General features: G+C 34.1%; 374 protein-coding genes and 4 tRNA genes (1 of these 378 running past the window's edge). 186 read left to right on the top strand and 192 right to left on the bottom strand.

Features of this window, described 5'->3' with window-relative positions:
• Positions 1-106 precede the first annotated feature (106 nt).
• From RM538_RS06805 to RM538_RS06795, 3 genes are read right to left on the bottom strand one after another with little or no spacing between them, the layout of a single operon-like run.
• On the bottom strand, positions 107-502 hold the full coding sequence (locus tag RM538_RS06805) for a hypothetical protein (RefSeq protein WP_311332656.1): 396 nt from the start codon (positions 500-502) through the stop codon (positions 107-109).
• A gap of 30 nt (positions 503-532) precedes the next feature.
• Positions 533-1,552: a phenylalanine--tRNA ligase subunit alpha gene (pheS, locus tag RM538_RS06800; protein WP_311332655.1), complete on the bottom strand. Its 1,020-nt coding sequence runs from the start codon at positions 1,550-1,552 to the stop codon at positions 533-535.
• 43 nt (positions 1,553-1,595) lie between these two features.
• The gene (locus tag RM538_RS06795; RefSeq protein WP_311332654.1) at positions 1,596-1,952 is read right to left on the bottom strand and encodes a hypothetical protein; all 357 of its coding nucleotides are present in this window, start codon (positions 1,950-1,952) and stop codon (positions 1,596-1,598) included.
• 80 nt (positions 1,953-2,032) lie between these two features.
• Between RM538_RS06795 and RM538_RS06790 the strand changes: the two genes are divergently transcribed.
• A complete protein-coding gene (locus RM538_RS06790; RefSeq protein ID WP_311332653.1) occupies positions 2,033-2,566 on the top strand; it encodes a CvpA family protein in 534 nt (177 codons plus the stop codon).
• Between the two features lie 51 nt (positions 2,567-2,617).
• On the opposite strand, the gene RM538_RS06785 is transcribed toward RM538_RS06790, so the two are convergent.
• The 13 genes from RM538_RS06785 to RM538_RS06725 all read right to left on the bottom strand — a co-directional run bounded on the left by RM538_RS06785 (position 2,618) and on the right by RM538_RS06725 (position 17,161).
• Entirely contained in the window at positions 2,618-4,465 is a 1,848-nt protein-coding gene (locus RM538_RS06785) for a SulP family inorganic anion transporter (RefSeq protein ID WP_311332652.1), read from the bottom strand.
• Between the two features lie 108 nt (positions 4,466-4,573).
• Positions 4,574-5,203 (bottom strand): carbonic anhydrase family protein, encoded by a 630-nt coding sequence (locus RM538_RS06780; protein WP_311332651.1) that lies wholly within the window; start codon positions 5,201-5,203, stop codon positions 4,574-4,576.
• Between the two features lie 41 nt (positions 5,204-5,244).
• Positions 5,245-6,018 (bottom strand): universal stress protein, encoded by a 774-nt coding sequence (locus RM538_RS06775; RefSeq protein ID WP_311332650.1) that lies wholly within the window; start codon positions 6,016-6,018, stop codon positions 5,245-5,247.
• 2 nt (positions 6,019-6,020) lie between these two features.
• Positions 6,021-7,613 (bottom strand): SulP family inorganic anion transporter, encoded by a 1,593-nt coding sequence (locus RM538_RS06770; protein ID WP_311332649.1) that lies wholly within the window; start codon positions 7,611-7,613, stop codon positions 6,021-6,023.
• Positions 7,614-7,698: 85 nt separating this feature from the next.
• Positions 7,699-7,995 carry a hypothetical protein gene (locus tag RM538_RS06765; protein ID WP_311332648.1) on the bottom strand — a complete coding sequence of 99 codons (297 nt, stop codon included), beginning with the start codon at positions 7,993-7,995 and terminating at the stop codon, positions 7,699-7,701.
• 67 nt (positions 7,996-8,062) lie between these two features.
• Positions 8,063-8,812 (bottom strand): tetratricopeptide repeat protein, encoded by a 750-nt coding sequence (locus RM538_RS06760; RefSeq protein WP_311332647.1) that lies wholly within the window; start codon positions 8,810-8,812, stop codon positions 8,063-8,065.
• Between the two features lie 5 nt (positions 8,813-8,817).
• Positions 8,818-10,590, bottom strand: coding sequence for a BatD family protein (locus RM538_RS06755; protein ID WP_311332646.1), 1,773 nt, complete (start codon positions 10,588-10,590; stop codon positions 8,818-8,820).
• Positions 10,591-10,592: 2 nt separating this feature from the next.
• Positions 10,593-11,438, bottom strand: coding sequence for a tetratricopeptide repeat protein (locus tag RM538_RS06750; protein WP_311332645.1), 846 nt, complete (start codon positions 11,436-11,438; stop codon positions 10,593-10,595).
• A complete protein-coding gene (locus tag RM538_RS06745) occupies positions 11,438-12,481 on the bottom strand; it encodes a vWA domain-containing protein (protein ID WP_311332644.1) in 1,044 nt (347 codons plus the stop codon). Before RM538_RS06745 ends, RM538_RS06750 begins: the two co-directional genes overlap by 1 nt.
• A gap of 2 nt (positions 12,482-12,483) precedes the next feature.
• Positions 12,484-13,488, bottom strand: a complete 1,005-nt coding sequence (locus RM538_RS06740) for a vWA domain-containing protein (RefSeq protein ID WP_311332643.1) — start codon at positions 13,486-13,488, stop codon at positions 12,484-12,486.
• Positions 13,488-15,173 carry a DUF4381 family protein gene (locus RM538_RS06735; RefSeq protein WP_311332642.1) on the bottom strand — a complete coding sequence of 562 codons (1,686 nt, stop codon included), beginning with the start codon at positions 15,171-15,173 and terminating at the stop codon, positions 13,488-13,490. Before RM538_RS06735 ends, RM538_RS06740 begins: the two co-directional genes overlap by 1 nt.
• An 18-nt stretch (positions 15,174-15,191) precedes the next feature.
• Positions 15,192-16,058 (bottom strand): DUF58 domain-containing protein, encoded by an 867-nt coding sequence (locus RM538_RS06730; RefSeq protein ID WP_311332641.1) that lies wholly within the window; start codon positions 16,056-16,058, stop codon positions 15,192-15,194.
• A gap of 98 nt (positions 16,059-16,156) precedes the next feature.
• Positions 16,157-17,161 (bottom strand): AAA family ATPase, encoded by a 1,005-nt coding sequence (locus RM538_RS06725; protein WP_311332640.1) that lies wholly within the window; start codon positions 17,159-17,161, stop codon positions 16,157-16,159.
• Positions 17,162-17,318: 157 nt separating this feature from the next.
• Between RM538_RS06725 and RM538_RS06720 the strand changes: the two genes are divergently transcribed.
• The 5 genes from RM538_RS06720 to RM538_RS06700 all read left to right on the top strand — a co-directional run bounded on the left by RM538_RS06720 (position 17,319) and on the right by RM538_RS06700 (position 22,348).
• Complete coding sequence (locus RM538_RS06720) at positions 17,319-18,077, top strand: SDR family NAD(P)-dependent oxidoreductase (RefSeq protein ID WP_311332639.1); 759 nt, start codon at positions 17,319-17,321, stop codon at positions 18,075-18,077.
• A 111-nt stretch (positions 18,078-18,188) separates the two neighbouring features.
• Entirely contained in the window at positions 18,189-19,325 is a 1,137-nt protein-coding gene (locus RM538_RS06715) for an ATP-binding protein (RefSeq protein ID WP_311332638.1), read from the top strand.
• A gap of 66 nt (positions 19,326-19,391) precedes the next feature.
• Positions 19,392-20,525 (top strand): SPFH domain-containing protein, encoded by a 1,134-nt coding sequence (locus RM538_RS06710; protein WP_311332637.1) that lies wholly within the window; start codon positions 19,392-19,394, stop codon positions 20,523-20,525.
• 3 nt (positions 20,526-20,528) lie between these two features.
• Entirely contained in the window at positions 20,529-21,626 is a 1,098-nt protein-coding gene (locus RM538_RS06705) for a TFIIB-type zinc ribbon-containing protein (RefSeq protein WP_311332636.1), read from the top strand.
• Positions 21,623-22,348: a metallophosphoesterase family protein gene (locus RM538_RS06700; RefSeq protein WP_311332635.1), complete on the top strand. Its 726-nt coding sequence runs from the start codon at positions 21,623-21,625 to the stop codon at positions 22,346-22,348. Before RM538_RS06705 ends, RM538_RS06700 begins: the two co-directional genes overlap by 4 nt.
• Positions 22,349-22,400: 52 nt before the next feature.
• Here RM538_RS06700 and amaB read toward each other — a convergent pair whose 3' ends face one another.
• The 3 genes from amaB to RM538_RS06685 form a co-directional block, all read right to left on the bottom strand.
• Positions 22,401-23,954, bottom strand: a complete 1,554-nt coding sequence (amaB, locus tag RM538_RS06695) for an L-piperidine-6-carboxylate dehydrogenase (protein ID WP_311332634.1) — start codon at positions 23,952-23,954, stop codon at positions 22,401-22,403.
• Positions 23,955-24,053: 99 nt separating this feature from the next.
• Positions 24,054-24,587, bottom strand: a complete 534-nt coding sequence (locus tag RM538_RS06690; RefSeq protein ID WP_311332633.1) for a 3-hydroxyanthranilate 3,4-dioxygenase — start codon at positions 24,585-24,587, stop codon at positions 24,054-24,056.
• Between the two features lie 69 nt (positions 24,588-24,656).
• Entirely contained in the window at positions 24,657-25,160 is a 504-nt protein-coding gene (locus RM538_RS06685; protein WP_311332632.1) for a CAP domain-containing protein, read from the bottom strand.
• Between the two features lie 199 nt (positions 25,161-25,359).
• Here RM538_RS06685 and RM538_RS06680 point away from each other — a divergent pair, with 199 nt between their 5' ends.
• From RM538_RS06680 to RM538_RS06650, 7 genes are all read left to right on the top strand, one after another.
• Positions 25,360-26,433 carry an isoaspartyl peptidase/L-asparaginase family protein gene (locus tag RM538_RS06680; protein WP_311332631.1) on the top strand — a complete coding sequence of 358 codons (1,074 nt, stop codon included), beginning with the start codon at positions 25,360-25,362 and terminating at the stop codon, positions 26,431-26,433.
• A 1-nt stretch (position 26,434) separates the two neighbouring features.
• On the top strand, positions 26,435-26,737 hold the full coding sequence (locus RM538_RS06675; RefSeq protein WP_311332630.1) for an antibiotic biosynthesis monooxygenase family protein: 303 nt from the start codon (positions 26,435-26,437) through the stop codon (positions 26,735-26,737).
• A 218-nt stretch (positions 26,738-26,955) separates the two neighbouring features.
• Positions 26,956-32,523 (top strand): alpha-2-macroglobulin family protein, encoded by a 5,568-nt coding sequence (locus RM538_RS06670; protein ID WP_311332629.1) that lies wholly within the window; start codon positions 26,956-26,958, stop codon positions 32,521-32,523.
• Positions 32,520-34,880 (top strand): penicillin-binding protein 1C, encoded by a 2,361-nt coding sequence (gene pbpC, locus RM538_RS06665; protein WP_311332628.1) that lies wholly within the window; start codon positions 32,520-32,522, stop codon positions 34,878-34,880. The genes RM538_RS06670 and pbpC overlap by 4 nt, the downstream gene beginning before the upstream one ends.
• 99 nt (positions 34,881-34,979) lie before the next feature.
• Entirely contained in the window at positions 34,980-37,415 is a 2,436-nt protein-coding gene (locus RM538_RS06660) for a glycoside hydrolase family 2 protein (RefSeq protein WP_311332627.1), read from the top strand.
• 6 nt (positions 37,416-37,421) lie between these two features.
• Positions 37,422-39,725: a beta-N-acetylhexosaminidase gene (locus tag RM538_RS06655; RefSeq protein WP_311332626.1), complete on the top strand. Its 2,304-nt coding sequence runs from the start codon at positions 37,422-37,424 to the stop codon at positions 39,723-39,725.
• A gap of 2 nt (positions 39,726-39,727) precedes the next feature.
• Positions 39,728-40,426: a copper homeostasis protein CutC gene (locus RM538_RS06650; protein WP_311332625.1), complete on the top strand. Its 699-nt coding sequence runs from the start codon at positions 39,728-39,730 to the stop codon at positions 40,424-40,426.
• Here RM538_RS06650 and RM538_RS06645 read toward each other — a convergent pair.
• Genes RM538_RS06645 through RM538_RS06630 form a run of 4 tightly spaced genes read right to left on the bottom strand, consistent with a single transcriptional unit; the run spans position 40,423 to position 42,445 of the window.
• Positions 40,423-40,959, bottom strand: coding sequence for a YciI family protein (locus RM538_RS06645; protein ID WP_311332624.1), 537 nt, complete (start codon positions 40,957-40,959; stop codon positions 40,423-40,425). The genes RM538_RS06650 and RM538_RS06645 overlap by 4 nt on opposite strands.
• Position 40,960: 1 nt before the next feature.
• Positions 40,961-41,428: a CYTH domain-containing protein gene (locus tag RM538_RS06640; RefSeq protein WP_311332623.1), complete on the bottom strand. Its 468-nt coding sequence runs from the start codon at positions 41,426-41,428 to the stop codon at positions 40,961-40,963.
• Positions 41,421-42,083: an NAD(P)H-binding protein gene (locus RM538_RS06635; RefSeq protein WP_311332622.1), complete on the bottom strand. Its 663-nt coding sequence runs from the start codon at positions 42,081-42,083 to the stop codon at positions 41,421-41,423. The genes RM538_RS06640 and RM538_RS06635 overlap by 8 nt, the downstream gene beginning before the upstream one ends.
• Positions 42,068-42,445, bottom strand: a complete 378-nt coding sequence (locus RM538_RS06630; RefSeq protein WP_311332621.1) for a VOC family protein — start codon at positions 42,443-42,445, stop codon at positions 42,068-42,070. The genes RM538_RS06635 and RM538_RS06630 overlap by 16 nt, the downstream gene beginning before the upstream one ends.
• Positions 42,446-42,494: 49 nt before the next feature.
• On the opposite strand from RM538_RS06630, the gene dinB reads away from it, so the two are divergent.
• Together dinB and RM538_RS06620 are read left to right on the top strand one after the other, a co-directional pair.
• Positions 42,495-43,601, top strand: coding sequence for a DNA polymerase IV (gene dinB / locus RM538_RS06625; protein WP_311332620.1), 1,107 nt, complete (start codon positions 42,495-42,497; stop codon positions 43,599-43,601).
• A 51-nt stretch (positions 43,602-43,652) separates the two neighbouring features.
• Complete coding sequence (locus tag RM538_RS06620; RefSeq protein WP_311332619.1) at positions 43,653-44,423, top strand: SH3 domain-containing protein; 771 nt, start codon at positions 43,653-43,655, stop codon at positions 44,421-44,423.
• A gap of 145 nt (positions 44,424-44,568) precedes the next feature.
• Here RM538_RS06620 and pyk read toward each other — a convergent pair whose 3' ends face one another.
• From pyk to RM538_RS06595, 5 genes are all read right to left on the bottom strand, one after another.
• Complete coding sequence (pyk, locus tag RM538_RS06615; RefSeq protein ID WP_311332618.1) at positions 44,569-45,996, bottom strand: pyruvate kinase; 1,428 nt, start codon at positions 45,994-45,996, stop codon at positions 44,569-44,571.
• Positions 45,996-46,487, bottom strand: a complete 492-nt coding sequence (locus tag RM538_RS06610; RefSeq protein ID WP_311332617.1) for an IPExxxVDY family protein — start codon at positions 46,485-46,487, stop codon at positions 45,996-45,998. The genes pyk and RM538_RS06610 overlap by 1 nt, the downstream gene beginning before the upstream one ends.
• Positions 46,488-46,606: 119 nt before the next feature.
• Positions 46,607-47,350, bottom strand: a complete 744-nt coding sequence (gene rnc / locus RM538_RS06605) for a ribonuclease III (protein ID WP_311332616.1) — start codon at positions 47,348-47,350, stop codon at positions 46,607-46,609.
• A 7-nt stretch (positions 47,351-47,357) separates the two neighbouring features.
• Positions 47,358-48,611 (bottom strand): beta-ketoacyl-ACP synthase II, encoded by a 1,254-nt coding sequence (gene fabF, locus RM538_RS06600; protein WP_311332615.1) that lies wholly within the window; start codon positions 48,609-48,611, stop codon positions 47,358-47,360.
• A gap of 13 nt (positions 48,612-48,624) precedes the next feature.
• Positions 48,625-48,858, bottom strand: a complete 234-nt coding sequence (locus RM538_RS06595) for an acyl carrier protein (protein ID WP_008269813.1) — start codon at positions 48,856-48,858, stop codon at positions 48,625-48,627.
• 177 nt (positions 48,859-49,035) lie between these two features.
• Between RM538_RS06595 and purN the strand changes: the two genes are divergently transcribed.
• From purN to RM538_RS06575, 4 genes are all read left to right on the top strand, one after another.
• The gene (purN, locus tag RM538_RS06590) at positions 49,036-49,608 is read left to right on the top strand and encodes a phosphoribosylglycinamide formyltransferase (protein WP_311332614.1); all 573 of its coding nucleotides are present in this window, start codon (positions 49,036-49,038) and stop codon (positions 49,606-49,608) included.
• Positions 49,609-49,674: 66 nt separating this feature from the next.
• Positions 49,675-50,316 carry a ribonuclease H1 domain-containing protein gene (locus RM538_RS06585; protein ID WP_311332613.1) on the top strand — a complete coding sequence of 214 codons (642 nt, stop codon included), beginning with the start codon at positions 49,675-49,677 and terminating at the stop codon, positions 50,314-50,316.
• A gap of 69 nt (positions 50,317-50,385) precedes the next feature.
• Positions 50,386-51,309, top strand: a complete 924-nt coding sequence (locus RM538_RS06580) for a PfkB family carbohydrate kinase (protein ID WP_311332612.1) — start codon at positions 50,386-50,388, stop codon at positions 51,307-51,309.
• Between the two features lie 102 nt (positions 51,310-51,411).
• Complete coding sequence (locus RM538_RS06575; RefSeq protein ID WP_311332611.1) at positions 51,412-53,310, top strand: amidophosphoribosyltransferase; 1,899 nt, start codon at positions 51,412-51,414, stop codon at positions 53,308-53,310.
• A 411-nt stretch (positions 53,311-53,721) separates the two neighbouring features.
• Here RM538_RS06575 and RM538_RS06570 read toward each other — a convergent pair whose 3' ends face one another.
• Positions 53,722-54,330 (bottom strand): superoxide dismutase, encoded by a 609-nt coding sequence (locus RM538_RS06570; RefSeq protein ID WP_311332610.1) that lies wholly within the window; start codon positions 54,328-54,330, stop codon positions 53,722-53,724.
• 216 nt (positions 54,331-54,546) lie between these two features.
• Between RM538_RS06570 and RM538_RS06565 the strand changes: the two genes are divergently transcribed.
• From RM538_RS06565 to RM538_RS06545, 5 genes are all read left to right on the top strand, one after another.
• Positions 54,547-57,687, top strand: coding sequence for a UvrD-helicase domain-containing protein (locus RM538_RS06565; protein WP_311332609.1), 3,141 nt, complete (start codon positions 54,547-54,549; stop codon positions 57,685-57,687).
• 25 nt (positions 57,688-57,712) lie between these two features.
• Positions 57,713-58,912 (top strand): glycine C-acetyltransferase, encoded by a 1,200-nt coding sequence (gene kbl / locus RM538_RS06560; RefSeq protein ID WP_311332608.1) that lies wholly within the window; start codon positions 57,713-57,715, stop codon positions 58,910-58,912.
• Between the two features lie 122 nt (positions 58,913-59,034).
• Entirely contained in the window at positions 59,035-60,423 is a 1,389-nt protein-coding gene (locus RM538_RS06555) for an OmpA family protein (protein WP_311332607.1), read from the top strand.
• Positions 60,424-60,494: 71 nt separating this feature from the next.
• Positions 60,495-63,218, top strand: a complete 2,724-nt coding sequence (locus tag RM538_RS06550) for a PD-(D/E)XK nuclease family protein (protein WP_311332606.1) — start codon at positions 60,495-60,497, stop codon at positions 63,216-63,218.
• The gene (locus RM538_RS06545) at positions 63,218-64,066 is read left to right on the top strand and encodes an alpha/beta hydrolase family protein (protein ID WP_311332605.1); all 849 of its coding nucleotides are present in this window, start codon (positions 63,218-63,220) and stop codon (positions 64,064-64,066) included. The genes RM538_RS06550 and RM538_RS06545 overlap by 1 nt, the downstream gene beginning before the upstream one ends.
• Before the next feature lie 8 nt (positions 64,067-64,074).
• Here RM538_RS06545 and RM538_RS06540 read toward each other — a convergent pair whose 3' ends face one another.
• On the bottom strand, positions 64,075-64,869 hold the full coding sequence (locus RM538_RS06540; protein ID WP_311332604.1) for a universal stress protein: 795 nt from the start codon (positions 64,867-64,869) through the stop codon (positions 64,075-64,077).
• Between the two features lie 41 nt (positions 64,870-64,910).
• Here RM538_RS06540 and RM538_RS06535 point away from each other — a divergent pair, with 41 nt between their 5' ends.
• From RM538_RS06535 to RM538_RS06520, 4 genes are all read left to right on the top strand, one after another.
• Positions 64,911-65,417 carry a GNAT family N-acetyltransferase gene (locus tag RM538_RS06535; protein ID WP_311332603.1) on the top strand — a complete coding sequence of 169 codons (507 nt, stop codon included), beginning with the start codon at positions 64,911-64,913 and terminating at the stop codon, positions 65,415-65,417.
• Positions 65,418-65,426: 9 nt separating this feature from the next.
• A complete protein-coding gene (locus RM538_RS06530) occupies positions 65,427-66,782 on the top strand; it encodes an MATE family efflux transporter (RefSeq protein ID WP_311332602.1) in 1,356 nt (451 codons plus the stop codon).
• A gap of 245 nt (positions 66,783-67,027) precedes the next feature.
• Positions 67,028-67,477, top strand: a complete 450-nt coding sequence (locus RM538_RS06525) for a 6-pyruvoyl trahydropterin synthase family protein (protein WP_311332601.1) — start codon at positions 67,028-67,030, stop codon at positions 67,475-67,477.
• A 53-nt stretch (positions 67,478-67,530) separates the two neighbouring features.
• Positions 67,531-68,283 (top strand): UDP-2,3-diacylglucosamine diphosphatase, encoded by a 753-nt coding sequence (locus tag RM538_RS06520; protein WP_311332600.1) that lies wholly within the window; start codon positions 67,531-67,533, stop codon positions 68,281-68,283.
• Here RM538_RS06520 and recJ read toward each other — a convergent pair.
• Positions 68,280-69,971: a single-stranded-DNA-specific exonuclease RecJ gene (recJ, locus tag RM538_RS06515; RefSeq protein WP_311332599.1), complete on the bottom strand. Its 1,692-nt coding sequence runs from the start codon at positions 69,969-69,971 to the stop codon at positions 68,280-68,282. The two genes, RM538_RS06520 and recJ, sit on opposite strands and share 4 nt — an antisense overlap.
• A gap of 130 nt (positions 69,972-70,101) precedes the next feature.
• Between recJ and RM538_RS06510 the strand changes: the two genes are divergently transcribed.
• Entirely contained in the window at positions 70,102-70,704 is a 603-nt protein-coding gene (locus RM538_RS06510) for a carboxymuconolactone decarboxylase family protein (protein WP_311332598.1), read from the top strand.
• On the opposite strand, the gene RM538_RS06505 is transcribed toward RM538_RS06510, so the two are convergent.
• The 3 genes from RM538_RS06505 to RM538_RS06495 all read right to left on the bottom strand — a co-directional run bounded on the left by RM538_RS06505 (position 70,705) and on the right by RM538_RS06495 (position 72,826).
• Complete coding sequence (locus tag RM538_RS06505; RefSeq protein WP_311332597.1) at positions 70,705-71,277, bottom strand: uracil-DNA glycosylase family protein; 573 nt, start codon at positions 71,275-71,277, stop codon at positions 70,705-70,707. It lies immediately after the preceding gene.
• A complete protein-coding gene (gene rsmI, locus RM538_RS06500; protein WP_311332596.1) occupies positions 71,277-71,948 on the bottom strand; it encodes a 16S rRNA (cytidine(1402)-2'-O)-methyltransferase in 672 nt (223 codons plus the stop codon). The genes RM538_RS06505 and rsmI overlap by 1 nt, the downstream gene beginning before the upstream one ends.
• 80 nt (positions 71,949-72,028) lie before the next feature.
• Positions 72,029-72,826, bottom strand: a complete 798-nt coding sequence (locus tag RM538_RS06495; protein ID WP_311332595.1) for a DUF8457 domain-containing protein — start codon at positions 72,824-72,826, stop codon at positions 72,029-72,031.
• A 102-nt stretch (positions 72,827-72,928) separates the two neighbouring features.
• Between RM538_RS06495 and RM538_RS06490 the strand changes: the two genes are divergently transcribed.
• From RM538_RS06490 to RM538_RS06435, 12 genes are all read left to right on the top strand, one after another.
• The gene (locus RM538_RS06490; RefSeq protein ID WP_311332594.1) at positions 72,929-73,567 is read left to right on the top strand and encodes a thymidine kinase; all 639 of its coding nucleotides are present in this window, start codon (positions 72,929-72,931) and stop codon (positions 73,565-73,567) included.
• Between the two features lie 3 nt (positions 73,568-73,570).
• The gene (gene alr, locus RM538_RS06485; protein WP_311332593.1) at positions 73,571-74,683 is read left to right on the top strand and encodes an alanine racemase; all 1,113 of its coding nucleotides are present in this window, start codon (positions 73,571-73,573) and stop codon (positions 74,681-74,683) included.
• Between the two features lie 79 nt (positions 74,684-74,762).
• Positions 74,763-75,170, top strand: a complete 408-nt coding sequence (mscL, locus tag RM538_RS06480; RefSeq protein WP_311332592.1) for a large conductance mechanosensitive channel protein MscL — start codon at positions 74,763-74,765, stop codon at positions 75,168-75,170.
• Between the two features lie 166 nt (positions 75,171-75,336).
• On the top strand, positions 75,337-76,326 hold the full coding sequence (locus RM538_RS06475) for an aspartate-semialdehyde dehydrogenase (protein ID WP_311332591.1): 990 nt from the start codon (positions 75,337-75,339) through the stop codon (positions 76,324-76,326).
• A 67-nt stretch (positions 76,327-76,393) separates the two neighbouring features.
• Entirely contained in the window at positions 76,394-76,798 is a 405-nt protein-coding gene (locus RM538_RS06470; protein WP_311332590.1) for a DoxX family protein, read from the top strand.
• Between the two features lie 129 nt (positions 76,799-76,927).
• Positions 76,928-78,298: an Ig-like domain-containing protein gene (locus tag RM538_RS06465; protein ID WP_311332589.1), complete on the top strand. Its 1,371-nt coding sequence runs from the start codon at positions 76,928-76,930 to the stop codon at positions 78,296-78,298.
• 20 nt (positions 78,299-78,318) lie between these two features.
• Positions 78,319-79,917: an FG-GAP-like repeat-containing protein gene (locus RM538_RS06460; protein WP_311332588.1), complete on the top strand. Its 1,599-nt coding sequence runs from the start codon at positions 78,319-78,321 to the stop codon at positions 79,915-79,917.
• A gap of 90 nt (positions 79,918-80,007) precedes the next feature.
• Positions 80,008-80,382, top strand: coding sequence for a DoxX family membrane protein (locus RM538_RS06455; protein WP_311332587.1), 375 nt, complete (start codon positions 80,008-80,010; stop codon positions 80,380-80,382).
• Positions 80,383-80,463: 81 nt separating this feature from the next.
• Positions 80,464-82,626, top strand: a complete 2,163-nt coding sequence (locus RM538_RS06450; RefSeq protein ID WP_311332586.1) for a prolyl oligopeptidase family serine peptidase — start codon at positions 80,464-80,466, stop codon at positions 82,624-82,626.
• 74 nt (positions 82,627-82,700) lie between these two features.
• Positions 82,701-83,660, top strand: a complete 960-nt coding sequence (locus RM538_RS06445; protein ID WP_311332585.1) for an ABC transporter ATP-binding protein — start codon at positions 82,701-82,703, stop codon at positions 83,658-83,660.
• A complete protein-coding gene (locus RM538_RS06440) occupies positions 83,650-84,174 on the top strand; it encodes a hypothetical protein (RefSeq protein ID WP_311332584.1) in 525 nt (174 codons plus the stop codon). The genes RM538_RS06445 and RM538_RS06440 overlap by 11 nt, the downstream gene beginning before the upstream one ends.
• A gap of 3 nt (positions 84,175-84,177) precedes the next feature.
• Positions 84,178-84,654, top strand: coding sequence for a hypothetical protein (locus RM538_RS06435; protein WP_311332583.1), 477 nt, complete (start codon positions 84,178-84,180; stop codon positions 84,652-84,654).
• Here the strand turns inward: RM538_RS06435 and RM538_RS06430 are convergent, their stop codons facing one another.
• From RM538_RS06430 to pdxA, 9 genes are all read right to left on the bottom strand, one after another.
• Positions 84,655-85,113: a GreA/GreB family elongation factor gene (locus RM538_RS06430; RefSeq protein ID WP_311332582.1), complete on the bottom strand. Its 459-nt coding sequence runs from the start codon at positions 85,111-85,113 to the stop codon at positions 84,655-84,657.
• On the bottom strand, positions 85,110-85,802 hold the full coding sequence (mtgA, locus tag RM538_RS06425; RefSeq protein ID WP_311332581.1) for a monofunctional biosynthetic peptidoglycan transglycosylase: 693 nt from the start codon (positions 85,800-85,802) through the stop codon (positions 85,110-85,112). The genes RM538_RS06430 and mtgA overlap by 4 nt, the downstream gene beginning before the upstream one ends.
• A gap of 9 nt (positions 85,803-85,811) precedes the next feature.
• Positions 85,812-86,933 carry an NAD(P)/FAD-dependent oxidoreductase gene (locus RM538_RS06420; protein ID WP_311332580.1) on the bottom strand — a complete coding sequence of 374 codons (1,122 nt, stop codon included), beginning with the start codon at positions 86,931-86,933 and terminating at the stop codon, positions 85,812-85,814.
• 93 nt (positions 86,934-87,026) lie between these two features.
• Positions 87,027-88,382, bottom strand: coding sequence for an acetyl-CoA carboxylase biotin carboxylase subunit (gene accC / locus RM538_RS06415; protein WP_311332579.1), 1,356 nt, complete (start codon positions 88,380-88,382; stop codon positions 87,027-87,029).
• An 80-nt stretch (positions 88,383-88,462) separates the two neighbouring features.
• On the bottom strand, positions 88,463-88,945 hold the full coding sequence (gene accB, locus RM538_RS06410) for an acetyl-CoA carboxylase biotin carboxyl carrier protein (RefSeq protein ID WP_311332578.1): 483 nt from the start codon (positions 88,943-88,945) through the stop codon (positions 88,463-88,465).
• Positions 88,946-88,983: 38 nt separating this feature from the next.
• Complete coding sequence (locus RM538_RS06405) at positions 88,984-89,982, bottom strand: beta-ketoacyl-ACP synthase III (protein ID WP_311332577.1); 999 nt, start codon at positions 89,980-89,982, stop codon at positions 88,984-88,986.
• 172 nt (positions 89,983-90,154) lie between these two features.
• Positions 90,155-90,352, bottom strand: a complete 198-nt coding sequence (rpmF, locus tag RM538_RS06400; protein ID WP_311332576.1) for a 50S ribosomal protein L32 — start codon at positions 90,350-90,352, stop codon at positions 90,155-90,157.
• Between the two features lie 9 nt (positions 90,353-90,361).
• The gene (locus tag RM538_RS06395) at positions 90,362-90,907 is read right to left on the bottom strand and encodes a YceD family protein (RefSeq protein ID WP_311332575.1); all 546 of its coding nucleotides are present in this window, start codon (positions 90,905-90,907) and stop codon (positions 90,362-90,364) included.
• Between the two features lie 80 nt (positions 90,908-90,987).
• Positions 90,988-92,049, bottom strand: a complete 1,062-nt coding sequence (gene pdxA / locus RM538_RS06390) for a 4-hydroxythreonine-4-phosphate dehydrogenase PdxA (protein WP_311332574.1) — start codon at positions 92,047-92,049, stop codon at positions 90,988-90,990.
• Positions 92,050-92,101: 52 nt separating this feature from the next.
• On the opposite strand from pdxA, the gene RM538_RS06385 reads away from it, so the two are divergent.
• The gene (locus tag RM538_RS06385) at positions 92,102-92,692 is read left to right on the top strand and encodes a riboflavin synthase (protein ID WP_311332573.1); all 591 of its coding nucleotides are present in this window, start codon (positions 92,102-92,104) and stop codon (positions 92,690-92,692) included.
• Here RM538_RS06385 and RM538_RS06380 read toward each other — a convergent pair.
• The 3 genes from RM538_RS06380 to mce all read right to left on the bottom strand — a co-directional run bounded on the left by RM538_RS06380 (position 92,673) and on the right by mce (position 93,555).
• Positions 92,673-92,897, bottom strand: a complete 225-nt coding sequence (locus RM538_RS06380; RefSeq protein ID WP_311332572.1) for a hypothetical protein — start codon at positions 92,895-92,897, stop codon at positions 92,673-92,675. The two genes, RM538_RS06385 and RM538_RS06380, sit on opposite strands and share 20 nt — an antisense overlap.
• A gap of 119 nt (positions 92,898-93,016) precedes the next feature.
• Positions 93,017-93,090, bottom strand: a tRNA-Ile gene (locus tag RM538_RS06375).
• A 63-nt stretch (positions 93,091-93,153) separates the two neighbouring features.
• Entirely contained in the window at positions 93,154-93,555 is a 402-nt protein-coding gene (gene mce / locus RM538_RS06370; RefSeq protein ID WP_311332571.1) for a methylmalonyl-CoA epimerase, read from the bottom strand.
• A gap of 59 nt (positions 93,556-93,614) precedes the next feature.
• On the opposite strand from mce, the gene rbfA reads away from it, so the two are divergent.
• Together rbfA and RM538_RS06360 are read left to right on the top strand one after the other, a co-directional pair.
• Positions 93,615-94,010 carry a 30S ribosome-binding factor RbfA gene (gene rbfA / locus RM538_RS06365; protein ID WP_311332570.1) on the top strand — a complete coding sequence of 132 codons (396 nt, stop codon included), beginning with the start codon at positions 93,615-93,617 and terminating at the stop codon, positions 94,008-94,010.
• Between the two features lies 1 nt (position 94,011).
• Positions 94,012-95,217, top strand: coding sequence for an ABC transporter permease (locus tag RM538_RS06360; RefSeq protein ID WP_311332569.1), 1,206 nt, complete (start codon positions 94,012-94,014; stop codon positions 95,215-95,217).
• Positions 95,218-95,226: 9 nt separating this feature from the next.
• Here RM538_RS06360 and dusB read toward each other — a convergent pair whose 3' ends face one another.
• Together dusB and RM538_RS06350 are read right to left on the bottom strand one after the other, a co-directional pair.
• On the bottom strand, positions 95,227-96,222 hold the full coding sequence (gene dusB / locus RM538_RS06355) for a tRNA dihydrouridine synthase DusB (RefSeq protein WP_311332568.1): 996 nt from the start codon (positions 96,220-96,222) through the stop codon (positions 95,227-95,229).
• A 45-nt stretch (positions 96,223-96,267) separates the two neighbouring features.
• Positions 96,268-98,679: an outer membrane beta-barrel family protein gene (locus RM538_RS06350; RefSeq protein ID WP_311332567.1), complete on the bottom strand. Its 2,412-nt coding sequence runs from the start codon at positions 98,677-98,679 to the stop codon at positions 96,268-96,270.
• Between the two features lie 207 nt (positions 98,680-98,886).
• On the opposite strand from RM538_RS06350, the gene lepA reads away from it, so the two are divergent.
• From lepA to RM538_RS06335, 3 genes are all read left to right on the top strand, one after another.
• Positions 98,887-100,683, top strand: a complete 1,797-nt coding sequence (gene lepA, locus RM538_RS06345) for a translation elongation factor 4 (RefSeq protein WP_311332566.1) — start codon at positions 98,887-98,889, stop codon at positions 100,681-100,683.
• 182 nt (positions 100,684-100,865) lie between these two features.
• Positions 100,866-102,212, top strand: coding sequence for a hypothetical protein (locus RM538_RS06340; protein WP_311332565.1), 1,347 nt, complete (start codon positions 100,866-100,868; stop codon positions 102,210-102,212).
• Positions 102,213-102,235: 23 nt separating this feature from the next.
• Positions 102,236-103,543: a hypothetical protein gene (locus RM538_RS06335; protein ID WP_311332564.1), complete on the top strand. Its 1,308-nt coding sequence runs from the start codon at positions 102,236-102,238 to the stop codon at positions 103,541-103,543.
• 43 nt (positions 103,544-103,586) lie between these two features.
• Here RM538_RS06335 and RM538_RS06330 read toward each other — a convergent pair whose 3' ends face one another.
• Entirely contained in the window at positions 103,587-103,811 is a 225-nt protein-coding gene (locus RM538_RS06330) for a hypothetical protein (protein WP_311332563.1), read from the bottom strand.
• 39 nt (positions 103,812-103,850) lie between these two features.
• Positions 103,851-105,719, bottom strand: coding sequence for a cation:proton antiporter (locus RM538_RS06325; RefSeq protein ID WP_311332562.1), 1,869 nt, complete (start codon positions 105,717-105,719; stop codon positions 103,851-103,853).
• Positions 105,720-105,878: 159 nt separating this feature from the next.
• Here RM538_RS06325 and RM538_RS06320 point away from each other — a divergent pair, with 159 nt between their 5' ends.
• From RM538_RS06320 to RM538_RS06285, 8 genes are all read left to right on the top strand, one after another.
• A complete protein-coding gene (locus RM538_RS06320; protein ID WP_311332561.1) occupies positions 105,879-106,757 on the top strand; it encodes an MBL fold metallo-hydrolase in 879 nt (292 codons plus the stop codon).
• 14 nt (positions 106,758-106,771) lie between these two features.
• Positions 106,772-108,448: a S8 family peptidase gene (locus tag RM538_RS06315; protein ID WP_311332560.1), complete on the top strand. Its 1,677-nt coding sequence runs from the start codon at positions 106,772-106,774 to the stop codon at positions 108,446-108,448.
• Positions 108,449-108,466: 18 nt separating this feature from the next.
• Entirely contained in the window at positions 108,467-110,290 is a 1,824-nt protein-coding gene (locus tag RM538_RS06310; RefSeq protein WP_311332559.1) for a M1 family metallopeptidase, read from the top strand.
• Between the two features lie 75 nt (positions 110,291-110,365).
• Positions 110,366-110,731, top strand: a complete 366-nt coding sequence (gene rnpA, locus RM538_RS06305) for a ribonuclease P protein component (RefSeq protein WP_311332558.1) — start codon at positions 110,366-110,368, stop codon at positions 110,729-110,731.
• Positions 110,718-111,536, top strand: coding sequence for a DUF4349 domain-containing protein (locus tag RM538_RS06300; RefSeq protein WP_311332557.1), 819 nt, complete (start codon positions 110,718-110,720; stop codon positions 111,534-111,536). The genes rnpA and RM538_RS06300 overlap by 14 nt, the downstream gene beginning before the upstream one ends.
• Before the next feature lie 76 nt (positions 111,537-111,612).
• Positions 111,613-113,235 carry a S41 family peptidase gene (locus RM538_RS06295; RefSeq protein ID WP_311332556.1) on the top strand — a complete coding sequence of 541 codons (1,623 nt, stop codon included), beginning with the start codon at positions 111,613-111,615 and terminating at the stop codon, positions 113,233-113,235.
• A gap of 34 nt (positions 113,236-113,269) precedes the next feature.
• On the top strand, positions 113,270-114,055 hold the full coding sequence (locus tag RM538_RS06290) for a sterol desaturase family protein (protein ID WP_311332555.1): 786 nt from the start codon (positions 113,270-113,272) through the stop codon (positions 114,053-114,055).
• 156 nt (positions 114,056-114,211) lie between these two features.
• Complete coding sequence (locus tag RM538_RS06285; RefSeq protein ID WP_311332554.1) at positions 114,212-114,583, top strand: hypothetical protein; 372 nt, start codon at positions 114,212-114,214, stop codon at positions 114,581-114,583.
• Here the strand turns inward: RM538_RS06285 and RM538_RS06280 are convergent.
• The 3 genes from RM538_RS06280 to RM538_RS06270 all read right to left on the bottom strand — a co-directional run bounded on the left by RM538_RS06280 (position 114,573) and on the right by RM538_RS06270 (position 116,277).
• Positions 114,573-115,013, bottom strand: coding sequence for a GNAT family N-acetyltransferase (locus tag RM538_RS06280; RefSeq protein WP_311332553.1), 441 nt, complete (start codon positions 115,011-115,013; stop codon positions 114,573-114,575). The genes RM538_RS06285 and RM538_RS06280 overlap by 11 nt on opposite strands.
• Before the next feature lie 9 nt (positions 115,014-115,022).
• On the bottom strand, positions 115,023-115,454 hold the full coding sequence (gene rpiB / locus RM538_RS06275) for a ribose 5-phosphate isomerase B (protein WP_311332552.1): 432 nt from the start codon (positions 115,452-115,454) through the stop codon (positions 115,023-115,025).
• A gap of 583 nt (positions 115,455-116,037) precedes the next feature.
• On the bottom strand, positions 116,038-116,277 hold the full coding sequence (locus tag RM538_RS06270; RefSeq protein ID WP_311332551.1) for a putative signal transducing protein: 240 nt from the start codon (positions 116,275-116,277) through the stop codon (positions 116,038-116,040).
• 153 nt (positions 116,278-116,430) lie between these two features.
• Between RM538_RS06270 and rnr the strand changes: the two genes are divergently transcribed.
• Positions 116,431-118,647 carry a ribonuclease R gene (gene rnr / locus RM538_RS06265; RefSeq protein ID WP_311332550.1) on the top strand — a complete coding sequence of 739 codons (2,217 nt, stop codon included), beginning with the start codon at positions 116,431-116,433 and terminating at the stop codon, positions 118,645-118,647.
• A gap of 3 nt (positions 118,648-118,650) precedes the next feature.
• Here the strand turns inward: rnr and RM538_RS06260 are convergent, their stop codons facing one another.
• The gene (locus RM538_RS06260; protein WP_311332549.1) at positions 118,651-119,643 is read right to left on the bottom strand and encodes a phage tail-like protein; all 993 of its coding nucleotides are present in this window, start codon (positions 119,641-119,643) and stop codon (positions 118,651-118,653) included.
• A 270-nt stretch (positions 119,644-119,913) separates the two neighbouring features.
• On the opposite strand from RM538_RS06260, the gene RM538_RS06255 reads away from it, so the two are divergent.
• Together RM538_RS06255 and RM538_RS06250 are read left to right on the top strand one after the other, a co-directional pair.
• Complete coding sequence (locus tag RM538_RS06255; protein ID WP_311332548.1) at positions 119,914-120,591, top strand: head GIN domain-containing protein; 678 nt, start codon at positions 119,914-119,916, stop codon at positions 120,589-120,591.
• 61 nt (positions 120,592-120,652) lie between these two features.
• Positions 120,653-121,387 (top strand): LysE family translocator, encoded by a 735-nt coding sequence (locus RM538_RS06250; protein ID WP_311332547.1) that lies wholly within the window; start codon positions 120,653-120,655, stop codon positions 121,385-121,387.
• A 32-nt stretch (positions 121,388-121,419) separates the two neighbouring features.
• Here the strand turns inward: RM538_RS06250 and RM538_RS06245 are convergent.
• Both RM538_RS06245 and folB read right to left on the bottom strand, forming a co-directional pair.
• Positions 121,420-121,490: transfer RNA gene (locus RM538_RS06245), tRNA-Cys, on the bottom strand.
• An 89-nt stretch (positions 121,491-121,579) separates the two neighbouring features.
• Entirely contained in the window at positions 121,580-121,939 is a 360-nt protein-coding gene (folB, locus tag RM538_RS06240) for a dihydroneopterin aldolase (protein WP_311332546.1), read from the bottom strand.
• 204 nt (positions 121,940-122,143) lie between these two features.
• Here folB and RM538_RS06235 point away from each other — a divergent pair, with 204 nt between their 5' ends.
• The 4 genes from RM538_RS06235 (at position 122,144) to RM538_RS06220 (ending at position 124,923) form a co-directional block, all read left to right on the top strand.
• Entirely contained in the window at positions 122,144-123,823 is a 1,680-nt protein-coding gene (locus tag RM538_RS06235) for a glutamine--tRNA ligase/YqeY domain fusion protein (RefSeq protein ID WP_311332545.1), read from the top strand.
• Positions 123,824-123,970: 147 nt separating this feature from the next.
• On the top strand, positions 123,971-124,324 hold the full coding sequence (locus RM538_RS06230) for a YtxH domain-containing protein (protein ID WP_311332544.1): 354 nt from the start codon (positions 123,971-123,973) through the stop codon (positions 124,322-124,324).
• Position 124,325: 1 nt separating this feature from the next.
• Positions 124,326-124,679 (top strand): phage holin family protein, encoded by a 354-nt coding sequence (locus tag RM538_RS06225; protein ID WP_311332543.1) that lies wholly within the window; start codon positions 124,326-124,328, stop codon positions 124,677-124,679.
• A gap of 13 nt (positions 124,680-124,692) precedes the next feature.
• Positions 124,693-124,923, top strand: coding sequence for a hypothetical protein (locus tag RM538_RS06220; protein ID WP_311332542.1), 231 nt, complete (start codon positions 124,693-124,695; stop codon positions 124,921-124,923).
• Positions 124,924-124,953: 30 nt separating this feature from the next.
• On the opposite strand, the gene RM538_RS06215 is transcribed toward RM538_RS06220, so the two are convergent.
• Positions 124,954-125,964, bottom strand: coding sequence for an SPFH domain-containing protein (locus RM538_RS06215; protein WP_311332541.1), 1,011 nt, complete (start codon positions 125,962-125,964; stop codon positions 124,954-124,956).
• Between the two features lie 75 nt (positions 125,965-126,039).
• Here RM538_RS06215 and RM538_RS06210 point away from each other — a divergent pair, with 75 nt between their 5' ends.
• Positions 126,040-126,702 (top strand): outer membrane beta-barrel protein, encoded by a 663-nt coding sequence (locus RM538_RS06210; RefSeq protein WP_311332540.1) that lies wholly within the window; start codon positions 126,040-126,042, stop codon positions 126,700-126,702.
• On the opposite strand, the gene gltX is transcribed toward RM538_RS06210, so the two are convergent.
• Both gltX and RM538_RS06200 read right to left on the bottom strand, forming a co-directional pair.
• Complete coding sequence (gene gltX / locus RM538_RS06205; RefSeq protein ID WP_311332539.1) at positions 126,699-128,264, bottom strand: glutamate--tRNA ligase; 1,566 nt, start codon at positions 128,262-128,264, stop codon at positions 126,699-126,701. The genes RM538_RS06210 and gltX overlap by 4 nt on opposite strands.
• A gap of 30 nt (positions 128,265-128,294) precedes the next feature.
• Entirely contained in the window at positions 128,295-129,335 is a 1,041-nt protein-coding gene (locus RM538_RS06200) for an alkane 1-monooxygenase (protein WP_311332538.1), read from the bottom strand.
• A gap of 73 nt (positions 129,336-129,408) precedes the next feature.
• Between RM538_RS06200 and RM538_RS06195 the strand changes: the two genes are divergently transcribed.
• The 4 genes from RM538_RS06195 (at position 129,409) to RM538_RS06180 (ending at position 136,082) form a co-directional block, all read left to right on the top strand.
• Complete coding sequence (locus RM538_RS06195) at positions 129,409-132,810, top strand: DNA topoisomerase VI subunit B family protein (RefSeq protein ID WP_311332537.1); 3,402 nt, start codon at positions 129,409-129,411, stop codon at positions 132,808-132,810.
• Positions 132,803-133,237, top strand: coding sequence for an rRNA maturation RNase YbeY (ybeY, locus tag RM538_RS06190; RefSeq protein WP_311332536.1), 435 nt, complete (start codon positions 132,803-132,805; stop codon positions 133,235-133,237). Before RM538_RS06195 ends, ybeY begins: the two co-directional genes overlap by 8 nt.
• 95 nt (positions 133,238-133,332) lie before the next feature.
• On the top strand, positions 133,333-135,204 hold the full coding sequence (gene mnmG, locus RM538_RS06185) for a tRNA uridine-5-carboxymethylaminomethyl(34) synthesis enzyme MnmG (protein WP_311332535.1): 1,872 nt from the start codon (positions 133,333-133,335) through the stop codon (positions 135,202-135,204).
• A 29-nt stretch (positions 135,205-135,233) separates the two neighbouring features.
• Positions 135,234-136,082, top strand: a complete 849-nt coding sequence (locus RM538_RS06180; RefSeq protein WP_311332534.1) for a class I SAM-dependent methyltransferase — start codon at positions 135,234-135,236, stop codon at positions 136,080-136,082.
• Between the two features lie 331 nt (positions 136,083-136,413).
• On the opposite strand, the gene RM538_RS06175 is transcribed toward RM538_RS06180, so the two are convergent.
• On the bottom strand, positions 136,414-137,568 hold the full coding sequence (locus RM538_RS06175) for a DNA polymerase III subunit (RefSeq protein WP_311332533.1): 1,155 nt from the start codon (positions 137,566-137,568) through the stop codon (positions 136,414-136,416).
• A gap of 74 nt (positions 137,569-137,642) precedes the next feature.
• Between RM538_RS06175 and RM538_RS06170 the strand changes: the two genes are divergently transcribed.
• The 3 genes from RM538_RS06170 to RM538_RS06160 all read left to right on the top strand — a co-directional run bounded on the left by RM538_RS06170 (position 137,643) and on the right by RM538_RS06160 (position 141,467).
• Positions 137,643-138,830 (top strand): phosphoglycerate kinase, encoded by a 1,188-nt coding sequence (locus tag RM538_RS06170; protein ID WP_311332532.1) that lies wholly within the window; start codon positions 137,643-137,645, stop codon positions 138,828-138,830.
• 105 nt (positions 138,831-138,935) lie between these two features.
• On the top strand, positions 138,936-140,492 hold the full coding sequence (locus RM538_RS06165) for a LysM peptidoglycan-binding domain-containing protein (RefSeq protein ID WP_311332531.1): 1,557 nt from the start codon (positions 138,936-138,938) through the stop codon (positions 140,490-140,492).
• Between the two features lie 3 nt (positions 140,493-140,495).
• Complete coding sequence (locus tag RM538_RS06160) at positions 140,496-141,467, top strand: DUF4837 family protein (protein ID WP_311332530.1); 972 nt, start codon at positions 140,496-140,498, stop codon at positions 141,465-141,467.
• 119 nt (positions 141,468-141,586) lie between these two features.
• Here the strand turns inward: RM538_RS06160 and tatA are convergent, their stop codons facing one another.
• Complete coding sequence (gene tatA, locus RM538_RS06155) at positions 141,587-141,769, bottom strand: twin-arginine translocase TatA/TatE family subunit (protein ID WP_311332529.1); 183 nt, start codon at positions 141,767-141,769, stop codon at positions 141,587-141,589.
• 117 nt (positions 141,770-141,886) lie between these two features.
• On the opposite strand from tatA, the gene RM538_RS06150 reads away from it, so the two are divergent.
• From RM538_RS06150 to RM538_RS06055, 20 genes are all read left to right on the top strand, one after another.
• On the top strand, positions 141,887-142,753 hold the full coding sequence (locus tag RM538_RS06150; protein ID WP_311332528.1) for a M23 family metallopeptidase: 867 nt from the start codon (positions 141,887-141,889) through the stop codon (positions 142,751-142,753).
• A 9-nt stretch (positions 142,754-142,762) separates the two neighbouring features.
• The gene (locus tag RM538_RS06145) at positions 142,763-144,250 is read left to right on the top strand and encodes a GH3 auxin-responsive promoter family protein (RefSeq protein ID WP_311332527.1); all 1,488 of its coding nucleotides are present in this window, start codon (positions 142,763-142,765) and stop codon (positions 144,248-144,250) included.
• Positions 144,251-144,284: 34 nt separating this feature from the next.
• The gene (locus RM538_RS06140) at positions 144,285-145,973 is read left to right on the top strand and encodes a DUF6909 family protein (protein WP_311332526.1); all 1,689 of its coding nucleotides are present in this window, start codon (positions 144,285-144,287) and stop codon (positions 145,971-145,973) included.
• 14 nt (positions 145,974-145,987) lie between these two features.
• Positions 145,988-147,004, top strand: a complete 1,017-nt coding sequence (gene rfbB / locus RM538_RS06135) for a dTDP-glucose 4,6-dehydratase (protein ID WP_311332525.1) — start codon at positions 145,988-145,990, stop codon at positions 147,002-147,004.
• A 12-nt stretch (positions 147,005-147,016) separates the two neighbouring features.
• Complete coding sequence (gene rfbA / locus RM538_RS06130; protein ID WP_311332524.1) at positions 147,017-147,874, top strand: glucose-1-phosphate thymidylyltransferase RfbA; 858 nt, start codon at positions 147,017-147,019, stop codon at positions 147,872-147,874.
• A gap of 3 nt (positions 147,875-147,877) precedes the next feature.
• Complete coding sequence (rfbC, locus tag RM538_RS06125; protein WP_311332523.1) at positions 147,878-148,423, top strand: dTDP-4-dehydrorhamnose 3,5-epimerase; 546 nt, start codon at positions 147,878-147,880, stop codon at positions 148,421-148,423.
• Positions 148,420-149,286, top strand: coding sequence for a dTDP-4-dehydrorhamnose reductase (gene rfbD, locus RM538_RS06120; RefSeq protein WP_311332522.1), 867 nt, complete (start codon positions 148,420-148,422; stop codon positions 149,284-149,286). The genes rfbC and rfbD overlap by 4 nt, the downstream gene beginning before the upstream one ends.
• An 11-nt stretch (positions 149,287-149,297) precedes the next feature.
• Positions 149,298-150,272 carry a hypothetical protein gene (locus RM538_RS06115; RefSeq protein ID WP_311332521.1) on the top strand — a complete coding sequence of 325 codons (975 nt, stop codon included), beginning with the start codon at positions 149,298-149,300 and terminating at the stop codon, positions 150,270-150,272.
• 74 nt (positions 150,273-150,346) lie between these two features.
• A complete protein-coding gene (locus RM538_RS06110; protein ID WP_311332520.1) occupies positions 150,347-151,621 on the top strand; it encodes a flippase in 1,275 nt (424 codons plus the stop codon).
• Positions 151,621-152,526, top strand: a complete 906-nt coding sequence (locus tag RM538_RS06105) for a sulfotransferase family protein (RefSeq protein WP_311332519.1) — start codon at positions 151,621-151,623, stop codon at positions 152,524-152,526. Before RM538_RS06110 ends, RM538_RS06105 begins: the two co-directional genes overlap by 1 nt.
• Before the next feature lie 3 nt (positions 152,527-152,529).
• On the top strand, positions 152,530-153,222 hold the full coding sequence (locus tag RM538_RS06100) for a sulfotransferase family 2 domain-containing protein (protein ID WP_311332518.1): 693 nt from the start codon (positions 152,530-152,532) through the stop codon (positions 153,220-153,222).
• A gap of 21 nt (positions 153,223-153,243) precedes the next feature.
• On the top strand, positions 153,244-154,473 hold the full coding sequence (locus RM538_RS06095) for a hypothetical protein (protein WP_311332517.1): 1,230 nt from the start codon (positions 153,244-153,246) through the stop codon (positions 154,471-154,473).
• Positions 154,470-155,570 carry a DUF1972 domain-containing protein gene (locus RM538_RS06090; protein ID WP_311332516.1) on the top strand — a complete coding sequence of 367 codons (1,101 nt, stop codon included), beginning with the start codon at positions 154,470-154,472 and terminating at the stop codon, positions 155,568-155,570. The genes RM538_RS06095 and RM538_RS06090 overlap by 4 nt, the downstream gene beginning before the upstream one ends.
• A complete protein-coding gene (locus tag RM538_RS06085; RefSeq protein WP_311332515.1) occupies positions 155,557-156,771 on the top strand; it encodes an O-antigen ligase family protein in 1,215 nt (404 codons plus the stop codon). Before RM538_RS06090 ends, RM538_RS06085 begins: the two co-directional genes overlap by 14 nt.
• Positions 156,768-157,868, top strand: coding sequence for a glycosyltransferase family 4 protein (locus tag RM538_RS06080; protein ID WP_311332514.1), 1,101 nt, complete (start codon positions 156,768-156,770; stop codon positions 157,866-157,868). The genes RM538_RS06085 and RM538_RS06080 overlap by 4 nt, the downstream gene beginning before the upstream one ends.
• Positions 157,869-157,899: 31 nt before the next feature.
• Positions 157,900-158,070: a hypothetical protein gene (locus RM538_RS06075; protein WP_311332513.1), complete on the top strand. Its 171-nt coding sequence runs from the start codon at positions 157,900-157,902 to the stop codon at positions 158,068-158,070.
• A gap of 91 nt (positions 158,071-158,161) precedes the next feature.
• Positions 158,162-159,379 (top strand): O-antigen ligase family protein, encoded by a 1,218-nt coding sequence (locus RM538_RS06070; RefSeq protein ID WP_311332512.1) that lies wholly within the window; start codon positions 158,162-158,164, stop codon positions 159,377-159,379.
• A gap of 33 nt (positions 159,380-159,412) precedes the next feature.
• Positions 159,413-160,723 carry a UDP-glucose dehydrogenase family protein gene (locus tag RM538_RS06065; protein WP_311332511.1) on the top strand — a complete coding sequence of 437 codons (1,311 nt, stop codon included), beginning with the start codon at positions 159,413-159,415 and terminating at the stop codon, positions 160,721-160,723.
• Positions 160,723-161,712 (top strand): UDP-glucuronic acid decarboxylase family protein, encoded by a 990-nt coding sequence (locus tag RM538_RS06060; RefSeq protein ID WP_311332510.1) that lies wholly within the window; start codon positions 160,723-160,725, stop codon positions 161,710-161,712. Before RM538_RS06065 ends, RM538_RS06060 begins: the two co-directional genes overlap by 1 nt.
• Positions 161,713-163,068 carry an exopolysaccharide biosynthesis polyprenyl glycosylphosphotransferase gene (locus RM538_RS06055; RefSeq protein WP_311332509.1) on the top strand — a complete coding sequence of 452 codons (1,356 nt, stop codon included), beginning with the start codon at positions 161,713-161,715 and terminating at the stop codon, positions 163,066-163,068.
• On the opposite strand, the gene RM538_RS06050 is transcribed toward RM538_RS06055, so the two are convergent.
• Genes RM538_RS06050 through RM538_RS06040 form a run of 3 tightly spaced genes read right to left on the bottom strand, consistent with a single transcriptional unit; the run spans position 163,065 to position 166,681 of the window.
• The gene (locus RM538_RS06050; RefSeq protein WP_311332508.1) at positions 163,065-164,234 is read right to left on the bottom strand and encodes a glycosyltransferase family 4 protein; all 1,170 of its coding nucleotides are present in this window, start codon (positions 164,232-164,234) and stop codon (positions 163,065-163,067) included. The genes RM538_RS06055 and RM538_RS06050 overlap by 4 nt on opposite strands.
• Positions 164,224-165,318: a non-hydrolyzing UDP-N-acetylglucosamine 2-epimerase gene (gene wecB, locus RM538_RS06045; protein WP_311332507.1), complete on the bottom strand. Its 1,095-nt coding sequence runs from the start codon at positions 165,316-165,318 to the stop codon at positions 164,224-164,226. Before wecB ends, RM538_RS06050 begins: the two co-directional genes overlap by 11 nt.
• 40 nt (positions 165,319-165,358) lie before the next feature.
• Positions 165,359-166,681, bottom strand: a complete 1,323-nt coding sequence (locus RM538_RS06040) for a phenylacetate--CoA ligase family protein (protein WP_311332506.1) — start codon at positions 166,679-166,681, stop codon at positions 165,359-165,361.
• 121 nt (positions 166,682-166,802) lie between these two features.
• Here RM538_RS06040 and purD point away from each other — a divergent pair, with 121 nt between their 5' ends.
• Positions 166,803-168,071 (top strand): phosphoribosylamine--glycine ligase, encoded by a 1,269-nt coding sequence (purD, locus tag RM538_RS06035; protein WP_311332505.1) that lies wholly within the window; start codon positions 166,803-166,805, stop codon positions 168,069-168,071.
• On the opposite strand, the gene RM538_RS06030 is transcribed toward purD, so the two are convergent.
• Positions 168,066-168,320 (bottom strand): DUF6341 family protein, encoded by a 255-nt coding sequence (locus tag RM538_RS06030; protein ID WP_311332504.1) that lies wholly within the window; start codon positions 168,318-168,320, stop codon positions 168,066-168,068. The genes purD and RM538_RS06030 overlap by 6 nt on opposite strands.
• A gap of 41 nt (positions 168,321-168,361) precedes the next feature.
• On the opposite strand from RM538_RS06030, the gene RM538_RS06025 reads away from it, so the two are divergent.
• From RM538_RS06025 to RM538_RS06015, 3 genes are all read left to right on the top strand, one after another.
• Positions 168,362-169,288, top strand: coding sequence for a DUF6427 family protein (locus RM538_RS06025; RefSeq protein WP_311332503.1), 927 nt, complete (start codon positions 168,362-168,364; stop codon positions 169,286-169,288).
• A gap of 67 nt (positions 169,289-169,355) precedes the next feature.
• Positions 169,356-169,961, top strand: coding sequence for a DUF4254 domain-containing protein (locus RM538_RS06020; protein WP_311332502.1), 606 nt, complete (start codon positions 169,356-169,358; stop codon positions 169,959-169,961).
• A gap of 42 nt (positions 169,962-170,003) precedes the next feature.
• Positions 170,004-171,035, top strand: coding sequence for a glycosyltransferase family 9 protein (locus tag RM538_RS06015; protein ID WP_311332501.1), 1,032 nt, complete (start codon positions 170,004-170,006; stop codon positions 171,033-171,035).
• Between the two features lie 59 nt (positions 171,036-171,094).
• Here the strand turns inward: RM538_RS06015 and RM538_RS06010 are convergent, their stop codons facing one another.
• Positions 171,095-172,138 (bottom strand): 2Fe-2S iron-sulfur cluster-binding protein, encoded by a 1,044-nt coding sequence (locus RM538_RS06010; protein WP_311332500.1) that lies wholly within the window; start codon positions 172,136-172,138, stop codon positions 171,095-171,097.
• A gap of 129 nt (positions 172,139-172,267) precedes the next feature.
• Here RM538_RS06010 and porW point away from each other — a divergent pair, with 129 nt between their 5' ends.
• From porW to RM538_RS05925, 17 genes are all read left to right on the top strand, one after another.
• Entirely contained in the window at positions 172,268-174,907 is a 2,640-nt protein-coding gene (porW, locus tag RM538_RS06005) for a type IX secretion system periplasmic lipoprotein PorW/SprE (protein WP_489753166.1), read from the top strand.
• A gap of 6 nt (positions 174,908-174,913) precedes the next feature.
• Positions 174,914-175,369: a bactofilin family protein gene (locus RM538_RS06000; RefSeq protein ID WP_311332498.1), complete on the top strand. Its 456-nt coding sequence runs from the start codon at positions 174,914-174,916 to the stop codon at positions 175,367-175,369.
• 6 nt (positions 175,370-175,375) lie between these two features.
• Positions 175,376-175,594, top strand: a complete 219-nt coding sequence (locus RM538_RS05995; protein WP_311332497.1) for an AtpZ/AtpI family protein — start codon at positions 175,376-175,378, stop codon at positions 175,592-175,594.
• Positions 175,595-175,596: 2 nt separating this feature from the next.
• Positions 175,597-176,019, top strand: coding sequence for a DUF6168 family protein (locus RM538_RS05990; protein ID WP_311332496.1), 423 nt, complete (start codon positions 175,597-175,599; stop codon positions 176,017-176,019).
• 66 nt (positions 176,020-176,085) lie between these two features.
• On the top strand, positions 176,086-177,231 hold the full coding sequence (atpB, locus tag RM538_RS05985) for a F0F1 ATP synthase subunit A (protein WP_311332495.1): 1,146 nt from the start codon (positions 176,086-176,088) through the stop codon (positions 177,229-177,231).
• 40 nt (positions 177,232-177,271) lie between these two features.
• Complete coding sequence (gene atpE, locus RM538_RS05980) at positions 177,272-177,463, top strand: ATP synthase F0 subunit C (RefSeq protein ID WP_311332494.1); 192 nt, start codon at positions 177,272-177,274, stop codon at positions 177,461-177,463.
• A gap of 111 nt (positions 177,464-177,574) precedes the next feature.
• On the top strand, positions 177,575-178,075 hold the full coding sequence (locus tag RM538_RS05975; RefSeq protein WP_311332493.1) for a F0F1 ATP synthase subunit B: 501 nt from the start codon (positions 177,575-177,577) through the stop codon (positions 178,073-178,075).
• Position 178,076: 1 nt separating this feature from the next.
• Complete coding sequence (atpH, locus tag RM538_RS05970; protein WP_311332492.1) at positions 178,077-178,616, top strand: ATP synthase F1 subunit delta; 540 nt, start codon at positions 178,077-178,079, stop codon at positions 178,614-178,616.
• A 1-nt stretch (position 178,617) separates the two neighbouring features.
• Positions 178,618-180,198: a F0F1 ATP synthase subunit alpha gene (gene atpA, locus RM538_RS05965; RefSeq protein WP_311332491.1), complete on the top strand. Its 1,581-nt coding sequence runs from the start codon at positions 178,618-178,620 to the stop codon at positions 180,196-180,198.
• A gap of 91 nt (positions 180,199-180,289) precedes the next feature.
• Positions 180,290-181,153, top strand: coding sequence for an ATP synthase F1 subunit gamma (gene atpG, locus RM538_RS05960; RefSeq protein ID WP_311332490.1), 864 nt, complete (start codon positions 180,290-180,292; stop codon positions 181,151-181,153).
• 178 nt (positions 181,154-181,331) lie between these two features.
• Positions 181,332-181,871: a hypothetical protein gene (locus RM538_RS05955; protein WP_311332489.1), complete on the top strand. Its 540-nt coding sequence runs from the start codon at positions 181,332-181,334 to the stop codon at positions 181,869-181,871.
• A gap of 31 nt (positions 181,872-181,902) precedes the next feature.
• On the top strand, positions 181,903-183,363 hold the full coding sequence (locus RM538_RS05950; protein WP_311332488.1) for a lipopolysaccharide biosynthesis protein: 1,461 nt from the start codon (positions 181,903-181,905) through the stop codon (positions 183,361-183,363).
• Between the two features lie 31 nt (positions 183,364-183,394).
• A complete protein-coding gene (gene dut / locus RM538_RS05945) occupies positions 183,395-183,832 on the top strand; it encodes a dUTP diphosphatase (RefSeq protein WP_311332487.1) in 438 nt (145 codons plus the stop codon).
• A gap of 47 nt (positions 183,833-183,879) precedes the next feature.
• Positions 183,880-184,896, top strand: a complete 1,017-nt coding sequence (locus RM538_RS05940; protein ID WP_311332486.1) for a sugar nucleotidyltransferase — start codon at positions 183,880-183,882, stop codon at positions 184,894-184,896.
• 46 nt (positions 184,897-184,942) lie between these two features.
• A complete protein-coding gene (locus tag RM538_RS05935) occupies positions 184,943-186,316 on the top strand; it encodes a tetratricopeptide repeat protein (protein WP_311332485.1) in 1,374 nt (457 codons plus the stop codon).
• A complete protein-coding gene (lolB1, locus tag RM538_RS05930) occupies positions 186,317-187,084 on the top strand; it encodes a lipoprotein insertase outer membrane protein LolB1 (RefSeq protein WP_311332484.1) in 768 nt (255 codons plus the stop codon). It begins immediately after the preceding gene.
• Between the two features lies 1 nt (position 187,085).
• Positions 187,086-188,321 carry a murein hydrolase activator EnvC family protein gene (locus RM538_RS05925; protein WP_311332483.1) on the top strand — a complete coding sequence of 412 codons (1,236 nt, stop codon included), beginning with the start codon at positions 187,086-187,088 and terminating at the stop codon, positions 188,319-188,321.
• Positions 188,322-188,377: 56 nt separating this feature from the next.
• Here RM538_RS05925 and RM538_RS05920 read toward each other — a convergent pair whose 3' ends face one another.
• The 3 genes from RM538_RS05920 to RM538_RS05910 form a co-directional block, all read right to left on the bottom strand.
• Positions 188,378-191,980: a S8 family serine peptidase gene (locus RM538_RS05920; protein ID WP_311332482.1), complete on the bottom strand. Its 3,603-nt coding sequence runs from the start codon at positions 191,978-191,980 to the stop codon at positions 188,378-188,380.
• A 132-nt stretch (positions 191,981-192,112) separates the two neighbouring features.
• A complete protein-coding gene (locus RM538_RS05915) occupies positions 192,113-192,622 on the bottom strand; it encodes an acyl-CoA thioesterase (protein WP_311332481.1) in 510 nt (169 codons plus the stop codon).
• Positions 192,623-192,690: 68 nt separating this feature from the next.
• Entirely contained in the window at positions 192,691-193,629 is a 939-nt protein-coding gene (locus RM538_RS05910) for an HU domain-containing protein (protein WP_311332480.1), read from the bottom strand.
• 107 nt (positions 193,630-193,736) lie between these two features.
• Between RM538_RS05910 and dprA the strand changes: the two genes are divergently transcribed.
• Complete coding sequence (gene dprA / locus RM538_RS05905; RefSeq protein WP_311332479.1) at positions 193,737-194,843, top strand: DNA-processing protein DprA; 1,107 nt, start codon at positions 193,737-193,739, stop codon at positions 194,841-194,843.
• Here dprA and trpS read toward each other — a convergent pair.
• Complete coding sequence (gene trpS / locus RM538_RS05900; RefSeq protein WP_311332478.1) at positions 194,840-195,808, bottom strand: tryptophan--tRNA ligase; 969 nt, start codon at positions 195,806-195,808, stop codon at positions 194,840-194,842. The genes dprA and trpS overlap by 4 nt on opposite strands.
• Before the next feature lie 139 nt (positions 195,809-195,947).
• On the opposite strand from trpS, the gene RM538_RS05895 reads away from it, so the two are divergent.
• Positions 195,948-196,697: a lysophospholipid acyltransferase family protein gene (locus RM538_RS05895; RefSeq protein ID WP_311332477.1), complete on the top strand. Its 750-nt coding sequence runs from the start codon at positions 195,948-195,950 to the stop codon at positions 196,695-196,697.
• An 88-nt stretch (positions 196,698-196,785) separates the two neighbouring features.
• On the opposite strand, the gene RM538_RS05890 is transcribed toward RM538_RS05895, so the two are convergent.
• The 3 genes from RM538_RS05890 to recA form a co-directional block, all read right to left on the bottom strand.
• Positions 196,786-198,324 (bottom strand): outer membrane beta-barrel protein, encoded by a 1,539-nt coding sequence (locus RM538_RS05890; RefSeq protein ID WP_311332476.1) that lies wholly within the window; start codon positions 198,322-198,324, stop codon positions 196,786-196,788.
• Between the two features lie 65 nt (positions 198,325-198,389).
• Positions 198,390-198,923: an RNA polymerase sigma factor gene (locus RM538_RS05885; RefSeq protein ID WP_311332475.1), complete on the bottom strand. Its 534-nt coding sequence runs from the start codon at positions 198,921-198,923 to the stop codon at positions 198,390-198,392.
• 121 nt (positions 198,924-199,044) lie between these two features.
• Complete coding sequence (gene recA, locus RM538_RS05880) at positions 199,045-200,052, bottom strand: recombinase RecA (RefSeq protein ID WP_311332474.1); 1,008 nt, start codon at positions 200,050-200,052, stop codon at positions 199,045-199,047.
• 170 nt (positions 200,053-200,222) lie between these two features.
• Between recA and trhO the strand changes: the two genes are divergently transcribed.
• The 6 genes from trhO (at position 200,223) to RM538_RS05850 (ending at position 206,897) form a co-directional block, all read left to right on the top strand.
• Positions 200,223-201,254: an oxygen-dependent tRNA uridine(34) hydroxylase TrhO gene (gene trhO, locus RM538_RS05875; RefSeq protein WP_311332473.1), complete on the top strand. Its 1,032-nt coding sequence runs from the start codon at positions 200,223-200,225 to the stop codon at positions 201,252-201,254.
• A 131-nt stretch (positions 201,255-201,385) separates the two neighbouring features.
• Complete coding sequence (locus RM538_RS05870; RefSeq protein WP_311332472.1) at positions 201,386-202,570, top strand: PSP1 domain-containing protein; 1,185 nt, start codon at positions 201,386-201,388, stop codon at positions 202,568-202,570.
• Complete coding sequence (locus RM538_RS05865) at positions 202,563-203,048, top strand: gliding motility lipoprotein GldH (RefSeq protein WP_311332471.1); 486 nt, start codon at positions 202,563-202,565, stop codon at positions 203,046-203,048. The genes RM538_RS05870 and RM538_RS05865 overlap by 8 nt, the downstream gene beginning before the upstream one ends.
• 2 nt (positions 203,049-203,050) lie before the next feature.
• Positions 203,051-205,360, top strand: coding sequence for a penicillin-binding protein 1A (locus RM538_RS05860; protein WP_311332470.1), 2,310 nt, complete (start codon positions 203,051-203,053; stop codon positions 205,358-205,360).
• Positions 205,361-205,540: 180 nt separating this feature from the next.
• Positions 205,541-206,239, top strand: coding sequence for a CoA transferase subunit A (locus RM538_RS05855; RefSeq protein WP_311332469.1), 699 nt, complete (start codon positions 205,541-205,543; stop codon positions 206,237-206,239).
• 1 nt (position 206,240) lies between these two features.
• A complete protein-coding gene (locus RM538_RS05850; RefSeq protein WP_311332468.1) occupies positions 206,241-206,897 on the top strand; it encodes a CoA transferase subunit B in 657 nt (218 codons plus the stop codon).
• 368 nt (positions 206,898-207,265) lie between these two features.
• Here the strand turns inward: RM538_RS05850 and RM538_RS05845 are convergent, their stop codons facing one another.
• Positions 207,266-208,954 (bottom strand): ABC transporter ATP-binding protein, encoded by a 1,689-nt coding sequence (locus RM538_RS05845; RefSeq protein WP_311332467.1) that lies wholly within the window; start codon positions 208,952-208,954, stop codon positions 207,266-207,268.
• Between the two features lie 387 nt (positions 208,955-209,341).
• Here RM538_RS05845 and RM538_RS05840 point away from each other — a divergent pair, with 387 nt between their 5' ends.
• On the top strand, positions 209,342-213,280 hold the full coding sequence (locus RM538_RS05840) for a M36 family metallopeptidase (protein WP_311332466.1): 3,939 nt from the start codon (positions 209,342-209,344) through the stop codon (positions 213,278-213,280).
• A gap of 76 nt (positions 213,281-213,356) precedes the next feature.
• Here the strand turns inward: RM538_RS05840 and RM538_RS05835 are convergent, their stop codons facing one another.
• A complete protein-coding gene (locus RM538_RS05835; protein ID WP_311332465.1) occupies positions 213,357-214,070 on the bottom strand; it encodes a 3'-5' exonuclease in 714 nt (237 codons plus the stop codon).
• Between the two features lie 59 nt (positions 214,071-214,129).
• The gene (locus RM538_RS05830) at positions 214,130-214,801 is read right to left on the bottom strand and encodes a sulfotransferase family protein (protein ID WP_311332464.1); all 672 of its coding nucleotides are present in this window, start codon (positions 214,799-214,801) and stop codon (positions 214,130-214,132) included.
• Between the two features lie 68 nt (positions 214,802-214,869).
• Between RM538_RS05830 and RM538_RS05825 the strand changes: the two genes are divergently transcribed.
• Entirely contained in the window at positions 214,870-216,408 is a 1,539-nt protein-coding gene (locus RM538_RS05825; RefSeq protein WP_311332463.1) for an aryl-sulfate sulfotransferase, read from the top strand.
• On the opposite strand, the gene RM538_RS05820 is transcribed toward RM538_RS05825, so the two are convergent.
• The 4 genes from RM538_RS05820 to RM538_RS05805 all read right to left on the bottom strand — a co-directional run bounded on the left by RM538_RS05820 (position 216,405) and on the right by RM538_RS05805 (position 219,721).
• Positions 216,405-217,547: a serine hydrolase domain-containing protein gene (locus RM538_RS05820; protein WP_311332462.1), complete on the bottom strand. Its 1,143-nt coding sequence runs from the start codon at positions 217,545-217,547 to the stop codon at positions 216,405-216,407. The genes RM538_RS05825 and RM538_RS05820 overlap by 4 nt on opposite strands.
• Positions 217,548-217,550: 3 nt before the next feature.
• Positions 217,551-218,051 carry a methylated-DNA--[protein]-cysteine S-methyltransferase gene (locus tag RM538_RS05815; protein WP_311332461.1) on the bottom strand — a complete coding sequence of 167 codons (501 nt, stop codon included), beginning with the start codon at positions 218,049-218,051 and terminating at the stop codon, positions 217,551-217,553.
• On the bottom strand, positions 218,044-219,141 hold the full coding sequence (locus tag RM538_RS05810) for a CNNM domain-containing protein (protein ID WP_311332460.1): 1,098 nt from the start codon (positions 219,139-219,141) through the stop codon (positions 218,044-218,046). Before RM538_RS05810 ends, RM538_RS05815 begins: the two co-directional genes overlap by 8 nt.
• A 61-nt stretch (positions 219,142-219,202) precedes the next feature.
• Positions 219,203-219,721 (bottom strand): DinB family protein, encoded by a 519-nt coding sequence (locus tag RM538_RS05805; RefSeq protein ID WP_311332459.1) that lies wholly within the window; start codon positions 219,719-219,721, stop codon positions 219,203-219,205.
• 128 nt (positions 219,722-219,849) lie between these two features.
• Here RM538_RS05805 and RM538_RS05800 point away from each other — a divergent pair, with 128 nt between their 5' ends.
• Positions 219,850-220,275, top strand: coding sequence for a hypothetical protein (locus tag RM538_RS05800; protein WP_311332458.1), 426 nt, complete (start codon positions 219,850-219,852; stop codon positions 220,273-220,275).
• A gap of 10 nt (positions 220,276-220,285) precedes the next feature.
• Complete coding sequence (locus tag RM538_RS05795) at positions 220,286-221,500, top strand: hypothetical protein (protein ID WP_311332457.1); 1,215 nt, start codon at positions 220,286-220,288, stop codon at positions 221,498-221,500.
• A 1-nt stretch (position 221,501) separates the two neighbouring features.
• On the opposite strand, the gene hemB is transcribed toward RM538_RS05795, so the two are convergent.
• From hemB to hemA, 9 genes are read right to left on the bottom strand one after another with little or no spacing between them, the layout of a single operon-like run.
• Positions 221,502-222,488 carry a porphobilinogen synthase gene (gene hemB, locus RM538_RS05790; protein ID WP_311332456.1) on the bottom strand — a complete coding sequence of 329 codons (987 nt, stop codon included), beginning with the start codon at positions 222,486-222,488 and terminating at the stop codon, positions 221,502-221,504.
• An 11-nt stretch (positions 222,489-222,499) separates the two neighbouring features.
• Positions 222,500-223,402 (bottom strand): oxygen-dependent coproporphyrinogen oxidase, encoded by a 903-nt coding sequence (hemF, locus tag RM538_RS05785; RefSeq protein ID WP_311332455.1) that lies wholly within the window; start codon positions 223,400-223,402, stop codon positions 222,500-222,502.
• Positions 223,402-223,932, bottom strand: coding sequence for a GNAT family N-acetyltransferase (locus tag RM538_RS05780; RefSeq protein WP_311332454.1), 531 nt, complete (start codon positions 223,930-223,932; stop codon positions 223,402-223,404). The genes hemF and RM538_RS05780 overlap by 1 nt, the downstream gene beginning before the upstream one ends.
• Positions 223,925-224,704 carry an EI24 domain-containing protein gene (locus tag RM538_RS05775; protein ID WP_311332453.1) on the bottom strand — a complete coding sequence of 260 codons (780 nt, stop codon included), beginning with the start codon at positions 224,702-224,704 and terminating at the stop codon, positions 223,925-223,927. Before RM538_RS05775 ends, RM538_RS05780 begins: the two co-directional genes overlap by 8 nt.
• A complete protein-coding gene (locus tag RM538_RS05770) occupies positions 224,701-225,186 on the bottom strand; it encodes a DUF6973 domain-containing protein (RefSeq protein WP_311332452.1) in 486 nt (161 codons plus the stop codon). The genes RM538_RS05775 and RM538_RS05770 overlap by 4 nt, the downstream gene beginning before the upstream one ends.
• Positions 225,186-226,214 (bottom strand): uroporphyrinogen decarboxylase, encoded by a 1,029-nt coding sequence (gene hemE / locus RM538_RS05765; protein ID WP_311332451.1) that lies wholly within the window; start codon positions 226,212-226,214, stop codon positions 225,186-225,188. The genes RM538_RS05770 and hemE overlap by 1 nt, the downstream gene beginning before the upstream one ends.
• Positions 226,215-226,233: 19 nt before the next feature.
• On the bottom strand, positions 226,234-226,884 hold the full coding sequence (locus RM538_RS05760) for a uroporphyrinogen-III synthase (RefSeq protein WP_311332450.1): 651 nt from the start codon (positions 226,882-226,884) through the stop codon (positions 226,234-226,236).
• Entirely contained in the window at positions 226,884-227,792 is a 909-nt protein-coding gene (hemC, locus tag RM538_RS05755) for a hydroxymethylbilane synthase (RefSeq protein WP_311332449.1), read from the bottom strand. Before hemC ends, RM538_RS05760 begins: the two co-directional genes overlap by 1 nt.
• A complete protein-coding gene (gene hemA / locus RM538_RS05750; protein ID WP_311332448.1) occupies positions 227,789-229,069 on the bottom strand; it encodes a glutamyl-tRNA reductase in 1,281 nt (426 codons plus the stop codon). Before hemA ends, hemC begins: the two co-directional genes overlap by 4 nt.
• Before the next feature lie 194 nt (positions 229,070-229,263).
• On the opposite strand from hemA, the gene RM538_RS05745 reads away from it, so the two are divergent.
• The 8 genes from RM538_RS05745 to RM538_RS05710 all read left to right on the top strand — a co-directional run bounded on the left by RM538_RS05745 (position 229,264) and on the right by RM538_RS05710 (position 240,034).
• Positions 229,264-230,151, top strand: a complete 888-nt coding sequence (locus RM538_RS05745) for an AraC family transcriptional regulator (protein ID WP_311332447.1) — start codon at positions 229,264-229,266, stop codon at positions 230,149-230,151.
• A gap of 170 nt (positions 230,152-230,321) precedes the next feature.
• Complete coding sequence (gene hemH / locus RM538_RS05740; RefSeq protein WP_311332446.1) at positions 230,322-231,365, top strand: ferrochelatase; 1,044 nt, start codon at positions 230,322-230,324, stop codon at positions 231,363-231,365.
• A gap of 19 nt (positions 231,366-231,384) precedes the next feature.
• Positions 231,385-232,758 carry an MATE family efflux transporter gene (locus tag RM538_RS05735; protein ID WP_311332445.1) on the top strand — a complete coding sequence of 458 codons (1,374 nt, stop codon included), beginning with the start codon at positions 231,385-231,387 and terminating at the stop codon, positions 232,756-232,758.
• Between the two features lie 72 nt (positions 232,759-232,830).
• Positions 232,831-235,956, top strand: a complete 3,126-nt coding sequence (locus RM538_RS05730) for a VPS10 domain-containing protein (RefSeq protein WP_311332444.1) — start codon at positions 232,831-232,833, stop codon at positions 235,954-235,956.
• Between the two features lie 30 nt (positions 235,957-235,986).
• On the top strand, positions 235,987-236,520 hold the full coding sequence (locus RM538_RS05725; RefSeq protein WP_311332443.1) for a CopD family protein: 534 nt from the start codon (positions 235,987-235,989) through the stop codon (positions 236,518-236,520).
• Between the two features lie 99 nt (positions 236,521-236,619).
• A complete protein-coding gene (locus tag RM538_RS05720; protein ID WP_311332442.1) occupies positions 236,620-238,035 on the top strand; it encodes a sensor histidine kinase in 1,416 nt (471 codons plus the stop codon).
• Positions 238,036-238,091: 56 nt separating this feature from the next.
• The gene (locus RM538_RS05715) at positions 238,092-238,874 is read left to right on the top strand and encodes an enoyl-CoA hydratase/isomerase family protein (protein ID WP_311332441.1); all 783 of its coding nucleotides are present in this window, start codon (positions 238,092-238,094) and stop codon (positions 238,872-238,874) included.
• An 89-nt stretch (positions 238,875-238,963) separates the two neighbouring features.
• Positions 238,964-240,034: a PA0069 family radical SAM protein gene (locus RM538_RS05710; RefSeq protein WP_311332440.1), complete on the top strand. Its 1,071-nt coding sequence runs from the start codon at positions 238,964-238,966 to the stop codon at positions 240,032-240,034.
• A gap of 26 nt (positions 240,035-240,060) precedes the next feature.
• Here the strand turns inward: RM538_RS05710 and RM538_RS05705 are convergent, their stop codons facing one another.
• On the bottom strand, positions 240,061-240,804 hold the full coding sequence (locus tag RM538_RS05705) for a lysophospholipid acyltransferase family protein (protein ID WP_311332439.1): 744 nt from the start codon (positions 240,802-240,804) through the stop codon (positions 240,061-240,063).
• A gap of 73 nt (positions 240,805-240,877) precedes the next feature.
• Positions 240,878-241,288 (bottom strand): BrxA/BrxB family bacilliredoxin, encoded by a 411-nt coding sequence (locus RM538_RS05700; protein WP_311332438.1) that lies wholly within the window; start codon positions 241,286-241,288, stop codon positions 240,878-240,880.
• Between the two features lie 224 nt (positions 241,289-241,512).
• Between RM538_RS05700 and RM538_RS05695 the strand changes: the two genes are divergently transcribed.
• The 10 genes from RM538_RS05695 (at position 241,513) to RM538_RS05650 (ending at position 251,797) form a co-directional block, all read left to right on the top strand.
• Entirely contained in the window at positions 241,513-242,253 is a 741-nt protein-coding gene (locus RM538_RS05695; protein ID WP_311332437.1) for a TerB family tellurite resistance protein, read from the top strand.
• 228 nt (positions 242,254-242,481) lie between these two features.
• Positions 242,482-243,138: a metal-dependent transcriptional regulator gene (locus RM538_RS05690; RefSeq protein ID WP_311332436.1), complete on the top strand. Its 657-nt coding sequence runs from the start codon at positions 242,482-242,484 to the stop codon at positions 243,136-243,138.
• Complete coding sequence (locus RM538_RS05685) at positions 243,122-243,922, top strand: transporter (RefSeq protein ID WP_311332435.1); 801 nt, start codon at positions 243,122-243,124, stop codon at positions 243,920-243,922. Before RM538_RS05690 ends, RM538_RS05685 begins: the two co-directional genes overlap by 17 nt.
• A 7-nt stretch (positions 243,923-243,929) precedes the next feature.
• The gene (locus tag RM538_RS05680) at positions 243,930-244,838 is read left to right on the top strand and encodes a metal ABC transporter solute-binding protein, Zn/Mn family (protein WP_311332434.1); all 909 of its coding nucleotides are present in this window, start codon (positions 243,930-243,932) and stop codon (positions 244,836-244,838) included.
• Between the two features lie 9 nt (positions 244,839-244,847).
• Positions 244,848-245,585, top strand: a complete 738-nt coding sequence (locus RM538_RS05675) for a metal ABC transporter ATP-binding protein (RefSeq protein WP_311332433.1) — start codon at positions 244,848-244,850, stop codon at positions 245,583-245,585.
• A gap of 76 nt (positions 245,586-245,661) precedes the next feature.
• A complete protein-coding gene (locus RM538_RS05670) occupies positions 245,662-246,786 on the top strand; it encodes a metal ABC transporter permease (protein WP_311332432.1) in 1,125 nt (374 codons plus the stop codon).
• A complete protein-coding gene (locus RM538_RS05665; RefSeq protein WP_311332431.1) occupies positions 246,779-247,939 on the top strand; it encodes a metal ABC transporter permease in 1,161 nt (386 codons plus the stop codon). Before RM538_RS05670 ends, RM538_RS05665 begins: the two co-directional genes overlap by 8 nt.
• A gap of 56 nt (positions 247,940-247,995) precedes the next feature.
• Complete coding sequence (locus RM538_RS05660; protein WP_311332430.1) at positions 247,996-248,427, top strand: hypothetical protein; 432 nt, start codon at positions 247,996-247,998, stop codon at positions 248,425-248,427.
• A 44-nt stretch (positions 248,428-248,471) separates the two neighbouring features.
• Positions 248,472-249,200 carry an acetolactate decarboxylase gene (locus RM538_RS05655; protein ID WP_311332429.1) on the top strand — a complete coding sequence of 243 codons (729 nt, stop codon included), beginning with the start codon at positions 248,472-248,474 and terminating at the stop codon, positions 249,198-249,200.
• Positions 249,201-249,316: 116 nt separating this feature from the next.
• Positions 249,317-251,797 carry a zinc-dependent metalloprotease gene (locus RM538_RS05650; protein ID WP_311332428.1) on the top strand — a complete coding sequence of 827 codons (2,481 nt, stop codon included), beginning with the start codon at positions 249,317-249,319 and terminating at the stop codon, positions 251,795-251,797.
• A gap of 46 nt (positions 251,798-251,843) precedes the next feature.
• Here RM538_RS05650 and RM538_RS05645 read toward each other — a convergent pair whose 3' ends face one another.
• The 4 genes from RM538_RS05645 to RM538_RS05630 all read right to left on the bottom strand — a co-directional run bounded on the left by RM538_RS05645 (position 251,844) and on the right by RM538_RS05630 (position 255,088).
• Positions 251,844-252,005 carry an ATP synthase subunit B family protein gene (locus tag RM538_RS05645; protein ID WP_311332427.1) on the bottom strand — a complete coding sequence of 54 codons (162 nt, stop codon included), beginning with the start codon at positions 252,003-252,005 and terminating at the stop codon, positions 251,844-251,846.
• A 13-nt stretch (positions 252,006-252,018) separates the two neighbouring features.
• Positions 252,019-254,118 carry a ferrous iron transport protein B gene (gene feoB / locus RM538_RS05640; RefSeq protein ID WP_311332426.1) on the bottom strand — a complete coding sequence of 700 codons (2,100 nt, stop codon included), beginning with the start codon at positions 254,116-254,118 and terminating at the stop codon, positions 252,019-252,021.
• Between the two features lie 3 nt (positions 254,119-254,121).
• A complete protein-coding gene (locus RM538_RS05635; RefSeq protein WP_311332425.1) occupies positions 254,122-254,349 on the bottom strand; it encodes a FeoA family protein in 228 nt (75 codons plus the stop codon).
• A 67-nt stretch (positions 254,350-254,416) separates the two neighbouring features.
• On the bottom strand, positions 254,417-255,088 hold the full coding sequence (locus RM538_RS05630) for an SCO family protein (RefSeq protein WP_311332424.1): 672 nt from the start codon (positions 255,086-255,088) through the stop codon (positions 254,417-254,419).
• Positions 255,089-255,252: 164 nt separating this feature from the next.
• Between RM538_RS05630 and rseP the strand changes: the two genes are divergently transcribed.
• Positions 255,253-256,575: an RIP metalloprotease RseP gene (rseP, locus tag RM538_RS05625; RefSeq protein ID WP_311332423.1), complete on the top strand. Its 1,323-nt coding sequence runs from the start codon at positions 255,253-255,255 to the stop codon at positions 256,573-256,575.
• 89 nt (positions 256,576-256,664) lie between these two features.
• Positions 256,665-256,738: transfer RNA gene (locus tag RM538_RS05620), tRNA-Asn, on the top strand.
• A gap of 83 nt (positions 256,739-256,821) precedes the next feature.
• Here the strand turns inward: RM538_RS05620 and RM538_RS05615 are convergent.
• The gene (locus RM538_RS05615) at positions 256,822-257,763 is read right to left on the bottom strand and encodes an NAD-dependent epimerase/dehydratase family protein (protein ID WP_311332422.1); all 942 of its coding nucleotides are present in this window, start codon (positions 257,761-257,763) and stop codon (positions 256,822-256,824) included.
• 102 nt (positions 257,764-257,865) lie between these two features.
• Between RM538_RS05615 and RM538_RS05610 the strand changes: the two genes are divergently transcribed.
• A complete protein-coding gene (locus tag RM538_RS05610; protein WP_311332421.1) occupies positions 257,866-258,450 on the top strand; it encodes a hypothetical protein in 585 nt (194 codons plus the stop codon).
• On the opposite strand, the gene RM538_RS05605 is transcribed toward RM538_RS05610, so the two are convergent.
• Entirely contained in the window at positions 258,447-259,253 is an 807-nt protein-coding gene (locus RM538_RS05605; protein WP_311332420.1) for a Rossmann-fold NAD(P)-binding domain-containing protein, read from the bottom strand. The genes RM538_RS05610 and RM538_RS05605 overlap by 4 nt on opposite strands.
• Entirely contained in the window at positions 259,250-261,661 is a 2,412-nt protein-coding gene (locus RM538_RS05600) for a M20/M25/M40 family metallo-hydrolase (protein ID WP_311332419.1), read from the bottom strand. The genes RM538_RS05605 and RM538_RS05600 overlap by 4 nt, the downstream gene beginning before the upstream one ends.
• A gap of 120 nt (positions 261,662-261,781) precedes the next feature.
• Between RM538_RS05600 and RM538_RS05595 the strand changes: the two genes are divergently transcribed.
• Complete coding sequence (locus RM538_RS05595; RefSeq protein ID WP_311332418.1) at positions 261,782-262,246, top strand: CBS domain-containing protein; 465 nt, start codon at positions 261,782-261,784, stop codon at positions 262,244-262,246.
• Position 262,247: 1 nt separating this feature from the next.
• On the opposite strand, the gene RM538_RS05590 is transcribed toward RM538_RS05595, so the two are convergent.
• Positions 262,248-262,607, bottom strand: coding sequence for a hypothetical protein (locus RM538_RS05590; protein ID WP_311332417.1), 360 nt, complete (start codon positions 262,605-262,607; stop codon positions 262,248-262,250).
• Positions 262,608-262,610: 3 nt separating this feature from the next.
• Positions 262,611-263,534, bottom strand: a complete 924-nt coding sequence (locus RM538_RS05585) for a DUF6268 family outer membrane beta-barrel protein (RefSeq protein ID WP_311332416.1) — start codon at positions 263,532-263,534, stop codon at positions 262,611-262,613.
• 215 nt (positions 263,535-263,749) lie between these two features.
• Between RM538_RS05585 and ileS the strand changes: the two genes are divergently transcribed.
• The 4 genes from ileS (at position 263,750) to RM538_RS05565 (ending at position 269,017) form a co-directional block, all read left to right on the top strand.
• On the top strand, positions 263,750-267,151 hold the full coding sequence (ileS, locus tag RM538_RS05580; protein ID WP_311332415.1) for an isoleucine--tRNA ligase: 3,402 nt from the start codon (positions 263,750-263,752) through the stop codon (positions 267,149-267,151).
• 11 nt (positions 267,152-267,162) lie between these two features.
• Positions 267,163-267,546, top strand: a complete 384-nt coding sequence (locus RM538_RS05575) for a TraR/DksA family transcriptional regulator (protein WP_311332414.1) — start codon at positions 267,163-267,165, stop codon at positions 267,544-267,546.
• 131 nt (positions 267,547-267,677) lie between these two features.
• Positions 267,678-268,307 carry a hypothetical protein gene (locus tag RM538_RS05570; protein ID WP_311332413.1) on the top strand — a complete coding sequence of 210 codons (630 nt, stop codon included), beginning with the start codon at positions 267,678-267,680 and terminating at the stop codon, positions 268,305-268,307.
• Positions 268,308-268,363: 56 nt separating this feature from the next.
• Positions 268,364-269,017 carry a lipoprotein signal peptidase gene (locus RM538_RS05565; protein WP_311332412.1) on the top strand — a complete coding sequence of 218 codons (654 nt, stop codon included), beginning with the start codon at positions 268,364-268,366 and terminating at the stop codon, positions 269,015-269,017.
• Here RM538_RS05565 and RM538_RS05560 read toward each other — a convergent pair.
• The 11 genes from RM538_RS05560 to RM538_RS05510 all read right to left on the bottom strand — a co-directional run bounded on the left by RM538_RS05560 (position 269,009) and on the right by RM538_RS05510 (position 277,915).
• A complete protein-coding gene (locus RM538_RS05560) occupies positions 269,009-270,145 on the bottom strand; it encodes an ATP-binding protein (RefSeq protein ID WP_311332411.1) in 1,137 nt (378 codons plus the stop codon). The two genes, RM538_RS05565 and RM538_RS05560, sit on opposite strands and share 9 nt — an antisense overlap.
• Positions 270,146-270,212: 67 nt before the next feature.
• Positions 270,213-270,626, bottom strand: a complete 414-nt coding sequence (locus RM538_RS05555) for a DUF2752 domain-containing protein (protein WP_311332410.1) — start codon at positions 270,624-270,626, stop codon at positions 270,213-270,215.
• The gene (locus tag RM538_RS05550; RefSeq protein ID WP_311332409.1) at positions 270,616-270,894 is read right to left on the bottom strand and encodes a CD225/dispanin family protein; all 279 of its coding nucleotides are present in this window, start codon (positions 270,892-270,894) and stop codon (positions 270,616-270,618) included. The genes RM538_RS05555 and RM538_RS05550 overlap by 11 nt, the downstream gene beginning before the upstream one ends.
• A gap of 74 nt (positions 270,895-270,968) precedes the next feature.
• On the bottom strand, positions 270,969-271,247 hold the full coding sequence (locus RM538_RS05545) for a CD225/dispanin family protein (protein ID WP_311332408.1): 279 nt from the start codon (positions 271,245-271,247) through the stop codon (positions 270,969-270,971).
• A gap of 56 nt (positions 271,248-271,303) precedes the next feature.
• Positions 271,304-271,864 (bottom strand): 5-formyltetrahydrofolate cyclo-ligase, encoded by a 561-nt coding sequence (locus RM538_RS05540; RefSeq protein ID WP_311332407.1) that lies wholly within the window; start codon positions 271,862-271,864, stop codon positions 271,304-271,306.
• Entirely contained in the window at positions 271,845-272,837 is a 993-nt protein-coding gene (locus RM538_RS05535; RefSeq protein ID WP_311332406.1) for a succinylglutamate desuccinylase/aspartoacylase family protein, read from the bottom strand. Before RM538_RS05535 ends, RM538_RS05540 begins: the two co-directional genes overlap by 20 nt.
• A gap of 3 nt (positions 272,838-272,840) precedes the next feature.
• Positions 272,841-273,713, bottom strand: coding sequence for a 30S ribosomal protein S6--L-glutamate ligase (rimK, locus tag RM538_RS05530; protein ID WP_311332405.1), 873 nt, complete (start codon positions 273,711-273,713; stop codon positions 272,841-272,843).
• Complete coding sequence (locus tag RM538_RS05525; RefSeq protein ID WP_311332404.1) at positions 273,710-274,186, bottom strand: ATP-dependent zinc protease family protein; 477 nt, start codon at positions 274,184-274,186, stop codon at positions 273,710-273,712. The genes rimK and RM538_RS05525 overlap by 4 nt, the downstream gene beginning before the upstream one ends.
• A 77-nt stretch (positions 274,187-274,263) precedes the next feature.
• Positions 274,264-275,136, bottom strand: coding sequence for an ATP-grasp domain-containing protein (locus RM538_RS05520; protein ID WP_311332403.1), 873 nt, complete (start codon positions 275,134-275,136; stop codon positions 274,264-274,266).
• 57 nt (positions 275,137-275,193) lie between these two features.
• Positions 275,194-277,419 carry a TonB-dependent receptor gene (locus tag RM538_RS05515; protein WP_311332402.1) on the bottom strand — a complete coding sequence of 742 codons (2,226 nt, stop codon included), beginning with the start codon at positions 277,417-277,419 and terminating at the stop codon, positions 275,194-275,196.
• A 67-nt stretch (positions 277,420-277,486) separates the two neighbouring features.
• Positions 277,487-277,915, bottom strand: coding sequence for a hypothetical protein (locus tag RM538_RS05510; protein WP_311332401.1), 429 nt, complete (start codon positions 277,913-277,915; stop codon positions 277,487-277,489).
• 138 nt (positions 277,916-278,053) lie between these two features.
• Between RM538_RS05510 and uvrC the strand changes: the two genes are divergently transcribed.
• The 9 genes from uvrC to RM538_RS05465 all read left to right on the top strand — a co-directional run bounded on the left by uvrC (position 278,054) and on the right by RM538_RS05465 (position 291,783).
• Entirely contained in the window at positions 278,054-279,844 is a 1,791-nt protein-coding gene (uvrC, locus tag RM538_RS05505) for an excinuclease ABC subunit UvrC (RefSeq protein ID WP_311332400.1), read from the top strand.
• Positions 279,845-279,850: 6 nt separating this feature from the next.
• The gene (locus tag RM538_RS05500; RefSeq protein WP_311332399.1) at positions 279,851-282,094 is read left to right on the top strand and encodes a patatin-like phospholipase family protein; all 2,244 of its coding nucleotides are present in this window, start codon (positions 279,851-279,853) and stop codon (positions 282,092-282,094) included.
• Between the two features lie 197 nt (positions 282,095-282,291).
• Positions 282,292-283,458 carry a homogentisate 1,2-dioxygenase gene (locus RM538_RS05495; RefSeq protein ID WP_311332398.1) on the top strand — a complete coding sequence of 389 codons (1,167 nt, stop codon included), beginning with the start codon at positions 282,292-282,294 and terminating at the stop codon, positions 283,456-283,458.
• A gap of 124 nt (positions 283,459-283,582) precedes the next feature.
• Positions 283,583-284,746: a 4-hydroxyphenylpyruvate dioxygenase gene (hppD, locus tag RM538_RS05490; protein ID WP_311332397.1), complete on the top strand. Its 1,164-nt coding sequence runs from the start codon at positions 283,583-283,585 to the stop codon at positions 284,744-284,746.
• An 84-nt stretch (positions 284,747-284,830) separates the two neighbouring features.
• Positions 284,831-285,604 (top strand): DUF3108 domain-containing protein, encoded by a 774-nt coding sequence (locus RM538_RS05485; protein WP_311332396.1) that lies wholly within the window; start codon positions 284,831-284,833, stop codon positions 285,602-285,604.
• 29 nt (positions 285,605-285,633) lie between these two features.
• Positions 285,634-286,593, top strand: coding sequence for a tryptophan 2,3-dioxygenase family protein (locus RM538_RS05480; protein WP_311332395.1), 960 nt, complete (start codon positions 285,634-285,636; stop codon positions 286,591-286,593).
• 12 nt (positions 286,594-286,605) lie between these two features.
• Positions 286,606-287,829: a peptidoglycan DD-metalloendopeptidase family protein gene (locus RM538_RS05475; RefSeq protein ID WP_311332394.1), complete on the top strand. Its 1,224-nt coding sequence runs from the start codon at positions 286,606-286,608 to the stop codon at positions 287,827-287,829.
• 177 nt (positions 287,830-288,006) lie between these two features.
• Positions 288,007-291,243 carry a TonB-dependent receptor gene (locus RM538_RS05470; protein WP_311332393.1) on the top strand — a complete coding sequence of 1,079 codons (3,237 nt, stop codon included), beginning with the start codon at positions 288,007-288,009 and terminating at the stop codon, positions 291,241-291,243.
• A gap of 96 nt (positions 291,244-291,339) precedes the next feature.
• Positions 291,340-291,783, top strand: coding sequence for a hypothetical protein (locus RM538_RS05465; protein ID WP_311332392.1), 444 nt, complete (start codon positions 291,340-291,342; stop codon positions 291,781-291,783).
• A gap of 74 nt (positions 291,784-291,857) precedes the next feature.
• Here the strand turns inward: RM538_RS05465 and RM538_RS05460 are convergent, their stop codons facing one another.
• Positions 291,858-292,910: an endonuclease/exonuclease/phosphatase family protein gene (locus tag RM538_RS05460; RefSeq protein WP_311332664.1), complete on the bottom strand. Its 1,053-nt coding sequence runs from the start codon at positions 292,908-292,910 to the stop codon at positions 291,858-291,860.
• Between the two features lie 133 nt (positions 292,911-293,043).
• On the opposite strand from RM538_RS05460, the gene RM538_RS05455 reads away from it, so the two are divergent.
• The 4 genes from RM538_RS05455 (at position 293,044) to RM538_RS05440 (ending at position 299,079) form a co-directional block, all read left to right on the top strand.
• A complete protein-coding gene (locus tag RM538_RS05455) occupies positions 293,044-295,848 on the top strand; it encodes a TonB-dependent receptor (RefSeq protein WP_311332391.1) in 2,805 nt (934 codons plus the stop codon).
• A gap of 29 nt (positions 295,849-295,877) precedes the next feature.
• A complete protein-coding gene (locus RM538_RS05450) occupies positions 295,878-297,323 on the top strand; it encodes a DUF5689 domain-containing protein (RefSeq protein WP_311332390.1) in 1,446 nt (481 codons plus the stop codon).
• A 92-nt stretch (positions 297,324-297,415) separates the two neighbouring features.
• Positions 297,416-298,564 (top strand): DNA cytosine methyltransferase, encoded by a 1,149-nt coding sequence (locus RM538_RS05445; protein WP_311332389.1) that lies wholly within the window; start codon positions 297,416-297,418, stop codon positions 298,562-298,564.
• The gene (locus RM538_RS05440; RefSeq protein WP_311332388.1) at positions 298,564-299,079 is read left to right on the top strand and encodes a hypothetical protein; all 516 of its coding nucleotides are present in this window, start codon (positions 298,564-298,566) and stop codon (positions 299,077-299,079) included. Before RM538_RS05445 ends, RM538_RS05440 begins: the two co-directional genes overlap by 1 nt.
• Before the next feature lie 51 nt (positions 299,080-299,130).
• Here RM538_RS05440 and RM538_RS05435 read toward each other — a convergent pair whose 3' ends face one another.
• The 4 genes from RM538_RS05435 to RM538_RS05420 form a co-directional block, all read right to left on the bottom strand.
• Positions 299,131-301,020: an OmpA family protein gene (locus RM538_RS05435; protein ID WP_311332387.1), complete on the bottom strand. Its 1,890-nt coding sequence runs from the start codon at positions 301,018-301,020 to the stop codon at positions 299,131-299,133.
• 25 nt (positions 301,021-301,045) lie between these two features.
• Positions 301,046-301,960 carry a PorP/SprF family type IX secretion system membrane protein gene (locus RM538_RS05430; protein ID WP_311332386.1) on the bottom strand — a complete coding sequence of 305 codons (915 nt, stop codon included), beginning with the start codon at positions 301,958-301,960 and terminating at the stop codon, positions 301,046-301,048.
• Between the two features lie 42 nt (positions 301,961-302,002).
• Positions 302,003-305,143 (bottom strand): T9SS type B sorting domain-containing protein, encoded by a 3,141-nt coding sequence (locus RM538_RS05425; RefSeq protein ID WP_311332385.1) that lies wholly within the window; start codon positions 305,141-305,143, stop codon positions 302,003-302,005.
• A 117-nt stretch (positions 305,144-305,260) separates the two neighbouring features.
• A complete protein-coding gene (locus tag RM538_RS05420) occupies positions 305,261-306,220 on the bottom strand; it encodes an endonuclease/exonuclease/phosphatase family protein (RefSeq protein ID WP_311332384.1) in 960 nt (319 codons plus the stop codon).
• Positions 306,221-306,293: 73 nt separating this feature from the next.
• Between RM538_RS05420 and hflX the strand changes: the two genes are divergently transcribed.
• Positions 306,294-307,499, top strand: a complete 1,206-nt coding sequence (gene hflX / locus RM538_RS05415; RefSeq protein WP_311332383.1) for a GTPase HflX — start codon at positions 306,294-306,296, stop codon at positions 307,497-307,499.
• Positions 307,500-307,665: 166 nt separating this feature from the next.
• Here the strand turns inward: hflX and RM538_RS05410 are convergent, their stop codons facing one another.
• The 19 genes from RM538_RS05410 to RM538_RS05315 all read right to left on the bottom strand — a co-directional run bounded on the left by RM538_RS05410 (position 307,666) and on the right by RM538_RS05315 (position 324,982).
• A complete protein-coding gene (locus RM538_RS05410; protein ID WP_311332382.1) occupies positions 307,666-308,580 on the bottom strand; it encodes a DUF3078 domain-containing protein in 915 nt (304 codons plus the stop codon).
• A gap of 110 nt (positions 308,581-308,690) precedes the next feature.
• A complete protein-coding gene (locus RM538_RS05405; protein WP_311332381.1) occupies positions 308,691-309,200 on the bottom strand; it encodes a DUF2480 family protein in 510 nt (169 codons plus the stop codon).
• Position 309,201: 1 nt separating this feature from the next.
• On the bottom strand, positions 309,202-309,579 hold the full coding sequence (locus tag RM538_RS05400; protein WP_311332380.1) for a hypothetical protein: 378 nt from the start codon (positions 309,577-309,579) through the stop codon (positions 309,202-309,204).
• 223 nt (positions 309,580-309,802) lie between these two features.
• A complete protein-coding gene (locus RM538_RS05395) occupies positions 309,803-310,129 on the bottom strand; it encodes a DUF59 domain-containing protein (RefSeq protein ID WP_311332379.1) in 327 nt (108 codons plus the stop codon).
• A 2-nt stretch (positions 310,130-310,131) separates the two neighbouring features.
• Positions 310,132-310,557: a SufE family protein gene (locus RM538_RS05390; protein WP_311332378.1), complete on the bottom strand. Its 426-nt coding sequence runs from the start codon at positions 310,555-310,557 to the stop codon at positions 310,132-310,134.
• Positions 310,557-310,997 carry an META domain-containing protein gene (locus tag RM538_RS05385; RefSeq protein WP_311332377.1) on the bottom strand — a complete coding sequence of 147 codons (441 nt, stop codon included), beginning with the start codon at positions 310,995-310,997 and terminating at the stop codon, positions 310,557-310,559. Before RM538_RS05385 ends, RM538_RS05390 begins: the two co-directional genes overlap by 1 nt.
• 10 nt (positions 310,998-311,007) lie before the next feature.
• Positions 311,008-312,225, bottom strand: coding sequence for an aminotransferase class V-fold PLP-dependent enzyme (locus tag RM538_RS05380; RefSeq protein ID WP_311332376.1), 1,218 nt, complete (start codon positions 312,223-312,225; stop codon positions 311,008-311,010).
• Positions 312,226-312,248: 23 nt separating this feature from the next.
• Positions 312,249-313,565: a Fe-S cluster assembly protein SufD gene (sufD, locus tag RM538_RS05375; RefSeq protein WP_311332375.1), complete on the bottom strand. Its 1,317-nt coding sequence runs from the start codon at positions 313,563-313,565 to the stop codon at positions 312,249-312,251.
• Positions 313,566-313,620: 55 nt separating this feature from the next.
• Positions 313,621-314,370 carry a Fe-S cluster assembly ATPase SufC gene (gene sufC, locus RM538_RS05370; RefSeq protein ID WP_311332374.1) on the bottom strand — a complete coding sequence of 250 codons (750 nt, stop codon included), beginning with the start codon at positions 314,368-314,370 and terminating at the stop codon, positions 313,621-313,623.
• Between the two features lie 27 nt (positions 314,371-314,397).
• Positions 314,398-314,814: a hypothetical protein gene (locus RM538_RS05365; protein ID WP_311332373.1), complete on the bottom strand. Its 417-nt coding sequence runs from the start codon at positions 314,812-314,814 to the stop codon at positions 314,398-314,400.
• Positions 314,804-315,160, bottom strand: a complete 357-nt coding sequence (locus tag RM538_RS05360) for a hypothetical protein (RefSeq protein ID WP_311332372.1) — start codon at positions 315,158-315,160, stop codon at positions 314,804-314,806. Before RM538_RS05360 ends, RM538_RS05365 begins: the two co-directional genes overlap by 11 nt.
• A gap of 15 nt (positions 315,161-315,175) precedes the next feature.
• Entirely contained in the window at positions 315,176-316,624 is a 1,449-nt protein-coding gene (sufB, locus tag RM538_RS05355) for a Fe-S cluster assembly protein SufB (protein ID WP_311332371.1), read from the bottom strand.
• A 16-nt stretch (positions 316,625-316,640) separates the two neighbouring features.
• Positions 316,641-316,970, bottom strand: a complete 330-nt coding sequence (locus RM538_RS05350; protein ID WP_311332370.1) for a HesB/IscA family protein — start codon at positions 316,968-316,970, stop codon at positions 316,641-316,643.
• A 127-nt stretch (positions 316,971-317,097) separates the two neighbouring features.
• Complete coding sequence (locus tag RM538_RS05345) at positions 317,098-318,168, bottom strand: cytochrome-c peroxidase (RefSeq protein WP_311332369.1); 1,071 nt, start codon at positions 318,166-318,168, stop codon at positions 317,098-317,100.
• A gap of 2 nt (positions 318,169-318,170) precedes the next feature.
• A complete protein-coding gene (locus tag RM538_RS05340; RefSeq protein WP_311332368.1) occupies positions 318,171-318,968 on the bottom strand; it encodes an MbnP family protein in 798 nt (265 codons plus the stop codon).
• A gap of 24 nt (positions 318,969-318,992) precedes the next feature.
• The gene (locus RM538_RS05335) at positions 318,993-320,348 is read right to left on the bottom strand and encodes a hypothetical protein (RefSeq protein WP_311332367.1); all 1,356 of its coding nucleotides are present in this window, start codon (positions 320,346-320,348) and stop codon (positions 318,993-318,995) included.
• 6 nt (positions 320,349-320,354) lie between these two features.
• Positions 320,355-321,782, bottom strand: coding sequence for a choice-of-anchor B family protein (locus RM538_RS05330; RefSeq protein WP_311332366.1), 1,428 nt, complete (start codon positions 321,780-321,782; stop codon positions 320,355-320,357).
• 35 nt (positions 321,783-321,817) lie between these two features.
• On the bottom strand, positions 321,818-323,734 hold the full coding sequence (locus RM538_RS13445; RefSeq protein ID WP_432279795.1) for a choice-of-anchor B family protein: 1,917 nt from the start codon (positions 323,732-323,734) through the stop codon (positions 321,818-321,820).
• Between the two features lie 9 nt (positions 323,735-323,743).
• The gene (locus tag RM538_RS05315; protein WP_311332365.1) at positions 323,744-324,982 is read right to left on the bottom strand and encodes a choice-of-anchor B family protein; all 1,239 of its coding nucleotides are present in this window, start codon (positions 324,980-324,982) and stop codon (positions 323,744-323,746) included.
• Positions 324,983-325,142: 160 nt separating this feature from the next.
• Here RM538_RS05315 and thiL point away from each other — a divergent pair, with 160 nt between their 5' ends.
• A complete protein-coding gene (thiL, locus tag RM538_RS05310) occupies positions 325,143-326,195 on the top strand; it encodes a thiamine-phosphate kinase (RefSeq protein ID WP_311332364.1) in 1,053 nt (350 codons plus the stop codon).
• A gap of 6 nt (positions 326,196-326,201) precedes the next feature.
• Here thiL and RM538_RS05305 read toward each other — a convergent pair whose 3' ends face one another.
• Positions 326,202-326,405, bottom strand: a complete 204-nt coding sequence (locus tag RM538_RS05305; protein WP_311332363.1) for a hypothetical protein — start codon at positions 326,403-326,405, stop codon at positions 326,202-326,204.
• Between the two features lie 157 nt (positions 326,406-326,562).
• Positions 326,563-327,330: an alpha/beta fold hydrolase gene (locus RM538_RS05300; protein WP_311332362.1), complete on the bottom strand. Its 768-nt coding sequence runs from the start codon at positions 327,328-327,330 to the stop codon at positions 326,563-326,565.
• A 30-nt stretch (positions 327,331-327,360) separates the two neighbouring features.
• Here RM538_RS05300 and brnQ point away from each other — a divergent pair, with 30 nt between their 5' ends.
• Positions 327,361-328,641: a branched-chain amino acid transport system II carrier protein gene (gene brnQ / locus RM538_RS05295; protein WP_311332361.1), complete on the top strand. Its 1,281-nt coding sequence runs from the start codon at positions 327,361-327,363 to the stop codon at positions 328,639-328,641.
• Here the strand turns inward: brnQ and RM538_RS05290 are convergent.
• Together RM538_RS05290 and RM538_RS05285 are read right to left on the bottom strand one after the other, a co-directional pair.
• On the bottom strand, positions 328,633-329,034 hold the full coding sequence (locus RM538_RS05290) for an RDD family protein (protein WP_311332662.1): 402 nt from the start codon (positions 329,032-329,034) through the stop codon (positions 328,633-328,635). The two genes, brnQ and RM538_RS05290, sit on opposite strands and share 9 nt — an antisense overlap.
• 30 nt (positions 329,035-329,064) lie before the next feature.
• Positions 329,065-330,357, bottom strand: a complete 1,293-nt coding sequence (locus RM538_RS05285) for an aminopeptidase P family protein (protein ID WP_311332360.1) — start codon at positions 330,355-330,357, stop codon at positions 329,065-329,067.
• Between the two features lie 195 nt (positions 330,358-330,552).
• Between RM538_RS05285 and RM538_RS05280 the strand changes: the two genes are divergently transcribed.
• From RM538_RS05280 to RM538_RS05265, 4 genes are all read left to right on the top strand, one after another.
• Positions 330,553-333,396, top strand: a complete 2,844-nt coding sequence (locus RM538_RS05280; RefSeq protein WP_311332359.1) for a WD40/YVTN/BNR-like repeat-containing protein — start codon at positions 330,553-330,555, stop codon at positions 333,394-333,396.
• A gap of 107 nt (positions 333,397-333,503) precedes the next feature.
• Entirely contained in the window at positions 333,504-334,169 is a 666-nt protein-coding gene (locus RM538_RS05275) for a succinate dehydrogenase cytochrome b subunit (RefSeq protein WP_432279794.1), read from the top strand.
• Positions 334,170-334,179: 10 nt separating this feature from the next.
• Positions 334,180-336,195: a fumarate reductase/succinate dehydrogenase flavoprotein subunit gene (locus RM538_RS05270; RefSeq protein ID WP_311332358.1), complete on the top strand. Its 2,016-nt coding sequence runs from the start codon at positions 334,180-334,182 to the stop codon at positions 336,193-336,195.
• 6 nt (positions 336,196-336,201) lie between these two features.
• Positions 336,202-336,948, top strand: coding sequence for a succinate dehydrogenase/fumarate reductase iron-sulfur subunit (locus RM538_RS05265; RefSeq protein WP_311332357.1), 747 nt, complete (start codon positions 336,202-336,204; stop codon positions 336,946-336,948).
• A 54-nt stretch (positions 336,949-337,002) separates the two neighbouring features.
• Here RM538_RS05265 and RM538_RS05260 read toward each other — a convergent pair whose 3' ends face one another.
• The 4 genes from RM538_RS05260 to RM538_RS05245 form a co-directional block, all read right to left on the bottom strand.
• Positions 337,003-337,371, bottom strand: a complete 369-nt coding sequence (locus RM538_RS05260) for a DUF2200 domain-containing protein (protein ID WP_311332356.1) — start codon at positions 337,369-337,371, stop codon at positions 337,003-337,005.
• 412 nt (positions 337,372-337,783) lie between these two features.
• Positions 337,784-338,917 (bottom strand): PepSY-associated TM helix domain-containing protein, encoded by a 1,134-nt coding sequence (locus RM538_RS05255; protein ID WP_311332355.1) that lies wholly within the window; start codon positions 338,915-338,917, stop codon positions 337,784-337,786.
• 60 nt (positions 338,918-338,977) lie between these two features.
• A complete protein-coding gene (locus RM538_RS05250; protein WP_311332354.1) occupies positions 338,978-341,401 on the bottom strand; it encodes a TonB-dependent siderophore receptor in 2,424 nt (807 codons plus the stop codon).
• A 282-nt stretch (positions 341,402-341,683) separates the two neighbouring features.
• Complete coding sequence (locus RM538_RS05245) at positions 341,684-342,316, bottom strand: hypothetical protein (RefSeq protein ID WP_311332353.1); 633 nt, start codon at positions 342,314-342,316, stop codon at positions 341,684-341,686.
• 320 nt (positions 342,317-342,636) lie between these two features.
• Between RM538_RS05245 and RM538_RS05240 the strand changes: the two genes are divergently transcribed.
• The gene (locus RM538_RS05240; RefSeq protein ID WP_311332352.1) at positions 342,637-342,969 is read left to right on the top strand and encodes a single-stranded DNA-binding protein; all 333 of its coding nucleotides are present in this window, start codon (positions 342,637-342,639) and stop codon (positions 342,967-342,969) included.
• Positions 342,970-343,045: 76 nt separating this feature from the next.
• Here the strand turns inward: RM538_RS05240 and RM538_RS05235 are convergent, their stop codons facing one another.
• From RM538_RS05235 to RM538_RS05215, 5 genes are all read right to left on the bottom strand, one after another.
• On the bottom strand, positions 343,046-343,444 hold the full coding sequence (locus RM538_RS05235; RefSeq protein WP_311332351.1) for a cupredoxin domain-containing protein: 399 nt from the start codon (positions 343,442-343,444) through the stop codon (positions 343,046-343,048).
• A gap of 115 nt (positions 343,445-343,559) precedes the next feature.
• Positions 343,560-344,108 carry a carboxymuconolactone decarboxylase family protein gene (locus tag RM538_RS05230; RefSeq protein WP_311332350.1) on the bottom strand — a complete coding sequence of 183 codons (549 nt, stop codon included), beginning with the start codon at positions 344,106-344,108 and terminating at the stop codon, positions 343,560-343,562.
• 127 nt (positions 344,109-344,235) lie between these two features.
• Positions 344,236-344,397, bottom strand: coding sequence for a hypothetical protein (locus RM538_RS05225; RefSeq protein ID WP_311332349.1), 162 nt, complete (start codon positions 344,395-344,397; stop codon positions 344,236-344,238).
• Positions 344,398-344,488: 91 nt separating this feature from the next.
• The gene (locus RM538_RS05220) at positions 344,489-345,328 is read right to left on the bottom strand and encodes a helix-turn-helix domain-containing protein (protein WP_311332348.1); all 840 of its coding nucleotides are present in this window, start codon (positions 345,326-345,328) and stop codon (positions 344,489-344,491) included.
• Positions 345,329-345,435: 107 nt separating this feature from the next.
• The gene (locus tag RM538_RS05215) at positions 345,436-346,836 is read right to left on the bottom strand and encodes a DUF4412 domain-containing protein (protein WP_311332347.1); all 1,401 of its coding nucleotides are present in this window, start codon (positions 346,834-346,836) and stop codon (positions 345,436-345,438) included.
• A gap of 120 nt (positions 346,837-346,956) precedes the next feature.
• Here RM538_RS05215 and RM538_RS05210 point away from each other — a divergent pair, with 120 nt between their 5' ends.
• Positions 346,957-347,496: an RNA polymerase sigma factor gene (locus tag RM538_RS05210; RefSeq protein WP_311332346.1), complete on the top strand. Its 540-nt coding sequence runs from the start codon at positions 346,957-346,959 to the stop codon at positions 347,494-347,496.
• On the top strand, positions 347,497-348,204 hold the full coding sequence (locus RM538_RS05205) for a hypothetical protein (RefSeq protein WP_311332345.1): 708 nt from the start codon (positions 347,497-347,499) through the stop codon (positions 348,202-348,204). It abuts the gene before it with no gap.
• On the opposite strand, the gene RM538_RS05200 is transcribed toward RM538_RS05205, so the two are convergent.
• Positions 348,201-351,281, bottom strand: a complete 3,081-nt coding sequence (locus tag RM538_RS05200) for a CHAT domain-containing protein (protein WP_311332344.1) — start codon at positions 351,279-351,281, stop codon at positions 348,201-348,203. The genes RM538_RS05205 and RM538_RS05200 overlap by 4 nt on opposite strands.
• Before the next feature lie 317 nt (positions 351,282-351,598).
• Here RM538_RS05200 and RM538_RS05195 point away from each other — a divergent pair, with 317 nt between their 5' ends.
• On the top strand, positions 351,599-353,536 hold the full coding sequence (locus tag RM538_RS05195) for a tetratricopeptide repeat protein (RefSeq protein ID WP_311332343.1): 1,938 nt from the start codon (positions 351,599-351,601) through the stop codon (positions 353,534-353,536).
• Positions 353,537-353,624: 88 nt separating this feature from the next.
• Here the strand turns inward: RM538_RS05195 and RM538_RS05190 are convergent, their stop codons facing one another.
• The 4 genes from RM538_RS05190 to RM538_RS05175 all read right to left on the bottom strand — a co-directional run bounded on the left by RM538_RS05190 (position 353,625) and on the right by RM538_RS05175 (position 359,852).
• Positions 353,625-354,575 (bottom strand): histone deacetylase family protein, encoded by a 951-nt coding sequence (locus RM538_RS05190; RefSeq protein WP_311332342.1) that lies wholly within the window; start codon positions 354,573-354,575, stop codon positions 353,625-353,627.
• Positions 354,576-354,579: 4 nt separating this feature from the next.
• Positions 354,580-356,649, bottom strand: coding sequence for a methionine--tRNA ligase (gene metG, locus RM538_RS05185; RefSeq protein ID WP_311332341.1), 2,070 nt, complete (start codon positions 356,647-356,649; stop codon positions 354,580-354,582).
• Between the two features lie 99 nt (positions 356,650-356,748).
• Positions 356,749-358,374 carry a DUF1501 domain-containing protein gene (locus tag RM538_RS05180; RefSeq protein ID WP_311332340.1) on the bottom strand — a complete coding sequence of 542 codons (1,626 nt, stop codon included), beginning with the start codon at positions 358,372-358,374 and terminating at the stop codon, positions 356,749-356,751.
• A gap of 8 nt (positions 358,375-358,382) precedes the next feature.
• Complete coding sequence (locus RM538_RS05175; RefSeq protein WP_311332339.1) at positions 358,383-359,852, bottom strand: DUF1800 domain-containing protein; 1,470 nt, start codon at positions 359,850-359,852, stop codon at positions 358,383-358,385.
• Positions 359,853-359,974: 122 nt separating this feature from the next.
• On the opposite strand from RM538_RS05175, the gene RM538_RS05170 reads away from it, so the two are divergent.
• The 3 genes from RM538_RS05170 (at position 359,975) to RM538_RS05160 (ending at position 361,714) form a co-directional block, all read left to right on the top strand.
• The gene (locus tag RM538_RS05170; RefSeq protein WP_311332338.1) at positions 359,975-360,877 is read left to right on the top strand and encodes a S66 peptidase family protein; all 903 of its coding nucleotides are present in this window, start codon (positions 359,975-359,977) and stop codon (positions 360,875-360,877) included.
• Positions 360,878-360,895: 18 nt separating this feature from the next.
• Positions 360,896-361,255 carry a YraN family protein gene (locus RM538_RS05165; protein WP_311332337.1) on the top strand — a complete coding sequence of 120 codons (360 nt, stop codon included), beginning with the start codon at positions 360,896-360,898 and terminating at the stop codon, positions 361,253-361,255.
• Positions 361,256-361,351: 96 nt separating this feature from the next.
• Positions 361,352-361,714, top strand: coding sequence for a VOC family protein (locus RM538_RS05160; protein ID WP_311332336.1), 363 nt, complete (start codon positions 361,352-361,354; stop codon positions 361,712-361,714).
• A gap of 7 nt (positions 361,715-361,721) precedes the next feature.
• Here RM538_RS05160 and RM538_RS05155 read toward each other — a convergent pair whose 3' ends face one another.
• From RM538_RS05155 to RM538_RS05135, 5 genes are all read right to left on the bottom strand, one after another.
• Entirely contained in the window at positions 361,722-363,014 is a 1,293-nt protein-coding gene (locus tag RM538_RS05155; protein ID WP_311332335.1) for a TlpA family protein disulfide reductase, read from the bottom strand.
• 95 nt (positions 363,015-363,109) lie between these two features.
• Entirely contained in the window at positions 363,110-366,457 is a 3,348-nt protein-coding gene (mfd, locus tag RM538_RS05150; protein ID WP_311332334.1) for a transcription-repair coupling factor, read from the bottom strand.
• Between the two features lie 58 nt (positions 366,458-366,515).
• Positions 366,516-367,595, bottom strand: a complete 1,080-nt coding sequence (locus RM538_RS05145) for an aminotransferase class V-fold PLP-dependent enzyme (protein ID WP_311332333.1) — start codon at positions 367,593-367,595, stop codon at positions 366,516-366,518.
• Between the two features lie 65 nt (positions 367,596-367,660).
• Entirely contained in the window at positions 367,661-369,121 is a 1,461-nt protein-coding gene (locus RM538_RS05140) for a T9SS type A sorting domain-containing protein (protein ID WP_311332332.1), read from the bottom strand.
• 65 nt (positions 369,122-369,186) lie between these two features.
• The gene (locus RM538_RS05135; RefSeq protein WP_311332331.1) at positions 369,187-369,990 is read right to left on the bottom strand and encodes a TspO-related membrane protein; all 804 of its coding nucleotides are present in this window, start codon (positions 369,988-369,990) and stop codon (positions 369,187-369,189) included.
• A 140-nt stretch (positions 369,991-370,130) separates the two neighbouring features.
• On the opposite strand from RM538_RS05135, the gene RM538_RS05130 reads away from it, so the two are divergent.
• Entirely contained in the window at positions 370,131-370,553 is a 423-nt protein-coding gene (locus RM538_RS05130; protein WP_311332330.1) for a tellurite resistance TerB family protein, read from the top strand.
• 5 nt (positions 370,554-370,558) lie between these two features.
• On the opposite strand, the gene RM538_RS05125 is transcribed toward RM538_RS05130, so the two are convergent.
• Genes RM538_RS05125 through fbp form a run of 5 tightly spaced genes read right to left on the bottom strand, consistent with a single transcriptional unit; the run spans position 370,559 to position 374,835 of the window.
• A complete protein-coding gene (locus RM538_RS05125; protein WP_311332329.1) occupies positions 370,559-372,079 on the bottom strand; it encodes an ATP-binding response regulator in 1,521 nt (506 codons plus the stop codon).
• A gap of 2 nt (positions 372,080-372,081) precedes the next feature.
• A complete protein-coding gene (locus RM538_RS05120; protein ID WP_311332328.1) occupies positions 372,082-372,570 on the bottom strand; it encodes a Rab family GTPase in 489 nt (162 codons plus the stop codon).
• Between the two features lie 51 nt (positions 372,571-372,621).
• Complete coding sequence (locus RM538_RS05115) at positions 372,622-373,431, bottom strand: cell envelope biogenesis protein OmpA (RefSeq protein WP_311332327.1); 810 nt, start codon at positions 373,429-373,431, stop codon at positions 372,622-372,624.
• A gap of 9 nt (positions 373,432-373,440) precedes the next feature.
• On the bottom strand, positions 373,441-373,782 hold the full coding sequence (locus RM538_RS05110) for a fructose 1,6-bisphosphatase (RefSeq protein ID WP_311332326.1): 342 nt from the start codon (positions 373,780-373,782) through the stop codon (positions 373,441-373,443).
• A 48-nt stretch (positions 373,783-373,830) separates the two neighbouring features.
• Entirely contained in the window at positions 373,831-374,835 is a 1,005-nt protein-coding gene (gene fbp / locus RM538_RS05105) for a class 1 fructose-bisphosphatase (protein WP_311332325.1), read from the bottom strand.
• Between the two features lie 74 nt (positions 374,836-374,909).
• On the opposite strand from fbp, the gene RM538_RS05100 reads away from it, so the two are divergent.
• Genes RM538_RS05100 through RM538_RS05090 form a run of 3 tightly spaced genes read left to right on the top strand, consistent with a single transcriptional unit; the run spans position 374,910 to position 378,562 of the window.
• The gene (locus tag RM538_RS05100; RefSeq protein ID WP_311332324.1) at positions 374,910-375,395 is read left to right on the top strand and encodes a GNAT family N-acetyltransferase; all 486 of its coding nucleotides are present in this window, start codon (positions 374,910-374,912) and stop codon (positions 375,393-375,395) included.
• Between the two features lie 42 nt (positions 375,396-375,437).
• On the top strand, positions 375,438-376,694 hold the full coding sequence (locus tag RM538_RS05095; RefSeq protein WP_311332323.1) for an aspartate kinase: 1,257 nt from the start codon (positions 375,438-375,440) through the stop codon (positions 376,692-376,694).
• Positions 376,695-376,741: 47 nt separating this feature from the next.
• Positions 376,742-378,562, top strand: coding sequence for a lysophospholipid acyltransferase family protein (locus RM538_RS05090; RefSeq protein ID WP_311332322.1), 1,821 nt, complete (start codon positions 376,742-376,744; stop codon positions 378,560-378,562).
• A gap of 25 nt (positions 378,563-378,587) precedes the next feature.
• Here RM538_RS05090 and RM538_RS05085 read toward each other — a convergent pair whose 3' ends face one another.
• The 23 genes from RM538_RS05085 to RM538_RS04975 all read right to left on the bottom strand — a co-directional run bounded on the left by RM538_RS05085 (position 378,588) and on the right by RM538_RS04975 (position 396,956).
• A complete protein-coding gene (locus RM538_RS05085; RefSeq protein ID WP_311332321.1) occupies positions 378,588-379,028 on the bottom strand; it encodes a glycine zipper domain-containing protein in 441 nt (146 codons plus the stop codon).
• Positions 379,029-379,154: 126 nt separating this feature from the next.
• A complete protein-coding gene (locus tag RM538_RS05080) occupies positions 379,155-379,862 on the bottom strand; it encodes a flavodoxin family protein (protein WP_311332320.1) in 708 nt (235 codons plus the stop codon).
• Between the two features lie 191 nt (positions 379,863-380,053).
• Positions 380,054-380,461 carry a response regulator gene (locus RM538_RS05075; RefSeq protein WP_311332319.1) on the bottom strand — a complete coding sequence of 136 codons (408 nt, stop codon included), beginning with the start codon at positions 380,459-380,461 and terminating at the stop codon, positions 380,054-380,056.
• The gene (locus tag RM538_RS05070; RefSeq protein WP_311332318.1) at positions 380,448-381,953 is read right to left on the bottom strand and encodes a sensor histidine kinase; all 1,506 of its coding nucleotides are present in this window, start codon (positions 381,951-381,953) and stop codon (positions 380,448-380,450) included. Before RM538_RS05070 ends, RM538_RS05075 begins: the two co-directional genes overlap by 14 nt.
• Before the next feature lie 113 nt (positions 381,954-382,066).
• Entirely contained in the window at positions 382,067-382,492 is a 426-nt protein-coding gene (locus RM538_RS05065) for an arsenate reductase ArsC (RefSeq protein ID WP_311332317.1), read from the bottom strand.
• Positions 382,493-382,502: 10 nt separating this feature from the next.
• Positions 382,503-382,991, bottom strand: coding sequence for a DUF6428 family protein (locus tag RM538_RS05060; RefSeq protein ID WP_311332316.1), 489 nt, complete (start codon positions 382,989-382,991; stop codon positions 382,503-382,505).
• Positions 382,992-383,001: 10 nt separating this feature from the next.
• A complete protein-coding gene (locus RM538_RS05055; protein WP_311332315.1) occupies positions 383,002-383,325 on the bottom strand; it encodes an ArsR/SmtB family transcription factor in 324 nt (107 codons plus the stop codon).
• A gap of 76 nt (positions 383,326-383,401) precedes the next feature.
• Complete coding sequence (locus RM538_RS05050) at positions 383,402-383,818, bottom strand: NINE protein (RefSeq protein ID WP_311332314.1); 417 nt, start codon at positions 383,816-383,818, stop codon at positions 383,402-383,404.
• A gap of 79 nt (positions 383,819-383,897) precedes the next feature.
• Positions 383,898-384,281 (bottom strand): VOC family protein, encoded by a 384-nt coding sequence (locus RM538_RS05045; protein WP_311332313.1) that lies wholly within the window; start codon positions 384,279-384,281, stop codon positions 383,898-383,900.
• 59 nt (positions 384,282-384,340) lie between these two features.
• Positions 384,341-385,276 (bottom strand): 2-hydroxyacid dehydrogenase, encoded by a 936-nt coding sequence (locus RM538_RS05040; RefSeq protein WP_311332312.1) that lies wholly within the window; start codon positions 385,274-385,276, stop codon positions 384,341-384,343.
• A 3-nt stretch (positions 385,277-385,279) separates the two neighbouring features.
• On the bottom strand, positions 385,280-385,675 hold the full coding sequence (locus RM538_RS05035) for a cupin domain-containing protein (RefSeq protein ID WP_311332311.1): 396 nt from the start codon (positions 385,673-385,675) through the stop codon (positions 385,280-385,282).
• 42 nt (positions 385,676-385,717) lie between these two features.
• Positions 385,718-387,067, bottom strand: coding sequence for a magnesium transporter (gene mgtE / locus RM538_RS05030; RefSeq protein WP_311332310.1), 1,350 nt, complete (start codon positions 387,065-387,067; stop codon positions 385,718-385,720).
• Positions 387,045-387,839, bottom strand: coding sequence for a 16S rRNA (adenine(1518)-N(6)/adenine(1519)-N(6))-dimethyltransferase RsmA (rsmA, locus tag RM538_RS05025; RefSeq protein ID WP_311332309.1), 795 nt, complete (start codon positions 387,837-387,839; stop codon positions 387,045-387,047). The genes mgtE and rsmA overlap by 23 nt, the downstream gene beginning before the upstream one ends.
• Entirely contained in the window at positions 387,836-388,144 is a 309-nt protein-coding gene (locus tag RM538_RS05020) for a DUF4286 family protein (protein WP_311332308.1), read from the bottom strand. The genes rsmA and RM538_RS05020 overlap by 4 nt, the downstream gene beginning before the upstream one ends.
• A 92-nt stretch (positions 388,145-388,236) precedes the next feature.
• Positions 388,237-390,021: a tetratricopeptide repeat protein gene (locus RM538_RS05015; RefSeq protein WP_311332307.1), complete on the bottom strand. Its 1,785-nt coding sequence runs from the start codon at positions 390,019-390,021 to the stop codon at positions 388,237-388,239.
• A 48-nt stretch (positions 390,022-390,069) separates the two neighbouring features.
• A complete protein-coding gene (locus RM538_RS05010) occupies positions 390,070-390,492 on the bottom strand; it encodes a hypothetical protein (RefSeq protein ID WP_311332306.1) in 423 nt (140 codons plus the stop codon).
• 68 nt (positions 390,493-390,560) lie between these two features.
• Entirely contained in the window at positions 390,561-391,832 is a 1,272-nt protein-coding gene (gene serS, locus RM538_RS05005; protein WP_311332305.1) for a serine--tRNA ligase, read from the bottom strand.
• 92 nt (positions 391,833-391,924) lie between these two features.
• The gene (locus tag RM538_RS05000; RefSeq protein ID WP_311332304.1) at positions 391,925-392,197 is read right to left on the bottom strand and encodes a hypothetical protein; all 273 of its coding nucleotides are present in this window, start codon (positions 392,195-392,197) and stop codon (positions 391,925-391,927) included.
• A 14-nt stretch (positions 392,198-392,211) separates the two neighbouring features.
• Positions 392,212-393,537, bottom strand: a complete 1,326-nt coding sequence (locus RM538_RS04995; RefSeq protein WP_311332303.1) for an HTTM domain-containing protein — start codon at positions 393,535-393,537, stop codon at positions 392,212-392,214.
• On the bottom strand, positions 393,530-394,471 hold the full coding sequence (locus RM538_RS04990) for a bifunctional riboflavin kinase/FAD synthetase (RefSeq protein WP_311332302.1): 942 nt from the start codon (positions 394,469-394,471) through the stop codon (positions 393,530-393,532). Before RM538_RS04990 ends, RM538_RS04995 begins: the two co-directional genes overlap by 8 nt.
• 1 nt (position 394,472) lies before the next feature.
• On the bottom strand, positions 394,473-395,168 hold the full coding sequence (gene pth / locus RM538_RS04985; protein ID WP_432279796.1) for an aminoacyl-tRNA hydrolase: 696 nt from the start codon (positions 395,166-395,168) through the stop codon (positions 394,473-394,475).
• 81 nt (positions 395,169-395,249) lie between these two features.
• Entirely contained in the window at positions 395,250-395,909 is a 660-nt protein-coding gene (locus RM538_RS04980) for a 50S ribosomal protein L25/general stress protein Ctc (protein ID WP_311332301.1), read from the bottom strand.
• A gap of 105 nt (positions 395,910-396,014) precedes the next feature.
• Entirely contained in the window at positions 396,015-396,956 is a 942-nt protein-coding gene (locus RM538_RS04975) for a ribose-phosphate pyrophosphokinase (protein ID WP_311332300.1), read from the bottom strand.
• Positions 396,957-397,074: 118 nt separating this feature from the next.
• Here RM538_RS04975 and RM538_RS04970 point away from each other — a divergent pair.
• Positions 397,075-397,156: transfer RNA gene (locus RM538_RS04970), tRNA-Leu, on the top strand.
• A 57-nt stretch (positions 397,157-397,213) separates the two neighbouring features.
• Here RM538_RS04970 and RM538_RS04965 read toward each other — a convergent pair.
• The 3 genes from RM538_RS04965 to RM538_RS04955 are packed head-to-tail and all read right to left on the bottom strand — an operon-like array spanning position 397,214 to position 401,021.
• The gene (locus tag RM538_RS04965) at positions 397,214-398,929 is read right to left on the bottom strand and encodes a T9SS type A sorting domain-containing protein (RefSeq protein ID WP_311332299.1); all 1,716 of its coding nucleotides are present in this window, start codon (positions 398,927-398,929) and stop codon (positions 397,214-397,216) included.
• A gap of 23 nt (positions 398,930-398,952) precedes the next feature.
• Positions 398,953-399,651, bottom strand: a complete 699-nt coding sequence (locus RM538_RS04960; RefSeq protein WP_311332298.1) for a response regulator transcription factor — start codon at positions 399,649-399,651, stop codon at positions 398,953-398,955.
• Positions 399,648-401,021 (bottom strand): sensor histidine kinase, encoded by a 1,374-nt coding sequence (locus RM538_RS04955; protein WP_311332297.1) that lies wholly within the window; start codon positions 401,019-401,021, stop codon positions 399,648-399,650. Before RM538_RS04955 ends, RM538_RS04960 begins: the two co-directional genes overlap by 4 nt.
• A gap of 204 nt (positions 401,022-401,225) precedes the next feature.
• Here RM538_RS04955 and RM538_RS04950 point away from each other — a divergent pair, with 204 nt between their 5' ends.
• The 4 genes from RM538_RS04950 to RM538_RS04935 all read left to right on the top strand — a co-directional run bounded on the left by RM538_RS04950 (position 401,226) and on the right by RM538_RS04935 (position 404,679).
• Positions 401,226-401,855: a HupE/UreJ family protein gene (locus RM538_RS04950; RefSeq protein WP_489753167.1), complete on the top strand. Its 630-nt coding sequence runs from the start codon at positions 401,226-401,228 to the stop codon at positions 401,853-401,855.
• Positions 401,856-401,926: 71 nt separating this feature from the next.
• Entirely contained in the window at positions 401,927-402,358 is a 432-nt protein-coding gene (locus RM538_RS04945) for a deoxycytidylate deaminase (RefSeq protein WP_311332295.1), read from the top strand.
• Positions 402,358-403,968 (top strand): S41 family peptidase, encoded by a 1,611-nt coding sequence (locus tag RM538_RS04940; protein WP_311332294.1) that lies wholly within the window; start codon positions 402,358-402,360, stop codon positions 403,966-403,968. The genes RM538_RS04945 and RM538_RS04940 overlap by 1 nt, the downstream gene beginning before the upstream one ends.
• Positions 403,969-404,076: 108 nt before the next feature.
• Complete coding sequence (locus tag RM538_RS04935; RefSeq protein WP_311332293.1) at positions 404,077-404,679, top strand: hypothetical protein; 603 nt, start codon at positions 404,077-404,079, stop codon at positions 404,677-404,679.
• On the opposite strand, the gene RM538_RS04930 is transcribed toward RM538_RS04935, so the two are convergent.
• Together RM538_RS04930 and RM538_RS04925 are read right to left on the bottom strand one after the other, a co-directional pair.
• Positions 404,676-404,876: a hypothetical protein gene (locus RM538_RS04930; protein WP_311332292.1), complete on the bottom strand. Its 201-nt coding sequence runs from the start codon at positions 404,874-404,876 to the stop codon at positions 404,676-404,678. The genes RM538_RS04935 and RM538_RS04930 overlap by 4 nt on opposite strands.
• A 4-nt stretch (positions 404,877-404,880) precedes the next feature.
• Positions 404,881-405,462: a MarC family protein gene (locus tag RM538_RS04925; RefSeq protein ID WP_311332291.1), complete on the bottom strand. Its 582-nt coding sequence runs from the start codon at positions 405,460-405,462 to the stop codon at positions 404,881-404,883.
• Positions 405,463-405,609: 147 nt separating this feature from the next.
• Between RM538_RS04925 and RM538_RS04920 the strand changes: the two genes are divergently transcribed.
• Positions 405,610-406,176, top strand: a complete 567-nt coding sequence (locus RM538_RS04920) for a DUF3109 family protein (protein WP_311332290.1) — start codon at positions 405,610-405,612, stop codon at positions 406,174-406,176.
• A gap of 92 nt (positions 406,177-406,268) precedes the next feature.
• Here the strand turns inward: RM538_RS04920 and RM538_RS04915 are convergent, their stop codons facing one another.
• Positions 406,269-409,236 carry the 3' portion of a beta strand repeat-containing protein gene (locus RM538_RS04915; protein ID WP_311332289.1) on the bottom strand. It continues 665 nt past the right edge of the window, so 2,968 of the gene's 3,633 nt are visible here — the last part of the coding sequence; the start codon falls outside the window, past its right edge; its stop codon occupies positions 406,269-406,271.

Below are 409,236 nucleotides of genomic sequence, written 5' to 3'. Positions count from 1 at the left end.
ATTCTTTTAGAAATTATTCAATATATAAGAGAGCCGCTAATTAGCGGCTCTCTTTTTGTTTAGTATATTATTAAATTATAATAATTAGAAGAGTAAAAACTGCAAGTTACTTTGCTACTATTACTTCTACATTAAGTGATTTAAATTCTACTAAATTTTCTTCTGAAATTGAATGAGGAGTGAATGTAAATTGTTTGTCATACAGTTTACCGTCCAGAAAGAAAGTTACTAAATACTCATTAGTAAAGCTTAATACATCATTAGCTATAAATTCTATTTTCTTCATGGTGTTAGACTCAACATTACCAAGATTGTGCCTTAGGGTTGATGTCTTTAAAGTAGAAGAATTCCCTCTAGAAACAACTAAAACAGTTTCTAACGAGCTCTTTTTGGTGTTAACAAAGTAAATATTCCAATTTTGAGAAAGAAAATCTTTATCCCATTCTTTCATTGCAACGATATAAACGTCTTCAGCAACATGAAAGGTAATGTCCTTTTTCATAAATAGGTTACAATTTATTCAGAATAAAAATTATAATGAGTTTTTAAATTGCTCAAGGAAACGAATGTCATTCTCACTAAACATTCTAATATCTGGGATTTGATGTAGTAGTAATGCGATACGGTCTATCCCCATACCAAATGCGAAACCAGAATATTCTTCAGAGTCAATTCCACAATTTTCAAGTACATTAGGGTCTACCATACCACAACCCATAATTTCTAACCAACCTGTTCCTTTGGTCATTTTATAGTCTGTTTCGGTTTCTAAACCCCAGTAAACATCTACTTCTGCACTAGGTTCTGTAAATGGAAAATAAGAAGGTCTAAGTCTAATTTTTGATTTCCCGAAAAGTTCTGTAGTAAAATATTGTAAGGTTTGTTTTAAATCTGCGAAACTTACTCCTTTATCTACATACAAACCTTCTACTTGGTGGAAAAAACAATGAGAACGAGCTGAAATAGCTTCGTTTCTATACACTCTCCCGGGCGAAATTGTTCTAATAGGAGGTTTGTTTTCTTCCATATATCTAACCTGTACTGTAGAAGTATGCGTCCGTAAAAGAACATCAGGATTAGTTTGAATAAAAAAAGTATCCTGCATATCTCTAGCTGGGTGGTATTCCGGCAGATTTAAAGCTGTAAAATTATGCCAGTCGTCTTCAATTTCTGGTCCTTCAGAAACATTAAAGCCTATCCTAGAAAAAATATCAATTATTTTGTTTTTTACAATAGAAATAGGGTGTCTAGAACCTAAGGTTATTGGTTCTCCAGGACGTGATAAATCTCCATAAACACCTGTTTCTTCTTCGTTATTTTCAATTGCTTCTTTAAGGTGATTTACTTTATCTTGAGCTTTATTTTTTAAGGTATTTACAACTTGACCAAATTCCTTTTTATCTTCCTTTGCAACATTTTTAAACTCAGCAAAAAAGTCATTAAGCAGTCCATTTCTTCCCAAGTATTTAATTCGGAAAGTTTCTACTTCATCTTTAGTTGAAGCAGTAAAAGCATCAACTATTGCAATATGTTCTTTTATCTTTTTTATCATAATTCAGAAATATTGTAAAGGGCAAAATTACGGATTTTATTTGCTATTCTATTACTTCTTTTTCTAAGAAATACTGTACAATAGCTTCTTTCATTAATATACTTTGTTCTCCAGCTTTAAGTGCTGGGAGTTGTTCTAAAACCTTATAGTGTGGCCAGCCATCATCATCAAAAAAATCGAATTCATAGTACCCAAAAGGTTCTAGAAGTCTACAAATTGCAATATGCATAAGATTTAATTTTTCGTCCTTTTTAAATCTTCTATGCACCTGACCGAGCTCTTGTAACCCAACCAAATAAATAATTGCGTCCAAATCTAACTTCTCGCCATCTGCAAAACGATTGCTTAATAACGTGATTAGGCTTTCCCAACGTTCTTTTAAAAGTATATCTCTACTCATAATTAGTTTGACAAAGATACTGTTCTTGTATCTTATTTAAGATAGAAACGGAAATACTATCTTTACTTAAAATTAAATGTATGAGTGCTCTAGATATAATTATAGGAGTTATTTTTTTGCTAGGCTTTTATGGAGGTTTTAAAAAAGGGCTATTTGTTGCTTTAACATCACTTATTGGACTAATTGCTGGAGTATATGGAGCTATCCACTTTTCTGACTACGCAGCATCTTATATATCAAATTGGTTTAATTGGGGAGAACAAATTACCAATCTTGCTGCTTTTGCTGTAACATTTTCAGGGATTGTATTTATTATTTCAATAGCCGGGAAATTTTTAACAAAGATAGCGGACTTTGCTATGTTGGGAATTATTAACAAGCTATTAGGAGGGGTTTTTAGTGGATTGATGTACGCTTTTATTTTAAGTGTCGTATTTATGTTTCTGGAGTCTTCTTCTTCACTTAGCGGATATGTAATTTCTGAAGAGAAAAAAGAAAGCTCTATTTTATACACGCCAGTTTCAGTACTGGCTCCATCTGTACTTCCACAGATATTAAAAGAGGTGGAAAGCTTTAAAAATAAAAATACTGAAAACGAAGAAGAGCTAGAATAGAAAAAGACTGCCTTTAAAGACAGTCTTTTGTAAGTAATCTAAACATTTTGTTTAATGGGTATCCTCTATATTTTCTTTTACCCAAACCATTGCATCTTTAAATGATGAAAAGATTTGATCTTTAGGTATTAAATCTGGAATAATATCTATCTCTTCCATTAATACTCTAGGCTGTTCTGGAAGTTTTGTAAGTAATACTTTAATTCCTCTCTGGCTAAATCTCAAAATAGCCTCTTCCATTGCATACAATCCAGATTGGTCTATGTAATCTGTTTTTCCCATCCGTATAATCACACAAGCAGCAGTATCTGGGACATCACCTGCTAGTTGTTGGAAATCACTTGTGTTTCCAAAGAAAAGAGGACCTTCTAGTCTTTTAATAAACACTTCTTCTTTTAGATTAATAGGGAAGTTAATTTCATCTTTCCATGGTAGTTGAAGTTCATCTGCATTTCCTAATGGAACTACTTTAGACCTAGCTGCTGTAGAATCTCCAATCTTTTTCATAAAAATTAAAGAAGCTAATACAAGTCCAATTCCAACGGCATAAACTAAATTCCAAAATACTGAAAGAAGTAAAACCACAATCATTACAATAACTTCACTTCTTGGCATATTAGGGATTGCCTTTAAACCTTTATAGTCCATTACTCCAATTCCTACTGTAATTAAGATTCCTGCAAGAACAGCTGCTGGAATTTGAGACGCTACTGGTCCTAAAGCTAGTAGAATAATAAGTAACAAAATGGCCGCAATCATACCAGATAGTTTTGTTGTACCTCCACTATTAATATTAACTACCGTTCTAATTGTTGCACCAGCACCTGGAATACCTCCAAAAATTGCAGCAATACTATTACCAATACCTTGACCTACCAACTCTCTATTGGGTTTGTGTCTAGTTTTTGTCATATTATCTGCCACTACGGAAGTTAACAAGGAGTCAATAGCACCTAAAAATGCTAGCGTAAGAGCCGTAAAAATATAGGGTGTTATTGCTGCTAAACTAAAACTAGTAAACATTTCTAGATTAGGAATAGGCAGCCCTGTTGGGATTTCTTCAATTGGTCTATAATCTAGTTTTGCAAAAATGGCAACACAGGAGACGACCAAAAGGGCTACTAATGTACTAGGTATTTTGGTGGTTATTTTCTTAAATCCAAAAATAATTATTACCGTAGCCATGGCTAAAATAAATTCTAACCAATCGATGGCTTTTAAAGCTCTTGGTAATGTTTTAATAGCTCCTAATACTCCCGAACTTTCTTTTTTTGCAAGGACCAAGGCTTCTTTCATAATATCATCTTCACTAATAGTCTTTGCTCTTTTTATAGTTTCTTCAAAGTCTTCTAGTACAAGAATATCTTCTCCTGCTTCTTCCTTTAAAATTTTATCGAGCAAGACCTCTTCTGCTTCGGGTTTAAATTCGTTTATAAAGGCTGTATCGTCTTTAGTATAATATCCTAACATAGGTAGGAGTTGAGTTATTAAAATAATAACACCAATAGCTGTCATAAAACCTGAAACTACAGGGTAAGGAATATATTTAATGTACTTACCAAGACCCACAAGGCCCAGTACAATTTGCATAAGCCCTGCTAATAAAAAAACTAATAAAATATAGGGTAGTGCCTTTTCTACATCTCCATCATTAGCTACAATAATACTAGCAATAATCACCATTGAAACTGCCGTCATAGGAGCTGTAGGGCCAGAAATTTGAGTATTTGTACCACCAAAAAGCGATGCGAAAAAACCGATAAATATGGCTCCGTAAAGACCCGCATCAGGCCCTAATCCAGATTGAACCCCGAAAGCTAATGCCAATGGTAGTGCTACAATACCAGCTGTTATGCCACCAAAAAGATTTCCTCTAATATTTGTAAATATTCCTTTCATAAATGATTATTTTCATTAAATGTAAAGAATTAAAACTAATAAAGGCCAGAAGAAACCCCTGACCTTTTTTTTTAACAAAATTTTTAGAACTCTCTAAATCATTTGATTTTAGTCTAAAAATTCAACTTTTCCAGATGCTACGTCATAGACAGCACCAACTATTTTAATTTCGTTATTACCTTCCATCTCATTAAGAACCTCACTATCGTTCCTCATATTATCAATAGTCATTCTAACATTTTTGTAAACTACATCATTTACAAATGTCTTGTTTGAACTATTTCGTTCGTCTTGATTTGAAGGCTCTGTTACTGCATTTACAGCTGGTTTAATCTTAGACAGTAAAGGAGTAATGTTACCTAATTGTACATCATCACAAGCTCCTTTAACAGCTCCACAAGCTGTATGCCCTAAAACCACAACTGCCTTACTACCAGCAACCTTGCAGCCGTATTCAATACTTCCTAAAATGTCTTCGTTAACTATATTTCCAGCAACACGTGCGCTAAAAATATCTCCAATACCTTGGTCAAAAACTATCTCGGCAGGAACTCTTGAATCTATACAACTTAATACAACTGCAAAAGGATATTGCCCTCCAGAGGTATCTGTTACTTGTTCTAATAAATCTCTATTAGCTTGTTTGGTTGCCAAGAACCTTTGGTTTCCCTCTTTTAATGCATCTATTGCAGATTGAGGACTGTATGAATTTTGTGTTTCTTTTGTTTGTGCTTTCATCTTTAAATTTTGTTTATAAATTACAAAAAAATTATTACAACTTAGTTGTTTGTAACCAATAGTGGTACATTAAGTTGGTTAACTGAGTGTGTCTTTAGAGTTTTTCGATCTACACAAAGTAGGTTTACTCCTTTTTTAACAAGGTAGTTTGAAATGTTTTTTAGACCTGATACTCCCTTTTCAAAAATAAACTCTTCTACTTCATCGCTTAAGTTTGTTCTTGTTGGAGCTTCCTTTTTATCTCTTATTTTAAATAATGGAACAGGTCCTTTTCTGTGTTGCAATAATACCTTGTTAAAATCTACATCAAGCTTAGGCTCTAAAGAGTCAAAAAGACCTAATGACAGCTTTTCATTAGGGTTTAATAAAAATTTAGGCTGCATAATCATAACAACTCCATTATATTGTTTTAAAATAAAGGAGGCTAAATCTATGTTTATTGACTGTAACCCAATTCTTTTCTTTTTTTCAATAACTACCATATCTGGAGTTGCCTCATCTAGGTACTTTTTAATTTCTACCTTAGGGTTCCCAAAAGCAAAAGAGTGTTTAATTTTAATGTTATACTCTTCTGCAATTGGTTTTATTATGTCTCTAATTCTAGTATCCGTAGCAATATAGTTTTCTTCTATAGACTTTAGTGCCGAAAATTGATTTTCATATCCTATGACATCCAGCGGACTTTTTACATAGAATACCTCTATTTCTGCTCCAATCATTTTAGCTAAACTAATACTACTTTTAAGCTCATTATTTAATGCCCCCTTTCTAAGATTTGAAAGCACCGAGATTTTATATTTTTTTTGCGTTTTCATAATTATGCAGTTTTTGGTCTAAGTTGAAAAAATTCAATAAAACTCTCAGGGTTTTCTATAATTCCGCGTTCAGAGATTAATTTAATGTCAATGTTTCTCTCCTTTGCTTTAAAAGCAAAATCATCTAGAATCTCAACAATATCATTATCAAGATATCTAGTTTTACGAACATCAAATTCAAGTTGAGTATCTCTTGGAAGGCTATCCAATTCTTTTAAAATTGCTCCTTTATTAAAGAAAGTAACCTCCTCTGCTAGTGTCATTTTAATTTTATGCTTTCCATTACTTTTATCTTCAATATGAAGAAAATGAGAGTTTTGGTAACTCTTAATTAAAATTACTACTATCCCTACTAGAAGACCTAAACCAATACCCCATAATAAATCAATAAAGACAATTCCTAAAATTGTTATTATAAATGGAACAAACTGCTTCCAACCTAAACTATACATTTTTTTAAATGTTGATGGTTTTGCAAGCTTATACCCTACTATAAATAAGATAGCTGCTAAAACCGAAAGAGGAATATAGTTTAGTATTTGTGGTATTGTAACTACAGATATCAATAGGAAAAATCCATGTATAATAGCACTTGCCTTAGATTTTCCGCCAGATTGAATATTTGCAGAACTTCTTACAATTACTTGTGTAATTGGAAGTCCTCCTACAAGACCAGATATCATATTACCTGTACCTTGCGCTAATAACTCACGATTTGTTGGAGTAACTCTTTTTTGAGGATCTAATTTATCTGTAGCTTCTACACACAATAATGTTTCTAAAGATGCTACTAGAGCTATAGTAAATGCCGTAATTATAACATCTGTTCTCGTTATTGCTTCAAAATTTGGAAACGAAAGCTGAGCTTTTAAATCTGAAATACTTTCTGGAACTGGAACCGAAACTAAGTGTTCTTGAGTTAGCATTAAACCAGTATCTCGAGTAACAAAGTAATAAACAATACCTGCAACTACAGCTACAAGAGGCCCCTGTATTAATTGAAAGATTTTACCTTTCTTACTCAAAACAGCACTCCATAAAATTAAAATACCTATGGCAATTAATGCAATTATAGCTGCTCCTTTATCAAAGTTTCCACTAAATAATGCATTTAAGGTTTTTAGTAACTCGGTTAATGTGTTCTCGCCATCTATTTGAAGAAATGCAAAATCTCCTTCTGGATTTTTATCTATACCAAAGAAATACGGAATTTGCTTTAAAATAATAATAATACCTATTCCTGTTAGCATTCCCTTGATTACAGATGATGGAAAATAATATCCAATTATTCCAAGGCGTAACACTCCAAATAGAAGTTGTATAGCTCCTCCCAATACTACTGCTACAAGGAAATTTTCCCAACCACCTAGTGCAGTTATTGCAGTTAATACTATTGCTGCTAATCCAGCCGCAGGACCACTTACTCCTATCTGGGATCCACTTAAAATCCCTACTACAATACCTCCTACAATACCTGCAATTAATCCTGAAAATAATGGTGCTCCACTTGCTAATGCAATACCTAAACATAATGGTAGTGCGACAAAAAATACGACAATACTCGCCGGTATGTCATTCTTTAAATTTTTAAACATAATAAATAATTGATTTGAGTCTAAGCTAAAGTATTGCTTGACTCTTATTAGAAAATAGCCTGAAAAGGCTTACTCAAAAAACTGGTTATATTATGTTTAAATCGGGAGGTGGACTTAAAATATTAAGGTAAGGAATATTATAATTCTTGAAAAAATACTCCATAGAATTACCTTTCTTGTAAAAAAACAACGATAATTCTGGGTTAGGGTTTTTTGAAATTAAGAACTCTAACTGAATATTCTTTTTATTAGATTTCTCTTCTTCTTCAGTTACTGAAAAAAAAGCAGAAACATCTTCATTTATATCAACCAATGTTACTGTAATTGGTGTTACAATGAATAGTAAAAATAACGATAAAAAGAAAAATCCTTTAATTCTCATAGCCCGTTTTGTCGAACAGCAAAATTAAATAATTAAACAAAAAATAGTGTTAAAAGTTTTTTAAAAATTACAGTTCTTTGAGGTCATTATTTGGCAACCATCCATCTTTTCCATCGGCGAGTTTTATTCTATACCACTCGTTATCTTGATCTATAATTTGAACTTTGGTGCCTTCATAAAGTATAAAAACAGATGGCCCTCCTACAGAAGGGGCACTTTTTACTTCAGCACTTTCTGCAAATATGATGGCTGGCTTATCATTTATAAAATCTGTATAGGTTTGGTAGGCCATCGTTAGAGAAACCAATCCTAAAAAAACTGACAGTAATGAGCTTACAAATAAGAAGCGTTTAGTTCTTTCTGAAGATGAAAAGTAGTAGCCCAAAAACAAAATAACAAACATAATAACTAATGCAATTGCTGTTTTTGCCCATCCATCAAAAGTAAAAAGTGTTGCGATGCTATTATACCATTTACTAAAAACACTTTGTGGCAAAGGTTCAATTGCATCTATTCTAGCATTTTCGGCAAATGCCAAATTATTTTTTATATCACTATCGTTGGGAGCTAATTGTAAAGCTTTCTCGTAATAATAAACACTTGGACCAATACTATTAAGCTTATAATAGGCATTACCCAAATTAAAGTATAGACTTGCACTATGACTCCCATGCTGTTCAATCTGCTTCCAGGCATCAATTGCTTCAGTATATTTTTTTTCTTTATAAAATGAAATTCCTTTATTAAATAAGGCGTCGTTTTGCCCTACAGAGATGCTAACAAAAAGCAATATTATCAAAGTGATATACCATTTCATCGACTTCATAATACAATTTGTTTATCAATGTTTGAAATTACTTCTACAGCACTATTATAGTCCTCTTGCATTGCTGTTGTAGATGCAGGTGTATATCTAGCAAACTCACAACTTTTTAAAATGGTTAAAAATGAATCTATTGTGCTTTTAGACACTTCTCTTTGTGCTAGTAAGTTTGAAATTGTATCCTTATCCATTTCTGAAGTTTCTATATGGAGCTTGGCTTTTAAGTAATTATGTAGTGCTCGTTCTAGTGCATCATAAAAGGTCGCCTTGTTAGAGAGGTTTTTCTTTGCCTCTGAAAGATACTTTCTTGCCAACCTGTTTGCCTTTCTGGTTTTATTTCCAGCAACATCTGCCAGACGTTCTTTGCGTTTTCTACCTACAAAAATAAATATTGGTATAAGTAACAAAGGAGTTCCTAATAGCGTCCAGAAAGTAGTAGATTTAAAAAATGGAACTGTTTCAACAGGTGTTAAGTTTGCTGATAGCTTTATATACTTAAACTGGTCTTGAGACAATACTACAGGTTGTTTCCCATTAGTTTCGGAAGTGGTGTTAGCTTCTGAAGTCAACGGCCCATTTTCTACATTTATCACAATTTCTTCAGAAGAAAGTGTTGTATATTTTTCAGTTTTTGGGTCAAAATAGGAAAATGTAATAGGCCTTATAGGATAGTTCCCTTTGTACTGCGGAACAATAGTATAGGTTTCTTCTATTTGCCCACCCATACCTGAAGCATTTGTCCTTACATTTTCATTTCGTTCAGGCTCATATACCTCTAATGCAATTGGTAGTTTTATAGAGGGTGGATCAAAAAGTTTTAAATTACCATTACCATTTACTTTTACTTTTAACTCTAAAGATTGGTTTGCATCTAATGTAGTTTTGTTGGTTGAAACATCAAAACTAAAGCTACCTACAGCTCCTGCAAAGTCATCGGGGCGTCCTTCAAGAGGTAAGGGTTTTACCTTTATCGTCCTTTTTCCCGCAGACACAACTTTATTTACTCTTTTTTGAAGGTATCCTCCAAATATGGTTCTTCTATTGGTTGGTACTACCATAGGCACATCCAAAGTAAGTGGTTCTATTTCTAGCTTACCCGTTTTTTGAGGGTACAACACCGTAGTGCGTAAGATTACATATCTATAATCTTCTCCTTTATACTTACCATCATATACTTTGTAATTTCCTCTGCTGTCTATATTCTGACTCCAAAAATCTGCATACTTAGGAGTGTCTATTTCTCGCCAATTACTATTTACAGTAACATCTCTTGACACATACATTTTATAAACAACTGTAATAGCTTCATTAAGGTATGGACTAGTCTTAGAAACCTCAGCCACAAGATGTACTTTGTCGCTTGCAAGCTCCTGAAGGTTATCTCCATCTTTATCCAGCTTTACAGCATCTGTTACTTGTACTTTAATTGGAGCTGTCGTGTAAGAAGTTCCATCAATTTCTATACTCGCTTCACCAATGGAATAGGAGCCTTTTGATAGTGGAGTTAAAAAATAGGAGTAGGTTTTAGAGTAACTACGCTTTCCATTTATATAAGAATTACTTATTGCTTGGTTAGGACCTCCAATAACTCTAAATCCTTCAAAAGAAGGCGGTCTAAAGTTATCTCCATCTTGATTCATTTCAAAATCAATACGAAGGCGCTCATTAAGTCCTAGCTTGTTTTTACTTACTTTAGCCTCAAAAGAAACCTGTGCCTGCACAGAGCTGGCTATCATAAAAAATAGTACGTATATAAAGTTTTTTAGCTTCATTACTACCAATCTTTATTAGATTTTACTTTCGCTCCTTTGGTTTTTTTAGCATTTATTTTTTCCTGTACTTTCTTTTCTTGATTGTTCATTGCTTCCAGCAAACTTTTTACTTGCTGTGGGGAAAGCTTACCTGGCTGGGGTTGTTGTTGCGGCTTTTTATCTCCTTGTTCTTCTTTCTCTTCTGGCTTTCCTTTATCTTCTTGATTATCTCCTTCTTTTTTGTCTTCTTTCTTTTCTCCTTGATCTTGCTCTTTGTCCTTTTCTTTATCTCCTTTATCTCCTTCGTTTTGTTGGTCTTGGTTATCCTTATTCTGTTGATCTTCTTTATTTTCGTCTTGCTTCTTCTGCTCTTTATCACCTTCATCACCACCTCCATTTTTATTTTCCTCTTCAAGCATTTTTTTTGCTAAAGCTAGATTATATCGAGTTTCATCATCGGTTGGATTATTTCTAAGTGCATTTTTATAAGCTTCTACGGCCTCCTTATACTTTTTTTCATTCATAAAAGTATTACCAAGATTATGAAATGCTTTGTGTTTTTCTGGTTTGTTAGTAGCAACTGCTGCAGCTTGTTTAAAACGTAGCATTGCCTCTCCATTTTTTTCTTTTTCGTAATAGGCGTTTCCTAAATTGTATTTGCCTGTGTCGTTGGCAGGGTTAATTGCAATAGATTTTCTATACTCTGCCTCTGCCTGTGGAAAATTGTTTTCTTCTAATGCATCAGTAGCATCACTAAGGTATTGTTGTGCCTCTCTTAATTCCTTTTGCTTTTCTTTATCTTCTTGTGCGTTTAACGTATTTCCAAAGAAAACAAAAGTGACAATTAATATGTATTCTAATACTTTCATTATTCTATCTCTTTTTCATTGAACAAGTTAAGTTTTTGTACCCAAGCTGTTTTTCTTTCTAATAAAAACACATCTAATAATAACAAAAATAATGCCCCGCCAAGAAACCATTGAAACTGATCTTTAAAATCTGTAAACTGTTTTGCTTCAAATTCTTTTTTATTCATACCACTTAAGATGGCTTTTACAGTTTCTACCACTTCTTTTGTGTTAGTGCCGTCTATGTATTCTCCGTTGGCTTCTTCAGCAATTTCTTTGAGGGTTTCTTCTCCAAGACGGGTGATTACTTGTTCGTTATTTTGATCTCTTTTGTAATACTGAAGAACTCCATTTCTTTTAATTGGAATAGGGCCTCCAGCAAGAGTACCTACTCCTATGGTATAAATTTTAATCCCTTTTTCTGCTGCAGCTTCTGCCATTTCTGCAACATTACCTTCATGGTCTTCCCCGTCTGAAATTATAATGAGCACTCTATTTACTTGGTTTTCGTCGTCGTAATAGGTTTCTGCTAACTGAATTGCCTCAGTAATGGCTGTTCCTTGTGAGGATACCATGTCTGTATTCATACTGTTTAAAAACAGCTTGGCCGACGAAAAATCTGTTGTAATTGGCACCTGTGGAAAAGCACTTCCTGCATACCCAATAATTCCAATTCGGTCACCTGCTAGGCTATTAATAATTTGGGTTATTAGTTGTTTTGACTTTTCTATACGGTTAGGAGCAATATCTTCGGCCACCATACTTTTTGAAACGTCCAAGGCAAATACTAAATCTACTCCTTCTCTCTTTACTGTTTCAAGCTTGGTTCCAATTTTTGGGTTTACTAATCCAAAACTTAAACAAGCAACAGCAAGACATAAAACGACTACTTTAAGAATAGGCTTAAAAACAGATTTGTTAGGTGCTAACTTTGAAAATAAAGAGGTGTCTGCAAATTTACGTTGTACGTTTTTACGCCACAATAAGACCCCTATAAATAGAACAAGTATCACCGGAATGGCGAATAAAACATAAAAGTATATGGGTTGTTCTAGTTGATACATAATTATATAAAACTCCTAAACACCGTATAACGCAATAAAAATTCCAATCCTAAAAGTCCTAATGCTAATAGCACCCAAGGACGAAATTTTTCGTCATAATTAGTGTATTTAAACTCTTCTATATCTGTTTTTTCTAGTTTATTGATTTCGTCATAAATCTCAACCAGTTTTGTATTACTGGTTGCTCTAAAGTATTTCCCGTTTGTAGTTTTTGCAATTTCTTTAAGTAACTCTTCATCAATATTTACTTGTTGATTTCCGTATTGAAAGCTACCATCGGGTCTAATTCCAATAGGCGATAATGCCATACCATTAGTTCCTAATCCAATAGTGTAGACCTTAATCCCAAACTCTACAGCTAATTCACTTGCAATTTTGGGGTCTATAAAACCCGCGTTATTTACTCCATCTGTCAACAAAATAATTACCTTACTCTTAGCAATACTCTCTTTTAATCTATTTACTGAAGTTGCTAAACCCATTCCAATTGCCGTACCTCCTTCTATTACTGTATTGTATTCTATCTTTTTTAAAGACGATAGTACAATGCTTTTGTCACTTGTTAAAGGGGTTCTTGTATAGCTTTCTCCAGCGTATTCTACCAGGCCAATTCTATCATTAGGACGTGCGTTAATAAAACGAGCAGCAACAGTTTTTAAGGCCTCTAATCTGTTAGGTTTTAAATCTCTAGCTAACATACTTGCAGAAACATCTATTGCGATTACAATATCAATCCCTTTGGTAGTTTTAGTTCTGGTAGACTCGTCCACAGTTCTAGGTCTTGCCATTGCTACTATTAAAGCCGAAAGCGCTAGCAATCGCAAAATAAAAAGCGCAGGTTTAAAACGAGATAGCCAATTTTTTTGTGTCTTAAATCCTTTGGTACTCGAAATTTTTAAAGTTGGTGTTTGTTGCTTTCGTTTCCATAAATACCAAGCTATTGCTACTGGAAGTAGTAAAAACAACCAGAACAAATTAGGATTCACAAATTCAAAATTTTCAAACATTATTTTTCGCCTTGATTTTCTTGGATTTCTAGTTCTACAGAGGCTATTACTCTATCTATAACTTCTTCAGCATAACGCTCATCAAATTGATAGGTTATTACTACTTGTTGTAGGCCTGTTTTTTGAGCAAATAACAATAACTGGTAATTACTTTCTTCTTTTAAGACTTTATTTTTTGCTACTTTAACATTAAATGTACCACTAGCCTTAATACCTTTAATTCCTTTTTCAGTTTCAAAATCATCTCGCTTAACCAATAGGTTGGTTGCTCCATTATCTTCAAACTGGACTAACGCTTGGTCTAAAGCTAATTCTAAGGTCTGGTCTTGTGGCTCAATGTAATTAACAGTACTTATACTCACATATAATGGCTCCTGAATATCTCCAAAACTAAATACATTTTGGTCTTTTACCATTAAACTCGTCAACGAATCATTTATAACTTCTTGGCGAACTAATACTTCTGGTGTTTCTATAATAATGGCTGGGCTACCATACTCACTTTTTATCCATCGCCCCTCTGCATAGTCTCGCATCTGGTTGCCTAAAACTTTATCTTTTAAGTTGTCAAAGCCAGTAACAACTCCATATCCCACTCCAAAAAGAAGTATCGCAGCAAGTGCTCCAATAGCAAAAGTAATTCTCTTTTTGCGCTGTCTTTTCTTTTGTAACTCTTCTAGATACAGTTCATTCTCAAGCAACTCCTCTTCGGTAGGTTCTGGAACAGCTTCATGAGTTTCATTAATAATTTCTTCAATGGTTCCTCTATCTGCATTTGCTTGTCCTGCATCTTGCTGCATTTTGGCAAACTTTACTAAATCGGCACGCTTTAAAATTTGTTCTAGCTCTTTAAGGTTTTCGATATCAAAATCAAAACTACCTGCGTCTTTGTGTAACCTTAGCCTTTCAATAAGCTCATCTGTTGTGCTTTCTAGAGCGGTATCATCCACCTCTCTATCCAAGTATCTTTTTACAATTTCGGTTAACTGCGAATAGTATTCTTTAGACTTATTTTCACGTAAATAATTAGATTGATCTAGCTCTTGTAAAGCAGCTACCGCTTCTTCATACGGCGGTAGTTGTACTTCTTTAGCTTCGGCAATTTTTTTTCTTCTGAAGAAAATAAAAAGTACCAACCCTACCAATAGTAGGATAGGAATAATCCAATATAGTAATTTTAAAAAATTGAAAGGTGGTGACTCTACATCTTGTGCTTGCTTAATGTCAAACATTTTTTGCTGTGTCGTATCTACTGGCACATCTCTAACCTCTACTCGCAAAGAGTCTAATTGGTATGGTTTCTCATTGATATATACCTTTTGCGGTGGTATAAGGTAACTCCCAGAATCAAATTCTGTAAGGCCATACTTTTTAAACAACTTCATTTTTGCTTGTTCGTAGGTAGTATCTACTTTATAACTCTCTATTACTTCTAGTGGTAAAAAGGTTTGTCCTTCAGGAAAAACAATAAGGTCTGTAGTATCTGCCGTAACTTCAATGGTGTACTTTATTTCTTCACCTATTCGTATTTGAGTAGTGTCTGTGGAAGAGGTTACTTGTGAGTAAGACGTAAAAGAATTAAGAAAAAGAGCACATAATAGCATGCATCTCGATATAGTTTTTCTTGTTTCAAGAAAAACCACTCGATGTAACATGTCTCTATTATTTGGTTCGTACTTTTTCATTCGTATGTCTAACTTCTTTTACCCTCTTCTTTTAAAATAGCCCAAAAGTTTTTTCACATAACTTTCATCTACTCTACAACTTAATGCTCCAGCACCACTTTTTAAGAAAGCATCTTCAAAATAATCTACACGCTCTCTGTGATAGCTGTAATATTGATTTCTAACTCCTTTTGATGATGTATTTACTAAAAAAGATTCTCCCGTTTCTTCATCATACATTTGTACCATTCCAAGATTTGGTATCTCCTCTTCGTGTCTATCATAAATGCGTATTCCTGTTACATCGTGCTTATTAGAAACTATTTTAAGTGTGTCTTTGTATCCTTCTGTAATAAAATCTGAAAGCACAAAAACAATAGCTTTTTTCTTCATTACATTGGTTAAATACTTTAACGCCATACCCACATCTGTTTTTTTACTCTGTGGTTTGTGTTCTAATAGTTCTCTAATTATTCTTAATACGTGTGACTTTCCTTTTTTTGGTGGAATAAACAACTCTATCTGGTCTGTGAATAGAATAAGCCCAATCTTATCATTGTTTTGCATTGCAGAAAATGCTAGTGTTGCAGCGATTTCAGTTACAATTTCGTTTTTAAATTGCGTCTCTGTTCCAAAAAACTCTGACCCACTAATATCTGCCATAAGCATCATGGTGAGTTCTCGTTCTTCTTCAAAAACTTTTACAAAAGGTTCGTTATAACGTGCCGTAACATTCCAGTCTATATTTCTAACATCATCACCAAATTGGTACTGCCTAACTTCACTAAAAGTCATACCGCGACCTTTAAAGGTACTGTGGTACTCGCCACCAAATACGTGGTCGCTTAAGCGCCTCGTTTTGATTTCGATTTTCCGTACTTTTTTTAGAAGTTCTTTAGTATCCATTTTCCTAGTAAACAGTTTTTAGTTGCAGTTGGCAGTAGTTAAAAGTTGCGGTTTTAGTGTCACAATATCTATAGTAAATACTGGAGACTGCCTCTAGCCTATGGTACTTCTATCTCGTTTACTATTTTGTTTATTATATCCTCAGAAGTTATATTTTCTGCTTCGGCTTCATAGGTAATTCCAACTCTATGACGCAATACATCATGGACTACAGCCCTAACATCTTCAGGAATTACGTATCCCCTTCTTTTTATAAATGCATAACATTTTGATGCCATGGCCAAGTTAATACTTCCTCTTGGAGAAGCCCCAAAACTTACTAACGGTTTTAAGTCTGCCAGACGATAATTTTCTGGTGTACGCGTTGCAAAAATGATATCGAGAATGTATTTTTCAATTTTCTCATCCATATACACTTCTCGTACAGCACTTTGAGCGCGTAGTATTTGATCTATGGAAACTACAGGGTTTACAGTATCATACGCACCTGTAAGGTTTTGACGCATGATAAGTTGTTCCTCATTAATAAGCGGGTATTTAATTACCGTTTTAAGCATAAAACGATCCACTTGTGCTTCTGGCAACGGGTACGTTCCTTCTTGTTCAATTGGGTTTTGAGTTGCCATTACTAAAAAAGGCTTGTCTAAAGTAAAAGTAGTTTCCCCAATTGTCACTTGTTTTTCCTGCATAGCTTCTAATAATGCAGATTGAACTTTTGCTGGTGCTCGGTTAATCTCATCTGCAAGTACAAAATTTGCAAAAATAGGCCCTTTCTTTATGCTGAAGTCATTCAGCTTCATGTTATAAATCAAGGTACCCACAACATCTGCTGGTAATAAATCTGGTGTAAATTGAATACGACTAAAGCTTCCTTGTACAGCTTTTGAAAGTGTATTGATAGCTAAGGTCTTTGCTAATCCAGGGACACCTTCAAGTAGAATATGTCCTTGCCCTAGCAAACCTATAAGTAATCGTTCTACCATGTGTTTTTGTCCAACAATTACTTTGTTCATTTCCAAAGTAAGTAAATCTACAAAAGCACTTTCCTTCTCTATTTTTTCATTTAATGCTCCAATATCAAGTGTCGTATTTGCTTGTTCCATAAAGATTATATTTTCTTTTGCTTGTGCGGGTTAACTAACCCGCAATTTCTTTTTTTATTTTAAAAATACCTGTTAATGATTGGTTAAAAATACTGATGATAAAGACGACGACTTTTTTTAGTTGTTGCAGCCTTTTTGCTACCTTTAAAAATAAAATATGATTACAAATAAAACGGTTTTTATAACTGGCGCAACTTCTGGAATTGGTGAAGCAACAGCACGTTTGTTCGCCTCTGAAAACGCAAAGCTTATTATATGCGGTAGAAGGCAGGACCGTCTTGACTCGCTTAAAAAAGAACTTTCTGAAACAACAGAAGTCCACACACTCACTTTTGATGTTAGAAATAAAGAAGAAGTGTTTTCGAAAATAGCGTCACTACCTTCAGCATTTTCAAAAATTGATATTCTTATTAATAACGCAGGGAACGCACACGGTTTAGACCCTATACAAAAGGGCAATATTGAAGATTGGGACGCAATGCTAGACATTAATGTTAAAGGCTTGCTCTATGTAAGTAAAGCTATTATCCCAAAATTGGTGGCTCAAAAAAACGGACATATTATTAATATTGGCTCTACTGCTGGAAAAGAAGTGTATCCTAACGGAAATGTGTATTGTGCCAGTAAACATGCGGTAGATGCTATTAATGAAGGAATGCGGCTAGACCTTAATGGAAAGGGTATAAAAGTGGGAGCTATAAACCCAGGCTTAGTAGAAACAGAATTTAGCGAGGTGCGTTTTAAGGGTGATTCGCAAAGAGCTTCAAAAGTATATCAAGGATATACACCCTTATATCCAGAGGATATAGCAGATATTATATTATTTGCAGTAACAAGGCCGCCGCATGTGAACATTGCAGACTTAACTGTTATGTGCCTAGCGCAGGCGAGTAGTACTATTGTGGATAAAAAATGAAATGTCTCCTCGAACATTATTTGAAAAATTAATTAATTTAATTTTGAGAATACCGCGCAGAGCGTTCGAGAGGTTTAATAAAAAAGGTTCCCTCCTTCGCGGAAAACATATATGATTAACAAACGTCTTTTAATTAAAAACTTACTTGCTCACAATGATGAGAGTAGCTTTTATGATAAAAAACGAAAAATTGATCTTGGCAGTAAAGAGGGTAAAGCTAAATTTCTTAAACATATTTGCGCCCTTAGCAATAGTAATCCAGCTAATAACAGCTATATAGTAATTGGTGTAGAAGACGAGACCAATGAAATAAGAGGAGTCGATTTTTTTGATGATAGTAAAATACAAAACCTCGTAAATGCCTATTTAACAAACGCTCCTATAATTGTATATGAAAATGTTGCCTTCCCTCATTTACAGCAAGACAAAGTAGTAGGCTTGGTCACAATTAGACCCAACGGAAAGATAACTTCACTTCGTAAAAACATTTGGAAATATTGGGGAGGCTCCATATTTCTAAGAGACGGAAGCATTTCTATGCCTAAGGATTTTGACATTGAAATAAAAGATGTCAACTCAGAGATTGTAAAAGCCATAGAGAATAAAGCAAAAAACAACATCGAGCATACACTAGATGGCGTTATTGATTTTATGAATCACCGTCATAATGACTTAACATCTCACTACAAAGTATTTAAAGAGTTATTTGTTGTCTGTTGGTCTGGCAATATAAAAGAAGTAAAAGGAAAAACTTATTATTCCAGAGTAGATATAGAATTGATAAACGAGCAAGTACGTCTTTTTTATTCAACATTAGATGAAGTCACTATCGCTTATACAGATGACGAATTTAAAATAACCGAATATGTCCACCTTGGACTCAATGACAAGTATAAATATTATCCCTTAGAAGAGGTTTGCATCACCTTTAGCGATAATGGATCGTACCAAATAGATACTACGCTAATTTTTGAGCCACCACGGTTCAATAAAAAAACATTGCATCATATTTATAACTCTAACAATTCATTAATTGAAAAACTTAAAAATAAGATTGCTTTAAACCCTTCAGAAGAAAAAGATTTACAGCACCTTCCAGCCACCTATCTTATTTGTTTCTTAAATGATTTTACTGAAGCAAAAACAAAATTATTAGAGGCTAAACCCTATTTAAAGGCTACTAATCAAAGCGTATATAAAAGCTATAAAGAATCTGTTAGGATACTTAGAAAGGTAAAGTATAATTGATTTCCCTGTAACATTAACTGCAAATATTTTACTTATATTTAGAATTCAATAATAAAACACTACCTCATGGGAATTTTTGACAAAATAAAAGAAAAGTTAAGCAACGAATTTATTGATATTATTGAGTGGCTTGACTACACAGATGACACCATTGTTCACCGCTTTGAACGCTATCAAAACGAAATTAAAAACGAAGCAAAATTAATTGTTCGAGAAGGACAAACAGCCGTTTTTATTAATGAAGGACAACTTGCAGATGTGTTCACTCCTGGCACTTACACATTAAACACACAAAACTTACCTATTCTGGCAACCCTCAAAGGGTGGAAATATGGTTTTAATAGCCCATTCAAGGCTGAAGTTTATTTTGTAAACACACATCTTTTTACAGACGAAAAATGGGGGACAAAAAACCCAATTACTTTAAACGATGAGCGATTTGGTCTTGTTGAAATTAGAGCCTTTGGAACCTATGCTTTTAAAATTAATGACGCTGGAAAATTTATAATAGATATTGTAGGTACAGATAATAATTTTACCAACTTCGAAATTAATGAACACCTAAAAAGTCTAATTGCCACACGATTTACAGATACAGTTGGAGAAGCTAACTTGCCTATAGAATTATATGCTGCAAATACTACTGAATTGTCTGAAACCTGTAAGGAAGTAATGCAACCAGAGTTTAATAGCGTTGGTATCTCTCTTGAGAAATTTTTTATTGAAAATGTCTCAATGCCAGAAGACCTTAAAAAAGAAATCTTTGAGTATAGCCGTATTGACAAACTAGATCTTGATAAACTTACTAAGTTTAAAACTGCAAAAGCTATTGAAGCCGCTGCTACAAATGAAGGAGGAACAGCTGGCGCAGGAATGGGAATGGGAATGGGCTTTGTCCTTGCACAACAAATGGGAGGCACAATGATGTCAGGTCAACAGCAACAGCCCCAAATGGGAGTCTCGCAAGGTACGACACCGCCTCCAATGCCAGTAGCTATACAATATTTTTATGCAGCTAATGGACAACAAGCAGGACCTGTTTCTTTTGAGCAATTAAAAGCACTTTTTGCTAATAGAACCGTAAACAAGGATACACTTGTCTGGAAACAAGGCATGCAAAATTGGATAGCTTTACAAAAAGTAGAAGAATTAAAAGCATTTTTAGGAGGAAGCACACCACCACCACTTCCTGCATCATAACCAATGCAAGAAACACCTACTCAAAAATCTGAATTAAAAAAGTCCTGCGTCAATTGTGGCGCAGAACTTACCTATGCTCCTGGGACAACTTCGCTTACCTGTGATTATTGTAGTTACAAGCAAGAGATTCTTGTTTCAGAAAACACCTTTGAGGAGTTAGAGCTTTTTAAATATTTAAATGAAATGGGCGCGCAATCACATAGTGAGCAAATCACTATGTTACAATGTAAAAATTGTGGTGCCAACCAACATATTGAAGAAAATTACAAGTCTTTACATTGTGTCTATTGCAGTACACCTCTTATTATAGAAGATGCATATAAAGAAGATTGGATTTTGCCGGGAGCTGTTGTTCCTTTTCAATTATCACAAGAAAAAGCACATCAGATTTTTAAAAAATGGGTAAATGGGCTTTGGTTTGCACCAAACGATTTAAAAAAAGCATCGCTAGACCCACAACATACTAAGGGACTTTATTCACCTTACTGGACTTTTGACGCACAGCTATTTGCTACCTATACTGGACAAAGAGGAGAATACTATTATGTGACAAGAACAGTAGGCTCTGGTAAAAATAGACGTACTGTAAGAGAACGAAGAACCCGCTGGTATCCAGCCTCTGGTAACGTAAGTGGTTTTGTAGATGACACACTTATTAAAGCCTCCAAACAAAAATCTGGGATTATCCCTTCAAAGGTATCACGATGGAACTTAAAAGAATTAAAACCCTTTGACAGCGGTTTTCTAGCTGGTTTTGTTACCGAAAAATATACTATCCCTTTAAAAGATGGGCATTTAGACGCCAAAAAAGAAGCTAAAGTTATTGCAACTAGATGGGCAAGAAATGACATTGGAGGTGATACACAAAGAGTATCTTCTATAAATATGCATCTAAGCGAAGAAACTTTCAAGCATATTTTATTACCTGTATATATTAGTGCTTATAAGTTTAAAGGAAAGCGCTATAACTTTTTCGTGAATGGGCAAACAGGAGTGCTCTCTGGACAACGCCCATATTCTTTCTGGAAAATTTTCTTTTTAGTTTTGGGTATTCTTATCGTGATTGGAGTAATTGTTTATTTTGCGAATCAAAATCAATGAGTACGTACGTAGTTGGTGATATACATGGAGGGTTAAAAGGACTATTACAAGTATTAGACAAAGTACCCTATGTGGTAAATGATACATTTATCTTTGTAGGCGACTATGTTGATGGATGGAGTGAAAATGCCGAAACCATTCGTTTTTTACTTTCTTTTTCTGAAAAACAACCCTGCATTTTTATACGAGGCAATCATGATGAATTACTCTATAATTATCTAGTTGGAAAAGGAGAGCCAACCATGTGGCTCAATCATGGTGGGCAAGCAAGTAAAGATAGCTATGCTAAAATTTCTGAAGAAGAAAAACAGCAACACATTCAATTTTTAGAATCGTTGCACAACTACTATATTGACGATGAAAACAAACTGTATTTACATGCAGGATTTACTAATTTACACGGGCCACAGAATGAATATTTCCCTAATGTAGTTTATTGGGATAGAACGTTATGGGAAATGGTATGTGCTTTAAACCCAAATCTATCACCAGAAGATAAAAATTACCCTAAAAGACTAAAGCTCTTTTCTGAAATTTACATAGGCCACACACCAGTTACAAGAATTGGAAAAACTACACCCACTAATTTTGCCAACGTATGGAATATAGATACTGGCGCTGCTTTTAAAGGCCCTGTTTCTATTATAAATACAGAAACTAAAGAGTTTTGGCAAAGTGACCCTGTTTGGGAGTTATATCCTGATGAAAAGGGACGGAATTAAAAAAGGCTCACTTATAATGTGAGCCTTTTTTGTATATAGATATACTTTAATACTATAAATCAAACTTGATTCCTTGTGCTAAAGGTAGCTCTGTAGTATAATTAATGGTATTGGTTTGTCTTCTCATATAAACTTTCCAAGCATCACTACCAGACTCACGTCCTCCACCTGTTTCTTTTTCACCTCCAAAAGCTCCACCAATTTCTGCTCCAGAGGTTCCAATATTTACATTAGCTATTCCGCAATCACTTCCAGCATGACTTAAAAAGCGTTCCGCTTCTCTTAAATTATTTGTCATGATAGCCGAAGACAGTCCTTGTGCTACATTGTTTTGTATATCGATGGCGTTTTCTACGTCGCCGCTATACTTTAATAAATATAAAACAGGTGCAAACGTTTCGTGTTGTACAATTTTATATTCTGGTTGCGCTTCAGCAATTGCAGGTTTTACATAACAACCACTCTCATAACCTTCCCCAGATAATACACCGCCTTCTACAATAATATTTCCACCTTCTTCTACAACTTGCGATAATGCTTTTTGGTACATATCAACAGCATCTGTATCAATAAGAGGTCCAACATGGTTGTTCTCGTCCAATGGGTTTCCTATTCTTAATTGTTTGTATGCATCTACAATTGCATTCTTAACTTTGTCGTACATACTTTCGTGAATAATAAGACGGCGTGTAGAAGTACAACGTTGCCCAGCTGTTCCTACTGCACCAAATACAGCACCAATCACCGTCATTTTTACATCGGCATCTGGAGTCACTATAATGGCATTATTTCCTCCTAATTCTAAAAGAGACTTTCCTAATCTCGCACCTACTTCTTGAGCAACAATTTTACCCATTCTTGTAGAACCTGTAGCAGAGATCAAAGGAACTCTTTTATCCTTTGTCATATATTCACCTACTTTATAGTCTCCATTAATTAGACATGAGATACCTTCTGGTAAATTGTTTGCAGCAAAAACTTCTGCTGCAATATTCTGGCAAGCAACCCCACATAGAGGTGTTTTTTCACTAGGTTTCCAAACACAAACATCTCCACAAACCCAAGCCAATGCAGTATTCCAAGCCCAAACTGCAACTGGGAAGTTAAAAGCAGAAATTATCCCTACTACACCTAGCGGGTGGTATTGCTCATACATTCTATGTCCAGGACGCTCACTATGCATAGTAAGTCCATGCAATTGTCTAGATAAACCAACTGCAAAATCACAGATGTCTATCATTTCTTGTACTTCACCTAATCCTTCTTGATAACTTTTTCCCATCTCATAAGAAACTAGCTTACCAAGTGGTTCTTTCTTCTCTCTTAATTTATCACCAAACTGTCTTACAATTTCTCCTCTTTGCGGTGCTGGCATCGTTCTCCATGTTTTAAATGCAGAAGTAGCAGCACTCATCACTTTTTCATAATCTTCTTTTGAAGTAGAAGTAACTCTGGCAATAAGTTCGCCATTTACAGGGGACTTTGAGGCTATTTCATCTCCATCAGAAAACCAATTACTTCCCGTTGAAGTTCCCTTATTTAATTCTTTAATACCAAGTTCTTGAAGCGCTTCTTCTATTCCAAAGCTAGTTGCTACCGTTGACATATTATGTATGTTTTTTTAATTTAAAATTAATTGTTGCGAAGGTACTGAAAGCTATGAAGACTGTAAAAGTTTAGAGTAGTAAAGTAAGCGTCATTATTCTTATTCAGTAAAACGACTATCTACTTCCATTATCGTCCCACAATTTGAACAGGTGCGTAAATCTTCACTTCCATAAAAATGCTTAAAATGCTTTAAAAAATCTTTTTCAATATCGGTAAGCGAAAAATACACCTCGTGGAGTTTATTGTTACAAGAGTCACAAAACCATAATAATCCATCTTTTGCTTCTAGATCGTTTCGTTTTCTTTCAATAACTAATCCAATTGAGTTTTCCTGACGCACAGGAGAATGTGGCACCTTAGCTGGGTGTAAGTACATATCTCCAGGACCTAATTTCATAGTTTTCTTTTCTCCGTCTTCTTGAATATGCACTTCTATATTACCTTCTAATTGATAAAAAAGCTCTTCTGTTTCGTTGTAATGATAATCTTTGCGAGCATTAGGGCCTGCAACAATCATAACAATATAGTCATCTGCTTCTTTATATAGATTTTTATTTCCAACAGGTGGTTTTAGTAAATCTCTATTTTCTTCTACCCATTGGGTTAAATTAAAAGGTTTTAAAATAGCCATTGCCGTAACTTTTAAAGATGTGACTTTAAAAATACGGCAATAGATTAAGTTATAAAAGTTAAAGTAATTTTACTTCTTATAGAAAAGTTGTGTGTGATAATATCTGCCTCCATCATCAGGTACAATTCCAAAACCAGAATGTGTATAATTTCCTTCAATTACAGCTCTGTGGCTAGGGCTGCTCAACCATGCATGTACAAGGGTTTCAGCATCTGTATATCCAAAGGCAACATTTTCTCCAACAGTTTTAGCACCTTGACTTCTTAATGCAGCAGAACGAACTCCAAAGTTATCATGACTAATCTTACTTTGATCAATCATATATTTAGTATGATCTACGGCATAAGCACTTGCGTGTTGCTTGTCTTTTTTAATAGTAGAAAGTCCTTGAGATACTCTATGCTCATTTACAAGTCTTAATACTTCGTTTGCTAATTCCCAATCTGTTTCGTTAACAAGGGACAGGTCTATTGTGTAGTTAATTTCTTCTTGAACTACTTCTTCATCTTTTTGGCATGATGTAGTAAATGCAATCATTACCAAAGCCAGTAGGCTAAGTTTTAATGTTTTCATAAGTCGGGGGCATCAAATTTGGGGCATGATGCTGACTCAAATGTAAGAAAAAAATGACATATAAATACATTTAAACTGATTTATTGTGCATTTAATCGAAAAAATATCATTTATTTGAACTTTATGTAAGAAATTTCATCGTCATTCATCGCCCGTCATTACTAGGAAAATTCCTATATTTATTGTTCAAACTTGAAATATGAAAAAAATTCAAATTTTAACACTTTTAATCGTGATTTTTGTGTCTTTCAGCTGTAAAAATGATACGGAAAGTGTTAAAAAGGTAACGAAAGTTGCTTCAGAAACAGAACAAAAGTTAGAAAATTTTGGAATTGTAATTCATGGAGGTGCAGGTACAATTCTTAAAAAAAATATGAGTGACTCTTTAGAAGCTGCTTACAAATCTAAACTAGAAGAGGCCATTAAAGTAGGGCACAACATTCTTAAAAATGGTGGTACTGCAATGGAGGCTGTTACCAAAACGATTAACATAATGGAAGACTCACCTCTTTTTAATGCAGGAAAAGGAGCTGTTTTTACTCATGAAGAAACAAACGAGTTAGATGCCTCTGTAATGGATGGCGCAACCTTAAATGCAGGAGCAGTAAGCGGTGTGACTCAAATTAAAAACCCAATAGACCTTGCCCTAGAGGTAATGAACAATTCTCCCCATGTAATGTTAAGTGGCAAAGGCGCTGAGGTTTTTGCTAAAGAAAAAGGTTTTGAGTTAGTAGATCCGTCTTATTTCTACACAGAGAAAAGGTTTAAGTCTTTACAGCGCATCAAGGATAGAGAAAAAGCAGAACTAGATCATGATGGAACAACTGCATTTATAGACCCATTTATAAAAGATTCAAAATTTGGAACCGTAGGCTGTGCTGCCTTAGATAAAAATGGAAATCTTGCTGCAGGTACTTCAACTGGAGGTATGACCAACAAACGATGGAATAGAATTGGAGATGCACCTATTATTGGTGCTGGAACCTATGCTAACAATGCAACCTGCGCAGTTTCATCAACAGGCTGGGGTGAATATTTTATACGTGCTATGGTAGCACATGATATTTCTGCACTAATGGAATATAAAGGTCTTAGCTTACAAGAAGCAGCAAAAGAAGTAATACAAGAAAAAGTGCCTGCATTAGGAGGAGATGGTGGTATTGTCTCGATAGATAAAGATGGAAATGTTGCTATGGAGTTTAATACAGCAGGTATGTATCGCGCCCACATGAACGCAGAAGGGGAATTGGTAATTGGAATTTATAAAGAATAAGATGACCCAACCTTATTACGCTGTTATTTTTACAAACACCCTAACTGAAAAAACAGAGGGGTATGAAAAAATGGCAAAACAAATGGAAACCTTGGCTAGACAACAGCCAGGGTTTTTAGGTTTTGAAAGTGCAAGAGACACCATAGGCATCTCCATTAGTTATTGGGATTCCTTAAAAGCAATCTCTAATTGGAAAGAAGATATTGAGCATAAAAAAGCACAACATTTAGGCATAACTAACTGGTACAAAAACTATACGCTACGTATTTGTAAAGTAGAGCGAGAGTATAGTTTTGAAAGATAGTTAGTAATGTTAAACTCTTCACAAATACGATAGCTATCTATACTATTAAAAAGAAGTATCACGTTACAAGAATATCCACAACCACTTTCCTAATAATTACTGCTATTTTCTATTTTCTTCTTGTAATTGAAGTAAATAGCTACATAAAGTTTACACAACTTTCTTAATAAATAGCACCCCTTTTAGTAATTTTAGTAATCTATTTAAACCATCGCTTTATGAAAACGTTGTGCCGTATCCTTCTATGTACCACTCTACTTATTACTTCCTGTTCTAAGAAAAACCAACAAGCCGAAACCGATAATCTCTTTAAATTTAAAGAGTATATCTCATACAACACCAATGGTAGCCAATCTATCGCTTCTCCCATTACGATAGAGCTTTCTAAAACCTTAGACCAAATTGAGGTTACACAGGAAATACCTTCAGAATATGTAAAAATTTCTCCCAAAATAGAAGGTACATTAACTGTTGAAAATAGTAGAACACTTATTTATCAGCCTAGCGAATACCTTCAACCCGATACTGAATATACCATTACTGTAAAGCTTTCAGAATTATATGAAGATGTACCCTCAGATTTTAAATCGTACACTTTTAGTTTTAAAACTATTACACCAAACTTTAAAATGGACGTAAACAACCTCCAGTCCTACAGTAAAAAATGGCAGTATCTAAATGGGACCATTGAAGCCTCTGATCTCATTACAACAAAAAAAGCAAAGGAATTAGTGTCTGCAACACAAGGTGATAAAAAAATAGCCATAAAATGGCCTAGTGAAGAAGGGCATTCTAAGTTTTTTAATTTTACAATTGATAGTATTCAACGAGCTATTGATGATAGTAATATCATTATAAAATGGGATGGAAAAGCTATTGGAGCAGATAACGAAGGGAAAATCACTTTTCCCATTCCTGGTCAAAACAATTTCACTATTGTGGATGCAAAAGCAAGCTCAGCTCCACAAGCTGCTCTAACTCTCAATTTTTCGGACCCTTTAGACCCAAATCAAAACTTCTCTGGTTTAGTTGCAATTGAAAAAGCTCAGTCTCTTCGTTTTGAAGTAGATGGAAACATACTTACAGTATATCCCTCAAATAACATTATTGGCAATGTTAGAGTAACTGCATTTAACGGGATTAAAAACACAGAAGGGTTTACACTTAAAAAAGAATTTAGCGAACTCCTTTCCTTTGAGCAATTAAAACCGGCAGTACGTTTATTATCACAAGGAGTTATATTGCCTAATGCGGCCTCTACCCCTATTTATTTTGAAGCTGTAAACCTTACTGCTGTAGATGTTCGAGTTATAAAAATTTATGAAGCAAATATGCTTCAGTTTTTACAAACATCTAATCTAAACGACAACAACAGTTATGAAATAAGAAGAGTAGGAAGGCGCATAGTAAAAAAGACAATCACTTTACAAGAAAAAGGACTTACCAATAATGGTTTGTGGAAAGCACATGCAATTAATCTTTCAGAAATTTTTAGCGCAGATCCTGGCTCATTATACCGGATAGAATTAAGCTTTAAAAAAGAATATAGCACTTATAGTTGTGCTATGGCGTCACAAGAAAGCACTACAGAAACGTATGATGAATACGAAGAGGACTATTATGATACTGCTATAGTTGAAGAAGTTGAAGAAGCCCGAGAAGAAAGGTATTGGGACAACGAGTTGTACAATTGGAGAAACAATAGCTATAATTGGAGAGAACGTGACAACCCTTGTCATGAAGCTTATTATAATGGAAATCGTGTAGTTTCAACTAATGTTCTTGGAAGCGATTTAGGGCTTATAGTTAAAAAAGGAAACAACAAATCGTATCACTTTGCAGTATCAAATTTACTTACTACAAACCCTGAAGGTGCTGTAAAGATTGACCTATTTAACTTTCAGCAGCAAAAAATTGAAACCATTACTACAGATGCAGATGGGATGACATTATATGACAGTAAAAAAACCATTGCTTTTGCAGTAGCAAGGAAAGGAAGCAATTATGCCTACGCAAAGCTTGAAGATGGTAATGCATTGTCGCTTAGTAATTTTGATGTGTCAGGGAAACGACTTCAAAAAGGACTTAAAGGTTTTATATATACAGAAAGAGGCGTACATCGCCCTGGAGATAGTATTCACTTAACCTTTGTGTTAAATGATGTTGCAAATCCGCTGCCAAAAAACCACCCTGTGAGTTTAGAACTAACAGATGCAAGAGGTAAGTTGGTTCAACGAACTGTACTAAATAGTAAAACAAACTCTCAAAATGGCGTTGTGCAAAAAGGCTTCTACTATTTACCAATAAAAACAGAAGCTTCTGCTCCTACTGGAAATTGGAATGCAACTGTAAAAGTGGGAAGTGCTGCTTTCACAAAATCCTTAAAAGTAGCTACTGTAAAGCCCAACCGCTTAAAAATAAAATTAGATTTTAAAGACGAAGTGCTGGATGCTAGCAAACCAATAGAAGGAGACATTGCTGCAACTTGGCTACATGGTGCACCTGCGAGAAATTTAAAAGTAGAAATGAACGCAACTCTTAGAGCAACCAATACTGCTTTTAAAAAGTTTCCAACCTATAAGTTTAATGATCCCATCCGAAGTTTTTCAGAAATTGAGATTCCGGTTCTTTCAAAAAACCTAACACAAGAAGGCCTTGCAGCCTTTTCAAAAAAGGTGTCTTTAAGTAATAAAGCACCAGGAATGTTACAAGCTACTTTTTTAACTAAGGTTTTTGAAGGTGGTGGAGATTTTTCGATTGATGTTTTCAGTAAAAATCTTGCTCCTTATTCACATTTTGTTGGTTTACAATCTCCAGATCCGCATAGGTATGGTTCTTATTTTACAGATGAGAACGTGAAGTTTAAAGTAGCGAGCGTAGATGCACAAGGCAATCCAAGTGGAAGCCGAAAGCTTGAAGTTAAGGTCTTTAAAATAGAATGGCGTTGGTGGTGGAATCGTGGGTATGATAACCTTTCACGCTATGAAAATAGTGTGGTTCACAAACCTGTAAAAGAATTTACTGTAACTACAAATAGTAAGGGAACTGGAGATTTTACAGTAAACATTCCTGAGAAAAGCGGTGGACGTTATTTAATTCGTGTCATAGATACAGAGAGTGGTCACGCAACTGGGCGTGTTACCTATTTCTACAGAAACTGGTGGAGCGCACCTATGGATTCTGAAAGTGCAAAAATGCTTGTTTTTTCTGCTGAAAAAGAAAAGTATACTGTTGGAGAAACAGCTCAAATTACATTTCCTTCAGGAAGTAAAGGGCGTGCATTATTAACTGTTGAAAATGGAACTGAAGTTCTTACCAAACAATGGATTGAAACTACTAAAGGAGAGACTAAAGCTTCGATAAAAATTACCAAAGAAATGGCGCCTAATGTGTATGTAAACATTTCTTTGCTACAACCTCATGAGCAAACCAAAAACGATTTACCTATTAGACTTTACGGAGTAATTCCGTTATTAGTTGAAAATCCTTCTACAATTCTAGAACCCCAACTAGCAATGCCAGAAGTGCTTAAACCAGAAGAAACGTTTATAGTTTCTGTTTCTGAAAAGTCTAAAAAAGCAATGACGTATACCATTGCTTTGGTAGATGAAGGATTATTAGACCTCACCCGTTTTCAAACTCCAAAAATTCATGACGCATTTTACACTAGAGAAGCACTAGGTGTAAAAACTTTTGATATTTACGATTATGTTATTGGTGCATATTCTGGTAGTGTAAATAACATCTATGCTATTGGAGGTGGCGGTGCAGCAGCTGGCGCCAAGAACAGGAAAGCAGATAGGTTTAAACCTGTTGTGAAATATTTAGGTCCTTTTGAGTTAAAAGCTGGGCAAACTGCAAATCACAAAATTACTATGCCTAATTATGTTGGGTCTGTAAAAACTATGATTATTGCAGGAAATAATGACAAAAGTGCTTACGGAAGTAATGAAAAAGTAACTCCTGTGCGTAAACCACTAATGGTATTAGCCTCCTTACCTAGAGTGTTGTCGCCAGGTGAAATGGTTACACTTCCGGTAACTGTATTTGCAATGGAAAAAAAGGTAAAAAGTGCCACTATAAATTTAAAAGTTAGTGATGCTTTAAAACCATTAAATGGTACTTCAAAAACAATTTCTTTCCCAGAAATTGGAGAGCAGATTGTAAATTTTGAATTTGAAGTATTGCCTTCAAATACCTTTCAAACTGTTGAAGTATCTGCTTCTGGAAGTGGTGAAAAAGCTAGTCATAAAATTGAAGTAGATGTAGAAAACCCGAATCCAATTTTTCAGAAAACAACACCATATAATCTAACTAAAGATGGCTCAAAGACTATCACTTTTGAAACCTATGGAGTTGCAGGAACTAACGCTGCTACCATTGAGTTTTCTACACTCCCTCCAATGGATTTCAATAAGCGCTTACAATACTTAATTAGTTATCCGCATGGCTGTATAGAGCAAACTACTTCAGGTGTATTTCCACAATTGTACCTGGCAGATGTTTTTGATATTACATTCAATAAGAAAATGGAAATTGAAGAAAATATAAAGGCAGCTATCCAACGGCTTGATAATTTTCAAACTACAAGCGGGGGTCTTAGTTATTGGCCAGGTGAAGGGTATGAAAACGAATGGGGGACTAATTATGCAGGTCATTTTATGTTAGAAGCAGAGAAAAAAGGATACGCCTTACCTATAACATTTAAAAGTAATTGGCTGCGCTACCAACAAACCCAAGCAAGACAATGGCGTAATAAAGATAGTCGTTACAATGCTAGCTTAACACAAGCGTATAGGCTATATACACTAGCACTTGCTGGAAAACCAGAATTAGCCGCAATGAATCGATTAAGAGAAGCAAATTACATTAGTAATAATGCCAAATGGCGATTAGCAGCTGCGTATGCACTAGCTGGCAAGGAAAATGTCGCACAACAAATTGCACAAACGGCAAATATTGATTTTGTTCCTCATAAATATGACTACTACACTTACGGTTCTCCTTTTAGAAACAAGGCAATGGCACTTGAAACAATGGTGTTGTTGGATGATTCTAAAAAAAGGGAAATAGCCGTTTCTCTAGCAAAAGCATTAAGTTCTTCGAGGTGGTATAGTACTCAAGAAACTGCCTATGGCTTACTTGCTATGGCAAAGATGGTTGAAAAAGCTGGTGGTAAAGCAATAGAAATTGATTTTGTTCAAAACGGAAAAACTATAAATATTAAAACAGAAAAAGCTGTTGCTCAAAGAGAACTTGCAACAACCATGGGAGTAAACACGGTATCTATCACTAATAAAAAAGGAAATGACATTTACGTATCTATTGCTCAAAAAGGAAAACTTCCTTTAGGAGAGGAACTTTCTGAAACACGTGGATTCAAATTACAAACTAGGTTTGTAGATAGCAATGGCAAGGCAATTAGCATAGATAATATAAAACAAGGAGATGAAATTACAGCTAAGATTACTGTTATTAATAACACAAGTGATTATGTAGATAATATAGCACTTTCACAAATATTTCCTGGAGGATGGGAAATAGTAAATACAAGTTTTACTAGTCTTGGGGGAGGAGCAACTGGAGATGCTAGATATACAGATATTCGTGATGATAGGGTAAATTTCTATTTTGATTTAGGTAGTAGAAAATCTAAAACGTTTACAGTAAAAATAAATGCCTCATACCTAGGAAAATACTATTTGCCAGGCACACAAGTAGAAGCTATGTATGACAATAATTATTATGCAAGAAATAAAGGAACTTGGATTGAAATAAAGCAATGAAACAATTCATAACACATAAAATAAAAAAACACAAGTTTAAACTTGCTAGTATAGGCTTGTGTTTTATTCTATGGTTTTTTTGCTTGCCATCTACTCTTTTTGACGTGCCAACAGCTACCGTTGTAGAAAGTAAAGGTGGGAATATGATTGGGGCTAGAATTGCCGACGATGGCCAATGGCGTTTTCCAAAAGTAGATAGCATACCTTACAGGTTTGAGCAATCCATTCTTCATTTTGAAGACGAATACTTTTACAAACACCCAGGTTTTAATCCTATTTCAATTTCAAAAGCATTATGGGGTAATATAACTACTAATAAACGTCGTGGCGGGAGTACATTAACACAACAAGTAATTAGACTTTCTCGTAAAAATAAAAAAAGAAGTTATGGCGAGAAATTAATTGAAATTATTCAAGCTACTCGATTAGAAGCAGGTTATTCTAAAAAAGAAATTTTAAATCTTTATGCTAGTCATGCTCCTTTTGGCGGAAATGTAGTTGGTCTTGAAACAGCTTCGTGGCGTTATTTTGGGGTTCGTTCAAGACAATTAAGTTGGGGGCAATCTGCAGCACTAGCTGTACTGCCCAATGCACCTTCTTTAATATTTCCAGGAAAAAATGAGACTATTTTTAAAAAGAAAAGGGACAGATTGCTTTTAAAGTTGTTTCAAAATGAAATAATAGATAAAACCACCTATGAGTTAGCTATTTTAGAGCCACTCCCTGGAAAACCTTTTCCCTTACCTGAAGTTGCTCCTCATTTTACCGAAAAGATTAAGCAACAATACAAAGGGCAACGCATTCAATCTACAATAGACTTCTCCTTACAAAAACAAATAAACAGAATTACTAAGGAGCATCATTACTTGTTATCCCAAAACGAAATTAACAATCTATCTATACTTGTTTTAGATGTAACTACTAGAGAAGTAGTTGCTTATGTTGGTAATGCGCCTACAACTTTGGCGCATAACAATTATGTAGATATCATTGATAAACCCAGGAGTACTGGGAGTATTCTAAAACCGTTTTTATATACTGCTTTATTAGACGCAGGAGAGTTATTACCTAATACACTAGTGGCAGATATTCCTACTAATGTTAACGGTTACAACCCACAAAATTTTGATAAAGAATTTAATGGTGCTGTACCAGCAAGTACTGCTCTTGCACGTTCTCTAAATGTCCCAGCTGTGCGAATGCTAAAAAAATATGGGTTAGAGCGATTTTACAACTCTTTAAAAAAACTGAATCAAAAATCTATAAATAAAAATGCCAATCACTATGGTTTATCGCTAATTTTAGGTGGTGCCGAAAGTTCACTTTGGGAAGTTACTGCTGCATATGCTGGCTTAGCGTCTACACTAAATTACTATACAAATTCCTCAAGCGAATATAGAGCGAATGAGTTTAGTAAACCGATTTTTAACTCAAAGAGAAAGTATGATTTTGGAAAGGTAAAATCACAACCAACTGTTTTTAATGCTGGGGCTATTTATAATGCTTTTGATGCAATGCGAAAAGTAAATAGACCACAAGGAGAAGAAAACTGGGACTTTTTTAATGACGCACAACCCATCGCTTGGAAAACAGGAACAAGTTTTGGATTTAAAGATGCCTGGGCGGTTGGAGTAACTCCAAAATATGCTATTGGGGTTTGGGTAGGCAACGCAGATGGTGAAGGAAGGCCTGGATTAACGGGAATTCAAGCAGCAGCACCTTTACTATTTAATGTGGTAGATGTTTTACCAAAAACTGAATGGTTTGCTGTACCATATGATGAGCTAATAGAATCTGAAATTTGTCATCAAAGCGGACACCTCGCAAGTGTCTATTGCAATGAAGTTATAACAGAATTTATTCCTAAAAACGGAATTAAAACAGCAGCATGCCAGTATCATCAACGCACATTTTTAGACGCTACAGAAACATATCGAGTAAATACGTCTTGTTATCTGCTAGCTAATATGCAGCAAAGAAACTGGTTCTCGTTACCTCCGGTTATGGAGTATTATTACGCCCCACTCCATCCCGAGTACAAACCCTTACCTCCTTTTAAAAATGATTGTTTACAAGAAGGTGAGCGCACTATGGATTTTATTTTTCCTAAGAAAAACGAAACGATACTCCTAGCTAAGAACTTTGAAGAAAACACTAACGAAGTCATTTTTAAACTCGCTCACCGAGACCCAGAAACTAAAGTTTACTGGTATCTAGATGATACCTTTGTAGGTACTACCGAAACCTTTCACGAGTTAGCTATTGTACCTAAACTAGGAGAGTATGTTCTTAGTGCTACAGACCAGGAAGGGAATGAAGTCTCTCAAAAGATTGCAATTGATTTTGCTTCTAAGTGATAATCAAATATGTATTTTAGAAGGATGAAAAATGGGCTATATTATTTTCTAATCTTCCTTACTTGCCTAGGTTGCTCTCAAAGTAAAAACAAAACTCTCTTGCTTAATGGAGACGATTGGAAATTTGCTGAATATAATAAACTCATTCCAGAAGAGGTTATCCAATGGGAAACAGCAACAGTCCCGGGAAGTGTGCAGACAGATTTATTAAAATTGGGTAAAATTCCTGATCCATTTTTATTGAAAAATGAGGATAGTATTCAATGGGTTTCAGAAAGAGATTGGATGTATAAAAAAGAGGTTTCAATACCTTCTGAAATGTTAGAAAAGAAATCCCACTTGCTGAAATTTGAAGGACTCGACACCTATGCCGAAATTAGGTTGAACGACTCTTTGATTCTGAAAACGGATAACGCCTTTAGAACTTATGAGGTAGATGTTTCAGAAATAATAAAACAAAACAATAAACTTGTAATAGGTTTCAGTCCAACAGGGAGAATCGAAAATTTTAAAGCCGCAAAACTTGATTACAAACTCCCTGAAGCACCTCGTGTGTTTACGCGCAAACCACAATTTCAATATGGGTGGGATTGGGGGCCTACAATTAAAACCATGGGAGCTTGGCGTGATATCTCGTTAGTTTCTTATGACATTGCTAGACTTAATGATGTATATATAGAAACCAAAGAAGTTTCAGAAGAAAAGGCTACGCTAGTCGCACATATTGAGATTGAATCCCAAGAATATGATAACGGCTTTGAAATTGAAGTAATCAATAACACTTCAGAAAAATTAGTTACACAACCTGTAGAATTATATGGCGGTCTAGGCTCTTATAATATTCCAATAACTATTGACAACCCTAAACTTTGGTGGACGCATAATCTTGGAGAACCTTTTTTGTATGACTTCAACATTAGACTTAAAAATGGAGGTACTATTGTTGACGAAGTTTCAAAAAAAGTAGGTGTTAGAACCATTGAATTAATTACAGAAAAAGACAGCATAGGCGAAAGCTTTTATTTTAAACTGAATGACAAACCAGTCTATATGAAAGGTGCTAATTACATTCCTCAGAATATATTTTTGAGTAAGGTGACTCCTTCAGAAAGAGAAAAATTACTCAATGATGTGGTAGACGCCAATATGAACATGCTACGTGTTTGGGGTGGCGGCGTGTATGAAGATGACTTATTTTATGATTTGTGTGATGAAAAAGGGATATTGATTTGGCAAGACTTTATGTTTGCTTGCGCTATGTATCCGGGCGATACAAGCTTTCTAGAAAATGTAAAACAAGAAGCTATAGATAATGTAAAGAGGCTACGCCAACATCCAAGTATTGCATTATGGTGTGGTAACAACGAAAATAGTGAAGGCTGGCATCGTTGGGGTTGGCAAGAGGGTAAAACCGAAGACCAAAAAATCGAAATATGGGGCAATTACCAAAAAGTATTTAATGACATTTTACCCAAGGTAGTAGATAGTTTATCTCCAAGTATTTCATATTGGGAAAGTTCGCCAAAGTACGGTCGTGGAGACAAACGCTATCAATTTGAAGGCGACGCACACGACTGGTGGGTGTGGCATGACGGCTATCCTTTTGAACATTTTGAGGAAGAAGTCCCTCGTTTTATGAGCGAGTTTGGATTTCAAAGTTTTCCTAGTTATGAAGCCATAAGCTATTTTACTCAACAAGACAGTATTGATACTTCACATCCAAGTTTTGCTTCTCATCAAAAACATAGCAGAGGGTTTCAATTAATAAAAGAATATATGGCTCGTGATTTCCCCGTGCCTACAACCAGCGAAGATTATGTGTATGTAAGTCAATTAGTACAAGCCTACGGAATTACAAAAGGGATTACAGCACACAGAAGAGCAAAACCCTATAACATGGGAACACTATACTGGCAATTAAACGATTGCTGGCCAGTAGTTTCTTGGTCTAGCATTGATGGATTAGACAACTGGAAAGCCTTACACTACAAAGCAAAAAGAGCCTTTGAGAATAGAAAAATTATTGCTTGGGAAGAAGATGAGGCACTACAAGTTACTATTGTTGACGATTCTAAAAACGTCATTAAAGATTCGCTACACATTTCAATAAAAGATTTTGAAGGTAATCTAATAAAAGAACAGACTATACATAATGTACAGACTAACCTCCAAAAAAATGAAGTAGTTACTACAATGAAGTTATCTAATTTTGAATTTGACCCTGCTTACAGCTATGTAGAACTTACTTTTGGAGCAAGTAAAACACTTTATTTTTTTGAAAGACCTAAAGATTTAAAGTTGCCAATTGAAGATGTCAAAATTTCAAATCCCTATATTACTGAAGATGGTTGGAAGATTAGCATAACATCAAACTCGCTACAAAAAGATGTGTTTTTACATAGTGATATATTTGGGCATTTTAGTGACAACTTTTTTGACTTGCTACCAGGAGAATCGAAAACCGTTTACTATTTTCCAAAGACAGAAAAACCAATAAACATAAAATTTAAAACACTCAACAAACTAAATAACTAGACTCTTTTGAAAACGCACTATATTATTTTTTCAATATTTATTTCTGTTTTGCTTAGCTGCACTTCAGAAAAGGAAATTCAAGTTTCAAAAATAAGTATCATTCCTAAACCTCAACAGCTGGAAATTGGTAATGATGTGTTTGAACTAACCTCAAAAACAACTTTTTCTGCTCCAAAAGAGTTTGAAGTTGCAACTAACTTTTTAAATACTTTCCTAAGTAATGGAGCAGGAATTGAGTTAGAAGCAACTTCAGAAAATTCAACAATTGTCTTTAAAAAAGACTCTTTAATTGTTTCTGAAGGGTATAGCCTTTCTGTTTCAAAAGAAGGGATAGAAATAAATTCGAGTGATGCTAGCGGTGCTTTTTATGCCGTACAATCATTACGTCAATTACTACCTCCAGATTTAGAGCAAATAAACTTACTACCTAAAAAGTCAATTAAAATACCTGTTGTTAAAATTACAGATGCCCCTAAGTTTAAATACCGCGGCATGCATCTAGATGTGTCGCGTCATTTTTTTCCGAAGGAATTTATAAAACAATATATCTCCCATCTTTCTATGTTAAAAATGAACACCTTTCATTGGCACTTAACCGATGACCAAGGCTGGCGTATAGAGATTAAAAAACATCCTCGTTTAACTCAACATGCAGCTTATAGAGACAGTACCTTAATTGGGCATTATAATGATATTCCACAACACTACAAGAAAGAACGCTATGGTGGTTTTTACACTCAAGAAGATATTAAAGAAATTGTTACATATGCAGCCCAACTTAACATTACTATTATCCCAGAAATAGAAATGCCAGGGCATGCGCAAGCTGCAGTAAGTGCATATCCGGAACTAGGATGTACAGGTAACCAAGTTCCTGTTGCTTCTAAGTGGGGCGTATTTGAGAATATTTATTGCCCTAACCAAAAAACAATGACATTTCTTAAAGATGTACTTACCGAAACAATGGAGCTTTTTCCAAGTGAGTACATCCATATTGGTGGAGACGAAGCTCCCAAAAAACAATGGAAAAACTGTGCACATTGCCAGCAACTTATAAAAAAACATAACTTAAAAGATGAAGCGGGACTACAGAGTTGGTTTATTAAAGAGATTGAAACATTTGTAAATAGTAAAGGAAAAAAGATAATTGGCTGGGATGAAATTCTGGAAGGAGGGTTAGCTCCCAATGCTACTGTAATGTCATGGCGAGGAACCGAAGGTGCTGTTACTGCTGCAAAACAAGGAAATGATGTCATCCTCACTCCAACTTCGCATGCCTATTTTGACTACTACCAAGATGATAGCTACGAAGAACCATTAGCTATTGGAGGCTTTTTACCTCTTAAAAAAGTTTATAGCTTTAATCCTATTCCTCATGAATTATCTAAAGAAGAAGCTACACATGTTCTTGGGGCACAAGGAAATATATGGACAGAGTATATGCCTACAACAGACCAAGTAGAATATATGCTATTCCCTAGAGTATTGGCTATGAGTGAAGTGGTTTGGAGTGGTCCAACAAAAAATGTAGAGAAAGACTATCCTAACTTTTTGGCTAGGGTAGAGTCTTTTATTCAAAGACTAGATGTTCTCCATGTTAACTATGCAAATCATTTATATGATTTAGAAAGTGCTATTGTAAAGAAGAATGATAGTCTTCTATATAAATTAAAAACACATACAGAAGGGAAAGAAATCAGATACACCTTAAATAAACAAGAAGAAAAAGTATATGATACGCCCATTCTAATAATTGAAGATGCCACCATAAAAGCTCAGGTTTATAAGGACAATAAACCCGTTGGCAGGGTTTTGAATGATACCATTACTTATCATAAAGGGCTTAAAGCAAATATTCAACTTAATGTTGAACCACATCCTGCTTATAGTGCTGGTGGTAAAGATGCATTAATAAATGGTATTTCTGGCAGCAATACACGTTATGGAGATAAAGAGTGGTTGGGCTTTTGGGGAGACGACTTGGAAATTGTAATTACATTTCCAGAGCCCACAAAAGTTAGTGGAATAAGTACTCGTTTTTATAATGCAAATGGACAATGGATTTATAGTCCTTATAAAGGACAGATAAAATTAGTTTCAAAAGGAAATAATGAGTTTAAAGCTGATATTGAGTATGAAATAAATCCTGATTCTGATAAAGTTTCTTTTGAGTTTGATGTTTCTGAAGAAAACCTAACTGAAGCCTACAAGATTATTCTTACAATCCCAAACTACGGTATAATCCCAGAAGGATTGCAAGGATCTGGAAATCCAGCTTGGACGTTTATTGATGAAATTGTGATACGTTAATTATGGTATTAGAAGTCTGTGCTAATAGTTTTACAAGTGCTGAAATTGCTCAAAAAGCAGGAGCCAATCGTATTGAGTTATGTGAAGAATTGTCTATCGGTGGAGTAACGCCAGACCATGCTACCATTTTAAAAGTAAAAGAACAGCTCACCATACCTACCCATGTATTAATTAGACCGCGAGGGGGAAATTTTGTATACACTTCACAAGAAATTGACCAAATGCTAGAAGACATTCAGTATTGTAGAAACCTGGGCTGTGAAGGAATTGTGAGTGGTGCACTCACTAAAGAGGGAAGGTTAGCTATTAAAACTACCCAATTACTAATAGAAGCCTCTAAAGGAATGGAGTTTACCTTTCATAGAGCTTTTGATATATGTACAAATCCAGCAACTACTATCTATCATCTTTTAGATATGGGAGTAACCCGCCTATTGTCGTCAGGGCAAAAAAACAAAGCAGTTTATGGTATAGCCTATCTAAAATCATTACAAGAACTAACAAAAGATAGTTTACAAATTATGCCTGGTGGAGGTATAACTAGCGAAAATATTCTTTCATTTAAAAAAGCTGGTTTTACAATGGCTCACTTTTCAGCAATTAAAAAAGAAAGTGATTCTAATACTATGTTTAATAGTGCCATTTCTGGTTTTTCAGATAGTAAGGAAATACAAAAAATTAAACATCTTGTAGCTTCCTAACGAAGTGGAAATCCTTTTCCTGCCCACCACGGACGAACTTCAATTTCTAACCATCCTGCTTGGACCATTGGATCCATATTTGCCAAACTATCGGCCATTTTTAATGTAGGCACGTTATAAATTGTAATTCCTCTTACATCTTGGTCATCTCCAAAAGGTCCTGAAATATCTGCATACCCTTTCTCGTACATCGCTCCAAGATGAGCCATATGTAATGCTTGTAAGCTATCAGCTTCTTTTTTATCCTCAGTTCTATTAGGGCCTCGCTTTAAAAATGCAATATAGTACTCCTGCATAATAATGGTATCTCCTGTTTCCTCATCCACATAATCAAAGGTTTGGAATCCATCTTCTTGTAATTGTTTTTTTAAAGTAGCAACAGATTGTTTTTCATCCTCAGGACATGGTTCCATAATATATTCACGATGGATTTCGGGTTTGCAGCTAGTTAAAAAAATAATTGATACTAATAAGAAACTTAACACACCCCTTAGTCCCCTCTCAAGGGAAGGATTACTTCTATTTATTTTCATTTTACCAGTTTTTATATGGGTTTGTACTTAATTGTGAGTTGTAATAGCGTACCTCACCTGTCACTTCTTTTCCAAGCCAAGAAGGTTTTGTGAAAATTTCGGTTTCATGGTTGAGCTCTATTTCTGCCATGATTAGACCTTCATTATCACCATAAAATTCGTCTACTTCAAATATATGGCTTCCTTGTTTTATTTCATATCGGGTTTTTTCAATTACACATTTTTCGCATAGTTTTAGTAAGGCTTCAGCTTCTGTGGTTGATATCTCTTTTTCCCATTCAAAGCGAGTTGTTCCCTTTATATTACTTTTTCCTTTTACAGTTATAAATCCTTTTTGACCTTTAATTCTAATACGAACAATACGTTCTGGATCTGAATTTAAAAAGCCTTGTACAATTCGATTTTCTGAAATCGCTTCGGCTTTAAAGCTTTTGTTTTTAACTAAAAATTTGCGTTCTATTTCAAGCATTTGCTATTTCCTTTATTTTATCTGAAGGTATAATATTCTCATTATATCCTTTTTTTGAAACAACAATCATTGCTTTAGCAACGGTTTCTGGTTCAATTATCTTGTACTTCTTTGGTATTAAGAAGTCAACTATTTTCATGGTTATTTGAGCTAGACGCTCACCAATTCGTTTTTCGTCTCTAGAGCCACCTATCAATGAAGGTTGAAGAATAAAGGTGTCTTTTATGTTTTTTGAAAGTACCTCTCGTTCCATTTCGCCTTTTACCTTACTATAAAAATTACTGCTTTTTGCATTCGCTCCCAACGAAGAAATTACAACAAAAGTTGAAATGTTATTTCTCTTTGCAAGGTGGGCTGCTGTAGTTGGAATTCCGTAGTCAATTTTTTTATAGGTGTCCTTGTCTGGAGTTTTTGCTTTTGTAGTACCAATGCAACAAAAAACAACATCACCCTTAAATTCTTCGGCAATATCTTGTAACTTAAATAAGTCTACTAAATGTTCTTCGATTTTTTGATCATTTATATTCACAGAACTTCGACCAAAGATTTTAATTTTTGAATAGGCATTATCTTTCAGTAAAAAATTTAATAGTATTCCTCCTGTTAAACCTGTAGCTCCTAAAAGTATTGCTGTTTTATTTATTGAATTCTCCACGGCGGATTTTTTCGATTCTCTCCAGCATGATAAATAATAAGTGTATTACCATCAAGGTCTTTTAGCTTTGCTTCAGTCCAAGCCCAAGATTGTGCTGTAGTTTCAGTCATAAATGTAATACCTTTTTCTTTTAATTGTTTTACTTTTTTAGCAACATCTGGAACTTCAAAGTAAATAATAGCTCCACCTTCAGTATTTAATTGTTCTCTGTAATGTATAGAGAATGTAGCGTCTCCTGTTGGGCATAAAAATCTGGCGTAGTGATCGTGCGTGTGTACAATAAGTTCTAAACCTAATTTTTGGTAAAACCCTATCGCCTTTTTTACATCTTTAGAGGGTATGGTAACTTGGTTGAGATTCATAATAGTTAAAGATAGACAGAAATTATATTTTAGGTAGTATTTTTAATCTATGGAAACTGTGCTTCCTATTCGTAAAATAATACACGTGGACATGGATGCCTTTTATGCCTCAGTAGAGCAATTGGACAATCCTGACTTACGAGGCAAGCCCATTGCTGTTGGTGGAAGTTCGGCTCGAGGTGTTGTAAGCGCTGCTAGTTATGAAGCGCGTAAATATGGTGTTCGCTCTGCTATGAGCGGTGTATTAGCTAGAAAGTTATGCCCTGAGCTTATTTTTGTTAGAACAAATTTTGAACGTTATAAAGAAGTTTCGGCCATCATTAGAAAGGTGTTTTTTGAATATACAGATCTTGTAGAGCCACTCTCTCTTGATGAAGCGTATCTAGACGTAACTGAAAATAAAAAAGGAAATCCAAGCGCTACTCTTATAGCAAAAGAAATTCGTGAGAAAATAAAAGAAAAAACAGGGCTTAATGCTTCTGCTGGGATTAGCATTAATAAATTTATCGCCAAAGTTGCTAGTGATATTAATAAGCCTAACGGGCAAAAAACAGTCCCTCCAGAAGAGGTACTAGATTTTTTAGAGTCACTTGATATTAAAAAGTTTTATGGAGTTGGTAAAGTGATGAAAGAAAAAATGTACCGTCATGGTATTTACACCGGCAAAGATTTAAAAAGTAAATCTTTTGAGTACCTTCAAGAAAACTTTGGCAAGAGTGGAAGTTATTATTACAGTATTGTTAGAGGAATACATACTAGTAAAGTAAAGCCAGAACGAACTAGAAAATCACTCGCTGCAGAACGAACTTTTAGTAAAAACATTTCTAGTGAGTTGTTTATGCTGGAACGCTTAGAAGATATTGCAACTGAAGTAGAAAAAAGACTCAAAAAAAGTAAAGTTGCAGGAAAAACAATTACACTTAAAATTAAATACAGCGATTTTACGTTAAAAACTAGAAGCAAAACACTCCCACTATATATATCAAGTAAAGAATTAATCCTTGATAACGTTAAAGATTTGTTATTTCAGGAGAAAATGAAAAACTCGGTACGCTTGTTGGGAATTAGTTTATCAAACCTCAACAACGAGGATAAAAAAAGGCCTAAGCCCAAAGAAGACACCTCAATAGACGTTCAATTAAAGCTAGATTTTTAACTATGTAAGCAAACTACTTTGAATCATTTTATTAACTAAAATCAATACGTTATGAAAAAAGTAGTTTTTCTAAGTTTACTTGCAGCAAGTGTTGCATTTGTTTCTTGCAAAGAAACGTCACAAGACCCTCAAACAACTCCAGAAGTTAAAGACCTAGCCATTGCAGAAACGGCTATAAACACTCCAAACGAAACCTATCTCTATGTTACTGCAGCTACAGGTTTAAGTTTACGCGAATACAACAATCTTTCTAGTGAAAAGTTAGCCATTATGCCTTACGGCACTAAGGTACAAGTGATAACTGCTGAAGAGAAACCAACAATGACTGTGGGTGGTATTAAGGGAGGAATGCATGAAGTATCTTACAATCACAAAAAAGGATATGCTTTTAATGGCTATTTGTCTCGTTTTTTTCCTCCTGAAGAAGATATAAAACCTGCGATTTATGCCGAAGATTTAAAAGGGCAATTCCCAAAAGTAATTTTTACCGAAACTACAGGTGGAACGGCCAGTAAACCAAGCAATACTGAAACTTTAATACTTCCCAATGCAACCTGGCATGAAGGTTATTTTATTTCGCAAAAACTTTTTAAAATCCCTAGAGAGTTTACTTTTCCATCACATAAAGGAAAAACGATACAGAAAATTAAAAACCCAAAGCCTTCTTCTCGTGTATGGAAAAGTGAATTAGACATTGAAAGAAAGGATAAAGAACTTCAAAAAATTGAATACAGTCATGCCTCTGAAGGTTTTGGTTATACCGTAACCATCACTCAAGATGGAGATAATATAAAATTAGAACGTACTGAGATTGTGGAATAAGAATTAAATTTAAAAAAGGAAGCGGTGCAAATTGCTTTAGTATGTCATCTTGAGCTTGTCGAAGTTTTAAATAGTTGGTTTTCAATTATCTTTCGATAGGCTCAAGATGACATAGTTATAGCCATTATTGTCTAGACATCCTTTTTTATACCTGACTTACTCGTAATGTATTCACCATACCTTTATCAACAATAGGCATCGCAGCAAGATTAATTAAATAATCCCCTTTTTTTACAAAACCACTTTTACAGGCAATGCGGTTTACGTCTTCAACCGTTTCATCGGTGCTTACAAATTTGTCATAGTAAAAAGATTTTACACCCCATAAAAGATTTAATCTAGATAGGATTCTCTTGTTTGAAGTATATACTAAAATATGGGCGTCTGGTCTCCAAGCCGAAATTTGAAATGCCGTATACCCGCTATTAGTTAACGTACATATCGCCCTTGCTTCTATCTCATTTGCCATGTTTGCTGCATGATAACAAATAGATTTTGTAATGTATCTATTGGTGCGTACGTGAGGTGGTTCTTGAGGAACATTTATTAGCGGTGAATTTTCTACGTTTATACAAATGTTTGCCATTGTTCTAATCACCTCAACCGGGTACTTCCCTACTGAAGTTTCACCACTTAGCATCACAGCATCTGCTCCATCCATTACAGAGTTAGCCACATCATTAACTTCTGCTCTAGTTGGCGTTAGCGAAGTAATCATAGTCTCCATCATTTGAGTAGCAATGATTACAGGTATTCTTGCTTTTTTTGCTGTAAGTACAAGTTCTTTTTGAATAAGCGGTACCTCTGCCGCAGGGATTTCAACACCAAGGTCACCACGAGCTACCATTAATCCATCACAATACGCAACTATTTTATCTATGTTTTTTACTGCTTCTGGTTTTTCAATTTTAGCGATGATTGGAATTTTGTATTCACTATGTGCTTCAATTAATGCTTGTAGTTCTTTTAAATCCTCAGCATGACGCACAAAAGATAAGGCAATCCAATCTACCTCTTGTGAAATTGCAAATACCGCATCTTCTTTATCTTTTATGGTAAGTGCTGGTAAAGAAATATTAGTATTAGGAAGGTTTACTCCTTTTCTTGAGCGTAAAGGTCCTCCTTGTATTACTTTTGTTTCAACCTCATCTTTTCCATTGGTGGCAATAATTTCAAAAATAAGTTTTCCGTCATCTAATAATACACGCTCTCCTGCTTTTACATCTTTAGGAAAGTTATCGTAGTTCATATAGACCCTTTTACTGGTGCCTTCAAACTCCTTTCCTGTACAAAACAGGATAGTATCTCCCGGCTCTACAACTACCTCTTCTTTCATTAATCCAACGCGTAGTTTTGGTCCTTGTAAGTCTGCTAAAATTGCAGTAGAAGTGTCAAGAGCGTCACTAATCTCTCGAATCATTTTTATATTCTTTTTTACACCTTCATAGTTTGCATGTGAAAAGTTAACACGAAATACATCGGCGCCTTCTAAAATCATCTTTTTTATAATGTCAGGATCTGAGGTAGAAGGTCCTAAAGTAGCTACTATTTTGGTTCTTTTTTTGTTCGGCATTAGTCAAATATTAAATTATTTTTAGACTTCAATGTTTGTATATCAACACTATAGGCTGAAATTACTTGTTTTATTTCATTGATGGATGAAAGTATCTTTTTAAGTGGGATTGTTTCAAAATCTGAAACAATCTTAATAAAAAAGTCAACTTGTTTCATCTCTGGTACTAGGTAACTAGTTATACTACTTTCAGTAGGTTCATTTTCAAAAAGTCCCCCTGAACTAGTGGTAAGAGGAATTGGGTTTTTGCAAATATTTGCAATTAAATTATAGCTCGTATATTTCATTTCATCTTCATAATCATACAATGGAAATGTTATTTCCAGTCCATCTTCAGAATACTCTAAATCTGTTTTGGAGCGATGTAATCGTACTTGTAAAAACTGGTTTAGAAGATAGGCTACTTTATAACAATCTTCACTACAATGAATAGCAATTAGAGTAAAGTCTTCTTCAAAAGTATCTTCTAAAATTAACTTATAATTACTCATAACTTTTTACGAACAAGTTTAAAAGTAACAATTGTTTTGCGATTGTTATACTGTTTGCTAATTAAATCTATGTAAATATTAAACGAAATCGTTTTCGTCTGTGTGGCGTGCGTGATTTACTAGTGGAAATCTTTATCAATCACAATTTGAAGCTTGTAATAAGCTCTTTTTGCAGCACGTTCTTCGGCTTTTTTCTTAGAAGTTGCTCTGGCTTTCCCAACTAGTTCATCATCTAATAAAAGTTTTACGCCAAAATGTTTTAGGCTATCGTTTCCGGTGTCTTCATACACAGAAAATTTGAAGTGCTTTTTGTGTTTTTGACACCATTCTATGAAAAGACTTTTATAGCTTATAACTTTACCTTCTAGTCGTTCTATATCTACATAGGGTTTAATAACACGCTTGTAGATAAACTTTTCGCAATATTTATATCCTTTATCTAGATAAATTGCTCCAATAAGTGCTTCAAAAATATTACCATGTATATTTCCTCCAAACTGATCTGTAGGCACAGATGTTTTTAATAGGTTAATAAGCCCTAGGTCTCTTCCTAACTCATTTAAGTGCTCTCTGCTTACCACCTTGGAGCGCATCTTAGTAAGATACCCCTCATCTCCAGTAGGCACTTCGTTAAACAAATGCGAGGCAATGACGGCACTAAGCATAGCATCTCCAAGAAACTCTAATCGCTCATAGCTTTGTGCACTTCCATCAATATTGGTATTATTCATAGACCTATGGGTAAATGCTTCATGGTAGATTGCAATATCTTTTGGTGCAAACCCTAGGATATTTTTTATGACAACAAAAAAATTCTCGTCATGTGAAGGACGAGAAGTAAATATGTTTTTTAGGATTGCCATTAAAAATTTATGCGTCTAATTTTTTAAACAATACGCAAGCATTGTGACCTCCAAAACCAAATGTATTACTCATGGCAACTTTAATATCTCTAGGTTGCGCTTTGTTAAGAGTAAGGTTTAGTTTAGGATCAATGTTTTCATCTACTGTAGTATGGTTTATAGTAGGTGGCACTAAGTTATTTTGCATTGCTAAGATTGAAGCAATTGCCTCTATAGCTCCTGCCGCTCCTAATAAGTGTCCAGTCATGGACTTAGTAGAGTTAATGTTGATTTTGTGAGTATGATCTCCAAAAATACTTGAAATTGCCTTTAGTTCTGCTACATCTCCAAGTGGTGTTGAGGTACCATGTGTATTAATGGCATCTACTTCACTAGCATCAATACCGGCATCACGTAAGCAATTAAGCATTACGCGTTCTACACCTATTCCATCTGGATGTGGTGCCGTCATGTGGTAGGCGTCGCTAGACATCCCTCCACCAATAACTTCGGCATATATTTTTGCACCTCGTTTCTTAGCATGCTCGTACTCTTCTAAGATAAGCGCTCCTGCTCCTTCTCCAAGTACAAATCCGTCACGTGTAGCATCAAAGGGTCTCGATGCTGTTTCTGGACTTTCGTTACGTGTAGAGAGTGCATGCATTGCATTAAAACCTCCCATACCCGCTTTTGTTACTGCTGCTTCACTCCCCCCAGTTACAATAATATCACAATGTCCTAACCTAATATAGTTTAGAGCATCTATCATTGCATTTGCTGAAGAGGCACAAGCTGAGACCGTTGTATAGTTAGGCCCCATAAATCCATGTTTAATAGAAATATTACCTGGGGCAATATCTGCTATCATTTTTGGAATAAAGAAGGGGTTGAAACGTGGCGTTCCATCCCCTTCTGCAAAGTTTATAACTTCATCCTGAAAAGTTTCTAGTCCGCCAATACCTGCTCCCCATATAACCCCAACTCGAAATTTATCGACTTCATCAAGGTTAATCATGGCATCTTCAATAGCTTCTGAAGAAGATACTAAAGCATATTGAGCAAATTTATCTAGCTTTCTAGCTTCTTTTCTGTCAAAGTGATCTTGTGGATTGTAATCCTTTATTTCACAAGCGAATTTTGTTTTGAACTTTTCGGTATCAAAGTAGGTGATTGGTGCGCATCCGCTTTTCCCATTTTTAAGACCCTCCCAATAATTAGGGATTGTATTTCCAATGGGTGTAAGGGCACCAAGACCAGTAACTACAACTCGCTTTAATTCCATAAAGAAGTATTTTTTATTTTGCTTCTTCTATATATGATATTGCTTGACCTACTGTTGCAATATTTTCAGCTTGATCGTCTGGAATTTGGATATCAAATTCTTTTTCAAATTCCATAATTAGTTCAACCGTATCTAAGGAGTCTGCTCCTAGGTCGTTAGTGAAGCTTGCTTCTGTTACAACTTCGTTTTCGTCTACACCTAATTTATCTACGATAATAGCTTTAACTCTTGATGCAATGTCTGACATAATTCTTGTTTTTAAATTTTAATTAAGTGGCAAAAATAAAATATTTTAAATTAAAACACTATTTAATACCTAAAATGTGTTACCAATTTAAACATTTTAGAGCGAAGTGAAACCCTATTGCCTTACTTTTGTTATTATTTTTATGTTTACTTCTATAAACACCCAAAGAAACCATTGATGAAGAAACGCATTGTTATATTTGCTTCGGGTAGCGGTACCAATACTCAAAACGTGATAAAATACTTTCAGCAATCTCAAGTTGCTGAGGTTGTTCTTGTCCTCACAAACAAGAAGGATGCCAAAGTGTTAGAACGCGCAAAACACCTAGAAACAAAAGCGTTACGTTTTTCAAAAGAAGCGTTATATAATGAAGATGGAGTATTACAACTACTCAAAAAAGCACAACCAGATTTAATTGTCCTGGCTGGTTTTTTACTAAAATTTCCAGTTCACATTATAAATGAATACCCAAACAAAGTAATTAACATTCATCCAGCCTTATTGCCAAAATATGGAGGAAAAGGAATGTATGGAAAGTATGTTCATGAAGCTGTAGTGGCTAATAATGAAAAAGAAAGTGGTATTACTATTCATTATGTAAATGAAGCGTATGATGAGGGAGCTATTATTTTTCAGAAAAGCGTGGAAATTTCAGAAAGTGATACCTCAGAAGATGTTGCTCAAAAAATACATTTATTGGAATATAAATACTTACCTAAAGTAATTGAAGAACTGCTTTTGGACAAATAGAAAAATTAATTCAATAATTAAACAAAAAGATTAACCTTAATAAGATACCGCCAACGCGGGCACAGTATGGCTAAAAAAAAGAAAAAATATTATGTAGTCTGGTTTGGGAACCCTACTGGGATATTTCACTCTTGGAATGAATGCAAAAAAGCAATCACAGGAGTTACAGGTGCACAGTATATGTCTTTTGAAACCTTAAAAGAAGCCAAAATTGCATATGATAAAGAATATGCAGATTATAAAGGGAAAAACACAAAGAAGAAAAAAACACTCTCTAAAGAACAACTCCAAAAAATAGGAGAGCCTAATTTATATTCCATTGCAGTAGATGCTGCCTCAAGTGGAAATCCTGGAAAAATGGAATATAGAGGAGTAGATACCCAAACTTACAAGCAGTTATTTCATCAAGGCCCTTTTGAGCAAGGCACTAACAATGTAGGAGAGTTTTTAGCATTAGTACATGGATTGGCATATTTAAAAAAACAAAAAAGCGACCGCATTATTTATAGTGACTCTCGTATTGCCATAGGTTGGGTAAAAAAGAAAAAATGCAATTCTAAGTTAAAGCCTTCTCATAAAAATAAAGCACTTTTTGAGTTAATTACTCGAGCAGAAACGTGGTTAAAAACTAATAGCTACACAACTACAATTGTAAAATGGGAAACCAAAGCTTGGGGAGAAATTCCTGCTGATTTTGGTAGAAAATAGTTGAGTTTTAACATTAGTGTATGTTTTAACAATCTCATATCTTTGCACTTTAATTTTTCAAGCTTATTTATGTCCAAACTAGTTATTGTAGGTACTGTTGCTTTTGACGCGATTGAAACCCCTTTTGGTAAAACAGATAAAATACTAGGAGGTGCCGCCACTTATATTGGTTTATCGGCCTCTCAACTTAATGTAGATTCCGCAATTGTATCGGTTGTTGGTGGTGATTTTCCGCAAGAATATATCACGATGCTTCAAGATAAAAACATGGATATTGAGGGCTTAGAAGTTATTAAAGATGGTAAAACATTTTTTTGGAGCGGGAAATATCATAACGACATGAACTCTCGCGATACTTTGGTAACAGAATTAAATGTATTAGAAAATTTTTCGCCAAAAGTACCTCAAGACCACAAAGGTGCCGAAGTGGTAATGCTTGGTAATCTTCATCCATTGGTGCAATTAAGTGTGGTTGACCAAATGGACAATCCTAAAATGATTGTACTAGATACTATGAACTTTTGGATGGATTGTGCACTAGAAGAGCTTAAGCAAGTAATTGCTAAGGTTAATGTAATTACCATTAACGATGAAGAAGCCAGACAACTTTCAGGAGAATATTCACTAGTTAATGCGGCCAAAAAAATTATGAAAATGGGGCCAGAATATGTTGTTATTAAAAAAGGAGAACATGGCGCTCTACTTTTTTATAAAGACGAAATGTTTTTTGCACCAGCACTTCCATTAGCTGAAGTTTTTGATCCTACCGGAGCTGGAGATACATTTGCAGGTGGATTTACAGGATATTTAGCAAAAACTGAAGATTATAGCTTTGAAAATATGAAGACTGCAATTGTATATGGCTCGGCATTAGCTTCTTTCTGTGTAGAAAAATTTGGAACAGAGCGAATGCAAAGCCTAACAAAAAAAGAGTTGCAGCATCGCTTACAACAGTTTAAGAATTTAACTCAGTTTGAGATAACGTTAGTATAAATATGCGCCCCAGTTTTTGGGGCGTTTTTATTTAATTTATTTTTAGATTTATAGTATCCTTCTACAAGGAAAAAAAGTTACCCGACTATTAGGGCAATAAATATGAGTGACGCTTTAAAACATGAATGTGGTATTGCAATGGTTAGATTATTAAAACCATTAGAGTACTATAAGAAGAAATATGGAACAGCATTTTATGGTGTAAATAAAATGTATTTAATGATGGAAAAACAGCACAATCGTGGACAAGACGGTGCTGGTTTTGCTAGTATTAAGTTAGATGTTAATCCAGGAGAGAGATATATAAGTAGGGTACGTTCTAACAAATCGCAACCCATCCAAGATATTTTTGCACAAATAAATGAGCGTATTAATTCTGAATTTAAAGCAAACCCAGAATTAAAAGATGATGTTGAAGCACAAAAAAAAGACATCCCCTACATTGGAGAATTATTTTTAGGACATGTACGTTATGGAACTTTTGGAATTAACAGTGTAGAAAACGTGCACCCATTTTTAAGAACCAATAACTGGATGCACCGTAATCTTATTATTGCGGGTAATTTTAATATGACTAATACTACGGAGCTTTTTGACAACCTCATCAAGCTAGGAATGCACCCTAAAGAAAAAGCAGACACCATTACTGTAATGGAAAAAATAGGTCATTTCTTAGACGATGCGGTTAGGAAGCTTTACAAAAAAGCCAAGGCAAAAGGCTTGAGTAAAATTGAAGCTTCTCCCTACATTGCTGAAAAGCTTAACCTAACAAAAATACTTAAAAAGTCTTCCAAAGATTGGGATGGTGGTTATGCCATGGCTGGAATGCTTGGACATGGAGATGCATTTGTGTTAAGAGACCCTGCGGGAATTCGCCCAGCATATTACTATAAAGACGATGAAGTAATTGTAATTGCCTCAGAAAGGCCAGCTATACAAACTGTTTTTAATGTTCCTTTTGAATCTATTAATGAAATTGATCCAGGCTGTGCTGTTATTATGAAAAAAGATGGTACTATGGATATTTCTCAAATTATAGAACCACTAGAAAGAAAATCTTGTTCTTTTGAGCGTATTTATTTCTCTAGAGGAAGTGATGCAGAAATCTACCAAGAGCGCAAAGAACTAGGTAAATTAGTTATGCCAAAGGTGTTAAAAGCAATTAATCATGATACCGAAAATAGTGTCTTTTCTTTTATACCCAATACTGCAGAGACGTCTTTCTACGGAATGGTCGAAGCAGCACAGGACGAACTAAACAAACAGAAAAACGAGGCAATTTTAAAAGAAGAAGGGAACTTAACAAATGAGAGACTGCTTCAAATTCAATCTCATAAAATTAGAACTGAAAAAATAGCTATTAAAGATGTTAAGCTACGAACCTTTATTACAGAAGATAGTAGCAGGGATGATCTAGTAGCTCATGTCTATGATGTAACATATGGTGTTGTAAAGCCAGAAGATAACTTAGTTATTATTGATGATAGTATTGTAAGAGGGACAACACTTAAAAAGAGTATTTTAAAAATGCTAGATCGCTTGCATCCTAAGCAAATTATTGTGGTTTCATCAGCACCTCAAATACGTTATCCAGATTGCTATGGAATTGATATGGCACGACTAGAAAATCTTATCGCTTTTCAAGCAGCTTTAGAATTACATAAAGACAGAGGAACATATGGCATTGTAGAAGACATCTATAAACGCTGTAAAAAACAACTTCAATTAAAAGATAATGAAGTTGTAAATCATGTAAAAGAGTTGTACGCGCCTTTTACAGACGAAGAAATTTCAGACAAAATAGCCGTTTTACTAAGTAATACTGAAATTAACAGCAAGGTGAAGTTAATCTTCCAATCAGTAGAAGATTTACACAAAGCCTGTCCAAAAAACCTGGGAGACTGGTACTTTACTGGAGATTACCCTACTCATGGAGGTAATAGAGTAGTTAATAAAGCTTACATTAACTTTTATGAAGGAAATCCAGAGCGGGCTTATTAAATGTTAAAAAAATCTTAATTTTATTTAAAAATAGGTTTTTTATCGGGTATTATTTTCTCTTAATCCAAAAGTAAGAAAACTCTTATTTTTTATATTGATATATGTACTATATTAGCAGTCTACCATAGCATAAGTAGGTTAAGTTCATGGTAAGATTTGGGGCAAAAAAGGTAAACAACTTGTTTACCTTTTTTATTTTGCCCAAATCTTAAATGGGGTAGGCGAAGGAACAAAGTGAGCGAGGCCTATTCTACTACTACATGTCTTGTTTATTTACTAAAAAAATAAACATCCGACTAAAAGAAGCGAGCATATAAGTTTTGATCTGAAAATTGACCCAATTCCTGTGATAAACAAAAAAACGCAACTTTCTCAAGCTGCGTTCTAATTTATATTACAGTAAAAAGCTTACTATTTTTTCTTAGCGTATAAAGCTGCTACTTCTTCCCAATCTATAACATTAAAAAATGCTTCAACATAATCTGGTCTTCTGTTTTGGTAGTTTAAATAATAAGCGTGTTCCCAAACATCAAGTCCTAAGATTGGAGTTCCTCCACAGCCAACATTTGGCATTAGCGGATTATCTTGATTTGGTGTACTACACACTTCTACTTTTCCTCCTTTGTGAACGCATAACCAAGCCCATCCAGAGCCAAACTGAGTTTTTGCAGCCGTAGAGAACGCATCTTTAAATGCTTCAAAACTTCCATAAGCATCTTTTATTGCATCGGATAGCTCTCCAGTAGGTTCTCCACCACCATTAGGAGACATTACCTCCCAAAATAAACGATGGTTGTAAAAACCTCCTCCATTATTTCTAACAGCTTTGTTAGACATATCTAGATTGATGAGTATGTTCTCAATTGTTTTACCTTCGTGTTCGGTTCCTTCAATTGCTGCGTTTAACTTATTTGTATATCCTTGATGATGCTTTCCGTGGTGGATTTGCATAGTTTTTTCATCAATGTGTGGCGCAAGTGCATCATGCGCATATTTTAGTTTTGGTAACTCAAAAGCCATTGTAATCTATTTTTTGTGTTAGTAAATCAATTTATCCCAAAAATACACAATACTAGCGTTTTATACTGTTATAGAATTGATAAGATTTTTATAATAGTATAAAGAATTATAATAGTCAGCCAATTTTAATAATTTGGATTAAAAAAGAAGAACCTTATAGATTACTACTTCCTCAGGAGTGCTATTTTAATTACTTTAGTACCAAAGCTATATTAATTGGATACAGAAACTACTTTTAAAATTTACAATGCTTCTGCTGGAAGTGGAAAAACCTACACACTTGTAAAAGAATACTTAAAAAGAGTATTAGCCTCATCAAGTGTTTCAGGATACAAAAACCTACTAGCCATCACATTTACAAATAAAGCGGTTGCTGAAATGAAACAGCGAATTGTGACTGCCTTGATAACATTTTCAGAAGAAAAAGCAGCAGAAAACCCAAATGATATGATGCTGGCTATTGCTGAAGAAATTGAAATGCCTATTGCAACTATACAGAACAAAGCAAAGCACATATTAAAGCATTTACTTCATCACTACGCTAGCTTTAGTGTAGAGACTATAGACAGGTTTAACCATCAACTTATACGAACGTTCTCTAGAGACCTTCAGTTATCGTCCAATTTTGATGTTACCCTAGACACAAACCAATTGCTAAAAGAAGCTGTAGAAGAACTTATAGGCAAAGCAGGAGAAAATAAAGAAGTAACCCGAGTATTGCTTGATTTTGTATTAGAAAAAATTGACGATGATCGATCTTGGGACATTAGTAGGGATATTACTAAAGCAGCCTCTATACTCTATCAAGAAAACGAACTGCAAGCGCTAGAAACATTAAAAAATAAAAAACTAAGTGATTTTATTATCCTTAAAAAAGAACTGCAAGAAAAAAAGAAACAGTTAGAAAAAAAGCTAGTAAAAATCGCTAATGATGTATTGACACTTATTGCTGAAAGTGGACTGGAACATTCTGATTTTTCTGGAGGATACTTCCCTAAATACCTTTTAAAAGTAAGTGCGCTAGATACCAATGTAAGTTTTGGAACAGCCTGGCAAGAATCCATGGGAGAAAAGCCAATGTACCCAGGAAGGGTTTTAAAAGAAACTCCCGATACAGCTGAAACTATAGAAGAGCTTACTCCTCATTTTAAAGAACAATTTCTTAAAACAAAGGAGGTTATACAGCAGCTTTTGTTACACGAAAATATTATTAAAAACTTAACACCCCTTTCGGTTATTAATCTCGTTAAAAATGAAATTGAAACAATTAAAGAAGAACAAAATATCTTGCCAATTTCAGAGTTTAATACGCTTATTAATCGTGAGATAAAAAACCAACCCGCCCCTTTTATTTATGAGCGTTTAGGAGAGCGCTACCGTCATTACTTTATAGACGAATTTCAGGACACCTCTTTATACCAATGGGAAAATTTGAAACCGCTTATTGAAAACGTCCTGACGCAACAGTTTGAAAATGAAGAACTGGGCTCTTTATTACTAGTTGGAGATACCAAACAGTCAATTTACAGATGGCGGGGTGGTCTACCAGAACAATTTTTAGACTTATGCGCAAATACAAATCCGTTTCCAGTCCCTAAGAAGGTTGAAAACCTACCTAAAAATTTCCGTAGTTGTAAAGAGATTGTACATTTTAATAATGATTTTTTTAATCATATTGCTCAACTTCTTGCTAATGAAGCACACCAAAATCTGTATATAGGTGGTAGCAAACAACAATTAGAAAAAGATAGTGATGGTTATGTAAATATTTCATTTATATCTTTTGATGATGCTTCTCAAAAAAATGAAATTTATGGTAAAAAAGTGCTAGAAACCATTAAGAAACTAAAGAAATCTAATTTTAGTTATAAAGACATTTGCATACTTACCAGGAGGAAAAAAGACGGTATTGAACTTAGTACTCTTTTAATGGAGCAAAATATCCCTGTGGTCTCGCAAGAAACATTGCTCTTAGCTTCTTCACAAAAAATAAATTGTATTATTTCATTATTACAATTAATACAAAATGTGCCTAGCAATACTATTAAGGTTTCTATTGCTTCTTTTCTTTTTAAGTATCTTGATATTAAGACGGATAAACACTTTTTTATAACTTCATTTTTAAATACATCTCTTCTTGGTTTTTCTGAAAAGCTGGCCGCTTACAATATTAATTTAGATTTTACTCAACTTGCAAGTTTAACCACCTACGAAGCATGCGAATATATAATTGAAAAGCTCCATTTTAAAAAAGACGCAGACGCATACATTTTTGGGTTTATGGATTTTGTTTTTGAATATGAACAACAACCCAATAAAAAAACAGAGTTTTTGGAACATTGGGAAACCAAAAAAGATTCTGCAGCTATTGCAACTAGCACAGCGATTGATGCGGTACAATTAATGACTATCCATAAATCTAAAGGACTCGAATTTCCTGTTGTAATTTTTCCATATGCAGATGTTAGTATTTATGAAGATAAAGATGCTAAAATTTGGTATCCTTTAGAAAGCCCAACAGCTGGTTTTAATCAAGTTAGAATTAATTTCAAAAAAGAAGTAGCCGAGTATAGCCAAAAAGGAAAAAATCTGTATGAGGAACGAAGAAAAATCCTTGAGTTAGACAATTACAATATGTTATATGTTGCCTTAACTAGAGCTGTAGAACAACTTTACATATTTGCCGAAGAAGCAAAGCCTTCAAAGACAGAATTACTTAAAGATTATAATAATCTTTTTCTTTCTTTCCTACAGCAGCAAAACATCTGGGAAGAAGGAAAAGATGTATATGAGTTTGGTGTTTTTCAGAATAAAACAGGGTCAAATATCACAAAAGCCATTACGCAAATCACCCCTTTCTACAGTACTTCTTCTCCAGAAAGCCATCAACTATATTACAGTACTTCTAAAGGTTCCCTTTGGGATACAGAAGCTTCAGAAGCTATAGAATTAGGTAATAGTATTCATGATATTATGGCACTAATTGTATCGCATCAAGATGTTGATGATGCCTTAGAAAAATATTCAGAGAAAAACAATGTCAGTAATTCAGTTATTCAATCTATTAAAAAAATTGTAAGTCATTCAGAATTAAAACATTTATTTGAGAATGGAGTAGAAATTGCTATTGAAAAGGACATCTTAACTACAAATGGTGTAATACTAAGGCCAGATAGAATTAATTTCCTTGAAGACAATAAAGCTACCATTGTAGACTACAAAACAGGAGCTCCTAACGAAAAAAACAACCAGCAAATTAATGAATATGCTTCTGTCTTAAACCAGATGGGGTTTAACGTTATAAATAAGACGTTAGTTTACATTTCTGAAGGTGAAATTTTGATAAATAACCTGTAACTTTGAAATCCAAAAAAATAAAACTATGTACGGAAAGATTAAAGAACACCTCCAAGCAGAATTAGAAGAAATAAAAGAAAACGGTCTATATAAAAAAGAGCGTATAATTACAGGGCCTCAAGACGCAGTAATTAAAATTTCTACTGGGGAAGAGGTAATTAATTTTTGTGCTAATAATTATCTGGGTTTATCATCTAATAAAGAAGTAATACAAGCTGCAAAAGATACGATGGACACTCATGGTTTTGGGATGTCTTCAGTACGCTTTATATGCGGTACTCAGGATATTCACAAAACACTTGAGAGAAAAATTGCAGAGTATTACCAAACAGAAGATACCATTTTATATGCAGCAGCTTTTGATGCTAATGGGGGTGTTTTTGAACCTCTTTTAGGGCCAGAAGATGCTATTATTTCAGATTCATTAAACCACGCCTCAATTATAGATGGTGTTCGCTTATGTAAAGCCGCAAGATATAGATATGCTAATAATGATATGGCAGATCTAGAAAAACAATTACTAGCTGCTAACGAAAACGGAGCGCGTTTTAAAATTATAGTAACCGATGGCGTTTTTTCTATGGATGGATTAGTAGCTCCTCTGGATCAAATTTGTGACCTAGCAGAAAAACACGATGCATTAGTTATGATAGATGAATGCCACGCTACCGGTTTTATTGGTGAAACAGGAAGGGGTACTCTAGAAGAAAAAGGTGTAATGGGACGTATTGATATTATTACCGGAACTCTTGGAAAAGCAATGGGAGGAGCAATGGGAGGATATACCACAGGCAAAAAGGAGATTATTGAAATACTTCGCCAACGTTCACGACCTTATTTGTTTTCAAACTCTCTTGCGCCGGCAATCGTAGGGGCCTCTATTAAGGTATTTGATATGCTTTCTAATGACACAAAATTAAGAGATAAACTTGAAAGCAATACAAAATATTTTAAACAGGGTATGAAAGATGCAGGTTTCGATATTATTGATGGTGACTCTGCTATTGTACCAGTAATGCTATATGATGCAAAACTATCCCAACAAATGGCAGACATGCTTCTTGAAGAGGGGATTTATGTAATTGGTTTCTTTTATCCCGTAGTTCCTAAAGAAAAGGCAAGGATTCGAGTACAATTATCTGCAGCTCACACAAAAAAACACTTAGACAAAGCAATTGAAGCATTCATTAAAGTAGGAAAAAAACTAGCAGTTATTACCGGTTAAACACTTATATTTCTATATAAATAGCTTTAAGTTTATAAAATTTTTAATAGATTTGCTTTTGTTAGTAAGTTTTAACAACTTACTTTTGCTCTATTAACACTTAAAAAATTAAACAATCGAATATGAAACATCTAAACAGTATTTTAGTTGCTGCCCTTTTACTAATTGGTGTAGGCGTAGCTAATGCTCAGGACGAAAACAATCCATGGGCAATCGAAATTGGTGTAAACGCAGTAGACGTTTATCCTGTTGGAATTAATGATGACGGTAGATTACCTGCTGCCACTAAAGGAGAAATTTTTGACGAATTCTTCAATGTAAATGATCACTGGAACATTTTACCTTCTGTATCTAAAGTTGCAGTAAGTAGATATATTGGTAGTGGTTTTGTTTTTACAGCTGCAGGAACTCTTAATAGAATTGATAAGCTTGGTGAAGTAAGAATAGATGAAGTAACTTATTACGCAGTTGATGGAGAAATTGAGTATAGTTTTAGAGACCTTATCGGAGGTCCTGGTGGATGGTTTGATCCTTCATTAGGAATTGGTGGAGGTTATACTTGGGTTGATGACATAGGTTTTGGTACTGCAAACGGTATCGCTGGTGTTAAAATTTGGTTAGCCGAAAACTTTGCACTTAGCCTTCAGTCTCAATACAAGTATGCTTTTGAAGATACTTATGGTATTACACACTTCCAACACTCTGCTGGTATAGCATTTAAGTTTGGTGGAAAAGATACGGATGGTGATGGTATATATGACCAAGATGATGAGTGTCCAGAAACTCCAGGCCTTCCTGAGTTCAATGGATGTCCAGACTCAGATGGTGATGGTATTGAAGACAGAAACGATGCATGTCCTAACACTCCTGGTTTAGCAGAGTTTAATGGATGCCCTGATACTGATGGTGACGGAATTGCAGACCCACAAGATGCATGTCCTACTGTTGCTGGTCTCGCAGCTTTAAATGGTTGTCCTGATGCGGACGGTGATGGAATTACAGATGCTGATGACCAATGTCCTAACGAAGCAGGTCCTGCTGCAAACAACGGTTGTCCTTTTGAAGATAGAGATGGTGACGGAGTATTAGATAAAGATGACCAATGTCCAGACGTACCTGGTACAGTTGCAAATAACGGTTGTCCTGAAGTAACTGTTGAAATTATTGAAGAGTTAAACAACTACTCTAAAACAATTCTTTTCGACTACGACAAAGCAACTATCCGTCAGGAGTCTTACTCAGCATTACAGAGTATTGCTGATATTATGAAAGAATATCCAAATGCTAACTTCCACGTAGAAGGTCACACAGATAGTAGAGGTAGTGATAATTACAACTTAAACCTTTCTAACGAAAGAGCTGCGTCTGTAAGATCTTACTTAACTACAATCGGAATCTCAGGAGCTAGATTAACTTCTGAAGGTTATGGTGAAACAAGACCAGTAGAGTCAAACAAAACTGCTGCTGGAAGACAAGCAAACAGACGTGTTGAAATTTCTTTAAAGAAATAATATTTAGAACACATCTCAAATAAATTTTTTGAAACGCCTCCATAATTGGAGGCGTTTCTTATTTTTATACAATGCAAACATTTCTTGAGGAAGTAGTAAAAAAGCTAAAAAGCAATTATAAAGACCTTTCAGCTTTAACTATTATTCTACCTAGTAAAAGAGCTGGTGGGTTTTTAAAAAAAAAATTGCTGCATAGCATCGATAAAACTATATTTTCTCCAAAAATTATTAGTATTGAAGAGTTTATAGAAGAACTTTCAGCACTTACTATTGCAGACAATACTTTACTGCTTTTTAAAAGTTACGAAGTTTATAAAACTGTAAACCCATCCCATGAAAAAGAAGATTTTGAAACATACATATCATGGGTAAACACACTTCTTAATGACTTCAACGAAATAGATAGGTACCTCCTAGATCCTAAGAAATTCTTTACTTATTTAAGTGGGATAAAAACACTTGAGAGATGGAATGTTACTCATGAGAAAACAACACTTATTGAAAACTACTTAAAGTTCTGGGAGAGTTTGTTGGGCTTCTACAAAGCATTAACACAAAACCTCATTAACAATCAAACTGGGTATCAAGGTTTAGTCTACAGAGTTGCTGCTCAAAATATTGAACACTATATAAGCTATAATAATACACCTCATGTTTTTATAGGTTTTAATGCTTTAAATAAAGCTGAACAAACCATAATCCAAGAGCTTTTAGAAGCTGGGAATACTGAAGTATTTTGGGATTTGGACAAAACTTTATACGACGATAAAAAACACGCTGCATCTTATTTTTTAAGAAATTATGTTTCAACTTGGAAATATTATAAAACACTTAGAGATATTGGGTTGTCAAATTCCTTTTCTGAAAATAAAAATTTTCAGTTTATAGAAACGCAAAAAAATGCTGCTCAAGTAAAATATGTTTCAGAAATCCTTTCAAAACTTTCAAAAGAACAACTTAATAGTACAGCGGTTGTTTTAGCAGATGAAAGTTTATTAATTCCCTTACTTTACTCACTTCCAGAAAACATTCTTGAGGTAAATGTTACAATGGGAGTTTCTTTACAAAATTTTCAAATAACTCATTTTTTTGACAAACTACTCACACTTCAAGTTAAGAATAAAGAACAATTGTTTTATAAGGACGTTCTAACTCTTTTAAAACATCCAATAGCCGCAACATTGGTAAATGATGCTCCTAAAATTGTTGAGGCTATTATTGTGAATAATGCAACCCATTTTAATCTTGACTATATTCTAAGTATTGCAAAAAAAGATTCGCACAACACCTTAACTACACTTTTTTCTTCTTTTAAAAAGAATCCTAGTCTGTGCATTTCAAATTGTTTACATCTATTGTTGCAATTAAAAGAGAAGGCCACAAGCTCACTTGATAAAACAGTTATTTACCAACTTTACGAGCTATTTAAAAACTTAGAATCTTACAACACACAATTTGATGCCATACAGTCTATAAAAACAGTACATCAATTATTTAAAGAAGCTATAGCGACCCTATCATTAGATTATAAAGGAAATGCTTACCAAGGTTTACAAATTATGGGAGTACTTGAGACAAGAGTGCTAGACTTTGAAACGGTAATTATGACTTCAGTAAACGAAGGTATTTTACCTTCTGGGAAGTCTAATGCATCTTTTATTACTTACGATCTGAAAAAGGAATTTAAGCTTCCGCTCTATACTGAAAAAGACGCCGTTTACACCTATCATTTTTATAGGTTATTACAACGAGCAAAGAATGTTTATTTGCTATATAACAATCATTCTGAAGGCATTCAGACGGGAGAAAAAAGCAGGTTTATATTGCAACTCGAAGTAGAAAAACAACAAAACCATACAATTGAAAAAGTTGTAGTTTCACCAAAAATAAATCTAGCGACTAAACAACTTGAGTCTATTGAAAAAACCGAAGCAATACTTCTTGAAATACAAAAAATTGCAAAAAAAGGGTTCTCTCCCTCTTCATTAACTAACTATATTCGAAACCCCATAGATTTCTATTACGATTCAATCTTGCGAGTTGAAGAAGATGATACGGTTGAAGAAATTGTAGCAGCCAATACACTTGGAACAATAGTACACGAGAGTCTAGAAATTTTATATAAAGGCAGCATTGGTAAAGAACTAACAATAGCTTTGCTAGAAAACATCCTTAAAGAAGTTGACTCCGAAGTAAAGTATCAGTTTAAAAAAATATTTAAGAAAGGAAATACTGCTAAAGGGAAAAACCTTCTCATTTTTGAAGTTGCAAAACGTTACATAGAAAATTTTATACATTATGAAATAAGTGAGATAAAAAATGGGGCAAGTATTATTATTAAGTCGTTAGAACAAAAGTTAACTATTCCTTTTTCTATTAAGGGTATTTCTTACCCTGTTAATATAAAAGGAACAGTAGATAGAGTAGACACTTATAATGGCCAATTACGTATTATAGACTATAAAACAGGAAGTGTACAACAAAGAGACTTAGAAATTGTTGATTGGGAAACAATTACAGAAGATTACTCTTACAGTAAAGCTTTTCAGGTACTTACTTATTGTTACATTATTGCGCAAAAAGAAAAACACTCTAAATATGAAGCCGGAATCTTTTCTTTTAAAAATCTAAACAATGGTTTTCTAAGATTTGCTACTAAACCAGCGCCTAGAAGCTCAAAAAAAGACTTTACAATATCGCATGATATTTTGCAAAACTTTGCTATAATGCTAACAAAGCTTATTCAAGAAATTTGTGAGCCCAATATTCCATTTACTGAAAAAGAAATAGACTAATGCATATTTCAAAAAATAACATTCTATATAGAGATTCTAAAAAACCCATCTTATATGATATATTTCATGATGAGAAAAACACTAAAAAGCCTATTATTATTTTTTGTCATGGCTACAAAGGTTTTAAGGATTGGGGAGCATGGGACCTTGTAGCAAAGACTTTTGCTAAAGCAGGTTTCTTTTTTGTAAAATTTAATTTTTCTCACAATGGAGGAACAATAGAGAACCCTATCGATTTTCCAGATTTAGAAGCATTTGGTCTTAATAATTACAGTTTAGAATTAGAAGATCTAGAGGCAATAATTACGCATATAACCACAAGTTTAAACTACAAAGAAGTAATTAACTCAAATCAAATAAGCCTTATTGGGCATAGTCGAGGTGGAGGTATTGTTTGTATTAAAGCAGAGGAAGACAAAAGAGTAAATAATGTACTAACATGGGCTGGTGTAAGTGATTATAAAACTAGGTTTTTTATAGGTTCTCCAGAATGGGAGCTATGGAAAAAGACAGGTGTTACGTACGTAGAAAATGGAAGAACAAAACAACAAATGCCACATTACTGGCAATTTTTTGAAGACTTTATGGCTAATGAGGAGCGCCTTACTATAAAAAGAGCTGTGAGTAGTCTTACCATCCCACACTTAATTCTTCATGGAGATGCAGACCCAACCGTTACATTAGATGAAGCTAAAGCATTACATAGATGGAACTCTAATAGTGAGCTCATAGTTATTAATAATGGTGACCACGTTTTTGGAGCTAGCCATCCATGGAATAATAATTATATGCCCGAAGACTTACAAAATAGTGTAGCTGAAAGTATTCGTTTTATAAGAGGCAACTAAAAGAAGCCCTAATCCTGTACTTGTAACACCAGTAAAGGTTTACTAGTATGAAACTCTTTCTTAAGCACGACATTTTTTTCCCAAAGCTTTTTAAAGAACCCTCTTTTACGGCGAACCACACATAGTATATCTGGGTTATGACTTTGAAAGTGTTCTAAGACAGCCTGAAAGGTAGTTGCATTCTCCGAGGTGATATACTTGTTCTGTATCTTTTTAACTTTCCCGCTTACATTTCGCATCTTGTCTGTACTTTCTGGAGTCTCAACATGAAGCAGGTTCACCTTTGTACCAAAATGTTTTATAAACTGGCGTACTGGTTTTAAAGTTCTATTTTTTCTAAATGTTCCATTCTTAAATGCCATAAGCATAGTGCTAGGTTTTTTAAACACAGAGCCCTCCGGAACAATTAAAATTGGAATGTTTGTTCCTTTCATTATTTTACCAGACATGTTACCAAGGTATACTTCTTCTCGTATAGAATTACTTCTAGGGGATAATACCATTAGATCCACAGGGACATGTTTGTTAAACCGCTCTATACTTTCTACAATTCCTCCTTTAATTGGGTGTGAAATAACTGTAACATCTTTAACATCAACCTCAGCAAGTACTTCATTTAGTCTATTTTGGGTATCTTCTTTAATAATAGTATTTACTTTTGTAAGCCCCCCTACTTTAGAAACTTCTTGAAAAACAGAAATTACATACACATACGCATCTACTTCTTGAGCTAAATCTATTGCATATTGTAGGTTGCTTGCTGAATTTTTTGAAGCTCCAATAGGTACTAGTATATTTTTCATTGGTATTATCTTTAATTTTGATACAAAATTAATTTATAATAATGATTACCAAAGCGAAACATTCAGAAATTGATAAAATTATAACAATTACAAGAGCTTGTGCTGCAAAAATGATTTCTGAAGGTATCTTCCAATGGAATGAACACTATCCCAATAAAGAAGCTTTTATTAACGATTGTAATCGAGGCGAACTCTACGTCCTACTAGTTGCTGAAAAAATTATTGGTTCCATTACAGTTTCAACATTTAAAGACAAAGAATATCAAACTGTCACTTGGCTTACTCCAGATCATAATAATTACTACATCCACAGGTTAGCCATACAACCAAAATACCAAGGTCAAGGATATGCAAAAAAACTAATGGATTTTGCCGAAGAAATAGCAAAACAAAATAATGCTGCATCTGTCCGGTTAGACACTTTTAGTAAAAACAAAAGAAATCAAAAATTTTATGAAGCAAGAGGCTATACCAAACTAGAGAACATCTATTTTCCAAAGCAAAGTAAACACCCTTTTTATTGTTATGAATTGGCGTTTAATCGCTAATTTTGTAGCTTGGCAACTACAGATATTTCCTTTAAACGCATTCAACAACTTGCATTACCCGCTATAGTAGCTGGAATTGCAGAGCCTGTACTTTCTAGTACAGATGCTGCTATTGTAGGTAATATTCCGGAGTATGGAACAGAGTCGTTAGCTGCAGTAGGAATAGTAGGTACATTTCTTTCGGCTTTAATATGGATTTTAGGGCAAACCCGAAGTGCTATTTCTGCCATTGTTTCTCAAAATCTAGGCGCGGGGAATATTCAAAATCTTAAAAATTTTCCTGCTCAAGCAGTTTACTTTAATGTTGGGCTTAGTATTATTGTTTTAGTGTCAACATACTTTTTTGTAGAAGAAATTTTCACTTTTTTAAACGCTGAAGGTATTATTCTTGACTTTAGTATTGATTACTATAATATTAGAGTATGGGGTTTTCCGCTAACACTTTTCACTTTTGCAGTTTTTGGACTCTTCCGAGGTTTGCAAAACACCTTTTGGCCTATGATAATTGCTGCAATAGGCGCCGCCATAAACATCTTTTTAGATTTTGTTTTAGTGTATGGTGTTGTGGGGCTTATTGAGCCACTAGGAGTTGTTGGAGCAGCTTGGGCAAGCTTAATTGCGCAAATAATAATGGCATTATTGGCTATGTTTTTTCTTTTTAAGAAAACAGAAGTTTCACTACGCTTACAGTTTCCTTTGCATCCAGAAATTAATCGTTTAGTTTTTATGAGTTTAAACTTGTTTGTTCGTTCCCTAGCATTAAATGGGGCTCTAATACTAGCTACTCGAGAAGCTGCTGCTTTGGGTAAAGAATATATTGCAGCGCATACAATTGCCTTTAATGTCTGGATATTTACTGCCTTTTTCTTGGATGGATATGGGGCTGCAGGAAATATACTAGGCGGAAGATTACTAGGTGAAAAAAACTATACTAGCTTATGGAAATTAACCAAGAAAGTAAACCTATATAATTTAGGAATTGCTGTTTTATTAACAGCAATTGGCTTGCTATTATACAAACCCATTGGAGTAATGTTTAATAAAGACCCACAAGTCCTTCAAATTTTCTACGGAATGTTTTTCATGGTACTGCTATGCTTGCCTTTTAATGCTGGTGCGTTTACACTAGATTCTATTTTTAAGGGACTAGGAGAAATGAAATACTTAAGAAATGTACTTTTAGGTTCTACCCTATTTGCATTTATTCCTATTCTATATTTTTCTAAATATATGGATTGGGGACTTATAGGTATTTGGGCAGCACTTATTGCGTGGGTTGCTTACAGAGGTCTCGCGCTTATTATAAAATTTAAAAGAAAATATATTCCATTAATTTCTAGTGATAAAAATGAAAGAGATATTTAATTACCTAAATGGACAAGGAGGATTCTTAATTCTTTTATTCGTTGTTGTTATAGTTTTATTAATAAGAAAAGTTAGAAATAATAATAAGTATAAACGCTAATAAAATAAGGGTTCTAAGTAATTCGTTATTTTTGAAAAAAACTGCCAATGGACATTTTACAATTTTTAAGTGGAAACGGATTGTTTTTGCTTTTAGGATTACTTTTAATCATCCTGTTTTTTTATAACAGATTCAAAAAAAGAAGATGAGCAACATTCGTATTACCAAACAATTTTCTTTTGAAACCGGTCATGCTCTTTATGGGTATGATGGTAAGTGTCGTAACGTGCATGGGCATAGTTATAAACTTTCAGTAACTGTAATTGGGACTCCTATAAATGATTCTGATAATGTAAAATTTGGAATGGTAATAGACTTTGGTGACCTAAAAAAAATTGTAAAAGAAGAAATTGTAGATGTGTTTGACCATGCAACCGTTTTTAATAAGAATACACCTCATGTAGAACTTGCAAAGGAGTTAAGTGATAGGGGGCATAGTGTTTTGTTGGTAGATTATCAACCAACAAGCGAAATGATGGTAATAGATTTTGCTGAAAAAATTAAACAAAGATTACCTCAAAACATAGCATTACATTCATTAAAATTGCAGGAGACAGCTACCAGTTATGCTGAGTGGTATGCCGAAGAAAACTAATAAAAGATACTACCCTAAATATAATTAAAGGGTGTTTACATAGAATTGCCTTTATGGATATTCCTTCAGGAAAAAAAATATACTTCTCTAGCGACAATCATCTTGGCGCCCCTACTCCAGAAGCCAGCCTTCCTCGGGAAAAAAAATTTGTACAATGGCTGGACGAAATTAAAGAAGATGCCGCTGCTATATTTTTATTAGGCGATTTGTTTGATTTTTGGTTTGAATATAAAACTGTAGTACCTAAGGGATTTGTAAGAGTGTTAGGTAAACTAGCAGAAATTAGTGATAGTGGAATTCCTATTTATTTTTTTGTTGGAAATCACGATTTGTGGATGCATGACTATTTTGAAAAAGAATTAAACATCCCCACCTACAGAGAACCAAAAGAATTTAAATTAGGCGATAAAACCTTTTTTATTGGACATGGAGACGGGAAAGGGCCAGGAGACAAAGGCTATAAACGAATGAAAAAGGTATTTGAAAATAGTGTCTTTAAATGGCTGTTTAGATGGTTTCATCCAGAGCTAGGAATGCGTCTAGCACAATATCTTTCAGTAAAAAATAAGTTGATTTCTGGAGAAGAGGATAAAAAGTTCCTTGGTGAGGAAAATGAATGGTTAGCACTTTATGCTAAACGAAAACTAGAAACCAAGCACTACGATTATTTTATCTTTGGACATCGCCATTTACCTATGCAAATTGAAGTTGGTAAAAATAGCACTTATTATAATTTAGGCGACTGGATTACCCATTTTACCTACGGAGTTTTTGACGGAACTTCTTTTGAATTAAAAGAGTATTAAGGTTTAATATCCTTTAGCCTTAATTGTAAACTTATTGTGCCATTCCATTCGTTTTCATCAATTACATAGGCAGCTTTAAAAGGTGCTCCTTTACATGCAATAGGTTCCTTATCTCCCATTCCGAATCCAATACACGTAAATTGATTAGAGTTTCCTTGTTTCACTACTAATCGTAAATGGCTTTTATCTTCTCCTACACATTTTCCAAAACCAACATCTTTTAACTGTTGTGTCATAAAAACAGGGGTCCTATTCTCCGGCCCAAAAGGTGCCAGTTGTTTTAAAATTCTATAAAACTTTGGAGTAATATCCTTTAAGTTTATTTCGGCATCAATTTTAACCTCTGGAGTAAGTAACTTCGGGTCTATGGTTTTGGCAACCACTTCTTCAAATTTAGTCTTAAAATTTTCAAAGTCTTTTTCGTGTAAAGTAAGCCCTGCAGCATATTTGTGCCCGCCAAATTGTTCTATATATTCACTACAAGCCTCTAGCGCATTATATACGTCAAAGCCTTTTACAGAGCGTGCCGAAGCGGCCAATTTGTCTCCACTTTTGGTAAAGACAAGGGTAGGTCTATAATAGGTTTCAGTAAGGCGAGAAGCTACAATTCCTATGACACCTTTATGCCAATTTTCATTGTACACAACCGTTGTTTTTTTATCTTCTTCAGCGTTATCTAAAATTTGCTTAAGTGCCTCTTTGGTTATTTGCTTATCTGCCTCTCTTCTATCGGTATTGAACGTTTCTATTTCGGCAGCCCAAACAGCCGCTTTATTCATATCGGTTTCAGTAAGTAGTGTAACTGCGTGGTTTCCATGTTTCATTCTACCAGCCGCATTAATACGAGGCGCAATAATAAACACCACATCTGTGATGGTAAGTGTTTCTTTTTTAATCTGCTTTAAGATAGACTTAAAACCTGTTCTAGGGTTACTATTAATTACTTTAAGCCCGTAATAAGCAAGCACTCTATTTTCTCCAGTAATGGGCACTATATCTGCACCAATAGCTGTAGCAACTAGGTCTAAGTATAGCAGTAAGTTCTCAATAGTCCCTCCTCTTTTTTCTGTAAGTGCTTGTATTAACTTAAAGCCAACCCCGCAGCCACATAACTCCTTATAAGGATAATTACAATCCTCTCTTTTTGGGTCTAAAACCGCAATTGCATTTGGTAATTCTGCTCCAGGACGATGATGGTCACAAATAATAAAATCGACCCCCTTTTCACTCGCATACTCAACTTTATCAATGGCTTTTACTCCACAATCCAATGCAATAATTAATGAAAAGTCATTATCGTGAGCAAAATCTATCCCTTTATAGGAAATACCATATCCTTCATCATAGCGGTCTGGAATATAGGTGGCAACATTGGGGTAATACGTTTTAAGATAAGAAGAAACCAAAGCCACACTTGTTGTGCCGTCTACATCATAGTCCCCATAGACCAAGATATTTTCATCATTGGCAATTGCAGCTTCTATTCTTGTAACTGCTTTGTCCATATCTTTCATAAGAAATGGATTATGAAGGTCTTCTAAGGCTGGTCTAAAGAATTTTTTTGCGTCCTCAAAAGTTTCAACACCTCGCTGAATAAGTAATGTCGCAACTAAATTGGACACGTCTAATGCTTTTGATAGTACTTCAACTTTATGTGTTTCTGGTTTGGGTTGTAAGGTCCAGCGCATAGGTATATAACAAAGTTTACGGGGAGTTTATAAATGTACGATATGAATGAGAAACTAAAAAATAAGAGAGAAATTCGTTTTCTAAATCTAAGAGCATATTTGTACCTTCGAGAAAAAATAACAAGTAGATATGCCATTAGTTACTCCACTTTCACCAGATCATGATGAAACAACCAAAGAGTTAGCAGACTTTTTTAATGAAACCCTTGGGTTTTGTCCCAATAGTGTACTAACCATGCAGCGCAGACCTGCGATAAGTCGTGCTTTTATTAATCTTAACAAAGCCGTTATGGCAAATGAAGGTCGAGTAACCTCTGCCCTTAAACGAATGATTGCTTGGGTAAGTAGTAATGCTACTGGTTGTAGATACTGCCAAGCACATGCTATAAGAGCTGCAGAACGTTATGGCGCAGAGCAAGAACAACTTGATAATATTTGGGAATACCGTACCCATCCTGCTTTTTCTGAAGCAGAACGCGCAGCATTGGATTTCTCGCTACAAGCCTCTCAAGTACCTAATGGTGTGGATGCCGAAATAAAAGAACGTTTATACATATATTGGAACGAAGGCGAAATAGTTGAGATGCTAGGTGTTATCTCTTTATTTGGTTACCTAAACCGTTGGAATGACTCAATGGGAACTTCCATTGAGGATGGTGCTGTTGAAAGTGGTGAACAATACTTAGGAAAACATGGTTGGGAAGAAGGAAAACACAACGGTTCTCAATATTAACTATTTTAAAACCTCTTTTACTTTTTGTTGAAGTACGGGTACTATTTCTTTTTCAAACCATGGGTTTTTTGCACGCCAAAAACGATTGGTAGGTGAGGGATGCGGAATAGGAAAGTATCTTGGCAAGTACTGTTTATATTCGCTTACGGTATCAGTTAAAGTTCGTTTGGCTTTTTCTGCTAAATAATACTTTTGAGCGTAGCTTCCTATTAGAATAGTTAATTGCACATTGGGCATTTTGTCGAGCAGTTTAGTGTGCCATTGTGGGGCACATTCCGGCCTTGGAGGTAAATCTCCTGTTTTTGCTTTTCCAGGATAGCAGAAGCCCATAGGCACTATGGCAAAATTCTCAGTTGTATAAAACTGCTCATCGGTAACATTGAGCCATTGTCGTAATTTTTTACCGCTTTGGTCATCCCACGGAATCCCAGATGCGTGCACTTTTGTACCAGGCGCTTGCCCAACTATCACAATTTTAGAACTTTTATGCGCTGTTACTACAGGACGAGGCCCTAATGGTAAGTGCTCTTTGCAAATCGTGCAGTTTTTTATTTCTGAAAGAAGGTGTTGCATTACTTTTTTCCCTCTACAACAACAACCAATTCTCCCTTTGGAGCTTTATTAGTAAAATGTTCTAATACATCTGTTAAGCTTCCTCTAATGGTTTCTTCATGGAGTTTGGTTAATTCTCTAGAAACTGAAATTTTTCTCTCGCCTCCAAAGTATTCCACAAACTGCCTAAGGGTCTTTAGTAGTTTGTGAGGAGATTCATAAAAAACAAGTGTGCGGGTTTCTTCTGCAAGGAGTTGTAGGCGGGTTTGTCTTCCTTTTTTAACAGGCAAAAAGCCTTCAAAAACAAACTTGTCATTTGGCAATCCACTATTTACCAAGGCAGGTACAAAAGCTGTAGCGCCCGGTAAACAATCTACTTCAATCCCTTCAGCAAGACAAGCACGTGTAAGTAAAAACCCTGGGTCGCTAATGGCAGGAGTTCCAGCATCACTAATCAAAGCAATGGTTTCTCCATTTTTAATACGGTTTACAATGGTCTCGGTAGTTTTGTGCTCGTTATGCATATGGTGGCTATGCATTTGAGTGGTAATATTAAAATGCTTGAGCAGCTTCCCGCTAGTTCTAGTATCTTCAGCAAGTATTAAATCTACTGCTTCTAACACTTCAATAGCACGAAGCGTGATGTCTTTAAGGTTCCCTATAGGTGTTGGTACTAAGTAGAGTTTGCTCATGGTTATTTTTATTGCAACCTATTTTAATACGTATTTCAAAAGGTTGATATCAAGATTAGAATTACTTTAATTATTGAACCTTAATTAAAGCTCTTCTCAATAATTGCCATAAACCTATTGGCAAATTCCTCTTTATCTAACCAATAGTTGTAATCTGGTTTTACTTTCCCCTTTATAAATGTTGCAGCCTCCTCATAATTTGACATAGTGCTAACTTGAGAAAGCACTCTATTATAATCTTCGTTTTTACCATCAAAAAGGTGTTTAATAAACGCTAATCTATCATTAAGCCCAATAGAAAGTCCATTGTTTACAGCGTCATTAATAGACTTTGGTTTACCGCCCATTTCCTTTTTTTCTTCAATGAGAGAGCTTGAGGGTTTTGGCACTTCTCCTCCTTTTGTAGGCTCTTTCTCTTTTAGTGTGTACCTTTTGGGTTCTTCGGTTTTGCGAGTGAATGTTGGTGTTTGTTGATAGTTTGAAGCAAACTCTTCAAGGTCATTTTTAACGTATTTTTTCTTGGGCAAAACCTCTTCCAATAGCTCATCCACACGGCGTGATTCTTCTGGCATTTGGGCTACAATGTCCTTTATTTTTTCCATTAATGGCTCTATGAGGTCTTCTTTATGCTCAGGTTGCGGCACAGGTTCTGGCTCTTTAAACCAATTTTCTTCTCTAAAACTCTTAGAGTCTAAAGAAGCTTGTTGGGATAATTGCTCTGGAGAGTCTTCAATTTGTGATTCTAAATATGCTAGCACACTAAGTTTTTCAAACAAAATAGCGACAGCATTTTTTACTTTTTTAGTGTCAAAATTGGTGTCAAGTTCAATTATTTTCTGGGCAGTTTGAGTGATATCTTCTCTCAGTTTCTTCTTCATAACTTTTATAAATTATACGCTAGGTACTCTATTTTGTTTTGTTAAATTTACGCATCCTTACTTAAAACGTCAAGGAAATAGGTTTTAGTTTAATACTTCTTTATGTTTTTAGAAAATACAGTAAATCAAAAAGAGCAGTTTGGATGGATTGAGGTCATCTGTGGCTCTATGTTTTCTGGAAAAACAGAAGAACTTATTCGCAGACTTAAACGCGCTCAATTTGCTAGACAAAAGGTAGAAATCTTTAAGCCTACTGTAGATGTACGTTATGATGAAGACAAGGTGATTTCTCATGATAGTAACGAAATACGCTCTACACCTGTACCTGCTGCAGCAAATATCCCAATGCTTGCAGATGGGTGTGATGTTGTGGGTATTGACGAAGCTCAGTTTTTTGATGATGAAATTGTGAAGGTGTGTAATGATCTTGCCAATAGAGGGGTTAGAGTAATTGTAGCTGGACTTGACATGGATTACAAAGGAAACCCCTTTGGACCTATGCCAGCATTAATGGCTACAGCAGAGTACGTGACTAAAGTTCATGCCGTGTGTACTCGCACAGGAAATTTAGCAAATTATAGCTACCGAAAAGCTCAAAGCGACGACCTAGTCTTGCTTGGTGAAACCGAAGAATATGAACCCCTTAGTAGAGCTGCCTATTACAAAGTAATGCTTCGAGAAAAGGTAAGCAAAATAAAGGTGAAAGATGCTGAGCAAATCCCTCCAAAAAAGCAAGCTTAGTTTATGCCAAAAGCCAAAGAAACTGTTCTAGAGATAAACCTAAATGCACTTGAGCATAATTACAGGTATATCACTTCAAGAATAAATAATAGCACTAATGTACTTGGGGTTGTAAAAGCTTTTGGTTATGGAAGTGATGCTGTAAGTGTAGCAAACTCTTTAGCACAACTTGGAGTGGCTTATTTTGGAGTGGCCTATACTAGTGAAGGTGAAGAACTGCGCAATGGTGGTATACAAACCCCTATTTTAGTTTTACATCCACAGTCCATTAACTTTAATAAAATAGTTAATAGATGCCTAGAGCCCAGTATTTACTCTTTTAATATGCTTACTAAGTTTATTGAATTTGCCGAAAGTAAGAATCAAAAGAGCTACCCCATTCATTTAAAATTTAACACGGGGTTAAACAGACTTGGTTTTACTGAATTTGATATTGACGAGATTATTAAAAAACTAGCAAAAACTGAAAGTGTAAAAGTAAAATCTGTTTTTTCGCATTTGGCAGCTAGTGAAGACCTTAATGAAAAAGTATTTACCGAGAAACAATTACAGCGGTTTAATCGTATTGCTTTAGAGCTGGAAGAGAGTCTACAGTATTCTTTTACACGACACACACTTAATACTTCAGGGGTGCTAAATTATCCAAACTCTCAGTATGAAATGGTACGTACAGGAATAGGTTTATATGGTTTTGGTAATAATGCAAAAGAAAACAAAAACCTACAGCCAGTAGCTACATTAAAAACTATTATTTCTCAAATTCATATACTTAACGAAGGGGATACCATTGGTTACAATCGAGCAATGACAGCTACACAAAATATGAAAACAGCTACATTACCCATTGGACACACAGATGGTATAAATAGAGCTTATGGAAATACTATAGGGTGGGTTACAATCAATGGTAAAAAAGCACCTATTGTTGGGAATGTTTGCATGGATATGATTATGGTGGATGTTTCTAAAATTGACTGTAACGAAGGTGATGAAGTTATAATTTTTGGTGATAAGGGAAGTACTGCAGAAGAGCTTTCTGCTGCAATTAACTCTATACCTTATGAGTTGCTTACTGCTATTTCACAACGGGTAAAACGAGTAATCTGTCGAAAATAAATACTTTAAGGCTTATTTTTTTCGGTAAAGGGCACATTTTTTCTATTTTAGAACCCTATTAACCTTAAACCCATCAAAAATGTTAAAAGAATTTAAAGAATTTATTATGACTGGCAACGTCATAGACTTGGCTGTTGCAGTATTACTTGCAGGCGCAATGGGGCTTGTAGTAAGTGGATTTACAAATGATATCATGATGCCAATTGTTGGGCATTTTACAGGAGGCGTTGATTTTTCTGAGTTAAAAGTAGTTTTATCTGAAGCAGTTGTAGCAGCAGATGGAACCGTTACTACTCCAGAAAACGCAATCCTTTGGGGTAAATGGGTAAATGCAATTATTAACTTGATTATAGTTGGATTTGTATTGTTTATGATTGTAAAAGCATACAACAAAACAAAAAAGCCAAAAGAAGAAGCTCCTGCTCCAGACCCAGGACCAAGCGAAGTGGATTTATTAAAAGAAATAAGAGACGCTTTAAAAAAATAATAAACGTTAGCGAATCACCGCTACATTACTTTATAATAATTAAACCCTTTTTAGCTTGGCTAAAAAGGGTTCTTTTTTTGCATAATATTATGAAAGGTTTATCATCTAAGTCCTACTTTTGAAAAAAGTTTAATTTAAAAAATTGGCTCAAAAAAGAGTTTAAAAAATGAAAATAACAGTTGTAGGAGCTACTGGTATGGTAGGTACAGTAGTCTTAAAAGTATTAAAAGAGCAAAATATTCCTTTAACAGATTTAATCCCTGTTGCTTCTCAAAAATCTATTGGAAAAGAGGTTATATTTAATAATACTCCCTACAAAATTGTTGGTATGCAAGATGCCATTAATGCAAAACCAGATATTGCAATATTTTCAGCAGGAGGGGATACTTCCCTAGAATGGGCTCCTAAGTTTGTAGAAGTTGGCACAACTGTAATAGATAACTCCTCAGCCTGGAGGATGGAACCAAGTAAAAAACTAATTGTCCCAGAAATAAATGCACACCTCCTTACAAAAACAGACAAAATTATTGCTAACCCAAACTGTTCTACAATACAACTTGTATTGGCTTTAGCACCACTTCATAAAGAATATGAGATGAAACGCGTTGTTATCTCTACTTATCAATCTGTTTCAGGAACAGGTCTAAAAGCAGTACAGCAATTAGAAAATGAAATAGCTGGTGTTAAAGGTGAAATGGCATACCCGTATCCTATTCATAAAAATGCATTGCCTCATTGTGATGTTTTTGAAGAAAACGGCTATACCAAAGAAGAGCTTAAGTTAGCTCGGGAACCACAAAAAATACTTGATGATCGTACTTTTTCTGTTTCGGCTACAGCAGTTAGGATTCCAACTGCAGGTGGGCATAGTGAAGCTGTTAATGTAGAGTTTAGAAATGATTTTGAACTTAATAAGGTACGCCAACTCTTACATGAAACACCTGGTATTACAGTACAAGACAATCCAGACACAAACACATATCCAATGCCTGTATATGCCAATGATAAAGATGATGTGTTTGTGGGACGTATTCGCAGAGACATGACACAACCTAATACACTAAACTTATGGATTGTAAGTGACAACTTGCGTAAAGGAGCAGCTACTAATGCCGTACAAATTGTAAAATATCTTATTGATAACGATTTAGTATAAGCCTACTTTGTAAGCAAGGATATTATACAGCGTCTAAAAAGCAAGAAACAACCAAAAATCATATAAAATGAAAATTGTAAATCTTGTAATTCAAATTGGGTTAGGCATCATGCTACTTGCTTTTGGACTTAATAAGTTTTTCTGGTTTATGCCAGATTTTGATTTTACTGGCTACCCAGAAGCAGAGCACCTTTTTAACGCCTTGCGCTTCTCTGGAGATGATCCAGAAGCTGGAAAAGGATATATTATGAACCTTGTAGGGCTTACTGAAGCAGTAGTTGGGCTTTTACTTATTTTTAGAAAATGGGTTCCTTTTGCATTAGTTATGCTAGTTCCTATATCTATTAATATAGTCTTATTTCACGCTTTCGTAAACTTACCTAACATAGGCCCTGCTATTTTAGTGGCAGTTCTTAATGGGTATCTTATGTACAAAAATTGGGAGGCATATAAACCGTTATTTGCTAAATAAGAGATTAGCCCAATACACAATCTAAACAATCACTACTTCATAATTTTCTCATCTATTGTTAAATTGTAAGTACTTGCTATACAATGTAAAACAGATTTCTCTATATTTACAATAAAAACAAAAGGTGTTGTGAATTTTAAGAATCTGTTTTTTGGGCTTCTTTCATTCTCTGTAATAGTTTTAAGTTGTAAGTCTGATGACTCAGACTATACCTCCTTGGATATAGAAACAGAGGCAGACTTTGTTCAAGTACTCCAAAATAATACAATAGAAATTAATGTTTTTTCAAATGACACTAATGTTCCATTAGAAGGAGTATTAACTACTAGTGCGCCTCAAGAAGGAACTGTTGAAATTACAGACCCCAATAACACCCCTAATAATCCTAGTGACGACCTTGTAGTTTACAGGACGACACCAAACTTTACTGGAGAAGATATTTTTGAGTACACAGTTTGTACTGCAGATAACTCCGTTTGTGAAACAAATACAGTTACCGTTACTGTTTTAAGTTCTTCAGAAGTTGTTTTTAATCTTTCTGAAATGCCCTACCCAAAACTTTCAGATTATAACTTTTTTGATGGGGATATTGCAGAGCAAATTCCTAATACGGGTATTATTCCATATAAACCTATTAGCTCACTTTTTTCAGATTATGCTTTAAAGAAACGTTTCATTTGGATGCCTAATAATACCATTGCAACCTACAATGGTGACCATAGCGTACTAGAGTTACCTGTTGGTGCAATTATTATAAAAGCTTTTTATTATGATAATGTACAACCCTCTAATAATAGAAGAAATATTGAAACCCGTTTAATGGTTAGAAAAGAAACAGGATGGGTTTTTGCAACATACGTCTGGAACGAGCCTCAAACAGACGCCTTTTTTGACCTTAGTGGCTCTTTTACAGAGGTAGAATGGCTACAAGAAGGACAATTAAAAACGGTAAATTATAGAATCCCTGCAGAAAGCCAATGCTTAACGTGCCATGAAGCTGCTGAAAGCTCAATCCCAATAGGCATTAAACCACAAAATTTAAATACTGTATATTCGTATTCTGAAGGTGTTAGTAATCAACTAGATAAATTGGTTGAGGTAGGATATTTAGAAGATGCTGTTCCTTCAAATATAAATACTGTTGTAGATTGGGAGGATGTATCACAATCACTCGAAATGAGAATGCGATCCTATGTAGATATTAACTGTGCACATTGCCATGCAGATGAGCGTTACTGTGATTATAGACCAATGCGTTTTCAATTTGATTTAACTAATGATGTTACCAATCTAGGTGTATGCGTTGACCCTGATACTAACATCCCACCAAATACAAAAATTGTTGTTCCTGGCAATAAAGATGAGTCCGTTCTGTACTTTAGAGTAAATACAGATTTAGAACAATATAGAATGCCTCTATTAGGCAGAACAATTATACATGAAGAATATGTCGCTCTTGTAGAAGAATGGATTAACTCACTTTCTGAAACTTGTGACTAAATAACCTTAAACAAAAAATTATGAAAAAAATTAGTACCCTTTTATTTTTCTGTATGCTGGCAGTAGTTGCTGGTGCACAATCTGTGACTTTCACGACACAGACCCTTCCCACTTCAGGCTCTAATAGAGCAGTTGTAGACATGAATGGCGATTACCTTGATGATATTGTATCAATATCTCAAACAAATGTCAATATTTTTTATCAACAACCCAATGGAGATCTTATAGAAGAAAACATTACAACCACAAATGCAGACTTTACACCTTCTTGGAGTTTGGCAGCTGCAGATTACGATAGAAACGGGTTTACAGATTTACTTTATGGTAATGGAAGCGGTGTAACATTTATGCGAGCAAATAACACAGGAACAGGTTTTACTGAAATTTCTGGAGATGAATATGTTTTCTCACAGCGGTCTAATTTTATTGACATTAATAATGACGGTAACTTAGATGCGTTTGTATGCCATGATGTTGAGCCAAATGTGTACTATATTAACGACGGCGATGGAAATTTAGGGTTTATACAAGGTGGTCTTGGCGATTTTCCAAGTGGAGGTAATTATGGATCTGTTTGGATAGATTATGACAATGACCGTGATATGGATATGTTTATAGCAAAATGTGGAGGTAGTGTAGAAAGAAGAACCAATCAAATGTTTAGAAATAATGGAGATGGTACTTATACAGAGGTAGGTGAAGATACTGGCCTTGCAGACCCTATGCAAACATGGTCCTCAGCTTGGGGAGATTATGACAACGATGGAGATATGGATGTATTTGTAGGAGCAAGTTCCGGTACTCATAAGTACATGCAAAATAATGGTGATGGTACATTTGAGGATAAAACAGCTTCCTCTGGAGTGTTAGCTTTAAGCGCTACGGGTATTGAAAACACTCCTGTTGACTTTAACAATGATGGGTTCCTTGATATTGCTTCTAATGGAAATATTTTAATTGGTAATGGAGATGGTACATTTACTGAGATACTAGAAAACGTTATTTCGTTTGATAATGGATCTATTGGTGATTTAAATAATGATGGTTATATGGATCTTTTTGCTAACGGAATTATCTATTATAATGATGGCGGATCAAACAACTGGATTACTATAAATACAGTAGGGACAGAAAGTAATATTAATGGTATTGGCGCAAGAATTGAGATCGAAACACCCTCTGGAACACAAATTAGAGATGTAAGAAGTGGTGAAGGGTTTAGGTTTATGAGCACATTAAATACACACTTTGGTATTGGTACAGATACAGAAATTAGTTCTATTACCGTGTACTGGCCATCTGGAGTTATTGATGTAGTAAACGACCCAAATATTAATGAAGTTATAACTATAATTGAAAGCCCTATCCTAGGAGTTGATGACAACTCAATAGGTAATTTAATAGTGTACCCTAATCCTACAGAAGAAACATTAAACTTGAAAAACACTCTAGGTTTAGAAAATGCTATTTATACAGTATTTGATGTTACAGGTAAAAGAGTTTTAAACGCAAAGCTTACTGCTGAAACTATAGATGTCTCAGCATTAGATAGTGGAGCATATGTATTAAGGGTTTTCAGTAATGGAAACTTTTTAACTCAAAAATTTATTAAAAAGTAAAAAGGTTATTTTTTATATCTAAAGCCTGATTGAAAACCAATCAGGCTTTTTTTGTATATTTAAGTATCTAAACACTTAATCAACAACACAATGAATTCAACTTTTACTAAAATCCTAAGACTTCTCTTAGGACTAAGCTTACTTATCTTCGGAATTAATAAATTTATCGGCTTTATCCCTATGTTTGAAATGCCTGTTGCGGCAGCAAACTTTATGGAGTCGCTAGAAAGTACAGGCTATGTTTTATATGTAGTTGCAATCCTAGAAATTATTATTGGTATCTTACTTCTCTTAAATAAGTGGGTGCCTTTCGCGCTCATTTTACTAGCTCCTATTTCAGCTAATATTTTATTGTTTCACCTATTTCTAGATGTTTCAGATATATTGGTTGCAATAATTATAGCATCGCTTAATATTATATTGATTTATAAGTATTGGAAATCGTATAGGCCTCTTTTTCAGTAAAGCATGTAATTTCTAACAAATTTATAACATCTTACAAAGCTCTTTATAACTACATTTACAAGCGTTTAAAACAATTAACTAATGAAAAACATACTATTTCCAATTGCAGTACTTTTACTAATTGTAGGCTGTAAAGAAGAATCAAAAAAAGAAGTAATTACATTGGAGTATCACAAAACTAAAAAAGTGGATACTGTAGACACCTATTTTGGTGTTGATGTACCAGACCCGTATCGTTGGCTAGAAGATGATATGAGTGAAGAAACCGGAAACTGGGTAAAATCTCAAAACGAAGTCACTTTTGGCTACTTAGACAACATTCCTTTTAGATCAGAATTAAAAGAGCGTTTGTCCAAACTTTGGAACTATGAAAAAGTAGGAGCCCCTTTTAAAGAAGGAGAGTATACTTATTTCTATAAAAATGATGGGTTACAAAACCAATACGTAATCTATCGATATAAAACAGGAGAAGACCCAAGTACAGCAACAGTATTTTTAGACCCCAACACCTTTAATGAAGAAGGAACAATTTCTTTAGGAGGATTAAGTTTTTCTGAAGATGGCTCAAAAGCAGCCTATAGTATTAGCGAAGGAGGAAGTGATTGGAGAAAAGTATTAATAATGAATGCTGAAACCAAAGAAATTATTGAAGATACTCTAGTTGATATTAAGTTTAGTGGTCTTTCATGGAAAGCTAATGATGGTATTTTCTACTCGAGTTATGATAAGCCTAAGGGAAGTGAGCTTTCTGCAAAAACAGATCAACACAAACTGTATTATCACAAACTAGGAACCAAGCAAGCCGAGGATAAAATTATTTTTGGAGGTACCGAAGCTGAAAAGCATAGATATGTTGGTGGTAATGTAACTGATGATAATAAATATTTACAAATAACTGCCTCTGTTTCAACATCAGGAAACAAACTGTTTATAAAAGATTTAGAAAATCCAGATGCACCATTAAAAGTAATGGCTAATCATACAGATAATGATTCTTATATTATTGAAAATGTTGGGTCAAAACTTTATGTAGTTACAAACAAAAATGCTCCAAATGGAAAAATTGTAACTGTTGATGCATCAAACCCTTCCGAAGAAAATTGGAAAGATTTTATTCCTGAAACAGATAACGTTTTAAGTCCATCAACTGGTGGTGGGTATTTCTTTGCAGAATATATGGTAGATGCTGTAAGTAAGGTGCTACAATATGATTATGATGGTAATCTAGTTCGCGAAGTAGAATTACCAGGTGTTGGTAGCGCAGGTGGTTTTGGAGCTAAAAAAGAGGATGCAGAGCTATACTATTCATTTACAAATTATGTTACTCCAGGAAGTATTTATAAATATGATATTAAAAAGGGTACTTCTGAGTTATACCGAAAACCTGAAATTGACTTTAACCCAGAAGACTACGAAAGTAATCAAGTGTTTTATACATCAAAAGATGGTACAAAAGTTCCAATGATTATAACTCACAAAAAGGGATTAGAACTAAACGGGGGAAATCCAACTATTTTATATGGATATGGTGGATTTAACATAAGCCTTACCCCTAGTTTTAGTATTGCAAATGCAGTTTGGATGGAGCAAGGTGGTATATATGCTGTGCCTAATTTAAGAGGTGGTGGAGAATATGGTAAAGAGTGGCACGATGCTGGAACTCAAATGAAAAAGCAAAACGTGTTTGACGACTTTATCGCTGCGGCAGAGTATTTAATAGAAAAGAACTACACATCTAGCGACTATCTAGCCGTTAGAGGTGGCTCAAATGGAGGCTTACTAGTTGGAGCAACTATGACACAGCGACCAGACTTAATGAAAGTTGCATTACCTGCTGTGGGTGTATTAGATATGCTTCGCTATCACACTTTTACGGCTGGAGCTGGTTGGGCGTACGATTACGGTACGGCAGAAGATAGCCCAGAAATGTTTGAATATCTCAAAGGATACTCACCAGTACATAATGTAAAAGCTGGAACAAAGTATCCCGCAACTTTGGTTACAACTGGAGATCATGATGATCGTGTAGTACCAGCACATAGCTTTAAATTTGCTGCAGAACTACAAGAAAAACAAGCTGGAAACAATCCTGTATTAATACGCATTGAAACTGATGCAGGTCATGGAGCTGGAACACCCGTAAGCAAAACCATAGAACAATATGCAGACATTTATGGTTTTACCCTCTACAATATGGGTTATGAAGTACTTCCTGAAAAAGTAAACCAAGAAGTTAAAGAATAAAATCTTTTTATAAATTCATTTATAAAGGTTGTCACATTTTTTAGATATTGTGGCAACCTTTTTATATACAAATAATGTTAAACGCTACTATTTCTTCCTTTTCCTATCCAGATAGCAAAACTGTTTTAAAAGAGGTCTCTTTTAAATTAGAAAAGGGTGAACATTTGGCTATTCTTGGAGAAAGTGGTTGTGGCAAATCAACACTTTTACACCTGCTATATGGTTTATTACAATTAGAAGAAGGTGAAATTATATGGAATGGTAAGCCTTTGCTTGGTCCTGCTAGTAACCTTGTTCCAGGAGAATCGTTTATGAAACTAGTGGCTCAAGAATTTAATATAATGCCTTTTACTAGTGTTGCAGAAAATGTTGCAGAGTATCTAAATAGAGTAAACCCAGAAAAAGACAACCAAAGAGTAAATGAGCTACTAGATGCTTTAGAACTTAAAGACTTTAGAAATACAAAAGTAAAGTTATTAAGTGGCGGACAGAAACAGCGTGTTGCACTTGCTAAGGCATTAGCAAAAACCCCTGATGTCTTATTACTTGACGAGCCTTTTAGTAATATTGACACTTTTAAAAAAAGAAACTTAAGAAGAAAGCTTTTTAAATATTTAAAAGAAAGTAATTGCACCATTATAACAGCAACTCACGATGCCGAAGAAGCTTTGCAGTTCTCAGACAAATTACTGGTTCTTAAGGAAGGAGGTGTAAAAGCCTATGGAAAAACTAAAGATGTATATAAAAATAGTAACACTCCATACTTAGCCGGTTTTTTTGGAGACTTTTCAGTTTTGCCCAATGCTGTTATAGGAATAAGTAATAGTTTAGAAACTAAAATTGTATTCGCACACCAACTAGTAATTTCTAATGAAAAAACTCCGCTTAAAGTTATCATTAAAAACAGCTATTTTAAAGGAGCAAATTATTTAATAGAAGCATCCTATAAAGACAGTATTGTTTACTTTAATTCTCCTTCAATATTGAAAAAAGAAACTGTATATTTAAGATATATAAATGATTATGAAAGCTAAAATAACTCTATACCTGTTTTTTCTTGGTGTTTTTTCCTCTGTAATTGCTCAAGATAAAGACCCTTATTTACAAAAAGTACAAACGCTGGATAGCACACTAGAAACCTTGTATAGTGTTATTTCTGGAGAAAAAGGCGAAGCTAGAAACTGGGATCTTTTCAGGTACTTATTTTCTAAAGACGCTAAGCTTATTCCTTCTGGTAAAGGAAAAGATGGTATATATAAAGTACGCTATCTTTCTTCAGACGATTATATAGCATCATCAGGCAAATGGCTTGTGGAAAACGGATTTTTTGAAAAAGAAATTGGTAGAAAAGTAGATTCCTTTGGTGCTATTACACAGGTATTTAGTGCGTATGAATCTTTTAAATCACAAAAAGACACAAAGCCCTTTATGAGAGGTATTAATAGTGTCCAATTGCTAAATGATGGTTCGCGTTGGTGGATAGTAAACATCTATTGGATGCAAGAGAGTGATGAGTTTCCTATTCCAGAAAAGTATTTGAGGAACTAAAAAATGACATTAAAACATATTCAACCTACTCCTTCTGTAAAGATTGTTTTCTCAATAGTTATATCCTTATTTTCTTTTTATGCGTTAATACAAGGAAATCTATTTGGGCTGGTACTTCTCGCAGTTGGTCTAAGATTAGGAGTTAGAGAAGGAATTGAAATGGAAGTTGAGGGGGTTAAATACAGAAAAATATATTCAATCTTTGGAATAAATTTAGGGTTTTGGAGAGACTTGCCTGAAATTGAATACATTTCGCTTTTTAAAACCACAAGAAAAACAAGATCGAGAGTAATTACTGCAGAGGCAACATTAGGCTTTGTAGTCTATAGAGTAAATCTTTTTTATGAAAAAAATAAACATATTCAAGTTTACGAAAGTGATGATAGAGCAAACTCACTAGAGATAGCAAAGCATATTGCTACCGTATTAGACGTTGATATCTGGGATGCTTCAAAAGAGGAGCAAGAATGGCTTACTTAATCAATTTACACTTTTAATGCCAATAACTTTTCCATTAAAAATTAAACTATCTCCTTCTTTTTTTCCAAATAATAATTGCCCTATGGGTGCTTGTAGTGCCACACAGCAATATTGAGTTTTATTTAAAGTCACATTCCCCGCTGAAATACTAATGAAATAAGTGACCATGTCTGTTTCAACAAGGCTTCCTAGGCTTATGTTTTTTGAGCTTTTTGTTACATCTACTTTTTTTAAAATCTCTTGCAACTTCTCTATTTCATGTAATTGTCTTCCGGCATTTTCTCTATCTATTTGAAGCATTGCTCTCCCCGTTTCGTGTTTGTCACCTGCGGAGCTTTTAGATTGATCAAATAAAGACTCTTCAATACTAGTAATTGTGTTCTTTACTTTTTCAAACCTATTTTCTGTAAATGCTTTACAATGCTCAAGCAGTATTGTTTTTAATTGGGACGTATTCATTTACTAGTAGTTTCTTGTAAAGTAAAAGTACCATAATTTTGCATCTGCCTTACAATCCATGATTTCCTACTTTCAATATAACTTGATGCTGGTGAAGCATTGTATTTTCTTGGATTGGGTAAAATAGCTGCTATGGCTGCAGCTTGGGATTGAGAAAGGTTTTTTGCAGAAGTGTTAAACCAATAATTAGCTGCGGCTTCAGCACCATAAATACCATTTCCCATTTCTATGCTGTTAAGATATACCTCTAGTATTCTTTCTTTACTCCAAAGTGTTTCTATTAAAAAAGTAAAATAAACTTCAAAGCCTTTTCTAAGCCAGCTTCTTTCTGGCCATAAAAACACATTTTTTGCTGTTTGTTGAGAAATTGTACTAGCACCTTTTACTCGACTGCCTCTCTTATTATCTTTGTAAGCTTTTTCTATAGCTTTATAATCAAACCCGCTATGATTCATAAAATTTTGATCTTCAGAACAAATAACAGCTAGTTGTAAATAAGGAGAAATTTCTGAAATAGACACCCAGTCATGCTTTGTTTCAAAAGTGTTTTCTGTATTTTCAAAATAGCGTATTGCCATTAATGGAGTGTACTTCACAGGCACAAACTTATAAAGTAGAACCCATAACAAAGAAAGCGTAAAAAACCAAAGGATTCCTTTAAATAGAAGTTTAAAAAATCGTTTAAACATAGCTGTTTATTATCCAAAGCTGGCAAGTTTTCCCCCTATACTACTTCCAATTGCAACTCCCATGCCTCCTAGTCTAATACCACAATATACATTGGGTGAAATCTCTTTAATAATTGGTTTTTTTTGAGAACCAACTCCCATAATACCACTCCAGCGTTGGTCAATACTAAACGACGTATTAGGTAAAATTGTTGTGGATAACAATTCTTCTAAGCGATTTTGAATAAGCTCTGTAAGCCCAAAATTTGATGTCTCTTCAGTTTTAAAATCAAGATTTCTACCTCCGCCCAAAAGAATTCTGTTTCCAATATTTCTAAAATAATAATACCCTCTATCTAGATGAAAAGTACCTTTAATTTTTAAATTAGTAATTGGTTTTGTAATTAAAACTTGTGCTCTTGCAGGAACAATTTCTTCATTTAAAATTTGGTTTGCAAAGCCATTCGTAGCTATAAATAGTTTTTTTACTGAAATTTCTTCGAAATTGCGAAAAATCAATGAAATTGAACCATTTTTTGATAAAAATGAGCTTATTTCGGCATTATTTAGCACTAAAACATCATTTTCTGAAGCTTTCTTAATAAGGGCATGCATCATCTTGCCTGTATCAATCTGACCCTCAAAATGATTAAAAATGAGTGCTTTTTGAGTGTTTTTGAAAGAAAACAGGTCATTTTTAATTGAAAAAACCTCTTTTTCTTTAAAAATAGCTTTTTTAAGTAAGGTGTTTAAATATGGGACGTTTTCAATACATTCTTTGTACAGCGTAGCGTCTTTTTTTGTAAAAACCTCATACCCTCCATATGGTTTGTAATCTATTATTTTATCACCAAGTAAGCTCCGTAAAACTTCTAAGCCTTTAACCCTTTGTTCCACTAGTTGAAGCACTTCATCTTCGCTGTGTGATTTTAAATCCTCTAGTAGTTCTGAAGCACTCCCAAAACATGCAAATCCAGCATTCTTTGTACTCGCTCCACTTGGAAGCATTCCTTTTTCAAAAACTACTATCTTACTTTTTGGATGCTTTTCACGTAAGTGTAATGCACATGATAGTCCAACAATACCACTACCTATAATTGCAAAATCTATATCGCTAAGCCATGTGGTTTGTTCCCAATAGGAGAGGTTCATCTTAAAAAATTTAGCTTAAATATACACATAAAAAAATCCCAAAACCCAATTGTGTTTATTGGGGTTTGGGATGTGGTTATGCTTATGTAAATTTTATTCTTCCTCTTCTGGTTCCTGCATTTGCCATGTATTCATAAAGGCAGTTGTATAGTTTCCAGCTACATAATCTGGATGATCCATTAACTGTCTATGAAAAGGAATTGTTGTTTTTATACCTTCGATTACAAACTCATCAAGAGCACGCTTCATCTTATTAATCGCTTCATCTCTAGTTTGCGCTGTAGTTATAAGTTTCGCAATCATTGAGTCATAATTAGGCGGGATCATATACCCTGCATATACATGTGTGTCTAAGCGAACTCCATGACCTCCTGGAGCGTGTAATACTTCTATTCTTCCTGGAGAAGGTCTAAAATCATTATACGGGTCCTCTGCATTAATTCTACACTCAATAGAATGTAAATTAGGTGTGTAGTTTTTTCCAGAAATTGGAACCCCAGCGGCAACCAAAATTTGTTCTCTAATTAAATCGAAATCGATTACTTGCTCTGTAATTGGGTGTTCTACTTGGATACGGGTATTCATCTCCATAAAGTAGAAATTTCTGTGCTTATCTACTAAAAACTCTACTGTTCCTGCTCCTTCGTATTTAATATATTCTGCTGCTTTTACTGCTGCTTTACCCATATCATCACGAAGTTTCTTCGTCATAAAAGGGCTTGGAGTTTCTTCGGTAAGCTTTTGGTGTCTTCTTTGTACAGAGCAATCACGCTCACTTAAGTGACACGCTTTTCCGTTACTATCCCCAACTATTTGTATTTCGATATGGCGAGGCTCTTCAATAAGCTTCTCCATATACATATCGTCATTTCCAAATGCTGCTTTACTTTCTTGTCTTGCAGAATTCCAAGCATCTTCTAGTTCTTCTTCTTTCCAAACGGCACGCATTCCTTTTCCGCCACCCCCTGCGCTTGCTTTAAGCATTACAGGATATCCGGTTTCTACTGCTACTTTTTTACAGGTTTCAAAATCTGGAATAACGCCTTCACTTCCTGGAACACAAGGCACGCCTGCTGCAATCATAGTAGATTTTGCAGTCGCTTTATCTCCCATTTTTTCAATCATTTCTGGAGATGCACCAATAAATTTAATATTGTGCTCTTCACAAATTTTAGAAAATTTAGCGTTTTCTGAAAGGAATCCATATCCTGGGTGTATTGCATCTGCATTGGTAATTTCTGCTGCTGCAATAATATTTGACATTTTTAAGTAACTCTCACTACTTGGAGCGGGACCAATACAAACAGCTTCATCAGCAAAGCGAACATGTAAGCTTTCTTCATCTGCTTTAGAATATACTGCAACTGTTTTAATGCCCATCTCCTTGCAGGTTCTAATAACACGAAGTGCTATTTCACCTCTATTGGCTATCAATATCTTTTTAAACATAGTTTTAAAGTTTCAAATCTCAAGTTTCAAACTCCAAGGTAAGTTGGATTTGTATTATTGGATTTGTATTTGAAAATTTATTAAGATGGGTCCACTAAAAATAATGGTTGGTCAAACTCTACTGGAGAAGCATCATCCACAAGGATTTTTACTATTTTACCAGAGACTTCGCTTTCAATTTCATTAAATAGTTTCATTGCTTCAATCACACAAAGTGTATCTCCAACACCAACACTACTTCCAACCTCAACAAACATAGGTTTATCTGGAGCAGGTTTACGGTAAAAAGTTCCGATAATTGGCGATTTAATTGTTACATATTTCGAGTCATCTGCATCATTACTTGCTGGTGCAGCAGGAGCAGCTTCTGAAGCTGGTGCAGCAGGTGCGGCAGGTTGAGGAGCAGCAGCCATTGCAGGCATTTGCTGAATTACTGTTGTCTCTCCTTTATCATGCTTTCCTGTTCTTATGGTAATTTTTATGTCTTCCATCTCAAGCTTAACTTCGCTAGCACCGGACTTAGCGACGAACTTGATTAAATTTTGAATGTCTTTTATTTCCATAGTTATTTGGTTTTAATATCGTGTTGGTTTTGTTTTAATTATTTTGAATTATACGCCCATTTAAGGTAAATGGCTCCCCATGTAAATCCGCCTCCAAATGAAGCAAATACAAGATTATCTCCTTTTTTAAGTTGATTTTCATAATCTACTAAGCATAAGGGCAATGTAGCTGATGTTGTATTTCCATATTTATGGATATTCATCATCACTTTTTCTGAAGGTAAGTTCATTCGCTTCGCTGTAGCATCAATGATTCGTTTATTGGCTTGATGGGGTACTAAAAATGAAACATCTTCTCCAGTAAGGTTATTGCGATTCATAATTTTTTCACTTACATCTGCCATATTAGAAACTGCAAATTTAAAAACCGTTTTTCCGTCTTGAAAAACATAGTGTTGTTTTTTTGCTACCGTTTCTGCAGAAGCAGGAAGAATAGATCCTCCAGCATCTATTTTGAGGCTTTGTCTACCAATACCGTCTGTTCTTAGGTACTCATCTTGAACACCGAGTCCTTCAGAATCAGGCTCAAAAAGAACTGCTCCTCCTCCATCTCCAAAAATGATACATGTAGCTCTATCTTCATAGTCTATTATAGATGACATCTTATCTGCACCTATTAGTAGTACTTTTTTATATCTACCAGACTCAATATATTTTGCAGCAGTTGACATTCCGAAAAGAAAACTAGAGCATGCTGCAACTAGATCATACGAAAAAGCGTTTACGGCACCTATCTGGGTTGCTACGTAAACGCCTGTTGTTGCTACTGGCATATCTGGCGTTGCGGTCGCCATGATAACCATGTCTATATCTTTAGGGTCTGTGTTGCTTTTTTCTAGAAGGTCTTTTGCGGCTTTTATTGCCAAAAATGATGTTCCTTTTCCTTCTTCTTTTAAAATTCTACGCTCTTTTATTCCTGTTCTAGTGGTTATCCATTCATCATTGGTGTCGACCATGGTCTCCAATATTTTATTGGTAAGTACATAGTCTGGAACATAGCCTCCAACAGCAGTTATTGCAGCTGAGATTTTACTCATAGATTCATGTGTTTTTCCAAAAAGCGCAAAATTGCTCTAAAAGGAGTGAAAAATACTAAATTTTAATTAAAAGTAAACCAAATTTAACCAAATTTGGCCTTTTAGTAAGTTAAAACAAAAAAACTCTCAACAAAAGTTTGTGAGAGTCTATACAATCTAAAAATGCGTGTTGTTATGCTTCTACTTCTTCAGTTGCATCTATTACCACTTGTCCTCTGTAATACAGCTTTCCTTCATGCCAATGTGCTCTGTGGTATAAGTGAGATTCTCCTGTAGTAGGATCTGTTGCAATCTGCGGAGCAGTTGCTTTGTAATGCGTTCTTCTTTTATCTCTTCTTGTTTTTGAGATTTTTCTTTTAGGATGTGCCATTACTTTATATTATTTATCCGTTAATAATTTTTTTAATTTATCCCATCTTGGGTCAGTTTCAGGTTTTGCGCTAGCATTTTCCTGTTCTTTTCCATTAGGGCTTAACTCCTCTAGCTTTTTAAGTATATCACTATCTAGAGTTCCATCTTCAACACCAGGGTGTATTCTCCTAGTAGGCATGGCTAAAACAATAGACTCGTATATATATTGCTGGATATTTACTTCGTGACTTCCGTGAGGAATAATTAAAAGGTCTTCATTTTCATCATTAAATTCGTCTCCAAATTTTACAACAAAATGATAGTCTCCAACAACTTCTTGATTGTAGGGTTCATTAGTAATATCACAATGGACATTAACGTAACCTTTAAAATCAAGCGTAAACTCAAGAAGTGTAGTCTTTTTTTCTAATACTACATCCAGCTTGACGTTCACGTCATTAAACTCTTCATACTCAAAATGCTCAAAGAACGTTTTTGTAATTTCAAAATCAAAATTGTGTTTTCCAATTTTCAGCCCAACAAAAGGGATTGTAAATTCTTTCAGTTCCTTCATTATCACACCAATTTTGTATTCTACACCTTGCAATAAGGCGGGTGCAAAGATAAAAAATTATTTGAATTGAAAAGGATTAATCACTTCTTTTTTGAAAAGGTTTTTCTAGGCTGAATCTCTAAAGGATTTTTCGAAAACGCAGCATAGTCATTTCTCTTTTTAAAAATGTTTACAGCTGTAAAAACTGCCTCTCTAAAAGACTCATGATTAGCTATCCCTTTTCCAGCAATATCGTAAGCAGTTCCGTGATCTGGAGAGGTTCTTATCTTTCTCAATCCAGCAGTATAGTTTACTCCATTACCAAAAGAAAGCGTTTTAAAAGGTACCAGCCCTTGGTCATGATAAGAGGCTATTATAACATCAAAGTTTTTGTAATTACCAGAACCAAAAAAACTATCTGCTGCATAGGGTCCTAGTACTACCTTTCCATTATTTCTCAAGTTATCAATAGTAGGTTTTAATACTTCGTCATCTTCTTTGCCAATAACACCATTGTCTCCGTTATGCGGATTAATCCCTAAGACTGCAATTTTTGGCCTTACAATACCAAAGTCTTTTATTAATGTTTTATGAATGGTGTTAATTTTCTTTTCTATTAATTCTCTTGTTATGTTTTCTGAAACTTCTTTTACAGCAACATGATCTGTAAGTAGACCAACTCGAAGCGAATTTGTAACCATAAGCATTAGGCTATCTCCTTCAAGCTCTTTTGCTAAATAATCTGTGTGCCCCGGAAAGTTAAATGTTTCAGATTGTATGTTAGATTTGTTTATTGGAGCCGTAACTAACACATCTATTTTGTCATCTTTTAACGCCTTTACAGAAGCCTCTAGTGATTTTAGAGCATATTCGCCCGCTTGTTTTTCTTCTTTACCCAAATTAACTGGAACTTGCTCTTTCCAGACATTATATACGTTTAACTTTTTGTGTAAGATTTTGTCCAAAGAATCTATTCCGTGTACACTTACATTAAGGTTTAAGGCTTTTTTGTAAAAAGACATCAACTTTACAGAGGCAAAAATCACAGGCGTACAAAACTCTAACATCCTGGCATCTTGAAAAGTTTTTAGTATAATCTCACTCCCAATACCATTAAGGTCTCCTATTGATATTCCTAAAACAACTTTATCTTTTTCGCGCATAGAGTGAATACTATTAATGTTATTTTTGTATCACAAAGGTAATTAATAAAAGATGTTTACAGGAATAATAGAAACAATAGGAAAAATAAAAACTCTTGAGAGAGACAACTCCAATCTACATATTGAAATTGACTCACCTCTAGCCTCTAGCCTCAAAATAGACCAAAGTGTTTCACACAATGGTGTTTGTCTTACAGTTGTTGCGCTTCATGAACAATCTTATACTGTTACAGCTATCCAAGAAACTCTCGATAAAAGTGCTATTGGGAATTTAAAAGTTGGTGATGACGTTAATCTTGAAAGAGCTATGAAACTTGGTGATAGACTAGATGGTCACATTGTACAAGGGCATGTTGATCAAACGGCCGTTTGTACATCTATTGAAGAGTTAAATGGAAGTTGGGTTTTTACTTTTAAGTATGATGCTTCCTTTGGAAATGTTACAATAGAAAAAGGCTCTATAACAGTAAATGGTGTAAGCTTGACTGTAGTAAATTCTAAAAAAGCTTCTTTTAGTGTTGCAATTATTCCGTATACTTTTAACCACACAAACTTTAACTCCTTAAACTTAGGAGATAAGGTTAATCTCGAATTTGATGTTGTAGGAAAATACTTAAAGAGACTTAGTGAGCCTTACGTTTAGCCCTAGATTTTTTATAAGATATATATATACCATAAATAAGTCCTAAAGCAATAAGGACATAAATACTAGTGTCAAGAGGCAATTCTGGTGGCGGCGGAGTTCGATTTGGTGCAGGAGGACCTGAACCTAAATCTTGGCCGTAGGCAGTTATTGCATTAAACATAGTTAGTATTACAACTAATATGGTTACGATTTGGGGTCGCATAGTGGGGACTAATGTAATAATTTTTTTTTAATAAGGTTTTAATTAATTAATTAACTCTGTATTAATAAAAAAATTGTTCTATTAGGCTTTTAAGTTTTGCAATCGTTAAAATAAAAAAGTGGTCCCACATGGGCTCGAACCATGGACCCCCTGATTATGAGTCAGGTGCTCTAACCAGCTGAGCTATGGGACCTTTTTCAGTTTGCAAATATAAACACTTTATCAATTTATCAAACTATTAACCGCTTAATATTAACTATTCTCTTTCTTGACACAGTTCTACCAAAACTCCATTACTGCTTTTGGGGTGCAAAAAAACAACCCATTTATTATCTGCTCCTTTTTTTGGTTCTTCATTTAAAACAACAAATCCTTCCTTTTTCAGACGCCTTACCTCAGCTCTAATATCACTTACCGAAAATGCAATATGGTGTACTCCTTCTCCCTTTTTATCAATAAACTTAGCAATAGGGCTGTCTTTGGTTGAGGCCTCTAAAAGTTCAATTTTACTTTCACCACAAGTAAAAAAAGAGGTTTTTACTCCTTCAGAAGCTACCTCTTCTGTTTTATAATGCTCGTACCCTAAAAGCTTTTGGTATATTTTATTAGCGGCATTAATGTCTTTTACAGCAATTCCTATATGTTCAATTTTATTCATTAGATTGTTTTGCAATTAATTTAGTAAATATGATGCTTTAAATGTAGTATTTTTGCACTATGACAGAAAGTAATAGACAAAAAAAAATCGCTGGAGTTTTACAAAATGACTTAGCAAATGTATTGCAAAAATTAGTTAGAGATGCCGGACAAACGGGAATCATTATTTCGGTTTCTAAAGTTTCAGTAACTGTAGACTTATCTATCGCTAAGGTATATGTAAGTGTTTTCCCTTCTGAAAAAGCTACATCTTTGGTTGCTGAGCTATCCGCTATGCAGCCTCAGATAAAACACGAAATTGCCCAGCTGACTAAAAATCAGTTGCGTAAAATGCCAGATTTACAATTTTATAACGATGACTCTTTAGAGTATATAGAAAAAATTGAAAAAGCAGTTAAGGGAGAAGAGAACCCTTTAGAGAACCCAGACCTGCTTCCAAAAAGAAAAAAATCTTAATTTGAATTTCTCTCTATACATTGCATCCCGCTACTTAAAAAGTAAAAGCAGCAAGAATGCGGTAAATATTATTACCCGTATTGCTATAACAGCTGTGGTGGTAGGTGCTATGGCATTATTTATTGTATTGTCTGGGTTTGCTGGGCTTCGAGACTTTAGTCTTCAATTCACAAATGTTTTTGATAGTGATTTAAAAATAATTCCTGCAAGCGGTAAAACGCTTACACTTTCAGGAACTTCAGAAAAAGAATTAAACACTATAGAAGGTATCGCTGCTTATTCAAAAATTATTGAGGAGCGTGTTTTTCTTCAATATAAAGGAAAGCAGCACATTGCTACTATAAAAGGAGTAGACGCTAATTATGGAGAAGTTGTGGTGTTAGACAGCATCATGTACATAAGTAATTGGCTTACGCAAGGGCAAAGCGAAGCTGTGTTGGGACTAGGAACTTCGGCCAAGTTGTCTATTGGGCCCAATGACTATACCAATCTATTAGAGGCTTATGTTCCTAAACCAGGAACAGGGCAGATAAACCCGCTGGACCCCACCGAAGCTTTTACCAAGAGAAGCCTTGTGGTCTCAGGTATATATTATGTGAATGAGGAGCTTGACAGTAAATACGTCTTTACAGATTTTAATTTTGCCAGAGGTTTGTTGAGCCTTGATAGCACTAAAGTTTCATCGATTGAATTTAAACTAAAAGATGTTGCTAATGAGGAGGCTATTAGAAATAAATTAAAAGGAGTTTTTACGGAAGAAATCCAGATAAAAAACAGAATTCAGCAAAATGATGCTTTGTATAAAATGCTAAATGCCGAAAATCTTTTTGTATATGTCTTTGTTAGCCTAATAGCCGCTATTGCTATTTTTAATATTGCCGGAACCATAATTATGATGATTCTTGAAAAGAAAGGAAATATTAAAACCTTAGTCTCTTTAGGGCTTACCATTAAAGAAGTGAGAAGAATTTTCTTTTATGAAGGATTGCTACTAACTTTTATTGGAGCGGTTATTGGCCTTTTTCTAGGAATAACTGCAGTCCTCTTACAAAAGCAGTTTGGCTTCATTCCTATAACACCTAACCTACCCTATCCTGTAGAGTTTCAATTTATAAATGTGTTGTTAGTATTTATAACAATTAGTTTGCTGGGGGCGCTTGCGTCTAAAGTTGCTTCTAGAAGAATTACTGAAAAACTAATTGCTTAGAAGTTAGTTTTATTTAGCAAATTCAAAATCTCCAAATTTCTCTAGCACTTCGTCAAAAGCGGCAAAAACCGAAGCAGAGTCATCACTTGTAACCATTTTCATTCTATATTCTTTAAAGTGTGGAATCCCTCTAAAGTAATTGGTGTAATGCCTTCTAGTTTCAAAAACACCTAATCTTTCTCCTTTCCAGTCTATTGACATTTGCAGGTGCCTTCTAGCAGCTTCTACACGTTCTTGCATGGTAGGTGGCGCACAATGTGTTCCTGTTTCAAAATAGTGTTTTACTTCTTTAAAAAACCATGGGTAGCCAATACTAGCACGACCTATCATTGCACCATCAAGTCCGTATTTATCTCGCATCTCCATTGCGCGTTCTGGAGAATTCACATCTCCATTTCCAAATACAGGAATGTGCATTCTTGGATTATTTTTTACTTCGGCAATAGGAATCCAATTGGCATCTCCTTTATACATTTGTGCCCGAGTACGACCATGAATTGAAATTGCTTTACAGCCAACGTCTTGTAATCTTTCGGCGACCTCAACAATTTTTATGGAGTTGTCATCCCAACCTAATCTAGTTTTTACTGTTACTGGTAGTTTTGTGTGTTTTACCATAGCTTCAGTAAGCTTCACCATAAGGTCAATATCCTTTAAGATACCTGCTCCTGCACCCTTGGAGACCACCTTCTTTACAGGGCAACCAAAATTAATGTCTATAATATCTGGACCACTTGCCTCAACAATCTCTACACTTTTAAGCATGGAATCTAAAACGGCACCAAAAATTTGAATCCCCACAGGGCGTTCTTTTTCATAAATATCTAGCTTCATTACGCTTTTTGCAGCATGCCGAATTAAGCCTTCGCTAGAAATAAACTCTGTGTATACAACATCTGCCCCTTGTTCTTTGCAAAGTGCACGAAAAGGAGGGTCACTCACATCTTCCATAGGTGCGAGCAACAAAGGAAACTCTCCAACATCAATGTCGCCAATTTTTGCCATGGTGCAAAAGTATGAAATCTAAAAAAGAAAGTAGTGATCCCGTTTTTAGTTTAATCTGTCTTTTTCTGAAGCATCAATATTTCGGTTATTATCACGTAAACGAGCATTTCCAAAGTTGTATTGAAAACCAAGTCTAAAAAGTCTAGACTCCGGACGTGCAAAATAACTATTATCTTGATTAAAGTAGTGCGAATTTACTTCTACATTATTGGTGTTGAAAACATCATCTACACCAACAGTAAGACTAGCTCTGTTATTCCAAAAACTCTTTCTAAAAGATACTGAAAGATTAAACTGGTTTTCATAATCTGAAGAACCTATAAAAAAGTCTGATAGGTAAAATAAAGTGACATCACTTGTAATGTTCTTTTCTTTTGAAAGTGTAAGTCTGCTAAACATCTGCGAGAAAAACCCAAATGTATCGTTAGAAAATATATCCTGTGAGCTTTCTTCAGCAAAAAAAGAATTCTCTAAATAAAAGCTTGATGTAGCAACAGTTAAGTACCACCAGTTATTTAGGTAACTCGCAAAGGTAGCATCAAAACTATATTGAAACCCCTCAATTAAGTTGGCTTCGCTATTTCTAAGTGTAAAATTTTCATTGTCTTGAAAAACTAAAGTATTTAGCTCATCATCAATGATTTCATAATACACATCAAAAAACCATTTTCTTTTATGAGCAAGACTTACTTGATACCTATTTGTAATTGCAGGAATGAGGTTTGGGTTTCCTGTGTTAAAATTATTTTCATTTATAAAATACCTAAAAGGATTAAGGCTCTGGTAGCGGGGTCTTGTAATGGAGCGTGCATAGCTTATGCTTAATATATTATTGCTGTTAATGAAATAATCAACTCCTACATTAGGGAAAAGCTCAAAATATTCTTGTGTATTAACTACTCCTTGCGACCTAGAGTCTCCTGTTACATCTGTATATTCTCCTCTAAGGCCAAGATGAACCCCTAATTTTTCCCAATCTTTAGCATAATTAAAGTATCCAGCATAAATAACCTCCTCATACAAAAACAAATCTGACAGCATATTATTAAACTGGTTAGCGCCCATATCAGTATCAAAAAAATCTAACCCGCTTTCTGTATCAATATTAGAATATTTTAAACCTGTTTCTAAGGTTCCTTTTCCAAAAGGAGTTGTTACATCTAACTGTCCAGAAAATATATTCGTGTTTTGTGTTGCATTTGTAAAAAAGCTATTGTTTCTGCTAACCATTCCATCTGGTAAAAAATACGTAGTTGCTACATTTTGTATCTGGTCATAATCGTATGTAATATAATTTGCCGTTGTTATGACATTAGCGCCTTTTTCTCCTATAGTTGCTTGGTGGGAAGCACTAAGTGAGAGGTTTGAGGTGTCATTCTCTAAATCACTAAGTGTAGAAAATGTAGAATCTATTTGTCTAGCAGCATCAAAAATGGTGGCGTCAACTGTATTGACAAATGTTTTGTTAGGTGAAATAAGACCGTTTGCTGTAAGAGAAAGTTCATTTTTCTCATTAAGCGTTATATCTGCTGCTAAATTTATTTGATGTGCTTGAGAACGAGTGGTTCTTGTAAAATCACTTTCCCAAATACTCTGGGTGCTTGTCCCGTTTTGGTTAAAAAAGCGTATAAAATTATCGTCTTGCTTAAATTCTTTTCTAGGGCTAATGCCGTAGCTTCCATAAAAATTAAGCCAATTGTTTTTATAAAAGTGTGATGTGGTGGCATTATATTTTGCAAACACAGCCTGTTCATATGTTCCAGAAACTGACCCTTTGTATCCAACAGAAATTGCTTTGGAAGTAATAATATTTAGTACCGTGCCAGCTTCGGCATCATATTTTGCAGAGGGGTTAGTGTTTACCTCCACACTTTTAATAATAGATGCGTCTGTGTTTTGAAGTAATGAAACTACCTCAGAAGAAGATAGATACACTCTTTTGTTATTAATATAAATAGTTGGATTCCCAAGCTTTACTTTTATTTCATTACCAATTACCAATACTCCCGGAGTTCTTTTTAATAAGTCAAAAGTACTCCCTGTAGAAAGTGAGGTGTTTTCCACATTAAAAATTAGCTTTCCTGCTGTTTTTTCTATAGTGGGGTTCTTTGCTGTTACAACGGTCTCTTCTAGATCTACAATAGTCTCCAATAGATTAATAACACCAAGGTTTTTGTTTTCTGAAAGTGTAAAGGTTTGTTCAAAGTTTTTAAAACCAACGTAGCTAATAATTAGTTTATAAGTATTGGCAGGTACATCATCAATAATAAAAGAACCGTCCTCATTACTTGAAGTCCCTTTTAATGGTGTATCATTATCTGCTTCGTAAAGTAATATGGTAGCAAAATAAATAGGATTTTTTCCATCTTTTATTGAGCCAGAAACAGAAAAGTTTTGGCCAAAAGTTACAGTAACAATAACTATAAACGTTAATGTAAGGAAGCATTTACGTTTCATTTAAATAGGTTTGTTTTTTTGTTAATGAAAGTTTCTAAGGGGAGATGAAATAATTTCATTTAAAAACACAACATAACAAATATCTTAATTATTTGATAACAATAACTTAAAAGCGCATTTTTTTTCGATGAAGTGTATATATCCCTAAAAATCACAACCTAATTACCTTATATTTGCAACTTGAATCCCAAACAAGGGAATTGTTGTATGAAAAACATTAGGAATTTTTGCATTATTGCGCATATTGATCACGGAAAAAGTACGCTTGCCGATAGGCTTCTAAGTGCTACAGGTGCTGTAACGGCTAGAGAGGAACAAGCGCAATTGCTTGATAATATGGACTTGGAAAGAGAGCGTGGTATTACCATTAAAAGTCACGCAATCCAAATGGAGTATACATATAAAGGTGAACAATTTATTTTAAACTTAATTGACACTCCTGGTCACGTAGATTTTTCTTATGAAGTTTCTAGAAGTATCGCTGCATGTGAAGGCGCGTTGCTTGTAGTGGATGCTGCGCAAAGTATTCAAGCACAAACTATTTCTAATTTATATTTAGCACTAGAAAATGACTTAGAAATTATTCCTGTGTTAAACAAAGTAGATTTGCCCTCTGCTAATCCCGAAGAAGTGACGGATGATATTGTTGATTTACTGGGTTGTGATGCAGAAGAGGTCATTCCTGCAAGTGCTAAAACGGGTATTGGTATTGAAGAAATACTACAAGCCATTATAGAGCGGGTACCAGCTCCAAAGGGTATTGCAGATGAATCTCTACAAGCCCTAATATTTGATTCGGTTTATAATCCGTTTCGAGGGGTTGAGACTTATTTTAGAGTTTTAAATGGCGAAATAAGGAAGGGGCAACACATTAAGTTTATGGCAACCGGTAAAACTTATTATGCAGATGAAGTTGGAACTTTAAAGCTAAAACAACAACCCAAACAAGTTATTAAAACTGGCGATGTAGGATACCTTATTACAGGAATTAAAGAGGCGGTTGAGGTAAAAGTGGGAGATACTATTACAGATGCTAAATCTCCTACCACTAATATGATTGAAGGTTTTGAAGACGTAAAGCCCATGGTATTTGCAGGGATTTATCCTGTAGATACAGAGGACTATGAAGAACTCAGGGCCTCTATGGAAAAGCTGCAATTAAATGATGCTTCACTTGTATTTCAACCTGAAAGTTCTGCTGCATTAGGCTTTGGTTTTAGGTGTGGTTTCTTAGGAATGTTACATCTTGAGATTATTCAAGAACGTCTAGAGCGAGAATTTGACATGACTGTTATTACAACAGTCCCTAACGTGTCTTATCATGCATACACAAACAGAGAGCCTGATGAAGTGATTTTGGTTAATAACCCAAGTGACTTGCCGGATCCTTCTAAACTGAATCGTATGGAAGAACCATACATCAAGGCTACCATTATTACAAAGTCTGACTTTGTAGGCTCTGTAATGTCTTTATGTATTGAAAAGCGCGGGCAAATTACCAATCAAACCTACCTTACTACTGAAAGAGTAGAGCTTACCTTTGATATGCCCTTGGCTGAAATTGTTTTTGATTTTTATGATAGGTTAAAAACTGTTTCTAAAGGATATGCTTCTTTTGATTATACCCCAATTGGAATGCGAGAATCTAAACTCGTTAAAGTTGATGTATTACTAAACGGAAATGTTGTAGATGCGCTTTCTGCATTATTACACCAAGACAACGCATACGATATTGGTAAGAAAATGTGCGAAAAATTACGACAGTTAATCCCAAGGCAACAATTTGATATTCCTATACAGGCTGCTATTGGAGCAAAAATAATCTCAAGAGAGACTGTAAAAGCACTTAGAAAAGACGTAACAGCAAAATGTTATGGAGGTGACATATCACGTAAAAGAAAGCTTTTAGAGAAACAAAAGAAAGGAAAGAAACGTATGCGTCAAGTGGGTAATGTAGAAATACCTCAAGAAGCATTTATGGCAGTATTAAAACTGAATGAGTAGTTTTAAAAGCCTAATATGATAGAAACAAAATCCGAAGTCTAGTAGCTTCGGATTTTTTTATGCTATCTAAAGGCAACTTGAAGTGTGTTATTCATCACACTTTTTTGGTAACTCGTCACATTAATTTGTAACTGTCTGGTTTTCAGCACATATTTGAATACAACTTTTAAAATCCAAAAACAATGAAAACTAGACATCTATGGGCTTTTCTTGCCCTTTCTATTACATTTCAAGTAGTAGCCCAAAACCAAAAAAACAAGTATTCAGAAGCTGGCAAAGCATTACAAAAAAACTTTTTGGAAATGCTTCAAGACGCTAGTGTTCTTGCAGCAGGCAAAGAAAAAGATACTACTCCTTGTGAACCTTTTTTAATCTTACAACAATTTACAAAGTCCGATTTGCTCCCAAATACAAAGCCTTTTGAAGCTTACTTTAAAAATGTTTTAGAAGACTATAATAAAAAGCTTAATGCATTACAAGACAATATTATTTTAACAACTTCATCAAACCCAAATGAAAGTTACTTCGCTGCCATAAGTAGAAGCAGAAGGTTTAAAGACTTTGCAGAAGATATAACTGGAATTAAAATTCTTGATATAAATAAAAAAGATAAGGATATACTTCTGGACTTTTATGTAAACCATCCTTTAAAAAAAAGGAAAACCATAACGACCAAAGGTGAGAAAATAGCATCTGCAAAATTTGCAGAGTGCTATGCTACAACAAACCACACATTAAAAGCTAATAAGTGGAAATACCCTAAGGTAACATGGTTTATAAAGACTACTGTAACAATAACTTGTGATTGCGCTAATGACTCTAATCGAGATGAAGTTAATGAAGCTATTTTTGAGTATGACGCATTTGTAAATGGCACATTAACAACCTCCAATATTGACTTTGAAAAAACAAAAGGGTCTAGCTTTAGTTTAGAAAAAGTAAGCTGCTGTCCAGGTGAGGAAGACCCTAACGAAGATACTTCTATTGATCTACCAGAAGACATGTTGGTTTCTCTTCCAGAACAGACACTCGGAGTTAGCGGCGGGATTGGGTTTGAGCAAGACTTAGAAGAAGTTAGTATATGCCTTGGTGCCGAATATCTATTTAATATTACAGAGCTAGGAAACAGCCCACTATATATTGGTGGTGTTGCAAAATTAGCAACGGCTAGCTTTATGGACTTTAACAGCACCACAATAAGTGTTGGGCCAACAGCACAATTATTTACGCCTATTTCAACTAATGGTGACACACAAATGACTAATGGATTAACGGCTGTTTATCTCTTTGGAACAAATGATAATAATGGATTTAAAGATGATATTTCTGGTTATCAAATTGGATTAAATACTGGGCTAAATGTTCAAATATCGAGCAATGCTTCCATTAGCCTAATAATTCCAATAGTGTCATTCCAAAACCTAACTTTCGAATCACAAGAAGGCGGAGGGTCTCTTGATGTAAGCAATACTTCTATTCTCCTAAACAAGAACAATCCTGTTACTCTTGGAGTGCGTATTGGGCTTTAATAAAACTAATTAAACACTTTATTATGAAAACAACTATTAAGAAACTAAAAATATTCGTACTTATCTTTTTAAGTAATACGTTACTCTATAGCCAAGGTCTCAGCAAGGCTGATATTCAAGCAACTAAAGAACTTGATGCTGCTATCGTAAAAATGCATACAGAAGGTCAACTACAAATTCCAAAAGTAATCTGTGCAGAACCTATAAAAAGTTTGCTTTACCCATCAACAAACCATTTTAGTTTTAATTATTTAATTGGCGGTATTAGAAATTATGAAAAGCAAGTAAATGCATTTGAAAAAATAGACAAAGGGAATTTTGCATCTTCTTTTGATAAACTAATTCAAAAATATGAACCGGGCTCATCCTATCTCAATTTTTTAAAAAATACCGCTGAAGTTAACTTAGGTGCTTTAAACGAAAATGAAAAAAAAGAGCTTCGAGAAATTTATAGCACTTTACATAGTTTCTCTAGAGGAATACCAATTGTTTTTGTAGAAGAAAACATGGGGGCTTGTTATGTTGAACTTAGAATTATTATGAAATTAACCAAAGTAGATTCTCCATTTGTTTATTGGAGTTTTGCTTCAAGAGTTGTAGAAAATTGTAACTGTAAAAAAGACCCTGATAGAAAAATAAAAAGCTTAAAGTATGAGTACACATCGAATGCAAAAGGAGTTTTGACTTCTAAAAAGATTTCTTTTGAAGAACCAAAAAATATAAAGTTTGAGTTACTTCAAGAGGTGTGTTGTCCAAGTAAAACTGAAACACCAAAAGAAACTGCGCTTGAGATAAACCCAACCGAAAACATCTCACTCCCTAATCAAACTATTGGGGGAAGTATAGGGGCTGGTTTTGAACAAGATTTTGAAGAAACAAGCTTCTGTCTGGGGGCCGAATACCTTTACAATGCTACTGATGTTGGTGACGGGGCACTATTTATTGGTGGAAATATTGGAGTTGAAACCACAAGTTTTATGGACTTCAACAACACTCAGTTTAATATTGGTCCAACAGTACAGTTGTTTTCACCTATCACTCCAAGTGGAGAAACACATATGACTAATGGTATTAACGGAAACTACATTTTTGGAACTAATGACAACAACGGGTCTAAGGACGACTTCTCAGGCTTTAACATTGGGCTTAACACCGGCCTGAATGTGCCTCTTAGTGATAATGTGTCGATTAGTTTGATAGTGCCTATTGTTACACACACCAGTCTAACTTTCACCTCCCAAGATGGCCCAGGTGAATTTAAAGCCGATGAGACTTCAATTCTCATCAATAAAAACAATCCAGCAAAATTAGGCTTGAGAATTGGATTTTAAAAGTGTTTTCTTAAGCTGTATAAGGCCGCCGAAAGGCGGCTTTTTAATTTCCACAGGTAGCTCCAGCCTCTTCTAAACCTGCAATATATACATCGTAATTTGTGTCTGTATTCTCCCCATTTACAGAGGCGTTTCCATTGCTTTCTCTACACACCTCAAATACTGCTGTTTGCTCAGACGAGCAAGTAGTGCATGTGCGACTATCATCATCTTTACAACTATAAAAAAAAGCAGTTGATATGAATATTAAAAATAAGGCTTTTTGCATAAGTAGTTCTTTGTTAAAAACAACGAGGTAAATTACAATTTATTCTTTACTAATTTCTTCAGCGTCCTCTTGTTTGGTAGCTGTCATAACATCTTCCAAGTCCATAGGTTTGCCCAAGTAAGCTAAATAGCTTCCTTTGGTTATAGTTATGTTCTCGGGCTCATTAATAATTGAAATAGCATTGCTGGCATCCTTTAAGAATACAGGAATCGCATTTTCTTCTTCCTCTATGATTTTAAAAACCTTTAAAAACTGCTCTTCAGTATTTATCTCAATTTCTTGAATAGATGGAAATTTTCTGGCAATGTTTGTAAATTTTAGGTAATCGTGTGTTCTAGAAAAAACGCCTTCTGGAAGATTTTTGGCACTACGCATTTCTTCAGAAGAAATAAGTCTAAAAGTTCCATTCTCGCCAAACTCTTCTCCATAACGATTAGTTGCTTGTTTATTAATTTCATCATTTCCGGTCATAGCTATTAAAAACCCTACATCATTCAATTCTATATTATCCGTTAGATCATCTGAGTAAATGTTGGCATTAAGTGCGTCTATACCTAATTCTTTGGCCTTGTTTATATTAATTCGGTTAGAATCTACCAAAACTACATGCCTATCATTTTTTTGAAGATAAGAGGCTATTAGCCTTGAAACCTTAGAGGCTCCAACAATCATAATACCATCAGAACTTTTTAAGAAAACCCCTACTATTCTTGCAAAAAACCTTGCTGTTGTTGCATTAAGAAGAACAGTAATTAAAACTACCGCAAATACTAATGGCGTAATATATTCTGCTCCAGGAACTCCTTTTGCTACTAATTTTGTTCCGAATAAAGATGCAATTCCAGCTGCAACTATACCCCTGGGGCCTACCCAGCTTATAAATAGCTTTTCATTAGTTTTTAATGTTGAGTTTGTTGTGCTTAAAAAAACGCTTATAGGCCGCAAAATAAAGATTACAACAGCAATTAATATCGCTGTGTTCCAATTGTAAATTAGCATTAAGTCATCAAGACTAATATTTGCTGCTAATAGTATAAACAGAATAGAAATTAAAAGGACACTTAAAGATTCTTTAAAGTAAAGCAACTCTTTTAGGTTAGGTAAGTCGCTATTCCCTAAAAACATTCCCATAACTACAACCGAAAGTAACCCAGACTCATGCGCAAATAAATCGCTTTCTACAAATATTAAAAGCACCACAGATAATGACACTACATTAAGTAAGTAATGTGGGATAAATTTTTTCTTAATAGCGATATAAAGCGCATACCCTCCAGAGATTCCAAAAGCAAAGCCAACTACTACAATTTTTCCGAATTCTAGTAAAGCTTGTTTTGTAAAACCACTATCGCCTTCTACGCTTATAAACTCAAAAACTAAAACGGCAACCAGGGCGCCAATTGGGTCAATTAATATTCCTTCCCACTTTAAAACTGCTGAAACATCCTTCTTAAGCGGAATATTTCGTAAAATAGGAGTAATTACCGTTGGCCCTGTCACAATTATAAGTCCTGCAAATAAGAAAGAAATGCGCCAGTCTAACCCATATACATAATGAGCTGCAACTCCAGCCCCAATAAAAGTAATGGCAGCTCCCAAGCTTATTAATTTTCCAATAACAGATCCAACTTTTTTTATCTCACCACGTTTAAGTGTTAATCCGCCTTCAAATAAAATTATACCAATAGCAAGAGAAACAAAATAAAACAAGTTTTCGCCTGGAAATAGTCCATTACCCCCTTCATAAATAGGCTGTATCCATTGCCCTCCACTTTCAGAAAACAAAGTAGAGATTGGACCCACTAGGAGACCTATTAAAATTAAGGGTAATATTGCTGGAATTTTAAATTTCCAAGCAACCCATTGTGCTAATATTCCTAAAATTATAATGCCAGCTAACTCTACCATTTTTTATTTCTAATAGTTAAAACAACAAAATACTGCAAAAAGATTAAATAAGGGTATTATTTAAGTTCATTTTTTTTGTTTGAAAATTGATTTTTTATTTCTTAATAAACACTTAACGAACAAGGTGATTAGCTCACTTTTTTATATTTTGCGACTTCTATGAAATTATTCCCTATAGAAGCAGGAAATTTTAAACTGGACGGTGGAGCTATGTTTGGAGTAGTCCCAAAATCTTTGTGGACAAGGACCAATCCTGCAGATGCTAACAACATGATTGATATTGCGGCACGTTGCCTTTTAATTGAAGAGGGCAATAGGCTCACTCTTATTGATACGGGAATGGGTAATAAACAAAGTGATAAATTTTTTGGATATTACTATCCTTGGGGAGATCATTCTCTTGATGCTTCCCTTAAAAAACACGGATTTCATCGCGACGACATTACAGATGTTTTTATGACGCACCTACATTTTGACCATTGTGGTGGTAGTGTAATTTGGAATAAAGACAGAACAGGGTATCAGCCTGCTTTTAAAAATGCTACTTTTTGGAGTAATCAAAACCATTGGGAATGGGCAACAAAACCCAACAGAAGAGAAAGAGCTTCTTTTCTTTCTGAAAATATTTTGCCAATGCAAGAAAGTGGTCAGCTTCAGTTTGTAAAAGGCCCTCAAAAAGGACTTGCTGATGAAACAACAAATTTTTCTGAAGCTAACGAGTTAGATTTCGGCATTTTCTTTGCAGATGGCCATACCGATAAACAAATGATCCCTCTTATTAAATATAAAAATAAGACCATTGCTTTTATGGCAGATCTATTACCTACAGCAGGACACCTACCTCTACCCTTTGTAATGGGGTACGATACACGCCCTTTGTTGACATTACCAGAAAAAGAATTATTTTTAAACGCTGCAGCAGATAATGGTTTTTATCTGTTTTTAGAGCATGATGCACACAATCAAATTATTACTGTAAAGCACACCGAAAAAGGAGTGCGATTAGACAAAACATACACTTGTAAAGAACTCTTTTAAAATTGAATATGAATATGAAAAATTTAAAATTTCCATTAGTTGTAATCACAGCTACTATGCTATTATCTAGTTGTGGTGGAGGCTCTGCTCCAATTGTCGCAACTCCAATTGAAAACATTGATACAACCCCATTAAAAATAACACCTCTTACTGAAGCTCAGTTAAAAACTTGGGGAGCAGCAGATTTAGTTGCAGACACTATTCCGGGAATGAGTGTAGACAAGACATATAATGAGCTTATTAAAAATAAAAAGGGACAAAAGACTATTGTCGCTGTTATTGATAGTGGCATTGACATTGAGCACGAAGATTTAAAAAATGTAATCTGGACCAATGAAGATGAAATTCCAGGCAATGGTAAAGACGATGATAATAATGGTTACATAGACGACGTACACGGCTGGAACTTTCTAGGAGATATAGTTGGTGAGAATATGGAGTATGTTAGAATAATAAAAAAACTAGAGCCTAAGTTTAAAGGTAAAACCGAGGCTTCAATTAGTGCTGCAGACAGAGCTTCTTTTGCGTTGTATAAAAAAGCAAAAGCTGAGTTTGAAAAAGAAAGCCAAGAAACTATGGCTGGTAAAGCACAATATGAGCAAATATTATCTCAAGTAAAGCCTGCACACCAAGCTATAAGCAAAAAGCTAGGCAAAGAAGATTATACAGCAAAAGACCTTGCGAGTATCTCTAGTCCTTCAGCAACAGAGCAACAACAAATTGGCATGTTAACTCAAATGCTGTCTTTTGGGGAATCTGTACCTGCAGTTATTAAAGAATTGCAAGGAGGTATCGATTACTTTTCAGGAAGGTTAGAAACTCATTTTAATACAGAAAAAGACTTTAGGTCTGTTTTAGGGGACAATCCAAATGATATTACAGATACTGCTTATGGTAACAATGATGTAGATGGTCCAGACCCTAAAAAAGAAGATGCAAGACATGGAACGCATGTAGCTGGAATTATCGCAGCAGAACGTGATAATGGTCTAGGTATGCAAGGAGTTGCAAAAAATGTTGAAATTATGGTGTGCCGTGCTGTTCCAGACGGAGATGAGTATGACAAGGATATTGCATTAGCAATTAGGTACGCAGTTGATAATGGAGCAAAAGTGATTAACACAAGCTTTGGGAAGTACTATTCTCCACACCCAGAATGGGTTTGGGATGCTATCAAATATGCTGCTTCTAAAGATGTATTAATTGTTAATGCTGCAGGAAACGAAGCCTTTGACCTTGACGGAATCCAAGTATATCCAAATGACCAAGAAGGAACAGATTCAGAAATTAGCTCTACTTTCTTAACGGTAGGTGCACTAAACTATAAATATGGAAGTGAAATGGTTGCAAACTTTTCTAACTATGGAAAATCTAATGTAGATGTATTTGCACCAGGAGTAAAAATATGGGCTACCACACCTTTAAATACCTATGAAAATTTACAAGGTACTTCTATGGCGTCTCCAGCGGTTGCAGGTGTTGCTGCGATGATACGTTCATATTACCCTAATCTTTCAGCAAAACAAGTAAAAGCTATCTTAATGGATAGTGGCCTTACTTCAAACACGCAAGTAATTTTAGGTGGTGACCAATCTAGAAAAGATAATTTTAATAATTTATCAACTTCTGGAAAAATGGTTAATATGTATAATGCATTTATCATGGCAGATAAAATTTCAAGACAACTTTAAAAATATAATAATTTATATATGAAACTTTTTACAAATTTAATCTGGGCGTTTGCCTTTGTAGCAACAGTAACAGCGCAAAATAATTCTAGCTATTGGCAACAAAAAGTCGATTACAAAATGGACATCGATGTAGATGTTGATAAATGGCAATACAAAGGGAAACAAACACTAGTATATACTAACAATTCACCAGACGTATTGGACAAAGTGTTTTACCACCTATACTTTAATGCTTTTCAGCCGGGAAGTGAAATGGATGTTCGCTCAAGAACTATTGCTGATGCTGACGGAAGAGTAAAAGATCGTATTTCTAAACTAGCACCTAATGAAATTGGTTATATAAAACCAACCTCGCTAACGCAAGACGGAAAACCTCTTGAGCACGAAGTTGTAGGAACTGTTTTAGAGGTTCAGTTAAATACACCTATACAGCCAGGAGCTAGCACAACATTTATGATGGAGTGGGATGCACAAGTGCCGGTACAAATTAGACGAAGTGGAAGAAACAACGCCGAGGGAGTTGCGCTTTCTATGACGCAATGGTATCCTAAATTAGCCGAGTATGATTTTCAAGGTTGGCATGCAGACCCATACATTGCAAGAGAGTTTCATGGTGTTTGGGGTGACTTTGATGTAACTATTCATATAGATGAAGATTATGTTGTAGGTGGTTCTGGGTATAATACTGAAAACGTAAAAAACGGAAAGGATATGCCATCTCTTAAAAAGGGTAAAAAAGGCAAACGTTCTTGGCGTTTTCTTGCGCCTAATGTTCACGATTTTACATGGGCGGCAGATGACGAGTATATCCATGACCAATATGACGGCCCTAATGGGGTTACCTTAAATTTCTATTACAAAAACAATCCTGAAATTTTAGAAAACTGGAAAAACCTTCAGCCTAAAACGGCTGCGTTAATGGAATTCTTCAACGAAAATATTGGAGAGTACCCATACAAACAGTATTCTGTAATTCAAGGCGGAGATGGTGGTATGGAGTATGCTATGTGTACGTTAATTACTGGTGAACGTAAATTTGGAAGCCTTGTGGGGGTTACTTCGCACGAGTTAGCACATACTTGGTTTCAGTTTTTACTAGCAACTAACGAGGGTAAACATGAGTGGATGGATGAGGGCTTTACTGTTTACATTTCTAATGAGGCTATGAATGTTGTGATGGACCAAAAAAGTAATAATCCACATTCTGGTTCGTATAGAGGATATCAGTTTTTAGCAACTAGTGGAGAAGAGCAGCCTGCTACTACCCACGCAGATCGTTATGCTACCAATCGTTCTTACGGTATTACAGCCTACAGCAAAGGAGCTGTTTTTATGGCGCAGTTAGGCTATGTTATAGGTGAGGATAAATTACAAGAAGCCATTAAAAAGTATTACAAGGACTGGGCGTTTAAGCACCCTACTCCTAACGACTTTATTCGTTGTGCAGAACAAGTTTCTGGATTAGAGCTAGACTGGTATTTAATGGACTTCATGCAAACAACTAATGTGATTGATTATAGCATTAAAAATGTAGAAACCAGAAAAGACGCTACGGTGGTTACCCTTGAACGTTTAGGGCTAATGCCAATGCCAATAGACTTGTTTGTAACTTATGTAGATGGTACACAAGAATTGTTTTATATCCCCTTGCAAATGATGCGTGGCGAGAAAAACAAGCAAGTTCCTACTAGAAAAAGAACAATTGCAAAAGATTGGGCTTGGGCATATCCTACGTATGAATTGTCAATTCCAAGTGACAAAAAAGTACAAAGTATGGTAATAGACCCATCACAACGTATGGCAGATATTAACCAAGACAATAATACTTGGAAAGCAGAATAAGTTTTTAAAAAAAGAAAATAAAAAGACCTTTTGGGAAGCTATTTTTTCTGAAAGGTCTTTTTTTATATTTACAACATGAACCAATCCTTCCCAAAAACACAAAAACTTAAAAGTCGCAAGGCAATTGCGCAGCTATTTGATGAAGGAAAAACAGTCACGAAATTTCCAATAAAGGTATTTTATTTACCACAGCAAGACTATTTAGAAAATAAAGCCGCTTTTGCGATTCCTAAGCGAAATTTTAAGCTTGCAGTAAGCCGAAACAGATTAAAAAGACAGCTTCGAGAAGCCTACCGTCTTAAAAAAGAAACACTTGAAGGCAATACTAGCACGAAATTTGCGCTATTGTTTTTGTATCTTGGTAAAACAAATGTTCCGTATGACCAAATTGAAAAAGCGGTAACGGTACTTTTAAAAAAGCTAACAGATGAAAACAATTAGCACACTCCTATTTTTATTTATTGCAGCCTGTAGTAGTAACCCTAGTTATGAGTCAGAATCTTCGGGAATTAATGGTATACTAAATAGTGAAGATGCTTCCATTGAAGAATCTATGATTCAATCTAAGCAAAGTCCAGAAATTCAGGAAGAGGCAGAGCAGAAAATTATTAAAACAGCAAACCTCAGCTTTGAGGCAAAAGACTTAGATAAGACACATGCTCGCATCCTTCAGTTGGTTAAAAACCATAAAGGCATTATACAACAAGATAATGCAGATAAAGGATATAACAGACTAAGTAGATACCTCACAGTTAGAGTGCCTTCAGAAAACTTTCAAGACTTTATAAATGGGGTTTCAGAAGGAGTCGCTTATTTTGACCAACGCAATATTTCAAGACAAGATGTTACCGAAGAATTTGTAGATCTCGAAGCACGATTAAAAGCAAAAAGAGAGTTAGAAAGAAGGTATTTAGAGTTATTAAATCAAGCCAAAAATGTAAAAGAAATCCTAGATATAGAAAGAGAGCTTTCAAAAATAAGAGAAGAAATAGAAGCTAGACAAGGGCGTTTAGAATACCTTAAAAGTAAGGTTTCTATGAGTACGGTTACTATTAATTTTTATAAAATCACTTCAGAAACCGGGGTTACACAATCCTACGGACAAAAAATGATTAATGCCCTTAAAGGTGGTTGGGATGGTATCTCAATGTTTTTTATTGGATTACTATACATCTGGCCTATTTTTATATTTGGACTAGTGTTGTTTATAGTTGTTCGCTGGCTTATAAAAAGAAAGAAGAAATAATTTTATCCTGCCTTGATCTCGATATTTTTTCTCTTAGAAAAAACTCGAATTTACGGCAAATTTAAAATAAGAGATTATGAAAAAAAGAATTTTAGTTCCCATACTAGCTATTGGGGTGTTATTTACGACGGTAAGCTTTAAAAGTGATTTTTTTGAAATTGCAAAACAGATTGAAATATTTACAACACTCTTTAAGGAGTTGAACATGAATTATGTAGATGAGACCACTCCCGCTACTCTTATGGACAAAGCTATTACGGGAATGTTAGAGGATTTAGACCCCTATACCGTTTATTGGAATGAACAAGAAGTAGAAGATGCGCGCATTAATAACTCTGGTGTTTATACTGGTGTAGGTGCTAGTGTAAAAACTAAAAAAGACCGCATTGTTGTTGTGGAACCTTTTAAAGACTACCCAGCAGATAAAGCTGGTTTAAAAGCTGGTGATGAGATTATAAAAATTGGAAATACTGACCTTGCAGATTTTGATGGTGATACAGGAGAACTTTTAAAGGGGGCTCCAGATTCTGAAATTAAAATCACCTATGTACGTCAAGGTAAAGAAAATAAAACAACACTAACTAGAGCTGCAGTAGAGGTAAATGCGGTTCCTTTTTATAAGTTAATTAATAACGATATTGGATATATTGTTCTTAGGGCTTTTAACCGAAAAACAACTAAAGAAACCAAAGCTGCCTTAGTAGACTTGAAGGAGCAGGGCGCAAAAAAAATCATTTTAGATTTACGTGGCAATCCTGGAGGACTGCTTAACGAGGCTATTAGCGTGGTTAATTTGTTTGTCCCTAAAGGCGAAGTGATAACAACTACAAAGTCTGTTATAAAAAGATACAACAAGGTATATAAAACAACCAAAGAGCCTGTAGATACAGAGATTCCTTTAGTAGTTTTGGTAAATGGTCGAAGCGCTTCAGCAAGTGAGATTGTTTCAGGTGGATTACAAGATCTTGACAGAGCTGTAATAGTAGGAGCACGTAGTTTTGGAAAAGGGCTGGTACAACGTCCTAAGAAATTAACCTACGGAACACAACTTAAAGTTACTATTTCAAGATACTATACCCCAAGCGGAAGATGTATCCAAGCATTAGATTATTGGAATCGCGATGAGAACGGAGACCCCATTCGTCTAGACCCAAAGGAATACAATTCTTTTAAAACCAAAGGAGGTAGAACTGTTTACGACGGTGGTGGTATTTTACCAGATATAGAAGTAGAAACTGCTGTGTTTAGCCCTATCACAACTGCATTATTAAAAGATGATGCTATCTTTAATTATGCAACAGAATATTACTATAAAAACCAGTTAACAGATTGGTCTAATTTTACTTTTTCTGAAAGTGATTTTCAAGATTTTAGACAATACCTAAACAAAAATGGTTTTGAGTATGAAACGGAAACAGAAAAAGAATTTGCCGAAGCCCTTCGTAGAGCTGAAGATGATGATCTTGACGGGGAAATTAAATCTTCTTACAATCAATTAATGAAAAGCATTGATGCTGCAAAAGAAAAAGCTATTGTAGCAAAAGGCGCCGAAATAAAGTCTCTATTAACCGATGAAATTTTAAAGCGTTATTTCTACAGAGAAGGTTTGTATAACTACCAGGTAAATAATAATCCTGAAATAAAAGAAGCTATATCGGTTTTAAATGACAGCAACAAATACAACCGAATTTTAAAGTAATAATTTGGATTCTTTTTTATCCTTTTTTGAAACAATGCCCATTTGGCTAAAGGCCGGATGGGTATTTTTTGTTCTCGCAGTTTTCTGGGTTTTAGAGGGTAACTATTCATTAATAAAATTTAGGTACAAGAAATGGAAACATGCTAAAACCAACATTGCTTTACTCTTTTTTGTTATGGTTATTAATGCTGTTTTTGGAGTTATAACACTTCTTGTTGTTGAGTATGGTTCAATAAAAAATTTAGGGCTTTTATATATAATAGATTTTCCGGTTTGGGTTGAGCTATTATTTTCCATTCTTGTGCTAGACCTCATTGCGCAATATGGCGTGCATTATTTGCTTCATAAAGTAAAATGGATGTGGCGATTACATATAGTACACCATAGCGATAAACATGTAGATGCTTCCACAGGCACCAGACACCATCCTTTCGATTTTGTACTTAGAGAAACCTTTGCTTTAGTAGCAGTTTTTATTATGGGAATGCCGCTTAGCTTTTATCTTTTTTATAGAATACTAAGTGTGTTATTTACTTATTTTACACATGCAAATATTTCACTTCCTTTAGCTGTAGATAAAGGGTTAAGCTATCTTATTGTTACACCTAACATGCATAAATTTCATCATCATTTTGAACTCCCTTGGACAGATAGTAATTACGGAAATATGTTTTCAATATGGGACCGAATGTTTGGCACATTTATTTATGAAGACGTTTCAAAAATAGAATACGGGTTAGATATTTCTAACCATACAAATGATGAAAGTTTAGCAACCCAATTAAGGATTCCTTTCAACAAGAAAGTAGTTTCGAAATAAGTGGGTTTGTGCATAATTAATTTGGGGTTATTATGTCCTATTCATTGATAAATCTTACTAAAAAGAGTTAAAAGAGGTTCCTGCTTTCTTATGAATTTTTAAACCTTAACAGCCTATTAACAGGGTTTTTCGTTCTTTTTTGGTATAATATGGGTTATGATACAGATAGATAAAGAGGAAAACACAGAAACATTAAAGGAGTCCATAACCTATTTAGAGAATAGAGGGTTCGAAAACATTAAGGCCGACATAGAAGGGTATGAAACCCCAAAATCGTACAATAAAAAAGGAAGTGACATTACCATCACTCCAGATATTGTAGCAGAGCGCGCAGGAATAAAGCATTACTTTGAGGTAAGTTTAAAATCGCAAAAACCAAAGTTATTAAAGTCAAAATGGCGATTTTTAGACGTTGTTTCTAGAATGAAAAACGAGCGTTTTAAAATTATAACCAAAAGAGGACATTATAAGTTTACTAACGAGATGCTTAAAGACTTAAATCTAGAAAAAAACTTGATTAAGTTATAATCATAGCAATATGAGGAATGCCGTCTTCTAGGTATTCTTCACCAACAGGGATAAATCCATGTGATTTATAGAAATCTATTAAATAGGTTTGCGCTGAAAGTTTAATCTTTTGTGTTGTAAACCTATTTTTTATAGCAGTTACTGATGCTTTCATAACATCATGCCCATAGCCAAATTTTCGTAAATCCATAGGAACTACAACACGCCCAATAGCAGCTTCTTCAAAATAATCACCTGGTTTAAAACAGCGAGTATAAGCAGCAATTCGTCCCGATTTTTTTAAGAAAACATGAAGCGCCTTCCTGTCTTTTCCATCAATATCTTGATATATACAATCTTGCTCTACTACAAAAACTTCACTTCGTAATTGTAAAATATCATGAAGTTCGTCTAGCGTAAGTTCATTAAATGTCTTGACAAATAAAGCCATTGCTACAAATTAAGAACAAGCAATTTTATCAACTCTATTTTGATGGCGTCCTCCTTCAAATTCAGTATTTAGAAAAATATCTACTAACCCTTTTGCCTGCGGAATTGCAGTAAACCTTGCGGGAATACAAATAATATTAGCATTGTTATGTTGGCGCGTAAGACTTGTTATTTCTTTATTCCAGCAGATACCTGCTCGTACGTTTTGGTACTTGTTTGCTGTCATCGCTACACCATTAGCACTTCCACATATTAATATTCCAAAATCAGCTTCATTAGTATCTACTGCTTTTGCAACGGGATGCACATAATCTGGATAATCAACACTATCTAAGGTGTCTGTACCATAATTAATTACTTCTATTCCCTTTTCTTTAAGCATCTTAACAATGGCAAATTTATAATCGGGTCCTGCGTGGTCATTTCCTATAACTACTTTCATAATCATGCCCACGAAAGTGGGTAACTTTTAATTAAACTTCCTCTAAGCAAAGATAATGTATTCATAAAACTAAAAATGGTAGTTATTGTTTAAAATTGAAAATCAAAAGATTACGTTTTATTAAAAATAAGGTAACATAGTAGTCAACAACATTGTTGATATTTGTAGTGGTAAAATGCATAAATTAATTTGGTTTTTAAAAACCAAACGCTCTATGTATAAATTTTTGAAATAATAGGAAAAAGTTAGCTTCAGTTACTAGCTACTTATCTTCATTTTTTTTCTTGTTTCAAACAAAAATTATTCAAAAACTTTTCAAAATTAGGTTGTCAACATAGGTTATAAACAGCTGTTTATTTAAAGCTGTAATTTGTTATTTTTCAGAAGTTATAACTCTTAAAATAATGTTAATAACCTACTCACAAAAGGTAAAAACTTAATATAAAAGTAGATTGTGAAAAAGTTATACCTATTATCAACACCCCATCATCATCATCATTTTATTTTAAAATTTTTAGAAAAAGAAAAAAGATGATTATATAGTTGTTGAAAACTTTGGAAAATGGAATTTTGAAATTGTATTCTAAACTATATTTAACTTTGAAGCATTATTTAAACGCTTTATTATTTCTTCTGCTTTAGGAATATCTTCTTCATGCACCTTAAGACGTATACCGCCAAAAGCATTGCTATGAAAAGGAAGTACGCTAATCATGGTTTCATTTTGAAAAATAAAACGCACTTGTTCTTGCTCCAGTAAATGCTGAAGTATAGCATATTCACTAGGAAAGGTATATATAGCAATAGTTTTGTAGTCTTTCATTAAAATAAAAACATAATGTATTGATTGTTACTAAAGTACTAAATCTTTGTTAGTTATTCTCTTACCAAACTTATAAAGAGTACTTTTACGTGATAATTTAAGATTTATATAAACCAAGACTTACCTTGGTTTACAGAATACCAAGAAATAACTATGCCGAAAAGGAATAATAGAAGAAAAAGAAAACAAAAAATAGAAGGACTTACACAAACCATCCTCACAATACTAAGAAAAGACCACGCCAAAACCTATAACTACAAGCAGCTAGCTGCAAAACTAGGAGTGGACGATCCAAGTAGCAGAAATCAAATTATAAAAAAACTTAAAGCATTACAAGCAAAAGGAACTATAGAAGAAATTGAACGAGGTAAATACAAGATTACCCCTTCTCAAAATTACCATACTGGAAAGCTAGATATGGCTGGGAGAGGCCAAGGATATGTAATTGTCGAAGACCTTGAAGATGATATTTTAGTTAAAAATAAAAACTTAAACAAAGCGCTTCATGGAGATATTGTAGAGGTTTATGTGTTTAATAGAAGACGAGGAGGAAAAACCGAAGGTGAAATTACAAATATTATAAAAAGGAAGACACTTGAGTTTGTTGGAGTTATTGATATACAAGAGAAGTTTGCTTTTGTAGAAATGAGTGATCCTAAAATGTACACAGATATTTTTGTTCCAAAAAAGAACTTAAATAATGCTAAGCAAGGTGAAAAAGTACTAGTAGCTATAGAAGATTGGCCAGCAAACGCAGATTCTCCTTTTGGGAACGTTATAAAATCGCTGGGTATGCCAGGAGAGCATAACACAGAAATACACTCCATATTAGCACAATATGGATTACCATATGAATTTCCAGCCGAAGTTGAAAACTATGCTAATAAACTAGATACAAAAATCCATGATTCAGAGGTGAAAAAACGTAGAGATATGAGAGATATCTTAACGTTTACCATAGATCCAAAGGATGCAAAAGACTTTGATGATGCGTTATCATTTCAAGTATTAGAAAATGGAAATTATGAAATAGGAATTCATATTGCAGATGTATCACACTATTTAATTCCAGGAACGGTTTTAGATGATGAAGCGTATGAGCGTGCAACTTCTGTTTATTTAGTAGATAGAGTGGTGCCTATGCTTCCTGAAATTTTATCAAATGGAGCGTGTTCCTTACGTCCTAATGAAGAAAAATATACCTTTTCGGCAGTTTTTGAAATTAATGATAAAGCCGAAGTTATTAATAAATGGTTTGGTAGAACAGTAACCTATAGTGATGCACGATTTGCGTATGAAGAAGCCCAACATGTTATTGAAAGTAATACATCCTTAAACAAAGTTGAGAAGTTTAACTTAAGAATCCCTTCAGAAATAGCAATAACAGGTAAAGAATACTCAGTTCCAGAACCTATAGCACAAGCAATTTTAGAATTAGACAGATTAGCAAAAATTCTTCGGAAGAAAAGAATGCATAATGGTGCTATTTCATTTGATAAAGTTGAAGTAAAATTCAAGTTAGATGAAAAAAATAACCCAGACGGAGTTTATTTTAAAGAAAGTAAAGATGCTAATAAACTAATTGAAGAATTTATGTTATTAGCTAACAGAAGTGTTGCAGAGTTTATTGGAAAACAAGCTGATAAAAAAACATTTGTGTACAGAGTACACGATGAACCAGATGACGAAAAAATAGCAGCTTTAGAAAATATTATTAAACGTTTTGGATATAAACTAAATACAAGAGACAAAAAATCCACTTCTCAATCTTTAAATAAATTATTAAAGGATGTACAAGGTCAAAAAGAACAAAACTTAATAGACACCCTTGCTATTAGAAGTATGAGCAAAGCGGTTTATACAACTAATAATATTGGTCATTATGGTTTAGCGTTTGATTATTATACGCATTTTACTTCTCCTATTCGTAGGTATCCAGATGTAATGGTACATCGTTTACTACAGCATTATTTGGATGGAAAACCATCAGCAAAGCAAGAGGCTTTTGAAGAAAAGTGCCAGCATTCAAGCGACATGGAAGGTTTGGCAGCAAATGCAGAACGCGATAGTATAAAGTATATGCAAGTTAAGTTTATGCAAGATCATAAAGACGAAGAGTTTTTAGGTGTTATTTCTGGAGTGACAGAATGGGGAATCTATGTTGAAATAGTTTCTAATAAGTGCGAAGGGATGGTTAGACTACAAGATTTAAGAGATGACCATTATGTTTTTGATAAAGATGAGTTTGCTGTTATTGGTCAAAAAACAAAAAACGTGTATCAACTTGGTGACGAAGTATATGTAAAAGTTAAGAATGCAGACTTAGTAAAAAAACATCTAGACTTCACAATGCTAGGTCACGATAATTAAAAACTATCTTTTAATTTGCACAACAATTAGATCTCTTTGGTAAACTTCAAAATTTCCACTATTAATACCTTGACTGTTTGGAACAAAAGTAAGCCTATAATAATATGTAACACCTGCAGTTAAGTTTGAATCTAAATATGAAATATGCCCACCGCCACCGTAAGCAATAGATGAACTACTTCCTCCATTAGGAGTTTCTATATAACAAGTACCAGAAGTATAGGTTAAAATAATTGCTGAAGAAAATGTTGGGTCTGTATCTCTTTCTAATACCATAAAATAACCACCTAATGAACTATTTGATCCGTTTAAATTTCCTCCAAAAACACGGGCAAATCCAGTAATAAAAACACCGGAATTAGCAACTCCATTTCCATCAGGTATTGTTATACTATTAGTTGTGCCAGTTAAAGGAGTAAAAGCTAAATTTGTAAATGGAATGCTTTGAGTTGTTGATGAGTGAGTCCCAATGAGTTGTTGATTTATAAAATCTCCTCGAACTCTAAAATCTCCTTGAACATCTAATGTATGTTCAGGATCTGTAATGCCAACACCAACATCGCCACCAGATTCGACACGTATTTTTTCTGTGTCATTTGTTCTAATTACTAGATCTTGTGCATCTGTTGTGCCTATAAAGTCTGTAGCTGGGTTCGTTCCAGAATTTCCTTCGAGTTTCCAATCATCAACTGTTGTTGCTGTAATTAATTTACTCCATTGAGTACCATTCCAATAATAATAACCTGTACCACTACCCCCAGTAACAGAAGAATTGGTATTATAAACTAAAAGACCTTCTACAGGTGTATCAATTGGAGCAGTTGAATCTGTAACATCTGTTAAAGAAACACGAGGAGCGATAAAGCCCTTATCTGTTGCAGTTACATCTAAAGCAGAACTACTTTCTGGTGTTATGGTTCCTATCCCTACTTGAGCAATAGAATTTGAAAGGCATGATAAGAAAACAATAGTGATAATTATTTTTAAAAATTTCATGATTTAAAAAATTTGGGGTTTATTAAATCCTTTTCTAAAAAAAGGATTAATAATATAAGGAAAATACTTACAAATTTAAAACTTTTAATAGTAAGATAGTTTTATCAAAACCCAATAACATCTGTACACCTACTATAAATTGGTCAAATTTTATTGTATTATAAATTATATTTAGAATAAAAGAATGAATAGGCAAGTATTAATATTAGTTTAGTGTAACAATTTCATTAATCACTACTCTTTAAGATGTAATAACTATAAAAATTAATAATGAAAAAAATAGCAACACTACTACTACTTGCATTAATAACAATCTCAAGTTTTGCACAACGAACAATCGACAAAGAGGTGGGTAATTTTAATGAAATTAAAGTCTTTGATTTAATTGAAGTAAACCTAATTAACAGCACAGAAAACAAGGTTGTTGTTAAGGGAAGAAATACCGAAAGTGTAAAAATTGTAAATGATAATGGGACTTTAAAACTAAGAATGCAACTAGAAGAGCGTTTTGATGGAAACCAAACCTTTATAGAAGTATATTACACAAGTATAGATGTTATTGACGCAAATGAAGGAGCCGAAATAGTTTCTGCTGAAGCCATTGAACAAAACAAAATAGAATTACGTGCTCAAGAAGGAGGGAGAATAAAAGTAGGGTTACAGGTAAATTTTGCTGAAATGAAATCGGTTACTGGAGGCATAATTGAAGCTTCTGGATTAGCAAAATCTCAAGAGGTAACTTTAAACACAGGAGGAATTTTTGAAGGCGCTTCCCTTAAAACACAAGATACTAAAGTAAGAATCACAGCTGCTGGAGAAGCCGAAGTATATGCTGCACAAAAAGTAGATATTAAAGTTACAGCTGGTGGTGATGTAATAGTTTATGGTAACCCTAAAGAAATAAGCAAAAAGAAATTTGCTGGAGGTAGGATTACTTTTGTTGATTGACCCCTTATTTATAAAAAAACACTTAAACCGTCAAACATAGAATTTGTACCTTTACAAGACTATGTTTGACGGTTTATGGTATGCAGCATTTTATGGTTTTCTACTTGCTTTTGCAGTAGGACCTGTATTTTTTACACTTATAGAAACTAGTATTACCAAAGGCTTTAAAGCAGGGCTCTTTTTTGATTTAGGGGCAATTTTTGCGGATATTCTATTTATTTTAATCGCATACTTTAGTACTAGCCAGTTATTAGAAAAAGTAAAAGACGATCCAGCACTTCTTATTTTTGGTGGTGGTGTTTTAATTGCCTACGGAATCATCTCTTACATAAGAACAAGCAAATCTTTTTTTAAAATAGCAAGAGAACATTATGCTGTTAAAGTAAAAAAGAACCTTGGGGGGCTTTTTATAAAAGGATTTTTACTCAATTTTGTAAACTTTGGAGTACTTGCAGGGTGGATTGGAACTATCATTATGGCAAATGCATTAACATCTTCAAAAAACGGAGTGTTCTTATTCTTGAGTACTGTCTTAATTGTTTTCTTTTGCACAGACCTCTTAAAAATAACACTAGCAAAAAAATTAAAAAACAAGATGACACCTAGGTTTGTTTTTAAGACGAAAAAATGGGTAAGTATTTTAATCTTAGGCTTTGGAGTGATTTTATTATTACAAGGTGTTTTTCCTAAAACAGTTAAAGCAGGCTTAGAAAGAATCCCTGGAAAAGATACACCAATAGAAAAACCAATTCCACCAGTAGAAGAAGGTATTGAGGTTTTTGAACAAAAACCATAAAAAAACCTTAGCTTCTATGCTAAGGTTTTTTGAGGCATCGAGCGGATTCGAACCGCTGTACAAGGTTTTGCAGACCTCTGCCTAGCCACTCGGCCACGATGCCTTTTTTATCTATACAAAGACAGAAATCTTATCTTATTGCAGATAAGACGGCAAATATAGAAAATATTAAAAAAGAACTTTAAACATCGGTTACTTTTTTTCAGAAACCATAGTAACACTTACCTCTTCAACATCACCACCAATTGGAGGATTAAGCTTAGATATAGTTACAGCAGCCTTATTTACTAAAGAAATTTCAAGAAATATACGGTCAATTATACGCTGTCCAACTTGCTCTAGCAGTTTAGAGCGTTTATCCATTTCAGATTTAACAATATACTGTAGATGAACATAGTCTACTGTATCATTAAGATTATCTGTCTTTGCAGCTTTAGATAAGTCTGCATTAACAGTAAGGTTTACAAGGTAATCACTTCCTATTTTTTCTTCTTCAGCTAAGCAACCATGATTGGTAAAAACTCTAATATTTTTTAAGGTAATGCTACTCATATAGTTTACTTTTTACAAAGATACTATAAGTCTATATTTTAACTTAATTAGTACCTTTGTTTAGATTTTACTAATGTCTGTTCGAGCATTATTAAAAAACTGTGATAAACAGTTTTGAAAATACCACGCAGAGCGCTCGAGAGCTATTTATTTTGTTCTAGACATTAAAGACCTCTCGACTGCGCTAGAGGAGAGAAATTTATTATGAGCGAAGAAAAAGAAAGTCTCAATTTTATTGAGCAAATTATAGAAAAAGATTTACAAAACGGATACACTAAAGACGAGTTACGTTTTAGGTTTCCACCTGAGCCCAATGGATATTTGCACATTGGTCATGCTTCGGCTATTTGCTTAAACTTTGGTTTAGGCTTAAAATACAATGCCCCTGTAAACTTAAGATTTGATGACACTAATCCAGCAAAAGAAGAGCAAGAGTATGTAGATGCAATTAAACGCGATGTATCTTGGTTGGACTTTAATTGGGATAAAGAGTGTTATGCGTCAGATTATTTTCAAGAACTTTATAATTGGGCAATTGAGTTAATTAAGAATGATAAAGCGTATGTAGATTCTCAAACTTCTGAAGAAATAAGAGAACAAAAAGGAACACCTACTCAGCCAGGTTCTAATAGCCCATACCGAGATAGACCCATCAAAGAAAGTCTTCAGTTACTTGAAGAAATGAAAAACGGAACAGCTCCAGAAGGAGCTCACGTATTGCGAGCAAAGATTGATATGGCATCTTCTAATATGTTAATGCGTGATCCAGTTATGTATAGAACATTGCATAAACACCACCATAGAACGGGTACTGATTGGAAAATTTTCCCGATGTATGATTGGACACATGGTGAAAGTGATTACTTAGAGCAAGTATCTCATTCTTTCTGTACTCTTGAGTTTTTACCACATAGAGAGTTATACAATTGGTTTTTAGACCAAGTGTATGAAGACGGTAAAATGAGGCCTAAACAACGTGAGTTCGCACGAAGAAACTTAAGCCATACGGTGGTTAGTAAGCGTAAGTTAGCTCGATTAGTAGAAGAGGGTATTGTAACTGGGTGGGATGACCCAAGGATGCCAACAATATCAGGCTTACGAAGAAGAGGTTACACACCAGACTCCATTAAAAACTTTGCAGAAAGTATTGGAGTTGGAAAAAGAGAAAACCTAATTGACGTCTCTCATTTAGAGTTTAATGTTCGTGAAGATTTAAATAAGAAAGCACCTCGTGTTATGGCTGTTTTAAACCCTTTAAAGGTTGTTATTACAAACTATCCAGAAAGTAAAGAAGAATGGTTAACAGCAGAGAATAACCCTGAAGATGAAAGTGCTGGCAGCAGAGAACTTCCCTTTTCTAGAGAATTATATATTGAAAAAGAAGACTTTAGAGAAGAAGCAAACAAAAAGTTTTTTAGGCTTAAGCTTGGAAAAGAGGTTCGTCTTAAAAATGCCTATATCATTAAAGCTGAAAGCTGTATAAAAGATGCAGATGGAAATGTGACAGAGGTGCATTGTACGTATGATATAGACAGTAAAAGCGGTAGTGGAACAGAAGCATCTTTAAGGAGAGTTAAAGGAACATTACATTGGGTTTCTATAAAACACGCACTACCTATTGAAGTTAGATTATACGATAGGTTATTTACAGACCCATCCCCAGACACTCACAAGGATAAAGACTTTATAGACTTTGTAAACCCTAACTCTTTAGAGGTTATTACAGCTTATGGAGAGCCAAGCTTAGCAAACTTATCAATTGAAACTAACTTACAGTTCCAAAGACTAGGTTACTTTGTAGTTGACAAAGATACCACCAAAGAAAAGATCGTGTTTAACAGAACGGTACCTCTTCGAGATTCTTGGGCTAAAATTGATAAGTAGGTTTTTTAATACTATTTAACATAAATACAGCTGATTTAAGAAAGGTTTATGCGTCGTAAACCCTTTATTAACCAGCTATTAACGGAGATTCTTATGTATGATGCTTAATTTTATACTATAATAATATTAATTAATAAAAACTAAATTATGGCATCTAACACAGGACAAACAATAGTAGCATTAGCAGCAGGAGCTGCAATAGGGGCAGGATTAGGAATTTTATTTGCTCCTGACAAAGGATCAAAGACAAGAAATAAAATTTCTAAAGAGACCAAGAAAGCTCAAAAAAAATTAAACAAGCAAATAAAAAAAACATCATCTAGCTTAAGCGAAAGCGCTCAAAAAGCAAGATTAAGTTTTGAAGAAAAGCTTGAGGACACACTATCTTCAGCAAGTTATAAAGCTGATGATATTTTATTAGCAATGGAAGATAAATTAGAAGCGTTGCGTAAACAAAATGCAAAGCTTCAAAAAACAAACACTAACAAAGCTACAGCATAATATGGCATTAGATGAACTTTCAGAAAATGTAACATCTGTAAGTGATAAAGCTAAAGAATATAGCAAAAGCATGGCGGAGTATTACAGACTTCGCCTTTTTAAATATGTAGCAAAATCAACATCTTCTTTTGTACTTTTTTTTAGTATTCTATGCTTAATAACCTTAGGGCTTTTGTTTTTATCTTTTGCAGCCTCTTTTTACATAGGAGAACTGCTAGATAGTAGAGCATTAGGTTTCCTGATAATTGGAGGGTTTTATCTACTTATACTGGCATTCGTTTTCTTCTTCGGTAAGAAAACAATAGAGAGAAATGTGCTTAAAGCATTTTCAAAATTATTTACTGAAGAAAACTAAACTTTTTACACAAATGAAACAATATACTACTTTCGAAGAGCTTGATAGAGATATCAAATACTACAAACTTAAAGCCAATATTGAACAAGAAGAACTTAAAATGGGTTTTTCTCAAACACAAGATCAAATTGAAAACCTATTATCTCCTGTTAGTATCTTAATGAATATACTTAGCGGAATTGCCAAGAAAGCTGCTGTACTTAAAATAGTTGATCTCTTCTTTGGAGGAAAGAAATCAAAATAAAAAAGGCTCCAACTTGGAGCCTTTTTTATTTTAGAACGATACATCTGTATCACTAGAGCTGCTTGGCGGTGGCGTCCTCTTTTTCTTAGGCCTTGCCCCTATTCCTTTAGCTGCATTTTCTTTTTTCATTTGTTCACCAATTTGATTACTTGCAACAAAGCTTGCAATCATATCGTTTAACATATTGCTTCCTGCTTGTGGAGAATTAGGTAATAATATTAGGTTTGTATTTGTCTCTTCACCAATAGACTGTAGTGTATCGTAGTGTTGTGTAACTACTATTAAAGCAGATGCTTCCTGAGAGTTAATACCAACGTTATTTAACACATCTACACTTTCCTCAAGTCCTCTGGCAATTTCTCTTCGTTGATCTGCAATACCCTGCCCTTGTAATCTCTTACTTTCGGCTTCTGCACGTGCCTTAGCAACTATTTTAATACGTTCTGCCTCTGCTTCATACTCTGCAGCTACCTTTTCACGCTCTGCAGCGTTAATACGGTTCATAGCGGCTTTTACTTGAACATCTGGGTCTATGTCTGTTACTAGTGTTTTAATAATGTCATAACCATAATCACTCATCGCTTCATTTAATTCTGCTTTTACTGCAATAGCTATGTCGTCTTTACGCTCAAAAACATCATCTAGTTTCATTTTTGGCACTTCTGCACGAACTACATCAAATACATAAGAAGTAATCTGGTCGTGCGGATTTTCAAGCTTATAAAAAGCGTCATACACCTTGTCTTTAATTACCTGAAATTGAACCGAAATTTTAAGTCTTACAAATACATCGTCCTTTGTTTTAGTTTCAACCAAAACGTCTAGTTGTTGAATTTTTAAATTCACCCTACCAGCAATACGCTGTACAATAGGAATTTTAAACTGTAAACCAGAATTTCTTATACTACTATACTTACCAAAAGTTTCTATTACCGCAGACGTTTGTTGCTTTACAATAAAGAAGACAGAGACTCCTAAAAAGAATGCAATTACAATAATAGGTATAAATAATAGAGGAGATGCTAAAATAATTGTTGCCATAATTTGTTATTTAGAATTAGAGTAGTTTGAAGATACAAAAATAAAGCTACTTTTGCGCTTTTAAATTTGTACACTATGAGTCTTTCAAAACTGAGTTTTGTTACTATTTTTTTTCTTTTTGTTATTCAATTTGGGTTTGCTCAAAGAAATTATGACGATTATAACAAGCTTGGGCTTACTGGAGGTATAACATTATTTGATATTTCTACTACAGATTTGGTTACAGAACAAGGCACAGGTTTTACAGGTGGCTTTACTGCTAGAGGGGCTTTTAGAAATCAGTTTGATTTAATTTATGGAATTAACTTTATTAACTCAAACATTGGAGTTGCTGCACGAGATATTACAGGACTAGATCAACAAAGCCTAGAATATACCATTCAAGGTGTTCAAATAAACTTTTTAGGAAGCTACAATATTATTCGCCACCACTTAAGTATAGAGTTTGGACCTTTATTACAGGTGAATGGAAAAATGAAACTACAAAGTGAACGCTTTGAAGGTTATATTATTGACGGTTACAATACCATAACTGCTAGAGACATAGAAGACATAAGCAAGGTTAATTTTAGAGTTTTAGGTGGCATTACAGCTGGTATAGAAGGCGTTAGATTAAGCGCACAATATCAATATGGCGTAAGCAATATGCTAAGCGCTTTAAACGATAAAAACCTAGAGAACACAAATTTTGAAGGAAATAGCTCCACTATTGTGTTGGGTGCGGCTATTTATTTTTAAGAAATAAAATCAATAGCTTGTTTAACACGCTCTGTGCTGGCTCTTTTTCCTAAAATAGAGAGAATTAAAATCACATCAGGGCCTTTCATTTCTCCTACTAATGCTAATCGCAAAGGCATCATTACTTTGCCAAAACCAATATTATTTTCGGTAATCCAGCCTTTAATTTGCTTTGAAAGATTTTCTTCTGAATAATCATCTGTAGACTCAAGAATCGACAACACATTCTCTAAAATCTCTTTTGTACCCTCCTTAAATGCTTTTGCTGAAGCTTTTTCATTATAACTTTTTGGAGCTTCAAAATAAAAACTTGCTTGTTCCCAAATGTCACTTAAAAAGGTCGCTCTTTCTTTTACTGAAGCAATAATTTTTTTAAACTTTAAATCATCGTTTTCATGAAAAGCTAGTACTTTTTTAAGAGTGTCTTCGCTTATTTTAGGTTCTTTATCTAGCTTACTTGTAACTAAAGGCAAAAATCGCTCTAGTAAAACATCTTCGTCTAGTTCTTGTAGGTAATGTTGCTGAAACCATTTTGTCTTGTCCGGATTAAATTTTGCGCCAGACTTGTTTACTTTTTCTAAATCAAAAGCTTCAATTAGTTCTTTAAGTGAAAATAACTCTTGTTCTGTACCAGGATTCCAACCCAACAAAGCCAACATGTTTATTACAGCTTCTGGCAAGTACCCATCTTCTCTATACCCCGAAAAAATAGCCCCATCTGCTGTTTTCCATTCTAGTGGGAATACTGGGAAACCCATCTTATCACCATCACGCTTACTCAACTTCCCTTTTCCAACAGGTTTCATAATTAGGGGTAAGTGAGCAAATTTTGGAGCCTCCAAACCAAGAGCTTGGTACAACAATACATGTAAAGCAAGCGACGGTAACCACTCTTCTCCACGAATTACATGAGAGATTTCCATAAGGTGATCGTCCACTATGTTTGCCAAGTGGTATGTTGGCATTCCATCGCTTTTAAATAGCACTTTGTCATCTAATACATTTGTGTCTATTTGTATATTCCCTCGTACAATGTCTTGTAGGCTTAGTGTTTGATTGGTTGGAGATTTAAACCTAATTACATACGGCTCTCCAGCTTCAATTTTTGCAGTTACTTCGCCTTCAGATAACGAAAGGGAGTTGTTTAGTTTTTCTCTATTATGCCAGTTATAGATAAAGGTTTTCCCTTCGGCTTCATGACTTTTGCGGTGCTCGTTTAGTTCTTCAGCTGTATCAAAAGCATAGTATGCGTTTCCAGAAGCTAAAAGCTTATCTGCATATTCTTTGTACAAATGTTTACGCTCACTTTGTCTATATGGGCCGTAGCCCTTGTCTTTTCCAGGGCCTTCATCAAAAGGAATAGAAAGCCAGTTAAGGGATTCAATAATATAATCTTCTGCCCCAGCCACATACCTTGTTTGATCGGTATCTTCAATACGAAGTATAAAATCACCTTTATGCTTTTTTGCAAATAAGTAATTAAATAAAGCGGTTCTTACACCACCAATATGCAATGGTCCAGTTGGACTTGGAGCAAAACGAACTCTTACCTTTGAAGACATAACTTATAATTAGGCGGCAAAGATACAATCCTAGACGCGCATTTCAATAGGAATTCTTTTATTCATTATTGCAAACCACAATGGTGGTACTAGTGATAAAACCATAGAGGTTGGATAGCCATAAGGCATTTGTGGACTTGTTTCATGACAGTCGAGTAATTGGTACTTTTTATGTGCTCTGTAATGATGGTCGCTATGGCGCGTTAACTCATATAACATTACCCTCCCCAGAACATGATTTGAATTCCAAGAATGAATCTCTTTTACTCGTTCATAGCGGCCGCTTTTAGTTTTTAGCCGGCTTAAACCATAATGCTCAATATAGTTTATAGTTTCTAGTAAAATAGCTGCTGATAGCGCAATATATAACGCGGCAATAAACCCTGTAAGCCCGAAAACAAATAAGACAATTAATAAGTAGGCTACTTGAAAAACACTATACCAAAGCATATCGTTTTTTATGCTTAGAAAGGGTTGGCTGCCTCGTTGTAATAATTGCTTCTGTAATTTCCATGCACTTATATACTGTCTAACCATTGAGGTAACCCAAAATGAATATACAGATTGGTTATATCTTGCACTAGCAGGATCTTCTTTAGTTGCTGCATTTTGATGGTGACCAAAATTATGCTCAATATAAAAATGCATATAGAGCGCAGGCAACAATAACATTTTACCTAATGTTTTTTCCCATTGTGTTTTCCTGTGTCCAAGTTCGTGGGCTACATTTATACCATTAGAACCAAGAGCAATTCCCACCGAGAAAATAAGCCCAACCAACTCATACGCCTCATAGTTAACTACTGTAGTGCTCCATAAAAAATAGCCTAAAAGCCCATAAACAATAGGAAGGTTTAAGTATAATAGAAAATCAAAAAAACGATTACTAGCTTTGTTTTGTGCTTTTTCTTCGGAAAGGTTACTTGTTTCTATAGGTAACGCTATTTCTAAAATAGGAACCAATACAAAAGCATATACAGGTGTTAAAAACGCCCAATAATTTTTTAAAACCAATCCTAGCATAGCAACTATTGGAATAGTATAGGAAGCAAGATATTTTAAGTCTTTCATTATAATGGGTTTGGAGTGATTTTTGTTATAAAATAAAATCGTAATTTTAATGTTTGCATATTAGGACAGGTTTATGAGTACATATAGCATCATTCAGCAAAAGCTAGAACAATTTATTAAAAAATATTATACCAATGAGTTAATCAAAGGGGGTATCTTGTTTTTTGCAATTGGCTTGCTATACTTTCTCATTACGCTCCTTGTAGAATATTTTTTATGGCTTAACCCCACAGGAAGAACAATTCTATTTTGGTCTTTTGTAGGTGTTGAAGTTGCATTATTTACTAGGTTTATTGCATTCCCATTGGCGAAACTTTTTAAGCTACAACAAGGAATCACCTATGAAGAAGCTTCAAGAATTATAGGAAGTCACTTTCCTCAAGTTAGCGATAAGTTGCTAAATGTTATACAGTTAAACCAAAACCAAAGAGAGTCTGAGTTACTTGCTGCAAGTATTGATCAAAAAGCAAATGAACTCCAACCCATACAGTTTAAAGCTGCAGTTAGTTTTAAAAAGAACAGCAAGTATTTAAAGTATGCGGCAATTCCCGTTATCATATTTTTACTTTTTACGGCATTAGGTGATAAAAATATGTTCTCTACCAGCTATGAGCGTGTAGTAAACTATCAAACCGCTTATGAGCCACCGGCGCCTTTTAGTTTTAGAGTTTTAAACGACAATTTAATTGCGATAGAGAACAAGCCTTTCATCGTAAAAGTAAACACAAGCGGAACCACTATTCCTGAAAATGTAAGTATTCAATACAATGATGAAACCTATTATTTACAACAAACAGCACCTGGTTTGTTTGAATACACCTTTAACCAACCTGTTGAAGATTTTAGCTTTCAATTACAAGGGAATTCTGTAAGGTCGCAAGAATATGAGGTAACTGTGGTAAAAACACCCTCACTTACTTCTTTTGAAATGGTTCTAGATTACCCGAGCTATACTGGAAAAAAAGACGAAGTCCTAAAGAGTTCTGGTAATGCTACTATTCCCGAAGGCACCCAAGTAAAATGGAATGTTGCCACCAAAAACACCACCGAGGTGCTTCTAAAAACGAGAGATACGTCATACAGTTTTACACAAGAAGAAAAGACGTTTAGCTACAAAAAAGGAATCTATAGTAAGCTAGACTATGCGCTTACAACTTCTAACGAAGCACTTAAAGAATACGAAAACCTTTCTTTTACATTAGGTGTTATTAAAGACGAATATCCCGATATAGATATGGAGTCTAAAAAGGATAGCACAGACAGTCAAAAAATATATTTTTTAGGAAATGTTAGTGATGATTACGGGCTTACAAAACTTCAGTTGGTTTACTATCCGCAAGGAGAACAAGAGAAAAAACAACAGCTACAGCTTCCAGTAAACAAATCTAATATTGATCAATTTGTTTATACATTTCCTAGTCAGTTAGAACTTAAAGAAGGCGTTGCCTACGAATATTATTTTGAAGTTTTTGATAATGATGTTATCCATAACTATAAATCATCAAAATCTACTATTTATAACTTCAGAAAGTTAACTGAAAGCGAACTTGAAAAAGAGAACCTTCAAAATCAGGAAGAATCTATTCAAGGGCTTAACAAGTCGTTAGAGGAATTAAAAGACCAAGAACAACGCTTAGAAGAATTAAGCAAAACGCAAAAGGAGAAAAAGGAGCTTAATTATAACGACAAAAAGAAGCTAGAAGACTTTATTAAAAGGCAAAAGCAGCAAGAGGAGATGATGAAAAACTTCAGTAAAGAGTTAAAAGATAACCTTGAAGATTTTCAGAAAGATAAAGAAGATGACCCTTTTAAAGAACAATTAAAAGAACGTTTACAAAACAATGAAGAGAAGCTTAAAGAGAATGAAAAGCTATTAGAGGAATTAGAAAAACTTCAAGATAAAATAAAAAAAGAGGAGCTTACAGAAAAACTCGAGGAACTCTCAAAGCAAAATAAAAACCAAGAGAAAAATCTAGAACAGTTGCTTGAACTTACAAAGCGCTATTATGTAACTAAGAAGGCCGAAAAGCTAGCAGATGAGCTCTATAAATTAGGAGAAAAGCAAGAACAATTAGCAAATAAACCAGAAGACGAAAACACTAAAGAAGCTCAAGAAAAACTTAACAAAGAGTTTGAAGAATATCAAAAAGAAATGGAAGAGCTCCAAAAAGAGAACGAAGCGCTAAAAGAACCCATGGAAATTGAGCAAGATAAAGCAGATGAAAAAGAGGTAGAGCAAGAGCAACAAGAAGCTACAGATAAACTTGAACAGCAAAAACCAAGTGATGCTAAAGAAAATCAAAAGAAAGCTGGTCAAAAAATGAAGCAAATGGGTAAACAAATGCAAGCCCAAATGGCAGCTGGACAAATGGAATCTATAGAAGAAGATGTTGAAATGCTTCGTCAAATTTTAGATAATCTAGTTGTATTTTCTTTTGAACAGGAAGATTTAATGGAGGAGTTTAAAGTTACAGACTATGGAAGCGCCACATTTGGGAAAAAGCTTAACATTCAAAATGATTTAAAATCAAACTTTGAGCATATAGATGACAGCTTATTTGCATTATCATTAAGACAACCTATTTTAAGTGAAAAAATAAATGAGTCTTTAACCGAGGTTGATTTCAATATTAACAAGTCCTTAGAGCGTTTGGCCGAAAACCAAATGAGACAAGGTATTTCTAGCCAGCAATATACTGTCACAGGAGCAAATGAGTTGGCCATTATGTTAAGCGATATGTTGAATAGTATGCAAAACCAAATGATGATGATGGGCTCTGGTAAAGGAAAAGGAAAGGGTCAAGGGTTTCAGCTGCCAGACATAATAGAAAAACAAGAAAGTCTTTCAGAAAAAATGGAAGAAGGAAGCAAAAAAGGTAAAGGAAAAAAACCCGGAGAAGGAAGTGAAGGTAAAGGAGAAGGAGAAGGTGAGTCTGGAGAGAGTGGAGAAAGCGGCGATGGAGAAGGTGAAGGTCAAGATGGGAAAAATGGCAAAGACGGAAAAGGAAATAAAGATGGGAAAGGAAGTAATGGAGAAGGTGAAGGTGAGCAACCTAGTGAAGATGATATGGGTGAAATCTTTGAAATATACAAACAACAACAACAGCTTCGCCAACAACTTCAAGACAAACTAAGTAAAGAAGGTCTTGATGGTAAAGGTGGAGACATCTTAAAAAAGATGGAAGGTATTGAACAGCAATTACTAGACAAAGGTTTTAATGAACGCACACTTGAACAAATGCTTAATCTTAAGTATGAATTGTTAAAATTAGATAAAGCAGATTTTAAACAAGGACAAGAGGAAAAGAGAGAGTCTCAAACAAATAGCAAAGACTACTCTAATACTTTACGTTTAAGCCCAGAGGATATAAAAAAATATTTTAATACTACCGAAGTTCTAAACCGTGAGGCATTACCTTTGCGTGAAAACTATAAGCAAAAAGTAAACACTTATTTCAAGAAAACAGATGATTAATTTTTTTTCTGAAACTGATTTCGAATTATCTAATACTATTGATGTTTCTAATTGGATCCATAAAGTAATTAATGGCTACGATAAAAAACTAGGTGAAATAGTATATGTCTTTTGTGATGATGATTACCTTCATAAGCTTAATATGTCTTTTTTAAACCATAACACATTAACCGATATAATTACTTTTGACAATTCTTTAGGATCAATTCTTCATGGTGAAATTTATATTTCAATTGACCGAGTAAAAGAAAACGCCAAAGACTTTGACACCTCTTTTTTAAATGAATTATATCGCGTAGTAATTCATGGTATTTTACACCTTTGTGGGTTAAAAGACAAGACAGAAAAGGAAGAAAAAGAAATGAGAATCGCTGAAGAAACGGCTTTATCACTTCTTAAAAACAACTACACCCTTGACAATCAGTAATTTAAGCGCTTAACCTGTTGATTATAAGTTAATTAACGTATATTTGCACTCAATTTGTAATTTTAAAAATTGTTCCACGTGGAACATTGCGTTTTATGTTTGAAAAAGAGTATGATGTAGTAGTAGTGGGAGGTGGTCATGCAGGCTCTGAAGCAGCCGCAGCCGCAGCTAATATGGGAAGCAAGACCCTGCTTGTGACTATGAATTTACAAAACATTGCACAAATGTCTTGTAATCCCGCCATGGGCGGTATTGCTAAAGGGCAAATTGTTAGAGAGATTGATGCTTTAGGTGGATATAGTGGTATTGTTTCAGATAACTCTGCCATACAGTTTAAAATGTTGAACATGTCCAAAGGTCCTGCAATGTGGAGCCCTAGAGTTCAGAGTGACAGAATGCGCTTTGCAGAATGTTGGAGAACGATGTTAGAGCAAACTCCAAATCTTGATTTTTATCAAGAAATGATATCTGGTCTTATAATAAAAAATGAAAAAATAGTAGGAGTTAAAACGTCACTTGGATTAGAAATTAAAGCCAAAACTGTTGTGCTTACTAATGGAACTTTTTTAAATGGCTTAATCCATATTGGAGAAAAACAATTTGGTGGTGGACGTGCAGGAGAAAGAGCTGCAACTGGAATTACAAAAGACTTAGTTGATATAGGTTTTAATTCTGGAAGAATGAAAACAGGAACACCCCCAAGAGTAGATGGGAGATCATTAGATTTTTCAAAAATGATATTACAGCCTGGTGATGAAAACCCACAGAAGTTTTCTTATTTAGATAGTACCAAACCATTAAAAGAACAACGTGCCTGTCACATGTCATACACAAGTAACCTTGTTCATGATTTACTCCGTGAAGGGTTTGATCGTTCTCCAATGTTTAATGGGGCAATTAATAGTATTGGCCCAAGATACTGCCCATCTATAGAAGATAAAATTAATCGTTTTGCAGACAAAGACAGACATCAATTGTTTGTAGAACCAGAAGGATGGAATACGGTAGAATATTACATTAATGGTTTTTCAACCTCCTTACCTGAGGATGTTCAATTTAAAGCATTAAAAGAATGCGACGGCTTTGAGAATGTGAAATTCTTTAGGCCTGGGTATGCTATAGAATATGATTATTTTCCTCCTACACAATTAAAGCACACTCTAGAGACTAAACTGGTTTCTGGGCTGTATTTTGCCGGGCAAATTAACGGAACTACAGGTTATGAAGAAGCAGCTTCACAAGGGTTAATTGCTGGAATAAATGCGAGTCTAAAATTAAAAGAAAAAGATCCATTTATTCTAAAAAGGGATGAAGCTTATATTGGGGTTTTAATTGACGATCTTATTACAAAAGGAACAGAAGAGCCCTATAGAATGTTTACTTCAAGAGCAGAATATAGAACTTTACTACGACAAGATAATGCCGATTTTAGATTAACACCTAAGGGATATGAAGTTGGTTTGGCAAGTGAGGATCGATTAAAAAAAATGGAACAAAAGAAAGAAGAGAGTAATTCTTTTATTCAATTTTTTAAAGACACGAGTGTTATACCAGAAGTAATTAATCCTATTTTAGAATCAAAAAAATCTGCAACAGTTAAGCAAAGTGATAAAATGTATAAGGTGTTTTCTCGTCCAAATATTACTATGGATGATATGCGAAAAATTGAAAGTGTAGAAGCTTTTGTTGAAGAAAACAACCTTGATTTTGAAGTTCTACAGCAAACTGAAATTCAGGTTAAATACGCTGGATATATAAACAAGGAAAAAAATAATGCAGACAAATTAAACAGGCTGGAAGGAATTAAAATTCCTGAAAACTTTGATTACTCAAAATTAAAGTCGCTTTCTTTTGAGGCAAGAGAAAAGCTTACAAAAATAAAACCAGCAACTGTATCACAGGCTTCAAGAATTAGCGGTGTGTCCCCAAATGACATTTCTGTGATGCTAGTTTATATGGGGCGTTAAGCATCTTGTTCCACGTGGAACGTATGTATATGAAAACACACACAAATCATTATATAAGCACAAAAGACTTTCTAGTTTCTGGAGAGTCTTTTGATTTAGTAGAAGATAAAACGCTAAAAATACTAGTTACTAACCCTCAGCCCAAAGCGTCAGATTTGCCTAAGTATTATGAAAGTGATGCATATATTTCTCATAGTGACTCTTCAAAAGGTATTGTTGCTACACTTTATAAATTGGTAAAGAATTACTCTTTAAAAAAGAAACTAGATCTAGTGAATTCTTTAGCACAAAAAAAAGGGAATTTGCTAGATATTGGATGTGGCACAGGAGCATTTTTAAAAACAGTTAAAAACAGTTCTTGGGAATGTGATGGGGTAGAGCCAAATTCTTCAGCAAGAAAATTGGCTCATGAAAAAAACCTCTCAGTTTTTAGTTCTTTAGAAGATTTGCCAGGCACAAAAAAATATGATGTTATTACATTATGGCACGTATTAGAACATTTGCCAAACTTAAAAGAATCAATATACAAGATTGAAAGTTTATTAAAACCAAATGGTATACTTATTATTGCTGTACCAAACTACAAATCTTTTGATGCAAATTATTATAAAGAATTTTGGGCAGCTTATGATGTGCCAAGACATCTTTGGCATTTCTCTATGGCGTCCATGAAAATCCTTTTCTCAGAAAAGACACAACTTATAAAAACGAAGCCAATGATTTTTGATTCGTTTTATGTAAGCTTACTTTCTGAAAAGTATAAAAACAAATCTTCATTTTCAATTCGTGCTTTTTTTATTGGATTATGGTCAAATATGAGAGCTTGGCAAACAAAAGAGTATTCTTCACTTATATATTGCTTTAAAAAGAACAATTAACGGCTTTTAAGCTTATTTGAGAGAGGATCGGCCAAAAGACTCTGTTTCGCTCGCAGAAAAAACAAAACCCTTTTAAAACCGTTTGTTTTGGGCACAAAACAATAACAAAAAATTATTTAAAGATGAATAAGCAATAAAAAAAAACTATAATAGCCTGTTTTTGCATTTAAAAGGTAAAATCACACATAATGTCTTCTCGAGTGATTTTGAGTTAAAAAAACTGTACTGAGAACTAAAGTTGATAATTAAAATACTTTTTCTCTACATAAACTTTTCTCATTTCAATTTAAAAACCCACTCGAAATAACGAGTTTTACTAAAATAGATCGGGCTAGACCAACTCTTTTTTATGAATAAGTTTTGTAAGTTTAATAGAAAGGTCTGTAAAAACTAGTTTAGCATTACCATTTCTTTCAATGTGATAGGTTGCTTTTTCAAGAGCATCAATAATTTCAAAAATATTATTTTGATGAACAAACGGTGCAAATTTTTCTATGGAGAATTTAGCGTCATTTGCTTCAAAAAAAACAAGGTCATTTACTTTGTAATTTTTTAAAAACCCTTGTCTAAAAACTTCGATACAGTAAGTAAGAAATTTTTTTTGTGTTTCACGCCCCTCACCAGCTAATTTTGTACTCCAAGAAAGCAAATCGTTTATTGCTTTTTTATTCCCTTTTGCCATAAAAGCACCACGAACCCAACTTAGAAACCACGATTCAAAAACTGCAGTATCACTATTTTCATTTAAAAGCTGTAATGCTTTGTTATAATCACCTGTAGCTAAGCGACTTATATTGGCAGCTATACTAGGTTCAATTAATTGATTTTCAGATAATTGAGCCTTAATATCCATTTCAGATAATAATGGAAAATGCAGTTTTTGACACCTAGAGTGTATAGTTGTAAGGATGCGTTCTTCATTTTCAGTTAGAAGCAACAAAACAGTATTTTTGGGCGGCTCTTCAACTATTTTTAGAATTTTATTAGCACAAGCAGTATTCATTTTGTCTGCCATCCAAATAATAAAAACCTTGTAACCACCCTCATACGCTTTAAGCGACATCTTTTTTGTCAAATCTGCCGCTTCATCTACGTTAATATTTCCTTGTTTATTTTCGATACCTAAAAACTGTAACCATTGAAATAAATTTCCATAGGGACTTTCTTTTAAAAAATTCCGCCAATCCTCGAGAAATAAATCGGAAACAGGGTGTTTTTTTACCGTGTCATTGGTATTGGTTGGAAATATAAAATGTAGATCGGGATGCGCAAGCTTTTCTACTTTTGCGGCACATTGCTTTGCTTCAGCACTTTCTTTTTCGTACTTACTACATAGCAAAGCATTGGCATAGGCAACGGCAGTTGGCAATACTCCTACTCCAGCAGTACCTACAAAAAGTTGTGCATGAGGCACACGACCAGTTTCCACCCCTCTTAAAAGGTGGGTTTTAATATGTTTTTGACCAATGACATCACTAAAACGCATACACAAAACTACACTTTTTTAAGGCAATATTTCAACAACTTAAAACTGTATATTTGCACTATAAATTTTAGTAGATGAAAACTGTAAACGATTTCGATTTTAATAACAAAACAGCATTAATTCGTGTAGATTTTAACGTACCGCTAAACAATGATTTTGAGGTAACAGACACTACTCGAATTGAAGCAGCAAAACCTACAATTATAAAAGTTCTAGAAGATGGTGGTAGCTGTGTATTAATGTCCCATTTGGGCAGACCAAAAGAAAAAGAAGACGAGTTTTCATTACGTCATATTTGCTCTAAGGCATCGGAGATTCTAGGGGTTTCTATAAAATTTGTAGGAGATTGTGTGGGCGATATCCCGCAAGAAGCTATTAAAAACCTAAAGCCAGGAGAAATTTTATTATTAGAAAACCTAAGGTATTATGAAGAAGAAACCAAGGGGGATAGTGACTTTGCTAAGCAACTTTCAACATTGGGAGATATTTACGTAAATGATGCCTTTGGAACTGCGCATAGAGCACATGCTTCTACAGCGGTTATTGCTAAGTTTTTCCCAGAAAATAAATGCTTTGGTTTATTATTAGCTTCAGAAATTGAAAATGTAAACAAGGTATTAAGCAGTAATGAGAAACCAGTAACAGCAATTATTGGTGGCGCAAAAGTATCTTCAAAAATAACCATAATTGAAAGCATTCTTGATAAAATAGACCATCTAATTATTGGTGGCGGTATGGCTTTTACTTTTATAAAAGCACAAGGAGGAAGTATTGGTAGTTCTGTGGTTGAAAACGATAAATTAAAAACAGCATTACATATTCTTGATGCTGCAAAACAAAAAAATGTTGCGGTGCATTTACCTGTAGATGTGCTGGCCGCAGATAGCTTTTCAGAATTTGCAAGTCTTGCCGATGAGCCAATAGATAACATTCCAGATGGCTGGATGGGACTAGATGTTGGAGCAAAAACTAATGCCAATTTTGCTAAAGTAATTTCAGAGTCTAAAACTATCCTTTGGAACGGGCCGGTTGGTGTTTTTGAAATGGAGCCCTTTGCTACTGGAACAATTAAGTTAGGTGACGCTATTGCAGAGGCTACTAAAAATGGAGCTTTCTCTCTAGTAGGAGGCGGAGACTCTGTTGCTGCTGTAAAAAAGTTTAACCTTACCAATAAAGTGAGTTATGTTTCTACTGGAGGTGGTGCTATGCTAGAAATGCTAGAAGGGAAAACACTTCCCGGAATTAAGGCAATTATGGGGTAAAAGGAACCTAAGCGCTAGACATACAATAACATTTCTTATTTTTATACTTTTAAAACACCTTTAAACGTTAGCGTTTTACTTGGCACCATTTTATTACTATTCTAAATGAAAAATAGCATTTTACTAATTTGTCTTGCGATTTCAACATCCTTCTTTGCTCAAGAAACTGAGCCTATAGACTCCATAAAAAAAGTACAAGTACAAATTGTAGACTCTATAACGGTTACAAACACAGATACAGACTTACCACAAGTTTCAACAATAAGCTCGGTTAAGGATTCTTTAGTGTTTAAGCTGGAAGACCTTGCTATTGCTAGAAAAATTGATAGTGCTTGGCTTAATGAACTATACAATTCGGATAGATTTGAAGAAATGTACGGCACTATTCTTTCTGAAGATTATCAACCAGAAGCCTACGAAGAACTCCCTACCGAAGTTTTAAAGCAACGCCTAGAAGCTTTAGACGCTCGTACACCTTTTACGGTGGAATACAACCCTTCGTTAGAAAGTGTAATAAAAGGCTATCTCAAAAACCGAAGAAGCTCCATGGCAAAACTAATGGCTTTAAGCGATTACTATTTCCCCATGTTTGAAGAAGAAATGGCGCGTCATGGTTTACCCTTAGAAATGAAATATCTAGCTATTGTAGAATCTGCCTTAGACCCTAGAGCAGAATCCCGGGTGGGAGCTACCGGGCTGTGGCAATTTATGTTTGCAACTGGTAAAATGTTTGGATTGGACGTTAACTCATATGTAGATGAGCGTAGCGACCCAATTATGGCAACAGCAGCAGCTGCAAAATACCTTAAAAGTTTACACAAAAGCCTAGGAGATTGGGATTTAGCATTAGCTGCGTACAACTCAGGACCCGGAAATGTTTCAAAAGCAATAAGACGTTCTGGAGGGCGAACTAATTATTGGAATATAAGAGCAAATCTTCCACGTGAAACAGCTGGCTATGTTCCTGCTTTTTTAGCAACCATGTATATTTTTGAGTATGCAAAAGAACATGGTTTTAAAAGTAATGGGCCGCAAATACCATATATAGCGACAGATACAATTAGAGTCAAAAAAAGAATCTCTCTACCCCAAGTAGCAGAAGTAGTAAACTTAAATATTGACGAGCTTCGATTTTTAAACCCTTCGTATAAATTAGATATTATCCCAGTTGTAGAAAATGAAAACTACACGCTTCGACTTCCAGTAGATGCTGTAGGAAAGTTTTTAACTCATGAAAATGCTATTTATGCCTATGCTGAAAAGGAATTTAATAAAAGAGAAAAACCACTTCCGGGTTTATTTGACCAATCAGATCGTATTCGTTACCGCGTTAGAAGTGGTGATTATTTAGGTAAAATAGCTAATAAGTATGGAGTCTCAGTTAGCCAAATAAAGCGATGGAATGGTTTGCGAAGTAACCGGCTTAAAATCGGGCAACGACTTACAATACACCCTAAAAGACCAGTAAAATCTAAAAGCAACACTACTAAAGTTGCTTCAAACAATAGCAATATTAAAACATATACCGTTAAGAGCGGCGACTCATTGTGGAGCATTTCACAAAAATTTCCTGGAGTTTCTGTAAATAATTTAAAAAGTTGGAACGGTATTAGTAGTAATAAACTGAAACCAGGAATGGTTATTAAAGTTCAAAAAGGATAAAAAATGAAAACTCTTTACACATTAGTACTTGCGATACTTATCATCTCTTGTGACAATTCAGAAAAAAAAGATACTGCTATACTTTCAAAATCTGTAGGTAACATTAATACATTGCAGGTTGTGTCTACTAACGATTTATGGAACGGAGAAGTGGGTGAAGAAATTCGAAAATACTTTGCTGCCCCAACAGATGGGCTACCACAAGACGAACCCTTATTTTCTATGAACCAGATGCCACCTAATGCATTTTCTGGTTTTGCTAGAAAATCTAGAATTATTTTATACGCAAGATTAGGTGATGAAAACAAGGTAAGTGTTGCGAAGGATAGTTATGCAAAACCGCAAACCATTGCTTATTTAACAGGGCAAACCAAAGAAGATATTATAGAGCTCTTAGCATTAAAACATAAGCAAATAATTGATGTATTTCACGATTCTGAAATTAAGGAAAGACAACGTAGAACAAATGTAGATCCAATAAAGCCAGATTCTTTAAAAGAACGATTTGGCGTGAGTTTAACTATGCCTTCAGCTTATAGAGTAGCGCATAAAGGGGATGATTTTTACTGGATGCGTAAAGATTTAAAATCTGGAAGCACTAATATTTTGGTTTATGAAGTCCCTTTAAATATGATAGGGAAAGACAGTACTATAATTGGGGATATTATAAGAGTAAGAGACTCTATTGGAGGAAGCCTACTACCTGTAGAAGACGAAGGGCACTTTCAAACTGAAAAAGCCTATGCGCCATTTTTATTTACTACAGAATTAGACGGAAAATTTGCCTACGAAACCAAAGGAACTTGGGATGTAAAAGACCAATTTATGGCAGGACCTTTTTTAAATTATGCAGTTAAGGATTCAGCAAAAAACAGATACTTAATTTTAGAGGGGTTTACCTATGCGCCTTCTGTACGTAAGAGAGACCTGCAGTTTGAGCTAGAGTCTATTTTAAAAACCGCTAAGATTGAATAACACGAAAATATCACCAATAAAAAAGCCTTGCTGGTTCAATTAGCAAGGCTTTATATATTTTATTATTTGTCTAGAACCTAAAGTCTAGTAGCGAAGCGAGTCTAAGCTATTTAAAAAACTTATTTCTCTATTTTACCGTCGTCATTATCTTCTTTAGAAGCGTCTTTAAACTCCTTAATACCACTTCCTAGTCCGCGCATTAATTCAGGTATTTTTCTACCTCCAAAAAGGAGTAAAACCACTACCACAAGTAGTGCTATTTGCCAAGGTCCAATTGCTAAGGGTATTAATAATGCTTCCATTTAATTCAAATTTAGAGTACAAAGGTAACAAGAATTTGCTAGACTATACGTTAACATAGACAACTTTACCACATAAGGGTTTAGTTTGTTTTATATTTGTAGTGAGGATTTCATAAAATGGCTAAAAAGAACAAAAAAAGAAAGAACATAAAGAAAAAGCTACTCCACAAGTACAGGCTTGTAGTGCTTAATGAAGATACTTTTGAAGAACGCTTTTCATTTAAACTAAACAGACTCAATGTGTTTGTGTTTAGCACCATATCTGCCATCTTTCTAATTGTGCTTACCACAGTATTAATTGCTTTTACACCCCTTAAAGAATATATCCCGGGGTATTCCTCCACTTCTTTAAAGAAAAAAGCAACCGATTTAACCTTTAAAACAGACTCTTTAAGAAGAGTTATTGCTATAAACGATCAATATGTTGCTTCTATAAGAAAAGTGCTTACAGGAGACGTAAAAACAGTTGACTTTAATAAAGACTCTATCCTAGAAGCCGCAAAAATAGACCCATCTACTGTTAACTTTAGCGCATCAAAAGAAGATTCTCTTCTTAGAGAAAAAGTGGCTCAAGAGGATAAGTATAATCCGTTATCCGAGGATAACGAAATTAGTTTAGCGCTATTTACTCCTGTTAAGGGAACTATTTCAGAACCTTACAACGCCAAAGAAAAGCACTATGCGGTTGATATTGTTACTATAAAAAACGCACCTATAAAAGCTGTAGCAGATGGGACTGTTATTTTTGCTGAATGGACGGCAGAAACTGGCCATGTAATAATTATTGAGCACCCTAATAATTTACTATCAGTTTATAAGCATAATGCATCCTTGTCAAAGTCACAAGGGGAAACAGTAAAAGGAGGAGAAGTTATTGCAAAGGCTGGTAGTACAGGAGAGCTAACGTCTGGGCCTCACCTTCATTTTGAGTTATGGTTGGATGGCAATGCTATAGATCCAACAAATAGTATTGATTTTGAATAAATGTAAGCAATGTCAATAAAGTCCTTCGCAGCCAAAATTTTTGCAAAAAGCGTTCATAAAAAAATGATGGATTGGGCGGCCAACCCTGTCAAAACCCAACAAAAAGTTTTTGATGGCTTACTAAATCAAGCAAAAAACACTCAATTTGGGAGTGACCATAGCTTTAGTAAGATAAACTCATTTGCAGAATTTGCATCCAGAGTACCCATTAGAGATTATGAAGATCTAAAACCCTATGTTGAAAAAGCAGTTGCAGGTGAAGCAGACATACTTTGGCCAGGAAAACCACTTTATTTTGCAAAAACCTCTGGAACCACATCGGGCGCTAAGTATATTCCTTTGACTAAGGAGTCGATGCCTACCCATGTTAACGCAGCTAGAAATGCAATTTTATGTTATATCCACGAAACAGGCAATGCAGCATTTGTGGATGGAAAAATGATATTTCTTCAAGGCAGTCCCGAGTTAAACGAGAAAAATGGAATTAAACTAGGAAGGCTTTCTGGCATTGTAGCACACTACGTGCCTAGCTATCTTCAAAAAAACAGACTACCTAGCTGGGAAACCAACTGTATAGACGATTGGGAAACCAAAGTAGATGCTATTGTCGAAGAAACTAAAAATGAGGACATGACTGTAATTAGTGGGATTCCTTCATGGGTGCAAATGTATTTTGAAAGGCTTCAGGCAGAAACAAATAAAAAAGTAGGTGACTTGTTTAAAAACTTTGAGTTATTTATTTACGGCGGTGTAAACTATGAGCCCTATCGAGCAAAGTTTGAAGAGTTAATTGGCAGAAAAGTACCAAGCATTGAGCTTTTTCCAGCTTCAGAAGGGTTTTTTGCCTTTCAAGATTCACAAAAAGAAAAAGGGATGTTACTTCAGTTAGACTCGGGTATTTTTTACGAATTTATAGAGGCTTTCAAGTTCTTTTCAGAAAACCCAAAAAGACTTACTATTGGCGAAGTTGAAGAAGGAGTTAATTATGTAATGATAATCTCGACCAATGCAGGACTATGGGGCTACAACGTAGGTGACACAATTATGTTTACTTCTACAAAGCCCTACCGAGTTGTAGTTACAGGAAGAATAAAGCATTTTATTTCAGCTTTCGGTGAGCATGTTATTGGTAAAGAAGTAGAAGAAGCGCTAAACATTGCAATGAAGAAGCACAGTTTTTCTATTTCAGAATTTACAGTAGCACCTCAAACAAGCCCAAAAGAAGGACTTCCTTATCATGAGTGGCTTATAGAATTTGAAAACCAACCTAAAAATATAAACGAAGTTGAAAAAACTATAGATACTGCGATGCAATCTCAAAACAGTTATTACAAAGACCTTATTGTTGGAAAAATACTGAAACCACTTGTTATAACAGTTCTAGATAAAAACAGTTTTAAAAATTACATGAAAAGTCAAGGTAAATTAGGGGGGCAAAACAAGGTGCCTAGATTAGCAAATGATCGCACCTTAGCCGATGCCATTTTAAACTTGTAAGGATAAAATTAATAGTATCTTTGTGCCGAAAATAATGGCAGAAACAAAAACACATACCAGAACAAGAGCACAAGAGAGTACAGGTGCGATAGAGCGTTTGTATATTACAATGCGACACCTATTTAACAGAGGCTTTTATAAACCTATGGGGGTTTCTGGGGAGTCTTTACGAGACTCTTTATTAATTTTAAGACCAGAAATATATGGCTCTATTGCAGAAGAAAAAATAGAGTTACAAGGGTTGCTTTATGTTATGGATAGGCTCCCTAAGGGTATTGAAGAATGTAGGTTTATCAACCTTACAAGTGATGAAGGTTATAAAAACTCACACTTTATCCCTATTATTCCTTTAAAAAGAAGAAGAAATTGTTATCGTATTGATGAGGAGCAAATGAATATTGAAATAACGCGCGGACGCTCCGAAATTTATGACATTCTAACCCATCTCACTTTTTTATATATAGAATCTCATAAAATTATGAAACAGGTCATGATTAGTGATGAGGGCGCTGTAATTAGAGACTGGATAAAATTAGAACAGGCAGTTTTCAAAAAAGAAGAACTCACAAAGAAAGAACGAGAAGTTGCCTTAACTCACACCGCTAACTTTTTAGGCAGAACCTTCGAAGAGGTCAATAACGTATATCCTTTTTTTGCAGACACAGAAAACCCTAACAGGTTTTTAAACATTATTTATTACCTAGGGAAACTTGCCATAGATGAGGTAGTTAATGATAATAAGCGAATTATTACTTTTAGTCCAGTACTACGTGAACGCCTAGGACATCATATTCACGGTGAGCGTTGGGCACTTAAAATTAAAGATGTTCTTGCAGAGAAAGGGCTTATTGAGCGACCGCTGCATATTATTAGCGCCAACATGCATAGCGTGATGAATACACTATTTGCAGAAAAAGCACTAATTACTGAAGCAAAAAATAAAACAAAGCATGAGCTTTTTGAAGCATTAAGTGTTCCTTCAAGCAGCAAGTTACGTGACAAAGTAAGTAAACTTGCTAGTAAAAATGGAATGACTTTAATTAAAGATGAAAGTGGTACTAACATAGACGTCCAGATTTTTGATACTAGTAAATTTCCTGAAAGCATTTACTCGAAAAATACTGGTGATAATTCTAAAGAACACAAGCCTGTAATTATAGTTATGGATTACGCCTTTGGTGAACAAGCCTATGAAACAATGGATGAGCTATTAAAGCCATATAATATTGATGCAAAGACGCAACACTTTTTAACTATTGAGTCTATATCTATAATGGGTAAGGCAGGTATTCTTGAAGGAGGCAAGGGAGATATTATGATTCCTTCGGCACATGTTTTCGAGGGTACAGCAGATAATTACCCCTTTAAAAACAAATTAAAGAAATCCCATTTTGATGAAGATGGAATTAGTGTTTGCTCTGGAAGCATGATTACTGTCTTAGGGACATCCTTGCAAAATAGAGATGTTCTCAAGTTTTTTTATGAATCTACATGGGATGTTATTGGGTTAGAAATGGAAGGAGCACATTATCAAAAAGCAATACAAGCTGCTTCAAAAATTAGAGGGAGTATTTCCTCAAAAGTTAAAGTGAGATATGCATATTATGCAAGTGATAACCCATTAGAAACAGGGAGTACATTAGCATCTGGTGGATTAGGTGCAAGTGGTGTAAAACCTACTTATGTAATCACCGAAAAAATGTTAAAACAAATTTTAGACTAAACTAAACAATTATTTTGAGCAACAATAAAGTACTTATAACAGGGGGCGCAGGCTTTATAGGGTCTAATTATGTAGGCTATATTTTAGAAAACACAAACGATGAGGTTGTGGTGTTAGATAAGCTTACATATGCTGGGGATACACGAAATTTAGAAGAATTTACTAGCAATAAAAACTACACATTCGTACAAGGAGACATCTGTGATGAGCAATTTGTACACCGTCTTTTTGAAAAATTCTCTTTTACTCAAGTAGTTCACTTTGCGGCAGAATCACATGTGGACAATTCAATTACTGGGCCAGGGGCTTTTATTGCTACTAATATTGTAGGCACGTTTAATTTGTTGCATGCTGCTTATAAGCTTTGGATGGATGGTCCTAATCATTTAAAAGAAGAATATTCAAAAGCCAGATTCTTGCATGTCTCAACAGACGAAGTGTATGGAACGTTGGGGGCTGAAGGGTTGTTTACTGAAGAAACCCCGTATGCGCCTAATAGCCCTTATAGTGCGTCTAAAGCATCTTCAGATTTTATTGTTAGAAGCTACTTTCACACTTACGGGATGCCAGTAGTTACAACAAACTGCTCAAACAATTATGGACCTAATCAGCACAAAGAAAAATTAATTCCTACAATTATAAGAAAAGCAATTGCCGGAGAACCTATCCCTATTTATGGTGACGGAAAAAATGTAAGAGATTGGCTTTACGTCCTTGACCATTGTACAGGAATTAAACTGGCATTAGACAACGGTAGGTTAGGAGAAACATATAATATTGGTGGGAGAAATGAACGAGAAAACCTATATATTGCTCATACTATATGTGATCTTATGGATGAATTGAAGCCTCAAAATAAATCATATAGGGATCAGATTTCGTTTGTAAAAGACAGACCAGGTCATGATTTTAGATATGCAATAGACGCTAGTAAACTAGAAGATGAATTAGGCTGGAAAGCTGACGAGAATTTTGAAAGCGGAATTAAAAAAACAATAGAATGGTATTTAAATAATACCAATAGACTTTAAAAGAGAATAATTTTGAAAGGAATAATTTTAGCAGGAGGTTCAGGTACTAGGCTCCACCCTATTACATTAGCTGTAAGCAAACAGTTAATGCCAGTATATGACAAACCAATGATTTACTACCCATTATCAACGTTAATGTATGCTGGAATAAGAGAGATTTTAATTATTTCTACACCTCAAGACTTACCTTTATTTGAGAAACTTTTAGGCGATGGGTCTTCACTTGGATGTAAATTTAGTTATGAAGTACAAGAAAACCCCAATGGCCTTGCTGAAGCATTTATTATTGGAAAGGATTTTATAGGGGATGATAAAGTAGCGCTAATACTTGGGGATAATATATTTTACGGAAGTGGCTTAAAGGAATTGTTACAGGCTAATAATGACCCAGATGGAGGAATAATATATGCGTATCATGTGCATGATCCAGAAAGATACGGTGTTGTAGATTTTGATGAAACAGGGAAGGCACTTTCTATAGAAGAAAAACCACCCAACCCAAAATCAAACTATGCAGTACCAGGTATTTACTTTTATGATAATAATGTAGTAGATATTGCTGCAAACATAAAACCAAGCCCAAGAGGTGAGCTGGAAATTACAGATGTAAATAACGTTTACTTACAACAAAGAAAACTAAGTGTAAGTATCCTTGATAAAGGGACAGCTTGGCTAGATACCGGCACTTTTGCTTCTTTAATGCAAGCTTCCCAGTTTGTTGAAGTTATTGAAGAAAGGCAAGGGCTTAAGATAGGTGCAATTGAAGAAGCTGCTTACGAAATGGGCTTTATTTCTAAAGAAAAACTAATCACTTTGGCAACACCACTCCTTAAAAGTGGATACGGAAAGCATTTAATACAATTAAAATAAGTTTTGAAAATAGAAAAAACACCACTTAAAGATTGTTTTGTACTAACACCAAATGTTTTTTATGACGAAAGAGGTGCTTTTTGCGAAACTTTTAATGAAGCCGCATTCATAAAAAACACAGGAATTAAAACACCTTTTATACAAGATAATCAATCTACCTCAACAAGAGGAGTTTTAAGAGGGCTTCATTTTCAAAAAGGAGAAATGGCACAAGCAAAATTGGTGCGAGCTATTGTGGGCGAGGTCTTAGACGTGGTAATTGATATAAGAAGAGACTCTCCAACATTTGGAAAACAATATTCAATACTGCTTTCAGGCAAAAACCATAAACAATTATATGTGCCAAGAGGATTTGCACATGGTTTTATAACACTATCACCAACTTCAACTTTTGGGTACAAATGTGATAATTACTATGATAAATCTTCAGAAAGTGGAATCATCTATAACGACGCAACCTTACAAATTGACTGGCATCTTAAAGAGGAGCAATTAATTGTTTCAGAAAAAGACTTACAACTTCCAAGTTTTGAGGAAGCCACCGCATGAAAAAGATTTTAGTTACAGGAGCCAATGGACAATTGGGAAAGTGTCTTAAAGACGCTTCAGAGGTGTATCCTCAATTTCAATTTACTTTTGCAAGCAGAGAACAGTTAGATATTTCAGATAAAAATGCTGTTTCTTCACTTTTTGCTTCAGAAAATATTTCGCATTGTATTAATGCTGCTGCTTATACCAATGTAGATAAGGCCGAAAGTGAAAAAGAACAAGCTTTTGCTATTAATGCCGAAGCAGTTAAACAACTAGCTCAGGTTTGTTCAGAAAATAACACAATACTATACCATATCTCTACAGATTACGTTTTTGATGGCACCAATAATACTCCTTACATAGAAGAAGATGAGGTTAATCCCATTAATGTATATGGAGCTTCAAAGTTAGAGGGAGAATTAAATATTCAAGATGCCTTATCAAACTATTTTATTATACGCACCTCTTGGTTATATAGCCAGTATGGGCATAATTTTATGAATAGTATGATTCGTTTTGCTAGAGAAGGGCGACCATTGACAATTACTACAGAGCAAACAGGAGTTCCTACCAACGCTAATGATTTAGCAAAAGCTATTTTAAAACTTATTGCAAATGATGTTACAGACTATGGAGTGTATCATTTTAGCAATAAAGGCGAGGCTACTTGGTATGATTTTGCCAAAGCAATTTTAGAAAATACAGGCCTTGAAAACGCAACAACACTTGCAAAAACAGATTATTACGCTACATTTGCAAAGCGCCCAGTTTACAGTATTTTAGACACTAACAAGATCAAAAAATTTGCTCCTGAAAGTCTAGTAGACTGGAAGCAAAGCTTACAATATTTAATAGAAAAAAACCTAACAGCTAACCATTAAAAGAAAATATTATGTCAACAAATAATCATAATGATGAAATCGACTTATTTTACTTTTTAAATAAATTAAAATCTCTCTACCATTCTTTTCTAGCAGGTATATATAAGTCTGTACAATTTGTGCTTAGACATTGGATTGTTATTCTTCTTTTATTAGTTGGAGGGTACTTTGGCGGATATTTTTGGCAGAAATCGCTACCTAAAGTTAAAATGACCACTCTTATCGTCCAAAATAACTTTAATAGTAGTAATTATGTTTATGATGCTGTTAAACTATTAAGCTTAAAACAGAAACAAGGAGATAGAGGTTTTTTAAAAAGAAATGGATTTGACCCAGATAACCCAGACCTTGTCGATATTGAGATTGAGCCTATTGTAAATATTAATGAGTTACTTGAAAAACACGAAACTAGCGATAGAAATCTAGACCAATATATGTCAAAAATTGAGCTAGAAGAAGAAATATTACAATCTGAAGTGTTTTACTCAGAATATAAATATCATAAAATTTTATTATCTACAACCAAAGGAGGTAATGAAGTAATTAAAAAAGTACTTGACTATTTAAACAATAATGATGTTTACAATGAAACCAAAGCTATTGTTATTGAAGAAACAAAACTTAGAATTCAAAGAAATAATACAAGCATAGAAAATATTGACGCTGTTTTTGAGGAATTTGCAGGGAAAAACCCTCAAGAAGCAGACATTAAACCAAGTCAAATGTTTTTCAAGTCACTTCAAAATAACAATATGCACCAGCTTATTGATATGAAAAAAGAACTTATCGATGAGAACGAAAAACTTAGAAGTGAGCTAATTAAATACAACTCTGTAGTTACTTTAGTTAATAAACCTGAGTATTTTGGTGTTGGAGGCATTTTGACAAAAAAACACTTACTACTCCCACTATTTTTATTGTTCTTATTTATAGGCTTTTTCGTCGCTAGAAGTATCTATTTAAAAGGTAAGCAATACGCAAAATAACATAAGTTTTTAATAGCGACTTATGTTATTAGATAGTTATAGCAATGGGTAAAAACAGATCAATAACTTCACTTTTGAAGAACACACTAATATCTAGTAGTATAAGGGTATTAGCGTTAAGAGTTGGAGGAATGTTTTTGTTTTTTATTTGTACACTAGTTATTACCAATAATTTTGACGCTGCTATTGTTGGAGAGTATGACTTTAGTAGAGCGCTACTACTTTTTCTAGGAGCCGTTGTTTTATTTGGGATGCACCAAGCAATAATTTATTATTCGGGTTTCTTAAAATCTAAAAATAACCTCTCGAGCATAAAACCAGTTTACATCAAGATGGTTGTCGTAATGTTTATAATTGCCGTAGCTTTAATAGTAATAGCTCAATGGGTAAAAACCAGTTCTGTTTTATCTTATTTTGATGTAGAGTTTAACAATACGGCTTCAAAAACAGTTTTAACATTGTTTTTCTACTCAATAACGCTTCTAAATATAGATGTCTACAGAGCATTAAACAAAATAATTCTTTCTGAGTTTTATAGAAACATCATTAGGTACTTACCTTTCTTAATTGGAGTTATAATACTATACTATACAAATAACCCAGAATATTTAATAGACATATTTCTATTAAACTTTTTGTTTATTGGTGTTTTATCGACAGTAATTGTTTTTTTTTTCTTTTCAAGATTACCTCAAGTAGCAAATAAGATTACTATCTCTTTTAAAGAGATTGTAAAACGATCTGGCCCAATGGCAATAAGCAGTATGTCTTTTTTATTAATGCAAAGCGTGGACGTTTTAATGTTAACTAAATTTACCACCTATGAAGATGTTGCATATTATGCTGTAACTGTAAAACTAACAATGGTTATTGCTATTGTTTTGTCTTCAGTTAATGCTGTAATAGCACCAGATATATCTCACCTTTTTTCAGCTTCAAAAAAAGAGGCACTAAGAAGGAGAGTACAACAAGGAACAAAATTAATTTTTGTATTAACATTTCCATTAATAATTGTTTTGGCACTTGGATCTGGGATAATATTAAAGTTATTTGGAGAGGGCTATGACGTTGCAAAGCCCGCACTATTAATTCTATTAATAGGTCAAACTATTAACGCTCTATGTGGCTCTGTTGGGACATACCTTAATATGACAGGAAAACAAGTGACACTTCAAACAATATTAGTAAGCGCATTAGCTATTAATATTGTGCTTAACTATGTGCTCATACCTGTTTATGGAATTGTAGGGGCAGCAATTGCAACTTCATCCAGTATGATTATTTGGAACATAATAGCAGTTATTTATGTTTACAAAAAAGATAACTTAAAAACATTTTTATCTCTATAATGGCAAGTACGTTCAAAATAGATTTTTTTGTAATTGGAGCTGCACGTAGTGGTACCACATCATTGTATACTTACTTTAAACAACACCCAGAAATATTTCTTCCTCTAACTAAAGAGACTAATTACTTTTCTAAAGTAAGCTCAAAAGAGAAAAGGCACTCCAAAAAGCCAAAACCAGATGTTGAGTATCACTCTAAGATTATTAATAACCTAGAAGTATATAAAGACCTATTTCATAACGCTACATCATCTCAAATTAAAGGAGATATAAGCCCTTCATATATGTGGGATAAAGAGACCGCCTTACGTATTCATAAACATAACCCTAATGCTAAGATAATATTCTCTTTGAGAAACCCTATACAAAGAGCTTTTAGCCATTATATAATGAACTTTAATACTGGACATGAATCCATAACTAATTTTTATGATGCCTTTATGGCAGATTCTGAAGGTGTTTGGGGAGGTGGAAATTTATATAAAGAATTAAGCCTTTATTACGAATCATTAAAGCAGTATTATTCTCTTTTTCCTAAAGAGAACATACATTCATTAATTTTTGAAGACTGGACATTAAATAAAGAAGAAAGTTTTAATGCGTTATTCAGTTTTTTAGGGATTAAACAAATGAAAATTAATGATCTAGAACTGCATAATAAAAATAAGGAATACGCTAATATTAAGCTTCTTAATAGCCTAAGAAACACATGGTTAAGACCATTATTACAGAATTTGTTTTCTGAAGATAAGAGAACATCAATTAAGAACAAACTGTTTAAAGAGGCAAATAAAAAAACGGTTCTTTCTAGTACCGAAGAAGATAAAATAAAAGAACTTTTTTCTGAAGATGTAACAAAAACGTCAAGCTTAATAGGCATAGACCTTAATGCAAAATGGAACCTATAAAAAATGATTAGTCATAAGCACCATACTGTATATGTGCATATTCCAAAAGTTGCGGGACAGAGCATTGAAACACTTTTTTTGAATGACCTTGGACTTTCTTGGGATAAAAGAAGTGAGTTACTTCTAAGAAAGAAAAAAGGCAATGAAAAAGGCCCTAAAAGACTTGCACACCTAACCGCCGAAGAGTATGTTGAGTTAGGCTACATAGACAGGAAAACATATCAAGAGTATTTTACATTTTCATTTGTTAGAAATCCTTATGATAGAGCTATTTCACTTTACAAATACTTAGGGTACTCAAGTGTGATTCCTTTTACTATTTTTATTGAAAAAGTATTGTCAAAAAAAATCGAGGTAAAAGATTTTTTCTTTTTATCTCAGTACGATTACCTATATTCAAAAGACGGTGAGTTGCTTGTAGATTATGTTGGAAGATTAGAAACTATTAAAACAGATATTTCTGAGGTCATGAAAGAAAGTGGAATTAAAAAAACAGAATTGCCCTATGTAAACAAGTCTAAAATAGGGGTTAAGAGAGGGCTTTCTAAGCTTATGAAATCACCAGCTTTTATAAAGTATGCCTTAAAAAAGAATAGTAGAGTAATAAAAAGCCAAAAAGATTTAACACCTTTTGAAAAAGAAAGCATCTATAGTTTATATAAAGAAGACTTTCAATCTTTTAATTATGAAAAGTAAAACCTTTACATCATATTAATTATGAGTCAAAACCTGTACAAGCTTATATTTGTGATTTTGATTGTAGCAATATGGTCAGAAAGTGTGGAGGTTTCATTTATCGCTGCATTCATAACTGCTTTTACAGCATTTTCTTCAAAGATATCAAAAGCTGCTTTTACGTTTTTATTCTTACTGTCAATTCTTGTTTTAATTGGTGTTGTAAGCGCAATTTCATTGGATTTAGAGCCGTACCCTTTTATTAAAGACACTATATACTTTATACGGCCAATGCTAATATTCTTTGCAGCCTATCTTATTGTAACAAAGCTTAAAAACAAATCAGATTTTTTCGACATTATTATTTATACTGGTTTTGCCTTTGCATTTATACATCTTGCAAAAATTGCAATTAACTTTGGCAGTATTGGACCAAGACTAGATAGATTAAGAGGCGTTTACGGAAGGTCAAGTCACTTAGAGTTGGTAGCATTATACCTTGTTACTTGTGTAAAAACAATTAAAAACTTTAAACCCCTATCAAAAATAATATACAGGATCTTTATTGTGATTTTAGCAATATCCTTTTTTGTTTACTTTTCAAGAACCATGCTAGTAGTTTATGTGTTAATGGTAATGGCACATTATGGGCTACTTAAATTGAACATTAAAGGAATAGTAGCACTATTTGTAGGTGCTATTTTTGCCGGAATGTTTGTTTTTTACATTAAAGACTATGAGGAACCAAAAGATCCAGGGATTTTGGATACCTTTTTGGCCAAGGTTAAAAACTCTTATGACGAAGCCTTTAAAACTAAAGACTTTGACGTTACATTAAACGATAGGAGAGAACTATGGGGTAACTGGAGGGCTTATGAAGCCGAGCAGGTAATTAAAAAAATACATAGAGAAAAATCTTGGGTTCTTGGCGCAGGATTTGGTTCTACAGTAGATGTTGGCTTAGAAGTAAGATTGGATGGAGAAATGATACAGCACCTACCAAAAGTTCATAACGGTCTAGCTTATGTATATCTTAAGGTTGGGGCACTAGGAATACTAATATATTTAATTGCCATATTCTATATGTATTATTTTTATTACAAAGACAAAAAGGGTGATGAAGCCTCAAAATTATATAACAGAATACTTGTTTCAGGTAGTTTTTATCTTTTAGTGACAAGTTTTGTAGTTACTGGGATTTTTGTTTCTTATGATATGGCTACATTATTAATTGGAGGAACATTTGCCATTAAACATTTTTCAGAAAATTGAAAATAGGAATATTAGGGACTAGAGGAATTCCCAACCATCATGGTGGTTTTGAACAATTTGCAGAATTTTTTGCTGTTTTTTTAGCAGAAAAAAATCACGAAGTCTATGTGTATAATTCACATTTACACCCATACAAAGAGAGCCTCTTTAATGGAGTACATATTATTCATTGTAAAGATGCGGAAGATAAACTAGGCACGGCAGGGCAGTTTATTTATGATTTAAACTGTATAAGAGATGCTCGCAAAAGAGATTTTGATATTTTGCTGCAATTAGGATATACCAGCAATTCTGTCTGGTATAAACTTTTACCCAAATCTCCAATAATTATAACAAATATGGATGGCTTAGAATGGAAACGTTCTAAGTATTCAAAAAAAGTAAGAAAATTTTTAAAAATTGCCGAGAAACTAGCAGTAAAAAGTAGTGACTACCTTATTGCAGACTCTATTGGTATTCAAAATTATTTAAAGAATGAATACCAAAAAGATTCTACCTATATTCCTTATGGGGCTTTTATTTACAGTAACGCCTCCGGTGAAGCATTAAAAAACTATAATGTAGAACGATACAACTACAATATGTTAATTGCCAGAATGGAGCCAGAAAACAACATTGAGGTTATACTAGATGGCGTTGCTGAATCTAAAGACGAAACACCATTTCTTGTTGTAGGAAAACACAATGTAAACAAATTTGGAAACTACTTAACCAATAAGTATAAAGCCAATAAAAAAATCAGGTTTCTTGGAGGAATATATGATCAAGAAATGTTAAACAATCTTAGGTATTATTCTAAGGTATACTTTCATGGTCATAGCGTTGGTGGTACTAACCCTTCGTTACTGGAGGCAATGGGAAGTAACAGCCTTATTATTGCTCATAATAACGAGTTTAATAAAGCAATTTTAAAAGAGGATGCATTTTATTTCACCAATAAACAAGATGTAACTAAGCTATTAGGATTTATAGAGAAAAAAGAAGAGCATATAGAATTTATAAATAACAATACATCAAAGGTTAAAAGCCTTTACAGTTGGGATACTATAAATAACGCCTATTTAGACTTGTTTATTAAAGTTTATGAAAACAATTAAGCAATATTTATTAATTGAGAAAACCTATGAGGTTTTGTTGGCACTTGTATTAATTACAATACCATTACCCTATGCTTTTAGTTCAATTAGTATTGCTTTACTTACCGCAGTAAGTGTTTTTTCAGTCTTTTTTCATAAAGTTAAGTTTAGGAAAGAATTAGCCCTCCCAATTTTACTTTACATTTTAGTTTTAGCTTCTCTATTATGGACCATAAATACAGGGAAATCACTTAGGGGAATAGAACGACAACTTCCTTTTCTATTACTTCCATTAGCATTTATTTGTATGCCTTCTATTTCAAAAGAAAAACTATTTAACGCACTCTACTGGTTTAGTGCTTTTATGGCGTTACTTGCTGTTTTTTTTATTTGTAATGGTTTAGTTATTTACATTTCAGAAGGGACACTTTCTTCTTTATTTTATCATAACCTTGTAGGGCCATGGCAGTTAAACGCCATATACGTTTCATTACTTGTAGCTGTATGCTTGCTATTTATAATTTTTTACAAGAAAAAAACTTTTTTAAATATTGCCTTGGGGATTATACTGTTTATCTTCTTGGTGTTACTCTCTTCAAAGAATGTAATATTCAGTACAATTATTTGCATTATGCTAGGTTTCTTAGTTCAGAGAATTAGCTTAAAAAAAATAGCTGTATTAGGCACATTAGTTTTAATAATTAGTGCTGTTGTTTTACTTACCCCTTTAAAGAACAGAGTCCAGCAAGAATTTTCTTCTAATATTGAAGAAGTACTTACTGCTGAAAAATTTAACAGAGTATACCCTTGGACAGGAACAACATTAAGAGTTTATCAAGGGCGAATTTTTTACGAACTTATAGACAAAGACGAAGTTTTTCTAACGGGGTATGGTATTAATGCTGCAAAAGAAAAACGAATTGAAAAAAATAAAGAATACAATTTATATTGGGGATATGATGATTATAACTTTCACAATCAATTTATACAGACATTTGCCGAAATTGGTGTGATAGGGTTTTTACTAATAGTTTTTATGCTAGGGGCTCTATTTAAAGGGTATGTTTCTAAGAAAGAGCTACTTTTTTTATTTGTAGCTATACTAATGACAATGATCTTTTTAACCGAAACCTATATATGGAGGCAAAGAGGGATGATTCATTTTTTAATACTATACGGTATCCTTTTTAAATCACTTTCATTTAAAAATAGTGCATTATGAAAATACTAGTAGATGCACATGTTTTTGATGGAAAGTTTCAAGGCTCGAGAACGTATATTAAAGGGCTTTATAGCGCTCTTATAAGCAAACAAAAAGACTGGAAATTTTACTTTGCTGGTTATGATGTTTCTGTCTTAAAAAAGGAATTTGGAGAAGGAAAGAACACACATTACATTCAATTAAAAAACCGAAACAAATTAGTTAGGCTGTTTTACGAATTCCCCCAAATTATTAAACGCCTTAAAATAGATTTTTCACACTTTCAATATATTTCACCATTAATAAAACGAGGTAAATATATTGTTACAACACATGATATTTTATTTGAAGAAAAGAGGTTTAGCCACTTTTTCCCAAAGAAGTATAAACTTATTAATGGCACTTTCTTTAAACATTCTGCCAAAAAAGCTGACGTGTTACTTACTGTATCTACATATTCTCAACAAAAGATTAGTGAGTTGTATAACATCGCAAAAGATGATATACATATAACACCAAACGCTGTTGCTCAGTTAGATGAAAAAACCACCAAGGACAATCACATAAAAGAAGAATATGGTATTGAAAAATACCTGCTTTATGTAAGTAGAATCGAGCCTAGAAAAAATCACATTGCTATTTTAAAAGCGTTTATTAATCTCAAATTACATACAAAAGGATATAAAGTAGTTTTTATAGGAAAACAAGATATTAATGACCCCGAATTAGATACGTATATAAAAGAGCACAATAAAATATTAAACGAACATTTGGTGCAATTTCCTAATGTATCTGGCATTGCGTTGCAAAAATTTTATGCAAATGCTGCTTGTGTTGTTTACCCATCTTTTGCCGAAGGCTTTGGTATTCCGCCATTAGAAGGGGCTGTATATGGTAGTAAGGTGTTGTGTTCCAATGCTACTGCAATGCAGGACTTTACTTTTTTTAAATATCATATAGACCCATATAACCAAAAAGAAATAGAAGAATCACTCTGTAAGTTATTAGAGCATGAGGATGTAAACATAGAAAAAACAAGAAGCTTGATTTTGGAAAAATATACCTGGGAAAAGAGTGCTGAGGTTTTTGTAAAAGCTGTTTCAAACAAAGTTTATTGAAATCACTATTATTGTATTAACTTCAATCGCAATGAAAATAACTATAAAAAACCAATATCTTATTTATATAGGATTATTGATAGCCTTTTTGTTAAGAGCTTTTAATCTTAATTACCAAGGCTTATGGAATGATGAGTTGTATACCGCTGTTACATCACACCCAAGGCTTTCAATTATTGAGGTTATAGATTTTTTAAAATAAATAAAAAATACAAAAGGTATAAATAGGATCTCCCTGTTAGCTCGTAAATATTCTTTATCTTGAGGTATTTTTAATAGCAATTTTCTTATAAATGAAAATCCTTCTTAGCGCAACTTATCCTTTTATTTATTTGTTGCTCTTTTTCGCAATACCTTTTGATAATTATTTTAGAGTATTACCCAATATATTGCTTGGGTTGCTTGTACTATCGTTTCCATTTGTGGTTAGCAAAGAAGATTTTAAAAAATTACACAAAGTACCAACACTACTTTTCATTTGTTTCGTTGCAATTTTACTTATACTATCATTAGCCTCTGGCAGACTCGAAAGTGACAGTGCAATTATACAAAAAGTGGGGCTGGCTGTTTTATTTGCCATACTATACATTCCTGTAAGGGATTTCAGAAAAATCAAGTTAACAATCATTCTATCGGCATTAGCAGTAATTGTTTTTTCAGTAATTAAAATTTTAATAATCATTTACACTTCAGAAGAAATAGTTCTTGGGTATTCTAGGGAGGTAGTAGAGAGTCTTTTAATAGATAGAATTTATATTGGTTTACTTTCAATATTAAGTATTTTGGTTTCTTACCAATCGTTAAATAAGCAATATCACCCCAATAATAAGTACCATCTAATTAATATCATTATTAATCTGCTTTTTTTACTATTGATGGTCTCTAAGGTCGCATTACTTGTACTTGGTGTTATAGTTTTGGTTAAGCAATTATATAGCAAAAAGAAAGTATTTAAATATCTAGCCGCAACAATTTTGATAGTGGCAGGAGTTTTTACAATAGGGCTCATAAACAAAAGTATTAAACCCTCTAACCAACAATCACAAACCTCTTTTTTACAAAATACATTAACTTGGGAAATGAGGACAACGGTATGGGAAAATGCGTCATATATAATTACATCAAACCCGCTTTTACTTAAAGGGTTTGGATATAAAGAAACTAAAGAAAAGTTAGTTGCATCATATGGCTCAAGAATAGAAGATAAGCAAAAACAAGCAAGGTTTGTTGCTAATAGGTATAATAGCCACAACCAGTTTTTAGATTTTTACTTGAGCTTTGGGATTTTTGCAGCGGGCTTATTTTCTGGAATATTGCTGCTTTTATTATACAAGAATAAAAAGTATTTTTTACCAACTTCTTTTTTAATTGTTGTCATTTCTTTTTGTCTTGTAGAAAACGTGTTCCATAGGCAAATAGGCGCATATTATATAGGATTTGTACTCACAGCATTGCTAATTAAAAATAGCTTTATGCTCACCAAAAATGATACAATAAAAGACACACAATAATTGTATTTTTGCACCTTTTAAGAAAAAGATGATATGAAGATAACAGTAATAGGAACAGGATATGTAGGTTTGGTTACAGGAACGTGTCTAGCAGAGACAGGAAATGAAGTGGTTTGTGTTGATGTTGATAAAGTAAAAATTGAAAAAATGCGTGATGGGGTTGTTCCTATTTATGAACCACACCTTGATGTCCTTTTTGAACGTAATATTAAAGCAAACAGGCTAACGTTTACAACCTCCCTTGACAAAGGCCTCGAGCATGGAGACATTGTTTTCCTTGCGCTCCCTACTCCAGAAGATGAGGACGGCTCTGCAGATTTATCATATGTACTTGGTGTAGCTGAAGAAATTGGGAAAAAGATAAAAGACTATAAAGTAATTGTAGATAAAAGTACAGTCCCTGTAGGTACTGCAGAAAAAGTAAATGCAACTATTTCCAAGAATGCATCTTGTGATTTTGATGTTGTTTCTAACCCAGAGTTTTTAAGGGAGGGATATGCTGTAGATGATTTTCTTAAACCCGAACGAATTGTAATAGGCGCTAGTAGTGAAAAAGCAACTAAGCTAATGGAGCGTTTATATAGCCCTTTTGTACGCTCAGGAAATCCAATTATTGTAATGGATGAGAAAAGTGCAGAACTTACCAAATATGCTGCAAACTCCTTTCTTGCAACTAAAATTACATTTATGAATGAGATTGCTAATTATTGTGAATTAGTAGGGGCAGATGTAGATAAAGTAAGAGCCGGTATGGGTAGTGATTCAAGAATTGGAAAGCGTTTTTTATTTCCAGGAATAGGATATGGAGGTTCATGCTTCCCAAAGGATGTTAAGGCACTCCAAAAAGCTGGAGCAGATGCAAACTACGATTTCAAAATTCTAGAGGCAGTTATTGGTGTTAATAGCAAACAAAAAACAATACTACTTCCTAAAATTGAAAACCACTTTAATGGCAACCTAAGTGATATAAAAATTGCAATTTGGGGCTTAGCATTTAAACCAGAGACAGACGATATTAGAGAAGCTCCTTCTATCGATATGATGAACGCTTTACTAGAAAAAGGAGCATCACTTTCTGTTTTTGACCCCGAAGCAATGCCAAATATAAAAGCTAAGTTTGGAGATAAACTTCATTATGCTTCAAGTATGTATGAAGCTTTAGAGAATGCAGATTCGCTTCTTATATGTACAGAGTGGAGTATTTTTAGAACCCCAGACTTTAATAAAATAAAATCTCTACTTAAAGAAGCCACCATTTTTGACGGAAGGAATCTTTATGATGTACAGTTAATGCAAAAAGAAGGGTTTAATTATACTTCAATAGGTAGAAAGGAGATAAAGTAATGAAAAAAAGAGTTTTAATTACTGGAGCTGCAGGATTTTTAGGATCCCACCTGTGTGATAGGTTTATAAAAGAAGACTATCACGTTATTGGTATGGATAACCTTATCACAGGTGACTTAAAAAATATTGAACACCTTTTTAAACTAGAGCAGTTTGAGTTTTATAACCATGATGTAAGCAAGTTTGTTCATGTTTCTGGAGGCTTGGATTATATTCTACATTTTGCTTCTCCAGCAAGCCCTATAGATTATTTAAAAATACCCATTCAAACCCTTAAAGTAGGTTCTTTAGGAACACACAATCTTTTAGGTTTGGCAAAAGAAAAGAAAGCAAGAATTATGATTGCCTCTACTTCTGAAGTGTATGGCGATCCACTTGTACACCCTCAAACCGAAGATTACTATGGAAATGTAAATACTATTGGACCAAGAGGAGTATATGACGAAGCAAAGCGTTTTCAAGAATCCATTACAATGGCATACCATCGTTTTCATGGAGTAGAAACTCGTATTGCAAGAATATTTAACACATATGGCCCCAGGATGCGACTTAATGACGGAAGAGTAATTCCTGCTTTTATTGGGCAAGCACTTCGTGGAGAAGACTTAACAGTATTTGGTGATGGTTCTCAAACACGTTCTTTTTGTTATGTAGATGATGAGGTAGAAGGGTTGTATAGATTGCTTCTAAGTGATTATGTAGAGCCTGTTAATATTGGAAATCCAGATGAAATATCAATTTTAGATTTTGCAAAAGAAATAATCAAGTTAACAAACTCTGATCAAAAAATAGTACTTAAACCCTTACCAAAGGACGACCCAATGCAACGTCAACCTAATATTGATAAAGCAAAGAAAATACTAGGATGGGAACCAAAAGTGTCTAGAGCAGAAGGAATGAAAAAAACGTACGATTACTTTAAAAGCTTATCTAAAGAAGAGCTATATAGGAGCGAACATAAGGACTTTAAAAAGCATATTAAGAAGTAAATGATATTTAAAAGAGGGAGATATTCAGGGTTTTTAAGGCCTATTTCGTACGTGGTTGATCTTTTGATTATCCACCTTTTAGCGAAGCAGTTCTTCATTGAAGACTTTCAGTTTCTTTCTTATGTTATTATCGTTACAATTGCGTGGATAATTTTATCTGTTAAATCTAATTTTTATGAGATATATAGATTTACTCAAGTAAATAAAATAATGTCTCTAATAGGTAAACAAGGAGCGGTGTTCTTTCTTATTGTGTTTGCCTTTTTTGGTTTTTATAACGAAATTCAAATAGAAGCCTTAGCTATTTTTAGGTATTTTTTATTAGTGATGCTATTTATCACCATAGCAAAATTTGCTATTTATTATCTACTTAAAAAATATAGATTACTACTTCAAGGAAACCTTAGAAAAGTTGCTATTATAGGGCTTAACCAAAAAACAGATCAGCTTCGAAAGTTTTTTGAGGAAAACCCAGAGTATGGATATAGACTTTTTAAAACGTTTGAAATTAAAGGGCCTAATAAATCTTCAATCCAAGAGTGTATAGAGTACATTTCTAAAAACGGAATTGAAGAGATTTACACTTCTGTTGCCGAAATATCTAATAACGATCTAGCAAAATTGATAGATTTTGCAGACAACAACCTCAAGATATTAAAGTTTCTTCCAGACAATAAAGAGATATATAGTAAGAAGTTAGACTTTACCTATTATGGATTTTTGCCTATTTTATCAATGCGTAAAATCCCAATGGATGAACCCTTTAATAAGTTTGTAAAACGCAGTTTCGACATTATTTTATCTATTTTTATTATTGTTGGAGTACTTTCTTGGTTAACCCCAATTTTAGGTTTAATAATAAAACTAGAGTCTAGAGGCCCTGTTTTTTTTAAACAGAAGCGTAATGGGTTGGACTATCAAGAATTTTACTGTTATAAGTTTAGATCTATGCGTCCCAACCCTACGGCACATTTACACCAAGTAAGTAAAAACGACCCAAGAATTACGCGTATAGGCCGTATTATTAGAAAAACAAGCATAGACGAACTTCCACAGTTTATTAACGTGCTCAAAGGAGAAATGAGTGTTGTTGGACCTCGACCACATATGGTAAGTCACACACACATGTACGCCGAAAAAATAGACAAATTTATGGTGCGCCACTTTGTAAAACCCGGTATTACTGGCTTAGCACAAGTAAGTGGTTTTAGAGGAGAAGTAGAAGATGATAACCACATTATCAACAGGGTGAAATATGATATTTTTTACCTAGAGAACTGGTCCCTTTTTCTTGATATTAAAATAGTGTTCCAAACTATATACAACGCTATAAAGGGAGATAAACGAGCGTATTAAATTTTCTGAATAGCTTTTAAAAGAAATTTAAATTGTACTTCAAAATTAAAAGCACTCAAAGCTCTTTTTTGAATCTCACTTTTTTTAAAATTGTTTAATTCTTCTTTAGAAATCCTATTTATAAACTTCTGAAAAGCCTCATAATCTTCTGCTTGTATATTCCAGCCTAACCGATGTTTTTCAACTAAATCGCCTCCCTCTCCTCCTGCGAAATAAAATATAGGTAATCCAAGCCTTGTGTATTCAAATATTTTTGAAGGGACTGAACCATAAATCCTCTTTACTAACGGCACAAATGCAATAGTATATTTTTGTAATTCGGTATGTAGTTGCGCTCTAGAAACTTCACCGTGATACATAACATTACCCTGTTTAATACTTTTAATTTTTTCCACTTCAGGACCAGCACCATAAATATGCAGCTCGATATGTTTTGGTAATTTTATGGTGGAGCAAATACTGTGTAAGCCTTGTGCAATACCTAGTAAGCCAGCATAGACAAGTGTTATTTTTTCTGTTGATGTTTCATTAGGGACTTGAGGCTTAAAATTTGGAAGGTTTCTATATAAAAAAAGTTCTTTTTGTATTCCCTTTTGTGAAATGTGTTGTAAAATTTCTTCAGATTGCCCTATAATAAGTTTCGCCTTTTTATAGCAGAACACTTCCATTTTTTCTAATAAAGAATAGTAGACCCCCTTGGAAAGTAAGCCCATTTCTAAACCTGCTAAGGGCCATAAATCTGAAACATTAAGCAGCACTTTTTTTCTAAAAACCCAACTCCAAAAAACAGCAGTAAACCCAACAAATACAGGTGAATACTGCACAAATACTTTCTTCGGAATTTTCTTAAAAATAAAGTATAACGTCAACGAAAATGAAAATGAAAGCATAGACAATAGCCGTATAAACTTATTGCTAGACTTGCTTGGGAATAACCACAACCTTTTTATATTTATACTGCCTTCTATTGAAGAATGATATACCTTCCCTTTAAACCCATTAAAGACACTTCCTGTTGGGTAATTGGGCAAAGGACAAATAACGGTAACATTATAATTTTGAAGACTTAAATTTTCTGCTAAAGTTTGTATTCTATTAGGTGCAGCCCCTTTTTCAGGAGGATAATAATTAGTAACCAGTAAGATGTTGGCTTTTTTATCCTTCATGAAGTTTTAAAAGTATTTCTACAATTCTTTGTGAAGCTTTTCCATCCCATTTTGGGATAGGTTTTGCTTGTTGCCAGTTTCCGCTTTGTAATTTATTAAAAGCTTCTTCTATTAAATGTGTGTTGTTGCCTACAAGTATATTAGTCCCTAAAACACAAGTTTCGGGTCGCTCTGTACTATCTCTAAAAGTAATACAAGGCACATTTAATACAGATGCCTCTTCTGTTATACCACCACTATCGGTTAATATAGCCTTAGCTTGTTTCACTAAGTATATAAAATTTAAATATCCTTGTGGAGAGACATAGTGTAGGTTCTCAAATACAAGATTAGCTTCTTTTAATATTTTTTGAGTTCTAGGATGAACAGGAAATATAATAGGGAGCTTATTTGCTTTTTGAACTATTAGCGATAGTAATTTGCTAAAGCCTTCTAGAGCATCAACATTAGAGGGCCTGTGTAGGGTGAGCACGTAATAATTTTTTTCTTGCAGTCCTTTTTCTTCCCAAAAAGCAGGTTGCTTTAGTCTATTAAGATTACTTAACAAGGTGTCTATCATTACGTTTCCCACAAAAAAAGTATTTTTTTCTGTGTTGCCTATACTGTGCAAATAGTTAGTTGCTTTCTCTGAAGTTGTAAAAAAGTAATCGGTTATACTATCTGTAACAATGCGGTTTATTTCTTCAGGCATTTTTAAATCTCCAGACCGAATTCCTGCTTCTACATGAGTCACTTTTATATGAGCCTTTTTTGCTACAATAGTACATGCCATTGTTGAGGTTACATCACCTACTACTAACACTAAATCACAAGGGTGTGCTTCAAGTTCCTTTTCAAAACCAACCATGATGGCCCCAGTTTGCTCTGCTTGTGTCCCACTTTTTACTTCCAGATTTTTATGAGGGGCAGGAATAGCGAGTTCTTTAAAAAAAGTATCACTTAAATTTTTATCATAATGTTGCCCTGTATGTATTAAGCGGTAAGAAATAGTTGCCCCTAGTTTTTGTTGCCTTTCTATTTCATGAATAATAGGGGCTATTTTCATAAAATTAGGGCGGGCACCTGCAACAATTGTGATTTTCATAGGTTAAAGTTATCAATTCAAAAGTAAGAAATATTTTAGCCTATTGTTCCACAAAACTCTCAAACTGTTTTAGTTTGCCACGAGCACTTCGGTCAAGGACATCTACCCTTTTAAAAGAAAGTGTAAGCCCAGGCTCAAGATAGGTATCTAAGGCTTTTTTTATGATACCCTTGTTTTCTTGTGTTAAAGGCACTTCAGAAGTATAAATAATAGTAAAGCTATTTAAAGCGTGTTGTTGTACAACAAACTCTTTTACGTTACCATCATCTTCAATCACACTTTTGGTTACATAATAAAAGGTAAGGCCTGGTACTGTTTTCCCACTTGGTAGAGTAGTAATATCGTTAGTACGCCCTATAAGTTGTTTTAGGATTGTTGTTTTAGGGGTACTTTTAGGATCTATAATTCCTACGTCACCAATATCGTATCGTATCATTGCTAGTGCTTTGTTATATAGAGATGTAACAACAATTCTCCCTTTATCTCCATAAGGTAAATTGTTTCCTTTCTCATCTACAATTTCAACAAATAGGGTTTCATTATTTAGTTGTAAGTCACCATTAGTATTGGTAAATGCTATGAGGTCTAATTCACTTGCGCCATACTCATTGAGAACAGGTACACCTAGTTGCATTTCTAATATTTTTTTGTCATCCTCAAAAAGCATTTCGCTAGTAACAAGACAATGTTTTAAGGTTGGACACACACTAGTAAGCACAATGTTTTTCTTTTTTAAAAACTTGGCAAATAACACGATAGAACTTGTATAACCGTTAATATAGCTGAATTTTTTTCGTCGGAATATATCTAGAAAGGACTCCATTTTTTCATCAGACAAATCAAAAATGGGAAACCGATACCTACTACTTAAAACATCTTTTATACGTTCTTTATAATACCCTTTTTTGTCTAACGGGATTCCGTAGAAACGAGCCTGTAGATCACTATGGTAGTCTATCCCGTGTTGTTTATAAGTAGCTATAATGTTTGCCCAGGTTAGCGCATGAGAGAACTTGTCTTTAGCAAATACAAAGGGGTGTCCACTAGAACCTGAAGTTTTATTTACATAACTATTTTTTGAAGTAAACCCTCTCGAAAAACGTTGCGATAGAGGTTGTTGTAAATCAGTTTTAGTAAGAATTGGAATTTCCTCCCAAGATTTTGCGTTTAAGGCATTACTTTTTTCTAAAAAAGACAGGTACGATGTATTATTTTCCTTATGATACTCAAAGACAGACTTTTTTAACTCACCTATAAAAAGGGAATACTCCTCATCTTTAACTTTTTTAATAGCTTTTAGCCGTTCCTTTGCTTTCGCAATAGGAAATCCCTTTAAGCGTAATGTAAGTTCAAGCAGGTTCAAAATATAGCTGTTATAGTACTCAAAGTTACTAACTATTTTAAGAAGCAATAATACCTTAATAATTAGTACTACATTCGGTTTAAATTCTTTTATTTTTGTGCTTTACTATTGAAAGTTTGATATGAATATTCTAATACTAGGTTCTGGAGGAAGAGAACACACATTTGCATATAAAATTGCACAAAGCTCACGTTGTAAAAACTTATTTGTAGCCCCTGGTAATGCTGGGACAGCAGCTATTGCAACTAATGTAGCAATTTCGGTTACAGATTTTGAAGCAATAAAAAAGTGCGTAATAGAGAATGATATTACTATGGTGATTGTTGGGCCAGAGGATCCATTAGTTCAAGGTATTACCAATTTTTTTGCAGAAGATGAAGTTTTAAATAAGGTGCTTGTAATTGGCCCATCAAAAAGAGGAGCATTACTTGAAGGCAGTAAAGAGCGCGCCAAAGAGTTTATGATGCAACATAACATTCCCACAGCGGCGTATGCAAGTTTTACAAAAGAATCTTTAGATGCTGGGAAAGAATTTTTAGAAACATTACAACCTCCGTATGTGTTAAAAGCAGATGGATTAGCGGCTGGGAAAGGAGTATTAATTTTAGATAACATTGAAGAAGCAAAGCAGGAACTAGCAAACATGCTAGAAGGAAAGTTTGGCGAGGCAAGCACTACGGTTGTAATTGAAGAATTTTTAGATGGTATTGAGCTTAGTGTGTTTGTGTTAACAGACGGGAAAAATTATAAAATACTTCCTACCGCAAAAGATTATAAACGTATTGGAGAAGGTGACAAGGGACTTAATACTGGTGGAATGGGAGCAATTTCTCCGGTTCCATTTGCAACTCCGGAGTTTATGCAAAAAATTGAAGAGCGTATAGTAAAACCTACTGTACAAGGTCTTAAGGATGAGGAGATTGATTATAAAGGATTTGTGTTTATTGGCCTAATAAAAGTAAATGATAACCCTTATGTTATTGAGTACAACGTGCGCATGGGCGACCCAGAAACTGAAGTTGTATTACCAAGAATTAAAACAGATTTAGTAGATCTTTTTGAAGCAACTTGCGAACAACAATTAGATTTAGTCACTTTACAAGTTGATGAACGAGCAGCCACTACTATTATGGCTGTTTCTGGAGGATATCCAGAAAGCTATGAAAAAGGAAAAGTAATATCTGGCATTGAAAAGATAGAAGATGCTATTGTGTTTCATGCCGGAACCTCAAATAAAGATGGAGAAATAGTAACTAATGGAGGCCGTGTTATTGCAATTACTTCTTTTGGAGAAGATTTTAAATTGGCACTAAAAAAATCTTACCATAATATAGAAAAACTACATTTTGATAAGATGTATTATAGAACCGATATTGGTTTTGACTTATAAAGTACCGTTAACGTCGTCTTGAGCAAGATACTGGTGTGAAGTAGAACTTCTATCTTCTTCGTTATTGGCATTAAACTTTTTAAGCTGTCCCATCCAGTAGATAAATGCAACAAAACCAATAAGCATAAATAACCAGTTTAAAGTATTAGACCCTACCCAGCTAGTATATTCTAATTCTCTTAATGCATCAAAAGGTGCAAATAATATGCTTTCTGTAATTGACTGTATTCCTTCAAAAAACTCTTTCATAATCTTTTAATTATATATTGCAAAAGTATAAATTAGCTACCATGCTTACAAGCTTTTTCGGAAAATCTAAACCTATTAACTTCATACTGCTTAGTTGTGTGCTTTTAGTGGGGTGGTTTATGGCTCTTTATAAAAGTCAAGTAACGACACAACCTGCAATAGAAATTATAAAAAGTATAGGTGTTTACATTGGCATACTTTTCCTTATGCTGTTACTAGATTTTGTGTTAAGAAAGAATGATTTAGCTAAAAACAACACCTATGGTGTTTTCCTCTTTTCGTTTAGTATAATTGCTCTTCCAGTTGTTTTTCTAGATAGTACTATTGTTATAACTGCTATTTTATTACTCTTATCGCTTAGAAGAATCTTCAGTTTTTCTTCTGAAAGAAATATCCAAAAAAAAATACTTGATGCAAGTATTTATATTACCGTAGCAGGTTTGTTTTACTTTTACGCTTTGCTATTTTTTATTGTGCTTTACATTGTATTGATTAGGAGAATTTCTTCTGGAATAAAGAATCTATTAATTCCAGTATTGGGGCTTGCTTCCGTATTTGTGCTAACAACCGCCTTTTATTATGTAACTGAAGACTCTTTTGTGTGGTTTTATAATACCTATCACGCTATAAACCTAGATTTTACAACCTACAATTCTATCTCGATACTTATACCATTAACAATAATAGCTACTTGCGTTGTTTGGATGGGAACAAAAGCCTTAGTAACACTTCCTGTAATTCCTAAAAAAGAACGCCCTAATAAATTTTTATTAGTCTTGGTTACTATTGTATCAATACTAATAGTATTGCTCCCTGAAATAAGAACCGGATCAGAAATCTTACTATTAATTCCAGCCTGCGCTATGTTATTCTCAACCTATGTAGAGCAGAGCAAAGAGCTTATCTTTAAAGAAATCATACTATGGATTTTTTTAGTATTACCTATAGTTACATTCTTGATTAGTTAAAAATTTTGGTTAGGCGCACTTTATATAAAAACAATACCTTTGCAACGTATAATTAAAATCCAAGTGTATGTTTACCAAAGGGGCTAATGCCATTTTTGCTGAAGTTATTGAGAAATACCATATTATTGATTCTGTAGATCAAGAATTTACCAATCCGTATGATAAAAATGATGCGCTACTTAATCATTTACTATACAGAAAATGCTGGATTGATACAGTACAATGGCATTACGAAGATATTATTAGAGACCCTAACATAGAGCCAGTTGCCGCACTAACTTTAAAAAGAAAAATTGATGCTTCTAACCAAGATCGTACAGATATGGTGGAGTACATAGATAGCTATTTTCTAGAAAAATATAAGGATGTTACTCCTAAACCTGATGCTACTATTAATACAGAAAGTCCTGCTTGGGGTGTAGACAGGTTATCTATTTTAGCACTAAAAATCTATCATATGAATGAAGAGGCAACCAGAGAAGATGCAACAGATGCACATAGAGCTGCTTGCCAAAAAAAATTAGACATACTGCTAGAACAACGCGTAGATTTATCTACTGCTATAGATACATTACTACAAGACATAGAAAAAGGGGATAAGTACATGAAAGTCTACAAGCAAATGAAGATGTATAATGATGATGAGCTAAACCCTGTTTTAAGAGGAAAGTAAGTTTGTTTACTAGCTTACAAAGAGGGAAGGTTCTAAACCATTATGAAAAAACCAACACACATACTCGTATTACGTCTTTCGGCATTAGGAGATGTTGCGATGTTGGTTCCTGTATTGCATATTCTTACACAAACCTACCCCAATTTAAAAATAACAGTCGTTTCCAGAGCTTTTTTTAAACCTTTTTTTAAGGATATATCTAATTGCAATTTTCTTGAAGCAGACGTGTACGGTAAACATAAAGGCTTTGGACTTTTTAAGTTGTCTTCAGAAGCAAAAAAACTAGGTATAGATGCTGTTGCAGATGTGCATAATGTACTTCGTTCCAAAATGCTCCGCACACATTTGTGGAGTATGGGAATAAAAACAGCCACCATTGATAAGGGAAGAGCCGAAAAGAAAAAAGCAACTGCAAGTAAGCCTCTAAAAAAATTACAACCATTAAAAACCACGCACCAAAGGTACGCAGCTGTTTTCTCAATGCTTGGATACCCTATTGATTTAAAAAAGTATACTCCACCTAGAAATAAAGAGCTTTCAGAGAAAACACATAACCTTATCGGAGCCCACACCCAAAAACTAATTGGCATAGCTCCATTTGCAGCTTATAAAAGTAAGATGTACCCATTACCTATGATGCGAGAGGTGCTAGAGAAATTAAACGCTCAAAAAAACTACCAACTATTACTTTTTGGAGGAAAGAATGAAGTAAAACAAATGGAAGAAATTAGTGCTGGTTTACAAAATGTAAAAGTAGTTGCTGGTTCGCTTTCTTTTGAAGAAGAACTAGCACTAATTTCAAACCTAGATGGGATGATAGCAATGGATAGTGGTAATGGTCACTTAGCCGCAATGTTTGGTGTCCCAGTATTAACTCTTTGGGGGGTAACCCACCCCTATTTAGGCTTTACTCCGTTTAATCAACCTAGAGAAAATCAATTAATTTCCAATAGAGAAAAATATCCATTGCTACCTACTTCAGTATATGGAAATAAATATCCTAAAGGCTATGAAAATGCAATGCAAAGCATTCCTGTAAAATTAGTAGTTGAGAAAGCAGTTGCTGTTTTTTAATTCTAATTTTAAAAGCAAATTCTTAATTAGCAAATCAAATCCTAATCCCTCATACCTTTCTACACATCATCGTAATCCACTACAATATTAGCTGTAGTAGGATGTGCTTGACAGGTAAGTATAAGTCCTTCGGCAACTTCGCCATCGGTTAAAATCTGGTTTTTTTGCATTTCTGCTTTTCCTTCTATAATCCTAGCAATGCAAGTACTACAAATTCCGCCTTGGCAGGAGTATGGTGCATCTAGACCTTCTTCTAAGGCTGCTTCAAGAATAGTTTGATCTTGAGGCATGGTAAAACTTTCAGTTTCGTCATCAACAGTTATGGTAATCTGGGTAATTCCATCAAGTGTTTCAGCAGAAACATCACTCTCTGTAGTTGTAAATAACTCAAAATGAATCACTTCTTTATCAACTCCATTTTCTTGTAATGTATTAGAAACTTCATTTATCATTGGCTCTGGCCCACACAGATAATAGTTGCTAAAGCTAGTTTCTTTGTATTTGTTTTTTGTGAAAAAGTTTATGGTGCTTCTTTCAATTCTACCAAAGCGAGCTCCTTCTTCTTGTTTTCTACTGTAGAGGTATTCAGTAAAAAACCTGTTAGGGTAGTTAGTTTTAAGTGTTTCTATTTCAGAAATAAACATAGCTTCCTCTTTAGACTGGTTTCCATAAACCAAAACAAATTGTGAAGATGTGTTTGCTTCAAGCGTAGCTTTTACAATAGATAAAATAGGCGTAATCCCACTTCCTGCAGCAAATGCCATATAGTTATTGGTTGCTTCTGGCTCAATAATAAAAAGCCCTTCCGGCGGCATTACTTCTAAAGCAGCCCCGACAATAAGTTTTTCATTAGCAAAAACTGAAAAGGTTCCATCCTCTACTTTTTTAACGCCTACAGTAAGAGTGTCACTATTAGGGCTACTGCAAATGGAGTATGCTCTTCGTATTTCAGCATTATCTTTTGTGTGTTTAATGGTAATATACTGCCCAGCTTTAAACGAAAAAGCAGCTTTTAATTCGGCAGGAACTGCAAAAGTAATTGCAACTGCGTTAGGAGTAATTTTATCTATTGCACTTACAGTAAGTGAGTGAAATTTTGCCATGCTATTTTTTTTGTGTAAAAATACAAAGGCTTTTTGGTTATCAAAGGGTTAAAACTCAGTAATAGCAGCATTTTTTACCCTATATTTCCTTGAGTTATTAAAAAGAAATGTATTTTTACCGTTCTCTATTTGATTTTATATACTAAAAGCCATGCTTTTAAGTTACAATACTATATAAACAGAAACATTTTGAAGGGCATACATAAAATTACTATTGGAATTCTTGTTGTTTTAGTTCTAGCAGCTTGTTCACGTAAAAAAAATACGTTTATGAGCAGAAACTATCACGCAGTAACAGCAGAGTATAATGCACTCTACAACGGAGGAATTGCTTTTGAAGCAGGAAAGCAACAACTAGCACAAACCTATAAGGATAATTTTTGGGAAATCTTACCGGTTGAAAGAATAGATTTGGCCGAAGACGATTTTGGTGCTCCAGGCGTAGGACCACAAGAAAATGAAAACTTTACAAGAGCCGAAGAAAAAGCTGCAAAGGCAATACAGAAGCATTCTGTATACGTAAAAGGGAAAGAATACAATCCGCAAATTGATGAAGCTTATATTTTATTAGGAAAAGCTCGTTATTTTGACAAGCGCTTTATTCCTGCGATAGATGCTTTTAACTTTATACTTAATAAGTACCCTACAAGTAATAACATCAATAGAGCAAAAGTTTGGAAAGCTAAAACAAACATTAGATTAAATAGTGAGGACGTTGCTTTAGAAAACCTACAAAAAATATTAGATCAAGAAGATGATGATATAAGTAAAGAAGACTTAGCAGATGTAACAGCTATTATGGCTCAAGCATACATCAAGTTAGATTCTCTTGAAGAAGCATTACCATACATAAAGATAGCTTCAGAAAACGTAAAGGATAACGAGCTCAAAGGAAGATACGCTTACATAAAAGGGCAATTATATAACCGCTTAGGCTTTAAAGATAGTGCCAACCTAGCTTTTGATGAAGTAATTGAACTTAATAGAAAGTCTCCAAGAATTTATATGATTAATGCATATATCGCAAAAGCTAAGAATTTTGATTACGAAAAAGGAGACAAAACACTTTTCTTAGAGCTACTTACAGATCTTGCAGAAAACAGAGAAAACAGACCTTACTTAGATAAAATATACAACCAGATAGGAGAGTACTACCTAAATGCAAAACCTGTAGATACAGCAATCGCTTTTTATAACCGTTCTATTAAAAACTACAAAGGCGACAAATATTTACAAGCTGTTAACTATACTACATTAGGAGAAATTAACTTTGACCGAAGAGCGTACAAAGTTGCTGGAGCATATTATGACAGTACCCTTACACAATTAGAACAAGGAACAAGAGAATATAGAAGAGTAACAAAAAAACGCGAAAACCTTGACGATGTTATTAAGTATGAGGATATTGCATTGTTACACGATAGTATTTTGCGTTTTGTTAATATGACAGAAGCGCAACAATTGGCTTACTTTACAGAATACACATCAAAGCTTAAGGCAGAAGCAGTAGAAGATTCTATAGCAAATGCAGAAAAACAAGAGGCTATCCAGAATAATGAGTTTTACAAAAAAGAAATAGGCTCAAAAGAAGAAAAGGAAGCAAAAGGAGGAACATTCTATTTTTATAACCCTACTACAGTTGCATATGGAAAACAACAGTTTCAACAAATTTGGGGAAATAGAAAGCTAGAAGATAACTGGAGAAGGTCTGATAAGCAATCTAGCGGAATAAACGAGGAAAGCACAGATGCTGTTGTTGCAATTTCCGATAACGAAAAGTTTGACCCTCAAGCCTATATTTCTAAAATTCCTACAGATGAGAAAGTAATAGACAGTCTAAAAAAAGATAGAGATTTTGCATACTATCAATTAGGACTAATCTATAAAGAAAAATTTAAGGAGTATGATCTTGCTGTAAACCGCTTAGAAAAACTACTAACATTTAACCCTGAAGAGCGTTTAGTGCTTCCAGCGAAATACAACCTATATAAAATCTCTACAATTAGAGAGGACAATTTAATGGCTTCAAAATACAAGAATGATATTTTGAATAACCACCCAGACTCTCGTTATGCTGAAATTCTAAGAAACCCAAATACTCAGCTAGCTTCAGATGAGTCAAGCCCAGAGTTTAAGTATAAAGAGTTATATAAAGATTTTGAAGCTTCTAAATACCAAAAAGTAATTACCGAAAGTGATAATTACATTACTATTTACACAGGGACAGATATGGTGCCTAAGTTCGAATTGCTAAAGGCAACTGCTATTGCCAGAAAAGAAGGTTTTGAAGCATATAAAAAAGCATTAAACTATGTTTCTTTAAATTATCCTAACTCTGAAGAAGGTAAGCAAGCTCAGCGTATTTACAGCGCTGTACTGCCTACATTAGAAAACAAAGAGTTTGTTGCTCCTGCTGAAACAGATAGCTGGAAAGTTGTGTATTCGTTTACTCCACAAGAAAGCGAATTAGCAAATGAAGTAAGAATGAAGATTGATAGCGCTATTACAAAACTTAACTACAGAGACTTAAAAGTTTCTTTAGATTATTACAGCCCAGAAAACCAACTTGTAGTCGTACATGGACTAGACACCCAATTAGGAGGTAGAGGTTTTGCACAAGTACTAAGAGAGCGTAAAGAATACAAAATAGAAAGACCATTTTTTGAGATTGCAACACCCAACTATAAAATAATTCAACTACACAAAAATCTAGATGCCTATTTAGAATCAATAAGACCAGAAGAAGAGGAAACGGAACCCCAAAAATAGATAAGTATGTTTTCAGATAAAAAAGAGAAAAAAACTATGGAACCAAGCGCAAGTCAAAACCGAATTAATGAAGGAACTCTTATTAAAGGAGATATAACCTCACAAGGTTTTTTCAGAATTGATGGCACTATTGAAGGAAATGTGAAAACACCTTCAAAAGTAGTAATTGGAAAATCTGGTAAAATTGTAGGAACTCTTAGCTGTAAGGATGCCGACATAGAAGGCACTTTTAACGGTGAATTAGATATCTCAGGCACATTATCTTTAAAAGCCACAGCAACTATAGAAGGAGATGTTGTTGTTGGAAAACTATCTGTAGAACCAGGAGCTTCTTTTAACGCTTCTTGTATTATGAAAGGTTCTGAGAAGAAAACAACAGCTTCTCAAGATAAAGCACACCCTTATGACAGGTCGCAACGCCTCAAGCAAACTGGTAAAACCACTTCAGACCAATCAAACTAATAGCACATGTCCCAAAAAGGGAATAATGGTTTAAAAAAGTGGGCTATACTTACTGCTATTGGCTTAGAAATGGGTGCAATAATATTCCTTTTTGTTAAACTAGGTCTTTGGTTAGATGAAAACTATAACTCTGGAGAAAAACTGTATATAATTTTTGGAACATTGCTAGGAGTAGCTATTTCTTTATTTTTAGTAATAAAACAAACCAATAAGTTAAATCAATAATTTTGAAAAAAAATCTAACTTTTTTAGGCTTTTTGCTTTTAGTTCTATTAATTGTTTTTGGTATACATCTTTTATTTTTACAATTTTTAGATTCTCCTCTTTTTGAACATAAAATAGTACTGGCATATGGTATTAATTATGCGTTAGCCGCAATTATCTTGTTCTTAGTATCAAAAAACCTAAATAAAGGGTCTGCACAAGCAGGTTTTTTATTTTTACTTGGTAGCGCCCTAAAATTCCTAGTTTTTTTCCTTGTATTTAACCCTTCATATAAAGAAGATGGTGATATGAGTACAGCAGAGTTCGCTACCTTTTTTGTTCCATATTTCGTCTGTTTACTATTAGAAGTTTACTTTCTTTCCAAAGAGCTTAATAATCAGACTAGTTCTCCAAAAAATTCAGAAGAAAAAAAAGAGATAAAATAGTTTTTTCTTTCTAAGAAAGTACTGTATTTTTGCACCGATTTTAAGGACACCATTATTTTGTTCGGTATGCAAAGAAAAACACTCGGAAGATTACTTTCAATTTTATTGCTTGCAACATCTATTTCAGGATTTGCAAAAGAGCCTTTAAAAGACGGAGGAGCTACTACAAAAGAAGAGAGAAAAAAAGAGGTTAGTGAGTACGTAAAACACCATAATCTTGATACTCATGATTTTGGACTATATTCTTATACCGGGGATGATGGAAAAGAGCATCATGTAGGTTTTCCTCTTCCAGTAATCCTGTGGAGCGATGGCTTGCATGTTTTTTTGTCTAGTGAGTTTCATCACGGAGAAGAAGTTGTAGAATCAAATGGAAAGTATTTTGCGTTAGACACACATAGTTATAAAATCTATGAGACTGATGCTTCTGGAGTCATTAACTATGACGAAGATCACCACGCCACTAATGAAAAACCACTAGATTTATCAATTACCAAAAGCGTCTTTATGGTAATGGTGGTAAGTTTGCTTTTGTTTTTACTATTTAGAGGCTTGGCTAAAAGCTATGTCAAAAACGGAGGAAACATTGCATCTGGTCCTGGGCGATTTTTTGAGCCTATTGTACTATATATTAGAGATGATATTGCAATTCCTAATATTGGAGAAGAAAAGTACAAAAAGTACATGCCGTATTTATTAACTATATTTTTCTTCATTTGGTTTTTAAATTTGTTTGGATTAACTCCTCTTGGGGTTAATGTAACAGGTAATATTGCAATTACACTTTCTTTGGCGTTGTTCACATTTTTCCTTACTAATTTCACAGGAACCAAAGATTACTGGTTACACATTTTTGACCCACTAGGCAATACAATGCCTTGGTATGCAAAAGTGGTCTTATATATAATATTAATACCAATTGAGGTTTTAGGAATATTCATTAAGCCATTTTCACTCTTAATACGTTTATATGCAAACATCCAAGCTGGACATATTGTATTAGGAAGTTTAATAGGTCTTATTTATGTATTCCAAAATTGGATAGGAGGAACGTTGTCCTTTGGGCTTTCGTTCGCTATATCTTTAATAGAATTACTAGTAGCCTTGCTACAAGCGTATATATTTACAATGTTATCTGCTTTGTACTTTGGTTTTGCAAGTGAAACACACGAGCATGCTGAAGAACACGAGGGAGAAGTACAACATTTGTAGTTTTTTAATTTTGAATGTTTAATTTTTAAATAGATATATTATGACAATCCCAGGAATCGTAGGTGCAGGTTTAATCGTAATCGGTGTAGGTATCGGTATCGGTCAAATTGGTGGAAAAGCAATGGAAGCTATTGCTCGTCAACCAGAAGCATACGGAAAAATTCAAACGGCTATGCTTATTGCAGCAGCACTTATTGAAGGTATTGGTTTCGCGGCATTATTTGCAGCGTAATTAAAACAAAAAACTATCAATTGTAACGGTTGGTTACAATTGATAGTTTTAAAATTAAACAAAAAAGTTACGTATCACTAAAAGTATTTCCGCACAAACGGAACAATAAAAATGGAAAAATTAATAAACGAATTTTCATTAGGTCTATTTTTTTGGCAGTCACTTTTATTCCTTCTTTTACTTTTTTTATTAAGAAAGTATGCATGGAAACCAATTTTAAATGCTGTCAATGAGCGTGAAGAAGGCATTAAAAACGCCTTGGCATCTGCTGAAGCCGCAAAAAAAGAGATGGAAAACTTGCAAGCAGATAACCAAAAGTTACTGCAAGAAGCAAGAGCAGAGCGTGATCAATTAATGAAAGAAGCGCGAGAGATAAAAGCAAAAATGATTGAAGATGCTAAAGGTGAGGCCAAAACAGAAGCATCAAAAATTATAACACAAGCTCAAAATGCTATTGAGAGCGAAAAGAAAGCTGCCGTAGCAGAATTAAAAGAGCAGGTAGCAAGTCTTTCAGTAGAAATAGCAGAAAAAGTTGTAAAGCAAGAGTTGTCTAACAAAGACAAGCAATTACAATTAGTGGATGATATCCTTAAGGATGCAACATTAAACTAATATGAGTACAAGAGCAGCAATACGATATGCGAAAGCAGTTTTAAACCAAGCTAACGAAGCCAATACAGGTGAAGTAGTTTTTGGTGACATGAAATCTGTTGAAGCTACGATAAAAAACAACAAAGAACTTAAAGTAGTACTGCAAAGTCCTGTTGTAAAACCGGAGGACAAAAAAGAAGCATTACTACAAATTTTTTCAAAAACCTCTAATATTACAAAAGGTTTAATAGAAGTACTGTCTTCTAATAAACGTGTAGACTTATTAGGTGGTGTAGCTACAAGTTTTCAAGCATTGTACAATGACGCAAAAGGAGTTAAAGTAGCTCAAGTAACTACAGCGATTCCTTTATCTGGTGACTTAGAAAATAAAGTTCTAGCAAAAGTAAAAGAACTTACAGGTAGTGATCATGTAACTGTACAAAATATTGTAGACGAAACTATTTTAGGAGGGTTTATTCTTAGAGTAGGAGATTTACAATACAATGCAAGTATTGCAAACAAATTAGGAAATTTAAAAAGAGAATTTAGTAAATCATTATAAAATGGCAGAAGTTAAACCAGCTGAAGTATCAGCAATCTTAAAGCAACAACTTTCAGGATTTGAGGCATCGGCTTCATTAGATGAAGTTGGGACTGTATTAACAATAGGTGACGGTATCGCCCGTGTTTATGGACTTGAAAATGTACAATACGGAGAACTTGTAGAGTTTGAAGGAGGCCTTGAAGGAATCGTTTTAAACTTGGAAGAAGATAATGTTGGAGTTGTATTACTAGGGCCTTCAAGAGGAATTAGTGAAGGTGCTACAGTAAAACGTACACAGCGTATTGCTTCTATTAATGTTGGTGAAGGTATTGTAGGTCGTGTTGTAAACACACTAGGACAACCAATAGATGGTAAAGGAGCAATTACAGGTGAAACATATGAAATGCCATTAGAGCGTAAGGCACCGGGTGTAATTTACCGTCAACCTGTAAACGAACCACTACAAACAGGTATTAAATCTATCGATGCGATGATTCCTGTAGGTAGAGGACAGCGTGAGCTTGTTATTGGTGACCGTCAAACAGGTAAAACAACTGTTTGTATTGATACTATTCTTAATCAGAAAGAATTTTATGATGCAGGTGAGCCAGTATATTGTATTTATGTTGCTGTTGGACAAAAAGCTTCAACCGTTGCTAACATCGCAAAGACACTAGAAGATAAAGGTGCTTTAGCGTATACTACAATTGTTGCTGCTAATGCTTCTGACCCTGCTCCAATGCAGGTATATGCTCCTTTTGCAGGTGCCGCTATTGGTGAGTACTTTAGAGATACAGGACGTCCAGCATTAATTATTTACGATGATTTATCTAAACAAGCGGTAGCATATCGTGAGGTATCGTTGCTTTTACGTCGTCCACCAGGACGTGAGGCGTATCCAGGAGATGTATTCTTCTTACACTCAAGATTATTAGAGCGTTCGGCTAAGGTAATTGCAGATGATGCGATTGCTGCTAACATGAATGATCTTCCAGAGTCTTTAAAGCCTGTTGTAAAAGGAGGAGGTTCACTTACTGCACTACCCATTATTGAAACACAAGCAGGAGACGTTTCTGCATATATCCCAACCAATGTAATTTCTATTACAGATGGGCAGATATTCTTAGAAAGTGATTTGTTTAACTCTGGTGTTCGTCCAGCGATTAACGTAGGTATCTCAGTATCACGTGTGGGTGGTTCGGCTCAGATTAAATCAATGAAAAAAGTAGCAGGTACATTAAAACTTGACCAAGCACAGTTCCGTGAGCTGGAAGCATTTGCTAAGTTTGGATCAGACCTTGATGCAGCTACCTTAAATGTAATTGAAAAAGGTAAGCGTAACGTTGAGATATTAAAACAAGCACAAAACGATCCTTTTACTGTAGAAGATCAGGTAGCTATTATTTATGCAGGTTCTAAAAACTTGTTACGTAATGTACCAGTTGAAAAAGTAAAAGAATTTGAAAGAGACTATTTAGAAATTCTAAATGCAAAGCACAGAGATACATTAGATTCATTAAAAGCTGGAAAGCTTACAGATGAGGCTTTAGATGTATTAACTAGTGTTGCTGCAGATATTTCTTCAAAGTATAAAGCATAATTGTCATTCCCGCGAAAGCGGGAATCTCAAATTTTTTTGACAGTAATTAAACTAAGTTCTATAAGAAATTATGGAATGACAAAAAGAGAAGATGGCAAATTTAAAAGAAATACGTAACAGAATTGCTTCGGTTGGTTCAACCATGCAGATAACGAGTGCCATGAAAATGGTATCTGCTGCTAAGTTGAAAAAAGCCCAAGACGCTATAACGGCAATGCGTCCTTATTCTGAAAAATTAACAGAGCTATTACAAAATTTGAGTGCTACCTTGGACGGAGATTCAGGAAGTTCATTTGCTGCACAACGACCTGTAAAAAAGGTATTAGTTGTGGCTATTACTTCAAATCGTGGTTTAGCAGGTGCCTTTAATAGTAATATTATAAAGGCAAGCCAAGCACTTTTACAGGATACGTATTCTGGTAAGCAAGTAGATTTTGTCACCATTGGTAAAAAAGGAAATGATATTCTAAAAAAAGAGAATACAATTATTCATCACAATACTGAAATTTTTGATGAATTAACTTTTGAAAATAGTGCAGCTATTTCAGAAAGCTTAATGGAGCGTTTTACCGAAGGAGAATATGACAAAGTAGTTTTAGTATATAACCACTTTAAAAATGCTGCGACACAATTGGTAATGACTGAGCAGTTTTTACCTATAGTGCCAGCGGAGGTAACAGAAGCTACATCTTCGGCAGACTATATTTTTGAACCATCAAAACTAGAGATTGTTGAAGGCTTAATACCTAAGAGTTTAAAAACACAATTTTTTAAAGCCCTTAGAGATAGTGTAGCAAGTGAGCATGGAGCACGTATGACAGCGATGCACAAGGCAACAGACAACGCTACAGAATTGAGAGATCAATTAAAATTACAATATAACAAAGCTCGTCAAGCAGCTATTACTAACGAGATACTTGAAATCGTTGGTGGTGCTGAGGCATTGGCCGGGTAGATTGAGCGCAAGCTAAATGTATCAACTACTAGGCATTGGCGAGATAGATTGGGCATTAATTAAACTTTTTGAAAACCTTTCAGTTTTACTGAAAGGTTTTTTTGTGGAGCTTACTAACTAGTTTTAGATTGGTTATCTTTATGGCAAGACTTTTGGAATAGTCTATTAAAAGAAACTTATGAAGACAATTAAACAAACCATATTATTAGCATTAGTAAGTACTATATTACTTAGCTTTTCTAACTGCGGAAGTACTAAAATGAATGATAGCATACAATTAGAAGAAACACCTAATTTTTCTATAGCTGAGGTCTACTCTCAAGACTGGGTAGCAGGTGTAAAAGACGGAGGCTCTGGGACAAATGTTCATATTACTTTTAGTGGTCTTCCTGAAAACATTGCTGTTAAAAAAGTGTATTATAAAGATTTAGAAGCCGAGGCAATACAAAATCCAAATACCACAACCTTTGTAGCGTATTTTAAAAATGATATGAATCCCAGAAAGGATATCATAATGGATGCAGACCCTAAAAAAGAAGCACAAAATACACCTCCAAAAAAACCACTATTTACGCTCGGAGAGAATGAAGCAGTAATTATGTATCTTGAAAATGGGGCAGAAAAATATTTTAAAATTACTCAGATAGAACGCAAACCAATGTTGGCATATCCAGCTAATAATAATCCAAACCCATTAGGGGGTGAAGGCGAGAATTAAAATCCCTACTTTTACAGTCTAAATGTGATCTTTGGGCGTATTTAAAAAATTATTTCAGCAAACATTTATTTATGGACTCGCCACGGTTCTTCCTAGGGCGTTGGCCATAGTTTTAGTGCCATTATATGTTTCTGTGCTAGGGACATCACAATATGGCGTATATGCCTCTCTAATGGCTTTTTTAATATTAGGAAATGTGGTGCTATCCTACGGGATGGAAACCGCTTTTTTTAGGTTTATCACAAAAAAAACTGCTCAAAAAAAACAAGTTCAAGCTACTGCGCTTACATCAATTACACTATCCACACTTCTCTTTTTAGGTATTGCGCTTACTGTTCGAGTTCCATTATCACAGTGGTTAGATTTTGAAACCGAATATGTAACCTATGGGTTATTAATTTTAGCCTTAGATGCTTTAGTTGTTATCCCATTTGCTTGGTTTAGAGTAAATGAACGACCTATGCGATATGCCATTATTAAGATATTTAATGTGGTTGTCAATTTAGGCCTCAACCTATTTTTCTTTTTACTATTACCGGATTTAGCTTCAGAAAAAACAAATACTTTTTTCAGTAGTATTTATATGGAAGATAATAAAGTAGCCTATGTTTTTATTGCAAACCTTATAGCAAGTGCAATTACATTACTTATTTTATTGCCCTTATATATTAAAATTGGATTTGGTTTTCAGAAGCATCTATGGAAACAAATGCTTAAATATGCGCTTCCTGTTTTAGTAGCAGGAATTGCTTTTTCTATTAATGAAGCCTTTGACAAGATATTACTAAAATACCTATTGCCTTCAGATATAGCAGAATCTGAGGTAGGGATATATGCTGCTTGCTATAAATTAGGAGTCTTTATGACGTTATTTGCAACTGCTTTTAGACTTGGGATTGAGCCGTTCTTTTTTAATCATTCTAAAAATGAAAACGCAAAACAGACCTATGCAACAATTACAAAATATTTTAGTATTCTTGGTAGTTTTATTTTGCTTTTTGTAATTGTATACCTTGATGTTTTTAAACGTATTTTAATACCCGATGCTACCTATTGGGAGGCACTCACTATTGTCCCTATTATTTTATTGGCAAATTTATGTTTAGGGATATATCATAACCTTTCGGTTTGGTATAAAGTTACAGATAGAACAAGATTTGGTGCTTATATTTCAATTATTGGTGCGATTGTGACGCTAGTGCTCAACTTTATTTTAATACCAATAATAAGTTATGTTGGCTCTGCAATTGCAACTTTAGCAGCTTATGGAAGTATGATGGTGCTATCTTATATTTTAGGTCGAAAGCGATACGCAGTCCCTTATGATATAAAACGCATTGGAATATATTTGGTATTAGCCATTAGTTTTTCGGCAATTTCATTTTACGGATTTGATGGTAATTTACTAGTTGGAACACTATTATTATTGGTATTTTTGTGTGTATTGTTTTTTTCTGAAAAGAGAGAAATTAGGTCAATTTTAAAAAGATAAGTACAATTAATAATGCTTTTGAAACAAGAAGATGACAGGAATAAAAATCATTAATAAATCAGCACATCCATTACCTAGTTATGAAACGATGGCTTCTGCAGGAATGGACATAAGAGCCAATGTGGACGAACCATCTACCTTAAGACCACTTGAGCGAGCCATTGTAAAAACAGGTCTTTTTATTGAGTTACCCATAGGATATGAAGCACAAGTGCGACCTAGAAGTGGTCTTGCGGCCAAAAAAGGAATTACCGTTCTTAATGCACCTGGTACAATAGATGCAGATTATAGAGGAGAGATAGGGGTTATTTTGGTAAACCTTTCTAATGAAGATTTCACCATTCAAAACGGAGAGCGTATTGCACAACTAGTTATTGCAAAACACGAAAGAGCCGTTTGGGAAGAAGTAACTGCCTTAAGTGAAACAGACAGAGGTGCTGGTGGGTTTGGTAGTACAGGGGTTAAATAAAAAGTGTAATTCAAAACGTTTAAAATCATCAACCTACAATCCAAAATATGAAGATAATAGTCCCAATGGCAGGTCGTGGTAGTCGCCTTCGCCCACATAGTTTAACTGTTCCAAAACCCTTAATTCCGGTTGCAGGAAAACCTATTGTACACCGTTTAGTAAGTGATATCGCTGGAGTTTTAAACCAAGAAATAGAAGAAATCGCTTTTATTTTAGGAGACCCAGCTTTTTTTGGAGAGGATGTAGTTATAAGCCTAAAAGCACTAGCAAAAGAACTAGGTGCAAAGGCTAGTATCTATAGACAATTAGACCCTAAAGGAACAGGGCATGCTATTATGTGTGCTGAGCCATCGTTATCAGGACCAGCAGTAATTGCATACGCAGACACCCTTATAAGAGCTAATTTTGATTTGGATAAGGAAGCAGATAGTGTAATTTGGACCAAAAAAGTGGAGAACCCAGAAGCATATGGAGTGGTGAACTTAAATGATAAGGAGGAGATTATAGAACTAGTAGAAAAACCAGAAACTTTTGTAAGTGACCAAGCAGTTATAGGGATTTATTACTTTAAAGATGTTGGTGTTTTAAAACAGGAGCTACAATATGTGTTAGACAATAACATTATTAATGGAGGGGAATACCAAATTAATGATGGGATTAAACGTATGATGGCTAATGGGAAAATATTTAAAACTGGAACGGTAGATGAATGGATGGACTGCGGCAACAAAGAAGTTACAGTAGAAACCAATAGAAGAATGCTAGGTTTTCTAGACGAAGCAGGAGAAGCTTTAGTTTCAGAAAAAAGTACTTCTCAAAATAGTACTATTATCCCGCCCTGCTTTATTGGCGATGATGTACAATTAAAAAATAGCACTATTGGCCCTTATGCAAGTATTGGAGAAGGCACAATAATTGAGGATAGTAACGTTAAAAATACTATAATACAGAAGCAAACTGTGATTAAAAATGCTAGTTTAGATAACGCAATGATTGGTAATCATGCCCATTTTGATGGAAATTTTACCAACGTAAGCATTGGAGATTACAGTCAGTTAAAATAGTTTACTTCAGAGAAAACAGGAGTCTTATAAAAATTATAAAATAAACTTGAAAAACACATACAAATACTTATTACTAATTCTACTTGGAATATTTCTTTTTCCGAAGCATACTAATGCCCAGGAGTTAAGTGAAACCCCTACAGATGATTTAGGAAATGTAAGTGATGCTTATCAAGAAAACTTTTTTGAAGCGCTAAAACAACGTGGTATAGAAAACCATGAGCTAGCTTTGGAAGCACTAAAAAAAGCAGAGAAAGCTGCTAAAAAAGACCCTAAACTAGAAGCACCTGTCTTCTTTGAGATTGGTAAAAACTTAATTTCAGTAAGAAGGTATAGAGATGGTGAAGCCTACCTAAGAAGAGTTCTAGATATTGAGGGGCAAAAACTAGATGTAATGGAAGTGCTTTACGACTTGTACTATCAGGAACAAGATTATAACTCTGCTATTACATTAGTTAAAGAGCTTATTGTTTTTGATGAGGACTATAAGGAAGACTTAGCAAACTTATATTCTAGAACAAAACAATATGATAAAGCACTTGAGGTTCTGGACGAGTTAGATGAGTCTTGGGGTGAGAGTGATTATAGGAACGCCCTACGTACTCAGATTTACAGAACAACAGGAAACAGTACTGGAGAGATTGAAAAGCTAGAAGAACGTATTGATGGGAGTAAAAAGAAAGAAAAAGATTATTTAAATCTTATCTTTTTGTACAGCGAACAAGACAATCCTGAAAAAGCATTTGAGACCGCTCAAGAGCTTTTAAAACAATACCCTAAATCAAAATTAGTACACCTTGCCTTGTATAAGTTTTATTTAGACGAAGGAAAAACAAAAGAAGCCCTACAATCTATGGATATTGTTTTTGAAACAGATGATATTGATCTTAAAAGTAAATATAGAGTGCTGGGAGATTTTATTCAGTTTGTAAACACCAATCCACAATATGAAGATAGGTTAGAGAAAACTGTATCTCAGTTTTTTGAGGAAAATAGTGGGCTTGTTTACGAAAAGCTAGGGGATTATTACGTTGAAAAAGAAAGAAAAGAAGAAGCTTTAAAATTCTATGAAAAAGGAATCGTAATAGATACTGATAACTTTAGTTTGTTAAAAAATACTTTATTACTTCAAATAGACTTTAATAAGTTTAGTGAAGCAGAAACACTTAGTTCAAAAAGCTTAGAAATTTTTCCTGCGCAGCCTCTCTTATACCTTTTAAATGGTGTTGCAAATAATGGTCTCCAAAAACCTGATGCTGCCCTAGAGAGTTTAGAACTTGGAGTTGATTTTGTTATAGACAACCCTAAAATGGAAAAGGATTTTTATATCCAATTAAGGGATGCATATCAACAAAAAGGAGACACCAAAAAAGCAGCCGATTTTGATAAAAAAGCTACTGCTATAAACCTCGCCAATTAAATGAAATGTTTTGCAAGTGTATTATTACTAGCACTATTAGTTTCTTGCAAAGGAACTAAACAAGTGGCTAGCACAACGGCAGATGCTTCTGCTACCGTTAAGAATGTGATGACATCTCATAATGCTGCCTTACCAGACTTTAAAACACTAGCAGGAAGGGTTCAGGTTGTTTATGAAGATGACAATAAGCTTCAAAGTATTACAGCGAGTATCCGTATGGAAAAAGATAAAAAAATATGGATTAAAGCATCTATTCTGGGAATTACTTTAGCAAAAGTATTAATCACACCTGAGCGTGTGAGTTATTATGAGACAGTTGGAAACTCCTATTTTGATGGTGACTTTGAGTTATTAAGTTCTTTTTTAGGCACAGAAATAGATTTTGAAAAAGCACAGGCTATTTTGCTTGGTCAAACTATTTTTTCAATCAACCCGTCAAAGTATACTTCTGCAGTTGTAACTAATAAATATAGAATTCAGCCCAAAGTACAACCTCAAAACTTTATTCATTCATTGTTTTTAGAACCCACCAATTTTAAAGTGTATTCGCAGACTATTTCACAACCAGAAGATAATAGAGTATTGTCTGTAAAATATAATGGGTATGATGAAATTGAAGGGGGTTACTACCCTTCAGAAATTATGATTAACGCTACACAAAAAGAAGGTGAAAGTAAAATAGAACTTAATTATAAAAAAATTGACCTCAATGTTTCTATAAGTTTTCCGTTTACTATACCAGACGGATATACCAAAATTGATTTATAGTATGAACAGGCTACTAATTATATGTATTTGCTTTTTTATTTCGGCCCCTCTTTTTTCCCAATCTGAAAAACAAAAGGAGCTCGAAGAAAAAAGGCAATCTATATTAAATGACATAAAAAACATTCAATCTTTTTTAATTAAGACGAGAGGTCAAAAAAAATCAGTCTTAACTGAAGTAGAGGATCTTGAGCAACAAATTAAAGCTAGAGAAAACTTAATTAGAGTTACCAATCAACAAGCTAATTTACTCACTCGTGAAATAAACAATAACCTTACTAAGATAGACAACTTAAGAGATGAGCTTGCAACCTTAAAGGAAGACTATGCTGCAATGATAAAAAAATCATATAAGAGCAAATCGCAACAAAGTAGAGTGATGTTTTTATTTTCTTCAGAAAATTTTTTGCAGGCCTACAAGCGCTTGCAGTACATGAAACAGTATACAAAGCACAGAAAATCGCAAGGGGAAAGTATTAAAGAAAAAACAAATTTGCTACAAGTTCTAAACACAGATTTACTGGCTCAAAAAAAGCAAAAAGAAAAGCTTATAGATGAAAATAGACTTGCTCGTAAACAACTTGAAAAGGAACAAAAAAACCAAGAAGAATTAATAGCTTCACTTAAAAAAGATGAGAATTCGTATGTTTCTCAAATAAATAAAAAGCAAAGAGAAGCAAATGCCTTACGTAAAGAAATTGACGCATTAATTAGAGCTGCTATTGCTGAAGCCAATAAAAATAGTGCTGGAAAAACGACGACAGCTGTAAAGACTAAAAGTAGTGCTGTAGCATTTAATTTAACTCCAGAAGCAAAAATTATTGCAACCAACTTTAAAAGTAACAGAGGAAAACTTATTTGGCCAGTAGAAAAGGGAGTTGTTGTAAATAGACATGGAAAAAGAAGGCACCCCCAGTTTCCTAATGTAACAACACAAACACACGGAGTAGACATAGCTACAGAAGCAAATGCAGATGTTAGAGCTGTATTTAAAGGTGAGGTATTTAAAATACAACAACTTAAAGGAGCAAATAAGGCTGTTTACATTAGACATGGAGACTATATAACTATTTACAATAATCTGTCTTCTGTAAATGTAAAAAGTGGAGATAAAGTTTCAGCGAAACAAAAAATTGGAAAAGCATTTACACACCCTACAACAGGAAAAGCTATAATTAAGTTCTTAGTTTTTAAGAACACAACCGAAATGAACCCAGAGGATTGGGTTTATAAAATGTAAAAATATAAAAGGCGCTATTTTAAAGTAGCGCCTTTTTAATATTAGATTAGTACTTATTATCTAATAAGTAACTTCTTAGTTACAATAGTGTTCCCTGACTTAATAGTCACAAAATACAATCCACTAGCATAATTACTTGTATTTATTCTTGCTTGGTTAGAGCCGTCAAAAGCATTTTCAGTAATAGTTTGTACTCTCTGTCCAAGACTGTTTGTTAAAGTAATAGTGACATCACTTAACACAGTACTTGTTTTAATAAATACTTCATCATTTGCTGGATTTGGATACATAACAATATCATTTACATTAATATCATTTACTCCAAGAACCCCTGCTTCTAGATTTATGTTATCAATAAAAGTAGAGTTTCCATATCCATTTACATTTATAAAACGTAATGTAACAACACCACCTTCAAAATCGCCTAGGTCTATTTGTTCGTTTCTCCAATCTGATGCAGAAGACGGAGCCCAAATACTTGATACATATCCTCCCGTTGTTGACAAGTCTAAATTTTCTTTCTCATATACAGTTGTATAAGTAGCACCACAATCTCCAGAGGCTTCAACTCTTAGACCATCAAATAAGCTACTTGAAAATTGTGCTTTCGCTAAGTCAAAACTAGCAACAACATCAGAGGCATTAGTTAAGTCAAAAATTTCTGTAGTTATTACATCTTCTTGACCTGGAGCATTATAATTAAAATTATTAATATAGGCTGTAGTAGTACTATTTCCATCACTACCAGTAATACCTGCCTGCTCTATCCAAGTAGTACCATTATCAACATTTTCTATAGTCCAACCATTAGGAGGAACTCCATTAACATCAAACGGCTCTGTAAAATCTAAGGCAGTAGCTTCAGTTACAGCAAAGAAGTCAAGTACATCTTGATCATTATTTGGGTTTTGATCACCAGTTAAATCAACACTTACAGTTAAGGTATATTCACCAGAACTACCTATTGTAGCAGGCGTAGAAAAGTCGAACACTTCTTGCTGCCCAGAATTAATTGTATTAGTAAACGTTTCAGTAACTACAGGCTCACTATCTATTTGGTAAGAGACACTAAAGTTAGATTGCGGGTCTATTCCAGTATTTTGAATTGTTACACTTATTACTACGTCATTAGTTCCACTACATACAGTTGCAAAGTCGGCAGCAGTATTATTAATTTGATCTAAAGCTATGTCATTTGCTAAAGCACAATTTAAAAGACCTCCTGGGTGATTAATGGCAACAGTTCTTCTACTAGTCCACCCTTCAGTATTATTCTTTGCTACAATAGCAGCCCATTGTATATCTGTAGAACTTGCAATAGGAACTGTAATAGTATTGGTTGTAGCTGTTCCAGCAACTTCCATATACATTGCTCCTAGTAAATACACATCGTACTCTTCTGCGCCTGCTAGGGCATCCCAAGCAAAGGTAATTTCATTAGGGCAAACTTGCGAAAACTCTAAATTATCAACTTGATCTACAATAGAAAAGTTCTCATCACTTTCATCCTGAAAAGAGCCACTAGTAATTCTAACAAGCGCTTCTCCTGTTATGTCTGAAGGAACTAACCAGCCATAATTTGTAACTGTACTTCCCACAGTTGTGATTGAATTCCAAGAACCACCATTATCTGTTGAGTATTCTAAAACAAATCCAGCTCCTGTATTGTAAGAATCCCAATGAATACTTTCTGTTTCACCTGGCACAAAGCTCTCACCAGCATTAGGATAAGTAAGCGTTAAGTTGTCTTCAATAATTTCATACAATACAAAGTATTCTTGTGGTCCAACAGGAACATTAAAACCTGATATTTCAATATCGTAATTTCCAGCAGCTGGGCTATTAATTACTACCTGCTCAACATTGTTGAGGTGGTCTGCACCATTAGTAGCTGGTAAGTTTAAGGTAGCTGGATTTGGAGTTGGGTCTAGAATATAAGGTAAATAGTCTGTGCTAGAAGGATCTGTTACCACCATGTCTAGGTCGTTTACCAATGCAGGATTAGCACCATTAGCAGCTTCTGGATCTGTCCAATACACCATAAAACGCACTTGTGCAGTTCCTGCCGGCACGCTAATAGTGTGTGTATTACTAGATCCTTGTGTTATGTTGTCAAACAAATGTCTCTCATCTTCAATTAATTTACCAGCTCTTAACCCATTTACAATCCCCCAGCCAAATCTATAATCTGGCCCAACATTTCCTGCATCATTAGCTGTGTTTAATAGTGCTGCTTTAATTAAGCCTGAAGGCGGGAATGCACCACTATTAATGTCGCCATAAGCTTCATACAATTGTGCTGCAATACCTGCAATTCCGGGAGCTGCTCCAGAAGTTCCACCAAATGGGCTGTAGCCATTATTAGGGTCTGTAGAAATATGGTTAGCCCCATTAGCTGAAATGTCTGGTTTTATTCTTCCATCATGTGCAGGACCTCGGCTACTTGAACTAGCAAGTGTTCCATCAAAAAAAGTGTTAGCTGTTGCAATCACATTTTTACCTTGTTTATGTCCTCCAGTAATGTTTCCCCACTGTGTTCCTGCTCCGTATCCACAATCATTATTATTTGAATTTCCAGCAGAAAAAACATGTAACAAACTCGAGTTATTTCTAGTTTGCTGGTCAACAGTTCTTGTAATTGAAGTATATCCAGCATTACAACCATTACTATAAGAAGAGTTAGTAATTTGTACGTCGCCGTTGTTTATTAAATTTTGAGTTGCAGAATCTAAAAAATTTGGAGCATAATTAACAACATATATACTTGATCCTGCTGCCATACCTCTATTTGTTGGGTCTAAGTTTCCAGCACCTGCCATAATTCCACCTACACCATCTCCATGTGATCCAGTTGTGTCATTTGTAGCAGAGTTATCTATTCTCCCTTGAAAATCAATATGTGGCCCAACAATTCCGTCATCTCTAACCATCACTCCAATGCCATTTCCTGTATAATTACGGCCAGCATTAGTTTGCGTATCAAGTCCATTAGCTCTATGTAAACTTCTACCTCTTGTATCATCTGGAACATCTGGAGCAACAATATACTCTACCCACTTTACGTATGGTAAAGAGGCTAGCACCTCTAAACAATTATTCGGGATTATTAAATCTACAATGTTAGCTCCTTTGTACTGCTGCTGTAAAGATATTTGCTTAGTAGCTAAATCATTAATTACAAATTCTGAAGAAACAGTTGCATGATATTCTAAGGTTACAATAAAATTATCACCTCGTAATGCGTGTTGAGGTGTATTTCCATTTTTTAAATCTTCTGAAAGTTTACTAGTTGAAGGAACAGGAACTATAGAACGAACCCCATTGTTTCTTAAGAATTCTACAGAAGTAGTTGAAGGAAAATAAAACAAATAGGTTTTATGAGGGATGTATTCTAATAACTGCAGGTTGTTTGCCTTAAAGCTATTTTGAATATTTTGTGTTGGTGTCTCGTAAAATTGAATCCACCCATAATACCCCTCTTGAAGCCTTGAATCTTCTGGAAGACTACTCCATTGAAAAGAGTCAATATTTTCTGGAAGCGTGTAACTTTCATCTTGAAATTGTATGGTGTAATTATTTTGTGCATAACTAAATGCAGCACATAACACAAAAACCAAATTCAATAAGATTGCTTTTTTAAGTAATGTAGTTTTTTTCATCTTTTTCTTTAAATTTTTATTGAAGAGCATCAAATATATCTATTTGAGTTAATAAAAATTGATGAAAAAGCTTAAAAACCTAAAATTTTAACATTTCAAAAATCCCAGTAAATAACTAGGAATTAATAGGTTTTACTCAAAAAGAGCCTTTAATTCTGTAGCTTGTTTGGGTTCCATTTTACCTGCCAGAACAAGACTTAGTTGTTTCCTTCTTAGGGCAGCATCAAAGCGTTCTTTTTCAAGATCTGTTTCTGGTTTAAGCGGAGGAACTGGAACAGGGCTTCCCATTTCGTCTACAGCTACAAAAGTATAAATTGCTTCATTAGCTTTACTGCGTAATCCACTTTCCCTATCCTCAATCCACACATCCATATATACCTCCATAGAACTTTTAAATGCTCTAGAAACATGAGCCTCTACAGTTACCACACTACCTAGAGGAATCATCTTGTTAAAGGCTACATGATTTACAGATGCAGTAACTACAATTCTACGACTATGTCTCCTTGCAGAAATACTGGCAGCTCTATCCATTCTTGCTAATAATTCACCACCAAACATATTTCCAATAGGGTTTGTTTCACTTGGCAGTACTAGATCTGTAATTACGGTTCTTGTTTCTTTAGGGGTTCGAGGACTCATTTTTTATTTTTTTGCAAAGGTAATGAGTAATCTTGTGGGTAACTAAACGAATAAGATATAAATGAGGCTTATTTTAATTCCTGTACTAGCAACCAAGCATCTTTATTTACTGTGCTTTTTATTTGTTGTAAACTTCTTATTGCCTCTAGGCGGTTTTCAAAACTCTTGTAAACTACTTGGTGTAAACCATATTTGTTTTTTCCAATTGATCGGGCTTTGAACCCTTTTTGGTTTAGTTGCGATATTTTTTTTGAAGCGTTTTCTTCAAACCTAAAAGCACCTGCAATAATATGGTATTTTCCAACTGGTTTAGGTATAGCTACAGTAATTGCTGGAAGTGGGTTTTCAATAACAAAGGTTGCCTCTTGGATTTCATTTTCCAGTAGGCTATTTGCTTTTTGTTTTTCAGCAAAATTATGATTTTCAACTCCTTTTTTATAAATAGAGAAACCAGCAAGACCTGAAACAGCAATAGCAATTAATCCAATAGCAGCATACTTAAGATAAGGAGAAGCACTTCTTTTTTCAGGAGTAAAAAGTAGTGGTGTCTTTTCTTCTAATTTTTCTGAAGCTTCTTTATAAGCTTCTCTTTGTATTGGAGTTGTCACAAAATTAGTAAGCCCAAAAGAACTAGTGTTGTAATTTTGAAATGCTAAAGGTTGAAATTGAATATTCTTCTCTTCGTTTAAAGAAAAAGTACCAATCTTATCTAGCACAACTTCCTCTCCATTGTATAATTGTAACGACAAAGAACCTGCAAAATTTCTAATGCGCTGTAGAGCTACTTCATAACTACATTGCTCAGAACTTGAAACGTGATTAGCAAGTAAACCATCATTGGTTTGTAGTTGTTTATTAAAAGAAACTACTTTGCTTGGAGGGTAAAAGGTGTTATTTTCATCATCAATAGCTGCAGATTTATAATGGGTTAAAAAAGCCCCAAAACCTGGAATAATGACACACTCATAGCGGTATAATAAATCGTTTATGTAGCTAGCTAATTGCACTTAAACAAACATAAATTTTTTTTGGTAACACATCAATCAAAGCATTAAGAAGTTATTAACAACTACTTTTTTTGTACTTTTAAAGACTCCCTTTTATTTTATAATTAATGCTTACACAAGAAGAACTTTTTTATGTTTTGGCTTTACAACGAGTTCCAAATCTGGGAGATACCTCTGCAAAAAAATTGTTGCATCATGTAGGTAGTGCCAAGGAGATTTTTTCTGAAAAAAAGAACAGTTTATTAAAAATTGACGGTATTGGGGCTTTTAAGTTGAAAGACTTACATAATAAAAGCATACTTGACGACGCAGAAGAAGAAATTAAATTTATTAATGATGAAGAGGTTGAATACACTTATTACAAAGATGAATTCTATCCTAAAAACCTGACGCATTGCTTGGATGGCCCAATTTTATTATTTAAAAGAGGGAATATAGATATTAAAAATAAAAAGATAATAAGCATAGTTGGTACTAGAAAAGTAACAACACACGGAATTACTGTTTGTGAAAAATTAATTGAAAGCTTATCGCCTTTAAATCCTGTTATAGTATCTGGCTTTGCTTATGGAGTAGATATTACTGCACACAAGATAGCGATGGATTGTGGATTACAAACAATCGCTTGTCTGGCTCATGGGTTAAATCAAATCTACCCCAAAACTCATAAAAAGTATTGTAGCAAAGTTGAAGAAAACGGTGGTTTTTTTACAGAGTTTTGGAGTAGTGATGCTTTTAATAGAAATAATTTTCTTAAACGAAATAGAATTATTGCTGGAATGAGTGAAGCAACTATAGTTATTGAGTCTGCAGAAAAAGGAGGAAGTCTAGTGACTGCAGACATTGCAAACTCTTACAATAGAGATGTTTTTGCTTTTCCAGGGAAGGCAACAGATTTACAAAGTCAAGGCTGTAATAATCTAATTAAAACCCAACAAGCCCAATTAATCACTAGTGCCGCAGATGTTATATATCAACTAGGATGGGAACTTGAAGAGAAACAACCACAAGTAGTACAAAAACAACTTTTTGTAGAACTTACCGCTGAGGAAAAAAAAGTGTATAGTTTTCTAAAAGAAGAAGGTAAAAGCTTGTTGGACACAATTGCATTAGCTTGTAATATTCCTTCTTTTTCAATGGCCAGTATTTTACTTACTATGGAGCTTAAAGGCTTGGTGAGACCTTTGCCAGGAAAGCTTTTTGAGTTAGTTTAATACCCTACTTTTTCACGTACCCTTTTTAATACATCATTAGCTACAGCTGTTGCTTTTTCTGCTCCAATTTGTAGTATTTTTTCAACCTCGTCAAGGTTTTCAATATAGTAGTTATATTTTTCTCGTTGAGATTTAAATACATCCAGAATTAGCTCATAAAGTGCCTGTTTAGCATGACCATAACCATAGCCACCGCCTTCATAGTTAGCCCTCATTTTAAGTACCTGTTCTTTAGAGGCTAATAGTCTGTATATAGAAAACACATTACATGTATCGGGGTCTTTTGGGTCCTCTAATGGAGTACTGTCTGTGGCAATACTCATTACTTGTTTCCTTAATTTTTTGTCTGACAGAAAAATATTAATAATGTTGTTTTTTGATTTACTCATTTTTGCACCATCAGTCCCTGGAATAAGCTTGGTGTTTTCATCAATTCTTGCTTCTGGAAGTACAAATGTTTCTCCAACTTTTGTATGAAATCTAGAAGCAACATCTCTAGTCATTTCAATATGTTGCAATTGGTCTTTACCAACAGGAACAAACTCTGCATCATACAGTAAAATATCTGCAGCCATTAACATAGGGTATGTAAATAAACCAGCATTTACGTCTTCTAGCCTATCTGCCTTGTCTTTAAAAGAATGAGCAAGAGTTAACCTTTGGTATGGAAAAAAACAACTTAAATACCAGCTTAACTCAGTAACTTGAGGAATGTCGCTTTGCCTGTAGAATACTGTTTTTTCTATGTCTAGACCAAAAGCCAACCAAGTGGCAGCAGTACTGTAGGTATTGTTTTTTAAAACTTCAGCATCTTTTATTTGCGTGAGAGAGTGCATATCTGCAATAAACAAAAAAGAGTCGTTGCTAGGGTTGTTTGCCATTTCTATGGCAGGAACAATAGCTCCTAATACGTTTCCTAAATGTGGTGTTCCAGTAGATTGTATCCCAGTTAGTATTCTTGACATAGTACTTCTTCTAAAAGAGGAGATTTTTGTAATGTATTCTATATATAAGCAAAAGAATACAAGGATTAAACAGTATTTTGAGCAAAGTTAGTTTTTTTATGAGAGTAGCAGAAGTGTATTTACTATTTTTGGCAGGATAATGATACTTTTAAAAAAGATAGTAGTGTTTTTATACCGAATATGGTTCTATATTTTGGTCACACTACCTATCATTATACTTTTTCCGTTACTTTTTATCACTATTTTGAAACAAACTTGGTACCCAGCTTTTTTTTGGCTTGCTAGAGTTTGGGCACGTATCATTTTATTTGGAATGGGGTATTTCCCCATAATACAACGTGATACAGTATTTGAGAAAAGTAAAAGCTACCTTTTTGTTTCAAATCATACTTCTATGACAGACATTATGCTTATGCTCCATGTTACCAAAAACCCTTTTGTTTTTGTTGGAAAAGCAGAATTAGCTAAAATTCCTGTTTTCGGATTTTTCTATAAACGAACCTGTATCTTGGTTGATAGAAATAGCCCAAAGAGCAGACGCGCTGTTTTTGAAAGTGCACAAAGTAAACTAAATATGGGCTATAGTGTTTGTATTTTCCCAGAAGGCGGTGTTCCAGATGAAGCAAACAATATACTTCTAGACGATTTTAAGGACGGAGCATTTAGATTAGCGATAGAACATAAAATACCGATTGCTCCCATGACTTTTCATGATAATAGAAACAGATTATCGTATGAGTTTTCTTCTATAAAAGCAAGTCCTGGCAAAATGCGCGTGAAAGTTCATCCTGTAATACCTACCAAAATTTTAGAATTGGAAGATAAACGCAAATTAAAAATGGATACACGGGATATTATTCTTGAAGAATTAAAGAACCCATCACTATAAAAAAAGAAACCGTCCTATGGCGAAGAACGGTTTTTCTGTAATCAAATATTAGCATAATTTATTTTATACTAACAAACTAAAAAACTACCTAGAACTTAAAGCTAACTCCCGTATAAACCCCTAAATAATAAGGCCTAAAACTAACAGACGAATCTGTGTAAGGATTTAGCTGGTATTTGAACATAGGCTCAATATTAAACTTAAACTTTCTACTTATTTTGTAATCAAAGCCAATACCTACATTAGTTGAAAAACTAACCGACGACAAATTATTTGCCTCGCCTAGGGTTTCAGAGAAATTTGCGGCTTGTGCTGTAATGTCATTATTTCCTAAAAAGAGGGTGCTAAGACCACCAATTAGATTAACACCAAACTTTTTATTAAGCACGGCATACTTTAATTCTAGAGGGACTTCGTAATAGGATATATTTTGTACTAATTCAACATCACCAGAAGTTGATTTTGGAGTAATACCTCCAAAAGGGTCACCAGAACTTACGTCCATTAAGGTGCCATTATCAAAAGCGGTAAGCACTACTTGGCGCCCACCATAATCAACAGATCTTAATGCTTGTGAGACTGGGCCTGTGCCCAATTCAATTCCGCCTGTTGCATAGCTTAGATCTACATTACTCACTCCAGAGCGAACACTTAACCTATCTGTAATATTGTAGCTTACTTGTACTCCGTAACTAAAATTAACATCACCACTTTGAGCGTTATCTGCAAAGGAAGGGTCTATTGAAGAACCTTCTCCAAGACTATTATAGTAAACAGGCGCAAAATTAGGGGTTACATCCCATCTATTGTCTGGTGTTCTATCTACTTTTGCAACTGCTTCTTCGGTTTTGCTCTCTTCAATAGCATCGTAAATAGACTTTTTATTTTTGGAAGCTTCAGTTTTATTAGAAACATCATTAGTTTCTTTTTCTGAAGATGTTTCTTCAATGGCCACGGCAACCTTTTCAGTATCTACTGTTTTGTTGGTGTCTATTGTATTTAATTTGTCGTTACTAGTTTTTGAAATATTTTTTTCTTCCTTTTCCTTTTCTTTTTCTGAAAGTTTTTCAGAAGTGGAAGTGGCTACTACAGTTTCTTTTACACTTTCAATAGTATTATCCTTAAAACGTGGCTTCTTTTCTACGGAAGTTTTTTCTGTACCCTTAATAGTGTTCCTCTTTTTTATTTCCTCAACGGCAATAGCATCGTTAGATGTAGATGTTTTGTTGAAAACATCATTATTTGAATTAGCCTTAGTGTTATTATCTGAAGCGTTAGTTGTTTTTTCTAAAGTTTCAGTTTTATTTTCATCTTCAGAGGCTATTACCGTATTTTCTGAGGAAGTAATGGTATTATTAGAATTCTTTGTATTGGTTTTTTCTTTTGTGTTTTCAGTAACAATTTCAGTAGTCTTACTGTCGTCAAAAACACGAGAACCTATAGTAAAAAGCAAAGCGAGAAGTGCTGCTACACCAGCAACTTTCCACCAAAGCGGAATAACTTTACGATCTTCTTTTTCTGCTTTCATCTTTGCTTGGATATTGTTCCAAACATCAGCAGAAGGAGTTGCCTCAAAACTTGAGAGCTTTTCCTTAAAAAGTTCGTCTATGTTCTTTTTGTTTTTCATCTTTAGTTCCTGCGAAAGCAGGAATCTCATTATTATATTTTCTAACTTCCCTAAAAACGGGAATCTTATTTATTTGCCTCTTTATAGGCTTCTACTTTTGTTTTTAATATTCCTCTGGCTCTAGCTAGGTTAGATTTAGACGTTCCGTCACTAATTCCTAACATAGTTCCAATCTCTTTGTGTTGGTATCCGTCAAGTACATACATAGAAAAAACCAGTCTGTATCTATCAGGTAATTCTTGGACAATTTTCAATAAATAATCCAACGGAATATTTATATCGTCTATCTCAACTTCGGCTTCATCTGCAATTTGCTCTTCGTTTTCAATATCAAAAACACGTTGCTTTCTATATTTTTGAAGTACAGTATTTACCGTAATTCTTTTTATCCAACCTTCAAATGAACCTTTGTCTTTAAACTGCTCTATTTTATTAAAAATAGTAATGAACGCATCTTGTAAACTGTCTTCTGCTTCTACATAATTAGGCGAATACCGTAGGCATATAGAGAACAATATGTTTGAGTATCGCTTATATAATTCTCCTTGCGCCTTAGCATCTTGCTTCTTACATTGTATGATGAGCTCGTCTAAAGTCAATCGTGTAGTTTCCTAATTAATTTCTTGTAATACTTTAAGCAATAAGCATTTAATTGAGGATTCTACACCCAATAGATGCGATTGCCTAAAGATGGTTGCGTAGTACTGAAAAAAATAAAACTTAAGCGTTTATAGTGGCTATGGCGTCTTTAATTTTTGTTTCAAGTTCTTCCATCAATTCTGGGTTGTCAAGCAGTAGTGTTTTAACAGCTTCCCTACCTTGTCCAAGCTTAGTGTCGTCATAACTAAACCAAGAACCACTTTTCTTAACAATTTCAAAAGCAACCCCTAAATCAATAATTTCACCTACTTTAGAGACCCCTTCCCCATACATGATGTCAAATTCTGCTGTTTTGAAAGGCGGTGCTACCTTATTCTTAACTACTTTAACACGGGTTTTATTTCCTTGTACTTCGCTATTGGTGTCTTTAATTTGAGTAGAACGCCTTATGTCTAAGCGTACAGAAGCATAAAACTTTAAAGCATTACCACCAGTTGTAGTTTCTGGGTTACCAAACATAACCCCTATTTTTTCACGTAACTGATTAATAAATATTACGGTACAATTTGTCTTGCTTATAGACCCCGTAAGTTTACGCAATGCTTGTGACATTAACCGTGCGTGAAGTCCCATTTTACTATCCCCCATTTCTCCTTCAATTTCACTTTTAGGAGTTAAGGCAGCAACAGAGTCTATTACTATAATATCTATAGCACCACTACGAATTAGATTATCTGCAATTTCTAATGCTTGCTCACCATTATCAGGTTGCGAGATAATAAGGTTTTCTACATCTATGCCTAGTTTTTCGGCATAGTATCTATCAAAGGCATGCTCTGCATCTATAAATGCAGCAATTCCTCCTTTTTTTTGAGCCTCTGCAATTGCGTGGAGTGTTAATGTTGTTTTACCAGAAGATTCAGGGCCATAAATTTCAATCACTCTACCCCTAGGATAACCACCTACACCTAAGGCTACATCTAGCCCTAAAGAGCCGGTAGGAATAACATCTACTTCTACAATAGCAGCATCTCCCATCTTCATTACAGTACCTTTACCATAGGTTTTGTCTAGTTTGTCAAGTGTTAATTTTAATGCTTTTAATTTTGCGTCTTTTTCGTTGCTCATGCGTTCCTGTATTATTAATTTCTCCCGATACTTCGGAAGTGCTAAGGTAGTATTTCTTTGCTTGAAGCACAATATGATACTACTTGTAATTGGAATTTTTGTTAACAGTAAAATTAATTTACTTTTGCACTTTAATTAATTCACCCTTTTCACTAAAAACGAAGTATAGCATGCAACTGTACAACACCTTAAGTGCAAAAGAGAGAGCTGCTTTATTGGAGCAAGCTGGCGAAGACCGTCTTACTCTCTCTTTTTATCAGTATGCCAAAATTGGCAATCCACAATTATTTAGAAATCACCTGTTTATAGCTTGGGACGAATTAGACGTTCTAGGCAGAATTTATGTAGCTCACGAGGGTATAAATGCACAACTTTCGGTGCCTGCTCGAAATTTTGAAGCTTTCAAATCGTTTATAGATGGGATTTATTTTCTAGAAAATGTACGCTTAAATATTGCCATTGAACATGATTTAAAGTCTTTTTTGAAACTAAAAGTAAAAGTGCGACATAAAATAGTTGCAGATGGCTTAAATGACGAAACTTTTGATGTTAGAAACAAAGGAGTTCATGTAGATGCGCAAAAATTCAATGAACTTATTGAGGATCCTGATACAGTACTTGTAGATATGCGTAATCATTATGAGAGTGAAATAGGTCATTTTAAAAATGCGGTTACTCCAGATGTTGATACCTTTCGCGATTCGTTAGATATTATTGAAGAAAATCTCAAAGATCACAAAGAAGATAAAAAGTTGGTCATGTATTGTACAGGAGGAATTCGCTGTGAAAAAGCAAGTGCATATTACAAGCATAAAGGATTTAAAAATGTATTTCAGCTAGAAGGTGGTATTATAGAATACACAAGGCAGGTACAACAAAAAGGACTTGAGAATAAGTTTATTGGCAAAAACTTTGTTTTTGATCATCGTAGAGGAGAGCGAATTAGTGAGGATGTTATTGCTAATTGCCACCAATGTGGAAAGCCTTGTGACACACATGTTAATTGTGAAAACGAAGCATGTCACTTACTGTTTATCCAATGTGAAGAGTGTGCAAAAGCAATGGATAATTGCTGTTCTACGGAGTGTCAAGAAATCATAAAATTGCCATATGAAGAACAAAAGGCATTACGTAAAGGAATCCCGAACAGTAATAAAATTTTTAAGAAAGGACGTTCAGAGAAATTAAAATTTAAAAAGTAATTTTTCAATAAGACTCATTAAAATAAAATCTTAATTCGAAAACTTACAATCTAAAATCTAAATAAGTATCTTTACTCTTAGAAATTACGTTTAATCTTCGACTCTTGTAAAAGAGCAATATATATAATACTATGGGCTGTACGAGTTGTGCTACAGGCGCAGATGGACAGCCAAAGGGATGCAAGAACAATGGTACTTGTGGTTCTGATGGTTGTAATAAATTAACTGTTTTTGATTGGCTTTCAAACATGTCACTTCCTGGAGATATGAAACCCTTTGATGGGGTTGAGGTCCGTTTCAAAAATGGAAGAAAAGACTTTTTTAAAGTACCTGAAGAACTATCTTTAAGTATAAGTGATACAGTTGCTACAGAAGCTTCACCAGGTCATGATATTGGGATAGTTACCCTTACAGGAGAATTGGTGCGTGTACAAATGAAGAAAAAGAAAGTTACACCAGACACAAATACCCTTCCTAAAATTTATCGTAAAGCCACTCAAAAAGATATTGATATCTGGCAAAAAGCTCGAGATAGAGAAGCAGATGTACAAAAACGCTCTCGTGAAATCGCCATTAGACTAGGGCTTAAAATGAAGATTAGTGATATAGAGTTTCAAGGAGATGCTTCAAAAGCAATTTTTTACTATACAGCCGAAGAACGCGTTGACTTTAGAGAATTAATTAAAGAATTTGCGAGAACCTTTAATACTCGTATCGAGATGAAACAAGTAGGGTTTCGTCAAGAAGCTGCACGATTAGGAGGTATTGGCTCCTGTGGAAGAGAACTATGCTGCTCTACTTGGTTAACAGATTTTAGATCAGTAAGTACCTCTGCAGCGCGGTATCAGCAATTATCGCTAAACCCTCAAAAGCTAGCTGGACAATGCGGAAAGTTAAAATGTTGTCTTAATTATGAATTAGATACCTATCTAGAAGCATTAAAAGATTTCCCAAAGACAGATGTAAAATTACAAACCGAAAAAGGTGTAGCTGTTTGTCAAAAAATAGACATTTTTAAAGGACTTCTTTGGTACTCTTATGTTAAAGAAGGAATGAATTGGCATCAATTAAAGGCAGAAAAAGTCAATGAAATTATTGCACTTAATAAAAAAGGGAAAAAGGTAGCAAGTATTGAAGAATATATTGAAGATGTTGTAACTCCTTCAGAAAAAGAGCTTTTTAGTAATGTAGTGGGGCAAGATAGCCTAACAAGATTTGATCAGCCCAAACGCTCCAAAGGAAAACGAAGAAACAAAAAAAGAAAGAATTCTAATAACACACGCAACCGAAATAGAAACCAAAAAAAGAATGCATAAAACCCTCATATCTTTAAGTGTTTTCTTGGGGCTTTTATCTTGCAGTTCCCCCACGATAGAGAGTGAATCTTGGAGTCTTCCAGGTGTTTGGGATAAAAAAGAGCAAATTGCTTTCAAAATTAAAAACGTAGATACTTTATCACCTTATAATGTGTTTATTAACATTAGAAATACCAATGATTATAAATACAACAATTTGTTTTTAATTACAGCTTTAGAACATCCTAATGGAAAAGTAATTACAGATACGTTAGAATATAGAATGGCAAATCCAGATGGAAGTTGGTTAGGCACAGGTATTGGAAGTGTGAAAGAAAATAAGCTATGGTACAAAGAAAAGTTAAACTTTAGTGAAAGTGGGACTTACACCTTATATATAGACCATGCCGTACGCAATAACGGAGAAGTTGATGGCGTTAGCAAATTAGAAGGAATTACAGACGTAGGTTACAGTATTGAAGCAATTACAAAAGAATAATAATGGCAAAAAAACAAACAAAAAAGAAAGAACCTGCAGGTGTTGGAAAACACATTAGAACCTTTTGGAAACTCTTCGCAGGCTTTATTGGATTAATTATCCTAGTCTTTTTATTGGCCTCTTGGGGAGCTTTTGGAAGCCTGCCAGATGAAACAAGCCTTGAAAACCCAGAAAAAAACTTAGCTACAGAAATTATAGCTGTAGATGGTAAAGTAATTGGAAAGTTTTATAAAGAAAATAGAACACCAGTATTTTATGAAGAACTCCCAGACCACTTAGTAAAAGCTCTTATTGCTACAGAAGATGCCAGATTTTATGACCACGCAGGGATTGATGCAAAAGGAACCGTGAGAGCGGCAGTTTTCCTAGGTTCAAGAGGAGGAGCGAGTACTATTTCGCAACAATTAGCTAAACTATTTTTTACAGAACAAGTTTCAAGAAATAAATTGCAACGTGGTATCCAGAAAATTAAAGAATGGGTAATTGCCACTCGCTTAGAGCGCCGCTATACAAAAGAAGAAATTATAGCAATGTACTTTAATGAGTACGATTTTTTAAATCAAGCTGTAGGAATAGAGTCTGCTGCCAATATATACTTTGACAAGCCGCCAAGAGACCTTAACACGGTAGAGTCTGCAATGTTAGTTGGAATGTTTAAAAATTCATCCTTATACAACCCTATCCGTAATCCTGAAGGAGTTAAAAACCGAAGAAATGTAGTGCTCTCTCAGATGGAAAAGTATGATTACATTACAGAGAAAGTAAAAGACTCATTACAAGCACTTCCTCTTAATTTAAAATACACCCCCCAAGGACATGTTGAAGGTTTGGCCACTTATTTTAGAGAATATGCGCGTGCTTTTATGGCAGATTGGGTAAAAGAAAACCCTAAAAGCAATGGAGACTCTTGGGATATTTATAGTGACGGTCTAAAGGTGTACACAACTATAGACTCTAGAATGCAACAATACGCAGAAGAAGCTGTAGATTCTCATATAGCAAATCTTCAAAAAGAATTTACGGCTCAAAATGAGAAAAACAAAACAGCACCTTTTAGAGATATTTCTGAAGAAGAAATCAATGGAATTATGCGAAGCGCCATGAAGCGAAGTGACCGTTGGAGAATCTTAGAAGACCAAGGAAAAAGTGAAAAAGAAATTATTGAAAGTTTCAAGAAAAAAACAAAAATGAGCATTTTTTCATGGGGTGGAGATATAGATACCACTATGACCCCTATGGACTCTATTCGCTATTATAAATCATTTTTAAGGGCTTCTATGATGTCTATGACACCACAAACAGGTGAAGTAAGAGCATGGGTAGGAGGCATTAACTACAAACACTTTAAATACGATATGGTAAAAACGGGTAAGCGTCAAATAGGTTCTACTTTTAAGCCATTTGTATATGCAACGGCAATAGACCAGATGCATATGTCACCATGTGATACATTACCTAATACACCATATACTATTCCAGAAGGTAAGTATGGCTTATTAAAACCATGGACACCTAAAAACTCAAGCGGTGGTGGCGGTGGAATGCTTACACTTAAAGCTGCACTAGCACAGTCTATTAATACGGTAACAGCACGACTTATTGACCGTGTAGGGCCAAGACCCGTGATAGAATTGGTAGATAAAATGGGAGTTGAGTCTAAAGATATTCCAGAAGCTCCATCTATTGCGTTAGGAACTCCAGATGTTACTTTGTTTGAAATGGTTGGAGCATACAGTGTCTTTGCAAACGAGGGGGTATACGTAAAACCTACTTTAATCTCAAGGATAGAAGATAAAAATGGAACTATACTTTATCAAAATGTGCCTGAGACAAAAGATGTAATTAATAAAGAATCTGCCTATGTTACAGTAAGCCTAATGGAAGGTGTAACACAATCAGGGTCTGGAAGTAGATTACGTCATACATGGAGAGGTGGGGATCCAGTTTATAAAAAAATAATTACAGATTACCCATACGGTTTTAAAAACCCAATAGCGGGTAAAACAGGTACTACACAAAATAATAGTGACGGCTGGTTTATGGGTATGGTACCCAATCTAGTAACGGGTGTTTGGGTAGGAGGAGAAGATAGAGCCACACGTTTTAGCAGAACAGCATATGGTCAAGGAGCGAGTATGGCATTGCCTATTTGGGCAATCTATATGAAAAAATGCTACGCGAATGAAGAGCTTGATGTTTCTGACGGGAGATTTTCTAGACCATCTAATTTGTCAATAGAAACAGACTGTAGTAAGTGGCGTGAAGAAAACACAGATACAGATGACGATGATACAGATGAGTTTGATTTTTAATTAAATTAATTGTTCTGAAAAAGTGGCCAACTTGATAGTTTCTTTTCAAATGTAAAAATGAAAAGTTATAGAAAATAGTAAATGCTTCAGAGTTATTTCTGAAGCATTTTTTGTATTTTTAAGTATTGTTTTTCAGCTGAAAAATGATAGAATTTAAGATTTTCAGAAAACAAAAAATTCATGATAAATAAAACAGTTACAGATGTTCAAACAGCTTGTGAAGGCGTCAAAGATGGGATGACTTTTATGTTGGGGGGGTTTGGCTTAAGTGGTATTCCAGAAAATGCAATTGCCGAGTTGGTGCGTAGAAATGTAAAAAATGTTACTTGCATTTCAAATAATGCAGGTGTAGATGATTTTGGTTTGGGTTTATTACTTCAGAAACATCAAATAAAAAAAATGATTTCTTCGTATGTAGGTGAGAATGCAGAATTTGAAAGACAAATGCTTAGCGGTGAGTTGGAAGTAGAGTTAATTCCTCAAGGAACATTAGCACAGCGCTGTCGTGCTGCTCAAAGTGGGATACCAGCCTTTTACACACCAGCGGGTTATGGTACTGAAGTAGCAGAAGGAAAAGAAGCAAGAGATTTTAATGGAAAAATGCATATTCTAGAGCATGCTTTTAAAGCAGATTTTGCTTTTGTAAAAGCTTGGAAAGGAGATGAAGCGGGGAATCTAATTTTTAAAGGCACAGCTCGTAACTTTAACCCTAATATGTGTGGTGCCGCTACCATAACAGTTGCTGAGGTAGAAGAGCTATTGCCTGCTGGCTCACTAGACCCAAACGATATTCACATCCCTGGCATATTTGTACAACGAATTTTTAAAGGAGTGAAGTACGAAAAAAGAATAGAACAACTTACGGTAAGAAAGAGATAATATGAGTTTAGGAAAAGAACAAATAGCACAACGTATTGCTAAAGAAGTAAAAGACGGATACTATGTAAACTTAGGTATTGGTATCCCAACCTTAGTAGCAAATTTTGTGAGAGATGACATAGAAGTTGATTTTCAAAGTGAAAATGGAATTTTAGGAATGGGACCTTTTCCTTATGAGGGAGAGGAAGATCCAGATTTAATTAATGCAGGTAAACAAACCATCACTGCCCTACCAGGTGCCTCTTTTTTTGATAGCGCGACAAGCTTTTCAATGATACGAGGACAGCATGTGGACTTAACAATACTAGGCGCTATGGAAGTAGCCCAAAATGGAGATATTGCTAACTGGAAAATACCTGGAAAAATGGTTAAAGGAATGGGGGGTGCTATGGATCTTGTAGCTTCTGCAGAAAATATTATAGTAGCAATGATGCATACCAATAGGGCAGGAGCATCAAAACTACTTAAACAATGCTCCTTACCATTAACAGGAGTAAACTGTGTTAAGAAAATAGTGACTAACCTTGCGGTATTAGAAATTGAGAATAATACGTTTAAATTGTTAGAAAGAGCACCTGGAGTTTCAGTAGAAACTATTAAGGAAGCCACAGAAGGAGACTTAATAGTTGAGGGTAATATCCCAGAAATGAAATTTTAATACATTATAAACACCTAAAAACCCGATGTTTACGCATCGGGTTTTTTATTTATAAAAAGTAAGATTTTTCTTTAATAAATTCTATTTATGTTAAATTAAGTTGCTTTTAAACGAAAATATGTGTTTTTAATCGATTTATATTTAAAAGTATTCCCATATTAGCAATCCCAAACAATATGAATTTAACCTACTCATGAAAAAGATTACAAATCATTTTAAAAGTGTTTTAGAATTAGTTAATAATGTTTTGTTTTTATTTAAAAAAGTGTTTTTGTTACTGTAATTTTTTTCAGAGTATTACCCCCGAATCTTAAAAAAAGATTCATACAAAAGTCCCGTTCTTTGTGAGGTTAGAACGGGACTATTTTTTATAACCCTTTAGGTATAGCATCTATTAACTTCTTTGTATAAGCTGTTTGAGGGTTTGCATAAATTTCATCGGCATCGCCTAGTTCTTCTATCTTTCCTTGGTTCATGACCAATAACTGGTCAGACATATATTTTACTACAGCCAAATCATGAGAAATAAATATATAGGTAAAGCCGAAGTCCTCTTTTAATTCATTTAATAAATTTAAAACCTGTGCTTGTACAGAAATATCTAAGGCAGAAACAGACTCATCACAAATAACAAGTTTAGGTTCCATTATAATAGTGCGACCAATACCCACACGTTGTCTCTGTCCTCCGGAGAGCTCATGTGGGTATCTATAAAAGTAACTCTCATCAAGCCCTACACGCTCTAAAAGCTCTAGTACTTTAGTTTTCTTTGCTTTATTTGTCCCACCAATATTGTGAACTTTCATAGGCTCTAATAATGCTTGCCCTAATAACATTCTGGGATGGAGTGAAGAGTATGGGTCTTGAAAAATTAACTGGATTTCTTTTCGTAATCTTCTAGTAGACTGCTTAGATAATTGAGTAATTTCTTTGCCTCTATATTTTATACTTCCCTTAGTTGCTTTGTCCAACTGTAAGATAGCTTTGCCAAGTGTAGATTTACCACAACCAGACTCTCCCACTAGGCCTACTGTTTCACCTTCATAAACCTTAAAACTAACATCATTTACTGCCTTAAAAGCTTTTTTAGGCTTAAACAGCCCAGCATTGGAGTAATACTCTTTTTCTAGATTATGTACCTCCAGAAGTGGTGATTTAGTGTAAATAGATTTGTGTTTTAGTGCCCGCTGTTGTTGCGTAATTTCTGAAGATGTAAAGCTTTTTGAAACAATTGAAGCAATAGTAGGAAGTTTTTTAAGCCTTTTATCTAGTGAAGGCCTAGAAGCCAATAATGCTTTTGTGTACTCATGTTTAGGAAGCTTAAAGATTTGATAGACACTACCTTGTTCTACAATTTCTCCTTGATACATCACAACCACATTATCTGCAATTTCTGAGACCAAACTAAGATCGTGAGAGATAAAAATAAGACTCATTTTAGTCTCTCTTTGTATTTCTTTGAGTAATTGAAGTATTTCTTTTTGAACAGTTACATCAAGTGCTGTAGTAGGCTCATCTGCAATTAATAACTTTGGCTTACATGAAATTGCCATAGCAATCATAACCCGCTGCATTTGTCCACCACTTATTTGATGTGGATATTTTCCATATAATTCTCTAGGTCTAGGCAGCTTTACTTTTTCAAAAAGAGCTAGTGTTTCTTTTTTGGCTTCAGATATTGAAAGGTTAGTATGGTGTAAAAGCATTTCAGTAACTTGATAACCACAGGTTAACGAAGGGTTTAGAGCACTCATAGGCTCTTGAAATATCATTGCAATTTCATTACCTCGGTACTTTCTTAGTTCTTTTTCGGACTTTGAAAGAAGGTCGCTATCATCAAACAAAATTTCACCTTCAACTTTTGATGTTTTTTTAGGCAATAATCCCATAATTGCCATTGAGGTAACAGATTTTCCTGAACCGGACTCCCCAACAATTCCCAAAATTTCATTCTCATTAATTGTAAAACTTACACCCTTAACAACTGGTGTTATGTTTTTTCTTTTTCCGAAAGAAACATGGAGGTTAGAAACTTCAATAATTGGCTTTTGCTTCATTACCATCAAAGATATGATTTAAAATATTGAAATAATAGAGCAATTTATTTAGTAGGAAAAGTAATGTTAATAATTTGTTAGTGTAGTTCATCGAATAAAATTTGAATTTTGCATTATTTCTATTACATTCCGAATAATTTTGAAAATAAGTCAAAAAAATATTGAAATCTATAAATATTTAATAACAAAAGGTGGATTTAAGTGATATATTAAAAAATCATGTATCATGACTATAACACCCTCAATTTTAATTTTTTACAAACAAACCTAAACTATGATTCATTTACAATTTTTCTAAAGTTACCCCTTAACTACTTGATCTTTTACCTTGCTTCTAACTTTTAGAAGCATTGAAGCTATTACAAACACTAATCAAAATTATTAAAAATGAAAAAATTTTATTTTTTTGGGCTTATCATTTGTTTGATAGGACAACTAGGATACTCTCAAAACGTAGAGGGAACCTTACAAGAGTATTTTAATGTTCTTAAAGGAGAGTCTCATTTTAAACAGGTAGATTTAGCACAATGGGAAATTACAGATATTGTGCCTTCTTTAAATCCAAATGTACAACACGTTTATGTACAACAACTTCATAATAACATCCCTATACAGTTTGCTACTTATAAGTTTACTATAAATAGTGGTAAAATAACTTACAAAGTAGATCAATTTGTGGTAGATATTCCATCTCGTTCTCCAGTAACAGGAGGCTCGCTATCTCCACAAGATGCGATATATAAAACTGTGCAAAACCATGGATTATCAAGACCATCATTATCCAATGGAACAAGAACTTCAGATGGATTTTACACTTATGAGGATGCTTCTTTTTCTTCAGAACCAATTAAAGTAAAGCAATACTATCAACTTCATGAAGGACAATTAAAGCTTGTTTGGAATGTAAGCTTGTACCAAAAAAATGGTCAACATTGGTGGAGTGAAAACATAGACGCAACAACTGGCGCAGTATTGCGTACAGAGGATTGGGTATTAACTTGTAACTGGGGAGATAACCACGACACACACGAACATAGCAATAATGAAACAGCTCTTTTTTATACTGTAGAAGAAGCACCTGCAACTTTTGTTGCAGGAGAAAGCTACAATGTGTATCCAATGCCTTTAGAAAGCCCCTTAGACGGAGGTCGTTCTATTGTAAATGACCCTCAAGACTTAAATGCTTCGCCTTTTGGCTGGCATGACACAAATGGTGCTAACGGAGCAGAATATACTATTACTCGAGGTAATAATGTATGGGCAATGGAAGATGCAAACGGTAATAACGGAATTGGGTATTCACCTAATGGAGGTTCTGGATTAGATTTTAATTATCCAGTTAACTTTAACAATCAGCCTAGTACTTACAGAGACGCAGCAATCACAAATTTATTTTACTGGAATAACATTATGCATGATGTATGGTACCAGTATGGTTTTGATGAGGCATCTGGAAACTTCCAAGAAAATAACTATGGAAACGGCGGTGCAGGAAGCGATAGTGTAAATGCAGATGCACAAGATGGTAGTGGAACAAACAATGCAAACTTTGGTACACCTCCAGATGGTTCTAATCCAAGGATGCAAATGTTTTTATGGACTACTACAAACCCACAAACTGATGGGGATTTTGACAACGGAATTATTGCTCATGAGTATGGGCATGGTATTTCTACACGTCTTGTTGGAGGGCCAAGCACCAATGCACTTGGAGGTTCTGAGCAAATGGGAGAAGGATGGAGTGACTGGTTTGGTTTAATGCTTACTATGAAACCTGGTGATGCTCCTACAGATGCAAGAGGAATAGGAAACTTTGCTCTTGGAGAAGACACAAATGGTGGCGGAATTAGACCAACACCGTACTCTACAGATACATCTATTAACGGAACAACATATGGAGACATTAACGGTCTTGCTATACCACATGGTGTGGGATATGCTTGGGCAACTATCCTTTGGGATATGACTTGGGCCTTAGTTGCACAGGAAGGCTTTGATACAGATTTTTACAATGGAACTGGAGGAAATAACATTGCAATGGCACTTGTTATTGAAGGACTTAAAAATACTGCAAACAATCCAGGCTTTGTATCTGGACGTGACGGAATTTTACAGGCAGATCAAGATTTGTATGGTGGACAGTATAATTGTATAATTTGGGATGTTTTTGCTGCTCGTGGAGTAGGACTAAATGCAAATGAGAATACTAATGGAGGAACTAATACAAATAGTGACCAGACTACTTCTTTTGTAAGCGGATGTCAAGGACCTCCAACACCAGAAGCGTGTTCTGGAACAGTTTCAAATTACCCTTATGATGAAAGTTTTGAAAGCTCATTAGGTGATTGGTCACAATCTACGCAAGATGATATAGATTGGACACGTGATGCTAGTGGAACTCCATCTAGCAATACAGGACCTGCTTCTGCAATAGACGGAACAACATATGTGTATGTTGAAGCCTCTGGAAATGGGACAGGATACCCTAATAAGAGAGCGATTTTAAATTCTCCTTGTTTTGATTTAAGCGGAGAAAATGATGCTACTTTTAACTTTAGCTACCACATGTTTGGAGCCGCAGATATGGGAAGTATCGATCTTGAAGTTAGTACAGATGATGGAACAACTTGGACAAGTATTTGGAATCAAACTGGAAATCAAGGAAACCAATGGAACAACGAAAGTATTGACCTAGGTTCATATGCTGGAGAAAGTAATTTCCGTATGCGTTTTAATAGAGTAACAGGAAGTACTTGGCAAGCAGATATTGCACTTGATGCTTTTGAGCTTGAGGGTGGAAATACTGCAGATACGCAAGCACCTACTGTACCTGATAACTTGACATCGTCTAATGTTACTGAAACAACAGTTGATCTAAGTTGGAACGCTTCAAGTGATAACGTAGCAGTTACAGGATACGAAGTTTTCTTAGATGGGTCTAGTATAGGCACGACAGCTAATACATCGGCAAATGTTACTGGTTTAAGTTCTGGAACAACGTATGCATTTCAAGTAAGAGCATTTGATGCTGCTGGAAATAATTCAGCATTTAGTAATACTGAAAATGTAACAACACAATCTCCTGGTGGAGGTGGTGGATGTACCAATGGAGTTGATATAAGCTATTCAGAAAGTTTTGAAAGCTCAATTGGTTTATGGACTCAAGATAGTGGAGATGATATTAATTGGACTAGAGATGCTAGTGGAACACCATCTAACAATACAGGACCTTCTAGTGGATCTGCAGGATCATGGTATATTTATGTTGAAGCTTCTGGAAATGGAACAGGATATCCTAACAAACAGGCAATTATTAATTCGCCTTGTATTGATTTAAGTGGAGAAAGTGAAGCTAACTTTAACTTTGACTACCACATGTTTGGAGCAAGTGATATGGGAAGTATTTCACTTGAAGCAAGTGATGACGATGGGGCTACATGGACATCTATATGGAGCCAAACTGGGAACCAAGGAAACCAATGGAATGCTCAGTCTGTATCTTTAAATGCATATGTAGGCGGAAGTGTACAGTTGCGTTTTAACAGAATTACAGGAAGCACTTGGCAAGCAGATATTGCAATAGATAATATTTCACTTTCTGCTGGAGGGACTGCTCCAACTGGGTATTGTACATCGAACAGTAATAATACTAATGATGAGTATATTCAGAGAGTTCAAATGGGTAGTATAAATAACGCGACAGGAGCTTCTTCTGGTGGATATGGTGACTTTACAAACTTATCTACGGTATTAAGCGGTAATAATTCAATTACAATTACACCATTGTGGACAGGTACAGTTTACCCAGAAGCATACGCTGTATTTGTAGATTGGAATCGCGATGGTGACTTTACAGATGCTAATGAATTGGCATACTCTAGAGCTGCTACAACAGCAACACCAATTACAGGATCGTTTAGTATTCCATCTGGAGCCTCTGCTGGACCAACAAGAATGAGAGTTTCTATGAAATATAACGGAATTCCAACAGCTTGTGAGACCTTTACTTATGGTGAAGTAGAAGACTATACTGTAATTATTCCTACTTCTTTTGGAGGGGATGAAGATAGCGGTATTACTAATAACAATTCTAACATCTCTGGATTTAGCTTATATCCAAATCCAGTAAATAGAGGCGTTGTTAATATTAGTGTTCTTGAAGCCGAGCCTATAGATTATGTTATCTTTAATATGATTGGACAAAAAATTCAATCAGGTTCTTTTACAAACAAAGTTGATGTTGCTGCTTTAAGAAGTGGTATGTACATTATTGAAGTAAATGCCGAAGGAGGTAAGAAATTTGTAGAACGATTTATCGTAGAATAGTATTCCTTTTTAACTTAGGTATTAATTTTTGAGTTAAGTATTTTAAAAACCCGTTCTTTTGTTAGAGCGGGTTTTTTTAAATTGAAAGAACTTCATCTTCTTTAAGTAGTGCTTCATTGCGAAGCTTTAAGAAAATTTGAGCCACAGTAATTGTATCTTTTTCACAATAGGTTATAATCCTATCCATATCTTTTTCATTGTAGAATACGTCTCTTACTTGACTACCGTCAATATCATCTTTTGGGGAAGGAATTCCCAAAACATGTGCCATTAACTTTAGCGTTGTGAAGGTTTTATAGTCACCAAACTTCCATAGTTCTAGCGTATCTAGGTGAGGAACTTCCCAAGGTTTTTTACCAAATAAGTTTAATTTAAAGGGTAGTGAAATGCCATGAATAATCATTCTTCTTGCTATGTAAGGGAAGTCAAACTCTTTTCCGTTGTGGGCACATAATAAATGATGTGGTCTATTAAAATGGGTTTCGAGCAGCATTTTAAACTCTTTTAAAAGAGTTATTTCTTCTCCATGAAAACTAGTAATCCTAAATTTTCTAATAGCTCCTTTCATAACAAAATGCCCTACTGAAATACAGATAATTTTTCCAAATTCGGCCCAAATACCCGCCCTGTCATAAAACGCTTCAGGAGTAAACTCATCTTTACGTTGGTATTGTGTCTTCTGCTCCCAGAGTGATTTTGCAGTATCACTCAACTCGTTATAATCCTCAAATTGAGGTACTGTTTCTATATCCAAGAACAAGATATGTTCAGGATTTATTTTTGTAAGCATTGTATTTTAGTGTTGCGGGGAGTTGGGTTAAATATAAAAAAATTGTTGAACTTAGTACTTTAACCAGTAACCATAGCACCTAACATTTTTTTAAATTGCTCTTTTTTATTTAAATGAGGAAACTCATTTGTAGGAATGGGTTTTCCTAGAAAGCTGCATAGAGGTCCCCACCCTTGAGAAACTTCATATACTAACAATTTTTCTTTAGGAAGAAAGTTTATAACTTCTTGTATATGGTTTTCAAAAGCTTTAATTGTATTTTCTTTATTTAAAAAATCATCATTAAGTTCTTTTTTGAAGTATACTTCTCTAAGAAATCTAATACAAGCTATTTTGTTTTTTAAATTTTCATTGCTTGCAAGTTCAGATTCATCTTTTATCCCTTCAAGCAATTTATCAGGTGTAACTTGCCATATTGTTTTAAAGGTGCTTTCATACCAAGCATTCACATCTCTCTTTGTTAAAATAATTTTTGCATCAGGAAACTCTTTCAGTAATTTTTTATAGTATGGATAACCTGGGAAATCTACACTAGCTTGGAAGCCATCAAATAGACTTTTATAGTCTGTAGCACCGTTTTTTTCAAGTTCATTCCAATACTTTACCTGTTCAGGATTTGCAAACAAATCTTTAAAATGATACGTTTTAGAATAGCCTAATATTTCTAGAGCCATTTTAAGAGTTGTTGTACCCGTTCTTGGAAAGCCTGCACCTATTATTTTTAAAGACATATTTTAATGAGATTTTTAAGCTATTTTTGATTTTTAATAAAAGCTTATAGATGTTAAACATAAAAAAAATGATTAAAATAGTAAGTCTTAAATACAAGTATTTATTTGTTATTGTATTTCTAGGGGTATTTGGAGGTTGTAATAAATCTAGTTTTAGTTATGATATAGTACCTTTATTAAACCCTAATGGCAATACTCCATTAACAGCAGAGTTGTCAATTACTTCAAATAAAAATTGTAGCGCATCTATACGTGTTTTAGGAACTTCTATTTATGAAGAGAAGTTTGATTCCTTAGGAAAAAAATTAAAAATCCCAGTTTTAGGTCTTTATCCTAATACAACAAACAAAGTTGAGGTTACTTTATCTCATAAAGATGGAGAAACGATTGATACTATCGCCATTAAAACTGAAGCTTTGCCAAATTATTTACCATCCATAACAATTAATAAGATTAATAGAGAATTAATGGAGCCTGGATGGCATTTGTGTGATATCCATTATGCAAAAAACGGAGTTTCTGTTTCTAGACCAATGATTTTTGATGATGAAGGCGAAATAAGGTGGTTGTTAGATTTAAGCTCATATAATGAAATTGTTTGGCCAATTCAAAGAGTTAAAAATGGCAATTTAATGTTTGGTAGCAAGATGAATATTTATGAGTATGATATGTTGGGCAATAAAAAGAAAACAATACCTATTAATACTAATTACTGGCTTCATCATGAACTTATTGAACTTCCTGACGGTAACTTACTTTTAGCAGTTAAGAAAAGAGATAGCTATGTAATTATTGATGGAGAAAGAATGTTGTCTAACAATGATTTTATAATTGTTATAAACCCTGAAACATATGAGGTGATTAAAGAATGGGACGTTGCAAAACATCTTGATGTAAATAGGCAAGATTTAAATAGAAAAACAAAAGGTAATTGGATTCATATTAATGGGCTTGCCTATGATGAAAGTGATAAATCCATTATTGTATCCGGCAGAAATCAAGGAATATGTAAAATTAGTTGGGACGATGAACTAAAATGGATTTTATCGCCTCAAAAAAACTGGGGAAAATCTGGAAGAGAAGGAAATGGTATTGACACAAATGAATTCTTGTTAACAGCGATAGATAAAGACGGAAAACCATTCGGTAAAGAAGTTCAAGAAGGGAATGTAAGCCATGGAAACTTTGATTTTCCTTGGGGTCAACATGCTCCAGAAGTATTACCAAATGGTAATATATTGCTTTTTGATAATGGGTATCTAAGAAACTTTAACAAAGAAATTAGTTATTCAAGAGCTGTAGAATATGATATAGATGAAGAAAATATGCAAGTAAAGCAAGTATGGGAATATGGCAAGGATAAAGGGAGTGAATATGCAGCTTTGTTAATAAGCGAAGCTGACCGTTTGTTAAAAACAAACAATAGGTTAATTACTTTTGGTTATGTTTTACCTGGAAAAGGAAAGATTATTGAAACTACTTATCCAAAAGGAGAAGAAGTTTTTGAGGCAACTTTAAATTATAAAACCTTAGATGGTAATAAGACCTTTAATTGGGGGCAATTAGATATGTTATACAGGTCAGAACGATTTAAACTGGAAAATTAATTTTTGAGCATACTATACGTTTCCTCCACATAAGTATAAAAATCACTTGGAAAAGTACGCCCATTTCTATTACCTCTTTTATGCCCTAAACGCACAATAATTAGATTATCTTCTGGAATGGAAATTACATATTGCCCTAAAATCCCTCGCATGACAAAAATCTTTTTATCAAGATGATTACTTAACCAAAAGCCATAACCATATTCTGGGCTTTCTTTAAAACGAGGCGCAATTGAGGTAGCTACAAAACTTGAATCTAATAATTGTTCTCCATTCCAATTACCATAATTAGAATATAATTTTCCAAAACGAGCAACATCTTTTGCATTACTAGCAATACAGCAATAGCCTTTTACTAATCTATTATGCTCATCATCTACTTGCCAGAGTGCTTCTTGTTCAAAACCCATAGGTTGGGTAAAACTTTCAGACAAATAGGTTTCAAGTTGTTTTCCGGTCGCTTTTTCTATTAAAATAGCCAGTAATTGTGTATTTCCGCTTAGGTATTTAAAGTAAACACCTGGTTTTTCAACTACTTTTTGCGACAGAATCGTTTCGGCTAAATCATCATCATAATAGGCTCTAGCTGTAATGCTAAAAGGGCTTTTGTAAGACTCTTCCCAATCTAACCCTGAAGCCATGGATGATAAATCTCCTACAGTAGTCTCAGCGTCTTTATATTGTGGAAAGAAATCACCAATGGGCTGGTCTAAACCTTTAATAAATCCGTCTTTTATAGCTTTTCCTAAAAGTGCTGAGGTTACGCTTTTTGCCATGGAGAAGGAGTTAGTCTGAGAAGTTTCATTGTACCCTTCTGCATAGTTTTCATACCAAATACTGTCATTTTTTATAATAATAAGGGCTACTGTTCCTAGGTTGTCATTAATTTTTTGAAGCTCTGGAGTTGCAGATATGGTGTTGTAATCTTTGTGTTTCTCCCAAGGTTGTGGATTGTTACTTGGTGGAATTATTTCATTTTCAAAATAGACATGGTCGTCTATAAAAGCAGTTGTATGCCCAGTCATATAGACTACCCGCACTCCTTTAAGGATATAATCGTAATCTGTTATTTTTAAAACGATTACGATTAGGGTTACTAACGCAATAACCCAATAGAAGAAACGATAAAGCTTTTTCATACTTTAAAATAAACTTTGTTGTTTTACAGGACTTTCGTGCTCCAAAAGCCATTTTTTACGATGTAAACCTCCAGCATAGCCAGTTAATGAACCATCACTACCTATTACTCTATGGCAAGGAATAATTACTGCTATTGGGTTTTTACCATTAGCAGAAGCAGCAGCTCGTATTACTTTTGGGTCTCCAAGTTGGTTTGCCATCTCTTGGTAGCTAGCTGTTTTTCCAAAGGGGATTTTTTCTAATTTTTCCCATACTTTTTTCTGAAAATAGGTTCCTTTGGGTGCTAATGGAATGCTAAACGTTTTTCTAGTTCCCTCAAAGTATTCTTTTAATTGAGCGATTGCTGTTTGTATTTCTTCAACTTGCATGCTGTTAGCAACCTCAGTAAAAACATCATCTTCATTAAAATGAGCAAAACAGAGTTTTTTTTCTTCAGTAAAGCCTAATTGAAGTATTCCAATAGGTGTATCTAAATAACCTGTATAATAATGTTCACTACTCATTTTCTTTTTTAGCCTCTTCTTCTTTAAGCTGAATTCCCATTCGCTTTGCTCTGCGTTCCCAATTTTTTCGAGCAGCAATTTGCATGTCTTCTATTGTGTCACTTTCATCCATAATTTCAAGGCCTAAAAGTGTTTCAATAATATCTTCCATGGTAACAATACCAATTGTGTTTCCAAACTCATCTACTACCAACGAAATATGTGTACGTTGTTTAATAAAAATATCAAACAAATCTGGGATAGGAGTATCACTTTGTATTACATGAATGTCTCTCTTTATGTCAGCTAGTGTTTTGTCTCCATGCTCCTCTACAATTTCTTCAAGGATATCATCTTTAAGCACTACTCCTGTAATGTCATGCGATTTTTCTTTATATACCGGAATACGTGAAAATCTAAGATTTTTATGGCTTTCGTGAAATGTAGATAGGCTTACAGTTTCGTCTTCTGTAACCACTACAGGAAAGGGTGTCATTACGTCTTTTGCTTGAACCGATTTGAAGATTAAAAGGTTTTTAATTACCGCACTTTCGTTTTCTTCAAAAACACCTTCTTGCTCAGCAGCATCTGTAATTGCTAAAAATTCTTCTCGACTCATAGTGCTTACATGCGCAGATTTGCCAATTAGTTTTGTAGTACGTGTAAGTAACCATAAAATACCAGTATATTTTAGAGGAAAAATAATAACGTTTAGAAAAATAGCAGTAAAGTTTCCAAGCTTTTTCCAATACGTAGCACCAATTGTTTTAGGTATAATTTCTGAAACAATTAAAATAAGCAAGGTCATAATTGCCGAAACAACCCCGACAATATTAAAACCAAGTATTTCAACCTTATAAGGTAATTTTTCTGCCTCTACACCAACTAAAATAGCCCCTACCGTATGTGCAATTGTGTTTACTGTTAAGATGGCTATAAGAGGTTCGTCAATATTCTTTTTAAGATTTGCTAAGGTTTGAGCATAGCTTTTATTCTCTTGAGTTTTCATTTTTATAAATGTGGGCGTAAAACTAAGTAGCGCTGCTTCTAGAATAGAGCATAAAAATGAAAAGAAAATAGATAATATCGCGTAAACGATTAAAAGTGTCATTCAATAATTTTTTTTAAAGTTAAAATTTTAAGACTGAAACTCCTCTTAAAATCTCTATAATTTACCAACCAATGTATCTTGGTGGAGTTATTTCTTTTAAGTTAAGATAAACAATAAGTTGTCCTCTGTGATGGGTTACGTGGTCTTGTAATAAATTGAGTATTTGTAGTTTTGTTTTAGGTCCAGCAAAAAAGTCTACAGTTTCAGTAAGTGCCACGCTATCAGCAGCCTCTATTGCTTTAGTAACCAAGTTAAAACTATTTTCTAAAGCTGCAATAACCTCTTGCTTACTTTCTTTTTCAAATTCTTCTTTTTTTTCTGCTGAAAAGTAAGTGGTACCTAACCAATCCATATTTCCTTTTATATGTACTAGCTGCTCTTTAAAGCTCATTTGTCTTTCAGAAGGTTTAAAATTGTAAAACTCCTCTGGCATTGCCTCTGCAATACCAATTAGATAATTTTTGGAATTCTCCCACTTCTCTAAAAATGCTTTTTTTGGGGTAGTAGCTGTGGAAGGTTCTTGTGCATAAATAGATAACATGCATAATCCTGCACATAGGAACGTAAAGAATGGTTTCATTTTAAAAAAAGATATATATGCAATGTACTAAATTCTTACAGTTCTTTTTGTAAATAACAATTACTAAGTATTAGGTATCCTAAATGAGTTTTTTCTTGCTACATTTATAGTACTTAACCAATTTCATTATGGAAATATACTCTACAAAAAATGATTCAAAAAACTTAGTTATTACTGTTATTCCTTCTAGTGATGCAAAATTAGATGACCCTAATGAGGTAATTGTTATTATTCACCAAAAAGAGGATGCAAGAAGAAGAAAAAGACAAGCTGTAACTATTAATGCTGAAGGAAATTACGAAGCTGAGGTTTTAAAGTCTAAACTAGTTGAAAAACCAATAGTTAAGATTATTACTAGCTTTATAGTAGATGCAAACCAGTTTCCTAATAAAGATATTATTGTAGCACAAACAGAGATTGATTACAGTTTTAATGGAGGTCAAGTACAAGGTTTTGAAACTAAATATGATACTCATAAAGATGAATACAACAAAGGGAGTGATGCTGACGAAACCTTTAGAGTGACTAAAAGAATTGAAGTTCTCCTAACCTAACACTATTAAAATGAAACATATTTATATAATTTTAGGGCTGTTCTTTTCAATTTCTGTTTTTGCTCAAGAAAAGGCATCTATTAATGATTTTAATTTTGAAAGTGTAACCAATCCAGCATTTGTATTGCTTGATGAGACACCAACACAGCTTCATACTCCAGAAAATTTAAAAAGCCTTTCTGTTTACTTAGCCAACGGATTTTCAAACACCAATATAGCAGTTGAAATAAACCCCTATTGGTATATAGATTTTGATGAAAAGCGAACCTATAAAAAGTATAGAGGATTTAAAGAAAGGGATGGAGAAGAATACATAGACCCTCTTATTGGTTTAAAAACAGATTGGTCTTTTTCATTGGCCTATCTCGAAAAAGAGTTTGAAGGGTTTACCGGAGAAAAAAGGGTAGCTGGAATAGGAGCTAGAACTACCATATTTAAATTTTATAATAAATCTAGAACAAAAGAAGTAAGTAAGGCGATTACCAAAACAGGTGTCGAAAGTGAATTAAGCACAGAGTTTGAATTGTACTACGTGCTTGAAACAGATAATCCTAAACCTGGAAGTGGTACTTGCAAGTCTTATGCAGAAAGTATAGAGTTACAAGTGCAATTTCAAGATGTTGCTAAACTATTTATTGAAGATGAAGAGAATACCTCTTTATTACAAAGGCTTAATATAGAAAATATAACCCCAGAAAAGTTAGTTGAATACTACTTAGCTGAACGCTGCCCTAAAGTTGAAAGTTTTGTGAATAATCCTAAAAATATAAAGCCAAACATTAGAATCGATGGTGCTATTGGCTATAGCGTTTTGTTTAAAGAGGCAGAGATTAATGCATCTACAGCAAATAGATTTGGTAGTTGGCTTACTGCAGACGCAGCTGTGCGTTTTAATAGCAGTAGTTATTTACACATTTACGCAATTGGCAAGTTTGTAGATGATGGTTTTAATATTGATGAAGAAGGAGTCTACTTTAATGAAAGTTTTTGGGATTATGGCGGAAAGCTAGAGCTAGAATTAAATAAGTTTAAACTTGGATATGAGTACTTAAAACGATCTGGAGATGGCGATAGATTTCGATCAGTTGGGAATATAAGCTACCAAATTAATGAAGATATTACTGTAACAGGAGGTTTTGGAAAAGACTTTCCTGTAGATAATAACCTAGTGACAATATTAGGAATTAACTGGGGTTTTGATTTAGGTGAAAAGGCTTTTGAGTGAGTTATAGGAGCTTTACGACATCCTTAGCAAAATAACTTGCGATTATAGAAGCACCTGCTCTTTTAATTGCGGTAACTTGTTCTAGCATTACTTGATCATGGTCTAACCATCCTTTTTCAGCAGCAGCCTTTAACATTGCATACTCGCCACTTACTTGATATACAGCTATTGGGACTTGTACAGCATTTTTTAAATCTCTAACAATATCTAAATAACATAGTCCAGGTTTTACCATTACAATATCTGCACCTTCCTCTATATCCATAAGAGTTTCTTTAATGGCTTCCTCTCGATTTGCAGGATCCATTTGATAGGTTTTTTTATCCTTAGGTATATCCTTTACGTCTGCTGGAGCACTATCTAGCGCATCTCTAAAAGGACCATAAAAAGCCGAAGCATATTTAGCACTATAACTCATAATACCTGTATCGTGAAAGCCTTCGTCTTCGAGTAAGCTACGTATTTCAAAAATGCGACCATCCATCATATCACTTGGAGCTACAATATCTGCCCCAGCATTGGCATGACTTAGCGCCATTTCAGCTAGAACAGCATTAGTGTCATCATTAATAACCCTACCTTCAGAAATAATGCCATCATGACCATAAATAGAGTAAGGGTCTAATGCAACATCTGTCATTACAACCATATCTGGGCAAGTATCTTTTACCTTTTTAATAGCTTGTTGCATTAGGCCGTTTGGATTTAATGCCTCTGTGCCGTTATTGTCTTTTAGGTCTTCTGAAACTTTTACAAAAAGCAAAACACACCGTAACCCTAATGTCCATAGCTCTTTAAGCTCTGTTGGTAAGGTGTCTAAACTATACCTATAGTAGTTAGGCATCGAGGGGATTTCTTCTTTTACGCCTTTTCCTTCTACAATAAATAATGGAACAATAAAGTCGTTTGCACTAATTGTTGTTTCGCTTACTAAACTTCTAAGTGCTTGCGTAGTTCTTAACCTTCTATTTCTTTTAAGTGGATACATATGTTTTTATATTATACCCATTCTCTTGGGTTTTGTAATACATTAATTAACTTTTCTTCTTCACTTCCTGCTTCTGGATGATGATCGTAAATCCATTGTACTTTAGGAGGAAGACTCATTAAAATACTTTCAATACGTCCATTAGTTTTTAGACCAAATAAAGTTCCTTTATCGTGTACTAAGTTAAACTCAACATAGCGACCTCTTCGTATTTCTTGCCAGTCTTTTTGTGCTTTGGTATAAGGTAGGGCTTTTCTTTTATCAATAATTGGAACATATGCCTCTAAAAAGCTATTACCCACTTCTGTTACAAAGTTATACCAATCTTGCATTGACATTGTTTCAGTTTCTTTGCAATAATCAAAAAACAGCCCTCCAATTCCTCTTGCTTCGTTTCTATGACTATTGTAAAAATACTCGTCACAACGAGCCTTATATTTTGGGTAGAACTCTTTGTTATGGGCATCACAGGCCTTTTTACAAATGGTGTGAAAATGAATAACATCTTCTTCAAAAAGATAATAAGGAGTTAAATCTTGCCCTCCGCCAAACCATTGTGTAACAATAGCTCCAGAACTATCATATAATTCAAAATACCTCCAATTTGCATGCACAGTTGGAGCCATTGGATTATTAGGGTGTAACACAAGGCTTAATCCACAAGCAAAAAAATTGGCTTCTTGAACACCAAAGTAATCTTGCATAGACTTTGGTAATGTCCCATGAACTTCACTAATATTTACACCACCTTTTTCAAAAACGCCTCCATTTTCAATAACGCGTGTGCGCCCTCCCCCTCCTTCGGGTCTATTCCAAAGGTGCTCTTTAAAACGGGATTTACCATCAATTTCTTCTAGTTTTGAAGTGATGGTATCTTGAAGGTTTCGTATATAGGAAACAAATGTATCTTTCATTACTTTTTTTCTCTATGTAGTTGATATAACTCCATGTCTAAAGGGGTTCCATAAGGAGGTGTATATTCTTTTGTTAATGTTTTTTTCCACTCAAAGCCATTATTTAAAGCGACTTTTATACTAGGTGTATTCCCTTTATGTGCTATAATATTTAATGTTTCTAAACCAAGTGACTTAAATGCCTTTTCTGTAAGTAGTTGTATAGCTCTTGAAGTATAACCTTTACCAGTATATTCTTTATCAATGCAATAAGCAAATTCACCCTCTTTTTTCTCCCAGTCTAATTCCTTTAAATACACCAAACCTATTAAACTTTTATTCTTTCTTACAGCATAAAGAAACTGAACTTTGTTAGCTTCATCTTCAGTAATTGAAGTTATAAAACTTTCAGAATCACTTTTAGTGGTATTTCGTGAAAGCGTAATTGGAAAATACGCGCGAAACCTTTCTTCGTTTTGAAGCATAAGGGTGCTTAGAACCTGGGCATCCTCTCTTACTAATTTCCCTATTGAGAAGTCGGCATTACCCATTTGTATTGGTTTTTTCTGGAATATTAAGTTTTCTCGATTCTTCCAAAAGCCTAACTGTTTCTGTAGTAGAAGCCGTTACCGAAAGAGGCAAAACTAAAATAATACCTATTATTGGGATTAAAAGCATACCCATAAAAACAATGCCATTACCAATGGCGATACCTCTATTTTTTCTTACAAATTGTACGCTTTCTTTTACTTCAAAATGCCGTTCTAAGGTATAATCCATATTACCAAACCCAGCATAATACGATTGCACTAAGAAAAGTAGAATAGAAGTGAAAAAATTAACAATAGGGATTAAACTAAGTAACAAAATAGGAATAGTAAGTAGTAACTCCATCAGTAAATTTCTCACATTTATTCTCACACCACGCCATAATTGCGCCATATTACTTGTTTCTCTATGGGTGTGATTTTTGCCTACAAGATGTGCTTCTATTCTTTCGGAAACGGGACTCATAAACGGAGCGCTTAATGCCATAATAATGTGTTTGTATAGAATTAAACCTAGCGCTATTACCATTAATGCCCCTATGACTTCACCAATAGCATGAAATGTTTGTGACCCCCATTCCCAGACCCATAACTTATCTAATAGATTTGCTATGTTATCGCTTAAACCCCAAGCAAGTAATCCAATACCGCATGCAGTAATAAGACTGATTAACATTGGGATTAAAAAATATTTCCAGAGGCCTAAAGAACTAATGAGTTTAAAAGTCCCTCCATATGCCTTGATACCAATAAATATGTTTTTAAGAAAATTCATTCTACTAAATATACCAAGTTGTCAATTTCTTTCATTTCTTCCAAATTTGACACTTTTTGAGCTCTTTCTGCCAATTTTTGCACAAAATCAATGATTTTTTGCTCACTTTTATCTAAAACTTGTAAATAATTGTCTCTGCCTATTTTATTATTGTGCAAATCCATGGCTTCATCTAAAGGTTCGTTTTGAGTCACTTTTTCATATAAATCAGTTAATTTTTTAGCAAAATCAATAGATTTTTGTTCATTTTTGGTGATTTTTTGCGTTTTTAAACAAATTTGAATATTCCAGTAAGCATGTCTAAAAGCATTAGCTTTTGTACTCCTATGATGTGATTTTCCATAGAGGGTATCACACAATTTTATGGTGTGTTTTGTTGCTTTTAAAGTTGGAATTATTTTTAATGGGTTTTGTATAAATAAAAAAGCAAGCTTAGATAATTGTCGTAAGCTAAGTTTTTTTATTCTTACCCAAATGTTCATTACTCTGCTTTATATTCTTTTACAGCTTCAATAAAGGCACCCGCATTTTCTATAGGAATGTTTGGCAAGATACCATGTCCTAAATTTACAATGTATTTATCTTTTCCAAACACATTAATCATTTGGATAACCATTTTTTTAATTTCCTTAGGAGGACTAAAAAGTCTTGTGGGGTCAAAATTACCTTGTAATGTAATATTTCCACCAGTTAAATAACGAGCATTTCTTGCAGAACACGTCCAATCAACCCCTAGTGCAGAAGCTCCACTTTTTGCCATGGTATCTAATGCAAACCAACATCCTTTTCCAAAAGCAATAACTTCGGTTTCGTTTTTTAAAGCATCAATTATTTGCTGAATATATTTCCAAGAAAACTCTTGATAATCTGTTGGTGATAACATTCCTCCCCAACTATCAAACACTTGTACAGCATTAACTCCAGCTTTCACTTTTTCTTTTAAGTAAGCAATAGTAGTATCTGTTATTTTCTGTAATAATTCATGAGCTGCAAGTGGTTGTGTAAAACAGAATTCTTTTGCTTTATCAAAATTTTTACTTCCTTGCCCTTGTACACAATAACATAAAATGGTCCACGGACTTCCAGCAAAACCAATTAACGGAATTTCGTCATTAAGTTTTTCTTTTGTCATTTTAATCGCGTCCATCACATACCCTAACGTGTCTTGTATATCTGGTACAATAACACGATCTAGATCTTTAGGGTTCCTAATTGGGCTTGGCAACCAAGGACCTAAACCAGGTTTCATCTCAACTTCAATATTCATGGCCTGAGGAATCACCAAGATATCGCTAAACAAAATTGCTGCATCCATGCCATACCTACGTATAGGCTGTACAGTTATTTCGCTAGCTAGTTCTGGAGTTTGACATCGTGTAAAGAAATCATACTTTGCTTTTATTTCCATGAATTCTGGAAGGTATCGTCCAGCTTGACGCATCATCCATACAGGAGGTCTATCTACAGTTTCTCCTTTTAAAGCTCTAAGAAATAAGTCGTTTTTAATCATATTTTTTTGCTTCTCACTATTAACACAAAGTTTTTGCTGCCTTTGCAATTACACTTTCAGTAGTAGTTGTATTTGCTACAATTACATTTTTAGAATATTTTTTAGCTTCTTTTGCTGTTGTTTCACCTATGCAGAATGCAATACTATTTTCCATACTATTTTCTGAAGTAAAACTCTGAACTCCACTAGGGCTAAAAAATAGAATTCCATTCCATTTTTGCTCAAATTTCTTCAAATTTGGTTCAGTTTTGTATGTTTTTATCTCAAAAAGCTCATTTTCTGAATACTTTATAATCTCTGGTAATTCATCTCTTCGTATTGTGCTACAGAAATAGTAAAATGCTTCATTTTTATAGTTATTTGCTATAAAATGACCTAGTTCAGCCGAATTTGAAGCTGTTTTCATCACTTTCTGCCCATTTTCTTCTAAAAGTGCTCTAGTTTTTTCACCTACACAAAAGCAGTTTTCTACTTTTGAAAGTCCTTTTTTGCTTAAAAAGACACTTTTTACTCCATTTTGACTCGAAAACACTCCATTTTTAATGTTTTTTGGAAGCTTTTCGGTTAAAAATGAAATTTTTATAGCGTCGTATTCAACTAATTGTAGCCCTGCATTTAATAATAATTCTCGTTGAGAAAGGGATAATTTCTTGGTTGAAAGCACTTTCATCACAATTCGCTTTTAATGGCTTTCATCAATATACTTCCTCCATTTTGTAAAACTTGGTTAGCACACTCCATCCCAAAATTTCTATAATCACCTATAGTTGCTTGCTCCTCTGTTTCAATTTTTTCTTTTCCATTAAGAGAGAATAGAGCTCCTTTAAAGTGTATAGATTCTCCATGAATAGTTGCGATTGCACCAATTGGTGCAGTACAGCCTCCTTCTAGTGTTCTAAGAAATTGCCGTTCAATATGCGTGCAGATTTCTGCATTAGTGTCATTTAGCTTTTTAGTTGCTTCAACTGCAAATAAGTCATTCTGAAGAGCAACAACCATCATTGCTCCTTGAGCTGGTGCTGGAATCATCCAGTCTAAGATTTCGTAACTTTTTGGTAATAAGTTAATTCGTTCCAATCCTGCTTTTGCAAAAATGGCCCCATCCCAAGTGTTATTCTCTAGTTTTTGCAAACGTGTATTTACGTTTCCTCGTAAATCTACAACCTGATGTGTTGGGTGCTTATGTAACCATTGTGCTTTACGACGTAAGCTTCCAGTAGCAATTATACAATTTTTAGAAAAATCTGGGTTGTCTTTCGTTGCTATTATATCTGTTGCTGTTGCTCTCTCTAAAACTGCAGTTTGTACAATTCCATTTGGTAATTGTGTAGGAACGTCTTTCATGCTATGTACTGCTATGTCTATTTTATTTTGTAGCATGGCAACGTCTAATGTCTTTGTAAAAATACCCGTAATCCCCATTTCGTAAAGAGGTTTGTCTAGGACTAAATCTCCTTGAGACTTTACAGGTACTAAAACAGAGTCATGCCCTACGGCTTTCAGTTTTTCTTGGACTGTTTTTGCTTGCCATAATGCAAGTTCGCTATCACGAGTTCCTATTTTAAGTGTTTTTTTCAAGAGGGATTGTTTTCTAACTGAAACACTTTTTTAATTAATTCAACACTTTCTTCAGTAGAAATATTAGTATCTTTTAAATGATTGGCAAAATGCGTTGTGATTTTCTGAATAATCCTATTGCTTATAATTTCTGCCTGGTCTTCATTAAAATCTGATAGCTTTTTTCGTTGATTGTCTATCTCACTCTCTTTTATTTCTGAAAGCTTTGTCTTCAATGCTTTTATAGTTGGCGCAAAACTGCGGTGTTGTGCCCAAGTATTAAATTCTGTTTCAATTTCAGTAATTATTTGTTCTGCGAGCGGCACTTGTGAAGCTCTATGCGCAAGTGTTTGGTCTGTAACCTGAGATAATTCGTCGAGATGTACAAGCGTAACTAGTTCATTTTCTTTTACATTCTCAGCAACATTTTTAGGAATGGAAAGGTCTACAATTAAGAGAGGTTTTTTTAGATGTAAAAGTTCTTTTGAAATGGTAGGTTTTTGCGCACCTGTTGCCACAAATAAAATATCACTTTGCGCAATCTCACTCTGTATATTTGCGTATTCTTTTACTACAAGATTAAACTTTCCTGCAATAGCTTCGGCCTTAACTTTTGTACGGTTAATTACCGTAATATGTTCGTTTTTGGTGTGTTTTACAAGGTTTTCACAAGTGTTTCGTCCAATTTTTCCAGTTCCGAAGAGTAAAATGTTTTTTTCTGAAACATAAGGAACACGAGCTAAGATATATTGTACAGCAGCAAAACTTACCGAAGTTGCTCCGCTAGAAATATCGGTTTCGTTTTTAATACGCTTACTAGCTTGGATTACAGCGTTTCCTAGACGTTCCATAAACGCATTCATTAACCCAAGTTTTTTTGAGCGTTTAAAACCAATACGTAATTGACTTATAATCTCGAAATCTCCAAGAATCTGGCTATCTAAACCTGTTCCTACTTTAAAAAGGTGTGATACAGCCTCTCTATTTTTATGGATGTAGGCTACCTTTTCAAACTCTGAAACCGTACCATGCGTGTGTTCACACAATAATTTTATAAGTTGATAGGGGTGTGAAGCAAATCCATATAACTCGGTTCTATTACAAGTAGAAATTACAACTAATCCATCTATAACTTGACTTTTAGCTGCTTTTAGAATGGCTACTTGGGCAGTTTCATCTACACTAAAATACCCACGAATTTCTGCATCAGCCTTTTTGTAATTAAGACCAATTGCATAAAAAGTACCGCTTCTTTGGGTAGCTTGTTGAATAGAAATACCGTTGCCGTTCTTTTTCATAGAAAGTAATGCAAATTTACTGGTAGTATTAGATAAAAAATAACGCTAGCGGTATCTTTTCTGTCGCCTTCCGTTAATAAGTTATAAATTTGAAGCAAAAATTGGGTAGAGGTACTATTTTAAAGGGATTAAGTGATTAATTCTTTAAAATAATTTAGAACAATTCTAAATAATAAAAATTGTAATTTTCAAAAATGAAAACAAAAAATAACGCTCAAGGATTATATGAAGAAACTACTGTTGAAGAGGGTTTTTTTGTCTTAAAGTTTCAAAATGAAACAGATGATATTCAGACATTTAGCCGTGAAATAAACCTTAACTTCATTCAGTTTCATTTTTGTGTAAAAGGAATGGCCAACTTCTCTTTTAATGAAGATGCGTATACACTCCCACTTCGAGAGGAAAATGGTTTGTTGTTATACAATCCACAACGTGATTTACCACTTAAACTTTCGGTCTCAGCAAACTCTTGGGTGCTATCTCTATTACTTCCTATTACAAAGTTTCACAGCTTATTTTCTTCAGAAGCGAGTTATATATCGTTTTTAAGTGAGGATAATAAAAATAGAAAATACTATAAAGACAGTCACATAAGCCCTTCTATGTCAATTGTGCTCAATCAATTAATTAATTACAATCTACATCCTAGTATTAAAGCGCTATATTTTAAAGCAAAGGCATATGAATTATTGAGTCTATATTTTAATAGACCTGCTGAAACAGATGTCGAGCAATGTCCATTTTTGATAGATGAAGAAAATGTGGTAAAAATTAAGAAAGCAAAACAAGTTATCATTGAAAAAATGGCAGATCCTCCTACTCTACAGGAATTGGCAGACGAAATCCAACTTCCAATAAATAGACTAAAAGAGGGTTTTAAGCAAATTTACGGAGATAGTGTCTTTAGTTTTTTATTTGACTATAAGATGGAAGTAGCAAGACAATTATTAGCAACAGGTTCTCACAATGTAAACGAAGTAGGACTTAAGGTTGGTTATAGTACTTCGAGCCATTTTATTGCTGCATTTAAAAAGAAATTTGGGACTACTCCAAAGAAGTTTGTAATGGGGTTAAATTCTTAAAGTTTCAAAGTCATACCCCTTCTTTTAGGGATCGTTTTAAATAAGCAAATACTATATAGTTAAAACTTCAGAAGGGGTAAACTTACTTATTTAATAATTGACTTAATCTATAGTTGCGCTTTTATAACTTCGATTATTAGCGGTATTTTTGTTAAAAATTCTGATATTTAATGAAAAAAGGCGTTCTCTTAGTTAATTTAGGCTCTCCAGATAGTACAAAACCTAAAGATGTAAAGAAGTATCTTGATGAGTTTTTAATGGATCCACGTGTGATAGACCTCCCTAAATGGGCTAGAGTACTATTAGTGAAAGGGATTATCTTAAATACACGTCCAAAAAAATCTGCAGAGGCGTATGCTAAGATTTGGTGGGAAGAGGGCTCTCCGCTCATTGTTATTTCAGAAAGATTAAAAGAAAAGGTTCAGGAAAAATTAAATATTCCTGTCGCTCTAGCTATGCGATATGGAAGTATGTCCCTAGAAAAAGGATTACAAGAATTAGTAGATCAAGGTGTTACAGAAGTAAAGACAATACCGTTATACCCTCAATTTGCTATGGCAACCACAGAAACTATAGATGTAAAAGTTGATGAGTTGGTAGCGCAGTTTTTTCCGCAATTAAAAATTACTAGAACACCGGCCTTTTACCATAGAGAAGACTATATAGAAGTGCTTTCAAGAAGTATTCAAGAAAAATTAAAAGGGCTTGATTACGAACATATCTTGTTTAGCTATCATGGCGTACCAGAGCGACACATTAGAAAAAGCGATATTACCAATGGGAATTGTAAAATGAATGGTAAGTGTTGTTTTAAAATGGGCTCTGAGCAACACGAGTTTTGCTATAGACACCAATGTGAGATTACTACGGTTAATGTTGCCAAAAAGCTAGGATTAAAAAGAGGGACGTATAGCACTACATTCCAATCAAGATTAGGTTTTGATCCTTGGCTTAAGCCATACACAGACCGAACCATTGAGCGTATGGGTAAAAATGGAATCAAGAAAATGGCAATTGTTACTCCAGCTTTTGTGAGTGATTGCCTTGAAACTCTGGAAGAAATAGCCATGGAAGGCGAAGAAATTTTTCACGAGGTGGGTGGAGAAGAGTTTACTACTATACCTTGCCTAAATGACAGAGATGATTTTGTTGATGTTCTTATTTCTATGGTTGAAGAGTGGCGCATTATAAATACAGATAAAGCTATAGCATAACTTTTTTAGAAATTTTTATTTGAAAAAAAATTCAGATTTATTAGGGATAGAATCCATTAGTAAACTCCTCGTAAAGCAAGCGGTTCCAGCTTCTATAGGTATCCTTGTGATGTCTTTAAATATGATAGTAGATACTATCTTTGTTGGACGATGGATTGGCCCTTTAGCAATTTCTGCCATTACGGTTGTAATTCCTGTTACATTTTTTATTGCAGCTATAGGGTTAGCTGTTGGAATTGGAGGAAGCTCTGTTTTATCTAGAGCCCTAGGTTCGGGAGATAATGATAAAGCACTACGGGTTTTTGGAAATCAAATTACACTTACGTTCTTAACTTCTGGGGTGTTAGCTGTTTTAGGTCTAATATTTCAAGACTTTCTTATTGAGTTTTTTGGAGCTGATGAGTCCTTTAAAGACCTAGCTCTTACATACTATCGTATTGTATTGTACGGAATTGTTATGCTTGCTATGTGTATGATGGGGAATAATGTAATACGTGCCGAAGGAAAACCAAAGTTTGCTATGTATGCTATGCTACTTCCAGCAATTGGAAACATCTTTATGGATTATATCCTTATTTACGTTTTTGATTTTGGAATGGAAGGAGCTGCCTGGGCAACATTTACTAGCTATGCAATTTGCTTTACATTTATTTTTTGGTTTTTTGTTGCAAAAAGTGAGTTAAGATTAGTTACAGAGTGCTTTAAATTAAAGAAAAAGATAGTTAATGAAATTAGTGCATTAAGTTTTGTAACACTTGCAAGACAAGGAACTATTGCAGTACTTACTATTTTACTAAACAATGTTTTAATAATTTATGGTGATGCAATAGATGTAGCTACTTATGGAATTATAAGTAGAATGCTCATGTTTGCTTTGTTTCCAGTAATTGGGGTTAACCAAGGGTTTTTGCCCATTGCGGGATATAATTATGGCGCCAATAAATTTGAAAGGGTGCGTGAATCTATCAATACCTCTATAAAATATTCAGGCATACTTGCATTAGGGATTTTTATAGTAATTATGGTTTTCGCTCCTAACTTTGTTTCTATTTTTATTAGCGGAAGAGAAGGGCAAGATGCCGAAACACTAGCAAATAACGCCGAACTTTTAAAACGAACCCCTAATGCATTACGATGGGTGTTTGCTGCTACGCCCGTAATTGTAATTCAATTAATTGGAGCTTCATACTTTCAGGCTATAGGAAAGGCTATTCCCGCTTTATTACTTTCTTTAACTAAACAAGGCTTCTTTTTAATCCCTTTAGTTTTAATACTACCCAGCTTTTTTGGAGTTTGGGGTGTTTGGATTTCATTTCCTATCGCAGATGTGCTTTCTACTGTGGTAACTGGTTATTTCTTGCACAGAGCTGTAAAAAAAGAGCTAAAGGAATAATACCTATCCATTAGGCTATACTATTTTGAATTGAATAAAGTATCTTTATACAAAACTTTTCAATCCAATACTATGTCTCGTTTTAAACCATTATTGTTTGTTTTAACAATCTTATTTTCTCTTTCAATCCCTTCAGAAACACTTCAAGCACAATCGTATGATGAAAAATTATACGATGCCCTTGAGTACAGACTGCTTGGTCCTTTTCGAGGTGGGCGAAGTGCTGCTGTAACTGGGGTGCCCGGAAAGCCCAACTTATATTACTTTGGCGCTACAGGTGGTGGTGTTTGGCAAACCAAAAATGGAGGGCGAACGTGGGAGAATATTAGCGATGGCTTTTTTGGAGGCTCTATTGGAGCTATTGAAGTAGCAGAAAGTGATCCAAATGTAATTTATGTTGGTGGTGGAGAAAAAACGGTACGTGGTAATGTATCCTCAGGATACGGTATTTGGAAATCTGTAGACGCTGGAAAAACATGGAAAGAAGCAGGTTTAAAAAATAGCCGTCACGTCCCAAGAATAGCAATACATCCAACAGATTATAACACGGTTTATGCTGCTGTAATGGGAAATATTTATAAACCTACACAAGAGCGTGGTGTCTATAAAAGTACAGATGGTGGTAAGACTTGGAAACAAGTCTTGTTTGTAAATCAAGATGCAGGAGCTGTTGATTTATTATTAGACCCTAACAATCCAAGAATTTTATATGCTTCAACTTGGAATGTAAGAAGAACACCATATAGTTTAAGTAGTGGTGGAGATGGTTCTGCACTTTGGAAAAGCACCGATAGCGGTGAAACTTGGAAAGAAATTTCAAAAAACAAAGGTTTCCCAACCGATACCTTAGGGATTATTGGAGTGACTGTTTCTCCAGCAAATAGTGACCGTGTTTGGGCTATTGTAGAAAATAAAGACAAAGGCGGAGTGTATAGAAGTGATGATGGAGGAGAAACCTGGAGCAATATTAATAGTGAGAGAAAGTTACGCCAACGTGCATGGTATTATACCCGTATTTATGCAGACTCTAAAGATGAAGATGTAGTTTATGTATTAAACGTTAGATACCATAAAAGCACCGATGGTGGTAAAACCTATAGCACCTATAATGCCCCTCATGGCGATCACCATGATTTATGGATAGCCCCCAATGACCCTAACAGGATGATTATTGGTGACGACGGAGGTGCTCAAGTAACTTATGATGGAGGTGAAACTTGGAGTACTTATCATAATCAACCTACCTCTCAGTTTTATAGAGTAACCACAGACAATGCATTCCCTTATAGAATTTATGCTGCACAGCAAGATAATTCGACCATTAGGATTCCGCATAGAACCGAAGGAAGAAGCATCACAGATAATGATTGGGAATCTACCGCAGGAGGAGAAAGTGCTCATATTGCTGTAACTCCAGACAATCCCGAAATTGTATATGGAGGAAGTTATGATGGGTTTTTAACGCGCTATAATCATGATAAAAATACGGTACGTAGCGTTAGTGTATGGCCAGATAATCCTATGGGGCATGGAGCCGAAGACATGAAATATCGTTTTCAATGGAATTTTCCTATTTTCTTTTCGCCTCATAATCCTAAAAAATTATATACAGCCTCTAACCATTTACATGTAACCACTAATGAAGGTGAAAGTTGGAAAACCATTAGCCCAGACTTAACAAGAGATGTTGCTGAAAAACAAAAATCTTCTGGAGGGCCTATCACCCAGGATAACACCTCGGTAGAATATTATTGTACTATTTTCGCTGCTGCCGAAAGCCCAGTAAAAGAAGGCGTTTTATGGACGGGAAGTGATGATGGATTAGTGCATATTTCACAAAATGGAGGAAAGACTTGGGAGAATGTAACTCCTAAGGGAATGCCAGAATGGATGATGATTAATAGCGTAGAACCTTCAGCTTTTGATGCAGGAACATGCTATATTGCTGGCACAAAATACAAAACAGGCGATTTTGCTCCTTATCTATATAAGACAAACGACTACGGTAAAACTTGGAAAAAAATCACAAATGGAATCCCTGCTGAACATTTTACTCGAGTAGTACGAGAGGATCCAAAAAGAAAAGGACTGTTATATGCAGGTACCGAAACTGGGATGTATATCTCATTTAATGATGGTACTAATTGGAAACCATTTCAGTTAAACTTACCTATTGTTCCTATAACAGATTTGGCCGTAAAACAGAATAATTTAATTGTTGCAACCCAAGGTAGAAGTTTATGGATTATAGATGATTTAACTGTGATTCATCAGCTTTATAAGATGAATGATGGTGTTCGTTCGAGCGCAGTCGAGAACTACCTTTTCAAACCAAAAGATACCTATAGAATGGGGGGTGGTTCTAGAAGTGGTTCATTAACGCAAGGAACCAATCACCCAAGTGGAGTGATGACCTATTTTTATTTAAAAAATCCAAAAGATAAAGAAGTAACACTTTCGTATTTAAACAGTAAGAATGATACCATTAAAAGCTTTAGCACCAAAAATAAAAAAGAAGATAAATTAGAGGTTTCAGAGGGTGCCAATTATCACACATGGAATATGAGAGGAAAAGGTGCTGAACGTTTAAAGGGAATGATTTTATGGTGGGCAAGTACCAACGCACCTCAAGCTGTTCCTGGTAGTTACAAAGTTGTTTTACAAGTAGATGACGAAGTGCTAGAACAACAATTTACGATTTTGCCAGATGAAAATGCTGAAACAGATATTGCAGGAATGCAAAAGCAATTCAATTTTATAACAGATGTAAACGAAACAGTTGATAAAGCCCATAAGTCTATCAAAAAAATTAGAAATATTAATGCACAACTAAAGGCTTTCAAAAAACAGTATAAAGAAAATGAGGACGTAAAAACACTTGTTGAAAAGGCAGATACGTTGAGTGCCAAATTTTCAGAAATTGAAAAAGCGCTTTACCAAACTAAAAATAGAAGTGGTCAAGACCCGCTTAATTTCCCAATTAGATTAACAAATAAATTGGCACACCTTAATAGTTTGGTAAGTATGGATGATTTCCCGCCTACCCAGCAGGATGTTATGGTTAAAAATGAATTAAAAGCTGCTATTAATAAGGAATTAAATGAGTTTGATAGACTTATTACAGAAGAAATTTCCAATTTTAATGCGGAGTTTAATAAACTGAAATTAAACTATCTTTTTGTTGAAGAAGAGGAGTAAAAAACACTCCCTTTTTCACGGGAGATATATATGGAATACAATTATTTAAAATCACTACATTTAATCTTTGTAATAACCTGGTTTGCAGGACTATTTTATATTGTTAGACTTTTTGTGTATCAAATAGAAGCTCAAGCAAAGGAAAGTCCAGCAAAAGAAATTTTAAGCGAACAATATAAAATTATGACGAAGCGGCTATGGTATATTATTACTTGGCCATCTATGATTTTAGCTATTGGTTTTGCTGTTTGGTTATTAGTGCTACGTCCTTTTTGGATAACAGATGCTTGGATGCAAGTAAAACTAGGTTTTGTAGTTGCACTAATCGCATATCATATTAAATGTCATCTTATTTTTAAATCGCATCAAAACGATGTGTATAAACATTCTTCAAATTTTATGCGTTTGTTTAATGAAGGCGCAACTATCATTCTTTTTGCTGTGGTGTTCTTAGTGATTTTAAAAAATGCTGTAGACTGGATTTATGGTACCCTAGGTATCATTGTCTTTTCAATTTTACTTATGTTAGGCTATAAAATGTATAAGAGAATAAGAGAGAAGTAATTCTAAACCAAAAATGGTGCAATTATTGTTATCTTACTTCAAAATTTAATTTGAGTGGCATTTTATAAGCGTTCATTACGAAACCGTATTTTTTTCTCGATGATTTTATTAATACTACTGGCTTCAGTATTAATAGCAGTTGTTACTATCTATCAGTATCGAGAAGAAGCAGAAGACTACCATAGTGAGCGTTTACAGCGTAAAGAAGCAAATATTAGAGAGAATATTGGCTTTGTAATAGAGAACACTACTTATCCTGTAGAGACTGAAAACATACCACTTATCTTTAAAGATAAAATCTACGAACTAAAAGCCATCCATAATCTTGAAATGTATTTGTATGATTTGGACGGAAAGCTTTTAAAATCGTCAAAGGCATCTTTTGTAAGAGACACTACTAAGCAAGAAATTCCTAAGTATGTGATGGACGTTTTGCAAAATTCAGTAGAAAAAAACTATGTAGAAGAGTTTGAAGAAGATGGGCAAGAATATAAATCATCTTATACATATATAACAGACAATTATTTTAAACCCCTTGCAATTCTTAACCTACCCTATATTGAAAACGACGACTTCATAAACAAGGAGTTAAAAGAAAGCCTAACTAGGCTTGGTATGGCATACCTTTTAATGTTTTTAATAGCAATTGCCCTAGCTTATTTCCTTTCAAAATATATTACCCGTTCTCTAAATGCAGTTAGTCAAAAAATAACAGATACAAGATTAAACCAGCGTAATAAAAAGATTGATGTTGGAGCTTCTACCGAAGAGATTCAGCATCTTGTAAACGCGTACAATGGAATGATAGATGAGCTGGAAAGTAGTGCAGCACAGTTAGCAGCTAGTGAGCGCGAAGCTGCATGGCGAGAAATGGCAAAACAAGTAGCACATGAAATTAAAAACCCATTAACCCCAATGCGTTTAACGGTTCAAAGTTTTCAGCGAAAATTTAACCCTAATGACCCAGAGATTCATATTAAACTGGAAGAACATAGTAATACACTTATTCAACAAATTGATACGATGAGTAGTATTGCTTCGGCATTTTCTAATTATGCCCAGATGCCTGCACAACAAGATGAAACATTAGATGTCGTAAAAATCACCAAACTAGCACTAGATATTTTTAATGAAGGGTATATTTATTTTTATTCTGAAGAAAAAGAAATTATTGCAAAGTTTGATAGGACACAGTTAATAAGGGTTATTACAAATCTTGTTAAAAATAGTATTCAAGCCATCGAGCAACACAATGTGAGTGATCCCAGAATTGAAGTTCGAGTATTTTCTGAAGAAGAAAATGTTGCATTAACTGTAATGGATAATGGCGGAGGAATAAAAGAAGAGAATAAAGACATGATTTTTGAACCTAAGTTTACCACTAAAAATAGTGGTATGGGACTTGGTCTTGCTATGGTTAAAAACATTGTAGAGACCTATCATGGGAGTATTTCTTTTACTTCAGAGGAAAGTGAAAAAACCGTATTTAAGGTATTGTTCCCCAAACAGGTCTAGGATATTTCGTATTTTTGCCCTTCAATTTTTCGTAGAATTAACAAAAAAACAAACGTATGTCATACACGAATATTTTGTCTGAAATTGAAGATGGAATTTGCACTATTACCATTAACAGACCTTCAAAATTAAATGCTTTAAACACAGAAACAATAGCCGAGCTTCATGAAGCTTTCAAGGAAGCAGATCACGATACAGAGGTTAAGGTAATTATAATTACCGGAAGTGGCGAAAAAGCATTTGTTGCTGGAGCAGATATTAGTGAATTTGCAGACTTTTCAGTAAGGCAAGGTGAAAAACTAGCAGCAAAAGGACAGGCTCAATTATTTGATTTTGTTGCACATCTAGCAACCCCTGTTATTGCAGCTGTAAATGGTTTTGCATTAGGTGGGGGATTAGAATTAGCAATGGCAGCACACTTTAGAATAGCTAGCGATAATGCAAAAATGGGATTACCAGAAGTATCATTAGGAGTAATTCCTGGGTATGGAGGTACACAGCGTTTACCTCAGTTAGTTGGTAAAGGAAGAGCAATGGAGCTTATTATGACTGCTGGGATGGTAGATGCAAATCAGGCATTAACATACGGACTGATCAATCATGTTACCTCACAAGAAGAATTACTGCCGCTTGCTGAAAAAATAGCTGGAAAGATTATGAGAAATTCTTCTGTGGCAATTGCATCTGCGATTGCAGCCATTAATGCAGGATATGAAGATGGCGAAAATGGTTTTGAAACAGAAATAACTGAATTTGGAAAATGCTTTGGTACGGCAGACTTTAAAGAAGGAACCCAAGCCTTTTTAGAGAAAAGAAAACCTGAGTTTCCAGGGCAATAACATATTAGGAGTTATTCCAATTTTTATAGGAATATTTCCAATAAATAAATTAACTTTGAAGAGCATCTTATGTTTTTCAAAGTTTTTTTATGTCTAAAGGTTATATCAAAGGAAGAGGCGCCCAACAAAAAGTCCATAACAGATTTTTTGAGTTGAGCCATGAGCTTCGTGATGACTTTTTAAACTTTTGTGAAGTTGAAGGAGAGCTTGTTGACAAAAACAAAAATAACTACATTAATGTATTCCCAAAAAGTTTTGTAAACAAGGTTACCAGTCCAGATATAGGGATGGGTTATTCTGCAAATCCGTATCAAGGCTGTGAGCATGGTTGTGTGTATTGCTATGCTCGAAATAGTCATGAATATTGGGGGTATGGAGCAGGGTTAGATTTTGAAAGAAAAATATTAATAAAAAAAGATGCTCCAAAACTGCTAGAAAAACATATCACAAAGAAATTATGGCAAGGCGATACCATAGTTTTTAGTGGAAATACAGACTGTTACCAGCCTATTGAAAGAAAACTGAACATTACCCGTCAATGCTTAGAGATAATGCTTCAGTATAAAAACCCAACTGGAATTATCACTAAGAATAGTCTAGTAGTAAGAGACCTAGATATTTTAAAAGAAATGGCAAAGCATAACATTGTTTCAGTAAATATTTCTATCACCTCATTATCTGAAAAGACGCGAAGATTATTAGAACCAAGAACAGCTACCATAAAGCAACGACTAAAGGCCGTTAAAGTACTTTCAGAAAACAATATTCCTGTACGCGTAATGATGGCGCCTATTATTCCATCATTAAACAGTCATGAAATAATACCATTAGTAAAAAAAGTAACTGATTTAGGTGCAAGGGATGTTGCTTTTACGATAGTACGATTAAATGGACAGATAGCTAAGATATTTACAGATTGGGCACACAAAACAATCCCAGACAGAGCCGATAGAATATTAAACCAGATTGCAGCCTGTCATGGCGGAAAGTTAAATGATAGCAATTGGGGAAGGCGTATGAAAGGAGAAGGCATTATCGCAACACAACTACATGATACCATGAAACTTGCCAAACAAAAGTTTCTTAAAGGTAAAAGAATGCCTAGTCTTGATAACTCAAAGTTTTTGGCTTTAAAAAACCCACAGACTAGGTTGTTTTAAGGGGTGTTCTTTTATGTAGTAAATTTTTAATTCTCAATTTCAGAGACCACAAGAGTTTCTAAATTTTCAATAAGTTCATTGTGATTAAAAGAGGAAGCTTTTATTGCTTCATGCACTTTAAATTTTAAGTGTGCTCCAAGTGGAATGGGAAACATCCCATTTTTTTGAAGCTTCCATGAGTTGCTAATGCTTATAGGCAGAATATAAGCGTCTTGAGCATTTACAAGTAAGGTCTCCAGTCCCTTTCTTTTAAAAGGTTTTGGGATGCCATCTCTACTTCGGGTTCCTTCAGGAAAAATAACTACACTTCTATTATATTTGGATATATACTCAGCGATGGTTTTAATTCTTTCAGTAGCTTGTAAAGGGTCTTTTCTATCAATTAAAACAGACCCTCCATATTTTAAATTATAAGAGACAGAAGGGATTCCTTTTCCTAATTCTTTTTTAGAAATAAACTTAACGTGTAATTTTCGTAAAAACCATATCAATGGCGGGATGTCCCACATACTTTGGTGATTAGACACTATAATTACGGGTTTTCCAACAGGAAGAGAGGAGGGCAGTTTAACAGTATAGCGTACTCCAAGGACATGAAGATTTCTAACCAAAAAGCCATTAAAAATATCAACACTTACTTTATGTGCTTGGTACCCAAAAATGCTTAATGTTATCCGCTGGATTAGATCAAACACTAGCAATTCTATTCCAAATAAGATATAGAATAAAATGGTAAGCGGGTAGCTAAGGAGTTGGTTTATTAGTTTCATTGGTACTTCAAAAATAAAAAAATCCGCTAGTAAATAATACTAACGGATTTTATCTATCTATAATTTTAAAAGCTTAACAAAACTCGTCGTAAGCACTTTTAAGGTTTTCGGCAATCATATCGGCCGCGCGACCTTCAATATGATGACGCTCTAACATGTGTACTAGTTCTCCGTCTTTAAACAAAGCCATAGAAGGCGAACTTGGAGGAAAAGGCATCATTTGAGCACGAGCAGCATCTACAGCTTCTCTGTCAACGCCTGCAAAAACAGTAACCAAATGGTCTGGAGTCTTAGCATTTTGTAGTGACATCCTAGCGCCTGGTCTAGCATTAGCAGCGGCACATCCACAAACTGAATTTACAACCACTAAGGTTGTTCCTTCTTTTGCAAGGGCGTTTGTCACATCTTGCTCTGTATATAATTCTGAAAAACCAATACTTGTTAAATCTTCTCGCATTGGTTTTACTAATTCTGCTGGGTACATATCTTGAAATTTTTAATCCATTATTATTACTGCAAATATAGTCAATTTAGAGCGCAATTACTTACAATTCAATCTTAATGAAATTCCAAACTTTAAATAACAAATGGCAAAAAAGCTTTGGAGTTTGGTTCTTGTAATTTGGGATTTTAAAAAAATACTTCAGTTACACGCTCTACGTAGTTTATGTATATTTGTCTCAATATAAAAAATGCAATATAATTAATATGATTCGTTGGGTTGCTGCTGTTATTGGGTATATGTTTTATCGATTTCCTGGTGCAGTTATTGGGTTTCTAATTGGGAGCTTATTTGATAATATGGGGAGTAAGAAAACAGGAAGGGGTTTTCAAGAGGTTTTTAAGCAACAGCGAGTAGATAGTGTATCGCCAGCAGACTTTGAACTTAACTTGCTGTCTCTAGCTTCTCTTGTAATAAAAGCAGATGGTACAGTAAACCAAAGTGAGCTTGATTATGTGCGACAATACTTTGTTCAGGCGTATGGTCGTGAGCGTGCTAATGCAACTTTTAATGTTTTTAACAATGTGATAAAAAAAAGACAAGTTTCTGCACAGAATATTTGCAACTTGTTGCGTCAGCGAACTAGATATGAATCAAGATTACAGATACTTCATTTTCTATTTAGCATTGCTAATGCAGATGGTCATGTAACCGAACCAGAAGTAAAAGAGATTAATAGGATTGGTGGATTTTTAGGGGTTCAGTTTCGAGATTTTGAAAGCATTAAAGCTATGTTCTTTAAAAATCCAGACAGCGCCTACAAAATTTTGGAAATTGAAAAAACAGCCACAACTGCTGAAATAAAAAAGGCCTACCGAGAAATGGTGAAAAAATACCATCCAGATAAACTACAACACATGGATGAAGCCTATCAAAAAGGAGCTCAAGAAAAATTTAATAAAGTACAAGAAGCTTACGAGCAACTACAAAAGGAAAGAGGGTTTTAATTCTCTAAAAATCAGTAGTTTTCGTGGTACATTTTATTAATATTTGCCACTTCGATTGAATTTTTTGTTTGAAAATGAAAAATTTGTACCAATAAGATTATTACGCCTTTACTTTGCGCAAACTAACATACCAACTATTTGCTTATTGTGTATAATGGCTTGTTTTATTTTTAGTCTTATCTAAAAATAAAAATAGTATAAAAGTAAAAATATATTTACCTTTGCCATATGTTTTCATTAGCAGAAGAGAATTACCTAAAAGCAATATACCATTTAGAGCAACAGCATCAAGGTGAAGTAAGTACCAATGCCATTGCAGATAGAATGGATACAAAGCCTTCTTCAGTAACAGATATGGTGCAAAAATTGGCCGATAAAGAAGTGCTTTCTTATAAAAAATATAAAGGAACCATACTTACACCTAGCGGAAGAAAAATTGCCGCTAATGTTATAAGAAAACATAGGCTATGGGAGGTTTTTCTTGTTGAAAAGTTAAACTTTCATTGGGATGAAGTTCATGAAATCGCAGAGCAGTTAGAGCATATTCAATCTGAAGAATTAGTAAAACGACTAGATGATTTTCTTGGCAATCCAGACTTCGACCCTCATGGAGACCCTATTCCAGATAAACATGGAAATATAAAACGTACGGAGAAAAAGCTACTTAGTGAATTGAATAAAAATCAAAAAGGAGTCTGCGTTGGAGTAAAAGAATCTAGTGGAGAATTTTTACAATATCTAGATAAAAAGAGAATAAGTATTGGAACTAAAATCAAAGTACTTGGTAAAGAGTTTTTTGATGGCTCTATGGTAATACAAGTAGGGAAAGACCAATTTTTTATATCACAAAAAATAGCTGAGAATTTATATGTACAAACAAATTAATTTAAAAAATAGCATTCTTGTAATACTAGTTACAATTACAAGTATTTGCTGGTCGCAAGATGCTGATAGTGTGCCAGAGATGATAACTGATAGGCCAGATGCTACAGAATCTCCCAATACAGTTCCAGCGGGATATTTTCAAGTAGAAACAGGTTCTTTTTATGAGTCTTTTGAAGAAGATGCAGTAAAATCTGAAGTATATGGATACAATACTACCTTGCTGCGTTATGGAATATTTGATAATTTAGAATTACGGCTTGGTTGGAATTTTGAAGAAGTAAGAACTTCATTTAATGGTCAAGAATTAGATAATGTTGCTAGTGGCTTATCTCCTTTATTGGCAGGTATGAAGGTTGAAATCATAGAAGAAAAAGGATGGCTCCCAGAAATAGGATTATTAGGTCACTTATACTTGCCTTTTAGTGCTGCGTCAGATTATAGACCAGAAACAACAGGGGTAGACTTTAGATTTTCTTTTGCGCATACACTTTCTGAAAAATCATCTCTTGCCTATAATCTAGGAGCACAATGGCTAGATGACAGTCCAGAAGCTGCCTATGTATATACACTTGTTTACGGGTATAGTGTTTCTTCAAAAATTGGACTTTACGCAGAGCTTTATGGAGACCTGCCAGAAGATAATAGAGCAAATCATTTATGGGATGCTGGAATTACGTATTTGTTAAGCCCCTCTTTTCAGTTAGATGCAACAATAGGTAGTAGTATTACAGACGGGCAAGATATCCTGCTAAGTGCAGGTGTTAGTTTTAGAATTCCAAAATAAAATGAAAATGAAAAAAATACTTTACTTTCTTTTTGCACTTACACTTATAAGTTGTAAAAATGAAAAAAAAGAAAATTCAAAACTACAAGTGGTTACTACAACCACAATGATTACAGATTTAGTAAAGCACATTGGAGGCAATACTATTGAAGTACAAGGCTTAATGGGAGCAGGTGTAGACCCTCACTTATATAAAGCTTCTGAAGGGGATGTGACAAAACTTTACAACGCAGATATTATTTTCTATAACGGGTTACACCTTGAAGGAAAACTGGTTGAGGTTTTTGAAAAAATGGAAAGCTCAAGTAAATTACAAGTAGCACTTGCCGAAAGTCTTGATAAGGGAGGCTTGATAGGTTCAGAATACTTTGCTTCAAATTATGATCCTCATGTTTGGTTCAACATTCAATATTTCAAAAAATTTGCAAATCAAGTTACCGAAGTCTTGTCTTCAGAAGATGAAAAAAATGCCTCACTTTATAAGTCTAACAATGAAGCTTTTCAAAAAGAACTAGATGTTTTAGAAGAAAAAATCATAGCAAAGATTGAAACACTTCCTGAGGAAAAAAGAATATTGGTTACTGCACATGATGCCTTTAATTACTTTGGGAAAACATATGGTTTTGAAGTAGTTGGACTACAAGGGTTGTCAACCGCAACTGAAGCAGGTGTAAAGGATGTACAACGTCTATCTCAATTTATAATTGACAACAAAGTAAAAGCAATTTTCGTAGAAAGCTCGGTTCCTAAAAGAACTATCGAAGCTTTACAAGCAGCAGTTCTTTCTAAAGGTCACGAAGTGACTATAGGAGGGTCTCTTTTTAGTGATGCTCTTGGTGATACGGGAACCATAGAAGGCACTTATATTGGAATGTTTACTCATAATGTAAATACTATTGTAGATGCTCTTCAATAAATAAAACACATGTCAAAAAAAACCGCTATACAAGTTGATGACCTTACAGTAGCTTATAATTATAAACCAGTATTGTGGGATATAGATTTAGCTGTTCCAGAGGGAGTACTTATGGCAATTGTGGGGCCTAATGGTGCAGGAAAATCTACACTCATAAAATCTATATTGGGTATTATAAAGCCTATTGCTGGAAGTGTTGCTATTTATAACAAACCCTATGAAAAACAACGAAAGCTAGTTGCCTACGTACCCCAAAAAGGAAGCGTAGATTGGGATTTCCCAACGACCGCTATAGATGTTGTAATGATGGGAACCTATGGGAGTCTAGGTTGGATAAAAAGACCTGGGCAAAAAGAAAAAAAAGCCGCTTTAGAAGCACTAGAAAAAGTAGGAATGCTATCCTTTAAAAATAGACAGATTAGTCAGCTAAGCGGTGGGCAACAACAGCGTGTGTTTTTAGCAAGAGCATTGGTGCAAAACGCTTCTATCTATTTTATGGACGAACCCTTTCAAGGTGTAGATGCTACAACAGAGATTGCTATTATTAATATCTTAAAAGAGTTACGTAAAGCAGGTAAAACGGTGGTTGTGGTTCATCACGATTTACAAACCGTACCAGAATATTTTGATTGGGTTACGTTTTTAAATGTAAAGAAGATTGCGACAGGTCCTGTTAAAGATATTTTTAATGATGATAACCTTACCAAAACGTATGGTATTAACTATAAAGTTGCTGTGAATAAATAGCAAAACTCAAATAGTAAACCCAAAAATAGAACCAAAATTTTGTTACGAAAGACTAATATCAAATGACTAAAGACTAATGTCAATTACCGAATATTTCGAACTTGTTTTTACAGATTACACCTTGCGCACCATAACGCTAGGAACAGCAATTCTTGGTGCTATCTGTGGCATGTTAGGAAGTTTTGCAGTATTACGTAAACAAAGTTTGTTGGGAGATGCTATCTCTCATGCTGCCCTACCGGGGATTGCTATTGCTTTTTTAATAACAGGAGCAAAAGACAGTAATATTCTTTTACTGGGAGCATTAGTAAGTGGTGTTTTAGGAACATTTTGGATAAGGGGAATGATTACAAAAACTCATCTTAAAAGTGATACAGCATTGGGTTTAATTCTTTCATTGTTTTTTGGGTTTGGGATGTTATTACTCACTTTTATACAAAAACAGCCCAATGCCAACCAAGCTGGACTTGATAAATATTTATTTGGTCAAGCTGCTACTCTAGTTGAAAAAGATGTCTATTTAATGGCTATTGTTACTGGGGCTTGTCTAGTGGTCTTACTCTTATTTTGGAAAGAATTTAAACTGCTTCTTTTTGATGCAGATTATACCAAAACCTTAGGGTTTAATACCCGGTTTATCGATATACTCATTACATTTTTTATAGTGTTGGCTATTGTTTTAGGGTTACAAACAGTAGGTGTAGTATTAATGAGCGCTATGCTTTTGGCTCCCGCAGCAGCAGCAAGACAATGGACAAATAAATTGAGTGTAATGATTGTATTAGCAGGTGTTTTCGGAATATTTTCGGGTGTTTTTGGTACTGCCATTAGTGCAACTCAAAATAACCTTTCTACTGGACCAGTTATCGTTTTGGTAGCAGCAGTATTTGTATTGTTTTCTTTTGTTTTTTCGCCTGCAAGAGGGTTATTATTTAGAGAAATTAGATTTCGAAAAAACAGGAGGGACCTTAAGCTTAAGAAAACGCTTCAATTAATGTATGGAATTGTAAGTAAGCATGAAGATATTTCTCGACCACATGCCATTAAAATCTTAAATGATTTTCAAGGATTTACAAGAAATACCTTAGGAAAACTCGAAGAAAAAAATTGGATTGAAATAAAAGGGCAAGAATGGTCTATGACTCCACAGGGGTTTAATGAGGCTAAAGATTTGTATAACCAACAGAAAGATAATGACTAGTCCTCAAATAGAAATACAACTCATAGCAGCAATTGTAGCCATCGCTTGCGCGATACCTGGAGTGTTCTTAGTGCTTCGTAAAATGGCATTAATAAGTGATGCTATTAGTCACTCTATTTTGCCAGGAATTGTGATTGGCTTTTTTATTACTGAAGACTTGAACTCTCCCTTGCTTATTTTACTAGCAGCTGTCACGGGGGTTATTACTGTGATATTGGTAGAAGCAATTCAAAAAACAGGATTGGTAAAAGAAGATACAGCTATAGGCCTTGTTTTTCCTGCACTTTTTAGCATAGGCGTTATTATGATTGCCAAAAATGCAAATGATGTACACCTAGATGTTGATGCGGTTTTATTAGGAGAATTAGCATTTGCTCCTTTTGATAGATTATTACTTTTTGGAGCGGATGTAGGTCCTAAATCCATTTGGGTAATGGGGGTTATTCTTTTAGTTACACTAGGCTTATTGTTTTTGTTCTTTAAAGAATTAAAGGTTAGTACCTTTGATGCCGGACTCTCTTCTGCGTTAGGTATTTCTCCAGTAATAATGCATTATGGTTTAATGTCTATTTCCTCTGTAACGGTAGTAGGTGCTTTTGATGCGGTAGGAGCTATTTTGGTGGTAGCACTTATGATTGCTCCTGCGGCAACGGCGTATTTATTAACTTCAGACTTAAAAAAAATGCTTGTATTATCAATCTGTTTTGGAGTTTTTTCAGCAATAGGAGGTTATTGGCTTGCTAATATTTTAGATGCTTCTATTTCTGGGTCAATGACAACAGTACTAGGAGTTGTATTTTTAATTACGTACTTGTTTGCGCCTTCAAAAGGGCTTATTTCGGTCTTGTATAGGCAAAAACAACAACGCACCGAAGTTTCTCTAATTACCTTTTTGTTGCACTTAAATAATCATTCCGAAGAACAAGAACGTCACATAAATCATTTACAAGAACATATTAATTGGCAAAAAGTACGAAGTAAAAATGTGATTGATTTAGCTCTAAAAAACAATATGATTGCTATAGAAAATGATGTAGTAGCACTTACTGAAAAAGGACTCACTTTTACTAATTTAGCCCTAGAGTATATTGTGACAAATAAAGACGAAAAGATAGAGCACATGAAGGATGATTTCTTCCTGTTTAGAGGGTAGTCTTTTTTAGTTTGGCATTGTTTTTTCTTTTATCTTTAAAATTGAAATATTTTATTATGAAAAAAGCACTACTTATTATAGCCTTATTAGTTACCATTACTGCAATTTCTCAAGAAGAAACTCCAGTAGATGTACCTAAAATAGTAACAAAAATTCCTTTAAATACTCCAGTTAAAATGGGGGACCTAACAATTAAATTTCTTGAGGTTACCGAGGACTCGCGTTGCCCAAAAGGTGTAAATTGTACTTGGGCTGGTAGAGCAAAAATTCTTGTTGAAGTTGTCGAAGGGGAAGACCCTCCATTAATCAAAGAATTACTTTTTGGAGCAACTATGCAAGGAGAAGAATACTCTAATATACTATTTATTGATAGTAAACATGTTATTAAAGGGATGCAATTAAACCCTTATCCTACTAGTAAAATAGGGTCTAAAAAGGAACCTTATGTTCTTTTAGTTTCAAAAGAGAAAATAGCTTCAGAAGAGTAGTTTAGATTGATATTTACTAAATAATATAAAAGCATTTTTTAAAAATGAAATACACTTATCTAGCTCTTATCTTTCTTTCTTTTTTATCAGTTTCTTGTAATAATACTTCAAAAAAAGAAGTAGGATTTACAATAGCATATAATGGAGCGCTAAAAGATATTATGCACAAAGGAGATATAACCGCAAAGGCTAGTCTCTCAGATTTTGAAGGTGCCGAACACTTTTATGCATTAGGTGCTTTTGAAAACTTAAAAGGCGAAATACAAATTTTTGATAGCACATCCTTTAACACCTCTGTTAAAAATGATACACTTACAATAGATTCTAGTTTTGATAAAAATGCTACTTTATTAGTATATGCCAAGGTAGAAAAATGGAACACGTTTAAAGTTCCAGATAGTGTGGTAGATAAAAAACAATTTGAAACATATGTCTTTGAAGTGGCAAAACAAAACAACATTAATATTAATAAACCTTTCCCGTTCTTAGTTTCTGGAACTGCAAGAAAGATAGATTGGCATGTTATAGACTGGAAAGATGGAGATACAGAACACTCACACGCAAAACATATTTCATCTGGACTTAATGGTACCCTAAAAAATAAGAATGCTGATTTTCTAGGGTTTTACTCAAATGCACATCATACCATTTTTACACATCATAGTACCAATATTCATACTCATTTTAAGCTTCAAAACAATTCAGTCGCAGGGCACGTTGATGATTTTTTATTAGGAGATGCAATGACACTTAAGCTACCAAAGGTAGATTAGTCATAGACCTCTCTCTGCTTCAGCAGGTCTCAAACGTTAAATTCTGTTAATTTTATTTTAAACTGAAATAGCCTAGGCTAAGGAATGCGTATTTTTCAGTTTCAAATAAAACACCCATGAAAAAACTTCTACTCCTAGCGATTTCTTTTTCGCTATTCTTATCTTGTTCTTCTACACAAAAAAGTACAAAAGCCAAAACATCTTCTCAGACTGCTACATCAGCACCAAAAAAGGATAAAGATGCTATGAAGTCTTATGATAAAGTTATTACTAAAGACGCGGTTACAGATGAAGGGATGTTTAAAGTCCATAAAGTAAAAAAGCAATACTACTATGAAATACCAAAAAACTTACTTGAAAAAGACATGCTTTGGGTTTCAAGAATTGCACAAATACCTACAGGACTGGGTGGTGGTTATTTTAATGCGGGAACAAAAACTAATGAGCAAGTAGTGCATTGGCAGCAATTTCAAGACAAAATACTTTTAAAAGTAAAGTCTTTTGCAAATGTGGCAGATAGTACCAAAGCGATTAGCAATTCGGTATACGTAAACAATTACGAACCTACCTTATATGCTTTTGATATTGCAACAATAAGTAAAGACTCTGCCAATGTAGTTATAGATGTTACCAAGTTTTTTCAATCTGATGTAAAAGCTATTAGTGGTCTTTCTGCCAGATTAAGAAGACAGTACAAAGTAAAGAACCTTGATAAGTCAAGGAGTTTTATTCATTCAGTAAAAAGCTTTCCTCAAAACATAGAAGTTAAACAAGACTTTACTTATAATGCTTCAGAGCCACCATCAAACAGAGCTACAGAGTCTATTAGCTTACAAATGAATCAATCTATGATTTTACTTCCAGAAGAACCAATGCAACCTCGATTGTATGACGCAAGAGTTGGATTCTTTACAGTAAGTCAATATGACTTTGGAAGTGAAGAGTTAAAGGCAGACAGAAAAACATACATTCGCCGTTGGAGATTAGAACCTAAAGACCCCGCAGCCTATGCAAGAGGAGAGTTAGTAGAACCTGTAAAGCCTATTGTGTACTACTTAGACCCAGGGACACCAGAAAACTTAAAGGAGTACATAAAACAAGGTATAGAAGACTGGCAAAAACCATTTGAAACAGCCGGCTTTAAAAATGCAATTATTGCAAAAGATGCTCCTACACCAGAAGAAGACCCAGAGTTCAGCCCAGAGGATATTCGCTATTCTGTTGTTAGATATGTAGCAAGTACTACACGTAATGCAGTTGGTCCAAGTGTGAGTGACCCTAGAAGTGGAGAAATTATAGAAAGTGATATTATATGGTATCACAATCACTTACGTAGCTATAGAAACAGGTATTTACTAGAAACGGGTGCTGCTAACCCAAGTGCTAGAACGTTAAACACACCTGATAAAGAAATTGGCGAAATGATGCGAATGGTTATTGCACATGAGGTTGGGCACGCTCTTGGCTTTCCACACAATATGGCTGCGAGTTATGCCTATGATGTAGAATCGTATAGGGATGGTGCTTTTACACAAGAGTTTGGAATTGCCTCTAGTTTAATGGATTACGCACGGTACAATTACATAGCACAGCCTGGTGATAAGAATATTAGATTTATTCGTCAAATGGGACCTTATGATCATTATGCTACCAATTGGGGATATCGTGTTATTCCTGGTGCAAATTCTCCAGAAGCAGAAAAGAAAACATTAGATTCTTGGATTCTTGATAAGGCAGGAGATGCTCGTTATAAATTTGGAAGACAATCCAGTCGTTTTGACCCTCAATCGCAAACCGAAGCTATTGGAGACAACCCAATTAAAGCAAGTACTTATGGGATTAAAAACTTACAGTATGTAGCTAAAAATTTACCCAGTTGGACATCAGATAAAACTAATAATTATGCAGATTTAGAAGAATTATATGGTGAAATGCTAGGTGTTTGGAGTCGTTATGTTGGACATGTAGTCACCAATATTGGAGGCGTTTTCGAGAACATTAAAACACCATCTCAAGGAGGAACTATATACACACACCTTGACGAAAGTTCTCAAAAAGAATCTATGCAATGGTTACATGATAACGCTTTTGAAACTCCAACTTGGTTAGTCGATGAAAGCATTCTTCAAAATATAGACCATGCAGGTTATTTTGAAAGGCTTCGTAGGGTGCAAGCGAGACATATAAATAATTTGTTGAGTTTTGACAGAATAGGAAGACTTGTTGATGCCGAAACTACTGGAACAGAATATTACAGCGCACTTGAAATGTTACGCGATTTACGTAAAGGAATTTTTAAAGAAGCAACTACAGGAAGAAACGTAGATATCTATCGTAGAAATTTACAGCGCACCTACCTAGATCGTATGGGGTATTTATTAGAAAATGAAGGACCTAGTAATAGTTTTAGCCGCCCTGGATTTGAAGGCAGACTAGTATTTAATGTTAATACTAGTGATGTTAGAGCTCTGGTAAGAGGAGAGTTAAGAACGTTAAGAGCTATTTTAAATAGAGCTAAAAATGGAGTAAATACCGAGACTAGATATCATTATGAAGATGCCATTGCTCGCATTGATGGTTGGTTTGATGAAGATTAAATAAAAGCCTTTGGTGTTTAAAACTTGATATTTGAGATTTCAAAAATTAATGACACCCGCAATCCTTGTTACCACATTTGGTTTTACCACCATCTAGTGTGCCAAGGGTTGTTTTTTTTCGGTTTTCAAACAAAGGATTCCAAACAAACTTTTTAAGAATATAGCCTGTGGCAATAACGAAAGTTAATATGACAAGTGTTGTTTGCATAGTATAAAGATAACTATTTTAAAAATTGATATGCTGCTAAGGCAACAACGTAAGCAATAACTGTCATTGCTCCTAGCTGCCACATTGGCCATTTCCAGCTATTAGTTTCCCGTTTTACAATGGCTAGTGTGCTCATACATTGCATTGCAAAGGCATAAAATAACAGTAATGAGATTCCACTTGCAAAGTTAAATTGTGGAGTTCCTAGTACTGGGTTAACTTCTGCAGCCATTCTGTTTTTAATGGTTTCTTCCTCTTCACTACCTACGCTGTAAATGGTAGCTAACGTGCCTACAAAAACTTCTCTTGCAGCAAAACTACTTACAATGGCGATTCCTATTTTCCAATCGTAGCCTAGAGGTCTTACGGCTGGCTCAATCCCTTTTCCAATAATTCCAATGTATGAATGTTCTAATTTATAGGAAGCAATTTTAGTTTCTAATTCTTCTTCAGAAAGTGAAATACTACTATTTTCTTGTGTCACAATAGTTTCAGCGTTATTAAAATCACCAGGACCATAGGATGCTAGTACCCATAGAATAATTGAAATAGCTAAAATTATTTTACCTGCCCCTAGAACAAATGACTTAGTTTTTTCAATAACTGTAATAGCTACATTTTTAAACATCGGGACTTTGTAATTAGGCATCTCGATTACAAAAAATGTTTTACTTCTAATCTTTAAAACCTTATTAAGCAACCAAGCTGAAAATATAGCAGCACCAAAACCTAATAAGTATAAAAACATTAAAGTAAGCCCTTGCAAGCTAAAAATACCTAGTACACGTTCCTCAGGAATTACCAAAGCAATAATTATTAAGTACACAGGAAGCCTAGCCGAACAAGTTGTAAAAGGCGTTACTAGAATGGTTATTAAACGCTCTTTCCAGCTTTCTATATTTCGGGTAGCCATTATAGCTGGAATAGCACAAGCTGTTCCAGAAACTAATGGCACAACACTTTTTCCACTAAGCCCAAAACGACGCATTACTCTGTCCATTAAAAAAACAACCCGACTCATATAACCACTTTCTTCAAGTATGGCGATAAAGAGAAATAAAAAAGCAATTTGTGGAATAAAGATGATGATTCCGCCCAAACCAGAGATAATACCTTCGGCAATAAGATTTGTGAAATCTCCTGGTGGCAGCGTGTTTTTTGTCCATTCACTAAGTGAAGCGAAAGATTCATCAATAAAATCCATTGGATAGCTACTCCAATCAAAAATCGCTTGGAAGATTAGCAGTAATACGGAAAAGAAAATAATATAGCCCCAAAATTTATGGGTAAGAACTCTATCAAATCTACTTCGTAAGTCTTTTGCGTTTGCGGTATCAACAACTAAGGTTTCTTTTAAAACACCGTTTATAAATTGATAGCGAGCAATGGTTTCTTTTTGCTGAAGCCTTTTAAGATTACTTTTACTTTCGGTTTGAAATGTAGCAACGCCCTTCATTTCACCTCTATCTAACTTACCGAAGTTTACATCTTGTGTAATTACTAACCAGAGTTTATACAAATCTTGATTAGGAAAGGCTTTTCGCAGTCTATCAAAATACTCAGGTGCAATAACAGATGCATTTACACAAGGTGTTGTAGAAAGGTGCTTGTGGTTATTTATAAGTTCTTTTAGATTGTCAAAACCTTCATTTTTACGTGAGCTTATTAAAGCAATTTTGGTTTCCAGTTTTTCCTCAAGCGTTTCAATATCTAAAGAAATGGCTTTTCGTTTCATCCTATCTGCCATGTTAATAGCTAGGATAGTTGGAATACCAAGATCTTTTATTTGTGTAAAGAGAAGGAGGTTTCTTTTTAAATTTTCAACATCGGCGACAACAATAGCTACATCAGGAAAGTCCTTGTCATTCTTATTAAGAAGTAATTCAATAACAACATTTTCATCAAGTGAAGATGCATTTAGACTATAGGTTCCTGGGAGGTCTAAAACGTGTGCTTTTGCTCCACGTGGTAGTTTACATGTGCCTTCCTTTTTCTCTACAGTTATGCCAGGGTAATTTCCAACTTTCTGGTTTAAGCCTGTAAGCCTATTAAAAACTGAAGTTTTTCCTGTGTTTGGGTTTCCAATAAGTGCAACATTAATTTGTTTTGGCATAGCTTACGAAATAATTTCAATTTCAATGTGTGAGGCTGTCTCTTTACGTATGGCTAGATGGCTTCCATTAATGTTTAAATACAAAGGGTCTTGGAAAGGTGCAGTTTGCACTAATGCTACTTCATTGCCAGGAAGACACCCCATCTCTAGCAATTTTAGAGGGACAATTTCTGCTGAGAATTCTTTGATAATAGCGCGTTGTCCTTTTTTAAGATGGGCAATAGTAAGCATTAATATTATTTAGATTGATTTTAAACAACGCAAAAGTAAGGTAAAAAGAGCAAGTAAGAAAACTATTTTAAGGCTTTTCCTCTTCGGCTTTTAAGACTTCAATGTCTTTAAGTAATTGTGCAATGGCATCGGGTTGTGTGCCATCATAAAAACCGCGAATACGTTTTTTTGTATCAACAAGCACAAAATTTTCTGTATGCACTAAGTCGTATGGATTTCCTGTTTCTTTTGCAGCTAGGTAGGACTTTCTTGCTAGGTTATAAATCTCTTCTTTACCACCTGTGACTAGGTTCCATTTTGCATCGTTAACCCCTTTTTCAATCGCATATTTTTTAAGTTGTGCAACTGTATCAATTTCAGGCATTACTGTATGGGACAGCAATAAGATGTCGTTATCGTTTTTCAACTTTTCTTGTATTTGTAGCATATGACCCGTCATGATAGGGCAAATTGTCTGACAAGTCGTAAAAAAGAAATCGGCTACATAGATTTTATCTTTATAGTCTTTTTCAGTAACAGTTTTTCCATTTTGATTGGTTAATTCAAAAGATCCAATTGTGTGGTATTTTTTTACATGCTGAATTGTAGAGTCTACCAATTCTGCATTCACAGTATCTGGCTGATAAATTGGGAGTGTTCTCTCGGGTTTTAAAATAGAATATATAACCGAAATAATAATGGCAGAAAGCACCAAAAGCACGATAGCAAAAAACTTATATTTAGCAAAAAACTGAAGCATTTTTAAGAACAAAAAAGTGGATTACAAAAATACGGCTCGAAAGTTGATTTCACCAGTTAATTTGTAGTAAAAATGAAACACATAGAAGTATAACCTACATAATTTTTATACCAATTTAGAATAGGTTACTTTTGTGCGTTATTTAGAAAAGAGAACAGTTGTCTATGAGTCCATTTGTAGTTAAAGCATTACAGCTTTTATTAAGTTTATCATTATTAATTGTCCTTCATGAATTAGGACACTTTATTCCAGCAAAAATTTTTAAAACTAGAGTCGAAAAGTTTTTTCTATTCTTTGATGTAAAGTTCGCTTTATTTAAAAAGAAAATAGGCGAAACGGTTTATGGAATTGGCTGGTTACCTCTAGGTGGGTATGTGAAGATTAGTGGTATGATAGATGAGAGTATGGACAAAGAACAAATGGCGCAAGAACCACAACCGTGGGAGTTTAGAAGTAAACCAGCTTGGCAACGCCTTATTATTATGTTAGGCGGGGTTACTGTAAATATAATTGTAGGGTTTTTTATCTATTCAATGATTTTATATTTCTACGGAAGAGATATTACTACTAATGAAGATATGCCAAGGGGTTTTGCAGTAGCTCAAGAGTTTAAAGAGTTTGGGTTTCAAGATGGAGATAAGATATTGCAGGTTAATGGTGAGCCATTAGAAGATGTAACAGATATTAATAGATTGCTTTTTTTAACAGATGTACAAACGGTAACTGTGCAACATCAAAACTTTCAAACGGAAACAATATCATTGCCAGAAGATATCGGTTCTGAGATGTTTGATAAAGACGTAATAAGACCTTTTGAGATTATAAGGCAACCTATATTAGATACTGTTGTAGCAGATCTTCCTGCTGCAAAAGCAGGTTTGCTTAAAGGAGATAAAATTATTGCTGTAAATGGAAAACAAGTAACTTATTGGCATGATTTTACTAACGAAATAGATAATAACAAAAACACAGAAAGTACTGTTGTTATTTCAAGGAATAACATAATAGACACTTTAAGTGTTACTCCAAATGAAGATGGTGTAATTGGAATTCAAAATTTTGCTCGAGATATAGGTGAAACAAAAATAAAATACAGTTTTGGAGAAGCTATTACCGGAGGTATTGGTTACGGTTACCGAACGTTAAAAAATTATGTAGCTCAATTTAAGTATGTATTTACTGCAAAAGGCGCAACACAAGTAGGTGGTTTTGGTGCTATAGGAAACTTATTTCCAGATGCCTGGAATTGGGTGTCTTTTTGGGAAACAACAGCATTAATATCTATTATTCTGGCATTCATGAATATCTTACCTATCCCTGCATTAGATGGAGGACACGTAATGTTTTTATTATATGAAATGGTAAGCGGGCGCAAGCCTAACGATAAGTTTATGGAGTATGCTCAAATGGTAGGTTTCTTTATACTTATTGCACTAGTACTGTTTGCAAACGGAAATGATATTTACCGTTGGTTGTTTGGAAGCTAAAAAAATATAATTTTCTTTTTGTGTCAAATCAAAATAAAGTTATATTTGCATCCGCTTAAAGGTACTTGTCTTTAAGTAAAGAATAAAATTCTCCCTTAGCTCAGTTGGTTAGAGCATCTGACTGTTAATCAGAGGGTCCTTGGTTCGAGCCCAAGAGGGAGAGCAAATTAAACAAAAAACCCACTCAATTTGAGTGGGTTTTTGTTTTTGATGTGTTTTTGAATATTTAAAGTAAAACTTTCATAATTATTTACCCAAATTCTCCAACATAATCTTAGTCATGTCATCTAGTTCATATTTATGATCCCAGCCCCAATCCTCTCTGGCAAGAGAATCGTCTATGCTTTCTGGCCAAGAGTCTGCAATGGCTTGTCTAAAATCTGGTTCGTAACTAATGCTAAACTCTGGAATGTGCTTTCTTATACTTGCCGCAATTTCTTCAGGATTAAAACTAATTGCTCCAACATTATAAGAGTTTCTAATTTTAATATCACTTTCTGGAGCTTCCATAATTCCAATAGTAGCTTTTAATGCATCATCCATAAACATCATGGGCAGGGTAGATTCAGCATTTAAAAAACAAATATATTTTTTATGTTTTATTGCTTTGTAATAAATATCTACAGCATAATCTGTTGTACCACCTCCTGGTAGTGTTGTATAACTTATAAGCCCTGGGTATCTTATACTTCTCACATCTACTCCATATTTTTTATTGTAGTATTCACACCAGCGCTCCCCAGTTTGTTTACTAATCCCATATACTGTAGAGGGTTCCATAATAGTGCGTTGAGGAGTATTTACTTTTGGAGTTGTAGGCCCAAATACAGCAATGCTAGAAGGCCAAAATATCTTATTAATCTTACCATCTCTAGCCAAATTTAAAACATTAAAAAGGGAGTCCATATTGAGGTTCCAAGCTCGCATTGGAAATTTTTCTGCAGTTGCAGAAAGCATAGCGGCCATTAAATAAACATCTGTAATTTCATATTTTATTACTATATCCTGCAATGAATCATAATCCATAGCATCTAGAATTTCAAAAGGGCCACTTTGCATCATAGCGGTATCACCTTCTACAATATCACTTGCAATTACTTTATGTGGGGCGTATTTGGCTCGCAATCGTGCAGTTAATTCGGTTCCTATTTGTCCGCAAGCGCCAATAATCAGTATTCTTTTTTTCAATTTTTTTCAATTTTTTTTCGGAAGCTAAAGATAACTATAAACTTTTGAGTTTCACTAATAGGTTGTAACAAGAACAACTATCTTTGTGTCTTTAAAAGTATTATGCGACTACGTAAATTTTGGCACATATTAGGGGCACTTGTTTTAATTTCCTGCGGAAAAACTTCAGAAACACAAGAACAAGAAACTGTTGTTCAAGACAATACTACATCTTTTGGTGCAAGGCAATATAAACTACCATCATTTTCTGAAGCAGCTCAAAAACAAATTCAACAATGGAAAGCATTTGAAGATTTTGAAAACGGCCTCACTCGATTTCAGAAAGTTGGAATAGAAGCCATAAAAAATAATTCTGAAAGGCTTTTAATCACTACAGATTCTATTACTAAGACTATTCCTGACACCTTAAATCAAAGCCCAATTTATGCACGATTACTCGTTGCAAAAACGAGAGTGGCTATGTTGCATCAAGAAGTGCGAAAGTCTAGAGTAGATAGTGCTCAGGTGGAAGACCAACTTAAAGAACTCTATAAAGCAACAAATGATTTAGTGCTTCAAATTAATGAAAAATTTGAAAGAGAAGCAATAGATGTTCAACGACTTGAGGAAGAAGAAAAAGAGCGACAAGAGCAGAAACGTTTTTTAGATTCAGTTTATCAAGCGGAGCTTAAAGACCAAAAAAACTAAAGCAGTCCCTGTTTAAAATGATACTGCAATACTAGGTCCAAATGTATTGAGTCTACTTTTTTAAAAACTTCACCTTCTTCTTTTTTGTAATGTGGTGCTTCAACATTTAACTGTCTGGCAACTTTAGTATAATAATCTCTCTTGGTAGGGTGTTCTGGAATTACACCATTAAAAATATGTCCAAAAGCATCTTGTTGAATAATCTGTGTGAGTATACCAATACAGTCTTCTCTGTGAATAAGATTTACGGGTGCATCCCCTCCAGACAACTCTTTTCTTCCAGCAAGGTAACGTACTGGTTGTCGAGTCCCTCCAAAAAGCCCTCCAAATCGTACAATAGATGTATTAATAAAAGGAGCGTTAAAGTATAACTGCTCAACTTCAAAAAGTTGCTTTGCGGCTTCTGTAGTTGGTATTGGGATGTCTTTTTCAGATACTTCTCCTTGGGAGTCATCATAGACAGATGTACTACTTATTAAAATGACTTTTTTAATATCACTTTCAGAAATTTTATCTAGAAAGTACTTCATTTTTAATACATAATTGGCTCCTGTATTTCTCCGTAATCCTGGGGGAATCATTATTGCCAAAACAGAGAGATTCTTAAGAAACCCTGCAACACTCCCTGTAACGCCACTCTCAGAAAGTTCTACTGCATAGGCGTTAAAACCTTGTTTTTGTAATCTTGAAGCTTTTTCAACTTGAGTTACAGTCCCTTTTATGTTGTAACCTAACGTTTGTAAATGTTGTGCAAAAGCCTTTCCCAACCATCCTAATCCTGCAATTCCTATTGTGTTGTTCATAAGCTATTAAGTTGCCTATTTGTAATGGTGTCTTTTATTGCTTTCGGGATACTGTCTGAAGCAAAACTTTTTTTAACTATAATAGCATCTGTTACAACAAAGGGTTTTGGCATCATATTATTTGCTCTATTATTAATGGTAAATTGTGGATGACTCAACAAATCATAAGAATATTCTAATACTGTAAAAGTAACAGGAGGATGGTTGGCATCTATTGTATATTCTAATGTAAGCGGATCGTTATCTGCTACATAGTATCTTACTAGGCTATTGTTTATTCGTTTGCTTTGAAGGTTTACAGCGTCTTCATCTGGCTCATCTGATTTGCCATTCATTATTAGATTTTCAAAAACAATGTTTTCATCTACATATATTCCTAATCGTTGTAGATTTCTTTGCGGAGTAATTGTAAATGATACATTTTTCTTATTATCAATAATAGTGTCCTTATGCAAAGAAAGAGTAAAAGATGCTATATCTTTTTGTGGAGCCTTAGCAGCATAGGTATACGGAGTATTGTATTTACTTCCTGCAACACTAGAAATAAATTTTGAAGCCTCTTCTGGCGTATCACCTAGATACCCTTTTGTCCAATCATCAAGAATTTTATCATACGTTACCCAGTAACTTTCATTGGTTTCTGTATCCTGGTAATAGACCAAACTATTAGGTTTCTGTCTTGTTTCGGAAAAATCACTTTTAATATGTGCAGTTATAAAAAACACAATAGCTCCAATAAAACTTAATGCAGCGAGGATGTTTTTCCAACGATAATTACCTACCACGGGCAATATCAAACCAAAGGTAAGTACTGTAAACACACAACTTATTACTAACATTTCTAGGCCTAGTCCAACTGGAAAAAACTGAATTAAAGGCGAAAACAAAAGTATAGCTGGACTTGCTAATAAGGTTAATAATAAAATGTTAGGCTTTTCTTGTTTGATAAGTAACCAGAAAGAAACTAAGCCAAATAGTACAGGAATAATAAAATAGGCAGCTCCTTTAATAATAATAAACACTACAACATTTATGATAATCCAAAATAAAAGGGGTGCAACATACAATCCAGCGACAGCATCATTTTTACCAAACTTCTTATACGTTTTTAAAAGAATTGCCAGGGTGAGTAATACAAAAAAGGCAATGTACAAGTGCCCGTTGTAGGTAAACCCATGCTGAATTTCATTATAACCAGGGTACATCCAGAGTAGCAATTTCCACCCAAAAAACCCGATAACTCCACTAATTACAAGTGGTGTTAAAAAAGCAGCAAAACCTCTAGCAATGGTCTTTCCTTTTAGTTTCCTTTTTGAAACTCCATAAAATAGCAGCCCTATAAAACCAACAATAGCGAGTAGTAGCATCCATAATATCCAAGAAAATGGATAACTAATCATTTTTATGAAAGGAGCATTAACATATACATAATCTTCTTCAGCTTTAAGATTTTCTAAATCACTAGTGGCAAAATAACTAAGTAGTGGAAGCAAATAACTCCCTTGATGTTGTAAGGTTTCTTCGTCTAAATTTTCATAGTTATCATTTGCAGTATGATAATCAAAATGGTCGTCTATAAAGGCAAAGAAAAAACTATCTATATCGCCATCTTCTCTAAAAACTGTAGAGTCTGTATCATTTGGAAGCATTTTGTATATGCTATACATTAATGAAGAAGCAACTGGGAATTCAGGATTGGCAGCAATAAACTCTCTTATGAGATTAGCATTTCCTTGGTTGGTTTCTAGTATCATATTACTGGGGCCACCACTTCCACGCGCCTCAAAATTAAGAACAAGACCAGCATCTTGTGCCCACCTGTGTTCGTTTACAAAAAGTGAAGCGCCATCGAGACCAATTTCTTCAGCATCACTAAAAAGTATAATAATATCATTTTTAGGTTGCTGTCCATTTGCTAAATAGGCACGCAGACTTTCTAAAATAGTTACCACACCACTTCCCGCATCACTTGCGCCATAAGAGGGTACCATTGCACTATCATAATGTGATAAAAGCACTAAAGATTTTGTGCTGTTAGTCCCTTTTATTCTAGCAACAATATTTTTAGGTTTTATAAGGTGGAATCCTCCAGGGTATGAAATAATACTATCGTTTTTTGATGTTTTATAAGTCCATAAGTCACAAACAAAGCCTTCTTGAACTTCAGTCTCTGCGCCTAGATCTTTTAATTCTGAAACAAGGTAATCACGCACTTTCTCATGTGCTTTAGAACCGTAATAATGAGGTTTTTTAGTGATTTCTTTAAGGTGGACTAGCGCTCTTTGGGTAGAAAATTCAGTTTCTGGAATACTACCATCTGTACCTTTATTGGGCATAAGGCTGTAAAAACTATAGAATATTAAAAAGAGAACAAGTACAAAAGAGAGGAGTGCGGTAATTTTTTTCATGTGTGGTTGGCTTTAGCTGTTTTAAAAATACGACTTTATTACTAATGTTGAATCTTGAAAAAAAGACAAATAAGGTATTTGTAAATTGTTTATATTTAAGAAACCTAAAATAGTAACGTCATGGGAATTAAAAGTTTTATGGGCAAAAGAGCCAAGCAGACCAAGGGGAGTAATGAAAATATTACTGTTGCAGATTATATGAGTAAAAACTTAACCACTTTTACACCAGATCAATCTGTGATGGAGGTTATGAATACTTTAATTAAAAACAGAATCTCTGGAGGACCTGTGGTAAATGATAAAAATGAACTAGTTGGTATTATAAGTGAAGGAGATTGTATGAAACAAATAAGCGAAAGCAGATACTATAATCACCCAATGGAAGACATTAAGGTAGAGCAACACATGGCCAAAAATGTAGAAACTATAGATGGTAATATGAATGTTTTTGACGCTGCTAATAAATTTTTAGAATCTAAGCATAGACGTTTTCCTATTTTAGAAAATGGTAAGTTGGTAGGCTTAATTAGCCAAAAAGATGTTCTAAAAGCAGCCTTAGAATTAAAGGGGCAGACTTGGAAATAAGTTACATCCTCAAATCTGTCTTCACCAATAAATACCAATCATTTTCAAGGGCTAGATATCCTTGGTCATAAACGTAATTATAGACACTTCCTGTTTTAGTAACGTATTGACTGGTGTAGAATTTAAAATTAAAATCTTCACGAAGTAAGCGTTCTTTTGGGACTTTGGTTTTGTCTTTAGTGTTAAGTTTTTCTAGTATACGATAATTTTTACGAAGCCTATTATTAATATTTCTTACTAAGTTTTTAGTATCCTTGTTAAGTGTGTTGTTGTAGTTATTTCGGCAACCATCACTACAGAATTTTTTATCGGCTCTCCCAATAATTTTTCTACCACATTCTGGACATTTTTTCTCTTCCATAAGCTACTCTTCTTTAGTTTTTTCTTCTTCTGAAGAGGTTATATTAAACCTATAAACAGCTTCAAATTTTACAAAGAAACCTCCACTTATATCTGGATTAAGTTGGGTTCTATTATCACCAAAGGCAAATGCCGAAAGACCCAAGTCTATAGTTTGCCCATCGGGATATATTTCATAATTGTTACTAGAATAGCCAAACTTTGCACGTAACAACACACTTTTTTGTAGCGCGTTAAACTGAATATAACTAGCAAACTCTAAAGAAGCTAAATCTACATAACTTTCAGAAACACCCTCTTCGTTATAAAGCCTAAAACTCCTTCCAATACCATAATAATCAAGACCATACGTTATACTTCCAGATGTATAATTGATATCAGTTGAAATAGGCAAGGAGACATCCATTTCAAATTTGGAGTTAGGACTTAAGTAGTACCAACCAAAGATAGGTGTCGAAAAAATACCAAAAGCTTCACTACTTGCATAAAGTCCAAAACGATATTTAAGGTGTTCATTTTTTTGATATTTTAAAAGTGCAACCCCTCCAAAGTAAAAATCGTCTCCAGTAATTTCATTGTAGTCTGATGCTATTTTTGGCAATAGTACTAGCGTGCTACTCCATTTTTCATTATAGGTTGAAGCTAACCCTACTTTTAATATGGTACTATATAAACTAGTAAAAGAAGCCTCTGGGAATAGCTGTAAGTTATTTCGGCTAAAGACCGCTCCTGTAATAAGAGCATGGTTGTCATTTAAGACAACAGGAATGGTTAGGTCTGCTTCAAAAGACTTTACAAAGGTACTTTCTTCAGTATCTACAAAATCGTTATTGAAGGTTTGTCCATAGCCAATTTTAAGCAAATCAACATAATCTTGTCCAACAACTATAGCTGGAACAAATAGTAAAAAGAACAATATTTTTTTCAATGGCGTGAGTGTTGATTTCAGTAAATATACAAATTAGAATTATTGTGAAGTTTTAGATTTAAAAACTGAAAGAAGAGAGATTTTATCAAACTGTTATTTGCTGTATTTGCACATAGTAAATTAATTCAAAATTTAGTACTTTCGCATCCTGCCTAACCAAGGTGTTGGGAAGTGTTGAATTTTAACTACTTAACCCTCAAAAAAGGGCGATAGATATGAGCAAGAATTTTAAAGAATACAATGGATTAAATCTCCCAAAATTAGGAGAAGAAATACTAGACTTTTGGAAACGTGAAAACATTTTTGAAGAGAGTATTTCTATTCGTGAAGGAGCGACTCCTTTTGTGTTTTTTGAAGGGCCTCCATCTGCAAACGGATTGCCCGGAATTCATCACGTAATGGCACGTGCTATAAAAGATATTTTTTGCCGTTATAAAACCCAAAAAGGTTTTAAAGTAGATAGAAAAGCAGGATGGGACACACATGGTTTGCCTATTGAACTAGGAGTTGAGAAAGAATTGGGCATCACTAAAGAAGATATTGGTAAAAAAATATCTGTTGAAGATTATAATGCAGCATGTAGAAAAGCTGTAATGCGTTACACCGATGTTTGGAACAAAGTGACTGAAAGTTATGGTTATTGGGTGGATATGGAAGACCCATACATTACTTACAAGTCTAAATACATGGAGACGGTGTGGTGGTTACTTAAGCAGATATACAACAAAGACCTTTTATACAAAGGTTATACTATACAACCATACTCTCCTAAAGCAGGAACGGGACTAAGCTCTCATGAGTTAAACCAGCCAGGAACCTATCAAGACGTAACCGATACTACAGTTGTAGCTCAGTTTAAAACAAAAGAAGAAACACTTCCGGGGTTTCTTAAAAAATATGACCATCTTCACTTCCTTGCTTGGACTACAACGCCTTGGACATTGCCAAGTAATACAGCATTAACAGTTGGCGCTAACATTGATTATGTTGTAGTGGCTACCTATAATCAATATACTTTTGAGCCAGTTCATGTAATCTTAGCAAAAAACCTAGTTGCAAAACAGTTTACTGGAAAGTATGAACAAACCGAAGACCTTTCGGTTCTAACAAACTATAAAAAAGAAGAAAAGAAAATACCATTTTTTATAGCTGCTGAATGTAAAGGAAAAGACCTTTTAGATATCCGTTACGAGCAGTTGTTAGATTATGCATTACCTAATGATAATCCAGAAAACGCTTTTAGAGTAATTGCAGGAGATTTTGTTACTACCGAAGACGGTACAGGTATTGTTCACACCGCACCAACTTTTGGAGCAGATGATGCCTTAGTAGCAAAACAAGCAACTCCAGAGGTACCGCCTTTATTAGTGAAAGATGAAAACGATAATTTAGTACCGCTGGTTAATCTACAAGGTAAATTTAGACCCGAAATGGGAGAGTTTGCTGGCAAGTACGTTAAAAATGAGTATTACAAGGATGGGGAAGCACCAGAAAAGAGTGTAGATGTAGAAATCGCCATTAAACTTAAAACCGAAAACAAAGCCTTTAAAGTTGAGAAATACGTACATAGTTACCCTAACTGTTGGCGTACCGATAAACCAATTTTATACTACCCATTAGACTCCTGGTTTATAAAAGCAACCAGCTTTAAAGACCGTATGTTCGAGCTAAACCAAACTATAAACTGGAAACCAAAAGCTACGGGTGAAGGACGATTTGGTAATTGGCTTGCTAATGCAAATGATTGGAACTTATCACGTTCACGTTACTGGGGAATCCCGTTACCGTTGTGGAGAACCGAAGATGGAAAAGAAGAAATCTGTGTTGGTTCTATTAAAGAATTAAAAGCCGAAATGGGAAAAGCCGTTGCTGCTGGAGTAATGAAAGCAGATATTTTTGAAGCTTTTGAGGCAGGTGATTTTTCTGAAGAAAATTATGAAAGAGTAGACCTTCATAAAAACATTGTAGATACCATTACCCTTGTTTCTCCAAGTGGAAAACCCATGAAACGTGAAGCAGATCTTATAGATGTTTGGTTTGATAGTGGTTCTATGCCTTATGCACAATGGCATTACCCTTTTGAAAACAAAGAAAAAGTAGAAAATACTTGGCGTAAAGCCGATTTCATTGCTGAAGGTGTTGACCAAACCAGAGGTTGGTTTTATACATTACATGCTATTGCTACTATGATTTTTGATGATGTAGCGTATAAAAATGTTGTGTCCAATGGTTTGGTGTTAGATAAAAACGGGCAAAAGATGTCTAAACGTTTAGGAAATGCAGTAGACCCTTTTGAAACGCTAGCTCAATATGGCCCAGATGCTACACGCTGGTACATGATTAGTAATGCAAACCCATGGGATAACTTAAAATTTGATAGTGATGGTATTGCTGAGGTACGTAATAAGTTCTTTGGGACTCTTTACAATACGTATAGTTTCTTCAGTTTATATGCAAATCTTGATAATTTTGAGTTTACAGAAGCAGATATCCCATTAGAAGATAGACCAGAAATAGACCGTTGGATACTTTCAGAATTACATACGTTAATTGGTAAAGTAGATAATGCTTTTACCGACTACGAACCCACTAGAGCAGCTCGTGCAATAAATGAGTTTGTGCAAGAAAACTTAAGTAATTGGTTTGTTCGTTTAAGTAGAAGACGCTATTGGAAAGGAGAGTATGCTCAAGATAAAATATCTGCTTACCAAACACTACATACTTGTTTAGTTACCGTAGCCCAATTAGGAGCGCCCATTGCTCCATTCTTTATGGATAGGTTGTATAAAGATTTAACCTCAGGCACTAGTATGGGTGGAGAAAAATCGGTACATTTAAGTAACTTTCCTGTTGCAGATACGTCTTACATAGACAAAGTACTTGAGCATAAGATGCAAAAGGCACAAACAATATCTTCTTTAGTATTGTCGTTGAGACAGCGAGAGAAGATTAAAGTGAGACAACCGCTTCAGAAAATTATGATTCCAGTATTGGAAGCTTCAGAAAAAGAAGAAATTTTAGCGGTTTCAGATTTAATTAAGTCTGAAGTAAATGTAAAAGAAATTGAGCTTATAGATGAAGGTTCTGGAATACTAGTGAAACAAATAAAACCAGACTTTAAAAAACTAGGCCCTCGTTTTGGTAAGGACATGAAGTTAGTTGCTGGTGCAATTTCAGGTTTTGATCAAGAGCAAATTGCTGTAATTGAGAAAAATGGTGAAATAGAGATTGTGGTTAACAATATGCCAACCACTATAACAGTAGATGATGTGCTTATTAGTTCTCAAGACATAGAAGGTTGGTTAGTAGCTAATGCAAACGGAGTGACAGTTGCACTAGATATTACAATTACTCCAGAACTTAAAAATGAAGGTATTGCTAGAGAACTAGTTAATCGAATTCAAAATATTAGAAAAGATTCAGGCTTTGAAGTAACCGATAAAGTAGCAATTAAAATTAAAAAGGAAGACGCCTTAGAGTTAGCAGTATCACAAAATATTGAGTATATTAAACAAGAAACTTTAACCGAAGTATTGCAATTTGAGGATGAAATAAGCAATGGAACAGAAATTGCTTTTGATGAAATTGCAACTCAACTTGAAATAAAAAAACATTAAACGATAGAATTATGGCAGAAGATGTAAAAAACAGATACAGCGACGCAGAATTAGAAGAATTTAAAGTCCTTATCATAGAAAAAATTGAAAAAGCACAAGAACAGTTAGAGCTTATAGAAAGTGCATACCGTAATGATAGTAATAATGGTACAGATGACACTTCACCTACATTTAAAGCATTTGACGAAGGGAGTGAAGTAATGAGTAAAGAAACATCCTCTCAATTGGCAATCCGTCAAGAAAAGTTTATTCGTGATCTTAAAAATGCGTTAATTCGTATTGAAAATAAAACGTATGGTGTTTGTAGAGTTACAGGAAAACTAATAAACCCAGAGCGTTTAAAGTTAGTTCCTCATGCTACCCTAAGTATTGAGGCAAAGAACATGCAGAAGTAAGTGAGCTAGTATTTTTAAAATAATGCGTTTAAAAACGTATCCGGCTGCAAAGCAGACTTCTTAAATAATATAGCCTCATGGGTGTTTATGTCAAAATGATAACGTAAACCCTTTGAGGTTTTTTTAATTATATGAATAAAAGAGTATTAGTCTTACTATTAACTTTTCTTTCTTTTAAAGCACTTTCTCAAAAGAAGCTTCAAAAGGAGTTTGATGCAGCACCTTTTACGAGTGTTGTAATTAATGGACATGAAGCTTCTCTAATCAAAGTGATTTCAGAAAAAAGAGAAACAATAAAAATTAATCTCAATATTGAAGGAGAGTACCACGAAAGTGTTCTGTTAGAGGTTTTTCAGCAAAATGAAGCTTTGCTAGTAGCCCCTGCTTTCACTCCCTTTTTTGAACGCCACAATGACAAATTAGCGGCTCATAAAGTACTTTCGGTCACCCTAGAAATAAAAGTACCCAAAGACTTATTTGTTAGTATTACTTCAAAAAATGCATTTATAGAAGGAATGGGAACTTTTGGTTTCTTTTATGCAGAAACAGACGGTGGAGCTATTACATTAGATAGTTTTATTGGTGATGGAGATATTAAAACAAGCACAGGGAACATTTCTGTAAAGGCTAGTAAAATAGATGTCTCTGGAGCAGCTACCTCTCAAAATGGTATAGTAAAAAATGAACTTCTAAATGGCAATAGATTTGTTATTTATGCTACCAGTTTATCAGGGGATATTGAACTATTAGAAACCAAATAATATTCCTATTTTTGCCGTTTACAAGTGTGTGTAAACCACTTTCTAGAATTTCACCTATGTCATTAAAAAAAGCTTCAATAATCATCTTTGTTATTTTATTAATTGATCAAATATCAAAGATTTACATAAAAACTAATTTTGCTCTAGGAGAAGAGGTTGAGGTGTTTGATTGGTTTAAAATTCACTTTGTTGAAAACCCAGGAATGGCATGGGGAGCAAAAATACCTGGAGAATATGGGAAGTTATTTTTAACATTATTTAGACTTATTGCAATTGTGGGAATTGGATATTGGCTTTGGGATACTGTTAGAAAAAATGCACCAAAAATATTAACCCTATGTGTTGCATTAATCTTTGCGGGAGCTTTTGGTAACATTATCGATTCTGTTTTTTATGGAGTTTTGTTTGACCATAGTACAGCTCAAGTAGCACACTTTTTGCCCGAGGGAGGTGGTTATGCAGGTGTTTTTTATGGTAAAGTTGTAGATATGCTCTATTTTCCACTTTGGGATGGAGTATTGCCAGAATGGATTCCGTTTTTTGGAGGAAAGTACTTTATCTTTTTTGAACCTGTTTTTAATATTGCAGACTCTTCGATAAGCATTGGTGTAATTTTACTATTATTATTTAATAAGAGAGCTTTTCCTAAGAAAGAAGAAGAAAAGGAAAGTAATAATATAGAAAAAGTTAAGGCAACTAACTTAGAATAATATTTTAAAAGTTGTACCCTGTCCCTCTACACTAGTCGCTACTATTGAACCATTAAGAGCTTCAATCTGATTTTTAAGTACAAAAAGACTTGTTTTTAGCTCATTTTCTGGGTTTTCTTCTTTAGTGTATAGGTTAAAAATGTTGTTAACCTTTGTACTTGCAATTCCTACCCCATTGTCTTTAAAAAGCAAGCATTTCTTTCCATTTTCTTTAAAAGTAAATATGTCTAGACCAAGAGTCCTATCTTTTGAGCGGTACTTTATAGCGTTAGAAATCAATTTTCTAAAAATATTTTCAAGAAAACTTGGGATGTATTTAACCTCTGTAACTTCAGAAAAATCTGAGAATATCTCAACGCCAAACTCTTCGATTTCCTCTTGATACTCTTTGTGAATCTTGCCTAGTATTTGAGAAAACTCAATTTTTTGTTTAGGTAACTTAGCTTTATGTTGAATTATAAGTAGTTCATTTAGCTGAGTAAGTGTTTCATTTAAACTACTAGATATTGCAGATATGTTGCCATTTAGTTCTTCTTTTTCTGAAATGTCATTAGTGTATTTTAAAAGCTCTAGAGTCATTTCAAGATTTCCGGCTTGAGACTTTAAATTGTGAGAGATAATTTTTGAAAAATTTATTATCTGATTTTTCTGCTTGGTAACTAATTTTTTGGTTTTTTTAAGCTTCTTTTTTTGTTTAACCTCTTCGGTTATATCTTGAAATACTCCCTGAAGACCAATTATATTATTAGAGCTATCAAAAATGGGTTTTCCAATTGCTTTTGCCCAAAACTTCTTTTTATCATACCGCACCATTTTTATCGTTGTCTTAAAGGGAGTTCCTTTACTACACTTTAAAAAGAGCGACATTGCTTTATTTTTGTGTTTTTTGGTATAGAAAGATAATGCTCCTTTTGGAGTAGTTTTATACGAAGAGGGTAATCTAAGTATTTTTCTAGCTTCATGGTCTAATGTGCTAGTTTTTTCTTTAAAGTTTATGCTCCATCCTCCAGAACCAGTCATGGTCGCCAGTTCTTTGTAATAGAAATCACTAAGATTAGTACGATTCAGGGGCACAACTTTAGCAGTATCTAAGAAGACTTTACTTCTTTTTTGTGCTAAAAAGCTCATAATTCATTTCAATTTGGGGATTGCAATATAATAAAATATTATTAAATTGAAAGAAAAAACTTACAAATCAAGAATTTGGTGCGAGTAAGTTAAATGGATAATAGGGAAGATTTCTTACTACCCAATAAACTACTGCAAGCCCAAAATATCCATAAATAAAGTATTTATTATAAAAAAGCCAAACGCGATATTCAGTTTGGTAGATATAGTTCCAAATCATAATACCTAACCCCCAAAATATTAACGGTAATGATAGCACCATTAGCGGATTAAGCCTAAAAGCCGCTGCAATATCTAAGTGTAATAATTGATGAATAGCCCTTTGTGACCCACAACCAGGACAATGATAGCCTGTTGCAAATTTGAAGGGACATGGAATAAAAAAAGAATGTTCTGAAGGGTTATTAAAATAATAGATTGTTAGTAGCCCAACTATGCTAAAGATTATAACTAATACAACAAGAAGCCTTTTAGAAACCATCTACTCCATTAATTAATACTACAAATAGCATAATTAAAATATAAACAACAAAAATAAGCCCTACACTTAATGCGCTATAGATGCTCCATTTTTTTGCATCATCTGCTGCTTTTTGAGCTTCTTCATGCCTGCCTTGATACCAAAGTTGCTCTACTTTAGAGGCTTTAATAATAGCCACAATACCAAGAGGAATACAACATAAAACAGTTGCAAGTATAGCCCATACAAGATTATTGTCTGGTGGAGGCATTTGATCTTTGTTATACATTTTAAAAAATAATTACATTAAAAAAGCTCTCTAAAAAACTTTAGAGAGCTCAAAAGTATGATTTTAATTTATTTCTAGTAACCGCCTCCAGCTACACCAAGTACAACTACTAAAATAATATATAATACAACTATAATTAGACCAATACCTGCACCCCACATAGAGTATTTCTTAGCATCGTCTGCTGCTTTTTGCGCTCCAGCATGATCTCCTTGTAGCCAAAGCTCTTTAACTTTAGTAGATTTTATAATTGCAACGATACCTAATGGTAGGCAGCAAAGTACGGTACATAATATAGCCCAAACTAAGTTATTATCTGGTGGACTTCCAGCAGGATTGTTTTGTGTTTCCATAATTGGTTTATTTAGTTGTTACTTATTAAAACGACTCTAAATATATAACCATTTTTTTAAAATGAATAGATTTTTTCTGGAGTTATACAATAATGTAAGGGAATATCTATGTTTTCATAGAGTATTTTTTCTTCTGGAGAGAAGAAAGAAAGCCCAATAAACAAACAGTTCTCAGCGCATTTTGCTAAAAAACGGTCGTAAAATCCTTTTCCGTATCCAATCCTATTTCCAGATGAGTCATATACCAAGAGAGGTACAAATACAACTTCTAGCTGTTTTTCTGTTACTATTATTCCCTCTTCAGGCTCAGGAATCCCATATTTTGAAGCCACAAGCTTGGTATTTTCTTGTAGTAAGTAATGTGACATTTCCCCTGTCTCAAAATTAGCTTTTGGAATGATAATGCTTTTATCTCTGCCTTGTAAAATATGTAATAGATAGGAGGTGTCTATTTCTTTTTTGCTTTCAATAGGTAAAAAAATATGATAATAGGTTTTATCCCAAATATTGAGCTCTAAGGCTTTGTTTGCAATAGCTAGACTTCTTTCGTCAATTTCATTTTCTGAAAGTTCTTCTCTACGTTTTAGATACTTTTTTCTAAGCGCTTGTTTGTCCATTATTATATATAGAATCCTTAGTAGAAATATGAAAAATAGCATCTCCTTGATATACAATAGGAGCGTGATTTACATTTATAATATACCCTTCATTAGGCGCTAAAACCTTAAAGCGCATGGTTCCATAGGGGTCTGTAATGGTGGCAAGAAACTCTCCTTTTTCAACATGTTTGTTACAATCAATTTTAACATGTAGTAACCCACTTTTTTGTGCTCTTATCCACTTACTGCTTTCAATAAGTATAATACTTTCAGGTTTTGAAGGTGCCGAAAACTCATCTGCTAACATATTCTTTTCAGAAAGTATTCTCATAACCCCGTCAACACCAGTTTTTACTATATGTTTATTGCTCTCTAATGACTTTCCTCCTTCAAAAAGTAAAATAGGAATATTCAATTTCTTACAAGTAGCTCTATAGGTTTTATCAATATTTGGAGAATGTACTATAAAAGGTGCTCCAAAAGTTTCAGCAAGAGCAGCTAAATTATCATCTTCTTTTGTGATTCTAATCTGTGCTGCATTAAACCTGCTTGATCCTCCAGTATGAAAATCGAGACATAAATCTGCTAAGGGAAGTATTTTTTTGGTGAAGTGGTACGCTACTCTACTCGCTAGTGAACCTGTTTTTGAGCCTGGAAAAACTCTATTTAAATCACGACCATCTGGAAACTCTCTACTAGCATTTAAAAATCCAAAAATATTTAGGATAGGAACACAAATTATAGTCCCTCTTTTGGGCTTATTTATTTTTTTTGCAATGACCTGTCTCACTACCTCAACACCATTTATTTCATCACCGTGAATGCCTGCCGTCATAAGTATTACGGGGCCTGGCTCTATAGCTCTTTCAACAATAATGGGTATTTCTACCTTAGTAGAGGTATATAACTTTGCGAAACTAAAATGAATGGTTTTACTTTCGCCGGGTTTAATTTTTTGATCTAAAATAAAAAGGTCTTCGTTTTTCTCCATCCTTTATACATTTCTTTCAATATACTTAATAATAGTAGTAGCTATATCTTTTCCTGTTGCTTTTTCTATTCCTTCTAAACCTGGGGAAGAGTTTACCTCTAAAATTAAAGGCCCTCTAGAGCTTTGCAATAAATCTACTCCTGCAATTCCTAATCCCATTGCTCTAGCTGCTTTTATAGCAGCAGTTTCTTCTTCATCACTAAGCTCTATAACCGAAGCCGTACCGCCTCTATGTAAATTACTCCTAAATTCTCCTTCTTTTCCTTGTCTTTTCATTGCGCCAACTACGTGACCATCTACTACAAAGGCTCTAATATCTGCACCTCCAGCTTCTTTAATATATTCTTGTACAATAACACGTGCTTGAAGGTTATTAAAGGCTTCAATAACAGACTCTGCTGCTTTTTTTGTTTCAGCTAGTATAACACCAATACCCTGTGTTCCTTCTAGCAACTTTATAATAACAGGAGCGCCTCCAGCTTGGTCTACTATTTCTTTTACATTTTTTGAATAGTTTGTAAAAATAGTTTTTGGCAACCCTAAACCAGCTCGCGATAGTATTTGAAGACTTCTCAACTTATCTCTAGAACGCACTAAAGCAATAGACTCTGTTGTAGTAAAACAACGCATCATTTCAAACTGTCGCACAACAGCCGTCCCATAAAAGGTAACTGAAGCACCAATTCTGGGAATTACAGCATCAACATTCTCAATTTTATTGCCTTTGTAATACACACAAGGATTCTTTTTCTCTATTACGATATCACACTTAGTGTGATTTATAACCTCTATAGTATGTTTTCTTTTTGTAGCTGCCTCTATCAACCTATTTGTAGAATATAAATTGGGGTTAGCAGACAATATCTTGATGTTCATTGTTTAGTTTTTTTGGAATTTTTTTTATTTTTCTTAAGCAATTTTTGTTCGTTCTTTAGTTTCAGCTTATAGGATAAATTAGTTTTCGTTATATCTACAACAAAGCGTTTGAGTAAAAACTTTCTTCCTATTAAGACAGGATATTTCATGTCTTTTCTATCGCTTAATGTTAGGTGTATAGGATGTGTTTTTCCAAAAAGTTCAACCTCAGTTAAAATTCTATATCTAACTTGTGTTTGTCCATTACTACTTTTTACAACTTTTACGTCATATTCGTCAAAAATGAACTCTTTTTCGTGATATGAAGGGTGGTTTTTGTCTAAAAACACACATTTTAGGTAATTATCTTCAATTACAACATTTTTACAATGTATGCTTGAAGTGTATGCTCCGGTATCTATTTTAATATCTATGTCCTTTATGTTTAATAAAGGGAAATCTACTTTATCTACTCTTCCTATTTTTCGTTTCAACGCCATCTATTTTAGTCTATGCAAGATACTAAAATAGATATGCAAGCAAGAGGTAAGATGATTGATTTAAAGAATTTTTAGCGTTTATTTCGCTCTATATAACCAATGATGCTTTTAGAAATATTTATGCCAGTTGTTTTTTCAATTCCTTCTAGTCCAGGAGTAGAATTTACTTCAAGAACCAAAGGTCCATTGGTAGAGGGTAAAATATCTACACCACAAACTCCTAAGCGTAATGCTTTTGCCGTTTTTAGTGCTAAACCTTCTTCCTGATGCGTTAACTTTACAGGAGTTGCACTACCACCTCTGTGCAGGTTGCTTCTAAAGTCACCTTCTTTACTTTGCCGTTTCATTGCAGCAACTACAACTCCATCTACAACAATAGCTCTAATATCTGCTCCATTAGATTCTTTGATAAATTCTTGTACAACAAACCTAACTTTTGTGGCTTTTAAAGTTTCTATGGTAGATATAGCAGATTGGTAAGTTTCGGCAAGTATTACACCTTCACCGTGTGTGCCTTGCAATACTTTTATAATAACTGGATTATTACCAAAGGCATCTAATATTTTTTTTGTTGAAAATGCCTCTCCAAGATATGTTTTGGGGACAGGAATGTTTTGTCTTGACAGTATTTGAAAGCAAGTCCATTTATTTCTGGACTGCAAAATAGCTTCTGCGGTAACAACACAAAAAACACCCATAGCCTCAAAATGACGCACTAATGAAGATCCATAAAAGGTATTAGAGCTCCCAATTCTAGGGATTACAGCATGTAAATCGTCTACAATTTCATCACAATAATAAAGAACAGGTTTGTTGTTTTCTACAGCAAGTGTACAATGCGTAGGGTCTAATACTTCCATCTCGTGGTTTCTTTTAAGACCAGCGTTTAAAAGGCTTTGTGTAGAGTAGAGTCGCTCTCCACGAGATAAAACGGCAATATTCATTTTATAAAATTACTGTTTGCAAGATATAAAAAAGAATAGTGCCGCTTTTATTGGTGCTTAAAAGTTTATAGTTACTTTCCCTCTAATAAAAAAAGGAGTTCCGGGTGTAAAGTGTATTTCTTCGACAGGTTCTGGCTCGTTAAACAACCTACTTTCGGTTGCAAATTGTGTTTCGTTCCATTCTGTATCAAATAAATTCTCAATAGCAACTCCAAAAACAATATTTTTGTAGGTATAGTTGAGGTTTAAGTCCGTTACAAAGTATCCCTCAGCTACAATACTATTGTCTTCATTAGCAGGGCGATCTTTAATATATCTATAATTGAGACCTCCAGAAAAATCACCAAGATTGTTTATAGTAATTCCTCCAACAGATGTTAAGTCTGGTGCAAGTGGAATAAAATCTGCTCCTTCTGGTTCTTCTGTACTTCTTGCATAGGTATAATTAATGTCACCAAAGAGATACAGCCAATCTGTAGCTTCATATCTCATTCCAAAATCTACACCTAGCCTTCTAGACTTACCACTAGGCTCTACAATACCAGCATCTCCAACATACACAAATTCTTGATCTAAGAATAATGTCCAGAGTGTCGAAGTCACTATTAAATTGTCTGTAACTTTATAAAGCGCACCTACATCAGCACCATAAGCTGCTGGCAAAATGTCCTCACCACTATTAGCAACTACCACTCTTGCATCATTAGAGTGAAATCCAATTCCAGTTTTTGCAAAGAGTTGTAAGTTATTTGTTGGGCTATAGGTTACATTTAGCTTTGGACTAGCAAAAACCTTGCTTTCACTTCTATTATCATAAGTTTCAGTTAAAAAATTCTCATAATCAAACTTGAAATAATCTAATCTAACCGAAGGATTTATAGATACATTCCCAAAGTCTAATTCAGTATTTAAAAAAGTATATCCATTAATTTGATCAACATTTCCAAAAGCTAGCCTTTCTAAGATTTCATCTCTGTTTTTGGTTCTAGATAAGGCAACATCATTTACATCATCGTATCGAACACCCACTCCAGCTGTATATTCAAAATCAAAGGCATCTATGGTTTTTATCTTTTCAGAAAAAGCAGTAGAAAAACCTAAGATATTTCGGTCTTCACTTTGTGCAATTTGGTCACCATTTACAGGGTCTTCTAAGAAAAAAGTAAAGTTTGAAAATAGCTCAAAATCATAATGGGTATAAAAAGCTGTAGAGGTTAGCTTCTGGTTTTCAGCAAGTACTTTTGTGTGATTTACAAGCAAATTGGTTCTACTTGTATTTCCACCCTCGGTATCATCTATTGCGCCAAACCTACCAATAAGTCCTGCATCAACCGCTCTTTGTGGAATTTGCCCAGAGGCATCCCATTTACTTTGAAAATGTGATGCTGTTAGCGTAAGCTCTTGATTGTTAGGAAGCCAATAGTTGTACCTCCCCATAATGTTAAATCTATTAAAGTTTTGAGGGGAGTCAAAGGGGCCGTCAAATGTATTGAGGGATGTTGCTACATACGCATTACTAGCTTTTGTATCTAGTAAATTAAACATCCCAACTGTTCTTAGCGAATTAAAATCACCATACTCAACAGAAACAGAACTCTTGTCCAGTTGCTTTTTTGTTTTAAAGGCTACATAACCAGCAGTTGTAAAATCGCCACGCTCTGCATAATAAGGTCCTTTTCCAAAATCTATGGTCTCTATGGTTTCTGGAATTATAAAATGCAGGTCGCTATACCCTTGTCCGTGTGCGTGTGACACCATATTTACAGGTAATCCATCTACGCTTAGATTAATATCTGTACCATGGTCAATATCAAACCCGCGTAAAAATATTTGCTCTGCTTTACCACCTCCAGCATGTTGACCAATAAACAAGCCTGGTACTCTTCGTAATATTTCTTGGGAGTTTCTAACAGGGTTGTTTTTTAAATCTATTTCAACAATTTGATTTAAAGTATTTATCTCTGGGGTTAATACAATTTGTCCTAACGAAACTGTAGCCTTTGCTAAACTTACAGTAATGCCTTCTTGTAGGTTTTTATTGGTTATAGTAATTATGGTAGTTTCATATCCTAAATACGAGATATAAATTACATCATTAATTGATACGTTTTCCAATACAAATACTCCATTAGCATCTGTGTGTGAATGAGAACCTTTGTTTTTATTAAATACTCCTACGTCCTCAAGTGGAGTGTTGTTTTGGGTGCGTACCTTACCTTCTAGCACTTGTGATTGCATCACAGCACAGCAAAGCACTAGTACCCAAAAATATACTAGTTTCATAACTATAATTTTAATTATTAATGAGAGGCTCTCCTAGTAGTTTTTACTAGAAAGAGCATGAAGTTTGTTATGTAAACGAGTGTTTGGGAGGAGGTAATTCTAGTGTAAGGTAATTTATGTACCCACTAGTTCTATAAAAAAAGTTATATATATATGGTAGTAAGAGTCGTTGTTCTATTTCGGTATTTTCTTCAGAAAAGTGTTTGTCGTATTTTACAAATTGAGATTGTGTTTTGTGGTCATTAGTAGTATTAGTCAATACTTTTTTTAGAAAAGAAAGTAGTTTATGCTCATGAGAGTGTGAGTGGTCATGAACATGATTATTTTTTGAAGCTACCGTATGACTGTGACTATGGGAATCTATTTGAGTTAAAGCATGAGAGATTGTATGAAACCCTTCAAGCAGCGGTTGTTGAATAGGAGAAAGAAGATATATAAACGCCAAAAGCAAAATGCTATAGCGTTTAATAAAGCTTACTTCTTTTTTGTTTTTCATAGGTAGGTTAATCAATCTATAGTAAATTACGTAAACTCAGGTAGAGCCGTTTTTAAAAAACCCCTTTTTAACCCTCTTTTAACATAATTAAGAACGGTAGGATTCGTTCAAAATAAAATACCCTGTATCTTTGAGTGTATGGCAGAAGCTTCCGTTACATTACAAATCTCTACACTCCCTGAGGCTCCAGGAGTGTATCAATATTATGATAAAGACGGTAAGTTATTGTATGTAGGAAAGGCAATTAACTTAAAAAAAAGAGTAAAGTCTTATTTTACAAAACAACACGACAATGCTCGGACTAGACTACTAGTAAAACGCATAAAAAACATAAAACATATTGTTGTTGAAACCGAGACGGATGCATTATTATTAGAAAACAACCTTATAAAAAAGTATCAGCCTAAGTATAATGTAATGCTCAAGGATGATAAATCTTATCCATGGATTTGTATTAAAAATGAACGATTCCCAAGGGTTTTTCCAACACGGAGGTTTATTAAAGATGGCTCCGAATACTATGGACCTTACACAAGTATGAAAACGGTACATACGTTACTAGATTTAATAAAAGGATTGTACCCCTTGCGAACCTGTAATTATGACCTTGCTGAAGAGAAAATTAAAGGGGGTAAATATAAGGTTTGTCTAGAATACCATCTTGGTAATTGCTTAGGACCTTGTGAAGGAAAATATACAGAAAGTGTGTATAACGAGAACATCGAAGCTATACGAAACATTATTAAAGGAAACTTTAAAGACTCACTTACAGGGTTTAAAAAGCAAATGAAACAGTTTGCTCAGGATCTTCAGTTTGAAGATGCTCAACGTATAAAAGAAAAAATTGATGTGTTAGAAAACTATCAATCCAAATCTACTGTAGTTAATCCTAAGATAAATAATGTAGATGTCTTTAGCATTATAAGTGATGAGAGTTATGGGTATGTTAATTTTTTACAAGTTTCTTTTGGTGCAATCATTAGGTCGCATACTTTAGAGATAAAGAAAAAACTAGATGAGAGTGATAAGGAGTTATTGCAATTAGCTGTTATAGAACTTAGGCAACGATTTAATTCTCAATCTAAAGAGATTTATGTTCCGTTTCCAATTTCAGCAGAAGAAGGAGTAAAAGTACATGTCCCAAAAGTTGGAGATAAAAAACATATTTTGGATTTATCCACCCGTAATGCCAAGTACTATCGGATGGAGCGTTTTAAGCAAGCAAAAATTGTAGATCCAGACAGACATACTAACCGTATTATGGCGCAGATGAAAAAAGATTTACGCCTTAGTGAAGAGCCTCGTCATATTGAATGTTTCGATAATAGTAACATACAAGGAAGCCATCCCGTAGCCGCATGTGTAGTATTTAAAAATGGAAAACCAAGCAAGAAGGACTATCGTAAGTTTAACATTAAAACAGTTGAGGGCCCCGATGATTTTGCATCTATGGAAGAAGTGGTGTATAGACGGTATAAAAGACTTAAAGAAGAAGAGCAACCCTTACCGCAACTTATCATCATAGATGGGGGGAAAGGACAATTATCATCAGCTTTAAAGAGCTTGGATAAACTAGAGTTAAGAGGTGAAATAGCTATTGTTGGAATTGCTAAAAGATTAGAAGAATTGTTTTACCCTGATGACCCAATTCCGTTGTATTTGGATAAAAAGTCCGAAACGTTGAAGATTATACAGCAACTGCGTAACGAAGCACATAGATTTGGAATTACATTTCATAGAGATAAAAGAAGTAAAGATGCACTAAATACTGCTTTAGAGACTATTCCTGGGATTGGAGAAAAAACGGTGATAGAATTATTAAAACAATTTAAAAGCACAAAAAGAATTAAAGAAGCATCTTTTGACGAGTTAGCAAATGTTATTGGAACAAGTAGAGCAAAAAAAATAATAACACACTTTCAAAAGTAGGTTTAAATGTTTAAAAAATCACATACAGCTTATTTATTAGCCTTTCTGTTTCTATGGATTGGGAATTCTTGTTTTTCTCAAGAAGAACAAGAAGATTTAAAAGTAGGCTTGGTTTTAAGTGGCGGTGGTGCAAAAGGATTGGCACACATTGGAGCGTTAAAAGTTATTGAAGATGCTGGGGTTAGAGTAGATTATATAGGAGGGACAAGTATGGGAGCTATCATTGGCGCCTTGTATGCTTCTGGGTATAATGCCAGAGAATTGGATTCTATTTTTAACCAGTTAGAATTTAGTTCTTTAATACAAGATGAAATTCCTAGAAGTGCAAAAACATTTTATGAAAAAGATGAAAGTGAGAAATACGCTCTAACACTACCATTTGATGATTTTAAAATAGGATTTCCATCTGGACTTTCCAAAGGTCAAAATGTATATAACTTGCTTTCAAAACTCACTTCACATGTTAACGATGTAGAGGATTTCAGCAAGCTGCCAATTCCGTTTTTTTGTGTCGCTACCAATGTTGAAACCGGAAAACAACTTATCCTAGATAAAGGGTATTTGCCTAGAGCAATTTCAGCAAGTGGCGCATTACCATCACTTTTTAGTCCTGTCACAATTAATGAACAAGTGTTAATAGATGGTGGTGTGGTAAATAACTACCCTGTAGATGAATTAAAAGCTAAGGGGATGGATGTAATTATTGGTGTTGATGTACAAGATAGTTTACGTACAAGAGAGAATCTAAAATCTGCTTTTGAAGTGCTAATTCAGATTAATAATTACCGTACTATTAATGATATGAAAAACAAGATTGGCAAAACAGATGTTTATATTAAGCCAGATATTGAAGATTTTACAGTAGTTTCATTTGATGAGGGAAGAAAAATTATAAAAGCTGGCGAAGAAAAAACGAATAACCAGAGAGTTAAACTTGAAACAATAGCAAGGAAACAAAAGAAAAAAACCAAAAAAGAAGTAACATTTAATACAGCAAGTGAATTATTTATTTCAGATATAACTATTGATGGAAATGTAAAATATACCCGCTCTTACATTTTAGGTAAACTCAAACTAAGAACAAACGATTTTGTTAACTATAGCGATTTTAATTTGGGAGTCAATAACCTTTCTGCAACAGGTAACTTTCAAAGTATAGACTATCAATTTTCAGAAATTGAAAAGGATAAATATGTGGTTAATTTTGTTGTAAAAGAATCTGATTCTAATACCTCGTTGAGGTTGGGAGTTCACTATGATGACTTATACAGAACAGCTGCCTTAATAAACTTAACTCGCAAAAGAGCTTTAACAAATAACGATATTGTTTCATTCGATTTTATTATTGGAGATAACATACGCTACGACTTTAATTATTTTATAGACAAGGGCTACTACTGGAGTATTGGTTTTAATTCTAAATTTAGCTTCTTTGATAAGGACATTCCTTTTAATTCAGAAGAATTTTTAGAAAGCGCAAACACCCAAATTAACAGGATAGATATTGAATATACAGACCTTACCAATCAATTGTATGTAGAAACTTTATTTAGACGTAGCTTTTTATTGGGCATAGGTGCTGAACATAAATGGTTACGACAGTTGTCCGAAACTATTGGTATAGACGAGGACAATAACCCAAGAACAATTTTTGAAGATACAGATTATTATAGTGCGTTTGGGTATTTAAAGTATGACACATTTGATAACAAATTTTTCCCTAATAGTGGTATCTATTTTGAGGGTGATTTCCATTTATATCTATTCGCAAATGGTATTAATAAAGACTTCGATGAGTTTTCTATTGCGAAGGCAAAAGCCAGCTACGCACATTCTTTTTCTAATAAATTATCAACTGTTATCTCCTCAGAAGGAGGTTTTAAAATAGGTAACGAAGCAACAACTTCTTTAGACTTTTCTTTAGGGGGGTATGGATTTAAACAATTAAACAATATTATACCATTTTATGGCTACGAAGCACTAAGCTTAAATGGAGACACTTATTTAAAATCCAGCATTACATTAGATTATGAGGTGGTAAAAAAAAACCATATAAATGCATTTGTAAACATTGCTAATGTTGGTGATAACCTTTTTGAAAATGGTCAATGGATAGATGGTATAGATTATAGTGGATTTGGTGTTGGGTATGGTGTAGAAACCTTTTTAGGCCCTGTTGAAATTAAGTATTCATTTTCTCCAGAACGGGATGAAGGAGAATGGTATGTTAGCGCAGGATTTAGGTTTTAATTTGAAATATGAGATTCTCCTAAATTTTTTAGATATTTGTATATGCCTAATAATCGTTGGAAAAACCTACTAGTGTATCTTAAATTTCTTTTAAAAAGAAATCCAGAGTGATTTACGTTTCTCAAAAACTCGTACCTTAGTAGGAGTTTAGTTTTCAGTATTTTAAATTGAAAAAATAAGACGTAAATTAAAACAATATGCCATTTTATCATAAACTAGGGAAAATACCTCCCAAAAGACACACACAATTTCGTAAACCTGACGGTAGTCTCTATGCAGAACAACTTTTTGGAACCATTGGCTTTGATGGTATGTATAGTAACTCTTATCATGAACAAAGACCAACACAAGTAAGAGAAATTAAAAATCAATACTCTGTTGCTCCTAAAATTTCAAAACCAAATAACTTGAAATCATACCGTTTTAGAGGCTTTCAAGTGCCACAAGAAGACGATTACCTAAAAAGCAGAAAAGCAGTTTTAACCAATAGCGATTGTACTATCATATTGGCAGCTCCTAAAAAATCTCAAGAAGATTACTTTTACAAGAACACCGATGCAGATGAGCTAATTTTTATCCACAAAGGAGCAGGTACTCTTAGAACACACCTAGGTAATTTAGATTTTAAATATGGAGATTATTTACTTGTACCTAGAGGTGTCATCTACAAAATGCAATTTAACGATGAAGATAATAGGTTGTTTATTGTAGAGTCTAGAAGGCCTATTTATACCCCAAAAAGATACCGCAATTGGTTTGGACAATTATTAGAACATTCTCCTTTTTGCGAACGTGATATTAGAAAACCAGAAACTTTAGAAACCTATAATGAAAATGGAGACTTTTTAATGAAAATTAAAAAGCAAGATGAAATTATAGAAATGGTGTATGCTTCGCACCCGTTTGACGTAGTTGGATACGATGGGTACAACTATCCATATGCCTTTTCGATTCATGATTTTGAACCCATTACAGGCCGGATTCATCAACCACCACCAGTACATCAAACATTTGAGACAGATGCTTTTGTAGTATGTAGTTTTGTACCAAGACTATACGATTATCATCCGTTAAGTATCCCAGCACCATACAACCATAGTAATATTGATAGTGATGAGGTATTGTACTACGTAGATGGGGACTTTATGAGCAGAAATGATGTAGATGCAGGACATATTTCATTACATCCAGCAGGGATACCTCATGGGCCACACCCTGGATCTGTAGAGCGAAGCATTGGTAAAACAAAAACAGACGAGTTAGCTGTAATGGTAGATACTTTTAAACCACTAATGGTTACTGAAGAAGCAATGAAAATTGCAGATGAAAGTTACCACCAATCTTGGTTGGATGATGAAAAATAAAAAAGAAAGCACCCCACAGGCTAGGGCTATGTGGTAATTATTTTTATTGGCTTAATTATAAGTTAAGCGTTGGTAAAACCACTTGGTTTTCAGATCAATTCAAAATAATTTTAAAAAAACAATCATGGCAAGAGAAATAAAAAATTTAAAAGATTTACAAAATACAGAGTACGGACTTAAAAAACTGTTTGATGAAGCAGAGGACTTCCTACCTCTTTTAGGAACAGATTATGTCGAGTTAATTGTTGGTAATGCGAAACAAGCAGCACATTTTTATAAAACAGCTTTTGGATTTCAATCCTTAGCATATGCAGGATTAGAAACAGGTTTAAAAGACAGAGTGTCCTATGTACTACAGCAAGACAAAATACGTCTAGTATTAACATCGCCGCTTAACAAAGGAGGAGATCTTAATAGGCATCTAGATGAGCATGGAGATGCAGCTAAAGTAATTGCCCTATGGGTAGATGACGCTACAAAATCTTTTGAGGAAACAACAAAACGAGGTGCAAAACCTTATTTAGAACCTACAAAAGTAGAAGATGAGCATGGGCATATTATAAAGTCTGGTATTTATACTTATGGAGAGACGGTGCATTTATTTATTGAAAGAAAAAATTATAATGGTGTTTTCCTTCCAAACTTCGAAAAATGGGAGTCTCATTACAACCCAGAACCAGTAGGGTTAAAATTCATAGACCATATTGTTGGAAATGTAGGTTGGAATGAAATGAATAAATGGTGCGAATTTTATGCAAAAGTCATGGGGTTTGCACAAATAATCTCTTTTGCAGACGATGATATCTCTACAGAATATACAGCTCTTATGAGTAAAGTAATGAGTAATGGTAATGGACGTATAAAATTCCCGATAAACGAGCCAGCTGAAGCTGAGAAGAAATCACAAATTGAAGAATACCTTGATTTTTACAATGGACCTGGAGTACAACATCTAGCTCTTGCAACAGATGATATTGTTGCTACTGTGGCAGCCATGCGTGATAGAGGAGTGGAGTTTTTATATGTTCCAGACACCTATTACGATGATATTTTAGAACGAGTTGGTGAAATAGATGAAGATGTAGAAGTGCTTAAAAAACATGGTATCTTAATAGATAGGGATGAAGAAGGGTACTTACTACAGTTGTTTACCAATAACGTATTAGATAGACCAACTATGTTTATTGAAATAATACAACGCAAAGGAGCGCAATCTTTTGGAGTAGGAAACTTTAAAGCACTTTTTGAAGCAATTGAAAGACAACAAGCTAAAAGAGGAACACTATAATATCTTCAAAACCCCTATCGTTTCTATGATAGGGGTTTTGGAACAGTCCTTGTAATCATATCTTATGAATACAAATTTTGCTAAATGAAAAAAGTAGTTTTATACCTTTTCTTACTATGTGTTACTGGGATTAGTTTTGCCCAACAAAAAGCCTATGATGACGGCGAGTGGTTTAAATTTAGAGTGCATTATGGGTTTGTTACTGCAGGATATGCAACCTTAGAAGTAAATAAGACAACGCTAAACAACAAAAACGTTTACCATATTAAAGGTTATGGTAAAACAACAGGGATGTCACGCTTATTTTTTAAAGTAGAAGATAATTACCAGTCGTATGTTGGAGTTAACAATGATCTGCCATATCGTTTTATCCGTAAGATAGATGAAGGGGGATATACCAAGGATATTCAAATAGACTTTAACCACAATACTCAAATTGCAAAAGTTAATAATAAGAAAAATAAAGAAGTAGACTATGTAACTTTTCCAAAAGAAGCTCAAGACATGGTATCTGCCTTTTATTACCTACGTAATAATCTTGATATAAATACAATTAAGCCAGGTGAGACTCTAGATATGGATATGTTTTTTGATAAAGAAAACTTTAAGTTTAGATTAAAGTTTTTAGGTGAAGAGACCATTAGAACAAAATTTGGGAAAATTAATTGTTTAAAGTTTAGACCCTATGTGTCTGCGGGGAGAGTATTTAAAGAGAAAGAAAGTCTAACCGTTTGGGTAACCAATGATGAAAATAAAATGCCTGTTTTAATAAAAGCAGATTTAGCAGTAGGTTCATTAAAGGCTTCAATTTCAGAGTTTAAAGGTTTAAAACATTCATTTAAAATTGTAGTTGATTAATATAGAATTTACTTTTAAAACCAACCTTTATGAGTACAATTGACGAAAAAACATTATTAAAAGTTGAAAAACTTTCAAACAAGTTTAAAAACTCTGGACAAGATTTGGGGGCCTATCTCGATGGGTTGCTCTATGATAGATATCTAACATACTGGGATTACATTCATCTTGACACACTATTAAGTCTTCAGATACCTAAAACACATTTTCCAGACGAAAAAATATTTATAGGGTATCATCAAATCACCGAACTTTATTTCAAACTTATTATTCATGAGATAAAACAAATTGTAGATGATAAGTTACAGCAAGCAGATTTTTTCAGAAAAAAACTGGAGCGTATAAATAGATACTTTAGGATTCTAACAGATTCTTTTGATGTCATGGTTATGGGAATGGATCGTGAGCAGTTTTTAAAATTTAGAATGTCCTTATTACCTGCAAGTGGATTTCAATCGGCTCAGTTTAGAATGATAGAAATGTACTGCACTCCTTTAATTAACTTGGTGCACCCATCTGTACGCAACGATTTTTCAGAAAACGATTCTATAGAAAAGCTTTTTGAAAATATTTACTGGAAAAAAGGAGGTATAGATTTAGAAACTAAAGAAAAAACACTCACTTTAAAACAATTTGAATACCGGTATACGCCTAGATTTATTCGTATCGCAAACGAAATGGTAAATAGTACACTATATCACAAATACATACAACTTCCAGAGAAAGAGAAAAAAAACGAGCAGCTCATAAAAGAATTAAGAAATCTAGACGTTACTGTAAACGTAAATTGGCCCTTAATGCATATGGGCGCAGCTCATAGGTACTTACGTAAAGAAGGAAAAGCAGTTAAGGCAACTGGAGGGACTAATTGGAAAGAATTTTTACCGCCAAGCTTTCAAAAAGTGTATTTTTTTCCTAATCTTTGGACTCAAATTGAAAAAGAAGAATGGGGTAAAGAGTGGGTGACTCATACCTTTAATACCAAATAATATATTATAGCATTGAAAAAACTAGGATTGTTTGTACTATCGTTAACACTTTTATTGGCATGCGATAAAGAGAAAGATGATGTAATTGAAGAACTAGTTATAGAAACCCCAAAAATTGTTGAAGAGTACGGCTATGTGCTTGACGATTTCAATGTAATTAGAGATACGGTACAAAATGGAGATACCTTTGGAGCCATATTAGATGCAAATGGTGTTTCTCAAGCAAAAATTTTTGAAGTAGCAAACAAGTTTAAAGATAGCTTTGACGTACGTAAAATTGTTGTTGGAAAACCCTATGTGCTTTTAAACTCTAAAGACTCTCTTAACAAAACCCAAGTTTTTATTTATGAAAAAAACAAAGTGGACTATGCTGTTATAGACTTTAGAGATTCTCTCAACATCTATAATGACAGTAAGCCACTAACTATTATCGAAAAAGAAGCTTCAGGTATTATTACCAGTTCACTATCTCAAACTATGGCAGAAAACAATCTAAGCCCTTACATGACAGATAGACTTGCCAATATTTATGCGTGGACTGTTAACTTTTTTGCATTACAAGCAGGAGATAGGTTTAAAATTATTTATACTGAAAAGTTTATTAATGATACCATTCCAGCTGGTATAGATGAAATTAAAGCTACTTATTTTGAGCATAAAGGAAAACCGCTATATTCATTTAATTACCAATCAGACTCTATTGAAGATATACGTGATTTTTTTGATGAAAATGCAAATAACTTACGTCGTGCTTTCTTAAAAGCTCCAATTGAGTTTAATTATAGAATTTCTTCAAAATATAATTTAAAAAGAAGGATAGCATATTATGGATATAAAATACGGCCACATAAAGGAACCGATTTTGCAGCTGGTATTGGGACTCCTATTATAGCAACTGCAGATGGTACCGTTACTAAATCTGAAAGAAGAGGAGGTAATGGTAATTATGTAAAAATTAAACATAACAACACTTACGAAACGCAATATCTACACATGAAAAAACGTAAAGTACGTGTTGGAGAGTATGTTCGCCAAGGAGATGTAATAGGTTGGGTGGGTATGACAGGTAATACCGGAGGCCCTCATGTTTGTTATCGCTTTTGGAAAAATGGAAAACAAGTAGACCCATTTAAAGAAGACTTGCCTTTTTCAAAACCACTACCTGCAGAACTGCATGAAGATTACTTTAAATTTATTGCTCCAATAAAAGAACAGATTGACTGTATTACATATTAACTCACTCTTTTACAGTTGTTAATAAAACAGTTACTAAGTTTGTTTCTGAAATTCAAATAGTTACACACTTGTTTGTATCTTCAATAAGAAATAATTTCTTGACAATTTCTTAACCTGACTGCATTAATACAATAACATTCTAGAGGTATTTTTGCAATAAATTAAACAACTAAAACTATGAGAAAATTTTTACTCTTAATTTCATTTTTGATGTTAGCAGTAACTGCTTCCTTTGCACAAGGGGTTACTACTTCATCTATTAACGGTAAAGTGGTTGACGGAAACGGAGAACCTTTACCAGGAAGTAACGTTGTTGCTATCCATACACCATCTGGTACTTCGTATGGAGCAATTACAGATTTTGACGGATTCTACAGAATTCTTAACATGCGTGTAGGAGGTCCTTACACTATTACATATACGTATGTAGGTTTTGAAGATGTAGTTAAAAATGACATTTACCTTCAATTAGGAAATGCAGAAAAGATTGACATACCAATGAACGAGTCTGCAAGCGAACTTGAAGAAGTGGTAATTACTGCTGTTAGAGGTGGTGTTTTTGATTCTGGTAAAACAGGAGCAGAAACTAATGTATCCTCTAGAGAGATAGCTACTTTACCTTCTGTTTCGAGAGGTCTTGGTGATTTTGTTAGAAAAACTCCACAAGCCCTAGTTGCAGAAAATGGATCTATTTCTTTAGCAGGTCAAAATAATCGTTACAATGCTATTTACTTAGATGGTACTGTAAATAATGATGTATTTGGTCTTGCTGCTTCTGGAACTAATGGAGGTCAAACAGGAGTAAATCCTTTATCAATTGATGCTATTGAGTCTTTTCAAATTAACCTTTCTCCTTTTGATGTAAGACAGTCTGGTTTTTCAGGAGGTGCTATTAACGCAATTACACGTTCTGGTACTAACAAAACAGAGGGGTCTGCATATTTTTTCTTCAGAAATCAAGATTTAGCTGGAAAAACTCCAGGTGCAATTGAGACAGATACTAGAGAGAAATTAGCAGATTTTTCAGCTCAACTTTATGGAGCTAGAATAGGAGGAGCAATTGTAGAAGATAAACTATTCTACTTTGTAAATTATGAGAGACAAGATGAGGAAACTCCACAACCATTTAACTTTAGTGAGTATAGAGGAGACTCTTCATTAGAAGATATTAACGCATTGCGTCAAGGCTTAATTAACACATTTGGTTATGACCCGGGAGATTTTGCAAATAACATAGCAACTTTAACAAGTGATAAGTTAGCTGTAAGATTAGACTGGAATGTCGATGATAAAAACACAATTACTGCAAAGCATAATTACGTAAAAGCAGAACAGGAGTCGCCTAATTCAAGTAGCTCCTCTTCAATAAACTTTTTTAATAGAGGTATCTTCTTCCCATCTACAACAAACTCTACTAGTTTAGAGTGGAGTACAAGTAATGGTAGTAACCTTGCAAATAACTTAATTATTGGTTATACAACTGTAGTAGATGATAGAGATCCATTAGGGAGTCCTTTCCCGTCTGTGACAATTAGAGATGGTGATGGTAGTTTCTTTTTAGGTGCTGAGCCATTTTCAACTGCAAATATTCTTGAGCAAGATGTATTTACAGTAACTAATAACTTCTCGGTTTTTTCTGGAGCACATAGTTTAACATTTGGTGGAAACTTTGAATATACAGATGTTAGAAACGTTTTCTTTGGACAAAACTTCGGTAACTATACATTTAATAGTTTAGCAGACTTTAACACCTACCTAGATGGTACACAAGGAAACGAAGTGCCTGTAGAAGACTATGCATATGGATACTCTTTAATAGGTGGATTAGGAGACGAGAGTCAAGGAGCAGCAGAGTTTAATTACTCTCAATTAGGCTTCTATGTACAAGATGATATAGACTTTACAGATGACTTAAAAGTTTCTCTAGGATTACGTGTAGATGTACCATTTTTTGAAGATGGTTTAGCAAACGATGATTTTAATAACAGAACTATTCCTTTATTAGAGTCTTTTGGAAAAGACTTACAAGGTGCCAGAGCTGGTAAAGCAATTAATAGTAAAGCACATATCGCACCAAGAGTAGGATTTAACTGGGATGTAAATGGTGAGAAGAAAACTCAAGTACGAGGTGGTATTGGGGTATTTACTTCTAGAGTACCTTTAGTATGGCCTGGTGGAGCATACAGTAATAATGGGGTGTCTCAAGGATTTGCAGCAGACTTTTTACTAGATGGAGATGTATTCTTTAACCCAGATCCAACGAATCAACCTGTGCCAGATGGACAAGAAGTTGGTTCAGGTTCTGTAGGAGGAAATGTAGATTTATTTGCAGCAGACTTTAAATTGCCACAAACAATGAAGTATAATATTGCTGTAGATCAAAAGCTGCCTTTATGGGGATTAGTTGCCTCTGCAGACTTCTTATATAATGATGTAATTACAAATGTGTTCTACGAAAACTTAAATGTAAAAGGACCTGTTGGAACTTTAAATGGAGCAGATAATAGACCTTTTTACAATAGATCTGACGAAATTGATGATACATACGGTAGAATTATTTTAGGTTCTAATACTGGATTAGGATATTCATATAATGCGACTGTAAGTCTTACAAAGCCATTTAGTAATGGTTTTTCAGGACAGGTAGCATATACGTATGGTGAAGGTGAGTTTGTTTTTGAAGGAACTTCTTCTCAAAACAGTAGCCAATGGAGAAATAGAATTACTGTTAATGGTAAGAATGCAGACCCAATAGCTACAAATTCTCAATTTGCAACGGGTCATAGACTTTCTGCAAATGCATTATACGAGATAGATTGGAATGATAATATTAAAACTACGTTTGGAGTGTTCTATAACGGTCAAGAAGGAAACCCATACAGCTTTACATACAATGAAGGAACAGATTTATTAAATGATGACTCTAGAGATAATGCACTTATATATGTTCCAGCTAATCAAAGTGAGATTACACTTGTGCCGCTTGAAAAAAATGGTGTAATTATATCGCCACAAGAGCAATGGGAAGCATTAAATCAGTTTATTGAAGGTAATGAATACCTAAGAGGAAGAAGAGGTAAATATGCTGAGGTTAACGGAGATAGAGGTCCTTGGAATCATATTATAGATTTAAAGTTTTTACAAGACTTTTCTCTAAATGTTGGTGAGAATAAACACACGTTCCAAGCATCATTAGACATTTTTAACTTTACAAACCTTTTAAACAAGGATTGGGGAACTAGAAAGTTTATTTCTAGCCAAATAGGATTATTAACTACTGAGTCTGGAGGTCCAGATCCAGAATTTACATTTGACCCTGATTTCTTAGAAAGAGGAATTGAAGATATTGATGATAGTGGTATACAATCTTCTAGATGGCAAATACAAGTTGGTTTACGTTACTTATTTAACTAAACATAAATTAGTCTTTAATACTATAACCACCATGGTAACATGGTGGTTATTTTGTTTTTATATACTACCTTTGGGAGGTAACCAAAATATTGCAATATGTATTCAGTAGTTCAATTTATACATTCATATTGGGCATATCTTGTCCTCTTTATAGTTTTAATAGCAACAATAAATGCCCTAGCCGGTTTAATAGGTAAAAAAGAGTACGGGCCAAAAGATTTTAGGTTAGCATTGTTTGCATTAATAGTAACACATATACAGTTTTTAATAGGATTGGTTTTATATTTTGTTTCTCCATTAGGGCTTCAAAACATAACTAATAATGGAATGAGTGAAATAATGGGTAATGCAACAATGCGATTGTATGCTGTAGAACATCCTATTGTAATGGTTTTAACTGTTGTATTTATAACTATTGGATATTCTAAACACAAAAAGAAGTTAGTTTCTACTCCAAAGTTTAGAATGCTCACTATATTCTATACTATTGGTCTGTTGCTAATGTTAAGTAGAATTCCTTGGAGTCAATGGTTTTCTTAAAATAGTAAATAAAAAACAAAAAGCCCGAAAACTACATAGTCTTCGGGCTTTTTGTTTTTAGTGTATATTAGAATTTAGCTTTTCTCTTTGATTAAATAGACATATACTGGAAAGTGATCACTATAGCCTCCAGTAAACCCACCATCTGCAAAACTTCGGTATGGATATCCCTTGTAACGACCTCTTGGATTCGCTAAATAGTTTTTATTGTATATCCCAGCTTTATAAAAACGATAAGTTGAATAGTCTTTTTTAAGCAATTCAGTTGAAAGAATCATTTGGTCAAAAAGATTCCAACCATCTCTCCAAGCTAATGTTCCTAATCCTTTCTTGTGCATATCTTCCATTGGGTTGTACAACTCCTTTATAGCAACATCTTCTCTATCTTTTTTTGCTTTAAGATATTCTTTCACACTAGAATTTGTAGGGTCATCATTAAGGTCACCCATTGTGATTATCTTAGCATATGGGTCTTCACTAAAAAGAGAGTCTATTATACTTCTGTTAAGCTTGGCAGCTTTTTCTCTTTTAAATCTGCTTCTCGCTTCTCCACCACTTCTAGAAGGCCAATGATTTACAATAAAATGCATTTTTTCTCCATCAAGCACTCCACTTACTACCAATTGGTCTCTTGTAAATATTCTTTTTGTACGATCATTATTGTCATAAATATATAATGGTACTGCTTTGTAGTTGGTGGGTGAGAATAACTTTTTTTGGTATAATAAGGCGACATCTATACCACGTCTATCTGGAGAGTCAAATTGAATGATACCATAATCGCTTTGTAAAAGTGATTCTTGATTTACCAAATCTTCAAGAACTCTTCTGTTTTCAGTTTCACAAACACCAATAATAGCAGGACTGGTGCCAGTAACATCACTTCCAATTTCTGAAATAACTTGTGCCATGTTTTTCAGTTTGGCGTTGTAAATTTCTTCGGTCCAATGATCTTTACCATCTGGAGTTCTATCATCGTCAAATGTTAATGGGTCATCTTCGTAGTCAAAAAGGTTTTCAACATTGTAAAACGCAACGGTGTTTACCTTGTATTGTTTTTTTTCTTGAGCGGTTGTACCAGAAGTAATAAAAATTAAACTTCCTAAAAGGCAATATATTAGCTTCATGCTAGCTGTAGTATTAAGATTGTGTAAAATTGTTTTCAAAAGTTGCGCCAAAAGTAATTATTTCATTTAAAAAATGTAGTTTTGCATCCGCTTTATAACAATAATTTAATCTTTAAAACGAACTATTTTCAGAATGAAAAAATTCTTTTTTACTTTTTGCCTAGTTTTTGTTGCCTCAGCTTCTGCTTTCGCACAACAAGATACAGGGGTAAAAGGGAAGGTAGTAGATGCTAACTCAACAGAGCCTATTCCAGATGTAGAAATTAGGATTTTGAATAGTATTTTTAATACTATGACAGATGCTAGTGGAACATTTTTATTAGAAGGATCTACACTTCCTCAAGGAGAGCAAGTATTAATAGTAAACAAGCCAGGGTATATCTTACAGCGTATTCCAATTACTATTAACAACGCCAAAACACTAGATTTAGGAACTTTACTTTTTGAAGTTGATTTAACCGAAGTAGAAGCGCAGATTGGTATTATTAGTCTTTCAGACAATGAACTTGACCAAGATGAAGGTACTTCTTTTAATATTTCAGGGTTACTTCAAGCTTCTAGAGACGTATTTTTAAGTGCTGCAGCTTTTGACTTTAGTGCAACATTTTTTAGACCAAGAGGACTAGATAATGCCAATGGTAAAGTACTCATTAACGGTATAGAACTTAACAAGCAGTTTAGCGGTCGCCCTCAATGGGGTAACTGGGGAGGCTTAAATGATGCACAACGTAATAGAGAATTCTCTATGGGTCTTAAAGCTAACGATTATGCTTTTGGTGATGTAGCAGGAACTACCAATATTATTATGAGAGCTTCTCAATATAGAGAAGGTGGTCGTGTTTCTTACGCAGCAGCAAATAGAAGTTATCAAGGTCGTGTTATGGGGTCTTACAATAGTGGTCTATCTAAAGATGGATGGGCATACTCTATTTTAGCCTCTAGACGTTTTGGTGAAGAAGGTTTCAAAGACGGAACTCTATACGACGCTAACTCATTTTTTGCAGCTGTAGAAAAAAAGTTAAGTGATGACCATAGCTTAAACCTTACAGCTTTTTATACTCCTAACAGAAGAGGAAGAGCTACTGCAATTACAGAAGAGGTAAGAGATCTTAAAGGAATACGTTACAACCCTAACTGGGGATTCCAAGATGGAGAAATACGTAGTGGAAGAATTAGAGAAATTGAAGAACCAGTAGTAATGCTTAATCACTTTTGGAATATTAGTGAGAAAACAAGACTTAATACAAATATTGGATACCAGTTTGGAAAAATAGGAAACACAAGAATAGATAATGGAGGTAATAGAAATCCAGCAGGAAACTACTACCAAAACCTACCTAGTTTCTTTTTACAAAGCCCAAACCCAACAACAATAGATATTGCAAACGCATATATTGCTGAACAAGAATTTATTAATGATGGGCAATTAGATTGGAATTCTTTTTACGAAGCTAATTTAGTTACAGGACATTCTACCTATGTTATACAAGAAGATAGAAATGATGATACAGAGCTAACAGTTAATACCATTTTAAACACTAGTTTAAATGATAATGTATCACTAACCGGAAGCCTAAGTTACAAGTCTCTTAATAGTGAAAATTTTGCAGAGCTTCAAGACTTACTTGGAGGTGATGGCTTTTTAGATATAGATTTCTTTGGTGACGGAAGTTTACAAGGAAATAGTGACTTACAAAACCCAAACAGAGTTGTACAAGAAGGAGAGCGGTATAAATATAACTATGAAATAGATGCCGATGTAATCTCAGGTTTCGCTCAAGCACAGTTTAAGTATAATAAAGTAGATTTCTTTCTAGCGGCACAAGCATCGCAAACAAAATATCAACGTATAGGATTGTACCAAAACGGATACTTCCCAGAAGAGGGTCGTTCACTTGGTGCTAGTGAAGAAGTAGACTTTACTAATTATGGGGCAAAAGGTGGTTTAGTGTATAAAATTTCTGGACGACACTTAATAGATATAAATGCTGGATATTTAACAAAAGCTCCTACTATTAGAAATACTTTTGCAAATGCAAGACAAAATAATGACATAGTACAAGGTCTTACTGAAGAAAAAATAACTTCTGCAGACTTAAGTTACATCTATAGATCTCCAATTGTAAAAGGTAGAATTACTGGATACTACAATGGGTTTGAAGATGCAACAGATATTGGATTCTTTTTTACTCAAAATGCCTTAGGAAATGATGAAAACAATGCTTTTGTTCAAGAAATTGTTACAGGTATAGATAGAAGAAGTGTAGGTGTCGAATTAGGAATCGAAGCACAGCTTACCCCAACTTTTAAAGTAAAAGGAGCTGCTTCAGTAGGTCAAAATGTTTATACAAACAATCCAAACTTATATCTATCAGGAGATGATTTTGATGACGTTAATACTCCTAATGTACTAGAAGGAAATGATTTATTTAACAGAGGTGTTAGAAAAGTAAACCTTGAAAATTATCATGTTTCTGGTGGACCAGAAAGAGCTTACCAAATAGGGTTTGAGTACCGTGATCCAGATTTCTGGTGGGTAGGTGCAACAACCAACTATTTCTCAAATGCGTATGTTGATGTAAGTAACTTACGTAGAACATCTGATTTCTATACAGATATAGATGGACAGCCGTTTAACGATTACGACCCAGAGATTGCAAGAGAATTATTGCAACAAGAACAACTAGATGATTACTTTTTAGTAAACATAGTTGGAGGAAAATCTTGGAAAATAAAAGATTACTTTGTTGGTTTCTTTGCTACTGTTAATAATGTTCTTGACCAAGAATACAGATCAGGTGGTTTTGAAGATTCAAGAAGAGCAAGCTATAGACAACAAGTAGAAGAACAAGCTAGAGGAGATAGGCCATTATTTGGTAATAGATATTTCTTCGGAAATGGGACTACTTATTACGTAAATGTATACGTAAGATTTTAAAAAAAATAAAAAAAGAAACATATATAATTATGAAAGCAATTAATTTTTATAAACTAGTAACACTACTTTTTGCAGCAGTAGTGATAACATCTTGTGTTCAAGATGATGAATTTGATGTGCCGCAAATAGAAATTCAATCTGTAGATATTCCACAGGATCGAATTGTTGAAATTTCTTCATTAAGAGCTTTATTAGAACAAGAGCAAACTACAAATGGTAATGCTGTATTAACTTTTGAAGCAGATGACGATCCAAGTAATGATAGATTTACTGTTGGGTATGTAATTTCTAATGATGCACAAGGAAACTTTTTTGAAGAATTATTACTTCAAAACGCCCCTTCTAACCCAAGTGGTGGAGTAAAAGTTTTAATAGACTCAAGTCCTTTATTTGCATCATATGAGTTTGGTAGAAAAGTATTTGTAAGATTGGATGGACTTACTGTTGGACTTGATAGTGGTGTACTTACCTTAGGAATAAGAGATGGTAATGGTGTAGAAAAAATAGCAGATGGTGCTAAGGAAGACTTTTTACTAAGAGATGATGAAGTTGAAGAAATTACGCCAATGCCAATTACTTTTTCAGAATTCACAGAAGAAAAAACAAATTTATATGTTCGTTTAAACAATGTACAGTTTAATAGAGCGCAAGCATTAGGAGATGATAGATTAACGTTTGCCGGAGAGCCAGAAGATGAGTTTGACGGAGAACGTATTCTAGAAAGTTGTGATAGTGGTACTTCAACAGTATTTAGCACTAGTACTTTTGCAGATTTTAAAGGTGTATTATTACCACAAGGATCTGGAACAATAGATGGAATATTAACGCTTAACTTTTTTGGAGAGCAGTTTAATATTGTTGTTAACGATATATCTACTATAAACTTAGATGGAGAACGTTGTGACCCTGAAGAGGTAGATTGTGGATTAGCAAGTACAACAGGTTCTAATGTACTATTTAGTGACTTCTTTGAAACACAAAACGAAGGAACTCCAATTAGCGGAAACGGTTGGACTAATTACATAGAAGCAGGTACACAAACTTGGGAGTCTTATACTTCTGGTGGTACTAATGCCTCATTAGGTATTTCTGCTAACATTGGATCGTTTATGAGTGGTGACGCAAGTTCTATAGGATGGTTAGTTACACCTCAAATAAACTTTGATAATCAAGATGGAGAAACATTAAACTTTATGACATCAAACAGTTTTGCAGACGGAAGTACACTTGAGGTATTATTCTCTTCAGACTGGGATGGTGTTCCAGAAAATATTCCAAGTGCAAACTGGAGTATTTTACCTGCTGCTTTTATTGTAGGTGATGACGATTTCTTTGGAGATTGGTTTGAGTCTGGTAATGTAGATTTAAGTTGTATCTCAGGCTCTGGTTACATAGCATGGAAGTACGTTGGAAGCGGTGAAGAAGATTTTGATGGTACCTATGAGCTTGATGAGATTGAAATAGAGTCTAACTAATAGTTAAAACTATTTATTATTTATTATAACAAAAAAAGACCTCTAGACAGAGGTCTTTTTTTGTTTGTATATTTAGTTCTTTGTTGTACAAAATGTCAAAAGAAGCAGAGGTTTTAAATAAGTGGGATACTTCAGTAAAAGTTGAAGAAAACAACTATTATTGGAAAGGGGCTCCTGTATTTACTAAGGGAAGTGTTACTACAGAAAAACCCTTAGTTGTAGAACTTTTTTGTGGATGTGGAGGTACATCATTAGGATTTGAAATGGCTGGTTATGAAATAGGGCTTGGATGTGATATTCACAAGCCTTCTATTAGTACGTTTAAAAAGAATCACCCCAATGCTTCAACCGTTTTAGGAGATATAAGAGTAATTTCTCCTGAGCGTATAAAAGAATTACTCGACTATAGAAAGATAGATGTTCTAATAGGAGGAATCCCTTGCCAAGGTTTTTCATTAAACAATAGGAAAAGACATAAGGGAGATGATAGAAACTTTATGTATAAAGAGTTTTTACGTTTTGCCGAAGCACTTCAACCCAATGCAGTAGTTTTAGAAAATGTTTCTGGAATGAAAAGTACTGGGAATTTTGTTTCTGTACTAGAGAAAGAACTTTCAGAAATTGGTAATTACAATGTGGTAAGTGAGCTATTGTATGCCCCAGATTATGGAGTTCCACAAAAGAGAAAGAGACTTATTTTTGTGGGAATAAAAGACAAAATTTTCAATTTCGATTCTGTTATAAAAACGCACGGAAGTACTACTAAAGAGCCTTATGTTTCAGTAAAGCATGCTATTGGAGATTTACCTTCTTTAAAAACTAAGGAAACCAAGACTTATTATAAAAGTTTTCCTTTTTCAGCATACCAAAAATTAATGCGTTCTAAGCAAAAGGATATTATTACAGGACATACAGCGCCAAACCACCCCAAAACAACTGTAGATAGAATTAAAAACACGAAGCAGGGTTGTCCTATGTATGATAGGTTTAAACAACGTGTACGATTAGACTGGAATGATTTAAGCCCAACACAAGTGTCAGGTGGTATTAGACCTCAGTTTCAATTGGGGCATCCAGAAGATGACAGAGGTCTTACAATTAGAGAGCGATGTAGGTTACAAAGCTTTCCAGATAATTTTATAGTATTAGGAGGAATTGTACAAGCAAGAGTACAAACGGGCAATGCTGTACCACCATTACTTGCAAAAGCGGTAGCTATAGGTTTAAAAAATTATTTGTAATGATAGAGGTTAATATTACAAAAGAAGATATTGCTTTTGCAAGAGAAAAATTAAGTAAAGTAAAAAGTACAAATACAGGTCTCAGTAAATTTGGATCAGAAAATAAAAGAATTTTAACTGGATATGTTGGAGAACGGATAGTTATGAAGTATCTAGATATAGCTAATGATAGTGATACTTATAATTACGATATTATCTTTAAAGATAAAAAATTAGAGATAAAAACTATATCCTGTAAATTTAAACCTCGTCCCGATTACTGGTGTACTGTAAACTCTCATGACTTAGCAGGTGTGCATAAACAAGAAGCAGATTTTTATGTTTTTTTAAGGGTGCTTAATGATTATTCTAAAGGCTGGCTTTTAGGATACATGCCTTGTAAAGATTTTTTTGACAAAGGAACTTTTGTCCCAAAAGGTAAAGATTTTGGAAAGTTTAAGTTTGTAAAGGCAAATGCAACTATACTACCCATACATGATTTAAGAGCAATAGAAACTTTAAAAAACCAAGCCTAGTAGAAATATTTCTACTAGGCTTGGAAAGGCTTGGCTAATTGATTAATAAAACTATCTTTCTATAATAATAAAATCTGATCTTCTATTTTCTTGATGTTGAGCCTCTGTACAATTGGATCCACAATCTATCTTAGGGTTAGACTCTCCTTTTCCTTCAGCTTCTAATCTTGATTTATCAATACCTTTAGAGATTAAGTATTGTATAGTACTTTGTGCTCTTCTATTACTCAAAGCTAAGTTATATGCTGGTGTAGCTCTAATATCTGTATGGCTTTCTACCTTAATTTTCATTTTAGGGTATTTGTTCATAATCTGTACTACCTTGTCAAGCTCAAAGGCTGCTTTAGGTTTGATGTTATGTTTATCTAGATCAAAATAGATAGGCTCTAATACAATTCTGTCATCTTCAATAATAGCATCTATTGGTCGTAGCCTAATGGTTGCTTCCATTGTACCTCCGCTAGATGCATCAACTTCTACAGAGTTGGGCTCAAAGCCTTTCATGAAAGCTTGCAGTAGGTGTGCTTTACCACATTCTACAGAAGGAAATGCCATTCCGTTAGAATTTGTAGATCTATTTCCTAAGTTGTTTTCTGAAGTGTCATAAACATCAACTCTAGCTCCATTAATTGGCTCATCTGTATAATCGTTCACAACTTTTACATTAATAACCACATCACAATACTCTATTTCTGAAATTGCGTAGATGTCATCACTTCCTTTACCCCCTTTTCTATTGGATGAAACAAAACCAGTTTTTGTTGCTTCATTAAATTTAAAGGCAAAATCGTCTTCAGTACTATTAACGCCCATTCCCATATTTACGGGATTTGAAAACCCGCTTCCAGCTGCTTCAGCATAAAACACATCTAATAGCCCAAGTCCTAAGTGGCCATCGCTGGAAAAATAAAGAGTTCCATTACCATCTAAATAAGGAAACACTTCTTTCCCTTCAGTATTAACGGCATCACTTAATCGTTGAGGGGTACCTAAAATGCCATCCTCACTTATTGCAACCTTATAGATGTCACTTAATCCTTTTCCTCCAGGCATATCACTCACAAAATAAAGTGTTTTTCCATCTGGACTTAGTGCTGGATGCCCAGTAGAATATTCATCACTATTAAAAGCAACAGACTCAACACCTGTCCATCTACCATCAACCAATTCTGCATAGTATAAATTTATTTGATTTATACCTTCTTCACTTTTGTCATACTTTTTATTGAAATAGTCATTTCTATCAAAGTACATTCTTTTTCCATCTGCAGTAATAGCAACATTCCCTTCGTGAAACTTAGTGTTAATGTCACCGTCAAGTAAATCTGCATTTTTAATGGTTCCTCCAACATCACTTGCTTTGTAAATATCTAAAAATGGTTGGTCATCCCATCCATAGCTTCTTCTTAGTGTATTTCTAGCTGAAGAAAAGTAAAAGTCTTTTCCAGCCATAAAACCACCAAATTCAGAGTAGCTTGTATTAATATCCTTTAAAGGCTTTGCGTCATATCGCTGTCTTTGATCCATAAGCTGAGGGATATAATCGGGGTTTTTCATAAAATCTATAGCACGAGAATCATTAGGTTTTGCTTCAGCAAATTTTCTCATCCACGTGTTATAGTCGCCTACTTTTCCGTTAGCTTTAAGAGACTGAGCATAATTATAAACTGTTTCTGGACTAACATTTCTGGCTTTAACTACACGTTTATAAAAGGATTCTGCCTTTTTAGTATCATTAATGTAGTAATAACTATTACCTAATTGTTTAAATACATACCTAGAGCCTTCACCTCTTTTAAGTAATTTCTGGTATGCTTCTATAGCGTCTGTATATTGCAGCCTTTCATATAATTCGTCTGCTTTTTTGGTAGTACTATTTTGTGCGTTACTGCCTAAAGTTCCTAACGCAATTAGTATTATAAGTGTATATATATTTTTCATTTGTAATGAACTTTTTAGTTAGGGTTTAGAAGTATCTAGGTGAACGTAGTGCTTTCTTCTTAAAGAAGATGTCAAACGTTAAAATAACTTCGTGAGAGGAGTCTGCCACGATATTTATATCTGAAGTTACTATGTCATATGCATATCCAATTCTTAAGTATGGAAGTGCTTGAATGCCTACCAAACCACTAAATGAATCTTCTTTTCTATAAGAGGCTCCAATTTCAAACTTCTCATAGAAGAGCGCATTTAAGTTTACATCATAAGATAATGGTGCTTCAAAAGCAGATTTAACAAGTACTGAAGGTTTTAGCTTCATGTTTTCTGAAACTTGAAAAACATACCCTGCAGTTGCAAAAAAGTGGTTTACTTCATTTCCAAACTTTAATCCATTTTCATCTAGATGAACAGAGTTTAATAAATTAGGAACCGAAAGCCCTAAATAAAAATTATCTGAATATAAAAATGCACCTGCTCCTAGATTGGGGTAAGTGTTATTTATATTCTGAGAGAAAAATGGGTCGTTAGGATCTTGAAGCTCAAGGTTTGTTAATCCCACATCATGGAATGTTGCTCCAGCTTTTATTCCCAATGCTAAATCTAACGTTTTACCTAGTTGTAATGTATATGAGAAATCTGCATAAACATTAGTTTCTTTAACAGGTCCTAACTCATCTTTAACAGCAGAAAGCCCTAGCCCTACTTTATCCGAAATAGGTGAGTGTGCCGAAAAAGTAAAAGTCTCTGGACCTCCATCTAGAGCCGACCATTGATTTCTATACAATGCAGTTAATGATAAACTCTCTTTACTTCCTGCATAAGCAGGGTTCACCACATTCATGTTATACATATATTGTGTATACTGTGGATCTTGTTGTGCTGTAATTTCCAAAACGAAAACCATAACCAGCAATAACGTTATACTATATTTTAATTTCATAATGTTGTTGTTAAAGGTTGAAAAGTGTCTCATTTCAAAAAATTATTTAGCTTCTTTATTAAGATAAATCCATCCAGTAGCTTGCATGCCATATTGTGGATCTTCGTTTGTGAAATTAATTACATAAAAGTAAGTTCCTGTAGGCAACTCCTCTCCATCTGTTGTGGTGCCTACCCATTCATTTATATAATTTGTCTTTTCATATACTTGTGTTCCTAACCTATTAAAAATCTGTAATTGATCAATACCAGATCTATCAGAAAGAAACTCCAAGTCTAATGCATCATTAAAGCCATCACCATTTGGAGATAGACCTTGTGAAATAACACAATTTCCAATATCATAAAGTGTAACATCAACAGAATCTTCACTCATACATCCTCCATCAGAAGCAACTGCCGTATATGTTTGTGTTCCAACTGTGGTAGCTGGTAACATAATTTCAAGAGTGCTTTCGGTTTCATTAGGTATTAAATCTCCATTTAAGAACCATTGGAACGTGACATCTGCTGGAGTTACATTTGCAGTAATTACTTGAACCTCATCTGGACAGGTTTTAAAATCTAAACCTATGTCTAATACAGGCAATTCTCCAAACTCTACCAGTATAGAATCTGTTACTACGCAGCTACCTACTGTAATTTCCAAAGTATATGTGTCTGTTTGATCAACAATTATAGTTGGTGTTGTTTCTCCAGTACTCCATAAATAGGTTATTCCTTGTGTATCTCCTGTAATAGTTGGAATAATTTCAAAATCATCACCATCGCAAAGTGCAGCGTCTGGACCTAAATCTAAAGTAGGATTCTGAGTAATTTCTACATCTACTACAAAAGTATTTTCACTACAAGGTGGTAGTGTTACTAATACCGTATAAGTATCTGAACTTGCAGGAGTATAAGTAGCGTCTGTAGAAACTACAGTACCTGAACCATCTGTCCACTCATACGAAACATCATTTAGGTCTATTCCTTGATTAGTAGGAGTAGCATCAAGAGTTGGAACGGGTTCTGTTGAACAGATTGCAACTTCATCAGGTAGATTGGTTTGTAAGTCTATGATTTCATTTAAAGTTAAATCAAAGTCTACTGCACTAAAGCACATAGGTTCATTTACATCTTCAACTCTAACATATATTGTTTCTGGATCGCTCATATTAGAGTAAGCGTCTGGATTTTCAATAGGACTAGCACCTGCCTGAGCATCTAATGGAGCAGTATGAAATGAAATATTGAAATCTGCTGGGTTTTGACCATCAAGAATTATTGGAATTTGAGCTTCTAAATCAAATACTTCAACTCCATCATTTCCTTGATCACATGCAACAAGGTCTGGTGGTGTAAGAACAACAGGTTGTCCTCCATTAAGAGATAAGGATATGTCATCTATTGCAAGGTCGTTCCCACAACCGCCTGGTGCATTGTTAATTAATACTAATTGTATATCTGTATTACTACCAGTATTGAAGGCAATAAAAAACTCTTGCCAGTTAGGGTCTGGTCCATTTTGGATATCGCCAGTAACTATTTCGGAAATAGTATTTCCTCCAGTATCTTCAATTCTAAAAATCACATTTGAAGGAATACCAGTTCCAGTACAAATACCTGTATCTGTATCATATACTGTTGTAATCCATGCATTAAATGTATAATCTGTATTAGAATCTAACGTAATGGTTCTTCTATAAAATTCTCCAGGGTTAAAGTCTGCATTCACAAAAAGCATTCTACCATCAACATCTCCCTCGGTATGATCTTCCATGCCTACATGCCATCCAGTATTGAGACCATCTGATATATTGGTAATACTATATTCACCGTCATTTACTTGAGTTACATCATTACATATATAGGTAGTAGTAGCTCCATTTAAGTCACATACTCTCCCAGTTCCTGTACCAAAATCTTCAAGAAAATCCACAGCAGAACAAACAGGGTCTATAGTACACGGGCTTGCAAGTAGTGTAATTGTAACATCGTCTGTTTCTGTACATGAGCCAACAGTAACATCAACAGAGTAATCACCCGTTGTGTCTACTGTAATTGTGGGAGTTGTTTCTCCTGTACTCCATAAATATGTTGCTCCTGTTGTTTCTCCTGTTAAAACAGGTACAATTTCGTATTCTGGAACATCACAAAAAACTAAGTCTTCACCTAGAGAAACCGAGAAGTCTTGAGCTGATGTTACTTGAACATCGTCTGTAACTGTAACTGTAGCACCGTCACAATTTGTATAAACTACCTGCGCTGTGTATACTTCTACTGGATCATCTGGACAAACATTTACAGTAGTATCATTACCCACTACGTTTCCGTCTGAGTCTAACCAAGTTATAGTAGTTACACTTGGTCCAGCTGGAGTAAAACGCCAAGCTTCGTTTGTTGCTGTCCAAGGAGAATCTGAAGTATTTCTACCAGGAGGTACAAAGCCTAAATCTCCAGCATCATTTTGTATACCTATAACTGCATTGCCACTATTCCATGTTGGGCAAGATGGCTTTTCTTGTATATAAACATCTATAATATTTGTAGTTTCATAAAGAACCACCATCTGGGTTGCAAGTAGATTATTACAAGTTGCTGAAAACATAGGAACTTCGAAGTAACTTACAGCTAATACTCTATTAGGTGCGTCTCCAACTATTTCCCAGGCAATTTCATTAGTTGTATTTACAGAGGGGTCAATATCATGACCTGGAAGAAAAATATTTGCTTCTGCTAATGCCTCTTCTACGTTATTAGGTATGTTTGATGAAAAAGGCCAGGCATTACTATTAGCACCAACATCATTAGGGTCAACATCAAATCTAACAACACCATTAGACCCTACTTGAAATTGAGTTTCTACATCTCCAAAAAAACAAAATGTAAATGGTAAATTTTCTGGATTATCCCAAGCGTCATCAATATTTGTGTTAACAGAGTTTTGTAATCCATTAAATGGAAATGGAGGCAAAAAGTCTATTGATGAAATATTATATGTATTGGTTTCTCCAATATCAAAAAAAGCGGCTGTTAAATCAGTACAACCACCAGTACCACAATCTATGGTAACATCTGCACCAGCATCAACAAATGGATTTCCGGGTTGTTGCCCATGCATTAAAAAAGAAAAACTGGCTAACCCTATTGAGAGTAATGCCAGTTTCTTTCTAAAAAATTGGTTAGATAATTTTAGTGTCATTTATGAGGTTATTTTGTTAAAAAATTAACACAAGTTAAACATTTTTTAACAATTGATTACTTATTGAAAATAATTAATCAAAACCCTATTATAGGTTATAATTTGTTTGTTTGCACCTTACTTTTTTGAGAATAATGCAAAAACAGGAAAGTGGTCACTATATCCTCCTAAATACTTTTTGCCAATATATGTTCTAAAAGGATTGCCTTTATATTTACCAGTATATTCTTGAACAATTTTTTTATTAAATATTACAGCATCTTTAAAACGAATAGGATTATTTTGTACTTGGAAAAAAGAGTTTGAGATTAGTATTTGATCAAATAAATTCCAGTTTCCTTTATAATTTAAACTGCCTTCATATTTAGTGTGAAGTAGCTCCATGGGATTATAAAACTCATTTCCAGCCAACACTTGTAAGCTTTTACTTTTAGGGTCATCATTAAAATCACCCATAATAATTATTTTGGAGTCTGGGTTTTTGGCAATAATACTAGCGCTTATTTCTCTGTTTTTTTCAGCTGCAGCTATTCTTTTATAATCTGTTTCTATTGTCCCAGCTCTTCGAGAGGGCCAATGATTTACTAATATGTGTAAAATTTCTTTTTTATAAGAACATGTTACATGTAAAATATCTCTTGTATAATCACGCTCCCCAGTTTCGGTAGTAATATAAAGTGTATATGTTTGCTTTTCAATGATTGAGACCTCTTCTTTTCTATATAGTAATGCAGTATCGATTCCTCGTTCATCTGGAGAGTCAAAATGAACAAAGCCGTAATTATAAGGCTTTAGATGTTTTGCCGTCGTAAGTTTTTCCAATACATAACTATTTTCTACTTCAGCAACACCCAATAAAATAGGAGGATGACCAGCTTCTTTTATTCCAATTTTTGAAATTACTTTGCTTAGTTTTTTTATTTTTTTTCTGAACCTTTCTTTATTCCATTTACGGTCTGCATGCTCAGTAAAATCGTCATCTAATGTTTTAATATCATTTTTAATATCAAATAGGTTTTCAAGATTATAAAAACCAACTGTAAAGAGCTTGTTGTCTGAAGAATTCTGCTTTAGCATAGAAATAGAGGTATTTTGCTAAAATACAAAACCCTTAGGTAGTGTTTTGTACCTTTGTAGTAGAATATAGAATATGCTAGAGAAAACAGACATTGAATATGAAAAAACCATTTTAATTGGTTTAATTACAAAAGATCAGGACGAAGACAAATCTAAGGAATACCTAGACGAATTAGAGTTCCTTGCTTATACAGCCGGAGGGGAAGTACTTAAGCGTTTTGTGCAAAAAATGCAAATGCCTAACCCAAAGACGTTTATTGGAAGTGGTAAGATGGATGAGGTACGTGTATTTGTAGAAGAAAACGAAGTAGGTACTGCTATTTTTGATGATGAACTATCCCCGGCGCAACAAAAAAACATCGAAAAGATACTTCGGTGTAAGATTATAGATAGAACTAACCTCATTCTAGATATTTTTGCTCAAAGAGCACAAACTAGTTATGCAAGAACACAAGTAGAATTAGCACAATACGAATACCTGTTGCCTAGGTTAGCAGGAATGTGGACGCACCTTGAAAGACAAAGAGGAGGTATTGGGATGCGTGGACCTGGAGAAACAGAGATTGAAACAGATAGACGTATTGTGAGAGATAGAATTTCATTATTAAAAAAGAAACTAGAAAAGATTGACCGCCAGATGGAGGTGCAACGAGGTAATCGAGGTGCGCTAGTACGTGTTGCATTAGTAGGGTATACTAATGTTGGTAAATCTACACTAATGAATGTTTTAAGTAAAAGTGATGTCTTTGCTGAAAATAAATTGTTTGCAACTTTAGATACAACAGTACGAAAGGTAGTTATTGGAAACCTTCCTTTTTTATTAAGTGATACCGTTGGTTTTATTAGAAAACTACCTACTCAACTCGTAGAATCATTTAAAAGCACACTTGACGAAGTACGAGAAGCCGATTTATTGTTACATGTTGTAGATATATCACATCCTTCTTTTGAAGACCACATTGCTTCGGTACAAAATATCCTTAATGAGATAGATCACAAGGATAAACCTACACTAATGGTTTTTAATAAAATTGATGCGTATGAACCTGAAGTAATAGACGAGGATGATCTAGTAACCGAGAAAACAAAAGCACATTACACATTGCAAGAGTGGAAAAAAACTTGGATGAATACAACTAATGGAGATGCAATATTCATTTCAGCAATTAATAAGGAGAATTTTGAAGCCTTTAGAAAAATGGTCTATGAAAAAGTAAAAGAAATTCATATTACCCGATTTCCATACAATCACTTCTTATATGATGAATATACAGAGTAAATTCTAGTGTATTTTTTTATCAGAATCTTAAAAAAAAGAGCCGCTCAAAAATTAAATTTTGAGCGGCTTTAGATGTAAGTAGCCTTTGCCGAAGACTAACTAACCAAATTAACATAAAACATCGACAGGCATACAATACATCTATATAAAAGAAGGGTATTACCCCTTAAAAACCATACGTTACTCCAACTCCTAAAGCCTCTCTAATCTGAAAACCTTTAACGGCATTGTCGTCATAAATTGCTTGTAAAGTAGCATTTGCAGTAATGTACTTGTTTACTTTCATAATTAGGTTAAGTGTATAATCTATATCAACATTCTGTGGGTCTTCAAGATAGTTTGAATATAGATTTAGAATATTTTCTAAGGTTACATTTTCAATAGGACTAAATTTAGCATACGCATTAAGAGAAGCACCTAACTCAAAACGAGTTGTCTCATTAGCTTCAACACCAAAATATCCTCCAGCATCATTAAAAGCCATAATTGCTACTGGATCATTGCCAACATCTGTAAAGTCATTAGAGACAAAGATTAATCGTGCTGTGGCTGGAGAGATATTAACTTTTAAGTTGTCACTATCTTTCCATAAAAAACCAGGTCCAGTTTGTAAATAGGCTGGAGAGAAAAGCTTAGTAGTTTCTGTTCTAATCTCATTACCATCTTCATCTTCACCAAACTCGTATCCAGGAGCAAATTGTGTTCTAAAATTTAAGAAATAAGAATAATACCATTTACTTTCTTTTATTTGCTTACCAAGAATAGAGTTTAACTCTAAACGATCATTGGTCTTTCTTGTAAACTCTTGGTCTCTTGTTTTTGTGATACCAAAGTCTGCCATAATACGATTATCCCATAATAACTTTCCTTTTTTGTAATTAAAGTCATAAGAACCTACAAGATTTATAGCGTAGTTAGAAGTTCCCCCACCAGTCCATTCTTCATTAAAGGCAGCTTGACTAAATAACAAAGAGATGTTTCCAGCTTTGGCCCAACCATCTGGCTTTTCTTCTTTTTCTTCTTCCTGAGCAAAAAGTGTCACAGGGAAAACTATAATTAATAAAATAATTAATTTTTTCATGTCTATGTTTTTGTTTAGCATAACAAATTTATAGTTTAATTAGGTTTCTAAAAGAATTTTGGGCAAAGCTAAAATGAGTTTTCGAGTAATAAACCTAATATTCCGTTAAATTACTTAGGTCTTTTGTATAGAGGAACTGAAGAGCAAGCCTCCCCATACATAATACTTTTTGCAACGGGCATTAGTTTTTGTGATAGTAATACAAAGGCATTTTGAGGGATAGGTTTGTGTGCACAGCCTTTAATTATAATTGGCTTGTCTTTATACTGTTCTAAGGGTAAGTTTTGAATAATTTCAGAAAAAAGAATACTGTTTAACTCATCAATAGAACCAACACTTGTTCTTGAAGCATACTTGGAAGCTTCTATGCATACTAGCATATACGCCCAACCAGGAATAATTGCATCTGTGCTACAATAAAAAGCAATAAAACTGCCCTCGTGTTTTGACCAGTTGTAGTTTTTAACGGCTTCTCTAAAGTCTCGCTCTTTTAAAACAATGCCCTCTAGTAACCATGGAGAAATATCAAAAGCAAGACGTTCTCCATCTGGATACAGTTCTTCCAAGTCTAAAGTTACTAATGGGCTTTTGGAAACTCTATTTACTATTTCTTCTTTCAAATTATTTTATTTTAATGAATTCAAGAACTTCATTTATAACATCGCTTTTTGCATGAACTTTAAATTGATCTCCATTTGTTTCAATAATCTCACAATATATTCTCTTCCCAATAGCACTACTAACATCCTGTGGGTGATTAAGTATTTCACTATAAGTCAAAACATAACTACAGTCAGAAGTCCATTCTATTGAAGTTTTTATAATAACATTATTAATAGGATTTATTTCAGTTTGTAAAGTTTCTGTTCTTATAATTTTTTCAGGTCTCTCTTCCTTAAGATATCGGAACTCACCACTTTTATACTTATAACAATTTTTTTCTTGAGCATAAATAATAGTAGTAAAGAGTAGCGTTAGTATAATTAATGAGTTTTTCATATTTTTAAAATATTCTTCTTACATATCCATAAAATAATTGCAAAAGTACCTTTTGGATTGCTTGTTTTAAAAAATGAGCTGTTAAAGCATACCTAGCTCTAACTTTGCTTCTTCAGACATTGTAAATAACGTAACGGAAAGTTTCAAAATTTTTTATACTCAAAAAGTTACAAAAATTTGTAAAACAACCACCAAGATTATACTTTGAATGTTTGTCTTTTTATTATAACATTCCTAACTCTAACTTTGCCTCTTCAGACATTAGATCTTGAGTCCAAGGGGGGTCAAAGGTAATTTCTACCTCAGCATCTTTTACTAGCTTAATAGACTTAACCTTATCTTCTACTTCTACTGGAAGTGTTTCGGCAACAGGACAATTAGGTGTTGTAAGCGTCATTAAAATTTTTACTTCAAAATCTTCATTTACAAAAACATCATAAATTAGTCCAAGTTCATAGATGTCTACAGGGATTTCTGGATCGTAAATAGTTTTTAACACTTTTACAATTTTTTCTCCTAACTCTGTTGTATCAATTTCTGTTGTAGCCATTGTTATTGTTTTTGTTGTGCGCTATATGCTATTGCATATAGCTTCATTTGTTTTACCATAGACACTAAACCATTTGCTCTTGTAGGCGATAAGTGTTCCTTTAAACCAATAGTATCTATAAAATCTGTATTGGCTTTTGCAATCTCTTCTGGACTATGATTAGAAAAAACTCTAATTAAAATTGCTACAATTCCTTTGGTAATTATAGCATCACTATCTGCCGTAAAAACTACCTTCCCATCTTTTATTTCTGAATGTAACCAAACCTTAGATTGGCAACCTTTAATAAGCTTGTCTCCAGTTTTTAAACTTTCATCAATCAATGGAAGTGATTTGCCAAGATCAATCATATACTCATACTTCTGCATCCAGTCGTCAAACATCGAGAATTCATCTATCAACTCTTCTTGTATAGCTTCAATCGTCATTATTGGGCTTCTTTTGTGTCTTTTTTTGCTGTTAATAATACGCTTCTATCTGTTTTTGAGTACAATGTAAGTACATTGTCTTGCAAGTTATAAGAGCCTGTATTATTTAGAGCGTTAGCAAATTTTATTTCATTTTGCATTATGTTTCCAGCAGGGCATGCTTTTTCTGTCATTGCAATTTCACTAAACGTTAAAGCATAAAGGTCGTTATTATAACTTCCGAAGAATGAATTACAACCAGTATTTCCGCGAACAGATTTGTCTATTGCAGCAAAGGTCATTGTGATTCCCGCTTTTGCACCTACTGTAGTTTCATCTAATTTTGTAATAGTATATGTCCCAGAAAGTTGTACACTACCTGCTACATCTATTACTTTTTTTGTTTCGTCACAGCTTATAAAGCTAATAAGTATCGCTATTGCAAAGATTGCTTTTTTCATAATTGTTGTTTTAAGATAACATCATTTTTGCTTTTTTAACTCCTTCTACTAGCCGATTAACTTCTTCAAGTGTATTATAAAATGCAAATGAAGCACGTACTGTACCCGGAATTTTAAAATAATCCATAATGGGTTGTGCGCAATGATGTCCTGTTCTTACTGCTATTCCCATCTTATCTAAAATAGTGCCAATATCGTATGGGTGTATACCTTCAATATTAAATGAAATAACCGATGTTTTTTCTTTAATATCAGCATAAATCTTTAGCCCATCAATTGCTAGTAGTTCTTTAGTTGCATACTCTAGGATGTTTTCTTCATAAGTAGCAATTGCATCAAAACCAATAGCGTTTAAATAATTTATGGCTGCTCCAAAAGCAATACCTCCAGCTATGTTAGGCGTTCCTGCTTCAAACTTATGAGGCAAATCTGCATAGGTTGTTTTCTCAAAAGTAACTTCGGCAATCATCTCACCACCACCTTGATATGGAGGTAATTTAGTAAGCCATTCCTCTTTTCCATATAATATACCTACCCCTGTTGGACCACACATTTTGTGTGCTGAGGTAACATAAAAATCAACATCAAGACTTTGCAGGTCTGGTTTAATATGAGAACATGCTTGTGCTCCATCTATTAATACAGCAGCTCCTACTTGATGTGCTTTTTTAATGATACTTTTAATTGGGTTAATAGTCCCTAAAGCATTAGAAATATGATTTACAAAAACGAGTCTTGTTTTATCTGAAAGTAATTTCTCGTATTCTGAAAATACAAGCATCCCATCTTGATTCATTGGGATTACTTTTAATATAGCACCTGTACGTTCACAAAGCATTTGCCAAGGAACGATATTACTGTGATGTTCTAAAGCCGAAACTATAATCTCATCCCCTTTTTCTAACAATGAAGAAAAACCATTGGCAACTAGATTAATACCATGTGTTGTTCCTGAAGTGAAAATAACTTCGTGAGTCTTTTCTATATTAAAATGCTCTTGTATAGCCTTTCTAGCTTGCTCATAAGCATCAGTCGCTTCTTGCGATAAAGAGTGAACTCCTCGATGAATATTTGCATTGTAATTACTATAATAATCTACAATACAATCTATAACCTGCTTTGGCTTTTGAGAAGTAGCAGCATTATCTAAGTACACAAGCGGGTACCCATTTACTTCTCTAGAAAGAATAGGAAAGTCGGCTCGTATTTTTTTAATATCGAATGCCATAAGTAACTTTTCAGTATTAAAGATTATACTTCAAAACCTAAACTCACGCCAATCTTGTTGGCAATAAGTTTATTAATACGCTTTTTAAGCTCAGGTATTTTCACACTTTCTAATACCGTATTTGCAAATGCATACATAAGTAGTGCTCGCGCTTCTTTTTTTCCAATCCCGCGTGAACGCATATAAAATAAGGCATCTTCGTCTAATTGACCTATGGTGCATCCGTGAGAACAGCGTACATCATCAGCAAAAATCTCTAACTGAGGTTTAGAATTTACAGTTGCTTTATCATCAATTAATACGTTGTTGTTTTGCTGAAAGGCATCAATTTTTTGTGCTTCTTTTTCTACATAGACTTTACCATTAAATACACCTGTAGAAGTATCTGCATAAATACCTTTGTAGTCTTGATGGCTTTCACAATTAGGTGCTGCGTGATGCACTAATGTATTATGGTCTGTGTGTTGCTTGTTTTCTAAAATGGTAATACCATTGAGTGTAGAATCACATCGCTCTCCTTTTTGATAAAAGTTAAGGTTATTTCTTACTAATTTCCCTCCAAAAGAAAAAGTATGCACTCTACAGTTACTTTGCGTTTGTTGTGATACAAAAGTGCTATCTATTAAAGAAGCATTCTCTTTGTCATTCTGAATTTTATAGTAATCTACATATGCTCTTTTTTCAGCAAAAATTTCAGTCACGCTATTGGTTAACACAGCATTTTCTGAAAGACTTTGATGGCGTTCAATAATTTGAACATGAGCGTTCTCTTCAACAACAATAAGATTACGAGGTTGAAGTAAAATAGCAGCTTCATTACCTGTAGAAAAATTAATTATTTCAATAGGCTTTTCAACTTCTTTGTTTTTGGGTATGTAGATATATGCACCTTCTTTTGCAAAAGCAGTATTTAATGATGTTAAACTCTCTTGTTTTGCTACTTTATTAAAATATGCATCTATTACTGTTTTGTATTTAGATTTTGTTAAAGCAGAAGACATTAAACAAACATCTAGTTTATCGTGTGTTGTTTGCGATAAGTGAGAGCTATAAACACCATCTATAAATACAATTTTGTAAGTATCTATATCGTGTAAAAAATATTTTTTTACATCTTTAAATTCAATAGTTTCTTCTCTAGGCTTTGGAAAAACACTATAATCAGGTTTTAAAACTGAATTTAATGAAGTGTACTTCCAAGCTTCCTCTTTTTTTGTAGGAAACCCTTTTGTTTCAAAATCTTTTATGGCACTATTTCGTACATCATGTATTGGAGAGTCATCTTCTAAATGGTCTTCAAAAGCGATGTAGGATGCTAATAATTTATCTTTTAAACTCATGTTTTAATTCAGTATCATCATTCAGAACTCAATATCCAATTTGTGGATTTTGAATTTATACTAGTTCTTCTTTAATCCAGTCATATCCTTTTTCTTCTAGCTCGTATGCTAGTTCTTTAGATCCAGATTTTACTATTTTTCCGTTCATTAATACATGTACATAATCTGGCACAATATAATCTAATAGTCTCTGGTAGTGCGTAATTACAACTACTGCATTGTCTTTACTTTTAAGCTTGTTAACTCCATTTGCAACAACCTTTAAAGCATCGATATCTAGTCCAGAGTCTGTTTCGTCAAGAATAGCAAGTTTTGGTTCTAGCATTGCCATCTGGAAAATTTCGTTTCTTTTTTTCTCACCTCCAGAGAATCCTTCATTTAAAGAACGTGACAAAAATTTACGATCTATTTCTAGTAGGTCTGCTTTTTCCTTAATAAGTTTTAGCATTTCTCCAGCAGGCATATCTTCTTGCCCGTTAGATTTTCTAGTCTCATTAATTGCAGTCTTAATAAAGTTTGTTACGCTAACTCCAGGAATTTCCACAGGGTATTGAAACGACAAGAATACTCCTTTATGTGCTCTTTCTTCTGGGTCAAGTTCGCTTATATCTTCATTATCAAAAGTAACTTCTCCTTTTGTCATTTCAAACTCTTCTTTACCAGCAATAACCGCAGCTAATGTGCTTTTTCCAGAACCATTAGGTCCCATAATAGCATGTACTTCTCCAGCCTTAACATCTAGGGTAACACCTTTTAAAATGTCTTTCCCCTCTACACTAGCGTGTAAATCTTTAATTTGTAACATAGATTACTTGTTTTCTTAAATTCTTTTTTATTCTTTTTTTGAATTATCACTTTTTTCTCCAACCGAAATAATTTCACTAACAGTTATTTTCTGCTCCCAACCTTCTTCATCTTTATTTTTTTTTGAAATTTTTCCTCTCACAACAACAGGAACAAAATCAAACTCATCTTTTTTATGTTTTTGAATTTTTTCGTCTAATTCTTTTGCCATTTCATTTTCTATTATTGAAAATGTGAAGTATTCAGTTTTAAAAATTGCTTGCTCGTTTGATTTGTAATATTCTCCAGCAAATTTTAAATGTGTAGAATACGTTTTTTGGGTGTTTGTTATCGTATCTTTAGTCTGCTCAATAACCGTAAGTTCTTCAGCTTTATTGTTTTCAGCCTTTTGATTGCATGAAGTTACAAGTAAGCAAAAAATTACTGTAGAAATTCTAATTATCATTATCTTCAATTTTTACGTCAGGTTGTGATGGAGTAGTGCCAACTTCAACAATTTCTGTTATTGTTAAAATTTCGTCCCAGCCTTCTTCGCCTTCTTTTTTCTTATTTAATTTTCCTTTTACTACTACAGGAATCATGTCATATTCTTCCTTTTTTATTGGAGCAACTTTATCTGCAAGTTCATGCATTTTTTTATCTACAGTAACCCCATAAATAAAATCTTCTCCTTTTAAGACAGCAGCGTCTGCTAGATAAATAAATTCACCAGCATATTGTGGATCTTTGTTTTCTGAGGCACATGAAACAAATAACAATACTGGTAACAATAGAAAAACAACTTTTTTCATTGATGTAAATTTTGGTTATCCTACGGAGCCTTCTAGGCTTATTTCTAATAATTTTTGAGCTTCTACAGCAAACTCCATCGGGAGCTTATTTAATACTTCTTTGCTAAAACCATTTACAATTAATGCAATAGCTTTTTCTGTATCAATCCCTCTTTGATTACAATAAAATATCTGGTCTTCTCCAATTTTACTTGTAGTTGCTTCATGCTCTATTTGAGCTGTTTTATTTTTTGCTTCTATGTAAGGGAACGTATGCGCACCACATTGGTTACCCATCAGTAAAGAGTCGCATTGAGAAAAGTTACGTGCATTTTCTGCTCTAGGGCTTATTTGCACTAACCCTCTGTAACTGTTTTGAGATTTTCCAGCCGAGATACCTTTTGAGATAATTGTGCTCTTTGTATTCTTACCAAGGTGAATCATTTTGGTACCTGTATCTGCTTGTTGAAAATTATTTGTAACAGCAATAGAATAAAACTCTCCAATAGAGTTGTCTCCTTTAAGCACACAACTTGGATACTTCCAAGTTACAGCACTACCAGTTTCTACTTGTGTCCAAGATATTTTTGCATTCTTCTCGCATAATCCTCTCTTAGTAACAAAATTGAAAACGCCTCCTTTTCCTTCTTTATTTCCAGGAAACCAGTTTTGTACGGTTGAGTATTTTATTTCTGCATCATCAAGCGCAATTAACTCTACAACTGCAGCGTGTAATTGGTTCTCATCTCTGCTAGGCGCTGTACATCCTTCTAAGTAACTCACGTAGCTTCCCTCATCTGCAATTACTAGTGTTCTTTCAAATTGTCCAGTACCAGCTTGATTTATTCTAAAATATGTAGAAAGTTCCATTGGGCATCGTACGCCTTTTGGAATGTAACAGAAAGACCCATCACTAAATACTGCACTATTTAAAGCTGCATAAAAGTTGTCTTTTTGTGGTACTACTGTGCCAATATATTTTTTTACTAATTCTGGATGTTCTTTAATTGCTTCAGAAATGGAACAAAAAATAATTCCTTTTTCGGCAAGGGTGTCTTTAAATGTAGTAGCTACTGATACTGAATCCATCACAATATCTACTGCAACACCTGCTAGCTTTTTTTGTTCGTCTAATGAAATCCCTAGCTTGTTAAAAGTCTCAAGTAATTCTGGGTCTACTTCATCAAGACTTTCGTATTTAGGTTTTTTGTTGGGTGCAGAATAGTAAGAAATATTTTGAAAATCTGGTTTTTTGTAATGAACATTTGCCCATTCTGGTTCTACCATTTTTTTCCAGTACCTAAAAGATTCTAGTCTCCATTGGGTCATCCAGTCTGGCTCTTCCTTTTTCTTAGAAATAGCGATAACAATTTCTTCATTAAGACCCACAGGGAATGTATCAGATTCTATATCGGTATAAAATCCGTATTCATACTCCTTTGTTTCGAGTTCTTTTTTTAAGTCGTCTTCGGTATATTTACTCATAAAATTTCAGAAATTATTAAAGAGAGAAACTCTCGCCGCAACCACAGGTTCTATTGGCGTTGGGGTTGTTAAAAACAAATCCTTTTCCATTAAGGCCTCCACTATATTCTAATGTAGTACCTACCAAGTATAAAAAGCTTTTTTTATCCACGGCTATTTTTACTTCATGATCTTCAAAAACCTTATCATTTTCTCCTGATGCGTGATCAAATTTTAAGTCGTAAGATAAACCTGAACAACCACCACTTTTTACACCAACCCTAACAAAGTCTTGTGCAATATTAAACCCCTCTTCACTCATAAGCTGAGAGATTTTATTTTTTGCGTTTTCACTAACTTTAATCATGTAATAAAAATTAATTCTAAATTGTGTGCAAATATACGGCAAATACTACGGTTTACCATAGATAGAAACTTAATTAAACGTTATAAAACCATAGAGGAACCTAATGGCTGTAGAGTAAAAACCTTTTTTATTGTTGAAAATCTGGATTGCTAATAAATGAAGGGTCTGATAGTGTTAGTAAAAAAGCTTTTAGGTCTGCTTTATCTTCTTCGGTTAATTGCACACCGCCTTCATCCACTCGTTTCATAAGTGGGTCAATGGTTTCTGAAAATACTAGTCCTTCACTATAGTGATTAATTACTTCGTCTATAGTTGCAAATCTACCATCATGCATATAAGGTGCAGTATAAGATAAGTTTCGCAAGGAAGGGGTTTTAAACAATCCAAAGTCTCTGGGGTCTCCGGTTACATCGCCTAGTCCATTATCTTCAAAAAACTCATCCAAACCATTGTTATGAAACGCATTGTCTGTCCATAAGGGAGTTTCTGGAAGACCATGACAATGAAAACAGTCTCCACGACCTTCATCTAAAAAAACATTGAGTCCATTTTCCTCTTCAGGAGTAAGCGTGGCTGTACCGTTCAAAAATTGGTCAAATTTAGAGTTCCCAGAAATCATAGTTCTTACAAACTGGGCAAGGGCTTTGGTCACCATAGTAGAATCTATTCTACTATTACCAAATGCTAATCTAAATAATTCTGGGTATTCATTATCGTTTTGAAGTGAATTCTCAACGTTGGTCCATGTGTTATCCATTTCAACAGGATTGGTTACAGGACCAAACATTTGATCTTCAAGACTATTTGCGCTACCATCCCAATTAAATTTTTCATTAAAGTTAAAAGCAAGATTTTGGAGCGGCATGGAGTTTCTAATACCTTCTTGACCTGTTACTCCAATGCTAAATTGTCTAGGGTCTGAGAAAGCATTTTGTAGTCTATGGCAACTTGCACAAGAAATACTATTATCTCTTGAGAGAATACGATCAAAAAATAGTTTTTTTCCTAAAGCCACACCTTCAACAGTCTGTGGGTTATCTGCTGGGATTACGGGAGGAAGGATTGAGCTTTCAAAAAAAGCAGGTACTTCTAGGGCTAAAGGGGTTGCGGTATATTCTTCTTCAGGCTCACTATCACTACATGATACTAAGCATAGTATAAAGAAGAGTAAACCGAATATATTTTTTAACCTTGACATTTTTATTGTGTAATTTCTCCTAGTGAAAATACAGTTGCACCATTTTCATTCATGTCTAACTGTGCTTGAAAATTTGGCATTAAAACTTCAAAACGAGAATTTAAATCCCAAGTAATTGGATTTTTAAACCACTCTGCAATGTTTGCTTTTACTTCAATAGTTGTGTTTGAGCCAATTGTAACTGTTCCAAGATTTACACTAAAGGAAGTGTCTCTGAGCTCTTCAAGTGTATCAGGTCCTGGAGGAAGTGTAGTATGTTTATTTGCCCTAACTGTATGAAATTGAAAACTAGTAACGTTACTAGCGCTATTAATATAAGTGCCTTCAATACGTTGGTAGTGATAGCCACCACCTAAAGGAGCTGGGACATTCCAAAAACCGTCTTCAGAGTTTAAATCTGGATAACCACCTTCTTTGTCATTATCCTCATCATCAAATCCAAAGGTAAAAGAAACAGTATATTCTCCTTCAGGAATTTGGACTGAAGGTGTGAACTCTAGGTTTCTACCTTCACGAGCTAACACTAAATTGTAATCACCTGAATCAAATACAGTTCCATTAGAAGTTGACGTAAATGTAATATCCGAAATTAGATAGTTTACTTTAGAGAGTGTCATACTTTCTCCATTAGCATTTACATAGGTAGTGTTTTCATAATCTGAATTTTCAATTTCTTCCCCATCCCAGTTTTGACTGAAACGGAAGTTAACATTTGCTTCTTCTTCATTAATACTAACTTCGTCATCATTACAAGAAGCGGCTATAAGACCTAAACTTAGTAATAATAATATTTTTTTCATTTTTTTTTTTTTGAACTTTTCTTTTTAATTAAATTTTGAGATTATAATATCTTTTTGCCCTTTATTTATTGTGATATCTCCGTCACTACTTTCAGTATTTCCAACAACAATTATTTTATTATCTGAAGTTTGTATTACATCTTCTCCAAAGTCTAAAGCAGAGCCTCCAATGTTTTTTTCTGATATTAACTCGAGGTTTTGGTCTAGAATAACAGTCCAAATATCATTTTGACCATTGTTACTTGATACATCTCCATCATTACTCCTTGTGGTTGAAGTAATTGCATAATTGCCATTTTGTAATGTTACTATACTTCTAGCAGACTCAAATTGAGTTCCTCCAATAGATTTCTGTTGTAATATATCACCAACATCGTTAAACTTTAGTGTCCAGATATCTGCGTTACCAATAGTTTCAGTAACATCTTGGTCTGCACTTCTTGTATCTCCTGCTAACATATAGTTACCATCTTGTGTTTTGGTAATTCCATAAGGTATGTCAATTTCTGAACCGCCGAAGTTTTTTTGCCAAATGAGATCTCCTTCTGAAGATGCTCTTACAATCCAAAAATCGTAAGCGCCTTTGTTATTTGTGATATCTACATCTTCACTATCTGAAAACCCAATAATTATAAAATCTCCATTATCTGTCTCTACTGCATCATGCGAAGTATCTGTAAATGACCCCCCAAAATAACGACTCCAAATTAGTTCTCCGGATGCATCTAGTTTTAATGTCCAGTAATCACCACCTGCATGTCTGTTTGAGTTTCTGCCACTATTACCTTGGCCACCACTAGCAGTAACATCTAGAATACCCGAGACAAAAAAGCCACCATCACTAGTTTGAAATATATCATACGCTTGGTCGTTTCCTGCAAACCCATAATTTTTTTCCCATTCTATAGCTCCTTGACTTCCTACTTTAACTATCCAGAAATCAAAGAAACCTGCGTTGCTAGATACATCTCCATCGCTACTTCTACTTTGTCCAGCTAGAACGTAACCTCCATCTTGGGTCTTAAAAATACTTCTTGCTCTTTCATCTTCACTACCACCGTAGGTTCTATTCCATATCATTTGCCCAGAAGCGTCTAGTTTGATAAGCCAAAAGTCTAAATCTGTACTAGTTTTGTCTGTGATATCACCATCAATACTATTTGTAGTGCCCAGAACGGCATAACCACCATCATTGGCTTCTACTACAGAAATAGCATCGTCTATTCCAGAGCCTCCAAAAGTAATCGTGAAATCTATTTCTAGAATTGGGTTTTCTTCATTTTGATTTTCAATAATAGATACCTCATCATCATTACACCCAAATAGGGCGAGTGAAATAAAAATTACCGATATTGATTTTATTACTCTTTTTCTTAGCACAGTTTTTTATTTTACAACGATTTGTTTTGTGGTTGTATTATTTATTTTGAGAATATAAACTCCAGCAGATAATGATGAAACGTTCATATTTTTTTGGTTAGTAGCTATAAAGTTTTCTGAAAGAAGCTGTTGTCCTAACATAGAATATACCTCAACTTTGGTTATTTCTGCATTAGATGAAGTGATAGCTATGTTTCCAGAAGTTGGATTAGGGACTATTGCAAAATTATCTATATCATTTTCAGAAGCACCTAGCACAACTGTGGCATCTTTTACAAGCGTAAATCCTGCTGTTCCACTTATTACTATATTTCCGCTTTCAAAAAATGGATAGACGTTCCAGGTTCCTGAGGTTCCTACGTTATTTGTGCTAGGGTGAACATCAAAAAAGCCGTATTCAGAAAAATTCTGGTTTGCAATATCGCTTATATCTATAACTGTCATTCCTCTATTGTAATTTGCAAAATAGTACTTATCTCCAACTACATATCCATTATGATCTGAAGCAGGTGTTGGACCAAAAAATTCAAAAAGAAATTGGGGTGCATCAAGATCTGTTAAATCAAAAATTATAGTCCTAGTATTAAACCCTATGTTTATTTCATCTGTTTCATCCCCTAAAATAAAATAGCGTTGGTCTTCAGTAAACCAACCTTGGTGGGCATATCCTGGATTAGGATAAGGAAGTGTTGCAATTGATATTGGATTGGACTTGTTTGTAACATCTACAATAGATATAATATCATCACTACCAAAGCTACCGTGGCTACCAATATAGATTTCTTGGTCTGTATAGTCTGCGTCAGGACCACTATACGTTACCACTTGCGCATCATGGCTATAGTCGTCTAATGCAAACCCACCAGCAGCTACAGGATTCGCTGGGTTTGTAATATCTATAAAATGAGGACCTCCATTAAATGTACCTGTTCCAACTGCATATGCAAAACCAGTATCTTCATTAATTACGATATTATGGGCACTACCAAATTCACCATAAAAAGCAGTATTTGAAAAAGTAACAGGTGGATTTGTAACATTGCGTAATTGGGTTAAATCAAACACCTGCATTCCATGATTAAATGCTTCACTAACAATAAAAGCATGGTCGCTGTAAACTTTTATATCTCTCCAAGTACTTGGGTCTGTTTGAGTTGGTAGTTTTCCTAAATAAATAGGATTAATAGGGTCGCTAATGTCAATAAATGCAGTCCCATTATCTAACCCAATAATTGCGTACTCAATACCAGAATCTGGATCTGTCCATCCCCAAGAGTCATTTGCTCTAGATGCATTCATTTGTCCGGGGGTAATTTGAGACAGTAAATCGTAATTTTCACATGGAAAACCAGCTGCTCCACCTCCAACACAAGGAGTTTGTGCATATAGTATTGTTGAAAATGTAATGAATAAAAGGTATAGTTTGCTTTTCATAGTAATTGCTTTTAGTAGGTTTTAGATAGAAAACCTTACATTTTTATAATTCTTTTTGATACTGTATTATTTACTTTGAGAAAATATACGCCATTTTCTAATTGAGATATATTTACTACTTTTTTTCTAGATAAAATGTTTTCTTTTAGAATAACAATTTTTCCAGTAACATCAATAATTTGAAGGTTTTCTAGTTCTTGCAAATTAGATTCTATGGTAATATTATTATGCGAAGGATTTGGATATATTTTTAGGCTATTTTCAAAAGCTTCTTCAGAAACAGATAAAGTGGTATTTACGGCCAACTGAAAACTACAAACACTAGTATTTCCAAAACTGTCTTCAGCTTCAAAACTAATAGTGTAATTACCCTCTGTGAGTTCTGTTCCTGGAGCTGGGTCTTGTGTTGTTGTTAGTCCATTTATGCAATTGTCTGTTGCCGTGGCAGTTCCGCCTGCTACATAATCAGGCAGTGTATAAAAGTTTTGGCCACTATCAAAATCTACTGTTGTATTAGCGGGACAAGCAATCTCTGGGGCTATATTATCTTCAATGGTAATAGTTGCTGTGCATATATCTCGGTTTCCAAAATCATCATAAACTTCTAGATCAATTGATATTGTTCCAATGTCCGAACAATCAAATTGAGTTGTGCAAATTAGCTTGTATACAGTGCCACTATCATCACTAGAACCATTGTCAACATCATCTGCACTTAAAACTGCTTGCCCATTAGTGTCAAGTTCAAGTGTTACATCTTGACATACAGCTGTTGGTGCTGTGGTGTCATCTGTTTCGGCTTTTACTAATAAAAAACCTCTGTTGATATCACTTATTACAATGTTTCCGCTATCAAAATAAGGATATACACTCCAAGCACCACTAAAACTTGCGCTATTACTTCCTGGGTAAGTATCAAAAAAGCCTTCTTCGACTATGTTTTGGTTTTCAATATCACTCACATCAATAACTCTAAGACCGGCTCTATAATTTGCCATGTAAAACTTAGTCCCTTTTACATATCCATTATGATCTATTGCAGCAGTAGGGCCAAAATATTCAAAATGAAATTGAGGATTGTCAAGGTCATTAAAATCAAATACAATGGTTCTTGTATTAAACCCTACACTTTGTTCATCTATCTCGTCACCCAATAAAAAATAACGTTGGTCTTCAGTAAACCAACCTTGATGGGTGTATCCTACATTACTATAATTTATTGTTGAAATCCCTACTGGATTAGCCTTGTCTGTAATATCAACAATAACTATCTCATTAGCATTACTACCTATTAGTATTTCTTTGCCAGAGTAATCTTGATCTGGACCACAGTAAGTTACTACTTGTGCATCGTGACTATATGAACCTAAGCTATAACCACCTTCACCCACAGGATTCGATGGATTTTGAATGTTTATAAAAATAGGGCCTCCATTAAATGGTCCTGCACCAACTGGATATGCATATCCAGATTCTTCATTAATTACAATATTATGTGCGCTACCAAACTCATCAAAGTGAGCGGTTTCAGGAAAAGTTACAGGAGGACTGGTTACGTTTCTAAGCTCAGTTAAATCAAACACTTGCATTCCGTGACCACCGGCTTCACTTACAATATATGCATGATTATTATATGTTTTAATATCCCTCCAACTACTACTAGTAGTATGCGTTGGAAGTTTTCCAAGATAAACAGGGTTAATTGGATCTGTAATATCAATAAACGCAGTACCGTTATTAAGGCCTACTAAGGCATACTCATTTCCATTTGAGGGGTCTGTCCACCCCCAAGAATCATTTCCTTCGCTAGCGCTTAAAGTTCCAAGAGAGATTTCGCTCTGAAGCAGGTATCCATCACAAGAGTAAGGACCAGCAGTTCCACCTGTACATGGTGTTTGTGCTGTTAAAGTTAATACACATAGGCTAAATAGGGGTAGTAAGATTTTTTTCATTTATTAAATTTATTGGGTTTTTTTAACGATAAATAGTCCGCCATTTATATCGCTTATTATAATTTTTCCACTTTCAAAAAATGGGTATACATTCCAGACTCCATTAAAAGAAGCACTATTGTTTTCGGTATAAGTATCAAAGAATCCAATTTCTCCAAGACCTCCAGAGCTAATATTTGATATATCTAAAACTCTTAGGCCAGCTGTATAATTTGCCAAAAAGTATAGATTGTCTTTAACATAGCCATTATGATCTATAGCTTCTGTTGGGCCTAGGTATGTAGAAAGTAGCGTTGGACTATCTAAATCTGAAAAATCAAAAATTAATGTTCTAGAGTTAAAACCAAAATTTAATTCATCAGTCTCATCTCCTAAAATAAAATATTGTTGATTCTCTGTAAACCAACCTTGATGTGTATATCCAGTTTGATTATATGATATGGTTGAAATATTTTGTGGATTTGATTTATCTGTGATATCAGCAATGATAATTTCATTTTCATTACTGCCAATTAAAATTTCTTTACCTAAATAATCACTATCTGGACCATTGTAAGTTACAACTTGCGCATCATGGCTGTAATCACCCATTGCATATCCGCCCTCTGCTATTGGATTAAGAGGGTCTTGAATATTTATAAAATGAGGGCCTCCATTAAAAGTTTGAGTCCCTACGGCATAAGCATATCCGGATTCTTCATTAATCACAATATTGTGTGCGTTTCCAAATTCATTATAATTAGCTGTAGCAATAAAGTTTTGTGGTGGATTTGAAACATTTCTAAGTTGTGTTAAATCAAAAACTTGCATTCCATGATTTGTAGCTTCGCTAACTATAAAAGCATGGTTGCTGTACACTTTAATGTCTCTCCATGCACTAGCAGAAGTTGCTGTAGGTAGTTTTCCTAAGTAAACAGGATTTTGTCCAGTAATATCAACAAAAGCTGTTCCATTATCTAACCCCATTATTGCATACTCTTTTCCAGTATCAGGGTCTGTCCAGCCCCACGAATCGTTACCTCTTGCTGCGTTAAAATCTTCAAGGTCAAGATGCATAAGTAAATCATAACCATTACAGGGATAAATACTTGCCATACCATTTTCACAGGGTGCTTTGTCAAGTATTTCTATAGTTTCATCATCATCTTGTTGTTCCATATCATCCATAGGGATTTCTTCAGGTGTTGAGTCTGAAGAACAAGAATACAGACAAGTTAGGAGACTCAATAAAAGTAAGTGTTTTTTCATAGCATTATTAAGGCTTGTAAAAGTATCATTTTTTCAGTAAAATATATTGATTTTCTGAGTTATATAAACATAGTGTGAGAATATTATGAGTGTTAATTTGATTAAAAAATAAAGATGCATTGTTAATAGAAACTCTATTTTTGCAAAATAATTTTATAATATGTTTGAAAACAAGGATAATTCAAAGACTAGTATTTCTCAATTAGGGGAGTTTGGTTTAATAGATCATTTAACTAAGCATTTTACAATTGAGCAAGAAACTACTATTAAAGGGATTGGTGACGATGCTGCAGTATTGAATTATTCTGAAAACCAGAATGTGGTTATTTCTACAGATTTATTGGTGGAAGGTGTACATTTTGATTTAAGTTATATGCCGCTAAAGCATCTAGGCTATAAAGCGGTAATGGTTAATCTAAGCGATATTTATGCTATGAATGCAAACGCCACTCAAATAACAGTTTCTTTAGCGGTATCAAATAGATTTCCAGTAGAAGCACTTGAGGAACTATATGCAGGTATCACGCTTGCTTCCAAAAAATATAATATTGATGTAGTTGGAGGGGATACTACCTCATCAACCTCAGGGTTAATAATTAGTGTGACAGCAATAGGTACTGTAAACAGTATAGATGTAGTGTATAGAAATGGTGCAAAAGAAAATGATCTTATTGTTGTAACAGGAGATGTTGGAGCAGCATATTTAGGGTTACAAGTATTAGAAAGAGAAAAAGAAGTTTTCAAGGTGAATCCAAAATCGCAACCAGACCTAGAACCTTATACTTATTTGGTTGAGAGACAGCTAAAACCTGAAGCTAGAAAAGACATTCCTAATTTATTGGCAGAACTTGATGTTAAACCAACTTCAATGATAGATGTTAGTGACGGGCTTTCATCTGAGATAATCCATATCTGTAAACAAAGTGATGTAGGCTGTAACTTATACGAAGATAAAATACCGCTTGACCCTCAAGTAATGGCAACATGTGAAGAATTTGAATTAGACAGCACAACGGTTGCACTTAGCGGAGGCGAAGATTATGAGCTATTATTTACTATACAGACAGAAGACTTTTTAAAGATTAAAGCAAACCCTCATCTTACAGTCATTGGGCATATTACAGACAAAAAAGAGGGTATGCATTTAATTACTAGGGCTAATACAAAAATTCCTTTAATTGCTAGAGGTTGGAACTCTTTGAGTGAAGAGTAAAGTTTATTATACCGCAGCTCTTTGTTTAAAGTATTGTTTAAAAAGCAAATTGTTTTCTTTCCAGTAACTGGTTAGCTTTACCATTCTACCATAGCCATCGGTGGTAAATTCCTGTTTGCATTCAATACATTCAAATTCTTTAAGCATAATGTTTGTATTATGCTTAGCAACAATGTTGTGACCTCTAAATTTACATTTAACGTTTTTCATGATTCTTATATATTGAAGTTTTACAATTCAATTAGTAAAACATGAAAGCTTTAAGTGGGGTGAGAGATGGCTTGTAAATCTTTAAATACAGCTTTTAAGTTTTTTTGTTATAGTAAATGTAGTGATTTTTTATCAATAAATAGGATTAAAAACATATTTATACGATAAAATGCAATATTTTAACAATTTCTTTGCGTTTTTCTAAAAGCGAGAAATGCCCAGTTTTTACTTCAAAAAGAGTTGTATTTGTTGTAGTTGCTATGTTGCGAGAATCTTCAATAGGTATGATTACATCCTCAATTCCTGCGATACTGTATTTTTCATTGGCAAAGTCTTTTAAAACAGTAGTTCTGTCAATTCTATCTCTTAGTCCTTTAATGGAAGCGATTATTCCTTCAGTAGAAAAAGTACTTGCCTCATCTTTTTGTTTCTCTATTTCGCTCCTATATTTTTCTCTGTTTTCTTCTGAAAAAAGGTTGCTTATTGCCATACTAACATATGCTTTTTTGTTGCGTTTAATTATTTCAATAGCTCTAGATCTGTTTTTCTTTTTTTTTGGATTGTCTAATTTAGAAGTAGAATTTAGTAAAATTAGTTTTGAAATAATTTCTGGATATTTTTCAGCAATAGCAAGTAATACATAACCACCCATAGAGTGTCCTACAAAAGTGGCTTTGTTAATGCTTTCTTTTTCTAGAATAGTAAAGATAACCTCTGCTTGTAATTCCATAGTATGGCTATTTGCAATAGCATCACTTTTACCATGTCCCGGAAGGTCAATTAGTATTACTTGGTAGTCATTAAAGTCTGAAACTATTGGAGACCACATAGTGCTGCTTTCTAAAAAGCCATGCAAAAAAACAATTGGTTTTCCAGTTCCTTTTATGTTATAAAAAATAGCGGAATTGTTAAAGTGATAAATCATTTTTCTATCTTGACAAACAAATATCTGCTAATGTCACAGACTAAACAAACCTTTATTACAGCATTTGCTTTGTTTTCCCTTTTTTTTGGTGCAGGAAACCTTATTCTTCCACCTTTTTTAGGGTATAATGCTGGCGAAAATTGGATTTGGGTTTTAGTTGGGTTTTTGATTTCGGCGGTAATAATACCTATTTTGGCAATTTATGGTCATGCAAGGTTGCAAGGAACAATTTTAGATTTTGCATCAAAGATTTCACCTGTATTTGCTATTATTTATGCAGTTTTAATCTATGCTATCTCCGTTACGTTGCCTTCACCTAGGACAGCTTCTGTAACCTATGAAATGACAATTGCACCTTACTTTGAAATGTCTTCTCTTTGGTTAAGTGTTATCTATTTTGCACTAGTATTAATTTTTGTTTTAAACCGAACCAAAATCCTAAGCCTTATTGGAAAGTTTTTAACTCCTTTAATTATTGTATTGCTTTTGGCTATTATATCTATTGGACTTTTTGGAGATGTAAGTAGTGTACGCGGGAGTATTTTTGAAAATACTTTTACTAGTGGAATTTTAGAAGGCTACCAAACATTTGATGCTATTGGAGGTGTCGTTGTTGGTGGAATAATTGTAATTTCTTTTGCGCTACAGGGAACTTATAACTTCGAAGAAAAGAAAAAAATGATAGGTAAAGCAGGCTTTATCGCAGGTTTGGGTTTGTTGCTTATTTACGGAGGTCTAATTGCACTTGGGGCTCATTATAGTGATACTATTATGGTTGAAGACAGGGTGCTACTTCTTACACAATTAAGCACCAATGCCCTTGGGGATATAGGCACAGCATTTTTAGCTGTTCTAGTAGCTCTAGCTTGTTTTACAACAGCGGTTGGTATTGTTACGGGAACAGCAGATTTTGTAAAAGGACTAGCAAATAATTCTCAAAAGGCATACACAATAACAGGTGTTTTAGGCTGTATTTTGGGTGTTGCAATTGGTCAATTTGAAGTACATTACATTATAGACGTTGCACTTCCTATTTTACTGTTTATTTATCCAATAACTATTGTTTTAATTATATTGAATGTGCTTCCTAAGAAATTAGTACCGCCTCTTGTTTTTAGGGCAGTAACCATAGCAACAATACTTTTTAGTATCCCAGATTTTTTACAGTTTTTCCTTGCTGAAGGGAGTCTAGATAGTGTAACTAAATTTATCCCTCTTTCTCAAGAAGGTATGGGTTGGGTACTGCCTGCGTTAATAGTTTTCTTAACTATTCAATTATTTGAATTGAGAAAAAAACAAGAATCAACTTGATTTTAATGGGACAACTATAGTTTTTGCCCAGATATCCCCAACTCGTTGATTATTTTTAGTATTATTTATTGTTACAATGCCAACGAGTCCAAAAAAGAACATGTCAACAGGGTCAAGTAAATGTCGCTTTAAGGATTCTATAAAAGTTAGTTTTCTATTATTTCCATTTAAAGGAATAGCCTTTAAGCCTACTAGTGAATTACCAATCGTGCCGCCTAGTCCACTTTCAAAACCAACTGTCATTAAAAACCAAAAACAAATTGGCGCAAATGAGGGAAAACCACTTATTGAATAACCTCCATCATTATTTGGTTGCCCATAAGTGAAAACAAAAAAAAGTAAAAACCCATAAATAATAGAATAATCTATTAGACCAGCAATAATTCGTCTTATTATGTTTGGATTTGTATTAATACTTTATAATTACGAATTCATAATATCCTCAATCTCTTCTGCTTCAATTGGGATATTGCGCATTAAATTAAATGGTTCTCCTTTTTCTTGAATAACAACATCATCTTCTAGTCGTATTCCGAAACCTTCATCAGGGATATAAATACCAGGCTCAACTGTAAATACTTGATTAGCTTGCATTGGTTCCCATAAAATTCCATAGTCATGTGTGTCTAGGCCAATATGGTGTGAGGTGCCATGCATAAAGTATTTTTTATAGGCTGGCCAGTCTGGATTTTCATTTTGCACATCTGCTTTATCGAGAAGCCCAAGTCCAAGAAGCTCGCTTGTCATTAATTTACCAACTTCTATATGATATTCTTTCCAAAGTGTACCAGGAACCAACAACTTTGTTGCATCGTTTTTAACTCTATTTACAGCATTGTAAACCTCTTTTTGTCGCTGCGTAAATTTTCCGCTTACTGGAATAGTACGTGACATATCGCTACTGTAATTAGCATATTCAGCCCCAACATCCATTAAAATTAAATCGCCTGCTTTACATTGTTGATTGTTTTCTATATAATGTAATACGTTGGCATTATTACCACTTGCAATAATTGGAGTGTAAGCAAATCCCTTAGAGCGGTTTCTTAAAAACTCATGCATGTATTCTGCTTCAATTTCATGCTCCCAAACATCAGGCTTTACAAAGCCTAACACTCGCTTAAATCCTTTTTCTGTTATAGTACAAGCTTGTTGCATAATGTCTAACTCTATGGCGTCTTTTACAGAGCGAAGACGTTGTAATATAGGATTACTTTTAGCCCAATTATGTGCAGGAAATTTTGCCTTTGTTGCTTTTATAAAACGGTCCTCTCTTGTTTCGGTCTCAACAGATTGACGGTAATGTTCATTGGTGTTAAAGTATATAGTTTCTGCTTGTGTCATTAATTCAAAAAACACTTTGTCAAACTCTTGTAGCCAATACACAGTTTTTATACCTGTAGTTTCAAGGGCACGCTCTTTAGTCAATTTTTCACCTTCCCAAACAGCAATGTGCTCGTTAGTTTCCTTTAAGAAGAGTACTTCTCTATTTTTTTCTTCTACAGCATCTGGAAATAATAATAGAATACTCTCCTCTTGATCTACACCACTTAAATAAAATAAGTCCCTAGATTGTTGAAACGGCATAGTACTATCGGCTCCAATAGTATATATATCATTGCTGTTAAAAACGGCAAGACTTTTAGGCTTTAGTTGTGCCATAAAGTTTTTTCTGTTTTTTATAAAGAGGTTTCTGTCTATTGGGTGGTATTTCATATCTGTGTTCCGCCTAAGCGGCATAGCTTTTTTGTTCCAAGTATAGGAAGCGATGTTAATAAATCGATTTTCATCAAAAATACAAGAAATTCAATGAGTTTAAAAAGAATAGACTTGTTAAACTTGTTTCAAAAATTTTGCTTTTGAGACCTGTTTGTGTACTTTCAACATCCTATTTAAAACCACCAAAAAATTATGAGACTCACAGTATTATTATTCTCCTTACTTTTTTCAACATTAACTTTTGCACAACAACCAGCAACATCTGCGGCCAAAGTAGAGCAAGCATTGCAACAAAAGGATGCGCTTTTAAAGAACTCTATTGTTAAAAACCTTCCTTTTAAAAATATAGGTCCCTCAATCATGAGTGGGCGTGTAACAGCGATTGCTGTAAACCCCAAAAACCCAATTGAATTCTACGTTGGTTATGCTAGTGGAGGTGTTTGGCACACCAAAAATAATGGAACAACCTTCGAGCCTATTTTAGATACCAGCCCAACTCAAAATGTAGGAAGCTTAGCTGTAGATTGGAACACAAGAAGCATTTGGGTGGGTACTGGAGAGGTGAATGCATCTCGCTCAAGTTATGCTGGTATTGGTTTATTGCAATCAAACGATAATGGAAAAACATGGAACTCTATGGGGCTTATTGATAGCCATCATATAAGTAGTATACTAATAAACCCCGACGATTCTAATGAAATTGTAGTAAGTGCTGTTGGACATTTATATTCTACTAATACGGATAGAGGAATTTATAAATCTACAGATGGTGGTAAAACTTGGAAAAAGACCCTTTTTGTAAACAATCAGTCAGGTATAATTGAAATGGTACATGACCCATCAAATTTTAATCTTATGTATGCTTCTTCTTGGGATAAGGACAGAAAAGCCTGGAACTTTAAAGGGGATGGTCCTGGGAGTGGTATTTATAAAAGTATAGACGCAGGTAGTACTTGGACAAAAGTATCTACTCCAAATAGTGATTTCCCTACTGGTGAAGGAACAGGTAGAATAGGACTAGCTATTTATGATGAAAATACAGTATACGCCATTCATGATAACCAAAACAGAAGAAAGGCAAGCAATTCTCAAAGTACTAATGAATCATTAATTAAAGATGACTTTAAAACAATTTCATCACAAGATTTTTTAAATCTTGAAAACAAAAAGCTAAAAACTTTTTTACGAACTAATGGTTTTCAAGAAAAATATACCGCAGAGAGTGTGAAAAATATGGTTCGTGGAGGATCAGTAAAACCTATAGATTTAGCAAAATATCTTGAAGATGCTAATTCAATGCTGTTTGACACGCCTGTTATTGGAGCTGAGGTTTATAAAAGTACCGATGGCGGAAAAACATGGAAGAAAACACATGATAACTACTTAGATGGAATTTATTTTAGCTACGGGTATTACTTCGGAAAAATTCATGTAGACCCTAATAACAAAGATGGAATCTATATTTATGGAGTCCCAATTTTAAAGTCTAAAGACGGAGGAAAAACATTTATTTCTATTTCGGCGTCTAATGTACATGCAGATCACCATGCGTTATGGGTTAACCCAGATAAACCAGGACATTTAATAGATGGTAACGATGGTGGAATTAATATCTCCTACGATGACGGTGAAAACTGGATTAAAAACAATCAACCTTCCGTGGGGCAATTTTATGCCATTAATGTAGATAACGAAAAACCATACAATGTCTATGGAGGATTGCAGGATAATGGTGTATGGAAAGGACCTCATACATATTCTCCAAATATAGGTTGGCACCAAAGTGGCCAATACCCATACAAATCTATTATGGGGGGTGATGGAATGCAGATAGAGATAGATAACCGAAATAGTAATATTGTATATACTGGATTTCAGTTTGGAAACTACTTTAGATTAGATTTAGAGAATAATGGTCAGAAATACATTCAGCCAAAACATGAATTAGGTGAAAGTCCGTATCGATTTAATTGGCAAACACCAATTTTATTAAGTGCCCACAACCAAGATATATTGTATTTAGGGGGGAATAAACTTATGCGAAGCATGAATCAAGGCAACGATTGGGAGGCTATATCTGGAGATTTAACCAATGGTGGAAAGCCAGGTAATGTTGCTTATGGGACACTATCAAGTATTTCAGAGTCACCATTTCAATTCGGACTTATTTATGTTGGGAGTGATGATGGGTTAGTACATGTTACCAAAAATGGAGGCGGTAGTTGGACAAAAGTTTCAACTTCTTTTCCAAAGGATTTATGGGTAAGTAGAGTAGTTGCTTCAAGCCACAAAAAAGAAAGAGTGTATGTTGCTTTAAACGGGTATCGCTGGGATGACTTTACCTCTTATATTTATGTTTCTGAAAATTATGGAGCTACATGGAAATCTATTGCGAGTAATATGCCAGCATCTCCAGTAAATGTAGTTAAGGAAGATCCAGAAAATGAGAATATTTTATATGCAGGTACAGATAATGGGCTGTATGTTTCATTCAATAGAGGGGATAGCTGGGAACTTTTTGGGAGCGACTTACCTAATGTTGCCATGCATGATTTAGTAATTCAGAAAAGAGATAAAGACTTAGTGGTAGGAACACATGGTCGTTCTATTTATGTAGCAGATATTACTTTACTTCAGCAACTTTCAACTGTAAACATGAACCAAGTTTTAGTAGCTGAAACTTCTCCAGTTCGAACTTCAAGAAGATGGGGAAGTACTGGTTTTAATCAATTTGGAGATTATTTTGAGCCAAATAAAGATATTCAACTTTATGTGCCTAATAGTGATAAAGCTAAAATTTCAATAACTACTAAAGACGGAACTGTATTAAAAGAATGGACTGAAACTACTGATAAAGGTATTAACATTGTTAAGTATAACTTATCTATTTCAGAAAAAGGGAGAAAGGCATTAGGGAAGAAAGATGTTTCAGTTAGTAAGGCAGATAACGGAACATATTATTTGCCTAAGGGAATGTATAAAATTCTCGTTTCTCAGGGAGGTATGATGGCTGAAACTATGTTAGAGATTAAATAGCATTTATAATAATTCTAAATACGGCTTAAAAGGAATACGATTGTTTGGCAATCACCCTTTTGAGCCGTATTTTTGTATATCAAAATTTTAGCTAAAACACGACCATAATGGGATTAATAAATTCTTCAATTGCTAGAAAAGTGGCTATGGCACTTTCTGGTTTGTTTCTGGTTTTCTTCCTAGGACAACATTTTGTTATAAACTTTACCTCGGTAATTGCACCGGACACTTTTAACTCTTGGTCCCACTTTATGGGTACAAATGGCCTTGTACAAGGACTATTGCAGCCTATTCTAATTTTTGGAGTAGTATTTCATTTTGTTATGGGATTTATTTTAGAAATTAAAAATAGAAATGCACGTGTTGTTAAATATGCGAAGTATGCAGGAAGCACTAATTCGAGTTGGGCTTCAAGAAATATGATTATTTCAGGGCTAGTAATCCTTGCTTTTTTAGGATTGCATTTTTATGATTTTTGGATTCCTGAAATGATTCACAAATACATTGAGTCTCATCCTGAAGATGCTACAAGATATTATGCAGAGACAGTTCATAAGTTTGAAAGCCCAGTTAGAGTGGGATTATATGTGCTGTCCTTTGTTTTACTTATGTTTCACTTATGGCATGGGTTTTCTTCAGCTTTTCAGAGTGTAGGGTTTAATAATAAGTACTCAAAAGCTTTACAAGGTTTTACTAAGTTTTATGCAATTGTAATTCCGCTAGGATTTATTTTTATTGCTCTATATCATCATTTTAATCAAATACCCCACTAAAATATAAGCTATGTCAATATTAGATTCTAAAATACCAGAAGGACCCTTAGCAGATAAGTGGACGAACCATAAAAACACAATTAACCTTGTAAACCCTGCAAACAAACGAAACATAGATGTTATCGTTGTTGGTACTGGGCTTGCAGGTGGAAGTGCTGCTGCTACCTTAGCAGAACTAGGATACAATGTAAAAACATTTTGTTACCAAGATTCTCCAAGACGTGCGCATTCTATTGCTGCACAAGGTGGAATTAATGCTGCGAAGAACTATCAAGGAGATGGAGATAGTAATTACCGTCTTTTTTATGATACCGTAAAAGGAGGAGACTATCGTTCTAGAGAAGCAAACGTGTATCGCTTGGCAGAAGTTTCAGCAAACATTATTGACCAATGTGTAGCACAAGGAGTTCCTTTTGCAAGAGAATATGGAGGGTTGCTAGATAACCGTTCTTTTGGTGGTGTGTTGGTATCTAGAACTTTTTACGCAAAAGGACAAACAGGACAGCAACTTTTGTTAGGAGCTTATTCTGCAATGAATAGGCAGATTAACAGAGGAAAAATAAAAGCATACAACCGTCATGAGATGCTAGATGTAGTTAAAATTGATGGTAAGGCGAGAGGAATTATTGCTCGTGATCTTGTTACAGGAGAATTAGAAAGACATTCGGCTCACGCTGTAGTACTTGCTTCTGGAGGATACGGAAACGTATTTTTCTTATCAACCAATGCCATGGGAAGTAATGTGACAGCTTCTTGGAGAGCCCATAGAAGAGGAGCTTTCTTTGCAAACCCTTGTTATACACAAATTCACCCAACCTGTATTCCAGTTTCTGGAGATCATCAATCTAAATTAACCTTGATGTCAGAATCACTTAGAAACGATGGACGTATTTGGGTACCAAAGAAAAAAGAAGACGCTGAAGCCATAAGAGCTGGAAAATTGAGGCCAACTGAATTAAAAGAAGAAGACAGAGATTACTATTTAGAACGTCGTTACCCAGCCTTCGGAAACTTAGTGCCACGTGATGTAGCTTCTAGAGCTGCAAAAGAACGTTGCGATGCTGGCTTTGGAGTAAATAAGACAGGAGAAGCGGTTTATTTAGATTTTGCAAGTGCAATACAACGTTACGGAAAAGAGCAAGCTAAAATTAATAAGATAGAAAATCCTTCAGAAGAAAAAATATATGAGCTTGGGGCTAAAGTAGTAGAGAATAAATATGGAAACCTTTTCCAAATGTATGAGAAGATTGTTGATGAAAACCCATACAAAACACCTATGATGATTTACCCTGCAGTACATTATACAATGGGAGGTCTATGGGTAGATTATAATTTACAAACTACTGTAGAAGGGTTATATGCAACTGGAGAATGTAACTTTAGTGATCATGGAGCAAACAGATTAGGAGCTTCTGCATTAATGCAAGGACTAGCAGATGGATATTTTGTGTTGCCTTACACTATTGGAGATTATTTGTCTAACGACATTAGAACAGGCACAATATCAACAGATACTCCAGAGTTTGCTGCAGCTGAACAAGAAGTGCAAGACCGCATTACAAAATTAATGAGTGGAAAAGGAAAGCACTCTGTTGATTATTACCACAAAAAACTAGGTAAGATTATGTGGAATAAGTGCGGAATGTCAAGAAATGCACAAGGGCTTAGTGAAGCAATCGAAGAAATTTCTGCCTTACGAAAAGATTTCTGGGAGAATGTAAAGGTGCCAGGAACGGCAGATACACTAAACCAAGAACTTGAAAAAGCAGGCCGCGTTGCAGATTTCTTAGAACTAGGAGAATTATTTGCAAAGGATGCGTTAGATAGAAACGAATCTTGCGGAGGTCATTTTAGAGAAGAAAGTGTTGAACAGAGTGGAGAGCAAAAAGGAGAAGCGCTTCGTGATGATGAAAATTATAAATATGTAGCTGCATGGGAATATAAGGGAGAACCTAAGGATGCCGAACTGCATAAAGAAGAATTAGTATTTGAGAATATAGAATTAAAAACACGTTCCTATAAATAAAGACTTATGAAATTAACTTTAAAAATTTGGAGACAAGCAAATGCAGCTGCTAAAGGAAGTATGCAAACTTATCCTATTAATGGGATTGAAGGTGATATGTCTTTTTTAGAAATGCTGGACGTGCTTAATGAAGAATTAATTAACAAAGGAGAAGAGCCTGTTGTGTTTGACCATGATTGTAGAGAAGGGATTTGTGGAAGCTGTTCCTTACAAATTAATGGGGAGCCACATGGTCCAGATAGAGGTGTAACTACCTGTCAATTACATATGCGTAAGTTTAAAGATGGGGATACTATTGTAATAGAACCATTTAGAGCAAAAGCATTTCCGGTAGTAAAAGATTTAATGATAGATAGGAGTGCTTTTGATAGAATACAACATGCAGGAGGTTATATTTCAGTAAATACATCTGGTAATACTATAGATGCAAATGCAATTCCTGTTGAAAAAGAAGATGCAGACGATTCTTTTTATGCGGCAACTTGTATTGGTTGTGGAGCATGTGTAGCCGCTTGTAAAAATGCGAGTGCTATGTTATTTACTTCGGCAAAAGTTTCTCAATATGCCTTATTGCCACAAGGACAAGTCGAGGCTACTACACGTGTAATGAATATGGTTGCACAAATGGATAAAGAAGGGTTTGGAAACTGTACTAACACAGGAGCATGTGAAGTAGAATGTCCTAAAGGAATTTCTTTAGAAAATATAGCAAGAATGAATAGAGAATACCTTTCTGCTAGTTTAAAAGGATAAATAATTCAAATATTTATATTTAACAAAGCCAAGTAAGTAACATTACTTGGCTTTTTATTTTCTAAGTATTTTTTCCATTTTACGGCCTCTTGCTAGCTCATCAATTAGTTTTTCCATACGCCTACATTGCTTATACACTTCAAATTCATCTTCTATTTCTTCAATTCGATACCCACAAACAACTCCTTTAATTAAATGTGCGTTTGGATGTATTTTAGCTTTATTAAAAAATGTTCCAAAACTTGCTTTTTCATCAATAAGTGTTTGTAAAGCATTTTCATCAAAACCAGTAAACCATTTAATCACCTGGTTAAGTTCTTCTTTTGTTCTACCATTTTTTTCCAATCTGTTGAGATAAAGCGGATAAATGGTTCCAAATATCATATTGGAAACTTTTTCATTTTTTTCGGGTGTTACTTTCATCTTTATTTAATTTTATTGCGTGGGCAGTACCGTCTATTAGTAAGATAACTATTAACATTGCAATTGTTGTTATACTTATGACGCCGCGCCGACGGATTTATCCGTCAGGACAATTTACGATTAATTGGGGAGATTCAAATTTAACCGGAAACGAGACATAAAATATATGCATTGTTGTACACAGTATTTATTTCATCTTTTTATATAAGCACTAACTATTCCGTTTATGTATTTACTTTCTATTTATGATTTGTCCCAATTCCAGATAGCACAAGCCATAGTAAATATAAAACTAACTTACTCAAAAGTTTTCTTCTCAAATGTTTCTTTTACGATGTAATGGAACGCTCTTTTTTGCTTGGATGTAGCGTTGGCGTAAAAGTGTGTGGAATGGCAAGTTGTGCACTAAACTTTAATGTTTTCTAAAACTTTTTTTCTTTTTATAATTCCGTCCATACCACAATAAAACTCCGGTTACTGGCAAACTTGCAGTTAGCAAGCTAACCAAAAACGCAATAGTTTTTCCCGCAATTCCGCCAATTGCTCCAATGTGTATGTCGTAATTCATTCGCTGAATTTTGTCCGCTACTTTTGCATTTTCGTATTTTCCGTAAATGCTTGGTGTTTCAATTTCCTCCAATGTGTTTTGGTCAAAAAATCTAAAGTCGGAATCATAATAAATTCCTTTGCTGTTTGAAACTTCTACGTAAATACTTTCATCTGGTGTTTTAGGATAGTGCAGTTCAAAACTTTCAGCATCTGGATTTTCTTTAGACAATTTTTCAATTAAATAATCCATAGGAATTTTAGTATCACTTTCTCCAGATTCACTTTTATTTTCAGGAATTATAAAAGTAGCCACTTTTTCGCCACCTGTTGATTTATAAACCACATACTTCAACCAATTGTAAGACATCATTGAACCTGTAAAAGCTAAGATTAATGCGAGTGAACACAAATAAAAACCAACAACAGTATGCAAATCAAAGTTTTTACGTTTCCATCGTGTGGTTTTTTTCCAATCGAATTTTAGACGTTGTTTTAGGTTTTTACGCTTTTTAGGCAACCATAAAATAAATCCTGAAATAATAATAATTATGAAAATTAAAATGGAAGCTCCAACAACTTGTTCGCCAATAGCTTTGGGCAACCATAGTCGCATATGTCCTTTTAGAATAAATGCAAAAAATCCTGACAAGTGATCATCTACTTGAATCACTTCACCTGAATACGGATTTAAGAACACACTTTGGTAAAATTCTGGTTCGGCATCATAGAATATGACTTCAATAGCATCATCTTGTTTTTTAAATAGTGTTCCGTGAACGGTGTTGTTAGGAAAAACCTCTTTCGCTAATTCCTTCGCTTTTGATGGTGTTAAAATAGATTGGTCTTGTGGCGTGACTTTCTTATAGTCATCATACAGACTTTCAATCTCGTCTCTAAACGCCCAACAACAACCGGTTATAGACACTATAAACACAACCAAACCTGTTGTTAAACCTAAGTATTTGTGTAACTGAAATATGAATCTTTTAAAGCTCATCTATAAAAATTTAAAAAGAGCAAGTCCTATTTTAAGACTCGCTCTTTCTCACTTGACTAATTAAAATTGATATGAAATATTTGCCAATAATGCTCTTGGCGTTTGCGGATTTATGGTAGTCCAACCTTTGTAATATTCTTTGTTAAATGCGTTGTTCAGCTTTAAACCAATTCTGTATTTATCTGCTTGGTAAAAAACGGAAGCGTTTGCAATCGTATAGCTTGGTAAAATGAATTCGCCAGTAGATTCGTAGTTTATCGCAAAACGTTCACTTGCTCCGTTAAACCCTAATCCAATTCCAAAACCGTCTAAAGTTCCATCTTGAAATTCATAATTTGCCCAAAAATTGTAAAGTGTTTCTGGTCCAGCTTCAAGTGGTCTTCTGTTTAAAATTTCAGTATTATCAGATTCCGTAGTTTCGCTATCGTTATTGCTATAACCAGCTCTAATATTTAATCCTTTTACTGGATTGGCATTAATTTCAATTTCAAAACCTTTGCTTACAACTTCGCCACCTTGTATTTTGTTGAAAGGTGATGATGGGTCAGTAATTACACGATCTTTCACTTTAATATCATAGTAACTAATCGTTGCATTTAAGCGGTTATTGAAAAGATTTGTCTTGATTCCAAATTCTAATTGGTTTGCCTGTTCAGGATCAAAAGTCTGTAATGTTTGTGGTCCATCTTCAGGATTTCCTACCAATTGCGGTGCTACATTGGTAAATCCATTTTGGTAGTTTCCAAATACGGAAAGCTTGTCTTTTATGGGTTGATAAACAATTCCGAATTTTGGTGATAAGGTAGTTTGGTCATAATCGTCGTCAAGATTTGCTAAATCGCCTTCGTTATCAAAGTGGTCTAATCGTACACCTATCATAGCAGAAAAATTATCGGTAAAATTGATAACATCAGAGGCATACAAGCTATAAATGTGATATTTCGACTTTACATTGCTAACGCCTTGTGATGCCAAAGCAGCATCAACTCCTGAAGTTGAAAGCGGATATGAATCTTCTTCCACTTCAGGTGTAAATGGATCATCACCATTTGAGCCACCATCTGGTATCACATTTCCGTAGAAGGCATATCCTGTACTGTTATTAGTTTGTGTTTCGTTAAAATAGTCGATACCGACAACCATTCTGTTTCGTAATGAAGCAATTTTGAAATCTCCAATAAAGTTTTGCTGTATATCGGTTGTTTGTGTGTTTGCATTCTGTTTGTTGATAAAACGAGTGTACGTATTACCTTCTAAAATGCCATAATCGAATAAATACGAATAATAGCCTTTTGTTGATGTAGAACTTTTGGAAAGTAAGGTTTGTGATTGCCAGGTGTCTGACAATTTGTAATCCATCTCTATTCTGTAATTCTGTGTTGGATTTTCTAAAGTTAAATCGTTGCTCGTAAACGATAGTTTGTTGTTATAGTTTAACTCATTAAGATTTGAAGCAGCTGTAGGTGCGCTTCTATTTAGAAATAAGAAGGTTGGATTGGTTTGTTCCGCTTGGGTGATTTCTCCATAAAAAGAGAATGAAAGTCTGTTGTTAACTTTGTAAGATAACGATGGTGCTACAAAAAATGACTTTCTAAAACCAGCATCTTGAAAACTTTGCTCTGTAGTGTAAGCTGTATTTAATCTGAAATATAAATTATCGTCTTTACTCAAAGCAGTATTGAAATCTCCAACGATTTGGTTGAGACCATAAGTTCCCGAAGTGAAAGACAATTCGCCACCAGTTCCCGCATAAGGTTTTTTGGTCACCACATTAATAAGTCCGCCATAAGAACTTACCGCATTACCGAATAAAGTTGCAGAAGGACCTTTTAGTACTTCAATACGTTCAATATTAGCAGGATTTATGGTTCCATTAGTTAATCCTGGTAATCCATTTACTAATTGTGGTTGTAAAGAAAAGCCACGAAGCGAAAAATAACCAGCACCATCGCCGCCTCGACCAGTAGATGTCCAAAGTTGCTCGATACCTGTTGCATTTTTTAAAGCATCATCAAAATTTGTAACCACTTGAGATTTTAATAGCTCATTGGTAACTGTACTATAAACTTGAGTATTTTCAATGTCTTTTAAAGGAAGTTTAGAAACATACGCAGTTTTCTTTCTTGAAAATTTATTGCGACGTTCTCCATTAATTACAACTTCGCTTAAAATTTCGTTTCCTTCGTAAAGTGTAATTGTTTCTAATGTGGTGTTTTGATTATTTGATACTGAAAAAAGAATTTCTCTGGTTTTAAAACCTAAGTAAGAAATTGAAAGCGTGTAATCGCCATCGTCTAAATTTGAGATTTCAAAGTTTCCATTTTCATCAGTTTGTGTGCCTTTAATTGTGTTTTTTATAGAGACATTAACTCCCAAAAGCGGTGCTTGATTGTTGTCTTTTACAGTTCCGGTAACACTTCCACTCTGCGCTAAAGCTAGATTTGTTAGTAAAAATAAGGTTATGATTGGTATTAGGTTTTTCATTTGTTTTTATTTAGACTTAATATAAATAGTAAATTTTTGACAAAAATATATGTGTCTTTTGATTTAAACAAATTATTTATAATAAATCTAAATAAGGATTTTTAAGCGCCTGATTTCCTGATGCTAGTAATGTGTATTTTTTTAAAAAGGAAGGGTGTTAGGTACAAATTATCTCTTAGAAAGGTTTTAGCCGTTATGAGAATTTAGCATTAATCTTTCTTTTGAAACAGTTACTCGAGTTATATATTACGCAGTTTAATGTAAGCAGGAGAGAACTAGTAATTATTTATAGCTATTATTAGCTTTAGTTATTTGCTCGAATATAATACTGTTTCCAAAAGCTAGGGTTATGAAATCGGTTTCCTTAAAATGCTTTTTCAATTCCTTTTTCCTTTTCCTGAATTTCTTATTTATTTGTCGAATTTTATATTTTGATATGAATTCTTCATCATACTTCCCATTTGGTTTTTCTAGGCCAATTGTAAATTCACTAAGCATTTTACTAAAATCTTGATCAGCAATGTTAATTAATAAATTAGTCTTATTCTTTTTATGGTAATTAAAATCAAAACTTTCTTCACTTTTACCATTATGTCCAACGGTCAGGCTCAAAGATTTATATTCAGAATTCTCTTTTTTGAAAGTCCAAAATTGTCTTTTGTCTAATTTAAAATTTAGAGTGTCGTTTTCTGAAATAAATAGCAAAGAAACAATATCATTATTTTCTAGTATGAGATTATCATAAAGTAATTTATTAGAATCATTAAATTTTAGAAAATCATCTTTAGTTTTTATCCAAAAATCAAAATCAGAACTTTTTAAAGTATCATTCTCACTCAATACGATTAGTTCTGAATTTTGAGAAACCCCAAGAATAGAATATAGAAGTATGATTAAAGTGAAAATGCTCTTCATGATTAAAGCTAACAGTTTTATGTATGCTTTGTTGCAAAATTAATGTATTAAAGGTAGCAAATTGCCATGAATCTTGATTTTGAGTTTTAACTGCTATTAGTTACTGGTTTTTAATTAAATATTATAAAATATTGATTGTTAAAATTATAAAAGTTTGTTGTCGTTTGTAAACGATAGTAAGTAAGTGTTATAGTTTTACTTTTTCAAATGCGTTTTATGTTTGCATTGTTGAATCGAAATAAAAATATAGAATCGGTTCAGTTCGCTAAAAAAATACAGGAACGTCCTGTATATATCTTAACTGTTTAAAATTTAAAATTATGAACGCACTTAGAAACAAAGTACAGTTGATTGGAAGATTAGGGCAAGACCCAGAAGTAATTACTTTTGCCGATGGAAACAAAATGGCAAAATTCTCTATGGCTACAGATGATAGTTACAAAGACAAGTCTGGTAACAAAGTAGAACGTGCATACTGGCATAATGTAGTAGTACGTGGCGGTCTTGTTAATGTGGTAGAAAACTACATTACAAAAGGACAAGAAATAGCTGTAGAGGGAAAACTTACTAATAGAAGTTACGAAGACAAAGAAGGTAATAAGCGCTACACTACAGAGATTGTATGTAACGAACTCTTAATGCTTAGTAAGTAAAAACCCTAAAGCATCACACCTATAAAAAAGGCTCCTTATTTGGAGCCTTTTTTTGTAACTATAAGTTTTGGTATTACTATTCTACTGTTAATGTATATTGAGGTGTAGGGTTTAATGGGCAAAAGTACACGTATTCTCCTTTGTCTAGGGTTGTTGCTTGTGAACTTTCTGTCTTTCCTTTTTCTACAGCCTTAGTTACATAGGCAGTTTTTATATGGTTGTCTGGATTAGAAGTGTCTTTACCTTTTGGCACCAATACCAAACCTACTTTAGGAGCTGCATTATTGTTAGATACTTCAAAAACATAGGTTCCTGCTTTGAGTGTCATTTTTTTCTGGGTAAACTCACCTTTAGTTTGTTCAAACGAAATTACCTTAGGTGCTTTGTCCATTCTATCTTTCGTCATTTTATCCTGTGCTTTTGTTGCAAACGAAAATGATACTAAGGCTACAATAATTGTGATTACTTTTTTCATGATTTTTAGTGTTTAATTTTATTTAATCTTGTTTTCATTGTGTAGATTTTTACACGTAAGTTCGAGTGATTTTGAGAAACGAAAAATTTTATCAAAATGCACAGCGACTTATTTTTTAAACTTCTTCAGTTTCTAGTGCCTTGGCTTTTGGAAAATCTACAGGAATTTGTGTGGTATTATTTATATAGTTAGAGATTGTTTTGTCACCAACTAGAACAATAGCATCTATTAAATTCCCTTTTGTGTATCCTGCATTAAAAAAGTTTTCTAGAACCTCTTGTGATGCACGACCTCGATTTTCGGTAACATTTTTAGCAAGCTTAGCCAATGCATCTAATTTTTTATCAAATGTGGCCTCTCCACTACGTAATTGTAAAGTTTGTTCTTCTGTAAAACCATTCATTTTACCAATTGCGGTATGGGCGGCAAGGCAATATTCACAATTGTTTACTTGGCTCACGGCAAGGTTTACTACTTCTTTCTCTTTTGCTGAAAGCGATGTCTTTGCATTAGAAAAATTTAAGTAATTTTCTAATGCGGTGTCACTATATGCATAGGCTGCAAATAAATTAGGAACAAAGTCTAATTTACTTTTAAGCGAATCGAAAATTGCTTGATTTGTTTCGTTTACTTCTTCTCTTGTAGGTACATTAAATGTCTTCATGATTGTAATTTTTTTATTCTGAAATTTTCAGAGATTATTATTTGTTTTATTTTATCGATACAAAGTTCTTGTATCTTATAGGGTAATAGAATAGTGGTTTTTCCCTTCTTGTTGTCAATTTTTCCTTTTACTGAAATTTAGTAATATGCGGCTTTTCGGCATCACAGTAATAGTCATGTAAACTTCTACTTTCGCAATGCGATGCTAGATTTATTGTTTTAATAACTCTTGTTTTTCCTTTTCTAAAGATTTCAATAAGGTTGAAAATTGATTTGTGTGTATGCTTCATGATAGTATTTTCTTTATAAGTACAACACAAAGGTGCGTAGATATAAAAGGAACTACCATAGGGATATTTCCCAAATGCATGTCAATTTTTCTTAGGGAGTGGCGAGTAGTTGTTTTTTAAAAGTAGTAGGAGAAACGCCAGTAACTTTTTTAAACATTCGGCTTAGGTGTGAAGCATCTTCAAAACCTACATCAAAGGCTATTTCTTTTGTAGTTTTATTAGTGTAGGAGAGTTGCCTTTTTGCTTCTAATACAATTCTATCATGTATAATTTGAATGGGGCTTTTTTCAAATTTTGAAAAATTATTTGATAAGGTTTTTGGGGACTTAAATAGCTTTTCGGCATAAAACGAAACGCTGTGGCTTTCTTTAAAGTGAGTTTCTACTAATAAATTAAACTGCCTTAATAAATCTACTTTACTTTCGTAAACAGTTGTTAGGTTTTCTTCAGCCTTTAAGAGTCTAGTTGTTTTTATAATAAAACGAGCCGTTAGCATTCTAAGCATTTCTGCCTGTATAGTATCTTTGGTCTCAATCTCGTCAATAAATACATCATGGAGTATATTGTATTTTTCAATCTCTTTATTAGATAATGAAACAATAGGAATACTATTGTTTCCAAAAAATAGTAATCCAGCACAACTTACCTCTTTATCATGGTCTTTTATACAGTAAAACTCTCTGTTAAATTGATATACAATAACAGCCTCTGCTTCCAAAACTTGAATATGTTGTATAGGAGTTAAGGCAATTATTTGATTAGGCTCTATAGTTACAGGAATTGTATCAACCAATAATTGCACTTGATTATTTGTAGCTCTTATAAATGTGTACAAAGTAGCTTTCTTTGGTTTTGAGAAGGGTTTAAGGGCTTCTTCATCTCCAAGAATAAAAACAGCATTTGTTGTAAACTCTGTAAACTTTTGAATCATAAGAGGGTTGTCGATTATTCCTATAAGAGCTTACATAAAAAACCCATAAAGTTTCTTTAAGTAGAGAAACCTTATGGGTAATTGTATAAAATGTAGTTTTTAGCTTTTTAAAACATTTTTTTATAGTCTTTTGCTCTAATCTCTTTTCTAATATTGTCTTCAATAGAGATTACTTCGCTTTTCATACTTCCATCTTTAGAAGTAATAGTATACTCCATGATATGTCCTTCTAGGTATGATTTATTTTGCATAAACCAGTTGGGCACATTTACGCTGGGAGCAATCCACATTTCCATATGGTCTGTTCCATCTGTATAGGTATATTCATAACACGTAGCTCCTAAAATAGTTTTAGTTCTTCCTGTTTTTTTAAACTTATTAGCATCGTAGTTTCCTAATTGTTCTGTAGGATTAGCTTTTTGTTTTTGTCTCGCTTTAGGAGACATTTTAAATTTCATACCTGCGGTCTCAACAAAAATATGAGCTTCATCGCCATCCATAACTATGATAGATTCTCCTTGCATTCCATTGTCATTATACTCACCCATATCTGCTTTAATGCCTACATAAGAAGTGTTTGAGTTCATTAAATAAGACATAGTATAACTTTTATTTTCTCTAAGATCGGTAACCTTATTCACACTTTTTAAAGTAAAGACATAAACTCCCGCAGAATTGTTAGAGGCATCTCCTTTTGAAACTTCTTCCCATTTTTTGTTTCGTATTTTATTATCGTCACTTGCAGTTTTTACTATATTGTATTGAGGGCTATATACTTCAATACCTCCAGAAATACTATTAGGATATTGGCTCCTAGTGTAATCTTCGGTCCCAGTTCCTGTTCTTGTAATTTTGGTAAACATAGCATCTCCAGAAAAGCTTATTTGTATTTGGTCATTATTCATCACATCTACAGTTACTTCGCCAGTAGTGATATTGTAATTTTGATACTCGTCTGTAACTGCTCTTTTAGAACCATCTTGATGCTCTTTTTCATAAGGTAATAAAGGGTCATAGGCAATTTTAAGGGTTGCTTCTTCAGGAATTTTAAAAACATGGCGTTTGTTTTTATCAAAACCTTTTTCTCCTTCTTTTAAAATGTCTTGGCTTTTTATCTTTAGTACAAATCCATCATATATATCGGCTTCATGACTCCACCAGGAGCTATAGATTTTATAGAAGTTATCTCCCTTTTCCACTTTGGTGGTTCCAACATTGTCTATTTGTACATTTCCATAGGTAGAATTGTGTTTTAAAATTGCACTTCCTTTGGTTTCAAAATTTGAGCTTGCATCTTGCGAAGAAGCTTCTTTTTCTTTTTTACTGAAAATAGTATCAATTGTTTTATCTGTTGTTTTTTCAGCTTTTCTTTCGGCTTTTCGTTCTACTGTTCTTTCAACGGCATTAGTTACTTTTTTTCCTAACTTTTTAAAAAATTGAGCCTGCATAGTTTCAGTAGTAAAACATATACATGCAATTAGTAATGTAAGTCTTACAATCGCTTTCATAATAATGTGTTTAATTGATTTCTACTACTTTATATATTTTAACTCCTAAAGGTTAACAGCTTGGTGATAAATAATTTATTTTTGTTTTATTGTTAACCTTTTACAAGGACTAACTACTAAATGGAAAACACAGAAGCTACTTTACAAGAAAGGTTACGTGCAGACGATAAAAAAGCATTGGAGGAAGTTTATATTGCTCATAAAGAAGTGTTTTTAAGCTATGCAAGCTCTTTTAATGTAGATAGAGATGTATTGTTAGATATTTACCAGGATAGTGTAATAGCTTTGTTCCAGAACTTTGTAAGAAAACAAACTGTACTGGAAAAGAGTACTGTAAAAACATATCTTTTTGGGATAGCTAAAAACAAATTATATACCTATTTAAAAGCGCAAAAGCGATTAATAGTAACCAATAATAGCTTTGAAACTTTTGAAGAGATAAAAAGTGAAGAACAAGAACTAACAAGAGAACAACGATTATTGGCAAAATATTTTGATGAAATTTCAACAAGTTGCCAGCATATATTAAAGCTTTTTTATTACCGTAGTTTAAGTATAAAAGAGATTGTGTCCATGACACAGTATAAAGATGAAAATACCGTAAAAAGTCATAAATCTAGATGTCTTAAACGTTTAACCGAACTTATTAAGAACAACTAAATGGACAGAGAACAATTAATACAAGGCTATATAGAAGGCACATTGACTTCTACCCAACAAGAAGAAGCAACTAAGTTGCTTGCTAACGATGCTGCTTTTAAAGAAGAAGTAAGCCTATACAAAGATTTACAAGCTGCTATTACCGATAGCGAAAGAAGAACCTTAAAAACAAGTTTGCAAGAGTTAGAAAACAAAACCCCTGCACTAAAAAAAAGATCCAACTTTTACTTAATAGCTGCCTCTATTGTGGTTGTTCTTGGTATAGGCAGCTTATTTATGTTTTCGTCTCCAAATCCTGAGCAATTATACGCTTCAAATTTTGAAGTGTATCCTAATACTCTAAAGCCAGTAGTAAGAGGAGATGTTGGAGAAGAGATGCTTCCCTTTATAGCTTATGAAACTAAAGAATATGACAAAGCTGTAGTAAGTTTTGCGTCTATTTTAGAGCAAAATGATGACCCAGATATTCGCTTTTACTATGCAATGAGTCTGCTTAATGATTCTCAAGAAACTAAAGCATTACAGGAATTAAAAGTACTAGAAAGCTCAAACACAAAATATCTGCCTCAAGTATATTGGTACACCGCTTTATTGGAACTTAAAAAAGAAAATATAGAGGCGTCAAAAACCCTTTTAAATAGGCTTATTGAAGACAAAGCTTTATACAAAAATAGAGAAGCAAAGCAGCTACTTAAAAAACTAGACTAAGCTGTTTTTTTCTTAGATTTATTATAAAAGAAAAGTCCTGCTAGCACCAACACACCACCACCTAATACGTACCAAAAAGGATTTATTCTTGTGTTTATTTCACCTACATCTCCTGTAAGTATAAATCCTGCCCAATAGTAGGGATGTTTCAAGTTTTCATCATCTGTATTGGTAATAAATGAAAGCTTAGCATTTTTTAATGCTTCATTTTTGGGCTGTCCTTTTTCTAGATTTTCGTAAAAGGAAACCATAATTTTTGAAGTCTGTTGGTCTGGTACTTTCCATAAACTTACAATAGTACTGGATACTCCAGCATAAGTAAATGCTCTAGACATACTCATTACTCCTTCGCCAGCTTCAATTTTACCAGAGCCAGTATCACAAGCACTTAAAACTGCAAGGTTTGCGTTAAGGTCTAGCCCATAAATTTCGGAAGCAGAAAGCTCACTACTTTCTTCGTCTTCGCCATAAAAAACAAGCGAATTAAGCATGGGGTTTATGTTGCTTAATTTACCATGTGTTGCTAGATGCACTACCGAATAATCTTTACTTTGATTTATAAAACTTTCTTTTGTGGCATTGGTTCCTGTTACGCTATTACCATTTATAATTTTGCCAATTTCATTAACTTCAACAGTATTACTTGATAAGGAAGCGTCTTTATATTTTGGTGCATAACCAAGCCATTTCATTTTTGTGTTTTTGGCAACCTTTACTTGTTCATCATAGAGTTGTAAAGAGCCTGCATAGCTTATAGTAAATGCGTTAATTAAAAACTCATTGTTATAACTTAACACCTCAAAAGGAATTTTACTTAATACTCCATCTGTAATAAAAATGATATTTCTTATTGAATTGTCTAGCTCTGGAAGTATTTTTTCTGAAAGAGACTTGCTTAACTCCATAAAAGGCTTTTGTGTTACTAAAGCTTCTCTTAGTTTTTGAGACGCATCTTTAATAGCAGCGGCGTCATTTATTTTTAAAAACTGAATTTCTTTTTGGGTTATTATAAGTGCATAAATATTTTGATCTGAAACATAATATTCTATAATAGCATCTGCAGAAGAAACATACCTTTCTTGATAATATTCAAGTGATTTGGGTGTCTGAAGCGTTTTTGCATCGTAATAATTACTGTAATCTTTTTTATAAATGGCTTGGATACTATCAAGCTTTTTGGTGAGTTTTATTTGAGTTTCAATAAGTTCTTTTTTTCTTAAATCGTCTTTTACGGTAAACAATTCCTCATTAATTGTGTTAATCTCATTTTGAGCATTTACTTCTTTTTCGGTTAAGGACTCTGGGATATTTTGCTTTGCTCGTAGTGAACTATCTAATAAACCATCTAATAATGCCGAAGATTTATTAATTTCTAATAGTGTAAAAAGAGAATTTAAATTTTCTTCAGAAGGATTTTCATTATATAGTTTGTGATACACAGAAAGTGAATTATCTATATAAGGAACTATTGTTTTGCTATAAAAAATCTTAGAATCTTGGTAATTATAATAGACTTTATCTTCAATTACATTTTTAAGCAAATTGTCAATATTGGATTTAGCTTTTATTAGTTTATCTTTTTCTCCTTTTCTATATGCTTTTAGATAATACTCGTTTAATGTATTATAATAGTAGGAGGTGAGACCATTATCTTTTACATCAACTATTTTGGTTTCAATAGTATCTAAATGCAATTTTGCCTCAAGTAAATTTTCCATTCCAATGAGAGCTTTTGCAACTCTAACTTTACTTGTAATTTTTAACTTACTATCACTTTTAATCTCTTTTCTTAAAATATTCTCTTCCTCAAGACAATACGGCAATGCTTTATCATACATTTCTTCTTCAAAGTAAATATCTATCAAGCCATTTAAAACTGCAGTTGTAGAGAAGGTGCGATTAATTATTTTAGAGACAGCGAGTGCTCTTAAGTAATATTCTTCTGCTAGTTCAAAATTACCAGCGGCGTACTCTGCAATGGCTTTATCTTTAAATGCTTGTAGTGTAAACTTATCATTCTCTCCAAAGTAATCAATACTCTCTTCTACAACTTTGTTTATTACAGCTATAGACCTCTCGTGATTCCCTAAAGCGGTTTCTATTCTAGACTCAGTCATCCCTACAAGTGATTTGTAATAAACATCTTTTTCTTTTAAAACCTCATTGGAAAGAGACTTAGCTTTTTGTGCATACAGCTCTGCATTTTTAAGATCTTTTATAAAATAATAATTGTCTGCTAGTAGTGTGTAGTTAAGCACTTGACTTGGCGTATTTTCATTTCCGGCTTTTCTTTCTGCTTCAATAGATTCTTTTAAGTAGAACTCTGCCTCAGTTAAACCACCCGTTTTTCCTTGATGCATCATGCCTAAATTAAATGCTAGTCTTCCTAGTTTTCTTTGGTTTGGTTTTTTTAAAGACTTAAGCGTATTGTAGGCTTTTTCCATATATACTATAGAGCTGTCTGCCTTATCAGTATTATAATATGCTGCTGATATGCTTTGATAAGCATCTGAAAGTAAATAGTCAAGTTGTGATTTTTTGTATCCATGTCTTGCTTTATGAAAATAGACTCCTGCTTGAGTATAATCTCTTGCGTCATAGTAGTGTTGTCCTAGTGTATTATAGGTGAGAGAAAGTGTATAAAAGTCAATACTGTCTTGTTTTTTTAGTTCTAAAATAGAGTTCTTTAAATTTTCTAAAGCACTATTGTTCTTATTGACCAAGAGATATCTTAGTTGATAATAATTAAGTAAATTAATAAGGTGTTTATCTTTTACATTACTTTCCTCGTAATTGTCTAACAACGTATTTAAGAGCTCTAAGTCCTTTTCTGGATATCTAACCAATCGCATTTGTAAACTATACAAGGAAGACCAAATGGCTCTTTCTGTTGGAATATCTTTGTTGTTCTCTAGGGATTTAAATATAGAATCTGCTTCTGCCCATTTTGAAAAATCTCCTTTTTGCCATCCATTATTAAAACTAGTTACAGCTTTGTTGTAATTCTTTAGATAGTCTTGAGAAAATAATAGATTAATGGGTAAAACTAGTACTAGGTATAAGAAGATCTTCTTCATCTATTATAAACATTTGGTTGGTAGCTAAATATAGGGATTGTCAAGAAACCTTGAAAGAAGTCAATTAAGATTTGTAAAAATTCTTTAAACAAAAAAAACCGCCAAGAACTTTCTTGACGGTTTTAATTTTCATAGCAATTTTAATAAAAGGAATAGTAATTTAGTTTAAATCTAACATTATGAAGTAATCAACATAAATCTTTTATTAAGAGTATAAATATATAACTCATATATACTGTAATCTATATTTATGAGAAAAATGTGATAATTTTAAGGGATAAAAAGCTGTATATTAACAGTCTCATTAAAACACTATAATGAAAAAATACCTTTCTTTTTTTCTCACTTTTTTACTAGTTGGCGCCTATGCTCAAGAAGAAACAATAGATGAGTACCCAACAAAAGAGCAACTACTAAATGCTGTTAATAATAAAGATTTGCCTCAAGGTGAAACTATAAATAACCTTAGAATGTTAGGGGAGTATTATATGGGAGAGCCTGGAGATACTGCTAGCTACTATTTTAATAGAGCCTTACATTTAAGTAAAATAAAGCAAGATAGTTTTAACGCAATGCGGCTATATAATAGACTAGCAAAAATTAAAATTTATGAAGAAAATGACGTTTCGGCTTATAAATACACGGACAGCTCTTTAGCCTTCGCAAGCTATAAGAACCAAGATTACTACGCTAGTATTTCTTACAGCTATCAAATTCAAGGACAAATACATTATTTTCAAGAAAGGTATGATTTATCATTAGAGAAGTTTTTACAGGCAAATAGATATCTTCTTAAGATTTCTGAAGAGAAACAAGATGAAGAAATTAAAACATATATCGCAGAAAACTATACAGATCTAGCTTCAATTTATTTAATTACTGATAATAAAAATGCAGCAAAAGAATGCATTGAAAAGTCACTTTCTATAGCAAAACCAATTGATGCTTCTTGGGAAGTTGCAGAAGGTTATGAGCTATTAGTAAATTATCATTCTGAAAACAAAGAATACGATTTGGCAAGAAAGTATATTGATAGTGCCAAAGTGATGTATGAGAAAATTAATTACCCAGACGGAGTTGAGTTATTGGATAAAATTTTGGCAAATGTTTATAAAGAAGATGCCAACTATGAGAAAGCTCTTGAGATTTTTTTACCAATAGTTCAGAAAGATAAAAAAGAGGATATCACTTACCAAACTGTAGACGACTATATTTTTGTAAGTGATATTTATACAGGGAAGGATAATATCCCACTAGCTAAAGCTTATTTAGATAGTGCAAAAGTAGAGGCAAGACAATCTGATAACGAAATTCACGGTATATCTATTGGAAGACAACAAGCCGAGATATTTAAAAAAGAAGGAAATAAAAACTTAGCAATTGCAACACTCAAAAATTTGTTATTATCTCCAGCACTTGACAATTTTATTGAATCTAGAAAAGAAATCTACAAGGATTTATACGAATTGTATGAAGAAAACAATGATTTTTCTAATGCGTTAATGTATCATAAAGAGTACGTTGCTACTAAAGATAGTTTGCAGCAAATACTTGATAAGAATAAATTTAGCACCCTTCAAACAGAATTTAATTATAAAGAACTTGTTTCAGAATTAGAAACAAAGGAGTCTCAATTAAAGGTTACCCAAGAGGAGCAAAAAGGAGCAAGACAGCGAAACTTATTTATTATTATTTCTATTAGTGCGCTAGCTGTATTTGCTTTGTTTTCTTTTTTCAGACAAAAATCGCTAAGCAAAGCAAGAAGAGAAGCCTTGGAGTCTAAGCAAGAAGCGCTTCAACTTAAAAAGAAATCTCTAGATGATGAGGTTAAATTTAAGAACCAACAAATTACAGATTTTGCAATTCATATTTCTGAAAAAAACGAATTATTAGAGAAAGTAAAGGCAAAACTTAAACGAGTAAAAGTAATTAACGACTCACATAAAGAGGTCTTAAAAGATACGTTACACTTTATCAATAATGACATTGAAAATGATAAAGAAAAGATACAATTATATAAAGATGTAAGCCAGACAAACGATTCTTTTGGGTCAAAACTTGACAGTAAATTTGACAACTTAAATGATAAAGAAAAGAAAGTTGCTACTATGTTACGTTTAGGACAAACATCTAAACAAATTGCACTTCAACTAGGAATTACAGCAGCAAGTGTAGATAATTATAGATATAATTTAAGAAAGAAAATGAACGTCCCAAAGGGTAAATCTTTAAAGACGTTCATTCAAAATATATAGCTTACTAGGTTAAGGGATGTTAACTTTATACCATAAACTTACAAAGCATCTCTTTTTTAAAAGTATTTTATGAGATAGTTATGAGAAACTAGAAGTAGATGTCTTGTGCTAAGCGGAAGGTGTTAGCATGCGCTTCAATAATTACTTTTATTTCTGGTGAATAACCACCACCCATGCTCACTTGCAATGGAATTTTATGGTCCTTACAAGTTTGAAGAACAAATCTATCTCGTTCTTTACACCCTTCAGGCGTGCACCCTAGCCTTCCCAATTTGTCCGTTGCTACAATATCTACACCACTTAAATAAAATATAAAATCGGGTTGTTGTTCTTCGATAAGTTTAGGAAGTGTATCCTTTAATATTGATAAGTATTCGGCATCACTTGTACCATCATCTAGCGCGATATCTAGATCTGAAGTTTCTTTTTTAAAAGGATAGTTTTTTGCGCCGTGCATTGAAAAGGTAAAAACCGCCTCCTCATCCTTAAAAATCTCTGCCGTACCATTACCTTGATGCACATCAAGGTCAACAATTAAAATTTTATTAACTGATGTCTTCTTGAGTGGCTCCTCTGAGTACAGTCGAAGTGCGCTAGAAGTGTCTCTGTTCAACAAATACCTAGCTCCAATTGCTTGATCGTTAAATAGACAAAACGCTTCTCCATGATCTGTATAGGCGTGGTGAGTACCTCCAGCAATGTTCATTGCAATTCCGTTTTTTAAAGCGTGTTCACAGCCTGTAATAGTGCCTTGTGTAATAATATGTTCTCTCTCTACTAGTTTTGCTGAAAGAGGAAAGCCTATTTTTCTAGCAGCTCTTTTATCTAAGGTTAGGTTTTTTAAATCTTGAATGTATGCTGAAGTATGCACGGCTTCTAAATCTTCATATTTGGGATAACCTGGCTCAAAGAAATTTGCTTCTGTGCATGTACCCTCATGTAACAATTGCTGATGTAATAACTCGTATTTACTCATGGGGAACCTATGTCCCAACGGAAGGTTATGTTTAAAAATAGGATGGTAGGCTATTTTGAGCAAAATTTTAATTTATAGCCCCTCCATTTTTCACTCCAGCAGTATCTGGATTTACGAAAACTAGTTTTCCCTCTGGAGTTTCGGTCATTAAAATCATTCCTTGACTTTCAACACCCCTTAATTTTCTTGGGGCTAGGTTTACCAATACGGTTACTTGTTTGCCAATTACTTCTTCTGGTGTAAAACTTTCGGCAATGCCTGAAACTATAGTTCGTATATCAATACCTGTGTCTACTTTTAATACCAATAGCTTCTTCGTTTTTGGCATTTTTTCAGCTTCAAGAATAGTCCCTACACGCATGTCGAGCTTAGTAAAATCTTCAAATTGTATCGTGTCTTTTTGAGGGTCTAGGGTTGCATTCATAATCTCATTTGCTTTTTTACTTTCAGCCAGTTTATCTAATTGTGCTTGTATTTGTGAATCTTCAATTTTACTGAATAACAATTCGGCTGTATTAATGGTATGTCCTACAGGAAGTAATTCCTTTTTGGTGGAAATATCGTTCCAGTTAGATGCTGAATCAAGTTCAGCATGACAAAGCATATTTTTTAGTGAATTGGAAGTAAACGGTAAAAAAGGCTCGCTTAACGTGGCTAAAGCACTAGCAATTTGTAGTGCAATATACATCACAGTTTTTGTGCGCTCAGTATCTGTTTTTACAGTTTTCCAGGGTTCTTGCTCTGCTAGATATTTATTTCCTAACCTAGCTACATTCATCAATTCTCCTTGTGCCTCTCTAAAACGATAGCGTTCAATAGAACTTTCAATTACTTGTGGGTAGTTTTTAAGTTCGTTTATTACCTCTTCATCTATAGATTCAAAAGTTGATGGATTCGGAACTACACCATTGTAATATTTATGTGTAAGTACTACTACACGATTAATAAAGTTTCCAAAAACTGCTACCAGTTCATTATTATTTCTTGCTTGGAAATCTGCCCAAGTAAAGTCGTTATCTTTTGTTTCTGGTGCATTTGCAGTTAGCACATAGCGTAATACATCCTGTTGATTTGGAAAGTCTTCTAGATACTCATGTAACCAAACTGCCCAATTTTTACTGGTTGATATTTTATTGCCTTCTAAGTTTAAAAACTCATTAGCAGGAACGTTATCAGGTAATACATAACTTCCTTCGGCTTTAAGCATACTTGGAAAAATAATACAATGAAAAACAATGTTGTCTTTACCAATAAAGTGAAGTAGTTTGGTGTCTTTATCCTTCCAATAAGGCTCCCAATTAGTGTTGTTTTTTGTAGCCCATTCTTTTGTAGCTGAGATATAACCAATAGGCGCATCAAACCAAACATACAATACTTTACCTTCTGCTCCATCTACAGGAACTGGGATTCCCCAGTCCAAATCTCTTGTAACGGCTCTCGGGCGTAGCCCATCATCTATCCAAGATTTGCATTGCCCATATACATTTGTTTTCCAGTCTTTTTTATGCTCTTTTAGTATCCATTCTTTTAAAAATGGCTCGTATTGATCTAAAGGTAAAAACCAATGCTTGGTTTCTTTTAAAGTTGGTTTTGCACCTGTAATAGCACTTTTTGGATTAATTAAATCTGTTGCGTTATGAGAAGTACCACAATTTTCACATTGATCGCCATAGCTTTCTTCATAGTTGCATTTAGGGCAGGTGCCAACTACAAATCTATCTGCTAGATACTGTTGTGCTTCAGGATCATAAAGTTGTGCATTTGTTTCTTCAATAAATTTTCCGTCTTTGTATAGTTTTTTAAAGAAACTAGAAGCAGTATCATGATGTACTTTTGCTGAAGTACGTGAATAGTTATCAAAACTAATTCCAAAATCATTAAAAGATTGTTTTATGATAGCATGATATTTATCTACTATTTGCTGTGGGGTTACACCTTCTTTTTTTGCTTTTATTGTAATAGGCACTCCGTGCTCATCACTTCCACAAACAAATAAAACATCTTTGCCTAGCAATCTTTGAAATCTTGCATAAATATCTGCTGGCACGTACACTCCGGATAAATGCCCAATATGAACGGGTCCATTTGTGTAGGGTAGTGCAGCAGTAATAGTATACCTTTTTGGGTCTTGCGTCATAACTTTTTTCTGAAAGCGCAAAAATAAGGAATTCTCTTTTGAAGCTGGTTGATAAAAGAAAGAGGTTGTATAAAAATTACTTTTTAGACAACTCTCTTTTTATTTAATTAAAATGGATTTACTGTAAAATTCGCCACCTACCGAAATCCTATAAATATATTGTCCATAACTTAAGCGCTTTTTTATGGCAGCTCTTACATCTATAGTATGGCGACCTGCCGAAAGTATTCCATTGGACAAACTCCCTATTTCTTGACCTAAAATATTGTATAGTCGCATATCTACATTAGCAGTAAATGGCATATTAATTTCTATGAAGGTATTATTATTTTGATAAAAAGGAGCATGTACAAATCGAGTTATATCTCCAAAATCCGAAGCAGATAATGTCGCACTACAATCTAACCCTAGAGGTAGCTCTTGATAGGTTTGATTTAATAAAATTTCATCTACGACACTAGAATCTAAACAAAACCAATTGGTTAATACAGTAAAATAAATGTCTCTAAAATCGGTTGTTGGGATCAAATTATCGTCTGCATCCCAAGTATTAATATCGGGATGGTCATTAATAAATCCATTACCATTTAGGGCTGGTCCAAAAAGCATTACTGGTGATGCAGCGCCATGGTCTGTACCATTGCTACCATTTTCATAGGGTCTTCTTCCAAACTCTGAAATTGTCATTGATAGCACTTTATCTTGTAATCCAGCTGCTGCCAAATCTTGATAAAAGTTTTTCATTGAAAGAGATAAGTCTTCAAGTAATGTACGCTGGTCTTCAATTTGATTTGCATGGGTGTCAAACCCGTTTAAAGTGACCATATATACTTTAGTACCTAGATTCCCCTTTATCATTCTTGCAACAATGGCTAATTGATTGGACAGCTCTTCATCTGCATAAGGGGCTTGATTTGTAGCATTGTTATAGGCATCACTAATAACACCTGCATACGTAAAAGTTGTGTTTGCAGTTGCTCTCATAAAGAGCAATTTATCTCCATAAACACAGGGAGGTATATTTGTAACATCGTGTACAGCACCATTTTCTGCGACACTTGCTAATTGTTCTGGGCTAGCTATAGTAAACGCATAATTAGTTTCATTACCATCAAAAACTAAATTTCCTATGCTACCTATTTGTACTGCAAGTGGTTTTTCTGGAGGGTTTATAATGTAATCAGGGTATAAATCTTCAAAATAACGACCCCACCAACCTGTAGGTTCAATATTTATATCGTCTGCAGAGGCCCAAATATCACTCGATCTAAAATGTGATAAATTTTGATTTTGATAACCTACTCCGTGTACTACTTTCATTTGCCCGTCTCCCCACATTGCCTCCAAGGGGCTCATAAAGTTAGGAATTGCAAAATCTGCATTTAAGTTTATTAAATCGCTCTGTTGGTGTCTTATAGTAGGTCTTAAATTTGCATAACTTGCATAATCATAAACAGGGACAATTGTATTAAGCCCGTCATTACCCCCTTTAAGTCTTACAATAACAAGTATATTATCGTTTTCATTTTGGGCTAATGCAACCGAGAGAGGTGAAGGTTTTGTGGCGGTTACAGCAGCATTTCCTAGCATCATCCCTCCAGCTCCTGCCAAACCAAGTGCCTGTATGAAAGAGCGTCTATTCCATGTTGCGTGTTCTTTATCGTGTACACTTTTATCCCCTTTGGGAGTATTGTTTTTGGGTATATCGTTGTGAGTATCGCACATAGTAGGTATTATTTAAGTTGAAATTCTGGCATTCTGGCTATATGTTTTAGCAGTAAAGAAACTTGTAGTGGAGCTGTAGACCAATTAAGATTCCAGATACCATCGTCATAATAGTTTTGTGGGACTTCCCATTTTAAAATGTTTGTAGCTGTCACATAGTCCGAAGCCGTATGTAGATTTTTTGGAACAAAGTGATTTACCATTACCTCGGTTATAAAAGCAGGGTCATTACTGTCATTACTTAATTCTCTAGCTAAATCTGTTAATGTAAACTCATATCCATTTACAAATAAGTAATTTATGTACAATTCCATAAGTTGCCAACGTCCAGTAAGAGTAGATCCATTAATCCAATCTTCGTCTCTTTGCCAACCTGAAACGTCGGGGGGATCAAAAATTTGTTGTCCCATAAGTGCAGAGTACTGTAAAATAGCCTCCATGATTACATCATCATAAAAGAAATTACCTTCTTTAATAAAGTTAAAAATCGTATCAAAAGGGCTTTTAATTACAACACCGAGTGCTTTTACATCAAAAAAGTGTTCACTTTTAAATAGTTGTTTTAATACTGGAACTAACTCAAAATTGTTGTTAATAAATGTTTGGGCAAGTGGCTGGATAATATTAGTTTCAATTGTAGCATCCACTTCTGGACTTACAAAAAATGTATATAATTTTCGACAAATTGTATGTGCTAATTCATTTCCTCTTTCATTAAATAAAATGTCAATAACGTCATCATATCCCCATGGTCCTTCTTGATCAAAAATTATTTTAGTACCCGCATCGTGGGTGCTTGCATCAAATGTAATAGCCGCGCCTGGCTCTGTCCAATGATTATAACCTGTTAATGCTCTGGAGGTTTCTGTGATATCCATCTGTGTGTAATTATTACCTTCACCAAGGGTAAAGAGTTCAAACAACTCTCTAGCATAATTTTCATTGGGCTCAAAATTGGTGTTTTCAAACCCATTAAGATAAAGGAGCATCGCTGGGTTTTTACCTATAGCATTGGTAAAATCTTTAAAGTTTCCTAAGGCATAGGTTTGCAATACATTGTAATATTGAAAAAGATAGGGAGCATAAAAGTATGTTTCTAGTTGAGTTACAAAATGATTAGACCAAAAAAAAGCAAGTCGTCCTCTTAGTGTTTCAGAAAAAAAGTCATTACCTGCCTGTATTCTCCAATCTATTAAATATTGTGTGTTTTCAGTTTCAAAATCTGTAAAATCACTTAATGCATAAAATCCCCAAGCTGGAGCAGGAGTAGTAGGTAAATTAAATGCAGTATCTACAATATTATCTATCAAAGTAGAAGGAGTAAGTGCTAGTGCAGCATCAACATCTGCAATAGAAGCACTAAAACCTAATCTTCTATACACATGTTTTACTTTTGAAACATCCCAAGGGTTACTCCCAGAAGGAACATAAGGAGCTAAAGTTGACGCATTACAGGAAGTAATTGTAGTTGTTTCCATAAGCATTTTATTAGTAGGTTAAGACCGTTAAATATACTGAAATGTAGTTACTTACACTTTCTAAGACTCTATATTAACTAAAAAGTTTAATTTGTAGTATCTAAGACAGTTAATTTTATACTATGGTTACACCTCCGTATTTAAAAAAAGGCGATACCCTTGCAATTGTTTCTAGTGCAAGAAAAATTACAGAGCGTGAGCTTGAACCTGCAATAGAACTTGTAAGCTCTTGGGGTTTAAAAGTATTGCTAGGAGAAACAATTGGTGCAACAGAAAATCAATTTGCTGGTAATGATGCGTTACGACTTCAAGATTTACAGGAACAAATAGATAACCCAGAAATAAAAGCTATCTGGTGTGCTAGAGGTGGGTACGGTACGGTACGAATTATTGATAAATTAGACTTTACAGCTTTTACTAGAAGCCCTAAATGGATACTTGGCTATAGTGATGTAACAACCCTTCACTCTCACATACATAATTTAGGTTTTGAAACCTTACATGCATTTATGGCTGGCGAAGTAAAAAGTAAAAAACAAACATTGTTAGATGAATTAAAACAAACTCTCTTCGGAAAAAAGCAGAGTATTAGCTACACTTCAAATGATAAATTAAACCGAATAGGAAAGGCAACTGGAAAGCTAGTAGGAGGAAACCTCTCAATTTTATATTCGCTTTGCGGAAGCGCTTCGGCATTAGAGACTGAAGGGGCCATTCTTTTTATTGAAGACTTAGACGAGTATCTTTATCATGTAGATAGAATGATGCAAAACCTTAAAAGAAACGGTATGTTGGCTAAACTAGCAGGACTTGTTGTAGGCGGAATGAATGATATGAATGATAATACCATTTCTTTTGGTAAAACAGCAAAAGAGATTATAAGAGAAGCAGTTGCAGACTACAATTACCCTGTTTGTTTTAATTTTCCCGCTGGGCATGTAAACGAAAATAAAACACTAATCTTAGGAAGAAGATCTGAATTAATAGTAACCAACAAAAATGTTTCTTTAGAATTTGGAACTTAAAATTTGAGATTTTAAGCAATGGCTTCACATAACGAATTAGGAAAAATAGGAGAAGAGCTAGCAGCGCAATTTCTATTGCGTGAGGGCTATGAAATTTTAGAACGAAATTGGATATTTCAAAAAGCTGAAATAGATATTATTGCTCAAAAAGATAATCAACTTTGTATTGTAGAAGTAAAAACTAGAAATAGTGCCTTTTTTGGCGACCCTCAAGACTTTGTAACAAATAGTAAAATTAAGTTACTTGTAAAAGCAGCTAATGAGTATGTTATAAGCAATGATATTGATATGGAAGTCCGTTTTGATATTATTGCTATATTAAAAAACCAAAAGGTCGAAAAGATAGAACATTTTAAAGATGCTTTTTATCACTTTTAACCTGTCTGGACGAGCGCAGTCGAGACCTAATTTATGTTTCTCTAAGGCTTAAAACCTCTCGCCTGCGCTCGAGGAGACAATTTTTAAAGAAAGAAAATGAACACTCAAATAAAATCTATTCGTGCATTTATAGGAGCAAAAGATTACACTACTTCTAGAGAATTTTACAAACAATTAGGCTTTGAAGAAATAATAACCTCTGCAAAAATGTCTTATTTTAAAAAAGGAGACTTTGGGTTTTATTTACAAGATTATTATGCAAAAGACTGGGTAGATAATTCTATGATTTTTCTTGAAGTTGAAGACTTGCCTAAAGAATTAGAACGTATTAAATCACTAGGCATAGTTTCAAAATATAAAGGGGCTCGTTTAAGTGAAATACATAAAAACCATTGGGGGGAAGAATTTTTTCTACATGACCCTAGTGGTGTTCTCTGGCATATTGGGCGGTTTTATTAAAAACGTTTTATTCAATATTTAATAACCCCATCAACTCTTCCAAACTCTCTGGCTTTGCCTTTATTTTTTTGTCTTTATCTAAAACTATGTAGGTAGGAGTGCCTTCTACATTATAGGTTTTACCAATATCGTTTTCCCATTTTCCCAGGCCTAACACATTAATAAATCGTGGGAAATCTTGGGTCATGTTTTTCCAATCGTAGGGCTCATCTTCCAGCCCAATAGCCACCACTTTCACAAAAGCAGGGTCTAGTTTTTCTACAGCTGCATGTACTTGAGGGACTTCGGCAACACAATGTGAACAGCCACTACTCCAAAAAACAAGTACGTAGTTTTCTGCAGGAGCTACCTTGTGCAACCATTTGGTTTTTCCATCTTCTTCCCATGAAAAATTAGGAGCTTTAGACCCTAATGTAAGCGAGGTAAATGTAAACACTCTGTTTACCATAGCAGTATCTTTAGCCTCTTTTGCAGTTGGAATAAGGTGCTTTGTAGCTAGGTAATTTGCTTTTTGTATGGCTGGGTCTTGGGTAAGTGTAATCCATAACTCATATAAAAACGATTTTTTAAATTCGATACCTGCTGGAGATATCTTTTGGGCAACATTGTCAAGACTCATTTTATAATCTTGCATGATTGTTATATAACCATATGTTAGATCCTGTAAAAACTTTGTGCCTTGTAGGTTTTTGTCTTTATAATTAACATTAACTAAATAATTATCTAGTAAATTTTTTTGATAAGATGAAACATCTTCAAAAGCACTTGGAACATAAAATCGATAGCTTTTTATAAAGCTATTTGCAAGCATGCCTTCAGAGTTTGCTTCATTTTCATTATGAAGTTTTTGTAAGGCTTCAAATTTTTCTGAAAGTAATTTTTTATCAAGTTTTGGGTCTTGATATGCTGCTGCTATTTCGTTTTGTAACTGGTTGAACCCACGTAAGTGATTTTGCCATGCTTTATTTTCTTCAGAAGAACTAAAAGAAACACCTTGTTCTTTAGAAAAAGTAAATGCAATATCTTCTTTCCCGTTGTAAATGAGCTCAAGACTATTTTCCTCTTGCGGGAATGCATAGACAAGTTTATATATGCCTGGTTTGGCATTATCTTTCATAGTTATAGTAAAGCTTCCATTAATAAAACGAGTATCAGCTTCAAAAAAAGCACCTGTTGGTTTTACTTCATATAACAAAGCAAACTTATAATCTTCAGCAGGACTAAAAGTTCCTTTAATTGTGTGTTGCGCAAGTAGGGTTGCTGGTAAAATAAAGGCTAAAAGGAGGAAAGTATTTTTCATAAAGTAAATATAGAATTTATTTAATAAGGCTTCGATATAAGCTTGTCCTGAGCTCAATCAAAGGCCTCAACTAGACATGGTCTATAAATCAAATATTAAGCCGAAAAGTTTTTAAGTAACTCAAGGGCTCTTTTTACAGAATTTACTTTATCGATGGTTAACAGAAGGCGTAATCCGTTTCTAGTGTTTTTTTCTTTCATCACAACTTGTTGTGAGTTATTTTGCACAAACTGTAGTACTTTGCCAAACGCTGGACTTTGATAGAAATCACTTTGCTGGTCGCTAACAAAATAACCAACTAACTTCCCTTTTTTCATAACCACACGCTCTAATCCCATGGTTATAGCAACCCACTTAATTCTAACGCTGTCTAATAAATCAATTACTGGCGTTGGTAACTCTCCAAACCTATCCACTAGTTCTTTTTCAAAATCTTGTAATCCTTTTTCGTCTTTAACTTCGTTAAGTTTAGTGTAGAGGTTTAGTCTTTCGGTAATATTGTTAATGTAATCGTCTGGGAATAATAACTCAAAGTCAGTATCGATAACCACTTCTTTTACAAAACTTCTGCTTTTAAAATTTTTATCGCTTTCGGCATATAAATCCTTAAATTCCTTTTCTTTAAGTTCATCAATGGCTTCGCTTAATATTTTTTGGTAAGTTTCAAACCCAATTTCATTTATAAACCCACTTTGCTCGCCGCCTAACAAATCCCCTGCACCTCGTATTTCCAAATCTTTCATTGCGATATTAAGACCACTTCCTAATTCACTAAATTGTTCTAGAGCAGTAATACGTTTTCTAGCATCTTCGGTCATGGCAGAATAAGGAGGTGTAATAAAATAACAGAACGCTTTTTTATTACTTCGCCCTACACGTCCACGCATTTGGTGTAAATCACTCAATCCAAAATTATTGGCATTATTTATAAAAATTGTATTTGCATTTGGGACATCTAATCCACTTTCTATAATAGTTGTAGAAACTAATACATCAAATTCATTATTCATAAAACCAAGCATGAGTTGCTCTAGTTTTTTTCCTTCCATCTGCCCATGGCCAATGCCTATTTTAGCATCTGGGACTACTCGTTGAATCATCCCAGCGACTTCTTTAATATTTTCTATACGATTATGCACAAAAAATACTTGTCCTCCTCTAGAGATCTCATACCTAACGGCATCTCTTATGGTTTCTTCATTAAATCGGACTACATGTGTTTCTACCGGATAGCGGTTAGGTGGTGGTGTAGTAATCACGCTTAAATCTCTAGCAGCCATTAAACTAAACTGTAAGGTCCTAGGTATAGGGGTAGCAGTTAATGTAAGTGTGTCTACATTTTCTTTAATGGTTTTTAATTTGTCTTTTACTGCAACTCCAAACTTTTGTTCTTCATCAATAATAAGTAGTCCTAAATCTTTAAATTCTATAGCCTTGCTTACCAATTGATGTGTACCTATAACAATATCGAGCCTTCCGTTTTTTAAATCTTCCAATACTTTTCTGCGTTCTTTTGCAGTTCTGAAGCGGTTGAGGTAATCTACATTTACAGGCATTTCTGCAAGGCGCTCACTAAATGTTTTATGATGCTGAAAAGCTAAAATAGTAGTAGGAACAAGTACGGCAACTTGCTTGTTGTTATCTACAGCTTTAAATGCCGCTCGTATGGCAACTTCGGTTTTACCAAAACCTACATCCCCACAAACCAACCTGTCCATAGGTCTATCACTTTCCATATCTGCTTTTACATCTGCTGTAGCAGTAGATTGATCTGGCGTATCTTCATAAATAAACGAAGACTCCAACTCATGTTGTAAGTAGCTATCTGGACTATATTGAAACCCTTTTTGAAGCCTTCTTTTTGCATATAGTTCAATAAGGTTAAAAGCGATTTCTTTTACTCTAGCTTTTGTTTTTTGTTTCAGTTTTTTCCAGGCAGCACTACCTAGCTTATAAATTTTGGGCGTGGTACCATCCTTACCATTGTATTTACTAATTTTATGTAAAGAATGTATACTGAGGTATAATATATCTCGTTCGCCGTAAATTAACTTGATAGCTTCTTGTTGTTTGCCTTCTATATCTATTTTTTGGAGTCCGCCAAATTTTCCAATCCCATGATCTATATGTGTTACGTAATCTCCAACTTCAAGATTGGTGAGCTCTTTTAACGTAATAGCCTGTTTTTTTGCATAGCCATTTTTTAAATTGAATTTATGATAACGCTCAAAAATTTGATGGTCTGTATAACAAACATTCCTGCTTTCATAATCAATAAACCCTTGGTATAAGGGGAAGACAACAGTTTCATATTGTTCTACATGCCCTTGTGCATCTTCAAAAATATCGTGAAAACGCTTTGCTTGGGATGCTGTACTGCAAAAGATATAGTTTTTGTAACCGTCTACCGTATTCTGGTTTAAGTTTTCAATCAATAAGTTAAATTGTTTATTGAATGAGGGCTGCGGAACCGTATTAAATGTAATATTGCTATTTGACGATGTATTTTTATTAGATAATATAATTTTCGTAAAACTATCAAGTTGCTTACTTAAAAGTGTTGAAGTGCAGAACAGCTCTTCTGGTTGATGCAGTTTTACTTCTCCTTCTTGTTGGCTAAATGCTTCTGTAGCTTTTATAAATAGTTTATCTATGGCAGCACTTATAAGTTCTTCGTTTTTTAAACAAACTACTGTTTTGTTTGCAATATATTTTAGAAAACTCTCACGCTTTTCGTCTAGCATTTTGTTTTCTACATTGGGTATAATTGCAATTTTTTTAAGCTGCTCTTCAGAAAGTTGTGTTTCTACATCAAAGGTTCGAATGCTATCTACTTCATCACCAAAAAACTCTATTCTGTAGGGAACATCATTACTAAAACTAAATACATCTAAAATCCCTCCACGTACCGAAAACTCACCAGGTTCTGTCACAAAATCGGTTCTTTTAAACTTATATTCAAACAATACTTCGTTTACAAAGTCTATAGAAACTTCTTCTCCAACAGAGAGTTTTAATGTGTTTTTTTCCAGCTCTTTTTTGGTTACTACTTTCTCAAATAAGGCTTCTGGATAGGTAACAATTATTGCTGGTTTTCTTCTAGAATTTATTCTGTTTAAAACTTCACTTCGTAGCAATACATTTGCATTGTCTGTTTCTTCAATTTGATATGGCCTTCTATAGCTCCCAGGGTAGAAAAGTACAGTCTCATCACCTACTAGATTCTCTAAATCGTTTAAGTGATATGCGGCTTCTTCTTTGTCATTAAAAATGAGTAAAAACGGGAGTTCACTTTGTCTAAAAGCCTGGGCTATAACTATGGAAACAGAGGAGCCTACAAGACCAGATACTACCGTTTTATTTTGAGATTGGGCAATAGATTTTTCAAGTAATCGCAGTTGCGAAGACTTTGCGAAAAGTGAGTTTACAAGTGTTTTACTCATTAATTGCCCGAAGATTCGGATTTATTTTTTGAAGTAACAAAGATACTATAGGGATTTTTTAAATGAAACAAGAAACCAATTTTTCTAGTTCTTCTTTGCTATTATACACACTTGGCGATACGCGTATTGCATTTCCTCGATACGAGACTGAAATATTTTGCGATTTTATCTTTGATTTAAGGGTCTCGATGTCACGGTTTTTGGGCAGGTATATACCAAATAAGTGATGCCCTCTATTAGCAGCGTCCTCAATAAAGTAGCCGTTCTCTAGTAATGTATTTATAGCTTTTTGATTAATGCTTTTGCAGTATTCTTGTATGTTAGCCGGTTTCCACTCAAGGAGTTGTTTAATAGCTTCAGAAAGCATAGGCGTTAATATAAAATTGCTACTTTCTCCAACGTCATAGCGCGTAGCTTTTGGTTTAAGCAAGTGGTTATAATTTACAAGATTTGTAAAATTTTCACTACCTATATGGTTCATCCAGTTATTCTCAATAGGCGTTCCGTTATGGAAACGTTCTCCGTAATAGGCAACACCAATACTGTAGGGGCCTAGTAACCATTTGTAACCACCACATATTAACGCATCTGGTTGTATTTCGTTAACCGAAAAAGGCATAGCACCCACACTTTGTGTTCCATCTATAATTAAATACCCATCTGCTTGAGCGACTTTCTCTTTAATTTCTCTTAGATTGAACAATGTACCATCCGCCCAATGCACTTGCGGGATGGCAACACATTTGGTTTTTTTTGAAATTGTATTTAAGATATCCGTATTCCATCGGCTAGCTCTATCCTTTGAAATGGGAGGTGCAGTAATGGTTTTAACTACTACGCCTTTTTCTTTTTCTAATTGCTTCCATGCATAATAATTACTTGGAAACTGCTCTTCTAATACTATAATTTCGTCTCCTTTTAAAAATGGAATATTAGCAACCGCATTTGCAATACCGTAAGATACTGATGGGATTATAGCAATGTATTCTGGATCTGGAGCCTCAATTAATTGAGTAAAACGATTTTTTAGTACTTTTTTTTCTGAAAAGAAATCATCTACAGAAATTGAAAACGGATTGCTTTTTCTTTTAAGGTTATTAATGCCAATTGCTTCAACACTTTTTAGTTGTGGAGACATATATGCCCCATTTAAGTAAGTGTTGTTTTTATCTAATGAAAAAAGGTGGTTTTGGTTGTTCAGTTTTATTTTATTATTAGTGATTTAGTTGCTTTTCCATATTGACTTGTAACTTCAACAAAATATAATCCTTTACTTAGATTAGAGATATCTGTTGAATAAAACCTACTTGTTTTAATCAATCTTCCTTTTGTAGTATATAGGTTTACATTTTTTAAAATGTCCCCAGCTTCTAGTTGAATTTTAAATTGCTCACTTGCAGGGTTGGGGAATAGTGAAAACTCTATTTTAGCTACCTCATTATTGTTTAATATTCCGTCAAGGTCATATATTTGGACATATCCTTTTTCTGACATAAAGCTTGGCTCTCCAATAGCAATTTTATTTCCTTCACTATTTAAACTTAAAGTACTGCCAAATTGATCCATGGTAGAAAAACCTTCAATTTTTTCTCCAATTTGAGACCAAGAGTCACTAGTGTTTCTAAATATCATGGCGTAGCCGTTATCACTACTATATATATTAGGCGCTCCAACTGCTAATACATTGCCCTCATCATTTAAACTTAAAACAGCACCAAATAAATCTGAAGGATTTTCACCAGAAATTTTTTCGCTTACTTGTGACCAGCTGTTTGAGGTATATTTAAAGACTTTTACATAATTAAGGTTATTTGGAGTTGCCAATTCTCTTCTAATTGCTCCTACTGCAAGCGTATTTCCGTCAGAACTTAATCTAACACAAGTTCCAAATTCGTCATAAGTGTTCCCTTCAATGCCTTGTCCAATTTGAGACCAAGTTCCATTGTCATTTTGGTATATTATGACATAACCTGCAGAAATTCCATAACCCGGGGCTCCAATAGCTACAATGGTGCCATCTGCACTTAAACTAACGGAATGACCAATTTGGGCAGCTTGTGCTGATGTCTCAATATCTTCACCTATTTGAGACCACGAATTATTTATGTTTTCAAATACTCTTACATGACCAGTATTAATAAATATAAAGATGCCTTCATTATTAGGAGCGCCAACCGCTAGTATGTTTCCATCATCACTTAAACTTACAGATGAGCCAAATCTATCATCTTCGGCTTCACCGTTTATATCTAAACCTATTTGAGTCCAGGTACCGTTAATGTTTTCATATACCCTAACATCGCCAGAGTCATCACCATTTACTCCATCATGTCTAGGGGCTCCAACAGCTAGTATGTTTCCATTGCCACTTAAGCTTACAGAATTTCCAAATCTATCTCCAGCAGCTTCACCCTCTATAGCTTGACCTAGTTGTGACCACGTACCGTTATTATTTTGATAGACCTTTACTTGGCCAGTATTAACTCCATTGGCGCCATCGTATTTTGGTGCTCCTATTGCTAGTATATTTCCATCTGCACTAAAACTTACTGACGAGCCAAATCTATTATCGCTGGCTTCGCCCTCAATGTTCTGACCTATTTGGGTTTGTCCAATGCCAGTAAAATAAACACTAAAAAAAAATATAAATAAAACCTGCTTCATAACTAATGTAGTTTCTTAAAGATATGAATTATATTTTTTTATGACTAATAATAACTTTATTGAATTTATTTAGGCTTTTTAAAATACTCTAAACACTTAATCGCAGGATTAGTGTCTCGATTTATAAAAGCATGAATGCTACTACTTAGCACTAGCATCCCTGCACTTATAAGAGCGATATATTTTACAGTTTCTTGAGTATTCCAATTTGCTACTGCAATAGCGACTAACGCCCAAGCACCCACTAGTGCAAACTCACGCATATTACGTTTCCAAGTAATTAATAGATTTATTACAGTTGCAATAACTATTAAAATACACGTCCAAATTACGTGTGAAATACCAAAACCATCCCAGCCAATTTTAACTAGATAGGCTGCAACATTTGCAATACAGGCTACCGTTAGCCAACCACTATAAATAACAAAAGGCCACCATAAAAAAGTAATTACTGAAATAGGAGCATCCCATAATTCCATACTGTTTTTAACTACAATTTTAAGTAAACAGAAGAGTAAAAAGAAAATAACAAGTACCGAAAGTCCTATATAATCCGTAACAAAGAGATAGCACCATACGCTATTTGCAATACAACTTAAAATAAACCACCAACCTGTTTTAAGAATGAATGAATCGTCGCGTACTTTTACAAAAAGACTTCTTGATTGATATATAATAAAACCAAAAAGTAATAGATAAATAAGTCCCCAAATCGCAAATGCATACCCAGCGGGTGTAAATAAAGTTTGATACGTAGCGCTTATGTCTGCTTGTGTTTTATTGTTAAACACGCCTGCACTAGAAGCATAATTAAAATATATGGTTACTGTAAATGCAATTAAATTAAGAATTTGTAGTGTTTTTTTCATAGCTACTAGTGTGCTTCTATGTTGTATATCTTTTAGTAAAGATACGTATTGAAAAAGATAGTATGAGATACTATTTTTTCCGAAGAAAATTTCAAAAAAAAAGAATAACAAAAGTTATATTTGTAGTCTAAAATTATACCATGTCATTTACAGATTTATTTGAAAGCGGAGAACATAAAAGAAACTTAGGGCATTTTGCATCTATAGCAAATATGGCTGCAGCTAGTGGACAATTAACTCCAGATGAAGAAAAACTATTAATGCGTTTTGCAAGAAAACTTGACATTAATGAAAGTGAATATAAAGAGGTCTTAAAGGACCCTACAAAATACCCTATTAATCCACCTAATGATGCGGATAGAAGGTTAGAGCGTATGCACGATCTTTTTAAAATGATTTTTGCAGATAATACTATTGATGACCAAGAGAAACATTTAATAGAAAAATATGCCATTGGTTTAGGGTACACAGAGCCACTTGCTGCAAAACTAATTAAGCGGTCTATAGAAATTTATAGCGGAGGTCTTGATCTTGAAGACTATCGTTACCTATTAAATAAGTAATAACACTACTGTTTTAATATTTCTCCTAATTTGGAGAACAATTCTTTTTTAGTAAATGGTTTTGGTAAGAAATCCTTAGCTCCTGCGCTTAGTATTTTTTCTTGCTCTGAAAGAACTGCATTACCACTCACCATAAGGACTGGAGTGCTATTAATTTTTTCATTATTGTGAGAGGTAATATCCTTAAGTACTTGAAGCCCATTTTTTGAAGGGAACACCATTTTCATAATTATTAAATCATATTTTTTTTGTTCTAATAATTCTAAAGATTGTTCTGGTGTTTTTACTATTTCTATTTGGTATGCTTTGTCGTTATTAAGAAATAACTTCATAAACAACATTTGCTCTACTTCTTTATCTTCAATAATTAAAATACGCTTGCTTACCAGTATTCCAGAACCTTTAGGAACCGATTTTTTTCCAGTTGTTTTCTTTGCTACTTCAAAAGGGAGTGTAAATTTAAAGGTGGTGCCCTTTCCTTCAAGACTTTTTACTGTAATATCCCCATGTAAAACTGTGATTAATTCTTTTACAATTTTAAGCCCTAAACCTTGACCTAAAGGATGTATTTTTTTTAATTGAAGTTGATGATAAGATTCAAAAATAGTATCTATACTTTCTTTTGAAAACCCTTTTCCTGTGTCACTTATGCTGAAGTTAATAAATGATTTTCCGTCAATTACTTTTTTGTCATTACAATCTAGTTTGATTTTAATATTACCAGTATCTGTGTATAGAAAAGCATTATTAATTAAATTAAAAAGTATTTGATTTAATCTAGTTGGGTCTCCAAGTATTCTATTAGGAACATTTTCATCTATTTCTAGATCTGTTTCAATAGGTTTGTTGCTAAATTTTGAAGTAAAATGTTTAAGTAGATTTTTTACAAGAGGACGAACGTTAAAGGGAATATGTTTTACCTCAATTTCTCCTTTTTCAATTTTTGAAATATCAAGCATATCATCCATAAGCACCTTAAGGTGGGAGCCTGTTTTTTGCATGATATTAAGTGTCTCTTTTTGGTTGTAAGAAAGTTGTTTATCTTCTGTTAGAATGTCCATAAACCCTAATAGGTTATTTAGAGGATTTCTAATTTCATGGTTAATATTGGCTAGAAAAGTATTTTTAAACTTTTCTTTTTCAAACAACAAATCACGTTCAAAGGCAAGTTTGTATTTTTCTATAATAGCCTCGTTTTTGTCTTGTACAAGCGGATGAGAATACTCGTAATGCTCTGTAAAATCTGAAATTGTAATAAATAAATTGCCTTTTTCTTGAATAAGATTAATATCTGCAATAATCTCTTTGTTATCAATCTCTAGGTTAACACAAGCAAACTCTATTGGTTCGATTAAAGTTTCAAAAAGAGGTGCTATAGATTCAAAAAAAGGATGTAAGTCTGTTAATTTTGTATTTTTTTTAATATTAAAAACAGTATTTTCTGTGTCAACAACTAGACCATTTTTGTCTAATTGAATGACTTGTAATTTTTTGTTATAAATTAAGTTTTTAATTTTTTCAATCATCTTTACAGCAACTTAGATACGAGGGATATAAATACCTCTTCTACATTATTTCCAGTTTTTGCACTAGTAAACTTACAATTTTTAAATATATGATGTTGTGTAAAGTAATCTTGTGAAGTATCGTTTTCGATGAGGTCGTATTTATTTCCGATAAGGGTATAAGGTATGCCAGGGAAGTTCTCCTCAAGGTATTTAAGTTCTTCTGCAAGATTCTCAAAAGTCTCTGGTCTTGATACATCAAAAACGTAAAAAAACCCATGTGTTCCTAACAAGTATGAAGATCTCGCTTTTTCTATAGAAGTGTTTCCTTCTACATCCCAAATAATAAGATTAAAAGTTGTGTCATTAACAACAACTTCTTTTTTCTTAATATGTACTCCAACGGTAACAAGATAGTCTTCACTAAAAGCACTATCTACAAAGCGTCTAATTAAACTAGTTTTTCCAACACCAAAATGCCCTAAGAGGACAATCTTTTTTGAGAGGTTCATACGTGTTTCTTAATTAAAATGTAAGTTAGTTTTTTTGATACTTAAAAAAAATTATTTTTTAAAAAAGGTATTTAAACTACTATCTATTTCTTCTTTACTTAAGGTTGCTATTTTTTTTGAAAGCTTCTCTGAAAGTGTAAGCAATAAGTCTTCTAGCTTATTCTCAAAGCTTTGAGTGTAAGCCCCAGATATAGCTGCTGCTATATAAAAAGTGTGAAAATTTTGAATATGCAATGTAAATAATTCATATTCGATAGTTTCTAGATTTTGATTCCCTTTATTAAAAGCGTCTTCAGTAAAACTTTTTATTGCAGTAAGCATTCCAGATATTAATTCTTTATCAATAACTTCTGTATTACTATAGTTTCCAAGTAACAATCCAGAGCCTTTTTGAATAATAAATATTTCTTCGATAGTTGCATCATTAAGCTCGTTGAGTAATAAATCTCCTTGCTTAACACCAGTAACTTTAGATGTTACTTTTCGTTTAAGATTGTTAAAAGAAAACACTTTAAAGTTGTTATTTATCTTTTCAGAAAGAAGCTTCATTTCATTTTGTACATATCTCTTTATCATCTTACCCATAATTGGGTATAGCGCCTCAACAACTTGATCTCTTGAGTTTTCTATTTGCTCCTTAAGTGTTTTGGTTATGGTGGGGCCTAGTGTACTTGGCATTTCTTTAATAAACTCCTCTAGTCTTTCTTCTAGAATTGGGTCTATTTTTTTAGATAGCTTGTCTTTTTTATCTAGTGTTTCGGTAATAGTGTTTAATCTAGTATCAATAGCTTTTGCTATCTCTCTATCGTCAATAAGGAGAATATCACGAAGTAGTTGTAGTTTTTCTTCTTCCTTACTCATTTTTTAATGTTAACTACCTATTTTTTCACCTAATTTAATAAGTAAGTCACCTAGCTCTCTTCTATCTACTTTTTCTTCTGTAAGTGCATCAGTCTTAGAATTAATAGCATCTTCTAGGTCTGTGATTCTAATATTTACATCTGTGCTTAGTGAATCTATAGATTGCATAAGCTCGTTTCTTACTTCGTCTATATAATTTTGAAGCTTTTCTCTTTTTTCCTCAATTTCTTTTTTGAGGGTTTCAAACTCACTATCGTACTGCTCAATATTTTCTCCAAAAATGAGGTTTTTTATTGCTTCAATTTTAGAAGCAGAATCAACAGTATTTTCTTGCGTGTTTTTCTTTGCCATTGTGAATTAATTAAGTGGTAAATCTACTAAAAAATAAAGATGCAAGTATCATGCGTCGCGCATAAACTCTTCAGCCTTTTCGACCATGCGTTTACTTCCGCAGATAAAAGGGACTCTTTGGTGCAATTCTTTAGGTTGTATGTCTAAAATTCTTGTGAACCCATCACTCGCTTTCCCATTGGCTTGTTCTGCTAAAAAAGCCATAGGGTTACACTCGTATAATAGTCTTAGTTTGCCTTCAGGATTTTTTGAGGTATTAGGGTAAATATAAATACCTCCTTTAATCATATTTCTATGAAAATCTGAAACTAAAGAGCCTATATATCTTGATGTGTAAGGCCTGTCTTCTTCTTCTTTTTGGCAGTATTTAATGTAATTTTTAATTCCTTGGGGAAAATGAACGTAGTTCCCTTCATTTACAGAATAGATAGATCCGTTTTCTGGAAATGTCATATTAGGATGTGACAAATAATAGGTTCCAATAGCTGGATTTAAAGTAAAACCATTTACACCATGCCCTGTTGTGTAAACAATCATTGTAGAAGTTCCATACACGATATATCCTGCTGCTACTTGACGATTTCCTGGCTGTAAAAAATCTTCTAGAGTTACAGGAGTTCCTTCGGGAGTCACTCTTCTATATACCGAAAAAATTGTACCAACCGAAACATTTACATCTATATTAGAAGACCCATCTAAGGGGTCAATTAAGACCACATACTTGTTGTCATTTTTTTTATTACGCCCTTGTATTGTAATAAAATCGTCTTCTTCTTCACTAGCAATCCCGCAAACAATCTCTCTGTTAGTTAGTGTTTTTATAAACGCTTCATTTGCATAAACGTCTAATTTTTGTTGATCTTCACCTTGTATATTAGTATCTCCAGCAGCTCCTAAGATGTCAACTAGCCCTGCTTTATTTACTTCATGATTTACCACTTTTGCAGCTAATCGAATAGAGTTTATGAGTCTAGAAAGCTCTCCAGAGGAGTATTTAAATTCACCTTGATTCTCAATAATGAACTCTCCAAGCGTTTGATTTTGTTTTGCCATGTGGTTGGGTTGTGTGAATTTGCTTCAAATATCGGGATTTTTAAGAAATTGAACCGATATTTGTAGTGTAAACTATGAACAAAAAAATACACATACGAGAAGCCAAACAGGAAGATATGCATGCTGTGTTGCAACTTATCCACGAGTTAGCAGTTTTTGAGAAAGAACCCAATGCTGTGGATATTACAGAGAACACCTTAATTGAAGCTGCTTTAGGCTCATCTCCATCTATTTTTTGTTTTGTTGCCGAGGTTGATGCTCTTATTGTTGGGACGGCAATTGCCTACTTCAGGTTTTCTACTTGGAAAGGAAAAACAGTTCATTTAGAAGATTTAATTGTAACTCAATCTATGAGAGGAAAAGGTATTGGTGAGTCACTTTACAATAAAGTGCTACATTTTGCAGAAGGGCAAGGTGCAAAAAGAGTAGAGTGGGTTGTGTTAGATTGGAATAAAGGCGCTATAGATTTTTACAAAAAAAGTGGCGCTACTATCTTAAAAGATTGGAATTTGGTCCAAATGGATGAAATAGAATTAAAAGCATACTTAAACAAAAAATAATTAATTAACTTAAAAAGATATCCATCTTCGTGGATACTAATCATGAAAATATACAAATTTGGGGGTGCCTCTGTAAAAGACGCACAAGGGGTTAAAAATGTAGCAACTGTTTTAGAAAAAACAGGAGAGAAAGACTTGGTCATTGTTGTTTCTGCAATGGGTAAAATGACTAATGCTTTTGAAGGGTTAATAGATATGTATTTTAAAAACCCAAAGGAAATAAAACCATTAATTTCTGAAATTTACGAATATCATAAAGCTATTTTAGATATTCTCTTCAGTAATGAAAATCATCCCATTTTTGAAAAAACACGTAGTTGGATAAAAAAACTTTCTTCTTTTTTGAAGGCTAATAAGTCTACAAACCATGCGTTTGTTTATGATCAAGTAGTTTGCTTTGGAGAATTAATTTCTACAACAATTATCTCAGAATATTTAAACGAAAATGGGTTTAAAAACACATTTTTAGATGTGCGCTCTTGTATTAAAACTGACGCTACTTACAGAGATGCTAAGGTAGATTGGGAAACTACGCAAAGCAATATTAAAAAATTAGTTTCTTCAAAAGGAATAACTATAACGCAAGGGTTTCTGGCAAGTGAAAAGACTAATAACTTTACTACAACTTTGGGTAGAGAGGGGAGTGATTATACAGCGGGTATTTTTGCCTATTGCTTAGATGCAGATAGTGTGTCTATATGGAAAGATGTTCCAGGTGTTTTAAATGCAGATCCTCGCTATTTTAGTAAAACAACTTTATTAAAACATATTTCTTATCGTGAGGCAATAGAGTTAGCATTTTATGGAGCATCTGTAATACACCCTAAAACCTTGCAGCCATTACAGCGTAAAGAAATTCCGTTATTTGTAAAGTCCTTTTTAAACCCACTAGACAAAGGGACTTGTGTAGGGAAAGGAGTTACTTTAGACCCCATGACCTCTTGCTTTATCTTAAAAAGAGATCAGGTTTTAATTTCACTCTCTTCGTTAGATTTTAGTTATATGATGGAAGATAACATAAGTGAAGTTTTCAATTTATTTCACACTTTCCAAATGCGTGTAACTTTAATGCAAAACTCTGCAATTAGTTTTTCAGTATGTGTAGAAAATAAATATAATACGCTAGAGAAGTTACTTTCTAAGTTAAAAAGAAGATTTAAAGTAAAAGTAAATGAAGGCGTCACAATATATACTGTAAGACATGCTTTGGCAAAAGAGATTAAGGCGCTTTCCGAAAATAAAACCGTTTTATTAAAGCAGGATACTCAGGAGACTGTACAGCTTGTAATTAAAGATTAGTTTAAAAGGGTTTTCATTATATTTGTTAGCCTTACATAGCATACCATATGGGATTAGTTACTGCAAAAGAAATAGCGAAAGCTGTAAAACTTGATAAATATGGGTTTTTAGGGACTTTTATAAGTTGGTCTTTAATGAAAGTGCTTAATATTTCTACATGTAACAAAATCTACAACAGAAATAAACACCTCAAAGGATTAGCATTTATTAACGCTCTATTGGATGAGTTTGAGGTAGATTTCGAAATCCCAGAAGAAGATTTAAAACGTATTCCTAAAACAGGAGCTTTTATTACAATTTCTAATCACCCTTTGGGAGGAATTGATGGTATTTTACTTTTAAAACTTCTTATTGAAAAAAGACCCGATTATAAGATAATAGCTAATTTTTTATTGCATAGGATTGAACCTTTAAAGGAATATGTGATGCCTGTAAATCCTTTTGAAGAACACAAGGATGCTCATAGTAGTGTGTCTGGGTTCAAGGCTGCTTTAACCCACATAAGAGAAGAACAACCACTAGGTATTTTTCCTGCTGGAGAGGTTTCTACCCAAAAGGATGGGCAAATAATGATAGATAAACCCTGGGAGCCTGCGGCAATGAAACTTGTTAAAAAAGCAAAAGTTCCGGTAATACCTATTTATTTTCATGGTAGAAATAGTAAGTCTTTTTACAGGTGGGCAAAGATTAGTGATACCATGAGAACCGCAAAACTTCCAAGCGAATTACTAACACAAAAAGAGCGTACGCTTAAAGTAAGGATTGGAAATCCAATTTCAGTAAATGACCAAGCTGAATATGAAAACCTTGAAGATTATACTGCTTTTTTAAGAAGAAAGACTTATGTGTTAGCAAATCCTTTTCAGAAGAAAAAGCTATTAGAAACACTACCTAAAACCATAAAATTACCTAAAGCACCCAAAAAGATTGCAGGACCCATTTCTGTAGAGGCGATGGAAGCAGAAATTACTACGCTAAGAAAAGGAAATAAACGATTGCTAGAAAGTAAAAATTATGAGGTGTTTCTTGGAAGCGCTCAAGAAATCCCTAATATACTGCAAGAAATAGGGCGTTTACGAGAAATTACTTTTAGAGAAGTAGGAGAGGGAACTAATAATGCAACGGACCTTGATAAGTTTGATGCACATTATCACCATATGTTTTTATGGGATAACGATACGAAACAAATGGCTGGCGCATACAGAATGGGGCTTGGGTCTAAAATTTTTGCAGCGTACGGTATTGATGGATTTTACTTGCAAGATTTATTTAGGTTTGAACCCGAGTTGTATGATATGATGAGCAAGTCTATTGAGATGGGACGTGCTTTTATTATTAAAGAATACCAACAACGACCTATGCCTTTATTTCTTTTGTGGAAGGGAATTGTTCATACTACCTTACGTTATCCAGAACACCGGTTTTTAATAGGAGGTGTAAGCATTAGCAATAAGTTTTCTGAATTCTCTAAGTCGCTTATGATAGAGTTTATGAAATCTAACTACTATGATCCTTATATAGCTCAATATATAAACCCCAAGAAGGAATTTAAAGTTAAACTTAAAGATGCTGATAAAGATTTTATTTTTGATGAAAGTGAAGCAGATTTAAACAAATTTGATAAGTTAATTGATGAGGTGGAACCTGGAAATTTGCGTTTGCCAGTCCTTATTAAAAAATACATTAAACAAAATGCAAAAGTGGTTGCTTTTAATGAAGACCCTTTGTTTAACAATGCTGTAGATGGGCTTATGTATATTCGTATTGCAGATTTGCCAGAAAGTACTGTAAAGCCTGTTATGGAAGAATTTCAAGCCGAGCTAGAACAAAAATATGCAGCTGGGGGTAAATTAAAAGAGGAAGAGTAATAATCTCAGGTTTTTTATTCTGGGTCTAATTAATATCTAAAATTTTTCCTTCTTTTTTTGCTTTAGAGTCCATTGCAACTCCAATTACTAGCCCAATTAACATTCCAAAAATTAATCCATATGAAACATTTGAAAAAGCAGCTCCAAATGCTACTCCAAAACTGGTTCCAAGACTCATTCCAATTGCAGTAAAATGTCCTTTAGAGTTAAGAGATAATTTTTCTTTTAAAAATCTTATAAATAGATTTAACATTTGTGTGAAGTGTTTTTTTCTGTTATTAGAATTCACATTAAAATTTAGAGAATCAAGTTTTTCTTCTATTGATTGTAATTGCTCTTGTGTTAAATCTCTATTTTTTAAATCTGATAAAATTGTAATAAACTTTTCATAAACTCTGATTTCAGATTTTTCGTTTGTTTCAGTTATTAAGTTTTTGAAAAAGTTTGATGCTGTATTTAGTTTCATGTTTTATTGAATTACATTTTGAATGTAATCTATTGAGTTAGTCTACTAGTCATCTTATTTGTTACATTGATAAAGAGGAGAACTAATTCTTGGTGTGAACTACATTTTCAGAAAACTTGCTAAAACTTACCTATACTCTGGGTTTTCAAAATTCCAGCGAGTTCCATCATCCCAATCTCCACGAGAATTACCATAAGCGGGATACCCTCCTTGTTCTTTTAGCATTTTAGCAAGGTGTAGCAAATTATAGGTCATAAAGGTGGTATTTCTGTTTGTGAAATCGTTGTTTTTTGCATCACTCTCTTCATCATTATAGCTTGGTCCTGGACCAGCTTCTCCTATCCAACCACAATCTGCTTGTGGTGGAATACTATATCCTACATGTTGTAACGCATAGAGAAGCCCCATAGCACAATGCTTAATTCCATCTTCGTTTCCAGTAATTATGCAACCTCCTACTTTTCCATAGTAATAATATTGACCTTTATCATTTCTATTTCCACTTTCAGCATATAGTCTTTCAACAAGTTTTGTAGCTACTGAAGATTTTTCGCCTAACCAAATAGGTGTGCCAATAATTAAAATATCAGCAGCATCTATTTTTTTCCATATAGATGGCCAATCGTCTTTTTTTACTCCATGTTCTGTCATATCATGATAGACCCCATAAGCAACATCATAATCCACAAACCGAATATTTTCTACAGAAACCCCCTCGGCTTTCATAATTGTACTGGACACATTCATGAGCGCTTGTGTATGACTCATTCTTGGTGATGCTTTTAATGTACAGTTAATGTATAGAGCTTTTAGGTTTGAAAAATCTGGATTCATAAAATATGACTTTAAAATGTTGACCTTTAAGTTACAAATTTAATGTGTCATTAAAATGAGCAGCATTAAATTTATTGCTGTTAACCACTTTATAAGCTATACTTTCAGTAGTAAAATACAGGATTAGTTTAGGTAAAGCTAGTATAAGCTAGGCACTAAGAGGAGCTAATAGGAAGAATTCACCTATACAGTTAGGTGTTATCTTCAGTAATTTCTTTTAAGATAGCCTTAAGGTTATCTACTGTAATAGGCTTTACTATAAAATTACTAACGTTTTGATATTGTTTTGCCTTTTCTGTATCTGCAGGATCAATAGAAGAACTTACTATGTAGATAACTATTTTTTTATTAGTCTTAATCTTAATAAACTCATCAAGAAACTGCCATCCATCCATTATTGGCATATTTAGGTCTAATAATATAACATCTGGAATGTTTTCGCCAGATATTACTAATGGAGAAAGACTGTCTAAAGCGTCTCTACCATTATTAAAAACCATGAAGCCTTTGCAAAAGTTTGAAAGCTCCATGATACGTTTTGCTCCAAATACAAAAATTGGATCATCATCTACAATACAAGCAATATCAATTTTTTTCACAACTTAAATATATTAAAAATTTTGTGCCTTTTCCAACGGCACTCTCAACTTTTATAGTACCATTCATTGCCTCTACTTGGTTTTTAGTAATATATAACCCAATACCTTTTGCATCTTTATGTTTATGAAAAGTTTTATACATTCCAAATAACCGATCCCCATGTAACTCTAAATCAATTCCTAATCCATTATCTTCTACACAAATTTCCACTTCTTTCTTCTTAACTTTCGAACTAATGGTAATAATAGGGTCCCTGTCTGGGTGTCTATACTTTATAGCATTAGATAATAAATTAAAGAACAAACTATCTATATAGGCAGGAACACCCATAACATGTAGGTCTTTTTTAATAGTATTGGTTATTATGGCATTTGCCTTGTGTGCCCAAGCATTTATACTTGAAATTTCTTTATTAACGGTTGTATAAACATTAACTGGTTCAAGGCTCTCTATTGTCTTTATCTTTAATAACGCTGCATCATTAAGGTGTCCAATAGTTTCATTAAGGTTTTTTACAGCACTTTGTAACATTGGGAACATTTCATCCCTTACCAGTTCTGGCTTATCTGTTTCAATGATATCTAGCAACATTTTTAAATTACCGCCATGTGACCTTAGGTTGTGTGATACTATATTTGCAAAATTAAGCAAGCGTGTATTTTGATCTTGAGAAATTTCAAGAAGCTTGTTCATGTTTTTTTCTGCTTCTTTAACCTCGCTAATATTTACTATTTGAGAAATAAAGTGAAGTGGTTTTCCATCTTCATTTCTTACAAGTGAAACAGAAAGTAATGCCCAAATTATACTTCCATCCTTATGGAAATATCTTTTTTCCATTTGGTAGGTTGCTCTTTCCCCTTTAATAGTAGAGCTCAAAAGCCTTACATCTTTGTTAAGGTCATGTGGGTGGGTAATGTCTTGAAAAGTCATTTGTAAAAGCTCTTTTCTTGTATAACCAAGCATTTTTAAGAGACTATTATTTACTTGGAGCCAACTTCCGTCTATTCCAACAAGTGCCATTCCAATGGCAGAGTGATCAAAAGTAGATTTAAACTGTTGTTGCTTTATGAGCTTTTCTTCTACAGCTTTATTTTTTTCATGTATATCTTGAAAAAGCCCATAGACTTTTACACATTTATTATTTTTGAATACGGGTACTCCAATTGTTCTAATCCACCTAATATTGTTTTTGGCAGTAACAATTTCTAATTCTTCATCAAACTCTTCATCATTCTCTAAAGCATTATTAAATACTCTGGTAATAGTATCTCGACTTAAACCCTCTCTGTAATATAGGATTCCTTCCTCTAAAGTAGGTTGGTAGCCAAGAGGTCTTTCATGAATTTTAGTTGTGATTTGTCCCCAAGTAACTTTTTGATTTATGGTATCATATTCCCACGTGCCAATTTTTGCAGCTTCTTGAAGATATTCAATAATAATATCTTCCCTCTTTAAGAGTTCCTTTAAATCATTTTTTTGAGATACTTTCATAGTATGTAAAACGCTTCATCTTTGCGGGGGAGTTCTGAAAGACATGTTTTTATCGCTAAAGCGACACTAATGTAAGATAAAAAACAATTAGTGATACTAAAAAAAGAAAAAAATTAACAAATATACTTTTCAATAAAATTTTCGCAGTAAGCTTTTATTTCTTCTCGACATGCTTTAAAAGCGAGGTTTATTTCTTCTTCTGTACCTTCTACTTTTGATGGGTCTTTAAAGTTTTGATGTAATCGTACTGCATTTTTTGATGGGATAAATGGGCAGTTTTCATTGGCATGATCACAAACAGTAATTATGTAGTTAAAGTCTACATCTTTATATTCATCAACATGGTTAGAGGTATGGTTGCTAATATCAATACCACCTTCTGCCATAATTGCAACAGCTTTTTTGTTGAGTCCGTGTGTTTCTATACCACCACTATATATTGTTACCTCTTCTTTGGTTTTACTAAACTCGTTTAAGTAGCCATGTGCCATCTGGCTTCTACAGCTATTACCAGTACATAATACAAGGATATTTGTCATAGTTAAATTATTAACAGCAACCACTTACTGGGTCACATTGAGCATTACTACTGCTTGTTTCTTGTGGGGCTATCCCACAAACTTCTTCTGCTTTACATGCAGTTTTTTCTACTGCTAACTTAATCACAATTGAAGCCTCATATATTTCAAAATCATTAATAAATAGTTGTGCTGTATGAAATTTTGAGTTTCCATACTCAATTTTTATGGTAGCATCTAATTGGTAGGGTTTTAGTCTTGCTACTTTTGTTAAAATACCCAATGCTTTATAACAAGACATGTAAGAGGCATTTTCATTTTGCGAAGGGCTCTCAAGTAATTGAATAATAGTTTCTTGCCATGAATCTGTGCCGCTACCACAGTCTACTGATTCTATATTTACATGTTTAACTTCTGTTATGTGATAGTCAGGTTGCACACGTTGTTGAGTGTTGTATTCAAATACTAACGCTTTGTTAGGGTGGGTCTTTAATAGTCTTAAAAATTGATCTGTTTTCATATTGTATTATTTAGCAACATTTTTTTTCTGTTGCTTCAAAAAAGTCTTGAAATAACTCTTTTAAAGCAGTTAGTTTTGTTTTATTAATTGTGTAGTATTGACTTTTGCCTTCGTATTTACTTTTTAAAAGCCCAGCTTTTTTTATTACTTGTAAATGTTGTGATGTAGTGGGCTGTGATAATCTTATGGTTTCTGAAATATCTTTACATAAACAACCATCACAATCCCCAATGTAGTTAAGTATAGAAATTCGCGCTGGATGTGATAAAACTTTAGCCATATCTGCTAATTGATTAACTTGTATACTGTGTAAATGTCTTTTTGAAGTTCCCATAAATTATTTATTGCAATATTACGATACAAATATATAAAAATAAACCTCTGGTTTTACGCAGAGGTCTAATTATTTTTTAGAACCAAGGTTTTTGGCCTACCTGATATGTATTGTAGAAATCTTCATCACTTTTAGTTAAGTAAATAATACCTTCTATAAACCCAATAAGACCAGCAATCCATACAATGAATACACCAACACCAACGCAAGTAAGTACAAACCCTACAAGTGTTATGGCTAATAAAATAATACCTTCCTTATTATACCCAAGAACAAATTTGTGAACTCCAAAAGCACCTAGTACAATGCCAAGTATTCCTGCCATTAACTTTTTGTTGTCTCCACTATTAGTAGCTTGATTCCAGCCTTCCTTAAACTCTTTTGCAGTACTTTTTGCTTCTTCAGAGAATTCTTTTGCTGATTCTTTTGCTTCGTTTGCAGCGTTATTCGCTTTATCTTTTAGGTCGTCACCTAAGTTTTTTTCTTCAGACATGATTATAATTATTTAGTTGATTACCAAATGTATAAAATTATTTTATAGAAATCTTACTAGTATTCAGGTATTTTATAACTTATTCAAAAGCACTATCAATGGGTTCCCAAAGCTCTATTTTATTTCCATCATTATCCATTATCCAACCAAATTTTCCGTAGTCGTATTCTTCTATCTCACCAACAATAGTGACACCTTCTTTTTTAAGCTGCACTAATAACTCTTTTAGATTATCCACCCTGTAGTTAAACATAAAATCTTTTTTAGAGGGCTCATAATACTTAGTGTCTTGAGTAAAAGGACTCCATTGTGTAGAGCATTTATTGCCATTTTCATCTCTCCACCAGAAAGTACAACCCCAATCGTCTGTATTAAAACCTAGATGTTTTTTATACCATTGTTTTGTTTTTTTTGGATCGTCTACCTTAAAAAACAACCCTCCAATCCCTGTTACTCGTTTCATATATTCCTGCGAATGCAGGAATTTCACCTGCTTCTTAGTTTGTTTAATACCTGTTTTTTTTATTTAAAATTAGCCACTATTTTATCTACAATACTCTGTGCTAGTTTCTCTTTACTCTCTACTGTCCATCCTGCTACATGGGGAGTCATTACTACATTGCTCATTTGAAAAAGGTCTTGTAAATCTTTTGGAGTTTCACTTTTATTAAACCCTTCAAAAGAAGATTTCTCAAACTCTAATACGTCTAATCCAGCACCTAGTATTAATTTTCGTTTTAGGGCTTTTATAAGATCTTTTGTTGCTACACTTTTTCCTCTTGCTGTATTTAATAGCCAAAACGATTTTTTAAAGCTTAAAATAAAATCTTCATTAACCATTTTATTAGTAAGCGGAGTCCAAGGTGTATGTAAACTTACAATATCTGCTTCTTCTTTAAGTGTTTCTAGTGAGACTTGTCTTGCATCTTCATTGCCTACATTTTCTAAAATATCGTAACAAAGCACATTACAGTCAAAACCGCGTAATTTTTTTGCAAAAGCTTTTCCCATATTTCCATAGCCAATAATACCAACAGTTTTGCCCTCCAACTCAAGGCCTCTATTAGATTCTCTATTCCATTTCCCAGACCTAATTTCAAGGTCTGCTTTGTTAATTTTGTTGAAAAGTGATAGTAATAGACCAAGTGTGTGTTCTCCAACTGCATTACGATTACCCTCTGGAGATGAGAATACTTTAATTCCCTTTTCTGAAGCATAAACTGTGTCTATGCTTTCTAAACCTGCACCAACACGTGCTATGAACTTTAATTGAGTTGCAGTATCTATAAACTCTTTGTCTATTGGAAAGCGACTTCTCATAACTATACCATTATAATTATGGATTATTTTTTCTATTGCTTCTTTATCCCACACATAATTTTCATCGTTTTCAAATCCAGCTTTTGATAGTTGTGCTATCAATAAAGGATGATTTTTATCTAGGTGAAGAATTTTCAAAACTCAAATTTTTGGATAGTGGGTTTTTGTTTTTTCGTGTGAAACTTCGCCAGTATGGGCTGTTGTTTTCTTTTCAAAAAGAAGTAAATGTACTTCCTCTCCATTTTTACTTTTAGGACAATGCTCAACTCCTTTAGGTACTACGATAATTTCACCTTCGTTTACTATCTCAACCCACTCTTTTGCATTATTTTCTTCTGAAGTAGATTCTCTAAAATGCATTTCTAAAGTTCCTTTTTGGACGTAGAACAACTCGTCTTCATCTTTATGAGAATGCCATACAAATTCTCCTTGAATTTTTGCCAGAATTACTTGCATGTCATCCACGGTAGCAATTTGATGTGGGTGCCATTGCGCAGAAAACTTAGAAAATTTTTCTTTGAGGTTAATAGGTTGCATTAGTCACTTTAAAGTGATTGTAAGGTACAAAATTTTAGGTTTTTAAAAATCTAAAATAAGATGCGAAATATAGAAAAAGAGAAAAATACCGAAGATATCGTTGCTAGTAGTGATAAAAGGTCCAGTTGCAATGGCTGGGTCAATACCTCTTTTATCTAATATTATTGGCACAAAAGTGCCTATTAAAGCGGCAACAATAATTACTGAAAGCATAGATACTGCAATGGTAACACTTACAAGCCTTTCTTGGCCTACAAAAAAACCAAACGCAATAACTAACAGTCCAAGCGCAACTCCATTAATAAGGGCAAGCCCCACTTCTTTTACAAGCCTTTGAAATAGGCTTCCTTTTACATTGTCGTTTGCCAAACCTTGCACAATAATAGCACTAGATTGTACCCCAACATTTCCTGCCATAGCGGCAATAAGGGGAGTAAAGAAAAACAGTTCTACATATTTTGCGAGCGCTTCGTCAAAACCTTTCATCACGTAAACAGCACCCAACCCCCCAAAGAGCCCTAACACTAACCAAGGAAGCCTCGCTCTTGTTAACTGCCAGATACTATCATCTGCCTCAACATCTTGCGAAATACCTGCAGCCATTTGGTAATCTTTTTCTGCTTCTTCTTTTATAAAATCTACAATATCATCAATAGTAATTCTACCTACTAAAATTCCTTCTTCATCTACAACAGGAATTGCTTCCAAGTCATATTTTTGCATAATTCTAGCAACTTCTTCATTTTCTGTATGTACGGTAACGTAATCTACTTTGGGAATAAAGACATCACTAATGTGTGCCTTTTCACTTGCTGTAAGTAAATCTTTTAATGATAACCTTCCTGTTAATTTACCCTCTTTGTTAGTTACATAAATTGAGTGAACTCTTGTTACATTTTTTGCTTGCCTTCTCATTTCTCTTACACAGCCAGCAATAGTCCAAGTCTCTTTAACACGGACCAACTCTTTTGCCATTAGGGCACCTGCAGTATCTTCGTCGTAGTTAAGAAGCTCTACAATGTCTGCGGCATGCTCTTCATCGTCAATCTCATCAATTACTTGCTCTTGAATCTCTTCATCTAACTCTGCTATAACATCTACGGCATCATCCGTATCCATTTCTTCAAGCTCTGCAGCAATCTCTTTAGGCGAAAGGCGGTCTAGTATTTTTTCTCTTACATCATCATCCACCTCCATTAAGGCTTCAGATGTTATTTCGGTTTCTAAAAGTTTGATGAGATAGGTTGCCTCGTCACTAGTTAGCTCTTCTAGTATATCTGCTATATCGGCAAAGTGTAAATCATGCAATAGCTCACGTAGCGCATTTCCATCTTTTATGGAAATAAGCTGTTCTATTTGTTCTATAAATTCAGTCGTGAGTTGAAACTGCATTGTCTGAAAGTTTTTGGGTGAGCTCAATAAATTGTGCTACCGAAAGTTGCTCCGGACGCAGCCCAAAGATAGTATCTTCTTTTAATTTAGGCGAGAGATTAAAGGTTTTTAAACTATTTCTAAGTGTTTTTCTACGTTGTTGAAATGCAGTTTTTACTACTTTAAAGAAAAATACTTCATCACATGGAAGCGAGAAATCCTTTTTTCTGCGGAGTCGTAAGACGCCACTATCCACTTTAGGCGGTGGATTAAAAACACCTGGTTTTACAGTAAATAAGTAGGTTGCTTCAAAAAAAGCTTGTGTTAAAACAGATAAGATTCCGTAGGTTTTATTACCTTCCTTGGCACAAATACGCTGTGCCACTTCTTTTTGAAACATTCCTGTAAATTCTGGAATTTGACTTCTATTTTCAATGGCTTTAAAAACTATTTGAGAAGAGATATTGTAGGGAAAATTCCCTGTAATTGCGTAGGGTTCATTTCCAAAATAGTCTGTTAACTCTTCTTTTAAAAAATCGGCTTCAAAGATTTGTAAATTCTCTTCTGGATAGTTTTTTTCTAGATACGCAATAGATTCATTATCTAAGTCCATTGCAATAACATCAATGTCTTTTTGTATAAGGTATTTGGTGAGTACTCCCATTCCTGGACCAATTTCAAGTACCTTGGAGTAGCCTTCCAAAGTTAGCGTGTCAGCTATTTTTTTTGCGATGTTTTCATCTTTTAAAAAATGCTGCCCTAAATGTTTTTTGGCTCTAACGGAGTCTTTCATTGTTCATCAATTACAGCAAGTTCAGTTCTAAAAGCTACAAATTTGCCTTCAAAGGGTTTGCTTTGAGCGCGAAGCCTATCTGCATCTTCAGCGTAGTATTTTTCTAGGGTTTCTTTACTATCTGTAGTGTATTGCACAGAGTAGGTAACACCACCCATTTCTTCTTCAATCTGCACTTGAGTTAATAATGCTTTACTAAATTTTCCCGTGGATAGCATCTCTGGGATATGCTCTTTTTGCATCCATGAAAGCCATTGCTGCTGGATAGATTCTTCAATATTTATGGTAACATTGTAAATGTACATGTTGATCGTTTCGTGAGATTATTAATAATGAGATTACTTCGCTGCGCTCGTAAAGACATTTTACTTTTTAATTTCGATTTCAAACCCAAATGTTACTCAATAGCATCTCCACGAAGTGACCTAAATCGCTTTCGGGCATCTACAAAATATATACTGTCTTTAAAAGTGAAGATAATTTGTTCGTAAAGTTCTTTTGCTTTTTGAGGGTTTTGTAATGGACCTTCATACAATAACGCAAGGCGATAATGGGCATCGTCTGCTAAAATATCATCTCTATAAAGCTCAATAATCTTGTTGTAATTAATTTCGGCTTGGGTAAATTGCTCGTTCTTTTCAAATAATTTGGCTTGCTGTAAAAGGGCTTCGTCTTCAATTTTTTCACCTTTGTGATTTGTTAAAATATCATCCAAGACGGCAATGGCTTCGCTATTTTTATTTTGTAATGCAAGGAGGTCTGCTCTTGCAAATTTTTTAAGTGCTGTTTGAGTAGAATCCTCTAAGGTATTGTCTCTTATCATTAAACTTAATTGCATAGCGTCGTTAGCAATAAGTTGTGAGGCAGATTTTCTAAGTACATCAAGTTGCACTTGTGCCCACTCAAAATCGCCTTTGTAGTAGCTGGTGCGTGCTACTTTAAACCGCGCCTCTTGCGCTAACTTATCATTTTGTACTTTTTTCTGAATTTGAGAATAGTAAATTAATGCTTGGTTAAACTTTTCATCAAACACTAAAATATCTGACAACTCCATTTTTACGCGTGCTTCTTGAAAAGAAGAAAGTCTTTCTTTACTTAATTTTTTAAGATTTGAAATAGCTTGCTCTTTCTTGCCTGCATTAAAAGCAAGAAAATGGTTGTACTCAATCTGAAGCATGTAGGTTTCCTTTCCATACCCAAAATCTTCAAAAAGAGACACAAATTTTTCTTCAATATCATTGTAATCTTTAGGTGTTGCCTTTGCAAGTAATACCTCCATAAGGTATTGATTCCCTCTTATTTTTTCAGGAAGAGTTAAAGATTTTTCAATAATAAAATTGAAGATTTCTTCGGCTACCTCATAGTCTTTCTCGTCGATCGCTGCTCTTGCAACATCTGCAATTCCTCCAAGATCTTCCTCAAAGTCACGCTTATAAATTGCCTTTTCTTGAGTAAATGCTTTTTTAAATTCTTTTTGCTGTACAAAAAGCCAACTTAATAGTTCATTGTATAGAATATCTGGGTTTTCCTGAGATTTCTTTAGCAATGTTTTCCGAAGAATTTTATTAGCTTCATTTTCTGAATCTTCTGTAACATACAAACTAAAATTTCGCTGTGCTACATTTTTGTACATGGGTCTATTTTGAATGATATCTATGTACTTTTCAAACATTAATTGCAGTTTCCCTTGTTCTCCATAGATAGTGGCTAACTGTGGATTAAAATCACGTTCGGGATTTACAATCATTGCTTTTTCGTAGGTCTCAGCAGCTTGGTCTAGCAAACTATATTTTGAAAAAGCAGCTCCAATGTTATAAGCATAGTTTGCATTTTGCTCTAAGTAATCTATTGCTTGTTTATAATGTATGTTGGCTATAGAATCTTTATTTTGTAATGTAGCATTGTAGCCAAGTTCTACCAAAAGTTGAGGAGAGCCTCTACGCGTATTAATGCGTTCTTTAAGAAGAGCTTCGGCTTTATCAAACTCTTCTAGTTGTTGGTGAGACTCTACCATACGTAATAAATAATCTATACGCCCTTTGTTTTGCTTGTAAAGTTTTTTATAGATGTTTATCGCTTTACCATACTCGCCTTGTTCAAAATAATTTTTTGCAAGGATGTCGCTTTGTGCAACTCCAGAGGTACTAAAAAGTAGTATAATTGCTATGATTACTATACGCATAGGATAAAGATAAGGATTACAGTAGTTTTAGGCTATAATCCAGTTGCATCATTTTTTAAATACCTTGAAATTTTCAAGGATTGGTATGTTAGACTCAAAAAAAGTAAGTGATGGAAGTATAACTCTGTCACTTTTGTCTCTTGGATTTTTACTATGAAAGCGTGCTTTTGTTTCATTAAAATCCAGCGTATATTTTTCGTCAATATCGGTTTCTTTGTCTGTAAAAAAAGTGATTATTTTTTTGTCTTGACGCCAAGTCCCTTTTCCATACGTACTTTTTTTGGTCTTATCAATAGAGAAATTTTTTCTGAAATTATGAAACGTAAAAGTACCATCATCTTTAAGGTCTAAGGTTCTAATTAAGGTTTTTCCATCATTTAGGTCAAAATCCTTAACATAAACCCCAGTTAGTTCTTGTCCGTATATTGAAAACGAAAATAGGATTGTAAATAATAATAATGCTGTTTTCATAATTTATAAACAGCAATTATTGCGCCAGTTTTAAAGGCTAAATATTACACTTGTTGCTACTACAAAGTTTAGTCAATCATATCAAATCCGCAATAAGGAACTAATACCTCAGGTATTTTTATTCCATTAGGTGTTTGATAGTTTTCTATAATACCAGCTAAAACCCTTGGTAATGCTAGAGCACTTCCGTTAAGTGTATGTGCTAATTTATTTTTACCATCTTCATCCTTAAAACGAAGTTTTAATCTATTGGCTTGAAAGGTCTCAAAGTTAGATACAGATGAGATTTCTAACCACCTGTCTTGTGCTGTAGAGAAAACTTCAAAATCATATGTTAGTGCAGCTGTAAAGCCTAAATCGCCGCCGCATAATCTAAGAATTCTGTAAGGTAGCTTTAGATCTCTTAAAATATCTTTTACATGCGCTACCATTCCATCCAAAGCTGAATAACTATTATCTGGATGTTCAATTCTTACAATTTCTACTTTATCAAATTGGTGTAGCCTATTGAGCCCCCTTACATGAGCCCCGTAGCTTCCTGCTTCTCTTCTAAAACAAGGTGTGTATCCTGTACAAGTAATAGGGAGTTCTGTATGAGGCATTAAATCACCACGAAACATATTAGTGACAGGAACTTCTGCTGTTGGAATTAGATACAAATCATCTCCAGTCACATGGTACATTTGTCCTTCTTTGTCTGGTAATTGCCCTGTGCCATAACCTGAAGCTTCATTTACTAAAAGTGGTACTTGGTACTCTGTATATCCAGCATTAGTGTTTTTATCTAGAAAATAGCTTATTAGTGCTCGTTGTAATTTTGCTCCTTTTCCTTTATACACAGGAAATCCAGCACCAGTTATTTTTACACCAAGCTCAAAATCTATTAAGTCGTATTTTTTAGCTAACTCCCAATGCGGTAATGCATTTTCTGAAAGTGTTGGAATATCACCTTCGCTAAATACTTCTTCGTTATCATTTTCATCTGTTCCAGCTGGGACAGAACTGTGTGGTATATTAGGAACCGTATACAATAATTCTTGAAGTTGAGCTGCCGCATCATTAAGTTGTTCTTGCAACTGTTTTGAAGTTTCCTTTAGCTCACCTGTTTTTGCTTTTAGTTCATTTGCTTTTTCAACCTCTCCATTTTTAAACAAGTTCCCAATTTCTTTAGAAAACGTATTAGATTGTGAAAGCACTTCGTCAAGCTTTGCTTGTGAACTTCTTCTGTTTTCGTCAGCTTTTAAAATGTTTTCTAAAACAGTTGTTGCATCCAGCCCTCTCTTGGCAAGTGCATCTATGTACTGCTCTTTGTTTTCACGAATTTCGTTTACTTGTAACATGGGTATTATATTAAGAAGGCAAAGTTAGGAAAACGAATGTTTTATCCCTTATTTTTTGGAGTGAATTAGATGTGATTTTAGAACTATCAGAATTATTTTAATATTTCATAAAGCTTGTCAATTAATTTTTCACAAATTCTTCCAAACTCTGTTAAATTATATTTAATATCAAACCCCTTATAAATGTATATGTCTTTAATTAACTCATCTAATTCAAGAGCTTTTTCAAGTTTGTCAAAAATTATAATATGTTTTTTATCATTAAGTTGTTCGAGAGTAAATAAGTCAGTTTCTAAGTCAGTAACCTTTTTAATTATATCAAGTTCAACTTTGTTTACTTTTATATAATTATCGGTGTTTTTCATAAAGTTGTTTGTTTTTATTTATGATGATAGTCATCTGGAGGCGGAAGTATCCAATCGTGATGTTTAAAGTGGTGCCAATCTTCATTGGCTAGATCTACACTTTCGTCAATAAGTGGAAAGTGCTTGCTTCCATTTATGCTCACACGCGCATTAATGTAAACTGCTACATCTTTCCCTTTTTTTGCCTCTGCTTGTTTAATTCGCTGTGCTAATTGCCATAACATATCGGGCTTTGACCTTACAGATCGTTGTTGTTTTTTTGAAAGCAATTTCCTATAGTCGTATCGTTGTTGTTCTCCTGTAGCTTTATCTTTAATAGTTACACTTACTAAACCAGATTTTGAGCGTAGCATCATTCGCCAAGAAAGCCTGTGTCCTTCTTCGGTCCATAACACATCGTCTTTAAAAGTCCAATGTCTTAAAGGAAGTAAAACTTGAAAAACAAAGTAAACCGAGAGTACACCTATTAATGCTTTTTTATAGGATGGAACTTTTACAATTGTTTCGGTAACCAATGGTTTTTTTGGTAAAAAACGTTTGTTGAGCGTTTCCGAAGAAAAGAAAAAGAAAGCAAAAGCAATAGACATATATGGAAAAATACCAATCTGAAACACCACACTATTAAACAAGTGAAATAAAATTGAGATAACAAAACCAAGCAATCGCGTTCGTTTCCATAGTAGTAGAGGTACTATAAGTAAATCGAATAAAATACCAACGTATGCAATGCACCAATGCACCCAATCTAGTTGTAAAAATTCACCAATTAACCAGTAATCTGCTTTGCCAGACATAAACCTTGATGCTACAGTAGTGTCTAACCAGTCTGGATACCACTTTGCAACAGAGGCGTATGTGTACACAATCCAAACTTGTAAAATTAAGATGAGTAATACCCATCTTGGCATTGTATTAGTTTTTATACTAGGGTTTTGTTTTGCATCGAGAGAGAGCCATCCATTGGCAGGTAGAAATACCATTATCCAACAAAGTAGCATCATTAGGTAATAATGATTGTTATAGGATGATTTTTGCATTAGATACACGCAAGTCCACATGAGCGCGTAGCAAAACATACTAAATCGGTATTTGTACCCCAGCATTACAAGTACACCAAAAAAGCCCATTACAGCAAAATAGATGTACATTCCATTTCCAGGCAGGGGTTGTAAAAACTCAAAACCAATAAAATTAAATGTAAACTCAGGGTCTACTAGAGTGCGTTTTACCCATCCTGTTGCTATGGCTCCAAAACCCTCTATAGCAATTAGAAACCCAAAGACAACTCTAAAAAGTACAAGCCCAGTATTATCAATGTATCTAAATAGAAATTTATCCATTGGTTTTTATATAAGCTCTTGCAAATTGCTCATCTTTTTTAATTGCTTCAATAAGTTGGTTTTCGGCACCTGTACCCTCAAACTTTATTTCGTCTCTAATGTATGCCAAAAATTTAAGTTCCAGGTGGCTATTGTACAAGTCATGGTCAAAATCTAGAAAAAAAGTTTCTATGGTTTTTTTGGTTCCCCCTACTGTTGGGTTAGTGCCAATGCTTGTAATTCCATATACCTTTTTGTCTTCAATTATTGCATATACAATATATACTCCTTTTTTTGGGATGAGCTTGTAGTTTTCTTCTACTGCTAGATTTGCTGTAGGAAAGCCCCAAGTCCTTCCTTTGGCTTTTCCTGAAACTACTTTGCCAGTAAGCATAAAAGAGTAGCCTAAATAGTTATTTGCTTTTACAATATCACCTTCTGAAAGGGCTTTTCTAATTTTTGTAGAACTTATAGTTACTTCATTAAGTTCTTGTGCCGTAATTTCTTCAACAGTAAACCCATACGTTTCACCAAACTCCTTTAGGTGTGATATGGTTGCAGTACGATTTCTACCAAAACGATGATCATACCCAATGATTATTTTTTTTGCCTTTAGCTTATTGACTAAAATATCTCTAACATACTCTAGTGCCGTAAGTCTAGAAAATTCTTTGGTAAACGGGTGCACAACTAGATGATCTAGGCCAAAGTTTTCTAGTAGTTGTTTTTTTTCTGAAAGTGTATTAATGAGTTTTAAATCTGCATCACTTTGTAAAACCATTCTAGGATGTGGAAAAAAGGTAAGTAATACTGATTCTAGATCTTCCTTTTCTTCGGAAACTAATAAACGCTTTAAGATGGCCTTATGCCCAATATGTACTCCATCAAAAGTACCAATAGTGACTACACTATTTTTTTGCGAGGTAAAGTTTGAAGCTCCTTTATGTACATTCATATTATTTACCATTAAAAGTGTTCATGGTATTGTTTATTCCAGCTAAACCAAAAGCAGGTATTACCTCTATGCTTTTATCTAGACGCTCTTGTAACTTTGCTTTTTCTTCTTCTGTCCACTCACCTAGAACATAATCTACTTGTCGTCCTTTTGAGAAGGCATCGCTTATCCCAAATCTAAAACGATTATACTTAGTAGTTTGTAATACATTTTGAATGTCTTTTAACCCGTTGTGACCACCATCACTCCCTTTTGTTTTTATACGTAAAGTGCCAAAAGGTAGGTTGAGGTCATCTGTCACAACCAAGAGGTTTTCTTGTGGTATTTTTTCTTTTTCCAACCAGTATTTTACTGCTTTGCCACTCAGGTTCATATACGTGCTTGGCTTTAATAAAATAAAAGTGCGACCTTTCTTTTTATAGGTAGTAATGTCTCCTAGCTTGACTGTTTCCCAAGTTAAAGCCTCTGTATGTGCTAAGTGGTCTACAATTTTAAAACCTATATTATGGCGGGTGTTTTCGTATTTAGGGCCAATATTACCAAGACCAACAATGAGAAATTTTTTCATATCTATTTCTCGCGAAGGCGAGAACTTATTTTGATGTACTTCAATTTTTTCTGAATTCTGTTCTTTCTTTTCTTCTTTTGAAGAAATATTAGGTTTTATTTTAAAAAGCTTCCGAAGAAAATGAAACATAAATTGATAAATCTCTTGTAAAAATAAAAAAAGCATCTCGAATCAACGAGATGCTTTTTGGATTTATTTGTTTGAATAGTGTTATTCAGTTGCAGCTTCTTCAGCTGGCGCGTCGGCACCTTCAGCAGCAGCTTCAGCTCCCTCTTCACCTTCAGCTCCTTCTTCATCTTCTTCATCTTCTTCGTCCACAATAGCAGTACGAGATGTTCTCACTTGAAGAATAGTTCTGTTTTCTTCGTGCATAATCTTATATGCATCATTCATTACAGAAGCAACAGTTCTAATATCACCAATTTTCATTTCAGTAATATCAATTTCGATAAAATCTGGTAAGTTTTCTGGAATAGCTTTTACACGTAATCTACGGTTTACAATTCGTAATACTCCACCATTTTTAACTCCTCTAGAGTTACCAACAACACGAACAGGGATTTCCATCATTACTTCTTTATCATCAAAAATTTGATAAAAGTCTGCATGTAAAATTCTGTCTGTTACTGGGTGAAATTGAATGTCTTGTAAAACTGCTTTTACTTTTGAGCCGTCACCTAACTCAACTACAACTGTATGCACGTCTGGTGTGTACACAAGTTTGTTGAAGGCCAGTTCATCTGCTGAAAAGTGAATAGGCTCATCTCCTCCGTACACTACGCAAGGAACCTTTCCAGCATTACGTAAGGCTTTGGTAGCTACCTTGCCCACGCTTTCTCTTTTAAGTCCGTTAATTGTAATTGATTTCATTTTGAAATTTTAAATTTTTATAATCGCTTAGCTTTTAAGCGGCTGCAAATGTAAAACATTTAAAACAAAGACAAAAGAAAAGAAGACTGAAAAGATGTATAAATCTTACATCAAAAACTTAGAGCTAATAGACTTATTCTCATTTACACTTAACATTACATCTGCAAAAAGTGAAGCACAACTAAGCACTCTTACTTTGTTGCTTTCTTGGCGAAGTGGAATTGAGTCTGTTACAATAAGCTCTTCTAGCTTTGAGTTTTCTATTCTTTCATAGGCATTTCCTGATAAGATAGGGTGTGTACAAATAGCACGAACACTAAGGGCGCCACGTTCCATCATAAGGTCTGCTGCTTTAGTTAAGGTTCCAGCAGTATCTACCATGTCATCTACTAGGACTACATTTTTTCCTTGTACATCACCAATTAACTCCATGTGCGATATGACATTTGCTTTTGCTCGTTGTTTGTAACAAATAACTACGTCACTTTCAAGCGCTTTAGAATATGCATAGGCTCTTTTACTTCCTCCCATATCTGGAGATGCAATAGTAAGGTTAGGCAAATTAAGCTCCTTTAAATAGGGTAGAAAAATAGTAGAAGCAAAAAGGTGGTCTACAGGTTTTTCGAAAAAACCTTGAATCTGGTCTGCGTGTAAATCCATTGTAATAATACGTGTAGCTCCAGCAGTTTCAAGCATTTTTGCAACCAGTTTTGCCGCAATAGGGACTCTAGGCTTGTCTTTACGGTCTTGCCTTGCCCACCCAAAATATGGTAATACAGCGGTAATATGTCTTGCCGAAGCTCGTTTTGCAGCATCAAGCATCAATAGCATTTCCATTAAATGGTCACTATTTGGGTGTGTAGACCCAATAATAAATACACGACTTCCACGAACCGATTCCTCAAAAGATGGCTGAAACTCTCCATCACTATATGTGGATGTAATGACGTTTCCTAGAGGAGCGCCAAACTCCTTTGCAATAGCTCGAGATAATACTTCACTTTGCTTACACGTAAAAAGTTTAGGTTCTGGAATAGGCACAGACATAGTAATGAGTTTTGGTTGATGTCACAAATGTATATCAATTGCTATTGCTACAAAAAAAATGAAATTACGATTTACTAACAATTTATTACATTTTGTTTATTTTTGTCGCCCTCTTAACGCTCAAGTGGCGGAATTGGTAGACGCGCTGGATTCAAAATCCAGTTCCTTCGGGAGTGTGGGTTCGATTCCCACCTTGAGTACAAAAAGCCTCAGATTATCTGAGGCTTTTCTTTATATTAGCTGAAACAGTTAGTGGTCTAGTGTTTAACTATCCTTTTAGTAGTTGTTTGTCTATTTCCTTTAAGAGTGAGTAAATAAACTCCCTTTGATATAGAAGAGAGGTTTATAGATTTATTATAAATACCTTCTTGTAATAATTTACCAGTTACGGAGTAAACTTGATAGCTTTCAATTAATTCTGAATTTGCTATTGAGATTTCATTTACAAAAGGGTTTGGATATACAACAACCTCATTTAATTCATTCTCGTTAACTCCTAGTGTTTCAAGGGCATATCGTGAGAAAAACACATCAAAAAATCCATTATTACCCTGAGTATCTACACCACTAAAGGGGTTAAAGTCCATATCACTACTTCTGTATGATCCATTTGTAATAATGTCACCATTGGTATTAAACCTAATTTGTGGATTAGTTTCTGCTTGAGAACCTCCAACGGTCCAATGGTTTACATATTCTCCTGCAGTATTATTGATAACATAAAATAAATCTACATTACCATTTGAAGTAGTTTCTTCTGTACCAGAACCTAAGTCAAAATCTGAAGTACCAATAAACTCACCAGCTGCATAGATTTGTCCATCTGCATCTTCAACAATTGAATAGATAGCTTCAAGATTCTCGTTACCTTCTCCTCCTGTAATATAAGCACTCTGAAAGTTTCCATTAGTATCAAAAACACTATAAAATGCATCCCAATCACCATTTGAAGTTACTTCATTTGTGCTAGCTCCAGGGTCAAAATCTACTGTTCCTGAAAACATCCCACCTAAATAAATCCCTGAAGAAAGGATACTTACAGTTTCAGCAATATCAAGTCCTGCACCTCCAAATGCGGCACCCCAGATGTAGTTTCCACCTGTATCAACTTTAGTAATAAATATATCGTCATCACCATTTGTCGAAAATATATCTGTATTAGTTCCATCTGTATCTAGATCTACTTCATTTTCGAAGCTACCTACTAAGACTAAGTTTCCGTCAGCGTCAAACTGCATATCATCTACTCTTACATGTCCATTAGCACCATCGTAGGTTTTTACCCAAATAAAATCACCATTGTTATCTAGTTTTACCAAAAAACCATCGGTTGTAGATCCTCCATCAACTGATAAGATAGTTTCTTCGTCTGATGGGTCTGGGTCAAAGTCTGCAAAAGCAAAAGAACCAGCAACATATATGTTTCCATCTGAGTCAACTTCAATTGTATGTGAATCTTCGTTAGCGCCTGCACCTGATGGATTACTTATTTGCCAAGCATTTACAAAATCACGATTACTGTCTAGTTTAATAATAAAACAATCGCGACTTGCAATAGGCGAAAGTTGTTCTAGTAAAAATTCGTTAGGCCCTGGGTCTGCATCAAAAGCATTAGGTCCTGCACCTTGAAAATAACCAGTTATAAATATATTGTCATTGGCGTCAACGGCTACATCTATAGCTGCATCATCTAATTGGCCACCAAAGCCCTGAATTCCCGTTGGAGTTCCATTTTCGTTATGAAAAGATAAAAATGCATCGGCATTACCACCTTGCCAGGTAGTACTTTCAGATCCAACTGTTAGCGTGCCAGAATATAAGCCAGCACTATAAATATTACCATTGCTATCTACAGCCGAATTTATTAAAATATCTATACTTGATGCACCAAAAGTGTTTGTTTCAAAATAATCTTGGGCTACGGCAACATTTGCCAGTAAAAGAAATATGATTGTTCTTGTAATAGTTTTCATGATTTATTTTTAAAATTTAATTTTCAATTTAAATTGAATTCTAAGCCAACACCGCGTATACTGGCTATTTCAATGTTTTTGTCTTCTTTTAAATATTTTCTCAACCTGCTAACAAACACATCCATGCTTCGTCCTGAAAAGAAGTCTGTTTTGCCCCAGACATGAGCCAAAACTTCTTCTCGTGTTATAACACTATTTTTGTTTTGAAAAAGGTAGTAGAGTAGTTTGGCTTCTCTACTAGTTAATTTTTTTGAATTTTCATTAATACTTAACTTTAGGTTTCCAAAATCGAAATTGTAGTTGCCAATAGCTATAATGTCTTTTTCTGGTATTTCTGAAAAGACGTTTTGTCGTTCGGTCCTTGATATAATATTTTTAATTCTATATACTAGTTCTTCGGCTTCAAAAGGTTTTACAACATAGTCATCTGCACCTAACTTTAACCCTTTAATTTTGTCTTCTTTTGTTTTACGAGCTGTTAGAAATAATAGAGGTACTTCTGGAGTGCTTTCTACTAATTTTTCAGCTAGAGTAAAGCCATCCATTTTTGGCATCATAACATCAATTATAAACAAATTGTATGCGCCTTTGTTTGATAAGGATAACCCTTCAAGCCCATCTTTTCCCCAAGTCACTTTAAAATTATTTAGCTCAAGGTATTGCTTTAACATAGTGCCAAAATCAAAATCATCTTCTACCAATAAGATATGTTTCTTTTTCATTGCGCCACGGGGATATTAATAGTAAAAGTTGTTCCTTTATTTTTTTTGCTTTCTACAGTAATTTGACTGTTGTGAGCTTTCACAATTTGAGCGGTATAGTATAGCCCAAGTCCAAGCCCTTTATAATTATGGGTGTCCTTCTCACCTTGAGCACGATAAAATTTCTCGAAAATGAATTTTTGGTATTTTGGCTCAATCCCAATACCGTTATCAGTAATTTTAATTAGGTGACAAACAGATTTATGGTCAATTGTGTAAGAGACCAATAGTTGCGTTCCACCATATTTTATAGCATTATTGAGTATGTTTAGTATTGCTGTGCTTATGTGAAACTTATCGGCAAGCATTAGAACTCCTGTTTTATCAATAGCACGTTCTATAGCGATTTCTTTATCTAAGCCAAGTTCATAATCATTCAACAATTCATTTAAAAATACAGAGGCGTTTATTTCTTCTTTATTCAATTTTATCTCATTATACCCCAGACTATTTTTAAGTACTTGATCTATGAGGTTTTGAAGTCTGGTATTTTGTCTTTCTATTACCTTGATGGTGTCTGTCACCATGCTAGTAGTTTTGTTGGCTAGCACTTTATTAGATAAGGTTTTAGTAGCTAAGGACAATGTTGTTAAGGGTGTTTTTAATTCATGTGTAATATTGTTTATAAAATCTGTTTTAATGGCAGCTATTCTTTTTTGCTTAAATAAATTTTGAATAGAATAAAACAATAAGCTTACAACGAACAAGAATAGAAAACTGGATAGTATAAGTAAACCGGACATTTCTCTAAACAATAGGTTATTCCAGTTTGAAATGCTCATGTATATACTTGACTTAAAATTTAATGTTTTTTCTTCTGTGTCATCTGTTTTTTCAAATGTAATCGCATCCTGCCAAGTACTATTGTTAATTAAGATAGCATCAGAATTTGAGAACCTTTCTCCAACCAACAGTATAGTGTCGTTTTTTTCTGAAATATCATAAATAAGTGACTTGCTTTGTAGTGAATCACTTAAATTAATGCTGTTCACTATTTTTTTAAATTGAATTTTATAATCTTGCGTAGTTTCAGCCAACTTAGAGTTAAAAATTTCCATAAACCCATAATTTATTGAAGTAGATTTGTCTTGCAGTTTCTTTAGCAAGCTATCTTTCGATAAATTTCCTGCTTCATAAGATTTAAGGTTATCTTTAAAATCTGTTCGATACAGCCACATAATGGAGTCTAATTCCGGTGTGTTATATACTTTGGCAATTGCATTTCTAGCATCTATTGTGTAGGTTTTTTTCTTTAATTGATATGTATTATAAATTAAGTACCCCTGTATAGCAATTAAAGCTACTAGAGTTACTACAGATAGTAAAATCAAAGATTTGATTTTGAAACGCATGGCTCAAATGTAAGTCAAGAACAATGAAAAAAAGAAAAATAAATAATACATTAACCTTACGTTAACCTAACTAGGAATGTTGAAAATCAACAAACTAGATGGTTTTTAAAATTGAGTGTCACAATTGTACATACGTTATTAATGATTTGTTTTATGTAATTGTTTACAAATGTCTTAGTAAAAATAATTTGTCTTTTTCTATCTTTACACGTCGTTCAAAACGAGGATGCTACTATGCAAGATTTTTCATTTTATTTTTCATTGGGATTAGAACATGTGCTGGACTGGAAGGCCTATGACCACGTTTTGTTTTTATTGGTTTTAGCGGCGGTATACACCTTTACTTCTTGGAAGAAATTACTGCTTATGGTCACGGTATTTACCGTTGGACATACCATTTCTTTATTGTTGGCACACTATGATGTTGTTTCCGTAAATACAGGTCTAATAGAATGTCTAATACCCATAACCATTGCGATAACAGCTATCGCTAATTTTTTCACTAAGGGAAACAAAGTATCCAGTACTTGGATAACTTTATATATAATAACTACTTTGTTTTTTGGTTTAATTCACGGTTTTGGCTTTGCTACTTACTACAAAATGATAGCTCCTGAAAACGAAGTAATTTCATTACTAGGTTTTGCTGCTGGAGTAGAGATCTCTCAGGTTATTGTTGTGTTATGTGTACTTATTTTGGCGTATTTATTTCAAGGTCTTTTTAAAGTACGACAACGAGAGTGGGTGTTGGTAGTTTCGGCAATTGTGATAGGAAGAGTGTTACCTATGCTAGCAGAAAACTGTTTACTGTAACTATTTTAACAGCACTTTATAGTATTAAATGTAACTTCCTGTTACTTTCGCTACTAACTTTGTAATTCAATATGAGTAAGAAAAAACAATTAAAGTACGACATCGCATACCTGCGTATGGCAAAAGAATGGAGTAAGTTGTCTTATTGTAAAAGAAAACAAGTTGGCGCACTTATTGTGAAAGATAAAATGATAATTAGTGATGGGTATAATGGTACTCCAACTGGTTTCGAAAATTTTTGCGAAGACGAAGAAGGATACACAAAATGGTATGTATTACACGCAGAAGCAAATGCTATTTTAAAAGTTGCCTCGTCTACACAATCCTGTAAAGGAGCTACACTATATATTACAATGTCGCCCTGCCAACAATGTAGTAAATTAATACATCAGGCTGGAATTTCTAGATTAGTATATCTGGACGGTTATAAAGATGATTCTGGTATAAAATTTTTAGAAAAAGCGGGCGTTAGCATAACACATATAAAAGATATAGACGTATAATGAAGTTCCACAAAAAGTATATTCCCTTATTACTTGGACTTGCTATTGCAGGCGGAATTTTTATTGGCTCTAAACTCAACTTTACGGATACTAACGAAAAAATATTTGCTACCAATTCCAAAAAAGATAAACTAAACAGACTTATAGATTACATAGATTACGAGTACGTTGATCAGGTAAATACAGATAGCATTGTGGACGTAACTGTAAACGGAATACTGGAAAACTTAGACCCGCACTCAGTTTACATTCCTGTGGATGATTATGAAGATAGCGCTAACGAAATGCGAGGAAATTTTGTTGGGATTGGCGTAAGCTTTTATCCCTATCGAGATTCTATTGCTGTAATTAGAGCTATTGAAGGTGGTCCAGCATCTGTTGCTGGAATAAAAGGGGGTGATAGAATTTTATACGCAGATGGAGTTAAGCTTTTTGGAGAAGGGATTGATAGAGATAGTATATCTAATTATTTAAAAGGAGAAAAAAACTCTAAGGTAGAATTAAAAGTTTATCGAAAGAACGAGGATGAAATAATTACTCTTAACGTAAGAAGAGCAGATGTCCCTCTTATAAGTATAGACGCTTCCTACATGGTTAATGATGAGGTGGGTTATATAAAAATCAATCGTTTTTCTGAAACTACATATGATGAGTTTGATGAAGCATTAGATGATTTGAGAGATCAAGGAGTAAAGAGTCTAATTGTTGACTTAAGAGGAAATCCTGGCGGATATATTGGAGTTACCGAAGAGATTGTTGATGAATTTTTAAAAGATGACAAACTAGTTTTGATTACTAGAAATAAGGCAGGGGAAGAACAAAAAACCTTCGCAACTAAAAAAGGCTCTTTTGAAGATAACAAAGTATATGTTCTCATCAACGAAAACTCTGCATCGGCAAGTGAGATTTTAGCTGGCGCACTTCAGGATAATGACAGAGGTGTTATAGTTGGTAGAAGATCTTTTGGTAAAGGGCTTGTGCAACGTGAAATGGCATTAGGAGATGGAAGCGCTGTACGACTCACAATTGCAAGGTATTACACCCCAACAGGCAGGTCTATCCAGCGTCCATATGGTAATGGAAATGGTGATTATTACAAAGATTATCAAGAACGTTACGATAATGGAGAGTTGTTGAGTGTAGATAGCATTCAAGTAGCAGATTCTCTAAAATTTGTGACCCCTAAGGGTAAAGTAGTCTATGGCGGCGGAGGCATTATTCCAGATGTTTTTGTGCCAAAAGATACAAGTGTTGAAAGCGAAACTCTTCAGTATGTTTCTAGAAGCGGATTTATGAATTACTTTATTTTCGAATACTTAGAGAATGAAGATCACAGAAAGCAATTTGATGGTATGAACTTTAAAGCGTTTTCTGAAAATTATGAAGTGCCACAAAGCCTTTCAGAAGAGTTTATAGAATATGCTCGCTTTAATGAAGCACAAATTGACCTAACTGGTAATTATGCTGAAAGACTTAAAAAAGCATTAAAGGCTAATATTGCTGAACAACTCTATGGTCCCAACGAGTTTGAGTTTATCTTAAATCAAGATGATGCCATGATTCAAAAAGTATTGGAGCTGGAGTATCCTATTGAACAAGACCAAGAGTAATTTCCATTATAATTTTAATATTTAACGGTACCCAAACGGGTGTTTTTCACATGGCTGATTGTTAGTAAATTAGTATCTTTATTATCTAACTAATTAAATACAATCATTATGAAAAAATTAGCCCTACTTGCAATCCTTTCAGTATTTGTGTTTGGATGCAAGGACAACCCCGTAAGTAAAAAAATTAAAGAGACTAAAAATGCTGTAAGTAATTCTAAAAAAGCTGTAGATGAGCTTAATACCATGCAGGAAGATATTAAAGAGTTACAACAGGAAGAACCTCTCACAAACGAAGAAATGAAATCTTGGCTCCCAGAAGAAGTACTAGGAATGAAAAGAACTGCCTATAAAGCTGGGCAGGTTTCTTATATGAAAATTGCAAATATCGAAGCTACTTACTCTAACGAGGACAAGTCACAATCTATAACTGTTAATGTAATGGATGGAGCTGGTGAGATAGGAGCTTCTGCTACAGCAGGAGCAAGAATGCTTTTGTCAATGGATATGGAGGAAGAGACCGAAACATACACCAAAAGGACAGTTAAAAAAGACAATATAAAAGCTATGGAGGAGTACCAAAAAAAGAATAATAAAACAATTATTCAGTTAATGTATGGTAAGCGCTTTTACGTTCAAGTAACTGGAAAGGGAATGAATGTTGAAGAAACTTGGGACGCAGTTGATAATCTTGACTTAGAAGATTTAGGTTAGTTTCTACCCTGTTTTTTATGAATTTTTTTTGAAACTAATAAAATAGCAAGGAGCAATATAGTACATGCCGATGCCAAAATGCTAATGGCAGCAATCATACTATCTCCTTCAAATAGAGCTTCAAAATTTAATTTGGTAACATTAAAAATAATAAGCCCAAGAGCGATAAGGATTAGTGCGTAGATTAAATTTTTCATAGTATTAATTAAATAGTTCTTGGATGTTGGATGTAAATAGCTTTACTGCAATAGCAAGTAAAATTACACCAAAAATCTTTTCGATAATTGCAATACCGTTTTTGCCTAAAAACCTCTGAAGTTTATTGGAGGTTTTTAAAACTATAAAAACGACTACTACGTTTACAATAATCGCTACAATAATGTTTTCTAGTGCAAATTCTGCACGTAATGATAAAAGTGTAGTTAAACTTCCTGGACCTGCTACAATTGGAAAAGCAATAGGGAAAACCGTAGCCATTTCTAGATTGGTTTCATTCTGTTTAAAAAGCTTAATTCCCAATACCATTTCTATGGCAATAAAAAATAGAATAAAGGCACCCGCAACAGCAAATTCGTAAACATTAATTCCAATTAGTTTAAGAATTTCTTCACCAATAAATAAGAATACCGTTAATACAATAGCTGCAATTATTGAGGCGCGACCACTTTTTATTTTCCCAGATTTTTCACGTAAAGAAATAATAATTGGAATACTTCCCACAATGTCAATAACGGCAAAAAGTACCATAGTGGCTGTAGCAATCTCTTTAAAATTAAGGTTCATAACACTTCTTTTTAAATACTATGCAAAATTAGTCTTTTTAAAGAGGGTATGGTGATTAAAAGGGATGAATTTTTCTTTAATCTATAACAAGATTCAATCTTTAATTTTGGTTTCGGTTTCGATTACAAAAAGCATAGCTTTGCAACTATGTTTCAGTTAGGAAAAACAATCGTTTCAGAAGATATAATAGAAAAAGAGTTTGTCTGTAACCTTTCTGCATGCAAAGGTGCTTGCTGTATTGAAGGTGAGGCTGGTGCTCCTGTCACTAAAGATGAGGTGACTATTTTAAAAAATATTTATTCTAAAGTAAAACCCTTTTTGCGTGAAGAAGGTATTCAAGCTATTGAGAAGCAAGGCACTCATATTACTAGCGATCTTGATGAGTTAGAAACTCCTTTGGTAAACGGTAAGGAATGTGCGTATGTTACTTTTTCAGAAAATGGAACGGCAGGCTGCGGTATTGAAGATGCCTATAATGCGGGTGAAATTGACTTTAGAAAACCTATTTCATGTCATTTATATCCTGTGCGTATTCAAGAGTATAGTGAGTTTGCTGCAGTAAACTATCATAAATGGCCTATCTGTGATGATGCTTGTAGTCTTGGAAAAGAGTTACAAGTCCCTGTATACAAATTTGTGAAAGATGCCTTGATTAGAAGGTTTGGGGAGGATTGGTATTTGGGCTTAGAAAAAGTAGCCCAGCAACATGAATAAACCTCAAAACCAGCTTGCTTGTTTTATGGCTATTTGGTTAGTTAGCGCAAACTGGTTGCTTGAGATTTATAGGTAGATTTGGGCAATACAATCTATTTTTCAAAGAGTAGTGATTCAATTTTTTTAAGACGTTCCTCTAGTGCTTCATGTTTTTGTTTTAGTATATCATTCTCTTTTTTAAGCTCTATAGTGTAGAGAAATAACTCTTCTATCTTTTCTAAATTTTTTACTGAAGTTTCACTTAAATTAATAGTCATTCCTTGCTCTTTCACTTCATTATAAGATGTTACCCCAGGTAAATGTCCATTCTCTTTTATAAATTTTTCAACTTCATCTAAAGTTTTAAAAGTGTATTCATCATTAATTTCTGAAGTATTATTATAATATTTTTCGAAAACATAATCTGGATAGGTAGTGGTATCGCTCTGGAAAGATGTTGCTTGTGCTGTTCCATTTACTACTAAGGGATTACCAGCACCTATATTTATTACTACTCTGTCTGCTCCATTTCGTAAAAATCTAAATGAATCGTTACTGTCACGATACATTAGTCCCCAATTTTCAAAGAGAGAAGATTGTGAAAACACCATACGGTCCGTGTTTGAAGTTCCAGATTCAAAAAGATACATCATAGAGCTTGGTGTTCCAGTAGTAGCTGGAAATGTAATACTTGTTTGGTCACTTGTAAAGTTAATATTGTCTCCAGCTGTAGCGACATCAAGTTGGTTTCCAGATCTTGACCAAAAAGAAGTGCTAGCTGGTAAATCTACCCAACCAACATTACCACTTCCATCTGTTTGCATTATTTGCCCGTTTGTTCCTCTAGATTGGGGTAAAATATAATTATTGGTTGTTGTTGTACCTATTGAAACATTTCCTAAGAAGTAGCCTGAAAAGCTACCAGGTTTTAAAACCACACTACTAATACCATAATGTGTTCCTCCGCCTCCGGTATTTATATTTGTCCTAAAACCGTATCTATCACCATTACCGCCAGCGATTACTGCATCAAATCCTACTTTTACTCCATTTCCAGTATTATTAAAAACATTAGAAACGCCAGTTTGTAAACCGTTTCCAGAGCCAAAAAATGTATTGAAAATCCCCACTCTGTTACCGGAACCATCATTTGTAAATCTATTGTTCACTCCTCTTTGTGTTGTAGGGGAGTCTCCAATAAACTCATTTCTAATTCCTTCTTCTTCATTTGCAGAGGTTGAGTTAAACCTGGAATAGGTACCAAAAAAACTTCCAGTTCCATTACTGCCAAGAGTATTATAAACGCCATAATGATCACCAGAGCCATCACCACTTATAATATTATAAACACCTTGGTGTTGACCATTCCCATCATTTGTAATGGTATTAACGGTACCGCTTTTTGAAATGTCATCTGTGCCATCCATTAAAACATTTACAGCTCTCAGTCCTATCGCAGAAATATCGAGTGGATAAAGTGCAGTTACTCTTCCAATCGCTACATTGCCCTGTGTGTAAATATCATCATTTATGTTGTCTGGAGCATCAGTAGTTCCTACCTCATAAAAGTCATGATCTTCACCAGCTATGCTTGATGTGTCCACCCAATTCACATTGCCACTCGCATCGGTTTGCATTATTTGCCCGTTTGTTCCTCTAGATTGGGGTAAAATATAGGTGTTTGCTGTAGTTGTTCCAATTGCTGTTCTCCCTAAAAAATATCCTGCATAACTATCAGATTTTGTGACATCACTATAAACTCCGTAATGAATTCCAGCGTTAGTTGAAGGAATATTTACATGATATCCATATTTATTTAATGAACTTTGAACCGTACCCCCAAAAACAATTGAAGATCCGTATAATGTTCCGCTTACTTGATTTCCGGCAAAACTTGGAAAAAGTGTATAGGTTCCATACTTTTCACCGGTACCCGTATTATTAAAAAAATTGTAAATACCATATTGGATGCCAGCCCCTCTACCAATGTTGTTGCGCACCCCATAGATAGGAGCTGTGTTTGTTATAGTGTTATTACCAATTACATTAAACACTCCATATTTTTCTCCCGTGCTTTGAGTTTGATAGATTTGATTTCTTGTTCCTATAGTAGTTCCAGTACCTGATATATTTACATTATTATATGTCCCATAACTTAGGTTTCCAAGAGTGTTTGTTCCTTGAAGAACATTGTAAATTCCTGAAGCCGTTCCATTATTATTTACTGTTACATAATTATCTGTTCCACCTAGAAAATAGGCATTTGTGCCAGCGACTTGATTACGAACTCCAAATACTCTAGGAAAAATACCAAGAACTGTACTTGCCCCATTAATAGTTACACGGTTTTCTATACCATATGACCCAGAAGTAGAAGCGTTATCAATAGTTCTTGATAATGAGTTATATATTGAGCTATATCCGCCAGATTCTGATGTTGTTATATTATTTATTCTAAGAGCATTTATATTACTAGAGTTTTCTGAGATAGTAATTTTTGCTAAAGGGTTTGTGGTTCCAACACCAACATTTCCTTGTGTAAAAATATTGTCATTTATATCATCTGGAGCATCAGTAGTTCCTACCTCATAAAAGTCATGATCTTCACCAGCTATGCTTGATGTGTCCACCCAATTCACATTGCCACTCGCATCGGTTTGCATAATTTGCCCGTTAGTACCTCTTGAAGCAGGCATGATATAATAATCTGGTGTTCCAGATTGAAATGGTGTTGTCCCAATTGCAACTGCACCTTTAAAAAACCCAGAGAAACTTCCAGCTTTTGAAACATCACTATAAATCCCATAGTGAGTACCTCCAGCTGCAGCATTAATGGTATTGTAACTACCAAATTTTCGTTCGGTTCCATTTCCTATTATATCATTATAGGTACCGTATATTCGACCTGAACTATTGCTTTGTAGTACATTATGTGTTCCATAACGAGCACCAGAACCCGTACCATTTAAAAAATTATACGTACCCCTTGCTGCACTAGTTGCGGTGCTAGTAACCTCATTATATGTTCCATTTCTAAAACCATTTCCGCTTCCAGCAACACGATTGTAGTTTCCATGTTTA

Origin of the sequence: Patiriisocius hiemis (genome assembly GCF_031846325.1) — a bacterium.
GTDB classification, from domain to species: domain Bacteria; phylum Bacteroidota; class Bacteroidia; order Flavobacteriales; family Flavobacteriaceae; genus Patiriisocius_A; species Patiriisocius_A hiemis.
The sequence above is the reverse complement of the archived record's forward strand: the minus strand, read 5'-3'. Positions and strand labels throughout refer to the sequence as shown.

Coding starts and splice junctions, on each gene's coding strand:
- accB (WP_311332578.1), bottom strand. CDS start 88,945: ATGGAAATAAAAGACATTCAAAATTTAATCAAGTTCGTCGCTAAGTCC.
- RM538_RS05265 (WP_311332357.1), top strand. CDS start 336,202: ATGAAATTAACTTTAAAAATTTGGAGACAAGCAAATGCAGCTGCTAAA.
- rsmA (WP_311332309.1), bottom strand. CDS start 387,839: ATGAAAGACTCCGTTAGAGCCAAAAAACATTTAGGGCAGCATTTTTTA.
- dprA (WP_311332479.1), top strand. CDS start 193,737: ATGCTTACACAAGAAGAACTTTTTTATGTTTTGGCTTTACAACGAGTT.
- RM538_RS05570 (WP_311332413.1), top strand. CDS start 267,678: ATGAATAAAAGAGTATTAGTCTTACTATTAACTTTTCTTTCTTTTAAA.
- sufD (WP_311332375.1), bottom strand. CDS start 313,565: ATGAGTTTAAAAGATAAATTATTAGCATCCTACATCGCTTTTGAAGAC.
- RM538_RS05710 (WP_311332440.1), top strand. CDS start 238,964: ATGTCTAAAGGTTATATCAAAGGAAGAGGCGCCCAACAAAAAGTCCAT.
- RM538_RS05065 (WP_311332317.1), bottom strand. CDS start 382,492: ATGACAAATATCCTTGTATTATGTACTGGTAATAGCTGTAGAAGCCAG.
- RM538_RS05220 (WP_311332348.1), bottom strand. CDS start 345,328: ATGATTCAAAAGTTTACAGAGTTTACAACAAATGCTGTTTTTATTCTT.
- RM538_RS05090 (WP_311332322.1), top strand. CDS start 376,742: ATGGGATTAGTTACTGCAAAAGAAATAGCGAAAGCTGTAAAACTTGAT.
- RM538_RS05215 (WP_311332347.1), bottom strand. CDS start 346,836: ATGAAAGCGATTGTAAGACTTACATTACTAATTGCATGTATATGTTTT.
- RM538_RS05130 (WP_311332330.1), top strand. CDS start 370,131: ATGTCATTTACAGATTTATTTGAAAGCGGAGAACATAAAAGAAACTTA.
- RM538_RS06570 (WP_311332610.1), bottom strand. CDS start 54,330: ATGGCTTTTGAGTTACCAAAACTAAAATATGCGCATGATGCACTTGCG.
- RM538_RS06770 (WP_311332649.1), bottom strand. CDS start 7,613: ATGTTTAAAAATTTAAAGAATGACATACCGGCGAGTATTGTCGTATTT.
- RM538_RS05470 (WP_311332393.1), top strand. CDS start 288,007: ATGAGAAAATTTTTACTCTTAATTTCATTTTTGATGTTAGCAGTAACT.
- RM538_RS05695 (WP_311332437.1), top strand. CDS start 241,513: ATGATTCGTTGGGTTGCTGCTGTTATTGGGTATATGTTTTATCGATTT.
- RM538_RS05855 (WP_311332469.1), top strand. CDS start 205,541: ATGATAAATAAAACAGTTACAGATGTTCAAACAGCTTGTGAAGGCGTC.
- RM538_RS05120 (WP_311332328.1), bottom strand. CDS start 372,570: ATGAACCTCTCAAAAAAGATTGTCCTCTTAGGGCATTTTGGTGTTGGA.
- RM538_RS06280 (WP_311332553.1), bottom strand. CDS start 115,013: ATGGCTTTATTTGTCAAGACATTTAATGAACTTACGCTAGACGAACTT.
- RM538_RS13445 (WP_432279795.1), bottom strand. CDS start 323,734: ATGAAAAAAATCTTACTACCCCTATTTAGCCTATGTGTATTAACTTTA.
- RM538_RS06350 (WP_311332567.1), bottom strand. CDS start 98,679: ATGAAACGTAAATGCTTCCTTACATTAACGTTTATAGTTATTGTTACT.
- RM538_RS05440 (WP_311332388.1), top strand. CDS start 298,564: ATGATAGAGGTTAATATTACAAAAGAAGATATTGCTTTTGCAAGAGAA.
- atpH (WP_311332492.1), top strand. CDS start 178,077: ATGAGTACAAGAGCAGCAATACGATATGCGAAAGCAGTTTTAAACCAA.
- RM538_RS05630 (WP_311332424.1), bottom strand. CDS start 255,088: ATGCTTCAGTTTTTTGCTAAATATAAGTTTTTTGCTATCGTGCTTTTG.
- RM538_RS05940 (WP_311332486.1), top strand. CDS start 183,880: ATGAAGATAATAGTCCCAATGGCAGGTCGTGGTAGTCGCCTTCGCCCA.
- trhO (WP_311332473.1), top strand. CDS start 200,223: ATGCAACTGTACAACACCTTAAGTGCAAAAGAGAGAGCTGCTTTATTG.
- RM538_RS05850 (WP_311332468.1), top strand. CDS start 206,241: ATGAGTTTAGGAAAAGAACAAATAGCACAACGTATTGCTAAAGAAGTA.
- RM538_RS05035 (WP_311332311.1), bottom strand. CDS start 385,675: ATGCAACCTATTAACCTCAAAGAAAAATTTTCTAAGTTTTCTGCGCAA.
- RM538_RS06310 (WP_311332559.1), top strand. CDS start 108,467: ATGAAACTTTTTACAAATTTAATCTGGGCGTTTGCCTTTGTAGCAACA.
- RM538_RS05365 (WP_311332373.1), bottom strand. CDS start 314,814: ATGATAATTAGAATTTCTACAGTAATTTTTTGCTTACTTGTAACTTCA.
- RM538_RS04935 (WP_311332293.1), top strand. CDS start 404,077: ATGAAAAAATTAGCCCTACTTGCAATCCTTTCAGTATTTGTGTTTGGA.
- feoB (WP_311332426.1), bottom strand. CDS start 254,118: ATGCCAAAACAAATTAATGTTGCACTTATTGGAAACCCAAACACAGGA.
- RM538_RS05815 (WP_311332461.1), bottom strand. CDS start 218,051: ATGAGTAGTGAACATTATTATACAGGTTATTTAGATACACCTATTGGA.
- RM538_RS06075 (WP_311332513.1), top strand. CDS start 157,900: ATGAAAATAACTATAAAAAACCAATATCTTATTTATATAGGATTATTG.
- RM538_RS06785 (WP_311332652.1), bottom strand. CDS start 4,465: ATGAAAGGAATATTTACAAATATTAGAGGAAATCTTTTTGGTGGCATA.
- RM538_RS05400 (WP_311332380.1), bottom strand. CDS start 309,579: ATGAAAAACTCATTAATTATACTAACGCTACTCTTTACTACTATTATT.
- rseP (WP_311332423.1), top strand. CDS start 255,253: ATGAGTCCATTTGTAGTTAAAGCATTACAGCTTTTATTAAGTTTATCA.
- RM538_RS05480 (WP_311332395.1), top strand. CDS start 285,634: ATGAGTACAATTGACGAAAAAACATTATTAAAAGTTGAAAAACTTTCA.
- RM538_RS05840 (WP_311332466.1), top strand. CDS start 209,342: ATGAAAAAATTTTATTTTTTTGGGCTTATCATTTGTTTGATAGGACAA.
- RM538_RS05650 (WP_311332428.1), top strand. CDS start 249,317: ATGAAAAAACTTCTACTCCTAGCGATTTCTTTTTCGCTATTCTTATCT.
- RM538_RS06235 (WP_311332545.1), top strand. CDS start 122,144: ATGAGCGAAGAAAAAGAAAGTCTCAATTTTATTGAGCAAATTATAGAA.
- ileS (WP_311332415.1), top strand. CDS start 263,750: ATGAGCAAGAATTTTAAAGAATACAATGGATTAAATCTCCCAAAATTA.
- RM538_RS05240 (WP_311332352.1), top strand. CDS start 342,637: ATGAACGCACTTAGAAACAAAGTACAGTTGATTGGAAGATTAGGGCAA.
- RM538_RS06720 (WP_311332639.1), top strand. CDS start 17,319: ATGATTACAAATAAAACGGTTTTTATAACTGGCGCAACTTCTGGAATT.
- RM538_RS05645 (WP_311332427.1), bottom strand. CDS start 252,005: ATGCAAACAACACTTGTCATATTAACTTTCGTTATTGCCACAGGCTAT.
- RM538_RS06710 (WP_311332637.1), top strand. CDS start 19,392: ATGGGAATTTTTGACAAAATAAAAGAAAAGTTAAGCAACGAATTTATT.
- RM538_RS05435 (WP_311332387.1), bottom strand. CDS start 301,020: ATGAAAAATATATATACACTTATAATACTAATTGCGTTAGGAACTTTA.
- RM538_RS05250 (WP_311332354.1), bottom strand. CDS start 341,401: ATGAAAAACCTAATACCAATCATAACCTTATTTTTACTAACAAATCTA.
- RM538_RS06330 (WP_311332563.1), bottom strand. CDS start 103,811: ATGCAAAAAGCCTTATTTTTAATATTCATATCAACTGCTTTTTTTTAT.
- RM538_RS06070 (WP_311332512.1), top strand. CDS start 158,162: ATGAAAATCCTTCTTAGCGCAACTTATCCTTTTATTTATTTGTTGCTC.
- RM538_RS04965 (WP_311332299.1), bottom strand. CDS start 398,929: ATGAAAACTATTACAAGAACAATCATATTTCTTTTACTGGCAAATGTT.
- RM538_RS06475 (WP_311332591.1), top strand. CDS start 75,337: ATGAAAATAACAGTTGTAGGAGCTACTGGTATGGTAGGTACAGTAGTC.
- RM538_RS05915 (WP_311332481.1), bottom strand. CDS start 192,622: ATGAGTCCTCGAACCCCTAAAGAAACAAGAACCGTAATTACAGATCTA.
- RM538_RS05095 (WP_311332323.1), top strand. CDS start 375,438: ATGAAAATATACAAATTTGGGGGTGCCTCTGTAAAAGACGCACAAGGG.
- folB (WP_311332546.1), bottom strand. CDS start 121,939: ATGAGTAGCATTACCTTAAAAAATATTAGAGTTTTTACCAATCATGGT.
- RM538_RS05670 (WP_311332432.1), top strand. CDS start 245,662: ATGTCAATTACCGAATATTTCGAACTTGTTTTTACAGATTACACCTTG.
- RM538_RS05715 (WP_311332441.1), top strand. CDS start 238,092: ATGTCATACACGAATATTTTGTCTGAAATTGAAGATGGAATTTGCACT.
- RM538_RS05285 (WP_311332360.1), bottom strand. CDS start 330,357: ATGAAATACCACCCAATAGACAGAAACCTCTTTATAAAAAACAGAAAA.
- RM538_RS06115 (WP_311332521.1), top strand. CDS start 149,298: ATGTCAACAAATAATCATAATGATGAAATCGACTTATTTTACTTTTTA.
- RM538_RS04945 (WP_311332295.1), top strand. CDS start 401,927: ATGAGTAAGAAAAAACAATTAAAGTACGACATCGCATACCTGCGTATG.
- RM538_RS04925 (WP_311332291.1), bottom strand. CDS start 405,462: ATGAACCTTAATTTTAAAGAGATTGCTACAGCCACTATGGTACTTTTT.
- RM538_RS06690 (WP_311332633.1), bottom strand. CDS start 24,587: ATGGCTATTTTAAAACCTTTTAATTTAACCCAATGGGTAGAAGAAAAT.
- pth (WP_432279796.1), bottom strand. CDS start 395,168: ATGTTTCATTTTCTTCGGAAGCTTTTTAAAATAAAACCTAATATTTCT.
- RM538_RS05730 (WP_311332444.1), top strand. CDS start 232,831: ATGTCTCGTTTTAAACCATTATTGTTTGTTTTAACAATCTTATTTTCT.
- RM538_RS06195 (WP_311332537.1), top strand. CDS start 129,409: ATGAGTACATATAGCATCATTCAGCAAAAGCTAGAACAATTTATTAAA.
- RM538_RS06645 (WP_311332624.1), bottom strand. CDS start 40,959: ATGAAAATAAATAGAAGTAATCCTTCCCTTGAGAGGGGACTAAGGGGT.
- RM538_RS06680 (WP_311332631.1), top strand. CDS start 25,360: ATGAAAAAAATTCAAATTTTAACACTTTTAATCGTGATTTTTGTGTCT.
- rpiB (WP_311332552.1), bottom strand. CDS start 115,454: ATGAAAGTAGTTATAGGAAATGACCACGCAGGACCCGATTATAAATTT.
- RM538_RS05720 (WP_311332442.1), top strand. CDS start 236,620: ATGATTTTATTAATACTACTGGCTTCAGTATTAATAGCAGTTGTTACT.
- dinB (WP_311332620.1), top strand. CDS start 42,495: ATGGAAACTGTGCTTCCTATTCGTAAAATAATACACGTGGACATGGAT.
- RM538_RS06250 (WP_311332547.1), top strand. CDS start 120,653: ATGTTTGACGGTTTATGGTATGCAGCATTTTATGGTTTTCTACTTGCT.
- RM538_RS05245 (WP_311332353.1), bottom strand. CDS start 342,316: ATGAAGAGCATTTTCACTTTAATCATACTTCTATATTCTATTCTTGGG.
- RM538_RS05690 (WP_311332436.1), top strand. CDS start 242,482: ATGTTTTCATTAGCAGAAGAGAATTACCTAAAAGCAATATACCATTTA.
- RM538_RS05275 (WP_432279794.1), top strand. CDS start 333,504: ATGGGATTAATAAATTCTTCAATTGCTAGAAAAGTGGCTATGGCACTT.
- rnc (WP_311332616.1), bottom strand. CDS start 47,350: ATGGCAATCCTAAAAAACATATTTACTTCTCGTCCTTCACATGACGAG.
- RM538_RS06270 (WP_311332551.1), bottom strand. CDS start 116,277: ATGAAAGACTACAAAACTATTGCTATATATACCTTTCCTAGTGAATAT.
- dusB (WP_311332568.1), bottom strand. CDS start 96,222: ATGGCAAAAATTGGCGACATTGATGTTGGAGAGTTTCCTTTGTTGCTC.
- alr (WP_311332593.1), top strand. CDS start 73,571: ATGCCAAAAGCCAAAGAAACTGTTCTAGAGATAAACCTAAATGCACTT.
- RM538_RS06555 (WP_311332607.1), top strand. CDS start 59,035: ATGAAACATCTAAACAGTATTTTAGTTGCTGCCCTTTTACTAATTGGT.
- RM538_RS05835 (WP_311332465.1), bottom strand. CDS start 214,070: ATGCTTACAAAAATAAATCCTGAACATATCTTGTTCTTGGATATAGAA.
- RM538_RS05590 (WP_311332417.1), bottom strand. CDS start 262,607: ATGGAAGAGAAAAAATGTCCAGAATGTGGTAGAAAAATTATTGGGAGA.
- RM538_RS05860 (WP_311332470.1), top strand. CDS start 203,051: ATGGCAAAAAAACAAACAAAAAAGAAAGAACCTGCAGGTGTTGGAAAA.
- RM538_RS05465 (WP_311332392.1), top strand. CDS start 291,340: ATGTATTCAGTAGTTCAATTTATACATTCATATTGGGCATATCTTGTC.
- RM538_RS05780 (WP_311332454.1), bottom strand. CDS start 223,932: ATGGGTAATGCCGACTTCTCAATAGGGAAATTAGTAAGAGAGGATGCC.
- RM538_RS05460 (WP_311332664.1), bottom strand. CDS start 292,910: ATGAAGCTAATATATTGCCTTTTAGGAAGTTTAATTTTTATTACTTCT.
- RM538_RS06175 (WP_311332533.1), bottom strand. CDS start 137,568: ATGCGTTTTAGTGATGTCATTGGTCAAAAACATATTAAAACCCACCTT.
- kbl (WP_311332608.1), top strand. CDS start 57,713: ATGTACGGAAAGATTAAAGAACACCTCCAAGCAGAATTAGAAGAAATA.
- RM538_RS06405 (WP_311332577.1), bottom strand. CDS start 89,982: ATGAGTAAAATCTCAGCTGCAATAACTGCTGTTGGAGGCTATGTTCCA.
- RM538_RS05430 (WP_311332386.1), bottom strand. CDS start 301,960: ATGAAATTAAAATATAGTATAACGTTATTGCTGGTTATGGTTTTCGTT.
- RM538_RS06320 (WP_311332561.1), top strand. CDS start 105,879: ATGAAATTATTCCCTATAGAAGCAGGAAATTTTAAACTGGACGGTGGA.
- RM538_RS05975 (WP_311332493.1), top strand. CDS start 177,575: ATGGAAAAATTAATAAACGAATTTTCATTAGGTCTATTTTTTTGGCAG.
- RM538_RS06730 (WP_311332641.1), bottom strand. CDS start 16,058: ATGGATACTAAAGAACTTCTAAAAAAAGTACGGAAAATCGAAATCAAA.
- RM538_RS06510 (WP_311332598.1), top strand. CDS start 70,102: ATGCCATTAGTTACTCCACTTTCACCAGATCATGATGAAACAACCAAA.
- RM538_RS06545 (WP_311332605.1), top strand. CDS start 63,218: ATGCATATTTCAAAAAATAACATTCTATATAGAGATTCTAAAAAACCC.
- RM538_RS05270 (WP_311332358.1), top strand. CDS start 334,180: ATGTCAATATTAGATTCTAAAATACCAGAAGGACCCTTAGCAGATAAG.
- lepA (WP_311332566.1), top strand. CDS start 98,887: ATGAAAAACATTAGGAATTTTTGCATTATTGCGCATATTGATCACGGA.
- RM538_RS05775 (WP_311332453.1), bottom strand. CDS start 224,704: ATGAATTTTCTTAAAAACATATTTATTGGTATCAAGGCATATGGAGGG.
- RM538_RS06085 (WP_311332515.1), top strand. CDS start 155,557: ATGAAAACAATTAAGCAATATTTATTAATTGAGAAAACCTATGAGGTT.
- metG (WP_311332341.1), bottom strand. CDS start 356,649: ATGACGCAAGACCCAAAAAGGTATACTATTACTGCTGCACTACCCTAC.
- RM538_RS06010 (WP_311332500.1), bottom strand. CDS start 172,138: ATGGCAAAATTTCACTCACTTACTGTAAGTGCAATAGATAAAATTACT.
- RM538_RS06630 (WP_311332621.1), bottom strand. CDS start 42,445: ATGAATCTCAACCAAGTTACCATACCCTCTAAAGATGTAAAAAAGGCG.
- hppD (WP_311332397.1), top strand. CDS start 283,583: ATGGCAAGAGAAATAAAAAATTTAAAAGATTTACAAAATACAGAGTAC.
- fabF (WP_311332615.1), bottom strand. CDS start 48,611: ATGGAATTAAAGCGAGTTGTAGTTACTGGTCTTGGTGCCCTTACACCC.
- RM538_RS05010 (WP_311332306.1), bottom strand. CDS start 390,492: ATGAAAACAGCATTATTATTATTTACAATCCTATTTTCGTTTTCAATA.
- RM538_RS06780 (WP_311332651.1), bottom strand. CDS start 5,203: ATGAAAGCACAAACAAAAGAAACACAAAATTCATACAGTCCTCAATCT.
- RM538_RS06295 (WP_311332556.1), top strand. CDS start 111,613: ATGAAAAAAAGAATTTTAGTTCCCATACTAGCTATTGGGGTGTTATTT.
- RM538_RS05555 (WP_311332410.1), bottom strand. CDS start 270,626: ATGGTTTCTAAAAGGCTTCTTGTTGTATTAGTTATAATCTTTAGCATA.
- RM538_RS06440 (WP_311332584.1), top strand. CDS start 83,650: ATGAAAGCTAAAATAACTCTATACCTGTTTTTTCTTGGTGTTTTTTCC.
- pbpC (WP_311332628.1), top strand. CDS start 32,520: ATGAAACAATTCATAACACATAAAATAAAAAAACACAAGTTTAAACTT.
- RM538_RS05000 (WP_311332304.1), bottom strand. CDS start 392,197: ATGAAAAACACCGATAATTATATAAAAGTAAACAAAGTTGAACTTGAT.
- RM538_RS06455 (WP_311332587.1), top strand. CDS start 80,008: ATGAATTCAACTTTTACTAAAATCCTAAGACTTCTCTTAGGACTAAGC.
- RM538_RS06745 (WP_311332644.1), bottom strand. CDS start 12,481: ATGTATCAACTAGAACAACCCATATACTTTTATGTTTTATTCGCCATT.
- RM538_RS05445 (WP_311332389.1), top strand. CDS start 297,416: ATGTCAAAAGAAGCAGAGGTTTTAAATAAGTGGGATACTTCAGTAAAA.
- hemF (WP_311332455.1), bottom strand. CDS start 223,402: ATGAAAGATACATTTGTTTCCTATATACGAAACCTTCAAGATACCATC.
- RM538_RS06160 (WP_311332530.1), top strand. CDS start 140,496: ATGAAAACTCTTTACACATTAGTACTTGCGATACTTATCATCTCTTGT.
- RM538_RS06450 (WP_311332586.1), top strand. CDS start 80,464: ATGAAAAACATACTATTTCCAATTGCAGTACTTTTACTAATTGTAGGC.
- RM538_RS05515 (WP_311332402.1), bottom strand. CDS start 277,419: ATGAAACTAGTATATTTTTGGGTACTAGTGCTTTGCTGTGCTGTGATG.
- mscL (WP_311332592.1), top strand. CDS start 74,763: ATGTTAAAAGAATTTAAAGAATTTATTATGACTGGCAACGTCATAGAC.
- hemH (WP_311332446.1), top strand. CDS start 230,322: ATGAAAAAAGGCGTTCTCTTAGTTAATTTAGGCTCTCCAGATAGTACA.
- RM538_RS04995 (WP_311332303.1), bottom strand. CDS start 393,537: ATGGATAAATTTCTATTTAGATACATTGATAATACTGGGCTTGTACTT.
- RM538_RS05565 (WP_311332412.1), top strand. CDS start 268,364: ATGTCATTAAAAAAAGCTTCAATAATCATCTTTGTTATTTTATTAATT.
- RM538_RS05115 (WP_311332327.1), bottom strand. CDS start 373,431: ATGAGTAAGGAAGAAGAAAAACTACAACTACTTCGTGATATTCTCCTT.
- RM538_RS05420 (WP_311332384.1), bottom strand. CDS start 306,220: ATGCTAAAGCAGAATTCTTCAGACAACAAGCTCTTTACAGTTGGTTTT.
- RM538_RS05685 (WP_311332435.1), top strand. CDS start 243,122: ATGTACAAACAAATTAATTTAAAAAATAGCATTCTTGTAATACTAGTT.
- RM538_RS05865 (WP_311332471.1), top strand. CDS start 202,563: ATGCATAAAACCCTCATATCTTTAAGTGTTTTCTTGGGGCTTTTATCT.
- sufB (WP_311332371.1), bottom strand. CDS start 316,624: ATGAGTAAATATACCGAAGACGACTTAAAAAAAGAACTCGAAACAAAG.
- RM538_RS06575 (WP_311332611.1), top strand. CDS start 51,412: ATGAGTGACGCTTTAAAACATGAATGTGGTATTGCAATGGTTAGATTA.
- RM538_RS06715 (WP_311332638.1), top strand. CDS start 18,189: ATGATTAACAAACGTCTTTTAATTAAAAACTTACTTGCTCACAATGAT.
- RM538_RS06460 (WP_311332588.1), top strand. CDS start 78,319: ATGAAAAAAATTAGTACCCTTTTATTTTTCTGTATGCTGGCAGTAGTT.
- RM538_RS06260 (WP_311332549.1), bottom strand. CDS start 119,643: ATGAAATTTTTAAAAATAATTATCACTATTGTTTTCTTATCATGCCTT.
- RM538_RS05610 (WP_311332421.1), top strand. CDS start 257,866: ATGCGACTACGTAAATTTTGGCACATATTAGGGGCACTTGTTTTAATT.
- RM538_RS05170 (WP_311332338.1), top strand. CDS start 359,975: ATGGTTACACCTCCGTATTTAAAAAAAGGCGATACCCTTGCAATTGTT.
- RM538_RS05890 (WP_311332476.1), bottom strand. CDS start 198,324: ATGAAAAACAAAAAGAACATAGACGAACTTTTTAAGGAAAAGCTCTCA.
- RM538_RS06505 (WP_311332597.1), bottom strand. CDS start 71,277: ATGCAACACCTTCTTTCAGAAATAAAAAACTGCACGATTTGCAAAGAG.
- RM538_RS06000 (WP_311332498.1), top strand. CDS start 174,914: ATGTTTTCAGATAAAAAAGAGAAAAAAACTATGGAACCAAGCGCAAGT.
- RM538_RS06595 (WP_008269813.1), bottom strand. CDS start 48,858: ATGTCAGACATTGCATCAAGAGTTAAAGCTATTATCGTAGATAAATTA.
- thiL (WP_311332364.1), top strand. CDS start 325,143: ATGTTTGAAAACAAGGATAATTCAAAGACTAGTATTTCTCAATTAGGG.
- RM538_RS06210 (WP_311332540.1), top strand. CDS start 126,040: ATGAGTCTTTCAAAACTGAGTTTTGTTACTATTTTTTTTCTTTTTGTT.
- RM538_RS06435 (WP_311332583.1), top strand. CDS start 84,178: ATGACATTAAAACATATTCAACCTACTCCTTCTGTAAAGATTGTTTTC.
- RM538_RS06380 (WP_311332572.1), bottom strand. CDS start 92,897: ATGCGACCCCAAATCGTAACCATATTAGTTGTAATACTAACTATGTTT.
- RM538_RS05550 (WP_311332409.1), bottom strand. CDS start 270,894: ATGTATAACAAAGATCAAATGCCTCCACCAGACAATAATCTTGTATGG.
- rpmF (WP_311332576.1), bottom strand. CDS start 90,352: ATGGCACATCCTAAAAGAAAAATCTCAAAAACAAGAAGAGATAAAAGA.
- RM538_RS05605 (WP_311332420.1), bottom strand. CDS start 259,253: ATGAACAACACAATAGGAATTGCAGGATTAGGATGGTTGGGAAAGGCT.
- RM538_RS06170 (WP_311332532.1), top strand. CDS start 137,643: ATGAAAACTGTAAACGATTTCGATTTTAATAACAAAACAGCATTAATT.
- RM538_RS06060 (WP_311332510.1), top strand. CDS start 160,723: ATGAAAAAAAGAGTTTTAATTACTGGAGCTGCAGGATTTTTAGGATCC.
- RM538_RS06610 (WP_311332617.1), bottom strand. CDS start 46,487: ATGAGTAATTATAAGTTAATTTTAGAAGATACTTTTGAAGAAGACTTT.
- RM538_RS06685 (WP_311332632.1), bottom strand. CDS start 25,160: ATGAAAACATTAAAACTTAGCCTACTGGCTTTGGTAATGATTGCATTT.
- RM538_RS06525 (WP_311332601.1), top strand. CDS start 67,028: ATGAGCAACATTCGTATTACCAAACAATTTTCTTTTGAAACCGGTCAT.
- pheS (WP_311332655.1), bottom strand. CDS start 1,552: ATGATAAAAAAGATAAAAGAACATATTGCAATAGTTGATGCTTTTACT.
- purD (WP_311332505.1), top strand. CDS start 166,803: ATGAATATTCTAATACTAGGTTCTGGAGGAAGAGAACACACATTTGCA.
- RM538_RS05305 (WP_311332363.1), bottom strand. CDS start 326,405: ATGAAAAACGTTAAATGTAAATTTAGAGGTCACAACATTGTTGCTAAG.
- RM538_RS05995 (WP_311332497.1), top strand. CDS start 175,376: ATGTCCCAAAAAGGGAATAATGGTTTAAAAAAGTGGGCTATACTTACT.
- rbfA (WP_311332570.1), top strand. CDS start 93,615: ATGACAGAAAGTAATAGACAAAAAAAAATCGCTGGAGTTTTACAAAAT.
- purN (WP_311332614.1), top strand. CDS start 49,036: ATGAAGAAACGCATTGTTATATTTGCTTCGGGTAGCGGTACCAATACT.
- RM538_RS05015 (WP_311332307.1), bottom strand. CDS start 390,021: ATGCGTATAGTAATCATAGCAATTATACTACTTTTTAGTACCTCTGGA.
- RM538_RS06200 (WP_311332538.1), bottom strand. CDS start 129,335: ATGAAAGACTTAAAATATCTTGCTTCCTATACTATTCCAATAGTTGCT.
- atpG (WP_311332490.1), top strand. CDS start 180,290: ATGGCAAATTTAAAAGAAATACGTAACAGAATTGCTTCGGTTGGTTCA.
- RM538_RS05675 (WP_311332433.1), top strand. CDS start 244,848: ATGTCAAAAAAAACCGCTATACAAGTTGATGACCTTACAGTAGCTTAT.
- RM538_RS06140 (WP_311332526.1), top strand. CDS start 144,285: ATGGCAGAAACAAAAACACATACCAGAACAAGAGCACAAGAGAGTACA.
- RM538_RS05700 (WP_311332438.1), bottom strand. CDS start 241,288: ATGTACCCAGCAGAATTAGTAAAACCAATGCGAGAAGATTTAACAAGT.
- RM538_RS05180 (WP_311332340.1), bottom strand. CDS start 358,374: ATGTGCGATACTCACAACGATATACCCAAAAACAATACTCCCAAAGGG.
- RM538_RS06165 (WP_311332531.1), top strand. CDS start 138,936: ATGAAAAATAGCATTTTACTAATTTGTCTTGCGATTTCAACATCCTTC.
- RM538_RS06180 (WP_311332534.1), top strand. CDS start 135,234: ATGAAAACACACACAAATCATTATATAAGCACAAAAGACTTTCTAGTT.
- RM538_RS06230 (WP_311332544.1), top strand. CDS start 123,971: ATGGCATCTAACACAGGACAAACAATAGTAGCATTAGCAGCAGGAGCT.
- uvrC (WP_311332400.1), top strand. CDS start 278,054: ATGGCAGAAGCTTCCGTTACATTACAAATCTCTACACTCCCTGAGGCT.
- mnmG (WP_311332535.1), top strand. CDS start 133,333: ATGTTTGAAAAAGAGTATGATGTAGTAGTAGTGGGAGGTGGTCATGCA.
- RM538_RS04990 (WP_311332302.1), bottom strand. CDS start 394,471: ATGAATGTACATAAAGGAGCTTCAAACTTTACCTCGCAAAAAAATAGT.
- RM538_RS05665 (WP_311332431.1), top strand. CDS start 246,779: ATGACTAGTCCTCAAATAGAAATACAACTCATAGCAGCAATTGTAGCC.
- RM538_RS05500 (WP_311332399.1), top strand. CDS start 279,851: ATGTTTAAAAAATCACATACAGCTTATTTATTAGCCTTTCTGTTTCTA.
- RM538_RS05655 (WP_311332429.1), top strand. CDS start 248,472: ATGAAATACACTTATCTAGCTCTTATCTTTCTTTCTTTTTTATCAGTT.
- RM538_RS06340 (WP_311332565.1), top strand. CDS start 100,866: ATGAAAACTAGACATCTATGGGCTTTTCTTGCCCTTTCTATTACATTT.
- RM538_RS05895 (WP_311332477.1), top strand. CDS start 195,948: ATGATACTTTTAAAAAAGATAGTAGTGTTTTTATACCGAATATGGTTC.
- trpS (WP_311332478.1), bottom strand. CDS start 195,808: ATGTCAAGAATACTAACTGGGATACAATCTACTGGAACACCACATTTA.
- RM538_RS06580 (WP_311332612.1), top strand. CDS start 50,386: ATGTCCAAACTAGTTATTGTAGGTACTGTTGCTTTTGACGCGATTGAA.
- RM538_RS06145 (WP_311332527.1), top strand. CDS start 142,763: ATGTCAATAAAGTCCTTCGCAGCCAAAATTTTTGCAAAAAGCGTTCAT.
- RM538_RS05455 (WP_311332391.1), top strand. CDS start 293,044: ATGAAAAAATTCTTTTTTACTTTTTGCCTAGTTTTTGTTGCCTCAGCT.
- RM538_RS04920 (WP_311332290.1), top strand. CDS start 405,610: ATGTTTCAGTTAGGAAAAACAATCGTTTCAGAAGATATAATAGAAAAA.
- rnpA (WP_311332558.1), top strand. CDS start 110,366: ATGAACCAATCCTTCCCAAAAACACAAAAACTTAAAAGTCGCAAGGCA.
- RM538_RS05070 (WP_311332318.1), bottom strand. CDS start 381,953: ATGAAAGTATCTCAAAAAAATGATTTAAAGGAACTCTTAAAGAGGGAA.
- RM538_RS05560 (WP_311332411.1), bottom strand. CDS start 270,145: ATGAGCTTTTTAGCACAAAAAAGAAGTAAAGTCTTCTTAGATACTGCT.
- RM538_RS05315 (WP_311332365.1), bottom strand. CDS start 324,982: ATGAAAAAACACTTACTTTTATTGAGTCTCCTAACTTGTCTGTATTCT.
- RM538_RS05055 (WP_311332315.1), bottom strand. CDS start 383,325: ATGGGAACTTCAAAAAGACATTTACACAGTATACAAGTTAATCAATTA.
- RM538_RS05870 (WP_311332472.1), top strand. CDS start 201,386: ATGGGCTGTACGAGTTGTGCTACAGGCGCAGATGGACAGCCAAAGGGA.
- RM538_RS06335 (WP_311332564.1), top strand. CDS start 102,236: ATGAAAACAACTATTAAGAAACTAAAAATATTCGTACTTATCTTTTTA.
- RM538_RS05705 (WP_311332439.1), bottom strand. CDS start 240,804: ATGAAACTAATAAACCAACTCCTTAGCTACCCGCTTACCATTTTATTC.
- RM538_RS05600 (WP_311332419.1), bottom strand. CDS start 261,661: ATGAAAAAAATTACCGCACTCCTCTCTTTTGTACTTGTTCTCTTTTTA.
- RM538_RS05210 (WP_311332346.1), top strand. CDS start 346,957: ATGGAAAACACAGAAGCTACTTTACAAGAAAGGTTACGTGCAGACGAT.
- RM538_RS06065 (WP_311332511.1), top strand. CDS start 159,413: ATGAAGATAACAGTAATAGGAACAGGATATGTAGGTTTGGTTACAGGA.
- ybeY (WP_311332536.1), top strand. CDS start 132,803: ATGATTAATTTTTTTTCTGAAACTGATTTCGAATTATCTAATACTATT.
- RM538_RS06760 (WP_311332647.1), bottom strand. CDS start 8,812: ATGAAATGGTATATCACTTTGATAATATTGCTTTTTGTTAGCATCTCT.
- atpA (WP_311332491.1), top strand. CDS start 178,618: ATGGCAGAAGTTAAACCAGCTGAAGTATCAGCAATCTTAAAGCAACAA.
- RM538_RS05050 (WP_311332314.1), bottom strand. CDS start 383,818: ATGTCTGAAGAAAAAAACTTAGGTGACGACCTAAAAGATAAAGCGAAT.
- serS (WP_311332305.1), bottom strand. CDS start 391,832: ATGTTACAAGTAAACGAAATTCGTGAAAACAAAGAGCAGTACATAGAT.
- RM538_RS06300 (WP_311332557.1), top strand. CDS start 110,718: ATGAAAACAATTAGCACACTCCTATTTTTATTTATTGCAGCCTGTAGT.
- RM538_RS05830 (WP_311332464.1), bottom strand. CDS start 214,801: ATGTCTTTAAAAATAATAGGTGCAGGCTTTCCAAGAACGGGTACAACA.
- RM538_RS05545 (WP_311332408.1), bottom strand. CDS start 271,247: ATGGAAACACAAAACAATCCTGCTGGAAGTCCACCAGATAATAACTTA.
- RM538_RS06445 (WP_311332585.1), top strand. CDS start 82,701: ATGTTAAACGCTACTATTTCTTCCTTTTCCTATCCAGATAGCAAAACT.
- RM538_RS06150 (WP_311332528.1), top strand. CDS start 141,887: ATGGCTAAAAAGAACAAAAAAAGAAAGAACATAAAGAAAAAGCTACTC.
- recA (WP_311332474.1), bottom strand. CDS start 200,052: ATGAGCAACGAAAAAGACGCAAAATTAAAAGCATTAAAATTAACACTT.
- RM538_RS06315 (WP_311332560.1), top strand. CDS start 106,772: ATGAAAAATTTAAAATTTCCATTAGTTGTAATCACAGCTACTATGCTA.
- RM538_RS05260 (WP_311332356.1), bottom strand. CDS start 337,371: ATGAAAGTAACACCCGAAAAAAATGAAAAAGTTTCCAATATGATATTT.
- RM538_RS05810 (WP_311332460.1), bottom strand. CDS start 219,141: ATGACACTTTTAATCGTTTACGCGATATTATCTATTTTCTTTTCATTT.
- RM538_RS05330 (WP_311332366.1), bottom strand. CDS start 321,782: ATGAAAAGCAAACTATACCTTTTATTCATTACATTTTCAACAATACTA.
- RM538_RS06805 (WP_311332656.1), bottom strand. CDS start 502: ATGAAAAAGGACATTACCTTTCATGTTGCTGAAGACGTTTATATCGTT.
- amaB (WP_311332634.1), bottom strand. CDS start 23,954: ATGTCAACGGTAGCAACTAGCTTTGGAATAGAAGAAGCGCTTCAAGAA.
- RM538_RS06670 (WP_311332629.1), top strand. CDS start 26,956: ATGAAAACGTTGTGCCGTATCCTTCTATGTACCACTCTACTTATTACT.
- RM538_RS06020 (WP_311332502.1), top strand. CDS start 169,356: ATGTTTACCAAAGGGGCTAATGCCATTTTTGCTGAAGTTATTGAGAAA.
- gltX (WP_311332539.1), bottom strand. CDS start 128,264: ATGTCTTCAAAGGTAAGAGTTCGTTTTGCTCCAAGTCCAACTGGACCA.
- RM538_RS06420 (WP_311332580.1), bottom strand. CDS start 86,933: ATGAACCTCTCCTATTGGGAACAAACCACATGGCTTAGCGATATAGAT.
- atpB (WP_311332495.1), top strand. CDS start 176,086: ATGCAAAGAAAAACACTCGGAAGATTACTTTCAATTTTATTGCTTGCA.
- RM538_RS05300 (WP_311332362.1), bottom strand. CDS start 327,330: ATGATTTATCACTTTAACAATTCCGCTATTTTTTATAACATAAAAGGA.
- RM538_RS05725 (WP_311332443.1), top strand. CDS start 235,987: ATGGAATACAATTATTTAAAATCACTACATTTAATCTTTGTAATAACC.
- RM538_RS05200 (WP_311332344.1), bottom strand. CDS start 351,281: ATGAAGAAGATCTTCTTATACCTAGTACTAGTTTTACCCATTAATCTA.
- RM538_RS06015 (WP_311332501.1), top strand. CDS start 170,004: ATGAAAAAACCAACACACATACTCGTATTACGTCTTTCGGCATTAGGA.
- RM538_RS06775 (WP_311332650.1), bottom strand. CDS start 6,018: ATGAAAACGCAAAAAAAATATAAAATCTCGGTGCTTTCAAATCTTAGA.
- RM538_RS06795 (WP_311332654.1), bottom strand. CDS start 1,952: ATGAGTAGAGATATACTTTTAAAAGAACGTTGGGAAAGCCTAATCACG.
- RM538_RS04940 (WP_311332294.1), top strand. CDS start 402,358: ATGAAGTTCCACAAAAAGTATATTCCCTTATTACTTGGACTTGCTATT.
- RM538_RS06705 (WP_311332636.1), top strand. CDS start 20,529: ATGCAAGAAACACCTACTCAAAAATCTGAATTAAAAAAGTCCTGCGTC.
- RM538_RS05795 (WP_311332457.1), top strand. CDS start 220,286: ATGAAACATATTTATATAATTTTAGGGCTGTTCTTTTCAATTTCTGTT.
- RM538_RS06585 (WP_311332613.1), top strand. CDS start 49,675: ATGGCTAAAAAAAAGAAAAAATATTATGTAGTCTGGTTTGGGAACCCT.
- RM538_RS05845 (WP_311332467.1), bottom strand. CDS start 208,954: ATGAAGCAAAAGCCAATTATTGAAGTTTCTAACCTCCATGTTTCTTTC.
- hemE (WP_311332451.1), bottom strand. CDS start 226,214: ATGATTAAAAACGACTTATTTCTTAGAGCTTTAAAAGGAGAAACTGTA.
- RM538_RS06495 (WP_311332595.1), bottom strand. CDS start 72,826: ATGAAGAAGAAACTGAGAGAAGATATCACTCAAACTGCCCAGAAAATA.
- RM538_RS06285 (WP_311332554.1), top strand. CDS start 114,212: ATGATACAGATAGATAAAGAGGAAAACACAGAAACATTAAAGGAGTCC.
- brnQ (WP_311332361.1), top strand. CDS start 327,361: ATGTCACAGACTAAACAAACCTTTATTACAGCATTTGCTTTGTTTTCC.
- mce (WP_311332571.1), bottom strand. CDS start 93,555: ATGAATAAAATTGAACATATAGGAATTGCTGTAAAAGACATTAATGCC.
- RM538_RS06790 (WP_311332653.1), top strand. CDS start 2,033: ATGAGTGCTCTAGATATAATTATAGGAGTTATTTTTTTGCTAGGCTTT.
- lolB1 (WP_311332484.1), top strand. CDS start 186,317: ATGAAATGTTTTGCAAGTGTATTATTACTAGCACTATTAGTTTCTTGC.
- RM538_RS05385 (WP_311332377.1), bottom strand. CDS start 310,997: ATGAAAAAAGCAATCTTTGCAATAGCGATACTTATTAGCTTTATAAGC.
- RM538_RS06490 (WP_311332594.1), top strand. CDS start 72,929: ATGTTTTTAGAAAATACAGTAAATCAAAAAGAGCAGTTTGGATGGATT.
- RM538_RS05825 (WP_311332463.1), top strand. CDS start 214,870: ATGATTAAAATAGTAAGTCTTAAATACAAGTATTTATTTGTTATTGTA.
- RM538_RS05045 (WP_311332313.1), bottom strand. CDS start 384,281: ATGAAACGAGTAACAGGGATTGGAGGGTTGTTTTTTAAGGTAGACGAT.
- RM538_RS05145 (WP_311332333.1), bottom strand. CDS start 367,595: ATGTCTCCACAACTAAAAAGTGTTGAAGCAATTGGCATTAATAACCTT.
- RM538_RS05660 (WP_311332430.1), top strand. CDS start 247,996: ATGAAAAAAGCACTACTTATTATAGCCTTATTAGTTACCATTACTGCA.
- RM538_RS05820 (WP_311332462.1), bottom strand. CDS start 217,547: ATGAAAAAGCTTTATCGTTTCTTCTATTGGGTTATTGCGTTAGTAACC.
- RM538_RS06750 (WP_311332645.1), bottom strand. CDS start 11,438: ATGAAAGTATTAGAATACATATTAATTGTCACTTTTGTTTTCTTTGGA.
- RM538_RS05595 (WP_311332418.1), top strand. CDS start 261,782: ATGGGAATTAAAAGTTTTATGGGCAAAAGAGCCAAGCAGACCAAGGGG.
- RM538_RS06105 (WP_311332519.1), top strand. CDS start 151,621: ATGGCAAGTACGTTCAAAATAGATTTTTTTGTAATTGGAGCTGCACGT.
- RM538_RS05575 (WP_311332414.1), top strand. CDS start 267,163: ATGGCAGAAGATGTAAAAAACAGATACAGCGACGCAGAATTAGAAGAA.
- recJ (WP_311332599.1), bottom strand. CDS start 69,971: ATGCGCTGGACCTTACAACCCAAACCAGAAACACATAAAGTTGAAGTA.
- RM538_RS05165 (WP_311332337.1), top strand. CDS start 360,896: ATGGCTTCACATAACGAATTAGGAAAAATAGGAGAAGAGCTAGCAGCG.
- pdxA (WP_311332574.1), bottom strand. CDS start 92,049: ATGCGCGAAAAAGATAAAGTTGTTTTAGGAATATCAATAGGAGACCTT.
- RM538_RS05925 (WP_311332483.1), top strand. CDS start 187,086: ATGAACAGGCTACTAATTATATGTATTTGCTTTTTTATTTCGGCCCCT.
- RM538_RS05160 (WP_311332336.1), top strand. CDS start 361,352: ATGAACACTCAAATAAAATCTATTCGTGCATTTATAGGAGCAAAAGAT.
- sufC (WP_311332374.1), bottom strand. CDS start 314,370: ATGTTACAAATTAAAGATTTACACGCTAGTGTAGAGGGGAAAGACATT.
- RM538_RS05125 (WP_311332329.1), bottom strand. CDS start 372,079: ATGATTGAAAAAATTAAAAACTTAATTTATAACAAAAAATTACAAGTC.
- RM538_RS06395 (WP_311332575.1), bottom strand. CDS start 90,907: ATGAAGGAACTGAAAGAATTTACAATCCCTTTTGTTGGGCTGAAAATT.
- RM538_RS06100 (WP_311332518.1), top strand. CDS start 152,530: ATGATTAGTCATAAGCACCATACTGTATATGTGCATATTCCAAAAGTT.
- RM538_RS06050 (WP_311332508.1), bottom strand. CDS start 164,234: ATGAAGGATAAAAAAGCCAACATCTTACTGGTTACTAATTATTATCCT.
- RM538_RS05175 (WP_311332339.1), bottom strand. CDS start 359,852: ATGGAAACAACTACAATTACTTCCTGTAATGCGTCAACTTTAGCTCCT.
- RM538_RS06640 (WP_311332623.1), bottom strand. CDS start 41,428: ATGCTTGAAATAGAACGCAAATTTTTAGTTAAAAACAAAAGCTTTAAA.
- RM538_RS04975 (WP_311332300.1), bottom strand. CDS start 396,956: ATGTCTGTGCCTATTCCAGAACCTAAACTTTTTACGTGTAAGCAAAGT.
- RM538_RS05395 (WP_311332379.1), bottom strand. CDS start 310,129: ATGGCTACAACAGAAATTGATACAACAGAGTTAGGAGAAAAAATTGTA.
- hflX (WP_311332383.1), top strand. CDS start 306,294: ATGCTAGAGAAAACAGACATTGAATATGAAAAAACCATTTTAATTGGT.
- RM538_RS06725 (WP_311332640.1), bottom strand. CDS start 17,161: ATGGAACAAGCAAATACGACACTTGATATTGGAGCATTAAATGAAAAA.
- mtgA (WP_311332581.1), bottom strand. CDS start 85,802: ATGTTTAAACGATTTTTTAAACTTCTATTTAAAGGAATCCTTTGGTTT.
- RM538_RS05205 (WP_311332345.1), top strand. CDS start 347,497: ATGGACAGAGAACAATTAATACAAGGCTATATAGAAGGCACATTGACT.
- RM538_RS05135 (WP_311332331.1), bottom strand. CDS start 369,990: ATGAAAAAAACACTACAAATTCTTAATTTAATTGCATTTACAGTAACC.
- RM538_RS05350 (WP_311332370.1), bottom strand. CDS start 316,970: ATGATTAAAGTTAGTGAAAACGCAAAAAATAAAATCTCTCAGCTTATG.
- RM538_RS05140 (WP_311332332.1), bottom strand. CDS start 369,121: ATGAAGCAGGTTTTATTTATATTTTTTTTTAGTGTTTATTTTACTGGC.
- RM538_RS05280 (WP_311332359.1), top strand. CDS start 330,553: ATGAGACTCACAGTATTATTATTCTCCTTACTTTTTTCAACATTAACT.
- RM538_RS06055 (WP_311332509.1), top strand. CDS start 161,713: ATGATATTTAAAAGAGGGAGATATTCAGGGTTTTTAAGGCCTATTTCG.
- RM538_RS05920 (WP_311332482.1), bottom strand. CDS start 191,980: ATGAAAAAAACTACATTACTTAAAAAAGCAATCTTATTGAATTTGGTT.
- RM538_RS05540 (WP_311332407.1), bottom strand. CDS start 271,864: ATGGACAAACAAGCGCTTAGAAAAAAGTATCTAAAACGTAGAGAAGAA.
- RM538_RS05225 (WP_311332349.1), bottom strand. CDS start 344,397: ATGAAGCATACACACAAATCAATTTTCAACCTTATTGAAATCTTTAGA.
- pyk (WP_311332618.1), bottom strand. CDS start 45,996: ATGCCGAACAAAAAAAGAACCAAAATAGTAGCTACTTTAGGACCTTCT.
- RM538_RS05255 (WP_311332355.1), bottom strand. CDS start 338,917: ATGAGCTTTAAAAGATTCATATTTCAGTTACACAAATACTTAGGTTTA.
- RM538_RS06650 (WP_311332625.1), top strand. CDS start 39,728: ATGGTATTAGAAGTCTGTGCTAATAGTTTTACAAGTGCTGAAATTGCT.
- RM538_RS06740 (WP_311332643.1), bottom strand. CDS start 13,488: ATGTTTGAAAATTTTGAATTTGTGAATCCTAATTTGTTCTGGTTGTTT.
- RM538_RS05635 (WP_311332425.1), bottom strand. CDS start 254,349: ATGCTTACTATTGCCCATCTTAAAAAAGGACAACGCGCTATTATCAAA.
- RM538_RS06470 (WP_311332590.1), top strand. CDS start 76,394: ATGAAAATTGTAAATCTTGTAATTCAAATTGGGTTAGGCATCATGCTA.
- RM538_RS06220 (WP_311332542.1), top strand. CDS start 124,693: ATGAAACAATATACTACTTTCGAAGAGCTTGATAGAGATATCAAATAC.
- RM538_RS04930 (WP_311332292.1), bottom strand. CDS start 404,876: ATGAAAAATTTAATCTACGCACTAATCCTTATCGCTCTTGGGCTTATT.
- RM538_RS06225 (WP_311332543.1), top strand. CDS start 124,326: ATGGCATTAGATGAACTTTCAGAAAATGTAACATCTGTAAGTGATAAA.
- RM538_RS05955 (WP_311332489.1), top strand. CDS start 181,332: ATGAAGACAATTAAACAAACCATATTATTAGCATTAGTAAGTACTATA.
- RM538_RS06385 (WP_311332573.1), top strand. CDS start 92,102: ATGTTTACAGGAATAATAGAAACAATAGGAAAAATAAAAACTCTTGAG.
- RM538_RS04960 (WP_311332298.1), bottom strand. CDS start 399,651: ATGAAAAAGAAACATATCTTATTGGTAGAAGATGATTTTGATTTTGGC.
- RM538_RS06325 (WP_311332562.1), bottom strand. CDS start 105,719: ATGGTAGAGTTAGCTGGCATTATAATTTTAGGAATATTAGCACAATGG.
- dut (WP_311332487.1), top strand. CDS start 183,395: ATGACAGGAATAAAAATCATTAATAAATCAGCACATCCATTACCTAGT.
- RM538_RS05360 (WP_311332372.1), bottom strand. CDS start 315,160: ATGAAAAAAGTTGTTTTTCTATTGTTACCAGTATTGTTATTTGTTTCA.
- mfd (WP_311332334.1), bottom strand. CDS start 366,457: ATGAGTAAAACACTTGTAAACTCACTTTTCGCAAAGTCTTCGCAACTG.
- RM538_RS06520 (WP_311332600.1), top strand. CDS start 67,531: ATGGATATTCCTTCAGGAAAAAAAATATACTTCTCTAGCGACAATCAT.
- RM538_RS05390 (WP_311332378.1), bottom strand. CDS start 310,557: ATGACGATTGAAGCTATACAAGAAGAGTTGATAGATGAATTCTCGATG.
- rimK (WP_311332405.1), bottom strand. CDS start 273,713: ATGAACATCAAGATATTGTCTGCTAACCCCAATTTATATTCTACAAAT.
- RM538_RS06550 (WP_311332606.1), top strand. CDS start 60,495: ATGCAAACATTTCTTGAGGAAGTAGTAAAAAAGCTAAAAAGCAATTAT.
- RM538_RS05680 (WP_311332434.1), top strand. CDS start 243,930: ATGAAAAAAATACTTTACTTTCTTTTTGCACTTACACTTATAAGTTGT.
- RM538_RS06700 (WP_311332635.1), top strand. CDS start 21,623: ATGAGTACGTACGTAGTTGGTGATATACATGGAGGGTTAAAAGGACTA.
- wecB (WP_311332507.1), bottom strand. CDS start 165,318: ATGAAAATCACAATTGTTGCAGGTGCCCGCCCTAATTTTATGAAAATA.
- RM538_RS06030 (WP_311332504.1), bottom strand. CDS start 168,320: ATGAAAGAGTTTTTTGAAGGAATACAGTCAATTACAGAAAGCATATTA.
- RM538_RS06215 (WP_311332541.1), bottom strand. CDS start 125,964: ATGGCAACAATTATTTTAGCATCTCCTCTATTATTTATACCTATTATT.
- RM538_RS06255 (WP_311332548.1), top strand. CDS start 119,914: ATGAAAAAAATAGCAACACTACTACTACTTGCATTAATAACAATCTCA.
- RM538_RS06675 (WP_311332630.1), top strand. CDS start 26,435: ATGACCCAACCTTATTACGCTGTTATTTTTACAAACACCCTAACTGAA.
- RM538_RS05235 (WP_311332351.1), bottom strand. CDS start 343,444: ATGAAAAAAGTAATCACAATTATTGTAGCCTTAGTATCATTTTCGTTT.
- RM538_RS05060 (WP_311332316.1), bottom strand. CDS start 382,991: ATGAAAACAGATCAATTTTTAAGACTATTAAAGACCCACCCTAACAAA.
- RM538_RS05760 (WP_311332450.1), bottom strand. CDS start 226,884: ATGAAAGTGCTTTCAACCAAGAAATTATCCCTTTCTCAACGAGAATTA.
- RM538_RS05410 (WP_311332382.1), bottom strand. CDS start 308,580: ATGAAAAAATTAATTATTTTATTAATTATAGTTTTCCCTGTGACACTT.
- RM538_RS06735 (WP_311332642.1), bottom strand. CDS start 15,173: ATGAAAAAGTACGAACCAAATAATAGAGACATGTTACATCGAGTGGTT.
- RM538_RS05345 (WP_311332369.1), bottom strand. CDS start 318,168: ATGTCAAGGTTAAAAAATATATTCGGTTTACTCTTCTTTATACTATGC.
- RM538_RS05495 (WP_311332398.1), top strand. CDS start 282,292: ATGCCATTTTATCATAAACTAGGGAAAATACCTCCCAAAAGACACACA.
- RM538_RS06765 (WP_311332648.1), bottom strand. CDS start 7,995: ATGAGAATTAAAGGATTTTTCTTTTTATCGTTATTTTTACTATTCATT.
- mgtE (WP_311332310.1), bottom strand. CDS start 387,067: ATGCAGTTTCAACTCACGACTGAATTTATAGAACAAATAGAACAGCTT.
- RM538_RS05425 (WP_311332385.1), bottom strand. CDS start 305,143: ATGACACTAAAATTATCTAACCAATTTTTTAGAAAGAAACTGGCATTA.
- RM538_RS06290 (WP_311332555.1), top strand. CDS start 113,270: ATGCCCATTTGGCTAAAGGCCGGATGGGTATTTTTTGTTCTCGCAGTT.
- RM538_RS05520 (WP_311332403.1), bottom strand. CDS start 275,136: ATGAATATTGCCGTTTTATCTCGTGGAGAGCGACTCTACTCTACACAA.
- RM538_RS06430 (WP_311332582.1), bottom strand. CDS start 85,113: ATGAATACGTCCCAATTAAAAACAATACTGCTTGAGCATTGTAAAGCA.
- RM538_RS05080 (WP_311332320.1), bottom strand. CDS start 379,862: ATGAATCCAGATTTTTCAAACCTAAAAGCTCTATACATTAACTGTACA.
- RM538_RS06620 (WP_311332619.1), top strand. CDS start 43,653: ATGAAAAAAGTAGTTTTTCTAAGTTTACTTGCAGCAAGTGTTGCATTT.
- rfbD (WP_311332522.1), top strand. CDS start 148,420: ATGAAAAAGATTTTAGTTACAGGAGCCAATGGACAATTGGGAAAGTGT.
- RM538_RS05535 (WP_311332406.1), bottom strand. CDS start 272,837: ATGGAGAAAAACGAAGACCTTTTTATTTTAGATCAAAAAATTAAACCC.
- RM538_RS05450 (WP_311332390.1), top strand. CDS start 295,878: ATGAAAGCAATTAATTTTTATAAACTAGTAACACTACTTTTTGCAGCA.
- RM538_RS06535 (WP_311332603.1), top strand. CDS start 64,911: ATGATTACCAAAGCGAAACATTCAGAAATTGATAAAATTATAACAATT.
- RM538_RS06080 (WP_311332514.1), top strand. CDS start 156,768: ATGAAAATACTAGTAGATGCACATGTTTTTGATGGAAAGTTTCAAGGC.
- RM538_RS05510 (WP_311332401.1), bottom strand. CDS start 277,915: ATGAAAAACAAAAAAGAAGTAAGCTTTATTAAACGCTATAGCATTTTG.
- RM538_RS05770 (WP_311332452.1), bottom strand. CDS start 225,186: ATGAACATTTGGGTAAGAATAAAAAAACTTAGCTTACGACAATTATCT.
- RM538_RS05085 (WP_311332321.1), bottom strand. CDS start 379,028: ATGAAACTAAATACAGCATCAAACTTTTTCAAAAACTTAATAACTGAA.
- fbp (WP_311332325.1), bottom strand. CDS start 374,835: ATGGCAAAACAAAATCAAACGCTTGGAGAGTTCATTATTGAGAATCAA.
- RM538_RS05800 (WP_311332458.1), top strand. CDS start 219,850: ATGGAAATATACTCTACAAAAAATGATTCAAAAAACTTAGTTATTACT.
- accC (WP_311332579.1), bottom strand. CDS start 88,382: ATGTTTAAAAAGATATTGATAGCCAATAGAGGTGAAATAGCACTTCGT.
- RM538_RS06540 (WP_311332604.1), bottom strand. CDS start 64,869: ATGAAAAATATACTAGTACCTATTGGAGCTTCAAAAAATTCAGCAAGC.
- RM538_RS06755 (WP_311332646.1), bottom strand. CDS start 10,590: ATGAAGCTAAAAAACTTTATATACGTACTATTTTTTATGATAGCCAGC.
- atpE (WP_311332494.1), top strand. CDS start 177,272: ATGACAATCCCAGGAATCGTAGGTGCAGGTTTAATCGTAATCGGTGTA.
- RM538_RS05745 (WP_311332447.1), top strand. CDS start 229,264: ATGAAAACAAAAAATAACGCTCAAGGATTATATGAAGAAACTACTGTT.
- rsmI (WP_311332596.1), bottom strand. CDS start 71,948: ATGAGCAAACTCTACTTAGTACCAACACCTATAGGGAACCTTAAAGAC.
- hemB (WP_311332456.1), bottom strand. CDS start 222,488: ATGTATCCACTTAAAAGAAATAGAAGGTTAAGAACTACGCAAGCACTT.
- RM538_RS05155 (WP_311332335.1), bottom strand. CDS start 363,014: ATGAAAAATACTTTCCTCCTTTTAGCCTTTATTTTACCAGCAACCCTA.
- hemA (WP_311332448.1), bottom strand. CDS start 229,069: ATGAAAAAGAACGGCAACGGTATTTCTATTCAACAAGCTACCCAAAGA.
- RM538_RS06025 (WP_311332503.1), top strand. CDS start 168,362: ATGCTTACAAGCTTTTTCGGAAAATCTAAACCTATTAACTTCATACTG.
- RM538_RS06095 (WP_311332517.1), top strand. CDS start 153,244: ATGAGTCAAAACCTGTACAAGCTTATATTTGTGATTTTGATTGTAGCA.
- RM538_RS05805 (WP_311332459.1), bottom strand. CDS start 219,721: ATGAAACCATTCTTTACGTTCCTATGTGCAGGATTATGCATGTTATCT.
- RM538_RS05195 (WP_311332343.1), top strand. CDS start 351,599: ATGAAAAAATACCTTTCTTTTTTTCTCACTTTTTTACTAGTTGGCGCC.
- RM538_RS04980 (WP_311332301.1), bottom strand. CDS start 395,909: ATGAAATCAATTACAATTAACGGACTTAAAAGAGAAAGCGTGGGCAAG.
- RM538_RS05380 (WP_311332376.1), bottom strand. CDS start 312,225: ATGGCATTCGATATTAAAAAAATACGAGCCGACTTTCCTATTCTTTCT.
- RM538_RS05340 (WP_311332368.1), bottom strand. CDS start 318,968: ATGAAAAAAATATTATTATTACTAAGTTTAGGTCTTATAGCCGCTTCT.
- RM538_RS05020 (WP_311332308.1), bottom strand. CDS start 388,144: ATGTACATTTACAATGTTACCATAAATATTGAAGAATCTATCCAGCAG.
- RM538_RS05485 (WP_311332396.1), top strand. CDS start 284,831: ATGAAAAAAGTAGTTTTATACCTTTTCTTACTATGTGTTACTGGGATT.
- RM538_RS05230 (WP_311332350.1), bottom strand. CDS start 344,108: ATGAAGACATTTAATGTACCTACAAGAGAAGAAGTAAACGAAACAAAT.
- tatA (WP_311332529.1), bottom strand. CDS start 141,769: ATGGAAGCATTATTAATACCCTTAGCAATTGGACCTTGGCAAATAGCA.
- RM538_RS05110 (WP_311332326.1), bottom strand. CDS start 373,782: ATGGCAAAGAAAAACACGCAAGAAAATACTGTTGATTCTGCTTCTAAA.
- RM538_RS05100 (WP_311332324.1), top strand. CDS start 374,910: ATGAACAAAAAAATACACATACGAGAAGCCAAACAGGAAGATATGCAT.
- rnr (WP_311332550.1), top strand. CDS start 116,431: ATGCCGAAAAGGAATAATAGAAGAAAAAGAAAACAAAAAATAGAAGGA.